Origin of the sequence: Paenibacillus urinalis, assembly GCF_028747985.1 — a bacterium.
GTDB classification, from domain to species: domain Bacteria; phylum Bacillota; class Bacilli; order Paenibacillales; family Paenibacillaceae; genus Paenibacillus; species Paenibacillus urinalis.
Genome location: NZ_CP118108.1, coordinates 1,206,543 through 1,667,915, shown reverse-complemented (window position 1 = coordinate 1,667,915; position 461,373 = coordinate 1,206,543). Strand labels below are relative to the sequence as shown.

The following is a 461,373-nucleotide window of genomic DNA, read 5'->3' as shown; positions in this document are numbered from 1 at the left end:
TGTCGTAATATGACCATATGTAGGACTCGATTTGATAGGATCAATAGGTCCAAAAGACCCTACACCAAGTGCCTCGATCTTATGCTGTTCAAAAAAAGAGATCACCTGAGCCATCGTTTCTTCCGGCTTCGTTGTTGGAAAGCTGACTCTTTCAAATACCTCACCTTGCTCATTACCTACACCGCATACAAATTTCGTTCCACCAGCTTCAATTGCTCCAAGTACTCCCATGATTAACCCTCCGTTATTGTTCTAGGTTGTCTCCAGCTTTGCCAGCCGTTTGCTGAGTGTTTCTTTCCAGCTTGCCGCAAGAGCTGAGAGCGATAACAATTTCTTAATGGAGCTAACATCCGTCTTCCGGTGATGCATGATAACATTAGCCTCCATTACACTTAAGGAATCCTGTTCTCTTGATTGCAGCGTCAAGGAATCCTCTGAAGACACATAACCCTCTGTCAAGACACGAAAATAATAGCCCGTCAATCCCGTGGTCTGAAAATGAAGCGGAAGCTCTTTGTGCTGATGCTTCAGTCCAAGCTTGAAGCATGGCACTCGGGGCTGGCTGATCTGTACGACCGCTTCACCCAGCTGAAACGTATCGCCGATATATACATCGGTTTCACCAAACTCCGATACGGTTACATTCTCACCGAATGCTCCAGGATCGAGAGTGCGTCCCAGCAAATCCTCATACACCGGGTATGCTTGATGGCTGAAGACACATACCGCCTTATCCTCACCACCATGATTGACTAGATCCGCCTGTTCATCACCATGAAATCCTGTTCTGGATAAGAACAGCCGCTCCGTTGTAGAAGATTTGAATATCGCGGAATATATCTCTTTGCTGCCATTCATCATCTTCACTTTGCTTCCTACATTTAACGAAACCACACGGGAAGATGCAGCATCTCTCGTCAATTTTAACGCCTCCGTCTATCATTTGATTTCACTTTTATGTAATCGCTTACCAACAAGTTTGAACCTTCCGGGCACACAACTCAAGTACTATCATTACCCGAAATCGATTTTTGGTCAATTGGTAATATACATTTTTTTATATAAAAGAGTGCCGACCCATGATCAGCCAGCACTCCTTTTCTCTAATTCCTTAATCTTATCGACAAGAATAATACAATCTCAGCCGATCGCTACTCCCATTAATGAGCAGAGACTCTTCATCTCCAGCTCCTCAAATTTGCTAATGATCTGCGCATGATCCAGAACAAGCAAACTGCTCTCAAGCGAGCATGCAACAGGAACCTCGCAATGAATTTTTGCAAGCTTGCGAGATAAATGGAGCATGTCCATATCTGCTTCGATCTTCTTGCGAATGGACGGAGACAGATCATCCATATGCTCCAGAATTCCTTCAATGGAATCGTACTCTTGAACCAGCTTCATCGCCGTCTTCTCGCCGATTCCTCTCACGCCGGGGTAGTTATCACTCGCATCTCCCATCAAGCCCTTCATATCAATGATTTGCCGTGGATGAAGCTGCTTCTCTTCGTACAGAGATTCCGGAGTATATACTTTATAATTGCCGTGACCTTTTTTCATAATAATAACTTTGGTTCTTTCGTTCACCAGCTGCAGCAGATCATGATCACCAGACAAGATCATAACGTTCATGTCCAGCTCTTCATTGTATGAACGGCTGAGTGTTCCTAAGCAATCATCCGCCTCATATCCAGCAGCACTAATATTCGGTACGCCCAAGCTGTCCATTACTTCTTGAATCATAGTAAATTGAGGTACAAGATCTTCGGGAGCTTCTGGTCTGTTTCCTTTGTAATCAGCGTAATGTTCACCGCGGAACGTTCCGCCGCCCAGATCCCAGCAGCATACCACATGTGTCGGATTAAAGGTCTGCACTGCATCCCAGAAATAACGGATGAATCCATATACCGCATTGGTTGCAATTCCATCCTTGGTCCGTCTAATATAACCGCCTGAAGCTGTGGCATAATACGCCCGAAACAATACTGCCATACCATCGACTAACAATACCGATTGATCTTTTGTTTCTATACTCACGATTGTTAACGCTCCTGTTCTATTCCATGCTAATCTTTACTCCCCGTATTATAGCACAGCCACATCCACTGTTGGGGGTTAATCGCTGGAAAGAACACTGCTTCCTTATGCTAATTTTAGCAATCAGCTCCACATGTCTTGGTACTGTTCCTCCTTGAAGCCCACAGATACTTTATTTCCGTCAGTAACAATCGGACGCTTGATTAATCTGCCATTGGAGGACAGCAGCTCGATCTGCTCCTGGCTTGACATCTCTTTCAGCTTGTCCTTCAGATTCAATTCCTTGTACACCTCACCGCTGGTGTTAAAAAACTTCTTGAGTTCCAGCCCACTGTTATTAACTAGCTCTGTCAGCTTCTCTGGGCCTGGAGGCTCTTCAAAAATAGGGATCAGCGTAAGCTCATGTCCACGCTCTTCCAGCCATTTAACGGCTTTGCGGCAGGTGCCGCACTTTGCATATTGATATACTGTCAGTTTACTCATGTCGTTAAATCTCCTCATTATTACGATTCATAGTTGTCTTTAGCTTCTGATCCAGCCTCTGTATATCTTCTGGGAGCGGCGCGGTAAAGCGTACGCTATGGCCTGTGATCGGATGAACGATAACCAGCTCGCTCGCGTGAAGGGCCTGTCGCTCAATCCAAGTATGAGCGAGCGCAAGTCTTTCCGTGGAGGCAGCCGTCCAATCCGGTGAAGCTTGTCCATAGAATGAATCACCAATTAGCGGGCAGCCCAAATGCTTCATGTGTACTCTGATTTGATGCGTGCGTCCGCTCTCAAGCTTGATTCGTACTTTGCTGGCCCATTCATAAGCTGTTTCGACTTGATATAACGTCCTTGCAGCATAACCGTCCGTCGTTACAATCCGGCGATGTGGCTCATTCGGGTCACGGTCAATCGGTTCATCCACTACGCCCTTAGAAGGGACAGGATGACCGAAAACAACGGCCGTGTAATATTTATCAACAGTGCCTGCAATCATTTGTTCAGAAATATGCTGATGAATATACGGGTTCTTGGCAATACACAGCACGCCTGAGGTCTCTTGGTCCAGCCGATGCACAGGTCTAAAGCGAACCTGTTCCCCTTTTTGTGCCCAGTAATGCACGACCCCATTCGCAAGTGTTCCCGTATAATGTCCATGTGTCGGATGAACAATGATTCCGGCTTGCTTGTTCACGACGAGCAGATGCTCATCCTCGTATAATATGTCGAAGGGAATATTCTCAGGCAATATATCCGTGGAGGTTTCCTTCTCCATACGAAGCTCTACAAGATCTCCCCTGCGAACCTTGACACTGATATATACCCTTTCACCGTTTAACTGTATTCCCTGCTCTGTCAGCTTGAGCTTCGACATCAGCTTGCGTGACACACCTAATCTGCGCTGCAGAATCGTCTTCAGCAGCATCCCTTCATCTTCTGGTTGTACGGTATAGGTAATAGGTTCATAATACGTTATCATTTACTGCGGAACACCTTTTTACTTCGAATATATTCAACGTCCGGAATACCTGCACGAACATTAGCTGTACGGGCGATGACAAAGAAATAGTCCGACAAGCGATTCATATACAGCCTTACAGCTGGATTAATATCGGTATGTGAACCTAGAGTCACCATTCGACGTTCTGCTCTACGGCACACCGTCCTGCATACATGCAGGGCCGAAGAGAATGGGCTGCCGCCCGGAATAATAAATCGCTCAATTTGAGGATTCTCTTCTTGATGGAGATCAATCCACGCTTCTAGCTGACCAGCTAGCTCAGCAGATACTTTGTAATTCCCTTCTTCAATCTTGACAAAAGCCAGGTCTGATCCGCAATCGAACAGCTCTTGCTGAATTTGTCTTAACTCTTTGCACAGATCCTCGTACTTTGAATCGGTTTCGGCAAGGCTGATTGCCTGACCGACGAAGCAGTTGAGCTCATCGATCGTTCCGTAAGCCTCAATACGGTCATCATCCTTGGGCACTCTTGCACCGATGACCGAAGTTTTTCCCTTATCTCCCGATTTGGTATATATTTTCATCATTACCCTCCAATTAATAGCGAATCTGACCCTTGCTGATCTCTGCAGCTATTCCCGAGATCAGCATAAATACCTGGTCGCTTCTTGAAGCGATCAAATGGTTGACTTCAGTCATCCAGCTGACAAAGCACTTCTCATCCTCAGAAGGGTGGAAGCTTCCATGCATTTCATTTGTTACGATGAGTAGTAACCCTTGATAAGATACAATAACCTCTTTTAATAATTCCACTTTCGCCTTGATCTTCATTCGATCTGCTGTATTCCAGCAGGATTTCATTTCACCTGCCAGCCAAGCCGTCAAGCTATCTACAACGACGATTCGTCTCTCCGCTGCAAACAGGTTGGATTCACGATTGATATGATCCAGCACATCTGGCAGTGAATGCTCAGCACTTATATGTATTGTCCGAAGTCTGGCAGGTGTCCTTAGCTCATCGAGTCTGTCTTGATTGTCTGTTGCTGTAACATAGATCCCTTCACGGGCTAGTCTTGAGGCATAGGAAAGGGCAAATCGGGTTTTACCGCTGCTTACTCCACCTGTTACCATAATCAGCATTTTATAAAACCACCTACCTCAAAAAATAATATACAGCCCCTTCTGAGCAGATGATATATACATTCTTATTCTGTAAGCGCCTTTAAAACTTCTATCGACATTTGCTCATCCTGAGTCGAGATCGGAATCGTCGCAAACAGATTTTTCGCTGCATATTGCAAATCTATGAACATCGACATTTCTTCGAGCGGTATTCCGAATAAGTGCTCTCCTACGACCGGGTCACTAGACAGATCACCATTCTCGTCACGGGTATAAGTTTCTCCTTCGAAGACACCGCGGCTAAATTTTTCCTGATCGAAATCATTTTCGAGGGGAATGTTGGATCCATCTCTGCCGTACATCTTCATATCCTCTTCCGGTAAGATGATTAAATCATGATCCCTTGCAGCATACTCTACTAATAATTTATCCTTGGAATACATGGGACTTGCAGAAATTTCAATCTCCGTAGCTTCTCCGAGCTTCTCCTGCAGCTTTGTCTCCAGCTCTTCAGCAATCACAGACATATTCCCTTGGTTGTCAATCATAAATATGGAGAACTTATCTACACCGCCACAGCCGGATAACATTCCGACGCATAATGCCATAATAGCTGCCATACTCCATCTGCCTCGCATGTATATGACTCCTCCTTTTTTCCCTTATTTCACATCATATCACAATTAAGATGGACAAAAAAAGAAGACCCGCGCTGGGGTCTTCTCTATAGAACTTATAAGCTAAGCTTTTTTAGGATAGGCCTTCATATATTCATTGATCTTTAAATCCAGCAAGCTGCTGATCTCGATCACAACGTCCGAAGTAAATGACTTCTCTTCCAGAAAGATTCGTTCCATCTTGCTGCGCAGGATATGAATTTCATCTTCCAAAGAAAGACCACGAGAAGATGCTTTCTCCGAGTTGGTGAGCCAAGTTCCGCTGCTTTCATTATCAACAGCATATTGACCACGATATGTCGGCAAATCATATTCAGCACAAAACAAGGTAACCCCTCCCCAGAATCTATATCCTAATGGATTATAACATACAACTTAACATATAGCAGTGATAAAAGTGACATTTTTCGGAAAATATTTGTTATGCTTACATTATTATTAACCCTGTTTCTCAAGTTTGTAAACAAAATTCCCGATTCTTTCTAAAGCTTCGTTAAGCTGAGCTAAGGATGTAGCGTAGGAGCAACGTAAAAAGCCCTCTCCTCCTGCTCCAAAAACACCGCCGGGAACAGCCGCTACTTTGCCATCCGTAAGCAGTCGTTCTGCAAAATCGTCCGACGTCAAACCCGTTTGCTGAATGCTCGGAAACGCATAAAAAGCTCCTTGCGGCTCATGGCAGTCCAGCCCGATATCTCGAAAGCCCTGGACGATAAGGCGTCTGCGCTGATTATAGGACTCAATCATCCGGTCCTTCTCTTCCATACCGTTTGTTAATGCCTCCAGTGCCGCAACCTGTCCCATGGATGGCGCACACATCACCGTGTATTGGTGAATCTTGAGCATCGCCGATATCAGGTCAGAATGGCCGCACATATAACCAATCCGCCAGCCGGTCATTGCAAAGGCCTTGGAGAATCCACTCACGAGAATCGTGCGGTCACGCATTCCGGGAATGGATGGGAAGCTGACATGCTTTTGATTATAAGTAAGCTCTGCATAAATTTCATCAGATATGACGATGAGATCATGCTTTTCCACAACCTCTGCAATGGGCAGCCAGTCCTCATAAGTCATCGTTGCCCCTGTCGGGTTACTTGGATAGCACAATATAAGTACTTTCGATTTGGGAGTAATCTTCGCTTCGAGCGCCTCTGCCGTCAGCTTAAAGTTATTCTCTGCCTTGGTCTCTACACCTACCGGAACACCGCCGCCAATCGATACGATCGGTGAATAAGCAACATAACATGGCTCGGGAACCAGAATTTCATCTCCCTGAATAATCAATGCACGCAGAGCAAGGTCAATCGCTTCACTGCCGCCGACGGTAACCACAATCTCATCCTTAGGATCATAAGGCGTATGGAAGCTCTTATCCAAATATTCGCTGATTGCTTCTCTCAGCTCCGGCATTCCGGCATTAGAGGTATAGCTGGTGAATCCACGCTCAAGTGAATATACAGAGGCCTCCCGCATATGCCAAGGGGTAATGAAATCCGGCTCTCCCACACCAAGTGATATGATTCCTTTGTTATCACCGACGAGATCAAAAAACTTCCGGATCCCCGAGGGCGGGATTTGCTGAACACGAGGAGCGAGATAAGAACTCATCGACCTAGGTTGTGCATCCTTCTGTTGATCTTGGTTAATTAACATATCTCATACTTCCTTTTATGGCGAAATCAAGAGCCGCTTATCTTCTTGATGCGGTTCAAAAATAATGCCGTCTTGTTTGTATTTCTTCAAAATAAAGTTCGTCTTCGTCGATAGCACTGAATCGATCGGCGACAATTTCTCGGATACAAAATTAGCGACTTCACGCAGATTGCGTCCTTCAATTTCTACAAGAAGATCATAGGCGCCGGACATAAGATACACCGATTTGACCTGTGGATACAAGTAAATACGTTCCGCGATCCCTTCAAATCCTCTGCCGCGTTCCGGTGAGATCTGTACTTCAATCAGGGCGGTTACTTTCTCATCGTCCACTTTGTCCCAGTTCACAACGGTTGCGTATTTAACGATAACATTGTCTTTTTCAAGTTCTGCCACTGCACTCTTCACATCTTCCTCCGTGGCTCCTAGGAGCGTCGCGATCAGGGCAGGGCTTCTTCTTGCGTCTTCTTTGAGTAAATCAAGCACTTTTAATTTCAAATCATTAAGTTCTGTCATGCATTTCCCTCCAGTGGTTATACGGGTCCGCTCTAACGGGCCATGCAACACTTCTTATCGAAGATTAAATATAATATTACATGAATTTATTATTACTGCAAATAAAAAAACCGTATCTCCCTTTAATCAACAGAAGATAACGGCTTTCGAGTGAATCGGACAAATTTCGTTTTTACATATAATTTGGCGTGTGAGCTTCGACGTTGGGCTGTTGTGCGTAGGGAGCATTGCCTGCTGACGCATTCTTAGACTGAAGAAATTGCGTAAGCTCCTGCTTCGTCTGTTTTTGCGTTTGGATCTCCTTGTTCAAATCCATCTGCAGTGCGTTGCCTGGAGCCTGATACATATTGTGCTGCTGCATTGTATTGAATATTTGGCCTTGCAGCTTGAGTGTGTTCATCGTGAGATCGGTGAACATCTGTCTAATGGTAGGACATGCTGCTTCTGTCGTAGCCGTCGTATACTCTCTTACCGTTCTCTTGAGGTTATCTAAAATGGATTGCATCAGATCGGCTTCGGGCATAAACAATGGATTATTTAGCTGGTTGTTCATCTGTATTCCTCCTTCGTTAATTCATCGGATGTGTCGGTGCCAATGGTTGATGCTGCTCAAGTGCCTGAAGCAGTGTATCTGCATGCTGTTGATGCGTCATGATATGCTGTTCAAGGACTTGCTTGATCGCATGATTCTGAATACTCGCTGCTGTGGCAGCACACTGTTTAATCAGCAAATTTTCATTGGACAATGAATCGCTTATATAACTGAGCTCTTTACCAGTAATGGCCTGCATTTGTTGTGATTGCATAATATCCACCTCCTAAATTAAGTACGGATTAATACTTCCTGCTTAACATTTATCCATTCATAGATTCCCATCAGGAATCCTGCATAGCGCCTTACGTAGCTTGTCCTGACGAACAGATGAATATGTACGCTATGCACAAGATCTCACTTTGCAGGTGAGTTGTTGACGGGCTGAGCTTGTAACAGCCTCCGGATCATAAACCAGCTGAGTACAGGCGATAATCCCAGAATAATCATAAGCCACGTGATCGTCTGCGTAGACTGATTGATCTCAAGAACAATAATGAACATGACAATGCCCACTACTCTTCCGATCGTTAGACAAATTTCACGCAATACGACAAGCTCAACCCGCTTGGATACATTTTCGCCGCTGGTTCCCATTAAATCGAACACCGATGAAATCATAGGCAGAATATACAATGGCATGAAAATCGCTGAGCCGACCCCTTGCAGGAGTAAAGTTCCGTAATTGACGGTCCATAATAGCGGAAGTGTGAATATGAATAACAGAGCAGCCCCGACCAAAGTCCCATAGTAGCGATAAGCCGGCTTATACCATTTTCCAATAACATGGTAACTAACTAACGCCACGAAGGAAGTAATCAGATAAAATTGTCCCAGCTTCGCTTCCTGCGTTGTCGCAATGTATACGAGCAGATTTACCAAGAATGAGAATACACCTTCTCGAATCCCTTGAGCTGCAAGCGCAGGACCTGCCCATCTCCAAGGATTCCCCCTCTCACTTAATTGCTTCACAGGCTCGTTCCAGCTGTAAGTGCCTTCTGTCTTCCTCTTTTTTAAGAAAAAGCTGAATACGACCCCAATGCCAAAGACCAGCATAGAGATCATGAAGATATACTGATACCCTTGATTGGCTACGGACATAGAAATAATCATCCCAGAAATCCAGGGTCCGACAATCCCGACAAATGAACCAATCAAGCCCACCCAGCCGTTGAATAGATCACGATTATCACGATCCGTAACCTCGAAGTAAACGACATTAAAGGCAAGCCAAAATAATCCGAGAGACGCTCCGAGCAGTAACCCTAACGGCCAGATATAACTCACCGCATGCTGATCGAGCCCCAGTACGAGCAAATAGAACACACCGGATAACAAGATACCCAATCGAAGCGCATTCATTTTGTTATGTTCCTTCACCCATTTGCCGGCAAGCCAAAAGGTCAGCACCAGCCCGATTTGCTGACTGATCGTGAACCAGCCGATCATGGCAAAGTCTTGTTTGCTTTTCCATAAAAAAACGTTAAGAAAAGTACCGGATAAAGCACCAGCAAGTACAAACAGACCATTAATAAATAGGAGAAGCCTTGATTGTTTGTCGAGTGGAGTTTTACTCATGTGCTATTCCACCTCCACAAATTTTGTTTGGGCATAAGCATATGCCTGCTGAAACAATCCAATCTTAATATGTCCTTCCCAGTGAAAAAAAAGTTTCGTTCAACGAATTACTATAAATTGGATATTGGCACATAAAAAAGCACATGCTGCGCAAAAGCAGACATGTGCTTATATGTTCATAAATTCGAACTCAATGACTTGTTATTGTGAGCTAAGCCGCTTCACCATACGCAGCCGATCTTCGGTTGCCAGGCTATGTGTCGTCGTGAAGCAAGCAGGACATACATACATATGGATACCAAATGGCGCTTCTAATGGATGAAGTACGGATTTGGCAGGAGCAAATTGATCCTTCATTATTGTCTGTACTCCGGCATGAAGCATGAACTCACGACAGTTTGGACATTCAGGAACTTCCTCTTGATGATCCAATATGGATTGAACATTCTCTCCATATTTCGCCATATTCAGACCCGAATCTTCATAGGAATCCAGTGCTCGTACCGTTGGAAGAATCGTATCTGTCTCGTCCTCCCACAGATTACTATAATCTTCGTCCGATTCGCTTACTTGATCAGACTCCGTGTGGAGCAGCTCCTCTTCATCTTCGGTCAGTGTCACATTCAAAGTCCGATATCCTTCTAATGGCTCGGATTTGGAATCACTCTGGTCAGCTTCCTCCTTCATCGCATCTTCTTCTACTTCAACCGTTCCCTCCAGTGTGAGGGGATTGTTACAATAAGGGCACTCCTCTTCAGGTCCTAGCTCCTCATCCCACACAATTTCAGTTTGACACCATGGACATACAGTAGTTTCCACTCGATTTCAACCCTTTCTTCTTATCCCATTCTCATCTTCGCCTATTACCCATTCACCATATACACGATCCCTGCTACGAAAAAAATAACAGCCGCAGCAAACAGGACCCTGATCAAATTTTTCATGGGCGCCTCCTGTAACAAGGTAATTATTTCAGTTCAGCAACGGTAACTCCCGTACCGCCTTCTCCGTAGTTGCCTAACCGGTAGCTCTTAACGTTCTTGTGCCTGCGAAGATATTCCTGAATTCCAGAACGGAGAACGCCAGTACCTTTGCCATGAATGAGGTACACCTGGCCCAAATTCGCCATAAAGGCTTCATCAATGAAGCGGTCTGCTTCAACCAGTGCCTCTTCAAGATTTGCACCTCTGAGATCAAGCTCTGATCTGACATGCTCATCCCGTGTACGCTTGACACCTGTTACATGTCTAGTCGCTCCCGCTCCTTGCTTCTGAGCCTGCGGTGTATCAATTAACTCCAAATCCGTAAGTGCTACTTTCATTTTCATAATGCCAAGCTGAACCATGGCCTCCTTGCCAGCCAATTCAACGACATGACCTTTCTGATTCAAACTGGCAACCTTAACTTCATCACCAGGTTCAATTCTCCGAGCTTGAGCCGCTTTTTTAATTTTTTTCTTGCGCTCGGCTGGTTCGGCATCACTTAATGCTTTTCGTGCGGCGATGAGCTTGTGCTCCTTGACCGAAGCCCCTTCCTCAAGTGCCATCTTGCGTAGATCACGAATAATTTCCTCAGACTCCTGGCGGGCTTTGGCAATGATCTCCCGAGCTTCCTGCTCCGCCTTCTCTATACGTCTGTCCCGTTGTTCTTCGAGCTTGTTAATCTCCTGCTCATGATGATCACGAAGCTGCTCCAGATCTTTTCTCAGCTTCTCAGCACGTTCCTTCTCCCGCTCTGCTGTCAGACGATTCTGCTCCAGCGAAGCAATCATATGCTCTACCCGTTGATCATCCTCTGTGACTTCCCCGCGGGCATAATCAAGAATATCAGACGGAAGTCCGAGACGCTCTGCAATGGCGAATGCATTACTTCGTCCTGGTACACCAAGTAATAGTCTGTAGGTCGGACTCAGTGTATTGACATCAAATTCCATACTCGCATTAATAACGCCTTTGCGTTCATATGCATAAGCCTTCAGTTCGCTATAATGTGTCGTCGCAATGAGACGGCAGCCTGTGGAATGAATGTGCTCAAGGATGGCTATAGCAAGTGCAGAACCTTCAGAAGGATCGGTACCGGCCCCTAGCTCATCAAATAACACAAGGCTCTTCGGTGTCATTTCCGACAATATTCGAATGATGTTCGTCATATGGCTTGAGAAAGTACTAAGGCTCTGCTCAATGCTCTGCTCGTCACCGATATCGGCATAGATGGCATCAAATACACATAACTGGCTTCCATCCTCGGCGGACACAAACAAGCCGGACATCGCCATCAGACTTAGCAGTCCTACCGTTTTGAGCGTAACGGTCTTACCACCGGTATTGGGACCGGTAACAATAATCGAGGTATACGTATTGCCCAATTCAACATCCGTTGGAACAACGTGATCAATCGATATAAGCGGATGACGACCTTTTTTAAGCTTCATAAAGCCACGGTCATTCATGATCGGCAAGGTTGCTTTCATTTCCCGGGCGAGACGTGCTTTTGCAAAAATAAAATCCAATGTTCCCAGCAAATCGACATCGATGACAAGCAAGTCCGCTTGCTCTCCAACAAGAGCCGTCAATTTTTGCAGAATCACTTCAATCTCACGTTCTTCGCGCATTCGTGTTTCACGAAGCTTGTTATTCATGGCAACGATGGACTCTGGCTCGATAAAGAGTGTAGCACCTGAACCCGATTGATCATGAACAATCCCGCCAAAGTGCGCACGATATTCTGCTTTTACGGGAATAACGAAGCGATCACCGCGAATGGTGACAAGCTGATCCTGAAGCATCTTGGACACCGAAGATGAGCGGATCATGGAATCGAGCTTCTCTCTAATCCTGGACTCCCCCGTTCTTAATTCACGACGGATTTGGGACAGATTAGCGCTCGCCGAATCTAATACTTCTGCAGAATCATCAATACATGATTTGATTGCATCCTCGAGCGGTTTTTGTTCAGACAATTGCTCACTCAGGAAGATTAGCTTGTCCATCTGAATTTCTTCCTGCATGCCATCCAGCAGGCGTTTAAGTCTCCGTGCGGTGTGAACCGTATTGTGGATGGAGAGCAGTTCATGGGGACTTAACGTTCCACCGATTCGAGCTCTCTTCACGGCAGAACGAATATCTACAATGCCGGTAAATGACGGTATTCCTTTTAATCGATCCACGTTAACAGCCTGGTCGGTTCCAGACAGCAGATTTTTAACTTCCTCAAGATCGCTGATTGGAACTAAATTTTCAGCGTTGTGTTTACCCATCTCTGTTTGCGTGTATAGAGATAATGTATTTAAAATTTTACGATATTCTAACGTATGCAAAATTTTTGAATCCAATGTGACAACTCCTCTCGGGCTCTATTTGTATTATAGCGAAAGAGCAGGACTTGTGCCATTTGAGAATGATGCCGCACATAAGAAATGCGGGATTGTTACATAATAATATTGCATACGTAGTCTGTTCATCAAAAAAGGAGGACAAAATCATGAATATTTTAGGAGCTATCGTCCGGTTTATTGTAGCCGCAATCGTATTGTTACTTGTTGGCTGGATTGTTCCGGGCTTCTCAGTAGGCGGATTTGGCAGTGCACTGATCTTGGCCATTGTGATCGCTTTGTTAGGCTGGGTCATCGAGAGTATCTTCGGAAAAAGAGTTACTCCATTCGGCCGCGGTATCGTCGGATTCTTGGTGAGTGCGCTCGTCATATGGCTGTCTCAATACATCGTCAGCGATGTGTCCGCGAGCATCCTGGGAGCCATCCTTGCAGCGCTAGTCATCGGGATTATCGACATTTTTGTACCAACCCCGTTTGATGCAGCTAAAGGGAATCGAAAATAAGTAAGCAGATGTGGAATCATCTGACACTCGAAAAAGAAGTCTCCTTATAAGGAGGCTTTTTTTTCATAAATACAGGTCTCGCCTATTGCGTGATCCATTTAAAGAATTAATTATCGAGCTCTTTACGATTTGTTTGCAAAATTCTCACATAAGGAAATGTACAACCCCTACCTTCTGCGGTATCATGGTAGTGCATTATTCATTTTATCCATTACTTGGGGGGCCTTGTGTTATGAAAAAAGTCAGCTATCTGCTGTTCACCGTGATGCTGCTATTCGTGCTTGTTGCGTGCGGACAAGATTCAGCGAAGGATCAAGGCAGCGGTATTACTGAGCCTGAAGTTGCTGCAAGTGACGAGATCGTCATTAAAGCGACAGATTACGAATTTGATCAACCCGAGTATCGCATCAAAAAAGGGGTTCCTGTTCGTGTCGTATATGAGAATGTAGAAGGAAACCACGGAATTATTGTTCCCGGTCTTAGCCTTCAGCTTGATCGAGATACAACATCCAAGGTCATCACACCGGAAGAAACAGGTGAATTTGAGATTGCTTGTTCTGTATTTTGCGGTACGGGCCATTCCACAATGATATCTAAAATTATAGTCGAAGAATAATGAGCAAATAAGCCTGACCCAGCATCTCGTTAGATGCTGGGTCAGGCTTTTGCTATAATGCATAAATCAGCTCTGATCCTGCTCAATCAGTTCAATCCATTCGTTATACTCTGTCTGTAGCTTCGTGTATTCATCCTGCAGCTGACGATATTCATGTGCCAGATTCTCTGACTTGTCCTGCTGCATCTCACGCTCTACTTCCAGAAGGCGCAGCTGATGTGCTGTTACCTCATATCGTTCTACAACATCCTGGAGCTCGGACTCGAGAGCCTTCTTCTCCCCTTGCAAGGAATTCAAGCTCAATAAGGCAGAATCCTTCTCTCGTTCCAGCTCAGCCAACCGACCATCACCTGCAGCAACTTGCTTCTGCCAGCTGCTGACCTCATCAGCTAATTTGCTGCGATCTTCTTCCCATTCCTGCTGCTGTGCCGCCAGCTTCTCATATCTCGACTGGAATTCCTGCTTCTGATGCAAGGCTTCTTCCTGAAGCAGCATCCAATGCTGTTCTTTATGAGACCACTCTTCGAGCTCAGACATTAAGCTCTTCTCATGTTCATTCCATTGGTTCTGCTCAGCACGCAGTTTGGATACAGCTTCTTCAAGCTCCTCATATTTGAGCTGCCATTCAATAGCTTCTTCCTCCGCTTCATCCAGCAGGGATTGACGTTTCGACATCTGTTCCTTGACTTTGTCATGCTCAGCTTCGATCGCAAGCAATTGCTTGCGAATATTAGCCTGCTCTTGTTCGTATTCAGAAATGAGCTGCTTGTACTGTTGTTCCTGACTTACCGACTGCTCATAATCAGCACGAAGCGCTTCATATTGCTCCTGCAGTTCAGGAAGCTGCTGGGACAGTGCTTCTCGTTCAGACTGTACACGCTTCATCTCAGCAGCGGCATGCTCCAGATCACTGCGCACACTTTGCAGCTCGGCTTGCGTCTCTTCCAATCGTTCAGTCGCTTCAAGGACCTCTGTCTCCAGCGCACTAATCTCTTGTTTATGCTGCTCTGCTGCCATTCTCCAGCTCTTCTCGCTGCCCGACAGCGAAGCAACCTCATTCTGCAATTGTCGTGTTGCTGCATGAGCCTGCTCCAGCACTTTCTGCAGTCGCCGCTGCTCCTGCTCGGCCTTCTCACCCGCCTGCTTAAGACTGGAGATCTCGCGCTGACTCGCCGCATGCTGATCCTGAATCTTACGAAGCTGAGCAGAGCTTGCAGCTTCTTTGTCGATGGCTTCCTGAATTTTGGCCTTAAGCTGCTCAGCTATCTCTTGGGCCTTCGCCGCTTCCTGCTCTGCTGTACGTAGCTTGGCTTGAAGAGACGAGCTGTTATCCTTCACATCGGATATCTGCTGTTCAAGCTCCTGGATTCGGCGAGTATGCTTCGCAATCGTATCCTGCCCTTGTGAAGCATTGGATTCAAGCTCGGAGACGCGAGTCTGCTCCTGCTCCAATCTGCCGTTAAGCTCCTTCAGCTTGTCTTCTTCCTCAGCAAGCTGGGCAAGAGCTTCCTCCAGCTGATTCTCTGCTTCAGCCCGCTCTTCCTCGAGCTGCTTCTGAAGCACTTCAATATCCTGCTCAAGCTTCTGTTCACGCTCATTGTACTTACGCATAAGCTCTTCCTTAACGGAATTCAGCTCTTCGCGATACTGCTCATAAGCTGCTGCTTCAGCTCGCTCTGCTTCCTGAACAGCCATGCTCTCCGCTGCCTTAAGCCGTTCCTCCATCTCGCTCTTCGCTTCGATCAGTCGTTCCTCGTACGCTTCCTTGACTTCGGCAAGATCACTGTCAGCCTGCTGGAGCTGATGATTCAGATCATGAACTGAGTTCTCCAGCTTCTTGATCTGTTCCTCAGCTTGAGACTTGAAGTTGAGGAGTTCTGCACCCTTAGCCTCTTCATCCAGCAGCATTTGTGTTATTTCATCCACCTGCTGCTGTGCTTCAGCTTCGGCCTGAGCCTTAATAGATGCGACTTCTTGAAGCTGCGTTTCCTTGAACGCACTTAACTTCGCTTCTGCTTCCTCCTCTGCTGTGAGGATCCGTGCATCCGCTGCTGTCCGCACTTCTTGAATCTTGATATTTAGCTGTCCAAGCTTATCCTCGCTCGCCTTCAAAGCATTTTTCCATTCCTGCTCCTTGGAACTAAGCGTCTTCTGCCACTCCTGCTCTTTGAGATTCAATTGCTGCTCGAGCTTCGCATACTTCGCTGCTGCTTGGTCGGTTAGTTCCTTCAGCTTTGCCTCATGCTGTTTCTGAAGAGCCGCCTTCTCTGATTGCAGTCTTGATTCTAACTGATTCCGTTCCTGCTGAATCTTGTCTGCTTGTGCTGACTTCTGCTCAAGCTGCTTCCGCAGCTCCCGCTCCTTGGAAGCAGCTTCTTCGATAAGCTTGTTATGCTTCGCTTCCTGCTCTGCAGCTTCATTCTTACGTCTTGCTTCAAACTGCTCTGTCAGCTCTTTCTGCTTCTGCTGAGCCTGCTGCTGCCACTTCTTCTCATTCTGCTGCGAACGATTGAGAAGCTCGTTATAGCTGTGCTCGGCTTTCTTCAGCTCCTCTTCTCGAAGGAGTGTCTTCGACAGCGCCTCTTCCAGCTGCGATTTCAATGTTCGCTGCTCTTCATTACGTACCTTCTCCAGCTGCGCGAGTGCCTGCTGTGCATTTTGCTTCTCTTTATCCAGAGCAGCTCTTGCTTCTTCGAGCTGCTTAAATTTCTCCATCTGCTGTTCATAAGTATCCTGTAGCTTCGACAACTCACTTCCGAGCTGAGTCTTCTCACCGGTTACCATCTTCAGCTCATTCTTGATCTGTTGAACCTGCAAAGATTCCTCAGCCATATGTACTGCAGTCAAGACGGCAAGTCTCGGTGTATCCAGTCTGGAATGGGTCTTGGATATTGCATTCATTCTTTCGTCGACCAGGCTTGCAACCTGTTTCATATATTCGGCACTGCTGCCGACCAATTTATAAGAAGTCCCGTAGATGTCTACGGTGACGCGAGTACGATTAGGTGTAGTCACAGTTGTGCCCTCCTTCATGTCTGTCTTGTTGATTCTAAGTTGAAAAAAAATCACATCGAACCTTGATGTTTAAGGATTCGATGTGACTTAGGGCAATTCCTGCAATTTTTTTCTCAAAAAATAAAGGGTAAATCAGGAAAAAACTTATTTGCGAAGTTCAGCCCCGGTTTTATCGGACAGATCCGTCAGCACCTTCGTATGAACTGCCGTAATTTCCTCTTCAGTCAGGGTGTGATCCTTGTGACGATATGTTAGTGCAAGGGCAATACTCTTCTTGCCTTCTCCCACTTTCTCCCCTGTATAAATATCGAATACTTGTACCGATTGAAGCAATTCACCAGCAGACTCCCGGATCGAAGACATCAAGACGCCGGCCTCTACCGATTGCTCTACAACCACTGCAATATCACGGGAAACTGCAGGGAAGCGCGGCAGCTCACGATAAACTAGCGGAGGAAGAGCCTCATCATACAAGGCTTCAAGGGACAATTCCGCTATATACGTATCTCCTAGATCGTAGGCCAGCTGAAGCTCAGGATGGACTTGACCGAGTGTTCCTACGAGCACCTGCTCCTCACCGGAAATCTTCAGATATATGGAAGCCGACCGTCCCGGATGATAGTCCTTCGGCTGATTCGCAGCGTAGCTGATCTGACCTTCAAGTCCGAGGTATGCAAATATGGATTCCACAGCACCTTTAAGATCAAAGAAATCGACCTTCTCAGCTGTAATATTCCACTGCTTCTCAATGCGATTACCGGACAAGAGCAGAGACAGCACTGGAATTTCCTTAGGCTGCTTCGTCAGTGTCTCTTCTTCTGTATAAAAAACACTGCCGATCTCAAACAGCGCGAGACTCTCCTGCTTGCGGTTACGGTTGTACTGTGCTGCCTCCAGCATTTGTGGAAGTGCGCTAGTTCTCAGTACACTGAGCTCTTCGCTCATCGGCATAGCAAGCTTCACTGACTGGCTGCCTGCCGTCAAGGCTGAAAATAGTGTCGACCGCTCCGGATTAACGAAGGAGTAACTGATCATCTCCTGATATCCTGCGTTTGACAAAAGGCCACGCAGCGCTCTGCGGATGAGCTGCGGCTTCGTCAGTGATCCCGCAGTCGTAGGTCCTTCAATTACCGTTGTTGGAATATGATCGTATCCGTATAGACGGGCAACCTCTTCAATAAGATCCACATCCCGCGTAATATCTCCCCGGCGTGTTGGAACAGTGACAAGAAGCTCGTTCTCTTGAGCCGTCTCATAGGTGAAATGCAGGCGATCAAAAATCGCATGAATTTCCTCAGCAGAGAGCGATGTACCCAGATAGTTATTTACTTTGGTCACAGAGAGAGCAATCACTCGCTCTTCATTGGAGCCTGCTGTGGACTCCACAATTCCCGGATGCACATTTCCTCCAGCATAAGCACTGATCAGTGATGCAGCACGGTTCAATGCAGGAATGACAGAACCAGGATCTACATTTTTCTCAAAACGAAGACTGGATTCTGAACGCAGTCCGAGTTCGCGGGATGTCTTGCGAACCGTGGTGCCGTCGAACTTAGCTGATTCCAATAAGATATTAGCTGTATCACTCGTAACTTCGGAATTCTGTCCACCCATTACACCGGCAATTGCGACCGGTTTAGCACCATCTGTAATCAGCAGCATCGTGTCTTTCAGTTTACGTTCCTGGTCGTCAAGCGTAATCATCGTTTCGCCTTCGGTTGCTCGGCGAACGACGATACTGCCTCCCGACAGCTGATCCGCATCAAATGCATGCAGCGGCTGGCCATATTCGAGCATAACGTAGTTGGTAATATCCACGATGTTATTAATCGGGCGGATACCGGCTGCCATCAGACGATTTTGCATCCATAGCGGAGATGGCTTAATCGATACACCGCTAATATATCTAGCCGAGTAATGAGTGCATAGCTCAGGAGCATCGACTTGAACGGAGATATGGTCTGCTGCCGCTGAGCCAGACTCTTTAAGATCTGCTTCCGGTGCTGGCAATGTAATATCTCTGCTCAAGATGGCACTAACCTCGTAAGCAGCTCCAATCATAGATAATGCATCTGAACGGTTTGGCGTAAGATCGAGCTCAAGTACATGGTCATTAAGACCCAGTACCTGCTCAATCGGTGTACCTACTTCAAGCTCAGCCGGCAGTACGAGGATTCCTTCCTGCAGCTCTTTAGGCAAGAGCTTGTCATTTAGTCCGAGCTCTTTGGCAGAACAGATCATCCCTTGGGACAGGGCGCCGCGCAGCTTGGCTTTTTTTATTTCTAGACCGCCGGGCAATTTCGCTCCGACAAGAGCGACAGGAACTTTCTGGCCTGCGTCTACATTTTTTGCTCCACATACGATCTGAAGCTCTTCCCCAAGTCCTGCATCGACTTTACAAATGTTCAGCTTATCCGCATCTGGATGCTTCTCCTTGCTAATTACGTAGCCGACGACAACTTTGGTCACACCTTGATTTCGATTTTCTACAATATCAATTTCAATTCCCGCACGTGTGATGCGCTCAGCCAAATCCTGAGGTGCAACACCCTCTAGAGAAATATAATCAGATAACCATTCTGTTGATACTCTCACGTTACGATCACTTCCTTCTATTTATATAAGCTTCTAATTCAGTCTGTTGAAAGGGTATTATAATCTGGCAAATTGCTTCAGGAATGAGAGGTCACTGTTATAGAAATGACGAATATCATCAACTCCATATTTCAGCATTGCGATCCGTTCTACACCCATACCAAATGCAAAGCCGCTGTATTCCTTAGGATCATAGCCGCCCATCTCAAGTACGTTAGGATGAACCATACCCGCTCCTAGAATTTCAATCCAGCCGGTTTGTTTACACAAACGACAGCCAGCTCCTCCGCACTTGATACAGGTAACATCGACCTCAACACTAGGCTCGGTAAATGGGAAGAAGCTTGGACGAAGACGAATCTCTGTATGTGCTCCGAACATTTCACGCACGAACTGGAGCAATGTACCCTTCAGGTCACTCATCCGAATGTTTTTACCGACGACAATTCCTTCTACCTGATGGAACTGGAAGGAATGCGTAGCATCATCATCATCGCGCCGATATACTTTACCTGGAACAATGACCTTCACAGGGGATTCACCTTGCATTGCAAGCATGGTACGAACCTGTACAGGAGAAGTATGTGTACGCATCAGAATATCTTCTGTAATGTAGAAGGAATCCTGCATGTCACGGGCCGGATGATTCTTCGGCAGGTTGAGCGCTTCAAAGTTGTAATAGTCCGTTTCGACCTCTGGACCCTCAGCGACCTGATACCCCATACCGACAAAGATATCCTCAAGATCCTGGATAACCTTCGTTAATGGATGGAGCCCGCCTTCTGGCAGACGACGTCCCGGCAGCGTAATATCGATCGTTTCCTTCGCCAGGCGCTTCTCGGTTTCTGCTCTTTGAAATGCTTCCTGCTTCTCTTCAATTACAGCTTCGATTGCACCACGAACGTCGTTTGCCACCTGTCCAATGACCGGACGTTCCTCTGCACTCAGTGCTCCCATACCACGCAAAATTTCAGTAAGCGCGCCTTTTTTACCTAAATATTTCACCCTTATATCGCCAAGTGCCTGTGCATCATTTACGCCTGCCAGCTCAGCAAGCGCATCATTCTTCAAAGCTTCCAATCTTTCTTTCATGGCGTTCAGCAGCCTCCTTCAATTGCCCTAAGATTTTGTTCAACAAAAAAAGGCCTTCTCTCCCGATGAAGGGACGAAAAGACCGTGGTACCACCCTTGTTAGATTCATGTACAGCTGTTCATATAGCTATCTATCCTCAGCCATATCCGCTCTACGATTTCAATCTCACTTTAGCACGTTCATAACGGGACGTGAACCGGTATCCTCTACTGACATACAAGGTATAAAGTACATACTGTCCATACCCTGTCTAATGTTCAAGGAACTGCTCCGGAGCGAACTTCGACAGCCTGATTTCGTAGAAACGCTCTCAATCTCTGGCGCTTCCTCCCTGTTCAAAGGCACTGTGTACTCTTCTCCATCTAAGCATTTGATTCGTTTAAGTCTTGCCTAGTTTGCTACATTATTATACGCAAATGCGTCTTCACTCGCAAGCCCCACAACCAAAATAGGCTATCCTCTCTCTTTGGAAGACCGCTTTTCCTTCTTTTGCAAGGCTGCCAGCTGTGAACGTATCTCCCGAATCTCTTGCAGTGTAGCACTGTCCATATAATAAGATTCAACATTTGCCCGTTGCCCGGAGTTCACTTGATCGTAACTAGACCCTGTCAGCAGTTCATTCAAACGATGCTGCAGCTGAATCCGCAGGTCTTCCTCCTCACGATCCTCCGGCGTTTCACTCTTTCTAGCCAAATGCTCCTCGTATTCCTGTACCGTCCCATCGAATATGCGTAAAGGCTCATGCTTACCCATGTGGAGCAGCTGATTAGCCAGCTTACGGACAAGTGTCCGATCGTGAGATACAAATACGAACGAGCCCTCGTAATTCAGCAGCGCTTCCTCCATGACTTCTCTAGTGTCAATGTCCAGATAATTGGTAGGCTCATCAAGAACGAGCAGGTTAGAACCGCTGAAGTACAGCCTTATAAAAGCAGCTCTGCATTTCTCACCCATGCTCAGCTCTCCAATCTTCTTGAACACGTCATCCCGTGAAAACAAGAAATTACCCAGCATGGTCCGCGCTTCTGTTTGTGTCATGAACGGATTAATGAGCAAGCTGTCGAGCAAAGTCATCTCTGGCTGTAGACCTTCAAGCTCCTGCGAGAAATAACCTATTTTGGTCTTGGGATGATGGTTCACCTCTCCTTTTTGCGGAGACAACTCGCCGGTGATCAGCTTTAACAGTGTCGTTTTCCCAGCACCATTCACGCCTTGGAGAGCAATCCTCTTCCCACGCTCAACGACCAGGTTAATCCCGGAGAATACAGGGGTTTGAGCGGCAGGGTAAGTGTACTCCACGTCTCTGAGCTGTAAAAATGTCCTTGCGCCAAATTCGCCATCCTTTAAATCTACACTGACTTTAGGACCCTCGCGCGGCTTCTCAACCCGCTCTCCCTCGAGCCTTTCAAGCTGCTTCTGCTTCGCGTGATATCTTGATATATTTTTGTTTGCCCTTGCCTTGTAATAACTCGCTGCTATTCTTGACTCGGTTACATTCCCTGCATTTCGGTGCGATATCTTAAACCATTCCTGGTATTTACGGATGGACTCCTCCAACGCCTGCTTAGCAAGCTCCTGCTGACGATATTTCGTCGCCTGCTCTCTGCGCTCGCGCTCCTTCTGCAGCTTATATTCCTCATAGCCTCCTGGATATTTATGAGTCCCCTCTGGAGTGAGCTCACAGATACTCGTGGCTACCCGATCTAAAAAAGTCCGGTCATGTGAGACAAAAACAAGGGTGCCTGAATAAGACAATATCCAGCCTTCCAGCCAGACCATGCTCTCATGATCGAGATGATTGGTCGGTTCATCAAGAATAAGCAGCCTCGGTTTTCTCGTTAACAGTGCTGATAGGCGCAGCCTGGTCTTCTGACCTCCACTTAGTGAGCTAAAGGAGCGTTCCCATAATTCTTCTCCAATACCGAGATGTGTCATCATTCGCTCAAGCTCCGCCTCTTTAGAATAACCACCGAAGGCTTCATATTGCTCAAGGATCTCTCCATAGCGTTGAAGCAAATCGGGAGAAGGATCAGGTTCAGAGGCGAGCTGTTCCTCGACCTTCTGAAGATCCATTTTTAATACTCCCCAAGTTCCGCTCTCTACATAGGCAATCTGCTTAACACTCAGATGTTCCTCCGGTTTAAAGTCCTGACGCATAAATCCGATTTCCTCAGACTCAAGATGGACGGTTAATGTACCTTCCGTCGGCTGTTCACTGCCTGTCAGAATATTTAGCAGCGTCGTCTTGCCACAACCATTCCGTCCAAACAGAGCAATACGCTCATTCTCATTAACCTCCATATTGACATGTCCGAACAATTTCTTTCCGTTCCAATCCTTACTAATCTCACGCATATGAATAAGTGTTGTCATACCGTATCTCCCTCTTTCTGTACAAAAGCTAAAACACCGCAGGCAAGGAGCCTGCGGCTTAGACGTTCATCTATAGAAGAAGCGTACTTTGGAGGATAGGAGGACAGGTAAAGATACACCTGCGGTACGTGAGCAAGCAGAGCTGACCGGTTCAAGTCCAGCACGAGGCCACGGATCAGACAGCACAAATAACCACACGTATCCTATCAGTAGAAATAAGCACACTTGTCCCTAGATACGTCAGCCGCATACAGCTAACCTGCTTCACCATCGGTTTACAGTTATCTCCAGGATTTCGTGTGTTTTACTCCATGATACGTGTGGTTACCTCTCATTCATCATAATTGTTCCTAGTATAGCATGAACTTAAAGAAAGGCAAATATGCAAATGCCTAATTAAGATTATAATAACTTCTCCGGAAACCATTTTAGGAAAGCGTCCGCTACCTGTTTACCTGCTTCACCGTTCGGGTGCGGATCAAATTCATTGCTCATGTATTTCTGCTGAATACGGTGCTCATCCGGTGCTGAACAGGACAGTACTTCTGCGATATCAAATACATAATCCACACCTTCAGGCGGTCTTGTGCGTAACGTCTCGTTCACTGTACGCCAGATTTCTTCCCTCTGCTCTACAAAATTAAACGGAGGAACGGTGAAGAGAATAATCTGAGGATTAGCCTCCGTATTTTGCTTCAGTTTCCGAACAATGACTGTCAGATCTTCAAGCAGCTCCTCGCTGCTGCGCGCGCCAATATCAATGTCATTGACACCCAGCACTACAGCTACGATATCGCCTTGCCTTGCTTTCAGTAGCCATGGCCCATCACTAGCCGCATCATAGGCTCTTGCCCAGCCTGATCCAATATTCCAGACACTGTATTCTGCACTTAATCCGTCTGCAATACGGGCAGCCCAATTTTCATAGCCGTCTTTAGGTGTTCTTACTCCCTGTGTAATAGAGTCACCCAGGAAGACCATACGATGCTTCACTTGTCGTTTATAACCGATAAATGCCGGCAAGACCAGCTGATTCTCCAGCTCGGTGAAGGATGCTCCCGATTCCTCTGAAGCCTTACTCCCTTCTGCAGCATAAGCAGATACAAGCAGTCCATCCGTGTTGTAGGGAAATGACTTCCCTGCCGCTTGCGTCGACAGGGTCCAGGTAAATACCAAGTCACGCCCCGGCAGCACATCGATCGTAAAGACATCACTCCAAAACTGCTCTCCAGGCTGTACGTGCTTCGTATATTCTCCTTCAAATGTAATCGGGGTTCCCGAGCCTGGAACGATACTTCCATCCCGCTCTTCCTGACTTACAGCCACATATGCCGACTCAATCTTCCATTCTCCCCCAGGCATGCTCCCTTTGGCTACAGCTCCCACATCCCAGGTAGAGTCCACCGCATTACTGTGCCAAAATTTCATTTCCAGCGGTTCATTCTCTCGAGGCTTGAAGTACGTTCGATATGTACGTGTGAATGCGGTTTCCTCAATCATTACAAAATTCGTTGCCGTTGACACGGCGGTTGCAGATACGTATTCCCCCAGCATTTCTAATCCACCCTTTTATTCATGTTGTAAGTGTTCAAGTCCAGATAATTCTCCATCATTATACTCCAGCTTCAAAAAACAAATCTATAATCCTATAGAAAAAAGCCTCGCGAAAAATCGCAAGGCTCTCAGTGAAGCGGGTGATGGGAATCGAACCCACGCTACCAGCTTGGAAGGCTGGAGTTCTACCATTGAACTACACCCGCATATATACAATCGGGATGACACGATTTGAACATGCGACCCCCTGGTCCCAAACCAGGTGCTCTACCAAGCTGAGCTACATCCCGTCATCGTTATGTATTCTTACTTAATTGGTGACAACTAATAATATATCACTCACCGTTTATTCTTGCAATAGTTTTTTTGGTATGAGAAGTATTAGAAGCTTTCTAGATAGAATGAACTCATAGATTAAGTGGATAGAACTGTTGTACGGTTATGATGCTAATTAAACAACGCTGCTGCCTATCAATTTTCAACTCTTTATAGTTATAAATTGATTCATTCTAGTATTTATGTATGTCCTATGTTCATTCTATCTAGCCTTTCTAATTATAGACAGCTACCTTTAAGAATCGGGTTTCAAAATCTTCAGACCTAAGGGGTTTGCTGAAAAAGTATCCCTGACCTTCATGACAGTGCTGTTCCTGCAGAAATAGAAGTTGTTCTTCATTCTCTACACCTTCAGCAGTGACCTTAAGCTGTAAATGCTTGGCCATAGAGGTTATCGTAGATACGATGGCCTTGTTGCTGCGGTCCTCCATCAGCTCACGAACGAAAGACTGATCAATCTTCAATCGATCGATTGGAAGCTTCTTAAGATAATGTAACGAGCTGTAGCCGGTCCCAAAATCATCAATGCTAATCTGTACACCTAACTTCTTGATCCGATCCAGAACATCAATTCCCTGATCAAAGTCCAGCATCGTGCTCTCTGTAATTTCCAGTTCAAGACATGTCGGATCAAGGCCCGTATCGAGCAGAACGCGCTGAATTCGATCTGTCAGATGCACATCCTGAAATTGCCGGATGGACAGGTTCACAGAGATCGACAAGGGTCTGTACTGCTGCTGCCATTTTCGATTCTGGGAACACGCCTCCTGAAGCACCCATTCTCCAAGCGGTACTATAAGCCCGCTCTCCTCTGCGATGGGAATAAAATCGGCTGGTGAAATCGTCCCTTTGACCGGATGCTGCCAGCGAACGAGTGCCTCAACACCAACGACCTCATTCGTTCTTAGATCGATTTGCGGCTGGTATTCCAAGTAAAATTCTCCACGCTTCAGGCCCTTTCTGATGTCATGCTCTATCTGCAGGCTTTTCTGTGCCTCCCGTTTCATCGAGACTGCATATCGGTTCAGATCCATCCCATGATCCTTCGCGAAATGAAGGGCTGTATTTGCATTACGAAGTAATTCCTCGGGTGAACTTCCATCAAATGGATAAAGACTTATACCAGCAGACGGGGTAAGGTACAGCTCACGGTCCTTCAATAATAAGGGCTCTTTAAATTGCTGAAGTATTTCACTTACCTGCCTGTTTAATAATTTTGTTTCAACAAATTCACTTAAAACGACAGCATATCGGTCACTGTCCAGCGAGAACACCTCGATTTTGCCGCCTCTGTATTGCTTTATGCGTTCTCCTGTTGTTTTCAGCAGTTGATCACCGAACTGATAACCAAGGGAATCATTTATGATCTTAAAACGGTTGATGTTGATGACCAGCAGACCCACCGTCCGATTCTCTGAATAAGCAGAATGCATACAATCACGTAAATGTAAGATCAAAGATCTCCGATTCGGCAATCCCGTGACTTCATTAAAATGAGCCATGTAGTTCAGCTGCTCTCGGGTGACGGTTTGCCGCTCAAGCGGAATTGTGACATAAAGGTTGAAATACACCTCTTGAAAAATTAAATAGGCCAGCAGCTGAAAAATCATGGACAGCGTAAAAGAGAGATCCGATACGTCTTGAATCTGCAGTATAAAGCCTTGACTGACAATACAAAATATCATACCAAGTATAAGGTTCTTGCTCACATTCATTGCTCGTTTTACCTTTGAAAATAGCAGCCCCAGAAGAGCCAATATTAAGAAGGACAAAAGAGAAATATGTATCACATAATGAATTGGATTTACAATCTCGTTCAAGGGGTCATAAATGCTAAAGATGTAGTCAAGATTGTCGTTGTTTTGTAGAAGGAGAAGCAGGACTGCCATATATAGTAGAGCAGCGCCTAATCCTATAGATTTATGGATGGGACGCTCCTGGGATTTCGGAGAAGAAAACCCGAGATAAAGCATACCCATTACACAGAGCAACCGAGTCAAAAATACGATGATTATGACATCGGAGGTATCCACCAGCAGCTCATTTCTGAAGGAAATTCCGCTATAGTGTATGAATAATAGCAATTCCAAAAAACCTGCTGCAAAAAATACAGAAGCAATATACTGCCCGTTATGTGTTCTATGCCCCTGTTCCAGTAGCCTTGCCTGGTTAAAAGCAGAGAAGCAGATAATTAACGAACAAAGAGAGATGCCCATTCCAAATAAATTAATCATTTCCTGACTAAGCTCTGAAGATAAGGAAGGCATTATCCATGGGTTCAAGATACATAATATAAGACCAGCACCCGCAGTCCATAAGAACTTGGGATGTCTCAACTTAATGCTCATAGCATTTATTGATGCCTCCTAAATATTGTCCGTAAAGTACATTTTTTCTTATGTTAGCGTATAATTTACAGTTGAGATGTGACATATTCCAACATTTTCTTCGATATCCACTGGACTATAATACCATTTAATCAGCAAACTTTGTACTATTTTTTTGATTTATACATGCGTAAATGCGTAAATTATAGGTATTAAGACTCAAACACAGAAAAACACTCTCTACAATTTTGTAGAGAGTGCCTAGTCATGGAATATTGCGAGCAAAACGGCTAGTGCTCAACCCCAGGATCGACTCATCGTTCCTAATGGGATTAATGCAGAATCCTCACTTATCAAAGTTTACTTCGGGTGTAGTAAGCGTATCATAAAAATCTACGACCCGATCTTTGTCATCTGAATTACGAAGTGCCATGGCAGAGCGAGGATGCTCGTCAAGATGACCTGTTATCATATATGGGAGGATATATCCCCACTCTTCTTTCTCACGTAAAGGTACAAGGAGCTGCTCCAGCGCATCAAGTACAGGGCGGAGCTTGTATTTGGTTCCTTTCAAATGAGCGATTAACAGCTCCGTCGGACAATTTCCGGCAGCACGGCCCATTCCATACACGGAAGCATCCAGCAGTTCAACACCAAGCTCAGAAGCGATTAGCGTGTTGGAGAATGCGAGCTGCATGTTATTGTGGGTGTGAACACCAAGCCGTTTGTTAGGCAGATGAAGCTTGAACTTCTCAACCAGATATTTAATGTCACTGTGATCCAGGCTTCCATATGAATCGACAATGTATACAACATCAACTACGCTCTCATTGATCATCTCAAATGCTTCAAGAAGCTCGTTCTCCATCACATTAGATAACGCCATAATATTAAGAGTCGTTTCGTAACCACGCTCATGGAAGATGCGTACCAGCTCTAGACCCTTGTCCACATCCTTGATATAGCAAGCAACACGGATCAAATCCAGCATACTTTCGCTGCGGGGAAGAATGTCATTTTCGTCTACTCTTCCGATGTCTACCAGTGCGGACAGCTTGGTGTTGCCCTTTTGCGGAATGACCTTTCTTAAGAAATCATCGTTCAAGAAGCGCCAAGGCCCTGCTTTATCGGCACCCTTCAGCAGCTTAGGGGAGTTTTTATATCCAACCTCCATATATTCAACGCCTGCTTCATTTAAGCTCTCATACAGCTTCTGTACAAATTCCACACTGAAATCCCAATTATTCACGAGGCCGCCGTCTCGGATTGTACAGTCTACTATCTTGCTATGATTTGTCATCGTCTTCATGGCTAAGCTCCTTTGTATGCCTACTTTATTTCTCTCATGATACTTGAACGTGGAATGAAAAGTAAAGTGAAGCTTGGCCTAATCTGACACTCTAGCTTACTTATGTGCCTGATCAAGCGGTTGAATCTCTTCGGGAGATATCTGCTGCTCTCCATATCTGACTTTGTTATATAAAGCTATCAACTGGTGTAACAGTTCTTCTCTATACGGAAAATGCCTATGATGGATTTCTTTATGTTCTGTCAGCCATTTCCCTAACTCATTAGGCGTGAGTGATGAAGGCGGGGGTCCTGCTTCCTTACCCGCCTGCTCTATAACAGATTTATAATAATAACGAATTCTCTGCTCTGGTTCGACCGGGACTCGCTGCTTACGGAACTTGCGAAAAAAATCTTTCTTCGGTCTGTTCTCAATCGTCTCCGTTATATCGATATAAGCAATTCTTTCTGGGATTGGAGCCTCGTCTTGGGGTGTGCTTCTGGATTGAAGATATGCGCTTACCTTCTTGAGCAGCCTCCACAGACCATAACCAATTAATAATAAGAAGGCGAGCACTGCGAGCATGACCAACGCGTTCAGTACCCAATCCCATACGGGGGATGGTTCACTTGAAGGTTCCGCTTCAGCGGGAGGGAATAGAAGTCCTTCCGAAGGAAGCTGGGGGATCGTCTCGGGTATTTCTTCCGAAGGCTCTCCATCAAACAATGTACGAAACCAGCTCGTAAATCCGTTCCACAGGTAATTAAACAACTCCGACAGATAATTAAATGACCCCAAGATGATGACAATGACCAGGAAGAGGAGCATCCGTGTCCGGTTCAGCTCGGAAAAACTCTTTATTTGCGGTCTCTTACCTTCCATGTCTAAGGTGGCCCGCCTCATTTCGCGTGAATGTCTTGTCCATACGTAGACTAGAAATCCGATGATACCGGCCGCATAAATACTCATCGTATGATCATCCAGTATAGGTACTCTCGTGGCAATCACGCTTAATGCAAGCAGTGAAATAAGTCCCGTATATTGCAGACGATCCGCAGGAGCCAATCTTAATCTTCGATTACCTAGAGAGAATCCGCGAAATGCCGCTCCCGCTCCTGCCACTGCTGCCAGAAGTACAGGGATCAAAGTTTGATTTGCTTGGAATAGAAGCGTTCCGATTCCGGAGATGATCATTCCAGCTATAAATGATACACTTCCAGCCATAAGCCTGTTATGAATTGCTGATCTGAGCCATATTGCTGCCAGGAGACCTATCCCGAGCAAGATGAAAGTATAAACAGGGCTCATCGACAGTCCAAAAACAGAGAGCAGTACAATTAACGGATAAACATAGACGAGCTCCATCAAGCCCAGCATATACACTCGTATAGGTACCGCTTGATCATGATCCTTACTCATCTTCCTGCCTCCTTGTACTCCTGATCTGAATCAAGGTATACAATGCTGACTTTATTCCCGCCGCTTCTAAGTCGATGCAGCTGTTCCTCCATTCCAGGCGAGACAAAAGGCGTAATTAACAAGTAATCCTGCCGTTCCCCTGAATCAAGCTGCCTGTCTGCCTCATCCATGAGCACCTGATCCATCGGCATCAAACACTTCAGTTGTACTTCAGCCATGGCGTGCATTATATATTCTGCGTGAAGAACCCCATAGTCAGCATCAATTCGTACGAGTGAATTTGATCCTAAAGCGTATGCATTATGCATAAATCCTGTTTTTAGTCCTTTGCTCACTGCATCATTCACCGCTGTTGCGGCATAGGATAGACCTCTCTCCGCCATACCGGGCTTCGTTACGACACTCCACATGTCACTGGATTCCTGAATATTGAATATAATGAGCGTTTGCGGATCTGAACTGTAGCCTTGTTTATATACCTGCAGTTGTCCCGTTCTCGCACTTGCTGTCCAATGAATTCGATTCATCGGATCACTCGCTCCATATTCTCTGACACCAAGAATAAGAAACGGATCCTCTACGATCCAGCGGGATACCTCAAGCTCGCCTTGCCAAACCTTATAGCTCGTCGGCATTTCGTGATCAGCAAGGAGTGCAGGGAATACGGTGATCTGAACCGATACAGGCTGCTTCTTCGCGTGGGAATAGACACCCAGAAGGTCACCACCTGTCATGGTCACCGTTTCCAATTGATACACACCCCGATGCTGACAAGTAAAGAAATGCTTCCGCGTAATTCGGGTATAAGGCTTAAGCGAGAACAAGCTTTGATGATTTTGATAAATATCTCCTCTGCTGATGCCAAGTTCAGCGCCTGTATGAAATATAAAAGAAGCCGGCATCATTGCCTCTAAGCGAAGCCAGGGTACGGGAAGTCTTTTCTCATTCGAAATCTTCTCGACCATCTCAAGCTCATCCCCGGCATAACACTGCTGCTTCGCAAACTCGCGCTGATACGAAATTCTCTTCAGTGCAGGTACTCCAAGCAGGATACCTTGAGCAAGAACAAGCAGAAGTCCAACGACAAGAAACCACAGAAGCTCCATCGTTTATTGCACACTGCTTTCTACACTTGTTCTGTCGCTCGGCACAGGAATTTGTGAAATGATATCACTTAACAGCGCTTCAGCCTTCCCCTCCTGCTGCTTGGATCGATGTTTGAATACGAGCCGATGTGACAATACAGGCAGCGCTAGAGCCTTTATATCATCAGGCAGTACATATTCTCTGCCTTGTATGGCTGCCCGGGCCTGTGCTGCCTTAAGCAGCGCTTGTGTTCCTCGCGGGCTTACGCCCAGCGCAATATCCGGATGATGTCTTGTTGCGTCAGCGATAGCTATAATATAGCGCATCAAATCTTCCTGGACGCGAACGGCTGTATACACCGATTGTGCAGCTACGATGTCACGCTGGGCTACAACCGCAGATACACCTGTTATGAAATTCCCGCTTATCGTACGCCGCAAAATTTCTACACTTTCCTCCTGAGTAGGGTAACCCATGCTCATCTTGAGCATAAAGCGGTCCATTTGTGCCTCTGGTAATGGAAATGTCCCTTGATTATCTACAGGATTTTGGGTAGCGATGACAATAAAAGGCTTTTTGAGCTCATGTGTGTGCCCATCCACACTGATCTGTCTCTCCTCCATGCATTCCAGCAAGCTGGATTGTGTTCTCGGTGTCGCCCGGTTAATTTCATCAGCAAGAATTAAATTAGCGAATAGAGGACCTTCCCGAAATTCAAACTCTCCTTCCTTCTGATTATAAAAATGAATACCCGTCAGGTCAGAGGGCAATAGATCAGGAGTAAACTGGACTCGTCTAAATGTACAATCTAAAGAGGCTGCCATCGTTTTGGCCAGCAAAGTCTTCCCGGTACCTGGTACATCCTCAAGCAGTATATGACCTGAGGCAATCATCGCGATCAGCATTAAATCCACTGTATCATCTTTGCCCACAATGACTTTTGCCATATTTGCTCTGAGCTCGGCTGCCACTTGTGCGATTTCTTGAATTTCCATAACGATGCTTGACCTCCCCATATTCGTAAACGTTTTCATATTAATACAGTGATTTTACCATAACCCTATATTCCATGCATGTTTTTCCAAATGAAAAAGACCTTGTGTATATCACAAGGCCCGCCTCACTTATTGATTTATTATATATTCCGCAATGGTTCTTACCATCGCTCCGGTTGCTCCTTTGGGATGGACACCTCTCTCTTTCGATACATAAGCGGTTCCCGCAATATCCAGATGGATCCACGGCATCCCTTCAGCAAAAGTACCTATAAATAGACCCGCAGTGATAGAAGCTCCGTATCTCCCTGTACTGTTACGCAGATCGGCTACCTCGCTTCGCAGCATTTCTTCGAACTCAGGATAGGCGGGCAGAGGCCACACCTTCTCACCCGTCCGTTTGGAGGCTAGTATGAATTCATTCATAAAAGGGTCGTCGTTAGATACCGCTCCTGTAGCGACGTCACCTAGCGCTGATACAACCGCCCCAGTCAGCGTAGCTACATCAATAATCCTGGTTGCTCCGAGCTCCTTCGCATAGGTTAATCCATCAGCGAGCACGAGCCTTCCTTCTGCATCGGTGTTTAAGATCTCAACGGTCCTGCCGCTGAGTGTAGTGATAATATCTCCCGGTTTGAAGGCACCTCCTGAGGGCATATTTTCGGCGGAGGGAATGACAACAATCACATTCTGCTCTGGCCGCATCAAACATAGAGTATGCAGTGCACCAAGTACCACAGCCGCCCCGCCCATATCACTTATCATGTCCTCCATCCCAACACGAGGCTTTAGTGATATTCCGCCAGTGTCAAACGTAATGCCTTTTCCGACTAGACCGATAATTTCTCCTTCCCAGGAGGTCTTCCCCTGATACTTCAGGACAATCATCCGGGGAGGATTCACACTCCCGGCTCCTACCGACCAGAGTCCGCCCATTCCCTTCTTAACAATGTCGTGCTCATCCAGCACTTCGAATTCAAGACCATGCTGCTCGGCGAGCCTTAGGGCTGCATTGGCAAGATCACGAGGAACAAGCATATTGCCAGGCAGATTCGTCAAGTCTCTAGCTAGTATCGTTCCTTCTGCGAAAGCCCTTCCCCTCTCCATACCGGTTCGCCACTGCTGCTCATGTTCGTCCTGATACACTTTATCCTGATGAAATATAAGCCGATCCGGGCCAGTATAGGCCTGTTGTTTACGTTTGTATGTTTTGCGGCGATAGGTGCCCAGTATAAATCCCTCCGTTAGAGCATGAGCCACAACGGCAATATCCTGAGACTGCGAATAAGTAAGTAAGGAGGACGGCAATGCAAATATGACTTGATCTGCGCTCATCTTCACTGCTGATTTTGCAGCCCGCACTGCAGTCAGGCGAAGCTCTTCAGGCGTTAGAGGGTGTTGTCCCGTTCCGACTAATATTAGTGTTATTGCTGCATCTGATTGCATGACGGGTATGGTAAACAATTGATTCTCAGAGCCTTGGAATAAGCCTCGTTCCTTCACAGAGGCAATCGCTTCCTTCCATACTTCAGGAAAATGTCCCGTAATCCATTCTGCCTCGCTTACCAAACAAATGACCGCTTGCGCTTCAATCGACTCGATCGGAATGTCTGATTTCCATAACGCTTCAATCTTCGTATTCATCATCATATCCATCCTTCAGCCAGCTAATAAATAGGATCAAATTTATATATCGCCATATTTTCATACTACTCCTTTAATATACCCGCCATGACAAATTAAAAAAGATCAGAGAACAAAAAAAGATCAGAAGCAGTGTATGCTTCCGATCTAAGAAGTAACGCAACGATTATACGATGGGAAGAGAAATCTTGAATTCTGTTCCTTCCCCAGATTTACTGTCAACGGATATGGTGCCTCCATGATTCTTAATAATTCGATAGCTTACGGACAAGCCAAGCCCAGTGCCGGCTTCCTTGGTCGTAAAGAAAGGATCAAACAGTCTCACTAAAGTATTGTGATCCATACCCTGCCCGTTGTCTCTAATAGAGATTACGACATTTTGGCCATCCTGCTGTGTCTCAATCTGGATAAGCCCTGAATGGTCTTCACCTACATTCTCAATGGCATCCATTGCATTCTTGACCATATTCAGCATGACCTGCTTTATTTGTTTCACGTCGATGGACACATACAGCGGATGATCAGCATTGTCCATCTCTATTTGACATCCTTTCATCAATCCTTCGCTTTCTGTCAGCAGCACCACTTCTTTGAGTAAAGACTGAACCGGGATCACGGTTTTTTGCGGGGCAGAAGGCTTGGATGAATTAAGGAATTCATAAATAATATCATTCGCTCGATCAATTTCTGTAAGTATAATTCTCGCATATTCATCCTTGCCTAACTGAATAAGGTGAGGTCTTAGCAATTGGATAAACCCTCGAATGGCGGTAAGCGGATTGCGAATTTCATGAGCGATGGAGGCTGAGATTTGTCCCAGCATGGCCAGCTTATCGTTCTGATACGCGGTTTGCTCGATTTGCTTGAAATCCGATACGTCCTTTACACTCAGCAGAAAGTTGCCGTCCATCTGATCTCCGTAAGTCATCGTGATGAGCCAATGCTTCCCATATTCGTCGAGCACCTCATGATAGCGCTTACGATGGAAAATGGTTTCCCTGAATATCCTCATTATCTTTTTCTTTTTGAACCGGCTAATGAATGGATGGCGTACGAGCTGAACTACATCACAGCCGAGCAGTTGATGGCGCGGCAGCTCTAGCAATCTGGCCATCTGCAGATTAATGAAAGTAAGAACCCCATCCCTATCAAATAACATGATTCCGCTATCCAAATGTTCTAGAATATTCTCATAATTGCTGTTATCTAGATGCTGTAGTGGAAATACGTCGTTTGCAGAAATCAATGTGTTCTGAAACTCACTGATCATACTCAGGCTCCCCCTTTACACGTAAATGGAACTTGCCGATCGGACTACTAATCGTCACATAGATGATGACGAGGCTTCCCGCTATAGATCTAAACCAGCGTCGACCATACAGACACAGGGGTCTTTCGTGTCATACGACTACGTTACGCTTCAGATAAGGCACCATTAACATAAGAACTGGAATGAAGTATGAATCACTGCAGTATGGAGGTCTATGAGGTTTAAGCTTCGGGTGCTGATCGTTTGCTTACTCGCTGTTAGGCTATGTTTAGCGTGATCTACCGTCATGCAGAGTTTTTGGGGATGTCTATTTAATCATAGACAATTTTACCAATTTGAGTCAACCGAAGATACTGTCGAATTGTTGGATATTAAGCAGATATAACCTTTTCTGTAGAAAATAATTGGTATGCATCCTAAATCTAAAGCCCCCGTTAATAACGGAGGTTTCATCTTCACGCATCGGTATTTTCGGTTATCGGCCTGTCTGATTTGGCTTGATCTTGGATCGTCTCTTGCTCATGACAGCAAGTCTTCGTTTAAGCTCACTTTCCCATTTATGATCTTCGATGCTCTTAGCAATAGATAGCAAATCCAATGAAGTATCGATCTGACGCTGTATAATTTCTAGAGGATCTTCGTTCTCCCGGTTTACGCAGTTCTCATAAATCGTATCTTCATCTTCCATAACATAATCCTGAAAATCAATCTCTGAAGCACCATCACCATGTGCATACTCAGCCAATATTTCATACTCATTCTCAACCTTATAGTGAACCTCCACCCGATTACATACCGGACAAAAGAGCAGGGGAACATTGTGGACTTGCGTTCGGTAATGCTTTAATGTTCCCTTAGTTCCGATCATACTTGCTCCACAACAAAAACTCATTTTGCTCACCCTCCTTGTAGACACAAAACCGGAAGCATTGTATACATTATGTTCAATAGCGTATTCTTTTACCCTATTCGTTATGACAATCCTAATTCCTCTTTCTTAATCGAATCTCCATAAAAAAAGGGCCTCACTCGTTATAACACGAAAAAAACGCACTTTAAACGCTATATAGTTAAGAAAATCGTAATAATCCTTATATAAACATGACCATATAAGTCTATACGGTGAAAAAAGCCCTCTCAGCGGAAATATCCGCTTTGAGGGCTCACTTAACTTAAAACCGATTCACGATTTACAGGTTGTTGTCGCCTGGCTTCCAGTTCATTGCGCACAATCCGCCGGATTGCAGAGCTTGAAGCACACGAAGTGTTTCTTCTACAGAACGACCCACATCGTTGTGGTTAACAACTTGATATTTCAACTCGCCTTCAGGATCAATGATGAAGAGACCGCGCAGTGCTACGCCTTCTTCTTCGATCAATACACCGTAGTCACGAGCAACTTGCTTCGTAATGTCGGAAGCGAGCGGGAAGTTGATTTGACCCAAGCCGCCGCTGTCTTTTGGAGTGTTGATCCAAGCTTTGTGGCTATGGATCGAGTCTACACTCACACCAAGAATTTCTGTATCCAAAATTTTGAAATCATTATAAGCATCGCTAAGTGCTGTAATCTCAGTTGGGCATACAAATGTGAAATCTAGCGGGTAGAAGAAAAATACCAGCCATTTACCGCGATAGTCAGACAATTGAACCTTACCAAAATCTTGACCATCACCAGTTACGGTCTCCATTACGAAATCCGGAGCTGTTTTTCCAACCAAACGTTCTGCCATAATAAAAGTCCTCCTTCTCCTATGTAACCAAAATCGTTTTCTCTTTAGATTGTGAAGAGTATGTGAAACTCTTAAAATAAATGAAGAGTTTATGAAACTCTCAAAAAGAGCACATTTAAAATCCTATCATCGCCAAGTTTCAAAGTCAATATTATAAACCTTATTTGTTGATAATTATTATAATTAAGAAGAAAAGGAGCACAGTGTGGCCGTTAACCTCTCCTACTGTACTCCTGATCTATCATTGTAAATTTAACTTCTCTTCATCTTGTAAAGCTTTGATGAAAAACTATTATTTGACAATCGCCGCTACAATCAGGTCTCCCATCTCGGAGGTGCTGATGGCAGTGCTCTTATCTACAGCAATATCACTGGTCCGATGTCCTGCATCCAGCACCTGTGCTACAGCTCTCTCAATCGCATCAGCTGCATCGCTGTAACCAAATGTCAAACGGAACATCAAGGCAACCGACAAAATCGTCGCAATCGGATTCGCTAAGCCCTGACCAGCGATATCCGGAGCTGATCCGTGTACGGGTTCATATAGACCAAAGCTTCCCTCACCCATAGACGCGGATGCCAGCATTCCGATCGAGCCTGTAAGCATAGCCGCTTCGTCACTTAGAATGTCACCAAACATATTTTCCGTAACAATGACATCAAAGCTAGATGGACGGCGCAGCAGCTGCATTGCACAGTTATCTACGAGTACATGCTCAACTTCAACATCTGGGTATTCGGGAGCGACCCGGTTGACCACTTCACGCCATAAGCGGGAGGTTTCAAGCACATTAGCTTTATCAACTGAAGCCAATTTCTTTCTGCGTTTTTGTGCAATTTCAAAAGCTTGTCGAACAATCCGCTCTACTTCTGCTACATTATATACGCAGGTATCTACCGCTTCTTCTCCATGCTCTCCCTCTCTGCGGAACTTCTCTCCAAAATAGATTCCGCCTGTCAGCTCTCTAACGACCATTAGATCCGTGCCCTCAAGCACTTCCGGCTTTAGTGTAGAAGCATCTTTGAGACAATCGAACACCACCGCAGGTCTCAGGTTGGAGAATAATCCGAGTGCTTTGCGAATCCCCAGCAATCCTGTTTCTGGCCGAAGCTCCTTGGCATTGTTATCCCATTTCGGACCACCAACCGCTCCAAGCAGTACTGCATCCGCACTTTGACATACCTCCAGTGTTTCTTTCGGCAAAGGGGTTCCTGTCTCATCAATCGCAATTCCGCCAAACAAAGCGTGTTTCGTTTCAAAAGTGTATCCGAACACTTCCTCGGTTCGTTTCAACACTCTCTCCGCTTCTGCAACAACCTCTGGTCCAATGCCATCTCCTGCAATGACGGCGATTTTTTTGACTTCTGACATGACTGCACGCTCCATTCTAAATAATATCTGCTATATATCTTTGTAACATAATCACGGTAGATTTGACCAAGATATAGAAGCTATCGAGTCTATAGGTATAGGCTATAAGACCACTTTTAACTCTACCGATCCTTACTATCTACGGGAATGAAGTTGAAAGAGATGGATGAATCCGATTACAATAGACTTGTGATGATGGTTCAATTTCCCTGAATGAGAGGATGATAGTGGGTGCAGTATACGTATTTAGGAAGATCAGGACTCAAGGTAAGCCGTCTGTGTCTGGGTACGATGAACTTTGGACCAGCAACAGATGAGAAGGAAGCATTTCGCATTATGGATGCTGCCGTTGATGCAGGCCTCAATTTTTTTGACACAGCAAACATCTATGGATGGGGTGAAAATGCAGGACTGACAGAAACGATCATCGGTAAATGGTTTAAGCAAGGCGGCGGACGCAGAGAAAAAGTCGTACTTGCCACCAAAGTATACGGATCCATGCATGACAGCAACGATGGACCCAATGATGAAGCAGGCTTGTCAGCCTACAAAATCCGTCGTCATCTTGAAGGCTCACTTCAACGTCTTCAAACCGATCATATTGAGCTCTATCAAATGCACCACGTCGATCCTAATGTCTCCTGGGAAGAATTATGGGGAGCTTTTGAGGTTGGAATTCATCAGGGAAAAATCGGCTATGTCGGCTCAAGCAATTTTGCTGGGTGGCAGATAGCACTCGCTCAAATGGAAGCCAAGAACCGTAATTTTGTGGGGCTAGTATCAGAGCAGCATAAATACAGCCTGAATTGCCGGCTTCCTGAGCTCGAAGTGCTACCTGCAGCACATAAGCTTGGACTTGGCATCATTCCTTGGAGTCCCCTTGATGGTGGTCTGCTCGGAAGAAATGCACTCAAGAAGATCGAAGGAACTCGCAGTGGTGGAATTGCCGAGCGTGTGGAGCAGCATCGCACTCAGTTGGAAGAATTCGCCGCGCTCTGCCGTGAGCTTGGAGAACCACAGGATAATGTCGCTCTGGCTTGGCTCCTTGCGAACCCTGCGGTTACCGCCCCAATTATTGGTCCTCGCACACTCGAGCAATTCGAGAACACACTGGATGCACTGGAGATCCAGCTGAACGAGTCTGTTCTCAAACGACTGGATGAAATATTCCCTGGTCCAGGCGGTCAGGCACCGAACGCTTACGCGTGGTAATAAATTTTCAACTCTATCACAGCATTCAAATACAGCAGCAAAAAAGCGGCCTAAGCTATTACAGCTTGGCCGCCTTTTGTTATTGGCATAACAATTCTTAGAGAATAGAGAGCTATGATCTTATTTATGAGTCCAGTGCATCATTTCACGCAATTGTGCGCCGACAACCTCGATTGGATGATTCGCTTCATTACGGCGAGTCGCTGTCAGGAATGCACGTCCGGATTGATTCTCCAGGATGAAGTCGCGTGCGAATTTACCTTGCTGAATATCGCTGAGGACCGCTTTCATTGCGATCTTCGTATCCTCAGTTACAACGCGTGGTCCAGTAACGTAGTCACCGTATTCCGCTGTATTACTGATGGAATCACGCATGCTGGCAAGTCCGCCTTCATACATCAAGTCAACGATTAGCTTCAGCTCATGCAAGCATTCAAAGTAAGCCATTTCTGGAGCATAACCAGCTTCTGTCAATGTTTCGAAACCGGCTTTTACAAGTGCGCTTACACCACCGCACAGTACGGCTTGTTCACCAAACAGATCTGTTTCTGTTTCTTCACGGAAGGAAGTTTCAATAACACCAGCACGTGTACAACCGATCCCTTTTGCATAAGCCAGACCAATTTCTTTGGCTTGACCCGTAGCATCCTGCTCAATCGCGATCAGTCCAGGCACGCCGAAGCCTTCTACATATGTACGGCGAACCATATGCCCAGGGGATTTAGGAGCTACCAGCATAACATCACTATCTTTAGGAGCAACGATTTGTCCAAAATGAACATTGAAGCCGTGGGAGAACATCAGAGTTGCACCTTTTTTCAGGTTAGGCTCAATTTCATTTTTGTAAACGGAAGCTTGTGTTTCATCTGGCATCAGGATTTGCACAACATCAGCACGGCGAGTTGCTTCTGCAACCGGCAATACTTCGAAGCCGTCATTTTTCGCTGTCTCAAATGATTTACCTTCACGCAAACCGATAACTACGTTTAGACCACTGTCACGCAAGTTTTGTGCCTGAGCATGTCCTTGACTTCCATAACCGATAACGGCGATGGTTTTACCTTTCAATACACTAAGATCTGCATCCTGTTCATAATAAGTTGTAACTGCCATTGTTAAAGCCCTCCTTTGTATTGTAAAGAAAACCCTGCATGAATGAGCGGGTGTTTCAAGGGACTGCAGAACCGTTCGTTAATCTAAGCCTCTGGTCCCCTCAAACCCCCGCTCATTCTTCAGGACTGCAAATTCCTGTCGCGGTAAATGACTAAAATGTGATGTTAAGACAGGCTGGCTAATGAATACGAAAAGTATATTTATACGTTTCCTCGGATCATTGCCGTTACACCTGTTCTGGATAATTCCCTGATACCATATGGCTTAATGAGCTCGATCATCGCGTCAATCTTATCTGTATCTCCTACAACCTGAATCATCAGGCTAGAGTTGCCGATATCGACAACCGAAGCACGGAAAGTTTCGACGAGACCCATAATTTCCGGACGAACCGAAGGCTCTGCTTTGATCTTGATCAGTGCGAGCTCGCGCGCAACCATTGGATTGGAGCTCAAATTAACGACCTTGATAACGTCAATTAATTTGTACAGCTGCTTCTCAATCTGCTCAAGAAGATGTTCATCGCCAAGTGTCACAATAACCATTCGGGATAATCCGGCTTCCTCAGACTGACCAACCGTGATACTTTCAATGTTAAAGCCGCGGCGACCGAACAGACCTGATACCCGTTGAAGTACTCCTGGCTGATCATTTACCAGTACGGCAATCGTATGTCTATTCATGATTTATGCATCCCCCATCAGCATTTGATCAATGGTCGATCCCTGCATTACCATCGGATATACATTTTCTTCTTTGTTAACAACAAACTCAACAAGAACCGGACCGTCTGTTTCGAGCGCTTCTGACCAAATCTTCTGCGCTTCTTCCTTATTCGTGGCACGAAGACCTTTGACACCGTATGCCTCTGCCAGTTTGACAAAGTCAGGACTACCCGCTAGATCAATGTGACTATATCGATTATCATAGATCAGCTCTTGCCATTGTCTTACCATCCCAAGCACCTGGTTGTTGATAACCACAATCTTAACCGGAATGTTGTTAATTGCACAGATGGCAAGCTCTTGAGAACACATCTGCATTCCACCGTCTCCGTTAATAGAGATAACGAGGCGATCCGGATGTGCCATCTGAGCACCGATCGCTGAAGGGAAGCCGAAGCCCATCGTTCCAAGTCCCCCGGAAGTAACCCATGAGCGAGGTTGATTAAACTTGTAATACTGAGCTGCCCACATCTGATGCTGACCTACGTCCGTAGTTACAATGGCGTTGCCTTCCGTCGTGTCATTCAGCATCTCAATAACCCATTGCGGTTTGAGTACTTCATCTGAATCCTTGTAGTTGTACAATCGATCGCCTTTCCACGCCCGAATCTGGTTCCGCCACTCATCTGCCTGATCTGCACGTTCAGCTTCATGATTGAGCAATTCAAGTACGGTCTTCACATCCCCTACAATCGGAATGTCTGTCGGTACGTTTTTGCCAATCTCTGCAGGATCAATATCAATATGCACGATCTTCGCTCTCGGAGCAAAACCGTCCAGCTTACCTGTTACCCGATCATCAAATCTTGCACCAAAGTTGATCAACAAATCAGATTGCTGAATAGCTTGATTCGCGGTATACGTACCGTGCATTCCCGGCATTCCCATCCAGAGCTCATGACCGCTTGGGAATCCACCTAGACCAAGTAATGTGGTCGTTATCGGAATCTCTGTTTTCTTCACAAATTCGAACAGTGCTTCATGCGCTCCAGCGTATACGATTCCGCCGCCGGCCAGAATTACCGGCCTTTCTGCTTGCTTAATCGCTTGATGCAGCTTATCAAGCTGCAGCTTGTTAGGCGTAACTGTTGGATTGTAGCCTCGCATATTAACAGGTTCTGTCTGCGGAATGAACAGCGTCTTATTAGCGGATACATCCTTAGGAATATCGATCAATACCGGACCTTTGCGTCCCGTGTTCGCAATATGAAACGCCTCATGAATCACTCTCGGCAAATCCTCTACTGAGCGAACCAGATAGCTGTGCTTGGTGATCGGCATTGTAATCCCTGTAATATCTGCTTCTTGGAAAGCATCCGTACCAATCAAGCTCGAAACAACATTCCCCGTAATGACAACAAGTGGTACCGAATCCATGTAGGCAGTTGCAATGCCCGTTACCAGGTTAGTTGCACCTGGACCAGAAGTAGCGATACATACGCCTACTTTGCCGCTTGCCCGAGCATATCCATCGGCTGCGTGAATGGCGCCTTGCTCATGCCTTGTAAGCAAATGCTTGAAATCTTCAAATCCATACATTGCATCGTAGATGTATAGGACGGCGCCCCCCGGGTAGCCAAAGACGCATTCAACACCTTCTAACAGCAAGCTTCGAAGCAGAATATCCGAGCCTGTAATGACTTCCGGTTTCATCCATTTCTCACGTAGTTGATCAGTTGATCGCATTTCAGGATTATGCGCATTCATGAAGATCTCCCCCTTCTTAAGGATTACATTAATCTGACATGTTAGAAAGAACTAAAGTAAGGATTATCTGTGTGTGATGATCCTTGATTCATCTTGCTTTTACAACAAAAAAACCTTCCATCCCTGCGGACATAAAATATGCCTCGCGAGGGACGAAAGGTTGCTGCTTCCGTGGTACCACCCAGGTTTGTCAAATTCCTCACGGAACCTGACCTTAGCAAGTAGTAAGAAATGTGGTCAACAAGACCTAACCATTCTTCATACCTGTCGTCTGTAACGTAGACTTACGATTTTCCCTAATAGGCAAGATCCTTGCTTTTCAGGAAAACAGCTCCGAGGTGAGCTCGTACTTAAGGGATTATGGTGGTACTTTCAGCTAAAACTGTCCACTCTCTGCACATAAGTGCCCTTAAAACTTCGTCCTCATCATTGCCGATAAACTATAGCGGTTAAATGTTAGGAACATTATAAGATTCATTTGTAGAAATAGTCAACACTTTATTTTTCAATATTTAGTCAATCCTTATACAAACCTTGCTGTATCAACTGTTTTTTGTCCGAAAAGCCGAACATGACCAAGCTCCTTAGGCATATAATGCCCCATCCATACCGTATGCCCCAAAAAAGGAGGGTTATCCATGATTCGCAATCGCAGACCTAAGCAAGATGATCCAGCTATCATGGAATTGATTCATAGCCAGCTTGTGCCTATTTCACATTTGAGCAAGCAAGAGATCAACCTGATCATTCAGGATATTCCAAGCCGCTTAGCCCGAGGGATTACTTTGGTATCCTCTGCTAATTATGAATCCAACATTTGTGGTTTTGTACATTTTATGATGCATGGTTCTTTACTATACATTGACATGATGGCCGTTTCTCCAAAGGAACAGCGCAAACAGCATGGCAAAGAATTACTGATCAAAGCGGAACAATTTGCGGTTTCACGTGGCTGTAGGAAGTCGAAGGTTATGGTGGATGAAGGAAACAAAAAGGGACTAAATTTTTACCAAAAGATGGGATATAAGATGCTTCGATATGTTGATATCGGACGATGCTTCGAATTGGAAAAAGTATTGAGCAATGGCTAGAATATTAAAAAGATGAACACATAATATTATCATTGTTATAAAAATATTTAATAGAAAAATTTATTTTTGAAGCCATATCCTCCATAACCTTGCCCTGGTCCGTAACCTGGCCCCGGTCCATATCCAGGTCCAGGTCCATAACCAGGGAAACCTCCATATCCGCCTCCAGGTCCTTTGCCTCCGTATCCATAACCGCCAGGATATCCTCCAGGGCCGAATCCGCCTCCGAAGCCTCCGCCGAATCCGCCAGCGAATGGCAAGGTTCCGATTGCCAATAGATCAAATAGGACAAGCGGGATGAGTGCCCGTGTACCTGCATCTTTTCCCTCAGTAGGCTGAAGCATAATTTTATTCCCGGCTACATTAACCAGCTTTCCGCTCACTTTTGTTCCATCTTTGCGAACGGCGACAATATGCTGCCCAATCAAATTTTTCGCATCATTCAGACGAACAGAATTATTCATTCTTTTCCCTCCTTCTTCACGTAGGATTCAGAATCATCTTATTCGTATGTCGGCATAAATGTATGTTTTAATGTCCTGCATGTACAAAAAAAGGTGATGCCTGCATCTTGAGCAAGCATCACCTAATGTGGATGAATCTTATTTATCGTTTGCCTGGATCATATGGCTGTCCCAGTGCAGCAGGTGCTGCTGAACGCCCGACGGCTGCTACGAGTACGATGACTGTGAGCAGATACGGCAGCATGAAAATAATTTCCTGGGGAATAGCCTGAGCCCATTCAAACATTTGAATATAGTTGCGGACTGCTTGGGACAACCCGAAGAAGAGAGCTGCACCGAACGCCCCGATCGGATTCCATTTACCGAAGATCATGGCAGCAATCGCAATATAACCTTGTCCGGAAATTGTGTTGTGTGCGAACACATTTGTCGTCGTCAGCGTAAGAACAGCACCGCCGATACCCGCGAGCGCACCACTGACCATAACAGCCAGATATCTGTATTTCGTTACATTAATCCCCATCGTATCCGCAGCACTTGGATGCTCCCCGACAGAACGGAGACGCAGTCCGAATGGCGTTTTGTATAGGAACAAGAAGGTCAATATTACAAACAGCACAGCTAGGAATGTAGATGGATAATGATGAATAAACACATTACCAAAGAACGGAATTTCAGCTAGCTTTACTCCAAATAATTCTGGATTCCATTTTTTGAATCCATCAATAAGCGGAGTTTCCCCTGACCCGTCAAACAGAAGCTTAACCATATACAAGGTGCTTCCTGCAGCCAAGAAGTTAATGACGATACCACTTATGATCTGGTCTGCTTTGAAAGTGATAGAGGCTACAGCGTGAATCAAGGAAACAACCAAGCCTAATACACCCGCTGTAACCAGACCAACCCAAGCCGCTTGCCCACCTGTCATCCCCGCTTCTTGAGCATAATGAGCAGATACGCCTGCAGCAAAAGCACCAAAGATCATAAATCCTTCAATCCCCAGATTCGTTACACCGGAACGCTCTGAGAATATCCCACCAAGTGCAGCAAATACAAGAGCTGTTGCAAAGACAAGTGTCGTATTAATCAGCTGTCCGGAGAGCGTTATGAAATCCATAATTACAACACCTTCTCTTTCTTGCGCTTCGCATAGAAGGGCTTAAGCACCCAGCGCACGATACCTTGTGCAGCAATGAAGAATATAATGGAGCCAATTACGATACGAATCAATTCCGGTGGAACATCTGCTGCGAAGCTCATTCCGGCAGAACCGTATGTCAATCCTCCAAATAGGAAGGCTCCTAGGATTACACCAAACGGATGATTCATACCAATTAGTGCTACCGCAATACCATCAAATCCAGTACCCGGTGATCCTTGAAGAATCGTTTGATAGCCGAACACACCGAGAATTTGAAAGGCACCGCCAAGGCCTGCCAAAATACCACTGATAAACATGGCTTTGACAATGTTGCGATTCACCTTCATCCCTGCATATTCAGCGGCATGATGGTTATGGCCTACTGCGCGAAGCTCGAAGCCTTGCTTTGTTTTCCACATGAATACATAGAACACTACCGCTGCGAGAATCGCAATCAGCGTCCCCCAGTGAACACGCGAGTTACTCATAAGCTCAGACAACCATCCAATCGCAATAGAAGCAGATGGTTGAATCTCTTCGGAACGATTCTCACCCGGCATAAGCATGAATTGTCTTACGACGAGATTGCCCAAATAGAGAGCAACCCAGTTCATCATAATGCTGGTAATTACTTCATTTACCCCGCGTGCTGCCTTGAGATAACCAGCGATAGCAGCCCACAGACCGCCGGCCAGAGCCCCTGCAATTAATGCGAGCGGTGCATGGATAATCATAGGTAATCCCGTAAGTTTAATTCCGACAAATGCCGAAGCTGTCATCCCTACGATAAACTGTCCTTCAGCACCGATATTAAATAGTCCTGCACGGGAAGCAAAAGCAAATGCCAGACCCGTCATAATGAGCGGAGTCATTTCACGCAATGTTTCCCCAATGTTATACGTATTTCCAAATACTTTCTCGACTAGTGCTCCGTATGCCGTTATCGGATTATAACCGCCAATGAGCATAACGACTGCACCCAATAGAAGACCCATAATAATAGCAACGACTGGATATATAATAGAATCTTTAGTGAACCATTTTAATACGCTACTCACTAGATGCACCTCTCTTCACGGTGCTACCTGCCATCATCAGACCCAGCTCTTGATCATTGGTCTCTTCTGGAAGCACTTCACCTACAATATGTCCCTCATAAATAACCGCGATCCGGTCCGAGACATTCATAATTTCATCGAGTTCGAAGGAAATCAACAGTACAGCTTTACCTTGGTCACGTTGAGCGATCAATTGCTTCTGAACGAATTCAATAGCCCCTACATCTAGACCGCGTGTAGGCTGGGCAGCAATAAGCAGATCCGGATTTTTGTTCACCTCTCTGGCGATGATCGCCTTCTGCTGGTTACCTCCGGATAAGGCACGTGATAACGTATCAATGCTTGGCGTTCTTACATCAAAAGCCTGAACCAGCTTCTTTGTGTGCTCCTGTATCGCCTTGAAATTCAAGAACCCTTTCTTCGAATACGGCTCCTTGTAATAAGATTCAAGCACCATGTTCTCGCTCACAGAGAAGTCCAGCACAAGACCATGCTTATGACGGTCCTCTGGAATATGCCCGACACCCGCTTCTGAAACTTTACGAGGCGGCTCATTCGTAATATCGTTGTTATTCAATGTGATTTTGCCTGAATTTACCTTGCGCAAACCGGTAATCGCTTCAATCAGCTCACTCTGACCATTCCCGTCTACTCCAGCAATTCCGACAATTTCACCTGCACGTACTTGCAGATTTAGCTTGTCCAGTACGGCCATGCCTTCTTTATTTTTCGCGGTTAATTCATGGATATCGAGTACGGTTTCCTTAGGTTCAGCCGGCTTCTTGTCCACTTTAAAAGTAACGTTGCGCCCAACCATCTTCTCAGCGAGCTCGTTAGGAGTCGTCTCTGACGTTTTCACCGTATCAATTACTTTTCCTCGGCGAATGATCGTTACCGTATCGGATATTTCCATGATTTCTTTCAGTTTATGAGTAATAAGAATGATGGATTTGCCTTCAGCGACCAGCTTCTTCATGATCACCATCAATTCTGAAATTTCTTGAGGAGTCAATACCGCTGTCGGTTCATCAAAAATCAAGATTTCTGCGCCTCTGTAAAGGGTTTTCAATATTTCGACACGCTGCTGCATTCCTACAGAGATCTCTTCAATTTTTGCATTAGGGTCGACCTTAAGTCCATATAGCTCAGACAACCGTTTTACTTCTGCCACTGCCTTTTTATAGTTAATATTGAGGCCCAGCATTTTCTTAGGCTCTGAACCCAATATAATATTCTCTGCTACTGTAAATGGCTGTACCAATTTAAAATGCTGATGCACCATTCCAATACCTAGCTCGATGGCTTTATTCGGACTGTCAATAATTACAGGCTGTCCACCAACTTCAATTCCGCCTTCATCAGGCTGATATAGACCAAATACAATATTCATCAGCGTCGATTTTCCGGCGCCGTTCTCGCCTAGCAGTGCATGAATCTCTCCCTTATGCAGCTGCAAGCTTATAGAGTCATTAGCGACAATGCCCGGGAAGCGTTTAGTAATTTGCTTCAACTCAACGACAGGAGTTGCTGCACCCATGAGATCACCCTTATAAATTTGATTTGATGGTATTAACCCTAGACGTAAGAACAAGGCTAGTTATATAAACCAGCCTTGTTTTACATCATAACATGTAAAATTCAGTATTATTCTCACACTAAACAATCCATTGCAGTCATTACTCAGCAGGAATTGTGATTTCACCGCTAATGATTTTTTCTTTGTATTCGTCAACCAGCTCAAGTACATCCGCTGGTACGTTTGCTGTAGAAGTCTCAGCTACGCCAACACCGTTAGCAGCCAGATCCAATACTTCTAATCCTGGTTCAAAAGTTCCGTTAACCACATCCAGAGATACTTTCTTAACCGCTTCGTCTACTTTCTTGATCATAGAAGTCAGAGTAATCTCATCACCGAACTCAAGTGATTGGTCTTTGTCTACACCGATAACCCATACATCTTGTCCGGAATCTTTACGGGACTTCGCTTCGTTAAATACACCTGTTCCTGTTGCGCCTGATGCATGGAAGATAATATCTACACCTTCATTGTACATCGTTGCAGCAGCAGTTTTACCCAGGTCAGGCTTGTCAAATGCACCCGTATAGTTAGGAACGAACTGAGCATCCGGATTTACGGCCTTCACGCCTTCTCTAAATCCAATTTCGAACTTCTTGATCAGCGGGCTTTCCATTCCGCCAACAAAACCAACCTTGTTTGTCTTCGTCATTTTACCTGCAATAACACCGACAAGGAAGGAACCTTGGTCTTCGGCGAACATTACAGACTTAACGTTTGGAGCATCTACTTCACTATCGATGATCGCAAGCTTGGCTTCAGGGTTCTGTTCAGCGACTGTCTTGATTGCTTCAGCCAGCTGGAATCCAATTCCCCAAGTCAAAGAGTACTGGTCCTTAACAAAAGTGTTCAAGTTTGTGTTGTAATCAGCATCGGACTTACTTTGAAGATACTTAACCTGTGCGCCTGTTTCTGCTTCGACTGCTTCGAGCGCTTCCCAAGCAGATTGGTTAAAGGATTTATCGTTAACACCGCCGACATCAGTAACCATTCCGATTTTTGCAGTGGATTCAGCTGTGCTGCCGCCTCCTTCACCGCTGCCTTGCGAGCTGCTGTCATTGTCATTGCCGCATCCAGCTAGAGCAACGGAAGCTGCAAGAATCATGCTTAAAGACAAACTTAGTACTTTCTTCATCTTGGAATTGTTCCCCCTTAAAATATTCCCTATCTGATATCATACTTTGTTCTTCAGATTCCCGGATTATACGCTAGCCCAGCAATCCATATCTATAAGTACAATTTCAATAGGACTGTCCTACTAGAGGTGATTATACAATCAACCCATGTTAAAATCCAGCAGTTTCATGACTTATTTTCGAGTTTTTTTAAGAATGTTCATAATTGTAAGCGCTTTATCATTTATACTTCACATATTCAGGTTGATTAAATGTAATTTATTCTAACATGCGATTAACATCAAGTGACTTATTTTGCTTTTTCATTTGCATTTTTTGTAATATGTAATTCGACTTGCATCAGTCTTTTTTAAGGCTAGAGACCCAGCAAGCTCTTCATTTTATTTATTTCCCATAAAAAAGCCGCCTATGCGGCGGCTCTCATCACTTAAAGAAATTAAGCATTAATTTTTTCTTTAGCTACAACAGCCAAAGAGTTGAATGCATTAATATCGTTTACTGCAAGATCAGCAAGCATTTTACGGTTCATGTCAACTCCAGCGAGTTTCAGACCGTGCATGAATTTGTTGTAAGACAATCCGTTCATGCGAGCTGCTGCGTTAATACGAACGATCCACAATTTGCGGAAGTTACGTTTTGTTGTACGACGATCACGGTATGCATATACCATGGATTTCATAACTTGTTCGTTAGCTGTTTTGAAGATACGGTGTTTAGAACCGAAATAACCTTTAGCAAGTTTCAATACTTTTTTATGACGACGACGAACAACGAATCCGCCCTTTACTCTTGCCATATCAAAGACCTCCCAGAAAATATATGTTAGTAATCAGTGGACTATTTCAGGTTAGCCAAACCTTGTTTCAGACGCTTAACGTCACCAGGTGCCATAACTGGGCTGCCTGCAAGAACACGCTTAGTGCGTTTCGATTTGTGGGAAAGCAAATGGTTTCTGTATGCTTTGTAACGTTTCACTTTACCAGTACCAGTAACTTTGAAACGACCCTTCAGGCTGCTGTGAGTTTTCATTTTAGGCATTGTGTATTTCCTCCTCCAAGTTTATCTGACTCAGGCTTTAGGAGCCAAAATCATAATCATGCTACGGCCTTCAAGTTTAGGTTGACGTTCGATGCTGCTGAGTTCAGCAACTTCCACTTTCACACGTTCCAAAATCTTTTGACCGATATCCGCATGGGCGATTTCACGTCCGCGGAAGCGGACGGAGCACTTCACTTTGTCGCCTTCCTTCAGGAACTTGACAACATTGCGAAGCTTGGTTTGGTAATCATGTTCCTCAATGTTGGAACGGAACCATACTTCCTTGATGTCCACAACCTTTTGATTCTTACGTGCTTCTTTTTCTTTCTTTTGCTGTTCGTAACGGAACTTACCGTAATCCATGATACGACACACCGGCGGTTTCGCCTGCGGCGCCACATTAACCAGGTCAAGATTAAGATCTGCAGCCATCTGCAACGCTTCGCGAATAGGCTTAATGCCGATCTGTTCTCCTTCAGCTCCGACCAAACGAACTTCCTTCGACCGAATTTCATCATTAATCATGTGTTCTTTACTAATAACTGTCCACCTCCAGATCGTTATCGATAATCCCTATACAGATAAAAAATAAAGGGATGCCGGTACGCTACCGACATCCCTGAACAATCAACAATTCTTCATGAAATTCATTCACAAATCATTGGATCGTTACCAGTCAGCTTAATGCCGATCAGGTGAGAAGTCGGACCTTCTACTTTTGAATCCATATTCCAAAAACAATCACCTAAACAATATTACATGTTCATAACGGTTTTGTCAACAGTCAATTCATTATTTATCCTTGTTTACTCTGAACCTCTTCCAATCGAACGACACGGGTATGCTTCGTGTGGCTCCATTGCTTATTGTTCTGCGTAAAGAAGGCATACAGCGTAATTGGATACCAGGATAACAGATAAATCGGGAACAAGATAAGTGAAGTGTACACTTTCTTGAAGCGGACCTTCTCCAAAGCGAGAGACAACAGGAACGTAACCACGTTCGCCGCAATCGCCAGGAATCCAACCCATATCGGCAGATATCCGTAAATATTAGTGATGTTCGGTCCATTGAACAAGATAATATCCACGAAGCTGATTGCTGTCATGATAAAGGTCAGCAATACCACATAAACGTTAGCACTATATACGGCAAGGTCAAATTTCACCAAGCTGCCTTGCTTGATACTTTTCCAGATCAATGGGAAGAAGTATCTTCTGGCTACGGTGAAGTGCCCCTGCATCCAGCGAAGACGTTGTCTCGCCGACGCTTTAAAAGATAACGGCTTCTCATCAAATACCTTCGCATCATAGTTGAACACCGGATATACATCACGGTCTACAGCACGCATTGTAAACTCCAGGTCCTCAACCAGAGACGTAGCTCCCCAGCCCATGTCTTTAAGCAGCTTGCTCTCAAAGCACATCCCTGTGCCGCCAAGGAAGTTAGCCATATTGAGATTATGACGGGACAGCTGCCACAAGCGGTTAATGTACCAGTAGGAAATACCGTAAGCCGCTGTGATCCAGGAATCCTCTGGATTCTTCGTATCGATATAGCCTTGAATGACTTTAGCTCCTCTGTTCAGGTCATTGTTCATCTCCTGAAGGAAGTTCTTCGCGGCTAGATTATCGGCGTCAAACATAACAACTGCATCATATTGCTTCGGCATGCTCCAGAGCTCTTTAAGCATCCATTCAATCGCATAACCTTTACCGCGCTGATCCGCATTTGTTCTTACACATGCATTCATACCGTGTGCACGAACGATCTCGGCCGTATTATCTGTACAATTATCACAAATGACGAATACATCGTACAGTTCTTTGGGATAATCCAATTTCTTTAAATTTTCCAGCAAAGCTCCAATGACTTCTGCCTCATTGTGAGCAGCAACCAATACAGCAAAAGACTTGTTCGGCGGAAACTGTTGTTTCTTCTTCTTTTTAATCAAGCCGAACAGAGAAAAACCGAACTGATACACAGCCAGGAACGCCAAGATTACTTGAAACGTTACAAATATCGCATTAAACATTTGTTCTCTGCTACCCCCTCTTTAAATGTGAGCATCTCTTTTTTTTTAACACACATTTCTTTTTAAAATTCATGACCCTTTTTTTGTTTCGTTTCTATCTTTGCCACTTATTCTTTACTGCCTACTCGATTTTGTATGCTTTCTTTAATTTTGTCAAAATCGCCAAAAGTCGTCTTCGAGCGAAGAAAACGTTCTTTTGGACTGAATTCATGACAGAAACCACGGTAAGTCTTTCTTTCACAGCGGTTTGTTCTTATTTTCATCCATTTTCACGATTTTTATTTGGACGCTCTCTTTATTTCTTATCTTCTTCAGGGAAGCACACACCTTCGAATTCCATAAAGAGGACAAACTTCTATATCTTAAACGGATCAAAGAACAAAAAAGTTTGAGTTTTTAAAACTCAATTTTTTTTAAACCATCTCAAGCAGCTTGAATCATTTTATATTTTTTTGAACCTCAAAGTCAAAACTCTCGTTTTTTTGTATAATACACATGGGTTATTCTTGATAAGGACATGATTAAAAAATATGATAAACTTAGGTTTACACGGGGCAAGTCGGTAAATTACCAGCCTGCTGACTCCTATGTGGACAGTACATCAAGCAGGGGGACTTATAATGGACCGTCTTTTCGTACGACTTCAGGCGATGGAGCAAAAAATTTTCATATGGATTAACGGGCGTCTCCATAACCGTTTTCTCAACTTCTGGCTGTATTATCTAACTCATCTTGGTGGAGCCACCTTTACGATCACAGCTTCCTTGTTAATCGGCTTTATGGCACCTGAACCATGGGGACAAGCCGGTTACATGGCATTCACCGCACTGGCTATAAGTCATATTCCAGTTGCTGCGGCGAAGAAGCTGTATCCTAGAATCAGACCCTATCTAGCCATGCCGGAAACGAATACGTTTCGCAATCCATTATCCGATCATTCATTTCCATCAGGTCATACAACGGCAATCTTTTCTGTAACGATGCCTTTTATGTTTACGTTTCCTGAAGTGACCCTTTTGTTGCTTCCTGTCGCTTGCATCGTCGGTTTTTCCCGAATTTACTTAGGGCTGCATTATCCTTCTGATGTCCTAGCCGGGGCAATCATTGGTACTTCAGTCGCATTCGGCACGGTTGCATTGTGGCCCTAACCTAGAGTATCTTTGAATGACAGAAATCAGAGCAAGGAACAGGTGAACAGAGAGTGAGCAAAAAAAGAGTGTTGTTATTATCTGAAGGATTCGGAGCTGGACATACTCAAGCCGCATACGCACTCTCGAGCAGTTTAAGAAAACTCTCATCTGATGTGCAGACGAAAGTGCTTGAACTTGGGAGTTTTCTTAATCCCCATGTTGCTCCACTGATCATAAATGCATACAAAAAAACCGTAACTAATCAACCTAGGCTCGTCGCACTAATGTATAAGAGTCAGTATAAGAAACCGATCAACCGCTTTACGACTCTTGCTCTGCACAGGCTGTTCTATACACATACTCGAAGCATCATACGGCAGTTAAAACCGGATATCATCGTATGTACCCACCCCATTCCCAGCGCAGTCATAGCCAGATTGAAGAGATTGGGATTAGAGGTGCCGTTATGTACCGTCATAACCGATTATGATGTACACGGAACCTGGATTAGTCCCGAGGTGAATCGATATTTGGTCTCTACTTCGGATGTATTGGATAAGCTGACCCAGCGGGGTGTTGCCATGGAGAAGATCCAAGTGACCGGGATCCCGGTTCACCCTAATTTTTGGGAGCATCCAAGCCATGACGAGATTAGACAGAAGTTTAATCTGAAACCTATGCCAACTGTTCTCGTCATGGGTGGAGGCTGGGGACTGATGACGGATGAAATTGTCAACGAATACTTAGCGAAGTGGCATAAGGATATTCAATTCATCTATGTTCTGGGGAACAATGAGAAATCACGAATTGCCATGGAACGTAACCCCATTTATCAGCAGCCGAATATTCATGTAATGGGATTTACACGAGAGGTCGACAAGCTAATGGAAGTATCGGATCTTCTGGTGACCAAGCCCGGAGGTATGACCTGCTCAGAGGGTCTGGCGAAAGGCATCCCAATGCTCTTCCATAATCCGCTTCCAGGCCAAGAGCAAGAAAATTGTCAGTATTTCACAGGTCTAGGGCTTGGAGAGCCCATAAGCTCGCTTCAAGTGGTTGAAAAATGGATGAACAAGCTTCTGAATAATTATTCTGATATCGTTCAAAGGCGAAGACAGCATATTCGCGAAATCGAAAAGTTCCATCCTATGCAGAGCGCTAGAAGCATTATTGAATTGGTTGACTCAGAAAGGGTGCCCACATGAGGCACCTTTTTTTATATTTATGAGGACAAGCTAAAAAAATTCCACCAATTGATTTTATTTTTCATCTGGATCATTTCTGCCAACGTAAAAAACACCCTCTCTTATATGAAGAAAAGGTGTTTAGCATTGAATCAACTTCTTTAATTATACAGTTGGTTCCTGATAACGATATTTCTTAAGGCGAATCTCTTGATATTCCTTAAGTGCATCCTCACCAATCAAAACCTCGACACGGTGAATGTTCATCCCTTTACCCATGAACTTCTGCTCGTACTCTGTCATGACATGCTCCTCGTTCAGCCCGTCCCGGTGCAAGTTCAGGGAGATATTTGTCATTTGGAGACCGTAATCCGCAAACGAATTTAACGAGAACTCGAACAAAGTCTCAGAATCTGTTTTGAAATGAATTTGACCTTGGCTGTTCAGCACTTCCTTATACTTGTCCAGGAAACGCGGATGCGTCAGTCGTCTCCGTGCATGCTTAGACTTAGGCCATGGATCACTAAAGTTAAGATAGATTCGTTCCACTTCCCCTTGTTCAAACACATCCAGGATGTTCTCAATATTGGCAAGAGCCAGCTTCAAATTAGGAGGCGTCTCGACCTCTTCCTCAGCCCAAGCTATTCTAGCCTTATCGCTGGCACGACGAACGAGCTCATCGTACATATCAATACCGATATAATTCACTTCTTGATTGCGGTAACTCATTTGACTAATGAACTGTCCTTTACCCATTCCAAACTCAACATGGATCGGCTTTCCGTTGCCAAACAAGTCAGCCCATTTGCCTTTATATTCTTCTGGATTCAATATAACCAGATCCGTTTGACTTTCCAGACTTTCGCGAATCCCTTTTCTGCCGCGTAAACGCATGTCTCTCCTCCGATTTTTCAGTAAAATGTTCCGGCATTAATTGTGCCTAAATATTATTCAAATGTAAAGTCTTTATATACGATTGAGATTGTAACCATTTGAAAAGGAAAAAGGAATCGCACGCTGCACATAGAGTGCACAGCACGATCCCTTCTTCAAATATATTTGGAATTGGGGTCCAACTACTTTAACAGTTCATAGTCTACCTTATCTTGGGTGGAAAAATCAAATGTCTTTTCAAAAGCATTTCTTATTTTTTTCTTAGCAATCGCTTCTACCTGTGGGTTTCCGTTAAATTTAACGCCAGTTAGCGCCAATGCTTCATCTGCAGTAAGCTCGACAGAGATTTTGTGCCCGCTTGATTTTAGACTTGAATTCATGTTAATCACCTCACGAATAGTATGGCCGAGACGAAAAAAATGTATGAATTCTGCGAAAAATTAGTGTGTTTTTCAAGGTCTGACCTCAACTAAAATATAACATAACTGTGTAATGTTTTGCAAGAGGTAAGCGCTATCTTTTTAGCCCTTTTTATCCTTGTTTTTTGCTGTCCTGTACAGGAAAATTCCCAATTACGAGCGCTTTTTGTTACAATAGAAAAAGTGGAAAAAGGAGTTTAAGTGTCCCTCACTTTTCATTCACCTGTATTGAGTTTGATGAATCAACAAAGGAGTTTCCTAATGAATATGCCAGTTTCAACTCCTCCGCTGCTCTGGGGAGATAAGCGATTTCACACTTGGAATCATGAGATGCGTGAGCAGTTTGATAATAAAGTATTTAAAGTCATGCTGGATGCTGGATTTACGTGTCCCAATCGGGACGGCTCCATAGCCAAAGGCGGTTGTACTTTCTGCAGCGCACGTGGTTCCGGTGATTTTGCCGGTTCGAGACGTGATGATCTAATTACCCAATTCAACACGATCAGAGACCGACAGCATCAAAAATGGCCAAACGCCCAGTATATTGGATATTTCCAGGCTTATACCAATACTTATGCGCCTGTTCAGCAGCTTCGCGAGTATTACGAAGTGATTCTCAAGCAGCCTGGTGTCGTTGGGTTGTCCATCGCTACAAGGCCGGACTGTCTGCCGGATGATGTTGTAGACTATCTGGCTGAGCTTAATGAAAGTACTTATCTATGGGTTGAAATGGGGCTTCAAACCATTCATGAAACCACCTCCCAGCTCATTAACCGTGCTCATGATACGAAGTGTTATGAGGAAGCGGTGGAGAAACTGAGAAAACGAAATATTCGGGTATGCACCCACATCATTCACGGTCTCCCTCAAGAGACACATGAAATGATGCTGGAGACGACGCGTGCGGTGGCCCATATGGACGTGCAGGGCATCAAGATCCATTTACTCCATCTCATGAAGAAGACACCTATGGTTAAGCAGTACGAGGCCGGTTTGCTTCGGTTCATGGAACAGGAGGAGTACATTAAGCTGATCGTGGATTCCCTGGAGATTTTGCCTCCAGAAATGATCGTCCACCGTTTAACCGGGGATGCTCCTAGAAATCTGCTGATCGGACCCCTGTGGTCCATGAAAAAATGGGAAGTGTTAAACGGAATTGATGCTGAGCTCCGTGCACGTAATACATGGCAGGGTAAATATTGGAGGAGAGCTTGATATGGGTTTTATTTCGGTACTCAGCTGTGCCCATCAATGGATCGCAGCCCGACTGCGTTCCGGCGATTATGCAATAGATGCAACACTAGGGACAGGATCAGATGCCTTGTTCCTGGCTCAGACCGTAGGTGCAAAAGGCCACGTCTATGGTTTCGATATTCAGGAGGAGGCCATCCGCTTGTCTTCCGCCAAGCTGAACAACGCAGCGAACATGGACAAGCTTGCTCCCTTCTCCCTCTTCTGCTGCAGCCATGCAGATATGAAAGAGATCATTCCGACGGACAAACATGGACAGATTGGTGCCGTGATGTTCAATTTGGGCTATCTTCCCGTAGAGCATGTCGATCATAGCGTAATTACTGAAACCTCGAGCACCATCACCGCTGTGACAGCCGCTCTGGAACTTCTCAGACCCAAAGGCATATTAACAGTAGTTCTTTACCCAGGGCACCAAGGTGGAGATGAAGAAGCGACCAGCGTCTCTAAGTGGGCATCTCAATTGCCTACAAGCGTTGGACAAGCGGTTATTTATAGACAGCTGCAGCGAGAAACATCTCCATATCTTATTGCCATTGAGAAAAAGTAATCTCAAGGTTCCCGGGTAAAATCATTATAAACTTCATATGTTAAGGAGAGGACAGTATGACAGCACCATACCCATTGCAATTTGAACCTGAATTTAAAGAGAGAGTCTGGGGAGGACGCGCTCTAGAGCAATTCGGTTTATCTCTTCCCGAGGGGCATATTGGCGAAGGCTGGATGATCGCCGACCATCCAAATGGAACAACCAAAGTCATGAATGGCGAGCTTGCTGGCACAGGACTTGACGAGATTCGAGAGCAATACGGTAAATCATGGCTCGGCACAAAAGGCGTTTCTGAAAAGGGCGGCCGATTCCCGCTGCTCATTAAATTGCTCGACTGTAATGATGATCTGTCTGTCCAAGTGCATCCGACTGATGATTATGAAGGACTGCCCAAGGGAGAGCTTGGAAAGACGGAAATGTGGTATGTACTTGATGCCAAGCCAGGTGCCAAGATCATATACGGGCTCAAAGAACAAGTAACCAACGATCAACTCCGCACTGCCCTGAATAACGGCACGGTAATGGATACACTGCAGGAGGTCTCGGTTGAGGCAGGCGATTCCTTCTTTATACCAGCAGGTACGGTCCATGCCCTATGTGCTGGAGTCGTCGTCGCCGAAATTCAGCAGAATTCAGACACCACGTACCGTATATATGATTACAATCGACCAGGACTCGACGGTAAGCCTCGGGAACTACATATTGAAGATTCACTGAATGTTACGAAGTTTGAATCTACAGGGGCAACATCCATGAAGACGAATCATGCCGTTCCAGGAGAGTGGCTTACTCTTGCTTCATGTCCTTATTTTGTGGTGGAGAAAGGCATTGTCTCGGGAACATGGAATCTAAATACGACCGAGGACAGCTTCACTATACTCGTCGTATGTGACGGAACTGGCAGTCTTGCATGGAATGACGGAGCAAGTCTTGCCCTTACAGCGGGTCAATGTTACTTGATTCCTTCCAGCCTCGGGAGCTACCAACTATCTGGTGAAGCTACGGTGCTGCGCTCTTATCTTCCGTAAAATAGGGCTGGAACAAGCCAAACATCAAGGAGGGCTACTCGGTCATGCAGGAATACACGTTTCAATTGCTGGATAGTGACGAAGTCAATATCTTTGTATATCGCTGGACTCCGGAGGATCATATACCGGTCAAAGGGATCGTACAAATTGCTCACGGTATGTGTGAAACAGCGAAGCGTTATGAAGAGCTGGCCAGTACTTTGACGGACCATGGATATATCGTCTATGGTAATGATCATCGCGGTCACGGTCTAACAGGCATGGCACAAGGCATGCTGGGCGACGGCGGTCCGGATGTGTTCAACTGGATGGTAAAGGATGTTGCTGAACTTGGTGAATTTATACGCAAAGAACAGCCTGAATTGCCGCTATTTCTGTTAGGACACAGTATGGGGTCATTTATTACTCAGAAACTGATGTACGCACATCCTGATCTGTTTGATGGCTACATCCTGTCAGGAACGAATGGCAAACGGGGTCTTCTCAAATTTGGTCAAAGGCTGGCTGCCCTACAAGCCGGCTTACAGGGGCAAGAGCATCGCAGTCTTCTCTTGAACGCAATTATTTTTGGCGGATACAACCGCGCCTTTCGTCCTGCAGCCACCCCTTTTGACTGGTTATCCAATGATAAAGAGGAAGTTAGAAAATTCGTTGAGGATCCGATGTGCGGGGCGATATGTACCACTCGTTTTTTCCGGTGCTTCTTCGATCTGTTAATGGAGATCCATCTGCCCAAACATATGAGCAAGATCCCCAAGGATAAGCCAGTGTATATCTTCTCGGGTCAGCGGGATCCGGTGGGCATGTATGGCAAAGGGGTTATGAGTCTGGTTGAGACTTATCGGGAGCTGCAATTTGCCGATCTGCAATATCGGCTCTATCCTGATGGAAGACACGAAATGCTGCACGAGGTGAACCGCAAGGAAGTGGAGCAGCATATCGTAGATTGGCTGGAGCAGCATATGCAGCAGCGAGCATAGCTTCTAGCCGTTAGAGAGTATTCCCGCCGTGTATCAAAAATAGCCTTTCTGCCAATGCCGTCCAAACGTTGCATTGAGCAGAAGGGCTATTCTTCTTTACCAATTCATACGTTCGCGCAGCGATGTGATGTGCGCCGTATGATGCAGACTATGCCATGAGTACAATCTCGCACACTCTCCCAGAGTCAGCTTCTTCTGTAATCCAGGATGATAGAAAGTACGATCGTATTGCTCAGCACTCATGGACTCCAGTAGAGCGGTCCAACGCGAATGCAGGCCTTCTAGAATCGACAAGGAAGCGTTTATCTGCACATTGGATACATCAGTTGTCTCCGCCCATAAAGACTCTTCATAGGGTTTAATAACGGGGTCATTCTCGGTAAGCGCAAGCTTGAAACGAATAAAGCTGTTCATATGACTGTCTGCAACATGATGAACGACTTGATGAACTGTCCAGCCTTCAGGCCGATACGGCGTAGCGAGCTGTTCATCCGATAATCCTGATACTGCCTCTTGCAGTCTCGCTGGAAGCATTCTAATGTTGTCTATCCACATCCTGCGGTTCTCTTCAGTAGGTGAATCTTCTACTTCCAAACCAATCGGATACCTCAGATCATTGTTCATTTCCAATCTCCCCCTTGAAATATTTCTCATTGAACTCCATCACGGTATAAAAAAAAGACAGGCGCAGCAAACGTTGCGGCCTGTCCTTATTTATTCAAGAGAACCTTGGCATTATCCTTCTAGCAGAAGGGATTCCGGATCTTCAAGCAATTCTTTCACAGTAACCAAGAATCGAACTGCATCACTTCCATCAATGATTCGATGATCATAAGACAGCGCGATATACATCATAGGTCTGTTCTCCATACGCTCATCATCAATCGCTACAGGGCGCACTTGAATTTTGTGCATACCGAGAATACCAACCTGCGGTGAGTTCAATATTGGTGTAGAGAGCAATGATCCGAAGATTCCACCATTCGTAATTGTGAATGTTCCGCCTTGCAGCTCATTAAGAGACAAGGAGTTACTACGTGCTTTGGAAGCCAGCTCTCCGATATTCCGTTCAATTTCAGCAAAGCTGAGGCGATCTGCGTCGCGTACCACTGGTACGACAAGCCCTTCCTTCGCGGATACCGCAATACCGATATCATAGAACTTCTTCACGACAATGTCGTCCCCGTCGATCTCAGCATTAACAAGCGGGAATTGTTTAAGGGCACCTACAACCGCTTTGGTAAAGAAAGACATAAAGCCGAGTCCGACATCATGCTTTTCTTTGAATTTGTCTTTGCGACGTTTACGTACATCCAGGATAGCGGTCATATCAACTTCGTTAAAAGTAGTAAGCATCGCCGCCGTCTGTTGAGCTGCAACCAAGCGTTTAGCGATGGTCGCACGTCGACGAGACATTTTGGAGCGCTCAACCGATTTCCCAGGGTTTACTTCTGCTGCTGGGGCAGGTGCACTAGCAGGCTTGCTTGGAGCTGCTGCTGGAGCAGCCGGTACAGAACCATGAGATTTTACGTCATCAGAATGGATGCGTCCGATCGGATCCCGGGTTTGCACTTGGTCGAGATCGATTCCGCGTTCACGCGCTAATTTACGAGCAGAAGGCGTGGCTGTATAGCCATTGGCACCTTCTTCCTCTGCTTTGGGAGCGGGCTCATTCTTCACAGGTGCCGAGACCGGTGGTGCTTCTGAAGCTTGTGGCGCCGGAGCCGGTGGTGCAGAAGCCGCAGCTGATTCTTTGGCTCCTGCTCCTGCTTCTAACTGTGCAATCGTCTCACCAATCTGTACCGTGTCCCCTTCTTGATGAAGGATGCTTGTAATGACTCCGCTCTCTTCCGCACTGATCTCAATGTTGACCTTATCCGTCTCTACTTCAAGCAGTACATCTCCTTGATTGACGGTATCCCCTTCTTTAACGATCCATCTGGATATTGTTCCCTCCGTGATGGATTCTCCCATAGCCGGTACTTTAATTTCGCTCACAGCAAGCTACCTCCCCAGTGGAATATTTTTCTTTGAACTTTGCTTCAATACTTTGGACAAAATTTGCTGTTGCTCCACGACATGTACATGTTGGAAGCCGGTCGCCGGACTGGAACGCTCAGGACGGCCTGCATAATCAAGTTTAACACCTGCAGGTAATAGATCACGAAGTCTTGGCTCCATATATGTCCAAGCTCCCATATTCTTCGGCTCTTCCTGTGTCCAGACGATTTCCTTCACATTACGGAATCTGGCGAGGAAGCGACGTATTTCTTGTTCAGGGAAAGGATACAATTGTTCCACCCGCAAGATGTGCAGCCAGGACCAATCCTCACCTTTTTCCTTATCAATTGCCTCTTCAAGATCGATCGCGATCTTGCCGCTGCAGAGAAGGATACGCTCCACCTTATCAGGAGCTGCTCCAAGAATCGGCTCTTCGAGCACCGAGTGGAAGCTGCCTTCGCTAAACTCTTTAGCTGGAGAAGCTACACGCGGGTTACGGATCAGACTCTTCGGCGACATCAGCACGAGCGGTCTCGCATCATCTGTCTCCGTTAGTGCAGCCTGACGGCGAAGCAGGTGGAAGTACTGCGCGCTGCTGGACAGATTCGCAACAATCCAGTTATCATCTGCACACATTTGCAGGAAGCGCTCCAGTCTTGCGCTCGTATGCTCCGGTCCCTGGCCTTCACTTGCGTGAGGCAAGAGCATCACCAGGCTTGAGTTCTGGGACCATTTTGAACGTCCAGAAGATACAAATTGGTCGAACAATACTTGAGCACAGTTGGCAAAATCACCGAATTGTGCTTCCCATATGACCAGCGTCTCAGGTGCATAAACGTTGTATCCATACTCAAAGCCTACCACAGATTCCTCTGACAAAGGACTGTTATATAGAGCAAAGGAAGCCTTGGCTTGCGGCAAACGATGAAGTACATTGTAGGAATCGCCCGTCTCGGAGTCATGCAGCACCAGATTGCGATGAGCAAATGTAGCCCGCTGGGAATCCTGCCCTGACATCCGAATTGGCTTACCATCAGCCAGAATGGTAGCAAAAGCGAGTGTTTCCGCCAAGCTCCAATCCACTTTTTCACCTTCGTTAAGAGCATTCTGGCGTCGCTGCAGAATACGCTGTAGCTTAGGATATACCTTGAAGCCTTCCGGCCACTTAAGCAGCTCAGCATTAATCTCGCGCAGCTTCTCGATCGGAACTGCCGTTTGCGCATTAGTCAGCCGCTCCGGTCTTTGCAGCTCGGTGCTGCCGGCATCGACCTTGTCATGTACTTCCTCATGGCTTACAGTTCCTTGCTTCACTTCATCATAGGCCTGCTTCAGCTGGTTCTGAGCCGCATTTCTTAGATTCGTCAACAGCTCCTTCTCACCAGCTCCCGACTGAACCAGAACCTCCGCATACAACTCACATACGGTTGGATGATTCTTCACTTTACTGTACACGAGTGGTTGAGTTGTTTCCGGATCATCGGTCTCGTTATGTCCATAACGGCGATATCCGATCAAGTCGATCAGGAAGTCTTTGTTAAATTTGTTACGATATTCGCTCGCAAGGCGGATTGCTGCCATACACGCATCAGGGTTGTCTGCATTCACATGTATGATTGGGATCTCATATCCCTTAGCCAAGTCACTGGAGTACATCGTTGAACGTGATGCATCACTGTTTGTCGTGAACCCGATCCGATTGTTTACGATAATATGAATCGTGCCGCCATTTTGGTATCCCTTCAGCGATTTCAGGTTCAGAGATTCGGCAACGATTCCTTCTCCCGGGAATGCAGCATCTCCATGCATTATAATCGTTGCTGCCTTAGTAACGTCCTGCTTCGGATATCCTGCCTGTCCTCGGTCATCCTGAGCTGCCCGTGCAAAGCCTTGAACCACAGGATTCACATATTCAAGATGACTCGGGTTATTCGCCATCGTAATCTTGGCTTGAACGACCTCGCCTTTTTTCACATAGCGCGTTGCACCCAGATGGTACTTCACGTCTCCCGTCCATCCGTAATTAACGCCAGATGAGCTCTCCGAAGGAACAAGATCTTTATTGTTCGCCTGGTGGAATTTCGAGAAGATCTTGCCATATGGTTTGCCGAGTACATGCGCAAGCACATTCAGCCGTCCACGATGGGCCATACCCATCAGAATATGACTGGATCCTGCTTCAGCCATGATCTCTATAATTTTATCAAGCATCGGAACGAGCACATCGTTCCCTTCAATAGAGAACCACTTCTGCCCTACAAAATTCTTGTGCAGGAACTGTTCGAACTGTTCCACTTCCACAAGTCTGGCCAGGAGCGACTTACGCTCATCCGAGGTCAGCTGAGCAGCCTGAGCACCTGACTCAATGCTCTGATACAGCCAGTTACGCTCTTCTTCATCTTGAATATGATTGAACTCGTAAGCCAGTGGCCCTGTATATATATCGCGCAATCGCTGAATTGCGTCTAATCCAGTCATGGTCTGTGAATCTGCATTCTCCCAAATGATTGAGGCAGGAATAGCTCGTAGATCTTGCTCGCTAAGCCCCAGTTTGGATGGTGTGAGCAGGCTCTCTTCTGTCTTGACATCCAGCTGGAGCGGATCGATATCAGCAACCAAATGTCCGAATCTTCGGATATTTTGAACTAACTTCCCCGCTGTAACCGCTTTCTGTAACAGCTGTAGATCTACAACTCCCGAACTTGCACTACTCCCTGTACCTGATGAAGCAAGTCCGTGATTGTGATCGGTACCAACATCCATAGGAGGCGGTCCCCAATCTTTAAAAAGCGTGCGGAATTCAGCATCAACTGCCTCGGGGTCAGCACTATAAATCTCAAACTGTTCTTGTACGTAACCGAAGTTTGGTCCGTAGTATGTTTTCCATGGGCTTTGCATATTGCCATCTTCGTTAGCCATTTAACGTTCCCTCCGTCAAAATATTTGGTTTGTGCCAGGACGGAAAATCATTCTTAATTTCTAAAATTAAACTCAATCTCTGATTATAAAGCAATTTGCCGAAGAAAACATCTATCGCTGTTTTCTCCAGAGTTTCCTCCGAGCTAGAGGATTTTGTGAATAATGCTTCTAAGCTGTAAGATTCTACCCTTATTCTATAAACTATTGCTGCTGAGAGCATTTCCAATTTTAAAGGTAATCAATGCATTTTTTAGATGAATCACTTCAAACCCCTGCTATACCAGCAAATAATGATTCTATCAAAATGTCATGAGGATGACAAAAAAATAAAGCCCTTTCATTTAAGAAACAAATTTGTTTTGAAATGTGGGCTTTATTTTGTAAAATTTGTCTTCTCTTCAATCTTAACTAACTTAAAAAGTTTTTATACTCAGCTAAGCTCGCTGAATTGTGCCGTATGCAGGCGGCTGTATACTCCGCTTCTCGCTACCAGCTCCTCGTGACTTCCTTCCTCTTCAATTCCATTCGGCGTAACTACGATAATGCGATCTGCATTTTTGATCGTAGCCAGTCGATGGGCAATGACGAGTGTGGTTCTTCCTTGTGACAGCTCGGCAAGGGACTGCTGGATCGCCGCTTCTGTTTCTGTATCCAGTGCCGAAGTCGCTTCGTCGAGAATAAGGATCTTCGGATTTTTTAAGAACATTCGTGCGATGGCAATCCGCTGCTTCTGTCCTCCTGATAATTTCACGCCTCTCTCCCCGATTACGGTCTCCATTCCTTCCGGCATCGCTTCAATTGTTGGTGCCAGCTGTGCAAGTCTCGCTGCTGTCCATATCTCCTCATCACTTGCATCAAGCTTGCCATAGGCAATATTCTCCCGGACCGTACCTGCAAATAGAAATACATCCTGTTGGACGATGCCAATCTGTTTGCGGAGGGAGGCTAGAGTGATCTTGGACGTATCCGCGCCATCAATGGTGATCCTCCCTTCTGATGCCTCATAGAATCTCGGAAGCAGACTGCAAATTGTCGTCTTGCCCGCGCCCGAGGGACCTACAAAAGCGACGGTCTCTCCTGCTTTAATGCTGAGATTGATCTTATTGAGTACTTTGGAGCCGTCATCGTAACTGAACGAGACATTCTCATAATGAATATTGCCTTCAAAATCCGGTGCTTCCCTAGCATCCTTACTGTCCTTAACATCCGGCTCCGTATCCAGCAGTTCGATGTATCTCTGAAATCCGGCAATGCCTTTTGGATAGCTCTCAATAATCGCATTAATCTTGTCGATTGGACGGAAGAACACATTGGTCAGCAATAAGAAGGCAGCAAACTGTCCATAGGTTAACTCCCCTTGTAAAATAAACCATGTTCCACAGATCAGCACAAACAAGTTGATGCTCCTGGTCAGCATGTAGCTGATCGTAATATTCTGGGCCATAATCTTGTAGCTGAACAGCTTGGTCAGCCTGAACTCACGATTATCCTGCTCAAAGCGCTTCTTCTCAAAACCCTCGTTCGCAAATGCTTGTACAACACGAATTCCGCCAATTGTATTCTCTACACGGGAATTGAAGTTAGCAATGTTGCCGTAGAGCTTGCGGAAGGCCTTGGTCATCTTGGTATTGAAGTACAGGGCCAGCCATATGACGATGGGTACAATAATAAAAGTAAGCACTGCAAGCTTCCAGTTGATGCCGAGCATGAGCAGAAATGCACCGATTAAGGTCATAACCGCGATAAATAAATCCTCTGGGCCATGATGAGCCATCTCCCCGATATCCATCAAATCATTCGTGATGCGTGACATAAGATGCCCTGTCTTATTGTTGTCGAAGAATCGGAAGCCAAGCTTCTGTAGGTGATCAAACATCCGGCTCCTCATATCGGTCTCGATATTAATACCGAGCATGTGGCCCCAATAGGTCACTATAAAATGAAGAAACGCAGTAATAACATAGACTGCAAGCAAACCGGTACAGGCCACGATGATGCTCTCAAAATCACCTGAAGGGAGCAGCTCGTCCACCACATAATTGACGGCGAGAGGAAATCCGAGCTCCATTAGTCCAGCGATAACTGCGCACATAAAATCAATGGTAAAAAGAAGCCGGTACGGCCTGTAGTAGGAGAAAAATCTGCGAAGCAAACCCATCACTCTTTTCAGTATTTATTAGGTGTGTATTAATACTTACAGTAAAAGAGTTTTAAGACACGCCTTAGTTGACTCGAATATTACAAATTTTACTATAGCTTTTCACTTCATTAAAGAAAAATATGATAAATCGCCATACGGCTAAGAATCTGACTGCATATTTTAAATAGGTAAGCGGAGAATAATAGAACCAATTTATTGACATCCGTTATTCACTGCAAATAAATAATAGCAGCGGATTAGCAAGGATTTTTATTGTAAACATCCAGGATTAGGTTTCAATTCGTTTCGTGGTGGTAAGGAGCATAAAGGAGGAATGATGCTTGAATCGTATAATTAAAATAGGCATTATTGGGAGCGGCGGAATTGCCAGAGCCCACGCAGAAGCCTATAAACAGCTTGATTATGTTGAAGTAGTAGCCGTAGCCGATATTATCCCTGGAAAAGCCGCACTGTTTATTGAACAGACCAACCTTCCGACAGCAAAGGCTTTTGACGATCATCAGCATCTGCTCGAGCTGGATCTTGACGGAGTCAGCATATGCACACCTAATTTTTCGCATCACAGCATTACTATTGACGCATTAAATGCGGGCAAGCATGTCATGGTAGAGAAGCCAATGTCGGTCACACTAGACCAAGGTATTGAAATGGTGGAAACCGCACAGCGCACGGGAAAAATGCTGTCCGTCGGGTTCCAGCCTCGTTATGACCCTAATATGCAAGCGATTCGCAGCCTGATACAGGACGGTCAGCTTGGTAAAGTATATTATGCCGAAGCAGGCGGCGGCAGGAGACGCGGAATGCCCGGAGGCACCTTCATTCGTAAGGATCTGGCTGGAGCTGGAGCCATGGCTGATATTGGATGCTATTCGCTTGATATGGTCCTTCATGCTCTCGGGTACCCTAAGCCGCTGACCGTGTCAGCTTACACCTCCAATTATTTTGGCACGAACCCCAAATATCATCCGGAGTCCCACATCTTTAACGTTGAGGATTTTGGTGCAGCCATGGTTAGACTTGAAGGCGATATTCTGCTCAGCTACAAAATTTCCTGGGCTATGCATATGGACACTCTAGGCCCTACAATGTTTCTCGGGACGGACGCCGGGCTTAAAGTGACACCAGCCGGGAGCGGGCCCTGGAGTGGCGGCTGGGAAGGACGTGTCGGCAGCATGACCTTGTATCACGATATCGCCGGCCATCATACAGAGAGCCCGATTCCAATACAGCATCACCAGATCAACCTGTTCCATGCCAAAGTGTTTGATTACGCGGAGGCGATCCAGAAACGACTGCCTGCGCCCATTCCAGGCGAGCAAATCCTATACAATCAGGCGATTATTGATGGAGTGCTGCGTTCTTCTGCTGCCAAAAAAGAAGTCGAAATCGTCATACCCGATTTTTAATTCACAGAGCCTTGTTCTCATTTAGAGAAGGAGGCTTTTTTTCTTCCCATATTATGCGCTTTGTTATATTCTTGAATAATGATTATTCATTGACACCAAAGGAGAGAGTAACTGATGACTTCCACCGCCTTAATGATCGTTGATGTTCAGAATGCCATGTTTGCTGATCCCGAACTCCCCTTACATAATGGAGAAGAAGTGCTGAGCAATATCCAGCGCCTCCTTCAAAAAGCCCGTGAGGACGGATTGCCTGTCATCTATATACAGCATACGAGTAAATCAGATGACGAATTTAGCGAAGGCAAACCAACCTGGCACATTCATCCAAGCATTGCCCCCCAGCCGAATGAAAGTGTGGTCAGAAAATCCAGCTGGGACGCCTTTTATCAAACAGAGCTGCTAGCCAAGCTTCAAGAACTGAACATTCAAAAGCTGGTTATTTGCGGTATGCAGACTGAATTCTGTCTAGATACCACGTCACGTGGCGCATACAGTCTAGGCTATCATCATAATGTGCTGATCTCCGATGCACACAGTACATTCGACAGCAAAGTATTGCCTGCCGCAGATATCATCAAGCACCATAATCAAATGCTTGGTGGACGTTTTGTTCAATTAATTAAGACAGAAGACATCCTTGCCAAAGGATTCAATTAATCTAGTCAGAACTCATTTACTTTGGACATGAAAAACTCCCCTTTAGGTAAACAGGTTTTATTATTTCACCTGTCTACCTAAGGGGAGCATATCAAACTGGGACGGCTCTTTTTCGCTGCCGCTTTATTCTTATTACTGGATAACTTCGTAACTACAGCTCCATCGCCAGCCGGATCATATCCACACAGGGAATGCCGTTCTCCACAATCTTCTCCTCATAGTGCCTAGTGAAGAAACCACGGTCAATACCCGTCATTCGGAAACCCATACGCTGGTAGAGACCTAATTGATTGAGACTTGAATTTCCAGTTCCAATCTCAAGCGTAGACGCCCCTTGCTGCCTGCCTTGAAATACCGCATGCTGAAGCAAGGCTTTGCCAATACCTCTGCCCTGCCACTCTTCTGCAACAGCAATATTCACAATCTCGATCGTACCCGGTCTCGTATCCAGCAGAACCATTACACCAACGATTGTTTGATCGATTACAGCAACGTATAATTGGCCGCGGTCAATATATGTATCCACCACAGTCCGTGACGGATCGGCTAATAACAGCATGGAATACGGAATCGGCTCGTTAGGTTGCAGCCCGCGAATGTTGATATCCAAGTTGCTCTTCAAAACGGTTCCCCCTTGATGTAAGCCGCCATCTTCCATTTTATACTCGGTTCAGATTAACTCTCTGGAAATGCTCCACCACTGGAAAAGGCTCGTAATAATGATGAAGCAGCTGTTTCCACTCTAGATATTCAGCGGACCCCCTGAATCCGATCGTATGATCCTCCAGAGTATTCCATCTGACATGTAATAGATATTGATGATCCGACTCCATACATTTATACAATTCATGTCCGAGATAACCCGACATGCTGGAAATAATAGCGGAAGCTTTGGCAAAATCCTGTTCAAAATCGCTCTCTAATCCTGCTCTGATGTATAGCATTGCACTTTCGAGAATCATAATCCTGTATCCCTCCGATGTAACCTAAACCGTGTTATGCCTCAAGCTGCTGCATCGATTCAAGCTGTTTCATATGATGCCTGTCATGCCATATAAAATCCTCTACATAACCCTGTAATGTAAATGGGTTACCGTCCAGCCCTTTATAGGGATAAGACCAATCTTCATCCACAAGCTCGTATAAGCTTCTAATGATCAGCTCTCTATATTTCAGCGTTTCCTGCATTAGCTCCTCTGTTGATATCTTACGGGCATATTCACGCGCAGCTTCATTAAACAGATCATAGTCCAGTTGCTGAATCTGAATCTGCTCCTTCTCCCCCGACGCAATGATGGATATCGCGCCCTCCCAAAAATAACGGTCCCATCTCATCATATGGCACACCATCTCACGAGCGGTCCACTTGCCTTCTGCAATCGGCTGATCCCAAGGTGCATTCTGCTGCATGCTCCATCTGCGGATCCAATCATGCCATTCATGAAATGAAGCAATCAACGAATTCTTCTGCACTCTATTCACGGCTTTCATCCCCTCTTCTAGAGAATTCAGTCATTAATCAATCTTGTAAGAGTGGATATTCGTCAAAAAGTGCGGGGTTCCTGCTTTTATTTTACTTCTGCCTGCTGAATCACCTTAATGATATTCGTCATCGCATCGGATGTACGATAAGCACGCATATTCTGAATGTATTTCTCTTGGTTCCGATCAAGATCATGGATGGCATTCAGCAAACTGGATGCCGTCAGATCCTCAGCAAGTAAGACACGGGCATAACCTGAAGCCTCAAACGACCGAGCGTTAATGATCTGATCTCCGCGGCTGACTTTATCCGAAAGAGGGATCAGCAGCATCGGCTTATGAAGCGCCAGAAATTCGAAGATAGAATTCGAACCGGCTCTCGAAATGACCAAATCCGCTGCCGCCATCAGATCAGGCAGTTCCTCCTGCACATATTCAAACACGTGATATCCATCAGTGACTGGAGCCCCCATCTGCTGCCCTTTACCGCAAATATGAATAATTTGATAATCAGAGATTAAATCAGGAATGATGTGGTATAGAGCTTCATTCAAGTTCTTCGCGCCCAAGCTTCCTCCCATAAAGAGCAGTACGGGCTTATCATCAGAGAAACCGAGCCGGCTTCTCCCACGCTGACGATTACCTTCTCTCAGCTCCTGTCTTATCATAGCCCCTACATGAACGACATTTGATTTTCTAAGCTGCGTTGCTGCTTCCTGAAAGGTCGTGCATACATAATCTGCCCAGGGAAGTGCAATGCGGTTAGCAAGCCCCGGAGTGAGATCCGATTCGTGAATGACAATAGGAATACGCAGTATCCGCGCGGCAAGCACCACGGGTACGGATACGAATCCCCCTTTGGAGAACACGACTCCAGGCTTGATTTTCTTCAAATATTGATAAGCTTCTCTTACACCCTTGAGCACACGTAAGGAATCTTTTGCATTCTCGACACTGAAGTATCGGCGAAGCTTCCCTGTCGCGATTCCCTTGTATTTCACACCTTCCATTCTGCCGATCAGCTCAGCTTCAATCCCTTGTCTTGAACCAATATAATGAACACTGTAGCCTTGCTCCTGGTAATACGGAATCAGCGCCAGATTAACCGTGACATGACCCGTAGAGCCCCCGCCGGTAAATACAATTTTCTTAGACTTCATGAACAACTCTCCTGTCACATTGCGTTAGCCCGCTGTTTATTAGATAATATTCACAAATGGACACCCATATCCTTTAATCGTTACATATACAATCAAACCGTTTTGGAGAAAGCAGGTACAACCACATGCAAAACAAGGATACGAATCATCCGCTCGATCAAAGAATAGATCGTAAGAATTCAAGCTCTGTCAAATGGAACGGTCTTCAGCCCCTCTTCAGCGCACCCGATGCCATCCCGCTATGGGTTGCCGATATGGACTTTACTGCACCTGAGCCTGTGCTCAAGGCGCTTCGCAATATCGTAGATCATGGCATACTTGGATATGCTATGCCTGCTCCATCATTTAATGAAGCTATTGCTGCCTGGATGGACAAGCGACATAGCTGGAAAATTGAGCCGGAATGGCTCGTATATACACCCGGTATTGTCCCGGCTCTGAATATAGCGGTTGAAGCCTTTACTGAACCAGGCGACAAAATTATTATACAGCCTCCAGTATACGGTCCTTTCCATAAACTTGCCAAAACACATGGCAGAGAGCTGGTAGAGAATCCGCTGATTCACGAGCAGGGTGAGTATAGAATGGATCTTACGCATCTCGAACAGGCTGCCTCACAGGATGGAGTCAAGCTGATCGTTCTATGCAGCCCGCATAACCCCGTAGGCCGGGTATGGAGTCGTGAAGAACTGAATGCCGTGATGGAGATCGCGGTGAAGCACGATATTATCGTGATCTCGGATGAGATTCATTCCGATCTCGTATTTGAATCAGGGAAGCATATCCCCTATGCTGTACTATCTGAAGAAGCCAAGATGCACTCGATCATCTGCACTGCTGCCAGCAAGACCTTCAACATCGCAGGTCTGCATACGTCCAGTGTGGTAATTGCCAACAAAGAGCTGCGGTTAAAATTCAAGAATATGATTGATAAACGTTCGATGGGCTCCATGAATCTCTTCGGAATTGCCGCTACAGAAGCTGCTTACCGGGAAGGCGAGCCTTGGCTTGAGAGCACACTTGAATATATCCATGGAAACCTTGAATACGTGATCAACTACTTTAAGACGAACATTCCAGAATGCCAGGTTTCCATGCCGGAAGCTACGTATTTGCTATGGATTGATTTCCGCAGTTTAGGAATGGAGCACAAGGAGCTGTTTGACTTCCTCGTGACGAAGGCGGGACTCGTGTTTAGCAGCGGAACAGACTTTGGCAAGGAAGGCGAAGGCTTTATGCGAATGAATGTGGCTTGTCCTCGAAGCATGCTGGAAGAGGCCATGCAGCAGCTGCACGAGGCCATGCTTAATCGATAATCAGCTAGTGAAGTGATAGAGAGCGTCATGACCGACACAGGTCATCGGCGCTCTCTTTTTTATACGTCTTTATATGCGGCATCACGCTAACATTTATTTTAAACAAGCATATACCGAATCAACGTTCATCATTTGAGAGTTATGAAAATGAATTCTCAAGAACACAATTTTGCTCATATATCACTTTTTTGCAGCCACTTATTCTCTGAAAAACACCCCAATTCCTTAAATAGTAGAATATTACGCTCATTTCAGACGATCCTGCAAATATTTACATTAAGTTTATTTAAAACAAAATATTGACAATGTAAGCGCTTGAATTTAGTATCTATTTACATCGAGCCTGTTCATTAAGGTTCATTTGTGTTTGATGTCGTACATTACTAGGGGAGGAATTGAACCATGGGAATGAACAATCCCTTGGCGGTGAAACAAACCGTACAAACCAAGAGCAAGTTTCACTTTTTAAAAAGAGAGATTATACGTAACAAATATGTATATCTGATGCTTGTTCCCGTTCTCTTGTTCTACCTTATTTTCTGTTACGGACCTATGTACGGAATCCTGCTGTCCTTCCAGAGCGGCTATAGTCCTGCTAAAGGGATCATGGGCGGTAATTGGATTGGATTTGAGAATTTCACGATGTTTTTTGAGAGCTATAATTTTTGGAGACTGATGGGCAACACCTTGATCCTGAGCGTACTAAGTCTGGTGATCGGTTTCCCCGCTCCGATTATTCTTGCACTGTTACTGAATGAGGTTCGTAATCGCTACTTCAAGAGTGCAGTGCAGACGGTCAGTTATTTACCTCACTTCATATCCGTTGTCGTTGTCGTTGGTATGCTCAAGACCTTCTCCTCTCTGGACGGCGGCTTATTTAACATCATCCGCGGCTTCTTTGGTTTTGAACCTATTATGTTCTTCACAGATAAGGACATGTTCAGACCATTGTACATTCTGTCTAATGTATGGCAGGGCGCAGGATGGGCATCGATTCTCTTCCTTGCAGCACTAGCCGGAATCAACTCTCAGCTGTATGAAGCAGCCAAGATGGACGGTGCCAACCGCTGGAGACAGCTCCTGCACATCACGCTGCCAGGTATTATGCCAACCATTGTCGTGCTCCTCATCCTGCGTATGGGCAGCATTATGAATGCGGACTTTCAGAAAATTCTATTAATGCAGACGGCAGCCACTTATGAGACCTCTGATGTTATATCGACGTTTGTTTACAGACAAGGGATGCTGCTTGGGGATCAAGCCTACTCCACTGCTATAGGTTTGTTTAACTCAATCATTAACTTTGCCCTCTTGCTCGGCGCGAACTATATCAGCCGCAAAGCTAATGAAACCAGTCTGTGGTAGAGAGGTGTGCATACGATGAAAAAATCATTTGGAGAACATATATTTGACAGCATCAACTATATCTTGCTCATTCTGATTATGCTGCTGTGCGCTTATCCGATGCTCTACATCTTCAACTCTTCCATTAGTGATCCAGAACAGCTGCTTGCCAGCCGCTCACTTATGCTGATTCCTGAAGGCTTATCTTTTGAGGCCTACACTAAAGTCTTCCAGAATCCCAAGATCTATAGCGGTTATTTAAATACATTGTTCTATGTAATTGTCGGTACCGCCCTTAACCTGGTGATGACAACACTCGCAGCTTATGCGCTGTCGAGACCTGACTTATACGGACGCAGCTTCTTCATGAAGCTGATTACATTCACTATGTTTTTCAGCGGCGGAATGATTCCAACCTTCCTGCTTGTTCAAAATTTAGGTCTGCTGGATACAAGATGGGCAATGATCCTTCCCGCAGCGATTAATACGTTCAACTTTATCATCATGCGTACGAATTTTATGAACATTCCGCTTGGACTGATCGAATCCGCCAAAATTGACGGAGCAAATGACTTCAGAATTCTTCTGCAAATTGTCGTTCCCTTATCTAAACCGATCCTTGCTGTAATGACCCTGTATTATGCGGTAGACCACTGGAATGATTTTATGGGTCCGCTTCTCTATCTAAGATCACAGGAGCTGTATCCGATTCAAATTGTGCTGAGGGATATTTTGCTCAGTAACAGCACGGAAGCCATGGGTTCTGCCAACGATACCGGATTTGCAATCGGTGAGAATATCAAGTATGCAACGATTATTATTTCTACACTTCCTATTCTGATGATCTATCCTTTCATCCAGAAATATTTTGTGCAAGGAGCACTCATCGGAGCCATTAAAGAATAAAGCTGGCGCATACTCCTAGCCTATTTGCTGCCCGCTTTAATCTATAGATAATCAAGGAGGGTTCATATGAAAAAGTTCTTGTCCTTAATGTTAACTGCGGTGATGACTACGGGACTGTTAGCCGGCTGCGGAGGGTCCGAGAGTGCAGAGGGCCCTGCACCGGAGGAAGGCGAGCAAGCGATTACGGAAATACCGCTTCCGATTGTTGAAGAGCCGATGACAATTAACTATTGGCGTGCCAATGATGCCAAGATTGCTTCAGGCAACGGATTCACGGATGTGAAGGCTTATCAGGAGAAAGAGAAAAGAACCGGCATCAAAGTTAACTTCACGCATCCACCACTTGGACAGCAAAAGGACCAGTTCAACCTGCTCGTTACAGGAAATGAGCTGCCTGACGTAATCTATTACAACTGGGCAGACGTATCAGGAGGACCAGAGAAGCTGCTCGCAGACGGCAGAATTATCAAGCTGAATGAATATATTGATCTCTATGCTCCTAACTTGAAGAAGATTATTGAAGAGGATGAGGTTGTCCGTAAACAAATCTCACTGGATGACGGAACCATCTTCATGTTCCCCTATCTTCGTACGGATGCAGTGAAGCTGAATGCAACGACAGGTATTGTGCTTCGTAAAGACTGGCTTGAGAAGCTCAATTTGAAAACGCCTACAACGATTGATGAATGGTACACAGTGCTGAAGGCTTTCCGGGAAGAAGATCCAAATGGCAACGGCAAGAAGGATGAGCTTCCCTTCACAGCGAATTGGGGTCCCGGCAATATGAGTAAATTGTATGACTTTGCTCCTTCCTTCGGGGTCCTGGGCGGTTTCCAGCTTAATGGAGATACGATTGAATACGGTCCAATTCAGCCAGGGTTTAAAAACTTCCTTGAGACGATGCAGAAATGGTATGCGGAAGGTTTAATTGATCCTGAAATTATGACCAATGACGGTAAAGCATTTGACTATAAAATAACCAATCATCAAGCAGGAGCCTATTATGGTGGTGTATTCAGCGGTATGGCCAAGTATCTCAACCTAATGGCTGATGATCCGGAATTCGACCTTGTTGGAGCTCCTTGGCCTAAAGATACTGAAGGGATCTCTCGCAGTACCTTCCGTTTCGATACCAAGGTCCTTACGTATGGAGAAGCCATTACAACTTCTGCGGATGAAGACAAGATTAAAGCCATCGTCCAGTGGATGGACTACAATTACAGTCCTGAAGGTCACGATCTGTTTAACTTCGGTATTGAAGGCGAGAGCTATACTGTCGAGGGTGACAGCATTCAGTTTACCGATACCATTCTTAAAAATCCGGATGGATTGACTTATGATCAAGCACTAGCTGGCTACGCGCTGTCCATTATGGACGGACCGATGAACCAGGATACACGTTATTTGGATGGTCTGATGGCATTTGAGCAGCAGCAGGAAGCGAATAAGGTCTGGATGGAAGCCGATTACTCCATGGCACTTCCAACGCTGCGCAAAACAGAGGAAGAGGCTCGAAAAGAAGCGCAGATTATGGGTCAGGTAACCACTTATCTGGATGAAATGATGACCAAGTTCATCTTGGGTGACGAACCTCTCACGAACTTTGATCAGTTTGTAGAAACGATTAAGGGTATGGGAATCGAAGAGGTCATCAAGATCAACCAAGATGCATACGAACGCTATCAAGCACGTTAATGAACATTGAGTTAGCTTTACCAAAGGGAGCAGCCGGAATTCCGGCTGCTCCCTCTTATCATTACTTCTATTTATAAATAAGCTGAATTCTTAATCGTATCAAAGAAATTCGAATAGGCTCCTGCCAGCTGGCTTAAGTGCTCTACAGACCTTCGAACGTCTGTTACCTCCAAGCCATGGCCCGCATCTGCAATTTTAATAATATCCAATTGATCCGAGGCATGTGCCTCCAGCTTCGCTCTGCTCTCTTCACTGAACAATGAATCCTTTGTTCCGTAAATAACCAGTCCGGAAGAACGCAGAATGTAATCCAGCGTACCGTCAAGCGGGGTAAGATATAAATGCGAAAGGTGCGGAGCTTCAATATGCTGTGAGACATAACCTGCCAACAGTGTTCCCAGACTCTTGCTTACAAATACCAGCTTGTCGTAACCTTCACTGTAGTGCTGTACGGTCTCAAATACTTCCTCCTCAAGAATAGATCGCTGCTCACGCTCTAGAGCAACGCGCGCGCTTTGAAATCCGTATTCCATTAACAAGACGTCCAATCCTTGTTCAATTGCGCTCTGAACAGCATAATGCAGAACGGGTAGTTCACAGGAGTAGTTCTGTCCAGGAAGAAATACAACAAGTGTGTCTGAGCCCTGTGTCGTTTGTCTGATCCGTACATCTGTACCCCAATATGATTCTTCATAAAAAGTATGATGCTCCACGAACTACACCTCGCTTTCCACAATATCACAACCCATTATATCGTAAACTGGAAAATAATAGAATCCATTTTTATTAAACAACGTAAAAGAAATCATCAAATGCAAAAGAGGCATCTGCTTCGTGAGCAGATGCCTCCTGTTAACCTAGGATATATTAATTATAATTTCAAATACTCTTTAATTCCGTCCACAATACTTTTCGCAACTCTGTCCTGGAAATCTTCGTTGAATAAGGTTGCTTCCTCTGCTTTATTCGATAAGAAACCGACCTCGAGTAGGGCTGCAGGCATATCTGTGTTTCGCAGTACGGACAGATTCGCTGATTTTACTTTTCGATCCTTAAGTCCCGTTGCTTTGCTCATATGCTTATGAATAATATCGGCCAGTGCTTTATCTTCACTTTTCTTATAATAAGTCTCGGTGCCGCTTGCGGAAGGAGATCCCGCCACCGAATTCGCATGCACTGAAATGAAAATATCTGCATTCGCATTATTCGCTATCTTGGCCCGCTCCACAAGCTCCGGATAAGTATCACCATCTCTAGTCATGATGACTTCGATATTCGGGTTATTCTGGAGCAGAGCTTCAATCTTTAAGCTAAGTGACAAGGTAAAATCTTTTTCAAGTTTACCTGTGATTCCAACTGCTCCCCCATCATGCGCTCCATGTCCCGCATCCAGAACAACAATTTTTTTGCCTGAACCTGTATTATTACCTGTTCCCGTACCTGGTGTCTCAGGCAATGGCGTCTCCGGTATTACCGGGTCTGGAAGATTCGTATCGTGATTCAGATCGACGATCAGAAGGCTTGTCCCCTCTTGTGTTACCTTATATCCGGTAGTCTCGTTCATATCCATTACGATCCGAACGGTTGAAGGATCTGTGCTGAATAGAGCGTATCGAATCTGTGATACCATCGGATAATCCGTCACTTGGATGGAGCCCGATGCTTGTGCATTAAGATCGTTACCAAAGTTTGCAGCAAATTCCGTATTCGGAAGATCGACTACAATGCGATCCGGTCCACTCATAGTAAATACTCGCGGGGTAACCGTGCTGCTAGTTGCTACGAGCAGCCTGTTCTCGCTAAAACTAATCCCGGATATCTGTGCCAGTCCTTGATCGATATTCCCCTCTTCGCCCTGACCCGCATTGCCCGATCCTGCTGGAGGCTGACTTCCTCCTCCTGAACCGGTAATTTGCTTCAAGCTTGCTGTCTTCGTCTGGTTATCCCAGCTCACATGCAGTCCAAACTGTTCTCCAACGAAGCGCAGCGGCACAAGCGTCGTCTTGCTCTTAATGCCAGGTGCATTATCAAGAACAACCGACTGGTTGTCCACCAGAGCGTTCTTGTCATTGATGACCATCTTGATGACGGTGCCATTTTGCTGTATTGTGACCGTTCCTGTCTTCTGCTCCCAACCGACTGTGTATCCCATTTCTTCAGCGACCATACGGATTGGAATCATAACTGATTTGTTAATGATCTCAATCTTGGAACTGTCTGAACCCCCGAGCTTCTTATCATTTAGATAGATACTCGCTTGTCCATCCTCCGCATGACTTAAACCAGGAAGCACCCACAACCCTACAAAAAACAACATAAACAGCAAAATCCTCTTCAAACTCTCACACATCCTTTTGGTCGTCTTGTAATATCACCAGCATCCTGCATCCTTTTACATCATCTACTATTAAAAACGCGATTTAGCATAATTTGTTGCATGATCCGTTCTTTATTTTTCGAAGTTTAGAAAGACGAAGTAAATACTACATTTATCGGTTAAATACCGGCATTTGTGAAGAGACGATAGATTCCATAACCGATCGATCCGCCTATGACGTTTAAGAACAGATCATCAACGTCCCCTGTTCCAACTCTGAGCAGCATCTGGGCGGTCTCCAGCACGATAATAAGTGCAGTAAATAATAATAGAAATTTGATGAAGCTCCACCTGCTCGGAAAGGCAGCGGGGATTAAATATCCAAAAGGAATGAACACGGCGACATTGCCGACTAAATTAATAAGTGTGTCTAATAGATTACGTGCTGACACATTCGCCAAATATTTCGATATGGTATGAAAAGGGACCATATTATAGCGATAATCGATATGGACCGAGCGATTAAAGCCTGCAAACATGAAGTATAGAAGCAGCAAACTGTATGTTATAAGAAGAATACGTACCATGGTTGTCCGTTGCACGATGCCGCACCTCTTGACAGTATAAGATTTAACGACAACATTCCCGAAAAATACTGAATTTCCCTGCCTATGTTCTATCATAGACGAATTACAATATTTTGCCAATTGGTTCAGGTCATTTTTTCAATCGAATTTCGAGAAATTTAGACATGAAACAAATACATGTATCATTTCTCGTCATCAACACCATATTAAAACACGATTGAGAAAAGATATGTGACACAGAGGAGGAAGCTTCTTAGATGAGCAGTTGCAAAGAGAGCGCAAACGATCAAGCCAAGAGCGGGCAAAACCTCAAATGGTGGCAGCTGTCTCTGCTTGGAGTGGCTTGTACCATTGGTACGGGATATTTTCTCGGCTCCGCACTTGCCATTGAAATCGGAGGTCCTTCAGTTCTCCTGACTTTTCTGCTGGCCGCTGCAGGAACATACTGTGTATTCGATGTGCTCGCACAAATGACTGCCAAGTCCCCGGAACAGGGGTCTTTCCGATCTTATGCCAAAAAAGCCTACGGGCGCTGGGCAGGATTTAGCAGCGGCTGGGCTTATTGGTGCTCCGAGCTGCTCATTATGGGCAGTCAGTTGACCGCACTCTCCCTGTTCTCCCGTTTCTGGTTTCCTCAAATTCCGGTATGGATGTTCGCTGCTGGATTCGCGATATTGGGTCTGATTGTAGTGATCATTGGTAACAAGCTGTTTGATCCACTGGAAAGTGTAGCAGCCGTTATCAAAATCGCGGCGATCCTCATGTTCATCGTGCTGGGATCTGCAGCGCTATTCGGGTGGTTGTCGGGGGGCATAGAACCGCAAATGCCGGTATCTGCCCTGGATTTATTCCCTAACGGTTTGACGGGCGCATGGGCAGCACTTCTATTTTCATTCTATGCTTTTGGCGGAATTGAGGTCATGGGGCTCATGGCCCTCCGATTACAGGAGCCTAAGGAGGCGCAAAAAGCTGGCAGAACGATGATCCTTCTGCTGGGGGTCATATACATGATCTCCTTGTTTCTAGTCGTATCCATCGCGCCTTGGCGCGGATTTGGTACGAAGGAAAGTCCTTTTATCCAAGCTCTGAACACATATAATCTACCTTTCGTACCCCATATTATGAACGGAGTTCTGATTGTTGCTGGATTCTCTACGATGGTTGCGTCCTTATATGCGGTAACGACCATGCTGATCACGCTTGCACAAGACAAAGACGCCCCTCCTCTTTTTGCCAAAAAGGTGAAGAAGCGTTTCCCGGTTTACTCGTTTGGAATGACTGCAGCGGCACTATGTGCATCCATCGTTCTGGCACTGCTGCTTCCAGGCACACTGTACGAATATGTTACAACGGCCGCTGGCCTGATGCTTCTATTCAACTGGACTTTTATCCTGATCACCGCAGGTAAGCTTCTAAAGCTTACTGCATTTGGACAGATCAAGAGATACGGCGGCATCCTTCTTATCCTGCTAGCTATAACAGGAACACTGTTCCACAGCACGAGTCGGCCTGGTTTCTGGATCAGCTTCTTGTTCATCGCGTGTATTGGGTTGATTACTTGGTTTATGCACAGCAAGATCTGGAGTAAGGAAGGAAAAAGGAATCAGACACATAAGACGGATAAGCATCTCATTGAACAGCTAAAGAAAGATCGGCATCGCTTCCCTGACCGTGTCAGAAAAGCAAAGCACAATCGATAAAAATCGATCAGATTCAGTCGTCAGTCAATCACGAACGACTCTATGCTTCAGATAGAACATCAAGGCTGCCCGGTCGATATCCGAAAACTGAAGAGGATTCTGCTCCATCATGGAGGCTATATGCTTTACGTTGACCCAGGCCGGGTTCAGCGATTCATCTCCTGCTTCGAGGAGTTTTCCTTCCGCTTTGCATATAAAATACATTCCTATCGAATCAATAGGGCCCTTTGTTGTTTGATGAGCACAGAAGGGCTCAACAACCTCTACTTCAAAGTCAGGGTTAATACCGGTCGTGTCGATTCGCTTGGAAGCGCCCTCAATGCGAGTCACCTTAAGTCCTGTCTCCTCTTCCACTTCTCTGATCAGCGCTTGATATATCGGTTCGTACAGCTCGATTCTGCCTCCAGGGAGTTCAAGATATTCCTGCCCCGGTTTGTTCCGGCTCTGAATAACAAGCTCAGTTCCTTGCTTGCTGTCCCGCTCAACAAAAGCTCTTGCGTTGACGTAGAACATAGTCATCCTCCTTCTCGAGATAATCTAATCATCCAGCTTCCACAGCTTAGAATCTTCATTCTGTATAAATACCGCATTCTTCTGCTTGATGGCTTGCTCATACAAGCCCGTCTCAAAGTCCCCGGCTGAACGTGGCAGCTCGATATAACGTATTGCTGTGTTATTACGGACAAAGACGAGTAGTGTCATGGAGTCTAAATATTGAATACCATCAGGCACTTCATCCATATTACGAACATCAATTGACGAAGGATCTAGATAAGGACCGAATATGTACAGCTCTTCCCAAGAAAATGGGGTTAGTTCTTCTAATTCAATGCGATCTCCGGCTTGAGCTTCGGTTAGCTTGCTCACCATTGCAGCATCGTCGAACGGACGCGGGCGATCAATCCAATCCCATAAGAACAGGAATAAGGTTACCAACAATAATAACATATATATCCACTTTTTCATGTAATGGTTCTCCCCTTGTATGTAAATTTTTTAGTAAAAACGCAAACACACCTGCTGTCATGTTGTAATGAAATAGAGTTTGCTCATAAGACTTGTGTAACCTGAAATAAATAGCAATAATGATTTTTCACGTGAAAGAAAATACAAAAAAAGACGGATCCTTGTTCGGATCCATCTTCTGCTCACTTCAACATAATAAGGTTAGATTAAAGCAACCCTGCATGCTCCAGGCCTCTGCGAATGCCCTTCTCGTCTACCGAGCTTGTCACATGGTTCGCATAGGATTTAACCTCATCATTCGCATTTCCCATAGCAATCCCAAGTCCGACATAAGACAGCATTTCCACATCATTCAAGCCATCGCCAAAAGCAACAACCTCATCCTTGGATCGTCCGATATGCTTAAGGACCGCCTCAATTCCCTTAGCCTTTGAGCCACCTGCCGGAATGACATCCATTGCATACTTATGCCATCTAACAAAATGAAGATCGTCATAACCCGCTTCCTTCGCCGTGTACAGATGCTCTTCATGCTCCTGGCAGTACAGGAGTGCTTGGTAGATTGGAGCTTCCTTCCAGTAACCCGTCTTGTAACCCGGTACTTCAACTTGAAGCGTTTGGAAGGACGCCGCTATGAACTCGTGAAGCTCCATATTGGAGAATCCAGCCTCAGCTCCCTGCATGACAATGGGATGATTGTACGACAGAGCGCTGTTCTCCAATCTCTCAAGTGTGTTCGTGTGTATAGGATGCGAATATATCATCTCGCCTTTATAGACAACATATGAACCATTAAGACTAATGAAAGAATCAATACCCAGCTGGGACATGTATTTCGTAAAATAGTACGGTGCTCTTCCGGTAGCAATAAAGACGTCAGTCCCTTTTGCCTTCAATTCGTTGATCGCCTCGATCGTATCTTGTGGAATTACTTTCTCATCATTGACTAATGTTCCATCGATATCAAAAAATACTACTCTATAGGTCATGGTTGTAACATCCTCCATCGTTGCTGTGTTGTTGTGTGTGTTAAGTACAATTTTCGCTTGTTATCGCGAGGTGCAAGGCAAATGCAGCATGTTTATTTTCTCCCGTAATCAGCCTTGATTTCTCCCCATGCTTTGGTTTCCCACTTTAATATTTTATTATTGTAAGTATGAGTGGCAAGCCATTTCTCTGCCCGATCAATCATATCCCAAATCTGCTGGGCGGAAGCATCCCGCTTCAAGGTCGTTGCCGCCTTCTTCTGTCTGACCCACTTCATTGCATTCACAGAATCACTGTAAATGGTCTTGCTGCTGCCCTGCTGCTGTAAATACGCCAGAGCATGTACAATGGCGAGGAACTCTCCAATATTATTGGTCCCATTCGGAATAGGACCCACACTAAACAAGACATCTCCTGTCCGGGTGTCTACACCCTTATACTCCATCGGTCCGGGATTGCCTCTTGTTCCTACGTCCACAGAAATACTATCGTAATCGATTTCAGAGGCAGATATCGAAGCGGATGCTCCCTTATGGAAGCCACTGCCTTGAGATTTGCCTGCGGTGTTTCCCCATATGCCTTTCCATCCGTTGGCATAAGCTTTTTCAGCCTCTGCTCTGGATTCAAAAGCTTTATATTTTGCACCGGTCACTCCGTTCACCTGCTGCTGGCATGCTGGCCAGCTGGTATAGATCCCGGGTGTTTTTCCTTCCCATACCACATAATACTTTTGCTTCGCCATATTTCCCTCCATATGATTCCCTAACGCGCGTTATTATCTACAATACCTTCTTACGGCCCTGGATGCAAAAAAGAACACCTAAGTTCCAGAAGTTATTGAACTCAAGTGTCCTTATATAACCTATCACCTAGATAATTTAAGCATTTGGTTCGCTCCACGCTGAAATTCGTAAGATACATTAACTAGCTCACTCGTCCATCCTTCTCTATCTACATATGAAAGGACTTCATCTAGTAATGGATATCTCCTTCCATCCAGCTGAATAATGGGATAAATCCGAATTTCCTCTTCAGCCACTCTCATCATCTCTTGTAATGTATCTAGATGAAATTGAAGAGACAAACGCTCACCATACATGAACAAAAAATGTGCACTTAATATCAGATCAACCTGCTTATCTTGAAAGGGTAACTGAGGAAGTGCCGCCTCTATGTAATTCTCTGGATTTGCTCGCCTATCTGTTGTACTTAAGTCAAGAGCATGGGTTCGATGGTCTAAGAGATCGGCCAAATTGGAAAAATAATTCCATTTGTACTGATCCTGAGCCTTAGACATTTGCTCCATCGCATGTTTGATATCTTCTTTGCCTTTGGCATACAGGATATCCCATGAATAAGCATAGGCAATGTCCACGGATTTCGCCTTACCTCCACGTTGATTCGCAACAGCCGTAAAGGAACAAGCTCCGCCTGGACAATCCAAAATACGCTTTGATGCAATGTCATCGTTAGAAATTTGAAACATGTGTTCATATTCTTCATATGAACGCCCAATAAATATAATACGATTCAAGTCTAGGCCACTGTTCTTCATACTTCGCTCAGCTCACAATATGTTTGATGCCATTGGCAGTATTAATATCTTTCAACTCAGGAACAACAAATTCAGGTACAACCCAATGCCGCTCTAATTCATCCAGCGGAATCCATTTGTACACGTAATCTTTGTTCGCTCCTGCAAACTCGCATGTTTTCTTGAAGATCGGATGCTTAAGGGGAAGCTCTAAAAGGAAAAACATTCCTGACTCATGAATTTGTATCGTCGGCGAGATCGGCAATTCAATCACATTCTCGATCAGCCATACCTGCTGTTCACTGATGACAGGCACACCAAGCCAATCATATATCATCTTACCAATCGTGTACTCCGGAGAATCCTCAGCCTCTACACTGCCTCCAGGCAAAAACCAATAAGGCTGGTTTCGTTCTCTTTGCAGCAACACTTTGCCTTCGTGAATGATTATTCCCCCTGTTGTTGTGTGATATTGAATCGATTCATGTTCATAGGATATCATCATCACTATTCCTCCTTAAATACAAAGCGACTGAATGAAAATCGGTGTCCGTTTGTTCCACAACATACATAGCTTCTCTCAAACCCGTTCTATCCATGCCTACAGTAAAAGACATTCGTAAATATAATAACAAGCCTGGTCACGGAATAGTTTGATTTTTTAAAAATTTATTTTTATTTTTTTATGAATCAATTTCATAATACCTTGAGACAAAATAAAAAGAAGCAGTGCACTATTGCATCTGCTCCTTTATCTAGGTACCATTCATTCCGGCGGTCTCAGGGTAATGTGAAATATCCGCATGAAGCACAACTTCCGGCTTGTTCTCTTCATTAAATACAATCTTGCACAAGGAAGCCGGATGAATATAAGGCAAATCCCATAACGTATCAAGCGAGCGCTGCTCGATCCATGTCATCAGTAGTTTAACCACGACTGTGTGCGTTACGATAAGCACCGACTTTCCCCGATTTACGTTAAGAATATGCTTCAGTTCTTGCTGCGCTCTGGTCATCGTTTCGATGTAGGTTTCTCCACCGTCTGCAGCGAACACTTCCGGCTCCTCCCAATATTGCTGATACTTCACCGGCTCCTCTAATTTCAGCTCGTCTCCGGTCCGGCCTTCCCATAGCCCCAGATTCATTTCCCTCAAGTTATCCGTTAAGGTCACGGGTATGTCCCGACTGCCGCGGATCAGCTCTGCAGTATGAACTGCTCTGCCGCTAGAGCTTGTGTAGATTGCATCAATTGGCTTCTCATCGAGCGCTTCACCAAGCCACCTAGCTTGACGAATACCAAGATCCGTTAGCGGAGAATCTTGATGTCCCTGCATCTTGCCCAGTACGTTCCATTCCGTCTGTCCGTGCCTTACGATATATATCGTCGTAACTGACATGTTGTTCCTCCCTTTAGTAGGTTCGATCTTCCATTTCCTTCAGTCTGCGTTCGACGACCACAAACAGGAGCAGATTGAACATCAGCATAAGTCCGACCAGAATGCCAAAGCCCTCCATACCGCGAACAAACCTGGATACAAACAAACCGATAATAATATAGAAGAGACCTATTCCGACCATCCAGGCTGCACTATAACGATTAGCTTCCTTCCACATGCGTTCACTCTTCATGGAACGATTCGTCCGATAACCATAAATGTGGTTCATTCGTTTAGGAGGTCTGATTCGCATGAATAGTCCTAGAATGATAAATACAACCCCAACAAAGCTGAACACCACAAGATTCTCCACATCCATAGGCACCCTCCCTTTCGCAGCTTAAGTCAGAGGAGCTCTTTGCTGTAGTTTACCGTCAATGATCTACTGGATAACCGCATAGGCGATAACTCCATTTTAGCATGAAGCTGCCATTACCAGAACCTCTGGTACTCATTAATAATGCTTGTTATATCTATATCGGGCATTTGTAGTCTAATTAAATCCAATGTTTCGTAGATGAGCTCCGACAGCAGCTCAATGGACTCTTCCATAGGCAGCTGCCACACCATATTCATCCGATGTTCCAAGTTTATTGGTTTGATGCTCATCTGCTCATAAATTTGCCCCACACTTTTCCACTTCCCCGGATGATACATTCGGTTTAAACCGCATAAAATGGACAGCAGCTTATCTTGGTTTCGAAGCTTCCCTTCTATTACGTATAAATGATCACTTCGTTCCATATAGGATGCTTTAAGCACTGGCTCGGGGAAAAAATCGAGATTAGCTTTAATTAATGAAGTAGCAAGCTCATCAGGATATTGACTCAGTCTATCTTTCCAGCCACTGATCAAGCCTGCAGGATCATATAATGTTCTTGCCTTAAGGATGCCAGTCGCAACCGTATGGGTGTTCAAGCTAATATCATAATCTTTTAGCAATGAATCCAGCTTACGACAAGCAAGTCTTTCTGAGAAATATACGACCTCACATTTGGTCTGTTGTAACCAATAATTGACGGCCAGGGCCTCCTCCGTTATAGCTATGATCTTGCCCTGGCTGATCTGAAGATCTTGTTCTACATACTGCCTTAACGAATCAGAAATAGACCCTTCTACATAGGCGATAATATCAATATCTGATGAAGGATAGACAATCCCGGAAGCCACGGAGCCTGTAACAGCAATTGCTTTTACATCAGTTACATGATTCTTTATGCTCTCTGACTTTTCTAGTGCTATGGCAAACAAACAACTATGTAAATCCGATCGATTCATACTGCAGGCCTCCTGTCAGCAGCATTATTCTACATCCGTGTCAGAGGAACGAAGAAGAACATCATCACGCCCGGTCCAGCCCATCCGAGACCAGAATGCCTTTCCGGTCTCATTCGAGTCAAGCACCATAATATGCGCACGCTGTATGCCTGCTTCCCGCAGTAATGCTATAGCATGGCGGACTAAATTTTTAGCAATGGACTGTCCCCGAAATTCAGGCTCCACTGCCAGATGATACAGATATCCTCTTCTTCCGTCATGACCGGAGAGCAGTGTTCCTATGACCCTTCCACTGTAGACCGCTACCTGACTGAAGCCTTGATTCCGTTCGAGGTACAGCTGTATCGACTCTCTGGAATCCGCACTACTGAGTCCCATCCCTTCAGTCTTATTCCAGAGAGCGAAGCTCTCTTCGTAATCTTCTATTACCATTTCACGAAATTCAATCATGTTAAGCTTCCTCCACTGTTATGCTGCCCAGCTCGACCATCTCTTTAAGTGCATACGGAAAAAGGGATTCACTTAAGTTCAAAATGGCTTTGGCATACAGCTGTATTTCTTTCTGCGCATCATGCATCAGACGCTGGTTCAGGAAATGACAAACGGACTGGAGAGACGCCGTCCAATACCAACGGATGTACATTCCGTATGAAGGCAAAAACAATCTGGCCTGTTCAGCACATACTCCCCTCTGAAGTGCTTCCTCATATTTCTGTACACCCAGCTCTATGTAATCGATTAACTCCTGAGTCAGCTTCGTTCCTTCTTCCATGGATAGCGGCGCTCCACTGCCTTGCTTTGAATTCTCCGGTGCACTTCTCCACTCATGATGCTGTGGGATATAGAATTCCGGCTCTTCTGTTATGTACCTGCGGCTGGATTCATTCCAGGCCTCCATACTATCGCCTGTTCCCTCCATATGACTTGATCCAATGACATATTTCCACCACTGTCTGGCTACCATGAGCGGAGCATAAACCTCAAACTGAAGCACTACATGACGAAACGGAGAGGTATGTCCCTCTCTTGCCAGGAACTGAATAAGCCGGATATCTCGATCCGATAGTGTGGTAGACTCCTTCGCATAGGATACTCTAGCTGCGTTAACAATGGTCAGGTCAGAGCCCATATGATTCACCAGCCTGACATAGCCTTTGTCCAGCACTTGTTCAAATGACATGGATATACCTTCTTTCTCTGATTTATTCTCACTATTTTACTGGATTTTCCAGTGTGGTACCAGCTAACTTTTTCATAGAAAAACACCTCTTTTCTTATACAAAAGAGGTGTTTAATCTGAGCATAAGAGCATTCATTACAGACTTATATCTTGTCATTCTCAAATGGCAGGAGGCGGTCTAAGTTAATTCTAGTTGGCTGATCCATCCAAGCTTAGGCCCCTCAATATTAAATTTGCAGTTATCGGAGGAAGTCCTATCTGACGCGACCATACCGATAATTGGCCTACATGGTGAATTTCGTGTACTGCCACATGACGGATGACCTCGGCATATGAGAATGAAAAAAACATCTTACGATCCATTTCATCAGACCATTGCTTTACAATCGTTTCAACCTGAGGGCGACAGCGCTGTGACAGCGCTTTTATTTCTTCTAACGAAGAATAGTCCTCGTAAGTATAATGAAACTCCGGAACGCCTTGAAGTCCATTTATCCACGCTTGCTCAATATCTACGATATGAAAAAGGGTTCGCAAAATGCTGCCCAGGCCTCCTTCCCGTTCCCTCACCAGTTCCTCTTCAGAGATCCGACTGCACCAGTCGAACCACTCTTCACGTACCTGCCAATTATATTCGAACAGCATTTGCATCATCACTCAGCTCCATTTAAATGAAATGCTAAGCAGTTACAGTATCGCGTTGTCTATATGGGTAATCCATCTGCTTTCTAATCTGTTGAACCTGTTCATCTGGAACAAATAGACCGAGCACATACAGACCAAGATCAATTGAAGCAGCTACCCCTCCGCCAGTAATCACATGCCCATCCCGTACCAGACGGCATTTAACAACTTCCTTGCAATAAGGAGCAAGCAGATCATAATGGAAAGGATGTGTTGTCGCTCTCTTATCTGTCAGAAACCCAGCGGCACCGAGCAGTAACGAACCAGTACATGCAGACACTTTGAATTTCGTGCCAGCGGCTCCTTTAAACCAGTTCATAAACTCATCATCGGATTGAAGGGTTCGTGCTCCTGATCCTCCGGGGACAAATACCATATCATAATCCTTTAAATCGGGCTTTACTCTCGTTACCTTCACCATCATCCCATGCTCGTCACTAACTTCCTCGTGAATTCCGCATATGTCCCATGTAGTGTCATTCATTTCTGTACAAGATTTTAACCTGGCAATGACATCATAAAATCCGATAAAATCCAAAAAAGTCATGCCATTAAACACTACCATTGCTATCTTCACATCGAACACCTCTCTCGATAAATGATCTTGAAAAGGCACTACACCCTTATTATAGGTTAATTTGTATTATTTGTATCCATTTCATTACTCATCAGCAGGTGATTTTGAAACCTATTCAATGTACATTCACCAATGATGAGGAGCAAGAATCACCCAGGCCAAAATGATCAAACCCCAGCATTCGTTGATGGAGCCTTCTACAGCAGGTCCAACTCAAAATAAAAAGGTCCGAACTCTGCTTCGCCAAGCAATGCAGTATCGGACCTATTTACTCTCCCCTACTTCCTCGGATAGGTGGGGGCACCCTTTCTTGCCGGCTCATATGCGAAGGAAACGAAATGCTTAGAGGTTGTCTTGTCCAGTTCAAGCACTTCTCCTGCCTTTTTTCAATTCTGTCCTCCCTCAGATCCTACCTCTCCCACTTAGGCTCAAACGGATATGGACATGTCGCCTCCAGCACCTTCGCCTTCAATGGAATGAGACAGCCGCAATATCGGCAGGTCGTCCCATACATGAAGCCGTCACAGCTCCTGCATACAGCCAGGCGCTCTCGGTATAGCTCACTGCTGGCTTCCTCCTTACCTGCATTGCTCTCGGTATAAGCCTCCTCCAGCTGCTCCAGTTCAGATTCACTGACATGAACGCTTGCAGTACAGCCCTTGCAGAGCTCCGTTTCAGATCTCGTCGCCATCTTGGAAGTCACCCTTTCTTAAGAAACGATCTTAATCACCGCCACGGAAGCCGCAGGAAGTGAGAATCGCACTGAGTTCTGTTCTACAGTGATTCCTTCCAATGCTTTTGGCGCTACTTGCTCTGGGCTGCCAAAGGAATTGTGAGCATCAAGCTCACTTGCCGTCAGTACTTGACCACTGATCTCTACTCCGCTTAAGCCTACCAGATCCAAATCTACCGTAAGGGAATCCGCATGGCTGAGATTACAAGCAGAGACATGAATATGTCCGTTCTCATCAACCGATGAGGAGATGCTCAGCTGCGGAATCTCATCTGTTCCATTGGAATAGGAAGGGCTCACATAATGGGTTTGCAGCAGATGTGCATCCTGATGCACCTTAAACATGTTAAACACATGATACGTCGGTGTGAGTACCATATTTGCACCTTCTGTCAGAATCATCGCCTGAAGCACGTTAACGATCTGAGCAATGTTCGTCATTTGGACGCGATCAGAATGCTCATGGAACAGGTTAAGGTTAATACCTGCAACAAGCGCATCGCGCAGTGTATTTTGCTGATACAAGAAGCCTGGGTTCGTCCCTGGTTCAACCTCAAACCATGTGCCCCACTCATCGATGATGAGACCTACCTTTTTCTCAGGATCATATTTATCCATAATGGCAGAATGCTTAACAATGAGCTCTTCCATATATAATGTAGCTTTTAAAGTCGTAAACCAATCCTCTGCCGTAAATCCGGTTGCACTGCCCTTCTTCTCCCAGATGCCTGTGCCTGTTGTGTAATAATGAAGACTCAGCCCATTCATAAATTTACCCGCTTCCCGCATGAGCACTTCTGTCCAGTGGTAGTCGGCTGTATTCGGTCCGCAAGCGATTTTGTAAACAGACTCGGAAGTGTAGTTACGTACATACGTCGCATAACGACGATACAGATCCGCGTAGTATTCCGGTCTCATATTACCGCCGCAGCCCCAGCTTTCATTGCCGACACCAAAATACTTCACATTCCAAGGCTCTTCTCTTCCGTTCTGTGCCCGCAGACTCGCCATCGGGGATTGACCACCGTTGTTCATGTATTCCACCCATTGCTGCATTTCATAGACGGTCCCGCTTCCGACATTGCCGCAAATGTAAGGCTCGGCTCCGATCAGCTCGCACAAACGCATGAACTCATGGGTACCAAAATGATTATTCTCTTCTACTCCACCCCAATGCGTATTCAGCATCCGAGGACGAGTCTCATAAGGACCGATTCCATCCTGCCAGTGATATTCGTCTGCAAAGCAGCCACCCGGCCAGCGAAGGACAGGTACCTGTAATTCCTTAAGTGCGCCAATCACATCATTGCGAATCCCATCCGTATTCGGTATCGGTGAATCGTAACCGACCCAGATGCCCTCATATACACAGCGTCCCAGATGCTCCGAGAATTGACCATAGATATTTTTGTTAATCTGACTCTTTCGAACATCCGTATGTACAACAACTTTAACCATAACGATTACCTCCAATTGAATTAATAAAATAATAAATTCATAAAAGTAAATCACCTAACTATGTATCCATAATAAACCTAATCTTACTGCCGTGTAAACGCTTATTTAATTATTTTAGAAATTACAATTTTATTAATCCAACACACTATTCTCCATACATATTACTTGAAGACATATCCCCATTCTGATTCTGGATTTGAACGGATGGACCTTGTAAATTAAAAACCGGAAAGAGTCAATTGACAAATAACGATATATCGTATAAGTTAACAGCAGTTCAGTATATTTAGAAAAATATAACTATAAAAACATGTTGAAAGGTGAACTTTATGTCCAGACTGCTTCCATTTTTGAAGCCTTATCTTGCGGCCAGCATCCTTGCTCCGCTTCTAATGCTGCTTGAAGTGTGCATGGATCTTCTCCAGCCGCGACTGATGGCGAGCATCGTTGATGAAGGCATCATGAAAAATGATCTTGCCCATATCCGGGATACGGGACTGCTGATGATTGGAGTAGCACTGATCGGGCTGATTGGCGGCGCGGGGTGCAGCATATTTTCCAGTATCGCTTCCCAGAGCTTTGGCAAGGATCTGAGAATTAAACTGTTTGAACGCATTCAATCCTTCTCATTTCTTAATCTGGATGTGCTGAAGACAGGCTCACTTATTACCCGTCTGACGAATGACGTTGTTCAGCTCCAAACTTTTGTGCAAATGATCCTTCGTACTTTTGTCCGGACGCCGTTGCTGCTGATAGGCAGCCTTGTAATGGCGATACTGCTCAGTCCAAGCTTGACCACGATATTGTTCGTATCCGTACCTGCACTCTTTCTCATTCTTTTTATATTAATGAAGCGTTCATTCCCGCTCTTTACCAAAATGCAGGCCAAGCTGGATAGCGTCAATACAGTGCTTCAGGAGAATCTATCCGGCATTCGCGTAATCAAGGCTTTTGTTCGAAAAGGTCATGAGCAGCAAAGATTCGGTAACGCTAATGAGGAATATACCGACGCTGCGATTCGCGCCAATCGATTGATGGCTCTGAACATGCCGCTGATGACGCTCATTCTTAACTTCAGCATTGTTGCCGTATTATGGTTTGGAGGCTTGCAGCACTGGGGCGGCGGGCTTGAGATCGGTAAACTGATTGCATTTATTAATTACGTCACCCAGCTGCTCATGTCCATGCTGATGCTAAGTAACATGCTGGCTTTTGTATCACGTGCCAAAGTATCGGCTGATCGGGTAAATGAAGTGCTGGAGACCCAATCCGAAATTGCGAATCCTTCAGCTCCTGTCGTTCCGGATGAAGCTAAGTGCGGCAGTGTTGAATTTAAAAATGTATCCTTTGCGTACAGCTCTAGTGGCGGTGACCTGACATTAAGAGATATCAGCTTCAAGGTTCAGCCAGGAGAGACTCTGGCTATCCTCGGTGCTACAGGATCAGGTAAATCCTCGCTCGTCAGTCTGATTCCGCGGTTATATGAAGCAAGTGGTGGAGAAATTTATGTCAACGGTGTGAATGTCCGGCATCTTGATCTGAACTACCTCAGACAGGAAGTAGCCATGGTCATGCAGCAGGCTCTACTGTTCAGCGGCACGATTCGCGATAATATCCGCTATGGAAACCCGGATGCCTCCGATGAAGATATCCTATGGGCGGCAGCGGCGGCAGAAGCTGATCCCTTTATCCGGCAGCTGGAGCATGGATATGATACACAGCTTGGACAACGAGGGGTCAATTTGTCCGGCGGACAAAAGCAGCGGATATCTATAGCCAGAGCACTCCTCACGAAACCATCCATCTTAATACTGGATGACAGCACCAGCGCAGTAGATTTGAAGACGGAAGCAAGAATTCAGCAGGCTTTGGAGACAGAAATGAAAGACACAACCAGGCTGATTATTGCTCAGCGGATCTCGTCCGTCATGCAGGCAGATCAGATTATTGTGCTGGACCAAGGGACCATCGCGGCCAAGGGTACCCATGATGAGCTGATGCTGACGAGCCAAGTCTACCAGGATATTTATCGTTCTCAGCGTAAGGAGGAATCATCTTATGTCTGATAAGCAGGAGATGAACAAACCCGCTTTTGCCATGCCCGGACCGGGACCACGAGGACCTGCCGGTGGACAGCCCGCCGGCTCCATTAAAGTAAGACCCAAAAATACGGCTGCAACCATCAAGCGAATATGGAATTATCTGAATAAGCAGCGTTCTGCCTTACTTATCGTCTATCTGTTCACCATACTAAGCGCACTCATTGCCTTAGCCGGACCATATTTAATCGGTGTAGCAATCGATGATTATATTGTACCTGGAGATTACACAGGTCTGATTCGTTTATGCTTGATCATGCTGGCCATATACCTGTTAGGCAGTATCGTTACCTGGATTCAATCGTATGTCATGACCAGTGTATCGCAAAAAACGGTACTTCATCTCAGAAATGATCTCTTCGCCAAATATCAGGACCTTCCGGTTCAATTCTTTGACACTCGGAACAATGGTGAGCTGATGAGCCGGGCGACGAATGATATAGAGAACGTGTCCAACACACTGAATCAAAGTGTTACTCAGCTGCTGAACAGTCTCGTTACCCTTGTCGGGTCCTTGGTGATTATGCTTAGTCTGAATGTACCGCTTACAGTCGTTGCACTAATCAGTATTCCGCTCGTCTTGATTTCGACCCGTCAGATTGTGAAGTACACCCGTATTTATTTTAAGGGACAACAGCAGCAGCTCGGCCAGTTAAACGGCATGATTGAAGAAACGATCAGCGGTCAAAAGGTCGTCAAGCTGTACCGGCGGGAAGAACAAGAAATCGTAAGATTCAAGGACATTAGTGAACAGCTTAACAAGGTTGGAATTAAGGCTCAGATCGTATCTGGTATGATGGGCCCCTTCATGAATGTCATCAATAACTTAAGCTTTGCGCTTATTGCAGCTGTAGGTGGATGGATGGTGTTTCAGAATGAGATGGTATCTGTCGGGATTGTTGTCAGCTTCCTGAACTATTCCAAGCAATTTGGCCGTCCTATATCGGAGCTTGCCAATCAGTACAATCTGATACAATCTGCGGTAGCCGGCGCGGAGCGAGTATTTGAGATTATGGATCTGAAATCGGAGTATGAGGAAGAGCAGGATCACGGCAAGACCATTACGAATATCCAAGGTTCTGTTCAGTTTGATCAGGTAAGCTTTCATTACAAACCGGAGAAGCCAATCTTAACGGACATCAGCTTCGAGGCTCATCCCGGAGAGAAGATCGCTCTTGTTGGACCGACTGGAGCAGGCAAGACGACCATCGTCAATTTGCTTACCCGCTTTTACGATACAGCGAGCGGGGATATCCTAGTGGATGGCAAATCGATTCGTTCACTGGATAAGAAGAATCTTCGCAAGCAGCTCGGTATGGTGCTGCAGGATGCGCATGTCTTCTCCGGAACCATTCGAGACAACATCGCCTTTGGCAGATTGGATGCAACAGATGAAGAGATCCAGCAGGCTGCCGTAATGGCCAATGCCGATCGATTCATTCGTAGATTACCAAACGGCTACGATACGAAGCTTAGTGCAGAGGGCGGCAATCTCAGTCATGGTCAGCGACAGCTGCTCACAATCGCACGAGCTATACTTGCAGATCCGGCCATACTGATATTGGATGAGGCCACGAGCAGTGTTGATACTAGAACCGAGATGTATATTCAAGAAGCGATGAAGACGTTGATGCAAGGCAGGACCAGCTTTGTGATTGCCCACCGTCTCAGTACGATTCAAGATGCAGACCGTATTCTTTACATGGAGAATGGATGCCTTGTTGAGCAAGGAACGCATGAGGAACTGCTCGCCATCGGTCCTGAAGGCCGATATTACAAGCTGTTCACCAGTCAATTCCATCAAGCCATTTGAGCTAGTCGATTCTTTTCACAGCAAAAAAAGCACACGCTCTGCAGATCTTCCTTGCAGAACCGTGTGCTTCTTTACTTATCCGATATTACATTTCACTAGCGAAATCTGATTATAGTGTTACGGCAACACCGGAGTGATCAGAGACGATCGGGCTGTCTTTGCCATCAAGAACAACCTTGGAGGATTTAACAGCAAGCTTACGATTACTGAATACATAATCAATCCGCAGCTTCTGCTTATTATTCTCCCAGCCGGCGATGGCTTTAACAACGGTATAGCCCTCATCCTTCTCTTCTGCCAGCTCGTAGCAGTCATGCCATCCGCTCTGTGTAACATAGTCGTAGCCTTCACCTTCCAGATGGGCTGCATTATTAAAATCACCCATAATGAAGGCCGGCTGATCCTTCACCTTCTCCAGAACAGCCAGTGAGTTATCCCACTGTCCTCTGAAGGATTCCTCATCATGCCACCAGCCATAGTGACCATTCACAAACCAAGTTTCTTCTCCTGATATAACCGTTTTGATCCCTAATATTTTGCGGGTACGGTAATTCTCATAGTCTCTCATTTCGGAAACATAGGCTTCAAAAGCATCAAGGATCGGAGTCTTCGATAAGAAAGCAAGGCCTTCATCATACTTCTCAAATCCCACATGGATCGGGATATATGTCCAGTAATAATCCGTACCGATCTGAGCGCGTAATACGTGAGCATAATTATCTGCCTTTACTACCGCCTCATCATCTGTAACGTGGAAGTGCTTCAGATCGTCATCAGATAATGGTACCTCACGCTGTGACTGATTTACTTCCTGCAGCGCAATGACATCAAAATCCTGAGTGCGAATGAACTCGGCCAGCTGATCCATCTTGGTCAGCTGATCCTCCTCCATCCAGGCATGCGTGTTCAAAGTTAGAATCTTCAAATTGTAATCACCCTAGTCTGTCTTGAATATCGGACTTCAGAACGTCGGCTTTTGGACCATAAATGGCTTGAATACCGTTATCCTTCTTAATCAATCCAAGAGCTCCGAGCTTCTTCCACTCCTCTTCGTTACCCACTGCATTTACATCATTCACCGTAATCCGCAGGCGAGTCATGCAAGCATCCACATCCACAATGTTAGATGGGCCCCCGAGCGTGGCTATGATTTGGGCCGGAAGATCATCTCCAGCGGTTGCAGCAGCAGGAATGTTCTCTCCTGCAGCTTCTGCAGTAGCTGCTGTTTTATCGGACTCTTCATCCGTATAATTCCCAAGACGTCCTGGTGTAGCCATCTTAAATTTACCAATCATGAAGTAAGCGATAAAGTAGGAGCCTGCAAAGAATACAACGGTTGTAATGACAAAGTTAATGATATCGGCAACAAGGCCTGCATTGATCGATAGCGGAATTCTAGTCAGCAATTCGATCATACCGAACGAATGAAGTCTCAGGTCAATAATATCAGCCATACCAAAGGCAAGGCCAGTAATGACCGCATATACACCGTAAAGCAGCGGTGCAGCAAACATAAACATGAACTCAAGTGGCTCTGTAACTCCTGTCAGGAATACCGCAAGACCGGCAGACAAGAACATCGATTTGTATTTGGAACGCTTGTCCTTATCCACTCTGCGATACATCGCAAGTGCAATACCCATCAGAATACCAGCGCCAGCAATCATTTGACCTACTTTGAAACGAGCTGGTGTTACGGTGTCCATAAGCTGCTGATACGCCATTGGATCTGCACCATGCAGATTGGCAAGGTCACTTGCCCAAGCGAGCCATAGTGGATCTTGTCCAGCAACTGTACCGCCGGCATTGCCGCCAGTGAGTACCGTGTAAATTCCGCCAAGCTCGGTATAGTTGACGGGGATCGTCAGCATGTGGTGAAGCCCAAATGGCAGCAGCACACGCTCCAGTGTTCCGTATAGGAATGGGGCAATGAACGGTGCAGACTCCCCTGAAGTCGCTAACCATTTACCGAAGCTGTTAATTCCGGTTTGAATAAACGGCCAAAATGCAGACATTACTATCGCAACAATAACGGACCACAGAATGACAACAAACGGAACGAACCGTTTACCGTTAAAGAAGGCCAGCGCTTCTGGAAGCTTACGATAGTTATAATATTTATTGAAGATAACGGCTCCAAGGAAACCAGAAATTATACCGACGAACACACCCATATTCAGTGCAGGAGCACCAAGTACAGAGGTGAAGTAACCATCTACCGTAATCATTTGACCAAACAGCGTCGTAGTGGTTGCACCTTCCTGGCTCAGCATATCATTGGATACGCCAAGAATGGTACCGGTTGTAATATTGATCAGAATGAAGGCGATAAGTGCCGCAAACGCCCCTCCTGCTCTTTCTTTTGCCCACGATCCACCGATCGCGACAGCGAACAAGATATGAAGGTTGGTAATAATCCCCCAGCCGAGGTTCTCCATGACACCACCGACAGTGACAAGGAATGCGATATTTTCCGCAAACATCGCGATCACTTTGCCAAGCGAAATCATGATCCCTGCAGCCGGCATAACGGCAACGACGACTAGCAAGGCTTTACCGAATTTTTGCCAAAACTCAAAAGACAGAAGTTTTTTCATATGCGTTACCTCTTGTGTTTTTTATTGTGCAGCTTGGTCTGAACGCCTTGTTCTTTGTTGATATCGCATTCAGAAATCCCTTACAAAATCCTATGTTTATAAAGCCGGTGACACAGTGATTGATAAAAAAGCGATTACATCTTCCTTAAAATTGTGCCATGGCTTTTGAAAAGGAGTTATTGCAAGATCGTGCAACTTTAGTGCAATCGGTTGCAGTGCTATTATAAAATCATTCGCTTTCATTTTGCAACCCATTTTTTTAACTTGCCAATTTTTTTATTCCTCCTGCATTGTTTTATATGTCTAGGTGTGTGTATGATAAATACATCAGAATAACGCAAATTAAAAGGAGATTCAGCGATGGCAGTAACAATTAAAGATATTGCTAAACGAGCCAATGTTGCTACTTCCACCGTATCCCGGGTCATTCAGGACAGCCCCAAGATTAGTGAGGCTACCAAGGCACGGGTTCGTAAAGAGATGAAAGCGCTTGGATATGAACCGAATTATTCGGCGCAGAGCTTGGCCAACCGAATGACGCAGTCCCTAGGCATTATTATGCCTGAAGCGGATGTATCTATATTCCAGAATCCGTTTTTTCTTGAGAGCATTCGGGGCATCAGTGAACTATCTAATGAAAAAAACTTTACAATGGCCATTGTGACCGGCAGAGATGATACTGAACTCTTGTCTCGTGTAAGAATGATGACGAGGGCTAACCGGGTGGACGGTTTTATCGTCCTGTACTCCAAGCCCGAAGACCCGGTTGTTGATTTTTTTCATCACGAAAAAATCCCCTACACGGTTATTGGTAAGCCTCAGCAATACGTCAGCGAAACGACCCATGTAGATAATGACAATTTCCAGGCAGGGAAGGATGTTGTTACATACCTGTATGAGCTCGGTCATCGCCGAATTGCTTATGTTGGAGCAGATACAGCAAGGACTGTGCACAAGGAGCGGGTACGCGGATATCAAGCCGCACTTGGCGAACTGAATTTGGAGTGGGATTCCCGTTACTTGATCGGGACATCGTTCACCAATGACGATATTGCCGCCCTGTTCCAATTGGATACACCTCCTACGGCTATGATTGTCGGTGACGATATTGTCGCGCTGCCATTGCAAAGGACACTTCAGCAAATCGGGGTACGTCTTCCGGAACAATGCTCCTTGATCAGCTTCAATAACCTAACTCTTGCCGATATGATGAATCCGCCTCTCACGTCTGTAGATATCGATATATTCAAGCTGGGTTACCAGGCCGCTAAGAGCCTCATCGAGAAGATTCAGGATCCGAAAGAAATGACCAAGCATATTATTGTGCCGCACCGAATTGTGGAACGCGCCTCATGTACGAGGATAAATGAAGAACGATTATAAACCCAAGACACTTAAGCAAGCTGTTTGCATACTTTCATGCAGACAGCTTTTTTTCATGCAGACTGTTTTTTTAATTGACAGGGCAACCGGTTGCACTATATACTGTAATCGCAATCAAATGATAACACTTACATTTTGGGTATAAGCTTACGAACTCTGAAGTAAAATGAAGACTTATGACATATGCTGACAGAGAAGCGCCAAGTTTATAATTCCCACTTAAGTTTCATCTTATTATTTCTAAACCAACCAAATAGGTATAGCGTGCTTATACGCTGCCCAAGGAGGATTCAAATGTCATATAAACGAATTTTTGATATTGATGCCTGGAAGATCTCCACAACGGAGCTTAACAAAGAGGACCTGCGCTTGCAGGAGAGCATGACTTCCATCGGTAACGGCTATATGGGAATGCGAGGTAATTTTGAAGAAACGTATTCCGGTGATCATCATCAAGGTACTTACATTTCCGGTGTATGGTTCCCGGATAAGACGAAGGTCGGCTGGTGGAAAAATGGCTATCCGCACTATTTCGGCAAAGTAATCAATGCTATGAATTTTATCGGGATCCGTGTTCTTATCAACGGTGCTGAAGTCGATCTGTATACAGATGCAGTAACTGATTTCTATCAAGAGCTCGACATGAAGGAAGGTATTCTTCGTCGCTCATTTACGGTAAATGGACAGGTTCGAATTGAAACCGAGCGCTTCCTCAGCATATCGAAGCTGGAGCTGTGTCTGATTGATTATCGTGTCACCAATCTTACGGATCAAAACATGAATGTGGAGCTGATCCCTTATCTGGATGCAGATACAAAGAATGAAGACTCGAACTACGAGGAATCATTCTGGGTTGAAGCGGATCGCAAAGTCGGCGAGCCCTATGTCAGCCTTGCAGCTACAACAAAAGAAAATCCATTTGGTGTAGAACGCTTCACTGTCAATTCAACCATGGGTATTGTCACAGATAACGTAACTTCCAAAAAGATAAAAGAAGCTGCCCTCTTCGCCGCAGTTCATTATGTGTATGACGTTGCTCCACAGGCTGCAGCAGCGATTCAGAAATTTGTCATTGTCACAACTTCACGTGATATGAATACAGACCAGCTGATTCCTACGGCTGAGAGCATGATGATGGAAGCGATGAATAAGGGCTACAACCTGCTGAAAGAGGAGCATGTCAATGCTTGGGCTGAGCGCTGGGACAAAGCCGATATCGAAATCTCCGGCGATATTGAAGCTCAGCAAGGAATCCGCTTCAACATCTTCCAGCTCTTCTCTACTTACTATGGTCATGATGAGCGTTTGAATATCGGTCCTAAAGGCTTCACAGGGGAGAAATACGGCGGTGCAACGTACTGGGATACTGAAGCTTATGCCGTACCTATGTACTTGGCGCTTGCAGATAAGCGCGTAACCGAGAACCTGCTGCGTTATCGCCATAACCAGCTGGCAGGTGCACATCACAATGCACGTCAGCAAGGTCTGAAGGGCGCCCTATATCCAATGGTAACTTTCACAGGGGTAGAGTGTCATAACGAGTGGGAAATTACGTTTGAAGAAATTCATCGTAACGGAGCTATTGCCTATGCAATCTATAATTATACAAACTATACCGGAGACACCAGCTATCTGGTGAATGAAGGTATCGAAGTACTTGTTGAAATCAGCCGCTTCTGGGCAGATCGGGTTCATTACTCCAAGCGCACTGGCAAGTATATGATTCATGGCGTTACCGGACCAAATGAATATGAGAACAATGTTAACAATAACTGGTACACGAACAAGATCGCAGCTTGGGTATTGAAATATACAATGGACAGCTTGTCTAAAGTTTCCGAAACAAGAACACAAGAGCTTGGATTAACGGAGAGCGAACTGGCGAAATGGTCAGATATCGTAGAGCATATGTACTTCCCGTATGACGAAGAGCTGGGTGTATTTGTCCAGCATGATACTTTCCTGGATAAGGACCTCCGTCCAGTATCCTCGCTTGCGAAGGAAGAACTGCCGTTGAACCAGAAATGGTCTTGGGATAAGATCCTCCGTTCGCCTTTTATTAAGCAGGCAGATGTACTTCAAGGAATTTATTTCTTCGGAGATCAGTTCACATTGGAGGAAAAAGAACGCAACTTCAGCTTCTATGAGCCGATGACAGTACACGAATCATCTCTGTCCCCTTCCATCCATGCCGTGCTTGCTGCCGAGCTGAAAATGGAAGAAAAAGCAGTAGAAATGTACAAACGCACCGCGCGTCTGGACCTGGATAACTACAATAATGATACAGAGGACGGTCTGCATATTACTTCTATGACAGGAAGCTGGCTTGCAATCGTTCAAGGATTTGCCGGGATGCGCACGTATAATGAGACTCTCAGCTTCTCACCTTTCCTTCCAAAAGGCTGGACGAAATACAAGTTCCACATTAACTACCGGGATCGTCTGCTGAATATCAGTGTAGAACAAGACGAAGTGAAGATTACACTGGTATCCGGTGAGCCACTCACGATGGAATTGTATGGAGAAGAAGTCGTGATTACGAATGAGTCTGCATTAGTAACAACAATCGCATCTTAAGCGAAGAAACGGGTGAATGTAACATGAAAGCAGTTATTTTTGATCTTGATGGCGTGATCACCGATACGGCAGAGTACCACTACCTTGCCTGGAAGAGCCTAGCGGATGAGCTCGGCCTTCCTTTCGATAAAGAATATAACGAGAAACTGAAAGGCGTAAGCCGAATGGAGTCTCTTGAGCTAATTCTTGCACTTGGGAATACTGAGTATACAGATGAAGAGAAGTATCAGCTGGCTGATCAGAAGAATGAACTGTACAAAGAAATGATTAAAAAGGTAACACCGGCAGATCTTCTGCCCGGCATTGAGAGCCTGCTCAAGGAATTAAGGGAAGCCGGTATCCTTATCGCACTGGCCTCTGCGAGCAAGAATGCACCGTTTATTCTAGATCGGCTTGAAGTGACGCATTACTTCAATCATGTCGTTGACGTCACACAAATTAAGAATGGCAAGCCTGATCCAGAAATCTTCTTGACTGGCGCAGCCAAGCTGGGGGTTCTCCCTGCTGATTGTGTTGGCGTAGAAGATGCAGAAGCAGGCATCGAATCTATTCGATCCGCTGGCATGTATGCCGTGGGTGTCGGTACACCTGCTCAAATGCAAAAAGCCGATCTTATTGTAGCTTCGACCTCAGAGCTAACTCTGGACTTACTGAAGTCTAGTCATGCAAATAGAGCTTAATATGGAAATAAAATAAGAGCCGCATCCTTAATGAATTGCACCCTGTTTACTCGACAGGAAACACTCATTAGGGGAGCGGCTCTTTTTTATGCTTGTGATTGTAAGAATCCCAGTGCCTCATCAGCATTCTCAAAGTGAGATTCGGTATCGTTCCCAGCTTCTCTCGCCGAACGCTTCAACTGCATGGTCGTCAATGCCTTCTGCGTAATAATGGCCGCATGAGACATACCTGAATCCCTCAGCTGACGCTGATGCTCAACCAATCTTGCTTGTGATTCCTTAGAGAATACAAGGGATTCTCTCATATCAACCAGTACTTTGAAGGTGGGACTGCTAAATTCGCTTCGCAATAATAGCACACGCTCAGTGAGGCGATCCACTTCTTCAGGCTTTGGCAGGCCTATCCACTTAATCTCAATAATACGCTTCTGCTTATCTAGGACATTTGCTGTCGACATCTGTTGTTCTCCTTCATCAATATGTATAAAGTCCTATATAAGTATAACAGAAGTGGGTATAAAGATTCATCCTCAACTTCAGCTTTTTGCAATTTGTTTATACTTCTTAAGTGCGGTTACCGTCACATCGGGCTGAATCCCTGTCATTGTATATATTCGCTTGGCCCAATCCTCTATGTGATCAAGGGGAGATTCGGTGATGAGTTCTCGATTGTTGCTTATAAAGCTTCTTCCTCCTTCATACTCCCAGTGGACAATTTCATTCTCCATCGGAACTCTCATCTCTACAAGTGCATTATGCAGCAAGGACTGAGAATGCTCTCCTGCAGCGATCAAATCCTGAAGATCAACCGGTGTAAGATCAAAGACCTGACTGCTCGTCTTGCCATTCGGCCTAACCCAAGTGAAGGATAAGTGACTGCTCCCGTGATGATCAAGCTTTATTTTGCCTCCTGTAATATATCCGCTGAGCACCTCTCCACCGTATTCATCTGCCGTGAAGTCCATGAGAATCGGCTCAATCCATTGATCCCCCAAGTCGCAAAAATATCTACGCCCCTGCTCGTCAAGCGCACACACAGCTGCATGAGCCTCCTCTGTACCGAGGCCTTCTCCTAAGCCATAAGCTTCAATCCCGGCCCGCTTGAACTCATCAATCAGCCAGATCGCCAGATCAAAGCAATTCCCTGAGGTGCCGAATCTCTCGCGATGCTCCTTCATCTCTTCTACACTGCGTTGACGGACAGAGGACTGATCATAATACCATGCCTTGGTCAGCGTTTCCATGGGGAAAGCATCAAATTTATGCCATACAGTGAGGATTTGAGTCGGTGCATTCATCTTCCTATCCCCTCCTAGATTAAACGAGTTTAATTAGAATAAATTATGAATCTGTGCAGCTAAGGTCCATACAATCAATCCAAAACATAACGCGCAGCAAATTCCTTCCCATTTGTAGGACTGGTTATTACAATTTTCTTAATTGCCTCGAGCAAGGTAATAACAAAGAAAATTCCGAGAACCGGTATCAGGTAGAAGCTAAGGGATAACAGCACTGTCATTAACGGCTACCTCCTATCTTACTAATAGAACATTCTTCCTCAAATCATCTTGAGTCATTTCAACGGAGGCATTGCACTGTCATAGCTCGAATACTGGGTGAGCAAAATCTCATTCGTAAGTGCCAGCGCCTCGGTCCTGTTATTCGCGGGATAAGCAATAACATACCCATCGTCACTGCTCCATGAACTCCGCCCTTCTTCCTCCTGTTGCGATACCTGGATCGCCCCCTGCTTGAAATCATCTTGTTGATTAAGTGTACCGTACATGAATGACCCGGCGTGTGGATCGCCAGCTTCATCCTTATACAGATAGTGATACATAATCATCCCCGAGTAGTCCAGATCGGATAGTTGCAGCGTATACGCTGCTTCGCTTGAGATCGGATTGATCTCCCCCTCGATCTCGATCTCTCCCTCGAAGGATCTTTTACCAAGAAAGGTCGTATCGATCACTCCAGTTAATTGAACCTGCACTTGCTTTTCTATGGAGGGACTGCCTAGCCGATATTTTACTCCTTGTACGTCTACATGGATTTTTTTCGGAAACAGAGGATACACCAAATAAACAACAAGAATCAGTATGCCGATAACCCAAATGGAAATGCCAAGTCTATGCTTCAAGCTGCACCACTCCTTCATCAATAGCAATTCGGAATGTCTACTTCAGCCTATTATGCGACTTACCATAGCTGTCTAGTTCGGATATAGGTCTTCCCTTCAAATGGAAACTTCAGCAAATACCAAAGATCCTTCTCGATATATTCCTTCACAGGTTCCACTTCTTTGATATCAGAGGATCGATTGTCAAAATGATGATTTAGAAAGGAGTTGACAAAAGTGTAAAATTTCTCTCCCAGCTCCCTAGATTCTTCGGGAAGATGGCACTTCCATTCCACATCTCGAACTTCAACAGCTAGAAATGAAGGATCAGCATCGAAGTATTCATAATCCTCATCATCATCCCCGACAACGCTTGCTTCCAAGGCAGAAATGAGCGAAGGGTTTTCTTTTTTCACATCAAGCAAGGTGCATTTGAAGGTAAACTCGTCTTTGCCATGGATCGTCAGATGAGCTACATTCTCATTCCATCCTTGGGACACGAATATGTTATGATCGTCTATATAACGCTGATAACTGTATTCGGCATTTGGACCAAAAATAGGATCGATATGATCCTTTGACGGTTTATAAGAATATACACGATTTTTTACAAAATCACTGACTCGGCAGATGATATTTGAATAACTCTCCCCTACCAGTCTAATTTCTTCATCAGACCAATTATCAAGCTCAAACAATGATTCATACGGATCTCCGTTCAGATATAACAAAAAGGCAAAGGCTGGCTCTGTCTTCATACCCTGTCTCTTAAGGGATATCACTTGATTCGCAAAATCATCTCCTGCCAGTCTGAGAAATCGGTCTTCAATGAGCATATGCCTGTATGCATTTTGTTCAGAAGTAGGAATCGGCTGACCAAATACCTCAATATCCCAATCCTCTAATTTAAAACTGGCCTTCATTCGTTTGATGCCGTCTACGATTTTCTCGGATATTTTAAAGCCTTCGTATTCTCCAAATTGGTCTGTGAGCCGCTGATTAAATTCGAAGAAATCATGCACCTCGCAAATGATATCCAGATCGCTTCCCTCTATGTCAACTGCAATGGGAACAGTTCCTGTAAGAATGGGATCATAAACTTCCAATTTATCCATGACTTTGAACTGTGTTAGGACTCGATATACTTCCTGTTGCACTTCATTCCCTTCTATTAAATAACGTATGTCTTTATATAAATGTTTGTTTTGCATTGGTGGTTTAACTCCTTCCATTTATCTGTACAGCAACCGGACTACACGATCTACACAGGCCAGCAGCATAGGGGGCAATTCATCGTTGTGAATTTTAATTTGTCTGGTGAGCATCGGATGATTTGATCTACCACTCTCTATCTCTGCCACCAGCATTTTTCCTGAATTATGAACAAAACTTGTTTTGTCTAATAATTCTTTGGTATAAGCAAATTCCTCGTTCTTGTATGTAAAAATAAACCTAGGCGATAATTTGATTTTGGTGCGATCTTGTAGAATATTCTCCTCATCACCTTCAGGACCAATAGAAAATATACTCCACTTATTACGTCCTAACCAAATCATCTTATCCTGGATGGATACACGGAAACCTGTTTGAAGCTCTTCTCCGTCAACACTAATCTCAAGACTATTTATAAACCAGTTCGCAGCATCCAATCCTTTATTACGATATACACGCCTTAACGAGCCCAAGTCTTGATTGACCTCGTTTTGTAGTAAAGATGGGGCCTTAGAATGTGTCATAAATGGGATTTTATAAGAGTACTTCCTCTCCATTGACTCCGCTCCCTTTATGAGATGAATATCACACATACATCTTATGTACTCCATTAGAAGTATAATGTTGCGCAGCCCGATCTACAAATCAAAAAAACCTGCACGGAGCGCTCCATACAGGTTTTCAGACAGGTTAATATTTACGATTCGATTACTTGTTAAAGCTGACTTGCTCAGGACCATCACCAAGAATTATGGATGCCTGCTGTGGCTTTGTTTCTGCAATTTTACGGCCTTCTTTGAAGGAATACAGAACAGCAGCCTGTTTGCGTACAGCCTCATATTCATTCTCCGCGGAGAGTACAATAAAGCTCGCCGGTTTGCCGGATTCGATGCCATATTTATCTTCGATGTGCAGCGTTTTTGCACTATTCGTTGTAATCAGGTCAATCGAATTAACGATCTGATCGTAGCCAAGAAGCTGTGATGCATGAATTCCCATATGCAGCACTTGCAGCATATTGCCTGTTCCAAGCGGATACCATGGATCAAAGATATCATCATGCCCGAAGCAGATATTAAGACCTGCCTCCTGAAGCTCCTTCACACGAGTCAGTCCTCTTCTCTTCGGATACGTATCAAAACGTCCTTGAAGGTGGATGTTCACGAGTGGATTGGATACAAAGTTCAGTCCGGCCATTTTTAACAATCTGAACAGCTTATAAGTATAGGCATCATTGTAGGAGCCCATTGCTGTCGTGTGACTCGCAGTTGTGCGTGCACCATATCCGCGCTCATAGGCTTCCTTCGCCACAACCTCTACGAACCGGGACTGCTCATCATCGATCTCATCACAGTGGATATCTACGAGCCGGTCATATTTCTCGGCAAGATCAAACGCAATCTTCATCGACTCTACGCCATATTCTCTCGTAAATTCGAAGTGTGGAATGCCGCCAACCACATCAACGCCCATCTTCAGTGCCTCTTCCATCAGCTCGGCCCCATTCGGATACGAGAGAATGCCTTCCTGAGGGAAAGCCACAAGCTGGATATCTACATAAGGCGCCATCTCTTCCTTCACTTCGAGCATCGCTTTGACTGCAGTCAGGCTTGGATCCGTTACATCGACATGCGTACGAACATGCTGAATACCTTGAGCAATCTGCCATTTGAGTGCAGTCTTGGAGCGTGTCTTCACATCCTCATGCGTCAAAGAAGCCTTGCGCTCCGACCAGCGCTGAATTCCTTCAAAGAGCGTACCGCTCAGGTTCCACTCCGGCTCACCTGCTGTCAAGGTTGTGTCAAGGTGAATATGCGGCTCAATAAATGGAGGCAGTACAAGGGAACCGTTGACGTCGAGTACCTCATCGTTCGTGCTTGTTATGGATTCCTGTGTAATTTGTTCGAACTTTCCATCTGTCACGAGGATATTCCACAGGCCCTCTTTACCCCGCAATTTCGCGTTCTGTATGATCATTTGTCATCACCTTTTCATTAGATACTTTTGTTGAGAATACGGACATGAGTACGATGTATACGACGGCTGTGCCCAATAACGCATTAAGCGGCGTAATGCCTGGAGCGAGCTGTGCAAAAGCAACCCCGATCGCCCAAGCGAGCATTGCTAACCAGTTTACCTTTTTAAAGCTCATGCTGGCATATTCCTTGTATGTTCTGCGTTTGACGAAAAAGTAGTCAGCGATAATGATTGCACCGATGGATGGTACCGCAGCACCCAGCACATTCAGAAAGCCGACAAAATTGTTGTACATCCACATCGCAAATACTGTGCCGACAATACCATTTATAATAACAAAGAACTTCTTGGAAATCTTCGTAATGTTCGCAAAGCCTAGACCTGATGCATATAAAGCATTGTCATTGGTCGTCCAAATATTTAAGCCCAGTACAATAATTGCCGGAATGAGCAGCCCCTGCAGGAACATGACTTCGGAAATATCGGCCAAGTTATAAGCCATGGCACCAACCGCGCCGAACAGGAACATTAACGAGTTGCCCAGGAAAAAGGCAATAACAGTTGCAATGACCGCCTGCTTGGATGATTTGGCAAACCGGGTAAAGTCCGGCGTAAGCGTCCCTCCGCTAATAAAGGACCCGATACAGATCGTCATCGCCGCAGCCACAGACAAGGTTTGTGTTGGTGTGTAATCAAGCAAGCCTTGCATGCCGACAAGTGTATCAACACCCTTAAGCATCGAGTAACTACCCAATATAGCGATCGCTGGAACCGCGATATAGCCCAGGATTACCAACGATTTCATACCAAAGATTGCAGAAGCTGTCATCGCCATACCGAAGATGAAGATGAGTAAATTCACATCCCAGTTCATCGCCTTCGCGACCGGAACTGCAAACATCGCTACACCTACGCCGAACCAGCCGACCTGTGTAAAGCCAAGCAGGAAGGAAGGCAGATAGGAGCCTTTTTCACCAAAAGAATATTTAGCCAGCAAGTGGGTTGAGAGCCCCGTCTTGGCCGCAATGTGTGCGAGTGCGCCCGTGTAAATACCGAGCACCAAGTTCCCCGCCAGCACGATCAGCATAAACTCAGTGAAGCTCAGGCCAATGCCCAGCTCTCCGCCTGCCAGCATACTGGCCGAGAAGAATGTGAAACCCAGCATAACAGATAGTGTCTTCAAAAATTGATTTCTCTGCGTTCTCGGTACCGCCTGCAACGAAAACTCTTGATCGTTCTTACTCATCAGAATACCCCCAAATAAAAGTTTCCTGATACCAAAAAGAGCAGAAAAAAGAGGCTAATCGCCGTCGTTAAACTGACAATTAGCCTCATTTGTACATCATAAGCCGCGCGAATATAGAGAGCATCTCTAAATAGACTATGCCCTGCTTCACGCCGATTACGAAAATCCGCTGTCCTTGCCAGCCTCTCTGGACTGATTTAAAGGTACCAGTATTTAATTACGTACTATTATTTTAGAAAATCAACCCTATGTCAATGTAATTATTATCCAAGTGTCAAAAAACAGGTGTCATTTATTCATTGGACAATACTACGGACGTCTCAATTTGCCTGTCAGGTACAGTCCAATAAGTCTTGAGCAATCTCATCTTATCCTCTTGAGAAACCCTATTAAACCCGTGTTTGTTGTAGAAGCGGATCGCCCATGAAGCATCTGCCCATGTGCCTATTAGAACAGGCTTATTCGTAAGCGCAAGCAGGTGGGTCAGCAGCATGGAACCGATACCTTTTTGGCGAGAATTCGTCTTGACGTATGCGTGCCGGATCAAACTAACATCCCCCCGGTCTTGTATCCCCATGACACCAATCAGATTGCCTTCAAGCTCATATCCCCAAAACACAACTCCGCTCTCGATCTCGCTCTGCAGCTCGTCCAGTGGCATATAAGGCTCGTGATAGCAATCCTCGGGTATGATTCCTTTATAAGCACGCGAAGCATCATTAACAATCTCATAGATTTCCAGCATTTCAACGGAACTACACAGCCTGATCATATATCATGCCTCCTATTTAATAAGCGTCCTCATTCTCTAACCACTCTTTTAGCCGTTTATTCCGATGCTCCAAGAATCGCTTCATGTACGACTCAAGTACCCAGCGTTCCGCCATTTTCCCTAATACTCCAAAAGGAGCTTCAAATATTAATACATCCTTCATTTGGGTATACACGTGGTCTAAAGATGAGAAAAAATGCTGATGGGTCATGCTCCGAAATGCCCCCGTTTGCATCTCGTCAGTAAAATAGATCGGGCGCTTGTAGGCTGTCACTTCGGAAGTCAGTCTTTGTCTGACACCAAAATGAGTGGCCTCAAAGGTTACCGTTTGACCACATTCAATGAAACTGTCTGTAACGCCTGCCACAGCCTTTTCTTTGGTATGCTTCCATACCGTTACGGGATGAAGACGGATATTTCTGGCGGCATCAAAGCAATGCTCTATTGGAGCCTGGATAATGATGCTCGTGTCCAAAGTAACCATGCTCGGTTCAGCTCCTTATTTCTTGAATAATTGCAGGATATCAAAGGATTGAAGCATCGCTTGATGATTAACTGCATGCTTGTACTGAGGTATAATCATCGGGTTTACTAGTTAGACGCCACTCGCTAACCATTTGTTTTAGTCATTCAGAAATTCGAATACATATTCATGAGTCCTTGGACTGTTTATTCAAATGCCCTCTTACAACAGACCAGCTCGCGAAAGAAGATATAAACATGCCGACAAACAGCACATAAATGTTATAAAAAACCGTATTCGTATATTGATTCAGCCAACCAAACCGATAAATGACAGATCCCGGGTCATCCGCAAAACCTCCCAGCTGAGTTTTTAAATCTGCAATTTCCATAAATGACATAAAACTAAAAATAAGAATAAAACAGATCAGCAGGATGGGAACTCTCATCGTAGCCACATATTTATCATGAACAGAAGCGAATAGCTTCTTCATAAAGAAGAAACTGTATATAAACAAGCCGATGGAGTACAGCAATGCCGGAACTAAGATTAATAGTCCTGGATTACCATTTCCTGAAGTGGAGCCCCCTGGCTCATATTTAAAAGTGAACAAATCAACAAGGAGCACTAGCACTAAACTGATCAGTACGTTTACGCTAAATACCACCATATCCCTATAGATCACTTCATCACCACCTTATTTGCTTCTATCCTGATTTGCTGCTAGATAGACACATGCCTTCTTGGAATCACACATCTCCTAAAAAATATATCACACTTATATATGGTTTTACTTCTAATCTATGGATGATATGGTTGGAGATACACTGTTGACGTTGTACTTATGTGTGTTAGAATCAGAATACAAAGAAAGCATAGTAGTTTACTGGTATATAGAATGAATGCTATGAAAAATAAGGAGAGTGAGCAAGTTGTTACAAATGGTCATTACAGGACTTTTGTGCGGCGCCTTGCTGGGATTCGTTATGCAGCGCGGCCGGTTCTGTCTGACAGGCGGATTCAGAGATATGTACATTGCCAAAGACAACCGCATGTTCTATGCGCTGCTTATCGCAATATCTGTACAAAGTATCGGGGTATTCGCATTAATTCAGACAGGTGTCCTTCAATATGATGCTGGGGAATTTTCATGGGTAGCCACCATTCTTGGTTCATTTATTTTTGGTATTGGCATTATTCTGGCTGGCGGCTGTGCGACAGGCACTTGGTATCGTGCAGGTGAAGGACTGATTGGCAGCTGGATTGCCCTGTTCGGTTACATGGCGATGGCCGCAATTATGAAATCCGGTCCACTGGCTCCGGTTAACTCCAGCTTAAGTGAGGTCGCTACGACCACAAACTCTATTCCGGCAACGTTTGGACTGTCAGTATGGCCGTTTATTGTATTACTGGTAGCCATTACGGTATTCTTGGTAGTAAGACATTTGCGCAAGCCGAAAGTGTTCATTCCAACACTGAAGCCTAAACGCAAGGGTCTTGCCCATCTACTGTTCGAGAAACGCTGGCATCCATTTGTCACTGCTATTCTGATCGGACTCATTGCCCTGCTTGCATGGCCGCTCAGCGCAGCTACAGGCAGAAACTTTGGCTTGGGTGTAACTACACCTTCCGCAAACATTTTGCAGTATCTCGTAACTGGCGATGACGGATTTATCAACTGGGGCGTATTCCTCGTGCTCGGTATCTTCGTTGGTTCCTTTGCTGCTGCGAAGGCAAGCAAGGAGTTCCGTTTCCGCGCTCCGGATGCGAAGACAGCTGTAACCAGCTTCGGCGGAGGACTGCTAATGGGTTTTGGCGCAAGCTGGGCTGGAGGCTGCTCCATCGGTAACGGTCTCGTCATGACGGCAATGATGACATGGCAGGGATGGATTTCTCTGGTCTTTATGATTCTGGGTACATGGACTGCATCCTATTTTATATTCATACGTCCACGCAAAAAAGCGAGCGCAGGTGCCGCCGCTTCAACAACTGCAACTGCTTAGGAGGAATTTAACATGCAACAAAAACTACAAGTTCTCGGAATGGTTTGCCCATTCCCACTGATCGAAGCAAAAGAAGCAATTAAAACGATAAACAGCGGCGACGAGCTCGTCATTGATTTCGATTGTACACAAGCGACGGAGAGCATTCCGCGCTGGGCTGCTGAGGATGGACACTCCATTACCAACTATGAGCAGCTGGACGATGCTTCTTGGACTATCACTGTGAAGAAAAAATAAACTGAGCTTATATGAAAAGCGATCCTTTCAGGTTAACTGACAAGGATCGCTTTTTTGTAGGTAAACCAAGACTTATTTCATTACATTCTGTCACCATAATCCCCATGGTCATTGTGTTTATTCAGATAAATATCTAACGCCTTAATTCCACGACGAGCAAGCTTAATAAATAGTATGAGACAGTATATCCCAAGTGCAAATGTACCTAAATATATAAATAGACCAAAAAATCCAAAAGCTGAGGCTACCTGCATTCCATATCATCCTCTTTCATTTATTTTATTTGACTTTCTTTCTCTATGTAAGCATCCAATGCTGCTATGCCTCGTCTGGCTAGTTTAATGAACATCACCAAACAGATCACTCCAACAACGAACAAGCATAGCTGAATGAGCACAAATAACGGAGATATCGCAATTGCCGCAGTACTTTGTTCCATATTTCCCTCTCCTAATCCCTCTTTTATGGATGCTCAGACTCTTATTCTGAAAGCGCCTGTTTCCCTTAAGAAATCTCCTCTCGTAATGCCTGACTCCCCAAGAAATAGCCGATAGCTGTTAATGGTCCCATCATGGGTGGCGCAGTATACATTGCCCTTAAACCTGCTGATCCACTTTAAAAATTTGTCTGCCTGAAATTCAAAGTACGCAGTGGACATGGTGTTAATACCTTCATCCCACAAGGTCTGTTCCGACTGTACAGCTGTAAATTCAGGAAAAAGAATAGATACCTCATCATATGTATAGATCTTATCGCAGCCAAGGGGTACCCACTCCGGATTTTGGGGAAACATTCTTGGCCCAAGAAGCGGCGTAACATATTTCTGTACCGAGATGTCCTTGCTCCATATATTCACCGTTTCTATGGTTCTTCTTGCAGGACTTGTTACGACCACATCACCAGATACTAGCGGATACAGATGGCGTAATTGTTCTGCTTGCTGGTTCCCACTCTCTGTTAAAGCAGGATGCTGCATATGCAGCTGGTTGGGCCAATTCAACGTATGCTCTCCTTGAGCATGTCTGATAAATACCAATTCCATGTACAATCACTCCTGCTCACAGCCTTCGTTCTCAATCCAGTACCTTTGAATTTGAATTCCCTCGATGATGACTTCTGACTCAAGGACTCCCCCATTCGAAATGATTGTCTTAGCCGAAGCGATGTTGTTCTTATCACAAGTAATCAGCACATTACAGATGCCTAATTTTTGGGCTTGTTCAAGCGCCAGAGACAGGAGCATTGCTGCGTATCCTTTTTTTCGCTCACTTGGTCTGATGCCATACCCAATATGTCCTCCACGTTCTAATAGTAAATCATTCAGCTCATGACGAATATTGACAGCACCTAACACTTTACGATCTGATCTTACAAGCCAAAAAGTAGAACTGTTTACAGTTAAATGGTCCAGGCTGGTTCCCACTTTCAACTCGCTTAGCTTAGCTAAAAAACAGTCAAAATCAGAAGGATCATACCTCAGCACAAAAGGAATCATTCGCTCTCCGGCCTCTGTCCATTCGAGGATCATATCGAGATACTCTTCCCGATATTCGTACGAGGGCTCCACGAGAAAAACCTCCTCCACTCTCTCTCACCTCTCCTTTCACAGCCTTCGAAATAGCAGCCAGTTCACCGCATCCAGCAGGTTCTCCGCTATATAATCCGGTACTACCTCCGCCCAGCTTGATCGATAGTCGGTTAGTGATCCCATTCCCCACCCTGTCTTGACAAGCACTTTCAGTGCCCCAACCGCATGTGCTGCTAGTATATCCGTATCGCCCACGTCACCAATGACAGCGCACTTTGCTAGATCGAGGTCATATGCTGCTGCAGCCCTATGCAGCATGCCAGGCTTTGGCTTCCTGCAATTACAAATCTCCGTACTTCCATGCGGACAGATAAATGCATCATCAAACCCATACGATAGAAACTGTTCTCTGAACTCTTCTTCACTTGCTTGCTGCTTCGATATTCGATGCTGGTTCGTAAACGCAAACACCTTGATTCCCTTTCCCTTTAGCAAATGGATAGCATCAAGCGCTCCGTCATACAACACAAAATCGCGCGGATGAATAAAATGTCCTGTTCCTCCAATGGTTCCATCTCGATCTATAAATACAGCCTGCAGTTCCAGTTCAAACACCTCTCACTTGATCCATCGTCACAGAATCTATTTCAGTAATTCCATTCTTAATAGTCTCTCAGCAGCTGATCATAGATGACCTTGCCTATTCTTTGAACCACAGGATTGCCGATACGCTGAGCTTCTTCATATATTTCCGTTGTCATAACCTCTGTCATCACTGCCACGGCAAGCTCTCTACCTGGTATCAAGAAGTAACCTGCATCATGTGTAACATTACCCGCTTCTCCTGTCTTGTGTGCGATCAGCATGTCACCAAGCACAGCGCCAAATTTCGTATTCACCTCTTGCCTGGACATCCATAGAAGCAGCAGCCGTCGAGAATATTCAGAGAGCACCTCCCCTTGATATACAAGCTTGAGTAAATATGTGAGCTCTTGGGCATCCGCATAATTGTCCAGCTCCGGGGACTGAACAGGTGCAAACATCTTGCGTGCAAGCTGAGTCCGGTGTATCCCAAGTCCTTCCAGCATAGCATTTACCCGCTCAAAGCCAATCATATCAATCAGGACATTCGTTGCCGTATTATCCGACTGTGCGATCATGAGTTTTGCCAGCCTTCCTATGTTAGCGCTCAAGGGCATAACTTCCAGCTGAAGCGATCCCGAGCCTCCTACTACATCCTTATCCCTCACGACAGCCTGATCTTCAAGACGAACTTCACCTCGATCAACCATTTGCAACAGTGCACAGGCAATCGCCAGTTTGATCGTGCTTGCTGATCTGTACCGCTCTTCTGATCCGATCGAGAACCCTAAGTTACCAGCGGTAACGCTTAGATCAGCCACACTGACTGTCACGCGTACTCCGTTTAGATTGGCTTGTTCTATTAACGGACGAAGTGGTTTCATGATGTGATGAAGCGAGCCTGCATACAGCTCCTCTGACGATAATTGCGGCATGAATAGCAGCTCCTTTACATGATCAAGTTACAGCAGCTTTCCACCATGTTAACATTGACGAAGATATTATTACCATATTTTATTTAAAAAGGGATGAGATCCCTTACCCTCTATTTACATGTTCTTCTCATAAAGCTTCGTTCATCTGCACAAAATAAGTTATACTTTTAAATAGATAGTTTAGACAGCCGTTACTCTGAGAATGAACACACTGGAGAGGGAAGTAATGTACCAATTATCCGAAGCATTAGCACAAGATATTGTGAACCGCATGATGAAGGACATTCCGTACAATATCAACATTATGAATGATAAAGGCATTATTATAGGCAGCGGGAATCCAAGCCGCATTGGCACAGAGCATCGTGGAGCCATCAAAGCGCTTGAGAGCGGAAAAATGGTAGAGGTATGGGAGGATCAGCGTTATGAAAAAAAGGGCACGAATGAACCCATCGTTATTAATCAAGTCCGCGTAGGCGTTATCGGGATCTCGGGCAGCCCGGAGGAGGTACGTCCCTTCTGCAGCATTGTAAGAACAACCGTTGTGCTTTTGATAGAGCAAGGGATGGCACTAGAATCGATGCAAAATGAAGCTAATCGTAAGAAGGCATTTCTAGAGGTCCTGCTAAATCATCAAGGGATATACTCGCAAAAGCTGCAAAAAAAAGCGCTCGCCTACAACATTGACCTGCTGCTGCCGACAACAATCCTCTACATCGATCATTCAGGGATGAATGCTGAAATTTCCAATATTCTTCTTATGTATCCTTCATTTATTATCGAGGAAGATATATGCATCATTCTTGTTCAGGAAGTGAAGGAGATCAAGAAGGTAATTAAGCAGCTCCTGCAAAGCCAACCTATGCTTAAGGTCAGTGTCTCACGGCATGAGACCCATATTGCAGACAGCTATGCTCAGGCCAAGTCCGCGATGAGGACAGCGCAGTCCCTGCATCTCCCCGAGCGAATCATTCTCTATGATCAGATGGAGTTCCTGGTGAAATTAAGCGAGTCAGCGCTTAACTCCTCCGAGCATCTCATCACCAAGTTGGAGGATAAGGAGTCCGTGGATCTGCTCGATACCCTGAGAGTATACATCAATAACAATTGCAGTGTATCCGACACTTCCGCAGAGCTGAGCATTCACCGGAATACACTTCAATACCGACTCAAACGGATTTACGATCTAACAGGCAAGGACCCACGAAACACGTTTGATCTGTTTGAACTAACTTATGGACTACTTGCGCTGTATAAATAGCTGTATTCTGCATTATTGGCGTACAGATTTAGTCACGGGCGTGATCCTTACATATTCCAACCAAAGCTGGAGCTCCATAGCGATATAAACTCTTATACGCATTTCCCAAGGTATTGACTACAACCTATAACTTATAGCAAAACGAGGCAGACCCGCGAATACCATCGCTACGGACTGCCTCTATTGTTTGTTTTTCTGTCACATTAGATTAAATCTCATACTTATCATTCTCTCCATTCATCCGTAGCGACAATGAGCTGGATACACTGCTTCTTCTGAAGGAGATCGATTTATTAATTGATCATTGAGTTTGTGACAACGTCTCTGACGAACTCGGTGTAAACGTATACGTTGCGCCAGCTTCTGTGTTGAATGAAATTGGCTTTAGGCCAGGACCTTCCAACTGACAAAGCCCAGCAATTGAACTTCTTACGGTGACTTCAGTAATTTTCGATTTCGCCCAGGAAAATCTAATGGTATATCCGCCACGAGCCCTGAGCCCCTCTACACTTCCTTCACACCAATTGTCTGGTAAGGCAGGCAGAAGCCGAATCACATTAGTGTGGCTCTGCATTAGCATCTCAGCAATTCCAGATGATCCCCCGAAGTTGCCGTCAATCTGAAACGGAGGATGATTGTCAAAAAGATTGGGTAACGTGGAGTGCTCCAGGAGAGCTCTTACATTCTCATAAGCCTTCTGCCCATCCTGAAGTCTTGCCCAGAAGTGAATGATCCAGGCCCGGCTCCATCCGGTATGCCCCCCACCATTCTCCAATCTACGTTCGAGCGTTGTACGTGCGGCCTTTGCGAGTTCCGGTGTGTATTCCGGAGTGAAACTTTCTCCTGGGTACAAACCAAATAGATGTGAAATGTGCCGGTGTCCTGGTTCCACTTCTTCGTAATCCTCCATCCATTCCTGGATTTGTCCTTTTTTGCCGATTTGTGTCTTCGGGATTCGCTTCAGAACAGCAGCAAGTTCTTCCCTGAATGTGTGGTCCCTTCCGATCAACTCGGCACTTTGAATGCATGCAGTGAACAGAGCCTCAATAATCTGAAAATCCATCGAAGCGCCAGCGCATAGAATCCCCACCTCACCACTTGGCAGCTTGTAACTGTTCTCTGGAGAAACGGAGGGACAGGTAATCAGACGGCCATCCGCATCCTCAATCAGATAGTCAAGAAGAAATTGCGCAGATTCCTTCATGGTTTCGTATGCTTCTTCCAGAAAATTGAGATCCTGACTATAGCGATAATGCTCCCATAAATGCAGGCATAACCAAGCAGCGCCCATCGGCCAGAAGGAAGCTGGCAGGTAGGTATCCTGAGGGGCCGTGTCTGCCCAAATATCCGTATTATGATGTGCGGTAAACCCCCGGCAGTCATACATCTTTCGTGCCGTAATTCGGCCAGGCTCCCGCATTCGCTCAATTAGATCGAACAATGGCTCATGGCACTCGGCTAGATTGCAGTTTTCGGCAAGCCAGTAGTTCATTTGGGTATTAATGTTGATGGTAAATTTGCTGTCCCAAGGCGGAGTGAAACTGTCATTCCATATGCCTTGAAGATTAGCAGGAAGGGAGCCTGACCGGCTTGAGGAAATCAGCAGATAACGACCAAACTGAAAATAGGTTTCGATCAATTCGGGGTCTTCTTCTCCCCTTTGGAACTGTTTTAATCTCTCATCCGTCGGACCATTATAACGATCAGAACTTTTGGACAGGTTCAACGAAACCCTGCTGAACAGTTCATTATAATCCGATGTATGCCGTACAAGCAGTGTTTCATAAGGAATTCGGCTGAGCTCTTCCATACGAAGTTTAGTGTATAATTCCGGATCTTCCTGGCGGAAAGTCGTTTCCGCAGCAAGCAGCAGTGTGACCGAGCTCGCATCCTTCAGTAGCAAATACTCGCCAAGGAGCTGACAGGTACCTCCATCTGGTATCGCTTTCAACACAGCTGCGAAGGAGCTGCCGTCTTTACCACCGCATTCACCATGCATAATGAGTCCGCTCTGCTCCCACTTCTTGGTTTTCTCCAGGTATCTCCAATTCTGACGAGTGAATCGGGCCTTCATAGACAAGGTATTCTTCTTGTCTGTTGAGATTCGGATGATGATGGCTTGATCGGGATGACTGGCAAACAGCTCACGAGTATAACGGGTACCATCAACGTTATAGCTAACCATGGAGATACCCCGGTCCAAATCCAGCGCACGTACATAGTCCTCAACAGGACCATCATGATTGCCGAATGATAACTGCAGCTCACCAAGTGGCACATAATGTCTTTGGGCTTCAGGAAGCCCGGCCATCGTCATGCTGGCCATCTCTTCAGCCTCCTGAAGTTTCCCTTCCATGATTAACTTGCGGATATGTGGCAGATTGGGCAGTGCATCTTCGTTATTCCGATCCCGGGGGCCCCCATACCACATCGAGTCTTCATTTAACTTCAAACGTTCCTCCGCTACGCCTCCAAATATCATTGCCCCAAGCCGACCGTTCCCGATTGGCAAGGCCTCGTTCCATATCTCTGCCGGTTTGCTGTACCACATGCGATGATTGTTCCGATTGGATTCTTTCATTCTGAACCTCCACTATGAATTTCAATGAATGATAAGAGATTAATCTCATAATAACATCGTAACAAAGAATAAAAATAACGTATTCATGCAGATCCATACTCTTTCATGATATGGGAGTCGAAAAGATCATGTATTGGGAGAGTTTCTTCGATAAAAATCAATGGTGGGTGGCTGTCTGCCATAAAAGATTAGGACCTGATTCGCATAAATGCGAACCGGCCCGTGTTTGATAATAATGGATGAAAATGCCGCCCAGGATGGGTATAAACCTCCTCTTTCTCCCTACTTGGAAATGGATGAAGTATCATACGCTGCCTGCATAATTTCCAGATAACGCTTGATGTTGAGGCCTTCCAGCCCTTTTACGTAATCGTCCCAATCCTTTTCCAGACTCTTTGCTCCTGTAATGAATTGCAGGGCATTCTGGTCAATATAATCCTTGAGGTTCGTCTGCATCATGCTTGTTTCGTCCGCATTTGCCGGATCCACCCATAGTGCCCAATGCGGAAAAACTTCCTCGGGTTCTTTTCCTTCCATTAGGAGTGTTGCCTCATAAAGTCGGCGCTCATAACCGTCACCTGCATAGATGTCCTTGCCTTGTACTTCGGCATCCCGATATGCTCTGTGGTGATTATACTGACTCAGTGCACCCCAGCTGTCATTACGAGGCTCCTCTCCTGTAGAGAGGGGAATGGCTTTGTAAAGCGGCTCTACCTGATCATTAAGGGCCACATCGCCTTCCTCCGGCTTGCGCCAGCTGGTGCCCTCCTCACCCAGATATGCACTCATGGCTCCTTCTTGTGTGAATAGATAATCCAGCATTTTTATGGCTGCAATCTGTGTCTCTTCACTTGCCTTGTTCGTGAGTACAAACGATGCTCCAGGGTCAATTGGATAGTTGTAGGACGCATAATTGGCATGCGGCCCTTTCAAAGGAGGAATCGGATTATAATCCTTTCCATAGGGAGCACCCTCAGCCGTATTTACAAAAAGAGATGGATGCATGGCAGCACCTGCGCCAAGAAGCTGCGCATCAGCATTATCTCCAATTTTTTTAAAGGCCCCAACATTTTGAGTGAACGCACCGGGGTCAATCAAACCTTCATCGTACAGCGACTTAATATAGGCCAGTCCTTCCTTCCACTCCGGTTTGTTCGCAACCGTATCAACTCGGCCATTCTTTGCTATGAGATAGGTTCTGTCATCGTCATAGATGAACCCGTTCATCAAATAGGGAATGATGTGCACGCCGAAATTTTCAATGGAACCGCTCAGTGGAACTTCATCAGCTTTGCCGTTGCCATTCGGGTCCTTGGTTTTGAATGCTTTTAGCACTTTCTTAAATTCTTCCGTCGTTGTAGGCTCGGATAAGCCGAGCTGTTTAAGCCATTTTGTATTCATCCACATTTTGTTCGGATATGAGCAGTGGAAGCATTCATTCAAGCCCGTCAGTCCGTAAATATTGCCGTCCGGTGCTGTATTCATTGCTTTATAATACTCATTGCTGTCCAGTACCTTTTTGATATTCGGTGCGTATTGCTCAATTAGATCATTGAGCGGTACAATGACACCTTGCTGTCCAAATTTCAACAAGTCCGTTTGAGAGAAACGGTCAACCCATGGAATGAGAAAATATAGATCCGGGTAGTCCCCCGAAGCTAATGATATCTGTCTCTTTTCAGCTGCACCGTCAAAAGGAACCGTCGTCCAGTTTATCTTCATGTTAAACTTCTCTTCCATTTTTTTAGTAAACTTGTTCGTTTGAAGGTTGGTATCCGAACTTTGGTGCGCGAACACGTTAATGGTCACGTTGTCTCCGGATGAAGGGCCGCTCCCCTCTTCTCCGCTGCCCTTTGAGGATGAACATCCCGCCAGTGCCACAGACAGGAGCAGTATAAAAGCAAGTGCGAATGACCCTGATTTTCTCAAATAGACCCTCTCCCTTACAATTAATTGTAATGAACTAGCCCTTGACGGAGCCAATCAACATGCCCTGAACGAAATATCGCTGCACAAACGGATAAATGATGAGTACCGGCAAGCTGGCCATCACAATGAGTGAGAACTTCATCAATTCGGCCATTTGCTGCTGCTTCACCATCTCTCCTACATCCATATTTCCCGTACTGTTACTCAGAATCAGAATGCTGCGGAGAATCAACTGAAGCGGATAGAGCGATTGTGTTTTTAAATAGATCAGAGCATCAAAATACGCATTCCACTGCCCAACGGCATACATCAATGACAAAACAGCCACGATGGGTTTGGCGAGAGGCAAAATGACGCTGAAAATGAAACGGATATCACTGCATCCGTCAATATCGGCTGCCTCGGACAGCTCATCCGGGATAGAATTCTGAAAAAAAGTACGTGCGATAATCACCTGCCACACCCAGATGGCATTAGGAATCAACAGAGCCCAGCGGGTATCGATCATTCCCATGGATTTAACCACTAAGTAAGTTGGAATTAATCCGCCGGAAAATAGCATGGTGAATGTAATAAACATCATGAGAGGGCTGCGCCAAACAAAGGTTTTTTTGGAAAGCGGATAAGCAATCATAATGGTCAGTGCTACACTAATCATTGTTCCTATTGTGGTGTAAAATAACGAATTGGCGTAACCCATGATAACCTGATCGTTGCGCAATACAGACTTATAGCCGTCGAGTGTCATATCAACAGGCCACAGCCAGACTTTTCCGGATGTAACTGCAGCCGGGCTGCTCAGAGAAGAGCTTACGATATAGATCAGTGGATAGAGCACTGCAATCAAGACAACCGTCAGAATGAGGTAGATGATGGCTATAAACACCCGGTCCCCAAAAGATTCTCTAATGGTGCTCCTCTGACTAACCGCTGAACCGGCTTGGGACTGCAACTTGCTCATCGGATTCCTCCCTTTCCTAATGCCGCATTACCATAAGCTTGTATTGGACAGACGCTTGGCGGCAGCATTGACCGTTAACAACAGAATCAGGTTAATAAGCGAATTAAAGAGTCCAACTGCGGTAGCAAAGCTGTAATTGGCATTCAGTAAACCCATTTTGTACACATAGGTGGAGATAATCTCGGAAGCCGATAAGTTCAACGGATTTTGCAGCAAATAAATTTTTTCGAATCCGACGGCCATGATATTACCAACGCTCAGAATCAGGATAATGACTGCCGCTGGCAGCAGACCAGGCAGATCGATGTTCACCATTTTCTGAAACCGGTTAGCACCATCAACCTTGGCTGCCTCGTACAACGAAGGATCAATACCTGCGAGTGCTGCCAAATAGATGACTGCGGAATAACCCATGCTCTGCCAGACATCAGAAAATACATAGATGGAACGGAACAGCCCAGGCTCTCCAAGAAAATTGACCGCTTCGAAACCAAGCATCCCTGCAATCGTATTCACAATGCCGAGTCTCGGGGATAGGAACAGCATGATAATGGATACCATGACAACCGTTGAAATAAAGTAAGGTGCATAAGTAACCATCTGTACCGTTTTTTTGAATTTGGCATTCTTGACTTCGTTCAACGCCAGTGCCAGCAGTATCGGGACTGGAAAACCCACGACCAAACTGTAAAACGAAATATACAGTGTGTTTTTGATCAGGGTAACGAACGCAGGGTTTTGAAAAAGCAACTCAAAATATTTGGTGCCTACCCATGGACTTCCCCAGATCCCCTTAATCACGTTGTAATCCTTGAAAGCGAGCACTGCATTAACCATAGGCACATACTTGAAAATAATGAAGTAAGCGACGGGAGGAATGATCAACAGGTAGAGCTGCCAGTGCCTCCTCCAGCTTCTGGACAAGGCAAGTTTCAATGCGGACCGCCTGCCTTGTTTTACTACTGTTCTGCCATTCGAAATAGTGGTTCTCAGAGTCATCCCCCCAGAAGGTAACCTATTATGAATAAGGCCCTCTTTATTTTGGTAGCGCTTTCTTGTTTGTAATCATAAGAGGGTCCCTTATTCACGTAAAGGTACACTTTACTCGATGAGGTACGATTCAAGGACAAGAAGGCCGAGAAGCCTGATATGGCTTTATTTTCGCAAGAATTTTTTTAATGTTTTTTCTTGGATTGATATTCATAATGGTGCCAGCTTCATTTCAATTCGTTCTCCATTTGCCGGAATGAACTAGGCAAAACCCCACGGACTCGCTTGAAGGCTCTCCGGAATGAATGTGCGCTGTTATATCCGGTGGTCATAGCAATCTCATCGATTGTCCGCTCAGTCTCACACAGCAGTTCAGCTGCTTTGTTAATTCGTACCTTCTCCACATAATCGGAAAGATTCTCACCGGTATACTCCTTGAATAATTGCGAGATATATTTTTCCGGTTTCCCCATTTGTTCCGCAATGCGATACACTGTTAAGGTAGCATCGGCATAGCGTTCCTGAATGTAAGCCATCGTTTCGTTGATAATTTCAGCATGCATATTGGATTTTTTGCGTTGTATGTCCAGGCAGACGTCTTTCGCCAGTTGATGAAACTTGTCCCGGAGTACGGTAACACTGTCCGTTGCCTGAATAGCCGCAATCCGATTCTTAAACTCATCGACAAGCGCTTCGTCCAGCATGATCTTCGGTTCCAGCTTCAGAAATGTTCCCTTCAATTCCACAACGAACTGCTGTGTCATGTCATAAGACAGCTCCCGCTCGGTAAAATTGCGGTGGAACAACTGATCCAGAACCCGATCCGATTCTTCCATTTCACCCGCCTTTAGCGTATTGAGCAGACGCTGTTCGGACTCCATCGGATAGTAATACAATTCGGTTTCCTTGACGGTGTCCTCGAATCTCACCAGATGCTCTGTTCCCATATGAATGGCATATTCCAATGCTTGTCTTGCCTCGTTAAACGAACGGCCAACATCATTCCACACCTCATAAGAAGCACCCATTCCAACAGTGGTCGCTACCCGGTATTCCCGGTAAACTGCATCCATCTGTTTGCTCAGTTCGGAAACCGTTGTGTGCATGGCTAAATCCGAGGGTTCAACACTAAGCGGTTGTATAAAAGCAATCTGATCTGTACCCCAGTCTGTTATCAAGATCTCTGAATTCCATGTCGTCAAAGCTTCACGCACGATAAGCCTCGCGACGCTTAGTTCTTGAATAATTTCTTCGCTATCGGGACTTCCATAACCGTCTACCTTCACAATCCCTACAACCCCTCGGCTCGTATGAAGAGGTATATCGGTCTGGGAAGAGAGCGCCTCCAACTCGGGGATGGTGTAAAACTCACCTGTCAGCAGACGTTTGATAAATCCATCCCGTAACATGGGAATCTGTTCATTTAATGCATTCTTAAGTACATGGTTATTGGTAATTAAGCTAGTGATATTGCTTGCCAAAAAATCATATTCGTTGCTTGTCTTTCCGGGCAGCCCTATATCCTGTTCCCGGAACACCGACAGAAGCCGATGAATCGGTGCGCTGTGTCGGTAAGCCAGCATTAGCCCAATCAATAATCCAATACCAAGTGTTGCTAGCGTAAAGGTTAAGGTAACCCGCTTGATCTGATCGGCCTTGACCATAAGCGCACCTTCGGGGATGCCAGCCATGTAATTCCAGCCGTTTTGATTGGAGTGAATGGAAATGAGTAGCCGTCCGTCGTCCATTGGCATCACTTCATCGTTCTTGTTAGCAGGCATACCTTTCAATTTTTCAGCCTCTGCTTCATCTATACCACGCGAAAAAATAATATCCCCATTCGAATCTGTCACCAATGTCCACCCCCCATATTGCTCCACAATATGTTGAGTCAAACTCGCCATCTGATTCTCATCAATCATGACGCCAATGGTAGCCTGCGGCTTGTTGAAGCTGTTTAAAGGAATCGACTGAAGAAACGTGATAGCTGGAGCGTCCTCAAACACACCACTGAGAATCTCCTTCTTATAAATTTGTAGGGGAATGATTTCGTTTAAATGCGGCTTTTTTAATACATTCTCTTTCCACTCTGCTAACGTGATGCCTTCCAGGCGGTTGGCAGCAAAATAATGCTCAGGTCGGTAGTAAACCGTCGTAGGCGTAATAATGACATTATAGTTGGGGATATAGATGAAAAAACGAGACAAATAATCATTCGTACTGCTGTACATGGACAGGCTGCGCTGCATGCGGCTCAAACCATAGACATTATTAACGTCAGGCGGCTTGGGATCAGCTATTAGACGGTTTAAATCCTGATTAATGGCCAGTTGTCTCGTGAAATCCTCAACCAGCATCAGATTTCGTTCAATAAATTCCTTGCTCAGGTTGAGCGATTTGAGGCTGTTCTCAATCGAGCTGGTCCTCGCTGCTTCTATGGATGTTCTGTAGGAGGCATATCCGGCAATTTGAGGAATCATGAGAACAATAAGATACGAAATCATGAATCTGCGAAACAAAGGCGAGAATTTGGACCATAAGCGCTGCATATGTACCCCCTTCTTTCGTAAGCGTTTACAAAAGTGTTTTGTTAATGATACACCTATCATTTGCACAAGGTGAAGGTACAACTTCTGCTTTTGGGTACAAATCCATAAATTTCGACCCAAGACCGAAATCATTATCTGAATGAGTGCACTGTATGACAAGGAAAACAAGAAATAAAGCGCTCAAAAAGGACGAAACAGCTTAGAACACTGCTTCGTCCCTTTTCTCCATATACGAAAATTAAGTTTCTTGCTTACGGACTTCAGAATTGAACCTATCCTTTTATGTCTTTTCGATGTTAGTTATTTTATACAAAAAGTAATCAAAATCAGCGTGTTTACGGGTACCGCCAAGATCCTGCACACAGAGACCAATGTAAGTTCCTGTAAATCGGATGTATTCCGGAGATTCATCGGACAGATGTGTGACATCCAGCCATCCACCTGCTGGATACCAGGATGAGTCATCATCGCATGCAAAGTAAAAGCAGGCACGGTCATACTCATACACAACCTTCAACCGAATTCGATTCTCTGATTTTAGTGGAATATCCTCCAACAGTTCGTCGTATATTCCGTATCTCGACTGAAGAATTCCCAAGCACATTCCCTTCTCTTCATGATAGGTGACCCGTAGATAGAGGTAGTCTTTGGTATCGTAGTACAGAATCAGTCCTGCCATTTGCTGCGGATGGTCCGGCGCAAATTCCAGGCAGGTTTCAACTTCACATCTGAAATCCTGAAGCCTCCGGGCGACCATGCTTTGTCTGTGTGTCGAGCTCATGGATTCCATCCCGCGCAAGCGCAAGTAACCGGGTCGTTCCGTCAGGCTGAGCCAAGATGAATCGGGTGGTATACGAAGGGTATTCCAATCGTTCCGGAGCTCTGATTGATCGAAATGGTCCATTTCCGGTGCCGGTTCAAATGGAACTGACGAGATTTTCGGTGCAGGCACCGAAACCTCCGGATGCCGACCACCGTTAGACAGCTTCAGCCAGCCTTCATCGCTCCACGTACACGGTTGAAGAGCAGTCTCACGTCCAAGGATGCAAAATTTCTCCTGAACTGGCCTTCCGACCAGATGAGCCATATACCATTCACCCATGTGAGTTTCGACAAGACTGCCGTGACCAGCCTTCTGCAGAGTCAACTCCGGCCTGCCGTATGATGTAAGAATTGGATTCCCCGGATCAACTTCATAAGGACCTTGCAGGGAACGAGAGCGGGCAACCGTAACGGCATGTTCATAACCCGTACCGCCTTCAGCCGTAATCAAGTAATAATAGTCTTTGTGTCTATATAGATGAGGCGCTTCTGTCAGCCCCAGTTCTGTTCCCTTAAAAATGTTAATAGCACGTCCGATCAGCTTTTGCTCCTGAACAGAGTATTCCTGCAGCACGATGCCTGCAAACCGATTTTTGCCCTTCCGATGATCCCAGATCATGTTAACCAACCACTTGCGACCATCTTCATCGTGAAACAAGGAAGGATCGAAGCCGCTGCTGTTCAGAAATACCGGTTCGGACCATGGTCCTTCAATATCTGTTGCGGTCACAAGGTAATTGTGAGTATCTTTGAAAGCCCCTACACGGCTTTTGACATCTGTGTAGATCAGGTAAAAAACGCCGTTGTCGTAGCTAAGGCATGGTGCCCATACCCCTCCGGAATTAATGTTTCCTTCCATGTTCAACTGAGTGCTACGGGTCAGCGGAGAAGTTATCGGCCGCCAATGAATCAGGTCCCGGGAATGGTGAATTCGTACACCCGGGAACCATTCGAAGGTGGAAGTGGCGATATAATAATCTTCCCCCGCCCTGCATATGGACGGATCGGGATGGAAACCGGGAAGAATGGGGTTGGTAATCATATTCATTATAGAAGCAACCTCCGGTATTAAAATAATGGCAGATACAACAAATGATAAAAATGCATCACCATGCCAGCGCTTTTTTGCCGGCCTCCAGGGCAGTTATGATCCGGTCTACATCATATATATTCCCTCTCCATGTTCCGCCGCTGACAGCTTGCAGCGCAGCCCACAGCCTGGTATCATCCGGCAAATTCTCATCAGGACGCATATCTGGATGAAAGGACCTTCGGGCCAGAATGAAAGCTCCTTCTTCCGGCGAAAACTCCGTATCTCCTTCTCCAATGAAGTTCACGCTGCCCTCGAGCTTGCTCCGATCCACAACGATGTCAATCAAGTCGCCGTTCCGGAGTTTGCCAATGGGCCCTCCTGCCAGCGCTTCAGGCCCAACATGGCCGATACATGCTCCGGTTGAAACTCCCGAGAAGCGGGCATCGGTGATGAGTGATACATATTTTCCAAAAGACAAGTGCTTGAGCGCAGAAGTAAGCTGATACGTTTCCTCCATCCCGGTTCCTGAAGGTCCACGCCCGAGCAGCACGACTACGTCACCAGCCAGAACTCCGCCAGTCTTAATGGCACGGATCGCCTCACGTTCAGTTGTAAACACCTTTGCCCGGCCACGATGCCGATACACGCCATGCTCATCCAGCACATCAGGATCAATGGATGTAGATTTGATGACAGAGCCTTCTGGCGCGATATTCCCGGTGGGAAAGGTCACGGTGGAAGAAATCCCAAGATGCTGCGAGTGCTCTAAGCTCATGATCACACTATCCGGATCAATTCCGTCCTTCTCTTCCAATTGCTTGCGTATGAGATGACGACGTTCCGACGATTCCCACCAATCCAGCACTTCACCCAGTGACGCACCTGTTACTGTAAGTACAGATTCATCCAGCAGGCCAAGCTGTCTAAGGTGAAGCATAACCTCAGGAACACCCCCGGCCTGGAAAACCCGTATGGTCGGATGAAAGATCGGTCCGTTCGGCAGAGCACTAACCAGTCTTGGAACGTTCTTGTTCACCTGTATCCAGTCCTGTACCGTTGGCACAGTTAAACCCGCTGCATGGGCAGCAGCCGGGATGTGAAGAAGCAGGTTAGTAGATCCGCCGAACGCGGCATGAACGGCCATGGCATTGCGAATGGACGCATCTGTAACAATGTCTGCCATCTTGATCCCTTGGGACTCCATGTTGATCAGTGCACGCGAAGATTGGCGCGCCATCTCGAACCAGATCGGCTGCCCTGAAGGTGCCAGAGCGGCATGCGGCACCGTCATGCCCAATGCCTCTGCTACCACCTGGGCAGTTGCCGCGGTCCCCAGAAACTGACAGCCGCCGCCGGGTGTAGCGCAGGCCCGGCATCCCAGCTCCGATGCCATTTCAAGAGAGAGCTCTCCATTCGCGTACCTTGCACCAATGGTTTGAATTTTACCTGCATCCTCCCCATCGGTAGGCGGAAGCGTAACGCCGCCGGGAACAATAACTCCGGGCAGCTGCGGCATACCTGCAAGTGCAAGCATCATGGCAGGCAGCCCTTTATCACAAGTTGCAACACCGAGCACACCTTTTCGCGTGGGCAGGGATCGAATCAATCTGCGGAATACCATCGCGGCATCGTTTCGGTATGGCAGTGAGTCGAACATGCCGGTTGTTCCTTGAGACCTTCCGTCGCATGGGTCGCTTACATAGCCAGCAAACGGGATTCCTCCGTGGCTTGATATTTCTTCTGCGGCAGCTTTCATCAGTAAACCGACTTCCCAGTGTCCTGTATGGTAGCCAAGAGCTGCGGGACTACCATCTTCATTGCGGATACCGCCCTGTGTACTTAAGATTAGAAACTGTTTTCCGTTCAATTCTCCAGGCTTCCAGCCCATTCCGACATTCTGAGACATGCCGAACAAGTCGCCGCTTGGAGCGTTCCGCAGCAAATCATCGGTTAAAGGCAGACGTCCTGTTGCCCCTGGAGCATGCGCTATAATATCATAGCTGCTTGACTCCTTTTCCCCCATAATCGACACAATCTGTTCGTACATGGTAGCCTCCCACAGTTTATGACTTCACAAAGACTGTTTTGATCGCCGTAAAAAACTCGATGGCCGCTTGCCCCTGTTCTCTGGAATGCGAGCTTGACATCTTCATTCCACCGAACGGTGCCTGCAGTTCTACGCCAGCAGTTTCCGCATTAATTCTTACGAGTCCGGCATCCATATCCCGGATGAAGGAGAGCATGGCCCCGACGTTTTGTGTATAGATTGAAGCACTCAAACCATAATCACTGTCATTTGCGAGCGCGATGGCCTCTTCCAAGGAATCCACCGGAATCAAGGCCAGGACCGGTCCGAATATTTCTTCCCGGGCAATGGACATGTGCGGTTCGACACCTTCAAATACCGTCGGCTGTACATAAAATCCTTCTGCGAGCTCAGGATTGTCCGGTCTTTTTCCTCCAGCGAGCAGAACGGCACCTTCATCCTGCCCTTTTTGAATGTAACCAAGCACGGTATTAAGCTGACCTTCACTAGCACATGGCCCCATCCAGCTTCCTGAAGACATGCCGTCCCCAAAACGGATTTCCTGGATTTGTGACAGAAGTTTTTCTTTAAAGGCATCGTATACTTTTCGTTCAATAATGACCTTACTAGTGGCTGTGCATTTTTGACCGGTTGATTTCAAGCCGCCGCTGATGGTGGCCTCAACAGCCAATTCCAAATCAGCGTCTGCCGCGATGATAATCGGGTTTTTGCCACCCATCTCAAGCTGATACTTGGCTCCGCGAGCAAGTGCAGCGGCACCGACCCGCTTCCCAACTTCATTGGACCCTGTAAACGTTATTCCATTTACATCGGGGTGCTCAGCAAGTGCAGAGCCGATTACCGAGCCTTTTCCGCTCACGAGATTGAGAACACCAGCTGGTATGCCGGCTTCCTCAAAACATTCCAAAACCTTGGCTGCTGTAACCGCCGTTTCCTGAGCTGGCTTCAATACAACGGTGTTGCCATAGATCAATGCCGGTGCTGTTTTCCAGATGGGAATAGCCACCGGAAAGTTCCAAGGTGCAATTACACCGACTACGCCAAGTGGCACACGGGTCGTGAACATTAGTGCTTCTCTATCCGTCGAGGGAATCACATCACCCGTTTTTCGCATGCCTTCCCCTGCGTAATATCTCAAAATGGCGACGCCGCGCATCGTTTCTCCTTTGGCTTCCGGGAATGTTTTCCCCATTTCTCTGGTCATGGCTTCCGCCACCTCGTCAGCCCGGCGTTCCAGCACATTTGCGGCTTGGAAAAGATAATTTCCCCGTTCCGCACCCGTTAAGTTCCGCCAGGCCTTTGCTGCTTCTTTTGCGGATGTGACTGCATTGTTCAGGTCCTCTACACCCGAGGCGGGCACATAACCCACAATTTCTTTTCGATTCGCCGGATTAATGCTCGGTTCCGTCATTCCGGATGTTGGTTTCACCCATTCCCCGTTAATAAAATTGTTATAGGTCTGCTCTAACTGAAATGCGCTCATCGCATTCACCCTCCTTCTAAACTAGTTTGAAATGACAGGATTGATTAGTGTCCCGATATCACTTATGGATATTTCAATGCGGTCTCCTGGTTCAAGGGTGAAATCATTCGGAGGCACGATGTTAGTGCCTGTCAAAAGTACCGTACCGTCATACAAATCGTTATCCCTTGCCAAAAAGGAAACCAGTTCATCCAGCTTACGGTTTAATTCACTCGTACTCGCTTCACTTTTAACAACCACTACTTCATCGCGATAGATCTGGCAGACGATGCTGAATTCATATGGATTCTTGACCGTTTCTGCCAGTCGAATAGCAGGACCTATGGAACAGGAATTGCGCCATATTTTGGCTTGTGGCAGATACAACGGGTTTTCCCCCTCGATATCGCGGCAGCTCATGTCATTTCCGGCGATGTATCCCACAATGCTGCCATCTGCGGCAAGCACCAATCCAAGCTCAGGCTCCGGGATCTGCCAAGTAGAATCGCTGCGTAGCGTGACAGCCTCATTCGGTCCAATAGTCCTGGCTGCTGTGGATTTAAAAAAAATCTCCGGTCTCTCTGCGTCATAGACCTTATCGTAAAAAGTTTCCGCATCCAACTTTCCATCCGTAGCTTCATAATTCCGCGCTTCCCGGCTCCGCTGATAAGTAACACCCGCTGCCCACACTTCCGGAGCTTCCACTGGTGTGGTCAGGTGCAGAGAAGTCCAATCATCGGTCAGCTTGTTCAACGGTATAAGAGCGCTTTCAATCAATTGAACCGGAGTAACCTCTTTCTCCTTTGCCTGATAAATTAAAGTCATAAAATCTGCTTGCGGCAAACGATACGCTTTTTCATCATCCGTAACGGCTGCCAACCACTTCTGTTGTCCATCCAAAAATCGAATAATTCTCATTACAGCTTGCCCCCAATCTCCCTACCGGGTTGATAACACTACCTTAACACCAGCGATGATTCATGACGATATACTAATCACTCCGGCAACTTATCCTTTTCACGCATTATTTTTCTGTTAAGATAAATCTATCCGTATTTGGAATACAGAGCATTACAAGGAGGTAGCTGTGACCAAAATTTCAGAAGCCGTATATTTAGGCCGTCTGCCTGATGTTCGCATGTCTTTTCAATTGTTGGGACTGCATGCAAGACAAGTAGATTCCAAATGGACGTATCCGTCTCATGAGCATTCCATGTATGAAATTCACTGGATGCTCGACGGTGAGATGAACATGGTGGTCAACGGTCAGTCGTACAGTCAATCCATTGGAGACCTTCTGTTTATCCGTCCGGGTATGACTCACTCCTGCACTGGTGCCGGACCGCAGGGTTTCACATACTTATCCGTTCATTTCAGCGTACACGATACCTCTTTCTGCAGAGAACTCAACCGCTGCAAGGACATTTATTATCCGGCAAATTCGAGCCTCACTTTAGGATTGTCCTCTTCACTGTGTACCTTGTATGATCTGGCCAGAGAGCACTTATCCATGCCGTTGTCTTCCTCCAAACAGATGAAGGTTCATGCCGCCGTATTCGAACTGCTCGGCTCCCTGGTTGGCCAGTTATCCCAGAATGTATCCGTTACCTTATCCAGAAAAGAGACCATTGCCCACCAAATTGCCGAGCACATTGAGGACTCCGTAAGATATATCCACCTTCATGGTGACGTTAGGGAAAGCGAACGAACCTGGATCCAAGACATCGCCAAGTCGCTGAAGATTAGCCCTTCACAGATCAACCGAATCTTTCGGGAGGTATACGGTACAGCCCCGCGCAGGTTTCTGTCAGAAACACTTCTGAACGAAGCTCAGCGGCTGTTAAAACAAACAGACTTGAATATTGACCATATTGCGATGATGCTTGGATACAAGACCAACGCGCATTTCAGCCGTCAGTTCAAGCGATGGACAGGCATTACGCCAAGCGAGTTTCGTATCCATTCCCAGCGAATTGCTGCAGAGGAGCATTTCGGTGATTGAAGAACCTTTCCACAGAAATAAGCAGCTGCCGGGTTACGGCAGCTGCTTATTTCATAACAGAGTTCGAATCTGTGCAGCCCATTGCCTCATATTCTCTTGCACTAGTCCCTGCCCTTATCCTGCTTGTCAATCAGGATTATTGCTCAAGCCAGCTTCAAAATTCGACCAATGTTCTCACAGGTTCTCTCCACATTTTGAGGTCCTTCAGCTAACAGCTTCTCAATGTCTGAAGCGCCTGGCACGATGCCAAAGATTGCGTCAATTCCTTCTTCGTACAACACCTCAACACCTTCGCCGATATACCCTGCCAGTGCAATCACTTTCTTACCTTCCAGCTTGGCCGCCTTCGCAACACCATATGGTGTCTTGCCGAATTTGGTCTGGAAGTCCATACCGCCTTCTCCGGTGAAACAGTAATCCGCCAATGCCAGCTTGCTGCGAAGCCCCGTGTACTCAATCACGATATCGATGCCACGCTGCAGGGTTGCCTGGGTAAAGATAAGCAATCCTGCTCCAAGACCGCCTGCTGCTCCTGCACCAGGGATATCACGAATATCTTTGCCGAGCTGTTCTTTGACCACAGCTGCATAATTCGCAAGATTCGCATCGAGTGTGAGTACCATTTCAGGTGTTGCTCCTTTTTGCGGTCCAAAAACATGAGAGGCTCCCGTTTCTCCACACAGTGGATTTGTCACATCACAAGCCACAATGATCTCTACATCTGCAAGGCGTGTATCAAGCTCACTTGTATCAATCGTGGCAAGCTTACCGAGACTTCCTCCGCCCCGCGGGAGTATGTGCCCCTCCGTATCCAGAAACTTCACACCAAGTGCCTCTGCCATACCTGCACCACCATCATTCGTCGCACTGCCGCCAATCCCAATAATGATCTTCTTGATGCCTTGATCAAGACATTCCTTAATCAATTCACCGGTGCCGTAGGTAGATGTAACGAGCGGATTTTTCGTTTCCTTGGTTACAAGATGGATTCCACTCGCAGAAGCCATCTCAATCGCAGCTGTCACACCATCTCCCATAATTCCGTATTTTGCAGCAACCGTTTCGCCTAACGGCCCTGAGACCTTTTTTTCCACCATTCTACCGCCGGTTGCATCTACGAGAGATTGAACAGTACCTTCTCCGCCATCGGCCATCGGCACGTGGATGTAGCTCGCATCCGGAAATGCTTTACGCAAACCTGATTCCATTGCTACACAGACTTCCTTTGCCGTCATGCTTTCTTTGAAAGAATCGGGCGCCAGCAAAAATGTTGGTTGTTTCATCCCTCTCACCTCATAAATTCATTTAATAATATTCACTTCACCTTATAAGAAAAATCCGTAGAGCAATGTAGCTACAATCGTCATCGTTCCACCGACAATCGCTTCATATGGTACAAGTCCCATACGCTGCTTAATCGACATGTTCATACTTCCTGCCGTAACATGGAAATAGTTACCTTGTGGCAGGGAGTCAATAACAGTAGCACCTGTGTGGACCATTGCTGCCGCTGCGAGAGGTGCTGTACCCATATTCAGGATCGCTTCACCAAATGATCCGGTTGCCAGAATAACGCCTGTTGAGGTTGAAGCTGTGGCTGCCGCCATCAGAATACCTGCAATCGGTGCAAGGAAGGTTCCGGAAATTCCGGAGGCTTCAATAATACTCACGACCTGTGTGGATAGATCCGAGTTCGAGATCAGTCCCGCAATACCGCCTGCACCGAGTAGAATGAGCACCGTTGCGGTCATTTTATTAAGTCCGGATGCAGAGTAGTCCAGAATTTTGCTTGCTTTTCCCATCGCCAGCATCCCGATGATCCCTGCGATCGGCAGGATAAACATCGCATCTACTTTGAAGCTGGCAAGCAAATCGATGCCCAAGATGGAACCAATCGGGTTAATCATCAGCAGGATGACGGCTACGAGCGGTGCCACAATAGCCGTTTTGAGCGGTGGATATTTGGATGTATCCACTTCTTCATCATTTACCGCCTCTTCAGCAGATACCATCACACCTTTATTTTTAAGCATGGATGCGACAATGACCGTTACTGCTAGTCCAAACAGAGCAGGAATGAATCCTGCGATCATGACTTGACTCAAATCTAAATTAAATCCGTTTGCTGCTGCAATCGTATTCGGATTAGGAGAAATGATATTCCCTGCTTTACCCCCGCCTGAGAGCGCAAGCAAGAGTGCAATCTTCGAAATGCCCATTTTGTTACCCACTGACAAGGCAATGGGTGCAACGATCAGTACTGCGACTGGAATAAATACACCTACGGCTGTAATAATCATTGTGGCAAGAGCAAGGGCGAGAATCGCCTTTCCGCCGCCAAATTTCTTCACAATCGCCTGCGCGATCGTTTCGGCAGCACCGGACTCCATCATCACGCCAGCCAGAACCCCTGCGGCGAGTACCCGGAGAACCGTACCCATAACACTTTGTGTTCCACCAACAAGCACATCAATCGTTTCTTGCAGATTGGCTCCACCAATCAATGACCCAATTATGGCTCCCAGAAATAATGCATACACCGGATTCAGCTTTCTCAAGATGAGGATGATCGCAATGGCAAGTCCGACGAGCGCCCCGATCCAACTGATGGTTAATCCGTCCATCTTTGTATGCCCCCTTATGTTTATTTATGAATTCGCTTTCTTGTTGAATACGCTTTCAGTATAAGATGAATTGAAGTTAAGAGATATTGATAAACGGACGATTTTTATTGTGCAAATGCACAACCACAGCTTCATTTTTCTTCCAATTAAAAAACGGAGCACTGCGCTCCGTTCTGATCATTCCCTTATAAGTAGATAATTATCTACTTAGGGAAGAATGATATATTCTCCGTCACCTAGAAAAAGAATAGGATCCGTAATCTCTTCCATCGCCTTCTTCACGACAGTCTCATAGGAAGCTGTACGATATCGGTTGCTATGAGGCAGAATTGCCGCTCGAAGCACACCGAGTCCACTAAATTCGGTCAACAGGGTCTCGTTCCATTCAGGATGAAGAATATCGGCATGCTGAATAGTGCTTCCGAATATCGCAGCCCCTGCACTTTGCCCAGATACCAGCTTACCTTCTGACAGCATAAATGCCAGAATTTCATGCGCACCGGAATCTTTAACTCGAGCCAGCAGATATAAAGGGTTCCCCCCATTAATATGTACAACATCATAATTCAGCAATAAATTTGCAGGGTCTGTATCCAAATCCACATAATCGACCTTCGCAAAACCAATGGCGTAGAACAAATCTTTTGTTCTGACCGCGTGCTTGCTTTTATTTTTATACTGAATATCCGCCGTTGTTATAATACAAGCAGTTAGATCTGTCTTCACCTGGGGAAGCAAACTAAGAAATTGTGCCATTGTGTGCTTCGAATACAGTCCGTTCGCCGTTAGAAATAGCGGCATTAGTATAATCCCCCTATCTAGTCATATAAGAGATCTATATTCAGCTGCCAAGTCAGAACTCTTTCTCTATGTATTTCTGCCGCTCAGGCATTACTCCATTCAACTTCCTTCATTTTGAGGTCTGATAGATCTCCTTCTACTACGAATGCGGTTAGACCTAATTGACTTCTTGTTTCATGATGTTCACCTTGTTCCCAGAAGGCTGCGAAGCCTGGCTTGATTCGATATGGTAACCCTTCCCTCCCAGTCACCATACCTTCACCTTCAATGACAAGAAACAATTGATGGGTCGATGCCGGATGCATGCCGATAAGTCCTTCTGGACCAAGCCTCATACAAGCCATACGTACGTTATGCGAATGATGCAAAATACCAGTAAGACTAAGATTATGGCTATCGTATGCAGTCACCTGACGTCCCTGTTCAGGACCAAAGTGATATATTTTCATAAGGCAATACACCTCTCCCTTAGTCCCGAAGGAACTGCTTTTTTATAGATACAATTTGGGCATAGTGATGACGGCTGTGATCGGCGACATGCCATATTCCCCAACGGATCGAGGCTGTGTTTCCATTCTCAAATGGCACCTGATCTTCTAGCTGATTCTCCTTGATGTTCATACATACGTTCTCAAACATATCTTGTATGCCCTCATATTCCTGGATTAAAGTGCTCACGGAAATACGATGAACTGCTGGAAGCTTACCATTCTCATCTATCATTGGACCCAGCTTCTCTATCCACTCCTTAGGGACCTCCTTACACTGCAGCCGATATACCCAATTCAGATCGACAACGGACAAATGACGAAGCAGCTCCGCAATACTGTTTTGATTCCTTTCTTTACCCTTGTAGTCGATTTCTTCTTGTGTAAGTCCCTTGACCTGCCTCTTTAATCTTTCAAAGTTATAGCGCACCATGGAGTGCAGCAGTCCTGCTGTTCCGGTCATTCCTGGCTTGATATCAAAATCATACTGTTTCATACGATCACCTTTCTCGGGGATGTTGATAGATAGGAGTTTCATGGCAGTCTTCATGTGGCTACTTCTAGAAAAAGCATAATTCTGTAGGAATACATTGTTCGAGGTTACTGTGACTAATTAGATATTACGAAGGTTATTTATGTGAATGTTAACGGAATGGAGCGGGAAGCTTAAGATGTGTGGCAGGACCGAAAGGTTATAAAAAATACGATCCCGCCATGGGGAATGATCTGCAAGGTGTGTTAGGAAGCAACTCTTACTTAACCTGCTCTGGCTGGCAATCGGTCTACACGGGAACTAAACCCCCGCTTCCTTCATGCGCTGAAGAATTCCCACAATGCGAAGTCCTTCTACATCGCTGACCGTAATTCCATACTTCTCTTGAATGCGTGTGATTTTTTTGAGAAGGGCAAATTTAGAGTCACAAAAATCAAACATGGATGCATCATCTGAAATGAACATGCCGTAGTATTCCAAGCCAAAGATCTCTTTGAAAAAAATAATGCCTTCCGGCTCCAGCTCATTAATCTGATCTACGCTTGCATATACGATGCCTGCCTTGCTTCCCGGTCTGGGAAGCTCTCCACCGCGCGCTAGATAGGCGTCAAAATTTCGTTGCAGATTCGCGCAGGCCTCCTCCTTCGTATCCCCTTCCCCTCGCATCCAGTACCAATTGAGTACCCTGGCGTCCCAAGGATACTTTTTGGAGTAGGAGTCTGACTCAGGTTGAATTTCTTGATTTATAATTTCAATCGGATAGTCACGAAGAGACCAATTTGACTTAAAGAAGGAAGCCGCCATCTTATATGCTGTTTTCCATGATTCTGTCAGTAATTGTTGTTTCATCGTTCATAACTCCCTCATTTATATGCTTGGGTGATATTATCCTCTATTATAACAAGCTCATACCTAATCTTCGAATGTTTAGGCCTGAAGATGAAGCTTGTATAGGTATTAGACAAAAAACCATCACATTTAACGAGATATTTAGAACTTTTTAATCATTTCCATTAATTTCGTAATCTATAATTTAGATGTTTATTTCTGATCTTCTTCATGCATTTGTTGCAGTTCCGCTTCTATCTCTTCATCCGAGGGCGGTGTATCTTTATCCGCAATATTAAGCTTCCGTTTGATTGCCTCCATATCGGCTTCCATGTCTTTTAATCTGGAACGATTCGATAGCGCAACCAATAAAGTAATAAACAAAATGATGAGAATAATCACCATGTTAGCTCCCTTCAAATAAACAAAGAACGCACCTCTAACAAGTTTGAACAAGTATAGTCTGGCTGCACTTCATTTTTTCTCATTTTATTCAATCGATTCAACCACACGGCAGTTCCCATATTATAACTGGATTGAATCAAATCTTCACCCCGTATTTCAGCTGATACGCCAGTCACTCACCAGCTAAAGCTGCTATTTCTGATACAATGAAAATCAATGTGTATGTATCTTGAGTTATTTAATGAACGGAGGAATATCATGTCCCATTCCGAAACCAAACCTATAAAAATCACCAAACCAAAGCTTCCTAAGCAGCTCTCATTGGTTAAGCTTGCAGATTCCACCATTCTGGATCGCGCTGAATATGGCCAGGCCATGTGTCAGGAGGAAGAGATCATGGATGTCATCGCCGAGAAAGTAACATTTGATCAGATGGTATTCGAGAACATCACCTTTAGCAGCACCTCTCTTCTGCATGCAGAATTAACAGATGTCGTCTTCAAGAACTGTGATTTATCCAATGTGAACTTCAGCGACTCTGTCCTGCATCGAGTTCAGTTTACGCATTGCAAAATTATCGGGATTGACCTTACCGCCGCAACTATGCGAAATGTATCTTTTCAAGAATGCGCCGGAGATTATGCAACGTTTCGTTTTGCCAACATGAAAAACATCTCATTTCAGGAGTGCTCGCTCATCAAGTCGGATTTCTATCATTCCGAATTTGCCGGCATTGAGCTCATCGGCTGTATGATTGACGGTACACAGTTCACGGGTGCGAAGCTAAAAGGCATTGATCTTAGCCAAACGGAATTTTATAACCTCGGTGTGACCATGGAGGATTTGCATGGCTGCATTATTGCACCGGCACAGGCACTTCTGTTCTCCAAAATATTTGGTCTCGTCATTAAGGAATAACTTCACAGAAAAAATAATTTAAACGGTTTTTTATCCCTGTCAGATATAGATCAATGTTATATTATTACAATCATGGTTTTTCGCGTTTGCAAGAAAAGGAGTTATTCATATGATAGAAGCTATAGGAAAATACAACACGGCTAAAATTTTTACAGATACGATCGATGAAACGGCTTATGCTCAAGTCCTTGAGCTGTGTAATCAGAAGGCCTTTGAAGGTGTACAGATCCGCATCATGCCAGATACCCATGCAGGAAAGGGCTGCGTCATCGGATTTACGGCTGAGCTTGCAGGACGGGTCGTCCCTAACCTCATCGGTGTGGATATTGGCTGCGGGATGGAAGTTACATCTCTCGGACCGATCGATATCAATTTTGAAGAGCTGGATTGCTTTATACGTCATAAAGTCCCTCATGGTCATTCCATTCACCAAAAAGTCGCTCACCCTATTCATAAGCCCCTACTGGAGCAAAAAATAGAGAACATTGCAAGCAAAACAGGTACGGTCTATGAGAAGCATCTAAGAAGTGTGGGAAGTCTGGGCGGAGGCAATCATTTTATTGAAATTAATGAGGATTCTTCAGGTAACAAAATCCTGGTGATCCATTCTGGAAGCCGCAATCTTGGACTTCAAGTCGCCAAATATCATCAGAAAAAAGCGGAGCTCTATTGTACAGACCGCATGAAAGACCTGACTCTTCAGCAAAACGAGGAGATCGGACTGCTCAAAAAGTCTGGCAATCTTGATGCGATCCCTGCCGTTATCGAGAAGTATAAAGCACTCATGGAAGTGTACCAGGTTCCAAAACCGCTTATGTACCTCGAAGGGGCTGGGGCTGACGAATATTTAGCGGACATGTACGCAGCACAGGAGTTCGCTCTCTTAAACCGCCAAGGGATGTCGAAGGCCATTGCAGAATTCTTGAACTTGGATTACCGTCAACTGTAGAAATTCACAACCATTCATAACTATATTAATCCAGAGGACAAAATCATCCGCAAAGGCGCGATCTCAGCCAAAGCAGGTGAAAAGGTCATCATACCGATCAATATGCGAGACGGTTCCATTATCGCCATTGGCAAAGGCAATCCTGATTGGAATCATTCCGCCCCCCATGGTGCAGGCCGCCTGATGAGCCGATCCAGAGCCAAGGATATTTTGCATATGAACGATTTCAAGGACACCATGCGCGGCGTATGGACCTCATCCGTAAGCACCGCTACGCTGGATGAAGCCCCAATGGCCTACAAACCAATCGAAGAAATTCTGGAGAATACGGTAGATGCATTAGAGATTGTAGAGATTATTAAGCCGCTGTACAATTTCAAAGCGAGTAATTAATTTGAAAGAAGCACTCGGTTACCATCGCTGGTGACCGAGTGCTTCTTTTTTTGAGGCTATCTATTCATTCTTAGTAAATCCTTTACCAACAACAGTTTCCTTATCCAAGTCAACATAGACGACAAGATCACCCGAAGTATTCGTACCGGTATGATTGAAAGTCACAGCATAAACTTGATCATTGCCTACATTACTATACATATAGGAGTCGTTCTCCTCATTAACTCTTACTTTCTCTACGCTTGAATCCTTCAGGCTGGCAGGTATTAAAGCTTGTTCTTCATGTGTAAGGCTACTGAATGCCACCATTTCGATCGGTGTCTGTTCATGAGTTGAAATCAAACTGCAGCCTGCTAAAGTTGGTAAGATCATTAATAACAACGAAATAAAAATGTGTTTTTTTATCATCAACACTCTCCTTTGACTTCCTCAAAAGTCGTTCTTCAACCATAGACCCACGCTAAATATAGCCTCGTTGATGAAGGAGCTTAAGGTAGGTTGCGTAATTTTCATTACCTAGATGGCATTCTTCTTCTCGGAGTCCTCTTAATATGTATAATTCCTGCAGTAGCTGCTGGCTCATTCCCTGAAGTGTAAATCCGGTAATGTATTGTTTATCTTCACTTTCTATAATAATGCGAAGCAATCTGCCCTGCCTGATCTTTCTCCACAGCCGTTCTGCACCCGTCAAGGAATCCTCCTCAGAAGGGACCGTTGTATGCATTGCCTGCATTTCTTTTATCATTTCTTGCTCTTGAGAAGTAAAGATGGACGATAGAATTTGACTGTCGTTCACATGATAGATTTTTACGATATGATTGTAGTGGATTAGAGGGTCTTTTTTCAGGTCGGATACTTCCAAAGGGTTCACAACAACAACACCATATTTACTTTTCAATAGATGATCTGCTTCCTGAAGAGTATACCGCAGCGGTAAATTGGATGCCATAAAACGCTCGTGCAGCTCGCTGATTTCTATATCCACATTTTCTATATTCAAGTAAACTCCCCCTTTGAACTACTTTATTTCCTCAAAGTGTTGATCATAGCAGCTTCAATCCTCAGACTAGAGAGTCACTAACTCGGCAAAAACATCAGAAGTTGTTCAAGCTCACATACTACCGTATTCATTTAGAAAGCGGAAGATTCCTGGCTCAGCACTTCAATAGTTCATTGACAGTCTTAGTCCACTGTCCTGCCGAATCTGCCAAAATGGTCTCCCATCCCATCTCTCTTGCAGGCAGCAGATTACGCTCTTGATCATCAACAAAATAAATCTCATCGCTATGCTCCAGCCTGCCGTGCAAAGCGTTGTAGATAGCAGCACCCGGTTTACACATCCCAACCTCACTCGAAATGGTACAGGATGTGATGTAGGGCATGAGCGGTGCCAATACAGGTGATAACCATTCATGTCTATGATTACTTAGAATATGTATGTTTGCTTTTTCAGACCATTTTGCTACCCATTCCGCAGTAGGCAATAGCCTCAAATGGGTTTGCAGCATTCGCCTCATGACCTCATCACTTTGATCTACTTTATTGATTTGCCTTCTTATCCAAACGTAGAATTCCGCTTCCGAAACATGCCCAGACCATAATGACTCCCTGAGCTCTTCTTTAAATTTGCGAACAACACTATTGCCAGAGACTATATCTGATAACATCAGTTTATTCCAATAGTTTGGCGACAGATTAGCCGTGATGACGCCTCCGGCATCAAGCACGAGCTGCGGTTTAGGGTTCATTGCGGTGATCATCCTCCCAGATATGATTAGTCCTCTTCAATTACTTCGGGTCCACCTCAAGCTTGACTACATAAGTACCCGTACCAGCCGGCCATTCTCCGTAGATCACGATGAAATATGTGCCTGGCTCAGAAGGGGTTCGGATCGTATTATCTTTTACCGGAATTGCGCTCTGCTCCGTACCTGTTACTTGTAAAACCAAATACTCCGAAGGCTGAATAGAGAAAGATAGAATCATGTCTGTGCTGGGAGTCACTTCATATCCCTCATATTGGTTGGCTATTTCCGTTGGTTCCGGTGCATCTGCTATCCCACTCGTCCAGACATACGAGCCTTTATGAAAGAGAAGCTCCTGCTCATCCAAGCGCCCAATCAGATCCGGAGGCTCTGTTATAAAGAAAGACCTGGATGTGATGTAAATGACGGCAAGGAACAACAACACTCCCGCAGAAATAAGCAGCCTCTTCTTCATTTTATTTTTACTCTCTCCCCTATTTGGACACGGATTCTATCAAATTCTCAATTGTCCCTACAAATCGGTTCACTTCAGGCAAATGATAGAATGTACTGGACTGCTCCGGTTCATAGACATGTTCTGATTCTGAGTATATCCATACTTCCTTTCCTGTACCCAGGGCAATACCGAGCTCAATATGACTTCCCTTGCCTGCAGGCATCATCATAATGAATACATCGGAACGAATGACCCCTTCCATTTCCGCTTCTCCAATTGCGGTGAGCTCTGCATGCGTAGTGGCTTTCCCATGTCTGGTCCAATCATAGGTATGTGTATGACCTCTCAAGACAAGCTGTTCAGCAGTGTAATGAACATGCTCCATGTTTCTAAAGCTCGAAGCAATATAGAATCTCATAAGTTCCCCCTGATACGTTAATATCTAACCTTTAGATTATATTGAAAATATTGGATTTTCTATTATATTCTACACGATTGTCTACAACTCAAAAACCCCCGCATTTACACGCGAGGGCATTCAAGCTGAAGCTTATATTCTAGATCACTATCTTATACATCTACAGCGGTAAAGTTACCAAAATAATAGAGCAAAAATGAAGCTAACAATAGAACAGCAACAATGATTCCAACGGTGATTTTCTTTTTGCGTTTGGTTAGGTGTTCTCTGTTTCCTGCCATATGAAGTCTCTCCCTTTGTTCATCTTGATAGATATATAAACGTTTGAAGAGAGTTATAAACGAAGACAGAACAGAAATTCATTCCATTCTACTTTCTTTTTGGCACGGATGCCGTAATGAAATCCTGATCCTTGAGCATTTTGGCAAGGTACAGCATCTGCCCCAAATGTTCCGAGAAATGCGTCACACAAGCAAACAGAATATCCATGTTACTCCGTTCCTGATCCCGGATGACTTGCGTCTTCATCAAATCTTCTTCACTCATTAGCTCAATGGTCTGTCTAACATCTTGGTACGATTCCTTTGTGATCTCGATAAGCTCATCTCTTGTACGGTATAACACATCGAATTCGGCGTCTCTGTCTCTCGTTACATCGGATCCCCGAATGCCTCGACGAACGCGTTCATCAATATTGCCGCTAATATGCACAACCAAGTTGGCAATGCTGTTGGAAGCTTCATTGTAGCGATAGTTCACCTCATCATCATTCAACTGATGAAGCACATGCAAGGTTCTTTTCTCGATATCATCGAGCTTTGTACATAGCAGTTCTTTAAACAAATGAATATCCATTTGGATCATCCTTTCCTGCTCATCGGTGAATTTACAAGAGATAATAGCATCCTCCCCTGTTGCAGTCCATTCCTGAGCTGAGTATATTTATCTTTAGTTATAAGAAACAACGCCATTTCCCTCTATTTGATATATAATTTCTTTTAGCAATATCATAGGCCGCACGAATAAGATATATCAGGAAAGGAGAGCTTGCTATTCGAACCTTGGTCATCAGTGATATTCATGGCTGCTACGATGAATTTAACGCATTGCTGCATACAGCAAATTACATACCAGAGCAGGACAAGCTCATACTCCTCGGCGATTATGTAGATCGCGGACCGAACAGCAAGGAAGTACTTAACCAAATCATACAGCTTCATCAGGATTATGGTGTCGTTACACTAAGGGGGAACCACGATCAGCTGTTCCTGGAGGCGATGCTGCTGCAGGAGGATGATCGCTGGCTGAAAAACGGAGGGTACCAGACGGTCGAGAGCTATATGGGTCCTTCCTACTTCGAAGATCATTACTTTAACAAAAATGCCTACGCAGAAGCAAAAACTTATATTATGGAGCATTATCCTCATCACCTGGAATTTATTCAAGCTTTGCCATATTACTATGAAACGGATACCCACTTGTTCGTCCACGCAGGCATTAATCCATTCTATGCGGATTTTAGAGAGCAGCCGGAGGATGATTTTATATGGATACGCGATCTTTTTCATGATCAGCCCACCAGTCTAGATAAGCCGGTCGTATTCGGACATACGCCGACGGTGCATCTGCATGAATCCCCCGGAGTGTGGTTCCAGAAGGACAAGATCGGTATTGACGGAGCGTGCGCGTATGGCAAACAGCTGAACTGTCTTGAAATTGCGGAAGATGGAACGTATAAGACCTATGCTGTCTATAAGGGAACTAAACTGCCTGCCAGTACATAAAGCTATCTGTCTTGTTTAATCCTACCGTATAAGGGTACTAAAATGATGTAAGTCTCATTTTGATCCTTAATTAGGAGGTGGATGCAGGTGGAAGAAAAGAAGCTCTTGCCTAAGGAGGAAGGCCTGGATCACAGCTTAAGTGTGCTGCGTGAAGGCTACCTATACATAACGAATCGTACAATCGGGTTCCAATCGGATATTTTTGAAACACGTCTTCTTGGTGAACGCGCGATCTGTATGCGGGGAGAAGAAGCTGCCAAGCTGTTTTATGATAATGATAAATTTGAAAGAATTGGCGCTGCACCGAAGCGGGTCATTAACACTCTTTTTGGTGAGGGCGGCGTTCAAACCTTGGACGGAGAAGAACATCATCATCGCAAAAACATGTTCATGTCTGTGATGTCCACTGAAGCCCTTGCCCAAATGCGGACGATCACTCGCAAGCATTGGGCCCTTGCGGCTCAGCGGTGGGAGACTATGCCGAAGGTGCAGCTCTATAAGGAGGCACAGGAGCTCCTGTGCCGGGCTGCCTGCGAGTGGGCAGGCGTGCCTTTGCGAGAAGCGGAAGCACAAGAAAAAGCAGCCTGGTTTGGCGCCATGATTGAAGCCACCGCTGCAATCGGTATCAAGCACATGAAGGGGAAGAACGCCCGCTCTAAGGCGGAGAAATGGATTAGTGGCCTGGTTGAGCAAGTCCGTACAGGTGAAATAGAAGCACCCGAACAGAGCACACTCCACACGTTCGCCATGCACCGTGATCTGAAGGGAGAGCTTCTCGATTCACAAACGGCTGCCGTAGAAATCATCAACATCCTGCGCCCGATCGTCGCGATCGCTATTTATATCTGCTTCACGGCACTGGCGGTCATTCAGCAGCCTGAGGAGCGCAAGAAGCTGGCGACGGCAGAAGAAGACTATCTTCAGAATTTTGTGCAGGAGGTACGCCGTTTCTATCCCTTCTTCCCGTTCCTGCCTGCACGTCCAACCAAGGATTTTACTTGGCAAGGGTATGAATTTGAGAAGGGTGTTCTAACCCTCCTTGATCTGTACGGTACGAACCATCACCCGGATCTGTGGGATAATCCTGAGAAGTTCAGACCGGATCGCTTCCATGATTGGAATAGAAGTCCATTCAATTTCATTCCGCAAGGCGGCGGAGATCACTATACAGGACACCGCTGTGCCGGTGAATGAATCACGATCGAAATCATGAAGGAGAGTCTCGATTATCTTGCGAACAAGATGGAGTATGATATCCCTCAGCAGGATTTGAGCTTCAGCTTTCATGAGATGCCCTCTCTGCCGCACAGCCGCATCGTCATGATCAACGTAAAGGCTGTGTAGGGGATTATGTAACTATAAATTGAATGCAATGCGTTTAATAAAAAATAAAAGATGGACGTGAACCTCTACGTCCATCTTTTATTTTTTATATCTGTGAAGCCAGTTCTGTTCCTAACTACTCCTCAGCAAGGCCAACGATTTCAGCAGAATGGGCAATCGATAGCTCCACTGTATCTGAATAGGATTGTCCTTTAAGATCTTCCCATGTAATTACTGCAGAAGTCGATTCATAGGTGTCTGCATTCTTTTTCAGTTCATCGTAAGAATAACTCCCAGTATTAGTACCCATCTCTTTCACATTATCTTCAATACTGCTTAGTGATGCAGATGCCACTCCTATTGCTTCGGCTGACCAGCCATATACACTTTCCCTGCTGTCCTTGTCCATCTGTTCGTAGAAGCTTACATCAATATGACGAATATTTTGAAGATCTTTGGAATCTCCCATATAAGACAGCTTTGCTTTTCCACGCATAATCTGTCCTGCTCCGATTAGAATAGTATAGTCCTGGATATTCCACAGATCTCCGCTTCCGTTTAGAACATACATTTTCACAGGTTCATTCGGTGCTGTTTCACCCATACTTTCATGGGTCTGTGACTGAAATGAGAAGATCCCTGCAATGACAGCAAGCACATACCCTAGAAAAATCAGTAAACCGATGATGAATAGAATTCTAAACCTTCTCTTTCTTCCATCTAATCTCGCTCTGTTTTTCATGGAGCTAACGCTCCTCTCCCCTTGATCTCCATACGCCTCCTCTACATCGCTTAAATCCACTCTCTATGTAAAATAATTCATGCTGATCTGCAAAAGTTACAGTTACTATAGGTATTCGTGCAGCCTCTGCCGCATGCAGCAACGCCTGAACCAACTGCTTGCCCAGGCCCTGTCTCTGATATTCCGGATGGATCATGATATCCTCCATATAACCATGCTCGAGTCCTGTCCCGGTAATATAACCAAATCCAATAAGCCTTCCGTTCATATCTCGTGCACTTCCCCATAACAAACATCGCTCGAACAAAATCGGATAATCCTGCTCTCTCCTGTCCCATCCGACAGACTGCCGCAAATCAGGCACTTCATGATCTTGAATCGAATTATTAATTAAAATAGGAACTACAACAGAATCCATAACTGCCTCCTCCTTTTTCGCTAATCCTAAAATATGAGGGGGTCCTTCAGTTCCGACCATTGCATTAGGGGTTTTCCCAGCTTATTTAGGGTAATCGTTCCCACCATAATGTGCTGACTGGAAGGACTGGTGAGGTAGTGCTCCAGCATGAAGCTATTAATTCTGGACATGGTGAGGTTAAGCAGTTCCTTTTTCGGTACCCAGATCAGCTCTCCTTCATCACAAGCTGCTAGATCTACCATATCCGTTTTACCAAAGTACACATACTGGAGACGTATCTCACTATTCTTGATTCGATGTAAAATATACTTCAGCTCTAAATCTATGATATCCTCGCTCTTGATGCCGGACTCCTCATACACTTCACGAATACACGCCTCTTTGGGATGAGACAGCTCCTCCGGTTCGAGATGGCCACCAAGTCCGGTCCAGAAGGCATCATCAGGAAGCCGGCTTCCTAATCTTTTTAGCATGAGCACTTTATCCTCGTTAAACAGGTACGCTGTTGCCATCTGCCGAACTTCCATAGATCATCCCTCTTTCATTGTTAGATCTGCTAATTACTTCATCACGGCTGAAATAGGCAAATAGAGCATCTACGTCGGCATAGCAAGCATCGAACCCTAGAAGAAAGTATTAATAAATCCTACTGTATTTACTTTATACACCGTACCATCTTCTAAGAGCTTATATTTCATCTCACGCTTGTTGAAGATCATACCGCTAAAAGTAGACCCTGAACGGAGGACCATTTGTCCGTCTTTCACACAGCCAAGTCCATCCACGTAATTATATTGATCACATGAAATACCGTGTTCCTCATGCAGCCAAGCATAATAATCTTCTTGTGTTGGGCAGGTATAAGCTAGAATAAGTAACAGCAATAGGACGGCAAAGATGACATTCCTCGCTCGATTTGTTTTCACTTTGATTAGTTTATTCATGGTGACTTCGCTCCTCGATGTGGTATCATTCTATTTCATTATAGATTAGTCTTGCTAGTTCTGCATAAGCATCTTCCGGAATTTCATAAGCAGCATACTGTTCTCCAAGTCTAACGAGCAGTCCTCTTGCTACTTCTCCATTGACGACATTCAGATGATAAAGTTCTGATGTGCCGTCGGAATAAGTAATGTTCATTTCAAACATGGGACTATAATCGAGCATCCCGAGCCTTTCCTGCGCCTGGTTAATCGCCTGAACAAATTGCTCTACTTCGTCCCTGTCCACTATGGTTTGTAAGGTAAAAGGTTTGTCTCCAGGACTGAAATAGGAATCTATACTCTCCAATTGAATGGATACAGCCCCTTCATTAACAATATCACTCTCAATTTTTTTCTTCTCCTCTGTACATCCTGCCGCGATAAATATGACAAGACTCATTGTACATAGCACAAGCCATTTCCTAATCTTCAAAATTCTGCCCTCCCGATGATGATATAGTATAGACGCTTGCTATATGAGGAGAGTTGCGAAAAAAAAGCTCAACCCGCTTCTAGAGTTCTTCGTACGAAACCCGCAGCGTTTTGAGCTATCCCTTTTTTTAGTTGCGTACGACTTCGGTTCCTGCAATAAAATCATGAAGGGAGCGCTTATCCTCTCGGATCGCTACCATCAGTGCACTGACAATCGTTCCGATTCCAAACGTAATTGCATAAACCAGACCGGCAACAACGTCTCGCAGCAGCATCGTGCCAATCCCGGGAGGTCCTTTGTCCGATACCTTGCGAATCTTAATTCCGCAAATGTATTTCCCTATGGTATACCCTCTCCAAAATACAGGCAGAAGCAAGGAATACAGAAAGCTAACCGTATCATTCAGCCAATTCTCTTCTACGTTCCCAACAATGAAAGAGGTCACAAATGCCAAAGGAATACCCACAATAATTGCATCTAGCAAAATAGCTCCAAAGCGAATCCAAAACCCAGCCGGTTCGTTTACCATGCCATCACTCCATTCGTAAGCATCTTCTAAGATTGTATTCAGAATGATCATTCTTAATTTACAATAACGATGCGACAGGGGGATAAGTTTCGTTTAAATAAAAAAAGCATCATCTGGGTCAGATGAGCTTTTCTCAAAATGATGGAGTGATCATTGTTAACCCCAACGACGGTTGGCGTACTTCTCCACTAATTGTCTAAATTCCGTTTGCTGCGCAGTGTTAGCAAATCCTCTTTTCGGAACACCAATGCCCTGCGAATCATTCACAAACACATAGAAGTATTGAGGATCTTCACGAAGATGCGCTACCTTGCTCCATGGGTAATTCGTTTGGTTAATCGAGGTTGTTTCGGTAAAGCCCTGTTCATTTACTTCAATCGTATGCTCACCGATCAGGCCTTTGTTCGTCTTCACATGTCGCTGCACCTTTAGCTTCACAGAAAAAACAACATAGAGATCCGCAAGTATCCCAATAAGCAGACCTAGTATAATCGAGACCTCCCAAGATCTGCCGAGCACTTTTAATGCAGCGCACATCAGGATTGGCAATAGGATCATGACCAGGAGGATCATATTCTTAAATTGTGGCATATGGAACATCACATACTTATTCAGCTTCCAATAATCGTCCTTTGTAAAATCTATACTCATCTTCATCTACAGTACTCCTCTTGTCATTGAAGCGTAAAAACATAGTTAAGATTATAGATATCGTTAAATTTTTTGTCCAGTAAATCTATATTATTTCGTATGAAAGCAAGCAAATAAGACGGATATTGTTCTATATTAAATACCATTTTCTTACCCTTCCGGCAGAATCACTCTTGAAACATCATGTGTTTTGTTATATTCTTCAAGATCATCAATTTCATTTTGAAGATTGTTAAAGTTGAAACTGTACGTTCCCGTACCATTTTCAATGATCCCATTTGACTGAGTATCGACACTGAATTTTCCTTGGGTTAGTCCGACTACATAATATCCAAAGTAATCTTTATCCGGTAAAGATCCTTTATTATGACTCAGAAATACAACGACTTCTTCTCCGATGTCAAACGTAAGGGGGTCCTTCATTCACTACGTAAATCATATCATCAGTCTCCCCGCCACTTGCCCGCACTTCTACCGTTTCAGCAGGCTCTCCCTTATATACCGTTTCCACCTGAATGAAAGTATCCGTGGCAGGATGTCCTTTAAAATCTTTTTGTACTTCCTGAGAAAGGACCGTTCCAAAGATAATCACATCGGAGTCATTAACAAGCTGATTCTTTTCAAAAAAAGGCAATAGTTCCTGAGCATGCAAAACTGTTTTACTATGCTGATCCGAATTAACTTCACTTTGTTCGTGCTGTGATGCCGAGTCGGTTGCGTTGCTTGTACAAGCTGTCATGATGAGAAGAAAAACAAAGATGAAAATAATGGGTATGGACTTGTACATAATGATCATCCCCCTTTTAATCCTATCTATAAAAATTAACGCAATAAAATTTAGAAAAGTTGCTTTCTTTCAAGAAACATCGCTCTTTCAACTATTGGTACGTCAGTTCTGAATTTAGTAACCTATATAAAAAAGCTCACACCGAGTTATTGAGGATTAGTGTCACCACCAACACCGACAATAAGAATTCAGCATGAGCTTACAGCTCTTAGGCATAATTGATCCAAGCAAGAGTATACCTGCACTAGCACTTAAAAGGGAAATATGTAGAAATGAATAGACCATTTCTTATTTGATCATTGGTCTATAGAGTCCTGACGAGGTGCTCGCAATTCTTCATCTCTTTTTCTCAGATATTCATTCATCTCTCTTAATTCTCTTAAGATGAGCTTGTTATATTTGGTGTTCTTGGAATCATCAATTGCCAGCTTAATGATAAAAAAAGTAATAATCAACCCTATAATCGAAATAATAATACTCAACTTAATCCCCTTTCCTTGGTACCCTTGTTACTTTCGATCACTTGGCATTGTACTTTTGAGCTTTTCCCAAGCTTCAGTGGGCCCAAATGCATATCCATCCATTATACTGTATTTGGTATCAAAATCATCGGATTTAATCCATATCGTGCTGAAATCCTTCGAAATATGAATGGCCCCTGCCGTCCGTGGCACTTTGTCTTCACCCCATTGCACTATGTGATGAATATAATCCGTACCATCCAGGTCTGCCGTGATGGGATATGTCAAATCCTGATCTACTGTGACACTGCCGACAATTCGATGCTCGCCGGAGAGCCGTTTATACCGCACACCTTCTATATGTATCGTTGTATTCTGCTTATATGAATCTTCTGTGGAATATATTACGCTATCGAATGTCCGCTCAAACGGAGTCCCGCGATGATACAGGACAAGGCCAAGGATAATTAAGGCAAGACAGGCGAAGATAACATATTTCTTATGTGGGGTGAGTTGATTTGCAGTAGAAATGTTGGCCCCTCCTCTTTAGAACTGCACACTAAAACGTCCAAAATGATGTACCCCGGTTCCGAATTTAACAAGATCGTTCTCTTTCATGTACGTTGTCGCTCTCTTTACTTCCTCTAAAATGCTAGGGTCAAGTCCTAATGTATTATGAGAACCATACACCATCTTGACACCTGGAATCTCTGCAATTCGTTCTAAGGATTGAACTAAATCAACTGGGCTTGTTGAAGGGTAAAAAGCATATACAGGGGTCTCATCATAGAGCAGATCACCGGTAAACAAATACCCGTTAGCCTCATCAAATACAGAGATGTGACCTGGAGAATGACCTGGCGTATGATATATGACTATTTTTCTGTTACCTAGCTCGATGATATCCCCATCTTCTAACAGACCTGATGGCTGTCCTTGAAAGGGTCTATATGTACTCGGATTAAAGGCAGATGGTGTGGGGAGTGTAATGTTTCTGCTCATATCCTTTCTAATCTGCTCGATGGTTAAGCCTTGAATTCCGTTTATTAACCAGTCTTCATCGGCGGGATGGACGTAGATTCGTTCAAATTCCCCATGACTTCCAATATGATCTGCATGGACATGTGTTGTAATGACATCCAGAGGTAAAGTCGTCAACTGGTCGGTTACTCTCCTCATATTATCGATGCCAAGACCTGTATCAATCAGTGCGGCCCGCTCTTCCCCCAATAATAGAAAAGAATGCACCTTCTCCCAATGTCCGTATTCACTGATTGCATAGGTACGATTGTCAATGCTCTGTACTGTAAACCATTCATCCTTAATCATCGTAGAAGCCTCCTTATAAAAATAAACACCCGTACTTAATGTAAAAAGAACAGCTACCAACTGGCAACTGCTCCTGACTGATTTAACTAACGTTTGCCATTAGATGAACAAAGGCATCCATCCTTTTCGCCAGCTGCCTTCGTGAAATCTATCTCATAAATAAATCTCTTCAGTATTGAAATTCCTCTTTCAATAACCCCAGCACAACAGTATCATAGTACTTTCCATCTACAAAAGAATGGTTCCGCATCCGTCCCTCGACAACGAAACCGCATTTTTCATAGGAACGAATAGCTCGCTCGTTTCCACTCCAAGTATCAAGCTGCACACGGTTTAAGTTCATCGTTTGAAATAAATAATGGATCAGTGTCTTAAGAGCATCAGATCCAAATCCTTTGCTCCAATACTCTTTATCGCCAATTCCCATTCCAATCGTGCACCGCCGTGCAACAATATTCATTTCACGGTAGACAATGAAACCAATATGCTTTGGATCTTCCTCCTGCGTATAAATGGAAAATTCACCTTTTTCCCGTCGATCAAGTGTTCTAATTTCCTTTTCATACGTGGACTCAATCTGGTCCAAGGTAACATGACTATATCGGAATAAGTCCGTGCCTGCACTCATTTTCGCAAATTCTTCATCGTTTCGCCATTCGAACGTCCTTTTAAAATCCTCTAACGAAACAGGGCGTAGCTGGACTTTTCTTCCTGTAATCAAGAGTGTGATCATCCTTCCAATTGTTTTTTTAAGTCTTGTAGCAAAATCAATAAAATAAGTACCTAACGATTATATCAAAAGTAATTCTTGATTATGGGGAGAGTTCTAATATAATTAACCTGCCCATTCGTATTATAGACTTTCTGCTGTTTTGCCAGATATATCGTTAGAGGATTTTTCAAAACATAAATTAACCGTTCTTTCATTAGACCTAGTACGATGCATAACATTACGTGGAATAGTGAAAACTTCTCCAGGTTTGAGTGATATCGTCCTATCTTCCAAATCAATCAAAAGTTCTCCTTCAAGAACCATGAACAACTCATCACAATCTTCATGCTTATGCCAATGATATTCACCATTAATAACCGCAATACGTAGGACATGATCATTTACTTCATTCACAATCCAGTTTCTATATTCGGATATCTCCTTAGTAATGTCATATAAATTAATCTTTTCAAAATGTCCTTCTTTCATTTCTTAAGACCCCTTTTTCTACGAATGTGATGTTGTATATTATATGGATGACTTAGAATTGAGCAGCCAATTTATAGGGATTGTTTTCTCTATTCATTGAATTTACGTTTCCTGTTAGATTATTCCTGCTGAATACAGGAGACGCTGGCGAATGCTCTATCAGGTTACATTCAAGATAATGTCCTTTAGTTCAATCAGAGTCTTGATTCCGCGCTCCCGCTTTGTGATCAGTTAGCGAGTTCTTCTATTCATAAAACGTTCAGTATTTCTCATAAATCCATACTTTTCGTAAAGCCCATGACCGTCTAACGTACCGAGTAAGCCCATCATACCTTCAAATTCTTCGGTTATAACTTCAATTAATTTCTTCCCTAGTCCCCTACCTCTATATTATTCATTTATGAAAACATCACATAAATTAATAAACCGTTGCCCAATCAGTAATGATACGTGCAAAACCAATTTGTCTGTCTCTTATTAGAAATTCGTCATACGTTAGTTCCATATAAGCACCCCACTCTCTCAAGTAAATACTATTTTCTCCAAGAGATTTACAAGTCCTTCCTAAATTTCGTGCTCAACCAAACTGCCAGTTTGCTTAATGAAAAAGAGCAGCTGCCAATCGGCAATCTGCTCTATACTGTTTTTAAACTAACGTTTCCCGTTAGCCACCCATGCCCCTCCCGGGGCACCACAGAATAATGAAAATTTTATGGATACGTTCTATACTATTCTTACGGCTGGCGAGGGAGGTCGATAAACTATGGTGTCCTGAACCCTTCCGTTAGTCTGACCCCAGCGACCTCGGTGCACCATTGAATGTCGCTCCTGTTTAGGAAGCACGCAGGGTAGATTAACCCTTTTTGGTTGTTGCACCAGCCCCCAATTTCACTTTGCCGTAGAAAGGTGATTGTCATGGATGTTCTCATCGAACGAGCATGCGGTTTGGATGTTCACAAGAAGAACATTACTGCATGCATCATTACACCTGAAGGAAAGGAGATTAAAACCTTCCGTACCCACACGGTCTTTATCTTAGAACTCATCGATTGGATTAAGAACCACCGCTGCACTCATGTGGCCATGGAGAGCACCGGTGTGTTTTGGAAACCCATCGTGAACCTGCTGGAAGCCGAAGATATCGAATTCCTAGTCGTCAACGCACAGCACATAAAAGCAGTTCCCGGACGGAAAACCGACGTGAAAGATGCGGAATGGATTTGCAATCTACTTCGGCATGGTCTGCTTAAACCTAGCTATATTCCCGATCGTAACCAACGTGAAATGAGAGAACTTGTTCGCTATCGTCGGAGTCTGATTCAAGAACGTTCTCGTGAACATAACCGTGTGCAAAAAGTTTTGGAAGGTGCCAATATCAAGCTCGCTTCTGTCGTCTCAGACATTATGGGGCTCTCGAGCCGGGACATGCTTGAAGCCATGGTTAATGGTGAAACCGATCCGGAGACACTGGCTGGCTTTGCACGCAGATCCATGAAGAGAAAGAAAGAAGAACTCGAGCTCGCGCTGAAGGGCAACATGAGTTCACATCAGCGGATGATGTTAAAAACCATGCTTACCCATATCGACTTCCTGAACGAACAAATCATAGAGCTGGATATGGAGGTAGCCAAACGGCTCGCCCCTTTCCAAAAAGACCTGGATCGACTGGATAGCATTCCGGGAATCGCAGCCCGAACGACAGAACAAATCCTCGCCGAGATTGGCACGGACATTGCTTCTCGTTTCCCGAGTTCAGCCCATTTATGCTCATGGGTTGGTCTTGTTCCAGGTCACAATGAAAGTGCAGGCAAACGCAAGTCCTCCAAAACACGTAAAGGCAACAAATATCTCCGATCCGCACTCATCGAAGCTTCTCATTCCATACGGGGATCTGATAATTATCTCGGTGCCCAGTACAGGCGAATTGCAGCTCGCAAAGGAAGGCACCGCGCAGCTGTTGCTGTAGCCCATTCCATCATGACCATTGCTTACCATTTACTAACCAGGCAAGAAGATTATAAAGACTTAGGCTCCGATTATTTTGAGAAACGACACCAAGATGCGATCGTCAAACAAACCGTTCGAAAGCTAGAAAACCTTGGATTTACCGTAACCCTGGCCACATCTGAAGTATCCTAATTAACCTGCTCAAACCAAGCGACGCAGCCTTTTTAAAAATCTTGCAAGCTGCGCCTAGTTTCGTATTGTCTTTTTTAGAGTTACGCTATGAATTAATTTTCAGGGTAGCTTAATGAAATAGATGTAAACTTCAGTTAGATATTTATCTAATCGGTAATCGGCCCATGTTCTTGTCCCCCGACAAAAGATGATGAATGCTCAAGCGCTTGCTGTGGTTTTTGGGTTTTACACTCCCTGTATTTGCATCTCTTGGATCTGCAATGTTCTAGTCTTCTGACAGTTGATTGGCGATGTTACTTTTAAACTTGTGATCCGCTCTATACTTAAAAATCCTGAGCAATTTCGATGTTACATCTATCTAGTCCGGGTTTTTTTCTAGTTATATATTATAAGCATCTGTGACACAAATTGATCTTCTTTTGATAGAAAAGCTATTTTATTGAAATGTTTTGCTAGTTTTTGTAACTCTTCACTTGTTCTAACCTCTTCTTCAGTCCAGCCTACAAAATAGAACATAATATAAGGAGCTAGAGTAAGATGCTTATAAATAGAGTTTATGAATGATAATTCTTCCTCGTTAACCTCAATACCCATTAATTGATCTCTATTAGGCCTATACTTGTAAGTAATCATATTAGAATGACTTTCGTATAAATGATATCTATCCTTACTCAAAAAGGATAGAATAAAAGAATTTAAACGGGATTCTTCATATAGAGTTTTATATATACCAAGGATTTTCTTTTTCGTGTCCATTCTGACCATGTTGATTTGAATATGGATCGTGCTTTTTTTGTATACCACACGTATATTATCAAAGATTGAAAGCAATTCACATATTAATTGATGGTTTACTGGATCATTGTTATTAGGAATTTGCAGTTCGCCTCCATACTGTGCTTGAGAGTGTTCTGCTTTATTTCCCACTGCTCTATACATTATGTAGAATTGATACAATGCGAATTGTACTTCTATATTGGCGAGTATTACTTCTTTGATAGACTTCAATTCAAACGGAATCTCTTTTACGTTTAATCCAGAATTTAAGATCTCTCTCTTTATTATTTTATTATCTTTTATTGTATAGCTTTCCTGCTTAAGTACATCTTCATGTACTTGGTTTGCATTATTAATTAGATTGCTGTGCGTTTTAAAAACAACTTTTTCAATCATTAATTACCCCTCCTTAAGAAATGATACAAGCGCATAGCTCAATCGCCACGCGCTCATAATGAACTTATTTTAATATTCGAAACAGAATTAAAAATCACTCTCCCAGTCAAAGAATAAGTCAGCATTATTCCAACCACCTAATAAGTAAACTTCTACATAACCTTCAACCTGTATATTATCGGAGACAAAATTAATTAGTATTTCATCATGCACAGCAACATGTAAATTTCTCATCGGGGGAATATTCCATTTATTTATATCCATCCTTACAGATCCAACATTTGTACCTGCTCCAGCATATCCTTTAGCTCTAGATATCGATGTTTCAATACCACCACCTGTAACGTTGATGTCTAAATATACATATATTTCTCCTTTATTTGAACTTATTTTATCAAATATATAAGTTGGCGTAGCACTGACTTTAGCAACTTGAGTTTGAAAGGGACTTACCTCTAAAGATTCAGAAGTGTCAACGTTAGAATATGTACTATCCCTGTAAACTTCAACAGTGACTGGTTCCAACCTTTCAATTCTCTCAATGATTCTATTAGCCTCTTCCTCACTGTTCACCGGAATTGAAGTTAAAGACCCAGCGTGGTTCTCGTAAAGGCCTTCTATTATTTCCTGTGCATTCTCTTCAACAAAAAAAGTAGTCCAACTTTGAGACGTGTCACTACTATCAACACGTTCAGTTGCAAAGGCAGTTCCAAACATAGTAGTTACTAACGAAAAAACCAAGAAAAATGACAATATCTTCTTCTTCAATGACTCTTCCTCCATTTCGAATTGGAATTTGTTTACTAATTACAACATAATTATACATCATTTCCTTACATGCATGTGACATTCGACAAAGAATCTAATGCTCTTACAAAATTAGTCATCAAATTGGTTTTTTATACAATTCTTCTATCAGCCTTAAAATCCTTCATGGGGAGCAATATCAGGCCCCCTATTTAGAAGAGTTTCATACGACTTTTGTCCAACACTCAAATCAGAAACGCAACGCGTATTATGCCCTTGTTTAATTGAACTAACCTGCCCGTTAGCTTAATGAAAAAGGAGCAGCTGCCAACCGGCGAACTGCCCCGTGTTATACTGAACTAACGTTTCCCGTAACTTTTCCTCTTGTAGAGCCTATCTATAGAAAGTATTAAAATATGTACTATTGTAATAAGAGATGCCATCTGTATAGACTTTATAAAGCTAACTCCTACAAAGTAATAACTCATAAGCAAAGTTGCAAAAAATAAACTCCCACACCTAATATAAACTTAAACATATTTGATCGGTATCTCCTCATATTACCAGTACTCTTTTATAGACTTCTACAAATAGTTCCAGTATCATTTCCAATGTATCTAATATGTGGGGTGGTTTAATGCAGGGCATAGCAGTAGTCTATGGTTTTTATCTTATGCCTATTTTTTTATTCATTTCTATTTACCTTTTTTACTTAACGAGAAGAGAACGACAGCAAACAGAATGTTTATCTCTTTTAGCTTAACAATGGCAGCGTGGTCTTATTTTGTGGTTATCCTTATCGGAAAGTAAGAGTTATGGATCCCTTTTTGAGGTTTATAGAGCAACAAGAATAAGCCTACTATTTAAATCCATCATCAGCCTTTTACAAGATCTACCGTGGTGGATCTTGTAAAAAAGTATCTGCGGACTGGAAAACTACTCCGTTGTTGTTTTGATCTAATGTGTCCCATTAGCGGAATCAAAAATGATCAACTTTGTCGTACAACTTTCCCTAATATAGATGGAAAGTTGATTTCAAACTGTTGTAATAGTTCAGCTCCAAAAATAGTAATTGTCTGTTCCCATGGGTGTCCTAAGTATCCCCATTTGAATTCATTATGTAAATAAAAATAATAATCGCCGTCGGGGTAAAATGGCATTTTCCATTTCGCCGATTCTTTTTCCAAGTGTGGATAATACAAGAAGGACTCGTGCTGCCAGTCCAAAGCAAAGACATACTCATCTTGTTCAGTTATTGCTTTTAAAGCGTTGATACATTTCTCTTCTAAATCATCAATATCTGAATCCTTATGTTCAGTTATCTTGTAAGTGATATAAGGGTTCGGTAAGGTATAAGAAGGCCAGTCCTTACTGCGAGTACTTGGGTTAAAATTAAAAACCTCGTAGAACTTATCCCAAACAATGCGATATTGCTCATCTGTTAATGGAATCCAATTCTCCATTTGAAGTACCTCCCAATGCCATTTCCCTTTATCTTACCATTGAACTATCCCTGCCCGTTAGTTCAACAAAGTTGCTCCAATGACTAATTCTCTCCTTGCGATCTTGTGATAAAAATTTGTAATCCCTTCTATACCGAGTGTCCCATCATTCAATTTTTTATCCTCATTGAAAGGATATATAGAAACTAATCCAGTCTTAATTCTTAAGTTTTATATGGGGAATGTTCTAAATTAGTCATCGTGAACAGGTCTTCAACAAGATATCACTTCACTCTTTCGGAAATATTTTTACTTATTTCTTCAGGATTTTGAACACCAATGATCAACTTTGATATTTTGAACATGCCAACTTTAAAGCTATTCAAATCTAAATGGAGGGTTTCAAGCTCTTTTTCAAAAAAGTGTAGTTGAAAGCCACCATTGGATCTAAATAACCCATTTCTCATTTCTCCGAATAAAGCACCATATAGTTTAAAACCATCTGGTATCGGCCTACCTGTTGTTGTTCCCTTGATTGAAGAGTATGGAATTTGCAACCCTTTATCTAAGTTTAAAAACGGAGAGTTTCCAAAATCGATATTTACGTAGGTTTCCATTAGTTGAATTTTTCGTTCCATATTTTGATCCCCCCAACGCCCTATAATTACATATAATACCATGAATACCTCTTTTGTTTGAAAAAGTCTACGCTCTGCCTGTTAGCTTAAAGGAATATCTGTAAACTTTAGTTGGATATTTATCTATTCGGGAATCGGACCACGTTCTTCTCATTGGCTCGGGATAAGAACGTGAACCGATTAAATAAAAAAGTCGCTTATTTAGCGACTTTCAATGGGAATATGCTCTTGTCCCCCGATAGGAGATTTAATACTTTCCAAACCCATCTTCACACGTAGTATCGGAATGAAGCATATCGTAAAGATTTTGTTTAGAATTTTCCAATTTCTTCTGAGCCTCTTCAATTTCTGATATCTTCTCTTGGATAATGCCAGTTTGTTCATTTTTTGAGAATCCGTTTTTGGATATCATGGACTGTATATTCTGAATCGTAAAACCAACAGACAAACAATTTTTGACCACTTTCAGATGTTGAATAATACCTGGTGCATAGTTCCGATAGTTGTTCTGGTCTCTTAGCACATACTCATCCGTGATAATTCCTATTTTCTCATAATATCGGATAGTTGATATGGGAAGGTCTGCTATTTTGGCTACTTCACTAATCTTCATATGAATCACCCTCGATTCTTATTATTGCTATAAAGTATACTTCATAGTTTACACTCCTCATAGTGAGACGGATTAAAGCTTAACCCAACTCACAAATATGATTTTAAGGGGAGATCCTACATGAATACAATTACTGGCCAATACGCCAAAACAAATGATTTTAATAAAATCGTCTTGGAGCGTCGTTCTATTAAAGTCTACGACCCCGAAGTGAAAATCAGACGTGAGGAAATGACCGAAATATTGGCGAAAGCTTCCCGAGCCCCTTCTGCCATTAACATGCAACCATGGCGTTTCCTTGTCATCGACACCGCTGAAGGTAAAGAGAAGCTCGCGCCACTGGCCTCTTTCAACCAAACGCAGGTCCTTACCTCATCAGCTGTTATTGCTGTATTTTACGATGCTAACAACATTGAATATATGGACGAAATATTCAGTAAGTCAGTAGAACTTGGATATATGCCACAAGACATCAAGGAAATGCAGATGCAACAGGCGAAACCTTATTATGCGAGCATGAACCCATCTGATCTGCGTGACATGAACCTCATTGACTCGGGTATCATATGTATGCAGCTCATGCTCGTTGCCCGTGCCCACGGATATGATACCAATCCAATGGCCGGGTATGCCAAAGACCAAATCGCTGAAGTTTTCGGCCTGGATAAGGAACGGTTCCAACCTGTGATGTTAATCTCCATAGGCAAAGCTGCCAAAGAAGGCTATCCTTCCTATCGCCTCCCAGTTCAAACGATCGCCACTTGGGTATAATTCACTCTCAAGATTAACACGAAATTAAATGAAGGCATTCGTCGCTTACCTAATGAGAGGCCCACGGCATTGTCGCCAAGGGCCTTATTTTTCACCAATTTATAGAATTCGGGCCTACAACCTTATTCTAGAGGAGGAATCTAAACTGCTGAATACGAGGTTCCAAGTTTATAAATTTCCTGTAAAATGATGGTATGAAAAGAATATTATCGTTCATGGATTGGGGTATATTTGCTCTTCGTCTGTACCATTATATTTTGCTGTTGTCCCAGGTTCTGATGGTAAATGAGTTTTCGATCCGAACGTTATTTCATGCGGTCTGGCTGAGCATAGCCTTTGTCGTCCCTTTGCTGTTCTGGTTTCCTCAGCGCCGGATGAACAAAGTCTGGTTTTGTATACTAGAGTTGTTACTTGGCGGTTCTTATTATGTAAATTCTGTGATTTATCCGGATTTGACTTCAAAAGCGGACTATTTGCTGCCGAGTCTTACAATGGGATACTTATTGACTAAGCAAATTTTTTGGATCATTCCCATCGTTGTTTTCATTCCTTTTTCCTTTCAGTCTCACCTCAGATTAGCTTGGGAGCAAGCCCTAAGTATCGGAATAGACAATCTGCTGTTCTGCTTCATCGGCATGTGGGCAAGCTTCGTCGCCAAGGCGTATGATCAGAAGAATAAACTGGTAGCCGAAGTGGAACGTCAAAATAAGCTGTTAACTCACTATTCGGCCGAGATTGAGAAAATGACTTTGCAAAAAGAACGAAATCGTATGTCCAAAGAGCTTCATGACACACTGGGGCATTCCTTTATCTCACTCATCCTGAGTCTTGATGCCTCTATTGCCCTTATGGATAGCAAGCCTGCCGAGGCCAAAGATCGATTAATTCGCTTAAGATCATTAGCTGAAAACAATCTGGATGAAATGAGAAACATCGTACACGAGATGGGAGAAGAACAGGAATCAAGTCTGATCAGGCAGGTTGAATCCCTAGTAGTCCGTTTCCGGGAGCATACGGGCACTGCTATAACTCTAGTTCTCCCTGAGACAGAGCGGCCCATACGTTTTGAAGTACGGCAGGCGATCCTTCGGGTCATCCAGGAATCCCTTACAAACGCACTAAAGCATGGAAAGGCATCTCTGCTTCATCTAGAGCTTAAATTTTCCGAGAATGATCTGCAATTGTCCGTTCGAAATAACGGGAACCCGATCGACAAGCTGAATTACGGCTTCGGCTTGACCACGATGAAAGACCGAGTTGAGCAGTTAGGCGGTCGCCTTCAGCTATTATCTAGGGAAGGAAATCCAGCAATGACCGAAGTCCGATGTGAAATCCCGCTGAAAGAAGTGCTGCCGCATGGAGAAAATTAAGGTACTGATTGCTGATGATCAGGAATTGATTCTCGAAAGTTTACATATCGTGTTGTCCATGGAAGAAGATTTGGAAATTGTCTGTTTGGCCAAGAATGGCGAGGAGGCACTGAAGGGCTGTGAGCAGTTTTTGCCGGATATTGTGTTAATGGATATCAATATGCCAGTCATGGACGGCGTCGCTGCAACGACTCTGATTAAAGATCGACTACCTGCAACCAAAATCATTATGCTGACCTCTTATAAGGAAGTTGAATATGTATTAGCGGCGTTAAGCTGTGGAGCAGAAGGTTATCTGCTCAAAGCCCTTCATCCCAAAGAACTGGCTGCAGGCATTCGGGTAGTTCAGGCGGGAGGGACTTTAATCTCGCAGGAAATGGCAAGTAAAATGATCAAGAGGATCAACAATAACAGCCCTGCGGTAAATAATGAATTCGGGCTCACTGCCCGTGAAATAGAAGTGCTGCATAAGCTGGCATCTGGCCTTCGTAATCAAGACATTGCCGAGGCGCTGTTTCTTAGTGAAGGGACGGTCAAAAATTATATCTCAACGATTTATTCGAAGCTGAATGTGAAAGGAAGGCGGGAGGCCGCCCGTATAGCCCGAGATTCGGGAATGCTGGATCATTCATAAGCCGATCGTCAAGAAGCTGGTAACTCATTAGAGTTACCAGCTTCTTTCACATATAGCCATAGATTAAATGATGACAAAAGCGCACTGTCTCATATGACTTTTTCAGCCTATACTCATGGCATCAAGCAACAGAGGAGGAGATGTTGAACATGAAGAAAAAAGCATTTGAAAATAAAGAGAGCCTGGAGAATGGCGTCAAATTAAGCGCTCGGAGTTCATTTTGGAGTTTTCCAATCGTCTGGATGCTTGTGGGAGCTATCGGTATTGTTCTTATAGATACCTTATTCCGGCAGCTGACTGAGCGGGTAGATGGGACGATTTCCCTTGTCCTTACATTAGTGATGGGGTCGCTGGCTATCTTAGTTTATAAGCTCACGCTAACATATCTGGCCCGGCGCTCCACTCCAGAGATCTCTAGACAACGAGCAGGGATTGAAACCTTACTGGGCGTACTTACCGGGGCACTCTTTATCACAGGGTCCGTCTTTATTATTACGGCCCTGGGAGGTTACTCCTTTCAGTGGGCAAGTTCTGTGAATGCGGGTCTTGTTCTACGATCCTCCATTGGGGCAGCTCTAGGAGCAGCCATTGTCGAGGAGCTTATCTTTCGTGGACTTATGTTTCAAGCCATTGATAGATTGGGAGGGAAACCGCTCGCACTCACTGTGACCTCACTATTCTTTGGAGTCGCGCATCTTGGCAATCCAGGGGCAACATTATGGAGTGCGTTCGCTATAGCCCTGGAAGCGGGTGTTCTGCTCGGAGCGGCCTTCCTGTGGCGGCGGAACTTATGGTTTATCATGGGTCTGCATTTTGCATGGAATGCCATTGAAGGGTTGCTAGGCTTTCCCGTATCCGGACACTCAGTTGCCGGTCTATTTACTGTAGAAATGAACGGTGCCGCACTTCTCACAGGAGGCGAGTTTGGACTTGAAGGATCCATTGTTCCGGTTGTGGTCAGTCTTCTGATCTCCATTCCAATGCTAATTGGGGCTGCACGTTATCGAAGGGCTGAGGCTCGGAACCTTCCTGTATCAAAGTAAAGGGCAGACATTTTTTTCGAAGGCTAGTCTATGCGAGATCCCTTGTCATGAAAAAGAAGTTTCATAAAAGCTTTCGTTCACCTTGTACTCGTCCGAAGGCGTATCCCTGGGCTTCGAAGGGAGGAAGTCGCTTATCTTGCTAATGCCAATCTTACTTACTATACCTGGCTAGAGCAGGGCTAGAGAAGAATCCTCCCCCTGATGTGTTGTCTTCAAATAAGCCAAGAACTACTGCTGAACGATGACGAGCTGAAGCACTTATTCGATCTGGCCGCACGCGATCCGGTCCGTTTCAGTATGGCACCAAAACAGAAAAACTCGATGCCAGATTGTATTGAAGTAAAGACACCACCAGTTCAAGGTGATGTCTTTTTTTTTGCAGAAATAGTTATTAAACTATCCTGTCCGTTAGTTGAATACGCCTCATTTCCTAACGAAAACCGAGTATCTCTCTGGATTTCCAAAACTCAATTTCTTAGCTAAATTGATAGAGGCATGATTATAAATGTCACAATCCCATCTTGGGGTTAACGTTCGATTTAAACACTCCAATATGAATGCCTCTGATGTGCATTGAGCCACTCCTTTACCCCTAAAATGCTCATTAGTAATAATATCTATCTCTGCAAATTCTAATGATGAGAATATTGAAACACATTCTCCTGCATTCACATTGTTTTGAGTTACAGAGAAACCGAATCCTTTCTCGGTAAAATTTTCTACCGTTCCCCAATACTTAATGATGTATGGTATGTTAAACCTTCTATTCTCATGAAGCGCCTCCTCATTTATCTTATTTAATAGAAACTTATCCGGTAATTTAGTTTTGCTTAATTTCATAAAATTTTTTTCATTAAATTTAAAAGATAACCTTTGCAGTTGTTTCAACTCAGTACCGATCAGTTCCATGATTTTGTTATCCCAATTTTCAGATAAAGAAAACAAAGTAAATCTTTGGTTGCTAACCGTTCTACTCCTAAATTTGTTCATAAGCAGATCCAAAAAGTTATCATTTTTCTCGTCTCCAACAACTACATATATACCCGAAGAGGTTCCTATTAATGCTGAAGACTCATCAGCAACGATTTCTCCAGTAATATAATTATCCAATACCGAGTAAGCGAATGTAGGAAGAATGTTACCTTTATTTTCGCTTAGAATTGCAGAATTTGAATACTCCATTATTCCTAACAAATCCTTTCCACAGGATAATACAATTTTTTCAAACCACTATTAAACGAATTAATTCTTTAATTTCAAACTTTCTTGCATTTTTTGCGATTTCAGAAACTAATTAGATAAATAACTAATTTAATGATAATATAATCACTTTATCTTGACAACTATAACGATTTGATTATGAATTTTTATTAAGCTAACCTGCTCGTTAGCTTAACGAAAAAGAAGCAGCTGCCAAAGTGAAATGCACCTGTCAAGTAGACAGTAGAAAAAACAAAAATCTACTTCTACCATGATGGGAGTTTTTGTAATGTCCAAAAGAAGTCTGATTTTATATGAAGTAAAGTTAAATGCCGTGAAGCGTTGTCTTCGACATGAATCCAATCCTAACCATGAGGCCAAGCAACTAGGGGTACGCCCAAATACGGTTACTGACTGGATAAGAAAATATCAGGCAGATGGAGAAGAAGGATTAAGATCATACAAAGGGTGGAAATCTTACTCTAAGGAACTACAGCTGGCGGCAATTCAGGATGTACTCTTAGGGGAATATTCCGTATGAGCTGCAACAGAAAAATATCAGATTTCGTGTAGAAGTGTGTTAGTAAAATGGATTTCCAAGTATACTGAGGGAAAATCAATTCGAAAAAGGATAGGATCTTCTCTTATGAATAAAGGACGTAAAACGACATACGAAGAACGTATCGAAATTGTACAATTCACTATCGCCAATGATTTAGAATAGGCCTCTCCTCTGGAACAGACCTATGTGATATTCGCTCAGGTAATTAAGTTGTTAGCGGAACAGTGGTTATTATTCTGAGCCATCGTAACCACAATATAGTAAAATTAAGAGAAACGATGAAGTGGGGTGAGAGGTTATTATTGACAATTCTTATTTCTTTATGATTATTATCTTGGGTTTAGTTCAGTTTGCTTTAGATAAAAAGTATAGGAAAGAAGGAGAATACGAGTCGAAGATGTCAGAAACAGACGGCTTCGCAGCGTATGCTTGGACAATCGTGATTGTTACGGTCGTCGGATTTGTTTTGTTCATATTTACTACTGAAATGCATATAGTAATCTTGTATTTAATGGTTCTAGCAGGCATCAGAGGTATTTTCGAATATAAATACATTAAAAGTACAAATAGACATATCGTTTCGATTTGGATGGTCGTTATATTAGCTATTCTTTGGGTTCCCTTTTTATTGATTTGATAAAAAGCCTCACCTAACCAAAAGTGCGTGCGTTAATACCTTCATATAAGATATACCCCACGAACATTTGGTGAGTCTAAATTTCTCACTTTTATTATTAAACATTCATCTACCCATGTTATTGTCCCCTACATGTCATCTGGTTGTGTTAGCCTTGTTTACTTTATATGCTTTGTTGAGGGCTTAACTAACACATGCTTTTTTAGTTAACTTCTTACCGATAGCTCAATAAGGTTTCAATATCTATATATGCTAATCCTAAAATAATTCCAGCAACTATCCTATATAATTTTGTATACTTACTCTCTTTAAAACTCTCAGTAAAACACCAAACAAAGAGAATTGCTAGTATTATGTAAATCAGGTTAATTATATCCACTAACCATACCCCCTAGATCATTGTGTATAAACAATGTTACCTTTAAGTATTAAAAAACAACAGTTAATAACTGTATTAAGTAAACATAATATATGTAAACTTCTCCAAGCAAGTAGGAGCAAAATTGTTCTACTTCCACTGGTTAGATACTAATCTAAAGTTCCTCGTATAGTACTACATTGTTTCTAATAAACTTCAAACACTAACCTAAACGTTAGCTTAATGAAGTTTATTAAATTTGTAATCAAACCTTAGTTGAAAAAGCCGTGTTAAAGTAGTATCGAACAAATATTCACAAAAGGAGTGGGCAAAATCAAGTCACATTTTCAGAGTTTGGCTGTCATTTTCTTAGGTGTTTGTTTAGTAATCAGCTCATGGTTAATTTCAGATGCTATTAAAGATCAACCCAATATTCAACCAAATATTCAAATACCAGATCATAGTCTTACCACTAACAAGTACGAATTTATCCCTGTATCAGAAAATCATTTTATTATTCTCGATACCGGAAGTGGCACCTATTTAGAAAAAAAGGATAACTCTGAAGATTGGACTATAAACTCACCTTGAATATGTAATTCCATATGACAGATCGTGATTTGAAGTGCGCTACTAGTTCAAAAAATATAAAATGGCCATGGCCTAACTCGTGTAAAATTAGTTACCACACTAAATTAACGCAGGAGAATCAGTCCATGAGCTACTCACATCTTAACATGATCGAAAGAATTAAATAGAAGCACCCTATCAACTAGGGCTTTCTGATTGAGCCATTGCTCGTGAATTGGACCTATGGAAGGACTACGAAAGAAATTGTTGATCGAGCTTGTGAAATCGACTGGGAAACGGCAACTCAAGCTTATTTCGTATATTTCGAACAAGTAAGTTCTTGATTCTAAAATTGTATACTTTTTCACACGTTAGACTAATAAAAAAGGAACAGCTACCAATCGGCATCCTGCTCCATTGAATATTTAATTGATGATCATCAATAAAACCATTACAAAAATCATTCCTATAACCCATTCAATAACACCGAGACCTTTCCAAGCATTTTGATTACCTTCCATTTTTCTTGTTTCTCTTATCAATCTGAGCAATTTCAATCAATCTCACCTCTAATAAATTGATCTTACGATATCTACAACCAGTAAGTTACAATATATTTGGTTTTTACTGGAATATATCAAAGACACTAATTTTATATAAGAATCACGATTAAAGAAATCACAAATCCTTGCGCCGCAGCTATGATCAAATCATTTTTCCAGTAGGATTTTGTGTATAGACTAAATAATCTGAAGATACTAAAACCGCAAATTGCCATTAGAAACCAGTTCATTAACATTCCAACCACTCCTTAGTGAACTGTTGGTAAAGTCCCATTGGATCGTTGTGTCATCAATTTTTATTTATGTAATATGATTCGAATTCAGTGACAGAGTCAAACTTGTTTACAGCTACACCTTCTGTTTTGAGCTGATTCTCTAGCTTTTCCATTAATTGCAGTACAGCTAAACGCAACGGTTCAAAATTTGTGGGATTTAACAACCCGATAAGATCGGGGTATCCATAACTATCATAGAATTCACGATATTCACCAAGGTCAGCAGTATTAGGCCAACGCCCTTTCTCTGCAGCATACAAAATTCGAGATAAACTGTCTTGTACACTTATCGCTACGAAAAATGCCGTTTCGTAGTGGCCTGTTTCGCACGCGATTAGTAGTTTATTCATCATCCCTCTCTCTTCTTCGTAGTATCCACTCATGTGTCCTTTATAGGAGCTCACCACTTCTTGACTATTTCGTCGCATCGAGATAAGACGAAGTGTATCAGTAGTTAATTTTTCACACGCTAACATTATTTCTTCTGGAATTAAACTAAACATTAGGGTATCCAGGTGCTTGTCCAGTTGCTCCGGTTTAAGAGAAAGATTCCGGACTTGCTTACGATAGTGCCCCCACATACGTGTATAATAGGTTTGATTCAACAACCCAAGAGACTTAAAGATATTTGCTGCGATCTCTTGAGATTGGGTTCGGAAATAACTCAGATCTTTGGCATTCTCAGCAATTCGCATTTTAGCTATGCTAATAAGACAATTGTTCAATATCGATTCGGCTTTGGTGATCATTTCAGCTGTTTTGGATTCACTTCCCATGTTGGATATAGTCTCACGTAGTTCTATTAATCTCGCAAGATCATCATCTGATCGGACATATAACAGCTCACAGTCTGCTATAATTGTCGTGCTCCAATCTTCAGCAGTTGCCATTCTCTCTGCACGTTCCCAACCAATTGGCCAGAAGTCAAAACTTATACCATCAATAATGAACTGACACTCTACTTCTCTCCCTCTGGTTGTAGCTGGAATGAAAAAGAAATCCAAATCTGATCGTTCAGTCGCTCGACCCTGCAGATATGACCCATAAAATCCTACAATCGCTACATCTTGAGGATAATGATCCTTAATATGCCTGATAATAATGTCAGCAACAGCAAATACATCAACCATCAGATAACCTCCCTGTAATTTGGAATCAACTACGTGGCTGTCCGAAGTACTTTCTTTCTAGAGTAACTTGCAATCCTGATGAACAAAACGGAGAGATTACATATAATTATTATCTACCTGTTGTTTTATGAAATGACAATTAGGTTTATGAATGTCAATCCCTTGATAGAGTCAACACTCCATTTTTCAAAAATCATTAGTCGGAAAGTAATCTTCAACAACCTCAACAACCTCAATTTGTCCGTTAATTAAGAGCTCAGGAAGTGTGTTGTTAATATTCCTCTTCCAGTATTCTCTAGCCTGTTCAATTTTGCGTGAGAACGAAGCACCATCTTCTTTAGGTAATAAATTTGCATCACCTTCGAAGATCCCACCTACAACTCTTAGTTTAACAAGCCGCAATACCTTTCGATTATACGAATCAAATATCGCTTTCCACTTTAATGCGTCTTCATAGCTTTTTGCAGCATATAAGCAGGATAGTCTCGAAGGATACTCAGGATATTCCTGTAGTCTCACCATTTCGACAATCGTTTCTCTAATCGCTCTAATCGTCTGTCCTACATAATTAAGTGCTACATCGGCATTTTCTCTGTCCAACTTCAAACCCTCATGGTTATAGTTACCATATAAAATATGTATAAAATCCCCTCCCTTGGAATTCAAACGCTCCTTCTCAAAAAAGAAATGATATAGAGAATTTTTTTGGTTATTATCATAGAATATCCTCTGTCCAGGGATCATTTTTTTCTTAGTAACAATGTGATATACATACAAATCTTTATATTCCACGGATTTCCTCCTAAAATAGCAATCGCTTATTTTACAATAGAAAATTAAGAAACTACACTGCTATTACGTCAAAATAATTTCCATATTATTATGTAATTAAGATTGTCTTTTGTAATTCATCAGGGATTGTTACAATACCCAAGCTTGCATGAGAAAGACGAAAGAGAATGCGTAACATAGGATAGCCATTGCACGTGAACCTTTGTTATATAAGTTTCTCCCAATAAAAAGAACAGTAAGGGCAGCCGCACAGAAAAACAGATACAGGTACTTGTCTATACCGAGCACTGTTGAAACCATGATACAGACGGCTATAACAGCCATTGCAATACATGCATGCAACAGACTATATAAAAATCGCATATTTACCTCCTGTAAATCTATTACCTTGAATATAAAAAAAACAGCCAGGTCCCTCATGGAAGTGGCTGTTCATATCGTTGAAGTATATTATATTAACAAATTAAGAGCTTACATTTTCTGCTCGGTTAGCCTGACTTGCATGAATCTTCTTCATTGCAAATCTTGCGATCGGCTGTGCGACAAGCAGTTCAATCCAAAAGGCAACACCAAAATTTCGAAACCATGTCGGAAAGAAGTTGTGGAAAGGTTCTAGAGATATTTGTCTCATCCCCACCCAGGTACCGATAATCGTTAACAGAACCGATAGAACCGTCACGTTCATTACAATGTTCAATAACACTCTGGCGTTAAAACCATCTGTTTTACCCACAAATTTGGGTAATACCTTGCGAACCAAAGGTCCTGCCACCAGCTTCACTAACAGAATAACGATAACCCACATGAACGGGATGACCTTCAATGTTTCTAAGTAATTGGCTACGCTAAAGCCTCGTTCCAACCCCAATATGATGGGCCCAATGGTGTTTACCGAAATAATGGACACGATCAACATAAAAATAATGCCTTCTCTAGCATTTTGCGGAAGTCTATCTTCCTTGAACAAAATAATCCCCTCCGAAATTAAAATTAAAATTAAAATTTCAGATGGTAGACGTATCTTGCGACATATATTTTTGGCGATCAAATAGTGCCAATATCTCTACACACCCTGAATCAATTTCATATCGCGTTATAACGAACGAAATTGGTTCAACAACTGAACAATTATAACATTTTACCTTAAGTTTAGGTAAGAGCGAATTTTGAATAACTCTTAATAATGATTCATTTCTCTTCCAACTCTGCTACACTGAGCTTAGAACTAGAACTCAAAATCTTGAAGAAGGTGCCTCCATGCAGCTCGAATTTGCTAATCTCCCTCCGACCTATTATGCTAATCTGCCTAACCCAGGAGGGCATTTTCCGTTTACATTTAACCAAGAGCATGCTCCGTATATTATGGATTTTCTAGGTACGAACTCAGTCTTCCTCGATGATTCCAGTGCTCCGTTTATGTTAGAGTGGATGAACAATCTCGATAGTTACCCGATCTGCTTCTGTCTGAATACCTCCGTTCTCTGGAAGGAAGATCTCGCACAGCTGTGTACGCTGCATTCGTTAGAACACGAGCTGTTGAACAGAAGAATTACGTTACTATATATAAGAAACAAGAGCCAGCTTGCTAGTAGCTTGCCGTTATTTCTAAACATGGCAAGCTGCAATGAACAGGTGATCTGGTCTATAGGCTCGAACGAGTCTCCCTTTGCCATTGAGCCGATATCTGTGACATATCAGGGCGGGATTCAGATTCAGGATACGGTTGTTATTGATATGACGATTGCCCGAACGATATTTTGGCCGGGGTACGATGGTAATTGTATCTCTGTTTTATCTAATGATCCATACTTCTCTAATATATCGAAGATCAGATCGAGCTTTCCTGCAGGTGTTGAGCTGATCGAGATTGAATTGTCATCTTAGAAGTTGTAAATACGAATTAACAAAAAGACCGCCAGCTTACTCCATTCCCAGGAGTAAGCTGGCGGTCTTTTTAACTATTGAACTATTGTATACTTAGAAATTAACGGGCAGTCCATGCGCCATCCACCGTGATGACTTCACCATTAATGAACTTCGATTCGTCCGAACCAAGGAACAAGGCCGTTTGTGCAATGTCCTCTGCTTCTCCTCCGTTGAATGGTCCGAGGTCACCGAAGGTTGCCGCACCAAGCGGGTCCAGATCTGCAAAATTAGGAGTCATGCCTGTAGCAATAGAGCCTGGTGCAATGACATTCGCACGAATCTTGCCGTTTTCACGTCCGTAGAAGGATGCAATATTTTTAACAAGACCAATCGCTGCATGCTTGGACATGGTATAAGCGGCACCACCGCGTGCACCAAGATAGCCAGCTACGGATGCAACGTTCACGATCGTTCCGCCTGTCTCTTGGGTGTTAAATACTTTGATCGCAGAGCGGCATGCATAAAATTGACCATTCAGGTTAACGCCCATTACACGCTCAAACAGCTCATTTGAAGTATTTTCTACGGAAGTCATGTTATCGAAAATACCGGCAACGTTAGCCAGGATATCCAGCTTACCGTATTCGCTAACCGCCTTTTGAATCATTGCTTCAACATCAGCTTCTTTAGACACATCTGTTCTGATGGCTACAGCCGTACCGCCTGCTGCTTGAATATCCTGCAAAGTCTCGTTCATAGAAGCCTCGTTGAACTCGGCGAGTACCACTTTTGCTCCTTCTTGTGCGTATAATTTCGCAGTTGCGCGTCCCATTCCGGACCCTGCACCTGTTACAATTGCCACTTTACCTTCTAATCTAGCCATGAATGTCGTCCTCCTTACCTTGAAACCGAATTCAAGGAATGTCGAAATTTTGTAACAAATTCAGTATAATACGACTATATACATGGCCCAATATGCAATATTTTTTGTTTTGTACGAAAACATACATAATCACGGTTTTTGTCCGTTAAAATTTTCAAAAGGAGTTTCTCATGCCCGTTCAACATCCAGACAAGCGAGTTAGACGAACCAAAGAAAATTTCAAATTAACACTGTTATCTCTGATGGAGCAGAAAAGCTTTCATGACATCACGATCACTGAGATTGTGACTGCCGCGGATTATAACCGGGGAACCTTTTATGCTCATTATGAGTCGAAGGAAGATCTGCTGGATGAAATGATAGAAGAAGTATTCGAGCTGATGACGGAAGCTCACCGCAAGCCGTATGTGGGTCTTCAGATTATTGATTTTAACAAGCTTCCACCGGATTCGATCGTATTATTCCACCACTTTCTCACGCATAAGCGATTCTATAAGGTGATGTTCGATGAGAAAACAAACTATAATTTTTATGAAAAAATGTCTAAACGATTAGATCAGCTGTTCCGAAAAGAATTTGATTTTTCCTATATCGACATTGACCCTCATATCGACATCAGCCTGTTCAGCACCTACCGGATTCACGGCATCATTGGACTCATTATGGAGTGGATCAACAATGACTTTGATCAATCCCCTGAGTACATGGGAGAACAGCTGATTCATATATTAAAATTCAAGACCCCTGTTGTGTTTGTGAAGAAAGAGTAAGTGTATTTAGTACACTTGAATTGAAATGAAAACAGTTCTTTTCAATGTAAAAGTTCTTATCAAAAAGAGCTTTAACACAGAAAAGGACTGTTTTTCAGTCTGCAGCTATAATATTGAACGGTCGAGGTAACGATCACAGCCAACCTTTGCGATGCAGCAGTGCCTCTATTTGAGCAGTGTGATGTCTATTATGCCAAACGAATCTTTGCAGTGCCGTATCAAGTGTGATCGTCCCCAGTAGTTCGGTTCGGAGCATTCGGTAAAAGTCTTCATCAAACAGACTGCTTACCAGAATATAGAAACGTTTATGCAGAATGGCTAGCAGTGTTATTGACTCATCCACTTCTGCTCTCCTATACTCTTCGAGCTCGGCCCACAGGTCCTCCCTGTAAGAGCTGGCGATCGGCACATCCTCGGTCAGAGTACGTTTAAACCGAATATAGGCATTCATATCATTATCCGCCATAGCCCAACAGGTACAAATCGACCTATAGGATAACGTAGTGGATCCATGAAATCACCAACTCCCTCTCAACATGTTATTATAAAAAATAACCCAGCCTTAAACCACGTGGATTACAGGCTGAGTTATTTTCCGAGAATATCCTTTATAGCTATTGTATCTGTTATTCACTGCTCATGTAGAGTTGAAACATCCTTGGACCGTTCCATATACCACATGTAAAAATGATCTGCTGCTTGCACCGGTACATCCTGCGCTTTATGATGAAGGACAGGCTTTGCACGATTGGTGGTTTGGATGGAAGCCAGGTCTAGACGGCGCTGGAGTATGCCTTGCGTTACTTTGACTTCGGTGATCTTGGCTCTCTTGGAAATAAACAGACTTGTAGCAAATCCTCCGCTCTTAAACTGAACGAAATGCTCTCCAATGCTGTATCTGCAGTTGAGATAATCCAGTACTCTCCATAGCACGACACAGACAAGCAAGCCAGCGGATAATACCCACCAAGCTTCATCCCAGCCAAATAGGTTCGGCTTAAAATAAACGAGCAGCGCTGTTGCAACGATCCAGATCCAGCTTGGCCTCACAAGACGCAGCCATAACGATGTACGAGGCAAACGCTGCATATCGAGAGATACTTCATAGGCCGGCAGCATCTTGGGGATCATGGCGTGGACTTTGCTCACCGGTAAAAAAGGATACAGGCTGTTCACTTCATGCTCCGCTTCCCCCACACTGCCTGCCGTGACCAGCTTGACCTCTGCCAGTCCGAGCAGCCTCTTGATGAAGGATTGGGTAATTTCAATCGCCTGTACCTTTTCTTTTGCAATGGAAAACGCAGTTTGCTCCATGACCCCTTTGGCAATATAGATCCGTTCCTCATCTGAAGAAATTTCAAAGTTTCCGTACTTAAGAAATGTAGTCACGATCCCAAGAATGACAGCCAGCACGATGATTCCGGCAATGACCAATGAGGTCATCCACCAAGAGGATAACACCGTGGACAGTATCCCCTCGGCCTGCTCCTCGATATCGATAAACTCCTGCACATTAGAGTACAGTGTCCCCACAATGGGAATAAGGACCAGGAAACTGAGCGATGTAAAAGAAGCCTTTAATACTTCCTTCCTGGTCGGCTTGAAATGGAGCGTGCGCTGCTGTGCTTCAGGAGCTTGTTCATAAGTCGCGGCATGGACCGTGTCGTGGGCCTGATCCGAAGAATCTTGTATCTGATCTGCTGTCAATTCGATCTCGTTCTCATCATTTGGAGCGCTGTCCATTTCGTTAGTTGTGTTCTTGGAATGCATAGCAGAAGCGACACGCTCTTTATTCACTTGGTCAGCGATGTACTTCTCAATGCGATCTGCTTCGGCACGAGATATCACTTGAAACTCCACAGCCGCTTCGTCCCCCGTCATCCCTGTCTCAAACCTGATGGAGGTCACCTTAAAAATTCGATGAAACAATGAAGCATGACGGTTTACATTTTGAATTTTTCTGAATGGAATCGTGCGCTTCGATTTGACGAATACCCCTTGCGCAAGATGAAAGGAGGTATCATCGAGGCGGTAACGCTCGGTGATCCAGCGCCACACGATAGTAATAAGACAACCCACGATAACCAGATAAAAAAGCCATCTTCCGTATATGACCCACTTCGCTTCGGAACCCATTTGGATAACAAACAACAAAATAATAATGGAGAAGGTATTTTTAATCAGCTTCCATACTTCAAATAGAATTAACAATGGATGATAACGTTTATCTTCGGTCATTCATCCACCTCTTTTATTTTGGCATAATAAGCGATTTGGTCTCTCAGGTCCAGCGCAACCTGCTCAGGCAGAATAGGAATACTGTGTGAAGATCCCATCGTATCTACCGATAAAGCGTACAAATTATATTTGCGAAGCAGCGGACCCTGACGGGTAGCCACCGATTGAATCTTGGTCATGGGAATTAGCTGATGGACCTCAGTCAGCGTACCGAACTTCAGCTGGAGAAACTGCTCTGTTACATCATAGCGCCAGTGTGCGTATAGCAGCTTGGGACGGATCAAGATATCCCAGACAGCATAGAGCACCGAGATGATCGTGAGTCCGATGAGAACCCAGCCGATCCAAGCATACCAGGAGAAATAATAGTCGAGAAATAACAACACCCCGAGTACTACAAACCCGATCACATTACTGATTACTGCACTGATCCACCATATTTTGACCGCATTGTCTGCTAATCGCTGCTGCGGCTCTTTCGTTTGCGAGTACAATGTACCACCTCTTATTCCGACCACCCTTATGTCTTGGTCTTCGTTTCGTCTGAATGATCGTCTAATGACAATTTTTCATATATACCTTCATTTAATGTAACAGGAGAATACTCATTTGAAAATGCTAACTCATTAATTGGTATGACTTGTTTCTACATGCTCTTCTTTGAGCCATTCATTTTTGAACTGTTCCAGCAGCTCACCAAACAAAGAATTAATCGTAGAATGAAACGAATTCACATTCATATACTCCCCCCTATCAGAGCTTGAGTCATCAGAGCAAACACTCTCAACCCTTAACAAGTGCTCTTCCTGTCATAATGGCATAAGCATAGTCGTTACGCCCGTTCTGGTTGGCAATGTCAGCCGCACGTTCCCAGTCATAGGCGATTTGGAGATGTGCAATATCCCAAGAACCTCGATCGTTTCGCGTTAGTATGACATATTTGGCGTGAGGACTACCCGATTCCATTACATGTGGAACAGGCAAATCATCTTCGTATGCGGGAAGTCCGACACTCCCTGCGTTAATAACGATTTTATCATCCAGCAGGAACTGAGTCCTGCTCACGTGACTATGCCCGCATATGATATATTGCTCCTGTATAGAGCGAAGCTCGTCCGAGAGCAATTCAGCACTTTTATAGACAATACCTGATTTAGTAGCTTGCTCCAATAAATAGGTACGATTAGATCCTGGCGTTCCATGGCAAAACAAGATATCTTCATACTTCCACGTTGACTTATAGCTGTGGACCCACCTGAGCAGCTCTGAATCCAGCAACGGTTTGACAAATTGATATGTAAGAGAATCGCTATGATCCTTCAATAATTCCTCGTCACAATTGCCCATGATATGAATCATCTGGTCGTGATCCATCAAGCGCTGAGCAGTTCCTATTGGATCGATTGGTCCGAACAACGAATCTCCCAGATTCAAAGTAATATCTATATCTCTCGTTTCAATATCCTTCAGCACCGCATTTAAAGCATATACATTACTATGAATATCTGAAATGACTGCGATCTTGTTGTACAGCATTTTAGCTATCCCCCTGCTTTTTTCAATTCAGGATGAGATTTATATTTCTTTCCCAATACCCTTATGTTTATATTTGTGCTTTAGTGATCTAATCACCAGCAGCACGCTATAGATTGCAGCAACATTAATTATGAATGGTAGGATGTCAATGGAGATATTGTCGAGAATCCAAGAACCATTATTAGGTGCGCGATCATACCGAGTAATATACTTGAACGGAACTCCAAATTCTGTTCTTTGATTACCATCAAAAGCCTGTCTTCCCGGTATGAATAATACCAATAACACGGTCAGCCAAGCGGATAGATTCAATAATCTGAAATGGATGTACATCGCAGAACACTCACCATCCTTACAGAGATTACTTTTCAAGACATCTTCTCAATGAACGGGTAACACCTGCTCGGTTGTGATTTTAAAATTTTGAATATCGAGGTCCTCATCAATGATTTGTTGCTTAGACATCCCTTCCGTATTTAGATTAAAGAGACCTTCAATATACACAGAGGCTTCTGGCTCTATTGTTTGGTTCAGCTCCATACGGATGTCTTGACCTTCCAATCGCTCCATTGCTGCTTTCGACAGAACGGGTTCAATAGATGAAACAGTAATGGGCTCCTCGCTCAAGTTCCATAGTGTAAAATTGTAGGAAACGATGGTGCCATTAGCTCCCCCGCCGAAAGCAACCATAAGAGATCTGACTTCAAGACCTTCTTGCTCTTGTTCACCCACCAAAGAACAGCCTGAAATAATTACACCAAAGAGTAACAAAATAAGTGTATAATTTATTCCTCTCTGTCTCATTTACCCTCCTTGCTCTTCAAGTGGATTCTTCGCTGTTCTTCCAGCTTTAATTTGATCTGACAGAGGTATGTATCCAACACACGGATCCGGTGACAGCTAACGAAATGAATGCAATATAGCAGCACATATAGTACGGTGAGGAAGTCCCCGTTTGCCCTAAGCTTCTCACTGCTGGAATCTACTAGCCTTTCCATATCCGCCTGCCTCCTACATTACTTTATTTCACGGTCATGAATGACGCCGAACATGCCGGTCATGCCTTGATGCATATTAAAACCGTATTTCTGATAAAAGCTTTCTTTGCCCTGAGCGGAAAATAGCCCGACAAATGCCTTCTCAGCCGCATGCTCACTTAAATATTGCTGGATCGCCCTCATGATCAGCTGTCCCAGCCCCTTACTCTGATGCTCCGACTTCACGACAATATCCTGGACGTAGAAATACATGATGCCATCGCCCACGACTCTTCCCATGCCGACAGCCTCTCCATTATATTCTATAACAACGCCATAGCAGGAATGCTGCAGTGATTGTTCAGCTGCATCAAAATTCATGACCTCTTGCCAGCCGACTGAACTGCATAAATCAATATATTCCTTCACACTTGGCATCCTGTGAATCGTTTGATATTTATGTTCGGACATTGTCGTTCGATCTCCTATTCATTGTCTTGTTGTCTGATCACTCGTCTTAATTTGGATCTCTGTAAAGAATAGCTCTCACTGCAAATCTTGGCAAGATCAGCTGCCTTCTCCACCTTGAAGGCTGATTTATAAGTCTGTACATCCACTCCAGATTCAGCCTCTGCCAGATGCGGGGTGCTCTTTTTACTCTTCCAGCTATAATATCAAGCGTGCCTCCAACGCCGATCGCGATCCGCGCATTCAGTTGATCTCGGTGCTTATCGATCCATTCTTCCGCATAAGGCGCGCCGAGTGCAACGACAAGGATATCCGGATTCGCTGAACTGATCTCCTCTAGGATTCGCCCTTCCTCGGAAGGATGGAAGAAACCATGATGCCTCCCCTTTATGATGGCACCAGGGTAGGATGATCGTATATTCGCTTCCGCGGCATGGCTCGTCTCCTCATCCGCACCTAGCAGATAGAAAGACCAATTCTTCTGATGCCCGGCGGCAAGAAGATGATAGAGAAGATCGCAGCCCGTTACCCGCTCAGGAAGGGGATCTCTTTTGACCCTTGAGACCATCACAATTCCTGCACCATCGGCGGTAAGCAGCCCGGCACGATCTACAATCTGACGAAGCGCAGCATTATGCTGACAGGACATCGCGATCTCCGGGTTCAAGGTAACGACATGGTAAAGCTCTTCCCGCTGCTTCTCTATGACCTCACTCAAGATTTGGACCGTCTCTGTCATCGTGAGCTTTGGAACTGGAATGCCCATAATTTTCGAATAGTTCTCCATGATGATAACCTCGCTTCTATACTTTATGTCCTTCGTTCGATGCATTATTTAATCCTAACGCGTTCTCATATATCGGCACTAACTCCTGCAGGTTTCTGATCGACTTGTGTGGCTTATGCTCGAGCTGATCATCCCATACGTTGTCTCTTGCCATCCATATGGCCTGAATGCCGCATTTTACTGCCCCTGCTACATCATTCTGAGGATGATCTCCGATGAACCATACATCCGCTGGGGCCATGTTTAACCTTTGTAACGCGATGGCATAGATATCCGGATGAGGCTTCTTTATCCCTGCTTCCGCTGATATGATCACGGTATCAAAATAGTCCCGAATTCCAAGCTGAGCAATCTTAGCGCCTTGCACCTGGACCGAACCATTTGTGATGACAGCCATGGGTACGCCTTTGGACTTAAAATAATCCAGAACCGGATATAGATGCTCCATCGGCTTAATGCAGCGTGGCAGCTCTTCTTTGAAGAAGGCAATGTACTCCTCAGCCGTGGGCGGATCAGACCAGCTGAGCTGACTTACCAGCATATCGTATACTTCTTTTTTATCACGGTAGCCATTCTGATCTGCTTCTCTAAACCGTTCAGCGATGAAGGCTTGCCTGCTTGCATCCGCTTGAGGGAAGTACGTTGTAATGAATCTCGAAATATAGTCTTCAATGGAAGCCTGTCGATCGGACAGCGTATCATCCAGATCAAATATTAATGCTCTTACCGGCACGAAGATCCCTCCGCTTCTTGATTCCAATGGGTATCCGTATAGCCGCGATTGATATTCCACTCTGCCAGCAAGGCTCTTTGCCGTTCTTCTAAATCTGGATACGGTGCGGCGGTGAACTCAATTTGATTAAATAAATCATCATATACTGGGAGTGGACTGCCCGCGTTTCTAAACCTTCTGAACGCACCAATCTCTTCATCATTGGCTGCCCACACCACTTTTCGAATCAACGACAGCACGATTGTACCTGTACACATCGGACAAGGCTCACAAGTAGTGTATAACGTCAGACCATTGTTGGGTATGAATTTACGGGTTGCTGGGTTTACGATAAGCTGTCCTGCTTGTCTAATCGCATCCACTTCGGCATGAGCTGTTGAATCACATTCCGAAAACACCCGATTTCTTCCCCTGCTGATGACTTTACCGTTCTCATCCACAATGACTGCTCCAATGGGGAAGGTTCCTTCATCTCTTGCTTTCATTGCTTCTTCAAATGCCATCATCAAGTATGTATAATCCTTGTCCATCACTTCACTCCTCTGGATTAAAGCATCTGTTATGCTGTGTCTACTTGTTATGTAAAAAAAGACCCGACCTCAGATAGCTTCTATCTTGGGCCGGGCCTCGGAAGTCATTACGAGCTTATGTACATAAAGCCCATCATTCCATTATTATACAGTTATTGAATACAGCTTGGAAACCTAATCTTGATATTCCTCTATTTCTACTGATGCTTGAATCCATTTCTTAACTTATCTTGTGACATTATCAAATGAATTCGGTTGAATAAAATATCCAATCTCCACCGCATGATGAATCAGCTTATTAAAGTACGCCGCGTCTGGCTCGGCACACTGCACTCCGGTGCCTGCAAGGAACTCCATCGTCTGCGGACATGTGTACCGGAACATGGAATTCTTCGCTCCATCCCCTTCCAGCTGAGCCATCGCAAGTTCGACTCCAGCCGAATCCTTCGGTTCATTGGGATTAAGCAGCCAGCCTTCGAACTCTTTCAAGTCCATTAACGTGATGTCATAGCCAGCGTCTGTAAAGTACTCGACCATACGCTCATATGGAATCGTAACCGGATTACATATGTGAAAGACTCTTCCTACGGTCTCATCCTGAAGCGCAAGCGCGGTAACGGCTTGTCCTGCGTAGTCGATCGGAGTCATATCCACTTCCCATCGTACCCGAGGGGCTCTTCTCAGCAGCAGCATCGCCTTCAGCATGCGGTAAAAAGCGTTGTTATCGATATTATTTTGGAATACCCCATTATCTGAGCGGCAGGATAAATTACCCACTCGATAAACATTCACCGGTACTCCTTCTTCACCCGCCTGTATTACCAGCTTCTCCGCTTCAAGCTTGCTATTCGTATATACATTCTCGACATATGATGTCATATAGCCGTTCCCTTGAACGATGTCGGCCCATTGTCCATTCTCAGCAAGCTCTTCTGGAATACCGAGTGTGGAAATAAAGTGGAACCGGATGCCGCTTCCTTCTCTCGCGAGAGACAGCAGGCGATTCGTGCTCTCTACATTCACATTAGCAAAATGCTTGGCATCTCCAAAGTGTCTCACATCCGCACCGCAGTGGATGATAGAATCAATCTGCTTAGCCACCAGCATTTGGTCTGCCTCACTAAGCCCCAGGTTCTCCTTCTCCAGATCTCCTTCCAATACAACAACCCGGTTCTCAATCCACTCTGCAGATTCACTGCCGAAGTAGCCCTGCATGATGTGAACCAAGCGTGCATACGGATCCATTCCCGAAGAAGAGCGGACGAGACAGTACACGATAGCATCTGAACGCTGAAGCAGCTCTGCCAGCAAATGAGAGCCTAAGTAGCCGGTTGCTCCTGTCAGCAGAATGTTTTTCTGTGCAGACGTCTTTATGCTGAAGTGATCTGGAGTACCAATGACTGCCGGATGTTCCGCTAAATCCTCAATCGGACGATTGACGATATCTATATCCCTGGCATCCTTCTCTACCGCCTGATTAAGCTCCTCGATCCGCTCGGCCAATCTAGCAATCGTTGGATACTGGAAGAAGTCATTGATCTTGAGCAATGGATAGCTTGGCTTCAGCAGGACCAGAATCTCAAGAATCTTGAGCGAATACCCGCCAATCTCGAAGAAATCATCATGAATGCTAATTCTCTGCAGATCGAGTACCTGTTCCCAGGACGCTGCGACCGCTTGCTGAATCTCATTCTCCGGTGCCATATATATCGAATCATTCTCATCTGCCTTAAGTTCATAAGCTGCGAGTTGTTTACGATCCACTTTTCCCGTAGGAGATAACGGCATTTCCACTACATGCTGCATATACGTAGGAACCATATATCCCGGAACCTTTTTGCTTAGATATTGCACAAGATCCTTCTTAGATATTGCTGCCCCATCGTTCGTTGTATAAAATGCCGCTAACAATTTGTTGCCATCCTCAGTAATTGGAATGACTGCAACGTCCTTGATATTCTCGTGCTTGGCAAAACTATTTTCAATCTCACCAATTTCAATTCGGAATCCTCTGATCTTAATTTGCGAATCCCGTCTTCCTCTGTATTCAACCTGTCCATTCGGCAATAGCCGCACCAAATCACCAGAGCGATAAAATTTCTTCCCTGAACCCGGACGGATCGGATCTGAGATAAATGCTTCCTTCGTCTTCTCCGGCTGGTTCAAGTAACCTTTGGCTACACCTACAGAGCTGATTAGCAGCTCTCCTGTAACTCCTATTGGACATAGGTCATTGTTCCCGTCCACAATATACAGCTCGTAGTTGGCAAGCGGAGTCCCGATCACAATCGTGGAGACATCCTCCGGCACGGGGTAGTCTACCTTATGTCCGGTTGCAACAACGGTAATTTCGGTAGGACCATAGAGATTCGTCACCGGAATCTGCAGCTTTTTCTGGAACATCCGTACCGTCTCTCCCGTCAGGGCTTCTCCCCCGACAGTGATGCTCTTAATCTTCTCATATTTTACTGCGGCATCTTCCGGCAGATAGGCGGCAAGTCTGTTAAAGAATACGGTTGGCAAAATGGCGATACGGGTCGCTTCTAGCTGCTCCACAGCTTCTGTAAAAGCATCGATCGAGAAACGTTCTTCATCGGACAGCAGATGCAGTCTGGCACCGCTCCCAATCGAACCGAAGATATCATACACGGAAGCATCAAAACTGAAGGTAGAGTATTGCAGAATCACATCCTCTTCCGTTAAGCCAAGATCCTGCTTGGTCGCCATCGCCAAATTGACAACCCCTTTATGGGCAATCAAGGCTCCCTTCGGCTTGCCTGTTGATCCCGATGTATAAATGACATAGGCCAGATCATCCTCGTCAATGCGGATCGCTGGCGCCGTCTCGGAATAGGAACCGTCAAGCTGATCTAAACAGACGATTTCCGGTCTATGCTCGAATCCGGCAAGCAGTGAATCCAGCTTCGGAATATAGCTGCTCTCGGTCAGGATCACCTTTGATTTCGTATCTTCGATGATATATGCATTTCTCTCCTCCGGATGGGTCGGATCAAGCGGGATATAAGCTCCTCCAGCTTTCATTACACCCAGCAGGCTTACAATCGTCTCTAAGCTTCGCTCCATAAAGAGAGACACAAATTCACCCTTGCGTATCCCCTTCTCCAAGAGCATATTTGCAATTTTGTTTGACAGCAGGTCGAGCTCCTGATAGGTAAGCTCATCCTCATTCGCGGACAAGGCGGTTCGATCTGGAAACTGCGCAGCTACCGAAGTGAACATGGACACGATGGTGGCCTGCTCCGGGAGACTCATCTTCGTGTCGTTCAGCACATCGTAGGCTCTCCAGTCTTCTTCTGTCAGAATGGGAAGACTAGAAATCGTCGTATCCATATCTCCATCTTCAAGCACACCGCTCAATAACCGCTCAAAGTGCTGCATGTATCGGCGAATGGTAGCTTGCTTGAACAGCTGCGAATCATACGAAACATGAAGGAGCCAGGTATCCGGCCCCTCCTGCACATACCAATTCAGTCTGCTGGCTTCATGATGAAGCTTCATGCCGTATATGGTTTGATATTGAACCGTGTATCCAGCTATATTCTCCACATCCGCATGACTCAGCTCTGATGAATCCAGTTGTACAAGCTTATCCAGCACCTGCTCATACACACGTCTGAACGAATCTGTTCTACTTATGGAGATACGCATAGGAAGAAGCTGTTCTCTTCTGTTTTGCACACCAATCAGCATATCATTGTCCTGAGTCATTCGGTGCAGGAATACCGCGTATCCGGCAAGCATCCATGCCTTCATATCATATAGTTCACTGTAACGCTTCAGCATTACGGGCTCGAGGTTCAGTACCTGCTCTGTCTGAGCTGCTGCCTGCTTGGCATAGTTCAATGACCCATCTGTATACAAATGAAATCCAGGCAAAGGCAGCTGCAGCTCGTCAGACCAATACTGCTTGGTTTGTTCTAACAACACGGTGGTATTCAACAGATATCAGCTCCCTTTTATTATTGCACTCTAAGTTTGTCTACTAATGATTCTAATTCGCTTGCAACCTCATTCATTTGTTCCGCTGAATCAAAAATCTTGGCAAAAGCAGCCTGCTGCTCTTGAGCACTACGCTCAATTTGACCGGAGACTACTGAATTCTTCTCAGCCATATCCGCAAGTGATTTGATTGAAGCCGTAATTTGCTCCGTTTCTGCGACCATCTGCTGTGTAGCGGCAGATACTTCTTGAATTTGGCTTGTGACGGAATCCGTCGAAACCAGGATACCTTTGAAGATCGAGCCGGTTTCTTTGACGATTTCAATTCCTTTGGCTACATTTTGCTCTCCATCACCAATGGCCTCTACAGCGAGAGCCGTCTCATCCTGGATGTATCCGATCAATTCTGCAATCTGATCTGCCGATTTCTTGGAGGCTTCGGACAGCTTCTTCACTTCATCCGCTACGACCGCAAATCCTCGTCCCTCTTCACCAGCTCTTGCCGCTTCAATACTTGCATTCAGAGACAACAGGTTCGTCTGTGAAGCAAGCTCTGTAATCACTTGAACGATCTGGCCAATTTCGCCGGAACGCATCTGCAGCTTCTCAATAATATCTACCGAGTTCTTAACCGAACGATTGATGGAATTCATCTGCTCAATGACCTGATCTACATTCTGATGTCCTACCTCAGACTGCTCCTTCATCTGCAAAGAAATCTCGGACAGCTCGGACGTATTTCCGGCAATTGTGGTCACACCGGATGAGATCTCTTCGAGCGAAACAACGCTCTCTGATATCGACACACTTTGCTTCGCAACACTATTGGTCATTTCTTCAATATTTTTCGTAATATCTACCGTATTTTCGTTGTTAACTTCAACCGCACTGAACAAGAATTTGGATTGCTCCGCGGATTGCTCGGATACCTTCTTGATCGTAGTAACCAAACGACCGATGTTACTTGCTGTGGTGTTGAATTTCTCGTTGACTTGTCCAAGCTCATCATCACTCGTTCTCAGCTGTACGGTAAAGTCACCCTTACTTATCTTATCTAGTGCACCCATCAGCTCTTTGACCGGCTTGAAGGTCTGTCTAAGTGTAATGTATTGCAATGCAAGAACGATAACGAGCGTAATCAGCAGTGCAAGAAGTGTGTATGTCAGCAGCTCCTGCTTGCCTGTTGCAATCAGACTTGCATCCACATCAATTCCCATATATGCAAATACTTCGCCTGCTCCATTCACAAAGGGATACAGTACCGTAATCCATGTACCATAATCATCGTTATAAGCAGCGGTGTAGGCTATTTCCTTGGTTTCAAGCATCTCCTTCACGCCGTCTGCATGAATTTGAGGCTGTGCGTACATGTCGCCAAGTGCCATATCTTCTGCAGCGAACATCTCAAGCACTGCAGTTGGCAGTGCAATGATCGAGGTTTGCGTACCCTCTTCCAGCTCCGGTCCAAAGATATAGCCTTGTGCTACATTGGGATGGGTCTTGGATAACTCATCAAATACAGCCGTAATTTGTTGTTGAATCGGAGAATTCGGATCCGGGTTATTTTTCGCTGCTTCCGCATCTTCCACAGATACCTGGCTTCCCAGAGCCTCCATTAATTTTCCGGAATCGGATTGAAGCTGTTTGGTCAATACATTACCTTGAATAAACTGACTGCAGCCAATAACGACAGCACCTGTAATAATGATATAGAAGCTTGTGAGTATCATATTTCTAGCAACAATGCTCAGGTTTTTGAAGCTCCATTTTTTTAACTTACTCATGTCTGACAGTTCTCTCCCTACTCATCCATATGTAGTTTCTATTTCATCTTAAATTGCATGGTAAACCTTCCAGCCTTGGGCGATGGTGTCTGCTTCCTCCTTTCTCATAGATCGCTTTAATAAACAAAAAAATGAACCTATGGACAAAATAATGCCATGGCTCATTCAAGCAACTGGCTGACATTTCCTTACGGAAGTAGTCCCTCTAGCTTTGCGTCACTGCTTTTCAACAGCTTTGCCACGTATTCAATTTACAAGTAGTGCTTAAGAACTATATAATCTTACCTTCACTAAAAGTAAACTGGTGTTCACTTTTTCTAATCGGCTTTTTTTGTTAGTTTTTTAATACTATAAGACTATTTTTTGCATAAATTCTCTATTCTCAAGTTAAATACGACCCCGTCATGACTAGTTTATAATTGCAAGGAATTATTTCACATTTCGACATAAAAAGCCCCCATCCCTAAATGGATGGAGACTCGAACCTATTTTATAATCCCTAAACCAAAAAATTTGAAACGATCTTTAGAAGGAGATTACTCCTTCTCATACAAATTGATCTTCCAGCCGTTATCCCAGTGGAGCAGCTTCTTATGGATATATCCAGAAGTTACATAGTACTGATTTAGCCTCTCGTTATCTGCCATGCAGTCCAGCCTAATCTGCTTCTTTCCTTTAATTCTTATGTAATCTTCCGCCCACAACAACAGCTCTCTGCCTACGCCTTGACCCAAATGTGATCTCTTGACGGCAAACCTGTGAATATATCCTGACGACGCCGCATCATTCAGCTCGCCCCAGACAACCGGGTCAGACCAGCAAATGTACAGCGTACCTATAATAATCCCGTCCGTTTTTGCCACAAAAAACTCCAGCTCACGATCCATAATCAATTGTTCGGTCTGCGCGAGGTTAAATTCATCAGGATGCCACTGGTTGATCCCTTTGGCCTGTATCCAGCGGGCCGCACCTGTCCACAGCTCTAATATTTCTGGACCATCCGTTAATCTTGCAGGAAGCACTTCAAGCATGAACCGATTCCTCACCTTCTGTGTCAGCGAATTGTAAAGCTCTGAATTCTCTTTCCTTGTTCGTATCTGACTGTAAGATCCTCGCCAGCGGCTTCAGTCAGGACCCGATTCCAAAATGAGATCTACTTTTACATTTGATTCGAGTTTAGCTGCTTTGTTCACTAGAGCATTATTCTCTTTAGGCAGTTTCTTTACCATCTTATATCTTCCCGGCACCGGCTTATATCCCAGCAGGTCTCGATTGATGTGAAGCATGGGATGGTTCAGAGAGTCATTATTCGTACGCAAGTACTTGATCTTCAACTGCTTCGCAAGCTGTACAGCGCTTACCTTCAATGCAAATCCGATTCCTCTGCCGCGGTACGCTTTATCTACCCCTGTATATTCATGGTACATACTCTCCGTGGAGGTCTGATGCAGCAGATGCGCTACTCCGACGTACCGATCTCCATCCAGGGCGATCAGCACATACTCGGGCCTTGAGCCGGGCAGCTCCAATGTCCACTTCTTCCATTCTTGAAAATCAAAATAATCTCCGCTAATTCCCGGAATATCTCGGCTCGTTCCTTTATACAGCTCATAGAGCTTCTGTTCGGCCTCTGGCTCTAGCATCTCGGATAAAGGCTGAATAACAATTGAAGACTGTGAAGGCATCGATGATTCCAGGCCATCATTCGATAGCTCTAGGACAGATTCGAACTGATGTCTTTCTCGATCAAATCGACGATGCTCGGCAAATGCGATAGAGGAAGCATCATTATCATTCACTTCATAATTCAGCTTGCTTGCTCCGTTCAGGACAGCCCAATTCTCAAGCTCTCTGTACAGTGCTCGGCCAATGCCTTGCTTGCGGTAATCCGGATGAACAGCCAGAAGATGATTCAGCTCTCCTGCCTCGGTCCAAGGCGCTCTCCAGGATATTCCGTAGCCCACAACCTCTCCCTTCTCATTCACAGCGACCAAGCGATACCGGTCGAATCCGGCAAGCTGTCCGTCCTCATTGATCCATAGTGATCCGGCAGCAGGAATTTTGGCATCCTCGTCAGCCAGATTCTCTGCAGATGTCGGTTCAGAGAAAACATAACCGAGAATCTCCGCGATGGAAGAATAGTCTTCTGGAGTTCTGATTTTACGAATGATATAGCTCATCATGTTCCCCCAATCTCATATTCAGCAGCATATAAAAAAAGCCCACCGTGTCTCATTTCTTCGGGTGGGTAAGGCTTGCTGCGAATAGCTCAACGACAGTATAAGATATGATCTGCCTGTCACGATATGTCGTTTGAACTGCATCTTCTCTGGAGCTCAGAATACCTCCTTGCAGCATCGCAGTGTTGAAGCCCCTCTCGATGGCTCCATTATATGTGAAAAGCACACAATGCTCCGCCGCGAAGCCAGAAACGATGACGAGCTCGACACCTTTTTCTTTAAGCATCGATTCCAGCTCTGTCTGCCAGAATGCATTGGAATGGACCTTGTTCATGGTGATATCTCCAGCTTCTATATGTATCTCCGGTATAAAATCATAAGCTGCATCGTCAGGATGATCTGCACCTTCTATATCCTTGATATGAACGACGACCTGATCATTCTCGCGAAGTCGATCCGCTACGTAATTGATATACTCACAGGCATTGTGCTTATCCTGCGGTTTAACCTGGTCCTTCAGTAATAGCTCCTGCATATCCACGATCAGTAAAGCAATCTTCAAATCGTATCCCCCATTCATTTTTCTAATCCTGTAATTCACTATACTTCATCAGGGCTCATTCGTCTTGGTAGTAAATTTCTATAACCATCTTGCCTCCTGCAGGCCAAACAATGTCTTGCTTATCTCAACTAGATCTAATGATATGCCGTATCTGCTCCACTACCTGATTCATTGTTACAATGCTTGTATCTATTAGAGTGGTTTGCATATGCTCATACCCTTGGAGTCTATCTATGCTTCGCTTAAACTCTTCCTCGGTTCGCTGATCCTGCTCCATTCTCTTCCTTAAAGCAATTTCCGAGCAAGTCAGCGTGATCGTTTCTACCTGAAACTCCAATCCGCTGAGTCTGTCCAACAGTTCATCCCTGATCTCTTCCTTATGCAGAACCCAGCTCAGGATGACGTAGTCAAATGTGGAATTGGTAAGATAATTACGAAGCAAATAGGTCATGTTGTCCATGACAATCCGAATGTTCTCCTCACTGAACACCCAAGGATTCATCATCCAGCACCAGTCCCCATCGAGCCAGACGGATCTTCCAGTGATTTATGGACCTTTTTGCTTACCGTTGTTTTGCCTACACCCATCGTTCCGTTAATAATAATTAATTTCTTCATCGCCACCTCTAGTCACAAAATACGTCCCTTGAAGGATCTCTCAAGTCATTGAACAATGCCTTAATCTGCTTCTCGGTGTTTCTGTCGATGGAGAGCTCCGGCAAATGATCCTCATCAAAAAAGCCAACCTCTGACGTTTCCACACCTTCTTGCGGTTTGCCGCCAATGAGCTCACATCGAATAAACATCTTGTATACATAAAAGGGGGACGGCGGATGATCGTGGAACTTCTTATCATATACGCCAAGCAGGCGGACAGCCTGTACTTCATAGCCGGATTCTTCCCGCACTTCCTTTACAACAACCTCTTTGGGAGACAGCCCGATGTCCACCCAGCCCCCAGGAAGCGCCCATGCTCCATCGATCTTTTCTTTCACCATTAGAACTTTATTGTGTTGAAAAACAACCCCGCGGACGTCCACCTTCGGTGTTGCATATCCAGTCTCACTCGCGAATAGGTCTCGGATCTGATCGACTTCCACATCCACATACTCTGTCATGATTTCGATGCTGAGTGCTCTAAGCTGCTCAAAACGCTCCAAGTCAAATACGTCCTTCGAATAAGCCAGACCGGTTTGACTAATGGCCTGAATCTGCTGTGCCCACGCGAGCCATTTAAGCTGCTCCATTGACGCCTCTCCCTTGTAATAGACTAGATTACAATATCAAGCCCTTGCTATGCAGTCTTGCAATCAATTCCTTATCTTCCCTCGCCTGCTGGATCGTCTGGATAATAAAATCCGATTTCCCTTCGGTATAGGCCACACGGTCATAGGTATGCGCTGCTTGCAGCTTCTTTTTGAGCCGATTATATTCCTGCTTGACCTCTTCATGGGATTTCAGATAATCGCGAAACAGTAACTGGTTAATCCAATGCGGACCCTTGAACTTGTACACATGCAAGTGATGGGTTCCAGCTCTCCATTTTCCTTTTCGAAAAAAGAGCCGCTCTGGAAATTCCGGCTTATGTACATATTCATATCCGATCTCGTCCAAACGCTGAATAATTGTCTCATTCACGAGACTAAGCTCCTCAACCCCGGCCATCATATCAATGGTGGGTTTGGAGTCCATACCAGGAACAGCGCTGCTGCCGATATGTTCAAGGAAGACAGGAAGACTTTCGAAGCTATATCGTATTTTCTTCTGTTCATGCTCGTAGTCCTGCATCCATTCTGCGTTGTATGAAGAAATAATGACTTGTTCCATAAATGTTTCCTTTCGTGAATACATATGTGTTCAGCTATTTGTCTGCACAGGTATGATCTCAATACTCAAATCGCTGGCTATAATGTGAAAAATATTCATGCTGTTCATCAGTATTCGAATCTCAAATAAACCTCCTTCAGTTATATCAATCTCAGGGTATAGCAAGACATCCTTCATAATCCCCGGGGAGTTATTAAACACCTTCACTCCGGTAAAGCATAATTGGTACTGGTGCTTAGAGTATCCGACGACGTCAAGAAGAATATCTGCCTGTTGATGCTCCGTCCGTACATCTATAATTCTAGCATCATGCAAGTGAAATTCCTTATCTAATCTTCGAACCTCTGCTGGCAGCTGCTCTTGTATGGATTTGTAGTGTTCCCAGTATCTGTCGCAGATTGTTTTCCATTTATGGTCCCACTCCTTCTTCCATGCGCCGATCTCTGCCTTCATTTCAGGGCTGTGAATATAGCAATCCATAATGCTCTCGTCATATACGTACTTTAACAAGTGAGCAGGCAAGAATTGCAGCATATGAGGGCGCAGCCATTCAAATCGGTCTCGTGACTCCTGATAGAAGTCCCTGCCTTCTGCAGCGAGCCATTGCATCTCCTCTTGGCGCTGTTCCTCCGATTCGAAGTAGCTTCCCATGCAGCCTCTTACCTGCATTTCGTTGTATAAATCCACCGTAAAATATCTCATTTTTTCTACTCTCCGACCTATAGCGGATATTGAAGAAGAATCTGTTCACTCTTCAGCCCTTCATGAAAAAGATAATTATGGTCTGCGCCAACGACACATAGTATTTTTCGTTGCAAATTCGCCTTGATCGCATTCTTTGCCCGCTGAATCATAATCTGATTCCTGACAATCCATCTAAAATTCACTGCTGCCGGATTAACTTCATACATCCATTCATATTTTAGCTTCGTTACTTGATCAAATTCTGCGGAGTTAAATGGAATATTGCCATATGACCAAGTATCCATCTGCATTTGGAACCATTCATCATCCTGATTCTCAAGCTCTTGACGTTTCTCTTCTGGAAAAGGCACAAAAGGATCAAAATCATTCCATACATCCAGCTCAAACCAGTCAATAGGGACAAACTCTACCCCATGCTTCTCACAATAAGGAAAGATTAGCTCCCAGTACTCACTCGCTGGCTCACCCCAGTAGCCCTGCTCATGCTTATTATTCAAATACTTCTGCCAACTGTCAGGATGAACTTCACCGCAGATCAGGTCAGGCTCAAAGCGATGGATCACTTCTCGATATAGATCAAGAGAACAATGATACTGCTCTCTCAGGCTCTCATTATGAATCGTTCCCAGGATTCCAACAACGGGTCTCATGAAGGCAGCCCCTTTCATTTTAGTGTGTTATACATCTGGATATAAGGCGGTAGATAAATATCTCTCACCTGTATCAGGGAGAATGACGACTATCGCCTTCCCTTTATTCTCAGGCCTCTTTGCAAGGGTTAATGCAGCAGACACTGCTGCCCCAGAGGAAATACCGACAAGAAGCCCTTCACTTCTAGCTAGCAGCCTAGAAACTTGCATCGCTTCATCATTTCTAACCGTGACAATCTCATCAATGACAGATCGGTTAAAGTTGTCTGGAATAAATCCGGCACCAATGCCTTGTATGGAATGCAGTCCCTTTTTGCCGCCTGACAGCACTGAAGAATCATAAGGCTCCACAGCAACGACCTGAATGCTCTTGTTCTTATTCTTCAGAAATTCACCAACCCCGGAGATGGTACCTCCAGTACCTACACCCGCAACGAAGATATCAATGTTGCCTTCTGTATCTCTCCATATTTCTTCAGCTGTCGTCTGTTTATGTATTGCTGGATTAGCTGGGTTCTTGAATTGCTGAGGTATATAGGAGCCAGGTGTTTCTGCAGCTAGTTCCTCGGCCTTCTTGATTGCTCCAGCCATTCCCTCTTGTGCCGGTGTAAGTACTAATTCAGCTCCTAATGCAGTAAGCAGCTTACGACGCTCTATACTAAAGCTCTCCGGAAGCGTAATTATCAATTTATATCCTAGGGCAGCTGCAGCAAATGCCAATCCCACACCAGTATTGCCGCTGGTCGGTTCGATAAGAATTGAATCCTGTGTAATAAGCCCGCGTTCCTCCGAATCTTTAATCATGGCATAGCCAATTCTATCTTTGACACTTCCTGCTGGATTAAAGTACTCTAGCTTGGCATACATAGTAGATTCAATTTGTTGGACTTTTGAAAAATGACTTAATTCTAAGAGAGGTGTATTTCCGATAAGCTCGGTAAGGTTTTTGGCGATACGGCTCAAGTTCATCCCTCCAGCTAGATAATACCAACCAACGAGGTTGGTTATACTAAAAAGCTAACATAGATGGAAAATAAATACAAACACCTACTTGAATAATGAATTAGAATTGCGAACATATCTGTCCCCAGCGGAAGGAATTTTGGTATACTGAAGGACAACTATACATTAGTAGACTTACTGAAAGAGGTTGGACACATGGAAAAAGCGACATTTGCAGGCGGATGCTTCTGGTGCATGGTTACTCCATTTGAGGAGCTGCCTGGCATCCACGGTATCGTATCAGGTTACACAGGGGGTACTGTAGAGAATCCCACATATGAACAGGTCAAGACCGGAACGACAGGTCACTATGAAGTCGTCGAAATTACTTTTGATCCAGAGCTGTTTCCATACGAGAAGCTGCTGGAGTTGTTCTGGCCACAAATCGATCCGACCGACGAAGGCGGGCAATTCCAAGATCGCGGCAGTCAGTACAAGACAGCAGTTTTTTATCATAATGAGCATCAGCGAGAGCTTGCTCTGGCTTCCAAAAAAGAGGTAGCAGAAAGCGGGCGGTTTGATAAACCGATTGTCACTGAGATCCTGCCAGCGGCTACATTCTACCCTGCGGAAGAATATCATCAGGACTTCCATAAGAAGAATCAGAAGCATTATAAGGAAGACCGTGAGAAATCAGGCCGTGATGAATTTATTGCGGAAAATTGGAAGTAGAAAATCTCTGATATTATAAACTTCAAAAAGAGAGCCAGACACTGTAAAGCTAGGTTAACAATTCGTTAAACTCTTACAGATTTTGGCTCTCTTTATCATAGTTGCTTATATCACACAATAACATCCGCTGTCAGGTACTTGTTTTCATTTAGTATGTTTCTGACCCGCTTCAACATGTCCTTTCCTTTTAAAAGATCGCTCCCTCTGCTGAGCAGCACTCCTCTGAGTGTCGCAATCGCTTCAAACAGCTCCAGCTCTTCATCCGTATAAGCGGTTGCAGATAAACATGCGGCTCGATACACGGCTGCATTTCTATCACCTGCAAATATCCGCATAACAATGACAGACCAGGCGATATCATACCTTGCATCCCCCAGTTGCCCATTGGTCCAATCGATAATCTTGTATTGTCCTTCCTGCTCCAAAACATTGCCGAGATTAAAATCACCGTGAATCACACTGTGATGATTGAGATTTGCACGCTCCAGCAGCGGCATCAGCAGCCGCTTGATATCCTCATGCTGATCGATTGCCGGATAGAAATAGGACATAAAATCGTATTCCGGCAACAAGTCGCCAAACTCCTTATCTACCGGCAGCTTATGTATATCGGTCAACATTTTGGCGAGCTTACGAACAACCGCTGCACCCAATCGGGTAACCGGTGCTCCATCATAAGGAGTGAGCAGAACCTGATTGCCGTTCAGATCATAACCCCAGCCAAGCGGCCTGGACACGGGCATCCCATAGCTATGCAGAAGCTCAAGCAGTTTATATTGACGCCGGATATCCGGTCTGGAATCGCGATTCCATATTTTGAGCACAAGGCTGTTTTCCTCTTCATCGGGCACGATCTGGAAGACTTCGGCTTCAAGACCCGCTTCTAACGCCGTCATCTCGGGAGAGCCGCCTGGCATAAGCAGAACATCTACCAGTTCGTTTTTTTCCTCCCAACGAATATCGAGCAGATAATGACTCATCGCAATACTCCTTTTTATCCGTGTTGTAATCTATCTAATGCATACGCTGCTGCTCCAATCGTTCCTGCTCTTCCACCAAGCTGGGCTTGTTCAATCCTGCAGGCTTCTCTCGACAGCTTCAACGCATGACGATGAACCGTTTCTCTCACCGTCCCCAGCAAACGCTCTCCTGCTGCAGACATACCTCCTCCAACAATAACAATCTCGGGATTAAATAGATTAATGACGTTAGCTAAACCGAACCCGAGAATTTCACCTGTCTCCTGCATTACTTCCCTGGCGGTCTGATCCTCCAGATCGTAAGCATCTGAGATCATCTTGGCTGTGATGTGGGTATAATCCCCCTGTACCCAGTCCTGAATCATACTCTGCTGACCAGCAGCCAGCTTCTCAAGCAGCGTATTCACCATCCCGACTGCCGAAGCATATCTGCCAAGACACCCTGAGCTGCCGCATTTGCAAGGACGTCCTTCTCTATACATATTCATGTGTCCAATCTCACCTGCGCTGGAGGTCGTGCCATAGAGAACCTGTCCACCGCAGACAATCCCGGATCCAAGCCCTGTACCCAGTGTAATCAAGAAAATGTTCTGGTAGCCTGCTCCTGCCCCATGACGCCATTCTCCATATAGATTTACACGTACATCATTATCAATAAAGACAGGAAAATTGAAATGCTCCTTCATACGATCCACAACCGGGATGTTTTCCCAATCTGGAAAATTCGGCGAAAAAATAGAGAACCCTGCTTGAGGATCCAGTAGTCCTGGAATTCCCATTCCCATAACCTCAATATCCTCCTGCGACAAATTTACGGAAGCGAGCAGTTTTTGCACCGTTTCTGCGATATTGGATAATACATAAGCTGGCCCTTTTGCAGCTTCCGTCGCCACGCTCAGCTCTATTACTGTCTCAAATTGTTTCGTGTAAATCGCTGCTTTCGTATTGGTTCCGCCGAGATCAACACCGAATAAATATTTGCTCATCTGTCTGCTCCTACACTTACTTTATTATTTTTTAACCTATAAAAAAGAGATCCCTATCGGACCTCCTTTTTGCATAAGCTTCATTATTTTCTATAAGCTTTGAATCCAAAATAACATAAGAGAGAAATTATTGATATACCCATTAGAAGCTCTACGTTCTCATTATAAGTGCTTGCTGGAAGAAGCTCCAATATAAAACTAAGTCCTCCGCTCCAAGTGTCGTTCAGCAAAAAAACACTCAGGATCAAGGAATACCCAAACACAAAAAGAGCTAGCTTAGACCAATACTGTCCATCTTCCGATTTGAAAATAAAAAGTAGAGATAAAATAGAACAAATAAACAATAATGCCAACAACATGTCATCACCTGCTTCGATTAAGACTACTTGTCGATAAAATCGTTCACCTGACACAGCCATACCATGTGCACGGAGCCTGGTCCCCAATAATCCCGTACGGTAACATAAGGCTTGCCGAATTTGCGCAGCCACTTCTGCTGTGCCAGCTTATAGCCGCTGTCCAGGCAAAACTGTTCGACTCCCTGTTCATTCAGTAGAGTCAGCAGCGCCTTGATCAATGCAGAGCCTATACCCTGCCCCTGATAACTGGGGAGTACATATAAACTGCCGAGCTCACCCACATGATCCAGTGCATGCTCGGTGCACACTTTAATATCCTCTCCACAAGGCGAATACGAGATGGTGCCTACGACCATATCATCCTGCATCGCTGCGAGAAAAAGAGTACCTGCAGCATCCGATTGAAGCGCCTTCTGCAGGAGCTTTTTCTTAAGTTCAATTTCCCCGGAAAGATCCTCTTCCAGATGGGCGATGCCTTCTTTTTCAAACGTATCCGGTATGGTCTTCTCAAAAATATAATTAACCCTCTCAACATCAGCCGAACCCGCCGGTATGACCTGTACTTTGCTCAAGACATTGCTCCCTTCCTCCACATTTCAGATCTGCGATTATGAATTGCACTTGGCAGTCTATCTTTTTGGCGTGGCATGTTATACCCTGCTTAATTTCTCCACCGCCTGCTCCTCATTATCCAGGAAAAAGATATGTCGGCCCTTATTGCTCTCATATATAAAGTCCTTCAGACTCTTGCTCTCATAGATTGAATAATCCCCCACGATCGCGATATTCGTCTGGTAATTTACAAATTTCTGCATGATCTCACCAGCCAGCTTCGTCTTCAGATCAAAAAACGGCTCCGCTATTGCTGATTTATGCAGGACAATCCGGCTGGAGCCCGTCTCATACTTCACCGTTGCCATAAGATCCAAGGCAGATTGAACATCTTCAATTAATACATCCATATCACGTACAACTGCAATCTCAACTCCATTGTGCTGAACAGTCGATATTTCCATCTTTATTCCTCCCGACTTCAATAGGACAAATTCCTATGCGCTTAAAGGACCAGCAGCACGCTTATCCCCACATTCTCATTAAACACGGAATATCCATTTTCCACAACCAATCCCCCTCAAGCATTTAAGCTAGTCGGTTAATTAATAGACGAACCTGCGCTGTGCCCAGTAGCTGAACACAAAGATGGATGCCTCCGTCAGTATCTTCGCAGCAAGCAGCGGAATGATTAATTTCTCATTGTAAAAGTACAATAGTCCATAATTCAGCAGCAATATGAGCAGGACAAGTGCAAAGTACTTGGGAAAGGATTGATAAACTCTCTTCGTATGGCCTCCCGTGAACACATATCTTCGATTCATAGAATAGTTGAATACAGAGCTGCACAGCCTTGCAACGACCACCGATAATAATAGACTGCTGCTGAAATAATGAACGATGAACAATAACGCAAAATCAAGAAGTGCAGAGATCAGCGACGAAGTGCTGAACAGCAGAATCGGATAATAGATCCGCAGCGAATCGGCAACAGGACGAAAGTGAGAAGATTTATTCTCATCCAAATAAACCGTATCTATATATTCCTCTGTAATAGGATAGCCTGCTGTGTTCGCGGTCAGCAGCATGTTCATCTCATATTCGAATCGCTCGCCAGGGAGATCTGAGAGCCAGCTCAGCATGGATAAGGGAAATCCGCGCAGTCCCGTCTGTGTATCGTATACTTTATTTCCTGTCGTCAGTTTAAAAACAGCTCTCGTGACCGTATTCCCGAACCGGCTTCGGAGAGGTACCTTGCCGCTGAAGCGCCGGCTGCCGAGCACCATGCCAGGTACTGTCTGCTTCTGCACGGCTTCATATATCCGCTGTATATCATGTGGAAGATGCTGACCGTCACTGTCGGCCGTAATGATGGGGCCCGGGAGTCCGGCTCTCTGAATATGCGCAAAGCCTGTTTTTAATGCGCGTCCTTTACCCAGATTGGTCTCATGCGTGAGGACGGTACACCTTAGGGATTCTACCAATGTAAAAATCTTACTGTATGCCGGACCACTGCCATCGTCGATAACGACAATTGGGCCCAGCTCACAGCTTAGAAGCTGAATAATTAAATCAAGCAAGCGGTCATCCGGTTCATAGGCTGGAATTAGAATGGTCATCTCATTCTCCCTCCGCTACATACAGGATATCGCTGACCCCGCGTTCTTCATTTTTACCTTGAGGATTGTTCACGACCCTGCCCATGAATACCATCGTAGAGGAGCCGCCGCCGTCCAGATTATAAGCCTCTGTTGCACCGAGGTTATCCATTAGCTGTGCAAGCTCGTCCAGCGTCATTCCGCGACTGTAGCCTTTATTTCGCCCATCCACCACGACAAAAACATAATGATTCGGTTCAATCATACCGATCGCTGTCCGCGGGTTCGCAGCCTGAATGGAACGGTTGCCGAAATTGCTGTCAATCTTGACATGACTAAAATCTCCCGTGATCTCACCGTCCTGTATGAGAATCGGTCCAAAGGAGAGCGTATGGACTGCCCTGTCAGCCAGCAGCTCAGAGGAAGAAACTTCGGTCTCGTTATACGTCTGCATGGAGCCATCCGCAAACAATACCATCGCATCTCTCACCGGGCTGTCTCGATAGAGCGTTCCATTGCGAATAATGACTCCATCGCTTCGGAATCCATAGTAGTCTCCATTGATCGCGAAGATCGCATTTTTGCCTGAAGCAATATCCGAGGTATTCTCGATAATATTCGTTCCAAAGCTGTCATTCGCGAATGCTGTGCGTAAGAGATCCGCATTTTTGAGTACCACATCGGCAACATAGTAAGTAATTTGGTCCTCACCCGTACCCGTTTGTACCTGGTCAATCTGAATCTGAATATCATCACTCGTATAATTCCAGTCATCATACTCCGCCTCAGTAGTGGATGCAGAGGTATTGCTAGACTCGGCTGTACTAGCTGCTTGATTAGACTCGGCTGTACTAGCTGCTTGATTAGACTCCGCTGTCTCATCCGTGACCACAACCTCAACGTGCTCAATAAGATAGCGATCAGCAAGTCCATATAATATAACCCCCACGATGATTAGAATCATTATGGAGATGAACATCCCTTTTCTTTTCCGTATTTGACCAAGCTTCAGATCGGCTCTCATAAGAAGTCCCCTTTACATATATTCTAAGGCTGAGTATATAAAGGGTTGCTTAAATGAATCTGAAACAAAGATCCAATGCACTGACGGTTAGAATAAATCTCGCTTCGATCTTCAGATACGGAAGTGCAAAAAAAAGATGGCTTTCTCTCCTTAATAGAGAAAAACCATCTTGTATACTTTTCACAATCAGCTAAGCTTTTGCCGCTAAATATAAGGCAACTCTATGCTCCTTATGAATTGTACCACCTGCTCGGTCAACCGACTCCTGAATACGGTGGAACAACTCATCTTTAACGGGATTTGGAAGCTGTCTGTGCTTGGAGTTTGTATTCAGCAAGGATACATAAGCGGAGCTGGTGAGTGTATGTATTTCCCTATACTCTTTTACAAGCAGATGGTTAAAGAACCCCGACTTGTCAGTAATCACTCTTCTGTCTTCAATGATCTCCTCAGGAGTAGGCAGCGCAGCGTCATCCAAATGAGGAGCAAGTTCGCGGTAGTGAAGACGAATTTCCTGGTGGAGGTCATCGTACATCGGAACATGTACCGTCCAGAAGAAAGCCATTGAACCGTTATGTTTAAGCAGCTCCCACACTCTCCGGTATCCGAATTCAGGCTCAATGAAATGAAAGGCCGTTCCCGAAATCGCGAGGTCAAAAGGTGAACCCTCTCCATTCCAATCCTCAAACGCGGTATGTAGTACTTTTACTGAGGGATACCCTTTGAATTTCTCTGCAGTGAACTGTGCTAGTTGGTCACCAAGCTCAACACAGGTGATATCCGTAAAGCCTTTATCCAAGAAGCCTCCAGTCGCTTGGCCTGTTCCACAGCCGATTTCTAAGATCTTTTGGTCTTGTTTCAGGCTGCAATAATCAGCAATATCATCGAACATTTCTTTGGGATAAGCGGGTCTGAACCTCTCGTATTCACTAACGATATAATTGAAGGTTTCTTTATTCTCCATACTGCTCCGCCTCCAGTCTGAATTAACTTCTAACTATACATAGCTTGATATCGGTCGAGGTCATTGATTGCTCTTAGTCAGCTCTTCTTCGTCATCAAGATGAGTCCTGTTGACCAATTGAGCTTAGACAGATGGAAATCCTCTCTTGATTCCAGATACGATACTAGCTTGGATACCTTATCCTCATGGTCTTCAGGCCAATTCGGCTGCGGGTTCAGATCATCAATGATATACAGCCCTCCAGGCTTGACCATACCAAGCACCTCTTCCACCAGATAAAACTTGCCTGGCCATGTATCAGCGAAGATGACATCATATTGTTCGGATTTATGTTGTTCTATGTATTCGCCGCCATCCTGAGCAAATAGATGTAACCGAGGATCATCCCCCAGCACTTCCCTCGCAATATTCGAGCATTGCTCATCCATCTCAACAGAATACAGCCTGCTGTCCTGATCCATTCCATCAAGAAGCCAAGCTGTAGAGTGACCTACACCTGTTCCTAATTCCAAAATGGTGCTCTGCCTGCGATTTGCGGCTAACATCCGAAGGAAGCTACCTGTTAGATCATCACACGATGCCGTGAAGCCATATTCTGCAGCACATTTACTCACTCGTTCTGCATGCATCGGGCGCTGAACACCTTGTAATTCGTCCATGGATAAGCCTCCTTGTATGAACTGCGTAGCTAACTTATCGTTATACCTTCATTCTTTTTTTGATCATTCTGATTTGTCCCCTATGATTGATTTCATCTTCAAAGACGTGGAACCACATAAAGTAATAATTTGCTTGTTTGTCATACCAGAATTGCTCCTCATGATGAAGCCAATCATCATTTACGGTCTTAAAATAATTGAGTGTTCTATTTCTTACTTCTTCCAATTTGTTAAGGTAAAATGTGAGTTCATGCCCTCTGATCTGTTCTTGCCCGGCCGAACCTAACTCAAGTGCTGGACCCCAAATGGATAGCTCCTCATCATTGAGAAACCTTTTTTCATATGTCGAGACCTGATACGCATATTCTACAGCTGCAACATGTAATAACAAAGCACCTATGGAATTGCTCTCTGTATCCAGCAGGTAATCCAGCTGGTCCTTCGATAAGCCCTTCACTTCTTCTAAGGTTGTATATCTCACATAATTCATCATGGAAATAAGCTGACTGATCTGAGGAGTATATCCAGGGATGCTGGTGATTAGATAGATTTGATCCATATTCATCATCGTTCGCCCCTCCAAATCTTTTTATCCTATTACTGATCACAGCGTTCAACACTGCTACCTCTTAACAATCCCGAAGGAAATCTTCATGTTGGGTGCGTAGGTTAACCAGGATTGATCATTAAATTGTTTGGAGAATAACCGTTCAGCATCGTACTGCCTTCTTGCCTCTTCCGCTGTCAACCCTCTCTCTATCAGATTGATCTCAACCTGTTCGTAATCACCTGGATCTTGGCCTAATCCATCTGCACTTAATGCTTCGAAAAGCTTATTCTTCATGTCTAAATCCATATGCTGATCTAAAAAGTTCACCCGATCACTGACCCGGCACTGTACGTCCTGTAAACCTAGCTGGCTAAGAAGTACAGGTAATCTCATGCCGATATTTCCGTCTTTGCTCTTACTTCTTCTGTCTGCTTCAAACAACTTTTGAAGTATCCCCAGCTGTATGATATCGGATTGTACCTGCCCTTCGAAATAATAGTTCGACATATTTGAAATCCAATGAGGCTCAAAGCATATCACCCTGCCCGAATCTACTACGCTATCGATCATCCTCTGAAGAATAATAGATGGTTCAGCGATATGTAACAAAAAGGCGTGACTCATCGCAATATCATACTTGCCTTTTACAGTCAGCTCTTCAAGGTCAGCTACGATAAATTCTGTTGTATACGGTAAGCGAGAGAATAATTCTTTTGCTTCCTTAATCAAATCCTGGCCTTTATCTATCCCGGTATAGGTCGAACCTTCTGGCAATAAAGGCAGCAGCTTTAAACCGAGGTATCCATATCCGCAGCCGTAATCGACCACATTTACAGGCTTATGAATGTTCCACACTTTTTGCACCAGAAATTCTAGATAGTCATCGTTGTAGTACAGCCACCGCGTATTTCTAAGGTATTCGATTTGAGTATCCCAATAATATTCGGACATTGCACTGCCCCTTTACTCATTGTTATTTATTATATTTAACACGCAGCATTTTTCTATGGGGTTAAAATTAGACCACATCAAGCATTGGCTTTAAATGAAGCAGTCCCATATCCACCGATGTTTCGATATAACCCAAGATTTGAACAATCGTGAATACTTGAAGCTGCTGTTTGTTGACTTCGTCTTTGTCGTATTCCATATCACCTAGTACATAAGGGAGGAAGTGCTCAACGTCCTTGGATGTTACTTCTTCCAAATCCATAACGGCAGGAACATCACTGAGCATTTCCTTCAGTATATTTGTAAATCCATAGTGTTCTAACAATTTCCCGTTCAATGTTTGAAAGTCTTTATGATATATAGGGTATAAATCTGGATCCGCTTCCATTCTGTTTTTCAACCATGAGAGGTTAAATCCCCTGAGCCAGATATCATCCGCAATTAGATGTGTGAAATATCCTAATATATACTGTTGCTCCGCCTGTGAGCTATATTTATGTAAGAATCCTTTATAATCTATGAATCTTGTATAATTCTGTACTTCGCCTTTGAAAAAATGGGATGATTCTTTCGGAGACACAGCATCAGGCGCCACGCTTCCAAGTAAGAAGAGCGTCCGGTCTTCAATGGACAAGCTCTCTGCAATTCGATTGGCAATAATCAAGTGCATGATCCTTGAACCCATATGCTTCCTCACCTTCTTCTGTTATTTCTATAGCCCTTTAAATTTCCATCAGCATTCTAAATCATATAATAATTGTAAATTTAGTTCAAACAAAATCTACTTGAAACAACTTTTAATTCAACAAGTGATCCCTATAAAGCAAGGGCTCTCGAGTTCTAATTGTTCCTGTAAGGTTCAATTAGGCCCGAGAGCCTCATCCTTCTAAAAGCCATTCACTATTAAAATCAAACTCATAAACAATATCAAGCCAATCGTTCCAACAGCCGCAAGGATGTTAATAATCTTGTCAGCTCTGAACTTCGTCCGGACTAGCTTTAGCAGTAAATGATACAGCCCAATTCCAATAACACCACCAAGCGTATTGTTGATTAGATCCGTTATGTCACTTGCACCAATGGCAAACAAATATTGAAGCAGTTCATATACCAGACTTATAGCTGCAATAGTGGCTGCTCTTTTGAGAAATGACCACTTCGTCAGCATGCTTAGATATATCCCAACAGGAACAAAAGCAATCATGTTATATAGCAGCTCTTGTATATCTAATTCATTGTTAACGATGACCGACTCACCAAATGGAATAAGGTTAATGTTTCTGATCTCCGGTAAATCCTGCGCTGAGAATGCCATTTTGAATACGATAATCCAGGTTAACAGCAATATATAAACTGCAAATAGCAACCAAGTTAGCTTTGTGTCTCGTTCTCGTTGTGTTGTTTTCATTTTCTCTCCCTCTCTAGACAATCATCTCACTGACGAATCAACTCTATAACGATTGAAGCTGCGAATAAGTTTGATTCTCTATATTGAAATTATTGTCAGGCGGGGGGATTGTTCAAATATTGTTATTATCCATAAATTCAATACAAAAAGGCTGCGTTTCGGGCTTCAAGCAATACTCTATTCTTTTTCTAAAATCTTTCCATTGTACTTTCTCTAACGCTTCTTCAATGGGGAAAAATCCACATTCCAGGCTCTCCGGTGAACATGTTAATTCGCCTCCGATGGGCTTTGCTAAAAATAATGTATTACAAATGGAGTTCCCGACATTCTGAAATATCCCGCAAAAATTAATAATTTCAATGTCGATTCCTGATTCTTCCTTCGTCTCTCGTATTGCGGCCTGACTCAAAGATTCTCCTATCTCTACTTGTCCTCCAGGCATTTCCCAGCCTCTTCTTGGTCCTCTGATCAGTAATATTTCGTTATTATCATTGACTACAACGGCAGCTGCCGAAACGATATGCTTTGGTGGGTGCATGACGCTACTCCTTCATTTAGAAATTTGTTATCCTATGTACTGCTGTGAATTAGGTTCAAAGCTCCTCTATAATCGGCTTCCAACCCACCTTCTGGCTCCATTGATTTGCATTCATTAAAATGTCCCATACGATTTCTGCTTTTCCTTCTACATATTTATCTCTATCGTCTTTATACAGATTGGCGAGTTCATATTTAACCTCGGCGTATTTCATTTTTGCATATTCATGTTCTCTTAAATAATCTCTAAACAGCAAATTCAGCTGTTCTGACCAACTTCCACTTTGGCGTATGTGAATATGAGTCCTTCTCATGCCGCTTTTTTCTCTAAAATATCTCTTGGTTAGATCAGGATTATCTTTACGATGTTGAAAACCCATCTCTTGAAGTCCAGATTTGACTTCCTCGATATTGTCCAGAGCGGGCACTGATATTTGTATATCAATAATAGGCTTAGCCGCTAATCCCACTACAGCTGTAGAGCCTATATGATCTATCCTATGAATCGTATTTCCCAATTGACTTACAATCTGACATCTTATTTCATTATATATTTTGGGCCAGTTATCATTATAAGGCTCTATAATTACAGATTCCTTCATCCGTAAGATCACCAACTTGGAGTATAGATTACTTAATTATATTTGCAACCATGGTTATGGAAGTGCCTACTTTACCTGTCTCTTTGAAGCAAAATCGCTGGTAAAGTTTCATTGCTGCTTCATTGTGTGGATCTACACTTAATGAGATTCTTTCAATGTTCTTCTTCCTGGCTTCTTGAAAAAGTTTATTCATCAAAGCGCTTCCAATTCCGATTCCTCTATATTCTGCTAAGATCGCCATTCCGAGTTCCGGCACGTCATTATCGACATATCCAAAGCCTTTATTACTCTCATGATAGTATCGAGCTGTTATCGATCCAACCGGCTTGTCTTGTTCATGCATTGCTATGAATCCAAAATCTCCATCCCGTCCCCAGCCATCTACATACTTCGAAAGGTGTGGATCATTGATTATTTCTCTGTTGAACGGCTCCTGCCCTTCTGGAACAAACAGTGATTCGTACAACATATCCCATAAGAATGCAACATCTTCTGCTTCAATGGGTCTGATTCTATAATTCATCGTTTGTTACCACCTTTTAGCTATGATAAAGTCTTTAAAATGGTCTTTCCCCTGTCTACTGTTGAATTAGCAACAATATACGTCTTCCTCCGATAGATCATTTCCACACCTACTCTCGCAGTTTTTGTATACGTACTTTTGTTGATTTAAACTTCGAAATCTTGGATCTTACCATTTTTCGTGTAATAGATAAGCCCTTCCACTTCTTTCATTACTCTTTGAGTGCCTTGCTGACTTTCCCACCAGTTCATAGGTCTCGTGCTCTTATCTTGAGCAGGACATAATGAGTACTCAATATGTTCAGGCAAATAGGTCTTCAATGTTAAGTAGCAGCGTCGGATATGATAAAAAGTAGTGACGATGAGAACTCGTTTTATATTATTTAATCCGAAATACTGATCCAGTACTTCTCTGGATTTCAGGACATTATCTATCGTGTTCTTGGACTGGGCCTCAACGATAATATCTTGTTCAGGTACCCCAAGCTCAATCGCTTTATTCTTCATGGATATGGCTTCGGGCACCTCGAGTGCTCCACCAGACATTAATATCTTTGCGGAACGTCCAGAATTATATAATTCAACTGCATGTGGAACCCGATATTTACTGGCCGACACACTGCCAATACAAAAATAACATCGCCGTTCTCGCCATCATCCTCAATTCCACGGAATAGAATGCGGGTGAGTAAATCTTTATTATCCAATGTGATACGATCCACAGACATATCCGATATTTTCATTTCCCGACCTCTCGTATTGTTATTGTCAACTTCGGCCTAACGATCCTGAATTTCTCGGCGCATTGGATTAAAAATAATTTTCCTCCGATTTTATACTAAATACCTTGATGCTACCTGCCATTATTCATACTCAACTTGATATCATATTTCACATGCGCTTATGTATGCCTGGCACTTCATTGTTTGCCTTTAATTTCATCAATACAAAATCAATTTTTTCTTCTCCTACTCGACTTTTGAAACATTGAGACTTTACAAATCCAACCCGTTCATAGACTTTAATTGCCCGTTCGTTAAATGCAGCGACGACAAGTTGAATGTTAGATGTTTGATACTCCTCTATAATAAACTTGATAGAAGCATCCAAGAAGTTTGCACCATTACCCATCCCCGTGCGTGAAGGAGCTAATCCCAGCCCAAGGTCTAAACATTTATCATCATTGTAAATTCCTATTTCATAACCTCCCGATACACGGGCTGATTCTCCAATACAAATAAATCCAAACAACTCATTATCACTATTTAATACGTAATAATATTCACCATTCATTAACTCCGAGATCGTCTCCTCGCTGTCATCCATGTTATAGAAAGAGTAAGATTCTTCATATGTCCATTCAGCAATGGACGCAGCGTATTCTTCTGTCATTAAATAGTAGCGAAAGGATTGCATAACTCTTTATTTCTCCCTTCCTTTAGAATAAACTTTCATAAATCTCTTTAGCGCCCTCGTTAATTTCGCTTAATATTTCGCTCGGTGTTGGATTCTGAATGATTCTCAGCAGATCTTCTCTTACTTCGTTATGGAGATCCGTATTCAATTTGGGAATGAGAAAATAGATACATGAATATTGCCAGCATTCATCGTCGCTATTTAAAACCCTGTGTATTCTAGGAAGCAGATCATCCGCTTTGAATCTTGGAAGCACCGTACATAATTCTTGTGCAACAGGCCAATTAATATCCTGCAGCCATTCAAATAAATCATCCATAATTGAACTAACATCCATTCTGGGATCAAGTTCTCTCAGCTTATTAATGACCTCTAAATCATGTTTATGTTTTGGAACTAGCTGTTGGAGATCATTCATTTAGTTCACCTTATTCCTTAACTTTTAACGCCAATACCATAATTCTTGATTGTCTTATCTAACGTTAAATTGCTTTTCTCATTCCATATAAAACTCATTTCAAAAGTTCCCTCTTCAAAGAACAAAGGAAATCTTCGTTTAAACCAATCTTGCATTGGTAGCTTAGGTACATCTTCAATCTCTACCCACCGTAACTCCCCTTCTGGAGGATGATCAAGCAAATTCCCCTCAAAAGAAGTCGCCAGATAATTAAACACCATATATCTTAAGCCTTTATCCGGTTCGCAGAATTCATCGAGACCTTTGTATATGATGTCTTTAACGATTAATCCGGTCTCTTCACGCACTTCACGAATTGCACCATTAACTATACTCTCTGGAAAATCCACCTTTCCCCCGGGGCTATATATCCTGGAAATCCAAGCTTATCAGGTCTATTCATTAATAAAACCTTCGATCCATCCTGTATCATGCACATCGTATAAATTTTATGAGTTACTTCGGCTGCCAAATGGTTCAACCCTCTCTTTATATTCATTCTCTAAGATAGAAAACAAATAGGAGTCATGAAATTTTCCTTTAGCCCATATATGCTCCCTTAAGTGACCTTCCATCTTCATTCCCATTTTTCGCAATACCTTTTCTGATCCCGTATTCTCTGGCCGACAAGTTGCAAAGACTCTATGTATATTGAAGTTCTCAAATGCTAGTTTCAACAACACTTTAGATGCTTCGCTAGCGTAGCCATTGCCCCAATATTCAGAATTAAAACAGTAACCGATCTCTGCATTTTTCTCTCTGATATAAATTCCACAGCCACCAATTAATTGGTTTGTTTCTTTTAGAATGACAGCAAATTCATAATCTGTTCGCTCATTTAATTGTTGCATTGCAATTTGATGACTTACATAAGACTTTGTCTCCTCTTCATTATTGGGTCCCCACAGCGTATGCTCAGTTACCTGAGAGCTGGATGCATACTTATGTACTTCAATCCAATCATTCCTGATGAACTCACGAATAACTAATCTTGCAGTTTCTATGTGCATTATGAAATCTCCTTAATGTAATTTAGTGTTTTCTTCAATCCCACACTCTTCCTAATATCACAGCCGATGTAGGTTTATCTCGACATTCTGATCATGTTTGTGCATAATTAGCACATAAGCTTGTTTATTACATTTTTATACATATCACTATGTTTGACATTTATACAGGAGGGTTTTCCATTGAAAAAAACGTTCGCTTTTTTGCTGGTATCCACTTTATTTATTGGATCCGTTAGTTCTGCCGCTGCCAAACCTGAGGTGATTACTTACAAGAACTGTACTGAGTTAAACAAAGTCTATAAAGGCGGAGTAGCTAAATCTGCTTCAATTAAGAACAAAGGCGGGAAAACTAAATATAAGCCCTTCGTATCCAAAGAGTTATATGAAGCGAATAAGAAAAGCGATCGAGATAAAGATTTTATTGCATGTGAAAAATAATATACCACGGGACCTTCTCTATTGATGGTCCAACTATTGTCAAAATATCAGCTCGCAATCATGATTTTGCCAGATTGGGCTTAAAGCACACAACCTTTCATATTCCATACTTACTAGTAATTCCCTCCAATGTTCTAAGCATAACTTGACATCGTATAACAAAAAAGCCGCATTCAGCGGCTGATAAGCGTTTGGTGACCATGTACTGCGGCCCACCAAGTTTGAACAATGAATACTGTGTTAGACAATGATATGTCTTCCTGATTCTCTTAATTCAAGTTCTTATTCAGGAACACCAGTCTATCAATCTCTGCAAAACCAATCTTTTTATAGAATGCTTCAGCAGGAATACCACGATCCGTTAACAACGTTATGTTATTTACTCCATCTGATTCAAGCTTTTCCATTAAGAATCTCATAAGGGCTGATCCTACACCGGATTTCTGCTTCTGTACACTGACACACATTTCGTTGATAAATAACTCTTTTCCACTCCACCAATGCTTTGTAGCACCAAAGATAAAACCAATAATTTCTTCCCCTTCTTCAGCAACAACACCGATAAATCCAGGAGTATTCGTGAAATCGGTCAAGTATCGATATGCAGTATCTGATGACCATTCATCATTCCACGGCTCTTGATTAAAAACACTTATAAACGTACTTACACATGGCAAGAGGTCATTTCTATCGAATAATCTAAGTTCCATAGCTCAATCCACTCTTTTCATCGATTTATTATGTGGTCGGCTAATCTCCCAGAAGGGAGGTGATGCCCATGGAGGTCAAAGATGCACTTTCCTTAATGCTCATGTTTGGCATGTTCATTTGGGCATTGCTCACCTACATGAAAAAGAAATAGACCGCCCTGCCTAAGGTAACGGTCTATTTTTCGACCCGTCTTTCATGGCCGACTGCTCTTTATGCAGTTATTGTACTTTGGAGTCGTGTTCGCGCACGGCTCCTTACTTATTCTTACCTCAGTATAACTCATTTTATAATGCTATTATAGATTGTTTATTATTTTTATCTACATAGTGCTGTAGCATATAGTCTCCATGGTTTGCAATAAACATCTGTTAGGTCTTATGATCCGATCCATAAATCATTCACCCAGATCTTTGATTAAATACAGCAACAGATCATCATCAACTGTCACCTGGTGCCCAGGTTTTACTTCCATATTTTTATATACAATTCCTCTACCATCCATTACATATCCGCGCTTGTTATACATCATTTGAGCGTTTCCATAATCCTTATATAGTCCTACTCCTAGACCTATAGATTTGAATTTCTTCGATGCTATTCCTTCAAGCTCATCAAACATTACACTTGCGATTCCCTTTCTCCTAAACTCCTGAAAAACATTGAGGTCATTGATCTCCGGTATGTTTTCTCGTTTAAAATAGGGATATTCCGATCCAAACAATAAGTGACAGCAACCGGCCAAGGTATCTTCATAGTAAGCTAGTAAAGTAACTCTCTTACCTTCCAAATTCTCTTCTAAACAAATAGAAAAATAATCATTCGAGGTATACCATGGATATCTTTTTGAGAATTCTATGTCCAATAAGGATACGTCTTCATAACTTGAAAGTATTTTTATTGATATTGGTTTTGTCATCATCTTTAGTCCTTTTTCTCTCGATTCATAGAAGGGGTGATTCCGAATGGATGAATATGTTTTAAATTCGATATCACTACTGGTATTGCACCCACAAAATATTGGATTAATCCTCTCATCTTCTCTTCAAAATCTTCACTATCTGGTGTTCCAATATTTACTGGCGTATTCTGCTCTAAATATACTTCATTGAATAAGTGGATGTCTTTATTATATTCATTCTTTACAAATTCCTTATGTAGTTCACTCATACCAATAATGATGTCATATTTAAGAAACGCATCATGATCAAATTGAGTTCTCTTAAATTCAGATGTATCGATATGCATGTCATTCATAATTTTAAAATGAAGATCTGAATACTTACTTATGTCACTATTTGCTCTTATCCCTACAGACGCCACTTGCACGTCCGAAATATGATTATTCCTTAAATAATCTTTACAGATAAACTCAGCTATTATGCTGCGGGTATAATTATCAGTGCATAGAAATAAAATTTTCATAACAACCACTACCTTTCTATTCCATGCTTTTTTCGCCCCGCATCTACGTATTTAGCCTCATGTTTGTATAATGAATTGAATCCGAGCTCTTCCCAAAACCTTCTCCCTACCGGGTTACTTTCTAGCACAATATCTTCACTGGTTTATTTAGCTCGAGCTATCAGCTAGCAATTGCTTCTTCAGCAGCATGATCTGTCCTATATGATACGCATTGTGAATACATAAATTTGATACTACTCCCCACCATGGAGCATTATAATATGACGGGATTACAGATATTAGTTTTGCATCCGAGCTTTCCTCAATTGCCCTATTCCAATCTATAAATACAGTTTCAAGCCTCTGAAGGGACTTACTCCATTCAAGATCATTTATAGAATGTGGATTAACATAAAACGTATCCTCATTGTTTATCGTGCTGTCCAATTCGAATTGTCCGGCGTTATATCGTTCAAGCCATTTTTCATTCCAAAAAATAAGGTGGTTCACGATCGACCAGATCGATTGTTTACTCTCTGTCTCCCATGCAGCTTGTGCTGTATTTAAGTCGATTAGAATCTCATGAAGAGGAATAAACCAGCTCTTATCGTTATAACAAGCGTTTAATTGATCTAACAGAATAGATTTATAACTCACACCTGTAACCTCTTTTCTCGAACGATTTTCCGCTTCTGTTTAAAAACTACTGTCGATTCCTAGGAGTGGGAACAGCTGGATCGTTATCTCCTCCCATTCTTCTTCTCGAGGTCTCCATTCTACCGACTGCGGGCATATGTGTTCCGGCCTTGGCCAAACCAAATTTAGGCATATTCCCATAAATGCATTCATACTGTCCGGGCTGAATCATGTAAGTCTCGTGATAAATTCCCACCGTTCCATTCGTCCCCACGGATTGATTGAATTTTTTCCATTCTACAAGATGAGTTCCTCCCCGTGCATATTTCTCAAGTTGGTCATACGTCCTCCAGTATTGTAATAAGGTAATCCCTCGCCAATTCCAAAAAAACTCTGTACTCATAAATCCTATCTCCGGATTTTGGTATAGCTCTTTGATCATAGGCCCCATTGCTTTTGCTACAGGAACCCACTTATGAAAGGCCAATAGCCGATTTATTCTCATGCCAATAATGAATACAACAAAAGGACCCTCCATTTCAGCAGTATATCTACCGTGAATTACATCCGACACGTAGTTCTCTCCTTTTTTGGGTCTATATTGGGGTTAATTATAATGTATATTTATCCCTTTATAATTCCTTTCTTTTTTATGTACTTCATTAGAAATTCCGCTAATCTCAATTGTATTCTTATTGGCCCAAGACGCACTAAATTCATGATCTGATATAAAAATATTGGCTGTTGTATTTTCTAATGTCGAGTTTTTCTTAATTACTGATAATTGATAGCTATAATCGGTTGTGGCCCCACAATCCCTTTTAAAGAGTACGATGTCATAAGCTCCGTCATCGGGTTGACCTTCTCTTCTAATCTCAAGATTTCCACACATTCCGGAGGCAACGTCTGAGCCAAGATCAAGCAAAAAGTATATTGCAGTACCAAGTATGAGTACAGAGAAGAGGAAAGCAATGATTAACGTACGAGCACTAATTCTTCTCTTGCAAGATTGAACTTCTTCATTTGATAACCAATCGTCTGTTTCGTTCATCGTAATTCTCCTATTTATTTTCATTAATCTCTCCAAATAAGAATATAGTTAAATATTTGGTGTCACGTCACCTTGGTTTTTTCATCCTATTTATATCCATCTATATATTTTTCCACTAGTCACTTTTATCCTTTTTGTACTTGCCCACTGTTCTAATTCTTCTATGTTCATCTCTTCATCATTTTTGAATCTAAAGTGTAAATTCATTGAAACTAATTTTCTTCGATATAGCTTGATACCGATGCTCTGCACAAAATAGCCCTGAATGATAATCTTCTCGATTTTTTGTATGGGTACTTCAATATGATTTATCTTAATTTTATTTTCTGTGATTTCTAGCTCATTATTGTTCCTTAAGATTCTCTTCAATAACATTAATACTTGTATTGTGTTGCCTAACAATAAGATCACAAACAAGAAAATAGATTAGAAATCATCTGTTCGAAGTACAAATGATAGTAAGCAAGTAGTTAAAATCGAACTGATCACTTGGATGTACATGGAAGGAGGTATTTTGATTTCATATTTTTTGTTCGAGTACCCTATTTCACTGAATTCAGATAACGTTCTTGTATGCACGACGAGACACCACCTTAGGTTCATGAAAAAAACTTAGTACTCATTCTTGAGAGACTTGCACAGCAATGCCACCAATATCCTGAGAATAATTACTTAACGCAATGACACATACTTCATCCTCTGGAAATCTACAAAGGAAGGAACCAAATCCGTGAATCCCACCATTATGAAATAATACTTCTGATAATTGAGGCTTCTTACTATATACATCAGCTTGATTTGAATAAATTTCTTTGTGAGATGCCATAATCAGTCCTCCTTGTTATGATTTAATTCCTCAAATTAAGTCTGTATTGAATAAGTTGACTGTCCACTCCTAAGTATTCTTCACTACCAATTCTACTAATTTCTTTGAATCCTATTCTCTCAAGCATTTTTCTCGATCTAATATTCGAATCGTGTGTTTCTGCGTTAAAGACGGTAATTCCCAATTTCTTAGAAGCGTGGTCGATCATAGATTTTGCTGAATGAGATCCGAGTCCCTTCCCCCACAGCGTACTTTCACCAATTGCAATACCTAACTCAGCAGAATTGTTTTTAATACAGGCCAAGTCAGCATATCCAATGAGCCTTTTATTAAATTCTATTCCCATTCGGATAAAATCATCAGCCACATTATTTACACATTTCAGCCACCATATATATAATTCTTGTGGGTTTCTATCTTTTTCCCATCCGTTTGCTGAACAAAAAGAGTCATCCTTACTCCAATTCAGAACACAGTTATAATCATCTGCTCTTAAATTTCTTATTTTTACCGCTATTGGATTGTCATCTAGATTCATTTTCTTTCTCCTAACTTACGACAGCTTGAAGGTATTATTTGAATGCTTTCGTGTTGGGTAGGAATCAAGTCATGAGGATCTTCCTGCCGTGGATCTTCAATCTGTATCCATTCGAGAACTCCGAATCGATCTTCACAATATTCTTCCGCTTCAATCAAGGTCTCGAACCAAAAGTCTTGAGTGCAAGGTAAATTTTCTACGGTAATATAGGTAAACACGTAGACTACTTGATCAGCTTCATACACCATAACTTTCTTCACTTCACCTTCATCTTCGATATCAACAAAAGCATATTTTCTCATGGGTTTTCCTCTTATTTATGGATTAGAGTGTTTCACATGTACGTTGTTTCACTTGTTTATAAACAAGGCAGTAAAATTAACAATTAAGCTCTTGGAGGTGTTCAGATATGTGAATCGAGTTATAGTGCGTATACCCGATACGTAAATGTGATCTATATGATGCCAGTAACATTTCTGAGAAACCATCGCCACTAAACTTTAACAACCGGATCTGATATAGAGACAATGTCCACAATATGGTTTAATGCAGCTATTCCATAATGTTTGAATGGTCCTGGGTACTCTTCGGTTGCAATTGTCCCGACACTTATGTAATCCAAGTATCTTGACTTGGTGAAAACACGAAATATATTCCCTTCAAATTGCTCATAATCATCCCAAACTGTAAAGCTCTCATTTAAGATCGAGTAACCGATAAACGAGTCAAACTCAATTTGAATTATTGGAAATCGACTATCATCCTGGATTAAAGTTGACCCCCCCAAATTTATTGATCACTTGTTCATATTCACCAATATTACTTTCCTTATGGATCATAAATAGAAGTTGTAATTTCATATTTTCTTTCTCAATACATTCAACTAAATCAACATTTACTAAATCCTTTAAATATGAGTACATAATTTTTTTCACCTGTTATAAGATTTGTTTATTTATCTTCTTTCAAATATTTTCAAAATAAAACAAAATCATAAATTACGCTTTAGCCTTCAGCGCTTTACTTTAGATTATTCATGCCACATTCTTATCACTTCTTTTAATTCTAGGCCTTCAAATTGCATTTTATAGATATCTGGTTTCTTTAATTGATCTAAGAATTCTAAGCCATAATTTGAATCAAAATAATTCATCATCAATGTCATTACAAGACCGTGTGTTCCAATTGCAATTTTCTTCCCTTGGTGTTGTTTTAATATGGTGTTAAGTACTGAAACTGATCTATTCTGACAATCTGCGTTTGACTCGCCACCTGGTAAGGTATATTCAAAGTTGTAAAAGTGATGTCTAATATTAGACATCAAATCAATAATCTCTCCTGAAGCAAAGTGGCGTTCCCTGAGATCTTCAAATGTTTCTATCTCTAAGTTTAAGTGTTCAGCCAATCCCTCAACACTCAATACTGCTCGAGAATAGGGACTTGAGATTATGATGTCTATTCCTTCACCAATAAGTATCTTTGTTACTTTATCAACATCCATTTTACCCTTTGCAGTAAGCCCTCTTGTTCTTTCATTTCCATCGTCATAAGGTGATTCGGCATGTCTAACCATATAAATAGTGGTAATCATATAGACCTCCTTGATTCGCTCACATAAATAATTCTATTTTGATACCACATAACATTTGAGCATTCTTGAGTTTTCAAGTATTTTTAAGTTAAATAGCCTGGCGCGATGTACTTATAAGTGCAGACCCTCCCCCGAAACCGTTTCCACAAAATGTGTTTCAGTTCTCGTTCTGAGAACGTTAATAAGCACTTAACATTCTTTTTCCCAAAACCATTTTTATGTTTAACAATAAATCTCTGTGAGTCTCTTCATTCCATTGGTATTGATCATCCGTCCAATTTGTTTCCGGATAGGTCCATACAGGGTTTCTTCGATTGTACTCCGGTTCCCATTCATATCTCGGAAATACATGAGCATGTAAGAATGGAGCCTCATTACCATAAATTGAATAATTGATTCTCTTTGGTTTACATACTTCTTTCAGAGCATCTCCTAATAGACTCATATCAAGTAAAAAATCATTACGATCTCCGTACTCTAGATCTGTAAGCTCATTCACTTTCGGTGCTCGAATAAGCAAACAATACCCCGGCAAAAATTGGGTCAATCCGATAACAGCGTAGCCTGATTTCATCTTGGTTATGACAGTAGGATTTTCACCTCTATCTGCAAAACCTATAGGATCTGACAGAAAATTATGCTTCATAAACTCATCTCCAAGATATTGATTTCCTCTAGTGTTTTATGTAAGTTCCTTACTAAGTATGGTTTCAACTACTCTTTTATTGTCCTTATACTGCAACTTGATAAGTGATATTTCTTGCACCTCGGCTTGTATTCTCTCTAATCTTTTTGTACTGTATTGTAATGCTTCTAATAACCTCTGATCGCTTAATCGGTTTGCAATTGTACAGTGAGGTATCCATTTTTCAGGGTTGTACGTTGAATTGGAGAATACATTATATTCCTTGAAGTGATGATGATGATTGAAGTGAAGTTCTAGCAATTCCATTGTTGGATTCGGAGATAAGAATAAAGCTCCACTTTTTATGAACGTCCCCAACATGCTAAAGGTTAGACAGAGCCTTGGAGTTGAATCGTAATATTCGCAGAACCTATTCTTGAAACTAGACTCTTCCAAATCTGAATAATCAGCTATGGTTAGATGTGGCTTTCTATTCTCTATTTCGTTAGCATAGCTAGATATACCTTCCTCATTCAATTCCCCCCATAGATTATTGATTTTATGATTTGTTTCTGAGTCAAAATGAAGCACTACCCCATACAAAATATAATCACTACCTTCTATTTGATATAATTTGTGAAGACTAATTGATATTCACTGTCTCATTCTTCTTCATTACTTATTTGTAAGTAGAGTTATACAAATGCTACCCACTCTATGTTTATGAATACCTTCGTTCAATTTCTTTCTTGAATACCTTTATAGGTTCTTCATAATCAATGGGTTTAAAGATCATCTTGTTTAACCAGGCACTAAGATCATATGAATGCTCAAACACTACATTGTCACAACAAAAGGTCATTTCATTCATGGTCCCAAGAACACTCTTGTTATTTGTTTTTCCAATCTTAACGTTTCCTGCTTCCAAAAAATATTGATCAATTAAACTTTTTCTTAGTCCTTCTAACTGTAAATACTCTTTGAGTCCAAAAATGAATTTTTCCTGCAGCTTTCCGACTTGAGAACTCCTAATACCGTCAATGATTAGACATAATCGACTGGAGTCATTGACAAATATGATGTGTTTTTTTCTTAGTTGTAGGATATTTACATGCCAGCTAAATAATAGGTCGATCTCCTCGATTTCAACTGGAGCCGTTTTCATGTCTTTTAATAGTTTTTGAGTAAATCTAAGCGCTAGCATAATTTTCTCTCCTCTTTTTATATTTCATTGATTTCACATTACGTTCTTGCATTCTAGAAACCACCGGGTCTAATGCGATCAGCCTCACAGGATTACTCTCACAAGTTCGATTTTACTCTAATAAGTTTAGTCCAGCCTATATCTTGTCCGAAAAGCCCTTTTGCCTTATGTACATAAATCAAATACATCTCATTATTTGCATTAAAATCTTCCGCTGTTCGAAAATATATTCTCATTTTGTGAACCCCTGCCTCTTGTGGGCTCCAGAAGCCTATTAAGCCAAGCTGCTCTTTCTCAATAGTGCTGTTGATAATCTTTTGATTGATTAGGGTATCATACACTTTTTGCTCGTCACCAGGTCCGACTCCTATGCTAGTCGGAACAAAGTATCCATTTTCCTCGTTATTATCAAACGACATAGAATGTAATCCTGGAATGTAAGGATAGATCATATGTTGAGTATACTTGTTCTTATCAATTAAGACTTCGAGCATTACAACTTTGTGGTCCATTTTAGAGTTAGATTTAATTTTTAATACTGCTTCAACATGTACATCATCCGGCTTTATTTCTTCTTCCATTGACTCGATCAAAAAAGCGGAGAGTGCGAATATAAAAATACAACTTATTAATGCGACTGATACTTTCCACATAACTCCTCCTGTTTCTTCGCTCTTATTTGTTTTGATTAGTTTTTTACAATGATTGCAATCATTTCTTGACTTAAGGCTCAGGAGGAGCCGAGCTCGATTCCCCTAGTTGGTGCGGACGTGTCCAGGTGAATAATAAGTCTCCTGCAAATGCCCATGTCTCTTCAATTCCACATCTAACTCCGACTGGGCACATACCCGATGCGTGAATATGTTGGATTCATATACATTCAGTCAATCATTCAAAAACCGCTTTATTACTTCTTCATCCCATACTTGGACTTCAATATATCTTTCAGGGCCATGATCTCCCTTCATGTTCCATTCTTGCGGAAAACCATATTGTCTTATAATTTCTTTGATTTCATTATTGGTGTAGACTTGTTTGCGATATGGTTTGCCATCTTCAAATCTCATTGTCGGGAACAAATTTCCATATGTAAAACTTACTGACTCTTCTAAAAACTCTTCACTAGAAATAACAATTACACCTGAGTTCTTATACCACGTTGAAATCCATTCACACGATTCTAAGGTCATGTAATGCGGATAGTGGTTTCGGGGTTTCCCACCTTTCGCAATAAATTGATCGCGAGCTGTGGATTCTAATTCTCTTCTAATATTCATGTATTCACTTGACCGTTGACTTGCAAAAGTCTTTCCGTCTCTCTGAATTTGTTTTAGTACCTCTTCTGCTTCTTCAATTGTTAATTTAGATAGGTTCGTGAACGGTCCAATGTCTTTATCAAAGTAATGATAGAAATTAAATGACATTTATAGTATCCTTTCTCGGGCAGACCTAAGAGCGAACGCGACTCTGCAGGAAAACGGTGTTATACGCTGGTTCGTTCGTCTTCGAAATTCATTAACATTGCTTGTTCGCAAATAGAGCTGTACAATTAATTAATAAGTCTTTTCGGGGGTGTTCATGTATGAAGTGGAGTCATATCCGTAAGATCTACCCTAATCGTTGGGTACTAGTTGAAGCTCTTGCCACTCATTCTGACAATCACAAAAGAACTATTGAAGAAATGTCAGTTGTTTCTGAGTATGACGACCCTAAGCTAGCCTGGGCTTCATATAAAAAACTTCATTTGTCAGAACCTACTAGGGAGCTCTATATATTCTACACCGGAAATGAATTTATTGAAGTCATTGAGCAACCCTTTACCGGAGTTAGAGGTCTACGATGAAGATCCATCTTGTAGATGGTCTACCTATTGTTTCACTCCCTCTATCTTACAAGAATAAATCAACCCTTCTTAATAATGTCCTTCTGGATACAGGATGCTCAACAACCATATTTGATACTGATCTTGTTGAACCTATTGGCCTAGACATAGACTTTATCAACGGAACATCAGTTCGGATGTATGGAGTAGGTGGCTCAAGTGAATTGTGTTATCAACAGATTGTCTCTAACCTCTCTATTGGTAGCATCCTGCTCAAAGAATTCACTATCCAACTAGGACTTACCAAAGAACCTTATGGTTTCGATGCTATATTAGGAGTCGACTTTTTTTATAAATATGGGTTGAAAATTGATTTTGAGAAATTAGTTATTTCATAAAGGTTTAACGAACTTGCGTATAACGTTCCTGTATTCACGACTCAGCGCATGCTGGATGTCCGGCAAATGCCGGATCAAGGGTGTAACCCCGCAGCGTGAATCGGTGCTCAAGAGTCTTGGCGGAAACGTAATCTCGGTGAAGAAGTCGAGTATTACGTAGACCGCTGAACTGTAGATTGTCAGATCTCTGCCGAAATCGTCTCACACCCGTTGAAAATCGCAAACCTTCGGAGACAATTGTTCAGGGCTGTTCGCAACTGCGTTGTTTGCTTCACACCGTTCTCGTACCAGATGTTTTTAACAATGAGTGTTCCTGTTTTTCGCTCCACGATGATCTCGGCTCGTCCAATAAAGCTCTCTCCATATAATAGTGGCAGCACATAATAGCCGTATTTTCGTTTGATTGCAGGAATGTATATCTCCCAGGTGTAATCGAAGCCAAACAATTCGTTGATAAGTCTTCTGTCCCATATGAAATTATCTAGAGGGGCAATAAGCTCGCAACGCAGTTTCGGCTCGTTATCTTGCAGAACGTCTTCAATTAGTAGTAAATCCTCTGTAAGGCAGTACAGCATATCCTTCATTTGCTCCACGGCAACAGCAACAATGCGTGCTTCTTGTAATAGCTGGCGAAAAACTTCATTACGCTGAGCCGTTTTCAACCCCCATATATTCATCCATGCATCGGACGCACGATTCCATAAGAGACCAACAGAGCCGATTCTACGCAGCACCCGCCACTTATAATGCTCAAGCTCATCCTCGAGCGGCTCTGATGCATTCAGCAGATTTGGCTGTATGTACTTCTTGGCAATATCGTAATACTTACGAGTTCCTTTTTTATGATGGATAATCAACTCACCCGTCGAATACATCTGTTCCAGCACCGAACGGGTTGTATTGTTTCCGCTGCTCCAGTGGATGGCCGATTGCCAAGAGAAATCTCCTTCCAACTTCAAATCATTTGAACTTAGTGCACCGTAATTTTGGATATGAGCTCTTACTTGCGCTGTCAACGCTTCCATTTCGGGATAGCGTGCGCCATGTAGCCTCGCGGCTTGTCTGAACCGCTCAAAATACGGCCAATCCTCGACAGGAATAATGGACAGATTCTTGTCAGGATAATCGACAAGGCTTCTATCCTCATACAGCAGCTCGGCGAGCATTTCCTTCGTAAATCCCTTAATACGCGACTGCAGCACCAGTTCGGCGTTTTTACCGCAAACATCGATGGGGTCATATTGAATACAGCTGGCCTGCCGAGCAAAGTCCAATACGCCCTGCTTCCCACTAAATTTATATTCGCCTAGAAGCCCATGCTTCAACAACAGAAATTGCCGTGTCTGACGTTTTGTCAATTGGATCACGTTCGCACCTACCTTTTAATTTAGTAAAGTATTACTTCACGAGTATCCATATTGAAATCTCCTGCAATTTGCTCTTGAAAATATTTTGTATAACGTGAAATCCCTCATCAATTCCACTTCTAATATCGGGGAGACAAGGGACCTGTAATCACTTGAAGGTCTTTCAATAATGTAATGCAATGTATTTCTTTCAATTCATTAAAAATAAATGGCCAGTCATCATTATAGTCTTCAATAATAACTGGTTTTACGATCTTCATAGATACACTCACTTTAATATTATCTTTACGATGATTCTACTAACGTTTTGTATTGACGACGTACTGGCCCCTTAGAGTCGCTGCTTATAGTTGTGAGGCTTGTCGAACACTTAATGAAGTGACGTCCCGACGGGCTTATGGAGGCTGAATGTGGTCACTCGCTTCTCAGAGCAACCATAATCGTCAATATACTGTTAGCCGAATGAATTTCTGGAAGCAGCCATTACGTTTAGAGCGTTCTCAAAATAGCTATATACTTCATCTGCAATTCCCAAAAACTCTTCAACAAGTACATCACTATCCAAGTAACAAGCATACAGATACTCAACTAAAGCGGAGTCAATCTCGCAATAGTTTATTATGGCATTCTTCATCTCAATAATGTCATCTTGCCATACACCTGTATCTACTAAAACCAAAGAGTATAATGCACGAATTAATCTCTTTGAATACCCTTTAATATATCTAGTTTTCATCGTGTGATCACTAGCAGTAGAAAGTGAACGACGTACACGATCTACTTCTTCCTTGGTATCTGTATTTAAGTCCAGAATGAACTCTGGAGAAATAATGATCGGTGGTACTTTTTCACCAACGTCATGACCATATAGGCAAACACAAATGATCTTAACCCAAAAACCCACTCATTCGGTTTATTTAATACATCGTCAATCGAGCAAATGATCGTATCAATCTTTGTAATGAATGGATATTCTTTCAAAAGCCTGTCTTTAATGTTTGACAATCTTTCGTAATCAATATCTGTGGGATTTTCACATACAATAGTAAAGTCTGCATCTGACTTAAAAGGTTTAGCAGTTCCTTTTGGAATCGAGCCACACATATAAATGCTATGAATCTTACCTTTAAATTCGGCAAGTATATGATCTATATACTTATCAACAAAATCCTTATATTCACTTTGTATTACAATTCTATTTATAACTTTTTCTAACATCATATAGACACCTCCTAAAGAGATGTTGCTCCCTCTTTGTATTTACTTTCTTAAATACCATTAAGATGTAAAAATTGTTATCTATGTATTCTAGCTCAAAGATGCACTTTCCTTAATGCTCATGTTCGGCATGTTCATTTTGGCATTGCTCACCTACATGAAAAAGAAATAGACCGCCCTGGCTAGGATAACGGTCTACTTCCGACCCATCTTACGTGGCCGACTGCTCTTTATGCAGTTGTTGTACTTTGGAGTCGTGTTCCAGCACGGCTCCATACTTATTCTTACCTCAGTATAACTCTTTTTATAACGCTTTTATAGGTTTGTTCATTATTTTTATTTTATATAAGGTATGTAATATAGTCTGCAATAATTTCCTGACCTAGCAACTTTCCAATCTTAATTCCTGACCGCTTCAAGAACTGGTTGAACATTTTTTAAATGAACGCTCAAATAGAGATGCTTCCTTTGGTTTGAACAGGAAAGAGCCGATTAACAAGACTTCTCGCTTATATATTGTACGCATGAATAATTACCCCGTACCGCGTTAGAGAGCATCGTACACCACTTCTGCAACACGAAAAAGACAGCCTCATCACGAGCCTGTCAGTGCCGATACCTTCGGACCTTGTAAGAATCTTTACTTTTCACTTTTTTTAGAAGCCAACCAGAAGACAAGAATCACTACCGGAATGAAAATAAACCAAGGGATGTTGATTGTGCTCTGAGTGATAAAAGCAAGAACCAATAACCCGATAGCCCCAAGAATAAGCCAAAGACAACCTCTGCCGAACGTTTCCATGACTGCACTCTCCTATGCTCATCGTGTTTAAGATGTTTATGTCGGAGCTCTTGATTTATGTACAAACCTCTATAGTCGCACATATGTCGGCTTCGGAAATAAATTGCATTTACTCTCTAAACTAAAAATGGACGATGCTCCCACCATAACATCTTCAGCTACATACTCTTCAGTTCATACTTTATCTGCTGATGGATAAATATCATAGCTTCTTGGTAAACAGGATCTCCATCGGATCATTCTCTTGCATTAAACAGCCGGCGTCCTTGTACCCTAGCTTGCGGTAGAAATGTTGAGCGTCTTCATTGGATTGGGTCGAGGTCATTACTGTAGCATAGCCTTGCTGCCTCATAAGCTGCTCCCAATAGAGAACAGTCTCTTTGCCGTATCCTTTGCCACGATAAGGTTCATCAAGCCAGATCAAGTTCATGAAGGGGGTGTTATCCCAGAAGTAACCATACCTCATCCAGCCTATGACCTCAGAAGAGTGCCTTAGCATCAAAATTTCTTTATCTCTAATCTTGCTGGCGATAAGCACCTTAGAGATATGTTGATCTCGATCTGCTATGTATGTATAATCCGCCTCTGTTGCAAAATCAATCTTCATTCGATCCCCTCTTTCATAAGCAAAATTCAACTGTTATACGGCATAATAACTGGTAACTGTATGTCTTTCAATAACTTTCATCATCCATCTCACGTTCAATAGATACCCTAAATAACTATACTATAGAGATGACGACCCAGCCTTGGACCTATGGTTCGAAGACTGAGTCATGCTGTCAACTAAACAAGGGGCTCACTTCCCCACCCTCATTATATGGGCAAGCCTATACATTTCCGCGATATCATACCGCTTGATCGACTCAAATCTTCTTACCGCCTCATCAATATCTACGAGCTCCACCAGAGATACCTGCTCTCCATCCTCGGGATTTAGCGGCTTGGCGACTATCTTCACTTCACCATATCCTAGTAGACGAATAAAATTCGGATGCGGGATATGCGGGCGATAGGCAGCTTCAGCCATTGAGGAGCACTGAAAATGACCAAACGGCTGATAGGATACTAGCTCCGCCCCGATCTCTTCCATCAGCTCCCGCCTTAAGCCATCCATATAGTGTTCACCAGGCTCAAGTGTACCACCGATCAGCTCCCATCTGCCATCCTCCAGCTGCATGACGACATACTGATCACCAACGACTGGAATGATACTGATGTTGCTGATCAGCGATTCATCGGGTTCCTGTTCTATATTCAGATGAGCCGTTACCACTCCCCAATGGATCGGTCCGCTCAGTGTCTTGAACTGCTGCATCATCTCGTTCAATATATATGCCACCTCTTCTGGTTCATTATGTTTGCTTAAGCTTATAACAGAAGCAGAAGATTTACATCCTCCAGACGGAGCTACAAACTGGTGAAACAACATATTACTTCAGACAATATTAACGATGTTGACGCTGAACATATCTGCAGTTTTGATGGAATGGAAGCATCACTTCAACATCCCCATCATCCTAAAAGACCTTCCCGATCAGCACCATCACCTGGCTCTCTCCTGTTCTCCGTAGCACATAATAGCCTTCTGTCGAAGCGGTTGCGATACCATTCTGACCTACGTTGCATAGCTCGCCTGGCTTGCACGATCCATCATCTCTGACCCGCAGCTTGCCCAGCATGCCGACGGCAACCCACTCGGGTCTTTGCATCCTAGGAATATACGCTTGCTTCGGATTCCAGGCAGGGTTCAACATGGGCTGAAGCTCTGTTCGCTCGGGAGCGAGGACGGCTCCTTGTTTGTCCAATAGAGCAGGCACGGTGACCTCATGATACTTTGTTCTTCCCCACTCATCCGTCACATATCTTCCTTGCCAGCCCATTTCACCTGAGTCTGCGAGATAAGCAGGCACCGCACTGCTCACACCCAAGATGTATCGATCTCCCGGACGTGCAGTTCTGACCCTATCCCCTTCCAGAGCAATAAAATAACCAGGCTCGATGGGCTGTCCATCTACCGTCTCGAACATTTCGGCATAATCTGCAGCCGGACTGCTGACGGTCCCGTCGATTCTTACATCTCCATTGCTTAATATCTTGGCAGCCAGCCCAGGCGCTTCAGCGCTTGTCCCATTCGCCAGATACCAAGAGTACTCCTGCTCATTGGCTGCTCCGAATCTTCCCATGATGTGGACACCTTCAAGACCATTCGTGGAAGTACTCTGCCCTTCGGCATGAGCATAGTTGCTGTCAGCCATCGTGTTGACCCCTTCTGAATGAGAAGCAAGTCCTCCAGCTGTGGTGATCGCTCCTTCTGCATGTGCCGCTTGACCGCTTGATATACTCTGATTACCCTCCGCATGAGACTGGTCGCCACTCGCCACGGTACGCTGCCCCTCCGCATGAGTAAAAGCACCGCTGGCGAGATTCAGGTTCCCCTCAGTGTGGGAGGCTCTTCCGCTGGCTGTATTGTTTTCACCCTCAGCATGGGCTGCCTGACCAGATGCGGTGGTCTCCAGTCCTTCGGCATGGGAATTAAGTCCGCTCGCAATCGTCAATTCACCTTCCGCGTGCGCGTTAATGCCAGCTGCGATCGTGAGTCCGCCTTCGGCATGGGAGTTTTGCTCAATTGCCGATGTAAGAAATCCCTCAGCATGTGAGTTATCTCCATCTGCAATGGTAGCTTGACCTTCGGCATGAGCATAGAGCGCACGCGCCATGGTACCGCCGCCCTCCGCGTGCGAAGCCGATCCAGATGCAGACGTAAAATATCCTTCAGCATGGGCTGCCTCTGCACCCGCTACGGTCTGCTCCCCTTCCGCATGTGAATATAGACCGGATGCGATGGATGCTCCTCCCTCTGCATGTGAGGCATCTGCTAGCGCCTGCGTTAAGTATCCCTCCGCGTGGGCCGCCGTCTGTGTTGCTGTCGTATCCAGTCCTTCCGTATGGGATGAGCTGCCGATTGCCACCGTGTTGGTTCCTTCCGCTGTGGAACAGGTTCCTATCGCTTGTGAATTGCACAACATCGATACATCTCTCCTTCAGAATCTTTGATTCTATTATTCTATGAGAGAATATGAATAATGCCTGGGACATTGCTAGACAAGAGGTTTCTTTTACGCAAAAGGGGATGATGACTACTTTTTTCTTACTTTCATTTAATTTCTTTAGCCATGACCCAAAACTAATTTGCCAATGGCAACGCTATATATAATAGATTCATTTTAGAATAGAGAACAACAAAACAATTCCATAGAAGACTTAGTAAATAAACGTTTAAGAAATTTTCACTCTAGATCTTTCATCTTATCTTAGGAGCGATGTCATGAAAAAGAAACGCGATCGCATCTCCATTCTGCAGCTCATATGTCTCATGATCCTGTTTACGGGATGCGCTAACGTTGCCCCAGCTGCTTCTAGTCTGTCACCCGAACGTATAAACGAGTTTAGACAGGAATACCCTGCTGTACAAGGATTCCCTCCAAATATGATGGCTAGAGAGATTCCCTTCCGTCAGGTACTTGAGGTGGCAGATGCTGTGATTATCGCAGAAGTTGTGCAGCCTAATCCCAACTTCCACAGTGAATTACCTGCTGAGCCCAACACGCCGGAAGAAGCTCTTGCCGAAAAAACAAATAAACAAAATCTATCGCCAGCTGTCTATGAATTTGTCTCCTATCAAGTCCGTGTAGAAGAGGTCATCTATGGTGAACCTGTGCAGGAGACAATCGATCTGTTCTATAACGCTGAATTTCAGGGATTTGAACCGCAATTAGAAGCCGGTATGAAGATTGTAACTGCGATCATGTCGGGAACTGGAGATGGACAAGAGGGGAAGTACTCATTTACCCGATACGGAACCTATTACATTGTAGAAGAGGAATATGTCCTATCTGCCTATGAGGGACATAGCGAGGAGCTGACCACCTTTGCCTCACAGACTAATGGCAAGCGTCTGGCGCATCTGATCCGTACAATTAAGGAATTGGCCCATTGACCCAGCCATAGGGTCCGTCAAGTATTGCTTGTTCTATTCCTTGTTCTATTCCTTGTTCTACTCCTTGTTTTACTTCCTTGTTCCATAGCCAATTCTATCGACTCCTCTTCCACCTCGTTTACCTCAAATTATTCAACTTAAGAGCATATCAAAAAGACCTGCGAATAAGTCATAAGGATGAACCTGTTCGCAGGTCTTGCTGATATGCTGCATTGCTATACTCGCTGTTTACAACGTATTTTCAAAACGGATGAAAATATCAATTGTATTCATTGCTGTTTTTTTACTCTTCACTCATTGCTTCTACAACATACGAATTTCAAAGGAGGTATCCCCTTTTATTAAACTTCTTACATCCTAGATCGCCTTCGCTTCCGCACCAAGCGGCAGTGTAAAATAAACCGGCTTTTGCGCTTCATTTTGCTGATATACAACCAGCAGCAGTGTTCTGCCTTCGGCAGCAGCCGGAGTACCTCCAGCCAGCACCTTCTCCAGATGGAACGGCAAAATCTCCAGTACCGCATGCTTCTGCAGCTCTTTTTCACTCAGTGCCATGCTCTCGTATATAGAAGAAATCTCTTCAGGATGCTCGATTAGGCGCTTGATATACCCTGACCAATCGCTCTTCTCCAGCGTAAGATCCCACCATATTTTGCGCGGCTTGTACTTGTGCCCAAGGAAGTAATCCAGCTTCATCAGACCAAGGATGACGTCCATGTTTGCCGTACCCCGATCCTCCAGGAATGCACGCAGACGGGTGAACAAATCCTCCAGCTGGTGGCCGATCTTCTGCCAGCCCTGTCCTTCCCAGTAATCCCCGAACGCTTGGAAGAAATCAAATGGAGAGGTGAATTCCTGCTCCATCAAGTACTTCAGTGTATGATCCATCCGGTGTGCGTTCCAGTATTTCTCCAGCACATCCTCCAGCCGTTTCAATCGGACAATATCGCTGAATGGAAGGACGTCGCTTCCCAGTATTTCATAAGGTGCATGCTCCATATACGAGTAATTATACTTGTCCGCATCGATACGAAGCCCCGTTCCCCGCAGCATTTTCAAAAATCCGAGCTGAAGCTCTTCTGGACCTAGTGCAAATACATCGTTAAAGGTCTTACGAAACGTATCGTAATCCTCCAGCGGCAAGCCGGCGATGAGATCCAGATGCTGGTCGATTTTACCGCTCTCCTTGATCTTGCTTACGGTACGGCTCAGCTTCGTAAAGTTCTGACGGCGCTTCACAAGCTCATTCGTCGGATCATTCGTGGACTGAACGCCAATCTCAAACCGGAATATACCGGGCGGCGCATGCTCCGCGAGATAATCGAGCACCTCGGGACGCATAATGTCGGCCGTAATTTCGAATTGGAACACGCAGCCTCTGTGGTTCTCGATCAGGAACTGGAACATGTCGAGCGCATAATCACGCTTGATGTTAAACGTCCGATCCACGAATTTGATCAGCTTCGCCCCGTTATCAATCAGATACAGAATATCCGCCTTGGTGCGCTCAATATCATAATACCGTACACCGACCTCTATACTGGACAGACAGAACTGGCAGCTAAACGGACAGCCGCGGCTCGTTTCGAAATACACGACTCTTTTACCGAGATCCGGGATATCCTCTGCAAAACGATGCGGCGAAGGCAGCTCATTCAGATTCGCCTTTGGACGGCCCGGCATGACGATAACCTCAGCGCCCTTGCGATAGGCAACTCCATACACGAAATGGTATTTCTGAGTCGTCTCGATCTCCGTCAGCAGCTGATGAAACGTCTCTTCTCCTTCGCCAACCACGATAAAATCGACGTTTGTTAGTCGCTCCATCCAATATTCCACATCATAAGACACCTCAGGTCCGCCGAGAATGATTTTGACCTCCGGCATGACCTTCTTCAATATATTAATGACTTTGATCGTCTCTTCGATATTCCAGATATAGCAGGAGAATCCGATGACATCTGCCCCGCGCTGATATAGATCGGACACGATGTTCATGACGGGATCCTTGATCGTATACTCAGCAAGCTCAATATCAAAATCCTTCTCGCTGTAAGCCTTCAAACAGCGAATGGCAAGTGACGTATGGATGTATTTCGCGTTCAGTGTCGATAGAATAACCTTCATTCTGCACAACCTTTTCCCTGTGGTTAATGTATAATTCATTATCGTCTAAAAATCATAATCATCATAAGGCTCGTCCACAGAACTACCGCCCTGATTCAGGAAGAAATCGAGGAACGGCTGTCCGTATTTCTTGAATTTCACTTCCCCGACCCCTTTTATCTTCAGCATGTCACGTTCGCTCTGCGGACATACCACACTCATCTCGCGCAGTGTCGCATCATTGAAAATAATATAAGAAGGCACATGCTCCTTCTCCGCCAGCTCCCTGCGAATCAGCCTTAGCTGTTCGAACACCGTTTCATTAACGGCCGAAGGTGATGTATCCCGGCTCACACGACTGCTTCTGCTGCTGCGCGATGAGGCGGTTGACGCACTTACGCGGGCGACACGCTGCATCACTTCACGCTGTCCCTTGAGCACTTCCACTGCCAGCGGCTGCAATCTTACCACAGGGTATTGACCCTCAGATAAGGTAAGATATCCTTCGGATACCATCACGTTAATGATCTCCGATATTTCCTTCTCCGAGCGATTGAACATGACTCCATGCGTAGGCAGCTGATCGAATCCATACTCCAGCACCTTCTTGTTCCGCGACCCCTTCAGCACCTGAGATACCATTGTAATGCCAAACCGTTCACGCATCCGGTGTATGCAGGAGAAGATCTTCTGCGCGTCAACAGTCATGTCGATGAGTTCCCGGTCGTCCGTACATGAGCTGCATATGCCGCAGCCTGTTCCATCATGAACCTCACCGAAATAGTCCAGCTGTGCGCTCCTGAGACATTTGGTCGTATAGCAGTAATCGATCATCTGCTGAAGCTTCCGGTAGTCATTCCGCTTCCGATCCTCATCCTGGAATTCACCCTGCTCAATCAGGAATTTCTGAGTCATGATATCCTGCGCGCTAAACAGGAGAATACACTGACTCGGCTCACCGTCCCGCCCTGCACGTCCTGCCTCCTGAACGTAGGCTTCCATATTTTTCGGCATATTGTAATGAATGACATACCTTACGTTACTCTTGTCAATCCCCATGCCGAAGGCATTCGTAGCGACAACGACTCTTATATCATCGAATAGAAAAGCCTCCTGGCTCGCCGCACGTTCGTCATCCGTCATGCCGGCATGGTAACGCCCTGCTGCAATCCCCGCAGATTTGAGCCGGCTGTACAGATCATCTACATCCTTACGGGTTGCCGCATAGATAATGCCCGCCTCATCCGCATGCTCGCGTGTGTAGTCCATAATATATTCCTTCTTGTTCTCGCCGCGCAGTACCTGCATCGCCAGATTATCCCGTCCAAGTCCGGTTACGAAGGTTTCAGGCTCGCGAAGCCGAAGCAGCTCCAGAATATCATCCATCACCGCAGGCGTTGCCGTCGCTGTGAAGGCAGCCACGATCGGCCGCTGAGGCAGATAATCTACAAATGGCGCCACCGCCAAATAGCTCGTCCGAAAATCATGTCCCCATTGAGAGACACAGTGTGCTTCATCGACAGCAACACAGGATATGGGCAGTGCCGCCATCTCATCCCGGAACCAGTCCAGCTCAAGACGCTCCGGAGCAACATATAACAGCTTCAGCTCTCCGCGCTGTGCCGCCCGAATCCGGTCATTCACTTCACGTCCAGTCAGTGTACTGTTGATATATGCAGCAGACACGCCCATGGCAAGCAGAGCATCCACCTGATCCTTCATTAGGGAAATAAGAGGTGACACCACCAGAGTGAGACCGGAATGCAGGAGCGCCGGAATCTGATAGCATATCGATTTACCGCCGCCTGTCGGCATGATACCGAGGGTATCATGTCCTCTCAATAAGCTGTCTACTATTTTCTTCTGGCCTTCCCGAAAGTCGGGATAACCGAAGTAAGTCTGAAGCAGCTCGCGTGCCTCATCCATTGTTCTTTCTTGTATACTCATTGCCGTTACTCCTCACCGTCTTTCTTGATAAGAGAACATCACCTGTTCGTATTCAGCTTACATCTATCCAGAATGAATGAACTATAGCGTTAGTTTTACGATCTCAATCTATTTAGTGTACCGAACATCCCTGCTCTACATCAAGATGCCTGGTGGATTTCATTTCAGAATTGCTTCATTTATATGTAGATTGATCCTAAAACGCAAAAAAAGGAGGTCATCTCATTGAAATGACTTCCTTTTGTCGTTCTATACCCACTCAGGTTAACTTCTGCTCATAGATTGAATTAATCTTCCATCCATTCCGGCTCATCATAGCCTGGGAAATGCTCATCCAGCAGCTTCCTAAACTCGGTGGACTGAAAATGCTCCTTCAAGCTGCGGGCAAAGTTAGTGCCTTGATCCTTACTGCGCACGACCAGCTGGTCCAAGAATTGACCTGGAACATCCTCAACATCAAGTGCCTCCTGCTCTGTAAGGCCTGCATCGACAGCAATATGCAGCGGGGCAGCAATAAGTGCTTCGTTCTTGATTCGATCGGAGAGCTGATCGATGGGTGCCTTTTCGAACTTCAAATTTTTTGGATTATCCGTGACATCTGTCTCTACAGACATCTCAGATAATGAAGCGCCTTTGCGGATGCCAATCAGATTCTCGTCCTCCAGCATCATCAGGGCACGGCTCTGCATCAAGGGTTCCTCCGGAATAATTACCGTCGTACCATCTGCAATCTGGTCATCGTCCTTGAATGTATTCGAATACAGCGCAAGCGGCTCGGTCGGAACACTGGTTAACGTCGTCAGCTGCTCCTTCCGATTATCCATGAATGTATTGATATACGCATCGATCGAACCTTCAGCAAGCTTCGTCGCTGCCTCTGATGGGTCTGTAATTTCTGTGACCTGTAAGGTGTAGCCCTGCTTCTCAAACAGATCCTTGATCGTTTTGTCGATAAATTGCTTGCCTGCACCTTCAGTCCCGGCAATCACAATTTGCTGATCCTCATCGATATTTTCCTTGCTTATGTCGTTGCTGTTCTCCTCTACCAAATGATCACCACAAGCGGCGAGCAGCAAGCTAAGTACAGCGAGAAGTGCTAGTAGATGAAACTTCTTTTTCTTCATGTTCATGATGTCTATTCTCCCTTTTCTTCATACTCTTATAAGATTTCATACTTGAGCTCATTCTATGCATCATCATTTTACCACGAACAACCTCCACAACCCAGGCGATTCCGTGCAAACTTTACCTCTTGTGTGGTATATTAACCAGGATATCAAGAACTAAACGCTTGATGGATTTGCCGTATTTTTAACCGAACCAGGAGGCCTTAAGGCATGCGAAAAAAAACGAATTATCAAGGTACAGAGGATGACTACAGCAACCGTCCACCGTCAGCCTCGAACACCAGATCACATAAAGGCAGCAAAGGACAGGCTTCAAGCTTCAAAGGATCAGCCAAATCCACTTCGAAAAAGCCTGCTTCGATTCCATCGGTGCCTGTCAAGAGCTACATCGTCCAAGAAGACGCTGAGCTGCTCCCCTACCTGCTGGCGAACTTATCCAATAAAAGCCGTAATTCAATCAAGGCACTATTGTCCCGCGGTCAGATTTCCGTTGATGGAAAGACGATAACGGCCTTTAATCATCCATTAACCAAAGGGATGACCGTAGCAGTAGATCAGGAGAAAAAAGAAGAAGCACCTCCCCTCATCGGCCTGACGATTCTGCATGAGGATGAGGACATTATCATCGTAAATAAGGATTCTGGCTTGCTGTCTGTAGCTTCCGACAAAGAACAAGAGCTTACAGCCTATCGTCAGCTGACGGCCCATGTACGTGTATCGCATCCGGCTAACCGAATCTTTATCGTTCATCGCCTTGATCGGGATACCTCAGGAGTGATGATGTTCGCCAAGAGCGAAGCCATTCAGCAGTCTCTCCAAAATGCTTGGCGTGATGCGGTCGAAGAACGAACCTATGTTGCGCTTGTGGAAGGTAAGGTCAAGCAGGAGCAGGGCACGATTACCTCCTATCTAAAAGAAAGCAAGACACTCAAGATGTATTCCACTCCCTATGCAAATGATGGGCAGAAGGCCGTTACTCATTTCAAAACACTGCAAACCAGCAACGACTATTCATTGCTTGATATTCAGCTCGAGACCGGGCGCAAGAATCAGATCCGGGTTCATATGGAGGAACTGGGACATCCGGTTGTCGGTGACAAGAAATATGGCGCTAAGGGACGAGGCATCGGCCGACTTGCGCTGCACGCCAGAGTGCTTGCCTTTACTCATCCGGGGACAGGGAAGCAAATGCGGTTCGAAACACCGATTCCCAAAGCTTTTCTCAGACCTTTTCCACCAAAGTGATCTCAGCTGGTAGCATTATACCGTTTCGCATCCACCTTATGCGATTAGTGAAATGGATTCCTTCCAACACCATATTTACTTATGCTTCCTCTTTAATTCCCAGCTATTCTGGGTAAAGTATGTACAGGACTGTACATGTTACTAGCGATACTCGGGACAGGAGGCAAGCATTCATGGCACTTACACCAGAACAGCGCATTGAGCTGCACGGGTTCAACAATCTGACCAAATCCCTCAGCTTCAATATGTATGATGTGTGCTAAACCAAGACCAAGGAAGAACGCGAAGCTTACATCGAATATATTGATGAACAATATAATGCAGACCGCTTGACACAGATACTGACGAATGTATCCCATATTATTGGAGCGCACGTGCTTAATGTGGCGAAGCAGGACTACATCCCTCAAGGGGCAAGCGTAACACTACTCGTCTCGGAAGGTCCAGTAGGCGATGCTGAAGAAGAATCGTTCGAAGAGTCACCTGGTCCGCTTCCGGATCATGTGGTGATGCATTTGGACAAGAGTCATATTACGGTTCACACCTACCCGGAGTTCCATCCCTATGAAGGAATCAGTACCTTCCGAGCTGATATTGACGTATCCACTTGTGGAGAGATTTCACCGCTGAAGGCGCTGAATTATCTCATTCATTCGTTTGATACGGATATCATGACGATCGATTACCGTGTACGCGGATTTACCCGTGATATTGATGGGAACAAGCTGTTTATTGATCATGACATCAGCTCCATTCAGAACTACATTCCATCCAGTATTCAGCAGCAATTTGATATGATTGACATCAACGTGTATCAGCACCATATTTTTCACACCAAATGCAAACTGAAAGAATTTGATCTCAACAACTATTTGTTCGGTTATACGAAGGACAAGCTGAGTGCAGAGGAACAACAGGAAATTACGGAACAGCTCAAAACAGAGATGGACGAAATTTATTATGGCATCAATATGGATGCCGGTGTCATAGACGAGAATGCAGAAGAGGATTTTATATACCAACGGGCAGTCGATATGGATACATGACATTGAGCAAAAAAAGGACAGCATCGCCGAAAGTCTAGGAATTTCGGTGCCTGCTGTCCTTTTTATATTTTAACCACGCAAGAACCTCACAGCAAACTTGGCGGCTTCATGCACCTCTTGCACAAAAGCTCTGTTTTCCTTCTCCCACTCCTGCTCATCGTCCAAGGCAATTTCCTCTATGAATTCGTTTAACAGCTCAGCCAGCTCTTTTTTGCCAGGGGCTTTGCCAGCGCCTTTACCTCTAAGCAGCTTGACTACAGAGCGAACGACGCCAAGACTCTCTTTAATGTAGGGATATTCGTCATGATCCCAAGCCTTCGGGTTGTCCATATCCAGAAATACAATCCATTGATCAAGTAAGTCGGCTGCTTTTTTAGATGTCATTTGTACCATAATATTCTTCATTTCTCTCCTTCAAAGTTTCCTTGTCCTAACGATAACCGTTGATTATGAAAGTAGCAAGTTCCGTTTGACAGCTCTTGCATATATCCGCGCACCGAGTGGAAGTATAAACCAAGTTGACGTAGGACTCCTTTTTATTTAAAATAAAGTTGTTAAGAGGTATTAACATTTAATATATTTAAACAAATTTGCAACAGGACTTGAGGTGATTGATTCGTGAAACACGAATTACTGTCTAAACTAATGAGCGGCTACATGACGAACTTTGTGGTGAAATATGCCAAGATTTTGGACAACGATCTCACCTCCTCGCAATACTTCATCCTCCAAACTTTGGCTTGGGAAGGTCCTCAGACTTCAACCTATTTCGCAGGACAGCTGGATGTAACCATGCCGGCAATTACGAATCTGACCAATAAACTCGTCAATAAAGGGTATATTGAGCGGCGGAGTGCTGAATCCGACAGACGTAAGGTTATACTGCATATTACGGATCAAGGGATGGCCTTCGAACAGAAAATGCTGGATAAGTACAAGGAGCTTACGGATGGATTATGGTCCGAGTTCTCAGAAGAAGAGATGGATCTGCTTATCGCTTCGTATCAGAAGATGCTTAAGCATTTGAATCAACCAAAGGACCCATCTCAGTCTGACAATTAAATTAATTTAGGAGGAACATATCATGGGAAGATTAGATAATAAAGTAGCCATTATTACAGGTGCAGCCGGCGGTATGGGTAAGGCAGACGCGCTTCTTTTTGCTAAGGAAGGGGCTAAAGTAGCCATTACAGACCTTCAGGAAGACAAAATCCAGGAAGTTGTAGCCGAAATTACAGCAGCTGGCGGAGAAGCGATTGGATTCAAGCATGATGTTACGTCCGAAGAAGGCTGGATCAACATTGTGAATGAAACCGTTACCAAGTTTGGGAAGATCGATATTCTTGTCAATAACGCTGGTGTGTCCAACGCGACTCCTTTTTTGGATCTTACGGTTGAAGGATTCGAAAAAACCATGTCCATCAATGTGACCAGCATTTTCCTAGGTCAGAAGTATGTCATTCCACATATGATCGAAGCTGGGGGCGGCTCCATCGTGAACATCTCTTCGATCGCTGGTCTGACAGGCGGCAGCGGCGCAGGTCCATATACTGCAAGTAAAGGCGCTGTGCGGATGCTGACCAAGGCGACGGCAGTGGATTATGCGAAGCACAATATCCGTGCCAACTCCGTTCACCCGGGTTATATCGAAACACCGATGACTGTCGATATGTTCAAGGACGAGCGCATGACACAATGGTTCCAGTCTCAAACTCCGCTCCCTCGTCTTGGTAAAGCAGAGGATATCGCTAACGGCGTATTGTTCCTGGCATCGGATGAATCCTCCTATATTACTGGAGTGGAGCTGCCCATCGACGGAGGCTATTTCGCAAAATAATTCTACGTAAAGGGAGTGTTCAATAATGTCTAATGATAAACAAATCGCAGTCATCACAGGCGCTGGAAGCGGAATCGGCAGAGCGAGCAGTGTCCAGCTTGCGAAGGACGGTTATACCGTTGTACTCGTCGATTATAATACGGAATCCGGAGAAGAGACGCTTCGTCTGATCAAGGAACAAGGCGGCGAAGGTATCTTCGTTCAGGCCGATGTTTCCAAGAGTGAGGATGTACAGAACTATGTGAATGAAGCTGTTCAAGCCTTTGGACGAATTGACTTCTTCTTCAATAACGCCGGAATTGTACAGAAATTCTCCATGTTTGATGATATCGAGGAAGCTGAATTCGACCGCATCATGTCGGTTAACGTGAAGGGCTGCTTCCTTGGGATGAAATATGTTCTGAAGGTAATGAAGGATCAGGGAAGCGGACATATTCTCAATACCGCTTCTACAGCTGGAATTCGCAGCGAGCATAGTGCGGCTGCCTATTCTGCAAGCAAGCACGCGGTTGTGGGACTTACCAAATCCGCCGCTATGGAATATGTCAAAAAAGGAATCCGCGTGAATGCTATTTGCCCAGGCGGAGTAAACACTGCCTTGACGCAAAGTGTTGCTGCATCATTCCAGCAAGGCGGGTATGTTCCTGAAGAGCTGTCCAATATGAGAATGGGACGCCCTGCGGAGTCGAACGAAATCTCCGGTGTCGTCTCGTTCATGGCATCACCTGCCTCCAGTTATATGACAGGCTCAATTGTAACGGTGGATGGCGGCCTCACTCTTTAATTTTGTGCATACTTCGTATAGATGGCTGTATCTGCATTAAGCAGGTGCAGCCTTTCTTCGTGTATGCTAAGAGATTCTGCAGCTAAAATAGACTATAATAGAATGTGTGTTGTTATTACGAGAGGAGTGCTGAGTAGACATGGATTATACTTCGAACCCGAACAACTGGTTCCATGGAAATAAGGTTCGGCTTGCCGCAGCGATTCAGCAGGATGCGCAAACACTTGCAGGTTATACAGAAGACTATGAATATTTGAGGAATTTGGACACGGATTATGCGGTTCCACAAACGGTTCAGGAGAATGAACCTAAGAGTGCACGGATGGATCACGGTGTTGAATTTATGCTGCGTACGATTGATGAAGACCGCCTTATCGGCTTTGTCGCCCTGCACAGCATCGAGTGGAACAATCAGTCGGCGAGACTTGCCATCGGTATTGGCAAGGCAAAGGACCGCAACAAAGGATACGGCAGCGATGCACTTCAGCTCATATTGCGCTATGCTTTTTACGAACTGAATCTGAGCCGGGTCAGTCTGGATGTCATTTCGTATAACGAGATTGCCTATCATGCCTATAAGAAGGCCGGTTTCGTGGAAGAGGGGCGCATGCGCCAAGCCGTTCTGCGCGGAGGTCAGAAGTACGATCGAATCATGATGGGCCTGCTGAGAGAAGAATGGGTAGCTCGCCAGCCATCCTGATCCCCCATGAGACTCCAGCCATTATGCGATATTAGAAAAAGATAGATACAGCATATTCGGTTATATGCCATATCTATCTTTTTTTTGGTTTGCTTCTACCCGTTAATTAAACCAGCACATCCTGCAACTCTGTATGCTTATCCATCACACTGCTGGCAAAAGAACACATCGGGACAACCTTTAACTCATTGTCTCGTGCATATTGGACGACTTGCTTCACCAGGTCAACTCCCACGCCTTCACCCCGAAGCTCTTCTGACACGAAGGTATGGGTAATCATGATGACGCCCGGTCCCTCCCCGCCTTCACTTCCTGGCTCAAATCCGATCGTCGCCGCCTTCTCGCCATTCTGCTCTACGTAGAATTCATTGGCTCCCTGCAATATTTCGCTCATGATATGCATCTCCTCTCTATGTGCGTCTCTCAGACGATCGTGCATTTAAACATTCCTACATACTTCTTACACTGCTTCATCTAAAAATGACGCACGATCTAATGATTTACATAGCTTGCCAAGATTCTATGAAATTTATAATGAAATTGTTTTGATTCAAAATCCGCCTATCCGCCATTTTTCTGCGATATAGCCGGTTAATTGTCCATCCCATTCGGGTAAACCATGATCTTAAGACTCCCACTCTTATTATGAATAGCCCGCTCCATTGCCTCCTGAGTCTCTTCCAAGGCATAGCGGTCGGTAATGAGTGTGTCTACTGGAATATCACCTGAAGCAAGGAACTTGATCCCATCCGGATAAGTGTTCGCATAACGGAATACACCGTAGATGTCGATCTCATTATCTGCGATGAATGGAACGTTCAGCGGAATTTCATCCTGAGCTGGAAGGCCGACAATGACGAGCCTGCCCCCGCGGCGCAGTGAAGACAGCGCTGAACTCAGTGCCCTTGGACTCCCTGCGGTCTCCCAAGCTGTATCTACACCGATTCCACCGGTAAGCTCTTTGATCTTGGCATTGGCATCCACTTGCGTTACGTTAATGGCATGTGTAGCTCCCAGCTCAAGCGCTGCCTGAAGCCGAATATCCTCTAGATCGGTAACGATAATCTGGCTCGCACCGAAGGATTTGGCTGCAGCTACCGCCATCAGGCCGACGGGCCCCATCCCCATAATGGCAACCGTCCCGCCAGGCTTAAGCTGACAGCGATTCGCAGCATGAATTCCTACTGAGAACGGCTCCACAAGTGCCGCTGCTTCATAAGATAGCTTATCCGGAATGGGAAATACGAAATCCTCCCGAATCGCTAAGTACTGAACGAACGCACCGTCTATAGGAGGAGTCGCTAGAAATTCAACATCAGGACAGAGATTATATCTGCCCTCTTTACAATAACGGCATCTGCCGCAGGTTACTCCAGGCTCAATAGCTACGCGGTCTCCTGTCTTCACACGCTTCACAAGATCCCCGGTCTCTACAATAATTCCTGCACATTCGTGTCCCAGTATAATCGGCTTCTCTACAACGAATCGCCCAATTCTGCCATGCTCATAATAATGCACATCTGAACCGCACACCCCAACCGCCATAATCTTGACAAGCACCTCGTTGGGCTTCACCTCTGGTATAGGCAGCTCCTTGAGCTCAATGTGACCTGGCTTCTCCATAATTGCTGCTTTCATTAACTTTACGTTCTCCATATTAGGCACTCTCCTTGGTCATTTGAATTGAAAGGAAATAAAATGAACGCGGTTACATAAATTACGGCTCGTTACTCCCAATAATCAGGTAGTACAGCTAAATATCACAGCTCATCTAACCTGACCCACTACTTATTTCCAAATTTTCAGTGGCAAAAAAGAGATCTTCCTCTTTCATACTACCATACTTGTATGGTAGTATGGTGAAGAAATGAGGTGAAATTTTAAATGGATTTACATATTCGTCCTCAACCGACTTCGACAAGAGAAGCCGTATACGACGCTTTGAAGGACCAAATCTTGAATTTTGACCTCATTCCGGGAACAAGCATATCCGAGAAAGAAATTGCATTAGCTTTTAATGTCAGTCGTACACCTGTACGAGAGAGCTTTCTCAGACTGGCTGGAGAAGGACTGCTTGATGTGTATCCCCAGCGCGGTACGATGGTATCTCTTATCGACCTATCTCTCGTTGAGGAGGCCCGCTTCATGAGAGAGCAGCTGGAATGCGCTGTCATAAGCCTTGCGTGTCATCAATTCTCGAAAGTGGACATTGCTGAGCTTGAGCTGCTGCTTGTTAGACAGCGTGCTTCCATGGAAGCACAGGATAACAAATCCATGTTTGAGCTTGATGAAGCCTTTCATCGCACCTTATTTACAAGATGCAGCAAGAGTAATACTTGGGCAGCAATGCAGCAAATGAACGTCCATATGAATCGTATCCGCAAGCTGCGTCTTGCAGCAGATCATGACTGGCAGCATATTTATGATCAGCATCAGCAGATGGTCGATTCCATTTCCAGACAGGATGAGGAGCGTGCGGTAAATCTCATGAAGGACCATATGAACCTGGCGATTCATGATGAACGTTTCTTAAGAGAGAAATTTCCAACTTATTTTAAACCTTGACCAATGAAAGGTGGCTGCTAACATGAAAATGGTATTCCGCTGGTTTGGCGAAGGCAACGATACGGTCACTCTGAATCAAATCAGGCAAATCCCAGGTGTCGAAGGCATCGTATGGGCGCTGCATGATGTTCCTGCGGGTGAAGAATGGCCGATGGACAAAATTCTCGAGATCAAGTCTCAGGCTGAACAGGCCGGGCTTCATCTCGATGTTGTTGAAAGCGTGAACATTCATGAAGATATCAAGCTTGGTCTTCCCTCCAGAGATCTGTACATTGCGAATTATAAAAGAACGATTGAGAAGCTTGCACAGGTTGGCGTCAAAGTCATTTGCTACAATTTCATGCCCATCTTCGACTGGCTGCGGACAGACTTATACAAGGAAGGACCTGACGGGTCCACTGCTCTCTTCTATGAGAAAGCCCGAATTCATAACATGGATCCCTTTGATCTGGTTCATCAGATCAATCAGGATTCACAGCTCACAATGCCCGGATGGGAGCCTGAGCGGCTGAAGCATTTGACCGCGTTATTTGAGGCCTACAAGAATGTTACAGAGGAAGACCTATGGGCTAATCTGGAATATTTCCTTAATGAGATCATTCCCGTTGCAGAGGCCCATGACATAAGAATGGCCATTCACCCGGACGATCCGCCATGGTCCATCTTCGGTCTGCCGCGGATTATTACAAGTCAGGACAATGTCCGTCGTTTCCTCTCTATATATAACAGTCCGAACAACAGCATTACTCTCTGCAGCGGCTCACTCGGCGCAAATCCAGGGAATGATATCGTCTCCATGATTCACGAATTCAAGGACCGAATTCCATTTGCCCATATCCGCAACGTCAAAGTATTTGATAACGGTGACTTTATGGAGACCTCCCACCGTACTCAAGATGGAACGGTTGACATTACGGGAATCGTTCAGGCATACCACGACACCGGATTTACCGGATATGCCCGTCCAGATCATGGTCGGCACATATGGGATGAGAAATGCAGACCTGGCTACGGACTGTATGATCGTGCACTCGGAATCATGTATTTATGGGGACTATGGGACGCCTACGCAAGAATAAAAGAAGGAAATAAGCTGGAAGAGCAGGTGAAGAGCATATGAGCAGCCTAAAATCACAGCCACACCACGCAAGTCTTGCCGGAAAAGTAGCTGTTATAACGGGAGGCTCCGGTGTGCTCTGCCGAGTGATGGCGGAAGAGCTGGCAAGACAAGGAGCCAAAGTCGCCATCTTGAACCGAACGGTGGAGAAGGGAGCCGCAGTCGCGGATACGATTAATCAGAATGGCGGCACCTCCATTGCGGTAGCCTGCGATGTAACGGACGAACAGAGCGTGATTACAGCTGCAGACACCGTCGCACAAGAGCTTGGCCTCTGTGACATTCTGATCAATGGCGCTGGAGGGAATCGCCCTACGGCAATAACGACGAATGAGATTTTTCAGACGGAGGATCTGACCAGAGAGGATACCGTCTCCTTCTATGATCTGAAAGTCGAGGGATTTCGTGGCGTCTTTGATCTGAATATCGTAGGCACGCTGATTCCGACACAAGTATTCTCCAAACAAATGCTCGGCAGAGAAAGCACGACCATTATCAATATCTCATCTATGAGTGCTTACTCCCCAATGACGAAGGTTCCTGCCTACAGTGCCGCAAAAGCGGCGATCAGCAATTTCACGGAGTGGCTGGCCGTTCACCTCGCTGAGGCAGGCATCCGTGTCAATGCGATTGCTCCGGGCTTCTATCTCACGGAACAGAATGAGAAGCTGCTGCTAAATGAAGATGGAAGCTTGACTGAGCGCTCGAATAAGATTATTTCTCATACACCGATGCGCAGGTTCGGCAAACCAGAGGATCTGCTTGGGACATTGCTGTGGCTGGCTGATGAGAATGCTTCCGGCTTTGTTACAGGTACGGTCATCCCGGTCGATGGAGGCTTTAACGCCTACTCGGGTGTTTAGTTCACCCATCAGAACTTATTAATTTACTGCCTCAGGTCTGCGTCATGTACGCAGGCCTTTCTTCTCATTCCATGCATACAGTTCGTCATCTATAGTTTGAAATCTCTCTCTCCCAGACGAATCAGTCCAAGCTATCAAGCCGCAGGCCATTCATTCTCTGCATCTCATGCGTGTATAGGTATTCACCTATTTCGGTGATGTCACATAGGCTAGAAGAAAAATGGAGGAATATCAAATATGCGTTTCAACGAACATTCAGCTTCACTCTACCGCCCGCAGCGGCTATGTCCAGATCCATATTATCCCTATCCTACTCCTTGCGGCCCTGTACCTTATATGATGCCTGGACCATTCCCGTATGTTAGAAATCAAGTGACTTCTTACTCTATGCACTCATACTACGGGCATCGAGCCCCATTCCAGCAGCATTCTTCTCCGATTACAGCTGATTTTACGGGAGACGGTATTCAGGATACGGCCATGCTCGCCTGGAACTACAATGCTGAGGACAGTCCATTTGCGACAGATATTACACTTATTATCCAAAATGGTGCCGGTGGTCCTGCCTTCCAGTATCAGCTTCCCGAGAGCTCGGGTTATAGTCCGACCCTATTTGCCGGTGATTTTGATGGAGACGGTGTTTCGGATCTGTTCATTGCCATTCAATCCGGCGGCTCCGGTGCTCTGACTTATAACTATTTATATTCCTATCACGGCGGTGTGCTAAAAGAGCTGTTCAACTCAGATCGATATAACAGTGAATATAACTATCGCGTAGATTATTTAGATAACTACAGGCTTCAGGTGATAAGTGAGAATAACGGGAAAAGATATCTGATCGATATATCAGATCGCGGAGCTGAGTATTTATCTGCGATTTATAACGAGAATGGAACACTGAAGCAGCCGCTCCAAGGCGATGTGCTGCCTGTAAGTGGCGTATACCCGGTAGATTTCGATCAGGACGGCATATATGAGCTTCTCACTTTTCAGGGGATTATGGGGCAGTATAATGCAGATCGATTCGGCTATGTGCAGAACGCGCTGAAGTACCAGAATGGCCGCTGGACCCTGATGAATCAGTGGGTTGCCATCTATGGAGCGGATGTAAACCAAGACCGTTAAACTGTCTTATTCATGGAAAAAGCAAAAACAGCTAACCATTAGAATGAAATCCTCCATCATGGTAGAAGTAGAGTTTGTTAAATCAACTGTCTACTATGATGGGAGCATATCAGAAGCGTGGTTAGCTGTTCTGCTGTTGAATATTCTTAGTTGTCACTTTATTTTAGTGAATGTTAAATCTAAAGCTTGAATCGTCTTTATTATAAAGTCATTATTCGCTCGAATCACAATTAGTAGCTCGGCCAACCATTCGGCCAATTCAGGTCATTGATTAGCAGCTTAGGAGCCCCGTTGTCATCTGCATCATAGGCATGTCTCACAATAACATTCGTACTGTAGATATCCTGTCCGCCGGGTCCCTTCCACTTGACATTACCTGAATCAAGCACGGTACCCCCGCCATTCAGCATATTAACACCATTCTTGTCCACATACGGTCCAGTAATGCTGGTTGAGCGGCCATAGACGATTTTGTAAGTACTGTTGACGCCCTGACAGCAGGAATCGATTGAAGCGAATAAGTAGTAATAGCCATTACGGTAAACAATGCTTGGTCCTTCAATAGCTCCGTTGTTCGATGGTCTCGCAGCGATGGAATAGATGCTGCCTGTCGGCTTCATCGTATTTTTATCCAGCTTCGTGAGCTTGATACCGCTCCAATAAGAGCCGAAGGCAAGCCACGGTTCGCCGTTCGCATCAATGACGAGATTCGGATCAATGGCATTATAATTGTTAGACGTCGTGGTCCGGAGCACTAAGCCATCATCTCTCCACTGCCCTGCACCTACACTGGAAGCGGATGCAAGACCGATCGCAGACTGGTTGGAGCCGAATGTCGAGATGGAGTAGTACAGCCATACTCTGCCGTTGTATTCTTGAATATCCGGAGCCCATACGTCGTTATGAGTTTGATTCGGTACATAAGTGCTCCACCAGGAAGGAGGACTCAGAAAGATCTGTGGGACCCGGTACCAGTTGGTGCCATTGTCCGATTTCAGCACCTGAATGCCCTGCCCTGTGGAGAACGTATACCAGCTGTTCCCTTCCTTGATGATGCTTGGATCATGCACCCCAATATCTCCTGTCAAATTCCAAAAAGCTGCAAAACCAGGTGAACTGAGTCCGAACACGGACACCGATGTAGCGAGCGCTGCCGTAAGCAGCCACTTCTTTAGCTTTTTCACTGAATATCACCGCCATGAATGGATTAGAGTCATTTAATTTAAATAAACTTAAACTATTTTAGACTCGTCAAGATTATAAAAGCGTTTACATTTTTCCGCAACTAAAATTTTACATTTTGTTCATATTTTTTAGTCGTGCCGCATCCTGTTCTCCTCTTTTGTTATTCTTTCATGTTGTTCGCATGGCAAAAATAGCTTAGAATGCAATTATCATCTATATTACATTATTACCATGGTCTGCTATTTTAGCGGGTCATCTAACGCTGCCTCACTACATAATCTACAAAACTCTCATTTTTTCGTGGAAAGGAATTCTACATATGATCTACATAAAAGATTTAATGTCCGGCATTCATATATTCAAGGCACTCAGCTCGGATGTCAGAATACAGATTATAGATATGCTGTCCAAGCATCAAAGTCTGAACCTGAATGACATTGCTACTAGGCTAAACCTGACAAACGGTGCCATTACGATGCACATCAAGAAGCTTGAGGAGAGCGGCCTGATCAACATCAACACTGCTGTCGGTAAGCATGGGATCCAGAAAATCTGTTATCTGAATGATGATAAGCTGATGGTCGATATACGAAGTCAGGATATACATAACCGATATGAAGCCGAAATCAAAGTCGGACACTACAGTAATTATAAGGCTCTACCTACCTGCGGCCTTGCTACGAAGGACAGCATCGTTGGCGATTTTGATGAACCGAGGTATTTTGCTGATCCCATGCGGATTGACGCTGAGCTGATCTGGCTGTCAGAAGGCTTCCTTGAATACCGAATTCCTAATTACCTCAAATCAAATGAGTCGTTCAAGGAGATTCAATTCTCGATGGAGCTGGGTTCAGAAGCACCCGGATTTAATAACAACTACCCTTCCGATATCTATTTCTATTTGAATGGAATTGAGCTGGGCTGCTGGACAAGTCCGGGGGATTTCGGAGATAAGCGAGGGGCATTTAACCCGGAATGGTGGCCGCCGCATCTGAACCAGTATGGCATGCTGAAGCTGATTCGAATCAACGAGGAAGGCAGCTATGTTGACGGATGCCGAATTTCAGATGTTACCCTGAAGGATATTGCGCTTGACTATAAGAGTGATATTCGATTCCGTATCGCGGTAACCGATCATCCTGTCAACAAAGGCGGTCTTACTGTATACGGCAAGCATTTCGGCAATTACAGCCAGGACATTCTGGCACGGGTATTGTATCATGTCGAAGGCGAATAATCATTTTATAATCGCATTTAGCTTCATAACGTCATAGAGGTCTGCAGCATTCGCGATGCTCATCATATCCAAGTCGCGATGCTGGCAGGCTTTTATTACTTGTATAAGAAGAGGTACCCTTAGTCTGCATTATAATGCATGTGGAAATAATGGAAGATATGATAGAATGGAAGTTCTGATTTGTCAGGAAAATGAATGATAAAGGATGCGTAAATAGATGGAACCATCGATAACAACAGATAAGAACAGCATAACGATGGAGATTATCGAGGTATGTCTGCTTGCCGGAAAAATCATGCTCCAGAGCGGAGCCGAAACCTATCGTGTCGAAGATACGATGATGCGGATCGCTTCTGCCTATGGAATGCCTAATTCCCACAGCTACGTTACACCAACTGGTATTATCTTCTCCACAGACGGTTTACAGCCAGCCAAGCTGATCCGGATCTCGGAGCGGACGACCGACCTGCATAAGGTAGCTGCCGTCAACAATGTTTCTCGTGCAATTGGAAGAGACGAGCTCAATCCTAGCGAAGCTTATCATCAGCTGAAGGATATTGAGAAGGAGTCGGTTCTGTACCGAGTTATCGCACGGACCTGCGCCGCTGCCCTGGCTAGTGGCTGCTTCACCATCATGTTTCAAGGCGGATGGACAGATTTTCTGCCCGCCGTATTATGCGGTGGTGTCGGGTACGCCGCAGTGAGCCTTTTTCAAAGGCTGTCACAGGTTCGCTTTTTCGCGGAATTCACCGCTTCATTTATTATTGGTCTTCTGGCTCTCGTCATGGTCCTCATAGAGGTCGGCAGCGAGCTGGACAAGATTATTATCGGCTCTGTCATGCCGCTCGTACCTGGGCTGGCTATTACGAATGCTGTGAGGGATCTGATGGCAGGGCATCTCGTGTCCGGGCTTTCCAAGGGGGCCGATGCTTTTCTGACGGCGTTCGCGATCGGTGCTGGAATTGCCGTCGTCTTCACTATTATGTAAATGAAAGCTGAGGTACGAACATCATGTTTATTCATATCGTGGAACAAGCTGTAACCAGCTTCATCGCTTCCCTTGCCTTTGGCATTATTTTTAACGCGCCTCGCAAAATGCTCTTCCCCTGCGGAATTGTCGGTATGCTCGGCTGGATCATATACGATATTATGGAACCTGGATATGAGGCGGTCTCCGCTACCCTGATGGCAACCCTGGTCATTGGTGTATTAAGCCAGGTCTTTGCAAGGCTCTACAAGCATCCGGTCATTATCTTCAGCGTAGCCGGCATTATTCCGCTCGTTCCAGGAGGGATGGCTTATAATGCCATGCGATATTTTGTACAGAACGATTATACGACTGCCGTGGAGCTTGCTGCCAAAGCGCTCATGATTGCAGGGAGCATCGCGGTCGGACTGATCTTATCCGAGGTGCTTAATCAGGCCTTCCGTAGGAAACAAGCCTAATACAGCGATATTAAAAAAAGAACTCGTTTGTCCTTCTAAGGAGTATACATCCGTATACCGCTGGACCCGAGTTCTTTTATATTTTGCAGCTACAGTGTGCAGCCAATTAAATGTATATTAGACGTAAACGAATATAAGAAAAAAGTGAATTGGATTAGTCCAATTTTTTGCCGAGAATGGCTAGATCACGCCTTACACCGTCCAGAACAGCGATCTCGGGATAGTAGCCCCACTGTTCAAAGCCGTATTTCTTCAATAATCGAAGACTTGGTTCATTGTGACCAAATACAAAGCCCAGCAAGGTTGTAACACCCAGCCGCGGACTATCCTCAATGACCTTCTCGATGAGCCGGCTCCCTGCTCCTGTCCCTCTGAAGGCTTCGTCAACATAGACGCTCACCTCAGCCGTACCGTCGTAAGCAGGTCTTCCGTAGAAGGAGCTTAAGCTGACCCAGCCTGCGATCTGTTCATCATACTTCATCACCCATAATGGACGCTTGTCCGGTGAATGCTCCTCAAACCAAGGTATACGGCTCTCAACCGTGACCGGTTCAAGATCAGCTGTGACCATTCTCCCTGCAACGGTTGAATTGTAGATCGCAACAATAGCGGGCAAGTCCTCTAGTTGTGCATAGCTGAATGTAATGTTCGGTTCCTTCACAGCTGTTATCCCCCACTAATATCATTTTTTAATGACTAGATTAACAGAGAAGACCCAGAATGATCAATAGAAAAATTCCAGAAGAGTCTCCAGCAGTGTTCAGCGGCTTAACTTGACTCATTAGAATGTGTAAGAAGATTTAATGCAGAGCTTATGACTTGAGCTTATCGAATTTATCAAGAACTATAAACTTTTTTCGAAGTCATGCGTCTATATTGGTAAGTACACTTAGGAAGGATGAAAGAAGTTGAAGACAAAAAAGAAGTGGCTTGTACTGTCGGGTAGTCTTGTTTTGGTACTGGCGCTTGGTATTTGGTACGTTCAAAGTTCTGATATTTTACTAGGATGGTCATCGCCATCTAAGCAACAAGAATATTACACAGGTACCGTTATTGAAATAGTTGAGGAAAATTCCACAATTGATGGAGATAAGGTACTTCATTCTATAAAACTTGACACTGGAGATGTGTTGACAGTAACCAAAAATACGATGTTCTTTGATCAAACAAGTGATGTCAAACGAACAGAATCCGATTTAGGTGTCATACAAGAAGGTGTTGAAGTCGAGGCATGGAGTAGACAAGTCAATAATCATATGTTTGAAGCATTTGAAATAACAGCGAAATAAGATCAATAAAAAAACAAGCCTTTAAAAAGCTTGTTTTTTTGTCTCAAGTTAGTTTTTATTCATTCATGATTAATGAAGAATAAATCGCAAATATTCAGCTAGATACCATCAGGCCATACGGGTCAGCTCCAGATCGTAAGGCAGCCCGGTCTGCTCTGCACTCCAGTTCCACAGGAACTGGGATGTCGCCTCATCCATTGCATGAGGCTTCAGCTCCTGAACCTTCTCCTCATAAAAATACTCGCCTGTAACCCCTTTCACTTCGGGTCGAATCGCTAGATAGATTGCAGTCCTTGCCCCTTCCTCCGGCGAGAGGAAAAAGGGGGTTTTCGCCAAAAAGGCCATGATCTTCGTACCGAAGCCCGTATTGCGATTAACCCCAATGCTGGTGCCTACTGCCCCTGGATGAAGTGCATTGACTGTAACGCTTGTTCCTTCCAGTCGATAGGCCAGTTCTCTAGTAAACAGCACATTTGCCAGCTTGGACTGGCCGTAACTCTTCACCACGTTAAATCCCTTTGTCAGATGCGGATCTTCCTGATGGATTTTGCCAAATTTATAGGCACCTGATGCCACATTAACGACTCTTCCTTCAGGTGCATGTAATAGACTCGGAAGCAGCAGTCTTGTCAGTAAATAATGGCCTAGATGATTCACGCCAATCCCCATTTCAAACCCGTCCGATGTTTCCTCTCTCTTCAGAGAAACCACACCTGCATTATTAATAAGCACATCCAGCTTCTCATGGACTGATTGGAATTGTTCAGCAAAGCGGCGGATGCTGCTCAAAGAGCCCAGATCAAGTAACATCAGCTCAATCTGCTTTGAGCCTGTTGCGGCTATAGCTTCATTCAGCGCTTTACGTCCTCGCTCTTCGCTTCGGCATGCCATGATAACATGATACCCTTGCAGTGCTAATTCAATGGTTGTCGCAAGGCCCATGCCGGAATTGGCGCCAGTTACGATAGCTGTTTTTGATTTCATTGGCTAATCACCCTTTCAGCAGGAAACATGCAGCTGTTGTTCTAGTTACAGGCTTATATAATAAGGTCGATGATCGATGGATAACAATTCAATTGATTCATACTTCCTATATCATACCTTATAAATATTTCAAAATAAAATAGAGGGATAAGCCATCACTCGGCAGGCTTCAATGCAATGATTCGATCATCCTCTTCGGCTGGATCTCCTCTGCCATCCCTGTTGCTCGTCAGCAGGTAGAGCGTTCTATCTGGACCCTCACTCACACTCCGAATCCGGCCCCATTCGCTCTGGAACAGCACTTCTAGCGAAGGCTCCTCACTTGCCCCTCCATCTTCATCCAGCTCAAATTTAAGCAGCGCCTCTCCCCGAAGTCCCCCTGCAATGAGCGAGTTCTGCCAAGGACCTTGCGTTATGAACGTCATTCCCGATGGGGCCCACGTATCGGTTCCACTGTGAATGAGCGGCGAAGTCATTCCCTCCTCCTCTTCATCACCCTCAATCAGCGGCCATCCATAATTCGAGCCCTTCTCTATGACATTCAGCTCATCATAGTTCGATTGTCCGTGCTCTGAGCTGTACAGCTGCCCTGTATCTGGATGCCAGGCAAGACCCTGCGCATTCCGATGTCCAAGACTATATACGGCGGAATCGTTTATAGGATTATCATCAGGTATTGAACCATCGCGGTGGATACGGAGGATTTTGCCCCCAAGGATTGTTTCATCCTGAGCCATTGCAGGCTCATATCGTTCCCCGGTCGTAATATATAGCATCCCGTCGGGTCCTATCTTTAGACGTCCCCCGTTATGATTCACGCCGCCCGGTATGTCAGCGAGCAGCACCTTGTCAATCGTGGCCTCTTGACCCGTCAGCTTAAGTCTAAGCACCCGGTTTAGAATGTCTTGTCCCTCACGGTAAGAGTGATATACGTATACATATTGATTCGACTCAAATTCAGGGTCCACCGCAAGCCCTAACAGGCCGCCTTCACCTTCATCTGCAAAAGGAGCCTCAAAGGCCAGCACCGGCTCCTCCACCACCTGTCCATTCTCTATCATACGCAGCGTGCCGGGTCTTTCCGTAAACAGCATTCGGCCATCCGGTAAAAAATCAAGCTCCCACGGTACATTAAGTCCGGCAGCCAAGGTCGTGATTTCATAAGGAAGTGTATTCCCTTCTTCCTTTTGCTCTTCTGAAGCAGACTGTTCCGTCTGATTATCCGAAGTTCCCGGTACAGGAGTGTCTGGTCCAGGCTCTTGAGCGGTCGGATTGGAACACGCAGCGAGTGCCAGCGTCAAGAGACTGATTCCTGTCATCATCAAGTACTTCTTGTTCATACTTCACTCTCCCTAATCTCCAATATTTTCAAATATTACCCTCTTGGATACTTCACCAATCCGCAGCGCAGAAGATAGACCTTTCTCCGGTATTATTGGTGTCCCTGTTTGTTTTTTGGGTTTTTGCTTCATAAGCTTTATAATATATAGCGATAAAGAAACTTAAGGATATTTTATAATCCTAATATAAAGGCGGGGGAACTCTCATGACAAATCAACCCATTACTTTACTAGAGCAGGCCATATCGGAGCAAGGATACGACTGTGCGCTGATTACAGATCCTAAGCATGTCTATTATTTGACTGGATTTGCAAGCAATCCACATGAACGCTTTCTCGGTCTGCTGCTGGTAAGAGGAGAAGAACCAACTCTGATCGTACCAAGCCTCGATGAAGACGCGGCGGCTGCAGCTTCCTCTGTGAAGAAGATTGCGACCCATCAAGACACGGACAACCCGTATCTCATCCTGCAGAAGTATCTTCCTCAGCATATTGAAACGATGGGCGTTGAAAAAGAAAACCTGTCGATCGCTCGTTACGAGGAGCTCGTTCAATATGCCAATGCCAAGAGCTATGCCGATGCAGGTCCGTTGCTGCGCAAGCTGCGTGTTCGCAAGGCGCCGCATGAAGTGGACCGGATGAAGTTTGCTGCCCAAATGATTGAGGAAGTGCTGAAAAGAGGTCTTTCCCATGTGAAGGAAGGCGTAACGGAAATCGAGCTCGTAGCAGAAATGGAATATCAAATGAAGAAACTCGGTGCTTCGGGTCCTTCTTTTGACACCATGGTGCTGTCGGGACCTAATACGGCTCTTCCACATGGCGTTCCAGGCACTCGCAAGCTGCAATACGGCGATCTGCTCATGTTTGATATGGGGGTATATGCGAATGGATATGCTTCTGATATTACCCGTACGTTCGCTTTTGGCGAGCTGTCACCTGAGCTGACGAACATATATAATACGGTTCTTGCAGCCAATCTGAAGGGGATTGAAGCCGTTAAGCCAGGCGCAACCCTCGCTTCTGTAGACCTGGCAGCAAGACAAGTGACCATTGATGCAGGATACGGCGAACGCTTCCTCCATCGCCTCGGTCACGGACTGGGTATCGATGTGCATGAATATCCATCCGTGCATGGAGCGAATCAGGAGCTCTTGACCGAAGGGCTGACCTTCACCATTGAACCCGGCATCTATGTACCAAATCTCGGGGGAGTACGAATTGAGGATGAAGTCCTCGTGACAGCAGATGGGGTGAAACTTCTAACCAGCTACCCGAAAGAGCTTCAAATATTGGGTTAAGCTTCGTGCTTCGTTATATAGAAGTCGAACTGCCCTAGATCTCTTCGTACCATTTGTGCAGGTTGAGTCTATAATGTAATCAAAAAAAGAGTGCGAGTCCCTCGGTTTTAGCCAAGGGCCCGCACTCTTTATTTATTTTATGCTTCTGTTGGTGCATCTAATTCCGTGTTCGGACGATTGAAGGTATCCCGATCATTCTCATTCAGGAGCTTGCTCGTAATGAGACCGGAGGTCATTGAACCATTAACGTTCAGCGCTGTACGTCCCATATCAATCAGCGGCTCCACAGAGATCAGAAGTCCGACCAGTGCAACAGGCAGGTTCATGGTGGAGAGTACGATCAGTGAAGCAAACGTCGCTCCGCCACCCACACCAGCTACACCGAAGGAGCTGATCATAACAACCAGGATGAGTGTTATGATGAAATCCCAGCTGAGCGGATCAATGCCTACTGTTGGAGCAATCATCACCGCAACCATCGCGGGATAGATCCCTGCACAGCCGTTCTGGCCGATCGTTGCGCCAAAGGAAGCAGACAGATTCGCAATACCTGCGGATACACCCAGCTTCTTCGTTTGCGTCTCCACGTTTAATGGAATGGTTGCCGCACTCGAACGAGATGTAAACGCGAAGACCAGCGTGGTCATTACTTTTCTGAGGTACGCTACCGGGTTGAAACCAAATACGGTAACGAGAATCAGATGAACTACAAACATCAGCAGCAAGGCAACATAAGAAGCGATAACAAACTCGCCGAGCTTCAATATTTCCTGCGCATTTGTCGTTGCGGTAACCTTCGTAATCAGCGCCAGGATACCGTAAGGTGTCAAACGCAGCACTAGAGTTACAATACGCATGACGACAGCATAAAGGGCGTTAATGATTTTACGGAAAGTATCCGCCTGCTCAGGCTTCTTGCGATCCAGTCCAAGAACGGCAATACCGACAAATGCAGAGAAGATAACGACCGCAATGGTCGAGGTGCTGCGTGCACCGGTCATATCCTCGAACGGATTGCTAGGAATAAATTCAAGCACTTGCTGTGGAATGGTCATATCCTCTACATCAACGAGCTGCTCTTCGAGCCTTTGAGTTCTCGCTGTTTCTGCTTCACCGCTCTCCACATTAATGCCTTCCAGGTCGAAGGCAAGTGTAACCCCAATACCGATGCTTGCCGCAATGGCTGTGGTGATCAGTAGTGTACCAATAATCGAGAAGCTCATCTTCCCGATATTCTGATTACCCTTCAAATTCATAATGGCAGAGATGATGGATACCACAATCAGTGGAATGACGATCATCTGCAAGAGGCTTACATAGCCGGAACCGACGATACTGAACCAGTCGACACTCTTCTCTATGGTTCCCGAGCCTGCCCCGTAGATCAGCTGAAGCAGTATTCCGAATACAAGCCCCAAGCCCAAACCCGTAAATACACGCTTCGTAAAAGATATATGCTTCTTCTGCATCCAATACAGAAGGCCAATTAACACTAGCATCACTGCTACGTTAATGATTACCTGCAATGTTTCCATTCGAATTGCTCCCTTCCAAATAGCTAAAATATGCTGTCCCCTTATGTAACGATTTATATATAAATATTCTTAAGGGTTGGTAACTATCTTACAGCATATGTTACTATAGCATAAACCCGACTATTCGGGTAGACTTTTTTTAAATAAATTTTAAAGTCACTTACTTATTCTCATACCCCATCCTATATCAGTGTCTGCTGGCAGCTATGCTTAGGATGGATTATACAGATTTGGGTTATACCTTTTTCTTCGAAAATCGCATAATTATCTATAACCAGCAAAGGCTGTAATCATAACTTTTTTATAATTATGTCCACAACAAAAAAAGCCGAAGCTGCTCATAAATGACAGCTCCGGATTCTTCTCCGTTGTCTAGGTATTCATTTAAGAGTTCAATATCTGATAAATTCTCTCCATATCCAGATGCGTTCTTACTACATCCGCAACCCGATCAAATTCTTCAACTTTTCGCTCCTTCGCCGAGAAGGTCGAAATAACAGGAGAGAGTCCCTTCCGGATGCGAACCTGATCCAGCCAGGACCTGCGCAGAGCATCGTTCTCGAATAATCCATGTAAATAGGTTCCCCACACCATACCATCCGATCTGACCAGACCTTCTGAATGAGATGAAGCATATGTACCCGATTCGAAGGAAGCCTGCAAATCACTTGCAGCAGTGTCCGTTTCGGTGAGCCTGAACAAGGCGTCATAGTCATAATCAACTGGAGACTGATCCACTCGCTCAGAAGCTCCCATATGAATTTCATAAGCCTCAATCGGAGCTTCATTGCTGCTTAGGTCCGTACTTGCCAGTGGCAGTTTCTGTTCATCCGTCAGCATTCCCGTCACTCTTATCGTTCGCTTTTCCTTCAAGAATGAAGTCCTAATAGGCAGCAGTCCAAGTCCTGCCTCTTCCTGTATACCACTCTCCACCGCATAAGGATCGGAGAGCGAGTACCCGAGCATTTGATACCCGCCGCAAATCCCGACGATCTGGGTATGATGCTCATCGGATAGCCTGAATAAGGCCTGATCCAGTCCTCTCTGCTTCAGGAACTGAAGATCACTGATTGTATCCTTCGTGCCCGGCAGAATGACGATATCCGGTGTGCCCAGCTCTTCTGCAGAATTCACATAACGAAGGGTAATATCCGGCTCCCAGCGCAGCGGATCAAAATCTGTAAAGTTTGAGATGCGCGGATAACGAATGACGACGATATCCACTTCCTTCTCCTGCTGCTTCTTATATTGCAGCTCGTCGAGCACAACCGAATCCTCAGCTTCGATCCGCAGATCCTGAATATAAGGTAGCACGCCCAGTACCGGAATACCTGTACGAGCCTCGAGCCAGTCCAGCCCTGGCTTCAGGAGAGCAAGGTCTCCGCGGAATTTGTTAATGATAAAGCCTTTGACCCGCTGGACCTCATGGGGTTCAAGCAGCTCAAGTGTACCTACGATGGACGCGAATACCCCTCCCCGATCAATATCGGAAATGAGAATCACCGGTGCATCTGCCCAGCCCGCAAGATTCATATTGACGATGTCACGATCCTTCAAATTGATCTCTGCCGGACTTCCCGCCCCTTCCATCAGGACGATGTCATACTCTGCGCGTAATCGATCCAGTGCCTCCAGCACGATTCTTTTCGCTGTGGGAAGGAACTTCATCCGGTAATCCATCGCACTCATCTGCATCGCGGGCACACCGTGGACGACGATCTGAGAATGCATATCCTTAACTGGCTTTATAAGGATCGGGTTCATGTCTGTTGTCGCCGGAATCTCACATGCCTCTGCCTGTACTCCCTGCGCTCTTCCGATCTCCTTACCGTCCAGCGTTACATAGGAATTAAGCGCCATATTTTGTGATTTGTACGGAGCAGGCTGATATCCATCCTGCAGAAATATACGGCATAGCGCTGTTGTTACAATGCTTTTTCCAACGTCCGAAGCTGTGCCCTGCAGCATGAGAACAGCTCCATTTTTCGGCTTATGCTCATCATTACTTTGTTCTGTGTCCGTGTTCATGTCTGTCATAACGATATGTCTCCCCCTAACCTGCGATATGCAGAACGATGGTCAGCATTAGCAGACCGGCTGTCTCCAGCCCTTCATTCAGTGCTCCGTATGTATCCCCGGTTAACCCCTCAAGACGTGCGCTCATCCGATCAGCGGCAAGCCTTCCGATCACCCACATGACAATCGGAACGGCGATGAAGGCAATTAGCACTGGAGCCTGTGTAACGTATACCACATTCGACGAATAAACAATTAAGCTAAGAATCCCCAATAAAACAATAGATATCGCGATTGCACATCCCAGAGATTGCTTATAATAGCGGGCAGGGGTGGTGCCAAACATCGCTGCAAGTCCTTCTCCGGCCCGGGCAGAGGGATATCTCGATATGGCATACACCATGAAGAATCTGCTCCATATGAGGGGCATGATGGCGAGCCCCATCATGACGGGCTGATGAATCAAGCTGACAAGCAAGGAGGCTTTGAGCATCAGCAGCAGTACGCAGGCGATGACGCCCATCGCTCCAACCCGGCTGTCCTTCATAATCTCCAGCATGCGCTCTCTTGAACGGTAGCTGAGAAGCGCATCTGCTGAATCCATCCATCCGTCCAAATGCAGCCCACCGGTAAGCCATACCCAGACGACCAGCGTCACAATGGAAGCTGGCAGGGCCGGCAGCAAGAACCCTGACACAACAGCTGCCACCCACAGGATAAGCCCGATACAAACGCCAACGAATGGATAATAAACCGTGCTTTTTTGCATCAGTTCAGGTGTAAAATCAAGATTCATCCTCACCGGAATACGGGATAAAAATTGAAAAGCGGCTGCCGCCGCCTTTACTTCATCCTTCATACTTTGTACTCCTTGCTCTTCAGTTCGATGGCAATGCCAGCGGTGACCAGAAACACCTCTTCACTCACTGCCGCCATTCGCTGATTCAATATTCCGGCCATATCCCGGTACAACCGTCCCAGCGGGTATTCCGGCACAATGCCGTCTCCTACTTCATTCGTAACAAGGATAATAAGACCTGGATATGTTCGAACACTGCTTACCAGCCTGTCCATTTCCTGCAATATGGCATCCTTGCCCTCTGCTTCCTTCGACAATAATATGTTAGACAGCCACAAGGTCAGACAGTCCAGTAATATCGTTGGTGCCGGATAAGTCGCTTGTCCAATGCTCTCAAGTGTATCCGCAACTTCGATCGGCTCTTCAATGGTATGCCACAAATAGGCTTCGTCAGAGCGCTGGAGACGGTGTGCTGCAATGCGCTGCTCCATCTCTTCATCAAAGGCCTGTGCCGTTGCCAGATAGATCGCTTCCGATGAACGGCTCATACAGAGTCTCTCTGCAAACGTGCTCTTCCCGCTGCGTGCACCGCCAGTTACAAGTATGATCATGGCTTGCTCTCCTCGGAATCCAGATCCGCATGACTACCGGAAATGCCTGCACTTGTGAATGTCGCCATCTCCTTCATGATTCGGGATGCAGCTTCAATAATATGCAGACAGAGTACACCGCCTGTGCCTTCGCCAAGACGCATGTCCAGATGAATCATAGGCTCTAGGTTCAATTCCCCCAGTAGACCTGCGTGTCCCCGCTCCTCCGACTTGTGTGAGGCAATCATATAATGAATGGACAGAGGAGCGAGTCTTGCAGCTATCAGCGCAGCGGTCGTAGAAATGTATCCGTCAATAACGACAGGACATTTTAACGCACTGGCAGCAAGGATAACACCGGTCAGCCCAGCAATATCAAGACCACCCACCTTCGCGAGCACACCCAGCGGATCGTTTGAATCGGGACGATTCAGTTCAATCGCCTTCTTTATTACTTCCTCTTTGTGCTTCAGACGCGTATCGTCAATTCCTGTTCCCCGGCCTGTAGCAGCTTCCACTTGAATTCCGGTCAGTACGCTGGTTACTGCGGCGCTCGGCGTCGTGTTTCCAATCCCCATTTCACCTGTGACAAAGAGTCGAATGCCTCTGTCATACGCATCCTTTACGACCTCAATTCCCGCAAGAATAGCTGTCACCGCTTCCTCTCTGCTCATAGCAGGACCATGCGCCATATTTGCTGTTCCTTTACGAACAGATCGCTGAACCAGCTCAGGATGCTCAATGTCTCCATCGATCCCGATGTCTACGCATATAACCTCTGCAGCGGCCTGACGGGCAAGAACATTCACCGCGGCTCCGCCGGCAAGAAAATTATGTACCATCTGCTGAGTTACAACGGCTGGAAATGCGCTGACCCCTTCTTCCACTACACCATGATCTGCTGCCATGACAATGACCGCTTTACGATCATAGGAGGCATGGGTCTCTCCCGTAATTCCCGCCAGTCGAACAACCAGCTCTTCTATTTTACCCAGACTTCCCGGCGGCTTGGTCAGCTGATCCAAATGCGCAGCTGCGGCCTGCCCAGCTGATGAGTCAAGCGGCCCAATTTGATGTATCCAATCCAACAGTATTTGTTCTCTCTCCATCTCCACGCACTTCCTTTATGCTGAATCCTCTTTTTTAATAGATTATAACGAAAAAAGGGCATCCACTTCAAAAGGATTTACCTAGAAACCCTTCATACTTGAAATGCTGCCCTTGTAGCGATGCCGCTCTTATATAGAGCCTAGTCTTTTTTCTTAAGCAAAAATTGAGGAAGCTCATGGTGTGGATGACGAATCATAACGGGATCGACCTGAAACAGACTTCTTAAATGCTCTTCTGTGACGCATTCATCCGGGCTCCCTTGCATGAAGCTCTCCCCTGCCCGAAGTCCATAAATACTGTCACAAAAAAGTGAAGCCAGATTGAGGTCATGCAATACAGCGACAATGGCAATACCGGTACTTCTACGCCAATCTGCGAGCAGCTCCATGAACTGAAGCTGATAATGGATATCGAGATAGGTTGTCGGCTCATCTAGCAGCAAAATCTCCGGCTCCTGGGCCATCACCTTGGCGAGCGCAACCCTCTGTCTCTGACCTCCGCTTAATTCCGTAAGCAGACGATCGGCAAATGAAGACAGCTCAAGCTGCTCAAGCACGCGATCCACCACTTCTTCTCCATCGGATTGATCCCGTCCCAGCCAGTCCTGATAAGGATATCTGCCCATGGCTACGACATCTCGTACGGAGTAATCCATCTCGGGCAGCCCGTCCTGCTGCAATACAGCAATAAGCCGGGATAACGCACGCCTGCTGTACTCTCTAACCGGCTTGCCTTTGATTAGAATAGAGCCGGAGCTCGGAGCTAGCACACCGGACAGCAAGTGAAGCAGTGTGGATTTGCCGCTGCCATTGGGCCCTACGATGCCCCACCATTCTCCTGAATGAACCGTAAAATCGATATTACGAATTGCCATATGGTCTCCATAGGCTTTGGCCGCAGACTTCACTTCCAGCACCGGAACGGAGGTACGAGCTGACGTGGTCAAGTCCTGTGAATGATTATAGTTCGGCTGCTCTGCCTGAATCCGTGAGTTCATCTCATTCCTCCCCTTCGCAGTTTCTTGCTTCGGTGCAGCAGGTAAGCGAAGAACGGTGCGCCTACAAATGCAGTGACGACCCCGAGCGGGATCTCCACCGGTGCAAGAATCGTTCTCGCCCCCATATCGGCCCATGCCAGGAAGATGCCTCCCATGATCGCGGATAACGGAATGAGGAGACGATAGTCCGGCCCAACCAATAAACGGAGCATATGCGGAATTACAAGCCCGACAAATCCAATGACTCCGGCCACCGATACAGCAGCAGCGGTCAACAGCGTAGCCACGATTAGAACAGAGAGCTTAAGCCACTCTACCTTGACTCCCAAATGTGCAGCCTGCCGCTCACCCAGCGCAAGCAGATTAAGCGCCCTACCCCGGCTCCACAGAAACACAATCCCAATGATCAAGTAAGGAAAAAGGATGGCCGTATAAGACCACCCACGTAAACTGAGGCTTCCCATGGTCCAGAATAGTATCTGATTCACTGTATCCTTGGACATGGCTGTTAAGAAGGACACAAACGCTCCGAGGAAGGACTGCATGATTACACCGGACAAAATCAGGCTGTGCGTCGGAATCCTGCCGCCTTCACTTGCAAGCGCGAGCACCGCCCACAGCGTGATGATCCCTGTGACAAAGGCAACCAGCGGCAGCATCCATTCTCCAAGAACTGCATATTGCAATCCAAAATAGATCATGACTGCTGCTCCAACCGATGCACCGGAGGATACACCGAGTGTATACGGATCTGCCAGCGGATTGCGGAGCACGCCCTGAAAAGCAGCTCCTGCCGTGGCCAGTGCAGCCCCCACCAGCATACCGAGCAGTACCCGGGGGAGCCGAACCTTCATAATAATTTGCTCCGAGGAAGGGTTCCAGATCGGCTCAATCGGTTCCGAAACCCAAGGCAAATGATTGACCAGGATGCCCACAATATGGCGAACAGGCAGATCCACTGCCCCGATCGCCAGACACAGGAGCAGAGTCAGCACAAGCAGGAGACCGCCGGCAATTCCGTATCCTGCTAGTTTTGTTTTCATTGAAAGAGGTCCGGATAGATCGCTTCCGCTACCACTTTCAGACCTTCGGTTACACGCGGACCTGGACGGCTGAGCAGATTGGCGTCAATGGAGATAACGGCATCTTCTTTAATAGCCGTAATTTCGTTCCAGCCATCACGAGCTGTGATGATTTGATCCAGTGTTTGATTGTTATCATCGATAACATCGCTTGCGTACAGAATCACGTCAGGATTGGCTTGAATGATCTTCTCTTCACTGATTTCATTCCAGCCCTCTGTATCTCCTGCTACATTGACTCCACCAGCAAGAGTAATCACTTCATCCATAAATTCGCCTTTGCCGACTGTCCAGCCTGGAGAGAATTCAACGTACACTTGTTTCTTCTCTTCATCTGACAGTGCAGCTACTTTATCCGACACTTCCTGAATATCAGCTTTCATTTGATCTACCACTTCTGCAGCTTCGGCTTGGCGATCTGTAATCTGACCGTAGACTTCGATATTCTTCATAACATCATCGATTGTTTTAGGATCTGTTTTGAAGATGACGATGCCAAGATCGCGTAATTTTTGCACTGCTGCTTCATCCATGGAGATTCCTGTAAACACGATATCCGGCTCAGCCGCGATAATCGCTTCAGCATTGGGTTCATACAAGCTTCCCATTTTGGGCTTGGAGGCTGCAGCTTCGGGATAATCGTCAAAATCAGATACGCCTACAATTTGCTCCTCGAGTCCAATGGCGAAGAGGGACTCTGTTTCTGCCGGTGATACGGACACGATTTTGGCCGGCGCTTGTTCAAAAGTAAAGGATTCTCCAGTCGCATCCGTTAAGGTCAGCGGATATTCGGTCTTACTCGAAGCTTCCTCGCTGTCATTATTCGTCTCTGATCCTTGATCGGCTGCTTGTCCTGCTTCCTGCTGCGTAGCTTGTCCCGTCCCTTCAGACGTTTCCGTTTCGGTGCCGCATGCAGCAAGCATGAATGCCATCATTAATGTAAGCAGTAAGGATAATACGCTTTTGTTCATTTTGTTCATGACTCTCTCCCTTTCAGATCTGGTTCACTCGTAATAGATTGTTTCAAAGCTTAGCCCATAACCTATCCACCTGACTTCCAATCCATAGCAAAAAAACCTTGCTCCTTAAGCTAGGATCAAGGTTTACGTCTCGCAACCGCCCCTTAAAAATGGGCATAGAACATCGCAAAACATATCCTTTCCTCGAAGGATCGCACGCTTCCTTCCGGCAAGGCAGGTCTCCTGACTATCCAGGTTTGGTATGGCTGGACAGCTGCCCTTCCCATTTCTCGCATAAGAAACAGTGGATATAACGCTGTCTGCCCCTGGTATACAGTGGCGGGACCGTGCCGGATTTGCACCGGCTTCCCTTTTAACCTAAGCAGCTGTAATAACGTCATATACTGCCAGGACCTTGTCGGCTATTATTCGTTTGTTGGTGTATACATCCTCGTCGATTCATGAATGATGCATACTTGTTCAAGTGCATGGTGGCCTTAACTTCTGTTGTTGATTATAGGGGAAAGGTCTTATTTCTACAACCTAACTTTTCCCTTGAACATAGGGGTCAGCACCCGCTGAATCACTTAATTTACAATTTCTCCACTCAGCTGATCTACTTGAAGTCGGAGCCGCAGTACCTGCATTTCTCCAGGACCAGGCATTACGGAGTTGAAATCTCTATCCTGTACATAAGCTGACACCAGCTGTCTAATGACGCCGCCATGCGTAACGATCAGCACCTTCGGATAAGCCATATCTAGCTGGGTATGACCGGTTGAAGGCTCCATCCCATCCTTTTTCACCAGAATTGGCAGCAGTCTGCTCTCTACAAATTGAGAAATCCGCTGTTCGAAGACAGTAAAATGCTCTGCACCCGGCGGTGTAATCCGCTCCGGATGATCGATCCAGCTGCGATATGCGGGGTTGTCCTTGAGCATGTCATAGGTAGAGCCTTCCCAATCACCAAAGTGATACTCGCGGATCCGGTGATCCATCACCGCCGTACCGACAAGATGTGGCGCAATGATCTGAAGAGTCTGCATCGTACGCGTCAGATCACTGATGAACACATACTGAAATACAAGCCCCTCATGCTCCATCTGGAGCTTAAGCGGCTTTAACTCAGATACGGTACTGTTTAGGAGCGGCACATCGGTGTGCCCCAAATATCTTTTCTCTATATTCCATAACGTTCTTCCGTGTCTGACGAGATACAGATCGAGCCCTGTGTTCATGTCCACCACATCCATTCCATACCGAAGATCGAGAGAACAGATAGAAGAGCACAGAGGATCAAGATAAACAAACTGGATGACACAAACATCATTGTAATGCTTGTCTTGATATGTGCAGCCTCAAGCGTATGATAAGGCTTGCCCATATAAGCTCGAAACGATTCCACACCGTGATATATGTTATACCCCCCGAGCCGAATTCCGATAGCACCTGCGACTGCTGATTCAGGGTATCCGCCGTTTGGACTAGGGTGCTTGCTTGCATCCTCCTTCACTGTACGAATGCTATTCTCGACATGCAGCCCTAGTATGCGAGCCGAAGCAAACAGCAGCAGTGCGGAAATACGAGCAGGCAAATAGTTAGCTGCATCATCAAGCCGGGCGGAGGCTTTGCCAAGGTAGAAATATTTCTCGTTCTTGTACCCTACCATCGAATCCAGTGTATTGACTGCACGATACGCCATCGCTAGAGGAGCACCGCCGATCAGAGCATAGAATAGAGGAGATATAATGGCATCCACAATATTCTCTGCAATCGTCTCTACCGTTCCGCGAACAATTTCCGGTTCATCCAGATGGTCCGTGTCCCGGCCTACAATCATGCCAAGTGACCTCCTGGCTTCCGGGAGCTGTCGGTTTCTTAAATGCTTATATACCTCCATTCCCGCCTCCTTCAGACCTTTGGCTGCAATCGTGGTTGCAATCAGAACGATCTCGGCGGCAACGGCAAGATAAGGATGAACGATCGCAAGCAGCTTGAGCACCGCCCAGGTGATGAGAAAAGAACCGCCAACGATGACAATCGGAAACAGAAAGCCTGCAAACAGTAACCCCTTATTTGAAGTCACTTTGGAGCGGATCGATTTCTCAAGTAGTGATATCCCTTTGCCCATGCCAATCACCGGATGGGGAATCCATCTCGGATCACCGATGATCCGGTCAAGAATATAAGCGCAGAGAAGAATGAGAGCCAGGGTCATCCTGCCGCCTCCTCTCCAGCCAGCAGACTCTCGGTAACCGTCGCATATACGAGTCGTCCGATGCAGGAGCCAAGCTCTGTAGCTGTGCCTGCATAAGCATGAATTTTGTCCGGCGTGCTTCCATCCGGTTTAAATCCGCTGACACCAAGAACAACGGCATCTGTTGTTGTCCCCGTCGCGATCATTCCGTTCTCGGCATCCCTCACTCCGAGATCCTGCAGGGCGCAAGCCTTTGCTTCGACTGCGGTTTGCAGCGCATTGACCATGGCATAGGAAGTCAGCTCACCGGCAATAAACAGCATCGTATTGATCGTGCCCGGAGAATAGGCTGCGGGAAAAACAGTCCTTGGAGACGACGCTCTGGCTGCATTGCCGGCTCCCGCTGTCGTGCAGCAGAAGACGATGGCATGGTCGGTACTTTCCTCTATAACAGAAACATGTGCTAGCTTCACTGCTGTCAGCAGACCGGCGGTGCCAGCTGCAGGAAGCCTCCACTTTATCAAACGTGCTTCGATCTCGGCTGCAGGATGATCAGACGTAAAATGCTTATCTACATATATATTGACTGCACGATCAATCCGGCTCATGCCTCCCCCGTAAACACTACTCGACAGCGATTGAACCGTCTGAGGTGATTCCACAAGCAAATACGCATTGTCGTACTTCGTTAGCTTGAGGCCAGGCCAGAGAGTAGAGGAATAAATATCTGGAATAGCCTGGTTAGAAGCGAACTTGTGCAAAAAAGGTGTTGTCATTATCTATTGCTCCCCCAATATGAATCGCAGCACTTCAAGAAACCGGCTATTGTCCTGCTGCCCCTTCACCGCGATCCGAACGGATTTGTCGCCTAGTCCTGTATACATGGCACAATTTCGAATAAGAATTCCCTGCTTTCCCATCGCCTCTTGCAGAGACTCGGCGTTCCAGCCTTCCGGTGTCTCCAGCAGCAAGTAATTGGCCACACCCGGATAGACCTGAAAGCCAAGGGAAGCCAATTCGGACATCAAGCGGTTTCGCTCCACCTTAATGCAAGCCTGGGTCTGCTCTTCATATGCGCTGTTTTCCATAAGACAAGCCTCACCTGCCAGCAGAGCTAGTCCGTTTACACTCCAGGTTACCTGCTTGCTCGACATCGCCGATATCAGATCAGGCTGGGCTACCGCGTACCCAAGGCGAAGTCCCGGGATTGCATAAAATTTCGTCATGGAACGAATGACAATGACATTCGGATACGGGTCCAGAGAGTCCGTCAGTGTCTCACGCTCATGCTCGGGTATGAAATCGATAAAAGCTTCGTCAATTACAACCTTGACGTCCCGGTCTCTAGCATGAGCAGCAATCGCTTCCAGCTCGCTTCGGGCGTATTGTACCCCGTTCGGATTGTTTGGCTGACCGATAAATAGCAGCTCTACCCTATCGATAAGCTCGAAGATTGCTGACAGCTCGGCCCGATAATTAAGCTCTTTATTCCCATATATGTACTCTGTCCGGCTTCCGTACTGTGCTGCCAGCTGACGATACTCCGAGAATCCCGGTTCAATGGTGCCTACAGCTGCAGGTGTAAATGCTTGAATAATAAGCGCCATACACTCCGCAGCCCCGTTGCCGATCAGAAGCTGGTCTTCCGACAACTTCAGCTTGGCTGCAAGCTTGTGCTTTAGACTGCGGTGTCCCGGATCGGGATAACGAAGGATGTGATGCATTCCTTCCGTGAGTGCTCGTGTGACCGCAGGAGGCGGGCCGAGCGGATTGATATTGGCACTGTAGTCGAGGAAGTCCGCTGGTGACCGTCCGTATTTCACTGCAGCGGTCTCTACGTCACCGCCATGTCCATAAACCTCTATCACAGGTGTTCCTTCCTTTCTTCTCATGCGTTATCTGTAATCGCGCAGAATTGTACGCGTTTAATGCAAATGCTCAGCGGCTCTTATCTGCGTAACGTTTCCGATTTGATGCAAACAATCGGCGAACTTGTCCGCGTAACGTATCCAATATAATGCAAACTATCCGCGACCATGCCCGCAAATCTTGTCCGCGTAACGTTTCCAATTTAATGCAAAATATCCGCGACTATGTCCGCGTATCTTTTCCATTATGAAGCTACAAAAATCACCCGTCAACGGCAATTCCTTTTGTGTCGCACACCCAATTCGTTTACAATAGGGATGGAGTGTTTCAAGACACCAAGCTTCAGGCTTACAGGCCTGTCCTTGCCTACATATTTGAACTATATACATTGGAGGAATAGACCATGCTGTTTATTGACAACCAAGGGATTACAGACCCACGCATCAATCTCGCCATCGAGGAATATGCCCTTAAGCATTTATCCCTGGATGAGAGCTATCTTCTGTTCTACATTAATGCGCCATCCATCATCATCGGCAAGCATCAGAACACCATTGAAGAGATTAATCAGGAATATGTGCAGGAGCATGGCGTACAGGTCGTCAGAAGACTGTCCGGCGGCGGAGCGGTGTATCACGACCTCGGTAACCTGAACTTCAGCTTCATCACCAAGGATGACGGCAACTCGTTCCATAACTTCCGCAAATTCACTCAGCCCGTGGTTGAGGCGCTGCACAGCCTTGGCGTGAACGCAGAGCTGACAGGACGTAACGATCTTCAAGTCGGCGAGCAAAAAATATCCGGCAATGCACAATTTGCCACACGCGGCCGCATGTTCAGCCACGGCACTCTGATGTTTGATCTTAACCTGGAGAACGTTGCCGCTTCCCTCAAGGTCAATCCAGAGAAATTCAAATCCAAGAGCACCAAGTCTGTTCGCAGCCGTGTAGCTAACATCAGCTCCCTGATGGATCGAGAGATGACGATTGTGGAATTCCGCGAGGAGCTGCTTCGACATATTTTTGGCATGGAGGCAAATGAAGTTCCAGAGTACAAGCTGACCGAGCAGGACTGGGAGAAGATCCACGAAATTTCGAAGGAACGTTACCAGAATTGGGATTGGAACTATGGCTTGTCACCCGAGAGCAATGTGAAGCATTCCAAGAAGTTCCCGGTCGGCATCATCGATCTTCGTATGAATATTAAGGAAGGCCGTATTGAGGACATCAAGATCTACGGAGATTTCTTCGGGGTAGGCGATGTAGCTGATATCGAGAATCTTCTCCGCGGCAAGCGTTATGAAGAACAAGAAGTACGTACCGCACTTAAGGATACAGATATTAAGCATTACTTCGGCAACCTGGAATTCGATGATTTCATCGGTCTGGTATTTCTAGAGGAGTAGAACTGCCCCACTAAATAATAGATAGAACTGAGGAGAGAGAAGCCATGACTTACAAGCTGATTGCCATCGATATCGATGACACACTCATTAATGACGAGAAGGAAGTTACGAATCCCACACAAAAAGCACTTGAGGCTGCTGTGGCCAAGGATGTCGTGGTTACGCTCGCGACAGGTCGCGCTTACGCTTCTGCACAAGCGATTGCTCGTCAGACTGGACTTAATGTACCGATCATTACGTACCAGGGAGCACTAATTAAGAATCTGATGGACGAAAAAGTACTGTACGAGCGCTATGTTCCAATGGAAGCCGCTCGTAAGCTCTATGAGTACTGCCTGGAGCACAATCTGCACCTGCAGACTTATATTGACGACAAGCTGTATTCCCGTGAAGAGAACGAGAAGCTGGTTGATTACTGCAAACTGAACAAAACACCATACTACATTGAAGCTGATTTTGTAAAAATGATTGAACAGCCAGCCCCTAAGCTGCTGATCATTGATGATCCTGATTATTTGGACAAGGTGGCTGTTGATCTGCGCGAACTGCTCGGTCCTGAAGTGCATATTACCAAGTCCAAGCCACATTTTCTTGAAATCATGCATCATGAAGGAACCAAGGGACATGCGCTGACTTTCCTTGCGGATCATTTTAACGTTGATCTTAAGGATACCATTGCGGTAGGCGATTCCTGGAACGATCATGAGATGCTTGAAGCGGCGGGTCTTGGTGTAGCGATGGGGAATGCCATTCCTGCACTGAAAGAAATTGCAGGCTATGTTACGCTGAGCAACAATGAAGACGGCGTGAAGCATGTCATTGAGAAGTTCATTCTAGAGGCTTAGATCTATATAGACAACAAATAACCCGGCTGCTTACAAGCATAGTCCTGTACTATGCAGTATGGCATCCGGGTATTTTTATTTTCCAATACATCACTCTATAGTTTGGTTTATCTATTAATTACCTTATCCACCAAACCGTATGCTACAGCTTCTTCTGCTGTCATAAAATGATCACGATCAGTATCCTTCTCAATGCGCTCGATCGGCTGTCCTGTGGACTCCGCTAGAATCCGGTTAAGCAGCTCCCGATGCCTGAGAATTCGATCGGCTTGAATCCGAATGTCAGAGGCCTGACCTCGACTGCCGCCATGCGGCTGGTGAATCATGATCTCACTGTTCGGCAAAGCGAAGCGCTTCCCCTTGGTTCCTGCGGTTAGCAGCATTGCGCCAAAGCTTGCCGCCATCCCTGTGCATATGGTCGATACATCAGGTTCAATAAATTTCATCGTGTCGTAGATGGAGAATCCTGCAGTTACGGAGCCACCAGGGCTGTTGATATAGAGCTGTATGTCCTTCTTCGGATCTTCTGCTGTCAAGAATAGCAGCTGGGCGACAATCAGATTCGCCATTTGATCTTCAATCTCACCCGAGATCATAATAATCCGGTCCTTTAGGAGCCTGGAGTAAATATCGTAGCTGCGCTCCCCCCGGCTCGTTTGCTCCACTACATAAGGAATGGTTGGCATTTACGCTTCTCTCCTTTTTCTATGCCACCATCTCTATCCTTGAGATCTGCTGCAGGCTGTCATACCATGCATTTGTAAGCTGAGGAGCTGTGCCGCTGTGCATCTTGAAGCCAAGTACTTGACTCGTCACCATCATCACATCTGCTGCGCCGCCAAGTCCCAGCTGTATAATACGCTCAGTGTCACCTGCACGAAAAGCACCCAGGTAATCTCTTAGACGCTCTGCATCCTCTTCCGACACGGGGCTCATCAAGACGCCAGGTTCATCCGCTTCTAGCTGCCGCTGTCTCTCTTCTGCGAGGACTTCTCTTGCCCGGCGAAGTGCAGCCTTAACCGCTCCTTCCGTAGAATCGAGCAAATCAGCGGTCTCTCTCGCCTTATAGCTGAATAGCTCACAGAGAATGTATATTGTCCGCTGCCAGTCCGTCAGCTGTGTCAGGAGCACCTGAAAAGCCTCTTCTACAGCCAGGCCATCGCCAAGCTCATGATGAGAGCTGACGTACTGCTCCTGCTCCTGCATCTCACCCAGCAGCTCTCTCCGCCTTGCTTCCTTACGCAAGCCATCAATCCACACATTACGGGCTGAACGGATCAGATAACCCTCCATCGAAAAACCTACACTTTTACTCAAATCCGCGGCATGCGGCAATATTTTGACATAAACCTCCTGGCACAAATCCTCAGCATCCTCTTTTGATCCGGTTAGAGACAGGCAGTATTTATACAGGGATAACATCATGCTTCTCGATAATTCCGAAGTCTGTGTATGGTCGTCACCATCTGCACACTTCAGATACATCCTGTAGGGTTCGGATCTGACAAAGGCCATCATTCGGGGCCCCCCTTTGTTTAGTCCTTATAAGTACTTATACTGTGAAGACGTCTGAGACCGCCAGAAAGATACGTAAATAACTTATTTATAAAAATCAGTGCCTGGTCGGTACATTAGGCTGCATACGTGTATGCGCAGCACATTTTTCAGATGTCCCTAATTGTCATTCGTATTTATGTTGCCACACCGCTTCTGTCCGCTTCACTTTTCCGCTGGCTTCTAAGCTGAATCCACTCTCTTAGTGTATGCCAATTCGCCATAATCAGGCCGCCAATGATGATGATCGACCCGATTGCCGTTAATAGGGTTACATGCTCTCCATAAAATAACATCCCGACACCAAGGGCAATCATAGGAGATATATAGAGCCAGGTCGAAGGAAACAGCGGTCCCGTCTTGGTGACCAGGAAATAAAATAGACTGTGTCCAATCATAGAGCCAAATATCGTCAGATAGAGGACTGAGCCCGCTGCCCCAGAAGACAATAGCACATCCGGATCAGGCTGTTCTGTGATGAAGGAGATCATCAGCAGCATGAGTCCGCCATACAGCATTTGTGCGCCGTTTACTGCAAGGGACGAATATCCGCTCAGTCTGGACCTCGTGGCTCCTGAATATACAGAGCCTGACGCATAGAACACTTCGCCAACCAGCACTGCGCAGGCACCTGCCAGCCACATTCCCCCCGCCTGAATCGTCAGTTCGGGAACCAGGATAAGAATAACGCCGACAAATGCCGTTAAACAGCCGAGCAAAGAGAGCGCTGAAGCTTTCTTCTTGAGAACCCATGTCTGAATTCCGATGATCATGATCGGTCCGGTAGCAGACAATACGGCAGCCACGCCTGAACTGATATATTGTTCTCCATAGTATAGCCCTGCAAAGGTCATAAAGGTTAAACAGCTGCCAATAATCATCACTTCTTTACGCAGCAGCAGCTTGATGCTTGTTTTTCGTCTCCATAGACACCATATGAACAAGAGTGCGCCTGCGAGACAGAATCTCACCCCTGCCGCAAAAAACGGCGGAACCCCTGCATCATTTCCTATTTTGATCGCCAGAAAGGTCGTACCAAAAATTAAACACATGCTCATGTAAGCAATTAATAATCGCATTCTACTCCAGCCTCCTCGTCTATTGCCACATTGTAATCGAAGTGGAATAGAACAGAAGGTACAGAATAGAACAGTTGATGGTCATAATATCGTACAATGGAAGAAAGGCATGAGTGGATGAGGTGGATAAGATGAAAAATAAACGCTCGGAGTTTCTCACAAAGGAACCTTTATCACAGCAAGTATACGACTATGTTCATCTGAGAATTGAGCGGGGAGATTATGCTCCGAATGACCGGCTTCCTTCCGTGCGCTCGCTCGCAGAGCAGTTTGGCGTGCATCGACTGACCGTATTTAAGTCGTATCAGCAGCTCGTTAAGGACCATTTTATATATGCTAAAGATCGATCAGGTTATTATGTGTGCCCGCGCCCTGCAGTGAAATTGACCTCGCCACCGGATAAGGTGTTTACGAATGCTATAGATTCGGCAGATATACTCCATTTACATCAAAGGAGGAATCAAGTGCAGACACTTACTTCACAGCCCCTGCACTCAGCCGCAAGCCAGCTGACACAAGAGGACTCGCTGCCTTTTCTGTCGCTGACCCGGCGGACTCATGTGTTATCAGCGCTGCATCAGCAGGACGTGCAGTACCAGTTCTCCAAGGCACTGATTGACCCCTCTTTGCTTCCCAATACGTATATGTCGGAGTACGTCAAGCAGGTGTTCGATATGTATCCCAAGCTGCTTGGCACCTATTCCACGGTTCAAGGAGACTTCCAGCTCCGTGAGGTCATGGCTGAATACTTTAACGCACGGCACCATATGTCCTTGTCACCAGAGGATATTCTTGTCACGTCCGGGGCTACGCAGGCCATCGATCTGGCAGCACGAATGCTGATTAAGCCAAGCGATGTTGTGCTCGTTGAACGGCCTACTTACAGTACCGCCATTGATATTTTTCGGCAGGCTGGAGCACGCATCGTCACTGTAGAGATGCAGCCAGACGGATATGATATGGAGCAGCTTGAGCACACCATTGTGGATTCACGCCCGCGACTTATGTATGTAAACCCGACTTATCATAACCCGACGGGATATGTTCTCCCACAGGAGAAGCGTAAATTGCTGGTTGAGCTTGCTGAACAGTACCAGTTCATTATTGCAGAAGATGATACGACGTATGATATGTATTTCGCAGATGAGCCTCCCCCGCCGATCTACAGCTATGATACGGAAGGGGTCGTCATGTACATTCGCAGCTTCAGCAAGTACGTAGCACCCGGTCTGCGCATTGCCTTCGTATTGTGCAAGCCATGGCTTATGAAGGAAGCGTTGACTCTTAAATCACTGACAGACGGCGGTTCTCCGCTGCTCGGCCAAAAAATCTTCCAGCATTACTTCACTTCCTCCCGAATGCAGACCCATATGGAGAAGCTGCGCATTGCACTTAGCTTGCGAAAAGAGAAGATGGAGCAAATGCTGACAGCGGCCGACTGGCAGTGGGTCAGCCCGGAAGGGGGGCTCGACCTGTGGGTTCAGCTTCCTGCCCATGTAGATGCGATCGCCCTGCTTGAGAAGAGCCTTGAACGATCGGTTGCCTTTGTTCCCGGACCCTTCTGCGATCCACTTCCGCAAGGCTCAGAAGCTTATATCCGGCTCAGCTATTGTTATACGAGCGAGAAACAGATTGAAGAGGGAATGGAGCGACTGCTGATCGCGTACGCGAATCTTCACTAGCAGCAGGTTTCTATACCGAATCGTGCGCGGTGGCTGGATCAAGCTTCTTCACGATAAAATATGTGTCATTCCTGTCTCGGCAAGTGTAATTTCCGGCATAAGATCATACTTCTGCCGGAGATCCACATCATGAGACATATGAGTAAAAATGGTTTGCCTCGGCTTAACCAGTCGAAGCAGCTCCTGTGCTTCCAGCATGTCATATACAGAGCGAGTGTGGAACTCTGCCAGCTCATGATAAAAGCTTGTCCCAAGCACTAACAGATCCAGATGATAGAGCTGCTGCCTTTCCTGTTCATTCAGATTGATGGAATCCGAGCAATAAACCCAGCGGTAACCATTCTTCTCCAGGCGGTATGCGTAGGAGTAACCGTTCTTTCCATGGTTGACCTTCCAGGTCCGGATCTGATATCCGGCGAGCTCAACGCCTGAATCACAGGGCTGCATTTTAATATGCCTGGACAGCCAAGGAAACTGTACCTGTATTGTTTCAATGACCTCCTGCGGCGCGTAGAGCTCCCCTTTTTCCCCGAGCCACCTGCAGGCATCTGCCCACTCCGGCAGTCCGCCGATATGATCAAAGTGAGGATGCGTAACCAGCATCGTTCGCAGCTGGCGTTTGCCCAGCTGTTCCATCTGATGCACGAAATCCGGACCTCCGTCAATCATGAACTCTCCATCTGATCCATGCACCCGCACTGAGGAACGGTATCTGCGGTTGATACCCGTTGTCCTTGCCTCCATACATACCTCACACTCACAGTATAGCCTTGGAACTCCCATCGCATCTCCTGTGCCGAGGAACGTTAGTTTATCTGTTATCGTCATATACTGTCATGTCCTTTCTGCCGGTGCATAAGCTCTGTATCTCATCACATTCCCCGGAGCCTTAATGTCAGCTCTTTATGACCGTCTGCCGTATCTATCTCATCTGCTATATGCCAATTGGACGCAAGAGATTTTCTAAGCTTCTCTGCCTGCTCTCCAGTAAGGATAAGACCGTCTACAAGGCCCTCTGCTGCGTTAAAATCAATTCCCGGCTTCAGATCAAACGTAATCGCAATCCAATTTTTAAGTCCATTATTGGTATTGAATGTGATGCGATACCCTTCCTGAACAGCCCGCTCAAGCTCCTCCCCATGCTCCTTCGCATACGAGAGAAAAGCCTCGTAAGTATAATGTTCACGTTCTGCATGGCTAAAAGCCGCCAGATCCCCGGTGCGGATTGCAGTGAGTACATCTTCGTCCGTAACGCCGTAATGACGCGCATTCTCCAATAGAATAGCGGAATATTGAGACAATTTAACTTGTTCTGTCATAGTTGATACACCCCTGAATTATGTAGTAAATGATGCTGAACATTTATTAGTGATTACTGAATTACGATACTATTATAAAATGACCGAAGGCTTCTTATAAAGCTTGAGCCATGATTTAAAGCCATGATCCATATCGCCGATTGAACAAAACAAAACCCTGTACGCATCATACGTCAGGGTAAAAAGACAGCTTGCTATCTGATTGATATCCTAGCAGAGTGATACCTAGATCGTTATTGGCATTGGATCACGCTTCAAACTATTTTCCACCATCCAGTTGTCCTGATCATTAAACAGATATGCCCGATGAACCAGCACACGAACCTCCTGACCAACGGATAGCGTCTCTTTCTCAAGAGAACGATAGGTAATCAGTCGATGCTTGCCTACCGTGACTTCGACAAGCCACTCGCTCCCACGGAAATGAAGTGCTCTTACAACGCCTTTCTCCGTAGCAGACAGAAGTGTGAACTCATTCTCTTTGCCTACCTCAATATATTCAGGACGAATGAGCGCCTTCGCATCATTGGAAACAGCCTCGATATCAAACCCCTTCAGCTCACGGGCATGCTCGACAATAGTGGACTCTCCGATAAACGAAGCGACAAACGGTGTTTCCGGGCGCTTGTAAATGTCCCAAGGCGTTCCCTTCTGCTCCAAAGCCCCTTGATTAATTATCATGATCTCATCCGCTACTTCTATAGCCTCATCCTGGTCATGGGTAACGAAGATTGATGTAATTCCAACCCGCTCAATCAATTCACGCAGCCATGAACGCAGCTCCTGTCTAATCTTCGCATCAATCGCCGCAAATGGCTCGTCAAGCAGCAGCAGCTGCGGCTCAGGTGCCAGCGCTCTTGCAAATGCAACACGCTGTCTCTGTCCCCCGGATAATTGATGAGGATAACGCTTCTCAAAGCCGCTTAGGCCTGTAAGCTCTACAAGCTCCATCACCCGGTCATGGATCTGTGCCTTCGATTGCTTCTTGACCTTAAGTCCAAACGCAATATTCTCAAAGACGGTCATATGTTTAAATAGCGCATAGTTCTGAAAAACAAAGCCGATTCCCCGTTCCTGTGGAGGAAGGTCATTAACGAGCTGTCCATGGAAACGGATTTCACCTGCGTCCGGATGCTCAAGACCGGCTAATATGCGCAAGATCGAAGTTTTACCTCCACCACTCGGTCCAAGCAAACCGATGAGATGACCTTTTTCAATATCAAAGGAAACATCCTTAACCGCATGAAAATTCCCAAAATGTTTGTTCAACCCACGGACTTCAACGTGCATTTCCCCATCCCCCAATATATTCCCTAGAAAAGCGCTAGGAATTACTTTATTTGATACTTTACCAAAAATAGGGGGATTACGTCAATCTTTTAAAGTTGTTAGAAATGGATAAGACAAGCACTTTCGCCTTTTACCGTTATGACAATGCAACGTTATGACATTTCACCGCTCTGAAGTATGTAAGCGTGAAAAGGCCCTGATCTTTCATTTATTGACTTATTTCACAGAGATGGATGCGGTTCAGCTGTATAATATAGATTGCATAACGGCTGCCTTGACCACAGTGGTGATGACTATGACAACTACATAACTAAATTCTGTTACACATAATCTTAACGTGGGAAATGGCTTCTTGTCTTACGTCCTCGAATGGAGAACGGTCTTGAATATAATAAGAAATGAAACCGTGAATAGATAAAAACATACTGTGAGGTAATTTCAGCTTTTGTTCCGGCGTATATTCCTGATCATTCATATGATAGCGGATAATGGTTGCGAATAACTCATAACATCGGTTCTGTTCTGCACGGCAATAGGCCAGCAGCTCTTCATCCCGAATCATAAACATGATTTCGTACTGATAAGGATTCTCCAGTCCAAACCGGATAAATTCCATCATGACATGCTCAGGCTTAGACAATCCTTCACTTGATTCCCTAGCCATCGCTTGCAGCAGCATCTGCCCCAGATGATTAAAATCCTCAATCACAATCGCGTAAAACAGTTCTGCTTTTTCCTTGAAGTGATAATATAAAGAACCATGACTGTACCCTAGATGCTGTCCTATACTACGCATGGAAATTGAACGATAGCCCTTCGTTACGAACAGATGCCTCGCCGCCTCCAATATACGTTCCCTTGACAACTCCTGTTCCACTGCTCTTCTAGCCATATCTTATTCCCCTTCAATAAAATAAAGCTGCTGTCCCTCCGTGATTACAGATTGACCTTGTGTTAGATCGATCACAAAATCTATAAAGCGCTCTGCTTCACTATCGACCGGAAGACATGTCAGCCTGACTTTGTCAGTAAATGTTGTTTCACCCATCCGAGTCTCTCTGCCCCTCAGCTCATTCTCCACTTTGCCAAGCCACGTGTAATCAATCTCTACAAACACTTCACGATGCAGCACCTTCGTAATGGCTTCACCGGCTTCAATGGCAGCAACCGCACCGTCTGTATATGCGCGAATAAGGCCGCCTGCACCAAGCATGATTCCGCCAAAATATCGAGTCACGACGATGGCTACATTCTTCAGTCCCTGATTCCTGATCACCTCCAATATAGGTTTACCTGCGGTTCCGCTTGGTTCGCCGTCATCGGACTGCTTCTGGATTTCATCACGCTCACCGATCATATAAGCTGAACAGTTATGCGTTGCATTCCAATGCTTTTTCTTGATCTCTTCGATAAAAGAAACTGCTTCCTCCTCGGTCTCTACCGGCTTGATGTGGCCAATGAACCGCGATTTCTTGATGACAATTTCCTTATCTCCCGACATTCGAACCGTACGGTAACGCTCAATCATCATTTCTACTACCTTTCTGCTAGCACAACTAGATTTATATTTTTAAGAAAGCAGCTCATCCAAGTGCGGGTGAACTGCTTTCTTAGTTAAATAAGTCATTTACATATATGTCTGAGATACCCTTGATTATTCAGATAGTCTTGCTTCAAGCTTCGCTTTTTCTTCTTCGTAGCCAGGCTTGCCAAGCAGAGCAAACATGTTCTTCTTGTAAGCTTCAACCCCTGGCTGGTCAAATGGATTAACCCCAAGCAGGTAACCGCTGATGCCGCAAGCTTTTTCAAAGAAGTATACCAGATATCCGAAGGAATATGGAGTCATATCTGGAATATTTACGATAAGATTCGGAACTTGTCCGTCTGTATGCGCAAGAAGTGTTCCTTGGAACGCTTTTTTGTTAACGAAGTCCATCGTTTTGCCTTCCAGGAAGTTCAGACCATCCAGATCGTCCGGATCGGATTCAATCGTAATATGGCTCGGAACCTCTTCGACTTGGATAACTGTTTCGAAGATGTTGCGGCTTCCTTCCTGAATGAATTGACCCATGGAGTGAAGATCTGTAGAGAAGTCAACAGAAGCAGGATAGATTCCTTTGAAATCCTTTCCTTCACTCTCGCCGTACAGCTGCTTCCACCACTCGGATACGAAATGCAGGGACGGCTCGTAGTTTACGAGGATCTCTGTGCCTTTGCCTTTACGATACAGCGCATTACGAACAGCAGCATATTGATAGCTTTGGTTCTCGGCTACGTTCGGGTTGCTGTACTCTTTCGAAGCGTCAGCAGCACCTTGCATCATTTCTTCAATATTAATACCCGCTGTAGCAATCGGAAGAAGTCCTACCGCAGTAAGAACCGAGTAACGGCCGCCTACATCGTCTGGAATGATAAAGGACTCATAGCCTTCCTCAGTCGCCAGCTTCTTGAGTGCACCCTTCGCTTGGTCTGTCGTTGCATAGATCCGTTTGCGAGCTTCTTCCTTGCCGTATTTCTTCTCAAGCGCTGCACGGAAGATACGGAAAGCGATCGCCGGTTCCGTTGTCGTACCGGATTTGGAAATGACGTTCACGGAGAAGTCTTTGCCTTCGATAAGCTCAAGCAGATGGTTGACATATGTAGAGCTGATATTGTTACCTGCGAAATAAATCTCAGGAGTTTTGCGCTTCTCTTTTGGCAGCTCATTATAGAAGGAATGAGACAGCATTTCAATCGCAGCGCGTGCTCCCAGGTAAGAACCGCCGATTCCGATGACGATCAGCACATCAGAGTCGCTTTGGATCTTCGCAGCTGCTTTTTGAATACGAGAGAATTCCTCTTTATCATAATTGGTCGGCAGATCAATCCAGCCAAGATAATCGGACCCTGCACCTGTTCCGTTATGAAGCTGCTCATGTGCAAGACGAATCGGCTCTGCGAAATAATCCACCTCATGCTGCCCAACAAATTCAAGTGCTTTACTGTAATCAAACGTTACTTTTTTTGCCATGATTATAATTACCTCCCTATAAAGTTGATTCCTCACTGAACAAATGATATCTAAGCCAAGGAACAACTTATGACTTAGAATACTGTAAATTGTATAAGCTGGCAAGTTAACAGGCATCCGTCCTTCTGACAGAATGAAAGCCTATTAAAGTGATGGTGCTACACGCTCACATGACAATCGTCACGTTATTTTAAAAAAGGGTAAAGCTGCCGAATGGGCAGCTTTACCTATTTACTTAAGCTCTTGTTGTGTGCAGCTTGTTGTCAAAATTACAGCAATGCTTTGATGCGGCTGACTACATTCTCAACAGTGAAGCCATATTCTTTAATTACGCGGTCGCCAGGCGCAGATGCACCGAATGTAGAGATTCCGAGGATATCTCCAGCGTCGCCAACATATTTTTCCCAGCCCATTGGATGAGCCATTTCAATTGCAAGACGAGCTTTAACGTCCGGAAGAATAACGGATTCTTTGTAAGCTTTGTCTTGTTTCTCGAACAGATCCCAGCTAGGCATACTGATAACACGTACGGAAATGCCTTCTTCAGCAAGTGCTTCCTGTGCTTTCACTGCAAGCTGAACTTCGGAACCTGTAGCAATGATTTGCGCAACAGCTTTACCGTCTTTGGCTTCGGATACAACGTACGCTCCGCGTTTGATTCCTTCACGAGCAGCGTCTACTGTTCCAGCAAGGATCGGCAGGTTTTGACGAGTCAATACCAGAGCTACCGGGTTCTTCTTGTTCTCTACAGCATAAGCCCAAGCTGCAGAAGTTTCGTTTCCGTCAGCAGGACGAATCACAGTCAGGTTAGGGATAATACGCAGGGAAGCAAGCTGCTCGATCGGCTCATGCGTAGGACCATCTTCACCAACAGCGATACTGTCATGTGTCAGAACATAAGTTACAGGCAGATTCATAATTGCAGACAAGCGTACAGCTGGGCGCAGGTAGTCTGTAAATACGAAGAACGTACCTCCGAATACTCTAACACCGCCATGCAGTGCCATACCGTTCATTGCTGCTGCCATACCGAACTCACGTACACCGAAGTAGATGTTGCGGCCGGAGTAGTCTGCAGGTGTGAACTGTGCAATGTTGTTCAGGTGTGTCATTGTAGAGCTCTCAAGGTCAGCAGATCCGCCTGTCAGGTTAAGAACATTTGGAGCCAGTCCGTTCAGCGCATTACCGGAAGCAACACGAGTGGATACTGCCTTATCTTCAGCACTATATTTAGGAAGGTCACGATCCCATCCTTCTGGAAGCTCGCCAGCAACTGCTGTTTCGAACTGTGCTGCAAGCTCAGGGTAAGCCTTCTTGTACTCTGCGAACTTCGCATCCCATGCTTTGTTCGTTTCAATTCCGCGCTCTTTAACTTGTGCGAAATGAGCACGAACTTCGTCTGGAACGAAGAAATCTTCTTCATATACCCATTTGTAGAAATCTTTAGTCAGCTTCGCTTCCTCTGCTCCAAGTGGAGAACCGTGAGTACCGCCATGACCGCCTTTACCTTGTTTGTTCGGGCTGCCGTAACCGATAACCGTCTTCACTTCAATCAGCGTTGGACGGCTGAGATCAGCTTGAGCTTCCTTGATTGCTTTTTCTACCGCAGGCAGATCGTTTCCGTCTTCTACGCGTAGAACCTGCCAGCCGTATCCTTCAAAGCGTTTTTGTACGCTTTCAGAGAAGGAAAGGTTCAGTTCACCATCAAGGGAGATGTCGTTGGAATCGTACAGTACCACGAGCTTGCCGAGCTTCAGGTGAGACGCCAGGGATGCTGCTTCATGAGAAACACCTTCCATGAGGTCGCCGTCGCCGCAGATCGCATAAGTAAAGTGGTCTACGATATCAAATTTATCTTTATTGTAAGTCGCACCCAGCTGAGCTTCAGCCATTGCCATACCTACTGCCATTGCAATACCTTGTCCAAGCGGACCTGTCGTCGCATCAACACCTGCAGTGTGACCGAATTCAGGGTGACCTGGAGTCAAGCTTCCCCATTGACGGAATTGCTTGATTTCTTCCATAGGAAGATCATATCCGCTCAGGTGCAGCAGGCTGTACAGCAGCATGGAGCCGTGTCCAGCAGACAGCACAAAACGGTCACGGTTGATCCAAGTTGGATTCTCCGGGTTATGATTCATTGTTTTTGCAAACAATTGATAACCCATAGGTGCAGAACCCATTGGCATACCCGGATGACCGGATTTGGCTTTCTCAATTGCGTCAATCGCTAGAGTACGTACTGTAGTAATAGACAAGTTATCGATTGTCGAATTTTCATCCTTGTGAATGCTTTGTTCTTTGGTTTGTTGATCAGTCATTTTTTGTCCTCCTCATAATCTCAAAAAAGATGTCAGGATAAGCAAACGGACTTACGCTCAGGCGACTTAAAACTTAACTTAAAATGACAAACGAGTTGATTTAAAGCAAGTTAATCCGCTTGAATGTTTCAATTTGACTTATTCGTTTGCTATTGTATCACTTCACGTCCTGTTTTTCCATACCGTTCTTCACATCCAATAAATTTCATCATCCACACATCGACAAAAGTATCTCCTCTTTGAAGAAAAGCATACCTGAATTGGAAGGAATACAAGGATAGGCAATGAAAAATAGCAAACTATTGGAGCAGGATTATGCATCATCTCTTAATAAGAGAGTTCACTTCTACATTATCCGACTTTTATTAGAGCAAAACAAACTTCGCGTAAAACAATCCATTTCATAACACATAAGCAGCTGTTACAAAAAATCTCTGGAACGCAAACCGTTCTGGTACCCCAAGACAAACAATGTCGGGCATAGCAAAAAATCGCCGCGGCTCAAGTAACCGGGCGATTCTTCTGATTCTATTGATTTTAAAATACAACCGTCTTGTTCTCATGGACGAGAATACGATCCTCCACATGCCATTTGACTGCTCGCGCAAGCACGACACGTTCAATATTGCGGCCGATCCGCTTCAGCTCGGGAACATCATCCCGATGGCTTACACGTTCAACGTCCTGCTCAATGATCGGTCCTCCATCCAGCTCTTCCGTTACGTAATGCGCTGTTGCTCCAATCAGCTTAACTCCCCGTTTATAAGCTTGGGCATAGGGCTTGCCGCCAACAAATGCAGGAAGGAAGGAATGATGGATATTGATAATGCGATTACGGTAATGTTCAATGAATGTCGGCGAGATGATCTGCATATAACGGGCTAGAATAATGACGTCAATATCGGCCCCGATCACTTCTAGCTGACGCTGCTCTGCTTCTTTTTTGGTATCTGGTGTGACCGGAATATGATGGTAAGGAATACCGAAGGATTCAACATAATCCTTCATATCTAAATGATTGCTTACAACCAGCGCAATGTCTGCATCCAGATCACCGGCTTGCCATTGCCAGAGAAGCTCTACCAGACAATGATCCTCTTTGGACACGAAGATCGCGAGCTTCTTCCGGCGGCTTACGCTGGAGATTTTCCATTCCATTCTGAACTGGGAGGCAATGGCTCCAAAGTCGGCCTCCAGCTGCGGAAGGCGATCCTTCAACTGAGGCAGATCGAATTCTACGCGCATGAAGAACATGCCGCCATCCGGATCCATTGAATATTGATCAGATTGAACGATGTTGGCTCCATGCTCGAATAGAAATTTGGAGACTGCGGCCACGATTCCCGGGGCATCCGGACAAGAAATCAGCATTCGAGCACGATCCGGGTGTTCGTGTGCCGGGTGTGCGGGTACGTTTTTAGTATGAATATCCATTGTAGAAAAATTCTCCCCCTTGATATAAGTGACTCCTATGCTTTGACCATAGCTTCCTTGCCTGCGAGCCAGGCAATCAGGCGATGATTGAGTGCCTCTTCAGACAGCTCAGGGAACAGATCTGCGCCTGCAGCAAGATCATATAAACGCTCCAGCGGTTCACGCGGGTCAGCCTTCTTCGCTTTGGCGTCATTCTTAAGCACAGTCCATGTGTCTAGAATAAAGCTGCGTGAATGAATGTCTTGTCCGCTGAAGAAATGGTCCAGCTTCTCCACATCTCCCCAAAAAGCTTCGCCAAAACGTTCTGTTACATTACCGCGAAGCAGCGCAATTTCCGCTTCATACATCGGACGCTGCGTCTTCGCATCTTTCCCGATCCACGGCGTTTCAAGAATGAACGGGCGGCCAGCCAGCAGCTCATGATGCACGATACGATGAATGGTATCATAACCAATCCAGCCGGAGCCGATCGGAGCATGTCTGTCCTTCCGCGCACCTGTAGGGTTCTTGCTGTCGTTGATGTGCACTACAGCGATCCGGTCTAATCCCACTGTGCGGTCAAACTGCTCAAGCACACCGTCCAGATCATTCACGATATCATAGCCGGCATCATGAATATGGCAAGTATCCATACATATGGTCAGCCGCTCATTATGCTCAACTTTATCAATGATTTGTGCAATCTCTTCGAAGCTGCGTCCCATCTCTGTCCCTTTGCCTGCCATCGTTTCCAAGGCAATGTTGACATCCGTTTCACGCACGCCGTTCAGCACCTCGTTCAAGCCTTCGGCAATACGCTGAATGCCATATTCTGCATCCTTGTCTGTAAAGGCACCTGGATGAAGAACAATATTCTTAACCCCAATCGCGTGGGTACGACGAATCTCTTCCTGCAGGAAGCTGACCGCAAGCTCATAAGTATTGTCCTTGTATGAACCCAAGTTAATAATATATGGTGCATGAACTACAATATCCTCGAAGCCTCCGCTAAGCATGGCTTGCTTACCTTCTTCGATAAACATTGTCTCCATTGGTTTACGGCGTGTGTTTTGCGGAGCTCCTGTATATATCATGAACGATGAAGAACCGTAGCTTGCTGCTTCTTCCGTAGCTGTCAGCAGACCCTTGCCTGAAAAAGAAACGTGGGAACCTATTTTAAGCATCGTAATTTACTTCCCCCTATAATTTAGGATTTAGGATTTAGGATGATTGTGCACTATTTAAGTTAATAGAATGACACAAGTAGTGTATCCAAAGATTTATTGCTTATTGTAACTTGATTGAGGAGGTCAAGCAATATCATCAAGAATGGAAAGCGCTCGAAGAAGCTATCGAAAAAGAGTTCTGTGTGCGCTATAATTTCTATAACAGGACATTTTTTACAATAAATCTTCTCAATTGTCTCATGAAAAGTTCATTTACCTGAATCTATCTCAAAATACTCTACCTGCTCTGATGTAGAATTTGTATCTGCCTTTTTTATGAGTTATGAAATGGATTCACATATTTATGTCATTTTAAACCTGCCCGCTGTATTTTTATATCGTGTTCGATCATTTCTGCGGCCCGTCTCCTATTCTATTAAAATTTTGAGGTGATGCATATGGACATTCTCTTGTTAAACAGTAGGTTAACACTGTCTGCTCCCAGCAACTGGTTCATGAACTCCATTGCTTTTTGGACCTTTGTCCTGTTAGGTTCTATGGTCGTTGGCGGATTCTTTATGTTTCGCAAATTTCTGAAGGTACTTCCAAAAGCCGACGGCAAATCCAAGCTCGATTGGCAGAATCACTGGGTCGAGTCCAGCCGGCACTTATGGACAGAGGATGCCAAGGCATTCTTGGACGAGCTGGTACAGCCGGTTCCAGGCCCCTTCCGGGATATCGCCAAGCACTCGATTGCCGCCGAGATTGGAAAGATCGCTTTGGAGAGCGGCGCTGCCGAAGTTACTCGAGATCACTGCATCAAGGGATATATCGTGGCGACACCTTCCAGAGATAATAAGTTCCTGGTTCATTTTCTCGACAAGAAGCAGATCGATTATCAGCCATACAAACATTTAATGAATAAATAAAGGGGATCCGTTTAAATATGGAGATCCGATGAAGTTTTCATTCGTTAAATGCTCGTTGGTTCATTTTAATGGAAAAAGGTAATATGTCTTTAACAAGCATGAGCCTCTGTATTAGGTGGTCCTGGGTTTACTAAGAAATGAGTCCAAGGGAACACGAAGCAGAGGCTTGTCTTTTGCTATGTCAGGAGGAATAATGGCCATGAAGTATGCAATCAGTGGAGGAACAGGATTCATCGGAAGCCATCTCGCGAATTTATGGCAAGAACAAGGTCATCAGGTTATGATCATTACCCGGAATGCAGATAAGGCGAGAGATGCTGCGAACCGCGGAATCTCATATGTCACTTGGGAGCAGATTAAAAAGGACCCCAGCACGCTGGAGTCCTTGGACGGAGTCGTTAATCTGGCCGGAGAAAGTCTGAACCAGCGCTGGAGCGACACAGCGAAGCAGAGGATTCTTCAGTCACGGCTCGATTCGGTTCACCAATTGGCTGATGTGTTAGATCGCTTGGAATACAAGCCGAAGGTTATTATTCAATCCTCCGCGATCGGCATATATGGAACCTCGGATACAGAAGTATATACGGAAGCTTCTTCAATTGAGCCTGTAGATTTCTTATCTGAGGTGTGCGTTCAATGGGAGAATGCAGCCAAACAGAGATTGAACTATTCCAGACTAGTTATTGTAAGAACCGGTCTTGTGTTAGGTAGTAAAGGCGCCTTTCCCCTCATGCAGCTTCCATATAAGCTAGGCGTAGGAGGACCGATGGGCAGTGGAAGACAGTACATGTCCTGGATTCATATTGCGGATATGGTGCGATTGATTGATTTTGCGGTTCAGCAGGAGCAAGTTTCCGGCCCACTGAATGCTACCACTCCTCATCCGGTCAACAATGATACGTTCGGCAAAACGATCGGACAAGTTCTCCATCGGCCCCATTGGTTCCCTGTACCCTCCTTTGTACTAAAGACGCTCCTGGGTGAGATGTCCATTCTTATACTAGAGGGACAGCAGGTTCTGCCGGAGAAGGCACAGAAACACCAGTTTACGTTCAAATATCCCGAGCTAATTGGAGCGGTCAAGCATGAGTTACGAAGTTAACTTAGCTGAAATTGCAGTTAACCAAGCCGGAATTAATGAAGCGGCATCCTCAGATGAAAAGTATACTTTGCCTTGGCTATAACAAAGCTGTCTCCCTCTTGGAGAAGGTATTCTTTGTAAGGAACCATCGCTTCATCCTGAAACAGGGTCCCGTTCATTGAATTTAAATCTTTGACGACGTACCCCGAATCCGATCTGCTGATCTCTACATGCGCACGGGAAGTACCTGCTCCTGCTTCCACATAACTGGCGACGTCATTGGACCTTCCGATGATGAAGCTGCCTCTGCCAACAGGGATCGTATCCACGCTCCCTTCTGGTGAGCAGCGTTCCAGATAAGCGATGCTGTCATTCGGCGCATTTGAGCTGGCCATCTCCTGTCCCATTTCAGATAGAAGCACCGTGGCCTGTACTTTTGCAGCAGAGAGGATCTGGGTGTTATGCTTCAGCGAATCATAATAGCTGGCATCAGAGCCTTCACTGCCTTCTTCTACGGCAACATTTGAATGATCCACCGCAGGATGATGCACCTGGAATCGGCTACGAGTCACCTCATTCGTACTTTCGAATAATGCCGGCTCATTCACTAATGCATTCACAGGCCCGTGACCGGCTTCCGCTGCAGGACTTCCCCCGTTATTCCATCGCCACCACTCGCGAGGCTCCCCCTTCTTCTTAACGGCAAACCAGTCCTTTGCTCCTGATCGTGTAGATGAAGGATCCCCTGTATCGATTTCCGAAGATTTGTTTTTTACTGAAAAAGGCAGACGAATCCCTTTTGCCAATAAATAAGCAAGAGTTACGAATACGACGGTAATCACCGTACATAGAATTAATCCCGCAGATGATGGCCGATCCATGTAAATAAATCTCCAAACAACCGATGAGGCGAGCAGACAGCCAAGCCAGTAGTACATTGGATTCACGGGCTTCTTTACCGCATCTTCGTCTGATATTGAGAACGGAGCGTTATCCTCCTCTTCAGAGGCGGGGGTATCAAATGCTGCAAAAATAGAGCCTCCTGCAGCAATCGAACCATCCATAGGAAGCCTCATTTCTTGCTCGTTCGAACCAGCGAACTTATGCGGCTGCAGGTTCTTCCGTTGCTGAGGCGTATGGTCCTGAGGATATTGTGACTGTATAGGCAGTGCAAATGCATTATCAGCTTGTTGAAATGGAGCATTAACATTTTCTGATTGTGAATTTCCTTGATGTGACACTATGGTGTGTGACATTGGATGTATTTCTCGTAGGCTCTGTGCTTGTAGGGCTTGCCCTTTTGCGCTCCGTGTATGTGAGCCGTGCGTCGCCTCTAGTCTGCTTGCTTGAGAATCCTGACCTTGGTAGCCACTTGCTTGTCGCACTGAAGAAATGCTTGCTTGTGCCGAATAATGATCAGCTGCTTGAAAGCTCTGTAACTTACGCATGTCATGCATCTGAGGCGGTGTGCCGCCTAACGAATGCTCTGTCAGCAATTCAAGCAGCAGCTCGTTTAACGCAGACAGACGAAAATGATCACCGGCACATAATTGCAGCACACCTTGCAGCCCGTTACCCTTTAACTCAGTAACATAAGGCATCAATCTAACGATCAGCTGATACAGCTGCTCGGAGACCTTCTCCTGATCAGAATGTGCTTGAAAGGGCACATAACAAATCTTAATCTTTCCCTCTTCCAGCTCTCCTTCCATAAACATATAATCCTCATGCAGCAGGAATTGATGTTCATCCAGCATGTACAATCGACTGTCGTTCAAAGTATGTGTGAGCTGTAATAGCAAATGATAAAATGCAGAAAGTGTTAACCTTTCACTTTTAACCACATGAGAGAGCATTTTACGTCCCGTAATGTCATAGCTGAATGTAATTGTTCCATCGATATCTCTAATTTGCATTCTCAAGTGCCCCGGAATTTCGTTATGCATGATCATGTTTACTTGAACCTGGCTCAAGTCGCTGCTTGCCACGCCTCCCATCTTCTCTACGATCATTAACACTCTGTCATTATGTATAAAATCTCTGGATAGCCCCTTCATGGCACCTCTCCTTCATTTGTGCTGATCATACTGATGTGTATACCGTCTAAGCAGCTAAAGGTATGATGAAATTGATTCTAGTAATAAAAACTTTGTATATAAGCAAGTATCGCTCCGGGAAGTACAGCAAGCATAAAGGGAAATCGAAGCGATGCCTCCGCACTGTTGATCTTTATAACGCCAGCGTTTTCCGCCTTGCCGTCATAAACGGGCCGTTTATATTTCTGCCCGAACATGAAGAAGCCGAGGCTTCTTCTCATTCTGAACACAAATTCTCTTCTCCACATCAAGATGAGAAAACCAATAGCACCAGATATAAGGATCGAATACAGCATGACTTGCATTGTGAACAAGGCCCCCGTCCAGGCTCCTATACCTCCAAAAATCTTAACATCTCCCGCCCCTACCGCTCCTAGAAGATACAATATCATCATGAGTCCGAAGCCCGCTCCAAAGCCAATAGCTGCTGTGCTAAAGCCTGCGAGGCCACCCATGATTAGATGTACGATCAAGCCGCTCAGTATTGAAGATATCGTCAATATATTAGGTATTCGCATAGACCGAATATCCGTTATAAACGCGGCAATAACAAAACCTCCGCAAGCGATGTAAGTGATCTCCATTACTTATCCTCTCTCATCATGATCTTTTGACAACGTCAAACCTAACTTCAACTCTGGCACCGTCACTCGTTTCGATCACAAACGGCCATGTCCCAGGGGTTGTTCTTGTTCCTACAAACCATGTCCATTCCACAAATCCGTTCTCGTCTGCAGTTGCCCAGCCCACATGCTGTGCTGTACTTTCTCCTGTCTTATAAAAGACGGATAGGTTAGCTGAGGCACCCGGTGTTATTTTGGCACGTATCGTCGCTTGACCGGCTACATATGCGGGATTCGGCTTGGCAATAATCTCTACACTGCCTATAGTACCGCTATCCCCAATTGTTCCCTTATCCTCTTCGTTTGTAGCTCCAATCCAGACCCTTTCCGTCGCACCGGCCTGAACCCGCAGACTCTTATTCAGAAAGGGAACTTTGATCGGTAATTCGTAAGTAAGCTCTATTCCAAAATAAGGATTGGACCTATTCTGAAGATTAGGAACATCTACTCCATTCACATGCAGAGAATCGTATTCAAGTATCGTATCCTCAATTACCGGTTGAATTAACGGTTTAATAACGGGATCTAGAACCGCCTCCGATATGGAAGTCTGGAGATGATCCAGCGGCTCTTGTCCGTTAGAAACCGCCATGGAAGCCCATGATCCGATCGGGTCAGGCAGAGTGGCTGCATATTCAGTCACCCAATCCGTCAATGACAGCTTGGGCATGAGTCCCTCAGCAGCTGAGTCTCCGGGCAGAACCTCTCCTAAACCTGAATCTACTGAGCCTGCAGATTCAATGGCGATAGCTACAGGATAGATATGTGATGATATTTTTTTGACGGTCTCGGAAGCTGCCGTCTGCAATGCGGTTGAGAATAATGTCATCTGAACGAAGTAGATCAAGAACACAATAAAAAATATAAAAACAGGTAGAACTAAAGAAGCTTCAACAACAATGCTGCCTCGATCATTTCCATCCTGATCGTTACTGCTTTGATCCTTACTGCATTGATCGTCACTGCATTGATCGTCACTGATTTGATCCTTACAAACTCGTTGGACAATATCATTCTTGAATTGCAGCTTCGATTCCCGACTCTGCCATGTATATGCCATAATAGTCAAACCCCTAATTCCTGTGGTTAATAAGGCAGCGATTAAATTAATATGCATAGTCTGACTGGAGTGAAACGTAAATGTGTCCATCCTCTATTCGGTCAGCGCTGCCACTCACGGTCCCTAGTGCGCTCATTATGCCAGGAAGAAACCACAGCCTCATTCTCATTTCTGCCTGGCTAGCTGCATACGTGAAGGTCTTGTTAAGGTCGATTTTGGTGTTCAGTCGAATAATCGCACTTATTCGAGACAGCTTCTTATCGTTATTGCTGTGTGCCAATAAAAACAATCGAAGATGATCTCTATATGTAATGGAAACCTGCTTCGCATACTTGGACAGCTCTACTTGACCATCGTCCGCCAGCTTTTGCATATCAGCGAGTGCTTCCGTCAGACCATGCAAAATAGCTTTGGATAATACGAGCAGCGGATTTCCAAGCTTGCTGTTCTCTACAAGTCCCTCCATTGTTCTTATCGCTAGCCGAATCGTAAATACCTCGGTATAAGCAGCGACTATATTCCCGTATGGATTGTGAAATCCATAGATGATGTACTCCAGCTCCTGACTTTCCGGAAGAAAGAACGTTTCTGGACTCATCGTGCTATTATTCATATTACTGCCAGCAATCAACGATAAATTGACCGATTTGAAGTAATGCATAGCGTACTCATTCTGATAGAGCTCATCACTTATTACATCAAGGAGATTCGACATTCCTCCGAATAATTGATCCATATCTGCCATCGCTTCACCTCCGGCATCATAGGGATCCGTTGCAATTTGCTTCTCTGAAGGACCTGTGCCGCTAGCCTGGTTCTGATTGAAGCTTATATTTTCGTTATAATATCCTTCCAGCTGCTTGAATTGCTCTGTCGCCTTCTCAATTCCGGCTGTAGCCACCAGAAGCTTGATTCTGTTCTGCGCTTCCTTCAGTTTCTGTTCTGACTGCTTGTCCACCTTCGCTCTTTCCTTGTCTGCAGAATGGTAATCGTCGATCTGCTTCGCTGCCTGATCAATCACATTTCCTCCGCCGGCTGCAGTATACCTGGTGATATATTGCTGGATTTGACGGTTCGCAGTCAGGACATGCTGTCTTTTACGATGAGAATCTCCATCGCTCAGTTGACTAATTGAGGTGGCGGAGGTAGAAATCGCTTGGTGAGCCGCCTTATAATCTCCTAGCTGCTCGGCATGACCACTTATAAACTCAGTGAACTCCGAGTCCTTCCGGACTAACTGATCCGTCTGCTTTCGCAGATCATCACCGAAGCTGCCAACATCGGAGGGTAAAGCGCCTGCTCCCGGCGTCTTGGCTTTGCCAACTTTATCGTAAGCAGTATTTGCCGCTCTCATCTCACCTTCCTTAATGACCTGCTTCATCTGTTCATTTATACTCTTGGCTTCTTCAATTCGATCATTCGCTTGACTTAACGCCTGCTCATGTATATGGAGAGCTTCCTGATTCTCACGATTAATACTTGTCACAATGCGATTCACATCTGATCGATATTCGCTGAGCTCAAATATATAGATCCGGTCAAGCGGTTCTCTGGCCTCATCTTCCGTGTATTTTGAGTAATAATCACGGTATTTTGCTGCGGCATCCGCTGCGCTTCTCATCGTCCCTCCCAGCGGGCTGTCACTAAAGTAAGTACTTGGCGGGTCCATCACCAATTTGGCCAAGGCTTCCGCCGTTTTTGCCGCTTCCCGCCGTTTTTTAATGGCCTCTTCAAGCAGACGTTCACGCTTGTCATATAGCTTCTGAAGCTTCCGCAGGACATCCACCGAATGCGCAGCCTGCTTCATTTCTGCTGATAACGGTTTGAATCTGGACACGGCCTCTACCATAAAGTCCACCGGAGCCTTATATTTCATTTCCTCTTGAATTTGCTGATTAAAGTTCTCGAATGCTCCAAGCTCCCGCTCAAGTGAAAGCCCAGATTGAACCACCTCCATACCGATTAGAGGAAAACCTTCCGCATGCGGCGTAGGCTTCGTACTGTCATTTAATACTTTCGCAAGAACATAGTCTCCCTGATTCCCATCATGAGCGAACAGCCCGTATCTTTCCTGAAGCTCGGGAATATAAGAGGACATCACGGACCTAGCCGCAGCATGAGCCAGTCTCTCAGCCTGTACTTTCATCGCAGCAATCCGGGCATAGTCAACAAATACAGCGACAAATAAGAACACGACGGCAAGCACCATTGCCAAAAATATAGTCACCGCACCGGACTCAGAATCACCTCGTCTAAACAACACATTCACATCCCAGCAAATTTTTGCAAAATCTGTGCGAACTCCGAAGGGTTGCCCGGTGTACCCATCCTCGAAAATCTCGCTCCGTAATACCGCATAAGCTCGACATTTCGAATGAATTCATCGGGTTCTACAACGGTGGATTTGCCAGAATGCTGTATCCGTGGATCACCTGAGAATAAGAAATCGAGCATAGGCAGCCTCATATTTTGGTTCAGCTTGGTCCATACTTGGCGGTCCAGCATCTGATTCGCATATTCCATCTGACCTCTGTACAACACAGGCAGGCCTGCCCCCGATTGACTCAGCTTCTTCATTGGCAGATCATCACTTGCAGCTCCTCCTGGGAGCTCTATTGTTGTAATCTGACCACCGCTTACTGAACCGAAGAGCGCACCTATCATATGATCGTCTGCAAAACGCCAATACAGCGGATCGGTCTCCCCTTCCGGGTAGGATCCGGTCTTAGCGTCCTTATGACTGTTATCCCAGCTGTATGAGGCACGCTCTGACGCAGCTGAAGCATACTGCAAAAGTGCCGATTTCTGGTACAGCAGCACACAAAAAAACATGAGCACACATAGCGACAACAGAATGACGGGAAATACGAGAGAAGCTTCGATTGTGAAGCTCCCCTCCTCTCCTTTCAAATGGCTGCTGCCTTTAGAAGAATTCATTACTTTTGCTCGTAACACTCTCAAGCAAATTCTCAACCAAAGCCTGAATCTGATCCTTAAATATAAGAGCTATGATTAAGATCACACCAATAATGAGGATCATTTCAAGTGTCCCTAGCCCATCCTCTTCGTTCCATAAATCTGCCAATTTGCGTTTGCATAATGCTAACATTATCGTATCCCCCTATAAATTCATCATCATAAATGACGGAGCTCCAACCATAACGACAATGACCAAAAAGATCACCACCATTGGAAATACCAGCTTGGAAGAAGCCTGTTCACCACGTGTTCGGCTGAGTGATTTACGCTTGTCCCACAGCACTCTGGATAAATCACGGAGTGAGAGGACAAAATCTCCCCCGCCCCGTCTAAAATTCAGGAGCACCGTCGTGGTGAAAATAGAAACCTCCTGCACTCCACATCGCTTACTGAACTGCTCAAATGCCTGTTGAAAAGAGTATCCGTTGTTCCACTCTCCCACCATCTGACCCAGCTCAATATAGAGCGGGTGAGCAGATCCTTTTTTTCGTTCCGTGCAATGTAAAATGGCTCTTTGCACCGTTTCACCGGCGCTAACGAGCAGGACAATTTTGTTCAAAAATTCTGGAAGCTCCATTAAGATATCCTGCTCCCGCAGCTTTACCTTGTGATGCAGATCCTTCATTTGGGCAAACGGAATTACGCCTGCAAGCAATGCTCCGGCGATGAGACCCAAAGGATCTCCCTCCAGCACTAGAGTCAGCAGTGCCCCAGCGATAAGAGACAGCCAGCTATAAACGAGCATTTCAGCAATGAACAGTAAGGTCTTCTCATTGCTATGCTTCAGTCCATAGACTCTTTGCACCGAGTGCTGTATCCGGTACACCAGCATAGGCAGCTTCCTCGTTAACTGCAGCTTCTCAATTAAATCTAGAAAGGGAGCATGAAGTTTGCGAAACCGCATACCTTTCATGTCAATAGAATCCAATACGCGGTATCTCGAGCCTGCCCGTTTATTAAAGATAATCCAGCCCAGCGCGAGTACAACGACAGTAAGAACACTGCATATAATCATCATGGTTCAATCCCCTTACACTCTTACATCCATAATTCGCTGAACCCAGATGAAGCAGCCAAATAGAATAAGAAGTGCAATACTCGATATGATATATCCAGCACCGGTATAGAGTGGTGTCAGGAAATCAGGTGAAGTCAGACTTAAAAAAATCAAAAACAAGAAGGGTGCTGCAAACATGGCCTTGGATTCAAACTTCTTCTGGGATATCGTTACAGCGATCTCCTGCTTAATATCCAGCTTCTCTCCGATGACGGATGAGGTTCTGCGTACAACTTCAACCAAATCGCCGCCCGTACGTTTGCAAGTAACAAATACATCTGCGAAATTCGTGATATCCTCCATCTGGGCCCGATCTGCGAAATCTCTCAATGCATCTTCAATAGGTTCACCGTATTCCATCCTTGTACATATGATCATCAGCTCTTTGATAAGATCGTGATCTGCCTGAGGGTCCAGCATTCGTAGATCATGCACCGCCTCGCGAAAGGCATTCTCAACCGACTTGCCTGCAGCAAGAGATGAGGATAAGGAATACAGCGCCTGTTTAAAATGAAGACTAAGCGCCTCTCTTCTCTTGTTGAGCAGATAGACATTATAGTATTTCGGTGTAAAAAGAGCTGCGGCTGACAGGAGCAAACCGAGAGCCCAGTGATGGTAAAACAGATAGCCTATCCCGAAAAATAGAATTGCACTTGCCGCGATACAGCCAGCTCTCTGTCGATAGGACAGCGTGTGCTCCATATAACGCGGAAGCTTTTGATGAGTCGAAGCATTCGCCGTCTGTGCTGTCACCCTCGCGGCTCCCATTTGACGATTCAAGCGTTCCTCACCTCATTCTCCTCCTCAAAAAAAGTTCCCTGGATGCCTGCTGCCTTGAGCTTATCTTGATGAACAAGCACTCCAGACGAACGTTCAAGCTGGCCTATAATATGTCCATCCACTTCATCCAGCTCCTGAAAACGGTACAAAGAGTTCAGCTGTATTCCCCCATCCTTCAAGCCAACAACCTCACTAATCTCTGTCACTCGTCTGGAACGGTCCCTGAGACGTGATAGATGGATAACAATATCAATGGCAGAGGCGATCTGCTGTCTGACAACGCCAACGGGTAAGTCAGCTCCGCTGAGTACCATCGTTTCCAGTCGTGAGATCATATCCGGAATACTGTTTGCATGGCCCGTGGACAGACTGCCTTCATGCCCAGTGTTCATGGCCTGCAGCATATCCAGCGCCTCACTTCCCCGAACCTCACCGACAATGATTCGGTTAGGACGCATTCGCAGAGAGGAGCGGATTAACTCCCGAATGGAAATCACCCCTTTCCCCTCCGTATTTGCATTACGGGTCTCCAGTGATACCAGATTGGGAACAGTAACGATCTGAAGCTCTGCCGAATCTTCAATCGTAATGATTCTCTCATCTGGAGGGATGAACTGAGACAATGCATTAAGAAAGGTTGTCTTCCCTGATCCCGTGCCTCCACTGATAAACATGTTGTATTTGCTTCGAACAAGCTTGCTGAGCAGCTCCGCGGCTTCGTCGCTAATGGCTCCGATCCGAACAAGGTCCTCCATCGTCATTGGCTTGTCCGGAAATTTGCGGATCGTCATGGTAGGTCCTTTTAACGCGACAGGCGGCAGCACGATGTTGACCCTTGAACCGTCCTTTAGCCTGGCATCCACTATAGGTGAGGATTCATTCACGATTCTATTCACTCCAGAAACGATCGTCTGGATGATATCCTGCAGCCGCTCTTCCGATTCAAACGTGACAGGTGCCTGGCGCACTTCACCCCGCTCTTCAATGAATATCTCGGTATGCCCGTTGATCATAATTTCTGTAATATGGGGATTGTCGATCAGCGGCTGAAGTACATCGAGTCCGCGAAAGGAATCATACAGTCTTCTGATTAGAGCATGCTTCTCCCCGGAGGTGAGATGGATGAGCCCAGAATGCCGGAATACCCTTGCCTCAATATGCTCCATCAGCTCTGAGTCTCCCGCCGCAGAAGTAACATCAAGAGCCGCACGAATTGAATTTCTAAGTTCTCTAAACGAAGTATCCATCATGATGAATATTCCTTCTGCAACATTCCGGCAGCTTCGCATAATCTCCGCATTTCTTTTTGATAAATGGGTGATCCGAGCAGCAATTCCGGCTCTCTCATCTGTTTCCACGATGGAATATATGGCAAGTACAAGCCGGTATGCATATATTCCTCAGGCATCGGATTTACAACCGTTCCCGTATACCGATTAATGACATAAGTGGACTTCTCCTGAATCTGACCTGTCCTTATCGGATCAAGCTGCTCTTGATATCTCATCCAAGCCGAAGCTTTAGCCAGCGTATGAATATCATCAGACAGAAGCCAGATCAGCAGATCAGATCTATCCATCAAGGCTTCAGCTCGCTCATCCCATACCGAGTCATGATCAGTAATGATATATTGATATTGCTCTGATGCAATTAGCACTTCTAATAGTGCATTCACATCCGACTTCGTGAGCTGGCGCAGCTCATTCCGATTCCTGGCCGGGTAGAAATAATGGGATTTAATCTGTTCATTCCACAGGACATAAGATCTGACATCAATTCTCTGTTCCGAAGCCCTTCCTCCGGAACGCCGTGCTCTGATAAGATACATAAGTCTGGAAAAGGCTTCTCCCAGCTCTTCTTCGCTTCCCACCTGAGGGCTTGTCTGAAGAAAAGGCTTGGTGCTGTCGAGTGTTTCCAGGTTCAAATAAAATACCGAATACCCCGCACGGCCTAGCTGCTTCGCAAGGTTTAAAGCAACCGTCGTTTTGCCGCAGCCCCCGGAAGCCGACGTGACCCCAATCACCAAAGACGCATCTCCGGAGTGTCTGTTATCCAAACGAACGTTGCCTGAGTTTAAAACAGCCTCTTCTAAAGCTCCAAGCAGAGCAGATAAAGGCTGATACTTCATCACGTGGGGCAGATCCCCATCAGAAGCATGCTGTTCCGCCAGAAGTAGAATCGGGACACGCTCTTGATCTAATCCATCCCGTATCTGCTCTATAAATTCCAATTCACCAACGATCAAATCCGGCATCGATGCGCGAGTCTGCTCATTCATATATCTCATCATCGCTTCCGGTTGCGAGAAGGCCGTTACATGAAACTTCCTTGAATATTCACTTCCTTGCACGTAATCAAGCACTGCATCTACGTATTCACGCGTTCTGCTTGCCAGCACAATCTTCCTTATGACCAGATGCAACTCTCCCTTCCAGCACAACAAAAAAAAGCACCGTCCATCTCCCGTATCTCCTACGGTATAATGGACGGTGCTTCCGTCACGTGCTGTTTAATTTAATGCTAGATTAGCATAATATTCCATGCCGGGCAAGCACATTTTATTATTATTTATTATCAAATCAAACATCCGTTCCCTTTTTTCATCTTATATAGTACACTATTGAAATGCCTGCTGCCTACATAACAACACCTTAGAATGGAGTGATCAATGTGTCCAAGAAGTGGGCAATCTTAAGCATTCTATGCCTCTTTATAATCATGATGGGCTGTACGCCGCAAGATGAGCATGAATTCCCAAGGGTTCCTGTTACACTGGATCGAGCGGTCGATGGAGATACTTTCAAAGTCATGTACGAAGGCAAGAGTCAATCTGTTCGGATGCTGCTCGTGGATACCCCGGAGACCTCTCATCCGAAGCTTGGTGTTCAGCCTCTCGGCATTGAAGCGAAAGAGTATACCAAACAGGCACTTGAACAAGCCGACCAGATCGAGCTGGAGTTTGACATTGGGCAGAACCGGGACAAATATTCGAGACTGCTTGCTTATGTGTACGTCGATGGTGTCATGCTTCAGGAATCTTTACTTGAAAAAGGCTATGCAAGAGTCGCCTATATCTATCCGCCGAATGTGCGGTATGTAGATCAGTTCGAAGCCATACAGAAAGAAAGTCAGCGTGCAGCAATCGGCATATGGGAATACGAAAATTATGTCCAGGAGGACGGCTTCCACAAGGACGAATATGAATCAGAAACGGTCTCAGGTACGAATGACAACATTGAAGCTAATGGCAATTCTAGTCAACAGCCGGATCGCTCCTGCACCATCAAAGGCAATATCAACTCCAGTGGAGAAAAAATATATCACACCAAGGAATCGCCTCAATATACTAAAACCATACCCGAGGAATGGTTCTGTACGGAGGAAGAGGCTGAGCTGGCTGGTTTTCGTGCACCCAAAAAATAATCCTGTGGATACGCTGCTTACAACATTCAGCCTCCTTGGCTGTATTAACAGCTCTAGCCATATTCACACTCAAAAATGCCGCCTTCAGGTACGCTGAAAGGCGGCTAATTTCATACTATATAATGATTACAAGAAACGTTCCCGAATCTCCGGTGTCGGCAGCATACAGGCATCTTCCCCATCTCGTCCGAACCAGCGATAGCGATTGCGGGCAATGAAGTTATACACGCTGTCTCGAATAAACTTCGGTACAATAATGAATCCATAAGCCAAATAATAGGGAAATCTCAATTTGCGGGCTACCTTCAGCGCAGCTGTTGAGCGCGTGTGGTATACTCCTTTTTCGATATATACAAAGGTATCCATCGCATCCACGGATAATCCGCCCTGCTCCAGTAAATCTCTTCCGACATCAGATTGAAGCGAAGCGAAATAGAATACACCTTTCGGATCCCGCTGAATAATCCATTTCGTTATACCCTGGCACAAATGACACACACCATCAATGAGGACGATATGCTTGTCGCTATAATTCTGCATCCTTCATCTCTCCCGAATTATAATGAATGCATATAACAATATATAGAAAAAAAGCGCTAGGATGCTCTTCCTAGTCGCTCATCATCGAATCCGCTTCTTACTTCGTCGCTTGTTCGATCAATTGATTATCCTGAATTTGCTCATGAATCTCGCCTGCAAACTTCTCCATGCACTTGCAGATAAAGTCTTTGCGGCATACCGGACAAGGTGTCTTCTGAAGACGACTGATGCTTGTCATTTTCCATTCCGGATCACGGGAATAGAATACACGGCACAGTGTTCCGTCCGCGAGCTTCATTGTAAACTCGTAAAGTCCGGCTTCTTCATTTCGGCTGGCAGTTGTTAAGTCTACAATCTGTGGTCTATAAGACATGTAATCACCTGTGATTTCAAATTTATTCATGCCACGTAGCGCATTAGTACTTAGTCATATTAAAGAATTTTAACCCTGATGTCAAATCCATATACACGAAAAATGAAGAAACCTTGCTATGATCTGAAAGTTTTCAGAATATCATCAATAAAAAAGCCGGGAACTCCAGCGATTATGCAAGAGCCCCGGCATTTTAAACGAGATCGGATCAACCTTAAATTACATTAAGCTCAACCGGAATATTACCACGTGTCGCTTTGGAGTAAGGGCAGAACTCATGCGCTTTCTTCGCCAGATCCTCTGCCTGAGCGCGGTCTACACCCGGAATTTTGACATCCAGCCGAACAGCGAGCTGGAATCCGTCATCCTTAGGGTCCTTACCGATCATGACGTTGCTGGTTACTTCAACATCACTGAGCTTCACGCCTTCTTTGCGGGCGATGTTGGAAAGGGCGCTCTCATAGCATGCTCCATATCCAGCTGCGAACAGCTGCTCCGGATTCGTGGCATTGCCGCCTGCACCGCCGAGCTCCTTCGGAGTCGACAAGTCATGACGCAATACACCATCCGATGTTTCGAATTTACCGTCTCTGCCACCGCGTACTGTCGCTGTTGCTGTATACAATGCTTCCATTATAATCGCTCCTTCTCATCTGTAATCTTGGATTATCGTGCACTGCTCTTTGCTCTGTTATTCATAACAGGAAGGCAAGAGCGAACCATAGCAAGCTGTATATCCTCTTGATGCAATATCATATGCTGTATCTGAGGCAGCACCTGTTGCAGCATCCGCTTGCCTATGCTTTTTTCTTAACCTTGTTCTGCACAAATTAAACATACGTGCATGCACGATAACTCTCAATCACACCCGCTTAGCAGACGCTCCTTTCACCAAAGTTACGTATATCCGCTCATTCTCCACCGTATCTCCGGAGAGCAGCTTAAGGAGCTGCTCGGCGGCAAGAGCTCCCCACTTCTGCTTAGAGTAGTTGATGGTAGATAATCTTGGCTGCATATAGCCAGCCAGCTCAATGTTATCAAACCCGATTAGATGGACGTGCTCACCAATCTTCAAATCCGTTTCCGAAATACGATTCCATAATCCGATGGCCATCTCATCATTTAGACAGAACACAGCAACCGGCTCTTTATATTCAGCAATGATTTGTTCGGCAGCCTTCTCTCCCCCGGTCTTCTCGAAGTTGCCGCTGATCTCGATACATTCCACATCCTGAGAGCGCTCTGAGACCATCCGCACGGCTTTCATCCGCTGCATGGAATCGTAAGAGCCTTCCGGACCGGTCACCACATATATTTTCTTATGACCCAGTTCGATCAGATGCTCCATCGCCAGGGTAGCGCCTGCTTTGTTATCAAGGAGCACCTGATTAATGTTCGGATGATCGAGCTCGCGGTCCAGCACCACGATCTTATGTCCCAAATCGGCATATTTCAGCAGTTCCTCGCTTGCAAACATCTGATCCAATATAATCGCACCATCGATCATGCGCTCTGGCAGCATTTTGTGAGATTGTTCGCCGCTGCACACAATCAGATCATACCCCTGTATATTGCTGATTTCCTTCATCCCATGCAGAAGATCACCATAGACGTCTCCACGGAAGTCCGTCAGAAATACACCAACGATTTTGGTCTCCCGCTTTTTCAAGTTACGTGCTGCCGCATTCGGCACATAATTCAATTCTTTGGCAATGGCCAGAATTTTAGAGCTTGTTTCGTCCGTCACTTTGTTGCTCCCATTAAGGGCATAAGAGACCGTAGAAATAGAAACTCCGGCTTTTTTGGCAATGTCCTTAATACTGACCAATAGTCCTCGCTCCCTCATTTGTAACCAAGCCTTGTTATTTGCTTATAGCTATCTTTGATAAAGTTATGAAATTTACATATAAACATCTATTACATTCCGCTGCCGATCCAGCTCTTTATCCAGCACATCGCATTTAATTCGGAATCCGCCAACCCGATAGGGATGATCTTCCCGAATCAATTCGGTGTCCCTGCCATTTATAACAATTCGTGCAGTATGACTATCACCCAAATGATATACGAAGGTTACTTTTTTGCCTGCTATTTCAAAATCAAACTCCATACCATCCAGATCAGACGGCAGCACCGGGTCAATTATTAAATCCTGCTCGTCCTGACGTATGCCGAGCGCATTTGAAATGAGCTGGTTCATATAAATTCCCGGGCCGCTGGAGTATATTCTCCATCCGCCCTTTACTTTGACCTCTCCGGCTCTAAGCTCATCGAAGCGCTCCTGGGCTTCATATCGGTTGCTGAATTTACCATCAGAGCTGCTAAAGTAAGCATTACTTTGCCGCAGCTCCGCATTTGGAACCACTTTGGTGATACCAATCGGATTAATTAACCCAAGACCGCTCCACACCTCATCCTTATAGCCCAGCTTGGCCATGGCCTCAACGTACCTTATATGGGCATGTACATACTGCAGACCGACTTCACGCCCGAAGTTGGACGCCTGCTCAGCCCGCTTGAAGTGTGTGCTCACTCCTCCGGCATATACGGCAGGTCTGTTCATCAGTCTTACGCCATCCGGGCAAAATAAACGTTCTTTAATCAATTCGTAATGAGACTTAGCCTGCTCCGGACTGAGCAATTCAGCAATCATGCTTCTCGTCATCGGAAGCAGACGATACTGAATCCCCGTCTCCTCATCGGATGGATGGAGCATCGGCTTTACTTCCTCCGGGTTCTCCATATAGATGAAGCCCGGTATCACATTCGTATTTAGCATGTACTTCTGGAAGTCCCGCTTAATACCTTCGGATAGTTTCAGAAGCTCTTGTGCAAGGGTACTGTGAACAGACTCCATCGCCTGTGACAGCTGCCGAAGCGTTTGATACGTAAGAGCCACTGTCCAGCTGCTGACCATGTACTGCTTGAGCTGGGCATTAGCCGGCTGCAGCGTATCATCCCAATCTCCGTCTCCATAGGACGATAGGTACGTATCATGCAGGAAATGACTCTGGATATAACCGATTTCTTTCTGAACATGCTCCAGAATGGTAGAGGTATCTTCAGTAAAATCAAAGCCGTGCTTTAACGTGTACGGAACCCGTTCATCCAGAATACTGTAATCTTGTGTCGCATTTAGATAATCACTGAGCACTTTTAGCGGCCATACGATAATGTCGCCATGACTTTCTTCCTGCTGGATTTGGTTATATTGGTCAAACATGAACCACTGCGGCCAATTTCCGTCATCCTCATATTGATGGGCATATACCATTTTAAGAATGTCACGAACTTGTTCATACTTCTGTGTTGCCATGAAATATTCCACAGGACCTTGGCATACGTCCCTTGTCCCCCATGCGGCTCCTCCGTATTGCTCAAGTCCGTGCGGAACCGAATAGTGAACCAGCATATTATGCGTATACCACCAGGCAAGTGAATTCACTTTGAATAACGCTTCAGACCGCTCTGGATCGGGAAATTTTAGATGGAACCCATTCATGACACTGCGGAAAAATTCGCGATACTTCTCTTTCTCTTCCATAAAATCAGGAGTAATCGAGGGTAGTGACTTGCCGTCCAGCAATCCCTGCATCGTTAAGGTCCAGCTCTGGCTAGCCGAAATTTGCAGAACAGTCAGGGAAGCATCGCCCGGCACGATCCCTTCAGCAAGACAAGTCTCGTCATGAACCTGAAACTCCGCCCCATCCATCCACATGGAATAAGACAGCTCAGGATACACCTCATGACTTACCGCAGAGGAGTCCGCCTTAAATATCAGCTTGCCTTCCTTCTCTGCATAGTGCACAGGCACTTCATACTCATTAACGTTCATCGTCATCTGATTGGATACCAAATACCGATAGCTGTACCCGCTCTCAGAACGTACCTGGAGCTGAACCTCTGGACGGTCCACTGATGTAAAATTCGTGATTACGAGCATATCATCCTTCAATTTATAATACCATCGAACGTAGTTAAATCCGATTTCAAACAGTGAAGCCATCGTTAACAGACGATACTCGCCATCCAGCTCTACATAGATCCGTTGTCCTGATGTCTTCGGAATATTCAATGCGCTGCGCGAATTACTCATGAGCTTATTGAAGTTCGTGTTACCCACAACAACATGAGAATTGAATATTCCGTACATATAAGATGTTGTTGTTAACACGTTTGCTCCAAGCTTCACATTGTTCCCGCTCATCAGAATATGACCGTGAGGGCGCTCCACCCGCATTTCCTTGCTTTTTAGCACCACATGCTCGTAGGTATCTGTGAAGAATGCGAGTAATTGCCCATCCTTATACTCCACCTCATGCCGTCCAGCAGCAGGGAACAGCTGGTCTACTTCCTCATCAGTCAAGGACCGACCAGCGAGTGTCTTACCGATCTGCGGTTTATAGTAAGTGTCCGCCAGTTTAGCAGCTGAAGCCTTTTCATTCTGTTTTTTATGAGATGTATAAGTATTCCAAGCATCCTCTACCACTTCCTCGTATTCGAGCTTGGTCGTAGCTTGCTCGTGATGAGGACGGAACAATCCATAAAATACGAATGAAGCTTCGCCTGCAAGCACCGTTTGCTCGGATTGCAGAGCTGTGTATGCAAATTCATATTGATACACTTCATTGGCAAGTGTCTTGTTCTGCAGTGCTTCGGGTATATTCGTCTCTTTATAGGTTAGTCCAAAGAACTGGAAACCGTCTGTCGAGTAGCCTGCTGCACCCGTCAAGGAGCCTTGCTGAAGATAGGGGAAAGTTCCGCCTTGCGGCTGATTTTGCCGGGAGCATACGACATACCCCTTCTCGGTATCTTCAAATACGGTATGGTCAATGTATTGAGATAAGTAGGCCTCATTACTGCGTACAGCTCCCGTATCGGCAATTCCAACGTCCTGGCTGTAGATCACATCTACTTTCAGCTCATCACCTCGAAGTGTTACTTCCCAGAACCACACACCTTGATCTGTCGGAGCGAAGGTTACTGTATAAGCGATGCTTCGCACGGTACCTGTCCATTGCAGACAATTCCCTTTTTGATAGACATGGCTATCCGAGTGGATACCCAATAAAGGGTATGCCTCAATACCATCTTCAGAGTGAATCCGCAAGTAAATATTATTCAGTGAACCGTCTAAGGGGCTCAGCATCAGCTGATTAATCATCACCTTGCCGCTTACCGCTTGAAATAAGTCTCCGCTTTCCCAAAAAGTAAAGGACAAATCGCCGGCCTGCACTCTTCTTCTTGCATTTGTCATTGTCGTCATGTGTAAGTGTGTTCCTCCTGTCCACTCTCTCTATTTACTGATGTATTCCCGCCCTACAGCGCATTCAGCTCATCCAGCACAGGCTGTACAAGCGACATTTTGCTCTCTACCCATGCTCTCCAGTTCGCTTCCAGGTCGCCTTCTTTGAGGATCAGATTCGTATACTCTGTCGCATAGTCGAAGGACGCTTGATTCTTCGCTTTGGAATCGTACAGCTGCACGGTCCAGTCATACTCCGCAAGTGCGCCGCCTTCTTCGCCAAGCTTCGCCTTGTTCTGGTAATGAGTAAGGGCTCTCTCCCGGTAATTTTCTTTAATGGCAGGGTTAATCATGCTGAAGTCGTCGCCGAGCAGATACAAACCTTCAAACCGGCTTGGATACTTATCCTCCAGACTTGTTCCATTCTCCAGCAGGCTCTTCAGATTGCCATTCTCGTCATACTCCCAATCCGTTCCTTCAAATCCCATGTTAAGGATCAGCTGTCCTTCCTCACTGGTCGTATACTCGAGCATATCCATAATGCGCTCAAACTTGGCATCATCAATATCCGGAGAGAAGATCAGTGCAGACCAGAAATTGGCCTGCTCCAGATTGCGGTATTTACCGTCATCACCCAATACAATTGCCGTATGAACAAGCTCATCACTTTCTACGCCCAGGTTCTTTCTCATTGCGGTATCCACATCTTGTCTGTACGAAGCTAGACCGCCAAGACTTGTCACAGCAGCGGTTCCGCTTACTCTGAAGTTGTCGCTTCCTTCGCTGTTCTTCCAAGTATAGAACTCAGGGTTGAGCAAACCTTCTTTGTAAGCCTCCTGCATCAGCTTAAGGCCCGTAAGTGTCTCTTCATCAGCAGCTCCCCAGTGATACTTCCCATCCTCGCCTTTGTAGAAGGCAGACTCTACTCGTGAATGCTCACTGTTCGGCATGATAAGGTTCGTTAGTGCATCATCCGCGTTAAAGGACAGCGGCACCAGATTAGAGCCAACTTTGCCTGGATCCTTCTCTTTCACGAGTCTTGCGTACTCCATCAGTTCACCGGTCGTATAAGCATCCTTCAACTCGAAACCGACCGCTTCAGCCCAGTCCTTGCGCAAGGCGATAACACCAATCTGATTGACGAGCGGATCTGCCGGCTTATTCTCGTAGTACACGGGTCTTGGCAGCAAATACGTACCGCCAGTCAGCTCCTCCAGCTGTTCACCAAGGCCAGTCAGCTTATATGCTGCTGCCACGTTGGGCCAGCGCTCTTTCCAATCTTCAGGGAATTGATACAGCAGTCCTTGATCGATATAATTCATCGCATCCCCATGCACGTAGTTCCATGTCGCTACATCTGGCAGGTCACCGGAGTTGATCCATAGACGAAGCTTCTCCCCCCAGGAATCCCACTCAATAAAGTTGTACTCCCAGTCGATGTTGTACTTATCCATCCAGAACTGATGGAATTCATTGTCCAGCTGCCCTTCCTTCAATTGAATTGTGCTGGCTACGGAAACCGTCATTTTGTCCACATAGTTTCCATTCTCATCCTTTTCGTTGCCACCGGATGCACCTCCGCTGGAACAAGCTGTCATGATGAGCAGAACAAGCGACATCATGGTTACCAGTGCGGATCTCAACAATTTCTTCTGATTTGTTTTCATGTTATACCCCCATGTTTGATATAGAATTTATAGATGAAAATTCTAATGATCATCAGGTTCATCAGGTCTTGATTGCCCCTGTTAGTACCCCTTTGGCAAAATGCTTCTGAAGCAGCGGGAAGAAGCACATAATCGGAACCATGGTCACAAAGACAGCGGCCATCTTCATTCCCGTAGAGAACGAGTTCTTCCCTACTGCATCCACACTCGATGCATTCGACGCATTGGTCGAGGATTCCACGATAATGGCCCTCAGCACATTTTGCAGCGGCAGCTGATCCTGTCTTCTCAGGAAGATCATGGCATCATACCAGCTGTTCCAGTACGCTACCCCATAGAATAAAGTAATTGTTGCTATGATCGGTGCAGCAAGGGGAAGGACAACCGAGAACAAAATTCTCCATTCACCGGCACCGTCGAGCCTGGCAGATTCCATCAGTGATTCCGGCAGGCTGTGAAAGTAATTCATCATCAGGATCATATTAAAGGCACTGAAGCTGCCTGCAAGAATGACGGACATTAAGGTCCCTGTCAGATGAAGTGATTTCATGACAAGGTAGAGAGGTACAATACCTCCATTAAAGATCATCGTAAAAAGAACAAGGAAGAAGATCAGCTTCTTGCCCGGAAACTTATTCCGGCTAAGGCCATAAGCCATACTTGTCGTCAGAAACAAGCTGAGCGGCAGCCCGATCACAAGCAGCTTGGTCGTATTCCAATATCCGGTCAGGATACTCCCATCCGAAAAGAGCGCGGTATAGGAATCCAACGTGAACTCTTTAGGAAACATGAGCAGCGGATTCTCCGCATACTCCTTCGGCGTTGCAAATGAGATCATGATGACATTCCAAAAAGGAATTAAGATCAGCAGCGCCATCACACTCAGGACGAAAAGAATAAAATAATCGATAACCGTCATTTTATTGCTTAAGAACTTTGGTTTTTTTCTAGCCATCGTGCTCATCTGTTTATTCTCCTCTCCTATCGGAACAACCCGTCTCCACCCAGCTTCTTGGCTACCCGGTCCGCTGCCAGCAATAGGAACATGTTCACTAGAGAGCGGAACAAGCTGACGGCAGTCGAGAATGAAAAGTCCGTTGAGGACTGGAAGGTAATCCGATAAATATAGACATCAAGTACTTCGGACACATTCTGTGTCGCTGCATTCGCAAGGTTGAAGATTTGATCAAAACCGGAAGACATCAGTCCCCCGACATTCAAGATGAACATGACTGTAATCGTCGGAAGAATATTCGGCAGCGTAATCCGGAACATCTGCTGCAGTCTTGATGCACCGTCAATCTGAGCTGACTCGTACTGGTCCTGATCAATTCCTGATATGGCCGCCAGATAGATGATGGCCCCCCAGCCTGTTGATTTCCAAATATCAGTGAGCAGGAGCATCGGCACGAAGGTATCCTCTGAACCGAGGAAATTAATTGTTGGCAGGCCGACTAATGCAAGCGCACTGTTCACCAGTCCATCGTAAGCGAGGACATTGATGACAATCCCCGAGACGATAATCCAGGACAGGAAGTGCGGAAACGTAAATACGGTCTGGAATATTTTTTTCGTTCTTCGCATCCGAAGCTCATTCAGCATCAGTGCAAGCAATATCGGAAACGGGAACTGGACAATCAGCTTCAAAATGTTGATATATAACGTTCGCCATACCGCATCAATAAAGGTAGGATCTCTGAACACATATTTAAAATTCTCAAATCCGACCCAAGGACTTCCCCATATGCCCAGGTTCGCTTTATATTCCTTGAACGCGAGCGATAATCCGCCCATCGGCAGATAAGCAAACAGGATAAGCCAGATTAACCCTGGGATGAGCAGGGTATACGTCATACGGTGTTTCCAGATTTCCGCGAAAAGTCTTCGGCTTCGGGTTGGATTCGGCTTTACTTTTTGGCCAGATCCTAGAGCAGCTGGTTTCAATTTGCATCTCCTCACTCTTCATAAATCTAATCTTCTTAAGCTTCCTCACAAAGAAATTCAAAAGCAGTGCTCAAATGTCTCTCCCAGAAAGACCAGTCATGCGCTCCCGGGCTCTCTACATACTTGAATTTATAAAGTGAATGATGCATATAAGCGGCGAATTCACGATTCATGTCTACAAAAGGATCCTCACTCCCGCAGCAGCAAAGTATGGATGGAAGACGGGCCCCTTCGTCAGACCTTGCCCGGGCAAGCGCATACAAATCCTCATGTGGCTGTACCTCTAGATTTGTGCCGAATACCCCTTGCATCTCCTTGATCAAGTCAGTAGTCATATCACTTCTGTGCAGCCTCTGCTCGATATCCGTCACCCCTGAAAATGAAACGACTTTACGGTAACGCTCTGGATAAGTCAGTGCGCATTTGAGTGCTCCGTATCCTCCCATCGACAATCCAGCGACATAAGTCCGTTCGGGATCCTCGTTCATGTGGATGAGATTGGCACAAGTCCTGGGCAGCTCCTCGGTGATGTAATAAAAATATTCGAGGCCATGCGCCATATCGGTGTAGTAGCTTCGATTGGCCTCCGGCATAATGACTGTGCACCCATATTTCTGCGCATACGTCTCAATTGTGGTCATACGATGCCATGTGCTCGCATTATCTCCTGCACCATGCAGCAAATAAAGCGTGTACTTCGGTCGTTCCCCGTATTCTGTGGGAGAGATCACATGGATGCTTGTCGTCATACGGAGCGTCGGCGAACCTGTCTCTATTGCTATATAGGCCATAAAAACCCCCTTTCTGATTCAATATTCGAATCGTTTCACTACACTATTCTACGGTTATTCCTCTGTTTATTCGATAATACAGTCATTTGGAAGCGCTTGCTTCGAATCGTTTCTATAACTATCATAAGCTCTTCTCCAGAAGATTGTCAATGCAGTTTACATGGTTTTTTTGCTGATTCTAAAAAGCACTGCTCCAGATATTGACTTTCAAATGAGCCTGTAATACCATATTTCACGAAATTCAGAGTACTGGACTTAAGCTAATTTAGGAAAATGATTCACCGTTCTAAACGTTTCGAAGCTATGACTTGCACTGAAACCTGTGTCAGATAACTGCTGGCGGGGCAGGAATGGAGGAACCTATGATAAGTACGTTGAACGGCTTTGAGAAGAAGATTAGAGCACAAGACTTAAACGTCTTTTCGATTCGTGTGCTGCAGGATGGCGGGCTGGTTGGAGAATGGAACTGGGATCAGGACATACGTCGTCAGCAGCATTCTATCAGCAAATCATTTACTTGCATGGCTGCTGGTCTTGCCATTGAGGAAGGAAAGCTCACACTGGATACGAAGCTCGGTGAATTTTTCAACTATAACACCACTTATCGCTCTCAGGATCCACAGCTTCCCTCTCCTGATGAGCTTACCCTTTATGATTTGTTACGGATGTCTTCAGGGCATGACGCTCCACCACTCTGGCTGCCGGAGCGACAGTCACTGACGGAGAAGGACTGGGCAAAATACTATTTGTCCCTGCCGCTGGACCGCCCTCCCGGCAAGCAGTTTACCTACAGCAGCGGCGATACCTTCATGATCTCGGCGTTGATTCAAGCAGCCGTCGGTGAGACGGTCCACCACTATTTGAATTCCCGTTTGTTTGAGCCTCTGGGTATTCATCACGTAGAATGGGAAACCTCGCCTCTCGGAGTCACACTCGGATGCGCAGGTCTCGTGATCAGTACCGAAGAATTAAGCAGATTCGGCCAAATGCTGCTGGATGAGGGGGCTTATGAGGGCAGACAACTGGTGCCTGCAGAATGGATTCAATTTGCGACTCGCAGGCATATTGATTCTGTCGGTGAAGGAGACTGGTCGCTCGGCTATGGCTGTCAGTTTTGGATGTGTTCTCACGGAGCATATCGAGGGGATGGCGCACACGGCCAGCTGCTCGTGATCATACCGGACCGGAGAGCCGTGATTGCTGTTAACAGTGAGGAAGATCGTATACAGTCTATCCTTGACGCGGTGTGGGAAGAAGTCCTGCCTATTTTAGAATAAACCGCCTGACTCATTCATAATCCAGCCGCTTGAATGCAGAAAAACTGCACCCCAGCTGTTAGTTTGTCCTAACGATTGGAGTGCAGTTCCTACACCACAGCCATTTCATCTGTAATAATCAGGGTCTGATATTATGTTTATAGCAGCAGTGCCGTCAGTGCATTTAGATCATTCACTGTATAGTCCGGCGTATCCTGAGCACCAGTGGAAGGCTGATAACGCCCGTACCCCTGCATAATTCGAATCGTAAGCATTCCAAGCGATTTGGCTGGGATAATGTCATTATCAATACGATCTCCGATCATAATGGACTCCGAGGGCTCCGCTCCGGCTGTTTTCAGCGCATATTGGTATAAGCGCACATCCGGTTTGGACATGCCTTGTTCAGCAGAACAAGCGATAACATCCACAAATGAACGAAGTCCATATTTCACCAGACGCTCTTCCGTACCCGGACTTTGATTAGCCACGATACCGATTCTGTAGCGCTCACCCAGCTGCTCAAGAACAGTCCGAGCTTCGGCATACGGCTCTTCGAGCTCCTTTTGAAACTTAAGCCTAGTCTTGATATACGCTCTGTCCTCCTCCGAAGGCACAAGCTCCGAAATCGCGTACTGCATGGGAGAAGCGATGTAATTGGAATAGCTCTGAATAAATTTGCTGCGTACGTCCTCCATTGTAATGTTATACCCGAGTCCATTTGCTTCTCTCACAAATTGGCCGATAATGTGATCAACGGGAACCCATTCATTTACGAGTGTATCTCCTATATCAAAAAAGAGCCATTTCACATGATCAAACTTCCCCATAATGCCATTCTCTACCTTTCCATCTGTAAATATAGAAAAAGAGACCCATGCTTATATCACGAGTCTCACATGCTATGTTTCCTTTAACTCCAGTATATCAATCCTGCATCTAATTACGCAAACTGTATAGTAAGCACCTACACTAGCCATTAGCCGCAGTCTCCTGCTTCTATCGCTGTGTGCGTGCAGATCAATTAATTAACAGCAGCCCGTTCTCCATTTAACAGAAATCCTACTTCGCCCTTGATTGTAAAAATAACGTGGTCTGCGCCCATACCGCGGTATACTCCGCGAGGATGATTCAGCTGTGTAATAATGGTAATCGGCTTACGTGTCCAGGGTCTGCATATTTGCAAAAACCGGCAGGTCAGATTCAAGCTGTTCTCAAAAATAAAAATACGTCCTACCGCCGCATTAGGCAGCAGCCATTTACTTGTAAACGCCGTATCCATACGTATAATGTGCTCTACTCCAAGCCGTTTGACCTGCTTCTCTTCCTGTGCACTGTTCGTCAGTACAGCAAAAGAAAGCTTCTTGTACATTAATAATCGAATAAAATTTCTGGCCGCTTCATTTGGTGCCGTAACTAAAATAACTTCATCACTCATTACAATCATTTCCTCCCTGTTATAGAAAAAGACAACAAAAAAAGAACACCGACGATCAAAGGCATGCCCGGTGCTCTCCCACCTATATCTCAGAACATGGCAAAACATGACCTGTTACATAGGCACTACTCGGCTTGCTGCCTCTCCCTTTGTTACGCTTACGAGGTTAGCTGTCGGATTCGGACAAGAGAGATTGCCCTATTCATGACAATAGCCATGAAATTCACCCCATGGATCAATGCATCCACATCTGGGTCCCCCGCTTTTTGGATCAACAAAAATTCAGCGCATAAATAAAACCACAGAGGATTAAACCTCTGTGGCTGATCGCTCACAAGATTTATCATTCCTCTCTCAAACGTTAGCACAGAAGATAACTAAAGAATGTTCACGATAAGGAAGTGAAGGAAGCGTATTGCATATCTTCCACATCTCTAGTGTAACTCTGTACAGCTTACGAGGTTAGCTGTCGGATTCGGACGGTGAGAGTCGTCCTATCTGTTCCTCATGATTCCATATGACATTTCATATGAATCTTCGGATCAGAATTCACCCCATGCATCGTGTATCATTCGGCTCTCACACCGAATCAAGCACGCTGCCTTACTGTGGTTCCCCCGCTCTCCGCCATATTAGGCAGAAATTAAGCGACTTATAGCAATGAGAAATTACTCAAATATAAGGTTTTCGGTTGCTCAAGATTTACGATATGAATCATACACCCGTTGAAAATCGATGTAAAGCTCCTTCAGGGGCTCATTACGACGATTTAGCGCTGTTTTGGGATAGAATAAGAATAAAATATTCCCCTCTGTGCATTCAGCTTATCTGTTCTCAGTTTATCTCGTTTTCTCGCTTATTTCAAATGACCAAATTTGCCTTCGACAGTAGATCCACTCTTTACAGAAGCTTTGTTTGACTTTCTCCATATATTGTTTAAAATTAAATTGTTATCAATACGAATCAATTTCATAATACCTTTAGCTGCTTCAATCAAGAGTATATAAGTTTCAATAGAAGGGATGGATGAAGGCATGTCGATTTATCAATACCAAGTGAACACACTCAAAGGCCAGAAGTTAAGTATGGAGGAGTACAAAGGAAAAGTACTCTTGATCGTAAATACAGCGAGCAAGTGCGGACTAACCCCTCAATACAAAGGACTGCAGGAGCTATATGACAAATTCAATGACCAATCCTTTGAAATTCTCGGTTTCCCCAGCAACCAATTTGCCGAACAAGAACCGGGCTCAAATGATGAAATCGCAGAGTTCTGCCAAATGAACTATGGTGTGAGCTTCCCGATGTTTGAGAAGATTAAAGTCAATGGAGATGAGGCACATCCGCTGTTCAAGCACTTAAAGGACAGTGCACCAGGTATACTTGGCTCGAAGGCGATTAAGTGGAATTTCACCAAGTTTCTTATCGATCAGAACGGAAATATTGTAAAAAGATACAGTCCGCAAACGACACCGGACAAGATTGAAGCGGATATCGCCAAGCTGTTAAAATGAGAATTTTGCAGGATACCCCTGTTGACGCCTCACCTACATTGAGCGAAAAAAAAGAGCTTGAAGCAATTGCTTCAAGCTCTTTCGTATGATGCGGTCGAGAGGACTCGAACCTCCACGGGTATACACCCACTACCCCCTCAAGATAGCGTGTCTGCCATTCCACCACGACCGCGCATCTTGTTCAGCATTTTCGTGCCAACAAAATATATTATACACACCTATTGATCATAAGTAAAGTAATTATTTTGAATTTTATTAATTGACCTTCAAAGGAGAACAATATGTAAACTATATGTTATTATAAGTTACATTAAAATCAGACTTTCATCCATTTTAATGTTGTTAATCAGTTTTTCATTGACAGTGTAAGGATATTTATGTAAAAATACATATCAAACATAGCGATATTCGATAATAAATTGACATATACATAACATATAATTCCACCCAAGATGGTTATCACGATGTTTAACACAATAAGGGGGCGAATCTGGTGAACAGAGGAAATAAGCTTCTTGATTATGTAAAACTGCTTGATTCCTCACTTCAAGTCGGAGGATTCTCTCATTCCTTCGGACTCAAGTCATACATCGAGGAAGGTACAATCCAAACAACTACCGACCTGGAGACATTCATGCGATGTGAGCTGCATCCAAGTCTTGTGCAATTGGAAGGTATGGCAATCAAGGCCATCTACACAGCAGTAGAGCAGAAGGATGAGTGGAGAATCGCCCTTATTGATAAGATGCTTCACGTCAAGCGAACCCCTGTTTATAAACGTGAATCCTCCAGAGCCATGGGAAAACGTCTCATTAAACTATCTAAAGCGCTGCATCCATGGATGGACTTTGAGCATTTCGAAGCTCTTATCCACCGATATGATGCTGTCGGCTCACTCCCCGTCGTTCACGCCTGGATCAATACTCAGCTTGAGGTTACCGCCGACGATGCAGCTTCCGGTTATCTTCATGCCGCCAAGGATGTGTGCCTGATTCACGCAAGACGACTCTTAAATATCGAGACCTGCGATCTTAATGCCTTGTCCAGCTTACTGGACAGCGACCTCGAAGAAGAATGGAACAGAGCCAGAACCGCAAGCCTTCAGCCCTTCCAGAACTCGATTCTGTCAATGCAATCCCTCATACCGGGCTTCCCCTTCCACGAACCCGGTATTGAACATACAAGAGCTTAAGCCTAGTGCCCCTCCAGCTCACCTCTTCAGGCCCCCCCAAGCCTCTCCCTATCTAAAGCACGCCTGGCTCCCTCCTCTGCCAGCGTGCTTTTTTTCGTCATAATTCCACCTTATGCTGTCGCAAAAGAACGACGCATGTAAGTGATTAATGATTGTTAGATGACGCAAGAACGTATATAATAACATCAACCTTTTTTTGGAAGAAACTCCATCTCAATATTACATCTCTGATCCATTAAAAATGTCAATATAAGTATAGGGAGAGACTACTATTGCCCGAAGCCGAACCCTTCTTTATAAAGACCTCGTCCGAAGATTTCAAGTCAACCATTGTCATTATTGACGCTTACGGAACGATACGCTCGTATAACCACCCTCTTCCCGAGAAGTTGTCCCGTTATGAATGTATTACCAGCACCAATTGGCTGGGTTCTAATTACTTCAATATACTGGCTTCATTTCCAGGAACGTGTCCCCACAGCATGAACAACATCATCAGTCACCTCAAGGAAGTACTAAACAACGACATGGCAGGTTATGTATGCGAAGTCAGGATACTGCGAGACAACAGTTATGTTTGGCTTCGTTTAGAAGCGTCTCTATATGAAACCTCTCTCCAATCCGACTTCAAAGGACTTATCGTTACACACATTGATATCACACACCTGAAACACCTTGAGCACCATCTTCAGGACGCCTCTTCTCAAATACGTACACTGCGAGGAATGCTGCCGATCTGCGCGGTATGTAAGCGTATTAGAGATGAAGAAGATGAATGGAATACCGTCGAGAGCTTTGTTGAGAAGCATACACATGCCGAATTCACCCATGATATATGCCCTGAGTGTATTCGCAAGCTGTATCCGCAATATGCAAGGATTCTGGATCGCCCATGAGCTAGTTAACACCAGTGTACACATAGCTCATGCAGCGTCAAAAAAAACACTCACCTGGATTCCTTTCGAATCAGGGAGAGTGTTTTTGGTAACGCCGTATTTTTTTTGTTTAAACCTAGACCGTGAGATAATGCTCAAATGCTGCCAGATCCAGATCCTCCGGCTTGCCATGCATCGCAATACTACCCTTATCCATGACATAAATATAGTCTGCCACACTGCGAACAAATTCCTCGCTTTGCTCTACGAGCAGAATGGCCGTATCCTTCTGATTCTTGATCCGAATAATGACATCGCGAATATCATCTACAATCGACGGCTGAATCCCTTCTGTCGGCTCATCCAGCAGCAGCAACTTAGGCCTCGCGGCCAGCGCTCTGGCAAAGGCGAGCTGTTGCTGCTGCCCTCCACTTAGATCTCCTCCTTGCCGCTTGTACATCGTAGGAAGGACCGGGAACATAGCAAGCACATCCTCAGGGAATACCTTACTTCTATTGGAAGCTGTTTCTAGACCCAGCATCAGGTTCTCCTTCACGGACAACTGTGGAAAAATATCCCGGCCCTGCGGAACATATCCGATGCCCGCACGGGCTCTTTTCGCTGAATTCCAGTCCGAGATATTCTTTCCTTCCCAGTGTATTTCACCTTGACTCATCTTGATAACACCCATAAGCGTACGAAGCAGAGTAGATTTACCGACCCCATTTCTGCCCATCAGGCAAACGACCTGCCCCGGTTGAATATCCAGATGAACACGACGGAGCACCATACTCTCGCCATAGCCAGATTCAATATTTTTAAGTGACAGCATCCTGCTTCCTCCTTTTGCCCAAATAGACCTCGGCGACAACAGGATTCTGCTGAACCTCAAGCATCGTCCCTTCCGTCAGCAGCTTACCCTCATGCATCACCGTGACCTTCTCTGCATATTGTCTGACAAACTCCATATCATGCTCGACAACGACAACAGAGCGTTTCTTGGCAATACTTCGAAGCAGTTCACCTGTCTTCAGTGTTTCATCATCTGTCATCCCGGCCACCGGCTCATCTAGCAGAAGTACATGAGGCTCTTGCAGCAGCAGCATGCCGATCTCCAGTCACTGCTTCTCTCCGTGAGACAGCGCCCCTGCCCTTACCAGGAGGCGATCGGTGAGACCGATCTGTGTGAGCACTTCTTCCATCGCTTGGCTTATCTCACCTCCACGAAGACCTCGCAGTGAATGAAAAGCCCCTTTGTTCTGATCATCAGCAAGCTCCAGATTCTCCTTGACGGTCAGACCACCGAATACAGAGGGCGCCTGAAATTTCCGCCCGTTCCCAAGCCTTGCGATCTGATGCTCTTTTTTACGAGTCAGGTCCGTTCCATCAGGAAGCAGCACCTTACCGGACACAGGCTTCGTTTTCCCACAAATGACATCAAGCATCGTGGTCTTACCTGCCCCGTTGGGGCCGATCAGAAAGTGAAGCTCATTAGGCATGAGGTTAAGATTCATCCCGTTCACAGCGACGAAGCCTGAAAAAGATACCGTTATGTCCTGAACGGACAGGACCGTCTCCCTTTTAGGATGTAGCTCGTTCGGCTTCAACAACGGACTTGGCATCTCGAGCACCTCCCTTTCGTCTCCACCATCTGGACAGATTATGATACACCCCGACAAGTCCACGAGGCATAAACAAGACGATAGCTACAAATAAACCACCCATAACGAACAGCCAGCCCTCTGGATACGCCTCACTAATCCCTGTCTTCGCCGCATTCAGAATGACAGCACCAATCACCGCACCAATTAATGTCCCTCTGCCTCCAAGCGCAACCCACAGCACCATTTCAATAGAAGGAACAATACCCATCATCGATGGAGATATAATCCCTACTTGAAGCACATAGAGCATTCCAGCTAGACCAGCAAGCGCTCCTGACAAGGTAAAAGCCAGTGTTTTGTACCAAGCGGGATCATACCCCAGGAAGCGCACACGATTCTCTCCATCTCGAGCCGCTTCCAGCACTTGACCAAACCGGCTGCGAACGATACGTCTGCACAAAATATAAGCAAGAACCAGAACCACCAGCGTTACATAATACAGCATAATTGTGGTGGTGGGATGGTGCAGCTGCATTCCAAAAATATGGTTATAGCCCGTTAGACCGTTCGTTCCACCTGTCCACTCCTGTTTACCGACAAACAAGGTAACGACGATCATCACAAGCGCTTGTGTCAGAATTGTAAAATACACACCCGCGATCCGATTTTTAAAGGTGAAGAAACCGAGTAGAAATGCCAGCAGTGCCGGCAGTAAGATCCCTAGCAGCATCGCGATCGGAAACGATCGAAAGGGCTCCCAGAACCAGGGGAGCTTCTCCACACTGTTCCACACCATAAAATCAGGCAGCGAAGCACCACTTGCCTGCAGCTTCAAATACATTGCCATTGCGTAAGCTCCAAGACCGAAGAATACCCCATGTCCCAAGCTGAGTACACCGCCATATCCCCATATAAGATCCAGCCCTATAGCCAGAATAGCCATAGCCAGAAATTTCGCCAGCAGACTTAGTCGGAACTCCGTGGAAACAAGCGGCGCAAGACTCATTAGAATGAGGACGATCCCCCAGGCGATACGCTGTCCACGAACTCCAAGTTTGTTAACAATCGGCATCGGTATCCCTCCTCTAGTCTAAACTGCGTGAGCGCAGTGCCACGAGTCCCCTTGGTTTCCATTGCAGGAATGCAACAATACAAGCAAATACAAGTACCTTGCCAATCGATGCACTTGTGTATGTTTCAAACAATGTATTGAATACGCCAATACCCATTGCACCCGCAACGGTGCCTACCAGCTTCCCAACACCACCAAGCACGACAACCATAAATGCATCCACGATATAATAAGTTCCAAGAGATGGACCAATCGGTCCGAGCAGCGTCAGTGCACAGCCTGCAATTCCGGCAATTCCAGAACCAATAGCAAAGGTAAGTCCATCTACTTGTCTTGTGGAAATCCCGAGACATCCCGCCATGTTGCGGTTCTGCATTACCGCTCGCATACGCCGTCCCTGAGCCGTCTTATAGATGTAGATATACATCAGAAGCAGCACTACAACGACCAGCAGGATGATAAACAGTCTTGTATACGGAAGAACGATAGAATCCGTCACTGCGAATCCCCCGCTGAGCCACGAAGGACTGGTTACCCCGACATTCGGGGCACCAAAAATCGTCCTTGCCAGCTGCTGCAATATCATCCCGACGCCCCAAGTAGCCAGAAGGCTATCCAGAGGACGTCCGTATAAATGACGAATGAGCAGCACTTCAAGCAGCCACCCTACAGCTGCAGCAATCAGAAAAGAAACCGGCAGCGCCACTAGGAAATAAGTATTAAACCAAGAGTCTGGCATATAGGAAATAAACAGATTTTGCGTGACGAATGTCGCATAAGCTCCAATCATGATCATCTCCCCATGCGCCATATTAATGACGTTCATGAGCCCGAAGGTAACAGCAAGACCCAGTGCAATCAAGAGCAGAATCGAACTTACACTAAGTCCATTAAAGGCTTGCAGTATAAACATATCCATCCGAGTTCTGCCTCCTTTCCTTAGTATAGAAGATAAGCGATTTATTCAGCGCTCAGTGATTTGCCCCATTCATAGGTTTCAAGATATGGGTCCGGCTTCACAGGCTCACCTGAATTCCACAGCTCTTTGAATTGTCCATCTGACTGCACTTCACCGATCCGAACGGTTTTGTAAATATGCTGGTTGTCGCCATCAATCGTTACTTTTCCGCTAGGTGCATCAAACTCGATCCCTTTTGCCGCTTCCTTCACCTTCTCCACTTCTGTCGATCCTGCCTTCTCAACCGCAGCCTTCCATAAATAAACCGCCGTATATCCTGCTTCAATCGGATCTGCCGTTACACGGTCTTCACCATATTTTGCTCTGTAGGCTTCTGTGAACTTGGTATTCTCAGGTGTTTCTGTCGTTTGATAATAATTCCACGCTGCAAGGTGACCTGTCAGCACATCAGCACCAATGCCTCGAATCTCTTCCTCCGCTACACTGACAGAGAGAGTCGTTATATCCTCAGAGGTGATGCCCGCATCCTTTAATTGTTTAAAAAACGCAACGTTACTGTCCCCATTCAACGTGTTGTATACAACATCAGGGTCAGCTGCTTTGATCTTGCTGATAATCGTACTGTAGTCCGTATGTCCTAATGGTGTATACTCTTCTCCTACGACCTCTCCGCCCTCAGCCTGCAGCTGAGCGGTTATAATCTTGTTCGCTGTCTTAGGGAAAACATAGTCTGAGCCTAGCAGAAAGAACTTCTTGCCCCGATTCTCCAGAAGCCAGCTGACCGAGGGTACGATCTGCTGATTCGTCGTCGCGCCGGTATAGAAGATGTTAGGCGAAGCTTCCAAGCCCTCATATTGAACAGGATAGAAGAGAAGTCCATTGTTCGATTCAACGACAGGCAGCATGGCTTTACGACTTGCGGAAGTCCATCCTCCAAACACTGCCGCCACTTTATCCTGCTGGAGCAGCTTCCCTGCCTTCTCTGCAAAGATCGCTGGATCAGAGGCACCATCTTCAATGACAGGCTCGATCTGTTTGCCAAGCACGCCGCCGGCTGCATTAATTTCCTCAATCGCCAGCATCTCCGCATCCTTAACCGATACCTCACTTATGGACATCGTCCCGCTAAGAGAATGCAGTACGCCAACTTTAATCGTATCCCCGTCTGAAGCAGCTGCCGTTTCTGCTCCTTCCGTCCCCGTCGTTTGCTGTGTAGCCGTTTCTCCACCGGATGATACACATCCAGACAGCATCAGAACACCAGCGATCATGACAGGAAACCATTTGCCGAACTTTTTCTTTAACATAGACTCCACTCCCCTTTGTTTTTTCCCTCAGACCGAACATTCACATAAATTTTTCCAACAATGTTTGGTGATCACATTATAGATGCATCTATTTTGGTATGTCAATATTCCTTACATAATTTTATTTTTCGCCTAACCGGATCATGCATCTTCACAAAATGATATGATTATCATTGACAAAGCATTCTTATCTGTGTGAGTATATTTAACATAAAATGATCTATTTCAATTCTATCGTTTCTAGCAAAGGTAGATATTTCAAACCTCAACGGATGTTAGAATGGTATTAATCACACAACGGATAAAATGAACGCTTTTGCTCAAGCCATCGGTTGTATTATGATGTTAGATATCAAACTTGAAAAATCTAGAAATAGATTGTAGTGCAGAAAGGTTGGATTCATGTGCACTGGACTGAGGAAGAAAAAGACAAACTGCTTGTTACCGTAGCTGCCAACTTGGCCAGGGAGCGCAAGGCGCGCGGACTCAAATTGAACGTACCCGAAGCCATCGCCATCCTCACCTCTGAAGTGCTGGAGCGAGCTCGTGACGGCATGACGGTTGCAGAGCTGATGCGCTATGGGGGAACGGTATTGACGAAGGAGGACTGTATGGAGGGTGTGCCGGATATGATTCCGGAGGTACAGGTAGAAGCTACTTTTCCTGACGGGACGAAGCTTGTAACCATTCATGAGCCGATTCGCTGATTCTTACGCGCTAGCAACAGAATACACGCATAGAAAGGCAGGGAATTCATCTTGATCCCAGGAGAATACAGGTTAAAGAAGGACGACATCATCTGTCATCCTGATCGTGACACGATTCAGCTCACCGTGATCAACCGGGGAGACCGGCCGGTGCAGATCGGTTCACACGTCCACTTCTACGAGGTGAATGCCCAGCTTGATTTCGATCGCAAGAGTGCCTACGGACGCAGACTGCATATTCCAGCAGGAACTGCCGTACGCTTTGAGCCCGGTGAAGAGAAGCCGGTCGATCTTACTACATTTGGCGGACAACGCCGAATTCAGGGATTCAACAATCTGACGAACGGATCACTGGATCAGCCTGCTGATGAGGTCAAGCTTAAGACATTTATCGAAAGGTTCGGTGCTCCCGCAGCGAATAACGAAGGTGATCCATCATGAAGAAAATGACACGTGAGCAGTATGCGTCTATGTTTGGACCCACAACCGGTGATGCCATCCGGCTCGCAGATACAGAGCTGTGGGCAGAGATCGAGAAGGATTACGCCGTATATGGTGATGAGAGCAAGTTTGGCGGAGGCAAGGTCATCCGAGATGGCATGGGTCAATCGGCTTCTGCCCTGCGAAGTCAAGGAACACCGGATACGGTCATTACGAACGTTGTCATCATAGACCATTGGGGTATTGTAAAGGCGGATATCGGAATTAGGGATGGGTTCATTTGCGGCATAGGCAAATCCGGTAACCCGGATACGATGGACGGCGTTGATCCTGCTCTCATTATTGGCGCAGCAACCGAAATTATAGCCGGCGAAGGGCATATCATTACTGCCGGAGGAATAGACACACATATCCACTTTATCGCACCACAGCAGATACGTACTGCCATCAATTCAGGTATCACGACGATGATCGGCGGCGGAACCGGGCCCGCTACAGGCACCAAGGCCACAACCTGCACTCCGGGCGAATGGCATATACATACGATGCTGCAGTCCGCGGAAGGCTTTCCGATGAATCTCGGGTTCCTGGGTAAAGGAAACAGCTCAACAACAGAGCCACTGATCGAACAGATTAAGGCTGGGGCAATCGGACTGAAGCTGCATGAAGACTGGGGTACAACGCCCGCTGCTATCGACGCTTGTCTTACTGCAGCCGAGCAGCAAGACGTACAAGTAGCCATTCATACGGATACATTGAATGAGACCGGCTTCTTGGAGAGCACACTTGCCGCGATTAACGGCCGCACCATCCATACCTATCATACAGAGGGGGCTGGCGGGGGACATGCCCCTGATATCATTCGTGCTGCAGGAGAGAACTACGTTATTCCCTCTTCCACGAATCCGACCAGACCTTACACTCGAAATACGGTCGAAGAGCACCTGGACATGCTCATGGTGTGCCACCATCTGGATCCATCCATACCAGAGGACGTCGCTTTTGCAGATTCACGGATTCGTCCGGAGACTATTGCAGCTGAAGATATTCTTCACGATCTTGGTGTATTCAGTATTATCAGCTCGGATTCCCAGGCTATGGGCCGGGTAGGCGAAGTCATTATCCGCACCTGGCAAACCGCTGACAAGATGAAGAAGCAGCGCGGCAAGCTCTCGATCACCGAGAATTCGCCATCGGACAATGACCGGATTAAACGTTATGTCGCCAAATACACGATCAATCCTGCAATCGCTCACGGAATCAGTCATATTGTCGGATCGGTTGAAGTTGGCAAATGGGCAGATCTTGTGCTGTGGAGCCCTGCGTATTTTGGAGTTAAGCCAGAAATGGTGCTGAAGGGCGGTATTATAACTCAGGCCCAGATGGGTGACCCCAACGCCTCTATACCGACACCGCAGCCCGTATTTAACCGTCCCATGTTTGGTTCGTTCGGTAAAGCGCTGCAGAAAGGCTCCATTACTTTCGTTTCCCAAGCTGCCAAAGAAGCAGGCATAGGCGAGCTGCTTGGCTTGACTAAACGTATTGAGGCCGTTAAAGGCTGCCGAAGCGTGACCAAGAAGGACATGATTCACAACAATGTTACACCAGTCATAGAAGTCGATCCCGAAACTTATGAAGTCAAAGCTGACGGAGAGCCGCTCACCTGCGAGCCTGCCGAGAGTCTTCCTATGACACAGCGATATTTCATGTTCTGATCCGCTCATCAGACTTAAGGAAGTGGTTACAGATTGCAGACCAGCTCTACAATTAAATTACTAAGATACGCACAGCTGCTGGATTCGGCACTTCCCATAGGAGGCTTCTCCCATTCTTCAGGGCTCGAAACCTATACCGCCGAAGGGGTAATCCGGACAAGCGAAGAGCTCGCTTCCTTCATTCGCAGCCAGCTGACCGGGAGTCTCACCCGGTTAGATGGACTTGCCATGAAGGGTGTGTACGAGGCAGCGGCGAATAACAACCCTGCGGGAATCGCCTTTTATGACAAACGCCTGTTTGCCCAGCGCTCTCCTAGAGAACTGCGAGAGAGCTCTCACAAAATGGGAAAGCGACTGGTGAAGCTGGCGCGAAGCATATACTCCGACCTGGAGCTCGATTTGCTCGATATCTCTGTTTCGGACTATGGCGCTCTATGCTGTCTGCCGACCGTGCATGCCTATATCGCCTTTCAGCTGGAGATTGGTCTCGATGAAGCAGTAACCGGGCATTTGTATACCGCAGTTACAGGTTATGTAAACAGCGCCTTACGGCTAATGCCGATAGGCCAGACTGAAGCGCAGCGATTGATTCAGGAGCTCATTCTTGATATCGAGGCAGCCTGGAACACAGTCAAAGACACCGATCCTATGGGGATGAGCAGCTATAGCTTTGCTCAAGAAATTTACGCCATGAGGCACGAAACACTGCCAGCCAGATTGTTTATGTCTTGAAAGTAACAACGAACGATATATTTCTTAAATTCAGGAGGATGATTCATATGTGTGGAACAGGCTCAAATCATCATCATCACGCGAACTGGGAGAGAATTCCGTTTGATCACAGTCGCCCAATGCGTATCGGTATCGGTGGCCCGGTGGGCTCCGGCAAGACCGCCCTTGTGGAGAAGCTGTCCAAGGCATTACGCACACGCTACAGCATAGCAGTCATTACCAACGACATTTATACCAAAGAGGATGCTGAAATTCTTCTTCGCCAAAATGCTCTCGATAGCAGCCGCATTATCGGCGTTGAGACCGGAGGCTGCCCGCATACTGCGATTCGCGAGGATGCTTCCATGAACTTCGAAGCCGTAGAGGAGCTGCAGGAGCGCTTTGATGATCTGCAGATGATCTTTATCGAGAGTGGTGGAGATAATCTGTCCGCTGCCTTCAGTCCGGAGCTGGCGGATGTATTTATCTACATTATTGACGTAGCCCAAGGCGAGAAGCTCCCTCGTAAAGGCGGTCCTGGTATTACACGCTCGGACCTCCTGCTCATCAACAAGACCGACCTCGCCCTATTCGTTGGCGCAGACCTTAGTGTCATGGAGTCAGATACGCAAAAAGTGCGCGAAGGCCGCCCTTATGTGATGTCCAATCTGATGAGCGGCGAAGGCGTATCCGAAATTATCCATTGGCTTGAGCACCAGCTCATGGATGATGAGGCAGCCGCTGCCCATGAGCATGATCATGAACACGGCCATCACCACTCCCATTAATCTCCGGTCAGAAGAGCGCACAGATCTGTATCCGTCCGGTATGAAACGAAGTGAGCTGTACGCCACCTTTGAACGCAAAGGTGGCCTCACTTATATTACGGATCGGTATCATACTGTACCGCTAAGAATCAGCCGGACCTTTCGCCTTCCCGGCAGTGACGGAGAGCTATGTGTATACACCTCAGATGTATCACCGGGGGTAATGAATGGAGATGAGTATGATTCTAAATGGCTGCTCAAGGAAGGAGCTCATGTAGTCCTCACCAGTACTTCAGCTACGAGACTGCATCCGACACCCACCCTTCCTTCCTCTGTAAGCCACACTTTTCATTTGGAGCAGGGTGCAATACTCGAGTACTTTCCGGAATGCGTGATCCCTTTTGCCGGAAGTCGTTCTGTCTTGACAACGGCATTCCATCTCGGTAAGAACTCCACTCTAGTCTATGCGGATGTGTGGTCCGCTGGCAGGGTACATCGCGGGGAGCAATTTGACTTCATTCAATTTCAAGGACACACCGAGGTATGGAAGGAAAATGAACTCCTTGTCTGGGATCGATTCTCCCTAGAGCCGGGGCTTGAGCAAGCGAACAACCTGTCTGGGATGCTCGACTATACGCATATGGCCGCATTATGGATCGCAGGAGAGAACATCAGCGCGAAGGAGCTTACAGCCATACGAGAAGCGCTCCCTCAAACCGGTCGTATCCTAGCAGGTGCAACCCTTCTCGCAGGTGGACAAGGGATCGCTGTACGCATGCTCGGGAGAGCCGCCTTCGAGCTCCAGGAGTTTTGTATTGAATTGTGGAATCAGATCAGACCTGCAGTAATAGGTAAGGTCCCTCTGCAATTCAGAAAATAGAGTCAAATAAAGGCCATGATCTGCTGTACAGCAAATCATGGCCTGTTATGTATAATCTATTAATATGATCAAGAAGGTTCATCAGTGATGCTTGTCCGCTCGTTTCTGCTTCCGATAACGGGTAAATTCGATATATTCTTTAATGAATTCCTGCTCCTTCACCGTTAATTCAGATATTGCACGCTCAGCTTGCCGTTCTGAATGATCTTCCGCCTCATAAGAGATGCTCTGCTCATTAATCATCATTTCACTTCTTCCGACCATAATCCAGTCCAGACTGACATCAAAAAAAGCAGCAATTTCAATCAACTTGGCCGTACTTGGTATGGACTGCCCTCGTTTCCAGTCACCCAGATTCCCGGTGCTGATCTTCAGTTCCTCACAGAAGGCTTTTTTTGTCATCCCTCGTTTATTAATCAATTCCTCAATTCGTAAATAGATCGAATTCGAATTCATATAATACCGCCTTCCAGTTATGTCATTATGTAGTTCATTATGCAAATAAACTTCACAATAATTCCATATTATATCATACACCCATCCCATCCTCAGCCTTCCATTTGAACCTGATATGCCTGCTCGTATATACTAATATAAATGTCCAGATAGATTGAGCCACAGCGCTATACAGCTCCTCCTACCTGTCTGGATTTGGCATAAGGAGTGAATGAATGAAGAAAATTAAGATTGTGACGGACTCTACAGTAGATATACCTCAATCCGTCATTCAGAAGCATGACATCGAAGTGGTTCCTCTTACTTTTTCTATCGATGGTGTCAATTATATCGATGGGATCGATATCACCCCAGAGCAATTTATTCAAAAAATGAAGCAAAGCAGCGAGCTGCCAAAGAGCTCTCAGCCGTCAGCTGGTGAGTTCTTGGAGCGCTACAACAGACTTCATGAAGAAGGCTATGAGATTATATCTATTCACATGACAGGCAGCTTAAGCGGCACGGTACGCTCGGCAGAAATGGCTGCTGAGATGTCCAGTGCTGAGGTAACCGTCATTGATTCCCAATACATTTCAAAGGGTCTCGCGTTTCAAGTGCTGGAAGCTGCAGAATGGGCAGCAGAGGGTAAGACGACTTCTGAGATTGTCGATCGGATTACCGAAATCCGCAGTCAGACGAAGCTGTTCGTCGCGGTCGACACCCTTGAGAACCTTGTAAAGGGCGGGCGCATCGGCAAGAGTAAGGGTCTGATCGGCTCTCTGCTTCATATTAAACCGATCGCTACATTATCAGAGGGTAAATATACACCTGTCGTCAATCTGCGCAGTCACGCCCAAATCGTCAGACATTTGGCCAAACAGTTTGCAGAAGATGTAAAAGGCAAGACAATTCATAAAGTGGGAATTGCCCATGCAGAAGGTCATAAGTTAGCAGAGCAGCTGAAGCAAGCGATCTCGGATCTGACAGGTCACAGCGATGTCGATATCAGCTATACTTCTCCTATTATTAGTACGCATACCGGTGTAGGAGCAATCGGCTTTGTCTATTATTGCGGATAAGCTCAACCGGAACTAATCTATATATTTGAAAATGAGATAAGACAGGGACTACTACTTGAGGCAGCTCACGCATCAAGTATATAGTCCCTTTTGCCATGTACGATTCAACCAGACATAAAAAAAGCCTTACGTTTAAGCACGTAAGACTCTTTCACTAGTTATTAGGATGCGGTCGAGAGGACTCGAACCTCCACGGGTATACACCCACTACCCCCTCAAGATAGCGTGTCTGCCATTCCACCACGACCGCATATTAAACTGGTGAGCCATGAAGGACTCGAACCTTCGACACCCTGATTAAAAGTCAGGTGCTCTACCAACTGAGCTAATGGCTCTTGCTGAGTAATCCAATGATGTATGCCACTATGCTAGGTACATAAAGCAAGGTTGGATAAAGTGACCAGTAGGGAGACTCTCACTTCGTTCGAGACCGCGATGCAGTCCTTCCGAAGTTTATTCTCCGACGAACCCTTATGGGTTGCTGGTTATAAAAGTGACCCGTAGGGGATTCGAACCCCTGTTACCTCCGTGAAAGGGAGGTGTCTTAACCCCTTGACCAACGGGCCTTATTTTTTCGTTCGCTCATTGACGACTTTTAGAGTATATCAAATATAATAAGTATTTGACAAGCCCTTTTTTTAAAAAAATGATAAAAAAATATTAAACCCTAATTCATCACCATATTTCACCTTAATGACGTAGATTGATGCACAATTACATGCTTTTCAATCCATTCATGTTGCATCATTGCTTATTTTGGCTTATGATTACTTATATTGATGCATCAACGTAAGGAGGTATCCGCTTGTATCAGGAAGAACGCATGCAGCTTATCATGGACCATCTGGCCAAGTCAGGTCGAATCTCTATAGAAGAGTTATGCTCCATCTTCGACGTGTCCCGGGATACAGCAAGACGAGATTTGATCAAGCTTGAAGATCAGAATCTCATTGTACGCACCAGAGGAGGCGCACTGCTCCCCTCCCCCATTCAGGAATTCAAAAATTATAAAGATCGTTTGACTACCGTCTCGGATGAGAAAAAGGCGATCGGTCGTCTCGCAGCTGCTCTCGTTCGCAAGGGAGATCGCATTATTCTGGACTCTTCAACCACCGTTCAGGCCTGCGCCGAATATTTACATCCACAGGATTGCACGGTGATTACGAACTCCATTAACTCGGCAGACCTGCTGTCAGAGAAAGATTTGATTCAAATCAGGCTCTTGGGAGGAATGTTGCACAAGGAGCATCGCTACGTCTATGGTGCTTCCGTTATTGACACCTTATCCAACTATCATGTCGAGAAGGCTTTTATTGGTGTAGGTGGTGTGACGACCGATGGGCTTAGCTCTGGTGATGAAGAAGGCAAGGTAAAGTTCAAGATGATGGAACAAGCCGATACCGTCATTGTGCTCGCGGATCACTCGAAGTTTGGGCGCAACTATTTTTACCGATTTGCAGATTGGAGTATGGTCGACATCATGATTACAGATCGTTCTCCAGATAAAGAAATGCTGGATTTTCTCAATAAAAATCAGGTCGAAGTGTTAATTCCCGACGACGATCAGGAGGTTACCCTATGATTAAGCTCATTGCTATAGATTTGGACGGAACACTGCTAAACAGTGACAGTAAGATTAGTGAAGAAAATGCAAATGCCATCCGCAAAGCCCAAAGCCTGGGTGTACACGTTACGATTGCTACAGGGCGAGCTCATGCTGACGTTAAGGCGATATGTGCAGAAGCCGGGATTAATACGCCGGTGATCGGGGCAAACGGAGCGACAACGCATGATGAGGATTCGAACCGAGTGGAGTCCATTCCAATGGATAGAAATACGGCTATGTCCGTTCTGGAATGGCTTGATCAAAACCAATTTTATTATGAAGTCCTTACCGACCGGGCGATTTATTCGCCGAATGAAGGCCATCAGCTCATGTCTATAGAGATTGACCGTGCCTTAAGCGCGAATCCGGAAGAAAGCCTGGACCGCCTGCTTCGTATGGCAGAGAAGCAGTATGAACAAACCGGGATCGTGCGAATCCCTTCTTATCTCAGTATTCCGGAGGATGCCGAAATTTACAATATCTTGTCTCTATCCTTTGATAAGCAGAAGCTTGAGCTCGGACGTGCAAGATTCCGGAACAATCCGGAGGTAACCATGGTCATTTCTGCAGATCACAATTTTGAAGTTGAGCATCCGGATGCTTCTAAAGGAAATGCGCTGAGTAAACTGGCTGCAAGGCTCGGCATATCACTGGAGCATACGATGGCGATTGGAGACAGCAATAATGATGTATCCATGCTTACCATTGCCGGAACCTCTGTCGCGATGGGCAATGCACATCCAGATATTCAGGCTATTGCGAAAGAAGTTACGCTTACCAATATTGAGAACGGCGTTGCGTACGCGATTGAACGTAAGCTGGCAGGCATGAATATGGAGCCGTCCTTAACTTAATTTTTGAGAATGCTGTAAATACAAAATGGCGAACCCCTGGGTTCGCCATTCTATCTTTGTATGTCCTTTATAACAAAAAAAGCCCTCACGGGCTTTCTTTGCTTAATGGAACGGAGAGAGAGGGATACTCTCCCTTCGGTCGAGACTGCGATGTAATCCTTTCGAAGCTTATGCTCCGACGAACCCCTATGGGTTCTCATCCCATCTTTTATGTTCCATAACGCAAAAAAAAGCCCTCGCGGGCTTTCTTTGCTCAATGGAACGGAGAGAGAGGGATACTCTCCCTTCGGTCGAGACTGCGATGTAATCCTTTCGAAGCTTATGCTCCGACGAACCCCTATGGGTTCTCATCCCATCTTTTATGTTCCATAACGCAAAAAAAGCCCTCGCGGGCTTTCTTTGCTCAATGGAACGGAGAGAGAGGGATTCGAACCCTCGCACCGCTTACGCAGTCTAACCCCTTAGCAGAGGGTCCCCTTATAGCCACTTGGGTATCTCTCCATGGCTCCCCGAACAGGACTCGAACCTGTGACAACTCGATTAACAGTCGAGTGCTCTACCAACTGAGCTATCAGGGAACATTAGCTGTAATTAATAATTTAGCAAAAGTTTAGACAAGAGTCAAGCCTTCGTCAGCTCAGATATTTGGAGTCTGCCGCTGCAGCGTCCACAGCGATATTTGCGCACATCTACTTTACGCTTACGCTTGTACACCTGTGAGCAGCTCTGACAGATCAGCTCATATTTATAGGGGAGTGATCTGCGAGCTTTTCCGCCCGGCAAGCCCTGGCAGTACCTGCTCCCTCCTACCTGAGCTAACAGCTGCTTAAATTCGGGATCACGATGCTTATAGCCTCTTCCACGTATATGCAAATGATAATGGCATAGCTCATGTTTAATAATCTTCTCTACCTCATCTGCCCCGTGCACCGCTAACTGATGCGGATTAATCTCAATACGATGGGTGCGAAGCATATATCTGCCGCCTGTTGTCGTCAAACGTTTGTTAAAGACAGCCTCATGACGAAAAGGCACACCGAAGCTATCCATGGATATTCGCTCAATCCAAGCCTGTAATTCTTCGTTTGTCATTAAATTCACCCTTATTCAGCTCACTTCCGTGCATCGTTTCTACTTGATTGTAACTATACCTTGGGATACACTGTCAAGGAACGTTTAAGAACGACGACCAAAAGGGGAGAATCATCGTTATGTCCAAGATGCGCTACATCATTTTACAGCATGCTGCTGGTCAGCTCGAATTTGTAGAAATGCCATCTGATTATGCCTATCAGCTCAGTGCTCTGAATCTGCGTCTCCACAAGGAGATCAGTAAGCTTACAGCAGATGCGGTTCCTGCTTTACCAAGGGCCATTGCTGAATGCGATCAGCTGGATTTGCTCGAAGAGCAATACGCCATCACAGGCGGTCTTGATTATATTAACCAGCTGGAACAATCCTTTGCTTCTGTCAAAGAGGAGCACTACCCACTGATTGCCCTGTTAACAGAGATTCGCGCCCTTCAGGCTCAGCTCGAACAATGGTATGAGGAAGAAGAACTCATCTAATCAGCTCCTCCTGAACTAGAAATGACAAAATAACCGTTCTGCAGATCAAACCAAAGTAAAGACCCATGTCTTCTTTAGCTGATCTGTCCAGAACGGTTATTTGATGTAGACCTGCACTAATCGGGCATTTCCCCCATATGCTAACGTACAGATGTTAACGGGTGTTAGGAGGGATTCCCTTGCCACAGTGGCTGAGTAACCAACTTATGCGTGCATTTCACAAAAAGGACAGTCGTCAAATCAAGCTCTTGAATGAATGCTGGTTCTTCTATCGCAATCGTCCAGGCAATACTGGCGGAATAGAGACCAATGATTCCAGACTATAGTAATCCATATACAGCCGATAGCGCTTGTCTTTGCTTCTCAGCGCATCGGCTGCTTTTTTATATCGAAATGGTCGTTTAAGCTTTATTCGGGTTCTTCATTGTCAGGGCAACTCGGCCTTTCTTCAGCTCGACACTAAGTACCCACACCGTCACATTATCCCCTACAGAAACGACGTCCATCGGGTGCTTCACAAAGCCTTCACTCATCTGTGAAATGTGGACAAGCCCATCGCTCTTAATTCCAATATCCACAAAAGCACCGAAGTCGATGACGTTCCGAACCGTTCCCTGCAGCTCCATTCCCGCTTCCAGATCTTCAATCTTAAGCACATCCGTACGGAAGATTGGCAGTGGCAGCTCGTCCCGCGGATCACGGCCCGGACGCTGTAGACTATCTATGATATCACGCAGTGTAGGCACACCTACCTCTAACTTGCCTGCCAGCTCTTCGATCCGCTGCTCATCGAGGATCTGCGCAAGCTCTTGGCTGCCGAGCTTGTCCAGATCCACCTTCAGCTCTTGGAAGAGCCGATCCACAACCGTATAGGATTCCGGGTGGATTGCAGTGCGGTCCAGCGGATTCACTCCTTCAGAGATACGCATGAAGCCTGCACATTGCTCGAAGGTCTTCGCTCCTAGGCGCGGCACTTTCTGCAGCTCCTTGCGTGAAGTGAATTTGCCGTTCTCCTCACGATACTTCACAATGTTCTTGGCAATCGTTGCATTGACGCCTGCCACATACGACAGCAAGGAAGGAGATGCCGTATTCACATCTACGCCTACATGGTTAACCGCGGATTCAACAACAGCCTTCAAGCTGTCCTCCAAATGCTTCTGAGAGACGTCATGCTGATACTGCCCTACTCCGATGGCTTTGGGATCGATCTTGACGAGCTCTGCAAGCGGATCCTGTACACGGCGGGCAATTGAGGCAGCACTCCGCTCTGCTACATCCAGGTCAGGGAATTCCTCTTGAGCCAGCTTGGAAGCAGAATACACACTGGCACCTGCCTCGTTAACGATCAGATATGCGAGTGATTTGGCTTCAAGCTCTTGAATGACCTCGGCCACGAACTGTTCCGTCTCGCGCGAAGCCGTTCCGTTACCAATCACAATCAGCTCAATCTCATACTTGTGGATCAGCTCGTTAAATTTCTCTTTTGCTGCCTGCTTCTTATTGTTAGGCGGTGTGGGGTAAGTAACTGCCACCTCCAGCAATTTACCCGTATCATCCACAACTGCCAGCTTACAGCCTGTACGGTATGCAGGATCGACTCCCAGCACACGCTTACCCTTGATCGGCGGCTGCAGAAGCAGACTGCGCAGGTTACCAGAGAAGATCGAGATCGCCTGGTTCTCCCCTTTTTCGGTAAGCTCGGCTCTAACCTCCCGCTCAATAGAAGGCGCAATCAGACGCTTGTAGGCATCCTCAATAACGAATTTCATTTGTTCCTCTACAACCGAAGAAGGCTTCAAAATCTGGCGTCCAATATAGTTATGGACCGGTTCTGCATTCACATCGAGCCCGATCTTGAGAATATTCTCCCGCTCTCCCCGATTGATCGCAAGGATACGGTGTGGCGGCATTTTTTTAGCAAGCTCGCGGTAGCTGTAATAGTTCTCATACACGGATTCCACTTCGGCATCCTTCGCCTCGGAAGTGAGCACTCCATGGTCCAGCGTATAACGGCGAACCCATTTGCGGATCTCTGCATCGTCTGCAATATTTTCCGCGAGAATATCCAGGGCTCCTGCCAGTGCAGCTTCTGCACTCTCTACGCCCAGCTCCTCATTCACATAGCCCGCTGCCTCATCAAGCACATTTCCGTTCTTAGGCTGATTCCAGATCCATTCGGACAAGGGCTCAAGACCTCTCTCCTTGGCAACGCTGGCACGAGTTTTTCTTTTTTGACGATAAGGCCGGTACAGATCCTCTACTTCTTGAAGCTTCACCGCTTCAGTAATGGCTGCTGTAAGTTCTGGCGTAAGCTTACCCTGCTCATCAATAATCCGGATAACTTCTACCTTGCGGTCCTCCAGGTTGCGCAAATAAAGGGTACGCTCTTCAATAAGACGCAATACGTTCTCATCCAGTTCACCGGTCATTTCCTTACGGTAACGCGCGATGAAGGGAATCGTATTCCCTTCGTTCAGGAGTCCGACCGTCGTTCTAACCTGCTTGATTGTAAGCGATAGCTCCTTCGCTACCTGCTTCACAATTCGCTCTTCACGCTCTTGCCTTACTTGTTCTTCATTTACTTCCATCGTCGTTGGTTCCGTCAAAAAAATCCCTCTTTCCTGTAGGATTACCTGGGGCGATCTTGAATTGGAGGCGCTAGAGCAAACTACGAAGCTTAATGCTGCGCCTGTGAGTATGGTCTTCCAATCGCTGTTGTTCTTAGAGTTATACGATTTAATAAGACCTGACAAGGTTCAACTCTAAGAACAAAGGCGAACGCATTCGCTTCTCCAGTCCATTCTCACCTGCTCCGCAGCGCTCCGTTAATGCTGATGCATCCTCCAAAAAATATCGCACCGTCCAATTTTTATTTGTAAACTGCACATATTTTTTAGGTTAAGGATTTTGTATAAATCCTGTGGTTAGTAGAAGTCGGTTTGTGCACCGCTTCATTCTCTATATTTTTCGGTTTAAAATGATTATTTTATCATCCGTTAAAGAATGATGATACTTTATTATCACAGAACTTGACCTTAATTTCCACATCTGACCTGCTTTCCACCCCTTTTCAATACAAAAAAAGACCGTTTCGGCCACTTCAGTGAGGGCCAAAACGGTCTGACTTAATATTAAGTTTTACACTCTCTTGAACCGATGAAGCTCGCTGTGGAAGTCACCCTTCTTGCTTCCCACCGAAATACCTGCATACATCAGCGCGTCTCCACTGTATACACCATCTCCATTAACGAGGGCATAGTCACGATCTGGATCCAAACCGGTCAGCTTGAGACGGGCGAGCGGAGCATTAGGCTCTGCAAGAACACGGAAGTAGAAAACAGCGACATCCACGCCGTCTGGTGATACGAACATCCAAGCGGTTTCATTGCCTTCAAACGGACTTAAGAGCCGGTAGAATACACCGAATTGCACAAGCTCACGGATTTCCTTATAGAGTTCAACCTGCGCAGCTACAACGGACTTCTCCTCATCTGTGAACTTGGTCAGATCCAGCTCATAACCAAAATTCCCGGACATTGCGACATTACCGCGAGTCTCAAGGGAAGTTGTACGTTCTACCTGGTGGTTAGGTACTGCCGAGATGTGTGAAGCCATCGCACTGACCGGATAAACAAGGCTTGTACCATATTGAATGCGAAGGCGAGACACCGCATCCGTATTGTCGCTCGTCCAGGTCTGAGGCATGTAGTACAGCATCCCTGGATCGAAACGCCCGCCGCCGCCGGAGCAGCTCTCAAACAGAATGTCAGGGAATTGAGAGGTGATGCGTTCCATCACATCATACAGACCCAGCATATAACGATGTGCCGTCTCCTTCTGTCTCTCCGCAGGCAGCTGTGCAGAACCAATCTCGGTCATATTCCGGTTCATATCCCACTTCACATAAGTAATTGGTGCACTTGATAAAATGTCTGTAATCATACGAACGATTTCATCCTGTACATCCTTGCGTGACATATCGAGCACGAGCTGCTGTCTGCCCTCTGTCCGGCGTCTGTCCGGAACATGCAGACACCAGTCCGGATGTGCCTTATACAATTCGCTGTCCGGTGAGATCATCTCCGGCTCGAACCACAGACCAAACTGCATTCCGGTATCCGTCACACGTTTCACTAGATTATCAAGTCCATCTGGCAGCTTCTTCTTGTCGACAACCCAGTCTCCCAGCGAAGAGTTATCGCTGTCACGATGACCGAACCAGCCGTCATCAAGAACAAATAGTTCAATGCCCAGCTCTTTGCCGGCTGCTGCAATACTCTCGATCTTGTCCGCATTGAAGTTGAAATACGTCGCTTCCCAGTTGTTGACCAGAATTGGACGCTGCTGATCTCTGAATTTCCCACGGGCCAATCTCTCCCGATACAAGGCATGGTAGCTGCGTGACATGCCGCCAAGACCCTGATCGGAATATACCATAACGACTTCTGGTGTTTGGAACGATTCTCCTGGTGTGAGCTGCCACCCGAACTCAAATGGATTGATACCAAGGGACAATCTCGTCGTCTTGAACTGATCCACTTCTGCAGCTGCTACGAAGCTTCCACTATACACAAGGCTGAAGCCAAACACTTCACCGGATACTTCCGTTGCCCCAGGCGTAAGAAGCGCTGCAAATGGATTCTGCTGATGTGAACTCGATCCGCGGCGGCTTTCGACACTTTGTGTGCCCACTGTCAGCGGCTTGCGGATCATTTCCCGCTCCCTGACCCAAGCACCTGATAATTGAAGCCACTCATAATCCGCATGAGGAAAATCAACGCTTGAGCTCAGTGCACGCAAAATTTCACTGGTCGCAGCTCCTGTATTGGTAATCCGGGCAGATCGGGTAATCGCATTATAATGATTATAAGCAGTATAGCTAAGCTCAAGCTTGATTCCAGCAACCGCATCCTCCAGCTGAATAATGAGCGTATCTGCTTCATCCTCTTGCTCTATATAAGTCTGCGGAAGACCTTCTAGCTGCGGCTTTCCGCGCACAATGCTGTGGCCTGTATATAAGAACTCGGTTACTGTGGAACCGTTTTCTTGTTTCAATTGAAGTGCCGGATTTCTAAAGTCACTCGTACCATATACCGGATATTCCTGCGGCAGTGTATCAAAAGATATCGTCCGGTCCTCAGGCACTGGATTTGGGCTGAAGGAGGAGCGCTCCTGACGCACCTGAAGCCAGCTTAAGTCACCGTGTCTTAGTTTTTTTCCATAATACAGATGGGTCAAATGTCCTGTAGGCATGACTTGAAATACATAACTTGCTTCTACGGTTTGCAGATGAAATAATCGCTTTTCCTCGGTATAGAAAATCCCCATATTTCCCTCCATGGTCTCCTCTGTTTCCAGCTTATCCGCGATCACTCGCAAGATAAATAACAGCGCTTTCAACAACATGAGACATCTTTTTATTTTTTTCTCTCATCAGTATAGATTTCTCTAGAGCGGAATGCAATGAATTATCTTCGTCTCTTGTTAGCGGTTTCAGCCAAAAAAAGTACCAATCCCGTTATTATAACCTAAAAAAGAGAGTGCACGGCCTATATAAGACCATGCACTCTCTTTACTCGAACAGCAATTAGAAATCAATTAATCCCAGACTGATCTGTAGAGCTTCACCCACAAGCTTCATCGTATCATCATCTAAATGCGTAATCTTGTCAGTCAGACGCTGTTTGTCAATCGTTCTAATCTGTTCGAGCAACACAACAGAATCCCGATCAAAACCGTGCAGTTCTGCATCAATTTCCACGTGGGTCGGCAGCTTCGCCTTCTGAATCTGAGCCGTGATGGCCGCAACGATACAAGTAGGACTGAAACGGTTGCCAATATCATTCTGGATCACAAGCACCGGTCTGACTCCCCCTTGCTCGGAACCGACAACGGGTGAAAGATCCGCAAAAAAAACGTCGCCGCGTTTAACGATCAATGTTTACACCCCGCTCACTAAGCGGCCCAGAGTGCTGTCTGCATCATCCTCCGCGTGAAAAGCTTCAGAAGCCATGGTCAAATTAATCTTGGCCATTTCCATGTAGCCTCGCTGCATTGACTCCCGGATATAACGCTTCTTCCGTTCGTTTAAGTACAGCTTCATGGCTTGCCTGATGAATTCACTGCGGTTCGAATTCTCCATTGCTACAATACCATCTACTTCCTGTAAGAGATGATCCGGCAAACTAATCATAATCCGTTTGGTGTTCTGTACATTGGTCAAGTTCTCTTCCACCCCCACACAAAACCTTACGCCACTGTGAAACAGTATAACGTTATTTAAGGAAATTTATACAAGAGGATATATATGCCCCGCGTATATCAACTATGCATTACTCATTATAAACGGTATGATATCATACGTACATCATCCATTTTGCGAATAACTACACTTTTCGCGGACATTAGACGAAAATCCTCTTTTCAAAAGCGAAAAATTTCCGGAAAATTTTAGGATAAGAGAGAGTTTACTCGAGATATGACTTGACCGGACCTCATGTACACACGCGGAATACGATTCGCCAGCATACAGATCACTTCATAGTTAATGGTACCCAGCTTGGAGGCCAGTTCGTCGGCACTAATGGTACTGCCCATCTGCTGACCGATGATAACAACCTCTTCACCTGCTTTGATATCTTCCTGTTCTTCATTTAACGATTGTAATGACACCATACACTGATCCATGCAGATCGTACCAACGACTGGAACGCGGCGTCCGCGTACTAATACTTCAACCTTACCGCCGAGCATTCGTGAGAAACCGTCTGCATAGCCGATAGGCAAGGTTCCAATCTTCTCGTCCTTTGACGAGTAGTATCTTGTTCCATAACTTATACCCCAATGTTCAGGAACCTCTTTTACGTATACTATCTTTGTCGTAAGTGTCAGCACTGGGAGCAAGTGAACCGCATCATGATCAACCTCGGCTGACGGATATAGTCCGTACAGGCTGATGCCCACCCGAACCATATCCAGACTCAGCGTCGGTGTATCAATCGCAGCTGCACTATTTCCCGTATGTATGATCGGGATGCTGTAGCCCTGATTTCGCAGTGCACTCACCACATCCATAAATCGTTGGTACTGTATAAGTGTATAGGCTTTATCCTCTTCGTCTGCCTTGGCAAAATGGGTATATACCCCTTCAAGCATGACATAAGACAATCGTTTCAATCGCTGAGCATAATGCTCAGCATCTTTCGCTGTGATGACACCTAGTCGTCCCATTCCACTATCAATCTTAAGATGGACTTTCAAAGAGATGTCCTGATGATCATCCATTGCGAAAGGTTCGAGAGCTTCAATACTCTGCAGCACCTCTTCACTAAACACTGTAACCGTAATTTGATGCTTGTAAGCAACCTCAATACCTTCCGGCGGTGTATATCCCAGTACCAGAATCGGAGAGCGAACACCTGCCTGTCTCAGCTCAAGCGCTTCATCCAGAAAGGCAACATTCAGATAGTCCACATCCAGCCGTTCCAGCTCTTTTGCAATTTCCACTGCTCCATGGCCATAGGCGTTAGCCTTCACACATGCACTGAAGAGCACACCTTCTGGCAATGCTTTACGAAAACAATCCACATTATGTCTTAAATGATCCAAGTTGATTTCAGCTTGGGTCGGGCGATACTGTCCTTGCACCCGCAGTCACCTTCCCTGATTTACATTATCCACTACAGCAATAAGTCTTATCGTATAAAACAGGGGGACCGCTGTCAAATACAGGTGTTTCTAATTTTGGAACCTTAAAAAAAGAAGATATACTCATAACATACCCAATACTTCCGCAGATAAAAATACTGGAGTTATTTTCGCATCGTTATATTATTTCCATGACTCAATCTTCCAGTAACAGTCAATTCCGTCCACAAAGAGGAGAACAGCCGTTATTTTACGGAAGACTTCCATAAATAACGGCTTGATTTATTATATTACCTATAGATGTTTTGGTTCTCAGTAATTACGCAGAAGCAGCATAATTATTTACCCGTTTGATCCTGCATTGAAGCAGCGATTTTTACCATTTCGGATTCCGGCAGATCATCGCTTGTAATTCTGTATTCCATACCCTCATCAAACCAGGTCAGTGTTCTCGGCAGCTCGGTTGTAATCATCCCGATTGTGAATCCGAGATCGACCGGACTCGTTACCGCATAGGATGATGCACGGTCCTGAGGTCTTGCTTCTATAATAGTGTAATTATATGTTCCTTCGAATCGAAGCATAACCGCGTAATCGTCCTCTGTCTCCATAATGGTCGGCTCGCCTTTGAAATCAACACCTTCCGGCAGATAGGTAGGCTCAATTACGCCGAAGTCTCCAAGCTCAGGAATGTCGATGGCACCTGTTGTTTCATCTGTAGCTTCAGGTGACTCTGCTGCATCATCCGCAGGAGCTTGTTCGTTGTTCACCTCAGCACCCGGAGCATTCGCCTCTGGAGTTCCTGATTCAGTTCCTGGGTCTGTCTCCCCCGCATTGTCTTCCGGTGTTGTAACCTCCTCATTCACTTGCGGAACGGTTTCGCCACTCTCGCTGCCGCTTGGCTCGGTAATTGTACCTTCGGCAGGTGCTTGGCCTTCACCTGTATTTACGGACATATTCTTCTGCATATCAAAGGCTTCTTTCTCGAACTTCGTACCGAACTCGAAGTTGTCAAACTTCACATCCACTACAACCTTCGCATTGGCATCGGATACAGATACCTGCTTAGGAGCATAGTCCGCTTTGTTCAGCCAAATTTTTTGGCGCACAAGGGAATGGGTATTGTAGTTGGCAGCGACTTCAAAAACATAGCTCTCTTCCTCATCGACAAACTGACGTGTGTTGTCTCCAATAATGCTGCGAACCAGTGTTTCATACAGATACACTTGACCCTGGTTATCCGGCCAGTCGCTTTGGAAGCGGAAGCTCTTGTTCAGACTAGGAGTGAGGACAAATACACCATCATCATTACGCAGGACGATCTGAGTGATGTCCTTCTTGGCATTCGTCAGCGCAATACGGTAATACGAAGGCTTTTGGTGCCATACTTCAACTTTGTACTCCTGAGGCGTCTCTCCTGAATAGAGGGTCATTACACCTGATCCCTGATAACTCTCAAGACCACCCACGACTTCGTTCAAATCCTTTACTACTGAATCTGCATCCTTTGGTCCACAAGCCGCAAGCAGACCTGAAAAGCACAGAACCATGGCTAGAACCCATGATATCCGGCGCATGACATCATCCCCTTTAACACTGATTTCAACTGATTGATACATGTCTATGAGGGACTTGTTCGATTTATGCAGACTGGCCTGACAAGCATAACAAAACATATTTTTTAGGCCTAGAAATCTGTTGTTTGAAGGAAATAATTCCATAAAAAAGAGCCCATTTAGGGCTCTACAAATGCTGTGCTGCATAGGGCTACTCGAGATCTTCTTCCTTGGGGACCAGTTCAAAGATTTTTTCCGATTCCATCGTATCAATGAGACGATTCAGCCACTTGTAATAAGCCACAGCCGCCTTCATCTTCTCCATATCCTGAACGAGGACCTCCTTCAGAGGCTCGTCATCCTGATACGCTCTCAGCATGCGCTCAATCTCTTCAATGGCTTTCTTGAAAGAGAGCAGATTACTCTCCGCTGCCTTTCTCCATTTGATCGCAAAATAGTCCGTAAACGTCTGATGCCAGTCGTATTCAACTTCATATTGATCTTTGCGGGACCCCTTGCTCCATACCTTATTGACCATCTTCATATCAAGGAGATTACGTACGCCTGTACTCATGCTGGTCTTGCTCATTTCCATCTCTCGTCCCATATCATCCAGCGTCATCGGCTTATCGGCAAAAAAAAGCAGTCCATATAAATGTCCGGAAGAGGAGCTGAGTCCATACAAGTCCATATTTTTACCAACGGTTTGGATTACGCGCTTGCGAATATTCATTAGTTTGTCTTGCTGCTGTTCATTTAATTGGTCCAAGCTCATGCTTGCAACCTCCCATTCTAAATCGTCAGGTATTAAAAAAAAGTCAAGATAAGAGGTCTTATCTCACACCGACATAAACTGAATCCATTCAGGACAAAATATAGGCACCTAAACATAACATGATCTATTTTAGAAAAAGCATCATCAAAAGTAAAGAAACTACAGCCCTAGATCGGCATCAAAAAATAACGTTAAACCTTGATGTGACAGCACTCTAAACTTTGTACAGTTTTTTCTGTACATACTTTACGTTCTGAATGTTCGTTTGAAATTATACATTTTATTTGTTACACTGGCAAAGGCTTATGTTCAGAATACAAGCTTCACAGAGTGTACATCCGCTCTGCCAAGCTATAAATAAAGGAGTGTACCTATGACCATTCTGGAAGTCAGAAACGTCAGCAAGCTGTTTGGTCCCGGCGCAAGCGAGGGCGCAAAGCTGCTCAGTCAAGGCTGGGACAAGAAACGGCTGGCCACAGAAAAAGGAATCACGGTTGGTGTGAACCAAGTCAATATGGAAATTAAGCAGGGAGAAATCTTTGTGATTATGGGCTTGTCCGGAAGCGGAAAGTCTACTCTGGTGCGAATGCTAAATCGCTTGATTGAACCCACCTCCGGCGAAATTCTTGTTCATGGCAAGGATCTTCGCAAGATGAACAAAGAACAGCTCCGTGAAGTGAGAAGAAAAACGATCAGCATGGTGTTCCAGAGCTTTGCGCTTCTGCCGCACCGTACGGTGCTGGATAACGTAGAATATGGACTTGAAATTCAAAAAGTGGATAAATCCATTCGTACCGAAAAAGCAAAAGAAGCTTTGGCGCTTGTCGGTCTCAAAGGCTGGGAGGACAAGCTACCAAGTGAGCTGAGTGGTGGTATGCAGCAGCGTGTGGGTCTCGCCAGAGCACTGGCTAACGATCCTGAAGTCATGCTCATGGATGAAGCCTTCAGTGCGCTTGACCCTCTGATTCGCCGTGATATGCAGGACGAGCTGCTCGAGCTGCAGGATCGGATGAAGAAGACCATTGTCTTCATTACACATGATCTGGATGAAGCGCTCCGCATCGGAGACCGCATTGCACTGATGAAAGACGGTGCAGTAGAACAGATTGGAACACCGGAAGAAATCATGATTCAGCCGGCGAACTCATTCGTCGCACGATTTGTGGAGGATGTGGATCTGTCGAAGGTTCTGACTGCTGCTCATGTCATGCGCAGACCAGAAACCATTACGCTGGACCGCGGACCTCGTGTTGCTCTTGAGCTGATGCGTGAAAGAGGGATATCCAACCTATTCGTTATTGACCGTTCGAAGAAGCTGCTTGGCGTGATCACAGCTGAGGATGCTTCCCGCGCATCGAAGGATGGACAAACCATTCAGGATATTCTGATCACCGATGGACCTCAAGTACCGCCGGAAACGCTAATGAATGAACTGTTCGAAATTACGAGCTCTGCGAAGGTTCCCCTTGCCGTCGTTAATGAGAACGGAAGATTGGAAGGCGTGATTGTAAGAGGCGCACTCCTCGGAGCGCTCGGCGGAGAAGTGTCTGCAACGAAGGAGGAATCTATAAATGCCTAAGTTACCTATTGCGGAGTGGATTGATGCCATTGTCGATTGGCTGAATGTATCCATTGCCGGATTCTTCCGTCTCATTTCAACCGTCATTGAAAGTGTCGTTGGATTTTTCTCAGGGCTGTTTATGCTCCCACATCCTATTCTGTTTATCATCATTATAGGGGTCCTTGCTTACTTGCTGGGTAAATGGAAGCTCACCCTGTTTACTGTACTGGGCTTCCTGCTTATCTATAACTTGGGATACTGGCCGCAGTCCATGGATACGCTCGGGCTTGTTGTGACCTCAGGTATTATATCGATTGTAATCGGCGTACCGCTTGGAATTTTGTCTGCATACAGCCGCTCTATAGAGCGTATCGTCACACCGATTCTGGACCTGATGCAGACGATGCCTGCCTTTGTATACCTGCTTCCGGCAGTAACCTTCTTCAGTCTAGGCGTTGTACCGGGTGTTATTGCTTCTGTTATCTTCTCTATACCGCCTACGATTCGGATGACCCATCTTGGGATTCGTCAGGTATCAAAAGAACTGGTCGAGGCTGCAGATGCATTCGGATCTACATCTAGCCAGAAGCTGTTCAAGGTACAGCTCCCGCTTGCCATGCCTACTCTGATGAGCGGTGTGAATCAAACCATCATGCTGTCACTGTCTATGGTCGTTATTGCTTCCATGATCGGTGCGCAAGGGATTGGTGCCGAAGTATACCGTGCAGTAGGACAGCTTCAAATCGGTAAGGGCTTTGAGGCTGGACTTGTTGTCGTCGTTCTTGCCATTGTGCTTGACCGATTTACACAGAACCTCGTCGGCAAGCCAGGGCAAAAGAAGAAGAGCCGTCTTACTTCCAAGCAGCGTATCTGGATCGGTTCGGCTGCAGCAGCTATTGTACTGATTGCAGGATTCTCCCAATACTTTGTGGGCGGATCAACTACAGGCGGGACAACAGCCAGCGGTGGTGTAGGTGAAGAAGTAAACTACGAAATTATCGGAATTGACCCTGGTGCCGGGATTATGGCATCTACCAATAAGGCCATTGAGGATTATGAGCTGACGGATTGGACACTGGTCGAAGGCTCCGGTTCAGCGATGACCGCCATGCTGGAAAGAGCCATTCAGAATGAGCAGCCGATTATTGTAACCGGCTGGACACCTCACTGGATGTTTAATAAATATGATCTGAAATACTTAGAAGATCCGAAGAAGTCTTACGGTGAAGCGGAGGAAATTCATACCGTAGCGCGTAAAGGACTTCAAGAAGACCATCCGACCGCCTATGAGTTCCTGGATCGGTTCCAGTGGACTCCTGAGGATATGGGCGAAATCATGATTGCCATTCAGGATGGCGCTTCTGCTGAGGAGGCTGCAGCGGAATGGGCTGCAGCTCATCCAGATAAAGTAGAGGAATGGATCAGCGGTTTATCACCGGTCAGCGGTGATTCCATTAAGCTCAGCTATGTAGCCTGGGATTCTGAAATTGCGAGTACCAACCTAGTCGCATACATCCTGTCGGAGAAGCTCGGCTACAATGTCACTTCTCTGCAAGTTGAAATGGGACCGATGTGGCAGGGTGTGGCGAGCGGAGATGTAGATGCATCCCTTGCTGCTTGGCTGCCGGTTACCTCCGCGACTTACCTGGAGAAATACAAGGATCAAATTGATGATCTGGGCATCAACCTTGAAGGTGCCAAGACAGGTCTTACCGTACCTGCTTACATGGATATTGATTCCATTGAGGATTTGAAGTAAATTAAACAACACAAAGCCGCAGTGAACTAGGTAATTCTAGATCACTGCGGCTTTTTCTATTGATGTCCAGCTGGAGTAAGATTACATATCCCTTGTTTGCTGCTTGCCGCTGACATTTGCCATCTGCTATTTACTACTCATTCTTACCAGAGCCACTCCTCGCACTTCTTGTCTGCTTCACCACCTGGTGTCCATATACCGAAAATGCGCCTGCAAGAATGCCTTGTATGACTGAATCGGGCGAAAGACCGAGTATCCATACACTCAAACCGACGGCTACGACGACAACAACATACACAATCGTCCAATCCGGAAAGGATGGGGTTGACTTCAGAATATATCCTACCACCCAGCATGCCGCCACGACGCCGAACAGTCTCGGGTCGATCAATTCCCATATTGCGCTCCATTCCACTAAGGGCCGCCCCCTATCTCTCAAAGATTCCTCTACTCGTTATATATGCGAATAAATAGGAAATATGTACATGCTGTGCCAACGAACCCTTAGGGGACAATTATTAGTGAATATAAACTAGAAGAAAGCCTCCTTCCTTTTGATAAAGGAAAGAGGCATCTATAGGCATCATTATTCTATAGCTAGTATCCGTTAACGATCGTTATTCATATTCCTTGTCAATTACTCGATCGCTTCGCATCGTATTAATCGGACGTACATCCTGCTCAATCTGTTCACGATGCGGCTCAAGGAATGGTGGCAAGGACAGCTTCTCTCCCAAAGTCTCGTAAGGCTCATCTCCCATGAAACCAGGGCCGTCCGTTGCAAATTCAAATAGAAGCTGCGGCGTGACTCTCGCATATAATGATTCGAAGAAATGCCGATCTACATAGCCTGAGGTTGTAAATCCGAAGCTCGACATCCGCTCAATCCATTCTTCTAGCACGGCACGGTCTTCTACGCGGAATGCAGCATGATGAACGGTTCCGTACCCTTGGCGTGCAGGCGGAAGCATCGTATTATGTTCAACGACAACCTGTGCTCCATTGCCTCCTTCACCCACCTCGAACAAATGAAGCGAGCCTTCAGCAGCAATTTCCTTGAATAAGAGTACCCGCTCCATTAATTCTTTAATGTAATCGAACTGAGCATGACGTATATAGATGGGTCCCAGGCCTGTAATGGCATATTCCAGTGGGATGGGTCCATTCTGCCAAGGTGTCCCCGAAGCCACTCCTTTGTTATGCTCATCCGAGATCAGCTGGTACTGCTGATCATCAAAATCAACAAAGGACAATGTCTTCTTGCCGAATTGTTCTTTTACCCCGGTATGCTTGACACCAAGGCGGTCAAATCTCTTGACCCAATAATCAATAGCCGCATCGCTCGGCACCCGGAATGAAGTCTTGTAAATTTCATCATTACCATGCTTGCCTTGCGGAATGCCGGGGAAATCGAAGAAGGTCATATCCGTTCCCGCACTCCCCTTGTCATCTGCGAAGAACAAATGATAGGTCTGAATATCGTCCTGGTTAACCGTCTTCTTAACGAGACGCATGCCGAGAACATAGGTGAAGAACTCATAGTTCTTCTCCGCATTGCTGGTGATTGCCGTTACGTGATGGATTCCTTTTAAATGATTCATAATTTCATCTCCTTAGTTAAATAGGATAAGCCGTGATCAAAATCATTACTGATAAAATGAAGCTTAATGAAAATGATCTAATTAAAATATTTTAAAATTAAGATAAATTCTCGTAAAGCAAGAGGTTTTGTTATGCTGCTTCTATGATTATTAGTTTATAACTAAACTGATGGGCTGTCAAGGCTCTTTATGATACCATCGATCGCACAGCATTCATCCGCTGCTCCCCACTTGCTACAGCAAGCCGCTCGGCTGAACCGGATACAGCTTGCCCTGAATAGCAAAGGATACACGTCCCGTCTCCTCGGAGACGACCAGTACAAGACAGTCTGTACGTTCGGTTAGTCCAATGGCCGCGCGGTGCCGTGTGCCCAGCATCTCCTCGCCTTCATAAAACTGTGCGGTAGGATAAATATTGCCCGCGGATCGAATGACATTCTTATCAACGACAACCCCGCCGTCATGCAATGGATTTCCCGGGTAAAATATCGACTCCATCAGTGAAAAGGAAAGAATCGCATTGATCGGAATGCCAGAATGGACAAACGGTTTGATCTCGTCCTTTCTTCGAATAGCAATGAGCGCTCCATGTCTTCGCTCTGATAAATGCTGTACGGTCGTTGCCAGCGTCGTATAATGATCTGTAAACGGCTCAAGATAAGTTCGTAAGTAGTAAGAGGCAGCAATGGTATGAATAGCCCGGAACTGCTGATTCATCTGCTCGAATTGATTCAGAATACAGCACTGATTCTCCTCTATCGTGCCAAGTACACGATGGATGCCATCCATCAGTAGATGCAGCTGATCATTCAACTGATTTTTCATCGCTTCTGGCAGTGCCGGTTCACGTGTATCCATATTGCTTCATGCCTCCTTCATTAGATAAATTTATCCTTTATAGGATTCCCCGCATAACTGTGAAGCTATACAGTAGAGGATATTAGGATGCTGCATATATCGCTGACAATTATCCATTATTTTAAGGCATATGAAGACTTTATGAGCTGCTAACAAAAATGCCTGCGGTTCAGGACTAAGTCCTGCATCGCAAGCATTTGTCGTATCCTCGTTAAAACGGTAATTTACAGTGCTGCCAGCTCTTCTTCCGTCACCCATTTATGGTTTGACACAGGCTCGCCGCCCGTCGTTGGAGTGAAATCAACCATATATACGGTTGTGGGCTTGGCCGAATCGATCGTGGCCTCTGCTCCTTTCATCCCTTCCATATGATCGGCGAGCAGCACGACCTCGCTGCCTGGTGCAAACGGTTCGCTGCCCGCATCCTGGATTTCTTCATGGATGACCCACTTATGATCCGTTACTTCCTCCCCACCGGTAACAGGTGTATATGAAACCGTATAAACGGTCGTATCATAGGCTCCGGTAATCTTAGCTTCTGCTCCCTTCATGCCTGACATGTGGTCTGTAGTCATCTGCGCCGTGTCTCCGACCTTATATTTCGGATTTGCCGCTTCCTTCAAACCTTCAGGAACCTCTCCTGACGAAGAATGATTCATGGCCGAATGATCCTCGTGCGCCGCTGTGTCTGCAGCATCGTTTGAATTGCTGTCGCCAGCATTCCCACATCCGCTCATGATGAGCATAGCTGTCATTCCGATTAGTGCCCATTGTTTTTTCATATTTCGTTCACCTCGTCTAAAGTCTTTGATGCATTTATAATATACCCTATAGGGGTATAATTCAAACATTATATTTCTCCTTGTCATGCCCGTTAAAAATAAAACAGCCTTTCGTTCCAAAGGAACAAAGGCTGTTAAAGAGGTTACGATATGGAACTCACGCTGTTTATTCCTTAATCGTTACGGTCACTGGTGAATACTCAGCGATGACCGTCTGTCCATGCACAGATACGCTGCCTTCCGGAGACAAGTCCTTCTCCGTCATAATGCCGAGCGCAATCGTAAATTTGTTCATTTTGATCGGAATGCCGGTTTCACGGCGTACCTCGTGGCCATTGACGAGGAATACAGCTTCATCATTAGCACGGTTGTACGTAATGGTATACGTGTTGAACTCCTGAGGCTTAAAGTGAGCGTCATCTTCTTTGAAAATGCTGAAGTAACGGGTCTTGTCCGATTCAGGAACCTTCACGCCAGGGAACGGCAGAATGGCATACACACTGCAGAACTGCTCATTGTTAGCAAAGAAGTCGAGCGCGGCTCCGGTACTGAAATCCAGTAAATTCAGGGATACATAGCCATCATAAAAATCTCCGGGAACGGTTCCTCTTGTACGCGCACGAATCTGCAGCTCGAAGGTCACTTCACCGGATTCCGGCACTTCGACTTCCTCCGCGGAATAATACATATGCTTCGCATTATCGAGAATCTGAACTTGGTCATGCTGCCGGCTCAGCGGCGCCCGTACATATAATATTCCGTTCCGTACGATGACCACCGCATCCGGCTCCCTGTACTCCCAGAACGTTCCGTCCGGAAGAGCGAATCCTCCAATCTTCCACACTTTACCTTCATCTAAAATGGAGTGAAAATCTCCAAATACACGCTGCTGCTCCATTGATCGATCCTTCTTTCTATAAATAAATGTGAATGGGGTCTCAAGTGACCATACCCTTCTAGTATATAGGATTATCTCGAACAATTCCTGTCCAATACATGAAGAACTCCAATCTGCACTCTATTTCTAAGATGATAAGGGATGGTAGCGACAACGACATTTTTACGGTACAGCAAATAGGTCCGGATCACCAGGCACGATATAAACAGCACCAATTCTTCCAACGTAATGCCGTATAGATTCATTTATAACCAATGCCGGCGATGAGAGCGTATTGAATCCATTCTATTTATCGAAATCTCACGCTCACTTCCTTATGCATATATTTACATAAAAAAGAGGCTTCTATGGAAAGTATTACACTTTCACATAAAAACCTCTCATCCTTCATTTTATCTCATCTGACCTACGACCTTCACTCGGAGCCTGGTTGCATTCTCCGGGTGATAAGCCAGCGGCGTTTCTTCCACTTCGACCAATTCAATCGTGTCCGCTGCAGCTCCTGCGAGCACCGCTTGGTTCACCGCTTTCTCCCGGGCATCCTGAAGCGAGAATTCGCGCGGCTCTCTGGAGTAAATATAGATCTGTTCATACTGCCCGCTGATCTGGGCAATCGATGCTCCAATCGCATTGGCAACACCGCCATTCGGCACCTTGATCATACTCGCTACACCGCGGATGCTGTCCGGCACAATAATACTACCTCCGCCGACAAGCACAAGCCTCACATCGTCAGAGGAGGTCTTCATCTTATCAATTGCCTGCTCGAGGATCAGAGAGATTTCCGCCTGAACGGATCTTGCAAAATCTTCTTCCAGGTGAGCGACAAGCGATGGATCACCAACGTCGGCCAGCCCCAGCCGGACTGCAATATCTGTCGTCGTCAGCGTCTTGCCGCCAAAGACAAGCGCCTCTTCACCGATTCGGTAACCGACACTGTCCGGTCCCACCGTAATCTTACCGCTCTCATTCACACGAACAATGCTCCCGCCGCCGAGTCCTACAGAGATGATGTCCGGCATCCGGAAGTTCGTCCGAATATCACCAACCTCTACCGCTACAGAAGATTCTCTTGGAAACCCATCCTGCAATACTCCAATATCCGAAGTTGTACCTCCTACATCCAGCACCATCGTGTCCTTAATCTGCGCCAAATAAGAAGCGCCTCTTATGCTGTTCGTCGGTCCGCAGGCAATCGTAAGAATAGGGAACTGCTTCGCATAGTCAATAGACATGAGGGTGCCGTCATTCTGACACAAGAACACTTGTGCAGCAGTAATCCCCTCCTCCGCCAGAGCATGGACAAACCCTTCTGTGGTCGTCTTAATAACCTTACACAAGGCAGCGTTCAGAATCGTTGCATTCTCACGCTCAATGAGTCCTACTGAGCCGATTAAGGAGGAGCAGGATACCGGGAAGCCTTCGCCATAAGCCTTGTGAATGAGGTCCCGCACCTGCAGTTCCTGATCATTCTTGATGGAAGAAAATACGCCAATGACTGCAATTGCTTCGACTTGATCCTGCCATTCCTTAAGAATGGCGGTAATCTCTGCTTCGTTAATCTCGCCTAGCACCTGACCGTCATATTCATAACCGCCTTGAACGAGGGCATAACGGCCAGACAACACCTCCATCATATCCTGCGGCCAGGCCGTATAAGGAGGAACGGAGGCAGTCGCTGGATAACCCAAGCGGATGACACCAACCTTGGCCAATTTCTTGCGCTCTACAATCGCATTGGTACACTGCGTCGTACCCAGCATTGCATGTGTAATTTGGGTCTTGTCGATCCCCGCCTCTGCAAGCAGGCTTCTGAGTGATGCTTCGATCCCTGATCCGATATCGAGGCTTGTCGGAGATTTCACCGCATGAAGAAGCTGATTATGCTCATCCAGCAAAATGGCATCCGTATTCGTTCCACCCACATCAATTCCGATTCTATACATGGTCCTTCACCGCCTTGTTCACTAGTTCCTCAATTGGGACATAATCGTAGTCATAGCCAAAGTATCTTGGTCCTGCTGTTTCGATCCCCTTCTTCGTTCTCCATTTATGATCGCAAGGAAGTCCAATAACCCGCACACGCTTCCCGTATTTCAGGCTTTCTGTGGTTACCGGAGACAGCGTCTCATAGTCCACCAGGCACAGAAGATCCGGTGTCATCGCGATGACCTCATCATCCTTCTCAGCAATGAGATTCTCATTCTGGAAATGCACCTTCATCATTCCGCCTTTATGCGCTTCAATGCCCTCCAGATTTATTCGTCCGAGGTTGAAGCCTCCCTTGGTTTCCCGAATGACGTCAACAATCTTACCCTGGAAGAGCTCATATCCCGATACAAGGGCCAGCAGCTCGCTGAGCTTGTCCTTGGCATCCTTGTGATTAGAAGCTATAATCTGTCCAATCTTCTCAGAGAGCGTCACGATATGGTGAACCCCGCTCTGCTTCATCTGCAAGCCCGTCGTAGGATAGAGGCTCACGAGTGAGCTTGCCCCCATCTCGACTGTGGCCGTCCGCGCAAGACGCTCGGTCCAGCGGTTGTTGATCGTTTCAAAAATACCGATGTTTCCCTTCTCATCCGTAATCGCCATTGGCGTTGCTGATATTCCGTCCAGGTTGAAGGTCACCATCTGCAGCTCGGGGAAGGCTCTGCCCATTCCGTCACAATCGACCAGGGGCAATCCCAGCTGGGCTGCAACGACAATCGGAATCATCGAGTTCACGCCGCCTGCTTCCATCGGATAAGTACCAGCAATCTTGTCCTTGCCCAGGTACTGGGAGAGCTTCTGAAAGACTTTAACGAATTCCTCTCCATTGGGGAACTTTTCGGACGAGACCGATGGCGCTCCCATCATTGCCGTAGGAATAAAGAAGTCTTCATCCTCTATTTCATCAACCGTAACCAGTTGAACAGGTCCATTCTTCTCAATCGCTGATATGGCCATAAGTTTGCCGATATAAGGGTCACCCCCGCCGCCCGTTCCAAGAAACGCAGCGCCAATCGCAATATGTTCAATCGCAGCTTTATCTAAATATCTCATTTTATTAATCCTCCAGTACGACAGACTTTGAAGCGGTTAGACGATATCCAATGACATAGATAACAAATGAAATCACGATGCCGATCAGCGGCTGATTAGATACCTGCGGCAAGCTCGGGAAGAGTGACAACAGGACCGGAATACAGGCAATTACCGAGCCAATGAGCCAGGAGTATACGCCGAGGAGATTGACTCCCTCGGTCTCCTTCCAGCTGTTCTTATCCCCTCGGTTCATCACCCAGTAGGAAGCAATCATCACCCCGGCTACAGGCGGTACCATCGCGGACAAGACCGACATGACAGGCGTAAAATAATCCAGGATGCCGATAACCGCGAGCAGTGTTCCAATCAATCCGGCCAGTCCAACCGCCCACTTTTCTTTTTCTTTCGAAACATTAAAGACATTGGTTAGTGCAAATCCGCCGGAAATGGCATTGACCATATTGGTCTTCCAGGCAGCCAGAATTAGGACAACTCCGCCGATAAACGGAGTAGCGATGCTGAGAAATACCGCCGTGACATCATTGGTCTGATAAGCCAGCGTCAATACAGCTCCTACACCGATCATGAGCAGACCCGCCGGAATGATGCCGAAGATCGCTGCTTTCCATACGTCAGAACGCTTCTTCGAGAACTGTGAATAATCCCCTGCAATTACCGCCCCGAGGGCGAAGGAGCCGATCGTTACAGCCAGTCCATCCATAAAGCCCATATTTTGCTCAGGTCTGTAATCGGCAATCAGCTGCATTGTATCCCCATTCAGTGCTTCAATGAGGCCATATACGCACAACACGACCAGTAGAGGAACAGCAATATAGCTTAGTACACGCAGCACCTTAATTCCATACATCGCGGATACGACCATCACGAGGCCGCTGATCAAGGAGGCGACAGGAACCGGCATATTCACATCAAATTCCGACAGCAGATTAGCAAGTGCTGCCCCACACACATTAGCCTGAATACCAAACCAGCCGAGACAGGCAATGGTGAGAAGAATGGAGAGAACGGTTCGTGAACCCCTTTTGCCAAATACCTGGCTTGCCACCTGAACCGTTGATTTACCTAAATCCGTGCTCTGAATGCCCTGCAGAATCATAATGGCGACGATAATTGAATATCCCACCAGAGTCACCAGTAGAGTCTTTGACATGCTCATCCCTGTAATCAGGGTGTTGCCGACGAGAAGTCCCGGAATGCTGATCATGGCACCCGCCCACACGATGCCAAGCGTGAACCAGGACTGATTTGCTTTTTCGTTCTTCATCGCTTCCCCCTCCGTTCTTTGTTCAAATTGATTTTTCTCATTGTATTAGAAGAAGGGATGCGCCGTCTTTTTCAGAAAGAAAAAGAAAAATCCGAATTTTTGTCTAATTCGACAAAAACCCGGATTCATTGGATTGAAGTTCAGCTGTTGATTAACCGATAGATCATGCATGCAAGATACACATCATAAAATTCAGAGTTCATCGTAATATCGTACCCGATGTGCTCACTGATCTTCTTGATTCGATACTTCACCGTATTCTTATGCACATAGAGCAGCTTGGCACAGTCATCAAGATTCCCCTTCGCATCCAGCAGATAAGTCGTCAGTGTTCTGATCGATTCGGAATCCTCCAGTACAGGAGCAATGACGGACAGCCACTCCTCGATTACCTCTTCTCCCTGCACGCTGAGGTCAATCGCCCGCTTCATCGAGCGGATCTCCGCAGCCGTATACAGCTTGCGATGATTGTAGATCAGGTGTACCTTCTTGCCGACCTGATTCACGAGCTGATACATCCGGCGCACATCGGTCGTGTTCTTCATTCTTGGTGCGTAGATGATCTTGGAGATCGAAGAGGAATAACGTGCTGCCTCCATATATTCCGCTGCAATTTCGTATTCATTGTATTTATATGAGCAATTTCCAAGGAGAACGACAATACCATGCTCCATCGTCTGGATCACAGCCGTCTTATAATATTGGGCGAGATATTCCTCAAGCTCCTCGCGGATCTTTTTTTCCTCCGATAAATCCTGTACCGATACGAGCCACATCATTTGAATAGCAGAGACATCAATATGCAGCTGATGCGCCAGTCTGCGCATCTTCTCGCTCTCATCATTAATGATCGCTTTGACGAGCGCGTATTCGCTGACCTCGTTATGCTTGTCCCCCCACAAATTGATCGCCACCTGCACGACCTCACCAATTTTGTCTATCGTCTTGGGCGGTAATTTGGCATTTTCCTTGATCACAAAAAGAAACAGTGTCTCGCCGTTCTTCTGATGAACACTTCGATGCTCAATATAGCCGGCAGATTCCACTTCTTCTGCCTTCATTCTGCCATGGGTCAGCTGAGGTGCGTATTCCCGAATCATTCGCGAGACGTCAAGGGTTGAGTTACGGGGCCACATGACCCGGTTGATCATATCCAAACTACTGCTCGTCAGTACCAGGTTGGCCTTCAGCCGGTCGGATAACAGCTTCAGCGTCATTTCTACACTGCGGGAATGCTCAGGCAGCAGTGAGACCTTCTCTAGCGACTCATTCACAAAATTATCGTTGATCGTCTGCTGGCTTAGTACAACCGCTTCCATCACTTCATAGATGACTTCGTTATACCGCAATGTATAATCGTTCTCCGGCATACAGATAATCATGAAATTACGGGATTCTGCGAACTTCAACAGTTCAACCGATATCTCCGGAATAACAATGCCGACATAATATAGGATTAATCCGACCTCTCCAAGGTCATGCAGATACTGAATCGTTTCACACTGTTTTTCAATACTGTCTTTAATTGAAAATAAGGAGCTAATTACGAGCTCCTCTGCATACCATTCCTTCTGAACGGAATTTACGATCTGTGAGGAGAAGTCGGCATTCGACACCTCCAGTACAGACAAGGAGGAAACGGTCCGTTCCACATTACTGTGACCGGTCAGCACCTTCGCCCCTCGGAAGGAGGGCAATTGCAATATTTCTTTAACGGTTACCCCCATTAGCCTCACCACACTTATGCATTTGCTTGATCTAAATTAATTCAATGGGTATTCGGATTGAATCTGATTGACCGGCAGATAGATTCTAAGAATGAACCACTGATTCTCCAGCGCTGCATCCATCTTACCGTTCATTTTTTCTATCAGCTTTTTGGAGAGATACAGCCCCAGTCCGCTGGCTTCCGTATTGGTTCGGCTTGTGACCTCGGTATAGAAGCGCATAAACACTTTTTCTACAGCAACCTTGCTGTTCGGCTTGATATCATTCTTGACGGTCATGAGGAGGAACCCATCTTCCAGCTCATAGCCTATGACCGCTGTGCTCTTGGCATAACGCAGGATGTTCTGAACCACATTTTGTATAACCCGTATCAGCATGTAGGCGTCGGCAATAATCTCCACACGGCTATGCGACTCAGGAAAAGTAAGCTCAATATTCTGCTTCTCCAGCTGCTCATAGTAAGTTAAGAAGATCTCTTCGACCAGGCTGGAAAGGGAGAGTGATGTAAGCTCCATCTCCTTCTGATTGGTTTCCACGCGCGCCAAGTCATAAAAGTGATCGGTCATCTCCAGTAATCGGCTTACAGAACCTTCCACAATGCCAAGATAATGAATCCGCTTGGACTCATCTTGTGTCTCACTTAGAAGCTGAACATAGCCCTTAATCGAAGTGAGCGGTGTTCGCAAATCATGAGAGAGCCCGGCAATGGACAGCTTAACGTTCTCCTCCATTTGCCGGACATGCCGATTTTTATGCTCGTAAGCATCAATCATTTGATTCCATTCATCGACCAGCTCGATCAGTGCCTTGTCACGAAAATCAAGAGACAGTCTGCTGCCGAAGCCTGCCCGGTCCGGAATGTCTTTCATCGCATGCTTGAGCTTACGGAGCTGCCTCTTAAGGAAGATGATATACAGTAGGAGCGCCATAGCCAGGAAGACAAATACCCATCCCCACATCCCTTGCCAGCGCCCCTTTCCGTTAATCAAATTTGAAGCCGATACCCCATACGGTTTTGATATAGCTTGTGTCATCCGAATGAAGTTTATTTCGCAAATTACTGATATGTGTATTGATCGTTTTCTCACTATCCATAAAAGGTTCATTCCAGACACTCTCATAAATATTTGCACGGCTGAACACTTTGTGCGGATGCTCCAGCAATAGCAGAAGGATCGCGTACTCTCGTCCGGTTAGATGAAGCGTCTGGTCGTTCAGCTTCACTTCACGCGTTTCTGTATTTACCGTAATATTGTGATAACGAATCTCTGTATCATGAGGAGCGGCAGCCTTCGTTGTGGAGGCATGTCGCAGCTGAATATCCATGCGCGCGAGCAGCTCCTTCACGTCAAACGGCTTCACGATATAATCATCTGCTCCGCTGGTCAACAGCTCCAGCTTGGATTGCTGATCGTTTCTCGCTGAGATGACAATGACAGGAACGGCTGAACTGCTTCGGATCTCTTGCAGAAACTGCTCACCATTGATCCCTGGAAGCATCAGATCCAGAAGAATGACATCCACCTCATTTTGCTCAAACAGAAGCTTCCCTTCCGTGCCTGAATAAGCACTCAGCGTGTGAAAGCCCCTCTGCTCCAGAGTCTCCTTAATCAGAGAATGAATAGCTGCATCATCTTCAATGATTAACACATTTACCATCTCTACTTCTCCTACTTTATGTCTGTTCGTCCAAATAGAAAGATTCCTATAGCTGATGATAACACGATTGTGATGAGACTGACCACGGCCATCTCTGGAAATCTAGCAATATCCGCCGAGCTCGCAAAATCCGAATAGAACAGGAAGGATTCAGAGAACCAGAAGGTGACGTGCTTGAAATGCTCGGTCTGCTGGAAGATACCTGCGCCAAAGCCGGTTCCGATCGTATACAAAAAGCTCCAAACGAGCGAAGTACCGCTGTTCTTGGTCAGAAAGCTAATCATCACATAGATTGAAACGTTTGATACAATTAATAAATATAAAGTGCCGAAGGTTTGGAGTGCATAGCTGATGTAGCTCTGAACGCCGGCAACCTCTCCGAAGCCAAACAGAATTGAATAGCTGATCATCCCCATCAGAACGAGCAGGATCGAACCCATCAGTGTAAGCAGTACGGATATGAGCAGCTTGGACAGATAGAAATGGGTACGGCTGCGCCCCAAGGACAACGCATTTCGAATCGTTCCGTTCTGGAACTCTTCTCCAATATAGAAGCTGATAAATGCGCTTATCACGAGCAGAACGGCAAGTCCATTCTTCTCCATCATGAGAACCCCTGTTGCTCCGTTAACTACCGTATCAATCTTTTGTACCAGCTTCTCTCCATTGCTTATTATATCCATCTTGCTTAGAGCCGCTTGGCAGACCGGCAATAGGAACATAATGGCAAGCACGATCCATAGCTTGCTGCTGCGATATATTTTGATTCGTTCCGCTGACAAGAGATTAAACATCTGCGCCACCTCCTGTTAACTGTAAAAAATAATCCTCCAGCCTCTGCCTGCTGGCACCAATACGCAGTACATTCACCTCAGCAAAGACTAAGGCACGGTTGATTGCCGCAACCTCACTTACCTTGTCATAGATGTGAATCTCTGCTCCGTTAATAACTTCGTAATCTCTGATTCCGAGTCCATCCAGCACTACAATCGCTGCCTCTGCCTCTGTTGTCTCCAGTTCAATATATTGCCGAGTTTCGTTAGCCAGCTCCTCTTGCGAGAACTCCCTGATCAGCTTCCCTTCATGCAAAATACCGTAGTGAGTGGCGATCTGCGATAGCTCATCCAGCAAGTGGCTTGAGAGCAATACGGTTATCCCACGCTCAGTCACCATCCGTCTAATAATCTCTCGCATTTCTACAATACCTGAAGGATCCAGACCGTTGGTCGGCTCATCCAGAATTAAAAATTCAGGGTGAGTAATCAGTGCCGTGGCAATCGTCAAACGCTGCCGCATGCCCAGCGAGAAATTTTTGGCCTTCTTCCTGCCTGTGTTGTTCAGATTCATCAAGCGAAGCAGATCCTCAATCTCCCGTTCGCTTACACCGCCGTTTGCTGCCTGTACCCGCAAATTCTCACGAGCGGTCAAATCGGGATACAGCGCCGGATGCTCAATCGACTGCCCCATTCTTCTCCTTACTTGCTGCAGTCCCTTCGCCCCGGTCTCGCCAAACAGCTGGATACTACCCTCGTCGACGGTAATCAGTCCCATCATCGCACGCATAAAGGTCGATTTGCCTGCGCCGTTCTCTCCGATCAAGCCGTAGATCATGCCTCGCTTAATCTCAAGGGATACTTTATCGAGCGCTTTATGCTTGCCGTACATTTTGGATATATGAGTTGCCTTCAGAATCGTTTCCGACATTTTCGAATCACCCTTTTTGAAGTTGATGAGCTAAGTATAGAATGCAGATATAAATAAATGGACCCGATAAGTATAAAGAAAGTATAAAGATTTGCGATGGATACAATCTATCTTTCCATGACATCGTATGTGTGATTATCTAATCTATTGAATAGCAAAAAACCACTCCTTATACGATCATAAGAAGTGGTTAAGGGTTCAATTATAATCTATCTAGACACTGATTTAATGGAGAGAATCAAGATTCCTCCCAAAATGGAGAATACAAATGACATGATAAAAATAGAAGAGAACCCTACGGAAGAGATCAAAACCGCTGCAATGACCGGAGCTATCGCTTGGGTTACCGTATTTCCCAGATTGTAAAATCCTAAGAAAAATCCTACCCGGTTTTTGTCCGGAATAACCTCCAGATTCAATAGGTTATCGAGCGAGTTCCAGATGCCCATTCCCAGACCAGCCATAAAGGCATAGATAATGATACCGGTCTCATTTTGTAAGAAGAAAATGCTTAAGGCACCGATCCCTAACAAGATCGTAGATAAGCCTACGGGTAATTTTAATATTTTGAACTTATCTGCTAGGGGTCCGGCTATAAATCCCATCGCAATCCCGAAGACCAGCATGATCGTGTTAATTAATTGAACAGACTGTTGTGTAGCTATAGTGTCCTTATGCAGAAAATCTGACATGATATATAACAGGTAACCCGTAATCGCGAAGTTTCCAATTCCCTGAAACAGCTTGCCGGTTAGAGCCAAGTAATAATCACGACCTACGGACCAGGATGGAAAAATAGTCGTCAGCTCTTTTATCGAAAACTTCACCTTAGCCGTTGGTTCGGATGAATCCAGCTTCTCTCCTAGATTGGAAGGTTCTCGGACGATTAATGCAGCAATCAAAGTACCCACGAAAGTTATAATACCGAATATGATAAAGCCTAAACGGAATTGTCCGAGGAAGAGAGCTCCTATAATGGAAAAACCGTTGTTGCCAAGCGCCATCCCCAATCCGCCATAAGCAGATGAGGCCGTACCTCTGCCACTTTCAGGAGCCAAATCCAGCCAAGCAATCATCGGTGCAACAATGAAGTTCAGCGCAATCTGTCCCAGCATCCAGCTTAGCAGTAAGAAGGGAATCGTTGTACTCATCGAAGCCAGAATCATAGCGAGCATAAATACAAAGGCACCGGAGACAACCCAAGGTGTTCGTTTACCGAAGCGAGATCTGGTGCGGTCCGAGAGATATCCGGCAACCATATTCGACAGAGCCGCGGTGACCATTCCTACGGATGAAAATAAAGCGACTAATTCAATTTTGTTATCCGCATCCAAATGCTGAATTAAAGCCGGAAGGAACAAGCTCGAAGCTACAATATAGGGGCCAAGCCAGGAAGCCGGCCCAATGATTAATCCTGGTATTAGTCGTTTCAATGATATGGTATTCATGATGGAGCTTCCTCTCTAATGCTAGTCATTTTTCACTGAGTAGTAATCAAAATCTGCAAAGGAGTCATGCTGATGGGAATCGACTGTGCCAATAAAATTAAACAAGCCTGTAAATCCGCCAATCTCACCCGGTTCCCCGTTAACACCTTCATCAGACAAATAAGCCGCATCTATTCCATCCGCCAACACTTTCCAATCCAACTCATCACTGAACCGATAATAGAAATCTAATATACCTGAATGGTAAACAGCCTTCAGCTCAACAACACCTTCAGGTACCGAAATATGGTGATGTACAAATTCGATGCGTTTTCCTAATTTCGCCTGCAGTAACTGCAGAACAGTACAATGGGATGCTTCAGAATGGGTCAAATGGGCATAAATCCAATTGTTGGAGTCATAGTAAAGCCCCATACCCGCTGTTTCGGAGTAATGATCGGGATGAAATTCAAGCTTGGTTTTAAATTCATAATGAAATGACGTTGCACGAGTGGCCATAATCGCCGGATTCACTTGGGAGAAGAAAGAATTCTCGCCATGGATCCGTAAATGTCCTGCCCGCTCCGTGGTATTCACCCAAGCAGCCTCTTGATCGCGATAAGGCGTCATAAAGTGGATGTCATAGGTGTTGTCATCAAAATGATCAAATACATCGTGCGTTATTGTAGTCGATAACGGAACACCCTGCATGCCCTGAACTTCCATCTTGGCTACATTCGTTCCATCCTCCATTTCCAGCCAGCCGTCCTCTGTCCAATTCATTTTTTGAATGGACGTTTCACGCCCCAATGGATTTAGCAGTGTTCCTTCGAGTGGACGCGACATGAGATGTGCAATATACCATTCCCCTGTTTGGGTTTGAACCAACGAGCCATGACCCGCTTTTTGCATGATCGATTGGGGATTGTACATTTCAAAATGTCCCGCATCCGGATCACCTAATGAGAACAGATGACGTGGTGAAGACGTAATAATCGGTTCAGCAGATGGATGCGGCTCATAAGGGCCAAATATGCTCTTCGATCGCCCGATCTCTACCCCATGTGCATAGCCGGTTCCACCCGCAGCCTGAATCAGATAATAATATCCGTTATGCTTATATACTTGCGGGGCTTCTACACAGCCGCGGCTGGTAAACCCTTGCGTTACCCGATGCCATTTACCGATGATTCCCCCTTGCTCCAGATCAGCCTCGGCAATGACAATATGTCCGGGTGCCTGGTACCCTTGGCGTGTTTCCCATTCGAGTGTGGAGATATAGTGCTTACCATCCTCATCATGAAAAATAGCAGGGTCAAAGCCGATAGAAGTCAAATAAATTGGATCAGACCAAGGTCCATTTATATCTTCAGCCCACACCGCATAGGAGTCTGAATTAAACTCACGACCTGCCATATTGAGCATGTGGGAAAAGGCCAGCCAATATTTGTTCGTAGTAGAATCATAGGATAAATGCGGCGCCCAGATTCCAGCGGGTGTATTCGTACCGCGCAAATTAATCTCACCGTTCTTTAATACATGGCTAATGAGCTGCCAATTGGCTAAATCCGTCGATTTAAAAATTTGGATACCCGGGTTCCAATGAAATGTGGATGTGGCGATATAATAAACCTCACCTACACGGATAATGGATGGGTCTGGTGCCATGCCAGGAATAATAGGATTTTGAATGACTGTCATTTTACTACTTCCTCTCTCTCTAATACTATGTTGGGAACGCCGCTCAATACGATAAGCACATTCCCGATCACGACCTCCTTATTTACCCTTTTTTTCTTGCTGACTTAAACCTTCCAATTACTTGATGATTCCGCTTTCTATTTTGACTATGATAAAATAATCAAATGACATAGGTACTTAAGCTGATTTAAGAAAGCGTTTGCTGCTGCATAGCTATATTATAATAATAAATATCTGATCATTACGTTAGTACAACTAGGGTCAAATTTACCCTAATCAAAGGTGGTACGATATATGGAAATGAATGAAAACAGCCTCATAGGTTATAAGACACAAATTTTTCCACGCATTGATTGGAACATACGTTTATTCGGTGCACACAAACAAACTGTTTATTCGAATTGGTCTATGACCAAGGAATATCACCATGCTTTTGAGATCTTGATCGTCTTAGATGGGGAACAGGAAACCTGGATTGAAAATAAACAATATATGATCAAGAAAGAGGATATCCTTCTGATTCCTCCGGGATTTGAGCATACCAACAAGTGCGTCACTGCTGATTCCATGACCTACTTTTGTGCTCATTTTGATATTGACGAACCTGCTTTACGGATGAAAATCATGAAAAATAGTGATTGGATCTATCAGCCTGATAGCCCCAATCATGGCAGGTTAAGGGCATGTCTTCAGAGATGGCTGAATATCCTGGATGATCCAGATATCACCGGCTCCAAAGCCAAATTACGAGCACAAGTGGTACTCTTTGAGCTATTAGAGGTTCTCATCGACATTGAGCCGCTGGATACGGAGATCCGAAGTCATCAATCGATGACGACCGCAAAGTATGCAAAAGAAATTGCGGAAGCCATCAAGTGGAGCTTTAAACAAAAATGTATACAGAAGGACGAAGATACCTCCATCCATATACAACCGATTATCGCTTCTCTTGGGATCAGTCCCAACTATGGGTTAGAGGTATTCCAGAAGATTTACCGTATGTCTCCTCGTGAATATCTATCGAGTCTCAAATTACAAGAGGCTAAGATGTTACTGCAACAGCCGGAGATATCCATTAATGAGATCGCAAATCGTTTAGGCTACAAAAACCTGGCTCACTTCAGTAGGCAATTCAAAAGATGGACAGGATCAAACCCTACCGAATTTCGAAAAAAAGCCCGTCGTTAATAAAGGCAAACATCATCATAATTCTTCAACGCAAAAAAGGCCGCCTATTTATTTGGCGGCTATTTGTTATGGAATGGACCTACGAATGAACTCTCAAAATTAATGCCCCAAGGCCTTAACACCATTTCTAAATTCATCAATTGAATTGTTTATTTTCATAACATCATGTTTCATTTATATGAAAGTGAAGCGGGTTGTTCTCTTTAAAATCTTTTATAAAAGGTGGCCATACTGCTAAACCCGTAGAGACTGTTACTTGTAAAAGTTACGGTCTGTCCCTCCGTACTTTGTAGAAATCGTTCATTCCAATGCCCTATATTTGAGGTAGACATCTCCGCTCGTTCCTTATTGGCGAAATATCCTAGAGAGACGTGAGGTGTGTAGGAAGGTCCGCATGTTTCTAATCCAAAGCGTTCCTTGTATTTCTCAATGAGGCACTTCCTCTCCTCTTCGATCTTATGTAACACGGCCCTTGAACGGGAATTAGCAGGTTTCAGGCTTGCCACCAGGACCGAATTCCCCCATTTAATCAGCTTATCGAACTGAAAGTCAATCGATTCCTCCATATGGATATGTAATGGCCGGTCATCAATCCTGAAGTAGTCTCGCTCTCCTCCCCGTAGGGAATGAGGTAAATTATCGAGCAGATCCTCCGCATTAAACAGATGTTCCCGTGATACCTCCTGTACATTACCATCATTAATTCCGTCCCATAGAGTCACATGATATGAATGAGAAGGCAGAGGACAAAACAGATATGTATTCTTCACTTCTGATAATTGTGTAAGTGTTTGATTGAGACTTTTGTATAATCCTAATTGTTCAGATTCGATATCACAGCTTAATAACTTCAAATCTTCATTCGCATCTAGCGGTAATAAGCAGTCCGATGGATTATCAAATAGGATGGAATACCCTCTAAAATGGGACCACTCCGGTGTAAATCCAGCAATTTTAGGGTTGGTAATAGTAAACATGTATAACCTCCATTTTAGTAATCTTTATTCAACGTTACTACTTCATATACAAATTGCTGTAATACCATAGATTATCTCATGACCGTTTTCAAGAAAAATATTTATCTCAAACTTTTTATTTAATGCTTTAGTTAATCTATTGATATTTACATAAAATAGAAATAGAATGTAGAATATCAAATCCATATTTGAAATGAATTGGAAGGGGAACGTTTATGAAAAATGGGAAAACATTTATGAAATGGTTATTGGTAATGGTAATGGTATTACAAACATTGGGGATGTTTCAAGCACCGACGGCTGATGCTGCTGCTCTAAGTACAACGAGAGCTTCCGTCCATGACCCATCTATTGTGAAAGGAAATGGGAAATATTATATTTTTGGTACCCATATGGTTAACGCAGAATCTTCTAACCTGGCATCATGGAGTAATATGACCACTAATGTCAACAACAATTATGCAAGCGTTTTCTCAGTAGGTGCAGCTTGGGCTGCACAAGGCAGCAGTAATTATAATCTGGCTGGTAACTTGTGGGCCCCGACTGTTTTCTATAACAAAGACATGAAAAAATGGTGTATGTATATGAGTGTGAATGGTGAGAACTGGTATTCCTCCATTGCACTCGCAACAGCAGATAATATCGCAGGGCCCTATACGTATCAAGGAACCGTTGTTTACAGCGGGTTCGTGAATTCCACCCAAGCAGCGAAGACAGATTATAGCAAAGTGACAGGAACGAACACCGTAGCATCCAGATATTTAACATCTGGGAAATGGAATCCATCTTATGCGCCAAATGCGATAGACCCTAGTGTGCTTTATGATGCAAACGGAGATTTATGGATGTCCTATGGTTCCTGGTTTGGCGGGCTCTTTATGATGAAATTGGATAAGAATACGGGATTGAGAGATTATTCCTACACCTATTCAACCACCACAAACTCTTCCGATCAATACTTTGGTAAGAAAATATCAGGTGGATATGGCGGTACCGGTGAAGGGTCTTACGTTGTATATGATAAGAATGCAGGTTATTACTATCTGTATGTATCTTACAATGGTCTCAATGCAACAGATAATTTTGCAGGGTATCATATGCGTCTATTCCGATCCACAAATATAACAGGACCTTACACCGATGCCATGGGCAATTCGGCCATCGTGACGAGTGCAGGACAAGATCAATCGAACAAAGGTGTCAAGTTAATGGGTAATTACCACTTATCCTCCTTAACCGGCAACGGGGAATTAAGTAGTAATGGTTATATGTCTCCAGGACATAATTCTGCTTTTATTGATGATGACGGCCAGAGATACGTCGTTTATCACACAAGATTTAACACAGGAACTGAAGCCCATCAGGTTAGAGTCCATCAGCAATTCCTGAATCAGGACAAATGGCCTGTCACAGCCGTATACGAACATCTGGGAAGCAAAATTTCATCAACAGGGTATTCAAATAGTGAGATCGTTGGAACCTACGATTTTGTGAATCATGGCAATAGTGCTGAAACTACATTTACACCGATGTTACCGACGAGCACAGTCGTATTACAAGCTAATGGAACGATTACAGGTGGAGTAACAGGTACATGGAGTGCGGTGTCTGGAACCCATTATGTGAATATGGTGATCGACGGCGTAACGTATAAAGGTGTCTTCTTTAAACAATACGATGAATCGGCCGCTCACAAGGAAGTTATGACATTTTCCTTAATCGGTAACAATAATCAAGCGATATTTGGCTCGAAGACGTCATCTAGTACAGGAGGAGGTTCCGTATCTGGATTAGATGGGACCTATTTTATCAAAAACAAGAATAGCAATAAATACTTAGATGTTCTAAACGGCTTAGCGGCCGATGGAACAAACATTCAGCAGTGGTCAGGCAATGGATTTGACGCCCAAAAATTCAGATTGGTGTCGGATGGCAATGGATACTATCATATTCTAACCGGTGCATCCGGCTATACCAGCAGTGTAGATGTGGAGAATGGTGCGAATACAGATGGAGCAAATATTCTTCAATGGACTCACTGGGGCGGTGATATGCAAAAATTCGAAATTGTAAATGTAAACGGTGCCTATGCAATAAAGACCAAAGCCAGTGGTGGTACAAAAGCTTTAGATGTATATAACATAAGCTCCGCTGATGGTGCAAATGTCGTTCAATGGACTTACTGGGGCGGCGACGGACAGTTATGGTATTTGGAGCCTGCTAATTAGAAGGTAATATCAAAGAGGCCTAACTTCTCTACAATTTATAGAGGAATGGGCCTTCTTTTCATTGCTAAGGTATAGTGGGAACATAATGCTAGTCAATTGATACTAACCTATAATCAGTTTCTCTTTCGGATAGCGATATTTTTCTTGCTTATTGTTTCTTCCCCTGATGAACAGAAAGATCGAAGGAAAACCAATTCTTCCAATAAACATTAGAAACATAAGAATGGTCTTGGCAAAATGACTGAGTTCTGGCGTAATCCCCAAAGAAAAGCCTACTGTACCTAAGGCAGAGCAAACTTCGAAACAAATAGCCGTAAGCTGCTGCTGCGGATCGGAAATAATCATCATAATAATCGAGGCTACACATATGAAAACTGCTAATAGCGTAATGGCTAGTGATTTTATAATATCTTCCTGATATATTTCCCGATTAAAGATTTTAACATAACGCCTTCCTTTCATAAAAGTATAAATAAATAACAAATTTAAAGCTAATGTCGTCGTCCTAATCCCACCCCCCATTGAATTGGGAGATCCCCCTATAAACATCAAGATACCTATAACTATAAGGGTAGGTACTGAAAATTGTGTAATATCCATTGTAGAGAATCCAGTGCTTCTTGTTGATACCGTCTGAAATAAAGCATAAAAAAAAGATTTATGCCATGACATATCCTTAAAATAATGCTGAAATTCCAGTAGTAAGATAAGGCCTGCCCCAATAACTATAAGAATTCCGTATGTAAGCGTCGTTAACTTTGTGAATAATGAAAACCGGAAAGAATACTCATATTTCAACTTTTTCCTCGATAAATAATCCTTCACCTCAATTAATACAGGGAATCCAATGGATCCAATAATAATTTGTATAATGGTCAGAAGTTGTACAAAATAATCATTTGCGAAGGGAATATAAGATTCACCGGTTATATCTATTCCGGCGTTTGTCGTCGCAGTAACGGATGCAAATAAGCCTTGGAGAAATGCTTCCCCCCATGTAGGGAAATAATTGATAAAATAAACTCCATAGATGAGTGCCCCGAGGAGTTCAATAAATAGGATCAACTTCAAGATTTCTTTAACTAATCGAACGAGTCCCGAATGTGCGAATTGATTATTATCTACCATAATAAGCTGTCGTTGCCGAAATCCAATTTTCTGTCCCAAAAATAACCAAAGAGCTGTGTTCATCACCATAATGCCAAGGCCTGAGAAATGCAATACGATCATCATAATGAAATACCCGAATACACTATAAGTCTCCGATATATTAAACAGAGTCATACCTGTGTCTGTTGCTACACTGACAGCCATGAATACTGTATCAAAAAAAGACACTTCTACCCCGGGTCGATAGGCTGCAGGCAGGCTAAACAATAGACAAGATATAAGGATGGCTAACAAATAATACCCTACAATAATTTGGGCAGGCGAAAGTTTATCCAGCCCTAATCGCACTTTGATCATACTGCACCCCTTCGCTTTCGAACCCTTTTACGACTTATATTGATGTTAATAAGCAGCTAGCAATTCAGCTTTGTTTATTATGTAAAAAGTTTTGTAATTTATTCATTTACGAAAATGGAGAGGTACAAGTCCACACCTGATTTTAATGCGAATACAACGGCTTCTTCCCGAGATCACGAAATTTTGTGGTAATATAGAAGGTATTATAACGCAGGATAACCACAAGGGGGAAAGAGCATGGAGAATGATAAATGCAATCCAATACACCCGACTGGTGTTAAGGGAAAAAAACAGGAAGAAATCGATGGATATACAATCAAGTATCATGCCAATGGAAAAACAATGTGGTCAAAAGGGCAGATCGTAGAGAACAAGCCGGAGGGGTACTGGGAGTGGTATCGTATCGATGGCACAATCAAGCGCTCTGGCTATTTCGACAAGGGTGAGCCTGTTGGAGAATGGATCACTTATGACAGCCAAGGCATGAAATATAAGGCAACTAATCGTGATAAATAAAAATAAAGGGCCGTTCGTAATCCATGCGAACGGCCTTTGTTTTGCATTCATGCGATTTATAAATTATTCTATCTTAAATTCATCGTCTGAAGCACCTTAAGGCTAGCCCCAGGATAGGTTCACCTGGAATATCATTCATATTTAATGCTTTATAAGCATTCACCATTTTACCACTAACCTTTAACAACAAAAAAACCACTCCTTAATAAGATTATTAAGAAGTGGTCATGGGATCATTTAATATTTGTAACAGTGACTGCTTCACAAGTTATCGATCAATTTGATCGAAAATTCGCTCTACTAAGCATATGATTTAAGGGCTCAAAAGCCTTACATCATGCCGCCCATTCCACCCATGCCGCCCATGTCTGGAGCTGCAGGTGCTGCTGGTTCTGGCTTGTCAGCGATAACCGCTTCAGTCGTCAAGAACATCGCTGCTACGGAAGCTGCGTTTTGAAGAGCGTAACGAGTTACTTTGGCAGGGTCAACGATACCCGCGTCGATCATGTTTACCCACTCGCCGTTAGCTGCGTTGTAGCCTACGCCAACTTCTTCGCGTTTCAGACGGTCCACGATTACGGAACCTTCTTCACCTGCGTTTGCAGCGATTGTACGGATTGGAGCTTCCAGCGCGCGAAGCACGATGTTCACACCTGTTTGCTCGTCACCTTGCAATTGATCAGCAACCGCGGACACAGCGCCGAATACGTTAACCAGGGCAGTACCACCACCAGATACGATACCTTCTTCAACTGCCGCGCGAGTTGCGTTCAGCGCATCTTCGATACGCAGTTTACGCTCTTTGAGCTCAGTTTCCGTTGCTGCACCGACTTTGATAACAGCTACGCCGCCAGCCAGTTTAGCCAGACGCTCTTGCAATTTCTCTTTATCGAATTCGGAAGTCGTTTCTTCCAATTGGGAACGAATTTGTTTAACACGTGCATCGATGTCTTCTTTGCTTCCTGCACCGTCAACGATGATTGTGTTTTCTTTAGTAACACGTACTTGACGAGCTGTACCCAGTTGATCGATAGAAGCTGTTTTCAGGTCAAGACCCAGTTCTTCTGTGATCACTTGGCCGCCAGTCAGAGCAGCGATATCTTGCAGCATGGCTTTACGACGGTCACCGAATCCAGGAGCTTTAACTGCTACTGCATTGAATGTACCGCGCAGTTTGTTCACGATCAGCATCGCTTGCGCTTCGCCTTCGATGTCTTCTGCGATCAAGAGAAGTGGTTTGGATTGTTGAACGATCTTCTCAAGTACAGGCAAGATTTCTTGCGTGTTTGTGATCTTCTTATCAGTGATCAAAATGTAAGGATTGTCGAGGACAGCTTCCATTTTGTCAGTGTCTGTAATCATGTACGGAGAAATGTATCCGCGGTCGAACTGCATACCTTCAACCACTTCAAGCTCCGTTTCGAATCCACGGGATTCTTCAACAGTGATAACACCGTCGTTACCCACTTTTTCCATAGCTTCAGCGATCAGTTCGCCTACTTCTTCGTCAGCTGCGGAGATTGCCGCAACTTGAGCGATGGATTGCTTGTTCTCAACAGGCTTGGAAATGCTGCGCAGTTCTTCTACTGCTGCACGAACGGCTTTGTCGATCCCTTTACGGATACCGATTGGGCTAGCGCCCGCAGTTACGTTCTTCAGACCTTCTGTGATCAGCGCTTGAGCAAGTACAGTTGCCGTCGTTGTACCATCACCAGCTACATCGTTGGTTTTGGTTGCAACTTCTTTAACCAGCTGAGCACCCATGTTCTCAAATGCATCTTCCAGCTCGATTTCTTTTGCAATCGTTACACCGTCATTTGTGATGAGCGGGCTGCCGAATTTTTTTTCAAGAACGACGTTACGTCCTTTTGGTCCGAGCGTTACTTTTACTGCATTAGCCAAAGCGTCCACACCACGAAGCATGGAACGGCGAGCGTCTTCACTGAATTTAATATCTTTTGCCATTGGTGAAAAACCTCCCTAATAATGTATATACCATATTCTAAGTACAGCCGCGTAAGAGCGGTCATATTAAGTGTAAGTTCAAATACCGAATACTACGAGTAAGCTGCTGAATTCAAACTTATTCACGATCCCAGGTATTAACCAAGAATGGCGTGAATGTCGCTTTCTTTCATAATCAAATATTCTTTACCTTCATATTTGATCTCTGTGCCAGCATATTTGGAGAAGATTACGCGGTCGCCTTCTTTTACTTCAAGAGGAACACGAACTCCATCTTTCAAGCTTCCAGCGCCAACAGCAATAATTTTGCCCTCTTGCGGTTTTTCCTTAGCAGAATCCGGAAGTACGATTCCTAGAGCTGTTGTTTGTTCTTGTTCGATCGGTTCTACCAATACGCGTTCACCTAAAGGTCTGATCATGAAAAATAGCCTCCTTAATTAATATTGTTACCTATGTTACGGTTGTTGCACTTCCTATTAGCACTCGACAGTCGTCAGTGCTAACAACCAATTTCATGATACTGAAATTAGAGAATGATTTCAAGTCCTTTTGAACAAATTCAGATGAAGTTTTGTCCATCCGCTGGCAAGCCCTCTACCATTCTATCCATCGCTGTCTAAAATATGCCCGGAGAATTAAGCTTTCTCACCCGAATCCAGCTTCACATATTTCGCATCATACTCTTCCTTCTCTTCGAGCTGCTTACGGTAGACGACTGCAGATAAGAACACACTGAATTCGTAAAGAAGAATCAGAGGAATAATTACAATGACATCCGAGATAAAATCAGGTGGAGTAACGAATACAGCGATGATGACCAGCACGAAGTAAGAAATTTTGCGCATTTTCTTGAGCCGAAGTGGATTAATAATTCTCAGCTTAGTCAGGAACATGACGATGACGGGCAGCTCGAACAGCAGCGAGATAGGAAGGATCAGATTGAACATAAATGTGAAAAATTGTGCCATACCATACGTTTCTACCAGGCCCAAGCTGACATTGATCTTATTGGTAAAGCCTACAGCCATGGGAAAGACAACGAAATAGGAGAACGCGATCCCCACAAGAAACAGTAAAAAGACATAAGGTATGTAGCGGAGCGTGGCTTTCTGTTCATGAGGCTTAAGACCAGGACTAACAAATTTCCACACCTGATAGGCTGTGAAGGGAAGTGTAACGATTAAAGAAAAGAGCAGCGCAATCTTCATATACATACTAAGTCCATCCCATAAGGTCAAAGCATGAAGCTCAATATCATAACTTGCGATCGGCCCCTCTTGTGTTAAATACGTGTAGATCGGATCACTGACAAAGAAACCACCCACCAGACCCAGGACAAAAACGGCCAGCACCGCAACAAGACGTCTTCTAAGCTCCCCCAGGTGATCTACCAGCGACATTCCCTCTTTGAGTTCCGACATCTTGAATACACTCCCTCTCTGCTCTCTCATGATAGAAAAAACAAAACCCTTCTAAAAGAGAAGGGGTGCTGCTTCATTCTGTGTACATAAAAAGTGTCATGGGCATGTTATTCCGGCAGACGCTTGTCCTCCGCCGTAGTCGCCTTCGTCTCCTCTATCTTCGATGCTGCCGTGCCAGATTCCTTCCTGGAAGAAGAACTGTCATCTGACATAATCTCCTGTGCGCCATTCTTGAATTCCCGGAAGGTTCTGCCCACTGCCCGTCCAAGCTCAGGCAGCTTATTAGGTCCAAACAGCAGCAAAGCAACAACGACGATGAGAATAAAGCCTGTAGGTCCGATATTCGGCATTCCTGCTCCTCCTTCTTGTGTATGGATATGTATCCAATAAAATCCAAGTCTATCTGATTTGAATCATATCATAATTGTAAACACATACATAGACCATATCTCAAGAATCTGGAAAAATGAGCTTATTCAGCCATACGTCCTATCTATACTATAAATCCGGTTGTCTGAATTGTCCTGTAACCATAAGCAGCGCTTCAGGAAGCTGATCCATAATCGCTGCAAGATTCTCATGAACCCCCTTCGGTGTACCCGGCAGATTCACAATCAGTGTTCTCCCGCGAATGCCGACGATCCCTCTGAACAGCATGGCTGCCCGATTCTTCTGGAGCACCGTACTTCGCATCGCTTCGGCCATTCCTGGAACTTCACGATCGATGATTCTGCGTGTCGCTTCTGGCGTTACATCCCTTATCGCAAGCTCAGTTCCACCTGTCGTAAGGACAAGATCCGCATGAAAATAATCCGTCATTTCAATAAGCGCCGCAATGATCTCATCCGGCTCATCAGGGACGATCCGATACTCGATAATTTCTCCGCCGAGCTCTTCCTCCACTAGTTCACGGATGACCTGTGCACTTGTATCTTCCCGTTCTCCTCGCGCTCCTTTGTCACTTGCCGTCAGGATCGCTGTCTTCCACAACATAAGATCACCCTTCCCCCTATTTGGAATAATAATCTCCGTTTTTACCGCCTGTTTTGGATACGAGCTGTGTAGGCCCGATCACCATATCTTTCTGTAATGCCTTACACATATCATATATGGTCAGTGCGGCAGCAGATGCTGCTGTTAAAGCTTCCATCTCCACACCGGTTTTTCCTTCTGTCTTCACCGTTACTTCAATATACAATTCATTCACACCATTATCGCTGAAGGAGATATTCACACCTGTGAGCGGAAGCGGATGACACATTGGAATCCAGTCCGAGGTTCTCTTCGCACCCTGAATCCCAGCCACCTGAGCTACGGCGAGCACATCGCCTTTACCGATTCGGCCTTCCTTGATCGCCTGCAGTGTAGTCTCTGCCATCGTGAGCCTGGATTCGGCAACGGCTGTCCTCGCGGTTACCGCCTTCCCGGATATATCCACCATACGTGCACGGCCCTGCTCATTAAAATGCGTAAATGAACCGTTCCCCGCCTGTCCTTCTCCTGAATTCATATTCATGACTCATCACTTTCCTTCGTTCATTGTATATGTAATACGCCGTGCTCCGTGAACAGCACGTTCAATCTGAAGTCCTGCGGCTCCATGGGGATCTCTCCTGCCGGAAGCAGCTGTCCAGGGAGTACAAGCCCTGCATATACGGGCTCTGTCACCTGATCTGTCATCTGCTCCGGCACCTGCTTACCGGACAACTTGGACGCAAGAACTCTAGCACGAACCTCTCCAGCGAACCGATCGTAATAGCCACCACCGTATCCGATCCGGCCGCCTTGAAGATCATAAGCAAGTCCCGGCACAATAACGAGGTCAATGTCTGTCCATCGCTCCCGTTCCCATACCTCCGTGTGGACAGCAGGTTCTAGAATTCCCCATCTGCCATGCTGAACATCCTGCATTCCCTGAATTCGCCGAAGCTCCATTAGAGAGGAATCCTTGTTTACTCTTGGTACGAGCACGATATCCTGCTGCTCAAAACCATGCTTAAGGATCAAGGCAGTATCGGCTTCACTGCGGTATGCAATATAAGAGAAGATGACCAGTCTGTCCTTATTCGAAAGTACTCTCAGCTGCTCTATCTCATGAATCGCATGTTGGCAGAGCTGCTCAGAGATTTGGAGTCGTGCTTCAATGGATAGGGCATCTCGAATCCGATGCATCTTGGAGCGAAGCTGCTTCTTGGGGCCGAGCTGTGGGTCCATCTCCATTAATTACGCACCTTCCAGTCTATTCTTCGTTAAGTTGAATGAAAGAGTTTAAATCCGTTTCATAATCCCTGAGCAGGTCTGATCAAATGGATATATAGATTCAATCATTACAGCTCGTCTATATATAGTTTCAAATTCATCATTTCCGTGAGATATACAACAGATTCGGCTGAAGTTCATTTCAAGCCATATGAAATGGATTACATGCTTTCTTTTCATTTTTTAGTTTATCATCTATTCGAAGAAAAGACTATAAGCCTCAAGGAGAGAATCGACAGAAGAAAACGTGGTGTTTAAATGTTTTAACCTGTTCTATGCGATGCAAAGCTTCCCTTTTTCATGTACACTAGAAATAGTATGTTTACAGCCCTATTCACTACAGAACGAAGATTACATTAACGGAGGAACCATCATGCTTTTTCAGGCTAGTGGAATTATTAAAAGATACGGCATTGACAGTATTCTAGAAGGTGTCAGCCTACAAATATTAGAGCGTGAACGCATCGGACTTGTCGGTGTCAACGGCGCAGGCAAATCTACGCTGCTAAAGATTCTCGCAGGAGAAATGTCCTACGACGGCGGGCAGATCTTCAAAGCGAAGGAAACTACGCTCGGATATCTCGCTCAGAACAGCGGTCTTGAATCAGACGGGACAATCTGGGAAGAGATGCGCAAGGTATTTGCAGATCTCATTGATGCAGAAGCCGAGCTTCGGCGCATGGAGCAGCAGATCTCAGATCCGAAATATATGGAAGACGAGAAGAAATACGCAGAATTACTGGAGCGATACGCCAGACGTTCCGATTGGTTCAAGGATCGGGGCGGTTACGAGATTGAGACGAAGATTCGCAGCGTGCTGCACGGGATGGGCTTCGGCGAATTTCCGGCGGACACGAAGATATCTACCCTTAGCGGCGGTCAGAAGACAAGACTGGCACTTGCCCGAATATTGCTGCTGGCTCCGGATCTGCTCATGCTGGATGAGCCGACGAACCATCTGGATATCGAAACACTGACCTGGCTCGAAGACTATCTTCGCAGTTACTCCGGCGCACTGCTTGTCGTATCCCATGACCGGTATTTTCTCGATCGGCTGGTGACGAGCATCGTCGAAATCGAGCGTCATCGCTCCAAGAAATATACAGGCAATTACAGCCGCTATATGGAGATCAAAGCCGCAGAGTACGAGTCTCAGCTGAGGCAATATGAGAAGCAGCAGGATGAAATCGCGAAGATGGAAGCTTTTGTACAGCGAAATATCGTCCGTGCATCCACGACCAAGAGAGCGCAGAGCCGGCGCAAGGCACTGGAGAAAATGGACCGTCTGGATCGTCCGCAGGGCGAGCTGAAGAAAGCCCACTTCTCATTTGATATCGCTTATATGTCCGGCAAAGAGGTACTGCAGGTTCGCGACCTCTCCGTAAGCTTCGAGGATCCGAGCAAGCCGCTGTTCGAGCATGCCGCATTTGATCTGCGCCGCGGCGAGACGGTCGCCCTCATCGGGCCGAACGGAATTGGCAAATCTACATTACTGAAATGTCTCACCGGACAGATGAATCCACGAACCGGGACCATTAACTGGGGTACCAAGATTAAGGTAGGCTATTATGATCAGGAGCAGACCGGACTCAATCCGCAAAATACCGTGCTTGAAGAGCTGTGGAGCGAGTATCCTCACATGGAGGAAGCCCGAATTCGGACCGTGCTTGGTAATTTCCTGTTCAGCGGAGATGATGTGACCAAGAAGATCAGTTCCTTGAGCGGCGGGGAAAAAGCACGTGTCTCGCTTGCCAAGCTGATGCTGCAAGAATCCAACGTCCTCATTCTGGACGAGCCGACGAACCATCTGGATCTGTTCAGCAAGGAAGTGCTCGAGTCTGCACTGATCGACTATGAAGGCACCCTGCTGTTCATCTCACATGACCGCTACTTCCTGAACAAGATGGCAGAGCAGATTATTGAATTGAATCCGGACGGCACACAACATTTCCTAGGAAATTATGATGACTATGTTCAGAAGAAACAGGATCTTGAGGAGATTGCCCAGGAACGTCTTGAACAGCAGGCGGCTGCCAATAAGACCGTTGTGGTAGAGACAACCCCGGAGAAATCCGGAGCTGCCACCTTCCAGGCGGAGAAGCAGGCGAAGCGTGAGGAAAGAAACCGGCAGCGGAAGCTGGACAGCCTGGAGGTACAGATTGCAACCCTTGAAGAGCAGATTGAAGTGCAGCAGGCAGAAATGGCCAAGCCTGAAGTGTATCAGGATTACATGAAGCTGCAGGAGATTCAGCAGCATATTGAGACATTAAAGTCGAATCTCAGCACTGCTTATGAAGAGTGGGAAGCTTTAGCCGAATAAAAAAAGGTTTCAAATTATGATCACAATTTGCAGCATTCCAATAATTAACAACATTATCCACAACAAAAGTGGATAATATATCCATTAAAACAGCCGATGAGGCTGTTTTTTTGGCGTTATGGTAGGTGTTTTATAGAAAAAACCAATATTATCCACTAAATTGTCCACATTATCCACAATTTTATGGTTGCTGGATGAGTTTATTTTCATTCATTTTCGAAAACACGTCCAAATTCGACTTTTGCTATTTATCCCCAAAATCTTCCGGATATGTGGATAATTTTGTGCACATATTGACATTTTACGACTTTTGAGTAATTGCTGTGTTTAATTTCGACATAAGAAAAAACCACATGGCGTGATTACACACGCAAGTGGCTTCGCTTTGTTTATAGGCGGTATTATATCCCAAAATCCATAATCAATTGATAAATCTGTATTAGTAACAGGTATGTTATCAACTGTTAAGAAGTATCCATCGATCCAACCTTTGTTATTTGTTACGATCGGCGGAATGATCAATGATTGATTAATTGAACCCCTCTCAGATGGATCAATACGTGTTTTCGTAGGATGATCGTATATGTGTATTAGATACCATCCCCGAAGAAATACGTTAGTACTCTCTAGTTCTACTTTAATTACTTTTCCATAATAGAACAGATTCTCTTCCAACTTTAAAGAAAACACATCTCCTGCCCGTGGTTTTTTTCTGCTTTCTGTTGCACTAATAGTTCAGTAAAATCCTCCATGCTACTCCCCGCCCTTCAACAACAAAAAAATCGTAGTCACATACATTGGTTGTATCACTCATCTTCTAGCGGCTATGAATCTCAAAACAAAAATAACCGAAACCAATATCCTCGTTATCAATTAATTTCAAAATCTTGTCGCTCATCATTTTGGGAATGACTTCAAATAAGAAATACAAATAGTTCTGTACCGCATTATGAAATGCATTTATGTCACTAGTATTACACAAAGGAAACAAGATGTGACCTAATCTCTGTTCATCTTCACTAAGTAATTCATAGTTTTTACCAACACATTCACCTATATGTTTTTCTAACTTATCATTATCAAAATATTCATTAAACTCAACATAAAACATAATATCCTCAAATTCTATCTGTCGGTCAATCTTTTGATTAATATAGAAAGGAGTAATTCTAAGATAATTAGGTGTATCACATACTTCCTTTATGTGATCAGTAAACAACCGAAGTTCTGATATCGACAAGTAATGATGATACTGTCCGTTGCCAATATAATATTCTATCATTGATTTAATATTTAATTTGCGCTCCATATAAATTCACGCCCTATTTTTAGTTAAATCCATTATATACAATCAGCCTTTCTTAAGGTGAAAATAGTTGTTAAGAAATATGATTTCCTCGACAAATACAAAGAAGCTCGTCCAAATTGATGGATGAGCTTCTATATATCTTCTATATAAACTTTACCACACTTAAGACTTAACGGACCACGCTTCGAGTGACAATCCAGGCTGAGCCTGCAGATCAAGACCGGCCAGCTCGCCTCGCTGCCATTTCAGATGTGCTGCCGCCCCAATCATGGCTGCATTATCTGTACAATATTCCATTGGTGGAATCAGCAGATGAATCCCTTCCTTGGCGCAGCGCTCTTCCAGCGCCTTACGAAGACCACGGTTTGCAGCGACACCTCCGCTTAACAGAAGCTGCTTCGAACTGTAGGCACGCACGGCTCGAATGGCTTTTTCGACCAGCACCTCAACAACGGATTCCTGGAACCCCCGGGCAACCGCCGCCGGGTCAAGTGTCTCCTTCTTCATGGAGGCCTGGTTCACCACATTAAGCACGGCGGATTTGAGTCCGCTGAAGCTAAAATCATAGGAATCAGCCTCGAGCCAGACTCTAGGCAGGGTCACAGCGTGATCTGCCTCATGCGCCATACGATCCACATGGGGACCTCCCGGATACGGGCACCCCAGTGCTCGCGCCACCTTATCATAGGCTTCGCCTACCGCATCGTCACGAGTCCGGCCAATCACTTCAAATTTCCCTTCGGCTTCCATATGAACCAGCTCCGTATGTCCTCCGGACACCACCAATGACATAGCTGGATACTGCAGCTCCTCTATCAAACGATTTGCATAGATATGCCCCGCAATATGATGGGTTGCAATGAGCGGCTTGCCGAGTGCCATCGCCAGTGTCTTCGCTGCAACAATACCAACGAGCAGTGCCCCGACAAGACCTGGTCCCTGGGTGACTGCAATGGCTGATAGATCCTGCGGCTTCACTCCCGAAGCGGCAATCGCCTCTTCGATCATTAGTGTGATGACCTCAACATGCTTGCGGGATGCCACCTCCGGAACGACACCGCCAAACGCCTTGTGCGTCTCCACCTGGCTGGAGATGAGATTTGCTAATACCTCGCGGCCGTCCTTGACGACAGATACCGAGGTCTCATCACAACTGGTTTCAACTGCAAGTATATAACTGGATTGTAATGTATCGGATGAATGTGTCATGAATCCTTTAAACTTCCTTCCTCTTTACCATCAGAACCATGATCGATGCTGGCAGGCAAGTCCGCCCACATGATCAGCGCATCTTCATTATTATCGGAATAATACCCCTTACGAAGTCCTGATGGCTTGAATCCTTTTTTCTTATATAGGTTCTGGGCTACGGTATTAGATATCCGAACTTCAAGTGTCATTCTCGTCATGCCGAGGTAAGCTGCCGTCTTCATCATCTCATGGAGCAGCTTCTCGCCCAGCCGGCGTCCACGATAGGCTTCTCTCACCGCAATATTCGTAATATGGGCCTCATCCACGATGGTCCACATTCCGCAATAGCCGATAGCCTGACCGTCCAGTTCCATGATCATATATTTTGCAAAGTGATTCTGTGTCAGCTCATTCACGAACGCCGTTTCCGTCCACGGCAGGGTAAAACACTCTTTCTCTATGACGAGTACATCTGGAATGTCCTCCAGCTTCATGAATCTAAATTCTAACCGCCCGGTCTGCTCCTTGCTCTCCATGCCTCAACGTACGACTCCCTTCATCCCTTGCGTAGAAGATTCGCTTCTGCTTCCGCAAGCTGTGTGTAATTCGGTATGAGCGTATGCACATCATCGTGTTGACCTGCCTTAAGCTTCAGCGAACCCAGCTTGCCCACATATCTTCCTTCCATGTCATACGGCATCAACACAAGCTCGCAAGACAAACGTTCTCTCAGCTTCTCGATCGTCTCTTCGTGCTGCGACACGTCCCCTGCAAAAATAATGCCAGCAGGCCGGTCTGAAGCATCGGTCTGCTCATACTGCGCAGCAAGCTTCTGTGTCCATGGCTCGACCAGCCGAATGCCATCCTCTTCAAACCGGTGCACCGGTTTATCACCATCGTACCCTTCAAACAATGCAGTGTAGGCCTGTCCTCTTCTTGCATCCATCAGGGGAACGACCCAGTATTTGGACTGCTCTGACTTAGCCGGATTTCCGGAATCTGTTGCAGCTGCTTCGATGCCCTTGTTGCCCTTGAAGGAACCGAGCCCTCCCCAAGCAAGTGCCTCCAGACTGGACACAGCTGCAACAGGCACATCCCATGCCCAAGCCAGCGTCTTCGCCGCTGTAACAGCGATGCGAATACCGGTGTAGGAACCAGGTCCGATTCCAACGGCAATGCCGCCGATTTCAGATCGCTCTATATGTTGTTCTTTCATTAAATCCTCCAGTGCCTGAACCACATGGACGGCATGATTACGCTCCGCACGTGAATTCGACTCAGAGAGCACCGTCTCGTTCTCCATTAATGCCGCAGCGAGTACCGCTGTTGACGTATCCAACGCCAAAAACCGCTCACGCGGCTTCCGTTCTTCCTTCATCCTCAATCGACTCCACTTCTCTTCAAATCTTCGCACCAATCCGTGTACGGCGAGCCATAACCATTCAGGCGAATGATACGATCTCCCGTCTCTGTTACCGTCATCTGGATATGCAGATGTTCCTCCGGCAGCAGCTCCGAGATAATGCTGGACCATTCAATCAAGCTTACTCCACTGCCATAGAAATATTCATCCAGCCCAAGTCCCTCGGCTTCGTCAAGCGTTATCCGGTAGACATCCATATGGTATAACGCAAGTCTGCCTTCATATTCCTTAATCAATGTAAAGGTCGGACTATTCACAACGCCCTCTACACCTAAATACTGTGCAAAATATTTGGAAAATGCCGTCTTCCCTGCACCCAGATCACCATCAAGGGCGATAACCGAGCCAGGCACAGCGAGCTTGGCTAGACGGGCAGCGAGCAGCTCCGTATCCTGTACACTAATGGAGTGGTACACCCACTCCTGATGCTCGTATTTCAATATGCTAACCTTCTTTCGATCTATCGTAAGCAAACCATTCGCTAGTTATCAGGGCAAATCCTTCACCTCATTATATAGTTCCCCATCTGTCCAAGCAAGGTAAGGAAGACACACAAAACCCGGGGTACCATAGACCCCGGGTGCATATTCACTATCGTATGATTAGCTCTCGACCAAACGATCCACTCGCACCGTATGCGTCTCCAGCGGGTTGTTGCCGATCTGCACGGTTGCCATTTGGTTTTCTACATCCACATGCTCAATCCATATAGGCTGTTCACCATCCAGCTTGACCGAGATATTTTCCTTCGCTTCATAAATCGCTTTTGCACGGTTTGCATCCATCATGTTATAGGTCTCCTTCTTCCTCATTAATCTCCAGCTCATGCTCATCAAATAATGCATCTGAAGTGCTGTCTCCGATATAACCATTGTCGTCAGTGACCTGTCCACCGCCCAGGCCTTCGTTCACCATACGATCCACGTCAAATGCCGTCTCTTCTACACTCTCTTCATCTCTTGCTTCCGGCGTGGTGACCTCTTCCCAGTCCACCATATCGGCTGCGAGCATATCCGTGCCGCTGAGTGCATCCCAGAATCGATCTGATCCAGCTGCATCTCCATTCACCCTGTCTCTTCTGTCCGGCTCGTACATATCACTTGTTCTGGACATGTCTTCTCTCCTTCGCCCTTTTTAATCCGTAATATGTCCGGATGGAGCAACAATCATGCATCATTTCTCTGACTCTGACTAAGCAACTCTTCACGTTCCATGAATAAGATTACAAACGTCTTTTTTTGCCCATAATATGAAGAAAGATCATACTACAGATTATTTGAAGGAGGGATCGTCATGCATACCGTTTGGAAAGGAGCCATCAGCTTCGGACTGGTTCACGTCCCTGTCAAAATGTTCTCTGCTACGGAGGACAAGGATATTTCGATGCGATACATTCATACCGAATGCGGCAGTCCGCTCAGCTATATTCGTAAATGTCCATCCTGTGAGGTTGAAGTCAAATGGGAGGAGATTACGAAGGGATACGAATATGAGAAGGGAAAATTCGTGCTGTTCGAGAAGGATGAGCTCGATCAGCTGTCTGAGCAGGCCAATAAGAACATTTCGATACTGGATTTTGTGAATTTAACGGATATTGATCCGATTTATTTTCAGAAGACCTACTATTTATCTCCTGATCAGTCCGGAGGTAATGCGTACCAGCTGCTGATGACGGCTATGCGTGAAACTGGCAAGATCGGAATTGCCAAGATCTCCATCCGTTCAAAGAGCAGCCTTGCGGCCATTCGGGTGCTTGAGGATTGCCTTGCCATTGAAACGATCTTCTACCCTGATGAGATCCGTCCTGTATCCCAGGTGCCTAATCTGCCCGAGAATATTGCCGTGAACGACAAGGAGCTGACCATGGCCAAGCTGCTGATCGATCAGCTTAGTACGCCATTCGACCCGGAGAAATATACTGACGATTATCGTGAAAGACTGCTTGAACTCATTAATCATAAAGTCGCAGGCGAAGAGTACAAGATTGCTCCAGCCAAGCCGGAAGCGAATGTCGTCGATCTTATGGCTGCGCTTCAAGCTAGTATTGAGGCCACGCAGCAGCAGCCGCCGATTGTTACCGATCCAGGACCGGCCAAGCCTGCCAAGAAACGGACGACTCGTAAAAAGGCCGCCTCCGCAGAAGACAACAATCGCGATGAACCCGTTGTCAAGCCAAAGACAACAAAGCGAAAAACCGCCAAAAAGAAAGAGACCGGAGCTTAAAGCAGTTTCCAGTTCCACAGGCAGATTACTCGGGTCCTGGGATATTCAGCACAGCTGCTGGATACGGAAATGCTGCATCTGATACTTTCAAATTGTAGGATGCTAACATCCTGCATGGTTATGTAGAGAGGTTAACCAGTATGGTGGGAGTCGCAATTAGAAAGGCTTGAACGATCTCGCTTACCATTGACGCGTCCAAGGGTACACTATATACTAACTTACATAAAGTAACTTAGTGTAGGTTAGTAATTTTAGTTTTTTTAACCACTCCATCTATGGACATGATCAAGGAGGCAATTACAAATATGACATACTCTATTCATCCCGCAACGACACTCGGTGAAGTGAAGCTTCGCGTCAGCGAGCTTACACGCTCTATTGATTTTTATGAACGGGTCGTAGGACTCAAGGTGCTGTCTCAACAAGGGAATCAGGCTGTACTGACCAGTGACGGCGTGCGCTCACTTGTCATACTGGAAGAGCTTGCGGATGCCAAGCCGATCCGCCCAAGAAGCCACGCTGGACTGTACCACTATGCAATTCTTCTGCCGGACCGTGAGTCTCTGGGCCTTGCGCTTCGCCACCTGATCGACAGCGGAATTGAAATTGGGCAAGGCGATCACAGTGTTAGTGAAGCACTCTATATTAATGACCCGGACGGGCACGGCATTGAAATTTATGCTGACCGGCCACGAAGTGTATGGCGCCGCGATGCGAACAATCATTATATTATGGGAACCGATCCTGTCGATGTTCACGGACTGCTCGCGCTGGCGGGCGACAAACCGTTTATAGGACTGCCTGCAGACACCGTTATCGGTCATGTGCATTTTCATATATCCAGCCTCCCGGCAGCCCGCGAATTCTACAACAAGCTGCTCGGGTTTGATATCGTGCTGGATGATCCGCGCTTTCAGGCCGTATTCGTGTCGGCCGGCGGGTATCACCATCATATCGGACTTAATATTTGGGCGGGACAGAATGCTCCGGCTACCCCTCACGATGCGGTAGGAATCGATTATTTCACCATCTTATTTGAGGATAAAGAAGCGTTCGACGATACGCTGCTGCGTCTTCAGTCCGGCGGATATAACGTAACTACTCAGGATTCAGAAGGCTATGTTACCGATCCATTTGGTATTGGCATTCGTTTGACCTATCAATCATAAATAATTTCAGTATTAAAGGAGAAGCAGGTGCATGGAACTTAAGCCGGTCATTCCTTTCGAACCGATCCGAACGAATCTTTTTCCTGTCGGCCCTCCCTGGATTGCCCAGGTGAAATGGGACGGTGTCCGCATGCTAACGTATTATGACGGGCATGAAGTGAAGCTCATTAATCGCAAACGGAATGACCGAACCCTGCAGTATCCCGAATTCACACTAGCGGATGTCTATTCATCCGCTTCTTCTTTTATCCTCGATGGAGAGCTGATTGCATTCAGAGAGGGCAAGCCGTCTTTTCATGAGATCATGAGACGAGACAGTCTTCGAAGCGAGCGCAGTATCCGGCAAGGCCTGAAGAGCGTTCCGGTTACCTACATGGTCTTCGATATCCTGTACCTGAATGGAGTATGGGTAATGGATAGGCCCCTGTCGGTGCGGCAGCAGCTGCTCGCTGAGATGATCAAGCCTCATCCGCAGGTTCAGCTGGTACAGAATTTTCCGGATGGCAATGCCTTGTTTGAAGCAGCCAAAGCACAGCAGCTCGAAGGTGTCGTCGTCAAGGATCTGAACAGTACCTACGCTCTAGACGGCAAAGATAATCGGTGGCAGAAACGCAAGAAGAACGGAGATTTGTATGCCGTTATTGGCGGCGTTACATTCAGAGACAAGGTCGTTAATTCTCTTCTGCTTGGTCTGTATAACCAACAGGGAGAGCTGGAGTATATCGGACATGCCGGAACCGGCAGATTTACAGTGCAGGACTGGCGGACCCTTACCGAACAAGTGCTGAGCATGGGTGTACAGCGTATGCCTTTTGTCAATGTACCGGGTAGAAATCAAGGGGCACTGTGGATACAGCCCAAGCTGGTCGTACGTGTTACCTTTCTCGAATGGACACCCGGCGGAACGATGCGCCACCCTACAATAGAGAGCCTCGCCCCTCACGTCCCTGCAGCAGAATGCCAAGTATCACAGAAGGAGGAGAGCTGACCTATGCCGCGTTCGATCAAGGGCACGATTCAAATTGAAGGACAGGATATTACGATTACGAATCCAGACAAGCCGCTCTGGCCTGAAGCCGGCGTTACCAAAGCCATGTATTTGCAGAAGCTGGCAGAGCTCTCCCCCTATCTGCTGAAATACTGCAGGAACCGCCTGCTCACGACGATCCGGTATCCGCATGGGATTCATGGAGAATTTTTTTATCAAAAAAATGCGCCTGAGCCCCTCCCTCCCTATGTCAAGACAGCCGTTCACGAAGGGATCAATTATATTGTGATGGAGGACCTTCCAGTCCTTCTATGGCTTGGCAACCTTGCCGCGCTTGAGTTTCATCCTTCGCTTCATTATGCAGGCAGTAAGCTGCCCTGCGAATGGATGATTGATCTCGACCCCAGCCTGCCCGAAGAACCCCGAATAATGGAAGCCGCGCACATCGTCGGGCAGACCCTAAGTTCACTTGGCATTCAATCCGTACCCAAGACGTCGGGCGCTACAGGTGTGCAGATTATTGTGCCCATCCAGAGCGGGATTACGTTCGAGGAGCTTCGGACGCTTGGTCATTTTGTCGGCATGTACGTGTGCCAGAAGCATCCAGACTTATTCACATTGGAACGGCTAAAGAAGGATCGGGGCAACAAGATATATTTTGATTATCTCCAGCATTATGGTGGTAAAACCTTGGCCGCCCCCTACACTCCACGCGCCAGGGAACACGCCTCCGTTTCAACGCCTCTCTTATGGGATGAGGTAGCAGCAGACGTACGTCCGAAGGACTTCCATTTGCTCAATATTGGCGCCCGCTTGGCCGAAAAAGGCGATCTCCTCTCCGCTCTGCCGCCGCAGCCACTGGAGAATGTATTGAAGCACCTGAAGAATAAGAAGTAGATAACAACAGCACAAAAAGTGTGTATATCACGTATCCCGTACACCGGATAGCTTCCTTCCGCGCATAATAAAATACCCGGTACTCCTAAACATCTTAGGAATACCGGGTTCTTTATACAAATACCCATAGTCGAACGAATCGCTCGCTAATGAATGCCTTTTTTCTTGAAACGTCCGCCTTTTACATCATGAATATTACCAATCGCTACAAAGGCCTGTGGATCCCAGTCCTCTACGATGCTCTTCAGCTTGGCTTCCTCCAGACGCGTAATGACGACGAAGATCACCTTCTTCTCATCCCCGCTGAATCCGCCTTCTCCATCCAGGTATGTAACCCCGCGGCCAAGACGATCTGTAAGAGCTTCTCCGATATCCCGGTACTTCTCACTAATGATCCATACCGACTTGGATTGATCCAAACCTTCAATCGTGACGTCAATCATCTTCATCGCAATATAATATGCAATCATGGAATACATCGCGTTTGGCCATCCAAACACGAAGCCTGCCATAACGAAGATGAACACATTAATGACCAGTACGACCTGTCCGACCGAAAATGGAGATCTTCCACTTACCAGAATTGCAACAATCTCCGTCCCATCCAGAGAACCTCCTGAACGGATGACGAGTCCTACCCCCACGCCGAGGATAACACCGCCAAATACAGCACCCAGAAGCGGCTCATTCGGCGTTAACGCCTGAACGTGATGCAATAGATGTGTTCCGATCGACATGATAACAATGCCGAACAGTGTAGATACCGCAAAGGTCTTGCCAATCTGCTTATACCCAATTAGAAGAAACGGCAGGTTGAACAAGGTCAGCAATACACCAAGCGGCAGGCCGGAGAGCTGTGACACCATGATGGATATCCCTGTGATACCACCATCAATTACGCCATTGGGAATTAGAAAAATCTCAAGAGCTATAGCCATAAGCGATGCGCCGACCACAATCATGATGGCACGCTGCAGCAGCTTCAAGCTAATTGGAGAACTGTTTGCCTTCGTCTGTTTGCCCGGACTCGGCATCATTTCCTTCGTTGTCATATTTGACATAGAATCCCCCCTATTCTTTTAAGCTTTCTATGTCCGCAAGACATGACCTGAGACTTTATTATACCATACTCCGAATCCATAAAACACTAAAAGAGTCAGCAAAGACGAGATAATGGAATAGAAAGCAGGTTTTTATGACAGAAATCATCCCAAATCCTTAGAGTAGAGGAGATAATAACCTACATAGGATTTCGGTGGATTTGCCTAATTTTGAACGCTGACTAAACGTGCTTAATTCCACCTTCATGCTATGCGTAAGATCGCCTGCAAAATCCTGCACCAGCCTATCGATCGCACTCTTTGAATACATGACCGACGTCAGCTCAAAATTGCTGTAGAAGCTGCGCATATCCAGGTTGGCCGAGCCCACCGTAGCGAGCAAATCATCGACGACGATGACCTTCGAGTGAATGAAGCCTTTCTTATAACGATAGAACTGAACTCCCGCCGTCAGCAGCTCTTCTACATAAGACAGCGTTGCCTGCAGCACAATCGCGTAGTCCGCCTCATACGGAATTAGAATGCGTACATCCACACCCGCATAAGCAGCTGTCTTCAGTGCAGTCATGAGCGCATCGTCCGGTATGAAGTACGGCGTTGTAATATAGATCCGCTTGTTCGCTTGTGTAATGGCACTGAAGCAGACCTCCTGAATCAGATGACGCGTCTCATCCGGCCCGCTCTCCACAATCTGAACCTGCTCATTGACCTGGCAGTCATGCGGAGGGAATAGGGAAGGAATGAGCTCCTCATCTACGGTCTGCCCCGATACCATCTCCCAATCCTTGAGAAAGGTTGTCTGCAGGAAGTACACGGCATCTCCGCTGATCCGCATGTGCGTATCCCGCCAGAACCCCATTTTCTGCGATTGGCCCCGGTATTCATCTCCGATATTCATTCCTCCGGTATATCCGATCGTACCGTCGACGACAACAATCTTGCGATGGTTGCGGTAGTTCAGCTTACGAAGCTTCATCGCAAGGCCGGGCGGCAGGAAGAAATGAATCTCGATTCCCGCATTCTTCATTCTTTGAATGAAGGGCTTAGGCAGGGTTTTGCTGCCGAATCCATCACAGATGATGCTGACTTTCACGCCCAGCTTGGCTTTTTCAATGAGGAGATCCTGAAACATGGTGCCGATAATGTCATCACGAAAAATATAAAACTGGATGTGAATATGATGCTGCGCCTTCTCTATATCATGCAGCAGGGACGCAAACAGCGGTTCACCCTCTGTAAAATACTTCGTTTGGTTGCAGCCCGTAATCGCACTGTTCGGAATAGGGGACAACAAGTTGAACAGCCGGGTATGTGATGTAAAGACCTCACTCTGCATGTCTTCTGCCTTCGTTATGACGGTGGTCTGTGAAGCAAGATGCTGATGAATGTGTTCCCACACCTCCGTCTTCACATGCTTCCTCATTCGCTTGTAGGGACGGCCGGCCAGGAAATAGAGCGCTATTCCAATAACAGGCAGGCAGATGGAGATTAGAATCCATACTCCCGCCTTGGCCGGTCTCTCATACTCCAGTACAAACAAGAGGACGGTTTGCAGGAAATAAAATAAGATCAGTATCACGATGACCAGCCAAATCATATGCCAGCCCCCTTCTTATGTAAGGATTCGGAGTCATCTATACAGTGTGACAAATTTTTGCAAGAAACATGCATGTCAGAACCAAAAAATATAGAATTTTCGCTCAAAAATAGCTTTGTAATTAAAGTACTTGACATTCACTGTACTTTAGGGCGTATTTTCAGGCGCTCTGAATTGAGCTATAATATTCGATAAACTGAATCAAGTTCATACATGATTCATCTGTTGAATTCGATTCGCTTTATAGTTTAAATTCATGAAGAGGAAGAGATGTGAAATGGAAGAAGGTAGTAGGTACGCGATATACCTGGTCCTAGTGGCCGTATTGATTGGTTTTTCGGCATTTTTTGTCGCAGTAGAGTTTGCGATTGTACGTGTAAGAACGAGTCGATTGGATCAACTGATCGCAGAAGGGAACAAAAGAGCCGCCGCCGTTAGACAGGTGGTTGCTAATCTGGACGGCTATCTATCCGCCTGTCAGCTGGGGATCACGATTACCTCGCTGGGACTCGGATGGCTGGGGGAACCGACCATCGAGAAGATTCTGCACCCGCTATTTGAAAGAATGCAATTACCGGAGGCCGTAGGATCATTCTTGTCCTTCATAATCGCCTTTATGGTGATTACTTACTTACATGTCGTTGTCGGTGAACTCGCACCAAAGACCGTTGCCATTCGCAAAGCAGAAACGGTTGCGATGCTAACCGCCAAACCGATCATTTGGTTTAACAAAATCATGTACCCATTTATTTTCGTCTTGAACGGCTCTGCCAATGGTCTTGTGAAGCTGTTTGGCGTTAAGCCTGCTTCTGAGCACGAAGACGCTCATTCTGAGGAAGAGCTGCAGATTATTATTAATGAGAGCTTCGAGAGCGGCAAGATTAATCAGAGCGAATTTGGATATGTAAGCCGGATCTTCGCTTTTGATGAAATGCTCGCTAAGGAAATCATGGTTCCCCGAACCGATATGGTATGCTTGTACGTCAACAAATCCGTTGATGAGAATCTCGCCATCATTCGTGAAGAGCAGTACACCCGGTTCCCGGTCGTGAATGAGAATAAGGATGATATTATCGGCATCATTAATACGAAGCAATTTTTCCTGGAGTATTACGGAGGCAACTCCTCCGACATTGACATTGCCGGCCTCATCCATCCGATTCCTGCAGTTCACGAAACAACTCCGGTCAAAGAACTGCTTCACAAGATGCAGCAGGAAGGCAATCATATTGCGATCCTGGTTGATGAATATGGCGGAACCTCGGGTATGGTCACGATCGAAGACGTGCTGGAGCAGATCGTCGGAGAGATTCGGGATGAATTCGACGCCGATGAGGAAGAAGAAATCCAGTTCGTGGATGAGAACTACATTATATTTAACGGGAAGGTATCCTTGTCCAAGGTGAATGATCTACTCCTCTCCTCCCTGGACACAACCGAATGGGATACGATTGGAGGGTGGCTGTACAGTCATCAGCCCGAAATGAATGAACAAGAAGAATACGAATATGAAGGACTTACCTTCGTTCTGCTGGAGGCAGAGAAGAACCGCTTCCTGAAGGTCGCTGTTATTCCTAGAGAACCTCTGAATACCGCAAACGGCGAAGAGGAAGCCGCACTCGCAGAGTAATTCGTTACTATATAATAGATAAGGCCCGCATGTCTGTTCGTGACAGACCTGCGGGCCTTATTGGTTTTATTAATATAATACAGACACCGGCGCTGTAAGGCTATGCCTTCTCCCATTTGTCCTTGAAGAAGATATGATACACCTTGGTAATCACAATCTTCAGCGTCATATAGAACGGAATGGCAAGAATAACCCCCATCAAGCCTGCAATATCGCCACCCACAAGCACCACAACAATCGTCGTGATCGGATGGATATCGAGCGATTTGTTGAAGATATAAGGCGCCAGCAGGTTATCCTGAATTTGCTGTGCAGCAAGGATAATAATCAGTGCCCAGATCGCCATCGAAGGAGATTGGATAAAGGCAATGATCACAATTGGCACCGATGACAAGAACGCCCCGATGAAGGGGATAAAGTTCATAATGACCGCGATCACGGTCAGCAGCAAGGCATATGGCAAATCGATAAACAGAAATCCGATATACATCAGTACGCCAAGCGCCACATTGATGATGACACGTCCAACGATGAATCCACTGAGAGAGCTGTCGATCTCATCCATCAGAGCTGTACCCTCGTCACGGAAACGCTTCGGCATGAAGCCTACAATCCTCTCCCCGAATTTCCCGCCTTCCTTCAGCATGAAGTAGAGAATAATCGGAGTAACAAACAACACCATAATGAAGCTGGAGAAGAAGGAGACTACACCAGACATGTAATCGGTCAGCACGGTAAACCCTTGATCAATGACTTCTGTGATCCGGGATAATATGTTGCTTCCCTCCGGCAGGAACTGTGCCAGCATTCCACTCTCTTCCAGCTCCTGAACCTGCTCAGTCAGCATTTTAATCAAATTCGGCGCATTCTCAATGAACGCGAGGAACTGCTCCCGCAGCGACGGCCAGATCCCGATAATAAATCCAGCCATAATCAGACCGAATACCAGGTAGATGAGGAAAATGGCGAGCGTCCGATTGACTCTTCGTTTATGCATCAGCTCAACGAGCGGCCTTAGCAGATAGTAGAAGAATCCTGCCAGCATCGCCGGCACTAAGATTACGCTGAGTAAAGAAATCAGCGGATTAAAAATAAATTTGACCTTGTCACCCAAGAAGATAACAAGCAGGATCAGGATTATACCGATACAGAATCGGAAAAACCTGTTGGTTTGAGCCAAGTTCACTTCCTCCATTCATGTCTATTTCTAATGGTAAATATGTAAGTCACATAACGAGTTATGCAACATCCTCTCACACCGCACTCCTAGACATTATAGCAAATGAAGGGGTCCTAATCGAATGACAAGACTCTTCTATTCTAGGCTGCCACGTCTCTCTTGTGAAAGACATACCAGGCAATACCCATAAATAGAACATAATAAACAGCAAGCACTGTAATGGAGAAGCCCAGACTCATTACACTGTCACTCGAACCGAACATATATTGACCAAGGTCCATATTGGTGAACAGAATATATTTCGCCCAGGAATACCGTTCCGGATCGAAGATTAATCCGAAGATCCCTTGAGTGAACAAGATAAATAGAGACAACCCGATAGCAAGAGCTCCAGATCTGAATACGGTGGATACCATGAAGGCGATCGCCAAGGTGATAAACAAGTCCACATATTCATACAGCCAGCTGATGAGCGCATAGCCTGCAGGCGTGTAATCACCCGGCATCTGTGACACAACCGTCTCTGTAGACATCAGCACCGAGGAAGTAAGGAGCGATAACCCTGTCATCAGCAAGGTCGTCAGCAGACTAAATAGCAGCACCGATACATATTTGGAAGCCAGAATCTTGCTCCGGGTCCACGGACGAATCAGCAGCAGCTTAATCGTACCCCAAGAGAATTCACCTGCCACCGAATCTGCCGCAATGACGACCGCAAAGATCGTATTCAGGAAGCTGATGAACGACACGGTCAGCATGGCGCCTTCCCAATAGTAGGTCGAGGCGCCGCCCCCTGTGCTGGACAGCAGATAAGGAATCAGGATCGACATCACAATAATAATCCCGAGCATCACCCAAGTCCGTACACGGCGATAGATCTTCATATTCTCATTATGTACCAGCATTAGAAAGTTACTCATGGACGCTCACCTCCCGTCATGGCCAGGAACTGATCTTCCAGGGAGCTGGTTCGTGCCCGAATACCATACACCTTAATGTCATGTTGGACCAGTCTTGCATTCAGCTCGGCGGCTTCATCTCTAGTACAAGATATGCTCAGCACCGGGCCCTCAGTACGTCCCTGTCCAGCGAGCTGAAATGCCGCCTCGGGATCACTTACCTCAAACGTATATTCTAGGACTTCAAGAGCTCCACTCTCCGGTCTCAGCTGCCGAACATCAATCAGCTTCCCATCCTGAATCACCGCGACCGTATCACACATCAGCTCCATCTCGGACAGCAAATGACTCGATACGAAGACGGTCGTCCCTTCAGTAAGCGTGAGCTTGCGCAAATAATCCCTCAGCTCGCGAATACCCTGCGGGTCTAATCCATTCGTCGGCTCGTCCAGCACGAGCAGCTTCGGACGATGCAGAATGGCTTGTGCGACGCCAAGGCGCTGACGCATACCGAGCGAGTAAGTCTTGACCTTGTCATGAATCCGGTCACGGAGGCCAACGAGCTCAATCGCTTCCTGGATTCTCTCTTTGGTCACACCCGGTGACATTCGGGCAAAATGAACCAGGTTCTGGTAGCCCGTCAGGAACTTGTACATCTCCGGATTCTCTACAATAGCGCCAACCTCACGGATAGCATCCTCAAACTGCGTCTTCACACTGTGACCGGCAATGAAGATGTCCCCTCTACTAATAGACATCAAACCAACCATCATGCGGATTGTGGTCGTCTTCCCCGCGCCATTGGGCCCTAAAAAACCAAAGACCTGGCCTGGATAAATATCCAGAGTCAGGTCTTGCACGAGATGGCGGGAAGAAATGACCTTACTTACACCTTGCATACGAACGACAGGTTCCTGGTGCATGTCATAGTTCACTCCCTCTTGATCATGCTCGAATCGTGATTCGAGCATGGATTCTCACTCATAAGCTTCGTGCCTAGTGTAACATAATCTGTGAGAACCTGTCCCGTGTATTCGAGGGAATGAAGCAATTCTGTTCCGCTTGCTCTGCTTCGGGAGACGGCGAATGTTCCTCCTCTGCAGCGGGAGCGGCCTCCTGCTGCTCTTCCACAGTCTCTTCACCGTTCTGGCAGCAGATACAGTAGCCCAAGGGCATTTCATTTCTGTAGAATCCGGTCCGGAAGACCTGATTAGGTATGATATGGGGAAGGTCTTTCATCCTGGAAATGGACTGTTCATATGATAGACTACCTGAGACTTTGGCCTCTTCTATTCCTCTCGACTCCATTGGATATTCCGTGTCTACCGACAATATCCTCCCACAGGCGACACAATAAAATCGACTTGTCACGATCACTTCAGCCGTCCTCCATTCATAAAGACACATAGTTTCATTACCTGTGAAACCAACTTCTGGGGCATTCCATAGCCAACCGCATAAATCGATTCTTTTCGATACAAATTGTATCTTGAACATAATAGAGTCCCATATTTTTGTCAAGAATTTTTGAGGGTTATTAGATATTTAACCAGGAAAAGGGCAGGAAAACGCTTAATAAATAGATGTTTTCACTTTTTTTCATGAAAAACATGTCATAAACATTCACAGAGCAGGACACTCAGTGATACAATTTGTATTGTAGTACATTTTTTTCTAGGGGGAACGTGTGTTGAAAAGAACGATTCGTAAACTAAGGAGAAGCGCATCAAGAACGATCTCCGTGGTGCCGGTCGCTGTTATCGCTGGGGCTCCGGTCTTGACCTACTTTATTGTACGCATGGTTCTGCAGAAATAGGACAAATTGTAAGAATATTTGTCTTACGCCTATGTACGAGCACACGACAAAAAGCACCTCATTGCTAAGAGAGGACAGGCTCTTGGCAATAAGGTGCTTTTTCCCATTAAATACGAATCCAGATTAGAACTCTTGTGCCTTATCAAACGACCATAGTACGCGCCATTCTCCGGACTCCTGTGAAGCATATACGGGCTGTACCATCTTAAAGTTACCGAAGGAAGAATGATAGATCTGGGTGACGGTGAATTGATAGACTTCGGCCAACGCTTCTTTTCCTTCAATGAGCTGAACATCAAACAGCCTCTCGGGTTCAGATACTTCATATTTAAAGGTATTGGTGCCAAAATGCTGCATGAACACATGGGCCCTGGTCTGGACGTAGTCCGGCTTCTTATATCGTTCCTGCAGCAGAGAATGAAACAGCTCCCATGAGCTCCCGAAATCTCCCTCTTGCTCATATGTATAGAATTGTTCAATCACTTTACGCGCATCCTCTTCTTCATTCGACTTCATAACCCCTTGAATACTGAAGAAGAGCAGAGCCAACAGACCCACAATTAGTAAGGTAGCCACGATCTTAAGCAGACCATTTGCCCGTCGTTTGCGCAACATCAAATAAGCCTCCTCCTCTCTTGTCCCTTGTAACTCAAGGTATGAGAGAGGAAGAGGCTTTAGACCTTCCTTTTGTGCCGCACATACTGAAACAATACATATAGAAGAATAGCAATACAGCCCCCGGTCAAGTCCAGCAGAACATCATCGAAGGAGGATGTCCTGCCTGCGGAGAATCGCTGCAGAAACTCATCAGCGCTCGCAATCAGTAAGGTAATGACCAACGGTACCCAATAGACTGTAAGGGTAGGTCCCCACCGCTTTTTCAGAATCATATGAGCTGCCAGCGTTAAGATACCATACACGAACATGTGAGCACATTTGCGGAATACGAACTCCGTGAAGCCGTATGGATTATTGCGGAGCGAATTGGTATGACCTCCATAGCTGATTCGGATATCAGGCAACTCGAAATCAATATTCAGCTTCTGAACGGTTTGGATGAGAAGAGGGCGAATGGTCTGCTGCTGATACGTCCTAGTGGACATGAACAGAATGAACAGAATCCAGAATAGCAGGAAGAGGGCTAGAAGGACCCGCTTTCTTTGCTTCTTTTTATGATCCTGTCTTCGCTCAGCTCTGCTCAAGACGGTTCTGCCTCATCCATATGCTCTTTTATCGCTGCCGTCACCCTCTGTTTCTCTTGCTCATCCACAATATAATAGTAGATCCCGCTAATTCGCTGCCCATGTCCCTGAATCTCCATGGTGTCGATCTTCTTCAGGCTACTCGCATATTCCAACACAAATTTCTTCATTTCATCAAATGTAATATCGGTCTTCACATTTCCCCCGACTTCATCCAGGATGTTCTGGATCTGCATAACACTGGATACCTGAAGTGCATTCTTCATCAGCTCTTGAACAATCTCCTGCTGTCTTGTATTCCTTCCAAGGTCGCCACGTGGGTCATCATATCGCATACGGGAGTAGAGTAGAGCTTCTTCGCCTGATAGTGTAATTGGCCCTTCCACAAATTTCTTGTCACCCATATTAAATTCGAATGGATTGTTTACCTTAACACCACCCAATAAGTCAATAACCGATACGAACCCTTCCATATTTAATTTGACATAATAATCAATAGGAACGTCAAGGAATTGTTCTACCGTCTGTATAGACATGTTTACCCCACCGAACGCGTACGCGTGATTAATCTTATCTACTGAACCTCTGCCTACAATCTCGGTTCTGGTATCCCTTGGAATATTGAACATCTGAATGGATTGCTTCTGCGGATTCACCGTCAGAACAATGATTGTATCTGAGCGGCCTGCATCATTGGCTCTCTCATCCACACCTAGCAGCAACACGGAGAAGGGGTCTATTTCCTTAATCTTCTCTACCTTAGGCTGTACAGCCGGAGCAGACTCCTGCCCCCCACCGATATCGGTAATGGGTACTACCGCTTCACGCGGTTCATAGATTGTATTCGCCGTAGTCTCAAGGGAAGCATACATATACCACACGAAACCTACTCCGACAGTGACAATAGCAGCGACTCCGCCGAGACTAATCTTTAACCAACGCTTCATATGAGCCATACCTTTCTTTCATGAAGTGAGAAGTCAATAAAGCAAAAAAAGACAGCTATGTCCTAGGACATAGCTATAGTATAAGAATCTGAAATATTGTCCGCATTCGGACGTCCGACAGAATAGTAAATAAATGAGGCTTCCTTCACCTTCTCAGGATCATATACATTTCGACCATCAATCAGTATTGGACGATTCATAGATCTGGCTAACTCGGTCAGATCCACTTCACCGAACTCCTGCCATTCCGTGAGCAAGCATAAGGCATCACTGTCTTTTGCAGCAGATTGAGCATCATTACACCAGTAGATAGAGTCACTATCTACTTCACGCCGGAAATTTTCTGTAGCTACAGGATCATATGCGTATACCGAAGCACCTGCACGAACCAGTTCCTGAATGATCTCAATCGCAGGCGCATCACGAATGTCATCCGTATTGGGTTTAAATGCGAGTCCCCAGATTCCAATCCGCTTCCCTGTCAGAGTACCGAGGGCTAGCTGCAGCTTGTGAATAATATTAAACCGCTGATCCTTGTTCACCTCTACTACCGATTTCAAGAGCTTGAATTCATAATCCACATTACCCGCAATTTGAATAAGCGCCTGAGTATCCTTAGGGAAGCATGACCCTCCATATCCGATCCCTGCCTTCAAGAAGGAGCTTCCGATTCGACGGTCATACCCCATCCCCTCTGCAACTCGGGTAACATCGGCTCCTACCTTCTCACAGATATTTGCAATCTCATTAATGAAGGAGATCTTGGTCGCAAGAAATGCATTCGAGGCATACTTAATCATCTCTGCCGATCGGATATCGGTGGTAATGATATTATCCGTGAGTGGAGCATGAAGAGCACTCAGTGTATCTGCCGTCTCTTGATCCTCACTACCAATGACGATACGATCCGGATTCATCGTATCCCAGATCGCCGTGCCTTCTCTAAGGAATTCTGGCAGAGAAGCAATAGAGAATGGATGCTGACTATACGCAGAGATGATATGCTTGATACGTTCGTTCGTACCTACCGGCACTGTACTCTTCGTAGCTACAATCTTGCGTCCGTTCATCGCAAGGGCTACTTCACGCGCTGCCTGTTCGATATATTGCAGGTTCGCTTCTCCATTTGGTAATGATGGAGTTCCCACGGCCAGGATGATCAGATCCGATGCTTGAACCGCCGTTTGCGTATCAAAAGTAAAAGACAGCCTTCCGGCTGCCTTGTTCTTGTCTATGAGTTCTTTAAGCCCAGGTTCATATATCGGAACTTCACCACGTTCCAGCATTTCGACCTTAGCAGGGTTATTATCGACACATATAACATGGTTACCGATATCCGAGAAACAAACCCCTGATACCAAACCAACATATCCGGTACCGATGACGGTAATATTCATTGTGACTCCTCCACTCTTTAAATAATATCAAATTTATGGTTTGAGAGAAGTTGCATACTGAGATTGGTAGTATTCTTGATATACACCAGATTTAATTCTGGTCCACCATTCTTTGTTGTTTAGATACCATTCAATTGTGTCCTGAATTCCTAGGTCAAACGTATATTTAGGTTCCCAGCCTAATTCATTAGTTATTTTTGTAGGATCTATAGCGTATCTCCGATCATGTCCCTGACGATCATCAACATACTTTATTAAATCTTGTGGTTTATCTAATGCATCAAGAATAAGTTTCACTATTTCAATATTCCGTCTTTCATTATGCCCACCGATATTATATACCTCACCTGGTTTACCTTTACGAATCACCAAATCTATCGCTGCTGCGTGATCAGAAACATGAAGCCAATCTCTAACATTCAATCCATCCCCATAAACAGGAAGTTGATTATCTTCTAGAGCATTCGTAATCATAAGTGGTATTAATTTTTCTGGGAAGTGATATGGACCATAATTATTTGAACAACGAGTTATATTTACATTCATTCCAAAAGTTTCATGATAAGAACGCACTAACAAATCCGCTCCTGCTTTACTTGCAGAATAAGGACTATTTGGCGATATAGGAGTTTCCTCAGTAAAGTATCCCGTTTCTCCTAAAGACCCATAAACTTCATCAGTTGAGATTTGGATATATTTATATACTTTGTTTGTTCTAGCTGCTTCTAAGAGCACTTGTGTGCCGACAACGTTCGTATGTACAAATATAGTTGGATCAGAAATACTTCGATCGACATGTGACTCAGCTGCAAAGTTTACAATAACATCAACCTTCTCTTGCTGTATCACTTGATTTACTAATTCAGAATCACAAATATCTCCCTGCACAAATGAATAGTTAGGGAGATTTTCTATAGCCGTTAAATTCTCAAGATTTCCAGCATAAGTAAGTTTATCGAAATTAATTATAGAAATATCAGAATGTTGTTTCAGCATATAATGAATAAAATTACTCCCAATAAAACCCGCTCCGCCTGTGACTAACAATTTCATGATTTCTCGTCCCCTCTAAGTTAAAAGTCATTATCTGCTTCTTTAAATGTAGGATGAAGCTGATCTTTATCCGACAGAATTACATCTGTAGACGGCCAATCAATGCCTAGCTCATGATCAGACCATAAGATACCCCTGTCATTTTCTTTAGAATAAAGTGAATCTACCTTATAAGCCACTTGAGTATGAGGACTGATCGTACAGAAACCATGAGCAAATCCCTTGGGAATTAGCAGTTGCCTTTTATTACTTTCACTTAAGATTACAGCCACCCATTCTCCGTAGGTAGCTGAATTTTTACGAATATCTACTGCAACATCATAAATAGCTCCTGCCAAAACCCTCACCAGTTTGGTCTGAGCTGCTGGACTTAATTGGTAATGCAGACCTCTTAAGGTTCCCGCTTCTGCAGAATAAGAATGATTATCTTGAATAAAATCATGCTCAATTCCTGCTTTACTAAAAACTTGCTTGTTATAGGACTCCATGAAAAAACCCCGGTTGTCACCAAACACCGGGGTTTCAATGATTAGAACATCAGGTATTTTTGTCTGAATGATATTCAATTATTTCACTCCCGTGAATTATTTAATAATTTATTTGGATGCAACAGCTTTACCGAATGTTAAGTCAAGTTCTTCTTTACTCATCAACTCATTCGCATATGCTAGAGAATCATGTGTACCAGCGTCAGTCCACCAACCAGAGAGTATATCGTAGGTCAACATGCCTTTCTCAATATATGCATTATTTACATCTGTTATTTCTAATTCACCACGACCAGAAGGTTTTAAAGTGCTGATTATGTCAAAAACATCTGTATCATACATATACACTCCAGTTACTGCATAAGGACTTTTCGGAGATTTAGGTTTTTCCTCAATTGATGTTATTGTATTGCCATCAAGTTCAGCAACTCCATAGCGTTCTGGATCTAGTACTTGTTGCAATAACACCTTCGCACCTGTTCCCTGCTTCTTAAAGTTATTGACATACTCTGTTAATGAATCAGAAAAGACATTATCTCCAAGAATAACAACCATAGATTCACCTTTAGCAAAATTTTCTGCTAATCCTAATGCCTGAGCTATTCCACCAGCTTGGTCCTGCACCTTATAAGAGAACGTAACACCAAACTCATAACCACTGCCTAATAAATTAACGACATCGCCCATATGGTCACGTCCAGTGACAATGAGGATGTCGTTAATATCAGCTTCTTTTAATTTGAAAATTGAATGATAAATCATTGGATATTTACCAACGGGAAGTAAATGTTTGTTCGTTACCTTTGTAAGTGGGTACAATCTTGACCCTGTTCCACCAGCTAAGATTATTCCTTTCATATTAACACTCCTTTGAAATTATAATTAAGTGATTTGTTTACTTTCAGTTCTCTTATTTTTCAAAATTATCTTTAATTTGTTTCTAATACTATAAACATTTAATAAATATAGGGACAGAAAATAAACCATAGCGCCTAAGACGATCACAAATAATAATGTAATTAATTTATCGTTATGGCGGAATGGCATAATTACTATAGCCATAATTAATGCAGAAATTATTATTCCGATTGAATCTCTAATGGGGATAGGTAGTTTAAAAATATTCTTCCCTAAGAAATAAGTAATTAACAATGAAAGAGTATATGAAATTATTGAAGAAAATGCTGCTCCAATTATTCCATGCATAGGTATTAATATAAAATTTAATATTATACTTGTAAGCGCACCAACTAGAACTGGTACTATTTGAATAGTGGTCTTATTGCCTAGTTGAAATGACTGATCAAAATAATAAGCCTTTAATCCTTGAATTAATGTTGCTATCAAAAGATAGGGAATTAACATAGAAACTGAAACGGCATATTCTCCAGAGAATAGCAAATAAGCTATGCTATCTGATAAAAGAATTCCACCAATCACTACAGGCATTGCAATTACTAACATTAGTATAAGATTCTGTGCTAGTTGTTGACGTGCAGCCTCAACTCCTTCAAGTTCTAATTTTCTAATAGCTATTGGCATTGCTCCAAGATTCACAATCATCATTAACATAGCAATAGTTTGATTAGAGAAATCAGAAGCAACAGAATAATAACCAGCCTCTGGAGTCCCTATTAATGCGCTTATAATAAAGCGATCAGAAAACTGTATTAAAAAAGCCATCGAGAATGTAAGTGTTAATGGAAGTCCGTATCTTAGAAACTTGGTTAATAAAGATTTATCAATTCTGAAGTTTTTATTTATTTTCCAAACAGATTTAGTTGCACCTATGATTGAAAATAAAGTTCCCAGAAATATACCTATGAGTAAACCAACAACTCCTAAACCAAAATAAATCAATGCAACACTAATCAATAAGCTTAAACTAACTTTTATTAATGTAATAATTCCATATCTTATAGGCTCAAGATTTGCTCTAAATACTGTTTGATTGATTTCATACCACGCTAATATCCATATATTTATTAGTGCAAGAATCATAATCAAAAAATTGAAATCCTTCATGAAATTTGAAATTATCAAAAGAAATATTCCAGATATTAATAAAGAGAAACTAAAGCCAAATAAAATAGTTTGATTAAATATTTCGTTATTCTTATTTTCATCCTTATTATTTGGCATGAATCGAAGAACCGAACTTCTAAGCCATTGAAAGAATACGATATTAAAGATATTCATTAAAGCTATTACTAATGCATATGTCCCATATGAATCAGGAGAAAGCATACGTGTATAAATAAGAATTGAACAAAAATTTATTAGACTGGGAACACCTCTAGAAAACAAATAAATTATGGAATGTTTCACTAACATTATTATTAACCTTCTATCTTTAATTGCTTTTTATTAAAGTTTATTAAATCCATCTCATTCTGAAACTTGATATTTTCTTTATCACTGCTATGAAAATGAAGAAATAAATTTTCATATGAATACACAATATGTTCCCAGCTATACCTTGAGATTATTTCTTGTTTTGCACTTTTCCCAAACTCAATAATTGTGTCTTCATCTAGATTCTCAGCTTCACCAATTAAAGCAGTTAAACTACCAGTATTTTTAGTGAAATACAATGCTGCATTTCTACCTACCTCAACATTAAAGTTCACTCCTAACAGAATGTTCAAGTTAGTACTTGCTAATGCTTCTAGTAAAGAGGGATTGGTTCCCCCAACTTCATGTCCATGCAGATAGCCAAATGCCTGCTCCCTTATTTTCTTTAGCAGTTCTGTATCATAAACAGTACCAACAAATTTGATTCTATCATCAGAAGTGAAATTTGTTTTAGATTTCAATTCGTCAAAAAACTTGTTTTGTTCAACATTCGAAATAATAATTAGGTTTCGTCTAGTCTCAGACTTCATGAATTCTCTTATTATGAATTCATAATTATTTTCTGGGACAAACCTTCCAACTATTAAGTAGTACTCATTGGAATGAAGTGAGTGTTTGGACATCCAATCTAGAAAAAGCTTAGAATCACTTTCTAATTTAGACTGACTAATATCTGCTCCATAGGAAATATACATAGTATTTGGATTATACTTTTTATACTCTGATTTAATATAATCTTCTATTCCTAAAGAATCACAAATTAATAAATCTGATGACTTAACCATATACTTTTCGGATAATTTCCAATAAGTTCTAATAGGTAAGCTCCACTTGCTTCTTTTCCATTCATGACCGTCAGGATTGACGAGTAACTGAACATTTAGCTTTCTCATTAGAAATTTATACCATGGATAAAAAGGACCAATTCTACATGCCAAAATGTAGATAATAGGTTTTTTCACATTATATTTTCTGATAAAATTAATTGTACTCTTGAGACTTTTCAGATCATAAAGAACAGCTTTAGCGCCTCCTATCTCAGGAACACTAATGTTGAAACACCTTACGCCATTATATAGAAAATCCTCACTCTTTTCTTTAGATAGGCATGAAACATGATAGGAGATATTCTTTGTTACTTGTCTAGCAGTTAGTTGTTCAACAAACGTTTCAAAACCACCATATTGGGCAGGGATTCCTTTAGAACCGATAATGAACACATTCTGTTTTTGATTTAATAATTTTAGATCCTCGAATTTCACTCTGCCAAACCATTTCAACATTTCGCTTGAAGATACTGTTGCTCCTTTTATTATTTTTCTTCTAGTATTAATTATTTCTTTCCGATTCCTAAAAATATATTTTAAAGCTGGGTATGAAGTTCTTTCTTTTAGCAAGACATAAGTGATAATCATTAAATCATATAAAATAAAAATGAATCCATCTCTAATTAATCCTAAGATGGATTCATTTTGTAATAACATCAGCATTCTATTTTTTACAGAATGCATGTTAACAAACTCTGTCATTTGCTTTCGCTTTTCAGGGGTATTGTTTCTTACATGAAAGGCTATTGCCTCCGGATAATAAATAGATTTCCAACCCTTTAATTGGGCCCTCCATGCTAAATCCACATCTTCACGATAAGCAAAAAAATTTTCATTAAAATATTGGTTATCTAACTTGATACTTTCTAGCATAGATCTTCTATATAATGGTGCAGCTCCTGATGGTCCAAATACATATTGTGCATCTTCATATTGTCCTACATCTACTTCCTCTGCACCGCGATCTAAAGATCTTCTATTCTTTTTAAAGTAAATTCCTGTAGAATCAATAATATTGGTCTTACAATTATTTTTTAAATCATATCTCAACAATTTCCCACTAACTGAGCCGATATCATCTTCTAACTCAATTGCCTCAAGCATTTTATATAGGAAGTTTTCATCAGCTATTATATCTGGATTATAAGGCATGTAATATTCACCTATAGAATTCTTAATACCAATATTATGACCTCCACAAAAACCTAAATTATCTTTATTGATAATAATTTTAGCTGTAGGATATTCAGATCTTACAATGTTGATAGTATTATCAGATGAATTATTGTCTACAATTAATAACTCAAAGTTTTTAAATGTTTGATCTTTAAGCCCCTCTAAGCAACTTCTCATAAATTTCCCACTGTTCCAAGTAACAATGGCTACAGTTAATTTCATTGGGCTTTCACCTCATTTAATAAGGCATATAGTTGCTTAGTTTTAGATGACCAATTATTTTCATTAATGTAATTTATCCTTTTGAGCTGCAAATCCTCATCTTCAACTAGTGCCATGTTTATTTTTTCTACAAATTCTTTATATCCTTCTGCAATATACAAATACTCAGATAATAAATTAGATGGAGGAACTGCTGTAGTCACAACAGGTTTGCCAATTGATAAAAAATCATACATTTTCATTGAATCTTGTGTAAGAGTAAACTCATTTATTTGATGGGGTATTATACAGACATCAAATTTTGCAATCTCTTCACTTACTTGTTCATAAGGTACCCCTGGTATATAAGTTACGTTATTTTCATATGTTAAATTTTCAAACTTCTTTTTTTCATTATCCTCAGGTCCTATATATTTTCCAATAATTATGAAGTCTAAATTCTTCATGGTCTTTACTATATCTTTAAATAAATCAAAATCAATACGATCATAAATATTACCAATGTAACCTACTTTTTTAACTTTATTATTTTGATTTAAGTAGGTATTTGAGCATTCTATAGATGAAGTGTTACTAATTAAAACAGTTTTTTTTCCATTATAGAACCGTTCCATGAGTATATCAGTGTTACAAATCATTATGTCCGAAAATTCCTTAGCAGTTTTGTAACCTTTTTCTAAGGCCTTATAATGTCGGTTTTTCTGGTACATTTTATTCATCAACCAATCATCGTATGCATCAAACACTCCGCAACCTAAATTCGACCTAAGAATCCCTGCTGACTTAGGATCAGCCACTAATACAGTAATGTCTTTATATGATATTTTTCTTAATGTGGATTTGATTATCATTGGAACAAAGAAATCTTCTAAGTAACCGAATGGAAAGTTGTGCTCGATATATTTTGTATTTTTAAATTCATTACATTGATATATCTTATAGCCAACTCCTTTTTTTATAATTTTTCTAGAGTCATTTTCAAACTTTTGGAGTCTTGGTTTTATCCTATTAACAATATAAATTTCTGTGAATACCTCATCTAATGCAAATTGATCTGCCAATTTTAGAGGTCTATTATTACTCTTCTTTAGTTTGTGATCATAATAATTGTGTGGAGAAAGAAAAAATAAAACTTTACTATTCATTATTCTAGCCCTCTCTATCTATTTTCTTTTTAACAAGGACATCAAAATTTGTTTTACCTAATGAATAAAGAAATATTCTATACAAAAAATAAACGCATACTGAAATGAATGGAAATATACTTGTAGCCGCGTAACCAGCAATTAAATACCAACTAAAGTAACACAAGAAGAAAACATAAATTAAAATACGAGCTGGATTATTTTTTTGTTCTAAATACTTTTTATATAAAAAGCTTAGTAACAATGTTGTTAAAAAAGGAATTATAAAACAACCAAAATAACCAAAGTTTGCATACGCCTCCCCAAGTACTGAAGGAATTGTTCCTCCCCCCAAATAGGTTTGCCCAAGCGCATGTTTGATTTGCATATCTAATGTGTATTGCGTTCCTGGTAAAATAGTTAAAATAGTCTCTATATAGGATAGTCCATATTTAAAATCTAAGACATTAGGGAATAACTCAATTACTCTAGAAAAATTAAAGAATGAGATACCTAAATAATGTTCAAATACGAATAGTGATAAACCAATATAGTCAGACTCCTCTAAAAACACTTCATATTCAGGATAGTTATGAAATTCAGAAGTATTAATAACTCTATACGACCCGATACCACCAACAAATATTAATATACCAATTGAAACAATAATAGAAGTCACTAAAAAAGTCTTAATCTTTAATTTACCTTCATACTTCAATAGGAAAAAAATTATGGCACACGAATATATAATCGTGAAGGCTGGTGATCTGTTACCTAAGGCTAGTAAAGATAAAACTCCAATTATACTTACTAATAATGAGATGTTGTTTTTTGTTAGCTTATTTTTTTTGGAATAATAGAAATTGAAAAATGCAATTACTGAGGAAACTATAAGTAGATATGTTAGAATTCTCAAAGATGAGCCTCCACTAATATTTGCATCTACTCTTGATTGTTCTAAATTAGGCATGAACAATGGTATACTTCCTATTCTCATGATAAATAATAAAAAAGCCCCAAATCCAATTATAAACAACACTCTTTCAAAGAAAATCGAATAACTTATATAGTCTTTGAGTGTGAGTTCCGAATCTAAAACTTTAGACTTTCGATAGGAAGAAGTTTTGTCGACAAAGCTAAAAATAATAAATGCGGTTATATATCCAGCACATCCAATTAACGTTGAGACTCCCCCGATGTATGCTATTTCTGGATTAATATCATTTAATGTGCTTCCATATCCAAATACAAAAAAATAACATAAAGGGTATATAAACATCGGATGAGTGATTATAATGGTTTTTTTTTTTGCTGATACTATCAAGTAAAGAATAACGGGTATCAAAGTTACTAGCATTACCAAATAGTTAAAATTTGTAGTATTTATTTTGAACTGGATAAAATCTGATATTAGAAATGCTATCACACCACCAAATAATGATAAAAATAATATGCTTTGCTTATGAAAGATATTTATCATTTATTATTCATCCCCTAAAATGCATCCTTCGCTCCAAACAACAACCTTACCGTCTTCAAAATAATTCCGATATCATACCAATACTTACGCTTGCGAATGTACTCCAGATCCATCTCGACCATTTCTGCGAAACCAACGCTATTACGGCCGCTAACCTGCCATAGACCTGTACAACCCGGTGTTACATGCAGTCGTTGTTTGTCGTATAAGGAATATTCCTCGACTTCTCTTGGCAGCGGTGGTCTTGGACCGACCAGGCTCATGTCACCACGAACGACATTCCATAGCTGAGGAAGCTCATCGAGACTTGTTTTACGAATGAAACGGCCGATCTTGGTCACACGCGGATCATTCTTCATCTTGAACATGGCCCCACTCACTTCATTCTGAGATAAGAGCTGCTCCAAGAGCTCCTCCGCATTGTGAACCATGGATCGAAATTTATACATATAAAAGACTCTCTCATTCTTGCCTACACGTTGCTGCTTGAAGAATACCGGTCCTTTCGGATCCTCCAGTTTAATCAATACGGCGAGCAGCAGAAACAGCGGAGATAGTACAATTAATCCTAGCAGCGAGGCGACCATATCCGTTAATCTCTTCATTATAAGGTAGGTTTGATTTGCTTCTGTTCGTTCGAGCGTTGCTTCATAGACTCCAGACTCTAGTGCAATCTCTGCATCATTCGTCCGCGGATTCGAGCTCACTCGAATTCACCTCCACCGATTGCCAGTCTCGCAACCGATTCCTTCTCAAGTATGTCCCCTAATGCGTTTAGAATCGGAATACGGAGCTCTTCATTTTTTAAGGCAAAATCAATTGTCGTCAGGATAAAGCCTAGCTTCTCACCCACATCATAACGAGTCCCTTCGAAATCATATGCATATACGCCATCTGCTTCATTCAGCCGCTGGATTGCATCTGTCAGCTGAATCTCTCCATGAGTGCCTGCCTCTTGATCACCCAATAGTTCAAATATTTCAGGTGTCAGAATATATCTTCCCATGATCGCGAGATTAGAAGGGGCTTCGCCAAGCTTCGGCTTCTCTACAAACCGGTTAACTGCACACAAACGTCCTTCTGAGCTGAGTGGGTCTACAATCCCATAACGATCTGTATGCTCTTCAGCTACAGTCTGCACACCTACAATAGATCTGCCTACCATTTCATACTGTTCAATCAGCTGCCGGGTACATGGCACTTCGGCTTCAACAATATCATCACCTAGGAGTACAGCGAATGGTTCATCACCAATGAAATTACGCGCACACCAGACGGCGTGACCCAGCCCTTTTGGCTCCTTCTGTCTTATGTAATGGATATCCACATTGGATGACTTCCGAACTTCTTCAAGCAGATCGAACTTGCCCTTAGACTGTAAGGTATGCTCTAGTTCGAAGGCATTATCGAAATGATCTTCAATTGCTCTCTTCCCTTTGCCTGTGACAATAATAATATCTTCAATTCCGGATGCAATCGCCTCTTCGATGATGTATTGGATGGTCGGTTTATCTACAATCGGCAGCATTTCCTTCGGCATCGCCTTTGTCGCAGGTAAGAATCTAGTACCTAGACCTGCAGCGGGTATGATGGCCTTTCTCACTTTTTTCATACATCATCACCTTATCCTTCTCTATTTATATTGAATGACTTAAAAGCACGAGTTGTACCGTTTACGTAAAAATATGAATGTAAGCGATACAATTCTTACTTTCAATTTCATAACAGGGCATTAAACCCCACCTCACATCACACCCTCGACGATGAACGTCTAAGGTACACTGACCCACAGTGTGACCGAGTGCCTGCAGTGATAGAGGTACAGCAGGCATTACCTGTTTAATGAGATCATTCCTATTAATTTATCAGCGTTCGCCGTAGTAATAGTAGTAATTGGACTGGTTCTTGCTAAGCTGTAAGTTGTTCAGCACCACTCCCAGAATTCGGGCATTCACATGTTCCAGATGGCCCTTCGCCTTCTTCACGAGATCCTTCTTCACTTTGCCTGAATTGACGACAAGCACAACACCATCACACAAGGAGCTGATAATCATTGCGTCCGTAACCGCAAGCACTGGCGGTGTATCGAACAATATAATGTCATACATTTCCTTTAGTTCTTCTAATAAAGCTGTCATCTTCTTCGACCCCAGCATCTCGGAAGGATTCGGAGGAATCGGTCCTGATGGCAGGACGTCCAGATTATGAACAGCGGTCTTTTGCAGCACTTCTTGAACCGGATACTGCGCTGCAATCGCACTGGATAGTCCGGCATGATTCGAGACTGTGAACACTTGATGCAAGGAAGGCTTTCTTAGATCCGTATCGATCAGCAGCACCTTCTTGCCTTCCTGTGCATAGGTCACGGCCAGGTTACTAACGGTTGTCGTCTTCCCTTCTCCCGATTGAGCGGAAGCCACCATAAGGACCTTGATCTGATCATCAATTGCTGAGAACTGGATATTTGTCCGCAGTGTTCTATAGGCTTCCGATATTGGCGCCTTCGGATTGACTGCAGTTACTAGATTATGCTGATTACTGGTTGACCGTGGCATAGTTCGCCTCACCTACCTGCCCTTGTGATATAGATGTATGATGTGATGACTTGACATCGTCCTTCTTGATTCTTGCGATGACGGCGACAACTGGCAATCCCAGCTCTCTCTCAAGCTCCGCTTCCGTCTTGAAGGTATCATCCAAATATTCAAGCAGGAATACGAGACCAACGGACAGCATCAAACCAACAACAAAACTGATTAATATGCTCATCATCAAATTAATATTCACAGGAGGGACATTTGCCTCGAGCGGTGCTTGGTTCAGGATTGTGACATTATCCACCTGCATGATGGTAGGAATCTCACGCTCGAATATTCTGGCGACGGCGTTTACGGTCTTGGCGGCCTTCTCATAGGAAGTCGTCGTTACGTTCAGATTCATGATCTGTGAATCGTTCGCAGCAGACACGGTAATCATGGAAGCTAATTGCTCTGTAGTAAAACCAAGATCTGGGTAAGCCTCCAGTACTTTATCTAAAATGGCAGAGGATTTAATAATCTCCGTATAAGAATTAATCAGCATGACATTCGTTTGGATCAGCGTATAGTCAAGCATTGCCGTTCCTTGTCTGTCATAGGTCTGGTTAACTATAATCTTGGCTTCGGCTGGATATTGAGGGGTCGTCATATAGGTCTTAACTCCTGCACCAATACATGCCACGATCACAATAATTGCAATAAGCCAAACCCTTTTTCGAATAATATTCATGTACTCCTTGAGTTCCACTTCTATTCCTCCTTCATTCATGTAGCGCGCGAAAGTCTTACCATGGAAGTATGCGGCGCCGTGTACTCACTGGTTCTGCAAGCTCTACCAACCTGTTATCCCATACTCTTCGCGCATTGGTTTGGAGCTGCTCTACCATTTCGAGCCCAAACCGTGATTCTAGTCGTTCATAGGCAGCCTGGAGCGCGAAACTGCGACGTTCTGTATCATGTGCGTCTGATGAAATGAAATGAAACCCATTTTGTTTGCAAAAATGAAAACACCATTTCTGAACTTTTCGACCGAAAAGCCCTAGGAACGATTGAGCGGTGATCTGACATAGTGCACCTTGACTCATATATTGCAAGAGTAATTCAGGCTCTCGCAGCAAGACAGCGTTACGCTCTGGATGTGCAATGATCGGGATGATATTGCGGACCTTCAGTTCGTGAAGCAGATTGGGAAAGAACGAAGGCACCTCTCGGCTCGGCAGCTCCAGCAGCATATATTTACTTGAAGCCAAGGTAAGAAGCTCCTCATTATTCAACAGATCGATAAGTCTGGGGTGAATTCGAATCTCCTGACCCGAGCGAACTTGTAACGGGATGTTATGTTCCCTGAGTTCCAAGTTAAACAACTGTACGGCTTCTTCCACTTGATGACTCGGATTATCGTGACTCACATTCAAGTGATGCGGGGTAGCAATAATCTTAGTGATCCCTGCTGCAACAGCAGCTTGTGCCATAGCCAGTGAACGCACCATGGATGTTGGTCCATCATCCAGACCAGGCAAGATGTGACAATGAATTTCAATCATAAGTGTGCACCCTCAATACTATGTCCCCCCTCATCAAAATATGTTTTACACATTTATATTGGGGTCAAAGAACTAATGCAGGAACATGATAAATATAGTAAAATGGCGTTAGCACAGGCTAAGCCTGAGTATTAATCCGTGAATACGGATATGGTATGTCTTCGATTACCGTCCAAGCTTCCAGCTGCTTCTGGAAATAGGAATGTACCGGATACTGCAGCTGATAAATCATCTGATTCAACTGACCATATATATATAGTCTGTGTTCTTCATGAATATGTAACTTTGCATAATATAGGGTGAAACTTCCTAACTCCTGCTTCCACTGCAATGTACAATCGAGATGAATGACATTGTTCTTCTGACCTTCCAGTTCTAGCCCAACGAGAAGCTCAGGTACAGGAGGAATGATGAGATCGCTCAAGAAGTGAATGGACTTCTGATTCAACCCAAGAATAACAATGGGACGGCTCCTGCTGTTAATGACTTGCTCTTCATACTTGTGAATATACATACTTGCGTTAATACCCTGACTACTGACCTGTTTCATAGATTTCCATCCCTTACATATTGGCGATCCCAGGTATGAATGAATGAATCGGGGTCAAGGCTAGAAATGTGCGATAAAATGATACAATTTGTAACCTTGATGTATCCAATTTACGATACAAATCGTATCGTGTCAATAGATTTTTGGACACATCGTATCTTATATGACAAAGACAGCTAGATTCGGTAAACGTTCATTTAGTAACCAGGAGGAATAAAAATAGATGGATTACGGACACCGCATTGCAGAATTAAGAGAAAAAAGGGGCATGACTCAAGAGGAGCTCTCCAATGTGCTTGAGATTACGAGAGCTTCATTGTCTCACTATGAGAAGGGAAGGCGCAAGCCGGACTTTGAGACCCTCACCAAGCTCGCTGATACCTTCAATGTATCTGTCGATTATTTGCTTGGAAGAACGAGTCAACCGGAGATGGTGCTGGATGACGATGTGAGAGGATTTGTCGACGCACTGGAGCTCTCCGATCGGGAGGTACTGAATAAATTCGAGCTGATGATTGACGGCAAGCCGTTGTCAGAGGAAGAAGCCAAGAGATTCATCGCCTTCGTACGAATGGAACGTAATATGGACTCCTGATCTTCGTTCTCGCAACCTGATCATTTAGTCCTATATCTATAATCATCATTGTAGAATTCTGACTGTAGTCCCTCGTTGTGAGGGACCTTTTTTTATGTTCAATATATCTCTTATGCCAGTTTCACAGAGGTAAGTTATCCACCCAGCAAACACCAACATTGCAAGCTGCGACATGAACTTCATACTTAAGGAATATATATCACAGCTCTTATTGTGATCACGCTCATCTCTTCCCTATAACGATCTTATCTATCCTGAGGGGGAACAAGAGATTGCCATTTCTTCGGATCGATGCCGCATTGCTTCAAAACATCCACGATATCAAGCGGTTTCCTCGGGTTGTTCTGGTTCATCGGCTGATCATCGCTCCTGCTTGGATAATCCATGTTCATACCGGACAACCTCTCCTATACCTTTTTATATGTATGTTAAATTAACTAGACCTATTATACGAAATATTTCCTAGTAATGTTGTCGTCTCATGGCGGAATGTCAGGTTTTTGAGGTTCTAATTTTGTCGAATAAAAAAACAGGACTTTATAGCGTCCTTCTTAAGTGAAGGTCCTGCTACAAAGTCCTGTTCTAGTTATAAGTTCAATTACTGACCAGCACGGGCCAGTTCTCGCATATTGGCTTCAAATGCGGCAAGCAATGCTGCATCACCTGTAAGTCCTTCTGCCTGTACCTTCTCGATCTGTTCAAGCATACGCTTGAAGTCCTTAGGAATGATACGTACGAAGCTGCCGACTTCCTGCTGCCAGTTGGCAAGAATCTGCTCACCACGGCTGCTGCCCGTGTACTGAACGTGGCGGCTGATCATACCACGCAGATCCTCTTCCTCAGCCGAGTCCTCTACACGCTCAAGCAGTACCATCTCAAGGTTCACACGTGACAGGATTGTACCTTCTGGATCGTATACGTATGCAATCCCTCCAGACATACCTGCTCCGAAGTTGCGGCCTGTTCCGCCCAGGATGACAACACGTCCGCCGGTCATGTATTCACAGCCATGGTCACCCACGCCTTCTACAACCACACGCGCTCCTGAGTTACGGACTGCAAACCGTTCACCGGCGATTCCGTTAATGTACGCTTCACCGCTAGTCGCTCCATACAATGCTGTGTTACCAATAATAATGTTATCTTCTGCAGCAAAGGTTGCGCTTGGAGAAGGCTTCACGATCAATTTACCACCAGAGAGACCTTTACCCACGTAGTCGTTGGAGTCTCCTTCAACGGTGAGGGTCATTCCCTTAGGTACAAAGGCCCCGAAGCTTTGTCCTGCAGAGCCGACAAATTTGAATTGAATCGTATCCTCCGGCAATCCAGCTGCGCCATATTTACGCGTCACTTCACTACCTAGGATGGTTCCGACTGCACGGTTCACGTTCGTAATCGGAAGTACGGCTTCAACCAGCTTGCCGGATTCAATCGCAGGCGCAGCGAGTGGAACCAGCTTCTGCATATCCAGCGTCTCTTCGAGACCGTGATTTTGTTTCTGAATACGAGTTCGAGCAGAGTTCGCAGCATCAGCGACATGAAGGAGGGCCGACAGATCAATGCCTTTCTTCTTCCAATGCTCAGCTGCAACTTCAGCATCCAGACAGTCTGTGCGTCCTACCATCTCTTCAATGGTACGGAAGCCAAGCTCTGCCATAATCTCACGTGTGTCTTCCGCGACAAAACGCATGAAGTTCACGACATGAGCTGGATCACCCATGTAATTCTTCCGAAGCTGAGGATTCTGGGTAGCCACCCCTACTGGGCACGTATCCATTTGACATACACGCATCATAATACAGCCCAGAGCAACAAGCGGTGCTGTAGAGAAGCCATATTCTTCTGCGCCAAGCAGGGCAGCGACCACGAGGTCACGGCCGTTCAGCATCTTGCCGTCGGTCTCAATGACCACACGATCACGCAGATTATTCAGCATGAGCGTCTGATGCGTTTCTGCCAGACCGAGCTCCCACGGCATACCCGCATGTCTGATCGAGCCTTGAGGTGACGCACCTGTTCCGCCATCATATCCGCTGATATGAATAACATCGGCACGGCCTTTGGCTACACCGGCTGCAATTGTACCTACACCAGCCTCGGATACAAGCTTAACGTTAATATCTGCTCTTGGATTGGCATTCTTCAAGTCATAGATGAGCTCTGCCAGATCCTCGATCGAATAAATGTCGTGATGCGGTGGTGGAGAGATCAGTCCGACACCTGGTGTCGAGCCGCGGACTTCCGCTACCCATGGATATACTTTACGTCCCGGAAGCTGTCCACCCTCACCCGGTTTAGCCCCTTGAGCCATCTTAATCTGGATCTCATCGGCATTCACGAGATAGTTCGAAGTTACACCGAAACGTCCGGATGCAACCTGTTTAATCGCACTGCGGCGAGAGTCTCCGTTCGCGTCAGGCGTGAAGCGGGCTGGATCTTCCCCGCCTTCACCCGTATTGCTCTTACCGCCAATGCGGTTCATCGCAATCGCCAGATCTTCATGCGCCTCTTTACTGATGGAGCCGAAGGACATCGCACCTGTCTTGAATCGACGCATGATGGACTCAGCGGATTCCACTTCGGACAGTGGGATCGCCTCGCCATTCGGCTTCAGCTTCAGCAGGGAGCGAATGCTCAGCTTCTTCTCATTCTCGCCTTGAACTAATTTCGCATATTTTCTGTAGAGATTATAATCTCCCGTTCTTACTGCGTGCTGCAGTGTGTGAATCGTCTGCGGTGTGAAGAGGTGATCCTCTCCATCGTTACGCCATTGATACTCACCACCGGAATCCAGCACTTTATCGTTACCGTCTTTGTCCGTAAACGCACGGTTATGATGCACAAGTGCTTCTTCTGTTACTTCCTCGATACCGATACCGCCGATACGAGAAGGTGTCCAGGTAAAGTAGCGGTCTACAAAGTCACTATTCAAACCGACAGCCTCAAAAATCTGAGCTCCGCGGTAAGATTGAATGGTCGAGATTCCCATCTTCGACAGAATCTTAACGACCCCCTTGGTAGCTGCCTTGATATAATTCTTCACGGCTTTGTCATGAGAGATGCCGCGCAGCATGCCTTGCTGAATCATATCATCCAATGTCTCGAATGCGAGGTAAGGGTTCACTGCACTTACGCCGTAGCCGAGAAGGACCGCATAATGGTGCACCTCACGAGGCTCACCGGATTCAAGCAGGATGCTGACTTTGGTCCGTGTCCCTTGACGAATCAGATGGTGATGCAGACCCGATACGGCCAGCAATGCTGGAATGGCTGCATTCTCCGCATCCATACCGCGGTCAGACAGAATGAGTATATTATGCCCTTTCTCAATGACCCGGTCCGCTGCTTCGAACAGAACCTCCATTGCGTTCTTCAGACCTTCGGCTCCCTCTTTGGCCGGGAAGAAGATCGGAATGGTCATGGAACGGAAGCCTGGTCTGCGGATATGACGGATCTTCGCAAATTCCTCATTGGACAAGATCGGAGTCGCCAGACGAATCTGTCTCGCACTCTCCGGTTCTGGAATGAGCAGGTTGCGCTCGGATCCGATCGTCGTCAGCGTCGAGGTTACGATCTCTTCACGAATCGCATCAATCGGCGGGTTGGTTACTTGGGCAAACATTTGTTTAAAATAGTTATAGAGTCGTTGAGGGCGATCTGACAAAATCGCAAGCGGTGCATCATAACCCATGGAGCCTGTCGCTTCCATGCCTGTCGATGCCATCGGCTCAATGATCTTGCGCAGCTCCTCGAAGGTGTAACCGAATGCCAGCTGAAGCTGGTTCACGTTATCATGCTTCGGCTCCGGAAGCTCTGGAGCATCAGGAAGCTCGTGCAGATCTACCAAATGCTCGTCGAGCCATTCTTGGTACGGCTCTTCGGAAGCAATCTGTGCCTTCACTTCGCTGTCAGAAATAATGCGTCCTTCCTTGGTATCCACAAGCAGCATGCGTCCTGGACGCAGTCTGTCCTTGTACAAAATATCTTCAGGTGCAATATCCAGAACACCTACTTCTGAGGAAAGAACAATACGATCATCCTTCGTTACATAGTAACGTGCAGGACGAAGTCCGTTCCGGTCCAGAATAGCACCGATCTGCACACCGTCTGTAAAGGCCATAGCAGCAGGTCCATCCCATGGCTCCATAAGTGTGCTGTGGTATTCGTAGAATGCCTTCTTCTCGGCATCCATTCCTTCATCATTACTCCAAGGCTCTGGAACCATCATCATGGCTACATGAGGCAGGGAGCGTCCGCTCAAATACAGAAATTCCAGTGTATTATCGAACATCGCCGTATCAGAACCGTCCGCATTAATGACCGGTCTCACTTTGGACAGATCATCCCCGAACACTTCACTCTCAAACAGCGACTGACGTGCATGCATCCAGTTCACGTTACCGCGCATCGTGTTAATCTCACCGTTGTGAATCATGAAGCGGTATGGATGCGCTCTTTCCCAGCTCGGAAACGTATTCGTACTGAAACGGGAATGCAGAAGCGCCATCGCAGATTCAACACGTTCATCCTTCAGATCAAGATAGAACTGGCCTACCTGTTCTGTTGTCAGCATGCCTTTGTAAACAATCTTACGGCAGGACATACTCGGGATATAGAAGGCGTTCGCATCCTTCACCTGATCCGAGTAGCGGATCGCCTGCTCTGCCCGGCGGCGGATTACATACAGTTTCCGTTCAAAATCAAGCTCATTCTGAATGCCTTCAGCACGGCCGATAAATGCTTGACATACATAAGGCTTCGCAGCCAGAGCCGATTCACCCAGCATCTCGTCATACGTCGGAACTTCACGAATTCCAAGGAACTCTTGTCCTTCCTCTTGAACGATCTGTTTCAGAATCGCAAGGTGCGAACTGCGAACCTCTTCATCATTGGAAGTAAAGATCATCCCTACTCCGTAATGACCCGCTTCAGGAAGGACAAAGCCAAGGCGTACAGCCTCTTCTGCAAAAAAACGGTGGGGGAGCTGAATCAGAATTCCGGCTCCGTCACCCGAATTCGGCTCACTTCCCTGGCCGCCACGATGCTCCATATTGCTCAGCATCGTCAGGGATTGACTAACAATATCATGGGAAGGTACGCCTTTGATGTTAGCTACAAAGCCCATACCGCAAGCGTCTTTTTCGAACTGAGGGTCGTATAGACCCTGTTTAGGAGGTAATCCAGTCTGTCTCATGGAACGCAACCTTTCTATTACGAAAAATTTGGTGAACATCCGTGACAAAAGTGACCAACGAGGGGACAAGCAACATTTGGATGACAGCGCCGTAACAAACTTGTTTAAGATCCGCTCAGGCTCCCGCTGCCAGCTGATTTTGCATAAATAAAACACATGGTAAAACCGTTTATAAGTATAGTTCTATCATTTTAACATCGACCTTACATCAGCGCAATTCAAAATTTCTATAGGTTTGATAATTTATCTTTTTGCATTACAGCTTTAGTGCATCGACGTTTATTACCAACATTTTTTTGGATATTTATTCATATCCAAGTGCAGTTCAGGACTCCATTGTCCCTTCATGTTTTTTATTGTTCTTTATTATTTGCTCTCGCCTGTCACATTTGAATGGAGCATTTATCTAAAAATTTGTACAATCCCTCTATGTAAGCCCTACCATTTTCAGCCTGCTTCTATCATTCATAGATTCATATGTAACTACAGCAACCCTGGTATCACTTCAACAACAATAAAAACAAAGCTGCACCCTATGTTAACTAGGACACAGCTTTGCTTGTAAATCATGCTTATAGTTAGAGCTAGACAGTCACAACATCTCCGCTGGTATGCTGTGCATCCTCTGTAACGGAGCCCTGTTTTCTTCGGCGTCCGCTCCACAGGAAATAGAACAGTGTCAGCAGCAGAGAGATGCCGGCATAAATTCCGAGTGTGGCTGCCTTATCCCACATAAGATTGAAGTTACCGCTCATAATGACAGCTTTGTACCCGATCACGCTGTGATACATCGGCAGCAGGGAGCTGATCGGCTTCATCCATTCCGGCAGCAGCTCGAGCGGGAACGTTCCGCCGCTAGTTGCCAGCTGGAATACGAGCAGTACGATGACAAGATAGCGGCCCACCAGATCAAGCCAGGTTACGAGCGCCTGAACGATCATCATGGAAGTAAAGCCCACGATAATCGAGAATACGTAGAACAGCGGTATACTCGCGACTTCGAGCTTCAAGCCATACAGCATGAAGGTTGCCAGGATCACTGCCTGCAGCACGCTCATTCCCCCGAAGGCAAGGAAGCGGCTTACAAACCGGCTCCACGGGCCCGCATCCGGTACACTGGTTTCACGCATGTTCATAATAATGGTCGTAATCAGTGCCCCGACAAACAAACCGATGGACATAAAATACGGCGTGAGGCCTGTGCCGTAATTAGCTACACTTCGGGTCTCATCCTCGATCGTTTGGACAGGCTCAGCAAACATGCTGATCACTTCATCCGTCTGTTGCAGCTCAGAGGTATCTGACGCTGCATCCTTCAATTGGGTTGACAGCTCGCTCGAGCCATCCTTTATATCACTCAGCCCATTGTGAAGCTTCCCGGCACCATCCGTCAGCTGAGCCGAGCCATCTGCCAGCGTCGTCACGCCCCCTGTCAATTCACCAATGCTGCTAAGCAGCGTGCCGGTTCCGGTATAGAGCTCTGACGCTCCTGCACTCAGAGTCTCTCCGCCGCTTGCGGCTTCAGACAGCTTCTCACCAAACAATGCCAGGTTGGAATTCAGCTCTCCTTGACCTTGTGCCAGCGTATCTGCACCCGCAAGCAGCTGCTCTTGACCGGCTGCCAAGGCAGAGGCTCCAGATGCAAGCTCCTTGTGCCCCGAGAGAAGCTGCTGTGCACCTGCTGCAAGCTTCTCATTCCCTTGGTCCAAAGCCTGCGCTCCGCTGAGCAGCTGCTGATCTGCCGCATGAAGCTGTCCCGCTCCTTCGGCCAGTGACTGGCTAGCAGCTAGGAGCTTCTGCACTTCCGGACTCGCGGCAAGCTCGGTGTTCGACTCGGCCAATTGCTGAAGTCCTGCCGCAAGTGTCTCTGCCCCCGCTGCCAGCTGGCTGCTTGCTTCCTCCGCAGCGGAGAGTCCGCTGCTTAGCTGCGCACTTCCCTGCTTCGCGCCCTGCAAGCCTTCGTTTAGTGCACTGGCTCCCTGCTCCGCAGAAGCAAGACCTTCACTCAGCGCCGCTGCGCCATCTCGTGATGAAGTAATGCCATCCTTCAGTTCCACAGCGCCGCTCTGTAATTTGCCTGAGCCTTCTTCCAGCTGACCTTCAGCCGTGACGAGCTGGTTCAAACCGGTCGACAGTTCATTAGCTCCTGTATGAAGCTGTCCCGCTCCGTCATTTAATGTCTTCACCCCGTCTGCCAGGGGATCCATTCCTTGCTGCAGCTCCAAGGTTCCCTCCGACAGCTTCTTCAGATTATCCTGGAGGGTCACAGCACCGTCATCGAGCTTAACAGCTCCTTCGTTAATATCCTTTGCTCCATCCCCTGCTTCACCGAATCCGTCGGATGCTTCAGAGAACTTATCCAGCAGCGTTTCTGTATAGGACTCGGTTACAGCAGAAGATACCTGCTTGCTGATCTCCTTAATCGCCGTATTTCCGATCTGAGCCCCGACAAAGTTATAGCTTCCGTTCGGTTCATAGATCAGTTCGGCCGGACTTGGCTTGTCATCAAGCAGTGTTGTCGCCCGGGACGAGAAATCCTCAGGAATCGTAATCTTCATGTAATACTTATTGTTATCTATGCCCTCCTGAGCTTCCTCATTATTGACGAACTGCCAGTCGAACTCGGGGTCCTCCTTCAGTTCCTCCATTAAATCCTGACCGATCGTAAGACTCTCGCCTTCAAAGTCGGCTCCCTTATCTTCATTCACCACCGCAATGGGCAGCCGCTCCAAATGATTGTACGGATCCCAGAAGGCAGTCAAGTAGATCCCTGTGTACAGAATCGGAATACAAATTACTGCAATGATGGGAATCAGTATTTTGGGATTCTTGACTGCTCTGAGTACATCTTTAGAAAAAACAGATAATGATTTCATTTCCCCTTACTCCTTCTCTATTATACGATTTGACCATAATCCTCATTCGGTCATTTTATTCGAAAAAAATAAACATTTCTATATCAGAGATGTTTGGTCTTTATAAACTGGATATGAATAAGCCGGCCTCCACTTCCTGCTGCGTGAATACCGGCCCTAACTGCTGAGCTATCCTACCGCTTCCTGCGACAGGCCGTTTACAAGAAACAGCTGCAGATATTGCTTGATCTCTTCCTTGCTTAGCGGTTCATTGATCCGATTCCAATCGGAGGTTAGCGCGATATACAGCTTGAACATAATAAAAGCGACAACCTTCGGATCACATGGCTTAATTTCACCTTTGTTCATTGCAGTAGTCAGCTGCTTCTCCAAATAGCCCGTAATAACAGCTTCTACCTTCTCATGACCAGCCTTCGCCTGCGCCGTACCGAATTCTCTGACTTCTTGAGACAGCTTGATGAGCAGCTCATGCTGCTTCCTGAACTCGAGCAGGGCATCAAGAATGCGATACAAATTCGTGACAAAGGTCTGTTCCGAATCAAGCTCCCGTTCTGCAAGCTCCTTCATCTCCAGAATAACGTCATGCAGAATCTCATCGAACAGCTCTTCTTTATTCGTAAAAAAAGTATAGATTGTGCCTTTCCCCACATTAGCAATCTTCGCTACCTGATCCATCGTCGTCGCTTTATATCCAAATAGAGCAAAGGACTGGGCTGCGGCCTGAACTATAAGCTTGCGGCGATCTACCTGTGCCAACATGTCTCCTCCCTCTGTCATCTATTTATTAATGACCAAAAATCTGTTTTGGTCATTCAGTCAAAAACCACTTTATCACTTTTATTTCTTTTTAGCAAGAAAAATCACATTTTTTGAGACTTCTTACATGCCAAATTCGTTTAATGTATTGCAGGGTTTTATTATTCCCGTTTCGTCATATGATTTAGAGAGCTTTATACATACCGAACAGCCAAATCTCATTTTATGAAATAGGTGAATTTATGAAGAAGAAGAGAGTGCTCTTGCTGTCAGAAGGTTTCGGTACCGGACATACACAGCAACACATGCCATTGAGAAAGGGCTCAAAATTCTGTACCCTCATGTGAATGCACGTGTCATTGAGCTTGGCAAAATATTAAATCCCACGGTAGCGCCCTTCATTCTGGGTGCCTATCGCAGAACGATCACGATGAGCCCCAAGCTGATCGGGATGATCTATCGAACCAATTATAACCGAAGCCTGACCGGATTTCGAAGACTCGCGCTTCACCGGCTATTCTATAACCACGCCAAGAAGGTGCTGACTCAGCTGAACCCGGATGTTATTATTTGCACGCATCCTTTTCCGAATGCGGTGATTTCCAGATTGAAGCGTCTTGGACTAGACATCCCATTGTACACCTTAATAACCGACTACGATGCTCATGGGACCTGGATTAGTCCGGAGGTCAATCAATACCTCGTCTCGTCTCCCAAGGTTGAGAGAATGCTGCTTGAGAGAAACGTAGATTCGCAGCGAATTCGGATTACCGGCATACCGGTTCATCCTGACTTCTGGAACAAGCAGCCGAAGGAGGCGGTCCGAGAGGAGCTGGGTCTGAGGAATATCCCTACGGTCATGATTATGGGGGGAGGCTGGGGACTGCCGCTTCAGGATCAGCTCATGGAAGACATCGCTTCCTGGAAGGGCAAGATTCAGCTCGTCTTCTGTGTCGGCAACAATGAGAAGCTGGCCGAGCGACTAAGAGAATCCGCTATGTTCCAGCATCCCGATATTCATATCATAGGCTACACACGCAAGGTTAGCAAATTGATGGATGCTTCAGATCTTCTCGTAACGAAGCCAGGCGGCATGACTTGTACTGAAGGTCTGGCCAAAGGTCTTCCTATGCTGTTTGCTCCCCCGCTGCCCGGGCAGGAGGAAGAGAATTGTGATTATTTTGTTAAATCCGGATATGGTACTGTTCTTCAGAACTCGTATGTACTTCATCAGCAATTCTCAAGATTACATCATCTGTATGCAAACGGCATTGCAGCGAGAGCTGCTGACACCCGGCTGAATGAGTATGAGCCAGAGGCCTGCACAAGAACCGTGCATGAGCTGCTGATGCAGAGCGCAACCCGCCGTACTCCGGTTATGCAATATGCTTCCCGTTAATACGTCATCCCATTCCATACCATATCCAAAAAAGAGCTGCATGCCCATTCGTCCACGGTTGGCGAATTACGCAAATGCAGCTCTTATTATATCTTCAGATCTGTTCATAATCTGTATTACAAGTTACAGTGTTGTGCTCGCTCCCGGCTCCAGTATTACAGTCTCAATCTCTTCCTGGCTCTTCTGGCTCAGAAGCTGGCGGAATTGGTTCGGATCCTGCTCCAGCCCAGGGAACGTATTGTAGTGAATAGGAATGACTTGCTTCGTGCGAATCCAGGTGGCTGCCATCGCAGCATCCTCTGGTCCCATCGTCAAACCATCACCGATCGGAAGCGCAGCAATATCAATATGGTTCAGTTCTCCGATGATACGCATGTCGCCAAATAAAGCCGTGTCTCCAGCATGATATAAAGTCTTGCCGCCCATCGTCAGCAGAATGCCCGCAGGTTGTCCCAAATAAACAGGCTTGCCGTCGATATCAAGAGACGAGCTGTGGAATGCCAGTGTAAACTTCACTTTGAAGCCGTCAAACTGATGGCTGCCTCCTGTATTCATATGATGCGCCTTCACGCCTTGATTCTGACAATAATCAGCCAGCTCGTATACGGCTACGACCGGGCAGTCATTTGCTCTGGCAATGGCAAGGGTATCACCAAAATGATCGGAGTGGGCATGAGTCAACAGCACCGCGTCCACTTTGACCTCTTCCGGAGCAATCGTTGCCTTCGGGTTTCCGGATAGAAAGGGATCGATAATGACCCGTTTGCCTTCAGCTTCAACGAACAAACAAGAATGACCATAGTACGTAATTTTCATAGATTATTACCTCCTATGCATAGGTTATACCCCGTGGAATAACGGACATATCACATCCATTATATCACTAGTGGAATCAATTTCATAAATCATTCAAAAGGGATTATGAATGGATTCGGCCTATTTATAAAAGGTATGGTGACCAATTGTTTTCACCTTTTCTTGAGAATGGTGTACGGTAAGGTCGTCAGCCAGGGTAATAGATAAGAAGAAGAGCGTATCATCCGGTACTTCCTTGCGTCCATGCATGGCTTCGTTGACAGCTTGAATAGCGTCCTCGTTAGGCGTCACACGGTCCATACGGCCGTTCGCAACAGGACTGAACTGATATTTCTGATATATTACATCCTTAATGGTATCGGGATAATTGGCTGACCGCAGCCGGTTTAAGACAACGTTAGCTACAGCTACTTTGCCTTCGTACGGTTCGCCTTCTGCTTCTGCCATCACAATTTTTTGCAGCATAAGCAGTTCCTTATCCGTCACGGGGTAGTCCCAGGTCGATTTATCTTTGTCTGCCTGAGTTAATAGTTCCGTACGGGTAAAGAATAAAGTTTCGGGGGGAGTGGTCTTCATTTTTTCAGCGGTTAATTGAGCAAGTGCTTTTTGCTTCTCCAGCTTCTGTTGCTTCTCTAGAGCCGCCAGTTTCTTCGCTTTCTCGGCTTGCTGCTGTTCTTTGAGAGCTTCTGCTTCCAAATGTTCAGCTGCCTTGATCGAAATATAGTCCGTGGCAATGCGCGGTGTGCCAACCGCGGTCACCGATTGGTTCGTCATTTCATGAATTGCAGATGTTCTTGCAATAGATTTCACAGCAGTGGCTCCGTCCCCATCAGAGCTTGTCCTGCGAATATGATCTGCCGCTTCATCATGATGAGCGGTCTGAGCCGTCTCCGGCATTTCCTTTGTTGCACTATCCCCATATACTTCAACAGCCTTCACAATAAGGCTGGCCCCCAATATAAACACCAGCAGCACGATCATCAGAGGTGCTACCCAGCGAATCTCTCTATTTGTATTCATAATGACCTCCTGTTATATCGGCACAATTCTACTTAACTGTAACCAAAAATGCAAGGTTTGAATAACAGATAATATACCAAATACAGTCTCTACAACAGGGAAAAGTGCTCTATGCGGATGCTTGTCCACATCAAAAATTCCGTTGATCTATCAAGCTTTTTCGCACCCGAACACCTGATCCCAAAAAATACTAAATAAAAAAATATAATTTTTTTGTGCTTTATTTTTTCCGACTCAAATTATATCTTTTTTCTGGTTGTAAAAGCTATAAATGGTTATAGATTACCATATTAAGGAGTCTATGAATTTATGCATTATAATTCGTATTTTCCTATCATTTCATACATCGGCTTTTGACCCATATTTGTCTTATATAACACAAATTCTTCCACCAGCCAAGTGTCATCCCATACACCACTCATAAGCTCATTCAAATTAAAAGAGCCATGATTGAATTTGCGTGCCGTTGTAATATGGGGACGATAGGGACGATCCTCAGGTACAAACCCTAAGGGTATGGTTGATTGTACGATCGACTGCTGCAGTGAAAGTAGGCTGTCCAGCTCACCTTCCACCCCTCTCCACAATACTCTCGGTGCCTGATCGGAACCAAAAATGCCCGGTTCCCCAATCTTAAGCGGAAAAGGCTGCACGTGATTCGCCGCTTCCTGCAAAGCTTCATGCAGCTTGTCCAGGACCGCTGGATCCGTATCGCCCAAGAATTGCAAAGTGATATGATAATCCTCTTGATGAGTCCGATTTCGAAAAGGAAGCTGATCCTTGTGATGCTCCATCCATTGATGCAGCTTATTTTTTATTTCATCCGGTATTCGGACAGCGGTAAAGAGTCGTACCTTGTGATCTGACATATGCATTTATCCTCACTTTATGTTTTTTAGTAAGATGAATTCAATAAGTTATCGTCATACGCCTTCCACGTACAACCATTATACACCAGAATATATTAACAATATCCTAGTACTAGTATCAGGTACTAATTGCGGTATATTAGGTATATTTTCCATAGCAACATATGACTTACAGCCTATTTCACACCAAAATAATTGGTTTAAATTATCTGCCTTACCTCTAATTCATCATTTCCTTATCCATCTGATCCTATGTAAAGAAACAAGCAGTTTACCGCACTAAATAAAAGATAAGAACCATGATCCTCTTCTCTATTTCATCGTTAAAATTTTTTTCTTACTATATAATATGTATACAATGCCATAGTAGGTTCAATGTCACCGTTCATGTCATATAAGTATACAGAAGTTACCTCCTCACGCACAGAAATACCAATATATAACATATACATATAAATTTACATTTATCCAGAAAAATCTTTACTTTTTAGCAGCGTCGAGTGAACTTCTTCTATTTATATATACCCACCGTTTATCGAACTGCGTTATAATTGCCCGCTTGCGGCAACACTGCTACACTAGAGCTATTATGGTAGCAGGAGGAGATCTCGATATGAGCAGTATTGTAAGCTTACACGCATTTACAGAGTCACAGCAACAGCTAGTTCAAGAAATAGCCCCTGATTACAAACTAACAATAGGTAAAGCCAAGGAGCTGGATCCTTCCGTCCTGAAGAACGCCGAAATTCTGGTGGGCTGGGCCCGAAACCATGCAGATACGCTGCTTGATCCAGACAGTAAATTAAAATGGGTTCAAACCTGGTCTGCCGGAGTGGATTATCTGCCTCAGGCCGAGCTGAGTGATCGAAATATTCTGTTGACGAATACAAGTGGAATTCATGCCATACCGATCTCTGAGATGGTCTTCGGTATGCTGCTGTCCATGTCCCGCATGCTGAAGCAAGCAATTCTCAATCAAGCAAGTCGGAATTGGGACTCAAACGATACCGCGATGAGCGAGCTTCATGGCAAGACCATTGTCATCGCGGGTGTAGGGGAGATTGGGACCGCAACAGCCAGACTGGCAGAAGCCTTCGGTATGAACGTGGTCGGTGTACGCAAATCCGGCAAGCCTGCCCCTCATGTAAGCAAGATGGTGAAGATGGAGCAGCTGGAGGAAGTATTGTCTGAAGGTGACTACATCATTAACATCCTCCCTCTTACAGAGGATACGAAGCATTTGTTCAACGAACAGACCTTTAGTGCAATGAAGACGGGTGCTTGCTTCGTCAATGTAGGGCGAGGAGCAACCGTTCAGACATCTGCTCTGGTTAAAGCATTAGAAGAGAAGAAGCTCTCCGCTGCAGCACTCGATGTATTCGAGGAAGAGCCGCTGCCAGCCGATCATCCTCTGTGGGGAATGGACAACGTACTGATCACTCCGCATTTTGCCGGCAGCACACCTCATTATTCTGAACGCGCATTCGAGGTCTTCCTTGAGAATCTAAAGGCCTATGTCAAGAATGAGGATCTGCCCCGTAACCTGGTAGATTACAGCCGATCCTATTAACCAGCCTGAGGATGGTCAATCGTCCATCACCTGTGCTTCATTCATTAGCTCAATCTGAAAAATAAAATAAGGTCTGATGCTCTCTGCGGTGAACTGCAGATGCGTATCAGACCTTATTTGCCATTTACTTCAATTTTGAATAGATCACTGCTTATCCTTGATGTTCACACAACCATATATCTCGAGTAAATGACCCCTTCGTAACCTGGACATGATGCTGAATCCTCCATCCTGACCTGTTTAATTGCTCCTCCAATGGTTCTGTGCTTATGATGACCGCTTCATCAGCAAGTCTCGCCAGACTCCGCAGCATTCCTAGCTGCTCCTCCATAGATAATACAGAGCACAGATTGTAGGGCAGATCAAGAACAGCACGGTCAGCATGACCCATCAGATCATTCATGTCCCCCAAGGTGACAAGATTTGCGTCATAACCATAATGTTCGAGATTGACTCTCGCCCCCCGAATAGCCAGCGGATTCAGATCGTTGCCTCTAATCTTAATTCCCATCGAGAGGGCTTCGATCAATACATTCCCCATACCGCAGCAAGGATCCATCATTGAGACCTTCTCCCCTTCAGGAGCTGCCACATTGACTATTGCTCTTGCGATGCGTGAGCTGAGGCCGGTCGAATAATTATAAGGCTTATTCTTATGCTGCAGCCATATGGGCTCCGCATACCGGGCGATGCCGAATACCCATGTGTTCTCCAATTGCATTAATCCATAGGTTATGTCAGGGTCCTTCATTTTAGCCGTTCCTGTAATGCATTCCCCTGCTCTGCGTTCAAGCTTCCGTTGTTCATCATACGGACAGTGAACCCCTTCCTTAATATATACAACTTTAAACGTACGATCCTTCGGCACCTGAATCGCATGCGAATCGATGTCTGCAAGCAGCCCGTCATACTCCTTATTCTCAGCGATGACCTCAAGACGCAGCTTCATGAAGGGACTGCGTGACGGTTCAATGAGGCGAGTGGAACGAAGATAAGCTTGCTTCGGGGGTACATTCGTACCCAGAAGACGCTGCAGCTCCAAATGACAAAGAGCCTGTTCACTCTCGTGACAGGCATAAATGTATATTAAATCTGTAGGATGATGTTCCTTATTGTGTGTATGTGTCATTAGCAATCTCAGCAATTCCCTTCTGAATGGTGAATGCAGCAGCCGGGCTGCTTGCTCATATTCACTGTGTCGTTACGCTCCTATTATACTCGAAGCGCCGATACCGAAGCGAGCAGTTCTTCTGACAGCTTCTTGAGCTGCTGAATATTCTCTGCCACACCTTCCAGCGAACCGGACTGTTCTTCTGCAGAAGCAGACACTTCCTCCACACTGGCTGCGGATTGCTGAGATATCGCAGAGATCAGCTGGCTGAAATCGTTCATTTGTCCACTGAGATCTTCCATTTCAGACAGGCCATTAGAAATCTCTTGAATGACATCCACCATCTGATGCACCGAGCTCGTAATCTGGTTGAAGGCCTCATTCACGGCTTCCATCTGTGCCGTTCCTCTTCTCGTCTCTTCTACACCGCTTTGCAGCGATTGAACGACCGACTTAGATTCCTGCTGAATCGTTTCCGTCAGCTCATTGATTTGACCTACTGCCTGTGAAACATCCTCCGAGAGTGTGCGTACCTCTTCAGCTACGACAGCAAAGCCCTTCCCATGTTCACCCGCTCTCGCTGCCTCAATCGAAGCATTCAGGGACAGAAGGTTTGTCTGTTTCGCAATATCACGAATGACATGCAGCAGCTGGTAAATATTCTCGTTAGATTGATCCAGCTTATTCACCTGCTCCATGGAGATGGATACCCGACTTGCGATTTGTCTCATCTGTTCAATAGACTGACTCATTGTATCTTTACCCAGTGTACCTTGTTCAAGTACCAGCTCCGACATCCCTCTAAGCTGCTCTCCTTTAGCCGCATGGTCCTGAATATGCTCATTCAACCGCTCAACGGTTCTTGCAGAGGACTGTGCTGTTTCTGCCTGACTTTCCACCGCTTTGGCTGATTCCTCCATCGATAAGGCAATCTGCTGACTGCCAATCTTCACCTCTTCGGATGTGGCTGCCAGATGAGTGGTCTGCTCACCAATGATCTCTGAAGAGCTCTTAATTCGATTCACAATCTGAACTAGACTCGCCTTCATTTGGTTAATCCCTTGTCCAAGTGTAGTCAGCTCATCCTCCATATCACGTTGGATATCCTCCACAGACAGATTACCCGCGGCTATCTCTTTGACATTGTTTTCAATCTGCTTGATCGGCGTAACCAATGCCTTGATCAGCGCATAAGTACTGATTAATGTCATCACCACTATAAAGGCAATCCCGATAAAGAGTACAATTTCTGAGGTTCTGGCACTATCCTCAAGCTCTTGGGCCGACCGATCTGCTTCTTCTTGAATAAAAGCCGATAAAGACATCAGCTCACTCTGCATCTTGTCGAAAGAAGCCGTGCCCTTCATGAGCACTTCATAAGCCAGCTCAATATCATTCGCATCACTCCGATTCATCGCTTGGGTATTGATCTTGAAGTATTCCTCCCAAGCTGCAGAGAAGGCGTTATAATATTCCCTTTCTGTATCTGTTGCAATCAGCGAGCCATATGCCTGTCTGACAGCAGTAAGCTGTCGTATGTAATCCGTACGTTCCTTGGCAATAGCCGCTTTGCTCTCCTGATCGGAAACAGACGCCAAGAAGTAACTGTAGCTCAAGGATTGGATATGTTCAGTCGTGAAGATTAGATCGTCAATCTTGCTAATGGACGGCATCCAGTTTCTCGTAATGCTCGTCGTGTTCTTTTCCATCGTTCCGAGTAGTGTTAAAGTAATGATCCCAATTGCGACGACATAGATAAGCAGCGGTACCATGACAACCGATATTCTCTGCCTGATGCTTTTTAATTTAAACACCTGTTCTCCCCCTGTGCAGCTATATAAAGCTCTTTGTGTTGTAGCCTGAAGCCATTCCATAATACACTTGAACGATGAAATGGATTCTCTCCTACTATTATTTCGGTAAGCAGCTTACAAATTATAAGATTTGACCACTATGTATATTTCAAATTGTTTCGAACGCCCTTTTTATCAACACTTAGGTAATTGTCCTGAAACAAACGGGGCTCACATCATAGACTAGAATAAATCTGACGATTAAGGATCGGGTTTAACTATGAGAAAAAAAGAAAAAAAATCGGAAATCCGAAGCACCACTACCGTGCGTAATAAGATCCCTTCTAATAAGAGACAGAGTAAATCTCTAAATAAGTCTCTAAGTAAATCCCAGAGTAAGTCTCCAGATAGATTCAAAAATAAATCCCAGGAGAATGTCCAAGACAAACTTCAGAGTACACTTCAAGACAAAGTCCTACGCAAATCTAAATTCAGAGCCTCAGCCAAAGCCACACCGGCAGTCCCAATAGTCATGCGTCCTTCCCGGATGGAAACTGCTCAAGAGGATTTATCACTACAGCCAAACCGAAGATGGTTATCGCATCAGCGTCAGCCTGTGCCAGACGTCCAGACCCATGATCCCAGAAACGCCAAATCCATGCGGCTCGCACTCCTGATTCCGTTGACAGAACAGTTTACTCCGTCAATGGAAAGCCAGATTACAGACTCGCTACGCATGCTAGTCAAAGAAGTCATCATTCTCAAGATCAATGAGAATCTTCAAGATAGTCTGTCGACTTATAAGCCAGATCTCTTACTATGTATCGGCAATCAAGCTGCACAATTCATTACACCTGAACTCATATCACAATCGATTCATACAAGAACAGCCCTCTGGTTGAATGATCCTTATGAGCCTTGCGAGAATATCGCTTTTGCATACCATGACTGGGACCTTGTCATCACACAGAACATGCTGCATCTTCCTGTATATGAGAAATACAGTTATAGACACATTGTTGTTATGCCATATAGTGCGGATCCGTTAGTTTACAAGCCTCATCAGCCACAGCCCAATTTCCATTCCGATCTCCTCATTGTTGGAGATTACTCAGAGGAACGTCTCCTCTATGTCCATGTCATCCGCCAGCGATGTGAGGGTAAGAAGATCCGAGCGTTAGGTCGAAACTGGGAATCTGTGGATCAGATTGAGATTTGTCAGCCCGATAGCGAGATGATGCTCAGTGCGTACTATAACGGAGCCAACATGATCGTTCATTGGGATGCTGCACCTCGTCCATTGTATGAGATCGCAGCGTGCGGGGTATTTCAAATAGTGGAGAACTCTCCGGATATTCACGAGCTGATGAAGCCTGGCGAGGATGTTGTCATCTTCAGCAACCCCGAACAGCTTGGCTCCAAGCTCCAATACTACAGCGAGAACACGGATCAAAAAAGAATGGTTGCTTCAAGAGCTCTCTATAGCAGCAAATACGATTATTCCTTTCTCCAGTCTGCTATGAAACTAATCTACAGTCTGATATGAACTAATCCCGCAGTTAAACAATCTATTCTATTAGCTAGCTAACCATACTCAGGATTAGGTGGTGTCCCTGCATGAAGCTGATCGCTTATTATTTACCTCAATTTCATCAAATCCCTGAGAATGATCTGTGGTGGGGAGAAGGCTTCACTGAATGGACGAATACACAAAAAGCACGGCCGCTGTATCCCAATCACCGACAGCCAAAGGAGCCACTAAAGGATTATTACTATAATTTGATGGACCCGTCGGTTCGGGAATGGCAGGCGAGCTTGGCCCAATATTATGGCATCTATGGGTTCTGCTATTACCATTATTGGTTCAAAGGAAAACGGCTGCTCGAAAAGCCGCTTGAAGCCTTGCTTCAGTCCGATACTCCTGACTTCCCCTTCTGTCTCTCCTGGGCCAATGAGCCGTGGACACGCAGATGGGATGGCAGTGATGATGAAATCCTCATGCCCCAGGATTATGGAGATGAAGCCGATTGGGCTGAACACTTCGTTGAGCTGCTTAAAGTATTTAATGACAAGAGGTATATTCGTATTGAGAATAAGCCCTTATTCGTAATCTATCGTCCGGGTCTGATTCCAAGGTGTGAAGAAATGCTCGAATACTGGAACAAGCTTGCGGTGCAGCATGGACTTCAAGGCATCTATTTTGTAAGGACGCTGGGCGGGTTTGATATTCCGAATCAAGCCGGATTTGAGGCGAGTGTTGAATTTGAGCCGCATTATACCTTTGCGCATGCACATACGCAGGGCCTATGGAGCAAGATAAAAAAGAAGGAGAACGAGCACCTGGTATTTGACTATGACGGTGCCTGGGAGATGATCTTGTCCCGTTCTCCTCATCGAAGCGGAGAGCAAATTATACCTGGTGCTTATGTGAATTGGGATAATACCCCGCGCAGAGGATACCACGGGCAGAGCTGCATCGGATCCAGTCCGGAGAAATTTGCTTACTATCTGACTAGACAAATAGAGCGGGCAGCTCAGGTATACAATTCTTCATTTCTGTTCGTCAATGCGTGGAATGAATGGGCGGAGGGGACCTATCTAGAGCCGGACAAAGATCACGGCTTCGCCTATTTGGAGGCGGTCAGAACCGCGCTTCTGAATTACGCGCCATGAATCGCAAGTGTAGGGAGACCACTGCTGGTATCCACAATAATCATATAGTTGAGTCCGTCTGTACCCTTAAGCATGAGGCCGGGCTGCGTCGGTAAGGTTGCAGGATAAAACCGCGTTGAGACCGTACTTGCTGCTACCGGAGGAACTGTAGGAGTTCCTACGGACATGAGCCGAGATCCAGCCACTACATTCTGCCCTGCGCTCACATTTAGACCCGCACCCAAATTCCCTTGGATTGTTGCATTATCATCTACAAACACGCCGCCGCCCCATATACTCATACTGCCGGCGATATCTAAATTTCCGATGGTTGAATTTCCATTGACATGAAGATGGCCGAGAATTGTTTGATTCCCCGTTACAAGTACCTGATCAAAAGTCGGCATAATTCTATCACTCCTTCCTTTTTACTATCCATTCTATGTAATTGCTTCTCTTTTGCTATATAGCAAAAGTACAATTCAATGGCTATTTCAATAGAGAATGATAGTCTGCCTAATCAAGAAAGCTGCATTGCTTCCGCCAGCAATTGATATGTCACCAGCCTCTGCTCGTAGCGGGCGGCACGGGTTGCGATCAGCAGGCTGCTGGATTGTGTACGCTCACTCAGCCTGATGAGTTCTTCCCTTACCTTCTCCGGGTTCCCGACAATGACTGGATATTCAGCAGCAGGGAGACCTGGAGACGACTTCTCCTGATGCTTGACGGAAGCTTGTTCCTTCCAGGAATGGGCTTCTTCCGTCGTTGGAGCACAGATCACACTGACTGCGATGAAGGCCTGAGGTCTAACCATACTTTTGGAAGGAACAAAATTTGCCGTATATCTCTCAATCATCTCTGCCCCGTCGTGCTCACTCATAAATTGGCCAAATACATAACCTGTTCCTAAACTTGCAGCATAGTCTGCACTCTTCACATTCGTGCCAAGCATCCACAGACCGGGGCCGCTGACCGGGACTGGCTTCGCAGCCACTACTTCCCCTTCATAGGTATACTCCCCTTGAAGGAGCTGCTGGAGCTCCTTGACCCGATCCGGATATTCCGCCACCTTCTGCAGAAAATTGCCCGCCAGAGCCATCGATAGATGGGCAGATCCGCCGGGAGCACGGCCAATGCCAAGCTCGATTCGCCCAGGGTACAGGGTAGAGAGCAGGTTATATCTTTCTGCCACTAGAATTGGATGATGATAGGGCAGGAGTACTGCTCCTGAACCAAGCTTAATCTGATGAGTCCGGGCCCCGATATGGGATAGCAGCACTTCCGGGCTTGCCGATTCAACGCCTGGCAGATTGTGATGCTCTGAGGTCCAATACCTTGCATACCCGAGACGATCTCCTTCCATTGCCAGCTCTACCGATCGGCGAATCGCCTCTTCCGGTGAGCTGTCCATGAGGCTTGGCACAAGATCCAGTATGCCGAGTTCTATTCGCTTCGTTTCCATCATGATGTAATCTCCTTATCTGCTTAGTCCAGGTCATATATAGAGCCGACCTTCAGTCCATAGAGCTCGTTATATATCTTCTCGGCAAAAGCATCCGTCATCCCCGCAATGTAATCAATAATCATATGCTCCCAGGTCCATATCGGGCTCAGACGAGCCTGATCCTTCTCATACCGCTGCAGCCAGTCGGTTGGAATAATGGCCTTCGAAGTAACCGGATCATTGAAGGCATGCCAGAGTCTGCGGATGATCCACTCGCTTCTTTTTTGCTGGCGCTGGACTCTTAGGTCCTTGATCATCGTCACCCACGCGAAGCTCTTCAGCACACTAACGGTACGAAGCATATCGAGGTCTTCCTTTCCTTCCTTTATAAAGGTAACCTTCTTCCAGTCGCCCGTATCAATAATTCCCAGAGCCGCTACGAATAAGCTGACCCAATACGCTTTGACCTCCCGCCGAGTACGGGAATAGTCATGATCACAGCCCGGAAGCTTCTCATTCCAAATCCGCAGGAATTCGTTCAGTACCTCATCTACTTTGGGCTCAATCTTCTCAGGCATCCATCCCATCCAGAACGGATCATCCAAGGTCATAATCTTGTCTACGATCAGTCTTTTGACATAAGGATCGTGCAGGAAGTGCTCATGCACCTCAATCTTTCCAGCCTTGATTCCGTCCTCCAGATCATGCGCGGAATACGCAATGTCATCACATAGATCCATCAGCTGCGCTTCCAAGGTCTTCTGGCCTGCCGGTATGCCCCATTCGCTGCGTATCTCCTTAATATAGCTCCATTCATGATGGTACATGCCCTTCCTGTTCTCCGTGCCGGGATAAGGATATTTATTGATGCCCAGGAGCACCGCATCCGATAGATTAAGGCCGTCTATATTCTCACGCTTCTCCAGAAACATAATCAGCCTGAAATTATGGGCGTTCCCTTCAAAGTGCTCGTATTTCCGGCGCATCGTCTCTTCTACGGTCCGATACTGATGATTCGAGGATTTCCCTGTTCCGCTGGGATCTACAATCGACAAGGTCTTATCCTCAATCAAGTCGTTCAGAATGCTCCCCAGCACTTCCTCCCCTTTATGACCGAACGGAGGATGTCCAAAATCATGGGCGATCGAGGCGCATTCGACGACCTCCGGATCGATAACAAGTCCCGGATTATCGGCACGAAGCTCTTCAACATCGGGGTAGCGTCTTAAGAGACTCTTGGCTGCTTCGCGCGCAATCTGGGCCACCTCAAGTGAATGTGTCAGCCGTGTCCGATAATAGTCACCTGTTCCGGCTCCAAACACCTGGGATTTGCCCTGCAGTCTTCTAAAGGTTGGGGAATGGATCAAACGGGAATAGTCGCGTTCATACGTCGCCCTTGATCCTTCCGATTTATTAAGTTCAGCATATTGTCTATGTTCTCTCAGCTTCTCCATATAACTCCTCCAATGATTTGAACGTTCCACTTGTATAAGAATGAATCCTATCTCTTCATTTATTTATTACCCGAAATCATTTCATAATGCCTTTAGCTGCTGTAATCAATGCTAAGAATTCTACAATTGTACATTATTAAATGTGCAGAATTCGAATTGTGAAATTGTATCCAGTATAACCCCAATACGTATCATTTTCACTAGTTACACTTCTTCCACTATATTAAGCACTTACAGAAATAAGCCGCTTCTCGACAGGAGAGGCGACTTATCTCAGCTACAATCGTCTGTACTCTGCAACCCCTGCTCCTTACCTTCTTCCGAACAGGCTTGAGATCGCAATTAACAATCGTGTCTTTAATGTCTTATTTACAACCGACTTCTCTGACCCATTATTATAGAATGAAGGCTGCCGCTCATGTCCTAGATAATGTAGCTTCAGTTCTTCCATACGTACCATGTTTACCATCATTTCTTCTCTCATCCGTAACCCTCTCCCTGTTCCTCTATTTGAACTCATTGTACCGGTAATCCAGCTGTTCAACGTCGGCTTAGGGTCTGAACTGCAAGCATGAAAATGACTCCGTCTCGAGACGGAGTCATCATGACCCTACCTGCTTCGTTATTCAGATGCGCGTACATCGCACAGGAACAGATCAGGATCTGGAATAGAAACTTACCGCAAAGGGATAATATGGTATACTTCGAGCTATTTTGTAACAATTTGTGAAAAAAAGAGCCTCACGTCACGTTGGCGGCAGATATTTTACATAAATGATGAAGATTATATTTAATTTCTCTGATAGAATGTGCTTAAGTTAAAATTTGGGAGGGTTGGCCATCTATGTTTAAATGGAAAACAGCAATTTCTTCAGCTGCGGCTACTGCACTATTATTTAGTTCTTTAGGACTTGCCAGCGCCGCTTCAGAAACAACAGGTTCTGTTACTACTCCGGACAACAGCGGGACACACATTACACTATTACATACGAATGATTCACACGCCCGTGCAGTCGAGTCTTCACCAAATATGGGCTACGCTAAGGTAGCAGGGATCTTTGACAAATACCGTGCTGAGAACCCGAACACCCTGTTTCTTGATGCAGGGGACGCTGTACATGGAACGACCTTTGCTACGCTGGTAAATGGAGAGAGCATTATAAAAGTCATGAACGAGATGGGGTATGACGCCTTCGTTCCTGGCAATCATGAATTCAATTATGGCTGGGAGCATCTAGTTACACTGACTGACAAGCTTAATTTCCCAACGATCAGTGCTAACGTAAGACTCAAAACCGATGGGACAAGCCTGTACGAGCCTTACATTATTAAAGAAGTCGATGGAGTCAAGATCGGTATCATTGGATTGACGACACAAGAGACAGCCTATAAGACGAATCCTAAGAACGTGGAGGAGATCGATTTTACCGATCCTTCAGATGAAGCTCAAAAATATGTAGATGAAATTCGCGATGAAGTGGATGTTGTCGTTATGCTTGCTCATATCGGTCAAGATGATTCAGATATGGACAACTCCTTTGACATTTTGGATGAAGTGGACGGCATTGATATCTATATCGACGGACACAGCCACACCGTGCTTGAGGACGGCCTCGTTGCAGACAATGGCACACTCGTTGCAAGCGCCGGCGAATATACGAATTATGTCGGTGTGGTTGATCTATGGGTAGATGAAGGCAAAGTCGTCTCCAAGAAAGCAACCTTGATTGATGAGACTGAAGCTGCTGGCATCGCCCCTAACGAGAAAGTAGCCGCACTTGTTGCTTCTGTGACGGAAGAGCAAGCCCCAATTCTGGATGAAGTCGTAGCTACCATCTCCACGGATCTGGAAGGCACACGCGAGAAGGTTCGTGCAGGCGAGACGAATCTGGGTGATCTGATCGCGGATGCGCTTCGTGAAGTATCTGGCGCTGATATTGCCCTTACCAATGGCGGCGGAATTCGTGCTTCGATTGAGAAGGGTGAGGTAACTAAAGGCGAGGTTATTACTGTTCTGCCATTTGGCAATCAGATCGTTACTTTGAATGTTAAAGGCGAAGACGTCATTGCCGCACTGGAAAATGGGGTAAAAAGCTACCCTGAAACGAGCGGCGGATTCCCGCAAATCTCCGGCTTCAGCTTTAAGATCGATCCAGCCAAGGAGCCAGGAAGCCGCGTGCATTCCGTAATGGTAGGCAGCGAGCCAATCGATCCTGAAGCAACTTACACACTCGCAACGAATGATTTCACTGCCATCGGCGGTGACGAATATGAAATGTTCACCAAGTATGCTCAAGCTGGTATGTACGGCTCCCTGGACGAAGCATTGATTACACATCTGCAGAAGCTGGGAAGCGCGGCTGTAACGACAGACGGACGGATCGCAGAAGCGGCAGCTCCAACAGTAACCACTCCTGTAGAAGAGACACCGGCTCCAGAAGCACCGGTTGAAGAGGAACAACCAGATACAACGACTAAACCAACGAAACCAACAACACCATCTGTCCAGGAACCGAAGGTATATGTCGTTAAATCCGGTGATACGCTCTACTCCATTTCGAAGAAACATGGCACAACCTGGCAAACGATTCAAAAGCTCAACAAGATTAAAAACGCTCACTGGATTTATCCGGGTCAGACATTAAAATTACCTTCTGCTTCATAAAAACGCGCGATCTATAGATCAAAAGTCATCCTTAAATGACCTTAACTCCTAAAAAAATTCTAAAAATTTTCAAAAAACTATTAATATCCTTAACAAAGATCCGATATTATAGTTATATAGTAATTATTTAGGAGTGAATAGAGTGTGACATATGTAATATTTTACGTATTGTATAGGTACTAAGTCACACCAACCCATTAATTCATCATTATAGCAAACCCACGAGATAAGTTAGACGAAGAATATCATATGACGACATTAGATTTTCACCTAAGTTTGATGCGATTCAAGAAAAGTCCTGAACTCTAAGTTCAGGACTTTTCTCTGTTTCTAGTCATTTAAGTTCTGCGAGCAAAAAATGATAGATTGCCTCTATACCAAGCAAGGTTAGGATATATGGCAGGGTCAAATCTTGCAGAATCGAATATATTATATTATCTAATCTGACTCTCACAAATAGGGTATAACATGCTGCTTCACCAGATCCATAATTTCTGCTAGAGAACAGCTGGACGCCAGAATTCCTTCAGGCTTCGTTTCGGTATAGAGCTTGCATTCCACCCGCCCGTCAGCAGCTTCTCTTCCTACAATAATTCTTAGCGGTATCCCGAACAAATCAGCATCCTTGAATTTGACTCCCGGCCGTTCATTGCGATCATCGACCAGGATTTCGAGCCCCAGCTTAGACAAGGCTGTCTCCATCTCCTCAGCAAGCTTCATTTGAACCGCATCCTTGCTTGATACAGGAATAATATGCACATGATACGGAGCGATCGCGCAAGGCCAGTGCATCATACCATCCTCGGCATATTGCTCTGCCACTGCTCCCACTAAACGCGACACGCCAATTCCGTAGCATCCCATGATCATCACCTGCGGCTGCCCTTGCTGATCCAGGACAGAGGCACCCATTGCATCACTGTATTTTGTACCTAATTTGAATATATGACCTACTTCGATCCCTCGCTCGAAGGACAGCGCTGCTCCGCATGAGGGACAAGTATCACCGTCGGCTGCATTTCGCACATCATGAACTTCATCCCAAGTGAAATCCAGTCCAGGAATAGACCGAACGTAGTGATAGTCCTGCTCTCCAGCCCCTGTGACACTCGTCGTCATCTTCGTAACCGCATGGTCTGCAATGACGGTCATCGATAGATCATAGGGGCCAAGATATCCAACAGGCAGATTAAGTTCTCTGCTCATTTCTTCCGGCATGAGTTCAAGGGTCTGTGCTCCCAGCACCTTCTGCAGTTTAATCTCATTGACCTCATGATCGCCGCGAATAAGCACAGCTATAGGCCTGCCATCTGCCACATATAGTAAGGTCTTGACTACATCTTGAGCTTCTATTTTCAAAAATTGTGTTATTTCGCGAATGGTCTTCATTCCCGGTGTGTGTACCTTCACCTTAGCTGTAGTTCTGTGCTGCTCTTGCGCTGTATCCAGAGCCATGCTGATATCACGACTCGGAGCCATTCCATACCCAGCCTTCTCCAAATTAGCAGCATAGTCGCAGTGGGAACAGAAAACAATGGTATCTTCACCTATGTCCGCTAGCGCCATATACTCATGAGTCTCACCACTGCCTCCAATCGTCCCGGCATCGGCTTCAACCTGCTTGAATCTCAGACCCAGACGTGTGAATATGCGGGAGTAAGCCTCACCCATTGCTGTATATGTCGTATCCAAATCCTCATATGTCGATGAGAACGAGTATGCATCCTTCATCGTAAATTCACGGCCACGGAGCACACCAAATCGTGGTCTTCGCTCATCCCGATATTTGGTACTGATTTGATACAGTGTAACGGGCAGCTGGCGGTAGCTCTGCACATTATCACGTACAAGCGATGTAATGACTTCTTCGTGAGTAGGCCCCAGTGCAAAAGGGCGTTCATGCCGATCTTGCAATCTCATCAGCTCTGGTCCATAATCGTCTGATCTTCCGGATTCGTCCCACAGCTCGAGTGGCTGCAACGAAGGCAGCAAGGTCTCTTGTGCACCAATACGGTCCATTTCTTCACGAATAATTCGCTCAATCTTAAGAAGCACTCTTCTCCCCAGCGGTAAGAAGCTGTACACTCCAGAAGCCGTCTGACGAATCATTCCTGAGCGAAGCAGCAGTTTGTGACTGCTGATCTCCGCTTCTGCAGGCGCTTCTCTTAAGGTTGGGGCGAGCAGCTGACTTTGTTTCATACCGATGTTCCTCCTTGTGTGTGTATTACAACGCAAAAAAAGACACTCTCGTCAGGGACGAAAGTGTCGTGGTACCACCCTAATTTTAATCTTGCTCGAAATCGTCCGGGCATGCCCTTTCTTCAAAGCGAGATCCTCTGCGCTGGCTTAACGTGCCGAGCTTCCGGCAGATGAATACAAACAAAATATCGTACCCATATGCAGCTCCAAGGTAGGAGTATAAGAAGCTTACCTGGAGATCTCTCAGCACTAACGGATCTCTTCTCTGACAGGAGGCTATTAGCATATACCATGTCCTTGTTCATTGCTGTTCACATTTTACAGAGCAGAATAATAGATTTACTGATTATTGTCAATCCTTTTCCATATAACGTGCTGTAGTTCTATCATTCTAAACACAAAGTGGAAAGAAAATACGCTGACAGTCTTGCAGCTACCAGGTAATATAGTATACAGGCCTCATCTCAAGCAGAAAGGAGTTATTGATCATGTTAAATTATATTATTTATGACTTGGAATTTACCGTTAGTCGAAGCACACGCTACACATCCGAAATTATTGATATCGGTGCAGTCAGGGTAGCTCCCGTAGGTGAAGACGGCACACTGGCTGTAATGGATACATTTCATACGTATGTAAGACCTTCTAATAAATCGGTGCTCTCTGCGGACACCATCCAGTTTACAGGCATTACACAAAAGGATATCGACGCAGCTCCGCTGTTCCCTGAAGCAGTGAAGGAGCTCATTAACTGGCTTCCTGAATCCTACTTTCTATGTTCATGGGGTCCGGATGATAAGAGCAAATTCGTCTCCCACTGCCGCACGCACCAAATGAAGGTCAACTGGATTATGAATCATAATGATGTACAGAAGCAAATCTCCCGCATCCTGCGCAAAGAAGGCGGTCCACGTCAGCTTGGTCTTAGTCAGGCCCAAATGCTATGCGGCATCGAGTTCGACGGAACGCAGCACCGGGCACTGGATGACGCTCTGAATACAGCCAAAGTATTCATCCATCATTTCAACCAGCTCAAGCTGGAGCAGAATAATGCTGCCGAAGAGGAAGGAACCAAATCCAAGCTCGTATATTCCAGCGGAGATGAAGACAAGCACAATCCATTTGGAGATCTGGCAAAATTGCTGGGATCATCCGATTCGTGATATTTATTATATCAAGCCTCTATACTACCCTCATTCTCATACAGCGCCAGCCAAGTCTTGAGCCTCTCTCGCAATTCATTCCGATACTGCGGGGGCTCGAGAATTTCCGCATCTGATCCATATTGGACCAGCCAGTCCATGAACTCCTTGTGATCATTCAAGGTTATCTCAAGAAGCAGGCTTCCTCCTGGCTCCTCTATTAACACGGGTTGTACCAGCATCTCACTTCTTCTGACCCGATCTGCGGCATGCGGCTTAAATCGAACCCTGTATGTAGTGTGCTCGTTACCTTTATGTACAGACCATGTTTCTTTGAAAAACGATTGCAGCTCCGCTGTTTCGCGCCGGAATGTCTGTGTCATGATATCTACCTCTCTGATACAGCTCATCCGCAGTGCTTCAACACGATTTGTTTGATGGCAATGACCGATTACATAAAAATGATGCTCCTTCGGAAGCAGATAATAGGGATCTATTCTTAACCGGTCGCCAGATCCTCCATCGATATGTCCCTCTGTTCCTTTAGCTGGCGACGAGTACGTCACTTCCATCGTATTCTGAAAGACAGAAGCTTGAACGATGGACACGAGCACCTTCTCATCCTGCTCATTGTCATAACCGGCTCCCAGCTTCATAACCGCTGCAAATTGCTCGGCCCATTCCACTCGTTCATTATTTTTCTTAAGGCTTGCAGCCATGACCTTCTCATAAGCACTTTCAAAAGCAGAGGGCAGGATCGGCTTAATCTGATCCATCTTCTCCGCTACTTTTGCAAAGGCTGCATCTTCTTCCTCTGTCCAGTTCAGCGGATAAAGTGCAAATCTGCTAATAAACTGATAGCCCCGGCCATGTCCCATATTTACAACCGGAATGTGCATTGCACTTAGGGCATCCATATCTCTGTAGATGGTGCGCTCCGTCGTCTCACAGCGTTCAGCAAGCTCTCTGGCCAAGATACCAGGCTTCGCTTGTACCAAGGTAATAATGCGCATTAATCGAATAAGTCGCTCTGTCATGCGTATCCTCCTACAACGATAAACTTAACATTTTAAAATGAACTCATGTGCTATAGACCTATATTCATATAGTCCATTCTATCTAGTGATATCCTTATCGTCATCCTTTAACATAGTGCTTTAGACTTATATCGGTTATTACCCTTTATTTCATTATGTATAACTTCATACGATAATAAACGCTGCAGACAACGGATGATCTTTCTCTATATTGTTCGTGTTCGAATTCATTATTTAGCTTGCTTCTCTATGAAATCTTCATCATCTTCTTCAAGATAATAGGTACCGGATGATTCTCTGACTGTGTCGCTATGTTCATCATTTAATTTCTCATATGTCATTTGATAATATTCGCCTAACTGAATCAGAATCTGAGCTTCGCGGTAATATTCTAAATCTCCCGATCTAACAGCCATAATCAGCAGTTCATCGGTATGCCGCTTAATGATTTCGCAGCCTTCTTCTGTTCTTCCTCTTTCAAAAGCGCGAAGTGCCTGCTTCATGATTCCCGTCGTCTCGCTCAGCTTGACATGTTTTTGAACTCTCGGATCAGGCTGCTTGTTCATAAGTCCCAAGTGAGCTGAAATTTGCAGATAGATCTGCTCCCTGCGCAAGAGAACGCGCTGTTCCTGTTTCGATTTGAAGGCACTCCAGTAGGCGGAGCATACTGATTTTTTACCGGCAGACTGTGAAGATACTCCCAGCTCAAGCAGTAATGTTTTGGTTTTTCCTTTATAAGCGCTTCCCATTTGCAAGACCCAGCCTGCATCCGTTTCCTTCGCTCTTGCTCCGTGTACGGCTCTGATAATGACCCCGTCTTCCGGCTTAAGCAGCAGCTCTACATCACGATATAAGAGCTTGGGCGTGAGCTTGGATTGTCTCTTGGCAGGAGGACCGCTGCGCCACTCCATCAGCAAATACAGTGAGTTTTCTCCAGAGACAGAAATTACTTCACGATTCCAGGTGCAAAATACGTCCAATATCGAACTCATCATTTCTCCTCCCCTGTAAGGCTTTTCTTAATACTAACAGTTCAAATCGACAACTGATTGTCACGGAACATATGTTCGGTACAAAATATTGCAAAAAAATGTGACTTTACGCGATTCGGCTTTGTAAATTCGACTCAAAACGACAAAAAAACCACCAATCTCCAAGATCAGTGGTTATAATGAGTGAATTCATATGTGTCGTTTAGACGGCCAATACTTTATCTTCGGTATTCAATCGCTCGTGATCAATGGGAGCAAGTGTATAGCCGTCGAATACATATCCGCTTCCTACCGGTTTTCCATTTACTGTAATCATAATCGTCTTGTGTACTTCTTTTTCCATTTGATTGTTCATCATTGTTATCGTTCTCCTTCTATTATCCTTACGTTCTCATTTGTTATATATGTTGTTTCGATTCATATCATTAGGAAATCATTCAATCGATGGTGATGAGCTGAGCGTTCGTGCCGTTCCTTCTTCTACTTACCCTCTTAATCACAAGATTAAACAAGAACATTACAAACTTTTCATTAGCAAACGATGGGGAAATATGAAACAATTAAAAAGAAAATCTCGTATAAAATAACAGATTTCGCTAGACTCACAACGGGTAACAACCACTTGTATGTACTCTGAAAATAAGGTGGTGATTGGATGAGAAATACAGGAATGAAGCTGTCACTTCTCACAATGGTCCTATACAGTATCACACTATTCATATCTGATGCCCGAACACATGCGGGCTTTTGGGAGAATCTATATAACGGTTACGAGCAGTACTCTAAGCTCCCTGAGGAAGTCAATCAATTGCAGCAAAGCTATGAGCAGACGATGAATGAGCTGAACAGCGCCAAACAAAACATGGAGGCCTTCCAGGAGAGAAACGAAGACCTGATTCAGCAGAATGAGGAGCTCATGAAGCAGAATGCCAATCTGAATCAGCTGGTTTCACAGATGCAGCAGGCCGAGGCTGATCGTAAGGCTGCGCAGCAGAAAGTTATCAATACGGCGATTGTGGGCGTCCTGCTCATTATCGGGTATTTTGTGTTCATCCGAGTGATTCGGTTCCGCATGCGCCGAGCTTCAAGACACTAGATCCCGCCAGGATTACAGTGCACACAATGACAATCAATCGATTAGAGGAGATTATCTCGATCAATGCAAATCTCACAAAGTATGGATGCGCCGGGTATGTCCGGTCAAGCAGCAACCTTTTCACTGACGGAGCAAGACAAGATTCATATCCTTCACCCTCAGCAAATCGTTGCCTATCGGGGGCCCTCAAGCGGTCGGAACGATCGTTTGACGAACATCCAGGGCATGTACCGCAAAAGAAAGCTGATCCGCTCTGAAATGAGCGGGCCTTGCCAGTTTGTATGTGCCCTCCCTCCGGGTATTACGATGAAAAGAATCGACCTGGATGAGCACAGCGATCTGCTGTACGATTTTCGGCATTTACTATTTTATAGCGATGGAATTGAAATGCAGACCCGCATTCTCAAGCTGAAGAACATGCTCATTACCCGGGATGCGATCAAGATGAAATTTTCCGGCAAAGGTACGATCGGGATCCTGACCCAAGGACAGGTCTGTGAACAAGAGCTTCATCCAACCGCTCCGTTATATGTGGATGCAGGCAGCATCATTGCCTATCCGGAGAATGCGAAGCTTGAGCTCACGGTGTACGGCAATCACCTTGCCAGTCAGCATATGAACTACCACTGGAAGATGACCGGTCACGGAACCGTTCTGTTCCAGGCCGGCCGGGAGAATCAGAAGCTGGAGAACGATATTAATGATGAAGGCTTCTTTAAGCGCTTGATGCGTGAAATGCTGCCCTTTGGCAATGTGTGGATTAAGTAAAATGTGGATAACGAAAAATAGCTTCTAATGTTCGTTTTTTCTGATATAATACTTACTGGAACTTTTGTTATGATCAGCTCATATGACAACTGAAAATTGAAATCCATGGATGAGATCCATGGGAGAGGTTCGCGAACTCCCTCTATAAAAAACTATACAGATTGTCAAAGATGAACTTTAAATTTACTGTCTGGGCCTGTAACCTGACTGATTGCTGTAATACAGCTTGGTTAGAGCTACCCTGGATTGTTTTTTTCTTATGCCTGTCATCTTGAAACGTCAATCTATATATGAGCCCTGCCCATAGAGCAGAGGCCTGTTTTTTGTTGAACGAGTTAGGGAACCTCTCTTTTCTTCCTTTGAAGCGTACTGTATTTACGGCACGCAAATTCTAGAAGATGGAGAGGTTTTTTTATGTTTAAAAATGAAAAAGCAATCGTCGTATTCAGCGGCGGTCAAGATAGCACGACCTGCCTGTTCTGGGCGAAGAAGCATTTTGCTGAAGTGGAGGTCGTTACCTTTGACTACGGACAGCGGCACAAGCTGGAGATCGAGGTAGCTGCCGAGATCGCCCGCGATCTTGATGTAGAGCAAACCGTGCTTGATATGAGCCTGTTGAACCAGCTCTCGCCGAATGCACTTACACGCAGTGACATTGAGATTACACAGGAAGAGGGACAGCTGCCGAGTACTTTTGTAGACGGCCGAAATCATCTCTTCCTGAGCTTCGCGGCAGTAATGGCGAAGCAAAAAGGCGCACGTCATATAATTACAGGCGTATGCGAAACGGATTTCAGCGGCTATCCGGATTGCCGTGATGTGTTCGTCAAATCGCTGAACGTCACGCTCAATCTGGCGATGGACTATGAGTTTGTCATTCATACGCCGCTCATGTGGCTGAACAAAGCCGAAACATGGGCGCTATCGGATGAGCTGGGTGCATTTGATTATGTACGCGAGCGTACATTGACCTGCTACAACGGCGTTATAGGTAGCGGCTGCGGAGAATGTCCTGCCTGCAAGCTGCGCCAAGCAGGACTTGATGAATATTTGACTGAACGAGGCGGTGCAAAGTGATGAGACCAGAACCCGGCACATTTCGGATTGTAGAACGGCTGCAGCGTATAGGTGAGGACATTCAGCAAGAGCAGCTCCGCTATCACCGGAAGCGGGTCCTTGTCAGCAAGGAGTTTACCTTTGACGCGGCGCATCATCTGCACTGCTATGAGGGAAAATGCAAGAACCTGCATGGCCATACCTATAAAGTCGTCTTCGGTATCAGCGGTATTCCTGGAGAGACGGGAATCACCGTGGACTTTGGAGATGTCAAAGAAATTTGGAAGACACAAATTGAAGGCTATCTCGATCATCAATATTTGAACGAAACACTGCCGGCCATGAATACAACGGCGGAAAATATGGTGGTCTGGATCTATGAACAAATGGAAGCTGCGCTTCAGAGTGAGCCGTACAAAACACAAATCGAAGGTGGACGGACCGAATTTGTGAGATTATTCGAGACACCGACCAGCTATGCGGAAGTCAGACGGGAGTGGATGCTTGATGAGTAGCACAGATTTATCATCAGCTTCGGCCGAGCGGACAGCTCCGGCTCATCGTCCGATCCCTGTACTCGAAATCTTTGGCCCTACCGTTCAAGGAGAAGGGATGGTCATCGGGCAGAAAACGATGTTCGTCAGAACCGCCGGTTGTGATTACCGCTGCTCATGGTGTGATTCGGCGTTTACCTGGGATGGCAGTGCCAAGGATCAGATTCGTCTGCTGAGCAGCGAGGACATCTGGAGTGAGCTGACCACCATTGGCGGTAACCGTTTCTCCCACGTGACGATCTCCGGAGGGAATCCGGCCTTACTGCCTCAGATGGGAGAGCTCGTGAAGCTGCTGCAAGCTAGAGGCATTCGAACAGCTGTCGAGACTCAAGGCTCCAAGTGGCAGGACTGGCTGATGGATATCAGTGAAGTCACATTATCTCCGAAGCCGCCAAGCTCAGGAATGACAACCGATTGGCAGAAGCTTGATGAGATCGTTCAGCGGCTTGCAAACCGTACGAGTGACAAAGCTTACAGCCTGAAAGTCGTCATATTTGATGAACAGGATCTGGAGTATGCACGTGAAGTGCATAAGCGCTATCCGGAAGTATCCATGTACTTGCAAACAGGTAACCCGGATGTGACCACAGGTGATGTAGAGAACCACGCCTCTTCCCTGCTGCATCGATATGAGTGGCTGATCGACCGAACGATGGAGCTGCCTGATATGAATGAGGTGAGGGTGCTTCCACAGCTGCACACGCTAGTGTGGGGTAATAAGCGTGGAGTTTAGCGTCACCTATTACAGCAGTGAGGTTTTGGATGAAGTACGACTTTTGACGCAGTCAACCGGAGTGATTCACCATTGACCGAACGCTTCTACATCGGGCCAGCGAGCCTAATATCGGCGAGCAGTGCCCACTAGCACACAATAATAAATGCGGAGCAATTTTCAGTATATGCAGTGAGGTTTTTGGATGAAGAACGACTTTTGACGCAGTCAACCGGAGTGATTCAGCCAAAAACCGAACGCTTTTCCTCGATAAATTGTTCCGCACCCAAGGAGAATGATGACAATGGCCGGACGCCAATCCGATGAACTGCAGGATATTACCCTGCTTGGCAACCAAGGAACAAAATACAATTTCGAATATGACCCTGACATCCTGGAGACCTTCGATAACAAGCATCCTTACCGAGACTACTTCGTGAAATTCAACAGCCCGGAGTTCACAAGCCTGTGCCCGATTACCGGACAGCCGGACTTTGCGACCATCTATATCAGCTACATTCCAGACATTAAAATGGTCGAGAGCAAATCGCTGAAGCTGTATCTGTTCAGCTTCCGCAATCATGGAGATTTCCATGAGGACGTAGTCAACATTATCATGAACGATCTCATCAAGCTAATGGACCCGCGTTACATTGAGGTATGGGGTAAATTTACGCCAAGAGGCGGAATTTCCATCGATCCATACTGTAACTATGGTCGTCCGGGAACCAAGTATGAGGAGCTGGCTACGCAGCGCTTGTTCCAGCACGATATGTACCCGGAGAAAATCGATAACCGTTAATCGAGATTCCAAGCTAACCGGTGTATGGAGCCGTTTCACTTTGCAGTGAAGCGGCTCCTTTTGCTATTTACCGTTATTCGGGCATTGCAGGTTACGTAATTTTTGCCATATGATGAGAGGATCTTAGATGCTTACGGTTGTTCATTTAACTATGCAGGGGATGGTTGGCGTCCATTACACCTCATCCTGTCTTCCCTGTACCTCAAAGGAGACCATCACATGTCACTCAATTCATTAACTAAAGCCGGCGGTTCTGGCGCCCGGCTGCTGCCGCGTCCGGGCAGTGATCCGCAGACTACCATTTTCCCTATTCTGATTGCCATTGGTCTTGTGCATCTGCTCAATGATTCGGTGCAATCCGTCATTCCCGCGATCTTTCCAGTGCTGCAGGACAACATGGGGATCAGCTACAGCCAGATGGGGTGGATCGCATTCGCCCTGAATATCACCGCTTCGATCATGCAGCCGGTCGTAGGTTATTTCTCCGATAAACGGCCAACGCCGGCGCTGCTTCCGATCGGTATGGCTTTTACCTGCTCAGGCATGATCTTCCTCGCCTTTGCCAATAGTTATCTGGCGATTCTGCTTGCGGTAATTATGGTCGGATTAGGCTCGGCCGCCTTCCATCCCGAGGGCTCCAAAGTATCCCATATGGCGGCAGGCAATCGCCGCGGTTTGGCACAATCCATCTTTCAGGTTGGAGGTAACGCGGGCCAGTCACTGGCACCGCTTCTAACCCGCTGGGTGTTCATTCCTTTTGGTCTCATGGGCTCACTTGGCTTCGCCGCTCTGGCGGCGGTCGGTATCGCCGTTCAGATCTACATCGCAAGATGGTACGGAAGAACCCTTCGAAGTGCAGGCTACGCCAAGAAAAAGGCCAATGCCGGTGTCATAAATCCAGCAGTGAAGAACAAGATTATGTACGCCTTTGTCGTCCTGGTTCTGCTCGTATTTGTACGGTCTTGGTATATCTCATCGATCGGCAGCTACTATGCCTTCTTCCTGAAGGATGCCTTTACGCTTTCGACGGAAGATGCACAGATTTTTATTTTCTTGTTCCTGGGAGCAGGTGCAGTGGGTACCTTCCTGGGCGGTCCGCTGGCTGACCGTTTCGGTAAGCGTAATGTCATTCTGGCGTCTATGGCGCTGGCCTCTCCGCTTGCACTGATTCTGCCCTATGCGAATCTGTTCTGGACAGGGGTACTGCTGACGATCATCGGATTTATCATGCTGTCCAGCTTCTCCGTAACCGTCGTCTATGCCCAAATGCTCGTACCCGGCAAGATCGGTACCGTATCCGGCATGATCACAGGTCTTGCCTTTGGACTCGGTGGACTTGGCTCACTGGTACTTGGCAACTGGATCGACGCAGCAGGAATTCACACGGTGATGTTCGTCTGCAGCTTCATGCCGCTGCTGGGTATTCTCACCTTCCTATTGCCAACCGATAAACGTCTCGCCTCCTGGACGGATCATCCCGCCTCCTAAGGAAATACTAGAATTGTATATGTAACGTAGCAGAGCGCTCGGGAATCATCCCGGGCGCTTTTAATTCTGCGGGCCGCAACCATGCTGTAATAGAAAATGGCTTATGCCATTCCCTCTGTTTATGATATTCCCGCTCTGTTATTTCGCCTTTGTTACTTATCGCTGCTATTCCTCTTGCTATCGTCGAGAGGCCGCTTCTTTACTATTAGTGATATAAGCAATTGCACAATGATAAATATAATACCTATGATAATGAATGGAGCAGGGATACCTGCCGTCATCATAAAAAACACAATCACCAGTCCAATCAAAGTATAAAAGAGACGATGTCCAGCCCTTCGCCTAGCATTCTTCACCTCTGCACTCCCTTCGCTTAAGAAGTGATATTACTAACGTTAAACCTATAACGCTAATGGATCGCAAAGGTTGCACGAAAAAAATTCATTTCGCATCAATTGTGCGATATTGTCCCGGAGCGAGTCCTGTCCACTTTTTAAAAGCATGCTGAAACGCACTGTCCTCCGAAAAATGAAGCAAAAAAGCAATGTCCGCAATGGATTGCTCCGGCTCCTTAAGATATCTAAGCGCCAGCTCCTTGCGAATATCATTGAGCAGCCTTCTATAAGTCGTATTCTCCTGCTGAAGCCTAGCCTGAAGCGTTCTCGTGCTCATATGAAAATGTGCCGCAGCATCCGATATGCCCGGGAGCCTGACCTTGAGCTGCTCCATCATCCACCTTGTGAGCTCATCCGTAAAGTGACGACCAGCCTTCAGCTTAAGGAGTACATCCGAGGTCCTCTCTTCAAACCATCCGGCGAGCCTGGCATCAGCATAAATCACCGGATACTCCAGTACTTCCTGAGGAAAATACAGACTCGTGTGCTCCTTATTAAACTCTGGCTGTACACCCAGCACTTCCCTGTATTCATCTCCGCTGTCCGGTGCCGGATGCATAAGGGTTATCCTGCTGAACTTGATGGTTCTGCCGCTAAGCCGGGTCATGATATGAACAAGCGAGCTCACCATATCGTCTACACAATGTCTAGATGGCGGATAGGACAGCTCTTCAAGCGATAAAGTCAGCACCGTCTCTGAACCCTGCCTAGAGAGCCGTATATCATAGCCGCTGCAGACCGTTGCATAATATCTTTGATAGGCGTGAATACATTCCTCAATGGTCCCTGAATGCACCATCGTATACCCCAGCACTCCAAGATCCGCCATCTCCATCTGAGAACCCTGGTGAAGTCCAAAATACGCATCCTCCAGAAGCTCTGCCGCCGCACAAGCCAGCTTCACATGCTGCTCTGCACCAATGCGGGCTTCCGGATCCTGCAGCAATCTGGGGTCCAGACCATTGTCACGGCAAAAGGTATCCACATCATAACCGGATAAAGAAACGGTCTTGATCATGGTATATAGCATCGTAATGGATATGCCGTATTCGACGATTTCCGCCACCTCCCTTAAATAAGCAGAACAGAACATGAATTCTGCGTGATAGATCATAAGTATAAATTCAAACTTCCTATATGATGAGTAACGAAGAACATTTCTCACGCATCCATTAGGAGGATTGAATGATATGAGTAAATCTCAACTACCCGTAATAACAATTATACTGGGACATCCTGATCTTGACAGCTACTGCAGCGCACTCGCTCAAGCTTATATGAAGGGAGCCAGAGAGCAAGGAGCGACCGTTCACTTACTTGAGCTCGGCAAGCTGAGCTTCAACCCCAACCTCAAATACGGATACAGACAACGCACCGAGCTGGAGCCGGACCTGCTGTATGCCCAGGAGATTATCAAACAATCGGATCACATTGTCCTGATCTATCCCCTATGGTGGGGCAGCATGCCGGCGCTTCTCAAAGGCTTCTTTGACCGGATTCTCCTTCCCCACTATGCCTATCTGCAGCGTCCGAACAGTCTGCTCTGGGATAAGCTTCTGACCGGCAAGACCGCTCATCTGATTGTCACGATGGATACTCCATCCTTGTATTATCGGCTCATATATGGAAGGGCAGGACACCGAGTGGTCACACAAGGTATATTCGGTTACTGCGGAATCAAGACACGTAAAATTACCGAAATCGGTCCAGTTAAAACCTCGACAGACGTTAAGAGGCAGCAGTGGCTGAGTAAAATCTACAAGCTTGGAGCCAAGCTCGCCTGACGTTACAGAAAAATTAAGCATCGAGCGATAGGATTGATTCGTATCCTGCTGTGGTTCCCATGCCGTTATCCACATGACCATGCGGGGTTGCTGTATGACTGAGAGTAAGTCTCTATTCCAGCTCTGCCAATCGTTTGAGCAAGCGGCGCTTCTTATACAGCATTTTCCCTGCTTCAGACACATCGGACAGCGTTCCTTTGTTGCTGATGGACCCGAATATAATCCCTGCAATGGGAATCATCTGAAACAGCTGCTTCCAGCCAAGACTGTCCCGATACGTATTGACCACTTCGCGCCAGCCCTGGATCTGGGATATGACCTCAGCATTCGTATGCTCTTCATCGAAGGTAGCGAGTTCGGTTAGGATCGCCTTCTTTCCGACGATGTCGGCGGAAGAGAACTGAAGACATTTGAGTACAAATACCCGTTCCATGGGATCATTCGGATCATAGCCATAACAGATGGCGATCTCTTGGAGCGTCTTGAGTGAATTGCCAAGAACCAGCGTCATGTCTGCAGCCATCGTAATAAATCCGCCGACCCCGGTAGCCGCACCACTTGCCGCTGCAAATTTCACGCGCTCTGAGATGATGTCATCCGCTACCTGGTCCATTACCAAGACAGGCAGGTGTGATACCTGTTCAAGTGAAATGGCAGAGGCCTCGTCATGGTCAGCATTCTCCTGCTTCTGGCCTTTGCCTGTTACACTTGCAGTGACGCTTGAAGCGGCTGTGCCCAGCTGTTTGAACAGCGTCTTCACACTGCCTTTCTTAACTTCTTTCTTAGTTGAGCCTTCCTGAGCTTCACCTTGCAGTATGTTATCAATCCGGCGAAGCACCGTTTTGGGGTTAACCAGAAATTTACCGCCATTCTGAATAAAAGCACCCATTTCATTCAGGACATCTCCCAGCTTGTCACGAATAATCTTTGGCGTCAGCTTATCCAGCATCACAAAGGGCAGCCGGCCAAGCTTTTCCCAAAAAAAGATATCCTTCTGCTCGTTCTCCCATTTCTCTATGTCAGCCAGTTGGCTCCTAAGTTCATCCGCATGTTCCATATTCATTAAGATGTCGTTCTCCTTCTATTCATTCCTCTTGAATTTCACAACAAGTATACGAGTTAGAATGGGAAAAGGATGCATTTCTATTCTTCATTTCCTGTTCACATTAGGTGTGATCCAAATCACAATTCGTCCCTTATGTCTCTTCTATACTTGAACTAATTCAACAGAGGGGGCTTTATTTATGTTAAGTACTCAAGATATCAAAATCATTCAATCCACGGTTCCTGTGCTCGAAGTGCACGGCAATGAGATTACACGGCGGTTCTATGAGCTGTTGTTTGAACATCATCCCGAGCTGCTCCATATATTCAATCATGCCAATCAGAGCCAAGGCAAGCAGCAAGCAGCACTAGCCGCGATGGTATACGCTGCTGCCAAATATATTGATCGACTTGAAACTGTACTGCCGGCTGTTACCCAAGTCGCCCATAAGCATCGCAGTCTCGGGGTAAAGCCTGAGCATTATCCGATTGTAGGCAAATATTTGCTGTTGGCCATCAAGGATGTACTAGGTGAAGCCGCTACAGATGAGATTATTGAGGCATGGGGTAATGCTTATCAGGTCATTGCCAATGTATTTATCCAAATGGAGGCCAAAATGTATGAGGAGGCTTCCGATCAGCCTGGAGGCTGGGAAGGCTTCCGTGCATTTGAGGTCATTAAAACCGTGGACGAAAGTGACATCATCCGTTCATTCTACTTACGGCCTGCAGATCAATCGCCGCTCGCTCCGTTCGAACCTGGGCAATACATTAGTGTAAAAGTTGAAATTCCAGGTGATTCATATACCCAAATTCGTCAGTACAGCTTGTCGGACGCTCCCGGTCTGCCGCATTACCGAATCAGTGTCAAGAAAGAATCAGCCAGAGCGGATTCACCTGCAGGCAGAGTATCCAGCTATCTCCATGATCAGATTCATGCAGGCGACACCCTATGGCTGTCAGCACCTGCAGGAGACTTCAAGCTTGAGATCCAGGATGATCGTCCGCTTGTGCTCATCGGAGGAGGCATCGGCATCACTCCCCTCATCAGCATGCTTCAGGCTGAACTGGCCAGCGGCGCAGAGCGTGACATTACGTTCATTCATGCAGCTCAGCACATGAAGGTCCAAGCCTTGGGACCACAGATCCGGCATTTGGAACAGGAGCATGACCGCCTGTCTGCTTACTTCTGCTACAGTGATCCTCAATCCGAAGATGAGGGCTATGACAGAACGGGGAGAGTGGATCAAGACTGGCTTGCAGAGGTCGTTCAGACGACAGATGCTCATTTTTACTTCTGCGGACCGACCTTGTTCATGAAGAGCCTTCGGAGTATGCTGCTGGACTGGGGCGTACAGGAGCATGACCTGCATTACGAATTTTTTGGACCCAAGGAGCAGCTATAAGTCAGGCTCCTGCTCTTCCGATGTACCTGCTCTCAGCAAGCGGTTAACTGTCTCTCTTCGGAGACCAATCAGCTGTCCGATTTCGGATTGGGTGAGCACATCGGTCATTTTCTCTGGAGCGAGGTAACCTTCCATCCATTCCTGAAGACGGCGAAGTCGTTCTGCGGGATTAGTCTCTGTCATTTGATCCATTCTCTCCTGCATCATTCGAACCTTATTTTGCAGCAGAAGTGCGATATCCCGATACTTCGCGGGCTGCTCCGACAAAGCATGGTACCATGCAGCGGAAGGGATCACTTCGATCTCACATGTCGTTAGAGCAATAGCCGTTCCGAAACAAGGGCCCGGGCTGATTAGGCTATGATGAGGGATGGTTTCTCCGGGTACGATGAGATTAACGAGATAAGCATTCCCATCCTCCTGAATTCGGACGATTTTTAACAAGCCTTTATGGAGATGATACAGCGGTCCTGTATCTCCCTGACGAAAGAGAATCTCGCCTTTATGTAAAATCATGATTTTCCTCCAGCTATCTATAATTCTTATGAGTTATGTTATGGATTCATCTTAACAAAAAAGAAGCCCGGAATACATTCCGAGGCTTCCTTTATGTTCAGGAACATTTTTATGAAAAAGGCTCTACGAGCGGCGTATATCCGGATGGGATATTGGTTTCCGCTGTACGCTCCGTAATGACCTGTGGATACATCTTGTCCGGGTCTGGCTGGATAATCTGATATTTAATTATCGCTTTACCATCCTTTCCAAGCTCTACCTTCTTGATCTCTAGTCCATAGCCCGGATTTGGCAGCTCCAAGCTGAGCTTGACCTTAATCGTCTTCTCATCTACCGTTTGGGAAGTCACTTCAGGTACATAAGCCTGCTGGCCGCTCCCTGGAATATCTGTACCTGGTTGTTCCTCAGAACCACCACCGTTTCCATAACGATCCACAACCTCGAGTGCGTTAAATACCATTTCTGCTGCCTCCATTCGGGTCAGCTCTTCATCCGGTCTGAATTCATCCTTATCGTTCAAACTGACGATATTCATGTTCAGCAAGGTTTGAATCGAGCTCTCATATTCCTTGTTGATCTTGTCACCATCGGCAATGAAGTTGTAACGAAGAATCGAAGGATAGGTTCCTGTCGTATTGAGTCCTTCATATAGCAGCTGGGCAAACACTTCTCTCGTCAAGCTGTTATTCGCATCAAATTGTTCAGGAACAGACAGGCCGTGTGCTATAGCGGCATTCACAGCTCCATCATACCAGCGTACCGCTTCGGAATTCGCTTCATCTTTCAGATCATAAGCATTTACAATCATTTGAATACCCTGCGCCTCAGTTAACCGCTGCTCTGGATGAAACAACTGGTTCGTCACCCCACTCACAATTCCTTTGCTTCTCAGCGAATCCAACAGACTTAGCTGCTCCTTCGAGCTGACATCATCAAAGGCATAAGCGGACGCTCCGCCCAGTGCCATCGCGATACTCATTGCAGCTACAGATATTTTAATCGTTCTATGCTTCATTTGTAGTCAGCCTCCATCTTTAGTCAATCTTTATTTTCCATCTCGATTTACACTCTAAACGAGCCCCGGCTCCAAAATGTTTCACTTGCCCTCAGGATCTTCCCTCCATATCCTTAATTAACCTTAAATTGAAGTCTCTCCATCCGTCTCTCAAATTATTTCCACTGATATTTACATATTTCATGGTTTGACATCGAAGGTATTATGCATAAGAATTAAATGTATATTGTTTACCGGCCCAATCCATTTCATAAATGGATTGGGTTATGAATACCAACAGAACGTTTATGTAAGTGAAGGGCATGTTTGCTTTTTTTGATAAAAAAAAAGCATCTGCCCTTTTCTTGCCGTGTCTTACTAAAAAAATAGCCAAGGAGATGACTTGCCTTATGCAAGATCGAAGTATGCTTCGCCATTATGTCGGTTCTCACTGGCCTTCCTACCTCGCTGCCATCCTGCTGATTATCATCTCTAATATTGATCAGGCGCTGCTGCCCCGTGTCGTTGGTCATTTTACAGATGAACTCCAGCTCCAAACACTCACTATGGAAAAAATTATTTATTACAGCCTGCAGCTGCTCCTCATTGCCATCTCGTATAATGCGCTGTTTGGCCTGGGTCAATTTATGATTATGCGGCTCGGACGCAGATTTGAGTACGTCACGCGGGAGAAGCTGTTCGGCAAATTTTCTGAGCTGAGCGAGAAATATTTTGCCAAGCAAGGTACAGGAAAACTGCTCAGTTATGTGATGAATGATGTAACCTCGGTACGTGAAGCAATCTCGAATGGAATTAACCAGACAACGAATGCTGTCTTTCTGCTCCTGTCCTGCGTTGTCATGATGATGATTGACGGAATCCCCCTCACCTTGATTGCGATCAGCGTCGGTCCACTGCTTGCCATTCCGGTGCTTGTTGTCTATTTCGGACCACGAATCCGCGAGAGATCCAAGCATGTCCAGGAAGCACTAGCATCCATGACCGAATCGGCTGAAGAACAGCTGGGCGGGATTCGAGTAACCAAGACCTTTGCCATAGAGGAGACCCAGCAGAACCGTTTCGGCGCCTCTGTTGATGCTATTCGAGATAAGCAGCTGCGGCTCGTAAGGCTGTCCTCCTTGTTTCAAGCCCTTCTCCCGCTGCTCGGCGCCGTCTCTCTGGTCATCTCCATTGTCATTGGCGGTTACATGACGATACAGAATACGATCAGCCTGGGAAGCTTCGTCGCGCTAACTCTGTATCTGCGCATGATTATGGGTCCCCTTCAGCAGATTGGGAATGTCATCAATATGATGCAGCGGTCCAGCGCATCGCTCGACCGGGTCAATAATCTGCTGGCTGAAATTCCGGATGTCCGAGAAGTGCCGGATGCTGTTCCTCTAAGCAAGGTGGAGGATATTACGATTCGTAATCTATCCTTCAAATATCCCGGAAGCAAGGAACATGCCCTGCATAACATCAATCTTACCCTTCCCGCTGGCAAAACCATCGGCATTGTGGGCCGAACAGGCAGCGGCAAGAGTACACTCGTCAAACTGCTGCTGCGAGTCTATGAGCCGCCTGCAAACACCGTTTTTATCAGCGGTCTTGATATCAGGCAATTAACACTTGAGAGTCTCCGTTCCAAATTGTCTTATGTTCCGCAGGACGGATTCCTGTTCAGCACGACGATTCGGGATAATATTGCCTTCAGCGACCGCAGTGCATCCCAGACTGAAGTAGAAGCTCCGGCGAAGCAGGCGATGATCTTTGATAATATCATCCAATTTCCGAAGCGATTCGATACCCCTCTCGGGGAACGCGGGGTCACCTTGTCTGGAGGACAACGTCAGCGGACCAGTCTCGCAAGAGGGCTGATGAAGAAGGCACCCTTGCTGATTCTTGATGATAGTATGAGTGCTGTCGATGCCGTAACCGAAACCGGAATATTAAACAGCTTGAAGAAGGAACGAAAAAACAAATCCACACTCATCATTTCTCACCGCATCAGCGCGGTCAAGCATGCCGATCTCATCGTCGTTCTGGAGGAAGGACGGATCGTGGAGCAAGGCAGCCATCGGCAGCTCATGTCACTGGGCGGACAATATGCATCACTTGCCCGCATTCAGGAGGAGGGGTTAAATCATGGGATCTAAACCGAATCGGAGTGCATTTCGTGAAATATTAAGCTATGGCCGGCCGCACCGGATGAAGTTTGTACTCATCTTCTTCTGTTCGCTGCTCGGTATAGCCGCTGAGCTGTCACAGCCGTATCTGATTAAGATCGCGATCGATGATCATCTTGCAATCGGAAACACAGAGCTTCGTTTTCTCATCTACATCGCTGTTCTTTATTTGGTTCTATCCATTATCAGCTTCATATTTACGTATATCCAGAACAATCTGCTCCAATTTACCGGACAGAGCATCGTCGCATCGCTGCGCAGGGATTTGTTCAAACACATCACAAGAATGTCCATGTCCTTCTTTGACCGCAGACACAGCGGAAGTCTGGTCACGAACGTATCCAGTGATACCGAGACGATCAGCCAGTTCTTTACTCAGGTGCTGCTCAGTCTGATTCGTGACGGCATGATGCTCATTATGATTATCTTTTTTATGTTCCAGCTGGATGTTACCCTTGCCGCTTACTCTTTGGCTGTACTTCCGGTCATTGCGATCGTTGCCGTCCTGTTCCGTAATTATTTGAAGGAGACCTATCAGCAAGCGAGAACCCGGCTGTCCAGACTTGTCGCCTTTATTGCAGAGAACCTGTCGGGGATGTTCTTGATTCAGGCTTTCCATCAGGAGAAGGAGCAGCTGAAACAGTTCAATAAACAGAATGAGAGCTACTATTCGGCCAATATTCGTCAGGTCCGCTCCAACGTTATATTTAACCGGACCTTTGATATACTGGGCAACATCGCTCTTGTATTGATGGTCTGGCTAGGGGGGCAGGCTGTACTCGGCAAATCTCTCGAGGTCGGTGTGCTGTACGCTTTTATCAGCTATATCCGTCAATTTTTTCAGCCGATTAACCAAATTACGATGCAATGGAATACATTCCAGTCCACCACCGTTTCCATGGAAAGAATATGGAGCATTCTCAGTACTGAGCCCGAAATTCCAGATCCGAAGGATGTGGATACCGTAAAATTGAACGCGGATCAAGTGAAGGGCAAGATCACATTTGACGATGTGTCCTTTGGTTATTCAGCGGACCAGCCTATCATTCATCAACTGAATCTTACGATACGGCCTGGAGAAATGATTGGTGTCGTAGGAACGACCGGTGCGGGCAAGAGCACGGTGATCTCTCTGCTGAACCGTTTCTATGATGTAACAGAGGGCAGCATTCTAATCGATGATATCGATATTCGGCGGCTGCCACAGCAGAGCCTTCACCGGATGGTCGGTCTCATTCAACAGGAGCCCTTCCTGTTCTCAGGCTCAATCATTGATAATGTACGGATGTTCCGTGAGGAGATCAGCCGTGAAGAAGTTATCGAGGCGTGCAGCTATGTGGGTGCGGATCTGATGATCTCCAGATTGCCGGAGGGCTATGATACGCATCTGTCAGAGCGAGGAAGCGGACTATCTGCGGGAGAGAGGCAGCTTATATCCTTTGCGAGGATTGTTGTCTTCAAGCCACGTATTCTCATATTGGATGAAGCAACAGCGAATCTCGATTCTCATACCGAGCAGCTGGTTCAGTCTGCACTTGATTCGGTTTCCGCCGGAAGGACGACGATCGTCATTGCGCACCGGCTGTCCACCGTGATGCATGCAGACCGTATTCTGGTCATGAAGGATGGTGCCATTGTCGAGTCTGGCAGCCATCCAGAGCTTATGCGGCTTGGCGGCTATTATAGAGAACTATACGATCATGCCCTGGAATCTGGAACGACTTCCAAGGAACATACGCATAATGATGCAGGTTAGACCTGCTGTCCAATTGAGCCGACCGGCGGTTTTTACTGCTAAGTCGGCTATTGGTTCATGATGCAAAAGCTGGACTTTGGATGCAGTTCTCCGTGATGTGTCTCTTACAAAAGTCCTGTTTTATCCGACTTTCGTTGCCAATGCAGCGTTTCTGACCTTACAATTAATGGGTATATATACCAAGTTGATAACTTCACAGCTTCTATATAAGTAAGAACCCACTATACAAACGAGGTGAACAAGGTGACTAGAATTGTTGTCCCTCCTGAACGAATCCAGGAAATATCACAGCAATTTGCTCAAGCTTCTACGCTTACTAGCAGTATGATCTCTAACCTGAACGGACAGATTCTGTCTTTGCAGAGCAGATGGGCAGGCATTACGCAAGAACGCTTCTTTCAAGAATTTCAGGTTGCTCGCGGACAAATGGAGAGCTTCACCACTTCTGTTGCCTCCATTGGAACTGAGCTTCGCTCCATTGCTGTTAAATTTGCCGAAACCGATCAGACGGCAGGCAACGGAATACATACGGACGGTAATTCTCAAGGACAAAATCCGAAGGAAACCCTGTCGAACTTATTTAATCAAGGGGAAAATGCTTGGAGTACTGCGAACGGCATTCGCGGGAACTTGGCACTCGCAGGCACAGGCATGTACAGCCTTTTGGCAAGCACGCTTGTGCTGACCAAAACCGTTGAATTCAAGCGCAGTCCAAAGAATCCTACCCGGGCAGTTGTCCATAATGCCAAGTGGGTCAATGGCAAGGGTCCGAATACTTTTCTTAGAAACATGGCACGCCGAATGGATAAACAGTTCCGCAATCCTGGACTTGTCATGAAGGGACTCAAAGGCTTCGATAAGCTCGCAGGGACATTAAAGATGGGTAAGCTTGGGCTCGGCTTTAGTAAAGCGAATAGCTTCTCTCAGTGGACTCGTAACGTTGTAGCTGGTGTACCCAAAGGGCAATACGGAATGAAAATATCTGCCATTCCCAAGATGATCGGGAAGAGACTGTTTCCGATTAACGTCGGACTTAATGTCTTCGATGAAGGAGTTAAAACCGTCTCAAAAATTAAAGCGGGAACCCTTACCGGTACGGATATCGCCGTATCTGCTTCCAATGTCGTGATTAAGTCCGCTGCAGCTGGAGCAGGTGCAGTTGCTGTTGGAGCAATAGGTGGAGTTTTATTTGGGCCGGTAGGTGCAGCTGTGGGTGCATACGTTGGAGGAAGTGCAGGAGCAGCATTAGGTGGCATCGCTGCAGGAGTAGCAGAAAAAGGAATAAAATGGGTGAGTGGATTGTTTAAATAATCTAAGCCATCACTCCAATCACTTAAATCACTTTTTCATCAAAAGAATAACATCTGATAAAAGAGTCTCTCATTCTAGCATTAGAATAACCCAGACCCTTGGAGGAAGCACCTTATGACTCTTATTAACTATCGTCGTAAAACCGCTATACTTTTTACATTTATAGCACTAGTATTTTTTTGTATCGGTATATTTCTCATTTGGTCAACTATAACTGATGATGTAACTTTTCTAATACGTATTTATTATTTATCTGGCGCGTTTCTTTGTTTCTGGTTTATAGGACCCCTTTTTTACTGGAACCTGCTTAACTCAATTAGTAGCAGTACCACTCTGTTCTCTTATAACGAAGAGGGTATCAAGTTGAACAATGGGAAGGAAATAGCCTGGAGCAGTATTAAAAAGATTGAGCACATTGACGGCAAAATGAGTCGATTTATTCTGCCCGTCCCTTCTCACTTCCTGCTTACTACAAGTCATGGAGAAATCAAAATAACTACTCATAACCTGCTGAGAACAAGGGAAAGCATTGTGCTCAAAGAGCTCCGTACCACCTGGAATCAAAATAAAAACAAAACCTAATCTATAAGCTACCTGCTTAGGAAGTGCATTCGAGTTTTATGCCGAAGGGCATGTCGCATATAGCTCTGCAAAAAAGAATGTAACCGAGCTGGGCAACTTCCTTTTGGAGGCAGTATACTATCATGACTTCTGTTACCTTTGAACGCAAAACTGCAATACGTAACACTCTGATCTGCTTCGTGTTCATTATTGTCGGTTTATTTCTTACCTGGGAAGTCATTAATGGCAGGCATAGTATGATCTTTAGATTTTATTATGCTTCTGGCGCTTTCCTAGCTTTTTGGTTTATGGGCCCTCATTTTTATTGGAGCGCTGTCAGGACGGTCGGCAGCAATATTTTGTTTTCCTATAATAAAGAAGGCATTGTGTTAAACGACAATCAGACCATTCCTTGGCATCAGATCAAGAAGCTTGAGAGTATCGAGGGGAAAATGAATAAATTCCTGCTTCCCGTACCCTCTCACTTTCTTGTTGAACTGAACGACAAGTCCGAAAAAAGGATTTATACTTACAGTCTGCTGAAAGACAAGGACACAGAGGTACTTAAAGTACTACGTTCAGCTTGGAATACAAACCGCCGATGAACTCTAAATCCTCATACAAAAGTCATGTTTTATCCGACTTTAGTTGCCAGTGTAGGGTTTCTGACCTTACAAATAATGGGTATGTATACCAAGTTGACAAGAATTGTTGTCCCTCCTGAACGAATCCAGGAAATTTTCTACGCTTACTAGCAGTATGATCTCTAACCTGAACGGACAGATTCTGTCTTTGGGGCAGGCATTACGCAAGAACGTAGCATCCGCTGCAGAACAGGCGATTGGTTGGATAGGCGGCCTATTTAAATAAGTTAAGGAGGATTTATGCAGTCTATCCGTTATAACCGAAAAACTGTTTTTTACAAAGCCATTTCAATCTTCTTGCTAATAATTATGTGTATTGTACTTGCTTTTGCCCTGACAGGAAACAATTTGGGTCCAGCCGAAACTATCTTCTACTTGTCTGCCATGGTTATAGGGCTTTGGTTTTTTGCTCTTCCATTTATTCATTTAATTAGGTTACTATTCTCTACAAAACCGCTACTCAACTACGATCAAGAGAAAATTCAATTGAATAATGGAAGAACAGTACCATGGTCAAATATTAAAAAAATCGAGTCACATCAAAGTTCGGTGAATAAATGGTTTCAGTCTGTACCTCCCTTCTATCGTTTTATACTTAATAATCATGAGTTTGTAGATGTGAAAACCTTCCATGCATTCAGCACGGAAGAGTTTAATGAAACACTTAAGCATATTCGTGTAGCCTGGAATAGATATAAATGATCTGGCGATAGCTGAGGCATA

General features: G+C 45.2%; 454 protein-coding genes, 8 tRNA genes, 7 pseudogenes and 5 riboswitches (1 of these 474 cut by a window edge). Of the genes and pseudogenes, 117 read left to right on the top strand and 352 right to left on the bottom strand.

What is annotated here, in order from left to right:
* The 16 genes from PUW25_RS07670 to PUW25_RS07595 form a co-directional block, all read right to left on the bottom strand.
* Nucleotides 1–231: the beginning of an ROK family protein gene (locus PUW25_RS07670; RefSeq protein WP_047910000.1), read on the bottom strand. Its footprint begins 672 nt before the window's first position; 231 of the gene's 903 nt are visible here — the first part of the coding sequence; the start codon lies at nucleotides 229–231; its stop codon lies off the left edge, out of view.
* 21 nt (nucleotides 232–252) lie between these two features.
* Nucleotides 253–861, bottom strand: coding sequence for an MOSC domain-containing protein (locus PUW25_RS07665; RefSeq protein WP_047910240.1), 609 nt, complete (start codon nucleotides 859–861; stop codon nucleotides 253–255).
* A 279-nt stretch (nucleotides 862–1,140) separates the two neighbouring features.
* Nucleotides 1,141–2,031, bottom strand: a complete 891-nt coding sequence (locus tag PUW25_RS07660; protein WP_076312561.1) for a 5'-3' exonuclease — start codon at nucleotides 2,029–2,031, stop codon at nucleotides 1,141–1,143.
* A gap of 129 nt (nucleotides 2,032–2,160) precedes the next feature.
* Nucleotides 2,161–2,520 (bottom strand): arsenate reductase family protein, encoded by a 360-nt coding sequence (locus PUW25_RS07655; protein WP_047910001.1) that lies wholly within the window; start codon nucleotides 2,518–2,520, stop codon nucleotides 2,161–2,163.
* A gap of 4 nt (nucleotides 2,521–2,524) precedes the next feature.
* Nucleotides 2,525–3,502 (bottom strand): RluA family pseudouridine synthase, encoded by a 978-nt coding sequence (locus PUW25_RS07650; RefSeq protein WP_047910002.1) that lies wholly within the window; start codon nucleotides 3,500–3,502, stop codon nucleotides 2,525–2,527.
* The gene (locus tag PUW25_RS07645) at nucleotides 3,499–4,068 is read right to left on the bottom strand and encodes a cob(I)yrinic acid a,c-diamide adenosyltransferase (RefSeq protein WP_274338621.1); all 570 of its coding nucleotides are present in this window, start codon (nucleotides 4,066–4,068) and stop codon (nucleotides 3,499–3,501) included. Before PUW25_RS07645 ends, PUW25_RS07650 begins: the two co-directional genes overlap by 4 nt.
* Before the next feature lie 13 nt (nucleotides 4,069–4,081).
* On the bottom strand, nucleotides 4,082–4,624 hold the full coding sequence (locus PUW25_RS07640; RefSeq protein ID WP_052511692.1) for a bifunctional adenosylcobinamide kinase/adenosylcobinamide-phosphate guanylyltransferase: 543 nt from the start codon (nucleotides 4,622–4,624) through the stop codon (nucleotides 4,082–4,084).
* Nucleotides 4,625–4,689: 65 nt separating this feature from the next.
* Nucleotides 4,690–5,244 carry a hypothetical protein gene (locus PUW25_RS07635; protein ID WP_274338573.1) on the bottom strand — a complete coding sequence of 185 codons (555 nt, stop codon included), beginning with the start codon at nucleotides 5,242–5,244 and terminating at the stop codon, nucleotides 4,690–4,692.
* Between the two features lie 102 nt (nucleotides 5,245–5,346).
* The gene (locus tag PUW25_RS07630) at nucleotides 5,347–5,610 is read right to left on the bottom strand and encodes an aspartyl-phosphate phosphatase Spo0E family protein (protein ID WP_047910005.1); all 264 of its coding nucleotides are present in this window, start codon (nucleotides 5,608–5,610) and stop codon (nucleotides 5,347–5,349) included.
* 111 nt (nucleotides 5,611–5,721) lie between these two features.
* Nucleotides 5,722–6,936: an aminotransferase class I/II-fold pyridoxal phosphate-dependent enzyme gene (locus PUW25_RS07625; protein WP_047910006.1), complete on the bottom strand. Its 1,215-nt coding sequence runs from the start codon at nucleotides 6,934–6,936 to the stop codon at nucleotides 5,722–5,724.
* A 15-nt stretch (nucleotides 6,937–6,951) separates the two neighbouring features.
* Nucleotides 6,952–7,452: an Lrp/AsnC family transcriptional regulator gene (locus PUW25_RS07620; protein WP_047910007.1), complete on the bottom strand. Its 501-nt coding sequence runs from the start codon at nucleotides 7,450–7,452 to the stop codon at nucleotides 6,952–6,954.
* Nucleotides 7,453–7,624: 172 nt separating this feature from the next.
* On the bottom strand, nucleotides 7,625–8,005 hold the full coding sequence (locus PUW25_RS07615) for a spore coat protein (RefSeq protein WP_274338572.1): 381 nt from the start codon (nucleotides 8,003–8,005) through the stop codon (nucleotides 7,625–7,627).
* Between the two features lie 16 nt (nucleotides 8,006–8,021).
* Nucleotides 8,022–8,258 (bottom strand): hypothetical protein, encoded by a 237-nt coding sequence (locus tag PUW25_RS07610; RefSeq protein ID WP_047910009.1) that lies wholly within the window; start codon nucleotides 8,256–8,258, stop codon nucleotides 8,022–8,024.
* A gap of 143 nt (nucleotides 8,259–8,401) precedes the next feature.
* Nucleotides 8,402–9,622, bottom strand: a complete 1,221-nt coding sequence (locus tag PUW25_RS07605) for an MFS transporter (protein ID WP_047910010.1) — start codon at nucleotides 9,620–9,622, stop codon at nucleotides 8,402–8,404.
* A gap of 201 nt (nucleotides 9,623–9,823) precedes the next feature.
* A complete protein-coding gene (locus PUW25_RS07600) occupies nucleotides 9,824–10,441 on the bottom strand; it encodes a hypothetical protein (protein WP_274338571.1) in 618 nt (205 codons plus the stop codon).
* Nucleotides 10,442–10,589: 148 nt separating this feature from the next.
* Complete coding sequence (locus PUW25_RS07595) at nucleotides 10,590–12,953, bottom strand: endonuclease MutS2 (protein WP_274336872.1); 2,364 nt, start codon at nucleotides 12,951–12,953, stop codon at nucleotides 10,590–10,592.
* Between the two features lie 149 nt (nucleotides 12,954–13,102).
* Here PUW25_RS07595 and PUW25_RS07590 point away from each other — a divergent pair, with 149 nt between their 5' ends.
* Complete coding sequence (locus tag PUW25_RS07590; RefSeq protein ID WP_047910013.1) at nucleotides 13,103–13,456, top strand: phage holin family protein; 354 nt, start codon at nucleotides 13,103–13,105, stop codon at nucleotides 13,454–13,456.
* A gap of 232 nt (nucleotides 13,457–13,688) precedes the next feature.
* Nucleotides 13,689–14,072, top strand: coding sequence for a cupredoxin domain-containing protein (locus PUW25_RS07585; RefSeq protein WP_274336871.1), 384 nt, complete (start codon nucleotides 13,689–13,691; stop codon nucleotides 14,070–14,072).
* A gap of 66 nt (nucleotides 14,073–14,138) precedes the next feature.
* On the opposite strand, the gene PUW25_RS07580 is transcribed toward PUW25_RS07585, so the two are convergent.
* From PUW25_RS07580 to leuB, 17 genes are all read right to left on the bottom strand, one after another.
* A complete protein-coding gene (locus tag PUW25_RS07580; protein ID WP_047910015.1) occupies nucleotides 14,139–17,087 on the bottom strand; it encodes a hypothetical protein in 2,949 nt (982 codons plus the stop codon).
* A 144-nt stretch (nucleotides 17,088–17,231) separates the two neighbouring features.
* Nucleotides 17,232–19,682, bottom strand: coding sequence for a phenylalanine--tRNA ligase subunit beta (gene pheT / locus PUW25_RS07575; RefSeq protein ID WP_047910016.1), 2,451 nt, complete (start codon nucleotides 19,680–19,682; stop codon nucleotides 17,232–17,234).
* A 57-nt stretch (nucleotides 19,683–19,739) separates the two neighbouring features.
* Nucleotides 19,740–20,774 carry a phenylalanine--tRNA ligase subunit alpha gene (gene pheS / locus PUW25_RS07570; RefSeq protein WP_047910017.1) on the bottom strand — a complete coding sequence of 345 codons (1,035 nt, stop codon included), beginning with the start codon at nucleotides 20,772–20,774 and terminating at the stop codon, nucleotides 19,740–19,742.
* A 454-nt stretch (nucleotides 20,775–21,228) separates the two neighbouring features.
* Nucleotides 21,229–23,148 (bottom strand): ribosomal protection-like ABC-F family protein, encoded by a 1,920-nt coding sequence (abc-f, locus tag PUW25_RS07565; RefSeq protein ID WP_047910018.1) that lies wholly within the window; start codon nucleotides 23,146–23,148, stop codon nucleotides 21,229–21,231.
* 402 nt (nucleotides 23,149–23,550) lie between these two features.
* A complete protein-coding gene (locus PUW25_RS07560) occupies nucleotides 23,551–24,702 on the bottom strand; it encodes an SGNH/GDSL hydrolase family protein (protein ID WP_047910019.1) in 1,152 nt (383 codons plus the stop codon).
* 135 nt (nucleotides 24,703–24,837) lie between these two features.
* Nucleotides 24,838–24,908 (bottom strand) — tRNA-Gly (locus PUW25_RS07555).
* 10 nt (nucleotides 24,909–24,918) lie between these two features.
* Nucleotides 24,919–24,992: transfer RNA gene (locus PUW25_RS07550), tRNA-Pro, on the bottom strand.
* A gap of 261 nt (nucleotides 24,993–25,253) precedes the next feature.
* Nucleotides 25,254–27,254, bottom strand: coding sequence for a putative bifunctional diguanylate cyclase/phosphodiesterase (locus PUW25_RS07545; protein WP_337999944.1), 2,001 nt, complete (start codon nucleotides 27,252–27,254; stop codon nucleotides 25,254–25,256).
* 457 nt (nucleotides 27,255–27,711) lie between these two features.
* Entirely contained in the window at nucleotides 27,712–28,674 is a 963-nt protein-coding gene (locus PUW25_RS07540) for an aldolase catalytic domain-containing protein (RefSeq protein WP_238546264.1), read from the bottom strand.
* A gap of 96 nt (nucleotides 28,675–28,770) precedes the next feature.
* Nucleotides 28,771–30,072, bottom strand: a complete 1,302-nt coding sequence (locus PUW25_RS07535; protein WP_047910021.1) for a DUF4129 domain-containing protein — start codon at nucleotides 30,070–30,072, stop codon at nucleotides 28,771–28,773.
* Nucleotides 30,069–31,178 carry a DUF58 domain-containing protein gene (locus PUW25_RS07530; protein WP_047910022.1) on the bottom strand — a complete coding sequence of 370 codons (1,110 nt, stop codon included), beginning with the start codon at nucleotides 31,176–31,178 and terminating at the stop codon, nucleotides 30,069–30,071. The genes PUW25_RS07535 and PUW25_RS07530 overlap by 4 nt, the downstream gene beginning before the upstream one ends.
* Nucleotides 31,179–31,181: 3 nt before the next feature.
* Complete coding sequence (locus tag PUW25_RS07525) at nucleotides 31,182–32,153, bottom strand: AAA family ATPase (RefSeq protein ID WP_047910023.1); 972 nt, start codon at nucleotides 32,151–32,153, stop codon at nucleotides 31,182–31,184.
* A 129-nt stretch (nucleotides 32,154–32,282) separates the two neighbouring features.
* Entirely contained in the window at nucleotides 32,283–33,809 is a 1,527-nt protein-coding gene (locus PUW25_RS07520; RefSeq protein WP_238546265.1) for a leucyl aminopeptidase, read from the bottom strand.
* 154 nt (nucleotides 33,810–33,963) lie between these two features.
* The gene (locus tag PUW25_RS07515) at nucleotides 33,964–35,067 is read right to left on the bottom strand and encodes an ATP-binding protein (protein ID WP_047910025.1); all 1,104 of its coding nucleotides are present in this window, start codon (nucleotides 35,065–35,067) and stop codon (nucleotides 33,964–33,966) included.
* Nucleotides 35,068–35,542: 475 nt separating this feature from the next.
* Nucleotides 35,543–35,959, bottom strand: a complete 417-nt coding sequence (locus PUW25_RS07510; RefSeq protein WP_047910026.1) for a hypothetical protein — start codon at nucleotides 35,957–35,959, stop codon at nucleotides 35,543–35,545.
* A 298-nt stretch (nucleotides 35,960–36,257) separates the two neighbouring features.
* Nucleotides 36,258–36,797, bottom strand: coding sequence for a peroxiredoxin (locus tag PUW25_RS07505; RefSeq protein ID WP_047910027.1), 540 nt, complete (start codon nucleotides 36,795–36,797; stop codon nucleotides 36,258–36,260).
* A gap of 292 nt (nucleotides 36,798–37,089) precedes the next feature.
* Nucleotides 37,090–38,169, bottom strand: a complete 1,080-nt coding sequence (gene leuB, locus PUW25_RS07500; RefSeq protein ID WP_047910244.1) for a 3-isopropylmalate dehydrogenase — start codon at nucleotides 38,167–38,169, stop codon at nucleotides 37,090–37,092.
* A gap of 231 nt (nucleotides 38,170–38,400) precedes the next feature.
* Between leuB and PUW25_RS07495 the strand changes: the two genes are divergently transcribed.
* Entirely contained in the window at nucleotides 38,401–39,381 is a 981-nt protein-coding gene (locus PUW25_RS07495; RefSeq protein ID WP_047910028.1) for an aldo/keto reductase, read from the top strand.
* A 120-nt stretch (nucleotides 39,382–39,501) separates the two neighbouring features.
* On the opposite strand, the gene ilvC is transcribed toward PUW25_RS07495, so the two are convergent.
* From ilvC to ilvB, 3 genes are all read right to left on the bottom strand, one after another.
* Nucleotides 39,502–40,494, bottom strand: coding sequence for a ketol-acid reductoisomerase (gene ilvC, locus PUW25_RS07490; RefSeq protein WP_047910029.1), 993 nt, complete (start codon nucleotides 40,492–40,494; stop codon nucleotides 39,502–39,504).
* A 200-nt stretch (nucleotides 40,495–40,694) separates the two neighbouring features.
* Nucleotides 40,695–41,177, bottom strand: coding sequence for an acetolactate synthase small subunit (gene ilvN, locus PUW25_RS07485; protein WP_047910030.1), 483 nt, complete (start codon nucleotides 41,175–41,177; stop codon nucleotides 40,695–40,697).
* 3 nt (nucleotides 41,178–41,180) lie between these two features.
* Nucleotides 41,181–42,926: a biosynthetic-type acetolactate synthase large subunit gene (gene ilvB / locus PUW25_RS07480; RefSeq protein ID WP_047910031.1), complete on the bottom strand. Its 1,746-nt coding sequence runs from the start codon at nucleotides 42,924–42,926 to the stop codon at nucleotides 41,181–41,183.
* Nucleotides 42,927–43,564: 638 nt separating this feature from the next.
* On the opposite strand from ilvB, the gene PUW25_RS07475 reads away from it, so the two are divergent.
* On the top strand, nucleotides 43,565–44,017 hold the full coding sequence (locus PUW25_RS07475; RefSeq protein ID WP_047910032.1) for a GNAT family N-acetyltransferase: 453 nt from the start codon (nucleotides 43,565–43,567) through the stop codon (nucleotides 44,015–44,017).
* Between the two features lie 47 nt (nucleotides 44,018–44,064).
* Here the strand turns inward: PUW25_RS07475 and PUW25_RS07470 are convergent, their stop codons facing one another.
* From PUW25_RS07470 to PUW25_RS07430, 9 genes are all read right to left on the bottom strand, one after another.
* Nucleotides 44,065–44,481, bottom strand: coding sequence for a hypothetical protein (locus tag PUW25_RS07470; protein WP_047910033.1), 417 nt, complete (start codon nucleotides 44,479–44,481; stop codon nucleotides 44,065–44,067).
* Between the two features lie 142 nt (nucleotides 44,482–44,623).
* Complete coding sequence (locus tag PUW25_RS07465) at nucleotides 44,624–45,598, bottom strand: ABC transporter permease (protein WP_047910034.1); 975 nt, start codon at nucleotides 45,596–45,598, stop codon at nucleotides 44,624–44,626.
* Nucleotides 45,599–45,600: 2 nt separating this feature from the next.
* Nucleotides 45,601–46,680: an ABC transporter permease gene (locus PUW25_RS07460; RefSeq protein ID WP_047910035.1), complete on the bottom strand. Its 1,080-nt coding sequence runs from the start codon at nucleotides 46,678–46,680 to the stop codon at nucleotides 45,601–45,603.
* Nucleotides 46,673–48,217 (bottom strand): ABC transporter ATP-binding protein, encoded by a 1,545-nt coding sequence (locus PUW25_RS07455; RefSeq protein WP_274336870.1) that lies wholly within the window; start codon nucleotides 48,215–48,217, stop codon nucleotides 46,673–46,675. The genes PUW25_RS07460 and PUW25_RS07455 overlap by 8 nt, the downstream gene beginning before the upstream one ends.
* A 139-nt stretch (nucleotides 48,218–48,356) precedes the next feature.
* Nucleotides 48,357–49,391, bottom strand: a complete 1,035-nt coding sequence (locus PUW25_RS07450; protein ID WP_047910037.1) for a BMP family lipoprotein — start codon at nucleotides 49,389–49,391, stop codon at nucleotides 48,357–48,359.
* A gap of 437 nt (nucleotides 49,392–49,828) precedes the next feature.
* Nucleotides 49,829–50,188, bottom strand: a complete 360-nt coding sequence (gene rplT, locus PUW25_RS07445) for a 50S ribosomal protein L20 (RefSeq protein ID WP_047910038.1) — start codon at nucleotides 50,186–50,188, stop codon at nucleotides 49,829–49,831.
* Nucleotides 50,189–50,229: 41 nt separating this feature from the next.
* Nucleotides 50,230–50,430, bottom strand: coding sequence for a 50S ribosomal protein L35 (rpmI, locus tag PUW25_RS07440; RefSeq protein WP_047910039.1), 201 nt, complete (start codon nucleotides 50,428–50,430; stop codon nucleotides 50,230–50,232).
* A gap of 30 nt (nucleotides 50,431–50,460) precedes the next feature.
* Entirely contained in the window at nucleotides 50,461–50,955 is a 495-nt protein-coding gene (gene infC / locus PUW25_RS07435) for a translation initiation factor IF-3 (RefSeq protein WP_047910040.1), read from the bottom strand.
* A gap of 271 nt (nucleotides 50,956–51,226) precedes the next feature.
* Nucleotides 51,227–52,465, bottom strand: a complete 1,239-nt coding sequence (locus PUW25_RS07430) for a glycosyltransferase family 2 protein (RefSeq protein ID WP_047910041.1) — start codon at nucleotides 52,463–52,465, stop codon at nucleotides 51,227–51,229.
* Nucleotides 52,466–53,085: 620 nt separating this feature from the next.
* On the opposite strand from PUW25_RS07430, the gene PUW25_RS07425 reads away from it, so the two are divergent.
* Nucleotides 53,086–53,613 carry a phosphatase PAP2 family protein gene (locus PUW25_RS07425; RefSeq protein WP_047910042.1) on the top strand — a complete coding sequence of 176 codons (528 nt, stop codon included), beginning with the start codon at nucleotides 53,086–53,088 and terminating at the stop codon, nucleotides 53,611–53,613.
* 53 nt (nucleotides 53,614–53,666) lie between these two features.
* Nucleotides 53,667–54,800: a UDP-N-acetylglucosamine--LPS N-acetylglucosamine transferase gene (locus tag PUW25_RS07420; protein WP_047910043.1), complete on the top strand. Its 1,134-nt coding sequence runs from the start codon at nucleotides 53,667–53,669 to the stop codon at nucleotides 54,798–54,800.
* A 144-nt stretch (nucleotides 54,801–54,944) separates the two neighbouring features.
* Here PUW25_RS07420 and trmB read toward each other — a convergent pair whose 3' ends face one another.
* Together trmB and PUW25_RS07410 are read right to left on the bottom strand one after the other, a co-directional pair.
* Nucleotides 54,945–55,673, bottom strand: a complete 729-nt coding sequence (gene trmB / locus PUW25_RS07415) for a tRNA (guanosine(46)-N7)-methyltransferase TrmB (protein WP_047910044.1) — start codon at nucleotides 55,671–55,673, stop codon at nucleotides 54,945–54,947.
* A 182-nt stretch (nucleotides 55,674–55,855) separates the two neighbouring features.
* The gene (locus PUW25_RS07410) at nucleotides 55,856–56,053 is read right to left on the bottom strand and encodes a hypothetical protein (RefSeq protein WP_047910045.1); all 198 of its coding nucleotides are present in this window, start codon (nucleotides 56,051–56,053) and stop codon (nucleotides 55,856–55,858) included.
* 300 nt (nucleotides 56,054–56,353) lie between these two features.
* Here PUW25_RS07410 and mnmL point away from each other — a divergent pair, with 300 nt between their 5' ends.
* From mnmL to PUW25_RS07390, 4 genes are read left to right on the top strand one after another with little or no spacing between them, the layout of a single operon-like run.
* On the top strand, nucleotides 56,354–57,307 hold the full coding sequence (gene mnmL, locus PUW25_RS07405) for a tRNA modification radical SAM protein MnmL/YtqA (RefSeq protein WP_274336869.1): 954 nt from the start codon (nucleotides 56,354–56,356) through the stop codon (nucleotides 57,305–57,307).
* Nucleotide 57,308: 1 nt separating this feature from the next.
* Nucleotides 57,309–57,893: a tRNA 5-(aminomethyl)-2-thiouridylate-methyltransferase MnmM gene (mnmM, locus tag PUW25_RS07400; protein ID WP_274336868.1), complete on the top strand. Its 585-nt coding sequence runs from the start codon at nucleotides 57,309–57,311 to the stop codon at nucleotides 57,891–57,893.
* 56 nt (nucleotides 57,894–57,949) lie between these two features.
* Nucleotides 57,950–58,921, top strand: a complete 972-nt coding sequence (locus PUW25_RS07395) for a type I phosphomannose isomerase catalytic subunit (protein ID WP_274336867.1) — start codon at nucleotides 57,950–57,952, stop codon at nucleotides 58,919–58,921.
* Between the two features lie 44 nt (nucleotides 58,922–58,965).
* Nucleotides 58,966–59,901 (top strand): alpha/beta hydrolase, encoded by a 936-nt coding sequence (locus tag PUW25_RS07390; protein WP_274336866.1) that lies wholly within the window; start codon nucleotides 58,966–58,968, stop codon nucleotides 59,899–59,901.
* A 96-nt stretch (nucleotides 59,902–59,997) separates the two neighbouring features.
* Here the strand turns inward: PUW25_RS07390 and PUW25_RS07385 are convergent, their stop codons facing one another.
* The 4 genes from PUW25_RS07385 to PUW25_RS07370 form a co-directional block, all read right to left on the bottom strand.
* Complete coding sequence (locus PUW25_RS07385) at nucleotides 59,998–60,525, bottom strand: YfiT family bacillithiol transferase (protein ID WP_047910050.1); 528 nt, start codon at nucleotides 60,523–60,525, stop codon at nucleotides 59,998–60,000.
* A gap of 111 nt (nucleotides 60,526–60,636) precedes the next feature.
* Nucleotides 60,637–61,899, bottom strand: coding sequence for a 2-oxoglutarate dehydrogenase complex dihydrolipoyllysine-residue succinyltransferase (odhB, locus tag PUW25_RS07380; protein ID WP_047910051.1), 1,263 nt, complete (start codon nucleotides 61,897–61,899; stop codon nucleotides 60,637–60,639).
* Between the two features lie 6 nt (nucleotides 61,900–61,905).
* Nucleotides 61,906–64,818: a 2-oxoglutarate dehydrogenase E1 component gene (locus PUW25_RS07375; RefSeq protein WP_047910052.1), complete on the bottom strand. Its 2,913-nt coding sequence runs from the start codon at nucleotides 64,816–64,818 to the stop codon at nucleotides 61,906–61,908.
* A gap of 430 nt (nucleotides 64,819–65,248) precedes the next feature.
* Nucleotides 65,249–66,970 (bottom strand): ABC transporter ATP-binding protein, encoded by a 1,722-nt coding sequence (locus tag PUW25_RS07370; protein WP_047910053.1) that lies wholly within the window; start codon nucleotides 66,968–66,970, stop codon nucleotides 65,249–65,251.
* Between the two features lie 329 nt (nucleotides 66,971–67,299).
* Between PUW25_RS07370 and PUW25_RS07365 the strand changes: the two genes are divergently transcribed.
* A complete protein-coding gene (locus tag PUW25_RS07365) occupies nucleotides 67,300–68,385 on the top strand; it encodes a Gfo/Idh/MocA family protein (protein ID WP_047910054.1) in 1,086 nt (361 codons plus the stop codon).
* 114 nt (nucleotides 68,386–68,499) lie between these two features.
* Nucleotides 68,500–69,042: a cysteine hydrolase family protein gene (locus PUW25_RS07360; RefSeq protein ID WP_205053562.1), complete on the top strand. Its 543-nt coding sequence runs from the start codon at nucleotides 68,500–68,502 to the stop codon at nucleotides 69,040–69,042.
* A gap of 151 nt (nucleotides 69,043–69,193) precedes the next feature.
* Here the strand turns inward: PUW25_RS07360 and PUW25_RS07355 are convergent, their stop codons facing one another.
* From PUW25_RS07355 to PUW25_RS07340, 4 genes are all read right to left on the bottom strand, one after another.
* The gene (locus tag PUW25_RS07355) at nucleotides 69,194–69,646 is read right to left on the bottom strand and encodes a GNAT family N-acetyltransferase (protein WP_205053846.1); all 453 of its coding nucleotides are present in this window, start codon (nucleotides 69,644–69,646) and stop codon (nucleotides 69,194–69,196) included.
* Between the two features lie 55 nt (nucleotides 69,647–69,701).
* Entirely contained in the window at nucleotides 69,702–70,004 is a 303-nt protein-coding gene (locus PUW25_RS07350; RefSeq protein ID WP_205053563.1) for an antibiotic biosynthesis monooxygenase family protein, read from the bottom strand.
* Nucleotides 70,005–70,038: 34 nt separating this feature from the next.
* Nucleotides 70,039–70,524, bottom strand: a complete 486-nt coding sequence (locus PUW25_RS07345; RefSeq protein ID WP_205053564.1) for a DinB family protein — start codon at nucleotides 70,522–70,524, stop codon at nucleotides 70,039–70,041.
* 86 nt (nucleotides 70,525–70,610) lie between these two features.
* Complete coding sequence (locus tag PUW25_RS07340) at nucleotides 70,611–71,684, bottom strand: undecaprenyldiphospho-muramoylpentapeptide beta-N-acetylglucosaminyltransferase (protein ID WP_205053565.1); 1,074 nt, start codon at nucleotides 71,682–71,684, stop codon at nucleotides 70,611–70,613.
* 125 nt (nucleotides 71,685–71,809) lie between these two features.
* Between PUW25_RS07340 and PUW25_RS07335 the strand changes: the two genes are divergently transcribed.
* The 4 genes from PUW25_RS07335 to PUW25_RS07320 all read left to right on the top strand — a co-directional run bounded on the left by PUW25_RS07335 (nucleotide 71,810) and on the right by PUW25_RS07320 (nucleotide 76,945).
* Nucleotides 71,810–73,000 (top strand): MalY/PatB family protein, encoded by a 1,191-nt coding sequence (locus PUW25_RS07335; RefSeq protein WP_047910059.1) that lies wholly within the window; start codon nucleotides 71,810–71,812, stop codon nucleotides 72,998–73,000.
* A 402-nt stretch (nucleotides 73,001–73,402) separates the two neighbouring features.
* On the top strand, nucleotides 73,403–74,365 hold the full coding sequence (locus tag PUW25_RS07330; protein ID WP_047910060.1) for an ABC transporter permease: 963 nt from the start codon (nucleotides 73,403–73,405) through the stop codon (nucleotides 74,363–74,365).
* Between the two features lie 15 nt (nucleotides 74,366–74,380).
* Complete coding sequence (locus PUW25_RS07325) at nucleotides 74,381–75,250, top strand: carbohydrate ABC transporter permease (protein ID WP_047910061.1); 870 nt, start codon at nucleotides 74,381–74,383, stop codon at nucleotides 75,248–75,250.
* Nucleotides 75,251–75,316: 66 nt separating this feature from the next.
* Nucleotides 75,317–76,945, top strand: a complete 1,629-nt coding sequence (locus tag PUW25_RS07320; RefSeq protein ID WP_047910062.1) for a type 2 periplasmic-binding domain-containing protein — start codon at nucleotides 75,317–75,319, stop codon at nucleotides 76,943–76,945.
* 71 nt (nucleotides 76,946–77,016) lie between these two features.
* Here the strand turns inward: PUW25_RS07320 and PUW25_RS07315 are convergent, their stop codons facing one another.
* The 3 genes from PUW25_RS07315 to PUW25_RS07305 all read right to left on the bottom strand — a co-directional run bounded on the left by PUW25_RS07315 (nucleotide 77,017) and on the right by PUW25_RS07305 (nucleotide 79,864).
* Complete coding sequence (locus PUW25_RS07315; protein ID WP_047910063.1) at nucleotides 77,017–77,658, bottom strand: alpha/beta hydrolase; 642 nt, start codon at nucleotides 77,656–77,658, stop codon at nucleotides 77,017–77,019.
* Nucleotides 77,659–77,816: 158 nt separating this feature from the next.
* Complete coding sequence (locus PUW25_RS07310) at nucleotides 77,817–79,283, bottom strand: N-acetylmuramoyl-L-alanine amidase family protein (RefSeq protein WP_047910064.1); 1,467 nt, start codon at nucleotides 79,281–79,283, stop codon at nucleotides 77,817–77,819.
* Between the two features lie 158 nt (nucleotides 79,284–79,441).
* A complete protein-coding gene (locus PUW25_RS07305) occupies nucleotides 79,442–79,864 on the bottom strand; it encodes a VanZ family protein (RefSeq protein ID WP_052511700.1) in 423 nt (140 codons plus the stop codon).
* 242 nt (nucleotides 79,865–80,106) lie between these two features.
* Between PUW25_RS07305 and PUW25_RS07300 the strand changes: the two genes are divergently transcribed.
* On the top strand, nucleotides 80,107–81,549 hold the full coding sequence (locus PUW25_RS07300; protein WP_274336865.1) for an amino acid permease: 1,443 nt from the start codon (nucleotides 80,107–80,109) through the stop codon (nucleotides 81,547–81,549).
* Between the two features lie 24 nt (nucleotides 81,550–81,573).
* Here PUW25_RS07300 and PUW25_RS07295 read toward each other — a convergent pair whose 3' ends face one another.
* From PUW25_RS07295 to PUW25_RS07225, 15 genes are all read right to left on the bottom strand, one after another.
* A complete protein-coding gene (locus PUW25_RS07295; protein WP_274336864.1) occupies nucleotides 81,574–82,062 on the bottom strand; it encodes an NUDIX hydrolase in 489 nt (162 codons plus the stop codon).
* 24 nt (nucleotides 82,063–82,086) lie between these two features.
* Entirely contained in the window at nucleotides 82,087–82,515 is a 429-nt protein-coding gene (locus PUW25_RS07290; RefSeq protein WP_274336863.1) for a hypothetical protein, read from the bottom strand.
* A 206-nt stretch (nucleotides 82,516–82,721) separates the two neighbouring features.
* The gene (locus PUW25_RS07285) at nucleotides 82,722–83,504 is read right to left on the bottom strand and encodes a Cof-type HAD-IIB family hydrolase (RefSeq protein ID WP_047910068.1); all 783 of its coding nucleotides are present in this window, start codon (nucleotides 83,502–83,504) and stop codon (nucleotides 82,722–82,724) included.
* A 92-nt stretch (nucleotides 83,505–83,596) separates the two neighbouring features.
* Nucleotides 83,597–84,244: a ribonuclease H gene (gene rnhA, locus PUW25_RS07280; RefSeq protein ID WP_274336862.1), complete on the bottom strand. Its 648-nt coding sequence runs from the start codon at nucleotides 84,242–84,244 to the stop codon at nucleotides 83,597–83,599.
* Between the two features lie 123 nt (nucleotides 84,245–84,367).
* Nucleotides 84,368–84,988: a class I SAM-dependent methyltransferase gene (locus PUW25_RS07275; protein ID WP_274336861.1), complete on the bottom strand. Its 621-nt coding sequence runs from the start codon at nucleotides 84,986–84,988 to the stop codon at nucleotides 84,368–84,370.
* Nucleotides 84,989–85,064: 76 nt separating this feature from the next.
* Nucleotides 85,065–85,541, bottom strand: a complete 477-nt coding sequence (locus PUW25_RS07270; protein WP_274336860.1) for an NUDIX domain-containing protein — start codon at nucleotides 85,539–85,541, stop codon at nucleotides 85,065–85,067.
* A 250-nt stretch (nucleotides 85,542–85,791) separates the two neighbouring features.
* Nucleotides 85,792–86,433, bottom strand: a complete 642-nt coding sequence (locus PUW25_RS07265; protein WP_205053567.1) for a histidine phosphatase family protein — start codon at nucleotides 86,431–86,433, stop codon at nucleotides 85,792–85,794.
* 13 nt (nucleotides 86,434–86,446) lie between these two features.
* The gene (locus PUW25_RS07260; RefSeq protein WP_047910073.1) at nucleotides 86,447–86,791 is read right to left on the bottom strand and encodes an SdpI family protein; all 345 of its coding nucleotides are present in this window, start codon (nucleotides 86,789–86,791) and stop codon (nucleotides 86,447–86,449) included.
* A 113-nt stretch (nucleotides 86,792–86,904) separates the two neighbouring features.
* Nucleotides 86,905–87,750: a DUF4037 domain-containing protein gene (locus PUW25_RS07255; RefSeq protein WP_047910074.1), complete on the bottom strand. Its 846-nt coding sequence runs from the start codon at nucleotides 87,748–87,750 to the stop codon at nucleotides 86,905–86,907.
* 24 nt (nucleotides 87,751–87,774) lie between these two features.
* Complete coding sequence (locus tag PUW25_RS07250) at nucleotides 87,775–88,200, bottom strand: GNAT family N-acetyltransferase (RefSeq protein WP_047910075.1); 426 nt, start codon at nucleotides 88,198–88,200, stop codon at nucleotides 87,775–87,777.
* 1 nt (nucleotide 88,201) lies between these two features.
* Nucleotides 88,202–88,930 carry an FAD-dependent thymidylate synthase gene (thyX, locus tag PUW25_RS07245; protein WP_047910076.1) on the bottom strand — a complete coding sequence of 243 codons (729 nt, stop codon included), beginning with the start codon at nucleotides 88,928–88,930 and terminating at the stop codon, nucleotides 88,202–88,204.
* A 189-nt stretch (nucleotides 88,931–89,119) separates the two neighbouring features.
* Nucleotides 89,120–89,581 carry a DinB family protein gene (locus PUW25_RS07240; RefSeq protein WP_274338279.1) on the bottom strand — a complete coding sequence of 154 codons (462 nt, stop codon included), beginning with the start codon at nucleotides 89,579–89,581 and terminating at the stop codon, nucleotides 89,120–89,122.
* 28 nt (nucleotides 89,582–89,609) lie between these two features.
* Nucleotides 89,610–90,191, bottom strand: a complete 582-nt coding sequence (locus PUW25_RS07235; RefSeq protein ID WP_274336859.1) for a DJ-1/PfpI family protein — start codon at nucleotides 90,189–90,191, stop codon at nucleotides 89,610–89,612.
* Between the two features lie 409 nt (nucleotides 90,192–90,600).
* Nucleotides 90,601–90,882, bottom strand: coding sequence for a DUF6171 family protein (locus tag PUW25_RS07230; RefSeq protein ID WP_274336858.1), 282 nt, complete (start codon nucleotides 90,880–90,882; stop codon nucleotides 90,601–90,603).
* 18 nt (nucleotides 90,883–90,900) lie between these two features.
* On the bottom strand, nucleotides 90,901–92,382 hold the full coding sequence (locus PUW25_RS07225) for an alpha-N-arabinofuranosidase (RefSeq protein WP_047910079.1): 1,482 nt from the start codon (nucleotides 92,380–92,382) through the stop codon (nucleotides 90,901–90,903).
* 329 nt (nucleotides 92,383–92,711) lie between these two features.
* Here PUW25_RS07225 and PUW25_RS07220 point away from each other — a divergent pair, with 329 nt between their 5' ends.
* Both PUW25_RS07220 and PUW25_RS07215 read left to right on the top strand, forming a co-directional pair.
* On the top strand, nucleotides 92,712–94,448 hold the full coding sequence (locus PUW25_RS07220; protein ID WP_205053569.1) for an ABC transporter ATP-binding protein: 1,737 nt from the start codon (nucleotides 92,712–92,714) through the stop codon (nucleotides 94,446–94,448).
* A complete protein-coding gene (locus tag PUW25_RS07215; RefSeq protein ID WP_205053570.1) occupies nucleotides 94,441–96,294 on the top strand; it encodes an ABC transporter ATP-binding protein in 1,854 nt (617 codons plus the stop codon). Before PUW25_RS07220 ends, PUW25_RS07215 begins: the two co-directional genes overlap by 8 nt.
* A 109-nt stretch (nucleotides 96,295–96,403) precedes the next feature.
* On the opposite strand, the gene PUW25_RS07210 is transcribed toward PUW25_RS07215, so the two are convergent.
* Complete coding sequence (locus PUW25_RS07210) at nucleotides 96,404–97,219, bottom strand: endonuclease/exonuclease/phosphatase family protein (protein ID WP_205053571.1); 816 nt, start codon at nucleotides 97,217–97,219, stop codon at nucleotides 96,404–96,406.
* Nucleotides 97,220–97,226: 7 nt separating this feature from the next.
* On the bottom strand, nucleotides 97,227–98,891 hold the full coding sequence (locus tag PUW25_RS07205) for a PTS transporter subunit IIBC (RefSeq protein WP_047910082.1): 1,665 nt from the start codon (nucleotides 98,889–98,891) through the stop codon (nucleotides 97,227–97,229).
* A 360-nt stretch (nucleotides 98,892–99,251) separates the two neighbouring features.
* Between PUW25_RS07205 and PUW25_RS07200 the strand changes: the two genes are divergently transcribed.
* The 3 genes from PUW25_RS07200 to pgmB all read left to right on the top strand — a co-directional run bounded on the left by PUW25_RS07200 (nucleotide 99,252) and on the right by pgmB (nucleotide 103,531).
* Nucleotides 99,252–100,274 carry a LacI family DNA-binding transcriptional regulator gene (locus PUW25_RS07200; protein WP_047910083.1) on the top strand — a complete coding sequence of 341 codons (1,023 nt, stop codon included), beginning with the start codon at nucleotides 99,252–99,254 and terminating at the stop codon, nucleotides 100,272–100,274.
* A 294-nt stretch (nucleotides 100,275–100,568) separates the two neighbouring features.
* A complete protein-coding gene (locus tag PUW25_RS07195; RefSeq protein ID WP_205053572.1) occupies nucleotides 100,569–102,851 on the top strand; it encodes a glycoside hydrolase family 65 protein in 2,283 nt (760 codons plus the stop codon).
* 23 nt (nucleotides 102,852–102,874) lie between these two features.
* Nucleotides 102,875–103,531 carry a beta-phosphoglucomutase gene (pgmB, locus tag PUW25_RS07190; RefSeq protein ID WP_205053573.1) on the top strand — a complete coding sequence of 219 codons (657 nt, stop codon included), beginning with the start codon at nucleotides 102,875–102,877 and terminating at the stop codon, nucleotides 103,529–103,531.
* Nucleotides 103,532–103,617: 86 nt separating this feature from the next.
* Here pgmB and PUW25_RS07185 read toward each other — a convergent pair whose 3' ends face one another.
* The 11 genes from PUW25_RS07185 to PUW25_RS07135 all read right to left on the bottom strand — a co-directional run bounded on the left by PUW25_RS07185 (nucleotide 103,618) and on the right by PUW25_RS07135 (nucleotide 112,005).
* A complete protein-coding gene (locus PUW25_RS07185) occupies nucleotides 103,618–103,989 on the bottom strand; it encodes a hypothetical protein (protein WP_047910086.1) in 372 nt (123 codons plus the stop codon).
* A gap of 78 nt (nucleotides 103,990–104,067) precedes the next feature.
* Nucleotides 104,068–104,829, bottom strand: coding sequence for a hypothetical protein (locus PUW25_RS07180; protein ID WP_047910087.1), 762 nt, complete (start codon nucleotides 104,827–104,829; stop codon nucleotides 104,068–104,070).
* Nucleotides 104,830–104,903: 74 nt separating this feature from the next.
* Nucleotides 104,904–105,050 carry a hypothetical protein gene (locus PUW25_RS07175; protein WP_193745975.1) on the bottom strand — a complete coding sequence of 49 codons (147 nt, stop codon included), beginning with the start codon at nucleotides 105,048–105,050 and terminating at the stop codon, nucleotides 104,904–104,906.
* Between the two features lie 54 nt (nucleotides 105,051–105,104).
* A complete protein-coding gene (locus PUW25_RS07170; protein ID WP_047910088.1) occupies nucleotides 105,105–105,671 on the bottom strand; it encodes a hypothetical protein in 567 nt (188 codons plus the stop codon).
* Between the two features lie 59 nt (nucleotides 105,672–105,730).
* Nucleotides 105,731–106,861 (bottom strand): DUF4269 domain-containing protein, encoded by a 1,131-nt coding sequence (locus tag PUW25_RS07165; protein WP_274336857.1) that lies wholly within the window; start codon nucleotides 106,859–106,861, stop codon nucleotides 105,731–105,733.
* A 21-nt stretch (nucleotides 106,862–106,882) separates the two neighbouring features.
* On the bottom strand, nucleotides 106,883–107,419 hold the full coding sequence (locus tag PUW25_RS07160) for a tubby C-terminal domain-like protein (RefSeq protein ID WP_238546267.1): 537 nt from the start codon (nucleotides 107,417–107,419) through the stop codon (nucleotides 106,883–106,885).
* 151 nt (nucleotides 107,420–107,570) lie between these two features.
* Complete coding sequence (locus tag PUW25_RS07155) at nucleotides 107,571–108,839, bottom strand: cytosine deaminase (RefSeq protein ID WP_205053580.1); 1,269 nt, start codon at nucleotides 108,837–108,839, stop codon at nucleotides 107,571–107,573.
* Nucleotides 108,808–110,085: a cytosine permease gene (gene codB / locus PUW25_RS07150; protein WP_274336856.1), complete on the bottom strand. Its 1,278-nt coding sequence runs from the start codon at nucleotides 110,083–110,085 to the stop codon at nucleotides 108,808–108,810. The genes PUW25_RS07155 and codB overlap by 32 nt, the downstream gene beginning before the upstream one ends.
* A gap of 292 nt (nucleotides 110,086–110,377) precedes the next feature.
* Nucleotides 110,378–110,857, bottom strand: coding sequence for a GNAT family N-acetyltransferase (locus PUW25_RS07145; RefSeq protein WP_205053582.1), 480 nt, complete (start codon nucleotides 110,855–110,857; stop codon nucleotides 110,378–110,380).
* A 16-nt stretch (nucleotides 110,858–110,873) separates the two neighbouring features.
* Nucleotides 110,874–111,341: an SRPBCC family protein gene (locus PUW25_RS07140; protein WP_205053583.1), complete on the bottom strand. Its 468-nt coding sequence runs from the start codon at nucleotides 111,339–111,341 to the stop codon at nucleotides 110,874–110,876.
* Between the two features lie 166 nt (nucleotides 111,342–111,507).
* Nucleotides 111,508–112,005 (bottom strand): hypothetical protein, encoded by a 498-nt coding sequence (locus PUW25_RS07135; protein WP_205053584.1) that lies wholly within the window; start codon nucleotides 112,003–112,005, stop codon nucleotides 111,508–111,510.
* 256 nt (nucleotides 112,006–112,261) lie between these two features.
* Between PUW25_RS07135 and PUW25_RS07130 the strand changes: the two genes are divergently transcribed.
* Nucleotides 112,262–113,323, top strand: coding sequence for a YeeE/YedE family protein (locus tag PUW25_RS07130; RefSeq protein ID WP_274338278.1), 1,062 nt, complete (start codon nucleotides 112,262–112,264; stop codon nucleotides 113,321–113,323).
* A 12-nt stretch (nucleotides 113,324–113,335) separates the two neighbouring features.
* Entirely contained in the window at nucleotides 113,336–113,560 is a 225-nt protein-coding gene (locus tag PUW25_RS07125) for a sulfurtransferase TusA family protein (RefSeq protein ID WP_047910094.1), read from the top strand.
* Between the two features lie 274 nt (nucleotides 113,561–113,834).
* On the opposite strand, the gene PUW25_RS07120 is transcribed toward PUW25_RS07125, so the two are convergent.
* Genes PUW25_RS07120 through PUW25_RS07100 form a run of 5 tightly spaced genes read right to left on the bottom strand, consistent with a single transcriptional unit; the run spans nucleotide 113,835 to nucleotide 116,605 of the window.
* The gene (locus tag PUW25_RS07120; RefSeq protein WP_205053586.1) at nucleotides 113,835–113,999 is read right to left on the bottom strand and encodes a hypothetical protein; all 165 of its coding nucleotides are present in this window, start codon (nucleotides 113,997–113,999) and stop codon (nucleotides 113,835–113,837) included.
* 33 nt (nucleotides 114,000–114,032) lie between these two features.
* Nucleotides 114,033–114,602 (bottom strand): phosphoglycerate mutase family protein, encoded by a 570-nt coding sequence (locus tag PUW25_RS07115; RefSeq protein ID WP_205053587.1) that lies wholly within the window; start codon nucleotides 114,600–114,602, stop codon nucleotides 114,033–114,035.
* Between the two features lie 6 nt (nucleotides 114,603–114,608).
* Nucleotides 114,609–115,127, bottom strand: a complete 519-nt coding sequence (locus tag PUW25_RS07110) for a GNAT family N-acetyltransferase (protein WP_274338570.1) — start codon at nucleotides 115,125–115,127, stop codon at nucleotides 114,609–114,611.
* Between the two features lie 36 nt (nucleotides 115,128–115,163).
* Nucleotides 115,164–115,703, bottom strand: a complete 540-nt coding sequence (locus tag PUW25_RS07105) for an HAD-IIIA family hydrolase (protein WP_274338569.1) — start codon at nucleotides 115,701–115,703, stop codon at nucleotides 115,164–115,166.
* Between the two features lie 47 nt (nucleotides 115,704–115,750).
* Nucleotides 115,751–116,605: a serine hydrolase gene (locus tag PUW25_RS07100; RefSeq protein WP_274338568.1), complete on the bottom strand. Its 855-nt coding sequence runs from the start codon at nucleotides 116,603–116,605 to the stop codon at nucleotides 115,751–115,753.
* A gap of 226 nt (nucleotides 116,606–116,831) precedes the next feature.
* On the opposite strand from PUW25_RS07100, the gene PUW25_RS07095 reads away from it, so the two are divergent.
* Nucleotides 116,832–117,866 carry a CdaR family transcriptional regulator gene (locus PUW25_RS07095; RefSeq protein WP_274336852.1) on the top strand — a complete coding sequence of 345 codons (1,035 nt, stop codon included), beginning with the start codon at nucleotides 116,832–116,834 and terminating at the stop codon, nucleotides 117,864–117,866.
* A gap of 301 nt (nucleotides 117,867–118,167) precedes the next feature.
* Here PUW25_RS07095 and PUW25_RS07090 read toward each other — a convergent pair whose 3' ends face one another.
* The 9 genes from PUW25_RS07090 to PUW25_RS07050 all read right to left on the bottom strand — a co-directional run bounded on the left by PUW25_RS07090 (nucleotide 118,168) and on the right by PUW25_RS07050 (nucleotide 133,158).
* Complete coding sequence (locus tag PUW25_RS07090) at nucleotides 118,168–120,447, bottom strand: glycoside hydrolase family 95 protein (protein WP_274336851.1); 2,280 nt, start codon at nucleotides 120,445–120,447, stop codon at nucleotides 118,168–118,170.
* Between the two features lie 282 nt (nucleotides 120,448–120,729).
* Nucleotides 120,730–122,376, bottom strand: a complete 1,647-nt coding sequence (locus PUW25_RS07085) for an ABC transporter substrate-binding protein (RefSeq protein ID WP_205053592.1) — start codon at nucleotides 122,374–122,376, stop codon at nucleotides 120,730–120,732.
* Between the two features lie 34 nt (nucleotides 122,377–122,410).
* Nucleotides 122,411–123,337, bottom strand: a complete 927-nt coding sequence (locus PUW25_RS07080) for a carbohydrate ABC transporter permease (RefSeq protein ID WP_047910099.1) — start codon at nucleotides 123,335–123,337, stop codon at nucleotides 122,411–122,413.
* A gap of 27 nt (nucleotides 123,338–123,364) precedes the next feature.
* Nucleotides 123,365–124,336, bottom strand: coding sequence for an ABC transporter permease (locus tag PUW25_RS07075; protein WP_177178648.1), 972 nt, complete (start codon nucleotides 124,334–124,336; stop codon nucleotides 123,365–123,367).
* A gap of 218 nt (nucleotides 124,337–124,554) precedes the next feature.
* A complete protein-coding gene (locus PUW25_RS07070; protein WP_047910100.1) occupies nucleotides 124,555–126,876 on the bottom strand; it encodes a helix-turn-helix domain-containing protein in 2,322 nt (773 codons plus the stop codon).
* A 280-nt stretch (nucleotides 126,877–127,156) separates the two neighbouring features.
* Nucleotides 127,157–128,746 (bottom strand): glycoside hydrolase family 43 protein, encoded by a 1,590-nt coding sequence (locus tag PUW25_RS07065; RefSeq protein ID WP_205053593.1) that lies wholly within the window; start codon nucleotides 128,744–128,746, stop codon nucleotides 127,157–127,159.
* A gap of 58 nt (nucleotides 128,747–128,804) precedes the next feature.
* On the bottom strand, nucleotides 128,805–130,778 hold the full coding sequence (locus PUW25_RS07060) for a YjhG/YagF family D-xylonate dehydratase (protein WP_274336850.1): 1,974 nt from the start codon (nucleotides 130,776–130,778) through the stop codon (nucleotides 128,805–128,807).
* 16 nt (nucleotides 130,779–130,794) lie between these two features.
* Nucleotides 130,795–132,261, bottom strand: coding sequence for an alpha-ketoglutaric semialdehyde dehydrogenase GucD (gucD, locus tag PUW25_RS07055; protein ID WP_274336849.1), 1,467 nt, complete (start codon nucleotides 132,259–132,261; stop codon nucleotides 130,795–130,797).
* A gap of 21 nt (nucleotides 132,262–132,282) precedes the next feature.
* Nucleotides 132,283–133,158, bottom strand: coding sequence for a fumarylacetoacetate hydrolase family protein (locus PUW25_RS07050; protein ID WP_205053595.1), 876 nt, complete (start codon nucleotides 133,156–133,158; stop codon nucleotides 132,283–132,285).
* Between the two features lie 169 nt (nucleotides 133,159–133,327).
* Between PUW25_RS07050 and PUW25_RS07045 the strand changes: the two genes are divergently transcribed.
* Complete coding sequence (locus tag PUW25_RS07045) at nucleotides 133,328–134,242, top strand: AraC family transcriptional regulator (protein ID WP_205053596.1); 915 nt, start codon at nucleotides 133,328–133,330, stop codon at nucleotides 134,240–134,242.
* 143 nt (nucleotides 134,243–134,385) lie between these two features.
* Here PUW25_RS07045 and PUW25_RS07040 read toward each other — a convergent pair whose 3' ends face one another.
* From PUW25_RS07040 to PUW25_RS07010, 7 genes are all read right to left on the bottom strand, one after another.
* On the bottom strand, nucleotides 134,386–135,525 hold the full coding sequence (locus PUW25_RS07040) for a glycerate kinase (RefSeq protein ID WP_205053597.1): 1,140 nt from the start codon (nucleotides 135,523–135,525) through the stop codon (nucleotides 134,386–134,388).
* Between the two features lie 42 nt (nucleotides 135,526–135,567).
* Entirely contained in the window at nucleotides 135,568–136,866 is a 1,299-nt protein-coding gene (locus tag PUW25_RS07035; protein ID WP_205053598.1) for a GntP family permease, read from the bottom strand.
* Nucleotides 136,867–137,073: 207 nt separating this feature from the next.
* Entirely contained in the window at nucleotides 137,074–137,667 is a 594-nt protein-coding gene (locus tag PUW25_RS07030) for a Type 1 glutamine amidotransferase-like domain-containing protein (RefSeq protein ID WP_274336848.1), read from the bottom strand.
* Nucleotides 137,668–137,750: 83 nt separating this feature from the next.
* On the bottom strand, nucleotides 137,751–138,116 hold the full coding sequence (locus PUW25_RS07025) for a cupin domain-containing protein (RefSeq protein ID WP_274336847.1): 366 nt from the start codon (nucleotides 138,114–138,116) through the stop codon (nucleotides 137,751–137,753).
* Nucleotides 138,117–138,135: 19 nt separating this feature from the next.
* Nucleotides 138,136–138,705: a DinB family protein gene (locus PUW25_RS07020; protein WP_274338567.1), complete on the bottom strand. Its 570-nt coding sequence runs from the start codon at nucleotides 138,703–138,705 to the stop codon at nucleotides 138,136–138,138.
* A gap of 243 nt (nucleotides 138,706–138,948) precedes the next feature.
* The gene (locus PUW25_RS07015) at nucleotides 138,949–139,497 is read right to left on the bottom strand and encodes a hypothetical protein (protein ID WP_274336845.1); all 549 of its coding nucleotides are present in this window, start codon (nucleotides 139,495–139,497) and stop codon (nucleotides 138,949–138,951) included.
* Between the two features lie 192 nt (nucleotides 139,498–139,689).
* Nucleotides 139,690–139,881 (bottom strand): hypothetical protein, encoded by a 192-nt coding sequence (locus PUW25_RS07010; protein ID WP_274336844.1) that lies wholly within the window; start codon nucleotides 139,879–139,881, stop codon nucleotides 139,690–139,692.
* A gap of 258 nt (nucleotides 139,882–140,139) precedes the next feature.
* Between PUW25_RS07010 and PUW25_RS07005 the strand changes: the two genes are divergently transcribed.
* Nucleotides 140,140–140,799 (top strand): pentapeptide repeat-containing protein, encoded by a 660-nt coding sequence (locus PUW25_RS07005; RefSeq protein WP_274336843.1) that lies wholly within the window; start codon nucleotides 140,140–140,142, stop codon nucleotides 140,797–140,799.
* A 109-nt stretch (nucleotides 140,800–140,908) separates the two neighbouring features.
* Nucleotides 140,909–142,141, top strand: a pseudogene (locus PUW25_RS07000) (RtcB family protein).
* A gap of 60 nt (nucleotides 142,142–142,201) precedes the next feature.
* Here PUW25_RS07000 and PUW25_RS06995 read toward each other — a convergent pair.
* The 7 genes from PUW25_RS06995 to PUW25_RS06965 all read right to left on the bottom strand — a co-directional run bounded on the left by PUW25_RS06995 (nucleotide 142,202) and on the right by PUW25_RS06965 (nucleotide 145,616).
* Entirely contained in the window at nucleotides 142,202–142,549 is a 348-nt protein-coding gene (locus PUW25_RS06995; RefSeq protein WP_274336842.1) for a hypothetical protein, read from the bottom strand.
* A 52-nt stretch (nucleotides 142,550–142,601) separates the two neighbouring features.
* Nucleotides 142,602–143,141, bottom strand: a complete 540-nt coding sequence (locus tag PUW25_RS06990) for a hypothetical protein (protein WP_274336841.1) — start codon at nucleotides 143,139–143,141, stop codon at nucleotides 142,602–142,604.
* A gap of 154 nt (nucleotides 143,142–143,295) precedes the next feature.
* Entirely contained in the window at nucleotides 143,296–143,889 is a 594-nt protein-coding gene (locus PUW25_RS06985; protein ID WP_274336840.1) for an HAD family hydrolase, read from the bottom strand.
* Between the two features lie 40 nt (nucleotides 143,890–143,929).
* On the bottom strand, nucleotides 143,930–144,361 hold the full coding sequence (locus PUW25_RS06980; RefSeq protein WP_274336839.1) for a hypothetical protein: 432 nt from the start codon (nucleotides 144,359–144,361) through the stop codon (nucleotides 143,930–143,932).
* 19 nt (nucleotides 144,362–144,380) lie between these two features.
* Complete coding sequence (locus PUW25_RS06975) at nucleotides 144,381–144,761, bottom strand: nucleoside 2-deoxyribosyltransferase (RefSeq protein ID WP_274336838.1); 381 nt, start codon at nucleotides 144,759–144,761, stop codon at nucleotides 144,381–144,383.
* A 152-nt stretch (nucleotides 144,762–144,913) separates the two neighbouring features.
* A complete protein-coding gene (locus tag PUW25_RS06970; protein WP_256209584.1) occupies nucleotides 144,914–145,042 on the bottom strand; it encodes a hypothetical protein in 129 nt (42 codons plus the stop codon).
* 88 nt (nucleotides 145,043–145,130) lie between these two features.
* Complete coding sequence (locus tag PUW25_RS06965) at nucleotides 145,131–145,616, bottom strand: DUF1572 family protein (RefSeq protein WP_274336837.1); 486 nt, start codon at nucleotides 145,614–145,616, stop codon at nucleotides 145,131–145,133.
* Nucleotides 145,617–145,822: 206 nt separating this feature from the next.
* Here PUW25_RS06965 and PUW25_RS06960 point away from each other — a divergent pair, with 206 nt between their 5' ends.
* The 3 genes from PUW25_RS06960 (at nucleotide 145,823) to PUW25_RS27425 (ending at nucleotide 147,889) form a co-directional block, all read left to right on the top strand.
* The gene (locus tag PUW25_RS06960; RefSeq protein ID WP_338000047.1) at nucleotides 145,823–146,545 is read left to right on the top strand and encodes a metallophosphoesterase family protein; all 723 of its coding nucleotides are present in this window, start codon (nucleotides 145,823–145,825) and stop codon (nucleotides 146,543–146,545) included.
* A gap of 87 nt (nucleotides 146,546–146,632) precedes the next feature.
* Nucleotides 146,633–147,739 (top strand): cytochrome P450, encoded by a 1,107-nt coding sequence (locus tag PUW25_RS06955; RefSeq protein ID WP_338000046.1) that lies wholly within the window; start codon nucleotides 146,633–146,635, stop codon nucleotides 147,737–147,739.
* A gap of 15 nt (nucleotides 147,740–147,754) precedes the next feature.
* Nucleotides 147,755–147,889, top strand: coding sequence for a hypothetical protein (locus PUW25_RS27425; protein WP_338000045.1), 135 nt, complete (start codon nucleotides 147,755–147,757; stop codon nucleotides 147,887–147,889).
* Nucleotides 147,890–148,004: 115 nt separating this feature from the next.
* On the opposite strand, the gene PUW25_RS06950 is transcribed toward PUW25_RS27425, so the two are convergent.
* From PUW25_RS06950 to PUW25_RS27485, 14 genes are all read right to left on the bottom strand, one after another.
* Nucleotides 148,005–148,610, bottom strand: a complete 606-nt coding sequence (locus PUW25_RS06950) for a hypothetical protein (protein ID WP_047910120.1) — start codon at nucleotides 148,608–148,610, stop codon at nucleotides 148,005–148,007.
* A gap of 4 nt (nucleotides 148,611–148,614) precedes the next feature.
* Nucleotides 148,615–149,028 carry a GNAT family N-acetyltransferase gene (locus PUW25_RS06945; protein ID WP_047910121.1) on the bottom strand — a complete coding sequence of 138 codons (414 nt, stop codon included), beginning with the start codon at nucleotides 149,026–149,028 and terminating at the stop codon, nucleotides 148,615–148,617.
* Nucleotides 149,029–149,054: 26 nt separating this feature from the next.
* Nucleotides 149,055–149,555: an NUDIX domain-containing protein gene (locus tag PUW25_RS06940; protein ID WP_081872171.1), complete on the bottom strand. Its 501-nt coding sequence runs from the start codon at nucleotides 149,553–149,555 to the stop codon at nucleotides 149,055–149,057.
* Nucleotides 149,556–149,651: 96 nt separating this feature from the next.
* Complete coding sequence (locus PUW25_RS06935) at nucleotides 149,652–149,972, bottom strand: hypothetical protein (protein ID WP_047910122.1); 321 nt, start codon at nucleotides 149,970–149,972, stop codon at nucleotides 149,652–149,654.
* Between the two features lie 25 nt (nucleotides 149,973–149,997).
* Nucleotides 149,998–150,444: a YhfM domain-containing protein gene (locus tag PUW25_RS06930; RefSeq protein WP_274336835.1), complete on the bottom strand. Its 447-nt coding sequence runs from the start codon at nucleotides 150,442–150,444 to the stop codon at nucleotides 149,998–150,000.
* Between the two features lie 127 nt (nucleotides 150,445–150,571).
* Nucleotides 150,572–150,973 carry an RDD family protein gene (locus tag PUW25_RS06925; RefSeq protein WP_047910124.1) on the bottom strand — a complete coding sequence of 134 codons (402 nt, stop codon included), beginning with the start codon at nucleotides 150,971–150,973 and terminating at the stop codon, nucleotides 150,572–150,574.
* A gap of 156 nt (nucleotides 150,974–151,129) precedes the next feature.
* Nucleotides 151,130–151,630 (bottom strand): YcxB family protein, encoded by a 501-nt coding sequence (locus tag PUW25_RS06920; RefSeq protein WP_047910125.1) that lies wholly within the window; start codon nucleotides 151,628–151,630, stop codon nucleotides 151,130–151,132.
* A gap of 144 nt (nucleotides 151,631–151,774) precedes the next feature.
* Nucleotides 151,775–152,047 (bottom strand): hypothetical protein, encoded by a 273-nt coding sequence (locus PUW25_RS06915; RefSeq protein WP_047910126.1) that lies wholly within the window; start codon nucleotides 152,045–152,047, stop codon nucleotides 151,775–151,777.
* Complete coding sequence (locus tag PUW25_RS06910) at nucleotides 152,025–152,411, bottom strand: hypothetical protein (protein WP_274336834.1); 387 nt, start codon at nucleotides 152,409–152,411, stop codon at nucleotides 152,025–152,027. Before PUW25_RS06910 ends, PUW25_RS06915 begins: the two co-directional genes overlap by 23 nt.
* Nucleotides 152,412–152,920: 509 nt before the next feature.
* A complete protein-coding gene (locus PUW25_RS06905; RefSeq protein WP_047910129.1) occupies nucleotides 152,921–153,223 on the bottom strand; it encodes a hypothetical protein in 303 nt (100 codons plus the stop codon).
* 195 nt (nucleotides 153,224–153,418) lie between these two features.
* On the bottom strand, nucleotides 153,419–154,201 hold the full coding sequence (locus PUW25_RS06900) for an MBL fold metallo-hydrolase (RefSeq protein ID WP_047910130.1): 783 nt from the start codon (nucleotides 154,199–154,201) through the stop codon (nucleotides 153,419–153,421).
* Between the two features lie 169 nt (nucleotides 154,202–154,370).
* Nucleotides 154,371–154,922 (bottom strand): GNAT family N-acetyltransferase, encoded by a 552-nt coding sequence (locus PUW25_RS06895; protein ID WP_052511710.1) that lies wholly within the window; start codon nucleotides 154,920–154,922, stop codon nucleotides 154,371–154,373.
* A gap of 132 nt (nucleotides 154,923–155,054) precedes the next feature.
* Entirely contained in the window at nucleotides 155,055–155,402 is a 348-nt protein-coding gene (locus tag PUW25_RS06890; protein ID WP_047910132.1) for a cupin domain-containing protein, read from the bottom strand.
* Nucleotides 155,403–155,633: 231 nt separating this feature from the next.
* Nucleotides 155,634–155,753 (bottom strand): hypothetical protein, encoded by a 120-nt coding sequence (locus PUW25_RS27485; RefSeq protein WP_420799978.1) that lies wholly within the window; start codon nucleotides 155,751–155,753, stop codon nucleotides 155,634–155,636.
* A gap of 564 nt (nucleotides 155,754–156,317) precedes the next feature.
* Between PUW25_RS27485 and PUW25_RS06880 the strand changes: the two genes are divergently transcribed.
* Nucleotides 156,318–157,541 (top strand): IS110 family RNA-guided transposase, encoded by a 1,224-nt coding sequence (locus PUW25_RS06880; protein WP_047910133.1) that lies wholly within the window; start codon nucleotides 156,318–156,320, stop codon nucleotides 157,539–157,541.
* A gap of 375 nt (nucleotides 157,542–157,916) precedes the next feature.
* Here PUW25_RS06880 and PUW25_RS06875 read toward each other — a convergent pair whose 3' ends face one another.
* From PUW25_RS06875 to PUW25_RS06855, 5 genes are all read right to left on the bottom strand, one after another.
* Nucleotides 157,917–158,714, bottom strand: coding sequence for a hypothetical protein (locus tag PUW25_RS06875; protein WP_274336833.1), 798 nt, complete (start codon nucleotides 158,712–158,714; stop codon nucleotides 157,917–157,919).
* Nucleotides 158,715–158,801: 87 nt separating this feature from the next.
* Complete coding sequence (locus PUW25_RS06870) at nucleotides 158,802–159,482, bottom strand: hypothetical protein (RefSeq protein ID WP_047910135.1); 681 nt, start codon at nucleotides 159,480–159,482, stop codon at nucleotides 158,802–158,804.
* Between the two features lie 968 nt (nucleotides 159,483–160,450).
* Nucleotides 160,451–160,924 carry a DUF2716 domain-containing protein gene (locus PUW25_RS06865; RefSeq protein ID WP_047910136.1) on the bottom strand — a complete coding sequence of 158 codons (474 nt, stop codon included), beginning with the start codon at nucleotides 160,922–160,924 and terminating at the stop codon, nucleotides 160,451–160,453.
* 263 nt (nucleotides 160,925–161,187) lie between these two features.
* Nucleotides 161,188–161,541, bottom strand: a complete 354-nt coding sequence (locus tag PUW25_RS06860) for a hypothetical protein (RefSeq protein ID WP_152557604.1) — start codon at nucleotides 161,539–161,541, stop codon at nucleotides 161,188–161,190.
* 247 nt (nucleotides 161,542–161,788) lie between these two features.
* The gene (locus PUW25_RS06855) at nucleotides 161,789–162,154 is read right to left on the bottom strand and encodes a helix-turn-helix domain-containing protein (RefSeq protein ID WP_047910138.1); all 366 of its coding nucleotides are present in this window, start codon (nucleotides 162,152–162,154) and stop codon (nucleotides 161,789–161,791) included.
* A 120-nt stretch (nucleotides 162,155–162,274) separates the two neighbouring features.
* Between PUW25_RS06855 and PUW25_RS06850 the strand changes: the two genes are divergently transcribed.
* The 4 genes from PUW25_RS06850 (at nucleotide 162,275) to PUW25_RS06835 (ending at nucleotide 165,972) form a co-directional block, all read left to right on the top strand.
* Nucleotides 162,275–162,925 carry a nitroreductase family protein gene (locus tag PUW25_RS06850; RefSeq protein ID WP_047910139.1) on the top strand — a complete coding sequence of 217 codons (651 nt, stop codon included), beginning with the start codon at nucleotides 162,275–162,277 and terminating at the stop codon, nucleotides 162,923–162,925.
* A gap of 215 nt (nucleotides 162,926–163,140) precedes the next feature.
* A complete protein-coding gene (locus PUW25_RS06845) occupies nucleotides 163,141–164,295 on the top strand; it encodes a sensor histidine kinase (RefSeq protein WP_081872173.1) in 1,155 nt (384 codons plus the stop codon).
* A complete protein-coding gene (locus tag PUW25_RS06840; RefSeq protein WP_047910141.1) occupies nucleotides 164,282–164,929 on the top strand; it encodes a response regulator in 648 nt (215 codons plus the stop codon). Before PUW25_RS06845 ends, PUW25_RS06840 begins: the two co-directional genes overlap by 14 nt.
* Nucleotides 164,930–165,078: 149 nt before the next feature.
* Nucleotides 165,079–165,972 (top strand): CPBP family intramembrane glutamic endopeptidase, encoded by an 894-nt coding sequence (locus tag PUW25_RS06835; protein ID WP_052511712.1) that lies wholly within the window; start codon nucleotides 165,079–165,081, stop codon nucleotides 165,970–165,972.
* A 423-nt stretch (nucleotides 165,973–166,395) separates the two neighbouring features.
* Here the strand turns inward: PUW25_RS06835 and PUW25_RS06825 are convergent, their stop codons facing one another.
* Complete coding sequence (locus PUW25_RS06825; RefSeq protein WP_274336832.1) at nucleotides 166,396–167,154, bottom strand: GNAT family N-acetyltransferase; 759 nt, start codon at nucleotides 167,152–167,154, stop codon at nucleotides 166,396–166,398.
* A 307-nt stretch (nucleotides 167,155–167,461) separates the two neighbouring features.
* On the opposite strand from PUW25_RS06825, the gene PUW25_RS06820 reads away from it, so the two are divergent.
* The gene (locus PUW25_RS06820) at nucleotides 167,462–167,713 is read left to right on the top strand and encodes a helix-turn-helix domain-containing protein (protein ID WP_274336831.1); all 252 of its coding nucleotides are present in this window, start codon (nucleotides 167,462–167,464) and stop codon (nucleotides 167,711–167,713) included.
* 2,438 nt (nucleotides 167,714–170,151) lie between these two features.
* Here PUW25_RS06820 and PUW25_RS06815 read toward each other — a convergent pair.
* From PUW25_RS06815 to PUW25_RS06805, 3 genes are all read right to left on the bottom strand, one after another.
* Complete coding sequence (locus tag PUW25_RS06815; protein ID WP_274338566.1) at nucleotides 170,152–171,267, bottom strand: nucleotidyltransferase domain-containing protein; 1,116 nt, start codon at nucleotides 171,265–171,267, stop codon at nucleotides 170,152–170,154.
* Nucleotides 171,268–171,453: 186 nt separating this feature from the next.
* The gene (locus tag PUW25_RS06810) at nucleotides 171,454–172,011 is read right to left on the bottom strand and encodes a DUF2441 domain-containing protein (protein ID WP_047910258.1); all 558 of its coding nucleotides are present in this window, start codon (nucleotides 172,009–172,011) and stop codon (nucleotides 171,454–171,456) included.
* A 511-nt stretch (nucleotides 172,012–172,522) separates the two neighbouring features.
* Nucleotides 172,523–173,026: a hypothetical protein gene (locus PUW25_RS06805; protein ID WP_152557612.1), complete on the bottom strand. Its 504-nt coding sequence runs from the start codon at nucleotides 173,024–173,026 to the stop codon at nucleotides 172,523–172,525.
* 290 nt (nucleotides 173,027–173,316) lie between these two features.
* On the opposite strand from PUW25_RS06805, the gene PUW25_RS06800 reads away from it, so the two are divergent.
* On the top strand, nucleotides 173,317–173,943 hold the full coding sequence (locus PUW25_RS06800) for a hypothetical protein (RefSeq protein ID WP_047910151.1): 627 nt from the start codon (nucleotides 173,317–173,319) through the stop codon (nucleotides 173,941–173,943).
* A gap of 100 nt (nucleotides 173,944–174,043) precedes the next feature.
* Here the strand turns inward: PUW25_RS06800 and PUW25_RS06795 are convergent, their stop codons facing one another.
* Complete coding sequence (locus PUW25_RS06795; RefSeq protein ID WP_047910152.1) at nucleotides 174,044–174,808, bottom strand: SDR family NAD(P)-dependent oxidoreductase; 765 nt, start codon at nucleotides 174,806–174,808, stop codon at nucleotides 174,044–174,046.
* Nucleotides 174,809–174,978: 170 nt separating this feature from the next.
* Between PUW25_RS06795 and PUW25_RS06790 the strand changes: the two genes are divergently transcribed.
* Complete coding sequence (locus PUW25_RS06790; RefSeq protein WP_047910153.1) at nucleotides 174,979–175,578, top strand: TetR/AcrR family transcriptional regulator; 600 nt, start codon at nucleotides 174,979–174,981, stop codon at nucleotides 175,576–175,578.
* A 133-nt stretch (nucleotides 175,579–175,711) separates the two neighbouring features.
* On the opposite strand, the gene PUW25_RS06785 is transcribed toward PUW25_RS06790, so the two are convergent.
* The 21 genes from PUW25_RS06785 to cysK form a co-directional block, all read right to left on the bottom strand.
* The gene (locus PUW25_RS06785) at nucleotides 175,712–176,029 is read right to left on the bottom strand and encodes a DinB family protein (protein ID WP_052511714.1); all 318 of its coding nucleotides are present in this window, start codon (nucleotides 176,027–176,029) and stop codon (nucleotides 175,712–175,714) included.
* Nucleotides 176,030–176,208: 179 nt separating this feature from the next.
* Nucleotides 176,209–177,816, bottom strand: coding sequence for a PH domain-containing protein (locus PUW25_RS06780; RefSeq protein ID WP_047910155.1), 1,608 nt, complete (start codon nucleotides 177,814–177,816; stop codon nucleotides 176,209–176,211).
* Nucleotides 177,813–178,310, bottom strand: a complete 498-nt coding sequence (locus tag PUW25_RS06775; protein ID WP_047910156.1) for a PH domain-containing protein — start codon at nucleotides 178,308–178,310, stop codon at nucleotides 177,813–177,815. The genes PUW25_RS06780 and PUW25_RS06775 overlap by 4 nt, the downstream gene beginning before the upstream one ends.
* Before the next feature lie 289 nt (nucleotides 178,311–178,599).
* Complete coding sequence (locus PUW25_RS06770) at nucleotides 178,600–179,352, bottom strand: metallophosphoesterase family protein (protein ID WP_047910157.1); 753 nt, start codon at nucleotides 179,350–179,352, stop codon at nucleotides 178,600–178,602.
* A 381-nt stretch (nucleotides 179,353–179,733) separates the two neighbouring features.
* Nucleotides 179,734–180,156, bottom strand: coding sequence for a hypothetical protein (locus tag PUW25_RS06765; RefSeq protein ID WP_047910159.1), 423 nt, complete (start codon nucleotides 180,154–180,156; stop codon nucleotides 179,734–179,736).
* Nucleotides 180,153–180,350, bottom strand: a complete 198-nt coding sequence (locus tag PUW25_RS06760; protein ID WP_047910160.1) for a hypothetical protein — start codon at nucleotides 180,348–180,350, stop codon at nucleotides 180,153–180,155. The genes PUW25_RS06765 and PUW25_RS06760 overlap by 4 nt, the downstream gene beginning before the upstream one ends.
* A gap of 18 nt (nucleotides 180,351–180,368) precedes the next feature.
* Nucleotides 180,369–180,800, bottom strand: coding sequence for a GNAT family N-acetyltransferase (locus tag PUW25_RS06755; RefSeq protein WP_047910161.1), 432 nt, complete (start codon nucleotides 180,798–180,800; stop codon nucleotides 180,369–180,371).
* A 46-nt stretch (nucleotides 180,801–180,846) separates the two neighbouring features.
* The gene (locus PUW25_RS06750; RefSeq protein ID WP_205053617.1) at nucleotides 180,847–181,584 is read right to left on the bottom strand and encodes a WecB/TagA/CpsF family glycosyltransferase; all 738 of its coding nucleotides are present in this window, start codon (nucleotides 181,582–181,584) and stop codon (nucleotides 180,847–180,849) included.
* 16 nt (nucleotides 181,585–181,600) lie between these two features.
* A complete protein-coding gene (locus PUW25_RS06745; protein WP_047910163.1) occupies nucleotides 181,601–182,317 on the bottom strand; it encodes an HAD family hydrolase in 717 nt (238 codons plus the stop codon).
* The gene (locus PUW25_RS06740) at nucleotides 182,308–182,847 is read right to left on the bottom strand and encodes a nucleoside deaminase (RefSeq protein WP_205053618.1); all 540 of its coding nucleotides are present in this window, start codon (nucleotides 182,845–182,847) and stop codon (nucleotides 182,308–182,310) included. The genes PUW25_RS06745 and PUW25_RS06740 overlap by 10 nt, the downstream gene beginning before the upstream one ends.
* Before the next feature lie 225 nt (nucleotides 182,848–183,072).
* Nucleotides 183,073–186,807, bottom strand: a complete 3,735-nt coding sequence (locus PUW25_RS06735; protein WP_205053619.1) for a non-ribosomal peptide synthetase family protein — start codon at nucleotides 186,805–186,807, stop codon at nucleotides 183,073–183,075.
* A gap of 20 nt (nucleotides 186,808–186,827) precedes the next feature.
* The gene (locus tag PUW25_RS06730; protein WP_205053620.1) at nucleotides 186,828–188,591 is read right to left on the bottom strand and encodes a methyl-accepting chemotaxis protein; all 1,764 of its coding nucleotides are present in this window, start codon (nucleotides 188,589–188,591) and stop codon (nucleotides 186,828–186,830) included.
* Between the two features lie 165 nt (nucleotides 188,592–188,756).
* A riboswitch (cyclic di-GMP riboswitch) is annotated at nucleotides 188,757–188,841 on the bottom strand.
* Nucleotides 188,842–189,127: 286 nt separating this feature from the next.
* On the bottom strand, nucleotides 189,128–189,622 hold the full coding sequence (locus PUW25_RS06725) for a GNAT family N-acetyltransferase (protein ID WP_205053621.1): 495 nt from the start codon (nucleotides 189,620–189,622) through the stop codon (nucleotides 189,128–189,130).
* Between the two features lie 93 nt (nucleotides 189,623–189,715).
* A complete protein-coding gene (locus PUW25_RS06720) occupies nucleotides 189,716–190,771 on the bottom strand; it encodes a GNAT family N-acetyltransferase (RefSeq protein ID WP_205053622.1) in 1,056 nt (351 codons plus the stop codon).
* Nucleotides 190,772–190,823: 52 nt separating this feature from the next.
* Nucleotides 190,824–191,333, bottom strand: a complete 510-nt coding sequence (locus PUW25_RS06715) for a cysteine hydrolase family protein (protein WP_205053623.1) — start codon at nucleotides 191,331–191,333, stop codon at nucleotides 190,824–190,826.
* A 124-nt stretch (nucleotides 191,334–191,457) separates the two neighbouring features.
* The gene (locus PUW25_RS06710; protein WP_205053624.1) at nucleotides 191,458–191,838 is read right to left on the bottom strand and encodes a nucleotide kinase; all 381 of its coding nucleotides are present in this window, start codon (nucleotides 191,836–191,838) and stop codon (nucleotides 191,458–191,460) included.
* 121 nt (nucleotides 191,839–191,959) lie between these two features.
* The gene (locus PUW25_RS06705) at nucleotides 191,960–192,580 is read right to left on the bottom strand and encodes an NUDIX hydrolase (RefSeq protein WP_205053625.1); all 621 of its coding nucleotides are present in this window, start codon (nucleotides 192,578–192,580) and stop codon (nucleotides 191,960–191,962) included.
* Between the two features lie 28 nt (nucleotides 192,581–192,608).
* Nucleotides 192,609–193,160 carry a GrpB family protein gene (locus tag PUW25_RS06700; RefSeq protein WP_205053626.1) on the bottom strand — a complete coding sequence of 184 codons (552 nt, stop codon included), beginning with the start codon at nucleotides 193,158–193,160 and terminating at the stop codon, nucleotides 192,609–192,611.
* 30 nt (nucleotides 193,161–193,190) lie between these two features.
* On the bottom strand, nucleotides 193,191–193,862 hold the full coding sequence (locus PUW25_RS06695; RefSeq protein WP_205053627.1) for a DUF4085 family protein: 672 nt from the start codon (nucleotides 193,860–193,862) through the stop codon (nucleotides 193,191–193,193).
* Between the two features lie 17 nt (nucleotides 193,863–193,879).
* A complete protein-coding gene (locus PUW25_RS06690) occupies nucleotides 193,880–194,515 on the bottom strand; it encodes a hypothetical protein (protein ID WP_274338565.1) in 636 nt (211 codons plus the stop codon).
* A gap of 27 nt (nucleotides 194,516–194,542) precedes the next feature.
* Nucleotides 194,543–195,478 carry a cysteine synthase A gene (cysK, locus tag PUW25_RS06685; protein ID WP_274338564.1) on the bottom strand — a complete coding sequence of 312 codons (936 nt, stop codon included), beginning with the start codon at nucleotides 195,476–195,478 and terminating at the stop codon, nucleotides 194,543–194,545.
* A gap of 195 nt (nucleotides 195,479–195,673) precedes the next feature.
* On the opposite strand from cysK, the gene msrA reads away from it, so the two are divergent.
* Nucleotides 195,674–196,189, top strand: coding sequence for a peptide-methionine (S)-S-oxide reductase MsrA (msrA, locus tag PUW25_RS06680; protein WP_047912017.1), 516 nt, complete (start codon nucleotides 195,674–195,676; stop codon nucleotides 196,187–196,189).
* Between the two features lie 110 nt (nucleotides 196,190–196,299).
* Here the strand turns inward: msrA and PUW25_RS06675 are convergent, their stop codons facing one another.
* The 21 genes and pseudogenes from PUW25_RS06675 to PUW25_RS06575 all read right to left on the bottom strand — a co-directional run bounded on the left by PUW25_RS06675 (nucleotide 196,300) and on the right by PUW25_RS06575 (nucleotide 210,764).
* Nucleotides 196,300–197,169, bottom strand: coding sequence for a phosphotransferase family protein (locus PUW25_RS06675; protein ID WP_274338563.1), 870 nt, complete (start codon nucleotides 197,167–197,169; stop codon nucleotides 196,300–196,302).
* A 14-nt stretch (nucleotides 197,170–197,183) separates the two neighbouring features.
* Entirely contained in the window at nucleotides 197,184–198,155 is a 972-nt protein-coding gene (locus PUW25_RS06670) for an ROK family protein (protein ID WP_274338562.1), read from the bottom strand.
* Between the two features lie 382 nt (nucleotides 198,156–198,537).
* A complete protein-coding gene (locus PUW25_RS06665; RefSeq protein WP_274338561.1) occupies nucleotides 198,538–199,086 on the bottom strand; it encodes a GNAT family N-acetyltransferase in 549 nt (182 codons plus the stop codon).
* A 78-nt stretch (nucleotides 199,087–199,164) separates the two neighbouring features.
* A complete protein-coding gene (locus PUW25_RS06660) occupies nucleotides 199,165–199,530 on the bottom strand; it encodes a DUF4180 domain-containing protein (RefSeq protein WP_274338560.1) in 366 nt (121 codons plus the stop codon).
* Between the two features lie 141 nt (nucleotides 199,531–199,671).
* Entirely contained in the window at nucleotides 199,672–200,685 is a 1,014-nt protein-coding gene (locus tag PUW25_RS06655) for a GtrA family protein (RefSeq protein WP_274338559.1), read from the bottom strand.
* A 1-nt stretch (nucleotide 200,686) separates the two neighbouring features.
* Nucleotides 200,687–201,688: a phosphodiester glycosidase family protein gene (locus tag PUW25_RS06650; protein ID WP_047912024.1), complete on the bottom strand. Its 1,002-nt coding sequence runs from the start codon at nucleotides 201,686–201,688 to the stop codon at nucleotides 200,687–200,689.
* A 190-nt stretch (nucleotides 201,689–201,878) separates the two neighbouring features.
* Nucleotides 201,879–202,652 (bottom strand): class I SAM-dependent methyltransferase, encoded by a 774-nt coding sequence (locus tag PUW25_RS06645; RefSeq protein ID WP_047912025.1) that lies wholly within the window; start codon nucleotides 202,650–202,652, stop codon nucleotides 201,879–201,881.
* A gap of 77 nt (nucleotides 202,653–202,729) precedes the next feature.
* Nucleotides 202,730–203,311: an O-methyltransferase gene (locus tag PUW25_RS06640; protein ID WP_047912026.1), complete on the bottom strand. Its 582-nt coding sequence runs from the start codon at nucleotides 203,309–203,311 to the stop codon at nucleotides 202,730–202,732.
* Nucleotides 203,312–203,351: 40 nt separating this feature from the next.
* Nucleotides 203,352–203,879, bottom strand: a complete 528-nt coding sequence (locus PUW25_RS06635) for a DinB family protein (protein WP_081872481.1) — start codon at nucleotides 203,877–203,879, stop codon at nucleotides 203,352–203,354.
* A gap of 54 nt (nucleotides 203,880–203,933) precedes the next feature.
* Nucleotides 203,934–204,812: a class I SAM-dependent methyltransferase gene (locus tag PUW25_RS06630; RefSeq protein ID WP_047912027.1), complete on the bottom strand. Its 879-nt coding sequence runs from the start codon at nucleotides 204,810–204,812 to the stop codon at nucleotides 203,934–203,936.
* Between the two features lie 67 nt (nucleotides 204,813–204,879).
* Nucleotides 204,880–205,497, bottom strand: a complete 618-nt coding sequence (locus tag PUW25_RS06625; protein WP_047912028.1) for a zinc dependent phospholipase C family protein — start codon at nucleotides 205,495–205,497, stop codon at nucleotides 204,880–204,882.
* 201 nt (nucleotides 205,498–205,698) lie between these two features.
* On the bottom strand, nucleotides 205,699–206,220 hold the full coding sequence (locus PUW25_RS06620) for a VanZ family protein (protein ID WP_047912029.1): 522 nt from the start codon (nucleotides 206,218–206,220) through the stop codon (nucleotides 205,699–205,701).
* Between the two features lie 112 nt (nucleotides 206,221–206,332).
* Nucleotides 206,333–206,758, bottom strand: a complete 426-nt coding sequence (locus PUW25_RS06615; protein WP_047912030.1) for an NUDIX hydrolase — start codon at nucleotides 206,756–206,758, stop codon at nucleotides 206,333–206,335.
* Between the two features lie 55 nt (nucleotides 206,759–206,813).
* Nucleotides 206,814–207,359, bottom strand: coding sequence for a GrpB family protein (locus tag PUW25_RS06610; protein WP_047912031.1), 546 nt, complete (start codon nucleotides 207,357–207,359; stop codon nucleotides 206,814–206,816).
* Nucleotides 207,360–207,387: 28 nt separating this feature from the next.
* Nucleotides 207,388–207,882, bottom strand: a complete 495-nt coding sequence (locus PUW25_RS06605; RefSeq protein ID WP_274338558.1) for a GNAT family N-acetyltransferase — start codon at nucleotides 207,880–207,882, stop codon at nucleotides 207,388–207,390.
* 146 nt (nucleotides 207,883–208,028) lie between these two features.
* Complete coding sequence (locus PUW25_RS06600) at nucleotides 208,029–208,499, bottom strand: YdcF family protein (RefSeq protein WP_205053645.1); 471 nt, start codon at nucleotides 208,497–208,499, stop codon at nucleotides 208,029–208,031.
* A complete protein-coding gene (locus PUW25_RS06595; RefSeq protein WP_205053867.1) occupies nucleotides 208,427–208,624 on the bottom strand; it encodes a hypothetical protein in 198 nt (65 codons plus the stop codon). Before PUW25_RS06595 ends, PUW25_RS06600 begins: the two co-directional genes overlap by 73 nt.
* A 148-nt stretch (nucleotides 208,625–208,772) precedes the next feature.
* Entirely contained in the window at nucleotides 208,773–209,297 is a 525-nt protein-coding gene (locus tag PUW25_RS06590; protein ID WP_274338557.1) for a GNAT family N-acetyltransferase, read from the bottom strand.
* A gap of 22 nt (nucleotides 209,298–209,319) precedes the next feature.
* Nucleotides 209,320–209,715 carry a DUF5071 domain-containing protein gene (locus PUW25_RS06585; protein WP_047912036.1) on the bottom strand — a complete coding sequence of 132 codons (396 nt, stop codon included), beginning with the start codon at nucleotides 209,713–209,715 and terminating at the stop codon, nucleotides 209,320–209,322.
* Between the two features lie 17 nt (nucleotides 209,716–209,732).
* Nucleotides 209,733–210,253: pseudogene (locus tag PUW25_RS06580) on the bottom strand (NUDIX domain-containing protein).
* The gene (locus tag PUW25_RS06575) at nucleotides 210,204–210,764 is read right to left on the bottom strand and encodes a GNAT family N-acetyltransferase (RefSeq protein WP_047912037.1); all 561 of its coding nucleotides are present in this window, start codon (nucleotides 210,762–210,764) and stop codon (nucleotides 210,204–210,206) included. Before PUW25_RS06575 ends, PUW25_RS06580 begins: the two are co-directional and overlap by 50 nt.
* A 180-nt stretch (nucleotides 210,765–210,944) precedes the next feature.
* On the opposite strand from PUW25_RS06575, the gene PUW25_RS06570 reads away from it, so the two are divergent.
* Complete coding sequence (locus PUW25_RS06570) at nucleotides 210,945–211,202, top strand: excalibur calcium-binding domain-containing protein (protein WP_047912038.1); 258 nt, start codon at nucleotides 210,945–210,947, stop codon at nucleotides 211,200–211,202.
* 269 nt (nucleotides 211,203–211,471) lie between these two features.
* Here PUW25_RS06570 and PUW25_RS06565 read toward each other — a convergent pair whose 3' ends face one another.
* A complete protein-coding gene (locus tag PUW25_RS06565; RefSeq protein WP_047912039.1) occupies nucleotides 211,472–211,912 on the bottom strand; it encodes a GNAT family N-acetyltransferase in 441 nt (146 codons plus the stop codon).
* A gap of 62 nt (nucleotides 211,913–211,974) precedes the next feature.
* Here PUW25_RS06565 and PUW25_RS27420 point away from each other — a divergent pair, with 62 nt between their 5' ends.
* Nucleotides 211,975–212,064: a putative holin-like toxin gene (locus PUW25_RS27420; RefSeq protein ID WP_337999920.1), complete on the top strand. Its 90-nt coding sequence runs from the start codon at nucleotides 211,975–211,977 to the stop codon at nucleotides 212,062–212,064.
* A 243-nt stretch (nucleotides 212,065–212,307) separates the two neighbouring features.
* Here PUW25_RS27420 and PUW25_RS06555 read toward each other — a convergent pair whose 3' ends face one another.
* The 14 genes from PUW25_RS06555 to PUW25_RS06490 form a co-directional block, all read right to left on the bottom strand.
* On the bottom strand, nucleotides 212,308–212,832 hold the full coding sequence (locus PUW25_RS06555; protein WP_238546384.1) for a GNAT family N-acetyltransferase: 525 nt from the start codon (nucleotides 212,830–212,832) through the stop codon (nucleotides 212,308–212,310).
* A gap of 2 nt (nucleotides 212,833–212,834) precedes the next feature.
* Nucleotides 212,835–213,335 carry an arsenate reductase/protein-tyrosine-phosphatase family protein gene (locus tag PUW25_RS06550; protein ID WP_047912040.1) on the bottom strand — a complete coding sequence of 167 codons (501 nt, stop codon included), beginning with the start codon at nucleotides 213,333–213,335 and terminating at the stop codon, nucleotides 212,835–212,837.
* A 147-nt stretch (nucleotides 213,336–213,482) separates the two neighbouring features.
* Entirely contained in the window at nucleotides 213,483–213,971 is a 489-nt protein-coding gene (locus PUW25_RS06545) for a DinB family protein (RefSeq protein ID WP_047912041.1), read from the bottom strand.
* A 46-nt stretch (nucleotides 213,972–214,017) separates the two neighbouring features.
* A complete protein-coding gene (locus PUW25_RS06540; protein WP_047912042.1) occupies nucleotides 214,018–214,524 on the bottom strand; it encodes a DUF4188 domain-containing protein in 507 nt (168 codons plus the stop codon).
* 33 nt (nucleotides 214,525–214,557) lie between these two features.
* Nucleotides 214,558–215,001, bottom strand: a complete 444-nt coding sequence (locus tag PUW25_RS06535) for a DUF5412 family protein (RefSeq protein ID WP_047912043.1) — start codon at nucleotides 214,999–215,001, stop codon at nucleotides 214,558–214,560.
* 619 nt (nucleotides 215,002–215,620) lie between these two features.
* Nucleotides 215,621–215,827, bottom strand: a complete 207-nt coding sequence (locus PUW25_RS06530; RefSeq protein WP_047912045.1) for a hypothetical protein — start codon at nucleotides 215,825–215,827, stop codon at nucleotides 215,621–215,623.
* A gap of 22 nt (nucleotides 215,828–215,849) precedes the next feature.
* On the bottom strand, nucleotides 215,850–216,365 hold the full coding sequence (locus tag PUW25_RS06525) for a GNAT family N-acetyltransferase (protein ID WP_047912046.1): 516 nt from the start codon (nucleotides 216,363–216,365) through the stop codon (nucleotides 215,850–215,852).
* Entirely contained in the window at nucleotides 216,362–216,667 is a 306-nt protein-coding gene (locus PUW25_RS06520; RefSeq protein WP_047912047.1) for a hypothetical protein, read from the bottom strand. The genes PUW25_RS06525 and PUW25_RS06520 overlap by 4 nt, the downstream gene beginning before the upstream one ends.
* Nucleotides 216,668–217,395: 728 nt before the next feature.
* The gene (locus tag PUW25_RS06515; protein ID WP_047912048.1) at nucleotides 217,396–217,956 is read right to left on the bottom strand and encodes a histidine phosphatase family protein; all 561 of its coding nucleotides are present in this window, start codon (nucleotides 217,954–217,956) and stop codon (nucleotides 217,396–217,398) included.
* 178 nt (nucleotides 217,957–218,134) lie between these two features.
* Entirely contained in the window at nucleotides 218,135–218,602 is a 468-nt protein-coding gene (locus PUW25_RS06510) for an HIT family protein (protein WP_047912049.1), read from the bottom strand.
* Nucleotides 218,603–218,638: 36 nt separating this feature from the next.
* Complete coding sequence (locus PUW25_RS06505; RefSeq protein WP_047912050.1) at nucleotides 218,639–219,184, bottom strand: 2'-5' RNA ligase family protein; 546 nt, start codon at nucleotides 219,182–219,184, stop codon at nucleotides 218,639–218,641.
* 118 nt (nucleotides 219,185–219,302) lie between these two features.
* Nucleotides 219,303–219,785, bottom strand: coding sequence for a DUF6933 domain-containing protein (locus PUW25_RS06500; protein ID WP_047912051.1), 483 nt, complete (start codon nucleotides 219,783–219,785; stop codon nucleotides 219,303–219,305).
* Nucleotides 219,786–219,883: 98 nt separating this feature from the next.
* The gene (locus tag PUW25_RS06495; RefSeq protein WP_047912052.1) at nucleotides 219,884–220,438 is read right to left on the bottom strand and encodes a hypothetical protein; all 555 of its coding nucleotides are present in this window, start codon (nucleotides 220,436–220,438) and stop codon (nucleotides 219,884–219,886) included.
* A gap of 231 nt (nucleotides 220,439–220,669) precedes the next feature.
* Nucleotides 220,670–221,209: a hypothetical protein gene (locus tag PUW25_RS06490; protein ID WP_047912053.1), complete on the bottom strand. Its 540-nt coding sequence runs from the start codon at nucleotides 221,207–221,209 to the stop codon at nucleotides 220,670–220,672.
* A gap of 158 nt (nucleotides 221,210–221,367) precedes the next feature.
* Between PUW25_RS06490 and PUW25_RS06485 the strand changes: the two genes are divergently transcribed.
* From PUW25_RS06485 to PUW25_RS06475, 3 genes are read left to right on the top strand one after another with little or no spacing between them, the layout of a single operon-like run.
* Nucleotides 221,368–221,628, top strand: coding sequence for a hypothetical protein (locus PUW25_RS06485; protein ID WP_047912054.1), 261 nt, complete (start codon nucleotides 221,368–221,370; stop codon nucleotides 221,626–221,628).
* On the top strand, nucleotides 221,625–222,005 hold the full coding sequence (locus PUW25_RS06480; protein ID WP_047912055.1) for an aspartyl protease family protein: 381 nt from the start codon (nucleotides 221,625–221,627) through the stop codon (nucleotides 222,003–222,005). The genes PUW25_RS06485 and PUW25_RS06480 overlap by 4 nt, the downstream gene beginning before the upstream one ends.
* A gap of 13 nt (nucleotides 222,006–222,018) precedes the next feature.
* Entirely contained in the window at nucleotides 222,019–222,165 is a 147-nt protein-coding gene (locus PUW25_RS06475; RefSeq protein WP_193746040.1) for a hypothetical protein, read from the top strand.
* Nucleotides 222,166–222,184: 19 nt separating this feature from the next.
* Here PUW25_RS06475 and PUW25_RS06470 read toward each other — a convergent pair whose 3' ends face one another.
* Entirely contained in the window at nucleotides 222,185–223,372 is a 1,188-nt protein-coding gene (locus PUW25_RS06470) for a winged helix-turn-helix domain-containing protein (protein ID WP_047912056.1), read from the bottom strand.
* Nucleotides 223,373–223,826: 454 nt separating this feature from the next.
* A pseudogene (locus tag PUW25_RS06465) lies at nucleotides 223,827–224,593 on the bottom strand (nucleotidyltransferase domain-containing protein).
* Nucleotides 224,594–224,696: 103 nt separating this feature from the next.
* Here PUW25_RS06465 and PUW25_RS06460 point away from each other — a divergent pair.
* A pseudogene (locus PUW25_RS06460) lies at nucleotides 224,697–224,762 on the top strand (putative holin-like toxin); the annotation flags it as partial.
* 468 nt (nucleotides 224,763–225,230) lie between these two features.
* Here the strand turns inward: PUW25_RS06460 and PUW25_RS06455 are convergent.
* The 4 genes from PUW25_RS06455 to PUW25_RS06440 all read right to left on the bottom strand — a co-directional run bounded on the left by PUW25_RS06455 (nucleotide 225,231) and on the right by PUW25_RS06440 (nucleotide 228,421).
* Complete coding sequence (locus PUW25_RS06455; protein WP_193746041.1) at nucleotides 225,231–225,392, bottom strand: hypothetical protein; 162 nt, start codon at nucleotides 225,390–225,392, stop codon at nucleotides 225,231–225,233.
* Between the two features lie 202 nt (nucleotides 225,393–225,594).
* The gene (locus tag PUW25_RS06450) at nucleotides 225,595–225,999 is read right to left on the bottom strand and encodes a GNAT family N-acetyltransferase (protein WP_274338556.1); all 405 of its coding nucleotides are present in this window, start codon (nucleotides 225,997–225,999) and stop codon (nucleotides 225,595–225,597) included.
* 192 nt (nucleotides 226,000–226,191) lie between these two features.
* The gene (locus PUW25_RS06445) at nucleotides 226,192–226,713 is read right to left on the bottom strand and encodes an NUDIX hydrolase (RefSeq protein WP_152557752.1); all 522 of its coding nucleotides are present in this window, start codon (nucleotides 226,711–226,713) and stop codon (nucleotides 226,192–226,194) included.
* Between the two features lie 199 nt (nucleotides 226,714–226,912).
* The gene (locus tag PUW25_RS06440) at nucleotides 226,913–228,421 is read right to left on the bottom strand and encodes a peptidase G2 autoproteolytic cleavage domain-containing protein (RefSeq protein ID WP_047912057.1); all 1,509 of its coding nucleotides are present in this window, start codon (nucleotides 228,419–228,421) and stop codon (nucleotides 226,913–226,915) included.
* Between the two features lie 299 nt (nucleotides 228,422–228,720).
* Here PUW25_RS06440 and PUW25_RS06435 point away from each other — a divergent pair, with 299 nt between their 5' ends.
* Nucleotides 228,721–229,392: a hypothetical protein gene (locus tag PUW25_RS06435; protein ID WP_047912058.1), complete on the top strand. Its 672-nt coding sequence runs from the start codon at nucleotides 228,721–228,723 to the stop codon at nucleotides 229,390–229,392.
* Between the two features lie 357 nt (nucleotides 229,393–229,749).
* Here PUW25_RS06435 and PUW25_RS06430 read toward each other — a convergent pair whose 3' ends face one another.
* The 3 genes from PUW25_RS06430 to PUW25_RS06420 form a co-directional block, all read right to left on the bottom strand.
* Nucleotides 229,750–231,519: a B12-binding domain-containing radical SAM protein gene (locus PUW25_RS06430; RefSeq protein ID WP_047912059.1), complete on the bottom strand. Its 1,770-nt coding sequence runs from the start codon at nucleotides 231,517–231,519 to the stop codon at nucleotides 229,750–229,752.
* Between the two features lie 45 nt (nucleotides 231,520–231,564).
* Nucleotides 231,565–233,445, bottom strand: a complete 1,881-nt coding sequence (gene recQ, locus PUW25_RS06425; protein WP_047912060.1) for a DNA helicase RecQ — start codon at nucleotides 233,443–233,445, stop codon at nucleotides 231,565–231,567.
* 287 nt (nucleotides 233,446–233,732) lie between these two features.
* The gene (locus PUW25_RS06420) at nucleotides 233,733–234,575 is read right to left on the bottom strand and encodes a MetQ/NlpA family ABC transporter substrate-binding protein (RefSeq protein ID WP_047912061.1); all 843 of its coding nucleotides are present in this window, start codon (nucleotides 234,573–234,575) and stop codon (nucleotides 233,733–233,735) included.
* 207 nt (nucleotides 234,576–234,782) lie between these two features.
* On the opposite strand from PUW25_RS06420, the gene PUW25_RS06415 reads away from it, so the two are divergent.
* Both PUW25_RS06415 and speD read left to right on the top strand, forming a co-directional pair.
* Nucleotides 234,783–235,817, top strand: coding sequence for an RluA family pseudouridine synthase (locus PUW25_RS06415; RefSeq protein ID WP_047912062.1), 1,035 nt, complete (start codon nucleotides 234,783–234,785; stop codon nucleotides 235,815–235,817).
* A 173-nt stretch (nucleotides 235,818–235,990) separates the two neighbouring features.
* Nucleotides 235,991–236,863, top strand: a pseudogene (gene speD, locus PUW25_RS06410) (adenosylmethionine decarboxylase).
* A gap of 69 nt (nucleotides 236,864–236,932) precedes the next feature.
* On the opposite strand, the gene PUW25_RS06405 reads toward speD, so the two are convergent.
* Nucleotides 236,933–237,268: a hypothetical protein gene (locus PUW25_RS06405; protein WP_047912064.1), complete on the bottom strand. Its 336-nt coding sequence runs from the start codon at nucleotides 237,266–237,268 to the stop codon at nucleotides 236,933–236,935.
* Nucleotides 237,269–237,481: 213 nt separating this feature from the next.
* Between PUW25_RS06405 and PUW25_RS06400 the strand changes: the two genes are divergently transcribed.
* The 4 genes from PUW25_RS06400 (at nucleotide 237,482) to PUW25_RS06385 (ending at nucleotide 240,184) form a co-directional block, all read left to right on the top strand.
* Nucleotides 237,482–237,925, top strand: a complete 444-nt coding sequence (locus PUW25_RS06400; protein ID WP_238546385.1) for a MarR family winged helix-turn-helix transcriptional regulator — start codon at nucleotides 237,482–237,484, stop codon at nucleotides 237,923–237,925.
* Nucleotides 237,926–237,947: 22 nt separating this feature from the next.
* On the top strand, nucleotides 237,948–238,700 hold the full coding sequence (locus PUW25_RS06395; RefSeq protein WP_047912066.1) for an SDR family NAD(P)-dependent oxidoreductase: 753 nt from the start codon (nucleotides 237,948–237,950) through the stop codon (nucleotides 238,698–238,700).
* 25 nt (nucleotides 238,701–238,725) lie between these two features.
* Complete coding sequence (locus tag PUW25_RS06390; protein WP_047912067.1) at nucleotides 238,726–239,484, top strand: SDR family NAD(P)-dependent oxidoreductase; 759 nt, start codon at nucleotides 238,726–238,728, stop codon at nucleotides 239,482–239,484.
* A 139-nt stretch (nucleotides 239,485–239,623) separates the two neighbouring features.
* Complete coding sequence (locus tag PUW25_RS06385) at nucleotides 239,624–240,184, top strand: GNAT family N-acetyltransferase (RefSeq protein ID WP_047912068.1); 561 nt, start codon at nucleotides 239,624–239,626, stop codon at nucleotides 240,182–240,184.
* A 106-nt stretch (nucleotides 240,185–240,290) separates the two neighbouring features.
* Here the strand turns inward: PUW25_RS06385 and PUW25_RS06380 are convergent, their stop codons facing one another.
* The gene (locus PUW25_RS06380) at nucleotides 240,291–240,578 is read right to left on the bottom strand and encodes a GNAT family N-acetyltransferase (RefSeq protein ID WP_274336816.1); all 288 of its coding nucleotides are present in this window, start codon (nucleotides 240,576–240,578) and stop codon (nucleotides 240,291–240,293) included.
* Nucleotides 240,579–240,775: 197 nt separating this feature from the next.
* Nucleotides 240,776–241,840 carry an NAD(P)-dependent alcohol dehydrogenase gene (locus tag PUW25_RS06375; RefSeq protein WP_047912070.1) on the bottom strand — a complete coding sequence of 355 codons (1,065 nt, stop codon included), beginning with the start codon at nucleotides 241,838–241,840 and terminating at the stop codon, nucleotides 240,776–240,778.
* Between the two features lie 228 nt (nucleotides 241,841–242,068).
* Between PUW25_RS06375 and PUW25_RS06370 the strand changes: the two genes are divergently transcribed.
* The 4 genes from PUW25_RS06370 (at nucleotide 242,069) to PUW25_RS06355 (ending at nucleotide 245,854) form a co-directional block, all read left to right on the top strand.
* Nucleotides 242,069–242,749, top strand: a complete 681-nt coding sequence (locus tag PUW25_RS06370) for a GntR family transcriptional regulator (RefSeq protein ID WP_047912071.1) — start codon at nucleotides 242,069–242,071, stop codon at nucleotides 242,747–242,749.
* Between the two features lie 22 nt (nucleotides 242,750–242,771).
* Nucleotides 242,772–243,869, top strand: a complete 1,098-nt coding sequence (uxuA, locus tag PUW25_RS06365; protein ID WP_047912072.1) for a mannonate dehydratase — start codon at nucleotides 242,772–242,774, stop codon at nucleotides 243,867–243,869.
* Nucleotides 243,866–244,729, top strand: a complete 864-nt coding sequence (locus PUW25_RS06360) for an SDR family oxidoreductase (RefSeq protein ID WP_047912073.1) — start codon at nucleotides 243,866–243,868, stop codon at nucleotides 244,727–244,729. The genes uxuA and PUW25_RS06360 overlap by 4 nt, the downstream gene beginning before the upstream one ends.
* A gap of 237 nt (nucleotides 244,730–244,966) precedes the next feature.
* Nucleotides 244,967–245,854 (top strand): FG-GAP repeat domain-containing protein, encoded by an 888-nt coding sequence (locus PUW25_RS06355; RefSeq protein WP_052511976.1) that lies wholly within the window; start codon nucleotides 244,967–244,969, stop codon nucleotides 245,852–245,854.
* A 230-nt stretch (nucleotides 245,855–246,084) separates the two neighbouring features.
* On the opposite strand, the gene PUW25_RS06350 is transcribed toward PUW25_RS06355, so the two are convergent.
* A complete protein-coding gene (locus tag PUW25_RS06350; RefSeq protein ID WP_047912074.1) occupies nucleotides 246,085–247,038 on the bottom strand; it encodes an arabinan endo-1,5-alpha-L-arabinosidase AbnA in 954 nt (317 codons plus the stop codon).
* A 320-nt stretch (nucleotides 247,039–247,358) separates the two neighbouring features.
* On the opposite strand from PUW25_RS06350, the gene PUW25_RS06345 reads away from it, so the two are divergent.
* The 3 genes from PUW25_RS06345 to PUW25_RS06335 all read left to right on the top strand — a co-directional run bounded on the left by PUW25_RS06345 (nucleotide 247,359) and on the right by PUW25_RS06335 (nucleotide 249,722).
* Complete coding sequence (locus PUW25_RS06345; RefSeq protein ID WP_047912075.1) at nucleotides 247,359–248,276, top strand: ArsR/SmtB family transcription factor; 918 nt, start codon at nucleotides 247,359–247,361, stop codon at nucleotides 248,274–248,276.
* A gap of 217 nt (nucleotides 248,277–248,493) precedes the next feature.
* A complete protein-coding gene (locus PUW25_RS06340) occupies nucleotides 248,494–249,264 on the top strand; it encodes a threonine/serine exporter family protein (protein WP_047912076.1) in 771 nt (256 codons plus the stop codon).
* A 23-nt stretch (nucleotides 249,265–249,287) separates the two neighbouring features.
* A complete protein-coding gene (locus PUW25_RS06335; RefSeq protein WP_177178656.1) occupies nucleotides 249,288–249,722 on the top strand; it encodes a threonine/serine exporter family protein in 435 nt (144 codons plus the stop codon).
* A 154-nt stretch (nucleotides 249,723–249,876) separates the two neighbouring features.
* Here PUW25_RS06335 and PUW25_RS06330 read toward each other — a convergent pair whose 3' ends face one another.
* Nucleotides 249,877–250,383: a GNAT family N-acetyltransferase gene (locus tag PUW25_RS06330; RefSeq protein ID WP_047912077.1), complete on the bottom strand. Its 507-nt coding sequence runs from the start codon at nucleotides 250,381–250,383 to the stop codon at nucleotides 249,877–249,879.
* A gap of 247 nt (nucleotides 250,384–250,630) precedes the next feature.
* Between PUW25_RS06330 and PUW25_RS06325 the strand changes: the two genes are divergently transcribed.
* Nucleotides 250,631–251,011, top strand: coding sequence for a hypothetical protein (locus PUW25_RS06325; protein WP_047912078.1), 381 nt, complete (start codon nucleotides 250,631–250,633; stop codon nucleotides 251,009–251,011).
* A 108-nt stretch (nucleotides 251,012–251,119) separates the two neighbouring features.
* Here the strand turns inward: PUW25_RS06325 and PUW25_RS06320 are convergent, their stop codons facing one another.
* Both PUW25_RS06320 and PUW25_RS06315 read right to left on the bottom strand, forming a co-directional pair.
* On the bottom strand, nucleotides 251,120–251,995 hold the full coding sequence (locus PUW25_RS06320; protein WP_047912079.1) for an SDR family oxidoreductase: 876 nt from the start codon (nucleotides 251,993–251,995) through the stop codon (nucleotides 251,120–251,122).
* A gap of 155 nt (nucleotides 251,996–252,150) precedes the next feature.
* Entirely contained in the window at nucleotides 252,151–253,335 is a 1,185-nt protein-coding gene (locus PUW25_RS06315) for a PQQ-dependent sugar dehydrogenase (RefSeq protein WP_047912080.1), read from the bottom strand.
* A gap of 206 nt (nucleotides 253,336–253,541) precedes the next feature.
* Here PUW25_RS06315 and PUW25_RS06310 point away from each other — a divergent pair, with 206 nt between their 5' ends.
* Nucleotides 253,542–254,633: a M24 family metallopeptidase gene (locus PUW25_RS06310; protein WP_047912081.1), complete on the top strand. Its 1,092-nt coding sequence runs from the start codon at nucleotides 253,542–253,544 to the stop codon at nucleotides 254,631–254,633.
* Nucleotides 254,634–254,770: 137 nt separating this feature from the next.
* On the opposite strand, the gene PUW25_RS06305 is transcribed toward PUW25_RS06310, so the two are convergent.
* From PUW25_RS06305 to cobD, 12 genes are all read right to left on the bottom strand, one after another.
* Entirely contained in the window at nucleotides 254,771–256,168 is a 1,398-nt protein-coding gene (locus tag PUW25_RS06305) for an L-cystine transporter (RefSeq protein WP_047912082.1), read from the bottom strand.
* Nucleotides 256,169–256,552: 384 nt separating this feature from the next.
* Entirely contained in the window at nucleotides 256,553–258,196 is a 1,644-nt protein-coding gene (locus tag PUW25_RS06300) for a cobyric acid synthase (RefSeq protein ID WP_047912291.1), read from the bottom strand.
* 25 nt (nucleotides 258,197–258,221) lie between these two features.
* Nucleotides 258,222–259,043, bottom strand: a complete 822-nt coding sequence (cobS, locus tag PUW25_RS06295) for an adenosylcobinamide-GDP ribazoletransferase (protein WP_047912083.1) — start codon at nucleotides 259,041–259,043, stop codon at nucleotides 258,222–258,224.
* Nucleotides 259,040–259,594 carry a bifunctional adenosylcobinamide kinase/adenosylcobinamide-phosphate guanylyltransferase gene (gene cobU / locus PUW25_RS06290; protein ID WP_047912084.1) on the bottom strand — a complete coding sequence of 185 codons (555 nt, stop codon included), beginning with the start codon at nucleotides 259,592–259,594 and terminating at the stop codon, nucleotides 259,040–259,042. Before cobU ends, cobS begins: the two co-directional genes overlap by 4 nt.
* Entirely contained in the window at nucleotides 259,591–260,682 is a 1,092-nt protein-coding gene (cobT, locus tag PUW25_RS06285; protein ID WP_047912085.1) for a nicotinate-nucleotide--dimethylbenzimidazole phosphoribosyltransferase, read from the bottom strand. Before cobT ends, cobU begins: the two co-directional genes overlap by 4 nt.
* A 140-nt stretch (nucleotides 260,683–260,822) precedes the next feature.
* On the bottom strand, nucleotides 260,823–261,680 hold the full coding sequence (locus PUW25_RS06280) for an ABC transporter ATP-binding protein (RefSeq protein WP_081872484.1): 858 nt from the start codon (nucleotides 261,678–261,680) through the stop codon (nucleotides 260,823–260,825).
* The gene (locus tag PUW25_RS06275) at nucleotides 261,677–262,723 is read right to left on the bottom strand and encodes a FecCD family ABC transporter permease (RefSeq protein ID WP_047912086.1); all 1,047 of its coding nucleotides are present in this window, start codon (nucleotides 262,721–262,723) and stop codon (nucleotides 261,677–261,679) included. Before PUW25_RS06275 ends, PUW25_RS06280 begins: the two co-directional genes overlap by 4 nt.
* Nucleotides 262,720–263,742, bottom strand: a complete 1,023-nt coding sequence (locus tag PUW25_RS06270; RefSeq protein WP_047912087.1) for an ABC transporter substrate-binding protein — start codon at nucleotides 263,740–263,742, stop codon at nucleotides 262,720–262,722. Before PUW25_RS06270 ends, PUW25_RS06275 begins: the two co-directional genes overlap by 4 nt.
* A gap of 195 nt (nucleotides 263,743–263,937) precedes the next feature.
* Nucleotides 263,938–264,154: riboswitch (cobalamin riboswitch) on the bottom strand.
* Between the two features lie 154 nt (nucleotides 264,155–264,308).
* Nucleotides 264,309–264,959, bottom strand: coding sequence for a histidine phosphatase family protein (locus PUW25_RS06265; protein WP_052511979.1), 651 nt, complete (start codon nucleotides 264,957–264,959; stop codon nucleotides 264,309–264,311).
* Nucleotides 264,956–265,939, bottom strand: a complete 984-nt coding sequence (gene cbiB / locus PUW25_RS06260) for an adenosylcobinamide-phosphate synthase CbiB (protein WP_274336815.1) — start codon at nucleotides 265,937–265,939, stop codon at nucleotides 264,956–264,958. The genes PUW25_RS06265 and cbiB overlap by 4 nt, the downstream gene beginning before the upstream one ends.
* Nucleotides 265,936–266,694: an adenosylcobinamide amidohydrolase gene (locus PUW25_RS06255; RefSeq protein ID WP_274336814.1), complete on the bottom strand. Its 759-nt coding sequence runs from the start codon at nucleotides 266,692–266,694 to the stop codon at nucleotides 265,936–265,938. Before PUW25_RS06255 ends, cbiB begins: the two co-directional genes overlap by 4 nt.
* Before the next feature lie 3 nt (nucleotides 266,695–266,697).
* Nucleotides 266,698–267,786: a threonine-phosphate decarboxylase CobD gene (gene cobD, locus PUW25_RS06250; RefSeq protein WP_274336813.1), complete on the bottom strand. Its 1,089-nt coding sequence runs from the start codon at nucleotides 267,784–267,786 to the stop codon at nucleotides 266,698–266,700.
* A gap of 404 nt (nucleotides 267,787–268,190) precedes the next feature.
* Between cobD and PUW25_RS06245 the strand changes: the two genes are divergently transcribed.
* A complete protein-coding gene (locus PUW25_RS06245; RefSeq protein WP_274336812.1) occupies nucleotides 268,191–269,192 on the top strand; it encodes a lipoate--protein ligase in 1,002 nt (333 codons plus the stop codon).
* A gap of 44 nt (nucleotides 269,193–269,236) precedes the next feature.
* Complete coding sequence (locus tag PUW25_RS06240) at nucleotides 269,237–270,037, top strand: Cof-type HAD-IIB family hydrolase (RefSeq protein ID WP_047912093.1); 801 nt, start codon at nucleotides 269,237–269,239, stop codon at nucleotides 270,035–270,037.
* A gap of 107 nt (nucleotides 270,038–270,144) precedes the next feature.
* Here the strand turns inward: PUW25_RS06240 and clpP are convergent, their stop codons facing one another.
* The 3 genes from clpP to PUW25_RS06225 form a co-directional block, all read right to left on the bottom strand.
* Nucleotides 270,145–270,723: an ATP-dependent Clp endopeptidase proteolytic subunit ClpP gene (clpP, locus tag PUW25_RS06235; protein ID WP_274336811.1), complete on the bottom strand. Its 579-nt coding sequence runs from the start codon at nucleotides 270,721–270,723 to the stop codon at nucleotides 270,145–270,147.
* Between the two features lie 19 nt (nucleotides 270,724–270,742).
* Nucleotides 270,743–271,555 (bottom strand): RNA polymerase sigma factor, encoded by an 813-nt coding sequence (locus PUW25_RS06230; RefSeq protein ID WP_274336810.1) that lies wholly within the window; start codon nucleotides 271,553–271,555, stop codon nucleotides 270,743–270,745.
* Between the two features lie 173 nt (nucleotides 271,556–271,728).
* Nucleotides 271,729–272,670 (bottom strand): DMT family transporter, encoded by a 942-nt coding sequence (locus PUW25_RS06225; protein ID WP_274336809.1) that lies wholly within the window; start codon nucleotides 272,668–272,670, stop codon nucleotides 271,729–271,731.
* A 131-nt stretch (nucleotides 272,671–272,801) separates the two neighbouring features.
* On the opposite strand from PUW25_RS06225, the gene PUW25_RS06220 reads away from it, so the two are divergent.
* Nucleotides 272,802–274,352 carry an aminotransferase-like domain-containing protein gene (locus tag PUW25_RS06220; protein ID WP_274336808.1) on the top strand — a complete coding sequence of 517 codons (1,551 nt, stop codon included), beginning with the start codon at nucleotides 272,802–272,804 and terminating at the stop codon, nucleotides 274,350–274,352.
* 48 nt (nucleotides 274,353–274,400) lie between these two features.
* On the opposite strand, the gene PUW25_RS06215 is transcribed toward PUW25_RS06220, so the two are convergent.
* The 9 genes from PUW25_RS06215 to PUW25_RS06175 all read right to left on the bottom strand — a co-directional run bounded on the left by PUW25_RS06215 (nucleotide 274,401) and on the right by PUW25_RS06175 (nucleotide 284,889).
* Nucleotides 274,401–275,180, bottom strand: a complete 780-nt coding sequence (locus tag PUW25_RS06215) for an MBL fold metallo-hydrolase (protein ID WP_274336807.1) — start codon at nucleotides 275,178–275,180, stop codon at nucleotides 274,401–274,403.
* Between the two features lie 44 nt (nucleotides 275,181–275,224).
* Nucleotides 275,225–275,671 carry a hypothetical protein gene (locus PUW25_RS06210; RefSeq protein ID WP_274336806.1) on the bottom strand — a complete coding sequence of 149 codons (447 nt, stop codon included), beginning with the start codon at nucleotides 275,669–275,671 and terminating at the stop codon, nucleotides 275,225–275,227.
* Nucleotides 275,672–275,896: 225 nt separating this feature from the next.
* Nucleotides 275,897–276,961: a sulfate/molybdate ABC transporter ATP-binding protein gene (locus tag PUW25_RS06205; RefSeq protein WP_274336805.1), complete on the bottom strand. Its 1,065-nt coding sequence runs from the start codon at nucleotides 276,959–276,961 to the stop codon at nucleotides 275,897–275,899.
* Nucleotides 276,962–277,271: 310 nt separating this feature from the next.
* Nucleotides 277,272–277,853: a TetR/AcrR family transcriptional regulator gene (locus tag PUW25_RS06200; RefSeq protein WP_047912100.1), complete on the bottom strand. Its 582-nt coding sequence runs from the start codon at nucleotides 277,851–277,853 to the stop codon at nucleotides 277,272–277,274.
* 3 nt (nucleotides 277,854–277,856) lie between these two features.
* Nucleotides 277,857–278,489: a YigZ family protein gene (locus PUW25_RS06195; protein ID WP_047912101.1), complete on the bottom strand. Its 633-nt coding sequence runs from the start codon at nucleotides 278,487–278,489 to the stop codon at nucleotides 277,857–277,859.
* Between the two features lie 126 nt (nucleotides 278,490–278,615).
* Nucleotides 278,616–279,971: a glucose-6-phosphate isomerase gene (locus PUW25_RS06190; RefSeq protein WP_047912102.1), complete on the bottom strand. Its 1,356-nt coding sequence runs from the start codon at nucleotides 279,969–279,971 to the stop codon at nucleotides 278,616–278,618.
* 269 nt (nucleotides 279,972–280,240) lie between these two features.
* Entirely contained in the window at nucleotides 280,241–282,292 is a 2,052-nt protein-coding gene (tkt, locus tag PUW25_RS06185) for a transketolase (RefSeq protein ID WP_047912103.1), read from the bottom strand.
* A 537-nt stretch (nucleotides 282,293–282,829) separates the two neighbouring features.
* On the bottom strand, nucleotides 282,830–283,726 hold the full coding sequence (purU, locus tag PUW25_RS06180; protein WP_047912104.1) for a formyltetrahydrofolate deformylase: 897 nt from the start codon (nucleotides 283,724–283,726) through the stop codon (nucleotides 282,830–282,832).
* Between the two features lie 35 nt (nucleotides 283,727–283,761).
* The gene (locus PUW25_RS06175; RefSeq protein WP_047912105.1) at nucleotides 283,762–284,889 is read right to left on the bottom strand and encodes a deoxyribonuclease IV; all 1,128 of its coding nucleotides are present in this window, start codon (nucleotides 284,887–284,889) and stop codon (nucleotides 283,762–283,764) included.
* A 440-nt stretch (nucleotides 284,890–285,329) separates the two neighbouring features.
* Here PUW25_RS06175 and PUW25_RS06170 point away from each other — a divergent pair, with 440 nt between their 5' ends.
* Nucleotides 285,330–285,800, top strand: coding sequence for a DUF2621 domain-containing protein (locus PUW25_RS06170; RefSeq protein WP_152557740.1), 471 nt, complete (start codon nucleotides 285,330–285,332; stop codon nucleotides 285,798–285,800).
* Nucleotides 285,801–285,999: 199 nt separating this feature from the next.
* Nucleotides 286,000–286,902, top strand: coding sequence for a TIGR01777 family oxidoreductase (locus PUW25_RS06165; RefSeq protein ID WP_047912107.1), 903 nt, complete (start codon nucleotides 286,000–286,002; stop codon nucleotides 286,900–286,902).
* 32 nt (nucleotides 286,903–286,934) lie between these two features.
* On the opposite strand, the gene PUW25_RS06160 is transcribed toward PUW25_RS06165, so the two are convergent.
* From PUW25_RS06160 to PUW25_RS06115, 10 genes are all read right to left on the bottom strand, one after another.
* Nucleotides 286,935–288,938: a DUF6382 and FHA domain-containing protein gene (locus PUW25_RS06160; RefSeq protein ID WP_052511982.1), complete on the bottom strand. Its 2,004-nt coding sequence runs from the start codon at nucleotides 288,936–288,938 to the stop codon at nucleotides 286,935–286,937.
* A 77-nt stretch (nucleotides 288,939–289,015) separates the two neighbouring features.
* Nucleotides 289,016–289,561, bottom strand: coding sequence for an A24 family peptidase (locus tag PUW25_RS06155; protein WP_047912108.1), 546 nt, complete (start codon nucleotides 289,559–289,561; stop codon nucleotides 289,016–289,018).
* Nucleotides 289,562–289,577: 16 nt separating this feature from the next.
* Nucleotides 289,578–290,660, bottom strand: a complete 1,083-nt coding sequence (locus PUW25_RS06150; RefSeq protein WP_081872487.1) for a TadE/TadG family type IV pilus assembly protein — start codon at nucleotides 290,658–290,660, stop codon at nucleotides 289,578–289,580.
* Nucleotides 290,661–290,706: 46 nt separating this feature from the next.
* Nucleotides 290,707–292,923, bottom strand: a complete 2,217-nt coding sequence (locus PUW25_RS06145) for a hypothetical protein (RefSeq protein ID WP_238546387.1) — start codon at nucleotides 292,921–292,923, stop codon at nucleotides 290,707–290,709.
* 2 nt (nucleotides 292,924–292,925) lie between these two features.
* On the bottom strand, nucleotides 292,926–293,597 hold the full coding sequence (locus tag PUW25_RS06140) for a TadE family protein (protein ID WP_047912110.1): 672 nt from the start codon (nucleotides 293,595–293,597) through the stop codon (nucleotides 292,926–292,928).
* The gene (locus PUW25_RS06135) at nucleotides 293,584–293,769 is read right to left on the bottom strand and encodes a Flp1 family type IVb pilin (RefSeq protein ID WP_047912111.1); all 186 of its coding nucleotides are present in this window, start codon (nucleotides 293,767–293,769) and stop codon (nucleotides 293,584–293,586) included. Before PUW25_RS06135 ends, PUW25_RS06140 begins: the two co-directional genes overlap by 14 nt.
* A 12-nt stretch (nucleotides 293,770–293,781) precedes the next feature.
* Entirely contained in the window at nucleotides 293,782–294,657 is an 876-nt protein-coding gene (locus PUW25_RS06130; protein WP_047912112.1) for a type II secretion system F family protein, read from the bottom strand.
* Nucleotides 294,658–294,669: 12 nt separating this feature from the next.
* Entirely contained in the window at nucleotides 294,670–295,464 is a 795-nt protein-coding gene (locus tag PUW25_RS06125) for a type II secretion system F family protein (RefSeq protein ID WP_047912113.1), read from the bottom strand.
* An 8-nt stretch (nucleotides 295,465–295,472) separates the two neighbouring features.
* Nucleotides 295,473–296,726, bottom strand: coding sequence for a TadA family conjugal transfer-associated ATPase (locus PUW25_RS06120; protein WP_047912114.1), 1,254 nt, complete (start codon nucleotides 296,724–296,726; stop codon nucleotides 295,473–295,475).
* The gene (locus PUW25_RS06115; RefSeq protein ID WP_238546388.1) at nucleotides 296,723–297,898 is read right to left on the bottom strand and encodes a nucleotide-binding protein; all 1,176 of its coding nucleotides are present in this window, start codon (nucleotides 297,896–297,898) and stop codon (nucleotides 296,723–296,725) included. Before PUW25_RS06115 ends, PUW25_RS06120 begins: the two co-directional genes overlap by 4 nt.
* 296 nt (nucleotides 297,899–298,194) lie before the next feature.
* Between PUW25_RS06115 and PUW25_RS06110 the strand changes: the two genes are divergently transcribed.
* Nucleotides 298,195–298,899, top strand: a complete 705-nt coding sequence (locus PUW25_RS06110) for a thermonuclease family protein (protein WP_047912297.1) — start codon at nucleotides 298,195–298,197, stop codon at nucleotides 298,897–298,899.
* 126 nt (nucleotides 298,900–299,025) lie between these two features.
* Here PUW25_RS06110 and PUW25_RS06105 read toward each other — a convergent pair whose 3' ends face one another.
* From PUW25_RS06105 to PUW25_RS06065, 9 genes are all read right to left on the bottom strand, one after another.
* Complete coding sequence (locus PUW25_RS06105) at nucleotides 299,026–299,439, bottom strand: thiol-disulfide oxidoreductase DCC family protein (protein WP_047912115.1); 414 nt, start codon at nucleotides 299,437–299,439, stop codon at nucleotides 299,026–299,028.
* A gap of 97 nt (nucleotides 299,440–299,536) precedes the next feature.
* A complete protein-coding gene (locus PUW25_RS06100) occupies nucleotides 299,537–299,812 on the bottom strand; it encodes a hypothetical protein (RefSeq protein ID WP_047912116.1) in 276 nt (91 codons plus the stop codon).
* Between the two features lie 214 nt (nucleotides 299,813–300,026).
* Entirely contained in the window at nucleotides 300,027–300,446 is a 420-nt protein-coding gene (locus PUW25_RS06095) for an organic hydroperoxide resistance protein (RefSeq protein WP_047912117.1), read from the bottom strand.
* Between the two features lie 228 nt (nucleotides 300,447–300,674).
* Nucleotides 300,675–301,640, bottom strand: coding sequence for a LacI family DNA-binding transcriptional regulator (locus tag PUW25_RS06090; protein ID WP_047912118.1), 966 nt, complete (start codon nucleotides 301,638–301,640; stop codon nucleotides 300,675–300,677).
* Nucleotides 301,641–301,712: 72 nt separating this feature from the next.
* Nucleotides 301,713–305,078: a GH36-type glycosyl hydrolase domain-containing protein gene (locus PUW25_RS06085; RefSeq protein ID WP_047912119.1), complete on the bottom strand. Its 3,366-nt coding sequence runs from the start codon at nucleotides 305,076–305,078 to the stop codon at nucleotides 301,713–301,715.
* Between the two features lie 53 nt (nucleotides 305,079–305,131).
* Entirely contained in the window at nucleotides 305,132–306,724 is a 1,593-nt protein-coding gene (locus PUW25_RS06080; protein ID WP_047912120.1) for an extracellular solute-binding protein, read from the bottom strand.
* Nucleotides 306,725–306,785: 61 nt separating this feature from the next.
* Nucleotides 306,786–307,688, bottom strand: a complete 903-nt coding sequence (locus PUW25_RS06075) for a carbohydrate ABC transporter permease (RefSeq protein ID WP_047912121.1) — start codon at nucleotides 307,686–307,688, stop codon at nucleotides 306,786–306,788.
* A gap of 17 nt (nucleotides 307,689–307,705) precedes the next feature.
* Nucleotides 307,706–308,668 carry an ABC transporter permease gene (locus tag PUW25_RS06070; RefSeq protein WP_274336804.1) on the bottom strand — a complete coding sequence of 321 codons (963 nt, stop codon included), beginning with the start codon at nucleotides 308,666–308,668 and terminating at the stop codon, nucleotides 307,706–307,708.
* A 35-nt stretch (nucleotides 308,669–308,703) separates the two neighbouring features.
* Entirely contained in the window at nucleotides 308,704–309,459 is a 756-nt protein-coding gene (locus PUW25_RS06065; protein WP_047912122.1) for an alpha/beta hydrolase, read from the bottom strand.
* A 362-nt stretch (nucleotides 309,460–309,821) separates the two neighbouring features.
* On the opposite strand from PUW25_RS06065, the gene PUW25_RS06060 reads away from it, so the two are divergent.
* A complete protein-coding gene (locus tag PUW25_RS06060) occupies nucleotides 309,822–310,736 on the top strand; it encodes a serine hydrolase domain-containing protein (protein ID WP_047912123.1) in 915 nt (304 codons plus the stop codon).
* 137 nt (nucleotides 310,737–310,873) lie between these two features.
* On the opposite strand, the gene PUW25_RS06055 is transcribed toward PUW25_RS06060, so the two are convergent.
* Nucleotides 310,874–311,545 carry an HAD family hydrolase gene (locus tag PUW25_RS06055; RefSeq protein WP_047912124.1) on the bottom strand — a complete coding sequence of 224 codons (672 nt, stop codon included), beginning with the start codon at nucleotides 311,543–311,545 and terminating at the stop codon, nucleotides 310,874–310,876.
* 194 nt (nucleotides 311,546–311,739) lie between these two features.
* Nucleotides 311,740–312,153, bottom strand: a complete 414-nt coding sequence (locus tag PUW25_RS06050) for a hypothetical protein (RefSeq protein ID WP_047912125.1) — start codon at nucleotides 312,151–312,153, stop codon at nucleotides 311,740–311,742.
* Nucleotides 312,154–312,293: 140 nt separating this feature from the next.
* A riboswitch (cyclic di-AMP (ydaO/yuaA leader) is annotated at nucleotides 312,294–312,451 on the bottom strand.
* Nucleotides 312,452–312,589: 138 nt separating this feature from the next.
* Nucleotides 312,590–312,813, bottom strand: a riboswitch (cyclic di-AMP (ydaO/yuaA leader).
* Between the two features lie 374 nt (nucleotides 312,814–313,187).
* On the opposite strand from PUW25_RS06050, the gene PUW25_RS06045 reads away from it, so the two are divergent.
* Nucleotides 313,188–313,667: a glutathione peroxidase gene (locus tag PUW25_RS06045; RefSeq protein ID WP_047912298.1), complete on the top strand. Its 480-nt coding sequence runs from the start codon at nucleotides 313,188–313,190 to the stop codon at nucleotides 313,665–313,667.
* An 89-nt stretch (nucleotides 313,668–313,756) separates the two neighbouring features.
* On the opposite strand, the gene PUW25_RS06040 is transcribed toward PUW25_RS06045, so the two are convergent.
* A tRNA-Leu gene (locus PUW25_RS06040) sits at nucleotides 313,757–313,839 on the bottom strand.
* Nucleotides 313,840–314,160: 321 nt separating this feature from the next.
* On the opposite strand from PUW25_RS06040, the gene PUW25_RS06035 reads away from it, so the two are divergent.
* Nucleotides 314,161–314,859: an urease accessory protein UreF gene (locus PUW25_RS06035; protein ID WP_052511986.1), complete on the top strand. Its 699-nt coding sequence runs from the start codon at nucleotides 314,161–314,163 to the stop codon at nucleotides 314,857–314,859.
* A gap of 272 nt (nucleotides 314,860–315,131) precedes the next feature.
* A complete protein-coding gene (locus PUW25_RS06030; RefSeq protein WP_052511988.1) occupies nucleotides 315,132–315,755 on the top strand; it encodes a nitrogen regulation protein NR(II) in 624 nt (207 codons plus the stop codon).
* A 115-nt stretch (nucleotides 315,756–315,870) separates the two neighbouring features.
* On the opposite strand, the gene urtE is transcribed toward PUW25_RS06030, so the two are convergent.
* The 5 genes and pseudogenes from urtE to urtA form a co-directional block, all read right to left on the bottom strand.
* Nucleotides 315,871–316,566 (bottom strand): urea ABC transporter ATP-binding subunit UrtE, encoded by a 696-nt coding sequence (gene urtE / locus PUW25_RS06025; protein WP_047912127.1) that lies wholly within the window; start codon nucleotides 316,564–316,566, stop codon nucleotides 315,871–315,873.
* Nucleotides 316,553–317,356, bottom strand: a pseudogene (urtD, locus tag PUW25_RS06020) (urea ABC transporter ATP-binding protein UrtD). The gene urtE and the pseudogene urtD overlap by 14 nt, the downstream one beginning before the upstream one ends.
* Nucleotides 317,316–318,410 carry an urea ABC transporter permease subunit UrtC gene (urtC, locus tag PUW25_RS06015; protein ID WP_047912129.1) on the bottom strand — a complete coding sequence of 365 codons (1,095 nt, stop codon included), beginning with the start codon at nucleotides 318,408–318,410 and terminating at the stop codon, nucleotides 317,316–317,318. The pseudogene urtD and the gene urtC overlap by 41 nt, the downstream one beginning before the upstream one ends.
* A gap of 13 nt (nucleotides 318,411–318,423) precedes the next feature.
* On the bottom strand, nucleotides 318,424–319,329 hold the full coding sequence (gene urtB / locus PUW25_RS06010; RefSeq protein WP_047912130.1) for an urea ABC transporter permease subunit UrtB: 906 nt from the start codon (nucleotides 319,327–319,329) through the stop codon (nucleotides 318,424–318,426).
* Nucleotides 319,330–319,370: 41 nt separating this feature from the next.
* Nucleotides 319,371–320,636 carry an urea ABC transporter substrate-binding protein gene (gene urtA / locus PUW25_RS06005; RefSeq protein ID WP_047912131.1) on the bottom strand — a complete coding sequence of 422 codons (1,266 nt, stop codon included), beginning with the start codon at nucleotides 320,634–320,636 and terminating at the stop codon, nucleotides 319,371–319,373.
* A 404-nt stretch (nucleotides 320,637–321,040) separates the two neighbouring features.
* Between urtA and PUW25_RS06000 the strand changes: the two genes are divergently transcribed.
* From PUW25_RS06000 to PUW25_RS05975, 6 genes are read left to right on the top strand one after another with little or no spacing between them, the layout of a single operon-like run.
* The gene (locus PUW25_RS06000) at nucleotides 321,041–321,343 is read left to right on the top strand and encodes an urease subunit gamma (protein WP_047912301.1); all 303 of its coding nucleotides are present in this window, start codon (nucleotides 321,041–321,043) and stop codon (nucleotides 321,341–321,343) included.
* A gap of 51 nt (nucleotides 321,344–321,394) precedes the next feature.
* A complete protein-coding gene (locus tag PUW25_RS05995; protein ID WP_047912132.1) occupies nucleotides 321,395–321,784 on the top strand; it encodes an urease subunit beta in 390 nt (129 codons plus the stop codon).
* Nucleotides 321,781–323,499: an urease subunit alpha gene (ureC, locus tag PUW25_RS05990; protein WP_047912133.1), complete on the top strand. Its 1,719-nt coding sequence runs from the start codon at nucleotides 321,781–321,783 to the stop codon at nucleotides 323,497–323,499. The genes PUW25_RS05995 and ureC overlap by 4 nt, the downstream gene beginning before the upstream one ends.
* Nucleotides 323,500–323,532: 33 nt before the next feature.
* Nucleotides 323,533–324,231, top strand: coding sequence for an urease accessory protein UreF (locus PUW25_RS05985; RefSeq protein WP_047912134.1), 699 nt, complete (start codon nucleotides 323,533–323,535; stop codon nucleotides 324,229–324,231).
* A 47-nt stretch (nucleotides 324,232–324,278) separates the two neighbouring features.
* Nucleotides 324,279–324,998, top strand: a complete 720-nt coding sequence (gene ureG, locus PUW25_RS05980) for an urease accessory protein UreG (protein ID WP_274336803.1) — start codon at nucleotides 324,279–324,281, stop codon at nucleotides 324,996–324,998.
* A complete protein-coding gene (locus PUW25_RS05975) occupies nucleotides 324,958–325,857 on the top strand; it encodes an urease accessory protein UreD (RefSeq protein ID WP_047912136.1) in 900 nt (299 codons plus the stop codon). Before ureG ends, PUW25_RS05975 begins: the two co-directional genes overlap by 41 nt.
* Before the next feature lie 81 nt (nucleotides 325,858–325,938).
* Here the strand turns inward: PUW25_RS05975 and PUW25_RS05970 are convergent, their stop codons facing one another.
* Entirely contained in the window at nucleotides 325,939–326,313 is a 375-nt protein-coding gene (locus PUW25_RS05970) for a helix-turn-helix domain-containing protein (protein WP_274336802.1), read from the bottom strand.
* Between the two features lie 215 nt (nucleotides 326,314–326,528).
* Between PUW25_RS05970 and PUW25_RS05965 the strand changes: the two genes are divergently transcribed.
* Nucleotides 326,529–327,371, top strand: a complete 843-nt coding sequence (locus PUW25_RS05965) for a DegV family protein (RefSeq protein WP_047912137.1) — start codon at nucleotides 326,529–326,531, stop codon at nucleotides 327,369–327,371.
* Between the two features lie 167 nt (nucleotides 327,372–327,538).
* Here the strand turns inward: PUW25_RS05965 and PUW25_RS05960 are convergent.
* The 3 genes from PUW25_RS05960 to PUW25_RS05950 form a co-directional block, all read right to left on the bottom strand.
* Nucleotides 327,539–327,621: transfer RNA gene (locus PUW25_RS05960), tRNA-Leu, on the bottom strand.
* Between the two features lie 9 nt (nucleotides 327,622–327,630).
* Nucleotides 327,631–327,706 (bottom strand) — tRNA-Lys (locus PUW25_RS05955).
* Nucleotides 327,707–327,865: 159 nt separating this feature from the next.
* A tRNA-Glu gene (locus tag PUW25_RS05950) sits at nucleotides 327,866–327,937 on the bottom strand.
* A gap of 239 nt (nucleotides 327,938–328,176) precedes the next feature.
* On the opposite strand from PUW25_RS05950, the gene PUW25_RS05945 reads away from it, so the two are divergent.
* Together PUW25_RS05945 and PUW25_RS05940 are read left to right on the top strand one after the other, a co-directional pair.
* A complete protein-coding gene (locus tag PUW25_RS05945; RefSeq protein ID WP_047912138.1) occupies nucleotides 328,177–328,953 on the top strand; it encodes a DeoR/GlpR family DNA-binding transcription regulator in 777 nt (258 codons plus the stop codon).
* Nucleotides 328,953–329,831 carry a Cof-type HAD-IIB family hydrolase gene (locus tag PUW25_RS05940; protein ID WP_047912302.1) on the top strand — a complete coding sequence of 293 codons (879 nt, stop codon included), beginning with the start codon at nucleotides 328,953–328,955 and terminating at the stop codon, nucleotides 329,829–329,831. Before PUW25_RS05945 ends, PUW25_RS05940 begins: the two co-directional genes overlap by 1 nt.
* Nucleotides 329,832–330,243: 412 nt before the next feature.
* Here PUW25_RS05940 and PUW25_RS05935 read toward each other — a convergent pair.
* The 3 genes from PUW25_RS05935 to PUW25_RS05925 form a co-directional block, all read right to left on the bottom strand.
* A tRNA-Ser gene (locus PUW25_RS05935) sits at nucleotides 330,244–330,332 on the bottom strand.
* Nucleotide 330,333: 1 nt separating this feature from the next.
* Nucleotides 330,334–330,409: transfer RNA gene (locus PUW25_RS05930), tRNA-Asn, on the bottom strand.
* A 43-nt stretch (nucleotides 330,410–330,452) separates the two neighbouring features.
* Nucleotides 330,453–330,923, bottom strand: coding sequence for a SprT family protein (locus PUW25_RS05925; RefSeq protein WP_047912140.1), 471 nt, complete (start codon nucleotides 330,921–330,923; stop codon nucleotides 330,453–330,455).
* A 119-nt stretch (nucleotides 330,924–331,042) separates the two neighbouring features.
* Between PUW25_RS05925 and PUW25_RS05920 the strand changes: the two genes are divergently transcribed.
* Both PUW25_RS05920 and cmpA read left to right on the top strand, forming a co-directional pair.
* Nucleotides 331,043–331,399, top strand: coding sequence for a hypothetical protein (locus PUW25_RS05920; RefSeq protein ID WP_047912141.1), 357 nt, complete (start codon nucleotides 331,043–331,045; stop codon nucleotides 331,397–331,399).
* A gap of 179 nt (nucleotides 331,400–331,578) precedes the next feature.
* Nucleotides 331,579–331,725, top strand: a complete 147-nt coding sequence (gene cmpA, locus PUW25_RS05915) for a cortex morphogenetic protein CmpA (protein WP_152557743.1) — start codon at nucleotides 331,579–331,581, stop codon at nucleotides 331,723–331,725.
* Between the two features lie 75 nt (nucleotides 331,726–331,800).
* Here cmpA and PUW25_RS05910 read toward each other — a convergent pair whose 3' ends face one another.
* From PUW25_RS05910 to PUW25_RS05880, 7 genes are all read right to left on the bottom strand, one after another.
* Entirely contained in the window at nucleotides 331,801–333,990 is a 2,190-nt protein-coding gene (locus tag PUW25_RS05910) for a Tex family protein (RefSeq protein WP_047912303.1), read from the bottom strand.
* 550 nt (nucleotides 333,991–334,540) lie between these two features.
* Nucleotides 334,541–336,730 (bottom strand): alpha-galactosidase, encoded by a 2,190-nt coding sequence (locus tag PUW25_RS05905; protein WP_047912304.1) that lies wholly within the window; start codon nucleotides 336,728–336,730, stop codon nucleotides 334,541–334,543.
* Nucleotides 336,731–336,989: 259 nt separating this feature from the next.
* Nucleotides 336,990–337,340: a type II toxin-antitoxin system PemK/MazF family toxin gene (locus PUW25_RS05900; RefSeq protein ID WP_047912142.1), complete on the bottom strand. Its 351-nt coding sequence runs from the start codon at nucleotides 337,338–337,340 to the stop codon at nucleotides 336,990–336,992.
* 3 nt (nucleotides 337,341–337,343) lie between these two features.
* On the bottom strand, nucleotides 337,344–337,625 hold the full coding sequence (locus PUW25_RS05895; RefSeq protein WP_047912143.1) for a CopG family ribbon-helix-helix protein: 282 nt from the start codon (nucleotides 337,623–337,625) through the stop codon (nucleotides 337,344–337,346).
* 227 nt (nucleotides 337,626–337,852) lie between these two features.
* Nucleotides 337,853–339,049 (bottom strand): alanine racemase, encoded by a 1,197-nt coding sequence (alr, locus tag PUW25_RS05890; protein WP_047912144.1) that lies wholly within the window; start codon nucleotides 339,047–339,049, stop codon nucleotides 337,853–337,855.
* Nucleotides 339,050–339,387: 338 nt separating this feature from the next.
* On the bottom strand, nucleotides 339,388–340,626 hold the full coding sequence (locus tag PUW25_RS05885; protein ID WP_047912145.1) for a DUF4367 domain-containing protein: 1,239 nt from the start codon (nucleotides 340,624–340,626) through the stop codon (nucleotides 339,388–339,390).
* A 190-nt stretch (nucleotides 340,627–340,816) separates the two neighbouring features.
* The gene (locus PUW25_RS05880) at nucleotides 340,817–341,380 is read right to left on the bottom strand and encodes a GbsR/MarR family transcriptional regulator (protein WP_047912146.1); all 564 of its coding nucleotides are present in this window, start codon (nucleotides 341,378–341,380) and stop codon (nucleotides 340,817–340,819) included.
* A 373-nt stretch (nucleotides 341,381–341,753) separates the two neighbouring features.
* Between PUW25_RS05880 and PUW25_RS05875 the strand changes: the two genes are divergently transcribed.
* Both PUW25_RS05875 and PUW25_RS05870 read left to right on the top strand, forming a co-directional pair.
* Nucleotides 341,754–342,959 (top strand): quaternary amine ABC transporter ATP-binding protein, encoded by a 1,206-nt coding sequence (locus PUW25_RS05875; protein ID WP_047912147.1) that lies wholly within the window; start codon nucleotides 341,754–341,756, stop codon nucleotides 342,957–342,959.
* On the top strand, nucleotides 342,952–344,700 hold the full coding sequence (locus PUW25_RS05870; RefSeq protein ID WP_274336801.1) for a glycine betaine ABC transporter substrate-binding protein: 1,749 nt from the start codon (nucleotides 342,952–342,954) through the stop codon (nucleotides 344,698–344,700). The genes PUW25_RS05875 and PUW25_RS05870 overlap by 8 nt, the downstream gene beginning before the upstream one ends.
* A 133-nt stretch (nucleotides 344,701–344,833) precedes the next feature.
* On the opposite strand, the gene PUW25_RS05865 is transcribed toward PUW25_RS05870, so the two are convergent.
* The 15 genes from PUW25_RS05865 to PUW25_RS05795 form a co-directional block, all read right to left on the bottom strand.
* Complete coding sequence (locus PUW25_RS05865; RefSeq protein ID WP_047912148.1) at nucleotides 344,834–345,115, bottom strand: phage holin family protein; 282 nt, start codon at nucleotides 345,113–345,115, stop codon at nucleotides 344,834–344,836.
* A 202-nt stretch (nucleotides 345,116–345,317) separates the two neighbouring features.
* Nucleotides 345,318–346,301 (bottom strand): ring-cleaving dioxygenase, encoded by a 984-nt coding sequence (locus PUW25_RS05860; RefSeq protein ID WP_047912149.1) that lies wholly within the window; start codon nucleotides 346,299–346,301, stop codon nucleotides 345,318–345,320.
* Between the two features lie 234 nt (nucleotides 346,302–346,535).
* On the bottom strand, nucleotides 346,536–347,159 hold the full coding sequence (gene cdaS / locus PUW25_RS05855; RefSeq protein WP_052511990.1) for a sporulation-specific diadenylate cyclase CdaS: 624 nt from the start codon (nucleotides 347,157–347,159) through the stop codon (nucleotides 346,536–346,538).
* A gap of 224 nt (nucleotides 347,160–347,383) precedes the next feature.
* The gene (locus PUW25_RS05850) at nucleotides 347,384–347,941 is read right to left on the bottom strand and encodes a YdhK family protein (RefSeq protein ID WP_047912306.1); all 558 of its coding nucleotides are present in this window, start codon (nucleotides 347,939–347,941) and stop codon (nucleotides 347,384–347,386) included.
* A gap of 166 nt (nucleotides 347,942–348,107) precedes the next feature.
* A complete protein-coding gene (locus tag PUW25_RS05845; RefSeq protein WP_047912150.1) occupies nucleotides 348,108–348,839 on the bottom strand; it encodes a DUF6081 family protein in 732 nt (243 codons plus the stop codon).
* A gap of 392 nt (nucleotides 348,840–349,231) precedes the next feature.
* Nucleotides 349,232–350,785, bottom strand: a complete 1,554-nt coding sequence (locus tag PUW25_RS05840; protein WP_047912151.1) for a hydantoinase/oxoprolinase N-terminal domain-containing protein — start codon at nucleotides 350,783–350,785, stop codon at nucleotides 349,232–349,234.
* Nucleotides 350,778–351,881 (bottom strand): S-methyl thiohydantoin desulfurase family protein, encoded by a 1,104-nt coding sequence (locus PUW25_RS05835; protein ID WP_047912152.1) that lies wholly within the window; start codon nucleotides 351,879–351,881, stop codon nucleotides 350,778–350,780. The genes PUW25_RS05840 and PUW25_RS05835 overlap by 8 nt, the downstream gene beginning before the upstream one ends.
* Nucleotides 351,882–351,885: 4 nt before the next feature.
* Nucleotides 351,886–353,148: a cytosine permease gene (locus PUW25_RS05830; RefSeq protein WP_047912153.1), complete on the bottom strand. Its 1,263-nt coding sequence runs from the start codon at nucleotides 353,146–353,148 to the stop codon at nucleotides 351,886–351,888.
* A gap of 140 nt (nucleotides 353,149–353,288) precedes the next feature.
* Nucleotides 353,289–354,875, bottom strand: a complete 1,587-nt coding sequence (locus tag PUW25_RS05825; protein WP_047912154.1) for a PucR family transcriptional regulator — start codon at nucleotides 354,873–354,875, stop codon at nucleotides 353,289–353,291.
* Nucleotides 354,876–354,911: 36 nt separating this feature from the next.
* Entirely contained in the window at nucleotides 354,912–355,865 is a 954-nt protein-coding gene (locus tag PUW25_RS05820; RefSeq protein WP_274338555.1) for a sensor histidine kinase, read from the bottom strand.
* Nucleotides 355,858–356,535 (bottom strand): response regulator transcription factor, encoded by a 678-nt coding sequence (locus PUW25_RS05815; RefSeq protein ID WP_205053880.1) that lies wholly within the window; start codon nucleotides 356,533–356,535, stop codon nucleotides 355,858–355,860. Before PUW25_RS05815 ends, PUW25_RS05820 begins: the two co-directional genes overlap by 8 nt.
* 11 nt (nucleotides 356,536–356,546) lie before the next feature.
* Nucleotides 356,547–357,329 carry an ABC transporter permease gene (locus PUW25_RS05810; RefSeq protein ID WP_205053881.1) on the bottom strand — a complete coding sequence of 261 codons (783 nt, stop codon included), beginning with the start codon at nucleotides 357,327–357,329 and terminating at the stop codon, nucleotides 356,547–356,549.
* Nucleotides 357,322–358,239, bottom strand: coding sequence for an ATP-binding cassette domain-containing protein (locus PUW25_RS05805; protein ID WP_274338554.1), 918 nt, complete (start codon nucleotides 358,237–358,239; stop codon nucleotides 357,322–357,324). The genes PUW25_RS05810 and PUW25_RS05805 overlap by 8 nt, the downstream gene beginning before the upstream one ends.
* Nucleotides 358,240–358,448: 209 nt before the next feature.
* Nucleotides 358,449–359,687, bottom strand: coding sequence for an MFS transporter (locus PUW25_RS05800; protein ID WP_205053883.1), 1,239 nt, complete (start codon nucleotides 359,685–359,687; stop codon nucleotides 358,449–358,451).
* A 21-nt stretch (nucleotides 359,688–359,708) separates the two neighbouring features.
* Complete coding sequence (locus PUW25_RS05795; RefSeq protein ID WP_274338553.1) at nucleotides 359,709–361,367, bottom strand: glycoside hydrolase family 43 protein; 1,659 nt, start codon at nucleotides 361,365–361,367, stop codon at nucleotides 359,709–359,711.
* Nucleotides 361,368–361,661: 294 nt separating this feature from the next.
* Between PUW25_RS05795 and PUW25_RS05790 the strand changes: the two genes are divergently transcribed.
* Complete coding sequence (locus tag PUW25_RS05790) at nucleotides 361,662–362,555, top strand: AraC family transcriptional regulator (RefSeq protein ID WP_205053885.1); 894 nt, start codon at nucleotides 361,662–361,664, stop codon at nucleotides 362,553–362,555.
* A 203-nt stretch (nucleotides 362,556–362,758) separates the two neighbouring features.
* Here the strand turns inward: PUW25_RS05790 and PUW25_RS05785 are convergent, their stop codons facing one another.
* A complete protein-coding gene (locus tag PUW25_RS05785; RefSeq protein WP_274338552.1) occupies nucleotides 362,759–363,532 on the bottom strand; it encodes a hypothetical protein in 774 nt (257 codons plus the stop codon).
* Between the two features lie 215 nt (nucleotides 363,533–363,747).
* Between PUW25_RS05785 and PUW25_RS05780 the strand changes: the two genes are divergently transcribed.
* Complete coding sequence (locus PUW25_RS05780) at nucleotides 363,748–365,760, top strand: RICIN domain-containing protein (protein ID WP_152557744.1); 2,013 nt, start codon at nucleotides 363,748–363,750, stop codon at nucleotides 365,758–365,760.
* 102 nt (nucleotides 365,761–365,862) lie between these two features.
* On the opposite strand, the gene PUW25_RS05775 is transcribed toward PUW25_RS05780, so the two are convergent.
* Nucleotides 365,863–367,227, bottom strand: a complete 1,365-nt coding sequence (locus PUW25_RS05775; protein ID WP_047912163.1) for a TrkH family potassium uptake protein — start codon at nucleotides 367,225–367,227, stop codon at nucleotides 365,863–365,865.
* A 237-nt stretch (nucleotides 367,228–367,464) separates the two neighbouring features.
* Between PUW25_RS05775 and PUW25_RS05770 the strand changes: the two genes are divergently transcribed.
* Nucleotides 367,465–367,743 carry a toxin-antitoxin system YwqK family antitoxin gene (locus PUW25_RS05770; protein ID WP_047912164.1) on the top strand — a complete coding sequence of 93 codons (279 nt, stop codon included), beginning with the start codon at nucleotides 367,465–367,467 and terminating at the stop codon, nucleotides 367,741–367,743.
* A gap of 330 nt (nucleotides 367,744–368,073) precedes the next feature.
* Here the strand turns inward: PUW25_RS05770 and groL are convergent, their stop codons facing one another.
* The 7 genes from groL to PUW25_RS05735 all read right to left on the bottom strand — a co-directional run bounded on the left by groL (nucleotide 368,074) and on the right by PUW25_RS05735 (nucleotide 373,349).
* The gene (groL, locus tag PUW25_RS05765) at nucleotides 368,074–369,708 is read right to left on the bottom strand and encodes a chaperonin GroEL (protein ID WP_047912165.1); all 1,635 of its coding nucleotides are present in this window, start codon (nucleotides 369,706–369,708) and stop codon (nucleotides 368,074–368,076) included.
* Nucleotides 369,709–369,845: 137 nt separating this feature from the next.
* A complete protein-coding gene (gene groES / locus PUW25_RS05760) occupies nucleotides 369,846–370,127 on the bottom strand; it encodes a co-chaperone GroES (RefSeq protein WP_047912166.1) in 282 nt (93 codons plus the stop codon).
* 216 nt (nucleotides 370,128–370,343) lie between these two features.
* Nucleotides 370,344–371,129, bottom strand: a complete 786-nt coding sequence (gene tatC / locus PUW25_RS05755) for a twin-arginine translocase subunit TatC (protein ID WP_047912167.1) — start codon at nucleotides 371,127–371,129, stop codon at nucleotides 370,344–370,346.
* A 107-nt stretch (nucleotides 371,130–371,236) separates the two neighbouring features.
* Complete coding sequence (locus PUW25_RS05750; protein ID WP_047912168.1) at nucleotides 371,237–371,479, bottom strand: twin-arginine translocase TatA/TatE family subunit; 243 nt, start codon at nucleotides 371,477–371,479, stop codon at nucleotides 371,237–371,239.
* 148 nt (nucleotides 371,480–371,627) lie between these two features.
* Nucleotides 371,628–372,122 (bottom strand): MogA/MoaB family molybdenum cofactor biosynthesis protein, encoded by a 495-nt coding sequence (locus PUW25_RS05745; RefSeq protein ID WP_047912169.1) that lies wholly within the window; start codon nucleotides 372,120–372,122, stop codon nucleotides 371,628–371,630.
* Between the two features lie 16 nt (nucleotides 372,123–372,138).
* Nucleotides 372,139–372,645 carry a cyclic pyranopterin monophosphate synthase MoaC gene (gene moaC / locus PUW25_RS05740; RefSeq protein ID WP_076312007.1) on the bottom strand — a complete coding sequence of 169 codons (507 nt, stop codon included), beginning with the start codon at nucleotides 372,643–372,645 and terminating at the stop codon, nucleotides 372,139–372,141.
* A gap of 20 nt (nucleotides 372,646–372,665) precedes the next feature.
* On the bottom strand, nucleotides 372,666–373,349 hold the full coding sequence (locus PUW25_RS05735; protein ID WP_274336797.1) for a 5-formyltetrahydrofolate cyclo-ligase: 684 nt from the start codon (nucleotides 373,347–373,349) through the stop codon (nucleotides 372,666–372,668).
* 412 nt (nucleotides 373,350–373,761) lie between these two features.
* Between PUW25_RS05735 and PUW25_RS05730 the strand changes: the two genes are divergently transcribed.
* A complete protein-coding gene (locus tag PUW25_RS05730) occupies nucleotides 373,762–375,708 on the top strand; it encodes an ABC-F family ATP-binding cassette domain-containing protein (protein ID WP_274336796.1) in 1,947 nt (648 codons plus the stop codon).
* 327 nt (nucleotides 375,709–376,035) lie between these two features.
* Here PUW25_RS05730 and PUW25_RS27480 read toward each other — a convergent pair whose 3' ends face one another.
* The 8 genes from PUW25_RS27480 to PUW25_RS05695 all read right to left on the bottom strand — a co-directional run bounded on the left by PUW25_RS27480 (nucleotide 376,036) and on the right by PUW25_RS05695 (nucleotide 380,744).
* A complete protein-coding gene (locus PUW25_RS27480; protein ID WP_052511994.1) occupies nucleotides 376,036–376,398 on the bottom strand; it encodes an Imm26 family immunity protein in 363 nt (120 codons plus the stop codon).
* A gap of 127 nt (nucleotides 376,399–376,525) precedes the next feature.
* Nucleotides 376,526–377,017, bottom strand: a complete 492-nt coding sequence (locus PUW25_RS05725) for a hypothetical protein (RefSeq protein WP_047912172.1) — start codon at nucleotides 377,015–377,017, stop codon at nucleotides 376,526–376,528.
* 162 nt (nucleotides 377,018–377,179) lie between these two features.
* Nucleotides 377,180–378,226: a tRNA (adenosine(37)-N6)-threonylcarbamoyltransferase complex transferase subunit TsaD gene (gene tsaD / locus PUW25_RS05720; protein WP_047912173.1), complete on the bottom strand. Its 1,047-nt coding sequence runs from the start codon at nucleotides 378,224–378,226 to the stop codon at nucleotides 377,180–377,182.
* Nucleotides 378,223–378,744 carry a ribosomal protein S18-alanine N-acetyltransferase gene (gene rimI / locus PUW25_RS05715; RefSeq protein ID WP_047912174.1) on the bottom strand — a complete coding sequence of 174 codons (522 nt, stop codon included), beginning with the start codon at nucleotides 378,742–378,744 and terminating at the stop codon, nucleotides 378,223–378,225. The genes tsaD and rimI overlap by 4 nt, the downstream gene beginning before the upstream one ends.
* A gap of 20 nt (nucleotides 378,745–378,764) precedes the next feature.
* Complete coding sequence (gene tsaB, locus PUW25_RS05710; protein ID WP_047912175.1) at nucleotides 378,765–379,586, bottom strand: tRNA (adenosine(37)-N6)-threonylcarbamoyltransferase complex dimerization subunit type 1 TsaB; 822 nt, start codon at nucleotides 379,584–379,586, stop codon at nucleotides 378,765–378,767.
* A gap of 2 nt (nucleotides 379,587–379,588) precedes the next feature.
* Nucleotides 379,589–380,071, bottom strand: a complete 483-nt coding sequence (gene tsaE, locus PUW25_RS05705) for a tRNA (adenosine(37)-N6)-threonylcarbamoyltransferase complex ATPase subunit type 1 TsaE (RefSeq protein ID WP_047912176.1) — start codon at nucleotides 380,069–380,071, stop codon at nucleotides 379,589–379,591.
* Between the two features lie 162 nt (nucleotides 380,072–380,233).
* A complete protein-coding gene (locus tag PUW25_RS05700; RefSeq protein WP_370510356.1) occupies nucleotides 380,234–380,419 on the bottom strand; it encodes an H-type small acid-soluble spore protein in 186 nt (61 codons plus the stop codon).
* 1 nt (nucleotide 380,420) lies between these two features.
* Nucleotides 380,421–380,744, bottom strand: coding sequence for a hypothetical protein (locus tag PUW25_RS05695; RefSeq protein ID WP_152557745.1), 324 nt, complete (start codon nucleotides 380,742–380,744; stop codon nucleotides 380,421–380,423).
* Nucleotides 380,745–380,924: 180 nt separating this feature from the next.
* On the opposite strand from PUW25_RS05695, the gene ku reads away from it, so the two are divergent.
* The 4 genes from ku (at nucleotide 380,925) to ligD (ending at nucleotide 384,908) form a co-directional block, all read left to right on the top strand.
* Nucleotides 380,925–381,854, top strand: coding sequence for a non-homologous end joining protein Ku (gene ku, locus PUW25_RS05690; protein WP_047912177.1), 930 nt, complete (start codon nucleotides 380,925–380,927; stop codon nucleotides 381,852–381,854).
* 305 nt (nucleotides 381,855–382,159) lie between these two features.
* Nucleotides 382,160–383,023: a VOC family protein gene (locus PUW25_RS05685; protein WP_047912178.1), complete on the top strand. Its 864-nt coding sequence runs from the start codon at nucleotides 382,160–382,162 to the stop codon at nucleotides 383,021–383,023.
* A gap of 31 nt (nucleotides 383,024–383,054) precedes the next feature.
* Nucleotides 383,055–384,011: an ATP-dependent DNA ligase gene (locus PUW25_RS05680; RefSeq protein WP_047912179.1), complete on the top strand. Its 957-nt coding sequence runs from the start codon at nucleotides 383,055–383,057 to the stop codon at nucleotides 384,009–384,011.
* A gap of 3 nt (nucleotides 384,012–384,014) precedes the next feature.
* Nucleotides 384,015–384,908, top strand: a complete 894-nt coding sequence (ligD, locus tag PUW25_RS05675; RefSeq protein ID WP_047912180.1) for a non-homologous end-joining DNA ligase — start codon at nucleotides 384,015–384,017, stop codon at nucleotides 384,906–384,908.
* A gap of 146 nt (nucleotides 384,909–385,054) precedes the next feature.
* Here the strand turns inward: ligD and PUW25_RS05670 are convergent, their stop codons facing one another.
* Both PUW25_RS05670 and cls read right to left on the bottom strand, forming a co-directional pair.
* Nucleotides 385,055–385,942, bottom strand: coding sequence for a YitT family protein (locus PUW25_RS05670; protein ID WP_238546401.1), 888 nt, complete (start codon nucleotides 385,940–385,942; stop codon nucleotides 385,055–385,057).
* A 184-nt stretch (nucleotides 385,943–386,126) separates the two neighbouring features.
* Entirely contained in the window at nucleotides 386,127–387,566 is a 1,440-nt protein-coding gene (gene cls, locus PUW25_RS05665; RefSeq protein ID WP_047912182.1) for a cardiolipin synthase, read from the bottom strand.
* A 277-nt stretch (nucleotides 387,567–387,843) separates the two neighbouring features.
* On the opposite strand from cls, the gene PUW25_RS05660 reads away from it, so the two are divergent.
* The gene (locus tag PUW25_RS05660) at nucleotides 387,844–389,196 is read left to right on the top strand and encodes a hemolysin family protein (RefSeq protein ID WP_047912183.1); all 1,353 of its coding nucleotides are present in this window, start codon (nucleotides 387,844–387,846) and stop codon (nucleotides 389,194–389,196) included.
* 100 nt (nucleotides 389,197–389,296) lie between these two features.
* Here the strand turns inward: PUW25_RS05660 and PUW25_RS05655 are convergent, their stop codons facing one another.
* The 4 genes from PUW25_RS05655 to PUW25_RS05640 form a co-directional block, all read right to left on the bottom strand.
* Nucleotides 389,297–390,376 carry an AI-2E family transporter gene (locus tag PUW25_RS05655; protein ID WP_047912184.1) on the bottom strand — a complete coding sequence of 360 codons (1,080 nt, stop codon included), beginning with the start codon at nucleotides 390,374–390,376 and terminating at the stop codon, nucleotides 389,297–389,299.
* Nucleotides 390,377–390,516: 140 nt separating this feature from the next.
* On the bottom strand, nucleotides 390,517–391,296 hold the full coding sequence (locus tag PUW25_RS05650) for an ABC transporter permease (RefSeq protein WP_047912185.1): 780 nt from the start codon (nucleotides 391,294–391,296) through the stop codon (nucleotides 390,517–390,519).
* Complete coding sequence (locus PUW25_RS05645; RefSeq protein ID WP_047912311.1) at nucleotides 391,293–392,198, bottom strand: ABC transporter ATP-binding protein; 906 nt, start codon at nucleotides 392,196–392,198, stop codon at nucleotides 391,293–391,295. The genes PUW25_RS05650 and PUW25_RS05645 overlap by 4 nt, the downstream gene beginning before the upstream one ends.
* 73 nt (nucleotides 392,199–392,271) lie before the next feature.
* Nucleotides 392,272–392,652: a hypothetical protein gene (locus PUW25_RS05640; protein WP_152557746.1), complete on the bottom strand. Its 381-nt coding sequence runs from the start codon at nucleotides 392,650–392,652 to the stop codon at nucleotides 392,272–392,274.
* 313 nt (nucleotides 392,653–392,965) lie between these two features.
* Here PUW25_RS05640 and PUW25_RS05635 point away from each other — a divergent pair, with 313 nt between their 5' ends.
* Complete coding sequence (locus PUW25_RS05635; protein WP_274338231.1) at nucleotides 392,966–393,091, top strand: hypothetical protein; 126 nt, start codon at nucleotides 392,966–392,968, stop codon at nucleotides 393,089–393,091.
* Nucleotides 393,092–393,214: 123 nt separating this feature from the next.
* On the opposite strand, the gene PUW25_RS05630 is transcribed toward PUW25_RS05635, so the two are convergent.
* From PUW25_RS05630 to PUW25_RS05550, 17 genes are all read right to left on the bottom strand, one after another.
* On the bottom strand, nucleotides 393,215–393,706 hold the full coding sequence (locus PUW25_RS05630) for a hypothetical protein (RefSeq protein WP_047912187.1): 492 nt from the start codon (nucleotides 393,704–393,706) through the stop codon (nucleotides 393,215–393,217).
* A 59-nt stretch (nucleotides 393,707–393,765) separates the two neighbouring features.
* A complete protein-coding gene (locus tag PUW25_RS05625) occupies nucleotides 393,766–394,293 on the bottom strand; it encodes a VanZ family protein (protein WP_047912188.1) in 528 nt (175 codons plus the stop codon).
* Nucleotides 394,290–395,240: an LCP family glycopolymer transferase gene (locus PUW25_RS05620; protein ID WP_205053902.1), complete on the bottom strand. Its 951-nt coding sequence runs from the start codon at nucleotides 395,238–395,240 to the stop codon at nucleotides 394,290–394,292. Before PUW25_RS05620 ends, PUW25_RS05625 begins: the two co-directional genes overlap by 4 nt.
* A 62-nt stretch (nucleotides 395,241–395,302) precedes the next feature.
* The gene (locus PUW25_RS05615) at nucleotides 395,303–396,637 is read right to left on the bottom strand and encodes a UDP-glucose dehydrogenase family protein (protein WP_205053903.1); all 1,335 of its coding nucleotides are present in this window, start codon (nucleotides 396,635–396,637) and stop codon (nucleotides 395,303–395,305) included.
* Nucleotides 396,638–396,670: 33 nt separating this feature from the next.
* Nucleotides 396,671–397,690 (bottom strand): dTDP-glucose 4,6-dehydratase, encoded by a 1,020-nt coding sequence (rfbB, locus tag PUW25_RS05610; RefSeq protein ID WP_205053904.1) that lies wholly within the window; start codon nucleotides 397,688–397,690, stop codon nucleotides 396,671–396,673.
* A 20-nt stretch (nucleotides 397,691–397,710) separates the two neighbouring features.
* Nucleotides 397,711–398,256, bottom strand: coding sequence for a dTDP-4-dehydrorhamnose 3,5-epimerase (gene rfbC, locus PUW25_RS05605; protein ID WP_205053905.1), 546 nt, complete (start codon nucleotides 398,254–398,256; stop codon nucleotides 397,711–397,713).
* A 30-nt stretch (nucleotides 398,257–398,286) separates the two neighbouring features.
* Nucleotides 398,287–399,036 carry a sugar phosphate nucleotidyltransferase gene (locus tag PUW25_RS05600; protein ID WP_205053906.1) on the bottom strand — a complete coding sequence of 250 codons (750 nt, stop codon included), beginning with the start codon at nucleotides 399,034–399,036 and terminating at the stop codon, nucleotides 398,287–398,289.
* A gap of 24 nt (nucleotides 399,037–399,060) precedes the next feature.
* Nucleotides 399,061–400,512 carry an oligosaccharide flippase family protein gene (locus PUW25_RS05595; RefSeq protein WP_072526577.1) on the bottom strand — a complete coding sequence of 484 codons (1,452 nt, stop codon included), beginning with the start codon at nucleotides 400,510–400,512 and terminating at the stop codon, nucleotides 399,061–399,063.
* A gap of 5 nt (nucleotides 400,513–400,517) precedes the next feature.
* Entirely contained in the window at nucleotides 400,518–402,758 is a 2,241-nt protein-coding gene (cps2T, locus tag PUW25_RS05590; RefSeq protein WP_205053907.1) for a beta 1-4 rhamnosyltransferase Cps2T, read from the bottom strand.
* The gene (locus PUW25_RS05585; protein ID WP_079180156.1) at nucleotides 402,755–403,903 is read right to left on the bottom strand and encodes a glycosyltransferase; all 1,149 of its coding nucleotides are present in this window, start codon (nucleotides 403,901–403,903) and stop codon (nucleotides 402,755–402,757) included. The genes cps2T and PUW25_RS05585 overlap by 4 nt, the downstream gene beginning before the upstream one ends.
* A 4-nt stretch (nucleotides 403,904–403,907) precedes the next feature.
* Entirely contained in the window at nucleotides 403,908–405,362 is a 1,455-nt protein-coding gene (locus tag PUW25_RS05580) for an O-antigen polymerase (protein ID WP_205053909.1), read from the bottom strand.
* Between the two features lie 14 nt (nucleotides 405,363–405,376).
* A complete protein-coding gene (locus PUW25_RS05575; protein WP_076312601.1) occupies nucleotides 405,377–406,036 on the bottom strand; it encodes a sugar transferase in 660 nt (219 codons plus the stop codon).
* 29 nt (nucleotides 406,037–406,065) lie between these two features.
* The gene (gene galU / locus PUW25_RS05570) at nucleotides 406,066–406,974 is read right to left on the bottom strand and encodes a UTP--glucose-1-phosphate uridylyltransferase GalU (protein ID WP_047912202.1); all 909 of its coding nucleotides are present in this window, start codon (nucleotides 406,972–406,974) and stop codon (nucleotides 406,066–406,068) included.
* A 253-nt stretch (nucleotides 406,975–407,227) separates the two neighbouring features.
* Nucleotides 407,228–407,917 carry a CpsD/CapB family tyrosine-protein kinase gene (locus PUW25_RS05565; protein WP_205053910.1) on the bottom strand — a complete coding sequence of 230 codons (690 nt, stop codon included), beginning with the start codon at nucleotides 407,915–407,917 and terminating at the stop codon, nucleotides 407,228–407,230.
* Nucleotides 407,898–408,647 (bottom strand): YveK family protein, encoded by a 750-nt coding sequence (locus tag PUW25_RS05560; RefSeq protein WP_274338551.1) that lies wholly within the window; start codon nucleotides 408,645–408,647, stop codon nucleotides 407,898–407,900. Before PUW25_RS05560 ends, PUW25_RS05565 begins: the two co-directional genes overlap by 20 nt.
* Nucleotides 408,648–408,684: 37 nt before the next feature.
* Nucleotides 408,685–409,443 carry a tyrosine-protein phosphatase gene (locus tag PUW25_RS05555; protein ID WP_047912204.1) on the bottom strand — a complete coding sequence of 253 codons (759 nt, stop codon included), beginning with the start codon at nucleotides 409,441–409,443 and terminating at the stop codon, nucleotides 408,685–408,687.
* 118 nt (nucleotides 409,444–409,561) lie between these two features.
* Entirely contained in the window at nucleotides 409,562–409,993 is a 432-nt protein-coding gene (locus tag PUW25_RS05550; protein WP_047912205.1) for a hypothetical protein, read from the bottom strand.
* 223 nt (nucleotides 409,994–410,216) lie between these two features.
* Between PUW25_RS05550 and PUW25_RS05545 the strand changes: the two genes are divergently transcribed.
* Nucleotides 410,217–410,588, top strand: coding sequence for a helix-turn-helix domain-containing protein (locus tag PUW25_RS05545; protein WP_205053912.1), 372 nt, complete (start codon nucleotides 410,217–410,219; stop codon nucleotides 410,586–410,588).
* Between the two features lie 245 nt (nucleotides 410,589–410,833).
* Here the strand turns inward: PUW25_RS05545 and PUW25_RS05540 are convergent, their stop codons facing one another.
* The 4 genes from PUW25_RS05540 to PUW25_RS05525 form a co-directional block, all read right to left on the bottom strand.
* On the bottom strand, nucleotides 410,834–410,980 hold the full coding sequence (locus PUW25_RS05540; protein ID WP_193746044.1) for a hypothetical protein: 147 nt from the start codon (nucleotides 410,978–410,980) through the stop codon (nucleotides 410,834–410,836).
* 206 nt (nucleotides 410,981–411,186) lie between these two features.
* A complete protein-coding gene (gltB, locus tag PUW25_RS05535) occupies nucleotides 411,187–415,782 on the bottom strand; it encodes a glutamate synthase large subunit (protein ID WP_205053913.1) in 4,596 nt (1,531 codons plus the stop codon).
* A gap of 584 nt (nucleotides 415,783–416,366) precedes the next feature.
* Nucleotides 416,367–418,658 (bottom strand): YhgE/Pip domain-containing protein, encoded by a 2,292-nt coding sequence (locus tag PUW25_RS05530; protein ID WP_205053914.1) that lies wholly within the window; start codon nucleotides 418,656–418,658, stop codon nucleotides 416,367–416,369.
* Between the two features lie 168 nt (nucleotides 418,659–418,826).
* Nucleotides 418,827–419,414 (bottom strand): TetR/AcrR family transcriptional regulator, encoded by a 588-nt coding sequence (locus tag PUW25_RS05525; protein ID WP_205053915.1) that lies wholly within the window; start codon nucleotides 419,412–419,414, stop codon nucleotides 418,827–418,829.
* A gap of 242 nt (nucleotides 419,415–419,656) precedes the next feature.
* On the opposite strand from PUW25_RS05525, the pseudogene PUW25_RS05520 reads away from it, so the two are divergent.
* A pseudogene (locus PUW25_RS05520) lies at nucleotides 419,657–420,813 on the top strand (MGDG synthase family glycosyltransferase).
* 123 nt (nucleotides 420,814–420,936) lie between these two features.
* On the opposite strand, the gene PUW25_RS05515 reads toward PUW25_RS05520, so the two are convergent.
* The 3 genes from PUW25_RS05515 to thpR all read right to left on the bottom strand — a co-directional run bounded on the left by PUW25_RS05515 (nucleotide 420,937) and on the right by thpR (nucleotide 423,518).
* Entirely contained in the window at nucleotides 420,937–421,629 is a 693-nt protein-coding gene (locus PUW25_RS05515; protein ID WP_205053917.1) for a metal-dependent hydrolase, read from the bottom strand.
* A gap of 120 nt (nucleotides 421,630–421,749) precedes the next feature.
* Complete coding sequence (locus PUW25_RS05510; RefSeq protein ID WP_205053918.1) at nucleotides 421,750–422,649, bottom strand: cell wall hydrolase; 900 nt, start codon at nucleotides 422,647–422,649, stop codon at nucleotides 421,750–421,752.
* Between the two features lie 314 nt (nucleotides 422,650–422,963).
* Nucleotides 422,964–423,518 (bottom strand): RNA 2',3'-cyclic phosphodiesterase, encoded by a 555-nt coding sequence (thpR, locus tag PUW25_RS05505; protein WP_205053919.1) that lies wholly within the window; start codon nucleotides 423,516–423,518, stop codon nucleotides 422,964–422,966.
* Nucleotides 423,519–424,131: 613 nt separating this feature from the next.
* On the opposite strand from thpR, the gene PUW25_RS05500 reads away from it, so the two are divergent.
* Nucleotides 424,132–425,088: a D-2-hydroxyacid dehydrogenase gene (locus tag PUW25_RS05500; protein ID WP_047912214.1), complete on the top strand. Its 957-nt coding sequence runs from the start codon at nucleotides 424,132–424,134 to the stop codon at nucleotides 425,086–425,088.
* Between the two features lie 151 nt (nucleotides 425,089–425,239).
* Here PUW25_RS05500 and PUW25_RS05495 read toward each other — a convergent pair whose 3' ends face one another.
* Together PUW25_RS05495 and PUW25_RS05490 are read right to left on the bottom strand one after the other, a co-directional pair.
* Nucleotides 425,240–426,217 carry a TRM11 family SAM-dependent methyltransferase gene (locus PUW25_RS05495; protein ID WP_047912215.1) on the bottom strand — a complete coding sequence of 326 codons (978 nt, stop codon included), beginning with the start codon at nucleotides 426,215–426,217 and terminating at the stop codon, nucleotides 425,240–425,242.
* Nucleotides 426,218–426,300: 83 nt separating this feature from the next.
* On the bottom strand, nucleotides 426,301–428,013 hold the full coding sequence (locus PUW25_RS05490; protein ID WP_274338550.1) for a methyl-accepting chemotaxis protein: 1,713 nt from the start codon (nucleotides 428,011–428,013) through the stop codon (nucleotides 426,301–426,303).
* Nucleotides 428,014–428,524: 511 nt separating this feature from the next.
* Here PUW25_RS05490 and PUW25_RS05485 point away from each other — a divergent pair.
* Together PUW25_RS05485 and PUW25_RS05480 are read left to right on the top strand one after the other, a co-directional pair.
* Nucleotides 428,525–429,538 (top strand): glycosyltransferase family protein, encoded by a 1,014-nt coding sequence (locus PUW25_RS05485; RefSeq protein ID WP_047912217.1) that lies wholly within the window; start codon nucleotides 428,525–428,527, stop codon nucleotides 429,536–429,538.
* 71 nt (nucleotides 429,539–429,609) lie between these two features.
* Entirely contained in the window at nucleotides 429,610–430,665 is a 1,056-nt protein-coding gene (locus PUW25_RS05480; protein ID WP_047912218.1) for a glycosyltransferase WbsX family protein, read from the top strand.
* On the opposite strand, the gene PUW25_RS05475 is transcribed toward PUW25_RS05480, so the two are convergent.
* From PUW25_RS05475 to PUW25_RS05460, 4 genes are all read right to left on the bottom strand, one after another.
* Nucleotides 430,653–431,051 (bottom strand): hypothetical protein, encoded by a 399-nt coding sequence (locus PUW25_RS05475; protein WP_047912219.1) that lies wholly within the window; start codon nucleotides 431,049–431,051, stop codon nucleotides 430,653–430,655. The genes PUW25_RS05480 and PUW25_RS05475 overlap by 13 nt on opposite strands.
* Before the next feature lie 113 nt (nucleotides 431,052–431,164).
* Nucleotides 431,165–432,109 (bottom strand): MsnO8 family LLM class oxidoreductase, encoded by a 945-nt coding sequence (locus PUW25_RS05470; protein WP_047912220.1) that lies wholly within the window; start codon nucleotides 432,107–432,109, stop codon nucleotides 431,165–431,167.
* A gap of 20 nt (nucleotides 432,110–432,129) precedes the next feature.
* Nucleotides 432,130–433,542 carry a deoxyguanosinetriphosphate triphosphohydrolase family protein gene (locus PUW25_RS05465; protein ID WP_274338549.1) on the bottom strand — a complete coding sequence of 471 codons (1,413 nt, stop codon included), beginning with the start codon at nucleotides 433,540–433,542 and terminating at the stop codon, nucleotides 432,130–432,132.
* A 310-nt stretch (nucleotides 433,543–433,852) separates the two neighbouring features.
* Nucleotides 433,853–434,026 carry a hypothetical protein gene (locus PUW25_RS05460; protein WP_193746048.1) on the bottom strand — a complete coding sequence of 58 codons (174 nt, stop codon included), beginning with the start codon at nucleotides 434,024–434,026 and terminating at the stop codon, nucleotides 433,853–433,855.
* 360 nt (nucleotides 434,027–434,386) lie between these two features.
* Here PUW25_RS05460 and PUW25_RS05455 point away from each other — a divergent pair, with 360 nt between their 5' ends.
* Complete coding sequence (locus PUW25_RS05455; RefSeq protein WP_274338548.1) at nucleotides 434,387–436,207, top strand: 5'-nucleotidase C-terminal domain-containing protein; 1,821 nt, start codon at nucleotides 434,387–434,389, stop codon at nucleotides 436,205–436,207.
* A gap of 450 nt (nucleotides 436,208–436,657) precedes the next feature.
* On the opposite strand, the gene PUW25_RS05450 is transcribed toward PUW25_RS05455, so the two are convergent.
* Nucleotides 436,658–438,406, bottom strand: a complete 1,749-nt coding sequence (locus PUW25_RS05450; RefSeq protein ID WP_274338223.1) for a proline--tRNA ligase — start codon at nucleotides 438,404–438,406, stop codon at nucleotides 436,658–436,660.
* Between the two features lie 488 nt (nucleotides 438,407–438,894).
* On the opposite strand from PUW25_RS05450, the gene PUW25_RS05445 reads away from it, so the two are divergent.
* Entirely contained in the window at nucleotides 438,895–439,569 is a 675-nt protein-coding gene (locus PUW25_RS05445; RefSeq protein WP_047912224.1) for a 3'-5' exonuclease, read from the top strand.
* A gap of 11 nt (nucleotides 439,570–439,580) precedes the next feature.
* Here the strand turns inward: PUW25_RS05445 and PUW25_RS05440 are convergent, their stop codons facing one another.
* From PUW25_RS05440 to PUW25_RS05430, 3 genes are all read right to left on the bottom strand, one after another.
* On the bottom strand, nucleotides 439,581–440,585 hold the full coding sequence (locus PUW25_RS05440) for a helix-turn-helix transcriptional regulator (RefSeq protein ID WP_274338547.1): 1,005 nt from the start codon (nucleotides 440,583–440,585) through the stop codon (nucleotides 439,581–439,583).
* A gap of 230 nt (nucleotides 440,586–440,815) precedes the next feature.
* Nucleotides 440,816–441,577, bottom strand: coding sequence for a hypothetical protein (locus PUW25_RS05435; RefSeq protein WP_047912226.1), 762 nt, complete (start codon nucleotides 441,575–441,577; stop codon nucleotides 440,816–440,818).
* Between the two features lie 202 nt (nucleotides 441,578–441,779).
* Nucleotides 441,780–441,935, bottom strand: a complete 156-nt coding sequence (locus PUW25_RS05430) for a hypothetical protein (RefSeq protein WP_193746050.1) — start codon at nucleotides 441,933–441,935, stop codon at nucleotides 441,780–441,782.
* A 297-nt stretch (nucleotides 441,936–442,232) separates the two neighbouring features.
* On the opposite strand from PUW25_RS05430, the gene PUW25_RS05425 reads away from it, so the two are divergent.
* The 7 genes from PUW25_RS05425 to PUW25_RS05395 all read left to right on the top strand — a co-directional run bounded on the left by PUW25_RS05425 (nucleotide 442,233) and on the right by PUW25_RS05395 (nucleotide 448,053).
* Entirely contained in the window at nucleotides 442,233–442,673 is a 441-nt protein-coding gene (locus PUW25_RS05425) for an MreC domain-containing protein (RefSeq protein ID WP_274338222.1), read from the top strand.
* 63 nt (nucleotides 442,674–442,736) lie between these two features.
* On the top strand, nucleotides 442,737–443,441 hold the full coding sequence (locus PUW25_RS05420; RefSeq protein ID WP_047912227.1) for an AIM24 family protein: 705 nt from the start codon (nucleotides 442,737–442,739) through the stop codon (nucleotides 443,439–443,441).
* Nucleotides 443,442–443,559: 118 nt separating this feature from the next.
* A riboswitch (PreQ1 riboswitch) is annotated at nucleotides 443,560–443,603 on the top strand.
* Between the two features lie 252 nt (nucleotides 443,604–443,855).
* Nucleotides 443,856–444,518: a 7-cyano-7-deazaguanine synthase QueC gene (queC, locus tag PUW25_RS05415; RefSeq protein ID WP_274338221.1), complete on the top strand. Its 663-nt coding sequence runs from the start codon at nucleotides 443,856–443,858 to the stop codon at nucleotides 444,516–444,518.
* Entirely contained in the window at nucleotides 444,518–445,012 is a 495-nt protein-coding gene (gene queD, locus PUW25_RS05410) for a 6-carboxytetrahydropterin synthase QueD (RefSeq protein ID WP_047912229.1), read from the top strand. Before queC ends, queD begins: the two co-directional genes overlap by 1 nt.
* Nucleotides 445,005–445,784, top strand: a complete 780-nt coding sequence (queE, locus tag PUW25_RS05405; RefSeq protein ID WP_274338220.1) for a 7-carboxy-7-deazaguanine synthase QueE — start codon at nucleotides 445,005–445,007, stop codon at nucleotides 445,782–445,784. Before queD ends, queE begins: the two co-directional genes overlap by 8 nt.
* Nucleotides 445,785–446,067: 283 nt before the next feature.
* Entirely contained in the window at nucleotides 446,068–446,565 is a 498-nt protein-coding gene (gene queF / locus PUW25_RS05400) for a preQ(1) synthase (RefSeq protein WP_090726156.1), read from the top strand.
* 219 nt (nucleotides 446,566–446,784) lie between these two features.
* Complete coding sequence (locus PUW25_RS05395; protein ID WP_274338546.1) at nucleotides 446,785–448,053, top strand: MFS transporter; 1,269 nt, start codon at nucleotides 446,785–446,787, stop codon at nucleotides 448,051–448,053.
* Between the two features lie 441 nt (nucleotides 448,054–448,494).
* Here the strand turns inward: PUW25_RS05395 and PUW25_RS05390 are convergent, their stop codons facing one another.
* Nucleotides 448,495–449,514, bottom strand: coding sequence for an AraC family transcriptional regulator (locus tag PUW25_RS05390; RefSeq protein ID WP_274338545.1), 1,020 nt, complete (start codon nucleotides 449,512–449,514; stop codon nucleotides 448,495–448,497).
* Between the two features lie 124 nt (nucleotides 449,515–449,638).
* Between PUW25_RS05390 and PUW25_RS05385 the strand changes: the two genes are divergently transcribed.
* Nucleotides 449,639–450,232 carry an NAD(P)H-dependent oxidoreductase gene (locus PUW25_RS05385; RefSeq protein ID WP_274338544.1) on the top strand — a complete coding sequence of 198 codons (594 nt, stop codon included), beginning with the start codon at nucleotides 449,639–449,641 and terminating at the stop codon, nucleotides 450,230–450,232.
* 112 nt (nucleotides 450,233–450,344) lie between these two features.
* Here PUW25_RS05385 and PUW25_RS05380 read toward each other — a convergent pair whose 3' ends face one another.
* Entirely contained in the window at nucleotides 450,345–451,295 is a 951-nt protein-coding gene (locus tag PUW25_RS05380) for an EcsC family protein (RefSeq protein ID WP_420800547.1), read from the bottom strand.
* Between the two features lie 181 nt (nucleotides 451,296–451,476).
* On the opposite strand from PUW25_RS05380, the gene hmpA reads away from it, so the two are divergent.
* A complete protein-coding gene (gene hmpA, locus PUW25_RS05375) occupies nucleotides 451,477–452,682 on the top strand; it encodes an NO-inducible flavohemoprotein (protein ID WP_274338543.1) in 1,206 nt (401 codons plus the stop codon).
* Here hmpA and PUW25_RS05370 read toward each other — a convergent pair.
* Entirely contained in the window at nucleotides 452,677–453,198 is a 522-nt protein-coding gene (locus PUW25_RS05370) for a Crp/Fnr family transcriptional regulator (RefSeq protein ID WP_274338542.1), read from the bottom strand. The two genes, hmpA and PUW25_RS05370, sit on opposite strands and share 6 nt — an antisense overlap.
* Before the next feature lie 109 nt (nucleotides 453,199–453,307).
* Nucleotides 453,308–454,213 (bottom strand): S-layer homology domain-containing protein, encoded by a 906-nt coding sequence (locus PUW25_RS05365; protein WP_274338541.1) that lies wholly within the window; start codon nucleotides 454,211–454,213, stop codon nucleotides 453,308–453,310.
* Nucleotides 454,214–454,602: 389 nt separating this feature from the next.
* On the opposite strand from PUW25_RS05365, the gene PUW25_RS05360 reads away from it, so the two are divergent.
* From PUW25_RS05360 to PUW25_RS05335, 6 genes are all read left to right on the top strand, one after another.
* Nucleotides 454,603–456,348 carry an ABC transporter ATP-binding protein gene (locus PUW25_RS05360; protein WP_274338540.1) on the top strand — a complete coding sequence of 582 codons (1,746 nt, stop codon included), beginning with the start codon at nucleotides 454,603–454,605 and terminating at the stop codon, nucleotides 456,346–456,348.
* Nucleotides 456,338–458,134, top strand: a complete 1,797-nt coding sequence (locus tag PUW25_RS05355) for an ABC transporter ATP-binding protein (protein ID WP_274338539.1) — start codon at nucleotides 456,338–456,340, stop codon at nucleotides 458,132–458,134. The genes PUW25_RS05360 and PUW25_RS05355 overlap by 11 nt, the downstream gene beginning before the upstream one ends.
* A gap of 243 nt (nucleotides 458,135–458,377) precedes the next feature.
* Nucleotides 458,378–459,445 carry a WXG100 family type VII secretion target gene (locus PUW25_RS05350; RefSeq protein WP_274338210.1) on the top strand — a complete coding sequence of 356 codons (1,068 nt, stop codon included), beginning with the start codon at nucleotides 458,378–458,380 and terminating at the stop codon, nucleotides 459,443–459,445.
* A 363-nt stretch (nucleotides 459,446–459,808) separates the two neighbouring features.
* Complete coding sequence (locus tag PUW25_RS05345; protein WP_274338209.1) at nucleotides 459,809–460,027, top strand: hypothetical protein; 219 nt, start codon at nucleotides 459,809–459,811, stop codon at nucleotides 460,025–460,027.
* A gap of 122 nt (nucleotides 460,028–460,149) precedes the next feature.
* Nucleotides 460,150–460,611: a DUF5381 family protein gene (locus PUW25_RS05340; RefSeq protein WP_274338208.1), complete on the top strand. Its 462-nt coding sequence runs from the start codon at nucleotides 460,150–460,152 to the stop codon at nucleotides 460,609–460,611.
* A gap of 279 nt (nucleotides 460,612–460,890) precedes the next feature.
* On the top strand, nucleotides 460,891–461,352 hold the full coding sequence (locus PUW25_RS05335) for a hypothetical protein (protein ID WP_274338207.1): 462 nt from the start codon (nucleotides 460,891–460,893) through the stop codon (nucleotides 461,350–461,352).
* Nucleotides 461,353–461,373 lie beyond the last annotated feature (21 nt).

What these genes read in the sequence shown, in the direction of transcription:
- PUW25_RS07665 (WP_047910240.1), bottom strand. Translation starts at nt 861, where the DNA reads ATGATGAATGGCAGCAAAGAGATATATTCCGCGATATTCAAATCTTCT.
- PUW25_RS07655 (WP_047910001.1), bottom strand. Translation starts at nt 2,520, where the DNA reads ATGAGTAAACTGACAGTATATCAATATGCAAAGTGCGGCACCTGCCGC.
- PUW25_RS07650 (WP_047910002.1), bottom strand. Translation starts at nt 3,502, where the DNA reads ATGATAACGTATTATGAACCTATTACCTATACCGTACAACCAGAAGAT.
- PUW25_RS07645 (WP_274338621.1), bottom strand. Translation starts at nt 4,068, where the DNA reads ATGAAAATATATACCAAATCGGGAGATAAGGGAAAAACTTCGGTCATC.
- PUW25_RS07640 (WP_052511692.1), bottom strand. Translation starts at nt 4,624, where the DNA reads ATGCTGATTATGGTAACAGGTGGAGTAAGCAGCGGTAAAACCCGATTT.
- PUW25_RS07635 (WP_274338573.1), bottom strand. Translation starts at nt 5,244, where the DNA reads ATGCGAGGCAGATGGAGTATGGCAGCTATTATGGCATTATGCGTCGGA.
- PUW25_RS07625 (WP_047910006.1), bottom strand. Translation starts at nt 6,936, where the DNA reads ATGTTAATTAACCAAGATCAACAGAAGGATGCACAACCTAGGTCGATG.
- PUW25_RS07620 (WP_047910007.1), bottom strand. Translation starts at nt 7,452, where the DNA reads ATGACAGAACTTAATGATTTGAAATTAAAAGTGCTTGATTTACTCAAA.
- PUW25_RS07615 (WP_274338572.1), bottom strand. Translation starts at nt 8,005, where the DNA reads ATGAACAACCAGCTAAATAATCCATTGTTTATGCCCGAAGCCGATCTG.
- PUW25_RS07610 (WP_047910009.1), bottom strand. Translation starts at nt 8,258, where the DNA reads ATGCAATCACAACAAATGCAGGCCATTACTGGTAAAGAGCTCAGTTAT.
- PUW25_RS07605 (WP_047910010.1), bottom strand. Translation starts at nt 9,622, where the DNA reads ATGAGTAAAACTCCACTCGACAAACAATCAAGGCTTCTCCTATTTATT.
- PUW25_RS07590 (WP_047910013.1), top strand. Translation starts at nt 13,103, where the DNA reads ATGAATATTTTAGGAGCTATCGTCCGGTTTATTGTAGCCGCAATCGTA.
- PUW25_RS07585 (WP_274336871.1), top strand. Translation starts at nt 13,689, where the DNA reads ATGAAAAAAGTCAGCTATCTGCTGTTCACCGTGATGCTGCTATTCGTG.
- pheS (WP_047910017.1), bottom strand. Translation starts at nt 20,774, where the DNA reads ATGAAAGAAAGATTGGAAGCTTTGAAGAATGATGCGCTTGCTGAGCTG.
- abc-f (WP_047910018.1), bottom strand. Translation starts at nt 23,148, where the DNA reads ATGACAACACTTATTCATATGCGTGAGATTAGTAAGGATTGGAACGGA.
- PUW25_RS07560 (WP_047910019.1), bottom strand. Translation starts at nt 24,702, where the DNA reads ATGCTGGGGGAATACGTATCTGCAACCGCCGTGTCAACGGCAACGAAT.
- PUW25_RS07545 (WP_337999944.1), bottom strand. Translation starts at nt 27,254, where the DNA reads ATGGGCATCTCTCTTTGTTCGTTAATTATCTGCTTCTCTGCTTTTAAC.
- PUW25_RS07540 (WP_238546264.1), bottom strand. Translation starts at nt 28,674, where the DNA reads ATGAAGACGATGACAAATCATAGCAAGATAGTAGACTGTACAATCCGA.
- PUW25_RS07535 (WP_047910021.1), bottom strand. Translation starts at nt 30,072, where the DNA reads ATGAGTAAGGATCATGATCAAGCGGTACCTATACGAGTGTATATGCTG.
- PUW25_RS07530 (WP_047910022.1), bottom strand. Translation starts at nt 31,178, where the DNA reads ATGGAGCTTCTGTGGTTTCTTGTCGTTGGACTTCTGCTTGTTCTTGCT.
- PUW25_RS07525 (WP_047910023.1), bottom strand. Translation starts at nt 32,153, where the DNA reads ATGGAAATTCAAGAAATCGCACAAGTGGCAGCCGAGCTCAGAGCAAAT.
- PUW25_RS07520 (WP_238546265.1), bottom strand. Translation starts at nt 33,809, where the DNA reads ATGGATATGATGATGAATACGAAGATTGAAGCGTTATGGAAATCAGAC.
- PUW25_RS07515 (WP_047910025.1), bottom strand. Translation starts at nt 35,067, where the DNA reads ATGATCAGTGAGTTTCAGAACACATTGATTTCTGCAAACGACGTATTT.
- PUW25_RS07510 (WP_047910026.1), bottom strand. Translation starts at nt 35,959, where the DNA reads ATGAGTTTTTGTTGTGGAGCAAGTATGATCGGAACTAAGGGAACATTA.
- PUW25_RS07505 (WP_047910027.1), bottom strand. Translation starts at nt 36,797, where the DNA reads ATGGCAGAACGTTTGGTTGGAAAAACAGCTCCGGATTTCGTAATGGAG.
- leuB (WP_047910244.1), bottom strand. Translation starts at nt 38,169, where the DNA reads ATGTCAGAAGTCAAAAAAATCGCCGTCATTGCAGGAGATGGCATTGGA.
- ilvC (WP_047910029.1), bottom strand. Translation starts at nt 40,494, where the DNA reads ATGGCAGTTACAACTTATTATGAACAGGATGCAGATCTTAGTGTATTG.
- ilvN (WP_047910030.1), bottom strand. Translation starts at nt 41,177, where the DNA reads ATGAATAGACATACGATTGCCGTACTGGTAAATGATCAGCCAGGAGTA.
- ilvB (WP_047910031.1), bottom strand. Translation starts at nt 42,926, where the DNA reads ATGAATGCGCATAATCCTGAAATGCGATCAACTGATCAACTACGTGAG.
- PUW25_RS07475 (WP_047910032.1), top strand. Translation starts at nt 43,565, where the DNA reads ATGATTCGCAATCGCAGACCTAAGCAAGATGATCCAGCTATCATGGAA.
- PUW25_RS07470 (WP_047910033.1), bottom strand. Translation starts at nt 44,481, where the DNA reads ATGAATAATTCTGTTCGTCTGAATGATGCGAAAAATTTGATTGGGCAG.
- PUW25_RS07465 (WP_047910034.1), bottom strand. Translation starts at nt 45,598, where the DNA reads ATGGATTTCATAACGCTCTCCGGACAGCTGATTAATACGACACTTGTC.
- PUW25_RS07455 (WP_274336870.1), bottom strand. Translation starts at nt 48,217, where the DNA reads ATGGGTGCAGCAACTCCTGTCGTTGAGTTGAAGCAAATTACTAAACGC.
- PUW25_RS07450 (WP_047910037.1), bottom strand. Translation starts at nt 49,391, where the DNA reads ATGAAGAAAGTACTAAGTTTGTCTTTAAGCATGATTCTTGCAGCTTCC.
- rplT (WP_047910038.1), bottom strand. Translation starts at nt 50,188, where the DNA reads ATGGCAAGAGTAAAGGGCGGATTCGTTGTTCGTCGTCGTCATAAAAAA.
- rpmI (WP_047910039.1), bottom strand. Translation starts at nt 50,430, where the DNA reads ATGCCTAAAATGAAAACTCACAGCAGCCTGAAGGGTCGTTTCAAAGTT.
- infC (WP_047910040.1), bottom strand. Translation starts at nt 50,955, where the DNA reads ATGATTAATGATGAAATTCGGTCGAAGGAAGTTCGTTTGGTCGGAGCT.
- PUW25_RS07430 (WP_047910041.1), bottom strand. Translation starts at nt 52,465, where the DNA reads ATGTTTAATGCGATATTTGTAACGTTTCAAGTAATCTTGGCGTTCCTG.
- PUW25_RS07425 (WP_047910042.1), top strand. Translation starts at nt 53,086, where the DNA reads ATGGACCGTCTTTTCGTACGACTTCAGGCGATGGAGCAAAAAATTTTC.
- trmB (WP_047910044.1), bottom strand. Translation starts at nt 55,673, where the DNA reads ATGCGTTTACGCGGCAGAAAAGGGATTCGCGAAAGTCTGGAAAGTCAA.
- PUW25_RS07410 (WP_047910045.1), bottom strand. Translation starts at nt 56,053, where the DNA reads ATGAATTCAAGTCTAAAATCAAGCGGGCACAAAATCTCTGTCGAGCTT.
- mnmL (WP_274336869.1), top strand. Translation starts at nt 56,354, where the DNA reads ATGAATATGCCAGTTTCAACTCCTCCGCTGCTCTGGGGAGATAAGCGA.
- mnmM (WP_274336868.1), top strand. Translation starts at nt 57,309, where the DNA reads ATGGGTTTTATTTCGGTACTCAGCTGTGCCCATCAATGGATCGCAGCC.
- PUW25_RS07395 (WP_274336867.1), top strand. Translation starts at nt 57,950, where the DNA reads ATGACAGCACCATACCCATTGCAATTTGAACCTGAATTTAAAGAGAGA.
- PUW25_RS07390 (WP_274336866.1), top strand. Translation starts at nt 58,966, where the DNA reads ATGCAGGAATACACGTTTCAATTGCTGGATAGTGACGAAGTCAATATC.
- PUW25_RS07385 (WP_047910050.1), bottom strand. Translation starts at nt 60,525, where the DNA reads ATGAACAATGATCTGAGGTATCCGATTGGTTTGGAAGTAGAAGATTCA.
- PUW25_RS07375 (WP_047910052.1), bottom strand. Translation starts at nt 64,818, where the DNA reads ATGGCTAACGAAGATGGCAATATGCAAAGCCCATGGAAAACATACTAC.
- PUW25_RS07360 (WP_205053562.1), top strand. Translation starts at nt 68,500, where the DNA reads ATGACTTCCACCGCCTTAATGATCGTTGATGTTCAGAATGCCATGTTT.
- PUW25_RS07350 (WP_205053563.1), bottom strand. Translation starts at nt 70,004, where the DNA reads ATGATTCTCGAAAGTGCAATGCTATACATCAGAGCAGGATTAGAGAGC.
- PUW25_RS07340 (WP_205053565.1), bottom strand. Translation starts at nt 71,684, where the DNA reads ATGAAGTCTAAGAAAATTGTATTTACCGGCGGGGGCTCTACGGGTCAT.
- PUW25_RS07335 (WP_047910059.1), top strand. Translation starts at nt 71,810, where the DNA reads ATGCAAAACAAGGATACGAATCATCCGCTCGATCAAAGAATAGATCGT.
- PUW25_RS07330 (WP_047910060.1), top strand. Translation starts at nt 73,403, where the DNA reads ATGGGAATGAACAATCCCTTGGCGGTGAAACAAACCGTACAAACCAAG.
- PUW25_RS07325 (WP_047910061.1), top strand. Translation starts at nt 74,381, where the DNA reads ATGAAAAAATCATTTGGAGAACATATATTTGACAGCATCAACTATATC.
- PUW25_RS07320 (WP_047910062.1), top strand. Translation starts at nt 75,317, where the DNA reads ATGAAAAAGTTCTTGTCCTTAATGTTAACTGCGGTGATGACTACGGGA.
- PUW25_RS07300 (WP_274336865.1), top strand. Translation starts at nt 80,107, where the DNA reads ATGAGCAGTTGCAAAGAGAGCGCAAACGATCAAGCCAAGAGCGGGCAA.
- PUW25_RS07295 (WP_274336864.1), bottom strand. Translation starts at nt 82,062, where the DNA reads ATGTTCTACGTCAACGCAAGAGCTTTTGTTGAGCGGGACAGCAAGCAA.
- PUW25_RS07290 (WP_274336863.1), bottom strand. Translation starts at nt 82,515, where the DNA reads ATGAAAAAGTGGATATATATGTTATTATTGTTGGTAACCTTATTCCTG.
- PUW25_RS07285 (WP_047910068.1), bottom strand. Translation starts at nt 83,504, where the DNA reads ATGACCTATAGAGTAGTATTTTTTGATATCGATGGAACATTAGTCAAT.
- rnhA (WP_274336862.1), bottom strand. Translation starts at nt 84,244, where the DNA reads ATGGCGAAGCAAAAGTATTATGTGGTATGGGAAGGAAAAACACCCGGG.
- PUW25_RS07275 (WP_274336861.1), bottom strand. Translation starts at nt 84,988, where the DNA reads ATGTTTCAAATTTCTAACGATGACATTGCATCAAAGCGTATTTTGGAT.
- PUW25_RS07270 (WP_274336860.1), bottom strand. Translation starts at nt 85,541, where the DNA reads ATGATGATATCCTATGAACATGAATCGATTCAATATCACACAACAACA.
- PUW25_RS07265 (WP_205053567.1), bottom strand. Translation starts at nt 86,433, where the DNA reads ATGTCAGTTACGACGATATATATCGTAAGGCACGGACAGACGGAATGG.
- PUW25_RS07260 (WP_047910073.1), bottom strand. Translation starts at nt 86,791, where the DNA reads ATGGATGTGGAGAATCTTGTGGTGTTCAGCTTTGTTGGGGTTGTATTT.
- PUW25_RS07255 (WP_047910074.1), bottom strand. Translation starts at nt 87,750, where the DNA reads ATGAATCGATCGGATTTACATAGTTGTTTGTTTGCCATAGCACTAGAA.
- PUW25_RS07250 (WP_047910075.1), bottom strand. Translation starts at nt 88,200, where the DNA reads ATGATTGAATTTCGTGAAATGGTAATAGAAGATTACGAAGAGAGCTTC.
- thyX (WP_047910076.1), bottom strand. Translation starts at nt 88,930, where the DNA reads ATGTCATTTGAACAAGTGCTGGACAAAGGCTATGTCAGGCTGGTGAAT.
- PUW25_RS07240 (WP_274338279.1), bottom strand. Translation starts at nt 89,581, where the DNA reads ATGCAAATGCTGTTCGAATATAATTGGCAGGTACGTGAAGAGTGGTTC.
- PUW25_RS07230 (WP_274336858.1), bottom strand. Translation starts at nt 90,882, where the DNA reads ATGGCGACGAGATCTGAAACGGAGCTCTGCAAGGGCTGTACTGCAAGC.
- PUW25_RS07225 (WP_047910079.1), bottom strand. Translation starts at nt 92,382, where the DNA reads ATGGTTAAAGTTGTTGTACATACGGATGTTCGAAAGAGTCAGATTAAC.
- PUW25_RS07220 (WP_205053569.1), top strand. Translation starts at nt 92,712, where the DNA reads ATGTCCAGACTGCTTCCATTTTTGAAGCCTTATCTTGCGGCCAGCATC.
- PUW25_RS07215 (WP_205053570.1), top strand. Translation starts at nt 94,441, where the DNA reads ATGTCTGATAAGCAGGAGATGAACAAACCCGCTTTTGCCATGCCCGGA.
- PUW25_RS07205 (WP_047910082.1), bottom strand. Translation starts at nt 98,891, where the DNA reads ATGAAAAAACTTCTGTCTTTTGAGTTTTGGCAAAAATTCGGTAAAGCC.
- PUW25_RS07200 (WP_047910083.1), top strand. Translation starts at nt 99,252, where the DNA reads ATGGCAGTAACAATTAAAGATATTGCTAAACGAGCCAATGTTGCTACT.
- PUW25_RS07195 (WP_205053572.1), top strand. Translation starts at nt 100,569, where the DNA reads ATGTCATATAAACGAATTTTTGATATTGATGCCTGGAAGATCTCCACA.
- pgmB (WP_205053573.1), top strand. Translation starts at nt 102,875, where the DNA reads ATGAAAGCAGTTATTTTTGATCTTGATGGCGTGATCACCGATACGGCA.
- PUW25_RS07185 (WP_047910086.1), bottom strand. Translation starts at nt 103,989, where the DNA reads ATGTCGACAGCAAATGTCCTAGATAAGCAGAAGCGTATTATTGAGATT.
- PUW25_RS07180 (WP_047910087.1), bottom strand. Translation starts at nt 104,829, where the DNA reads ATGAATGCACCGACTCAAATCCTCACTGTATGGCATAAATTTGATGCT.
- PUW25_RS07175 (WP_193745975.1), bottom strand. Translation starts at nt 105,050, where the DNA reads ATGACAGTGCTGTTATCCCTTAGCTTCTACCTGATACCGGTTCTCGGA.
- PUW25_RS07165 (WP_274336857.1), bottom strand. Translation starts at nt 106,861, where the DNA reads ATGCAAAACAAACATTTATATAAAGACATACGTTATTTAATAGAAGGG.
- PUW25_RS07160 (WP_238546267.1), bottom strand. Translation starts at nt 107,419, where the DNA reads ATGGAGAGGAAGTACTCTTATAAAATCCCATTTATGACACATTCTAAG.
- PUW25_RS07155 (WP_205053580.1), bottom strand. Translation starts at nt 108,839, where the DNA reads ATGATCATACAGAACGCGAAATTGCGGGGTAAAGAGGGCCTGTGGAAT.
- codB (WP_274336856.1), bottom strand. Translation starts at nt 110,085, where the DNA reads ATGAGTAAGAACGATCAAGAGTTTTCGTTGCAGGCGGTACCGAGAACG.
- PUW25_RS07145 (WP_205053582.1), bottom strand. Translation starts at nt 110,857, where the DNA reads ATGATCAGGCTGTGTAGTTCCGTTGAAATGCTGGAAATCTATGAGATT.
- PUW25_RS07140 (WP_205053583.1), bottom strand. Translation starts at nt 111,341, where the DNA reads ATGGTTACTTTGGACACGAGCATCATTATCCAGGCTCCAATAGAGCAT.
- PUW25_RS07130 (WP_274338278.1), top strand. Translation starts at nt 112,262, where the DNA reads ATGGTCATTACAGGACTTTTGTGCGGCGCCTTGCTGGGATTCGTTATG.
- PUW25_RS07125 (WP_047910094.1), top strand. Translation starts at nt 113,336, where the DNA reads ATGCAACAAAAACTACAAGTTCTCGGAATGGTTTGCCCATTCCCACTG.
- PUW25_RS07120 (WP_205053586.1), bottom strand. Translation starts at nt 113,999, where the DNA reads ATGGAACAAAGTACTGCGGCAATTGCGATATCTCCGTTATTTGTGCTC.
- PUW25_RS07115 (WP_205053587.1), bottom strand. Translation starts at nt 114,602, where the DNA reads ATGGAATTGGTATTTATCAGACATGCTCAAGGAGAGCATACGTTGAAT.
- PUW25_RS07100 (WP_274338568.1), bottom strand. Translation starts at nt 116,605, where the DNA reads ATGCCGCAATTATCGTCAGAGGAGCTGTATGCAGGCTCGCTTCATCAC.
- PUW25_RS07095 (WP_274336852.1), top strand. Translation starts at nt 116,832, where the DNA reads ATGTACCAATTATCCGAAGCATTAGCACAAGATATTGTGAACCGCATG.
- PUW25_RS07090 (WP_274336851.1), bottom strand. Translation starts at nt 120,447, where the DNA reads ATGAAAGAATCCAATCGGAACAATCATCGCATGTGGTACAGCAAACCG.
- PUW25_RS07080 (WP_047910099.1), bottom strand. Translation starts at nt 123,337, where the DNA reads ATGAGCAAGTTGCAGTCCCAAGCCGGTTCAGCGGTTAGTCAGAGGAGC.
- PUW25_RS07075 (WP_177178648.1), bottom strand. Translation starts at nt 124,336, where the DNA reads ATGACTCTGAGAACCACTATTTCGAATGGCAGAACAGTAGTAAAACAA.
- PUW25_RS07070 (WP_047910100.1), bottom strand. Translation starts at nt 126,876, where the DNA reads ATGCAGCGCTTATGGTCCAAATTCTCGCCTTTGTTTCGCAGATTCATG.
- PUW25_RS07065 (WP_205053593.1), bottom strand. Translation starts at nt 128,746, where the DNA reads ATGAATATGATTACCAACCCCATTCTTCCCGGTTTCCATCCCGATCCG.
- PUW25_RS07060 (WP_274336850.1), bottom strand. Translation starts at nt 130,778, where the DNA reads ATGTACGAACAGATTGTGTCGATTATGGGGGAAAAGGAGTCAAGCAGC.
- gucD (WP_274336849.1), bottom strand. Translation starts at nt 132,261, where the DNA reads ATGAGCGCATTTCAGTTAGAGCAGACCTATAACAATTTTATTAACGGG.
- PUW25_RS07050 (WP_205053595.1), bottom strand. Translation starts at nt 133,158, where the DNA reads ATGAGAATTATTCGATTTTTGGATGGACAACAGAAGTGGTTGGCAGCC.
- PUW25_RS07040 (WP_205053597.1), bottom strand. Translation starts at nt 135,525, where the DNA reads ATGAAACAACCAACATTTTTGCTGGCGCCCGATTCTTTCAAAGAAAGC.
- PUW25_RS07035 (WP_205053598.1), bottom strand. Translation starts at nt 136,866, where the DNA reads ATGGACGGATTAACCATCAGTTGGATCGGGGCGCTCGTCGGACTTGCC.
- PUW25_RS07030 (WP_274336848.1), bottom strand. Translation starts at nt 137,667, where the DNA reads ATGCCGCTATTTCTAACGGCGAACGGACTGTATTCGAAGCACACAATG.
- PUW25_RS07025 (WP_274336847.1), bottom strand. Translation starts at nt 138,116, where the DNA reads ATGAAAATATATCACTTTGGTCCTGAACAGGGACGTCAGGTGACTGCA.
- PUW25_RS07020 (WP_274338567.1), bottom strand. Translation starts at nt 138,705, where the DNA reads ATGAAGACTGCCATGAAACTCCTATCTATCAACATCCCCGAGAAAGGT.
- PUW25_RS07015 (WP_274336845.1), bottom strand. Translation starts at nt 139,497, where the DNA reads ATGAAACAACAATTACTGACAGAATCATGGAAAACAGCATATAAGATG.
- PUW25_RS07010 (WP_274336844.1), bottom strand. Translation starts at nt 139,881, where the DNA reads ATGGTGATTATTCTCATCATTTTGTTTATTACTTTATTGGTTGCGCTA.
- PUW25_RS07005 (WP_274336843.1), top strand. Translation starts at nt 140,140, where the DNA reads ATGTCCCATTCCGAAACCAAACCTATAAAAATCACCAAACCAAAGCTT.
- PUW25_RS06995 (WP_274336842.1), bottom strand. Translation starts at nt 142,549, where the DNA reads ATGATAAAAAAACACATTTTTATTTCGTTGTTATTAATGATCTTACCA.
- PUW25_RS06985 (WP_274336840.1), bottom strand. Translation starts at nt 143,889, where the DNA reads ATGAACCCTAAACCGCAGCTCGTGCTTGATGCCGGAGGCGTCATCACG.
- PUW25_RS06980 (WP_274336839.1), bottom strand. Translation starts at nt 144,361, where the DNA reads ATGAAGAAGAGGCTGCTTATTTCTGCGGGAGTGTTGTTGTTCCTTGCC.
- PUW25_RS06975 (WP_274336838.1), bottom strand. Translation starts at nt 144,761, where the DNA reads ATGAGATTCTATATTGCTTCGAGCTTTAGAAACATGGAGCATGTTCAT.
- PUW25_RS06970 (WP_256209584.1), bottom strand. Translation starts at nt 145,042, where the DNA reads ATGGCAGGAAACAGAGAACACCTAACCAAACGCAAAAAGAAAATCACC.
- PUW25_RS06965 (WP_274336837.1), bottom strand. Translation starts at nt 145,616, where the DNA reads ATGGATATTCATTTGTTTAAAGAACTGCTATGTACAAAGCTCGATGAT.
- PUW25_RS27425 (WP_338000045.1), top strand. Translation starts at nt 147,755, where the DNA reads ATGAAGGAGAGTCTCGATTATCTTGCGAACAAGATGGAGTATGATATC.
- PUW25_RS06950 (WP_047910120.1), bottom strand. Translation starts at nt 148,610, where the DNA reads ATGAAAAACAGAGCGAGATTAGATGGAAGAAAGAGAAGGTTTAGAATT.
- PUW25_RS06945 (WP_047910121.1), bottom strand. Translation starts at nt 149,028, where the DNA reads ATGGATTCTGTTGTAGTTCCTATTTTAATTAATAATTCGATTCAAGAT.
- PUW25_RS06940 (WP_081872171.1), bottom strand. Translation starts at nt 149,555, where the DNA reads ATGGAAGTTCGGCAGATGGCAACAGCGTACCTGTTTAACGAGGATAAA.
- PUW25_RS06935 (WP_047910122.1), bottom strand. Translation starts at nt 149,972, where the DNA reads ATGAATAAACTAATCAAAGTGAAAACAAATCGAGCGAGGAATGTCATC.
- PUW25_RS06925 (WP_047910124.1), bottom strand. Translation starts at nt 150,973, where the DNA reads ATGGTAAACGAACCGGCTGGGTTTTGGATTCGCTTTGGAGCTATTTTG.
- PUW25_RS06920 (WP_047910125.1), bottom strand. Translation starts at nt 151,630, where the DNA reads ATGAAGATGAGTATAGATTTTACAAAGGACGATTATTGGAAGCTGAAT.
- PUW25_RS06915 (WP_047910126.1), bottom strand. Translation starts at nt 152,047, where the DNA reads ATGAAGGACCCCCTTACGTTTGACATCGGAGAAGAAGTCGTTGTATTT.
- PUW25_RS06910 (WP_274336834.1), bottom strand. Translation starts at nt 152,411, where the DNA reads ATGTACAAGTCCATACCCATTATTTTCATCTTTGTTTTTCTTCTCATC.
- PUW25_RS06900 (WP_047910130.1), bottom strand. Translation starts at nt 154,201, where the DNA reads ATGATTAAGGATGAATGGTTTACAGTACAGAGCATTGACAATCGTACC.
- PUW25_RS06890 (WP_047910132.1), bottom strand. Translation starts at nt 155,402, where the DNA reads ATGAAAGAAGGACATTTTGAAAAGATTAATTTATATGACATTACTAAG.
- PUW25_RS06880 (WP_047910133.1), top strand. Translation starts at nt 156,318, where the DNA reads ATGGATGTTCTCATCGAACGAGCATGCGGTTTGGATGTTCACAAGAAG.
- PUW25_RS06875 (WP_274336833.1), bottom strand. Translation starts at nt 158,714, where the DNA reads ATGATTGAAAAAGTTGTTTTTAAAACGCACAGCAATCTAATTAATAAT.
- PUW25_RS06865 (WP_047910136.1), bottom strand. Translation starts at nt 160,924, where the DNA reads ATGGAGAATTGGATTCCATTAACAGATGAGCAATATCGCATTGTTTGG.
- PUW25_RS06860 (WP_152557604.1), bottom strand. Translation starts at nt 161,541, where the DNA reads ATGGAACGAAAAATTCAACTAATGGAAACCTACGTAAATATCGATTTT.
- PUW25_RS06855 (WP_047910138.1), bottom strand. Translation starts at nt 162,154, where the DNA reads ATGAAGATTAGTGAAGTAGCCAAAATAGCAGACCTTCCCATATCAACT.
- PUW25_RS06850 (WP_047910139.1), top strand. Translation starts at nt 162,275, where the DNA reads ATGAATACAATTACTGGCCAATACGCCAAAACAAATGATTTTAATAAA.
- PUW25_RS06845 (WP_081872173.1), top strand. Translation starts at nt 163,141, where the DNA reads ATGGATTGGGGTATATTTGCTCTTCGTCTGTACCATTATATTTTGCTG.
- PUW25_RS06840 (WP_047910141.1), top strand. Translation starts at nt 164,282, where the DNA reads ATGGAGAAAATTAAGGTACTGATTGCTGATGATCAGGAATTGATTCTC.
- PUW25_RS06835 (WP_052511712.1), top strand. Translation starts at nt 165,079, where the DNA reads ATGAAGAAAAAAGCATTTGAAAATAAAGAGAGCCTGGAGAATGGCGTC.
- PUW25_RS06825 (WP_274336832.1), bottom strand. Translation starts at nt 167,154, where the DNA reads ATGGAGTATTCAAATTCTGCAATTCTAAGCGAAAATAAAGGTAACATT.
- PUW25_RS06820 (WP_274336831.1), top strand. Translation starts at nt 167,462, where the DNA reads ATGTCCAAAAGAAGTCTGATTTTATATGAAGTAAAGTTAAATGCCGTG.
- PUW25_RS06815 (WP_274338566.1), bottom strand. Translation starts at nt 171,267, where the DNA reads ATGGTTGATGTATTTGCTGTTGCTGACATTATTATCAGGCATATTAAG.
- PUW25_RS06810 (WP_047910258.1), bottom strand. Translation starts at nt 172,011, where the DNA reads ATGATCCCTGGACAGAGGATATTCTATGATAATAACCAAAAAAATTCT.
- PUW25_RS06800 (WP_047910151.1), top strand. Translation starts at nt 173,317, where the DNA reads ATGCAGCTCGAATTTGCTAATCTCCCTCCGACCTATTATGCTAATCTG.
- PUW25_RS06795 (WP_047910152.1), bottom strand. Translation starts at nt 174,808, where the DNA reads ATGGCTAGATTAGAAGGTAAAGTGGCAATTGTAACAGGTGCAGGGTCC.
- PUW25_RS06790 (WP_047910153.1), top strand. Translation starts at nt 174,979, where the DNA reads ATGCCCGTTCAACATCCAGACAAGCGAGTTAGACGAACCAAAGAAAAT.
- PUW25_RS06785 (WP_052511714.1), bottom strand. Translation starts at nt 176,029, where the DNA reads ATGAATGCCTATATTCGGTTTAAACGTACTCTGACCGAGGATGTGCCG.
- PUW25_RS06780 (WP_047910155.1), bottom strand. Translation starts at nt 177,816, where the DNA reads ATGACCGAAGATAAACGTTATCATCCATTGTTAATTCTATTTGAAGTA.
- PUW25_RS06770 (WP_047910157.1), bottom strand. Translation starts at nt 179,352, where the DNA reads ATGCTGTACAACAAGATCGCAGTCATTTCAGATATTCATAGTAATGTA.
- PUW25_RS06765 (WP_047910159.1), bottom strand. Translation starts at nt 180,156, where the DNA reads ATGAGACAGAGAGGAATAAATTATACACTTATTTTGTTACTCTTTGGT.
- PUW25_RS06760 (WP_047910160.1), bottom strand. Translation starts at nt 180,350, where the DNA reads ATGGAAAGGCTAGTAGATTCCAGCAGTGAGAAGCTTAGGGCAAACGGG.
- PUW25_RS06755 (WP_047910161.1), bottom strand. Translation starts at nt 180,800, where the DNA reads ATGTCCGAACATAAATATCAAACGATTCACAGGATGCCAAGTGTGAAG.
- PUW25_RS06750 (WP_205053617.1), bottom strand. Translation starts at nt 181,584, where the DNA reads ATGGAGAACTATTCGAAAATTATGGGCATTCCAGTTCCAAAGCTCACG.
- PUW25_RS06740 (WP_205053618.1), bottom strand. Translation starts at nt 182,847, where the DNA reads ATGGACAAGGATTATACATACTTGATGATGGCATTTGAAGAAGCAATG.
- PUW25_RS06730 (WP_205053620.1), bottom strand. Translation starts at nt 188,591, where the DNA reads ATGAGTAAGTTAAAAAAATGGAGCTTCAAAAACCTGAGCATTGTTGCT.
- PUW25_RS06725 (WP_205053621.1), bottom strand. Translation starts at nt 189,622, where the DNA reads ATGCTTGAAGTGCTTCCTGCAAGATTAACGGATGGTCCAGAAATATTA.
- PUW25_RS06720 (WP_205053622.1), bottom strand. Translation starts at nt 190,771, where the DNA reads ATGAGCTATATCATTCGTAAAATCAGAACTCCAGAAGACTATTCTTCC.
- PUW25_RS06710 (WP_205053624.1), bottom strand. Translation starts at nt 191,838, where the DNA reads ATGATGAATCCTTGGGTGTTCAGTGAGGAGAACATTCGGATTGTCATG.
- PUW25_RS06705 (WP_205053625.1), bottom strand. Translation starts at nt 192,580, where the DNA reads ATGGAGCAGCTTAAATGGCTCGCGTGGGCACAGCAGATTCAGGCCATT.
- PUW25_RS06700 (WP_205053626.1), bottom strand. Translation starts at nt 193,160, where the DNA reads ATGGAACAAGTCATTATTTCTTCATACAACGCAGAATGGATGCAGGAC.
- PUW25_RS06695 (WP_205053627.1), bottom strand. Translation starts at nt 193,862, where the DNA reads ATGAGATATTTTACGGTGGATTTATACAACGAAATGCAGGTAAGAGGC.
- PUW25_RS06690 (WP_274338565.1), bottom strand. Translation starts at nt 194,515, where the DNA reads ATGAGACCCGTTGTTGGAATCCTGGGAACGATTCATAATGAGAGCCTG.
- msrA (WP_047912017.1), top strand. Translation starts at nt 195,674, where the DNA reads ATGGAAAAAGCGACATTTGCAGGCGGATGCTTCTGGTGCATGGTTACT.
- PUW25_RS06675 (WP_274338563.1), bottom strand. Translation starts at nt 197,169, where the DNA reads ATGAGTCATTATCTGCTCGATATTCGTTGGGAGGAAAAAAACGAACTG.
- PUW25_RS06670 (WP_274338562.1), bottom strand. Translation starts at nt 198,155, where the DNA reads ATGAGCAAATATTTATTCGGTGTTGATCTCGGCGGAACCAATACGAAA.
- PUW25_RS06660 (WP_274338560.1), bottom strand. Translation starts at nt 199,530, where the DNA reads ATGGAAATATCGACTGTTCAGCACAATGGAGTTGAGATTGCAGTTGTA.
- PUW25_RS06655 (WP_274338559.1), bottom strand. Translation starts at nt 200,685, where the DNA reads ATGACCATTCTAATTCCAGCCTATGAACCGGATGACCGCTTGCTTGAT.
- PUW25_RS06650 (WP_047912024.1), bottom strand. Translation starts at nt 201,688, where the DNA reads ATGAGAGCCGATCTGAAGCTTGGTCAAATACGGAAAAGAAAAGGGATG.
- PUW25_RS06645 (WP_047912025.1), bottom strand. Translation starts at nt 202,652, where the DNA reads ATGGAGAATAAAGAAACCTTCAATTATATCGTTAGTGAATACGAGAGG.
- PUW25_RS06640 (WP_047912026.1), bottom strand. Translation starts at nt 203,311, where the DNA reads ATGGACGAATTACAAGGTGTTCAGCGCCCGATGCATGCAGAACGAGTG.
- PUW25_RS06635 (WP_081872481.1), bottom strand. Translation starts at nt 203,879, where the DNA reads ATGATGAATATGGATCAAATCTATCTAATCACCAGCATCCCTGGATAT.
- PUW25_RS06630 (WP_047912027.1), bottom strand. Translation starts at nt 204,812, where the DNA reads ATGTCCGAATATTATTGGGATACTCAAATCGAATACCTTAGAAATACG.
- PUW25_RS06625 (WP_047912028.1), bottom strand. Translation starts at nt 205,497, where the DNA reads ATGGGTTCAAGGATCATGCACTTGATTATTGCCAATCGAATTGCAGAG.
- PUW25_RS06620 (WP_047912029.1), bottom strand. Translation starts at nt 206,220, where the DNA reads ATGAAAACAACACAACGAGAACGAGACACAAAGCTAACTTGGTTGCTA.
- PUW25_RS06615 (WP_047912030.1), bottom strand. Translation starts at nt 206,758, where the DNA reads ATGCACCCACCAAAGCATATCGTTTCGGCAGCTGCCGTTGTAGTCAAT.
- PUW25_RS06610 (WP_047912031.1), bottom strand. Translation starts at nt 207,359, where the DNA reads ATGAAGGAATCTGTAATTATAGAGCCTTATAATGATAACTGGCCCAAA.
- PUW25_RS06605 (WP_274338558.1), bottom strand. Translation starts at nt 207,882, where the DNA reads ATGAATTATAGAATCAGACCCATTGAAGCAGAAGATGTTGCATTCTTA.
- PUW25_RS06595 (WP_205053867.1), bottom strand. Translation starts at nt 208,624, where the DNA reads ATGAAAATATCGGATATGTCTGTGGATCGTATCACATTGGATAATAAA.
- PUW25_RS06590 (WP_274338557.1), bottom strand. Translation starts at nt 209,297, where the DNA reads ATGCAATCCTTTCGCTACTATTTAATGACAGAAGAATACGCTGCGTCC.
- PUW25_RS06585 (WP_047912036.1), bottom strand. Translation starts at nt 209,715, where the DNA reads ATGAATGATCTCCAACAGCTAGTTCCAAAACATAAACATGATTTAGAG.
- PUW25_RS06575 (WP_047912037.1), bottom strand. Translation starts at nt 210,764, where the DNA reads ATGCACATAGAAACTGCAAGATTAGTTATTCGTGAGTTCATCAGGAAT.
- PUW25_RS06565 (WP_047912039.1), bottom strand. Translation starts at nt 211,912, where the DNA reads ATGGAACTTAGATTATTCGATAGAAATGACCTCTTGCCATGTGTAAGT.
- PUW25_RS27420 (WP_337999920.1), top strand. Translation starts at nt 211,975, where the DNA reads ATGCCCATGGAGGTCAAAGATGCACTTTCCTTAATGCTCATGTTTGGC.
- PUW25_RS06555 (WP_238546384.1), bottom strand. Translation starts at nt 212,832, where the DNA reads ATGATGACAAAACCAATATCAATAAAAATACTTTCAAGTTATGAAGAC.
- PUW25_RS06550 (WP_047912040.1), bottom strand. Translation starts at nt 213,335, where the DNA reads ATGAAAATTTTATTTCTATGCACTGATAATTATACCCGCAGCATAATA.
- PUW25_RS06535 (WP_047912043.1), bottom strand. Translation starts at nt 215,001, where the DNA reads ATGAACGAAACAGACGATTGGTTATCAAATGAAGAAGTTCAATCTTGC.
- PUW25_RS06530 (WP_047912045.1), bottom strand. Translation starts at nt 215,827, where the DNA reads ATGGCATCTCACAAAGAAATTTATTCAAATCAAGCTGATGTATATAGT.
- PUW25_RS06525 (WP_047912046.1), bottom strand. Translation starts at nt 216,365, where the DNA reads ATGAATCTAGATGACAATCCAATAGCGGTAAAAATAAGAAATTTAAGA.
- PUW25_RS06520 (WP_047912047.1), bottom strand. Translation starts at nt 216,667, where the DNA reads ATGAGAAAATATGCTTTTGTTGATATCGAAGATGAAGGTGAAGTGAAG.
- PUW25_RS06515 (WP_047912048.1), bottom strand. Translation starts at nt 217,956, where the DNA reads ATGATTACCACTATTTATATGGTTAGACATGCCGAATCACCTTATGAC.
- PUW25_RS06510 (WP_047912049.1), bottom strand. Translation starts at nt 218,602, where the DNA reads ATGAAGCATAATTTTCTGTCAGATCCTATAGGTTTTGCAGATAGAGGT.
- PUW25_RS06500 (WP_047912051.1), bottom strand. Translation starts at nt 219,785, where the DNA reads ATGCTAGCGCTTAGATTTACTCAAAAACTATTAAAAGACATGAAAACG.
- PUW25_RS06495 (WP_047912052.1), bottom strand. Translation starts at nt 220,438, where the DNA reads ATGTGGAAAGTATCAGTCGCATTAATAAGTTGTATTTTTATATTCGCA.
- PUW25_RS06490 (WP_047912053.1), bottom strand. Translation starts at nt 221,209, where the DNA reads ATGTCATTTAATTTCTATCATTACTTTGATAAAGACATTGGACCGTTC.
- PUW25_RS06485 (WP_047912054.1), top strand. Translation starts at nt 221,368, where the DNA reads ATGAAGTGGAGTCATATCCGTAAGATCTACCCTAATCGTTGGGTACTA.
- PUW25_RS06480 (WP_047912055.1), top strand. Translation starts at nt 221,625, where the DNA reads ATGAAGATCCATCTTGTAGATGGTCTACCTATTGTTTCACTCCCTCTA.
- PUW25_RS06455 (WP_193746041.1), bottom strand. Translation starts at nt 225,392, where the DNA reads ATGGAAACGTTCGGCAGAGGTTGTCTTTGGCTTATTCTTGGGGCTATC.
- PUW25_RS06450 (WP_274338556.1), bottom strand. Translation starts at nt 225,999, where the DNA reads ATGAAGATTGATTTTGCAACAGAGGCGGATTATACATACATAGCAGAT.
- PUW25_RS06445 (WP_152557752.1), bottom strand. Translation starts at nt 226,713, where the DNA reads ATGATGCAGCAGTTCAAGACACTGAGCGGACCGATCCATTGGGGAGTG.
- PUW25_RS06440 (WP_047912057.1), bottom strand. Translation starts at nt 228,421, where the DNA reads ATGTTGTGCAATTCACAAGCGATAGGAACCTGTTCCACAGCGGAAGGA.
- PUW25_RS06435 (WP_047912058.1), top strand. Translation starts at nt 228,721, where the DNA reads ATGAAAAAGAAACGCGATCGCATCTCCATTCTGCAGCTCATATGTCTC.
- PUW25_RS06430 (WP_047912059.1), bottom strand. Translation starts at nt 231,519, where the DNA reads ATGAAGGTTATTCTATCGACACTGAACGCGAAATACATCCATACGTCA.
- recQ (WP_047912060.1), bottom strand. Translation starts at nt 233,445, where the DNA reads ATGAGTATACAAGAAAGAACAATGGATGAGGCACGCGAGCTGCTTCAG.
- PUW25_RS06420 (WP_047912061.1), bottom strand. Translation starts at nt 234,575, where the DNA reads ATGAACATGAAGAAAAAGAAGTTTCATCTACTAGCACTTCTCGCTGTA.
- PUW25_RS06415 (WP_047912062.1), top strand. Translation starts at nt 234,783, where the DNA reads ATGCGAAAAAAAACGAATTATCAAGGTACAGAGGATGACTACAGCAAC.
- PUW25_RS06405 (WP_047912064.1), bottom strand. Translation starts at nt 237,268, where the DNA reads ATGAAGAATATTATGGTACAAATGACATCTAAAAAAGCAGCCGACTTA.
- PUW25_RS06395 (WP_047912066.1), top strand. Translation starts at nt 237,948, where the DNA reads ATGGGAAGATTAGATAATAAAGTAGCCATTATTACAGGTGCAGCCGGC.
- PUW25_RS06390 (WP_047912067.1), top strand. Translation starts at nt 238,726, where the DNA reads ATGTCTAATGATAAACAAATCGCAGTCATCACAGGCGCTGGAAGCGGA.
- PUW25_RS06385 (WP_047912068.1), top strand. Translation starts at nt 239,624, where the DNA reads ATGGATTATACTTCGAACCCGAACAACTGGTTCCATGGAAATAAGGTT.
- PUW25_RS06380 (WP_274336816.1), bottom strand. Translation starts at nt 240,578, where the DNA reads ATGAGCGAAATATTGCAGGGAGCCAATGAATTCTACGTAGAGCAGAAT.
- PUW25_RS06375 (WP_047912070.1), bottom strand. Translation starts at nt 241,840, where the DNA reads ATGGAGAACGTAAAGTTAATGAAAGCAGCAATTATGGAGAAGCCAGGT.
- PUW25_RS06370 (WP_047912071.1), top strand. Translation starts at nt 242,069, where the DNA reads ATGGATTTACATATTCGTCCTCAACCGACTTCGACAAGAGAAGCCGTA.
- uxuA (WP_047912072.1), top strand. Translation starts at nt 242,772, where the DNA reads ATGAAAATGGTATTCCGCTGGTTTGGCGAAGGCAACGATACGGTCACT.
- PUW25_RS06360 (WP_047912073.1), top strand. Translation starts at nt 243,866, where the DNA reads ATGAGCAGCCTAAAATCACAGCCACACCACGCAAGTCTTGCCGGAAAA.
- PUW25_RS06355 (WP_052511976.1), top strand. Translation starts at nt 244,967, where the DNA reads ATGCGTTTCAACGAACATTCAGCTTCACTCTACCGCCCGCAGCGGCTA.
- PUW25_RS06345 (WP_047912075.1), top strand. Translation starts at nt 247,359, where the DNA reads ATGATCTACATAAAAGATTTAATGTCCGGCATTCATATATTCAAGGCA.
- PUW25_RS06340 (WP_047912076.1), top strand. Translation starts at nt 248,494, where the DNA reads ATGGAACCATCGATAACAACAGATAAGAACAGCATAACGATGGAGATT.
- PUW25_RS06335 (WP_177178656.1), top strand. Translation starts at nt 249,288, where the DNA reads ATGTTTATTCATATCGTGGAACAAGCTGTAACCAGCTTCATCGCTTCC.
- PUW25_RS06320 (WP_047912079.1), bottom strand. Translation starts at nt 251,995, where the DNA reads ATGAAATCAAAAACAGCTATCGTAACTGGCGCCAATTCCGGCATGGGC.
- PUW25_RS06315 (WP_047912080.1), bottom strand. Translation starts at nt 253,335, where the DNA reads ATGAACAAGAAGTACTTGATGATGACAGGAATCAGTCTCTTGACGCTG.
- PUW25_RS06310 (WP_047912081.1), top strand. Translation starts at nt 253,542, where the DNA reads ATGACAAATCAACCCATTACTTTACTAGAGCAGGCCATATCGGAGCAA.
- PUW25_RS06305 (WP_047912082.1), bottom strand. Translation starts at nt 256,168, where the DNA reads ATGGAAACATTGCAGGTAATCATTAACGTAGCAGTGATGCTAGTGTTA.
- PUW25_RS06300 (WP_047912291.1), bottom strand. Translation starts at nt 258,196, where the DNA reads ATGAACACGGACACAGAACAAAGTAATGATGAGCATAAGCCGAAAAAT.
- cobS (WP_047912083.1), bottom strand. Translation starts at nt 259,043, where the DNA reads ATGAAGGATGAAGTAAAGGCGGCGGCAGCCGCTTTTCAATTTTTATCC.
- cobU (WP_047912084.1), bottom strand. Translation starts at nt 259,594, where the DNA reads ATGATCATACTTGTAACTGGCGGTGCACGCAGCGGGAAGAGCACGTTT.
- cobT (WP_047912085.1), bottom strand. Translation starts at nt 260,682, where the DNA reads ATGGAGAGAGAACAAATACTGTTGGATTGGATACATCAAATTGGGCCG.
- PUW25_RS06280 (WP_081872484.1), bottom strand. Translation starts at nt 261,680, where the DNA reads ATGAACTCACGGATTCAGGCAGAGCAGCCGAACTATAATCATTCACAG.
- PUW25_RS06275 (WP_047912086.1), bottom strand. Translation starts at nt 262,723, where the DNA reads ATGAAAACAAAACTAGCAGGATACGGAATTGCCGGCGGTCTCCTGCTT.
- PUW25_RS06270 (WP_047912087.1), bottom strand. Translation starts at nt 263,742, where the DNA reads ATGAACAAAATGAACAAAAGCGTATTATCCTTACTGCTTACATTAATG.
- PUW25_RS06265 (WP_052511979.1), bottom strand. Translation starts at nt 264,959, where the DNA reads ATGAACACAGGGCTCGATCTGTATCTCGTCAGACACGGAAGAACGTTA.
- cbiB (WP_274336815.1), bottom strand. Translation starts at nt 265,939, where the DNA reads ATGACCCTGGCTCTCATTCTTCTCTGCGCTTATATTCTTGACCGGATC.
- PUW25_RS06255 (WP_274336814.1), bottom strand. Translation starts at nt 266,694, where the DNA reads ATGACAACACCTTTTTTGCACAAGTTCGCTTCTAACCAGGCTATTCCA.
- PUW25_RS06245 (WP_274336812.1), top strand. Translation starts at nt 268,191, where the DNA reads ATGCTGTTTATTGACAACCAAGGGATTACAGACCCACGCATCAATCTC.
- PUW25_RS06240 (WP_047912093.1), top strand. Translation starts at nt 269,237, where the DNA reads ATGACTTACAAGCTGATTGCCATCGATATCGATGACACACTCATTAAT.
- clpP (WP_274336811.1), bottom strand. Translation starts at nt 270,723, where the DNA reads ATGCCAACCATTCCTTATGTAGTGGAGCAAACGAGCCGGGGGGAGCGC.
- PUW25_RS06230 (WP_274336810.1), bottom strand. Translation starts at nt 271,555, where the DNA reads ATGATGGCCTTTGTCAGATCCGAACCCTACAGGATGTATCTGAAGTGT.
- PUW25_RS06225 (WP_274336809.1), bottom strand. Translation starts at nt 272,670, where the DNA reads ATGCGATTATTAATTGCTTACATGAGCATGTGTTTAATTTTTGGTACG.
- PUW25_RS06220 (WP_274336808.1), top strand. Translation starts at nt 272,802, where the DNA reads ATGAAAAATAAACGCTCGGAGTTTCTCACAAAGGAACCTTTATCACAG.
- PUW25_RS06215 (WP_274336807.1), bottom strand. Translation starts at nt 275,180, where the DNA reads ATGACGATAACAGATAAACTAACGTTCCTCGGCACAGGAGATGCGATG.
- PUW25_RS06210 (WP_274336806.1), bottom strand. Translation starts at nt 275,671, where the DNA reads ATGACAGAACAAGTTAAATTGTCTCAATATTCCGCTATTCTATTGGAG.
- PUW25_RS06205 (WP_274336805.1), bottom strand. Translation starts at nt 276,961, where the DNA reads ATGCACGTTGAAGTCCGTGGGTTGAACAAACATTTTGGGAATTTTCAT.
- PUW25_RS06200 (WP_047912100.1), bottom strand. Translation starts at nt 277,853, where the DNA reads ATGGCTAGAAGAGCAGTGGAACAGGAGTTGTCAAGGGAACGTATATTG.
- PUW25_RS06195 (WP_047912101.1), bottom strand. Translation starts at nt 278,489, where the DNA reads ATGATTGAGCGTTACCGTACGGTTCGAATGTCGGGAGATAAGGAAATT.
- PUW25_RS06190 (WP_047912102.1), bottom strand. Translation starts at nt 279,971, where the DNA reads ATGGCAAAAAAAGTAACGTTTGATTACAGTAAAGCACTTGAATTTGTT.
- tkt (WP_047912103.1), bottom strand. Translation starts at nt 282,292, where the DNA reads ATGACTGATCAACAAACCAAAGAACAAAGCATTCACAAGGATGAAAAT.
- purU (WP_047912104.1), bottom strand. Translation starts at nt 283,726, where the DNA reads ATGGATATTCATACTAAAAACGTACCCGCACACCCGGCACACGAACAC.
- PUW25_RS06175 (WP_047912105.1), bottom strand. Translation starts at nt 284,889, where the DNA reads ATGCTTAAAATAGGTTCCCACGTTTCTTTTTCAGGCAAGGGTCTGCTG.
- PUW25_RS06170 (WP_152557740.1), top strand. Translation starts at nt 285,330, where the DNA reads ATGGACATTCTCTTGTTAAACAGTAGGTTAACACTGTCTGCTCCCAGC.
- PUW25_RS06165 (WP_047912107.1), top strand. Translation starts at nt 286,000, where the DNA reads ATGAAGTATGCAATCAGTGGAGGAACAGGATTCATCGGAAGCCATCTC.
- PUW25_RS06160 (WP_052511982.1), bottom strand. Translation starts at nt 288,938, where the DNA reads ATGAAGGGGCTATCCAGAGATTTTATACATAATGACAGAGTGTTAATG.
- PUW25_RS06155 (WP_047912108.1), bottom strand. Translation starts at nt 289,561, where the DNA reads ATGGAGATCACTTACATCGCTTGCGGAGGTTTTGTTATTGCCGCGTTT.
- PUW25_RS06150 (WP_081872487.1), bottom strand. Translation starts at nt 290,660, where the DNA reads ATGGCATATACATGGCAGAGTCGGGAATCGAAGCTGCAATTCAAGAAT.
- PUW25_RS06140 (WP_047912110.1), bottom strand. Translation starts at nt 293,597, where the DNA reads ATGAATTCTTCTAAAGGCAGCAGCCATTTGAAAGGAGAGGAGGGGAGC.
- PUW25_RS06135 (WP_047912111.1), bottom strand. Translation starts at nt 293,769, where the DNA reads ATGTTAGCATTATGCAAACGCAAATTGGCAGATTTATGGAACGAAGAG.
- PUW25_RS06130 (WP_047912112.1), bottom strand. Translation starts at nt 294,657, where the DNA reads ATGATGATTATATGCAGTGTTCTTACTGTCGTTGTACTCGCGCTGGGC.
- PUW25_RS06125 (WP_047912113.1), bottom strand. Translation starts at nt 295,464, where the DNA reads ATGGGAGCCGCGAGGGTGACAGCACAGACGGCGAATGCTTCGACTCAT.
- PUW25_RS06120 (WP_047912114.1), bottom strand. Translation starts at nt 296,726, where the DNA reads ATGATGGATACTTCGTTTAGAGAACTTAGAAATTCAATTCGTGCGGCT.
- PUW25_RS06110 (WP_047912297.1), top strand. Translation starts at nt 298,195, where the DNA reads ATGATGGGCTGTACGCCGCAAGATGAGCATGAATTCCCAAGGGTTCCT.
- PUW25_RS06105 (WP_047912115.1), bottom strand. Translation starts at nt 299,439, where the DNA reads ATGCAGAATTATAGCGACAAGCATATCGTCCTCATTGATGGTGTGTGT.
- PUW25_RS06100 (WP_047912116.1), bottom strand. Translation starts at nt 299,812, where the DNA reads ATGTCTTATAGACCACAGATTGTAGACTTAACAACTGCCAGCCGAAAT.
- PUW25_RS06095 (WP_047912117.1), bottom strand. Translation starts at nt 300,446, where the DNA reads ATGGAAGCATTGTATACAGCAACAGCGACAGTACGCGGTGGCAGAGAC.
- PUW25_RS06085 (WP_047912119.1), bottom strand. Translation starts at nt 305,078, where the DNA reads ATGACGACAATGACAAATGCAAGAAGAAGAGTGCAGGCCGGCGATTTG.
- PUW25_RS06080 (WP_047912120.1), bottom strand. Translation starts at nt 306,724, where the DNA reads ATGAAAACAAATCAGAAGAAATTGTTGAGATCCGCACTGGTAACCATG.
- PUW25_RS06075 (WP_047912121.1), bottom strand. Translation starts at nt 307,688, where the DNA reads ATGAGCACGATGGCTAGAAAAAAACCAAAGTTCTTAAGCAATAAAATG.
- PUW25_RS06065 (WP_047912122.1), bottom strand. Translation starts at nt 309,459, where the DNA reads ATGGCCTATATAGCAATAGAGACAGGTTCGCCGACGCTCCGTATGACG.
- PUW25_RS06060 (WP_047912123.1), top strand. Translation starts at nt 309,822, where the DNA reads ATGATAAGTACGTTGAACGGCTTTGAGAAGAAGATTAGAGCACAAGAC.
- PUW25_RS06055 (WP_047912124.1), bottom strand. Translation starts at nt 311,545, where the DNA reads ATGGGGAAGTTTGATCATGTGAAATGGCTCTTTTTTGATATAGGAGAT.
- PUW25_RS06050 (WP_047912125.1), bottom strand. Translation starts at nt 312,153, where the DNA reads ATGAGTGATGAAGTTATTTTAGTTACGGCACCAAATGAAGCGGCCAGA.
- PUW25_RS06045 (WP_047912298.1), top strand. Translation starts at nt 313,188, where the DNA reads ATGTCGATTTATCAATACCAAGTGAACACACTCAAAGGCCAGAAGTTA.
- urtE (WP_047912127.1), bottom strand. Translation starts at nt 316,566, where the DNA reads ATGCTGTCACTTAAAAATATTGAATCTGGCTATGGCGAGAGTATGGTG.
- urtC (WP_047912129.1), bottom strand. Translation starts at nt 318,410, where the DNA reads ATGCCGATTGTTAACAAACTTGGAGTTCGTGGACAGCGTATCGCCTGG.
- urtB (WP_047912130.1), bottom strand. Translation starts at nt 319,329, where the DNA reads ATGGATATGTTTATACTGCAAGCCTTTAATGGACTTAGTGTAAGTTCG.
- urtA (WP_047912131.1), bottom strand. Translation starts at nt 320,636, where the DNA reads ATGTTAAAGAAAAAGTTCGGCAAATGGTTTCCTGTCATGATCGCTGGT.
- ureC (WP_047912133.1), top strand. Translation starts at nt 321,781, where the DNA reads ATGAAGAAAATGACACGTGAGCAGTATGCGTCTATGTTTGGACCCACA.
- ureG (WP_274336803.1), top strand. Translation starts at nt 324,279, where the DNA reads ATGTGTGGAACAGGCTCAAATCATCATCATCACGCGAACTGGGAGAGA.
- PUW25_RS05975 (WP_047912136.1), top strand. Translation starts at nt 324,958, where the DNA reads ATGAGCATGATCATGAACACGGCCATCACCACTCCCATTAATCTCCGG.
- PUW25_RS05970 (WP_274336802.1), bottom strand. Translation starts at nt 326,313, where the DNA reads ATGAATTCGAATTCGATCTATTTACGAATTGAGGAATTGATTAATAAA.
- PUW25_RS05965 (WP_047912137.1), top strand. Translation starts at nt 326,529, where the DNA reads ATGAAGAAAATTAAGATTGTGACGGACTCTACAGTAGATATACCTCAA.
- PUW25_RS05925 (WP_047912140.1), bottom strand. Translation starts at nt 330,923, where the DNA reads ATGACAAACGAAGAATTACAGGCTTGGATTGAGCGAATATCCATGGAT.
- PUW25_RS05920 (WP_047912141.1), top strand. Translation starts at nt 331,043, where the DNA reads ATGTCCAAGATGCGCTACATCATTTTACAGCATGCTGCTGGTCAGCTC.
- PUW25_RS05910 (WP_047912303.1), bottom strand. Translation starts at nt 333,990, where the DNA reads ATGGAAGTAAATGAAGAACAAGTAAGGCAAGAGCGTGAAGAGCGAATT.
- PUW25_RS05905 (WP_047912304.1), bottom strand. Translation starts at nt 336,730, where the DNA reads ATGGGGATTTTCTATACCGAGGAAAAGCGATTATTTCATCTGCAAACC.
- PUW25_RS05885 (WP_047912145.1), bottom strand. Translation starts at nt 340,626, where the DNA reads ATGCGCCGGATATCATGGGTTCTAGCCATGGTTCTGTGCTTTTCAGGT.
- PUW25_RS05880 (WP_047912146.1), bottom strand. Translation starts at nt 341,380, where the DNA reads ATGAGCTTGGACCAATTAAATGAACAGCAGCAAGACAAACTAATGAAT.
- PUW25_RS05875 (WP_047912147.1), top strand. Translation starts at nt 341,754, where the DNA reads ATGACCATTCTGGAAGTCAGAAACGTCAGCAAGCTGTTTGGTCCCGGC.
- PUW25_RS05870 (WP_274336801.1), top strand. Translation starts at nt 342,952, where the DNA reads ATGCCTAAGTTACCTATTGCGGAGTGGATTGATGCCATTGTCGATTGG.
- PUW25_RS05860 (WP_047912149.1), bottom strand. Translation starts at nt 346,301, where the DNA reads ATGAATCATTTAAAAGGAATCCATCACGTAACGGCAATCACCAGCAAT.
- cdaS (WP_052511990.1), bottom strand. Translation starts at nt 347,159, where the DNA reads ATGGATACACGTGAACCGGCACTGCCAGAAGCGATGAAAAATCAGTTG.
- PUW25_RS05850 (WP_047912306.1), bottom strand. Translation starts at nt 347,941, where the DNA reads ATGAAAAAACAATGGGCACTAATCGGAATGACAGCTATGCTCATCATG.
- PUW25_RS05845 (WP_047912150.1), bottom strand. Translation starts at nt 348,839, where the DNA reads ATGGAGCAGCAGCGTGTATTTGGAGATTTTCACTCCATTTTAGATGAA.
- PUW25_RS05840 (WP_047912151.1), bottom strand. Translation starts at nt 350,785, where the DNA reads ATGTATAGAATCGGAATTGATGTGGGTGGAACGAATACGGATGCCATT.
- PUW25_RS05835 (WP_047912152.1), bottom strand. Translation starts at nt 351,881, where the DNA reads ATGAGATATTTAGATAAAGCTGCGATTGAACATATTGCGATTGGCGCT.
- PUW25_RS05830 (WP_047912153.1), bottom strand. Translation starts at nt 353,148, where the DNA reads ATGAAGAACGAAAAAGCAAATCAGTCCTGGTTCACGCTTGGCATCGTG.
- PUW25_RS05825 (WP_047912154.1), bottom strand. Translation starts at nt 354,875, where the DNA reads ATGGGGGTAACCGTTAAAGAAATATTGCAATTGCCCTCCTTCCGAGGG.
- PUW25_RS05815 (WP_205053880.1), bottom strand. Translation starts at nt 356,535, where the DNA reads ATGGTAAATGTGTTAATCATTGAAGATGATGCAGCTATTCATTCTCTG.
- PUW25_RS05810 (WP_205053881.1), bottom strand. Translation starts at nt 357,329, where the DNA reads ATGTTTAATCTCTTGTCAGCGGAACGAATCAAAATATATCGCAGCAGC.
- PUW25_RS05805 (WP_274338554.1), bottom strand. Translation starts at nt 358,239, where the DNA reads ATGTCGGAAACGATTCTGAAGGCAACTCATATATCCAAAATGTACGGC.
- PUW25_RS05800 (WP_205053883.1), bottom strand. Translation starts at nt 359,687, where the DNA reads ATGAATACCATATCATTGAAACGACTAATACCAGGATTAATCATTGGG.
- PUW25_RS05795 (WP_274338553.1), bottom strand. Translation starts at nt 361,367, where the DNA reads ATGACAGTCATTCAAAATCCTATTATTCCTGGCATGGCACCAGACCCA.
- PUW25_RS05790 (WP_205053885.1), top strand. Translation starts at nt 361,662, where the DNA reads ATGGAAATGAATGAAAACAGCCTCATAGGTTATAAGACACAAATTTTT.
- PUW25_RS05785 (WP_274338552.1), bottom strand. Translation starts at nt 363,532, where the DNA reads ATGTTTACTATTACCAACCCTAAAATTGCTGGATTTACACCGGAGTGG.
- PUW25_RS05780 (WP_152557744.1), top strand. Translation starts at nt 363,748, where the DNA reads ATGAAAAATGGGAAAACATTTATGAAATGGTTATTGGTAATGGTAATG.
- PUW25_RS05775 (WP_047912163.1), bottom strand. Translation starts at nt 367,227, where the DNA reads ATGATCAAAGTGCGATTAGGGCTGGATAAACTTTCGCCTGCCCAAATT.
- PUW25_RS05770 (WP_047912164.1), top strand. Translation starts at nt 367,465, where the DNA reads ATGGAGAATGATAAATGCAATCCAATACACCCGACTGGTGTTAAGGGA.
- groL (WP_047912165.1), bottom strand. Translation starts at nt 369,708, where the DNA reads ATGGCAAAAGATATTAAATTCAGTGAAGACGCTCGCCGTTCCATGCTT.
- groES (WP_047912166.1), bottom strand. Translation starts at nt 370,127, where the DNA reads ATGATCAGACCTTTAGGTGAACGCGTATTGGTAGAACCGATCGAACAA.
- tatC (WP_047912167.1), bottom strand. Translation starts at nt 371,129, where the DNA reads ATGTCGGAACTCAAAGAGGGAATGTCGCTGGTAGATCACCTGGGGGAG.
- PUW25_RS05750 (WP_047912168.1), bottom strand. Translation starts at nt 371,479, where the DNA reads ATGCCGAATATCGGACCTACAGGCTTTATTCTCATCGTCGTTGTTGCT.
- PUW25_RS05745 (WP_047912169.1), bottom strand. Translation starts at nt 372,122, where the DNA reads ATGTTGTGGAAGACAGCGATCCTGACGGCAAGTGACAAAGGAGCGCGA.
- moaC (WP_076312007.1), bottom strand. Translation starts at nt 372,645, where the DNA reads ATGAATATGAATTCAGGAGAAGGACAGGCGGGGAACGGTTCATTTACG.
- PUW25_RS05735 (WP_274336797.1), bottom strand. Translation starts at nt 373,349, where the DNA reads ATGGAGATGGACCCACAGCTCGGCCCCAAGAAGCAGCTTCGCTCCAAG.
- PUW25_RS05730 (WP_274336796.1), top strand. Translation starts at nt 373,762, where the DNA reads ATGCTTTTTCAGGCTAGTGGAATTATTAAAAGATACGGCATTGACAGT.
- PUW25_RS05725 (WP_047912172.1), bottom strand. Translation starts at nt 377,017, where the DNA reads ATGGAGCGCAAATTAAATATTAAATCAATGATAGAATATTATATTGGC.
- tsaD (WP_047912173.1), bottom strand. Translation starts at nt 378,226, where the DNA reads ATGACACATTCATCCGATACATTACAATCCAGTTATATACTTGCAGTT.
- rimI (WP_047912174.1), bottom strand. Translation starts at nt 378,744, where the DNA reads ATGGAGAGCAAGGAGCAGACCGGGCGGTTAGAATTTAGATTCATGAAG.
- tsaB (WP_047912175.1), bottom strand. Translation starts at nt 379,586, where the DNA reads ATGAAGGAAGAACGGAAGCCGCGTGAGCGGTTTTTGGCGTTGGATACG.
- PUW25_RS05700 (WP_370510356.1), bottom strand. Translation starts at nt 380,419, where the DNA reads ATGATGGATGCAAACCGTGCAAAAGCGATTTATGAAGCGAAGGAAAAT.
- PUW25_RS05695 (WP_152557745.1), bottom strand. Translation starts at nt 380,744, where the DNA reads ATGTCCAGAACAAGTGATATGTACGAGCCGGACAGAAGAGACAGGGTG.
- ku (WP_047912177.1), top strand. Translation starts at nt 380,925, where the DNA reads ATGCATACCGTTTGGAAAGGAGCCATCAGCTTCGGACTGGTTCACGTC.
- PUW25_RS05685 (WP_047912178.1), top strand. Translation starts at nt 382,160, where the DNA reads ATGACATACTCTATTCATCCCGCAACGACACTCGGTGAAGTGAAGCTT.
- PUW25_RS05680 (WP_047912179.1), top strand. Translation starts at nt 383,055, where the DNA reads ATGGAACTTAAGCCGGTCATTCCTTTCGAACCGATCCGAACGAATCTT.
- ligD (WP_047912180.1), top strand. Translation starts at nt 384,015, where the DNA reads ATGCCGCGTTCGATCAAGGGCACGATTCAAATTGAAGGACAGGATATT.
- PUW25_RS05670 (WP_238546401.1), bottom strand. Translation starts at nt 385,942, where the DNA reads ATGCCGAGTCCGGGCAAACAGACGAAGGCAAACAGTTCTCCAATTAGC.
- cls (WP_047912182.1), bottom strand. Translation starts at nt 387,566, where the DNA reads ATGATTTGGCTGGTCATCGTGATACTGATCTTATTTTATTTCCTGCAA.
- PUW25_RS05660 (WP_047912183.1), top strand. Translation starts at nt 387,844, where the DNA reads ATGGAAGAAGGTAGTAGGTACGCGATATACCTGGTCCTAGTGGCCGTA.
- PUW25_RS05650 (WP_047912185.1), bottom strand. Translation starts at nt 391,296, where the DNA reads ATGAGTAACTTTCTAATGCTGGTACATAATGAGAATATGAAGATCTAT.
- PUW25_RS05645 (WP_047912311.1), bottom strand. Translation starts at nt 392,198, where the DNA reads ATGCACCAGGAACCTGTCGTTCGTATGCAAGGTGTAAGTAAGGTCATT.
- PUW25_RS05630 (WP_047912187.1), bottom strand. Translation starts at nt 393,706, where the DNA reads ATGTTGCGCAAACGACGGGCAAATGGTCTGCTTAAGATCGTGGCTACC.
- PUW25_RS05620 (WP_205053902.1), bottom strand. Translation starts at nt 395,240, where the DNA reads ATGAAGCGTTGGTTAAAGATTAGTCTCGGCGGAGTCGCTGCTATTGTC.
- PUW25_RS05615 (WP_205053903.1), bottom strand. Translation starts at nt 396,637, where the DNA reads ATGAATATTACCGTCATCGGTACCGGATATGTTGGTTTGGTATCAGGG.
- rfbB (WP_205053904.1), bottom strand. Translation starts at nt 397,690, where the DNA reads ATGAAATTGTTAGTCACAGGCGGAGCGGGTTTTATTGGGAGTAATTTT.
- PUW25_RS05600 (WP_205053906.1), bottom strand. Translation starts at nt 399,036, where the DNA reads ATGAAAGGAATAATCTTAGCTGGTGGAACAGGGTCAAGATTGTACCCA.
- PUW25_RS05595 (WP_072526577.1), bottom strand. Translation starts at nt 400,512, where the DNA reads ATGTTAGTGAAACATTCCATAATTTATTTGTTTTCTAGAGGTGTTCCC.
- cps2T (WP_205053907.1), bottom strand. Translation starts at nt 402,758, where the DNA reads ATGAAATTAACTGTAGCCATTGTTACTTGGAACAGTGGGAAATTTATG.
- PUW25_RS05585 (WP_079180156.1), bottom strand. Translation starts at nt 403,903, where the DNA reads ATGAATAGTAAAGTTTTATTTTTTCTTTCTCCACACAATTATTATGAT.
- PUW25_RS05580 (WP_205053909.1), bottom strand. Translation starts at nt 405,362, where the DNA reads ATGATAAATATCTTTCATAAGCAAAGCATATTATTTTTATCATTATTT.
- galU (WP_047912202.1), bottom strand. Translation starts at nt 406,974, where the DNA reads ATGAAAAAAGTGAGAAAGGCCATCATACCCGCTGCAGGTCTAGGTACT.
- PUW25_RS05565 (WP_205053910.1), bottom strand. Translation starts at nt 407,917, where the DNA reads ATGCCACGGTCAACCAGTAATCAGCATAATCTAGTAACTGCAGTCAAT.
- PUW25_RS05555 (WP_047912204.1), bottom strand. Translation starts at nt 409,443, where the DNA reads ATGATTGAAATTCATTGTCACATCTTGCCTGGTCTGGATGATGGACCA.
- PUW25_RS05550 (WP_047912205.1), bottom strand. Translation starts at nt 409,993, where the DNA reads ATGAAACAGGTCAGTAGTCAGGGTATTAACGCAAGTATGTATATTCAC.
- PUW25_RS05545 (WP_205053912.1), top strand. Translation starts at nt 410,217, where the DNA reads ATGGATTACGGACACCGCATTGCAGAATTAAGAGAAAAAAGGGGCATG.
- PUW25_RS05540 (WP_193746044.1), bottom strand. Translation starts at nt 410,980, where the DNA reads ATGAACATGGATTATCCAAGCAGGAGCGATGATCAGCCGATGAACCAG.
- gltB (WP_205053913.1), bottom strand. Translation starts at nt 415,782, where the DNA reads ATGAGACAGACTGGATTACCTCCTAAACAGGGTCTATACGACCCTCAG.
- PUW25_RS05530 (WP_205053914.1), bottom strand. Translation starts at nt 418,658, where the DNA reads ATGAAATCATTATCTGTTTTTTCTAAAGATGTACTCAGAGCAGTCAAG.
- PUW25_RS05515 (WP_205053917.1), bottom strand. Translation starts at nt 421,629, where the DNA reads ATGAAAATTACGTACTATGGTCATTCTTGTTTGTTCGTTGAAGCTGAA.
- PUW25_RS05510 (WP_205053918.1), bottom strand. Translation starts at nt 422,649, where the DNA reads ATGAATACAAATAGAGAGATTCGCTGGGTAGCACCTCTGATGATCGTG.
- thpR (WP_205053919.1), bottom strand. Translation starts at nt 423,518, where the DNA reads ATGTCAGATCACAAGGTACGACTCTTTACCGCTGTCCGAATACCGGAT.
- PUW25_RS05500 (WP_047912214.1), top strand. Translation starts at nt 424,132, where the DNA reads ATGAGCAGTATTGTAAGCTTACACGCATTTACAGAGTCACAGCAACAG.
- PUW25_RS05495 (WP_047912215.1), bottom strand. Translation starts at nt 426,217, where the DNA reads ATGACACATACACACAATAAGGAACATCATCCTACAGATTTAATATAC.
- PUW25_RS05485 (WP_047912217.1), top strand. Translation starts at nt 428,525, where the DNA reads ATGCGTCCTTCCCGGATGGAAACTGCTCAAGAGGATTTATCACTACAG.
- PUW25_RS05480 (WP_047912218.1), top strand. Translation starts at nt 429,610, where the DNA reads ATGAAGCTGATCGCTTATTATTTACCTCAATTTCATCAAATCCCTGAG.
- PUW25_RS05475 (WP_047912219.1), bottom strand. Translation starts at nt 431,051, where the DNA reads ATGCCGACTTTTGATCAGGTACTTGTAACGGGGAATCAAACAATTCTC.
- PUW25_RS05470 (WP_047912220.1), bottom strand. Translation starts at nt 432,109, where the DNA reads ATGATGGAAACGAAGCGAATAGAACTCGGCATACTGGATCTTGTGCCA.
- PUW25_RS05465 (WP_274338549.1), bottom strand. Translation starts at nt 433,542, where the DNA reads ATGGAGAAGCTGAGAGAACATAGACAATATGCTGAACTTAATAAATCG.
- PUW25_RS05460 (WP_193746048.1), bottom strand. Translation starts at nt 434,026, where the DNA reads ATGAGAGAAGAAATGATGGTAAACATGGTACGTATGGAAGAACTGAAG.
- PUW25_RS05455 (WP_274338548.1), top strand. Translation starts at nt 434,387, where the DNA reads ATGTTTAAATGGAAAACAGCAATTTCTTCAGCTGCGGCTACTGCACTA.
- PUW25_RS05450 (WP_274338223.1), bottom strand. Translation starts at nt 438,406, where the DNA reads ATGAAACAAAGTCAGCTGCTCGCCCCAACCTTAAGAGAAGCGCCTGCA.
- PUW25_RS05445 (WP_047912224.1), top strand. Translation starts at nt 438,895, where the DNA reads ATGTTAAATTATATTATTTATGACTTGGAATTTACCGTTAGTCGAAGC.
- PUW25_RS05440 (WP_274338547.1), bottom strand. Translation starts at nt 440,585, where the DNA reads ATGACAGAGCGACTTATTCGATTAATGCGCATTATTACCTTGGTACAA.
- PUW25_RS05435 (WP_047912226.1), bottom strand. Translation starts at nt 441,577, where the DNA reads ATGAGTTCGATATTGGACGTATTTTGCACCTGGAATCGTGAAGTAATT.
- PUW25_RS05430 (WP_193746050.1), bottom strand. Translation starts at nt 441,935, where the DNA reads ATGATGAACAATCAAATGGAAAAAGAAGTACACAAGACGATTATGATT.
- PUW25_RS05425 (WP_274338222.1), top strand. Translation starts at nt 442,233, where the DNA reads ATGAGAAATACAGGAATGAAGCTGTCACTTCTCACAATGGTCCTATAC.
- PUW25_RS05420 (WP_047912227.1), top strand. Translation starts at nt 442,737, where the DNA reads ATGCAAATCTCACAAAGTATGGATGCGCCGGGTATGTCCGGTCAAGCA.
- queC (WP_274338221.1), top strand. Translation starts at nt 443,856, where the DNA reads ATGTTTAAAAATGAAAAAGCAATCGTCGTATTCAGCGGCGGTCAAGAT.
- queD (WP_047912229.1), top strand. Translation starts at nt 444,518, where the DNA reads ATGAGACCAGAACCCGGCACATTTCGGATTGTAGAACGGCTGCAGCGT.
- queE (WP_274338220.1), top strand. Translation starts at nt 445,005, where the DNA reads ATGAGTAGCACAGATTTATCATCAGCTTCGGCCGAGCGGACAGCTCCG.
- queF (WP_090726156.1), top strand. Translation starts at nt 446,068, where the DNA reads ATGGCCGGACGCCAATCCGATGAACTGCAGGATATTACCCTGCTTGGC.
- PUW25_RS05395 (WP_274338546.1), top strand. Translation starts at nt 446,785, where the DNA reads ATGTCACTCAATTCATTAACTAAAGCCGGCGGTTCTGGCGCCCGGCTG.
- PUW25_RS05385 (WP_274338544.1), top strand. Translation starts at nt 449,639, where the DNA reads ATGAGTAAATCTCAACTACCCGTAATAACAATTATACTGGGACATCCT.
- PUW25_RS05380 (WP_420800547.1), bottom strand. Translation starts at nt 451,295, where the DNA reads ATGAATATGGAACATGCGGATGAACTTAGGAGCCAACTGGCTGACATA.
- hmpA (WP_274338543.1), top strand. Translation starts at nt 451,477, where the DNA reads ATGTTAAGTACTCAAGATATCAAAATCATTCAATCCACGGTTCCTGTG.
- PUW25_RS05370 (WP_274338542.1), bottom strand. Translation starts at nt 453,198, where the DNA reads ATGATTTTACATAAAGGCGAGATTCTCTTTCGTCAGGGAGATACAGGA.
- PUW25_RS05365 (WP_274338541.1), bottom strand. Translation starts at nt 454,213, where the DNA reads ATGAAGCATAGAACGATTAAAATATCTGTAGCTGCAATGAGTATCGCG.
- PUW25_RS05360 (WP_274338540.1), top strand. Translation starts at nt 454,603, where the DNA reads ATGCAAGATCGAAGTATGCTTCGCCATTATGTCGGTTCTCACTGGCCT.
- PUW25_RS05355 (WP_274338539.1), top strand. Translation starts at nt 456,338, where the DNA reads ATGGGATCTAAACCGAATCGGAGTGCATTTCGTGAAATATTAAGCTAT.
- PUW25_RS05340 (WP_274338208.1), top strand. Translation starts at nt 460,150, where the DNA reads ATGACTTCTGTTACCTTTGAACGCAAAACTGCAATACGTAACACTCTG.
- PUW25_RS05335 (WP_274338207.1), top strand. Translation starts at nt 460,891, where the DNA reads ATGCAGTCTATCCGTTATAACCGAAAAACTGTTTTTTACAAAGCCATT.